At 70.5% G+C, this 341,992-nt stretch carries 311 protein-coding genes, 5 tRNA genes, 1 pseudogene and 2 riboswitches; of the genes and pseudogenes, 111 read left to right on the top strand and 206 right to left on the bottom strand.

Features of this window, described 5'->3' with window-relative positions; genetic code table 11:
• Positions 1 to 316: 316 nt before the first annotated feature.
• The 3 genes from ACIGXX_RS28835 to thyX form a co-directional block, all read right to left on the bottom strand.
• Positions 317 to 2,002, bottom strand: coding sequence for a ribonuclease J (locus tag ACIGXX_RS28835; RefSeq protein ID WP_399979922.1), 1,686 nt, complete (start codon positions 2,000 to 2,002; stop codon positions 317 to 319).
• A 136-nt stretch (positions 2,003 to 2,138) separates the two neighbouring features.
• A complete protein-coding gene (gene dapA / locus ACIGXX_RS28830; RefSeq protein ID WP_351165673.1) occupies positions 2,139 to 3,038 on the bottom strand; it encodes a 4-hydroxy-tetrahydrodipicolinate synthase in 900 nt (299 codons plus the stop codon).
• Positions 3,039 to 3,228: 190 nt separating this feature from the next.
• Positions 3,229 to 3,969 carry an FAD-dependent thymidylate synthase gene (gene thyX, locus ACIGXX_RS28825; protein WP_249587375.1) on the bottom strand — a complete coding sequence of 247 codons (741 nt, stop codon included), beginning with the start codon at positions 3,967 to 3,969 and terminating at the stop codon, positions 3,229 to 3,231.
• A gap of 191 nt (positions 3,970 to 4,160) precedes the next feature.
• Here thyX and ACIGXX_RS28820 point away from each other — a divergent pair, with 191 nt between their 5' ends.
• Positions 4,161 to 4,400, top strand: a complete 240-nt coding sequence (locus ACIGXX_RS28820; RefSeq protein WP_351165671.1) for a hypothetical protein — start codon at positions 4,161 to 4,163, stop codon at positions 4,398 to 4,400.
• Positions 4,401 to 4,509: 109 nt separating this feature from the next.
• Positions 4,510 to 5,070, top strand: a complete 561-nt coding sequence (locus ACIGXX_RS28815) for a PH domain-containing protein (protein WP_351165669.1) — start codon at positions 4,510 to 4,512, stop codon at positions 5,068 to 5,070.
• Positions 5,071 to 5,079: 9 nt separating this feature from the next.
• Here the strand turns inward: ACIGXX_RS28815 and ACIGXX_RS28810 are convergent, their stop codons facing one another.
• From ACIGXX_RS28810 to rpsO, 5 genes are all read right to left on the bottom strand, one after another.
• A complete protein-coding gene (locus ACIGXX_RS28810; protein WP_351165667.1) occupies positions 5,080 to 5,532 on the bottom strand; it encodes a hypothetical protein in 453 nt (150 codons plus the stop codon).
• A 19-nt stretch (positions 5,533 to 5,551) separates the two neighbouring features.
• Positions 5,552 to 6,304, bottom strand: a complete 753-nt coding sequence (gene dapB / locus ACIGXX_RS28805; protein WP_361470263.1) for a 4-hydroxy-tetrahydrodipicolinate reductase — start codon at positions 6,302 to 6,304, stop codon at positions 5,552 to 5,554.
• A 40-nt stretch (positions 6,305 to 6,344) separates the two neighbouring features.
• Entirely contained in the window at positions 6,345 to 7,724 is a 1,380-nt protein-coding gene (locus tag ACIGXX_RS28800) for a pitrilysin family protein (RefSeq protein WP_351165663.1), read from the bottom strand.
• On the bottom strand, positions 7,721 to 9,937 hold the full coding sequence (locus ACIGXX_RS28795) for a polyribonucleotide nucleotidyltransferase (RefSeq protein WP_351165661.1): 2,217 nt from the start codon (positions 9,935 to 9,937) through the stop codon (positions 7,721 to 7,723). The genes ACIGXX_RS28800 and ACIGXX_RS28795 overlap by 4 nt, the downstream gene beginning before the upstream one ends.
• 498 nt (positions 9,938 to 10,435) lie before the next feature.
• The gene (rpsO, locus tag ACIGXX_RS28790; RefSeq protein WP_351165658.1) at positions 10,436 to 10,723 is read right to left on the bottom strand and encodes a 30S ribosomal protein S15; all 288 of its coding nucleotides are present in this window, start codon (positions 10,721 to 10,723) and stop codon (positions 10,436 to 10,438) included.
• A 400-nt stretch (positions 10,724 to 11,123) separates the two neighbouring features.
• On the opposite strand from rpsO, the gene ACIGXX_RS28785 reads away from it, so the two are divergent.
• Positions 11,124 to 11,444: a DUF397 domain-containing protein gene (locus ACIGXX_RS28785; RefSeq protein WP_351165656.1), complete on the top strand. Its 321-nt coding sequence runs from the start codon at positions 11,124 to 11,126 to the stop codon at positions 11,442 to 11,444.
• Positions 11,445 to 11,518: 74 nt separating this feature from the next.
• On the opposite strand, the gene ACIGXX_RS28780 is transcribed toward ACIGXX_RS28785, so the two are convergent.
• On the bottom strand, positions 11,519 to 11,929 hold the full coding sequence (locus ACIGXX_RS28780) for a hypothetical protein (protein ID WP_399979912.1): 411 nt from the start codon (positions 11,927 to 11,929) through the stop codon (positions 11,519 to 11,521).
• The gene (locus ACIGXX_RS28775) at positions 11,926 to 12,102 is read right to left on the bottom strand and encodes a hypothetical protein (RefSeq protein WP_399979908.1); all 177 of its coding nucleotides are present in this window, start codon (positions 12,100 to 12,102) and stop codon (positions 11,926 to 11,928) included. The genes ACIGXX_RS28780 and ACIGXX_RS28775 overlap by 4 nt, the downstream gene beginning before the upstream one ends.
• 715 nt (positions 12,103 to 12,817) lie before the next feature.
• On the opposite strand from ACIGXX_RS28775, the gene ACIGXX_RS28770 reads away from it, so the two are divergent.
• The 7 genes from ACIGXX_RS28770 (at position 12,818) to ACIGXX_RS28740 (ending at position 22,783) form a co-directional block, all read left to right on the top strand.
• Positions 12,818 to 16,042 carry an SCO5717 family growth-regulating ATPase gene (locus ACIGXX_RS28770; RefSeq protein ID WP_399979905.1) on the top strand — a complete coding sequence of 1,075 codons (3,225 nt, stop codon included), beginning with the start codon at positions 12,818 to 12,820 and terminating at the stop codon, positions 16,040 to 16,042.
• 375 nt (positions 16,043 to 16,417) lie between these two features.
• Positions 16,418 to 18,319: an ABC transporter substrate-binding protein gene (locus tag ACIGXX_RS28765; protein ID WP_399979902.1), complete on the top strand. Its 1,902-nt coding sequence runs from the start codon at positions 16,418 to 16,420 to the stop codon at positions 18,317 to 18,319.
• 3 nt (positions 18,320 to 18,322) lie between these two features.
• The gene (locus tag ACIGXX_RS28760) at positions 18,323 to 19,405 is read left to right on the top strand and encodes an ABC transporter permease (protein ID WP_351165645.1); all 1,083 of its coding nucleotides are present in this window, start codon (positions 18,323 to 18,325) and stop codon (positions 19,403 to 19,405) included.
• Positions 19,402 to 20,331 (top strand): ABC transporter permease, encoded by a 930-nt coding sequence (locus tag ACIGXX_RS28755; protein WP_361470252.1) that lies wholly within the window; start codon positions 19,402 to 19,404, stop codon positions 20,329 to 20,331. The genes ACIGXX_RS28760 and ACIGXX_RS28755 overlap by 4 nt, the downstream gene beginning before the upstream one ends.
• Complete coding sequence (locus ACIGXX_RS28750) at positions 20,328 to 21,371, top strand: ABC transporter ATP-binding protein (protein ID WP_383823071.1); 1,044 nt, start codon at positions 20,328 to 20,330, stop codon at positions 21,369 to 21,371. The genes ACIGXX_RS28755 and ACIGXX_RS28750 overlap by 4 nt, the downstream gene beginning before the upstream one ends.
• 35 nt (positions 21,372 to 21,406) lie before the next feature.
• The gene (locus tag ACIGXX_RS28745) at positions 21,407 to 22,405 is read left to right on the top strand and encodes an ABC transporter ATP-binding protein (RefSeq protein WP_366464332.1); all 999 of its coding nucleotides are present in this window, start codon (positions 21,407 to 21,409) and stop codon (positions 22,403 to 22,405) included.
• A gap of 180 nt (positions 22,406 to 22,585) precedes the next feature.
• Complete coding sequence (locus ACIGXX_RS28740) at positions 22,586 to 22,783, top strand: hypothetical protein (RefSeq protein WP_399979896.1); 198 nt, start codon at positions 22,586 to 22,588, stop codon at positions 22,781 to 22,783.
• 113 nt (positions 22,784 to 22,896) lie between these two features.
• On the opposite strand, the gene ACIGXX_RS28735 is transcribed toward ACIGXX_RS28740, so the two are convergent.
• Positions 22,897 to 23,097 carry a hypothetical protein gene (locus ACIGXX_RS28735; RefSeq protein ID WP_351165635.1) on the bottom strand — a complete coding sequence of 67 codons (201 nt, stop codon included), beginning with the start codon at positions 23,095 to 23,097 and terminating at the stop codon, positions 22,897 to 22,899.
• Between the two features lie 228 nt (positions 23,098 to 23,325).
• Between ACIGXX_RS28735 and ACIGXX_RS28730 the strand changes: the two genes are divergently transcribed.
• Positions 23,326 to 23,541, top strand: coding sequence for a hypothetical protein (locus ACIGXX_RS28730; protein ID WP_361470247.1), 216 nt, complete (start codon positions 23,326 to 23,328; stop codon positions 23,539 to 23,541).
• A 57-nt stretch (positions 23,542 to 23,598) separates the two neighbouring features.
• On the opposite strand, the gene ACIGXX_RS28725 is transcribed toward ACIGXX_RS28730, so the two are convergent.
• From ACIGXX_RS28725 to rimP, 9 genes are all read right to left on the bottom strand, one after another.
• Positions 23,599 to 24,564, bottom strand: coding sequence for a bifunctional riboflavin kinase/FAD synthetase (locus ACIGXX_RS28725; protein WP_351165631.1), 966 nt, complete (start codon positions 24,562 to 24,564; stop codon positions 23,599 to 23,601).
• A 115-nt stretch (positions 24,565 to 24,679) separates the two neighbouring features.
• Positions 24,680 to 28,663: a serine protease gene (locus ACIGXX_RS28720; protein WP_399979891.1), complete on the bottom strand. Its 3,984-nt coding sequence runs from the start codon at positions 28,661 to 28,663 to the stop codon at positions 24,680 to 24,682.
• Between the two features lie 275 nt (positions 28,664 to 28,938).
• Positions 28,939 to 29,847: a tRNA pseudouridine(55) synthase TruB gene (gene truB, locus ACIGXX_RS28715; RefSeq protein WP_351165628.1), complete on the bottom strand. Its 909-nt coding sequence runs from the start codon at positions 29,845 to 29,847 to the stop codon at positions 28,939 to 28,941.
• Complete coding sequence (gene rbfA, locus ACIGXX_RS28710; RefSeq protein ID WP_351165625.1) at positions 29,844 to 30,302, bottom strand: 30S ribosome-binding factor RbfA; 459 nt, start codon at positions 30,300 to 30,302, stop codon at positions 29,844 to 29,846. Before rbfA ends, truB begins: the two co-directional genes overlap by 4 nt.
• Positions 30,303 to 30,334: 32 nt before the next feature.
• Entirely contained in the window at positions 30,335 to 30,628 is a 294-nt protein-coding gene (locus tag ACIGXX_RS28705; RefSeq protein WP_351165622.1) for a DUF503 domain-containing protein, read from the bottom strand.
• A gap of 139 nt (positions 30,629 to 30,767) precedes the next feature.
• Positions 30,768 to 33,971: a translation initiation factor IF-2 gene (gene infB, locus ACIGXX_RS28700; RefSeq protein ID WP_351165621.1), complete on the bottom strand. Its 3,204-nt coding sequence runs from the start codon at positions 33,969 to 33,971 to the stop codon at positions 30,768 to 30,770.
• 145 nt (positions 33,972 to 34,116) lie between these two features.
• The gene (locus ACIGXX_RS28695) at positions 34,117 to 34,407 is read right to left on the bottom strand and encodes a YlxR family protein (protein ID WP_399979885.1); all 291 of its coding nucleotides are present in this window, start codon (positions 34,405 to 34,407) and stop codon (positions 34,117 to 34,119) included.
• Positions 34,408 to 34,474: 67 nt separating this feature from the next.
• On the bottom strand, positions 34,475 to 35,473 hold the full coding sequence (nusA, locus tag ACIGXX_RS28690; RefSeq protein ID WP_351165616.1) for a transcription termination factor NusA: 999 nt from the start codon (positions 35,471 to 35,473) through the stop codon (positions 34,475 to 34,477).
• A 2-nt stretch (positions 35,474 to 35,475) separates the two neighbouring features.
• The gene (gene rimP / locus ACIGXX_RS28685) at positions 35,476 to 35,976 is read right to left on the bottom strand and encodes a ribosome maturation factor RimP (RefSeq protein ID WP_399979881.1); all 501 of its coding nucleotides are present in this window, start codon (positions 35,974 to 35,976) and stop codon (positions 35,476 to 35,478) included.
• A gap of 231 nt (positions 35,977 to 36,207) precedes the next feature.
• Here rimP and ACIGXX_RS28680 point away from each other — a divergent pair, with 231 nt between their 5' ends.
• The 3 genes from ACIGXX_RS28680 to ACIGXX_RS28670 all read left to right on the top strand — a co-directional run bounded on the left by ACIGXX_RS28680 (position 36,208) and on the right by ACIGXX_RS28670 (position 38,161).
• Positions 36,208 to 36,735 carry a hypothetical protein gene (locus tag ACIGXX_RS28680; protein ID WP_351165612.1) on the top strand — a complete coding sequence of 176 codons (528 nt, stop codon included), beginning with the start codon at positions 36,208 to 36,210 and terminating at the stop codon, positions 36,733 to 36,735.
• Positions 36,732 to 37,199: a ferritin-like domain-containing protein gene (locus tag ACIGXX_RS28675; RefSeq protein ID WP_399979877.1), complete on the top strand. Its 468-nt coding sequence runs from the start codon at positions 36,732 to 36,734 to the stop codon at positions 37,197 to 37,199. Before ACIGXX_RS28680 ends, ACIGXX_RS28675 begins: the two co-directional genes overlap by 4 nt.
• 62 nt (positions 37,200 to 37,261) lie before the next feature.
• Positions 37,262 to 38,161, top strand: coding sequence for an aminoglycoside phosphotransferase family protein (locus ACIGXX_RS28670; RefSeq protein ID WP_351165607.1), 900 nt, complete (start codon positions 37,262 to 37,264; stop codon positions 38,159 to 38,161).
• A 92-nt stretch (positions 38,162 to 38,253) separates the two neighbouring features.
• On the opposite strand, the gene ACIGXX_RS28665 is transcribed toward ACIGXX_RS28670, so the two are convergent.
• From ACIGXX_RS28665 to ACIGXX_RS28620, 10 genes are all read right to left on the bottom strand, one after another.
• A complete protein-coding gene (locus tag ACIGXX_RS28665; protein WP_351165604.1) occupies positions 38,254 to 39,948 on the bottom strand; it encodes a proline--tRNA ligase in 1,695 nt (564 codons plus the stop codon).
• 107 nt (positions 39,949 to 40,055) lie between these two features.
• Positions 40,056 to 40,613: a GNAT family N-acetyltransferase gene (locus tag ACIGXX_RS28660; RefSeq protein ID WP_351165601.1), complete on the bottom strand. Its 558-nt coding sequence runs from the start codon at positions 40,611 to 40,613 to the stop codon at positions 40,056 to 40,058.
• Between the two features lie 61 nt (positions 40,614 to 40,674).
• Positions 40,675 to 41,523 carry a GNAT family N-acetyltransferase gene (locus ACIGXX_RS28655; protein ID WP_351165598.1) on the bottom strand — a complete coding sequence of 283 codons (849 nt, stop codon included), beginning with the start codon at positions 41,521 to 41,523 and terminating at the stop codon, positions 40,675 to 40,677.
• 276 nt (positions 41,524 to 41,799) lie between these two features.
• Positions 41,800 to 42,957 (bottom strand): flavodoxin-dependent (E)-4-hydroxy-3-methylbut-2-enyl-diphosphate synthase, encoded by a 1,158-nt coding sequence (ispG, locus tag ACIGXX_RS28650; RefSeq protein ID WP_351165596.1) that lies wholly within the window; start codon positions 42,955 to 42,957, stop codon positions 41,800 to 41,802.
• 163 nt (positions 42,958 to 43,120) lie between these two features.
• Positions 43,121 to 44,422 (bottom strand): M50 family metallopeptidase, encoded by a 1,302-nt coding sequence (locus ACIGXX_RS28645; RefSeq protein ID WP_399979870.1) that lies wholly within the window; start codon positions 44,420 to 44,422, stop codon positions 43,121 to 43,123.
• A complete protein-coding gene (gene dxr, locus ACIGXX_RS28640) occupies positions 44,419 to 45,675 on the bottom strand; it encodes a 1-deoxy-D-xylulose-5-phosphate reductoisomerase (RefSeq protein ID WP_351165592.1) in 1,257 nt (418 codons plus the stop codon). Before dxr ends, ACIGXX_RS28645 begins: the two co-directional genes overlap by 4 nt.
• 110 nt (positions 45,676 to 45,785) lie before the next feature.
• On the bottom strand, positions 45,786 to 47,732 hold the full coding sequence (locus ACIGXX_RS28635) for an acyl-CoA dehydrogenase family protein (RefSeq protein ID WP_351165590.1): 1,947 nt from the start codon (positions 47,730 to 47,732) through the stop codon (positions 45,786 to 45,788).
• 234 nt (positions 47,733 to 47,966) lie between these two features.
• On the bottom strand, positions 47,967 to 49,412 hold the full coding sequence (locus ACIGXX_RS28630) for an aldehyde dehydrogenase family protein (RefSeq protein ID WP_361470230.1): 1,446 nt from the start codon (positions 49,410 to 49,412) through the stop codon (positions 47,967 to 47,969).
• Positions 49,413 to 49,593: 181 nt separating this feature from the next.
• Complete coding sequence (locus ACIGXX_RS28625; protein WP_351165587.1) at positions 49,594 to 51,189, bottom strand: PucR family transcriptional regulator; 1,596 nt, start codon at positions 51,187 to 51,189, stop codon at positions 49,594 to 49,596.
• A gap of 246 nt (positions 51,190 to 51,435) precedes the next feature.
• Positions 51,436 to 53,829, bottom strand: a complete 2,394-nt coding sequence (locus tag ACIGXX_RS28620) for an ATP/GTP-binding protein (RefSeq protein ID WP_399979863.1) — start codon at positions 53,827 to 53,829, stop codon at positions 51,436 to 51,438.
• 266 nt (positions 53,830 to 54,095) lie between these two features.
• Here ACIGXX_RS28620 and ACIGXX_RS28615 point away from each other — a divergent pair, with 266 nt between their 5' ends.
• The 5 genes from ACIGXX_RS28615 (at position 54,096) to ACIGXX_RS28595 (ending at position 60,631) form a co-directional block, all read left to right on the top strand.
• A complete protein-coding gene (locus tag ACIGXX_RS28615; protein ID WP_399979860.1) occupies positions 54,096 to 54,236 on the top strand; it encodes a hypothetical protein in 141 nt (46 codons plus the stop codon).
• Between the two features lie 170 nt (positions 54,237 to 54,406).
• Positions 54,407 to 55,741 (top strand): 4-aminobutyrate--2-oxoglutarate transaminase, encoded by a 1,335-nt coding sequence (gabT, locus tag ACIGXX_RS28610; RefSeq protein WP_399979857.1) that lies wholly within the window; start codon positions 54,407 to 54,409, stop codon positions 55,739 to 55,741.
• A gap of 495 nt (positions 55,742 to 56,236) precedes the next feature.
• Positions 56,237 to 56,803 (top strand): phosphatase PAP2 family protein, encoded by a 567-nt coding sequence (locus ACIGXX_RS28605; RefSeq protein ID WP_351165579.1) that lies wholly within the window; start codon positions 56,237 to 56,239, stop codon positions 56,801 to 56,803.
• A gap of 23 nt (positions 56,804 to 56,826) precedes the next feature.
• Positions 56,827 to 59,331: an McrB family protein gene (locus ACIGXX_RS28600; protein WP_383823032.1), complete on the top strand. Its 2,505-nt coding sequence runs from the start codon at positions 56,827 to 56,829 to the stop codon at positions 59,329 to 59,331.
• A 1-nt stretch (position 59,332) separates the two neighbouring features.
• A complete protein-coding gene (locus tag ACIGXX_RS28595; protein ID WP_383823029.1) occupies positions 59,333 to 60,631 on the top strand; it encodes an McrC family protein in 1,299 nt (432 codons plus the stop codon).
• 34 nt (positions 60,632 to 60,665) lie between these two features.
• Here the strand turns inward: ACIGXX_RS28595 and ACIGXX_RS28590 are convergent, their stop codons facing one another.
• The 8 genes from ACIGXX_RS28590 to ACIGXX_RS28555 all read right to left on the bottom strand — a co-directional run bounded on the left by ACIGXX_RS28590 (position 60,666) and on the right by ACIGXX_RS28555 (position 69,879).
• On the bottom strand, positions 60,666 to 61,781 hold the full coding sequence (locus ACIGXX_RS28590; RefSeq protein WP_399979852.1) for a chitinase: 1,116 nt from the start codon (positions 61,779 to 61,781) through the stop codon (positions 60,666 to 60,668).
• A 242-nt stretch (positions 61,782 to 62,023) separates the two neighbouring features.
• A complete protein-coding gene (locus ACIGXX_RS28585) occupies positions 62,024 to 62,518 on the bottom strand; it encodes a hypothetical protein (RefSeq protein WP_351165720.1) in 495 nt (164 codons plus the stop codon).
• A gap of 143 nt (positions 62,519 to 62,661) precedes the next feature.
• Positions 62,662 to 64,080 (bottom strand): NAD(P)/FAD-dependent oxidoreductase, encoded by a 1,419-nt coding sequence (locus ACIGXX_RS28580; RefSeq protein ID WP_399979849.1) that lies wholly within the window; start codon positions 64,078 to 64,080, stop codon positions 62,662 to 62,664.
• Positions 64,081 to 64,130: 50 nt separating this feature from the next.
• Positions 64,131 to 64,934 (bottom strand): ABC transporter permease, encoded by an 804-nt coding sequence (locus tag ACIGXX_RS28575; RefSeq protein WP_351165566.1) that lies wholly within the window; start codon positions 64,932 to 64,934, stop codon positions 64,131 to 64,133.
• The gene (locus ACIGXX_RS28570; RefSeq protein WP_351165564.1) at positions 64,934 to 65,863 is read right to left on the bottom strand and encodes an ABC transporter permease; all 930 of its coding nucleotides are present in this window, start codon (positions 65,861 to 65,863) and stop codon (positions 64,934 to 64,936) included. The genes ACIGXX_RS28575 and ACIGXX_RS28570 overlap by 1 nt, the downstream gene beginning before the upstream one ends.
• A complete protein-coding gene (locus ACIGXX_RS28565) occupies positions 65,860 to 67,020 on the bottom strand; it encodes an ABC transporter ATP-binding protein (RefSeq protein WP_399979844.1) in 1,161 nt (386 codons plus the stop codon). The genes ACIGXX_RS28570 and ACIGXX_RS28565 overlap by 4 nt, the downstream gene beginning before the upstream one ends.
• A 49-nt stretch (positions 67,021 to 67,069) precedes the next feature.
• Positions 67,070 to 68,314 (bottom strand): extracellular solute-binding protein, encoded by a 1,245-nt coding sequence (locus ACIGXX_RS28560; RefSeq protein WP_351165560.1) that lies wholly within the window; start codon positions 68,312 to 68,314, stop codon positions 67,070 to 67,072.
• A gap of 62 nt (positions 68,315 to 68,376) precedes the next feature.
• Positions 68,377 to 69,879: a gamma-aminobutyraldehyde dehydrogenase gene (locus ACIGXX_RS28555; RefSeq protein ID WP_351165558.1), complete on the bottom strand. Its 1,503-nt coding sequence runs from the start codon at positions 69,877 to 69,879 to the stop codon at positions 68,377 to 68,379.
• A 176-nt stretch (positions 69,880 to 70,055) separates the two neighbouring features.
• Here ACIGXX_RS28555 and ACIGXX_RS28550 point away from each other — a divergent pair, with 176 nt between their 5' ends.
• Positions 70,056 to 70,643 carry an NADAR family protein gene (locus ACIGXX_RS28550; RefSeq protein ID WP_351165555.1) on the top strand — a complete coding sequence of 196 codons (588 nt, stop codon included), beginning with the start codon at positions 70,056 to 70,058 and terminating at the stop codon, positions 70,641 to 70,643.
• Between the two features lie 27 nt (positions 70,644 to 70,670).
• Here ACIGXX_RS28550 and ACIGXX_RS28545 read toward each other — a convergent pair whose 3' ends face one another.
• A complete protein-coding gene (locus tag ACIGXX_RS28545; protein WP_361470218.1) occupies positions 70,671 to 71,087 on the bottom strand; it encodes a DUF4190 domain-containing protein in 417 nt (138 codons plus the stop codon).
• A gap of 432 nt (positions 71,088 to 71,519) precedes the next feature.
• On the opposite strand from ACIGXX_RS28545, the gene ACIGXX_RS28540 reads away from it, so the two are divergent.
• The 5 genes from ACIGXX_RS28540 to ACIGXX_RS28520 all read left to right on the top strand — a co-directional run bounded on the left by ACIGXX_RS28540 (position 71,520) and on the right by ACIGXX_RS28520 (position 75,242).
• Positions 71,520 to 72,578, top strand: a complete 1,059-nt coding sequence (locus tag ACIGXX_RS28540) for an adenosine deaminase (RefSeq protein ID WP_351165551.1) — start codon at positions 71,520 to 71,522, stop codon at positions 72,576 to 72,578.
• Positions 72,579 to 72,598: 20 nt separating this feature from the next.
• Positions 72,599 to 73,297, top strand: a complete 699-nt coding sequence (locus ACIGXX_RS28535; protein WP_383823013.1) for a glycerophosphodiester phosphodiesterase — start codon at positions 72,599 to 72,601, stop codon at positions 73,295 to 73,297.
• A 30-nt stretch (positions 73,298 to 73,327) separates the two neighbouring features.
• On the top strand, positions 73,328 to 73,495 hold the full coding sequence (locus ACIGXX_RS28530; RefSeq protein WP_351165547.1) for a hypothetical protein: 168 nt from the start codon (positions 73,328 to 73,330) through the stop codon (positions 73,493 to 73,495).
• A 49-nt stretch (positions 73,496 to 73,544) separates the two neighbouring features.
• Positions 73,545 to 73,928 (top strand): winged helix-turn-helix transcriptional regulator, encoded by a 384-nt coding sequence (locus ACIGXX_RS28525; RefSeq protein WP_383823010.1) that lies wholly within the window; start codon positions 73,545 to 73,547, stop codon positions 73,926 to 73,928.
• 147 nt (positions 73,929 to 74,075) lie between these two features.
• Positions 74,076 to 75,242 carry a serine hydrolase domain-containing protein gene (locus tag ACIGXX_RS28520; RefSeq protein WP_366464187.1) on the top strand — a complete coding sequence of 389 codons (1,167 nt, stop codon included), beginning with the start codon at positions 74,076 to 74,078 and terminating at the stop codon, positions 75,240 to 75,242.
• A 42-nt stretch (positions 75,243 to 75,284) separates the two neighbouring features.
• Here the strand turns inward: ACIGXX_RS28520 and ACIGXX_RS28515 are convergent, their stop codons facing one another.
• Both ACIGXX_RS28515 and ACIGXX_RS28510 read right to left on the bottom strand, forming a co-directional pair.
• The gene (locus ACIGXX_RS28515; protein WP_351165543.1) at positions 75,285 to 75,995 is read right to left on the bottom strand and encodes a class F sortase; all 711 of its coding nucleotides are present in this window, start codon (positions 75,993 to 75,995) and stop codon (positions 75,285 to 75,287) included.
• Positions 75,992 to 76,804, bottom strand: a complete 813-nt coding sequence (locus ACIGXX_RS28510; protein WP_383823004.1) for a hypothetical protein — start codon at positions 76,802 to 76,804, stop codon at positions 75,992 to 75,994. The genes ACIGXX_RS28515 and ACIGXX_RS28510 overlap by 4 nt, the downstream gene beginning before the upstream one ends.
• 156 nt (positions 76,805 to 76,960) lie before the next feature.
• Between ACIGXX_RS28510 and ACIGXX_RS28505 the strand changes: the two genes are divergently transcribed.
• Complete coding sequence (locus tag ACIGXX_RS28505; protein ID WP_399979834.1) at positions 76,961 to 77,428, top strand: hypothetical protein; 468 nt, start codon at positions 76,961 to 76,963, stop codon at positions 77,426 to 77,428.
• 205 nt (positions 77,429 to 77,633) lie between these two features.
• Here the strand turns inward: ACIGXX_RS28505 and ACIGXX_RS28500 are convergent, their stop codons facing one another.
• The gene (locus tag ACIGXX_RS28500) at positions 77,634 to 77,882 is read right to left on the bottom strand and encodes a DUF6059 family protein (RefSeq protein ID WP_351165537.1); all 249 of its coding nucleotides are present in this window, start codon (positions 77,880 to 77,882) and stop codon (positions 77,634 to 77,636) included.
• A gap of 983 nt (positions 77,883 to 78,865) precedes the next feature.
• Between ACIGXX_RS28500 and ACIGXX_RS28495 the strand changes: the two genes are divergently transcribed.
• The gene (locus tag ACIGXX_RS28495; RefSeq protein ID WP_351165535.1) at positions 78,866 to 79,684 is read left to right on the top strand and encodes an AfsR/SARP family transcriptional regulator; all 819 of its coding nucleotides are present in this window, start codon (positions 78,866 to 78,868) and stop codon (positions 79,682 to 79,684) included.
• A gap of 102 nt (positions 79,685 to 79,786) precedes the next feature.
• On the opposite strand, the gene ACIGXX_RS28490 is transcribed toward ACIGXX_RS28495, so the two are convergent.
• Both ACIGXX_RS28490 and ACIGXX_RS28485 read right to left on the bottom strand, forming a co-directional pair.
• Positions 79,787 to 81,376: an acyl-CoA carboxylase subunit beta gene (locus ACIGXX_RS28490; RefSeq protein WP_351165533.1), complete on the bottom strand. Its 1,590-nt coding sequence runs from the start codon at positions 81,374 to 81,376 to the stop codon at positions 79,787 to 79,789.
• A gap of 124 nt (positions 81,377 to 81,500) precedes the next feature.
• Positions 81,501 to 81,701: an acyl-CoA carboxylase subunit epsilon gene (locus tag ACIGXX_RS28485; RefSeq protein ID WP_351165531.1), complete on the bottom strand. Its 201-nt coding sequence runs from the start codon at positions 81,699 to 81,701 to the stop codon at positions 81,501 to 81,503.
• 180 nt (positions 81,702 to 81,881) lie between these two features.
• Between ACIGXX_RS28485 and ACIGXX_RS28480 the strand changes: the two genes are divergently transcribed.
• The 4 genes from ACIGXX_RS28480 to ACIGXX_RS28465 all read left to right on the top strand — a co-directional run bounded on the left by ACIGXX_RS28480 (position 81,882) and on the right by ACIGXX_RS28465 (position 86,603).
• A complete protein-coding gene (locus ACIGXX_RS28480; RefSeq protein ID WP_351165529.1) occupies positions 81,882 to 83,435 on the top strand; it encodes a multicopper oxidase domain-containing protein in 1,554 nt (517 codons plus the stop codon).
• Between the two features lie 276 nt (positions 83,436 to 83,711).
• Positions 83,712 to 84,488: a thioesterase II family protein gene (locus ACIGXX_RS28475; protein WP_383822999.1), complete on the top strand. Its 777-nt coding sequence runs from the start codon at positions 83,712 to 83,714 to the stop codon at positions 84,486 to 84,488.
• Positions 84,489 to 84,576: 88 nt separating this feature from the next.
• Positions 84,577 to 84,846, top strand: coding sequence for an acyl carrier protein (locus tag ACIGXX_RS28470; protein WP_351165524.1), 270 nt, complete (start codon positions 84,577 to 84,579; stop codon positions 84,844 to 84,846).
• A gap of 263 nt (positions 84,847 to 85,109) precedes the next feature.
• Complete coding sequence (locus ACIGXX_RS28465) at positions 85,110 to 86,603, top strand: oligopeptide:H+ symporter (protein WP_351165522.1); 1,494 nt, start codon at positions 85,110 to 85,112, stop codon at positions 86,601 to 86,603.
• 27 nt (positions 86,604 to 86,630) lie between these two features.
• Here the strand turns inward: ACIGXX_RS28465 and ACIGXX_RS28460 are convergent, their stop codons facing one another.
• From ACIGXX_RS28460 to ACIGXX_RS28450, 3 genes are read right to left on the bottom strand one after another with little or no spacing between them, the layout of a single operon-like run.
• Positions 86,631 to 87,866: a cytochrome P450 gene (locus tag ACIGXX_RS28460; RefSeq protein WP_399979825.1), complete on the bottom strand. Its 1,236-nt coding sequence runs from the start codon at positions 87,864 to 87,866 to the stop codon at positions 86,631 to 86,633.
• On the bottom strand, positions 87,863 to 89,515 hold the full coding sequence (locus tag ACIGXX_RS28455) for an FAD-dependent monooxygenase (RefSeq protein ID WP_399979822.1): 1,653 nt from the start codon (positions 89,513 to 89,515) through the stop codon (positions 87,863 to 87,865). The genes ACIGXX_RS28460 and ACIGXX_RS28455 overlap by 4 nt, the downstream gene beginning before the upstream one ends.
• Before the next feature lie 4 nt (positions 89,516 to 89,519).
• Entirely contained in the window at positions 89,520 to 90,737 is a 1,218-nt protein-coding gene (locus tag ACIGXX_RS28450; RefSeq protein WP_399979819.1) for an aminotransferase class I/II-fold pyridoxal phosphate-dependent enzyme, read from the bottom strand.
• 344 nt (positions 90,738 to 91,081) lie between these two features.
• On the opposite strand from ACIGXX_RS28450, the gene ACIGXX_RS28445 reads away from it, so the two are divergent.
• Positions 91,082 to 92,026 carry a methyltransferase gene (locus ACIGXX_RS28445; RefSeq protein ID WP_399979816.1) on the top strand — a complete coding sequence of 315 codons (945 nt, stop codon included), beginning with the start codon at positions 91,082 to 91,084 and terminating at the stop codon, positions 92,024 to 92,026.
• Positions 92,027 to 92,116: 90 nt separating this feature from the next.
• Here ACIGXX_RS28445 and asnB read toward each other — a convergent pair whose 3' ends face one another.
• The gene (asnB, locus tag ACIGXX_RS28440) at positions 92,117 to 93,979 is read right to left on the bottom strand and encodes an asparagine synthase (glutamine-hydrolyzing) (RefSeq protein ID WP_399979813.1); all 1,863 of its coding nucleotides are present in this window, start codon (positions 93,977 to 93,979) and stop codon (positions 92,117 to 92,119) included.
• A 99-nt stretch (positions 93,980 to 94,078) separates the two neighbouring features.
• Positions 94,079 to 95,593 (bottom strand): FAD-dependent oxidoreductase, encoded by a 1,515-nt coding sequence (locus tag ACIGXX_RS28435; protein WP_399979810.1) that lies wholly within the window; start codon positions 95,591 to 95,593, stop codon positions 94,079 to 94,081.
• 263 nt (positions 95,594 to 95,856) lie between these two features.
• Here ACIGXX_RS28435 and ACIGXX_RS28430 point away from each other — a divergent pair, with 263 nt between their 5' ends.
• The 9 genes from ACIGXX_RS28430 to ACIGXX_RS28390 all read left to right on the top strand — a co-directional run bounded on the left by ACIGXX_RS28430 (position 95,857) and on the right by ACIGXX_RS28390 (position 101,712).
• Positions 95,857 to 96,510, top strand: a complete 654-nt coding sequence (locus ACIGXX_RS28430; protein ID WP_361470198.1) for a SchA/CurD-like domain-containing protein — start codon at positions 95,857 to 95,859, stop codon at positions 96,508 to 96,510.
• Entirely contained in the window at positions 96,507 to 96,887 is a 381-nt protein-coding gene (locus ACIGXX_RS28425; RefSeq protein ID WP_399979807.1) for an antibiotic biosynthesis monooxygenase family protein, read from the top strand. Before ACIGXX_RS28430 ends, ACIGXX_RS28425 begins: the two co-directional genes overlap by 4 nt.
• Positions 96,884 to 97,621 carry an SDR family NAD(P)-dependent oxidoreductase gene (locus ACIGXX_RS28420; RefSeq protein ID WP_399979804.1) on the top strand — a complete coding sequence of 246 codons (738 nt, stop codon included), beginning with the start codon at positions 96,884 to 96,886 and terminating at the stop codon, positions 97,619 to 97,621. Before ACIGXX_RS28425 ends, ACIGXX_RS28420 begins: the two co-directional genes overlap by 4 nt.
• Entirely contained in the window at positions 97,621 to 98,016 is a 396-nt protein-coding gene (locus tag ACIGXX_RS28415) for a SchA/CurD-like domain-containing protein (protein ID WP_351165501.1), read from the top strand. Before ACIGXX_RS28420 ends, ACIGXX_RS28415 begins: the two co-directional genes overlap by 1 nt.
• A 23-nt stretch (positions 98,017 to 98,039) precedes the next feature.
• Complete coding sequence (locus ACIGXX_RS28410) at positions 98,040 to 99,149, top strand: methyltransferase (RefSeq protein WP_351165499.1); 1,110 nt, start codon at positions 98,040 to 98,042, stop codon at positions 99,147 to 99,149.
• 114 nt (positions 99,150 to 99,263) lie between these two features.
• Entirely contained in the window at positions 99,264 to 99,689 is a 426-nt protein-coding gene (locus tag ACIGXX_RS28405; protein WP_351165496.1) for a PPOX class F420-dependent oxidoreductase, read from the top strand.
• Positions 99,690 to 99,880: 191 nt separating this feature from the next.
• Positions 99,881 to 100,678 (top strand): hypothetical protein, encoded by a 798-nt coding sequence (locus ACIGXX_RS28400; protein ID WP_351165494.1) that lies wholly within the window; start codon positions 99,881 to 99,883, stop codon positions 100,676 to 100,678.
• Positions 100,679 to 100,745: 67 nt separating this feature from the next.
• Complete coding sequence (locus ACIGXX_RS28395) at positions 100,746 to 101,168, top strand: SgcJ/EcaC family oxidoreductase (protein ID WP_351165492.1); 423 nt, start codon at positions 100,746 to 100,748, stop codon at positions 101,166 to 101,168.
• A 91-nt stretch (positions 101,169 to 101,259) separates the two neighbouring features.
• Positions 101,260 to 101,712: a DUF1772 domain-containing protein gene (locus tag ACIGXX_RS28390; RefSeq protein WP_351165490.1), complete on the top strand. Its 453-nt coding sequence runs from the start codon at positions 101,260 to 101,262 to the stop codon at positions 101,710 to 101,712.
• Between the two features lie 12 nt (positions 101,713 to 101,724).
• Here the strand turns inward: ACIGXX_RS28390 and ACIGXX_RS28385 are convergent, their stop codons facing one another.
• Positions 101,725 to 102,822: a methyltransferase gene (locus tag ACIGXX_RS28385; RefSeq protein ID WP_366461438.1), complete on the bottom strand. Its 1,098-nt coding sequence runs from the start codon at positions 102,820 to 102,822 to the stop codon at positions 101,725 to 101,727.
• A gap of 25 nt (positions 102,823 to 102,847) precedes the next feature.
• Here ACIGXX_RS28385 and ACIGXX_RS28380 point away from each other — a divergent pair, with 25 nt between their 5' ends.
• Complete coding sequence (locus ACIGXX_RS28380) at positions 102,848 to 103,342, top strand: hypothetical protein (protein ID WP_351165485.1); 495 nt, start codon at positions 102,848 to 102,850, stop codon at positions 103,340 to 103,342.
• Between the two features lie 303 nt (positions 103,343 to 103,645).
• Here ACIGXX_RS28380 and ACIGXX_RS28375 read toward each other — a convergent pair whose 3' ends face one another.
• The 9 genes from ACIGXX_RS28375 to ACIGXX_RS28335 all read right to left on the bottom strand — a co-directional run bounded on the left by ACIGXX_RS28375 (position 103,646) and on the right by ACIGXX_RS28335 (position 109,513).
• Positions 103,646 to 103,966: an antibiotic biosynthesis monooxygenase family protein gene (locus ACIGXX_RS28375; RefSeq protein WP_399979796.1), complete on the bottom strand. Its 321-nt coding sequence runs from the start codon at positions 103,964 to 103,966 to the stop codon at positions 103,646 to 103,648.
• A 129-nt stretch (positions 103,967 to 104,095) separates the two neighbouring features.
• Positions 104,096 to 104,440, bottom strand: a complete 345-nt coding sequence (locus tag ACIGXX_RS28370) for an antibiotic biosynthesis monooxygenase family protein (protein WP_351165481.1) — start codon at positions 104,438 to 104,440, stop codon at positions 104,096 to 104,098.
• A 12-nt stretch (positions 104,441 to 104,452) separates the two neighbouring features.
• Complete coding sequence (locus tag ACIGXX_RS28365; RefSeq protein WP_361465216.1) at positions 104,453 to 104,785, bottom strand: antibiotic biosynthesis monooxygenase; 333 nt, start codon at positions 104,783 to 104,785, stop codon at positions 104,453 to 104,455.
• Entirely contained in the window at positions 104,782 to 105,534 is a 753-nt protein-coding gene (locus ACIGXX_RS28360; RefSeq protein WP_351165476.1) for an SDR family NAD(P)-dependent oxidoreductase, read from the bottom strand. Before ACIGXX_RS28360 ends, ACIGXX_RS28365 begins: the two co-directional genes overlap by 4 nt.
• Before the next feature lie 31 nt (positions 105,535 to 105,565).
• Positions 105,566 to 106,030, bottom strand: coding sequence for a DUF1772 domain-containing protein (locus ACIGXX_RS28355; protein WP_351165474.1), 465 nt, complete (start codon positions 106,028 to 106,030; stop codon positions 105,566 to 105,568).
• A gap of 8 nt (positions 106,031 to 106,038) precedes the next feature.
• Positions 106,039 to 106,515, bottom strand: coding sequence for an SRPBCC family protein (locus ACIGXX_RS28350; protein WP_351165472.1), 477 nt, complete (start codon positions 106,513 to 106,515; stop codon positions 106,039 to 106,041).
• Between the two features lie 124 nt (positions 106,516 to 106,639).
• Complete coding sequence (locus tag ACIGXX_RS28345; protein WP_351165470.1) at positions 106,640 to 107,845, bottom strand: ketosynthase chain-length factor; 1,206 nt, start codon at positions 107,843 to 107,845, stop codon at positions 106,640 to 106,642.
• Positions 107,842 to 109,110: a beta-ketoacyl-[acyl-carrier-protein] synthase family protein gene (locus tag ACIGXX_RS28340; protein ID WP_351165468.1), complete on the bottom strand. Its 1,269-nt coding sequence runs from the start codon at positions 109,108 to 109,110 to the stop codon at positions 107,842 to 107,844. Before ACIGXX_RS28340 ends, ACIGXX_RS28345 begins: the two co-directional genes overlap by 4 nt.
• Positions 109,111 to 109,174: 64 nt before the next feature.
• Positions 109,175 to 109,513, bottom strand: coding sequence for a TcmI family type II polyketide cyclase (locus tag ACIGXX_RS28335; RefSeq protein ID WP_351165466.1), 339 nt, complete (start codon positions 109,511 to 109,513; stop codon positions 109,175 to 109,177).
• Between the two features lie 811 nt (positions 109,514 to 110,324).
• Between ACIGXX_RS28335 and ACIGXX_RS28330 the strand changes: the two genes are divergently transcribed.
• The 3 genes from ACIGXX_RS28330 to ACIGXX_RS28320 all read left to right on the top strand — a co-directional run bounded on the left by ACIGXX_RS28330 (position 110,325) and on the right by ACIGXX_RS28320 (position 112,666).
• The gene (locus ACIGXX_RS28330; protein WP_361465223.1) at positions 110,325 to 111,173 is read left to right on the top strand and encodes an AfsR/SARP family transcriptional regulator; all 849 of its coding nucleotides are present in this window, start codon (positions 110,325 to 110,327) and stop codon (positions 111,171 to 111,173) included.
• Between the two features lie 162 nt (positions 111,174 to 111,335).
• The gene (locus ACIGXX_RS28325) at positions 111,336 to 112,112 is read left to right on the top strand and encodes a TetR/AcrR family transcriptional regulator (protein WP_399979787.1); all 777 of its coding nucleotides are present in this window, start codon (positions 111,336 to 111,338) and stop codon (positions 112,110 to 112,112) included.
• A 104-nt stretch (positions 112,113 to 112,216) separates the two neighbouring features.
• Positions 112,217 to 112,666, top strand: coding sequence for a cupin domain-containing protein (locus ACIGXX_RS28320; protein WP_351165459.1), 450 nt, complete (start codon positions 112,217 to 112,219; stop codon positions 112,664 to 112,666).
• Positions 112,667 to 112,747: 81 nt separating this feature from the next.
• Here ACIGXX_RS28320 and ACIGXX_RS28315 read toward each other — a convergent pair whose 3' ends face one another.
• From ACIGXX_RS28315 to ACIGXX_RS28305, 3 genes are all read right to left on the bottom strand, one after another.
• The gene (locus ACIGXX_RS28315; RefSeq protein WP_351165457.1) at positions 112,748 to 113,938 is read right to left on the bottom strand and encodes a spermidine/putrescine ABC transporter substrate-binding protein; all 1,191 of its coding nucleotides are present in this window, start codon (positions 113,936 to 113,938) and stop codon (positions 112,748 to 112,750) included.
• 110 nt (positions 113,939 to 114,048) lie between these two features.
• On the bottom strand, positions 114,049 to 116,688 hold the full coding sequence (locus ACIGXX_RS28310; RefSeq protein WP_399979783.1) for an MXAN_6230/SCO0854 family RING domain-containing protein: 2,640 nt from the start codon (positions 116,686 to 116,688) through the stop codon (positions 114,049 to 114,051).
• A gap of 170 nt (positions 116,689 to 116,858) precedes the next feature.
• On the bottom strand, positions 116,859 to 118,298 hold the full coding sequence (locus tag ACIGXX_RS28305; RefSeq protein WP_399979780.1) for a gamma-aminobutyraldehyde dehydrogenase: 1,440 nt from the start codon (positions 118,296 to 118,298) through the stop codon (positions 116,859 to 116,861).
• A 161-nt stretch (positions 118,299 to 118,459) separates the two neighbouring features.
• On the opposite strand from ACIGXX_RS28305, the gene ACIGXX_RS28300 reads away from it, so the two are divergent.
• The 6 genes from ACIGXX_RS28300 to ACIGXX_RS28275 all read left to right on the top strand — a co-directional run bounded on the left by ACIGXX_RS28300 (position 118,460) and on the right by ACIGXX_RS28275 (position 124,307).
• Complete coding sequence (locus ACIGXX_RS28300; RefSeq protein WP_351165715.1) at positions 118,460 to 118,972, top strand: Lrp/AsnC family transcriptional regulator; 513 nt, start codon at positions 118,460 to 118,462, stop codon at positions 118,970 to 118,972.
• The gene (locus ACIGXX_RS28295) at positions 118,957 to 120,336 is read left to right on the top strand and encodes an aspartate aminotransferase family protein (RefSeq protein WP_351165451.1); all 1,380 of its coding nucleotides are present in this window, start codon (positions 118,957 to 118,959) and stop codon (positions 120,334 to 120,336) included. The genes ACIGXX_RS28300 and ACIGXX_RS28295 overlap by 16 nt, the downstream gene beginning before the upstream one ends.
• 198 nt (positions 120,337 to 120,534) lie before the next feature.
• Positions 120,535 to 121,374, top strand: a complete 840-nt coding sequence (locus ACIGXX_RS28290; protein WP_351165449.1) for an ABC transporter ATP-binding protein — start codon at positions 120,535 to 120,537, stop codon at positions 121,372 to 121,374.
• Positions 121,356 to 122,522 carry a hypothetical protein gene (locus tag ACIGXX_RS28285; protein WP_399979775.1) on the top strand — a complete coding sequence of 389 codons (1,167 nt, stop codon included), beginning with the start codon at positions 121,356 to 121,358 and terminating at the stop codon, positions 122,520 to 122,522. The genes ACIGXX_RS28290 and ACIGXX_RS28285 overlap by 19 nt, the downstream gene beginning before the upstream one ends.
• Before the next feature lie 176 nt (positions 122,523 to 122,698).
• Entirely contained in the window at positions 122,699 to 123,103 is a 405-nt protein-coding gene (locus ACIGXX_RS28280; protein ID WP_351165444.1) for a VOC family protein, read from the top strand.
• A gap of 49 nt (positions 123,104 to 123,152) precedes the next feature.
• Positions 123,153 to 124,307, top strand: a complete 1,155-nt coding sequence (locus tag ACIGXX_RS28275; RefSeq protein ID WP_361465241.1) for an LOG family protein — start codon at positions 123,153 to 123,155, stop codon at positions 124,305 to 124,307.
• A gap of 43 nt (positions 124,308 to 124,350) precedes the next feature.
• Here the strand turns inward: ACIGXX_RS28275 and ACIGXX_RS28270 are convergent, their stop codons facing one another.
• From ACIGXX_RS28270 to rpsB, 9 genes are all read right to left on the bottom strand, one after another.
• A complete protein-coding gene (locus ACIGXX_RS28270) occupies positions 124,351 to 125,379 on the bottom strand; it encodes an ABC transporter ATP-binding protein (protein WP_351165713.1) in 1,029 nt (342 codons plus the stop codon).
• 11 nt (positions 125,380 to 125,390) lie between these two features.
• Positions 125,391 to 127,001 carry an ABC transporter permease gene (locus ACIGXX_RS28265; RefSeq protein WP_399979770.1) on the bottom strand — a complete coding sequence of 537 codons (1,611 nt, stop codon included), beginning with the start codon at positions 126,999 to 127,001 and terminating at the stop codon, positions 125,391 to 125,393.
• Between the two features lie 95 nt (positions 127,002 to 127,096).
• A complete protein-coding gene (locus ACIGXX_RS28260; protein ID WP_399979767.1) occupies positions 127,097 to 128,200 on the bottom strand; it encodes a thiamine ABC transporter substrate binding subunit in 1,104 nt (367 codons plus the stop codon).
• Positions 128,201 to 128,287: 87 nt separating this feature from the next.
• A riboswitch (TPP riboswitch) is annotated at positions 128,288 to 128,404 on the bottom strand.
• A 54-nt stretch (positions 128,405 to 128,458) separates the two neighbouring features.
• Positions 128,459 to 129,565 (bottom strand): 23S rRNA (adenine(2503)-C(2))-methyltransferase RlmN, encoded by a 1,107-nt coding sequence (rlmN, locus tag ACIGXX_RS28255; protein WP_351165436.1) that lies wholly within the window; start codon positions 129,563 to 129,565, stop codon positions 128,459 to 128,461.
• A 354-nt stretch (positions 129,566 to 129,919) separates the two neighbouring features.
• On the bottom strand, positions 129,920 to 130,975 hold the full coding sequence (locus ACIGXX_RS28250; RefSeq protein ID WP_351165432.1) for a phosphatidate cytidylyltransferase: 1,056 nt from the start codon (positions 130,973 to 130,975) through the stop codon (positions 129,920 to 129,922).
• Positions 130,976 to 131,008: 33 nt separating this feature from the next.
• On the bottom strand, positions 131,009 to 131,566 hold the full coding sequence (gene frr, locus ACIGXX_RS28245) for a ribosome recycling factor (RefSeq protein WP_351165429.1): 558 nt from the start codon (positions 131,564 to 131,566) through the stop codon (positions 131,009 to 131,011).
• Between the two features lie 150 nt (positions 131,567 to 131,716).
• Positions 131,717 to 132,478, bottom strand: a complete 762-nt coding sequence (gene pyrH / locus ACIGXX_RS28240) for a UMP kinase (protein WP_351165427.1) — start codon at positions 132,476 to 132,478, stop codon at positions 131,717 to 131,719.
• Between the two features lie 186 nt (positions 132,479 to 132,664).
• Positions 132,665 to 133,501: a translation elongation factor Ts gene (gene tsf / locus ACIGXX_RS28235; protein WP_351165425.1), complete on the bottom strand. Its 837-nt coding sequence runs from the start codon at positions 133,499 to 133,501 to the stop codon at positions 132,665 to 132,667.
• 93 nt (positions 133,502 to 133,594) lie between these two features.
• Complete coding sequence (gene rpsB / locus ACIGXX_RS28230; protein WP_351165423.1) at positions 133,595 to 134,530, bottom strand: 30S ribosomal protein S2; 936 nt, start codon at positions 134,528 to 134,530, stop codon at positions 133,595 to 133,597.
• A 281-nt stretch (positions 134,531 to 134,811) separates the two neighbouring features.
• Here rpsB and ACIGXX_RS28225 point away from each other — a divergent pair, with 281 nt between their 5' ends.
• Entirely contained in the window at positions 134,812 to 135,546 is a 735-nt protein-coding gene (locus ACIGXX_RS28225; protein ID WP_399979760.1) for a peptidoglycan DD-metalloendopeptidase family protein, read from the top strand.
• Here ACIGXX_RS28225 and ACIGXX_RS28220 read toward each other — a convergent pair.
• From ACIGXX_RS28220 to proS, 18 genes are all read right to left on the bottom strand, one after another.
• Positions 135,500 to 136,057 (bottom strand): helix-turn-helix domain-containing protein, encoded by a 558-nt coding sequence (locus ACIGXX_RS28220; protein WP_351165709.1) that lies wholly within the window; start codon positions 136,055 to 136,057, stop codon positions 135,500 to 135,502. The two genes, ACIGXX_RS28225 and ACIGXX_RS28220, sit on opposite strands and share 47 nt — an antisense overlap.
• A 132-nt stretch (positions 136,058 to 136,189) precedes the next feature.
• Positions 136,190 to 137,032: an RNA polymerase sigma factor WhiG gene (whiG, locus tag ACIGXX_RS28215; RefSeq protein ID WP_351165420.1), complete on the bottom strand. Its 843-nt coding sequence runs from the start codon at positions 137,030 to 137,032 to the stop codon at positions 136,190 to 136,192.
• A 328-nt stretch (positions 137,033 to 137,360) separates the two neighbouring features.
• A complete protein-coding gene (gene dprA, locus ACIGXX_RS28210) occupies positions 137,361 to 138,533 on the bottom strand; it encodes a DNA-processing protein DprA (protein ID WP_399979756.1) in 1,173 nt (390 codons plus the stop codon).
• The gene (locus ACIGXX_RS28205; RefSeq protein ID WP_399979753.1) at positions 138,530 to 140,149 is read right to left on the bottom strand and encodes a YifB family Mg chelatase-like AAA ATPase; all 1,620 of its coding nucleotides are present in this window, start codon (positions 140,147 to 140,149) and stop codon (positions 138,530 to 138,532) included. The genes dprA and ACIGXX_RS28205 overlap by 4 nt, the downstream gene beginning before the upstream one ends.
• Positions 140,149 to 140,526: a YraN family protein gene (locus ACIGXX_RS28200; protein ID WP_351165413.1), complete on the bottom strand. Its 378-nt coding sequence runs from the start codon at positions 140,524 to 140,526 to the stop codon at positions 140,149 to 140,151. Before ACIGXX_RS28200 ends, ACIGXX_RS28205 begins: the two co-directional genes overlap by 1 nt.
• 129 nt (positions 140,527 to 140,655) lie before the next feature.
• Entirely contained in the window at positions 140,656 to 140,964 is a 309-nt protein-coding gene (locus ACIGXX_RS28195; protein ID WP_003965949.1) for a DUF2469 domain-containing protein, read from the bottom strand.
• Positions 140,965 to 141,019: 55 nt separating this feature from the next.
• Positions 141,020 to 141,541, bottom strand: coding sequence for an NUDIX hydrolase (locus ACIGXX_RS28190; protein ID WP_351165411.1), 522 nt, complete (start codon positions 141,539 to 141,541; stop codon positions 141,020 to 141,022).
• A complete protein-coding gene (gene lepB, locus ACIGXX_RS28185; protein ID WP_361465327.1) occupies positions 141,531 to 142,298 on the bottom strand; it encodes a signal peptidase I in 768 nt (255 codons plus the stop codon). Before lepB (ACIGXX_RS28185) ends, ACIGXX_RS28190 begins: the two co-directional genes overlap by 11 nt.
• An 80-nt stretch (positions 142,299 to 142,378) precedes the next feature.
• Positions 142,379 to 143,350 carry a signal peptidase I gene (gene lepB / locus ACIGXX_RS28180; protein WP_351165406.1) on the bottom strand — a complete coding sequence of 324 codons (972 nt, stop codon included), beginning with the start codon at positions 143,348 to 143,350 and terminating at the stop codon, positions 142,379 to 142,381.
• Complete coding sequence (lepB, locus tag ACIGXX_RS28175; RefSeq protein WP_351165403.1) at positions 143,235 to 144,320, bottom strand: signal peptidase I; 1,086 nt, start codon at positions 144,318 to 144,320, stop codon at positions 143,235 to 143,237. Before lepB (ACIGXX_RS28175) ends, lepB (ACIGXX_RS28180) begins: the two co-directional genes overlap by 116 nt.
• Positions 144,313 to 145,032, bottom strand: coding sequence for a signal peptidase I (gene lepB / locus ACIGXX_RS28170; protein WP_399979746.1), 720 nt, complete (start codon positions 145,030 to 145,032; stop codon positions 144,313 to 144,315). The genes lepB (ACIGXX_RS28175) and lepB (ACIGXX_RS28170) overlap by 8 nt, the downstream gene beginning before the upstream one ends.
• 45 nt (positions 145,033 to 145,077) lie before the next feature.
• Positions 145,078 to 145,428: a 50S ribosomal protein L19 gene (rplS, locus tag ACIGXX_RS28165; protein ID WP_351165399.1), complete on the bottom strand. Its 351-nt coding sequence runs from the start codon at positions 145,426 to 145,428 to the stop codon at positions 145,078 to 145,080.
• Positions 145,429 to 145,560: 132 nt separating this feature from the next.
• Positions 145,561 to 146,382 (bottom strand): tRNA (guanosine(37)-N1)-methyltransferase TrmD, encoded by an 822-nt coding sequence (gene trmD / locus ACIGXX_RS28160; RefSeq protein ID WP_351165397.1) that lies wholly within the window; start codon positions 146,380 to 146,382, stop codon positions 145,561 to 145,563.
• On the bottom strand, positions 146,382 to 146,945 hold the full coding sequence (rimM, locus tag ACIGXX_RS28155) for a ribosome maturation factor RimM (RefSeq protein ID WP_351165396.1): 564 nt from the start codon (positions 146,943 to 146,945) through the stop codon (positions 146,382 to 146,384). The genes trmD and rimM overlap by 1 nt, the downstream gene beginning before the upstream one ends.
• 114 nt (positions 146,946 to 147,059) lie before the next feature.
• Complete coding sequence (locus ACIGXX_RS28150; protein WP_351165394.1) at positions 147,060 to 147,299, bottom strand: RNA-binding protein; 240 nt, start codon at positions 147,297 to 147,299, stop codon at positions 147,060 to 147,062.
• Positions 147,300 to 147,301: 2 nt separating this feature from the next.
• Positions 147,302 to 147,739 (bottom strand): 30S ribosomal protein S16, encoded by a 438-nt coding sequence (gene rpsP, locus ACIGXX_RS28145; RefSeq protein WP_351165392.1) that lies wholly within the window; start codon positions 147,737 to 147,739, stop codon positions 147,302 to 147,304.
• Between the two features lie 219 nt (positions 147,740 to 147,958).
• Entirely contained in the window at positions 147,959 to 148,555 is a 597-nt protein-coding gene (locus ACIGXX_RS28140; RefSeq protein ID WP_351165389.1) for a hypothetical protein, read from the bottom strand.
• A gap of 261 nt (positions 148,556 to 148,816) precedes the next feature.
• Positions 148,817 to 150,232: a proline--tRNA ligase gene (gene proS, locus ACIGXX_RS28135; protein ID WP_351165387.1), complete on the bottom strand. Its 1,416-nt coding sequence runs from the start codon at positions 150,230 to 150,232 to the stop codon at positions 148,817 to 148,819.
• Between the two features lie 216 nt (positions 150,233 to 150,448).
• Here proS and ACIGXX_RS28130 point away from each other — a divergent pair, with 216 nt between their 5' ends.
• Positions 150,449 to 151,312, top strand: a complete 864-nt coding sequence (locus tag ACIGXX_RS28130; RefSeq protein ID WP_399979738.1) for a class I SAM-dependent methyltransferase — start codon at positions 150,449 to 150,451, stop codon at positions 151,310 to 151,312.
• A gap of 20 nt (positions 151,313 to 151,332) precedes the next feature.
• On the opposite strand, the gene ftsH is transcribed toward ACIGXX_RS28130, so the two are convergent.
• From ftsH to ACIGXX_RS28100, 6 genes are all read right to left on the bottom strand, one after another.
• Positions 151,333 to 153,270, bottom strand: coding sequence for an ATP-dependent zinc metalloprotease FtsH (gene ftsH / locus ACIGXX_RS28125; protein WP_361465338.1), 1,938 nt, complete (start codon positions 153,268 to 153,270; stop codon positions 151,333 to 151,335).
• A 106-nt stretch (positions 153,271 to 153,376) separates the two neighbouring features.
• A complete protein-coding gene (gene ffh, locus ACIGXX_RS28120) occupies positions 153,377 to 154,930 on the bottom strand; it encodes a signal recognition particle protein (RefSeq protein WP_351165380.1) in 1,554 nt (517 codons plus the stop codon).
• Between the two features lie 311 nt (positions 154,931 to 155,241).
• On the bottom strand, positions 155,242 to 157,719 hold the full coding sequence (locus ACIGXX_RS28115; RefSeq protein ID WP_399979734.1) for a [protein-PII] uridylyltransferase: 2,478 nt from the start codon (positions 157,717 to 157,719) through the stop codon (positions 155,242 to 155,244).
• A gap of 68 nt (positions 157,720 to 157,787) precedes the next feature.
• Complete coding sequence (locus ACIGXX_RS28110) at positions 157,788 to 158,126, bottom strand: P-II family nitrogen regulator (RefSeq protein ID WP_249587501.1); 339 nt, start codon at positions 158,124 to 158,126, stop codon at positions 157,788 to 157,790.
• Entirely contained in the window at positions 158,123 to 159,490 is a 1,368-nt protein-coding gene (locus ACIGXX_RS28105) for an ammonium transporter (RefSeq protein WP_351165375.1), read from the bottom strand. Before ACIGXX_RS28105 ends, ACIGXX_RS28110 begins: the two co-directional genes overlap by 4 nt.
• A 339-nt stretch (positions 159,491 to 159,829) precedes the next feature.
• Positions 159,830 to 161,305 carry a hypothetical protein gene (locus ACIGXX_RS28100; RefSeq protein ID WP_351165373.1) on the bottom strand — a complete coding sequence of 492 codons (1,476 nt, stop codon included), beginning with the start codon at positions 161,303 to 161,305 and terminating at the stop codon, positions 159,830 to 159,832.
• Positions 161,306 to 161,726: 421 nt separating this feature from the next.
• Here ACIGXX_RS28100 and ACIGXX_RS28095 point away from each other — a divergent pair, with 421 nt between their 5' ends.
• Positions 161,727 to 162,389, top strand: a complete 663-nt coding sequence (locus ACIGXX_RS28095; protein WP_351165371.1) for a bifunctional DNA primase/polymerase — start codon at positions 161,727 to 161,729, stop codon at positions 162,387 to 162,389.
• A gap of 115 nt (positions 162,390 to 162,504) precedes the next feature.
• Here ACIGXX_RS28095 and ftsY read toward each other — a convergent pair whose 3' ends face one another.
• Positions 162,505 to 163,716 carry a signal recognition particle-docking protein FtsY gene (gene ftsY / locus ACIGXX_RS28090; RefSeq protein ID WP_351165369.1) on the bottom strand — a complete coding sequence of 404 codons (1,212 nt, stop codon included), beginning with the start codon at positions 163,714 to 163,716 and terminating at the stop codon, positions 162,505 to 162,507.
• Between the two features lie 198 nt (positions 163,717 to 163,914).
• Here ftsY and ACIGXX_RS28085 point away from each other — a divergent pair, with 198 nt between their 5' ends.
• Both ACIGXX_RS28085 and ACIGXX_RS28080 read left to right on the top strand, forming a co-directional pair.
• Positions 163,915 to 165,369, top strand: a complete 1,455-nt coding sequence (locus ACIGXX_RS28085; protein WP_361465348.1) for a cytosine permease — start codon at positions 163,915 to 163,917, stop codon at positions 165,367 to 165,369.
• Between the two features lie 91 nt (positions 165,370 to 165,460).
• Positions 165,461 to 166,441 carry an LLM class flavin-dependent oxidoreductase gene (locus ACIGXX_RS28080; protein WP_351165364.1) on the top strand — a complete coding sequence of 327 codons (981 nt, stop codon included), beginning with the start codon at positions 165,461 to 165,463 and terminating at the stop codon, positions 166,439 to 166,441.
• 44 nt (positions 166,442 to 166,485) lie between these two features.
• Here the strand turns inward: ACIGXX_RS28080 and ACIGXX_RS28075 are convergent, their stop codons facing one another.
• The 4 genes from ACIGXX_RS28075 to ACIGXX_RS28060 all read right to left on the bottom strand — a co-directional run bounded on the left by ACIGXX_RS28075 (position 166,486) and on the right by ACIGXX_RS28060 (position 172,835).
• Positions 166,486 to 167,898, bottom strand: a complete 1,413-nt coding sequence (locus tag ACIGXX_RS28075; RefSeq protein ID WP_383823129.1) for a sugar porter family MFS transporter — start codon at positions 167,896 to 167,898, stop codon at positions 166,486 to 166,488.
• Positions 167,899 to 168,140: 242 nt separating this feature from the next.
• Positions 168,141 to 171,710, bottom strand: coding sequence for a chromosome segregation protein SMC (gene smc / locus ACIGXX_RS28070; RefSeq protein ID WP_399979725.1), 3,570 nt, complete (start codon positions 171,708 to 171,710; stop codon positions 168,141 to 168,143).
• A gap of 256 nt (positions 171,711 to 171,966) precedes the next feature.
• Positions 171,967 to 172,170, bottom strand: coding sequence for a hypothetical protein (locus ACIGXX_RS28065; RefSeq protein ID WP_135333243.1), 204 nt, complete (start codon positions 172,168 to 172,170; stop codon positions 171,967 to 171,969).
• A 383-nt stretch (positions 172,171 to 172,553) separates the two neighbouring features.
• On the bottom strand, positions 172,554 to 172,835 hold the full coding sequence (locus tag ACIGXX_RS28060) for an acylphosphatase (protein ID WP_351165357.1): 282 nt from the start codon (positions 172,833 to 172,835) through the stop codon (positions 172,554 to 172,556).
• Between the two features lie 132 nt (positions 172,836 to 172,967).
• Here ACIGXX_RS28060 and ACIGXX_RS28055 point away from each other — a divergent pair, with 132 nt between their 5' ends.
• Positions 172,968 to 173,912, top strand: a complete 945-nt coding sequence (locus tag ACIGXX_RS28055; protein WP_399979721.1) for a CAP domain-containing protein — start codon at positions 172,968 to 172,970, stop codon at positions 173,910 to 173,912.
• A 35-nt stretch (positions 173,913 to 173,947) separates the two neighbouring features.
• Here ACIGXX_RS28055 and ACIGXX_RS28050 read toward each other — a convergent pair whose 3' ends face one another.
• Complete coding sequence (locus ACIGXX_RS28050; RefSeq protein ID WP_351165353.1) at positions 173,948 to 174,538, bottom strand: flavodoxin family protein; 591 nt, start codon at positions 174,536 to 174,538, stop codon at positions 173,948 to 173,950.
• Between the two features lie 146 nt (positions 174,539 to 174,684).
• On the opposite strand from ACIGXX_RS28050, the gene ACIGXX_RS28045 reads away from it, so the two are divergent.
• A complete protein-coding gene (locus ACIGXX_RS28045) occupies positions 174,685 to 175,116 on the top strand; it encodes a helix-turn-helix domain-containing protein (protein WP_351165351.1) in 432 nt (143 codons plus the stop codon).
• Here ACIGXX_RS28045 and mutM read toward each other — a convergent pair.
• From mutM to ACIGXX_RS28000, 9 genes are all read right to left on the bottom strand, one after another.
• A complete protein-coding gene (mutM, locus tag ACIGXX_RS28040) occupies positions 175,086 to 175,949 on the bottom strand; it encodes a bifunctional DNA-formamidopyrimidine glycosylase/DNA-(apurinic or apyrimidinic site) lyase (RefSeq protein ID WP_361465360.1) in 864 nt (287 codons plus the stop codon). The genes ACIGXX_RS28045 and mutM overlap by 31 nt on opposite strands.
• A 112-nt stretch (positions 175,950 to 176,061) precedes the next feature.
• Entirely contained in the window at positions 176,062 to 176,907 is an 846-nt protein-coding gene (rnc, locus tag ACIGXX_RS28035; RefSeq protein ID WP_351165346.1) for a ribonuclease III, read from the bottom strand.
• Positions 176,908 to 176,914: 7 nt separating this feature from the next.
• Positions 176,915 to 177,088 carry a 50S ribosomal protein L32 gene (gene rpmF, locus ACIGXX_RS28030; RefSeq protein WP_003965982.1) on the bottom strand — a complete coding sequence of 58 codons (174 nt, stop codon included), beginning with the start codon at positions 177,086 to 177,088 and terminating at the stop codon, positions 176,915 to 176,917.
• Positions 177,089 to 177,090: 2 nt separating this feature from the next.
• Positions 177,091 to 177,777: a DUF177 domain-containing protein gene (locus ACIGXX_RS28025; RefSeq protein WP_351165344.1), complete on the bottom strand. Its 687-nt coding sequence runs from the start codon at positions 177,775 to 177,777 to the stop codon at positions 177,091 to 177,093.
• A gap of 137 nt (positions 177,778 to 177,914) precedes the next feature.
• Complete coding sequence (locus tag ACIGXX_RS28020) at positions 177,915 to 178,997, bottom strand: cell division initiation protein (protein WP_399979714.1); 1,083 nt, start codon at positions 178,995 to 178,997, stop codon at positions 177,915 to 177,917.
• Between the two features lie 98 nt (positions 178,998 to 179,095).
• On the bottom strand, positions 179,096 to 179,575 hold the full coding sequence (gene coaD, locus ACIGXX_RS28015; RefSeq protein ID WP_351165707.1) for a pantetheine-phosphate adenylyltransferase: 480 nt from the start codon (positions 179,573 to 179,575) through the stop codon (positions 179,096 to 179,098).
• A 26-nt stretch (positions 179,576 to 179,601) separates the two neighbouring features.
• On the bottom strand, positions 179,602 to 180,195 hold the full coding sequence (gene rsmD, locus ACIGXX_RS28010) for a 16S rRNA (guanine(966)-N(2))-methyltransferase RsmD (protein ID WP_351165340.1): 594 nt from the start codon (positions 180,193 to 180,195) through the stop codon (positions 179,602 to 179,604).
• Positions 180,196 to 180,270: 75 nt separating this feature from the next.
• Positions 180,271 to 182,472 carry an ATP-dependent DNA helicase RecG gene (recG, locus tag ACIGXX_RS28005; protein ID WP_351165338.1) on the bottom strand — a complete coding sequence of 734 codons (2,202 nt, stop codon included), beginning with the start codon at positions 182,470 to 182,472 and terminating at the stop codon, positions 180,271 to 180,273.
• Between the two features lie 71 nt (positions 182,473 to 182,543).
• Positions 182,544 to 184,235, bottom strand: a complete 1,692-nt coding sequence (locus ACIGXX_RS28000; RefSeq protein ID WP_361465365.1) for a DAK2 domain-containing protein — start codon at positions 184,233 to 184,235, stop codon at positions 182,544 to 182,546.
• A gap of 218 nt (positions 184,236 to 184,453) precedes the next feature.
• Here ACIGXX_RS28000 and rpmB point away from each other — a divergent pair, with 218 nt between their 5' ends.
• Positions 184,454 to 184,639 (top strand): 50S ribosomal protein L28, encoded by a 186-nt coding sequence (rpmB, locus tag ACIGXX_RS27995; protein ID WP_160507429.1) that lies wholly within the window; start codon positions 184,454 to 184,456, stop codon positions 184,637 to 184,639.
• Between the two features lie 116 nt (positions 184,640 to 184,755).
• Here rpmB and ACIGXX_RS27990 read toward each other — a convergent pair.
• Positions 184,756 to 184,941 (bottom strand): annotated as a pseudogene (locus tag ACIGXX_RS27990) (bifunctional hydroxymethylpyrimidine kinase/phosphomethylpyrimidine kinase); the annotation flags it as partial.
• A 118-nt stretch (positions 184,942 to 185,059) separates the two neighbouring features.
• Entirely contained in the window at positions 185,060 to 186,031 is a 972-nt protein-coding gene (locus tag ACIGXX_RS27985; RefSeq protein ID WP_351165334.1) for a thiamine-phosphate kinase, read from the bottom strand.
• Between the two features lie 209 nt (positions 186,032 to 186,240).
• Between ACIGXX_RS27985 and ACIGXX_RS27980 the strand changes: the two genes are divergently transcribed.
• Together ACIGXX_RS27980 and ACIGXX_RS27975 are read left to right on the top strand one after the other, a co-directional pair.
• Positions 186,241 to 186,474: an Lrp/AsnC ligand binding domain-containing protein gene (locus ACIGXX_RS27980; protein WP_351165332.1), complete on the top strand. Its 234-nt coding sequence runs from the start codon at positions 186,241 to 186,243 to the stop codon at positions 186,472 to 186,474.
• A gap of 26 nt (positions 186,475 to 186,500) precedes the next feature.
• Complete coding sequence (locus ACIGXX_RS27975) at positions 186,501 to 186,983, top strand: DUF3515 domain-containing protein (protein WP_383823126.1); 483 nt, start codon at positions 186,501 to 186,503, stop codon at positions 186,981 to 186,983.
• A 48-nt stretch (positions 186,984 to 187,031) separates the two neighbouring features.
• On the opposite strand, the gene ACIGXX_RS27970 is transcribed toward ACIGXX_RS27975, so the two are convergent.
• The 3 genes from ACIGXX_RS27970 to ACIGXX_RS27960 are packed head-to-tail and all read right to left on the bottom strand — an operon-like array spanning position 187,032 to position 190,049.
• A complete protein-coding gene (locus ACIGXX_RS27970; RefSeq protein ID WP_366461472.1) occupies positions 187,032 to 188,213 on the bottom strand; it encodes a D-alanine--D-alanine ligase family protein in 1,182 nt (393 codons plus the stop codon).
• Positions 188,214 to 188,247: 34 nt separating this feature from the next.
• A complete protein-coding gene (locus ACIGXX_RS27965; RefSeq protein WP_351165327.1) occupies positions 188,248 to 189,258 on the bottom strand; it encodes an NAD(P)H-dependent glycerol-3-phosphate dehydrogenase in 1,011 nt (336 codons plus the stop codon).
• Positions 189,255 to 190,049, bottom strand: a complete 795-nt coding sequence (locus tag ACIGXX_RS27960; RefSeq protein ID WP_351165325.1) for a lysophospholipid acyltransferase family protein — start codon at positions 190,047 to 190,049, stop codon at positions 189,255 to 189,257. Before ACIGXX_RS27960 ends, ACIGXX_RS27965 begins: the two co-directional genes overlap by 4 nt.
• Positions 190,050 to 190,260: 211 nt before the next feature.
• Here ACIGXX_RS27960 and cofC point away from each other — a divergent pair, with 211 nt between their 5' ends.
• The gene (cofC, locus tag ACIGXX_RS27955) at positions 190,261 to 190,896 is read left to right on the top strand and encodes a 2-phospho-L-lactate guanylyltransferase (RefSeq protein WP_351165323.1); all 636 of its coding nucleotides are present in this window, start codon (positions 190,261 to 190,263) and stop codon (positions 190,894 to 190,896) included.
• 13 nt (positions 190,897 to 190,909) lie between these two features.
• Positions 190,910 to 191,113, top strand: a complete 204-nt coding sequence (locus ACIGXX_RS27950) for a hypothetical protein (RefSeq protein ID WP_351165320.1) — start codon at positions 190,910 to 190,912, stop codon at positions 191,111 to 191,113.
• A 109-nt stretch (positions 191,114 to 191,222) separates the two neighbouring features.
• Here the strand turns inward: ACIGXX_RS27950 and ACIGXX_RS27945 are convergent, their stop codons facing one another.
• From ACIGXX_RS27945 to leuC, 4 genes are all read right to left on the bottom strand, one after another.
• On the bottom strand, positions 191,223 to 191,900 hold the full coding sequence (locus ACIGXX_RS27945; RefSeq protein WP_361465374.1) for an HU family DNA-binding protein: 678 nt from the start codon (positions 191,898 to 191,900) through the stop codon (positions 191,223 to 191,225).
• Positions 191,901 to 192,073: 173 nt separating this feature from the next.
• Positions 192,074 to 192,310 carry a hypothetical protein gene (locus ACIGXX_RS27940; RefSeq protein ID WP_249587526.1) on the bottom strand — a complete coding sequence of 79 codons (237 nt, stop codon included), beginning with the start codon at positions 192,308 to 192,310 and terminating at the stop codon, positions 192,074 to 192,076.
• Positions 192,311 to 192,549: 239 nt separating this feature from the next.
• Positions 192,550 to 193,143 carry a 3-isopropylmalate dehydratase small subunit gene (gene leuD / locus ACIGXX_RS27935; protein WP_351165316.1) on the bottom strand — a complete coding sequence of 198 codons (594 nt, stop codon included), beginning with the start codon at positions 193,141 to 193,143 and terminating at the stop codon, positions 192,550 to 192,552.
• A 5-nt stretch (positions 193,144 to 193,148) separates the two neighbouring features.
• Positions 193,149 to 194,582, bottom strand: coding sequence for a 3-isopropylmalate dehydratase large subunit (gene leuC, locus ACIGXX_RS27930; protein WP_351165314.1), 1,434 nt, complete (start codon positions 194,580 to 194,582; stop codon positions 193,149 to 193,151).
• Between the two features lie 180 nt (positions 194,583 to 194,762).
• Between leuC and ndgR the strand changes: the two genes are divergently transcribed.
• Positions 194,763 to 195,479, top strand: a complete 717-nt coding sequence (gene ndgR / locus ACIGXX_RS27925; protein WP_053137572.1) for an IclR family transcriptional regulator NdgR — start codon at positions 194,763 to 194,765, stop codon at positions 195,477 to 195,479.
• Between the two features lie 130 nt (positions 195,480 to 195,609).
• On the opposite strand, the gene ACIGXX_RS27920 is transcribed toward ndgR, so the two are convergent.
• Complete coding sequence (locus tag ACIGXX_RS27920; RefSeq protein ID WP_399979949.1) at positions 195,610 to 196,068, bottom strand: DUF4188 domain-containing protein; 459 nt, start codon at positions 196,066 to 196,068, stop codon at positions 195,610 to 195,612.
• A gap of 129 nt (positions 196,069 to 196,197) precedes the next feature.
• Between ACIGXX_RS27920 and ACIGXX_RS27915 the strand changes: the two genes are divergently transcribed.
• Complete coding sequence (locus ACIGXX_RS27915; RefSeq protein WP_399979701.1) at positions 196,198 to 196,872, top strand: MerR family transcriptional regulator; 675 nt, start codon at positions 196,198 to 196,200, stop codon at positions 196,870 to 196,872.
• Between the two features lie 42 nt (positions 196,873 to 196,914).
• On the opposite strand, the gene ACIGXX_RS27910 is transcribed toward ACIGXX_RS27915, so the two are convergent.
• The 9 genes from ACIGXX_RS27910 to ACIGXX_RS27870 form a co-directional block, all read right to left on the bottom strand.
• Positions 196,915 to 196,987, bottom strand: a tRNA-Glu gene (locus tag ACIGXX_RS27910).
• Positions 196,988 to 197,009: 22 nt separating this feature from the next.
• Positions 197,010 to 197,081: transfer RNA gene (locus ACIGXX_RS27905), tRNA-Gln, on the bottom strand.
• 28 nt (positions 197,082 to 197,109) lie between these two features.
• Positions 197,110 to 197,182 (bottom strand) — tRNA-Glu (locus ACIGXX_RS27900).
• A 62-nt stretch (positions 197,183 to 197,244) separates the two neighbouring features.
• A tRNA-Glu gene (locus ACIGXX_RS27895) sits at positions 197,245 to 197,317 on the bottom strand.
• Positions 197,318 to 197,338: 21 nt separating this feature from the next.
• Positions 197,339 to 197,410: transfer RNA gene (locus tag ACIGXX_RS27890), tRNA-Gln, on the bottom strand.
• Positions 197,411 to 197,497: 87 nt separating this feature from the next.
• Entirely contained in the window at positions 197,498 to 198,223 is a 726-nt protein-coding gene (locus tag ACIGXX_RS27885) for an HAD family hydrolase (RefSeq protein ID WP_361465378.1), read from the bottom strand.
• Between the two features lie 69 nt (positions 198,224 to 198,292).
• Complete coding sequence (gltX, locus tag ACIGXX_RS27880) at positions 198,293 to 199,774, bottom strand: glutamate--tRNA ligase (RefSeq protein ID WP_351165307.1); 1,482 nt, start codon at positions 199,772 to 199,774, stop codon at positions 198,293 to 198,295.
• Positions 199,767 to 200,555 carry a fumarylacetoacetate hydrolase family protein gene (locus ACIGXX_RS27875; RefSeq protein WP_351165304.1) on the bottom strand — a complete coding sequence of 263 codons (789 nt, stop codon included), beginning with the start codon at positions 200,553 to 200,555 and terminating at the stop codon, positions 199,767 to 199,769. Before ACIGXX_RS27875 ends, gltX begins: the two co-directional genes overlap by 8 nt.
• 127 nt (positions 200,556 to 200,682) lie before the next feature.
• Positions 200,683 to 200,883 carry a hypothetical protein gene (locus ACIGXX_RS27870; RefSeq protein WP_351165701.1) on the bottom strand — a complete coding sequence of 67 codons (201 nt, stop codon included), beginning with the start codon at positions 200,881 to 200,883 and terminating at the stop codon, positions 200,683 to 200,685.
• A gap of 574 nt (positions 200,884 to 201,457) precedes the next feature.
• On the opposite strand from ACIGXX_RS27870, the gene ACIGXX_RS27865 reads away from it, so the two are divergent.
• From ACIGXX_RS27865 to ACIGXX_RS27830, 8 genes are all read left to right on the top strand, one after another.
• Positions 201,458 to 205,342: a nitrate- and nitrite sensing domain-containing protein gene (locus tag ACIGXX_RS27865; RefSeq protein ID WP_383822866.1), complete on the top strand. Its 3,885-nt coding sequence runs from the start codon at positions 201,458 to 201,460 to the stop codon at positions 205,340 to 205,342.
• Complete coding sequence (locus ACIGXX_RS27860) at positions 205,343 to 205,762, top strand: roadblock/LC7 domain-containing protein (protein ID WP_098244998.1); 420 nt, start codon at positions 205,343 to 205,345, stop codon at positions 205,760 to 205,762. It abuts the gene before it with no gap.
• Between the two features lie 119 nt (positions 205,763 to 205,881).
• Positions 205,882 to 206,286, top strand: coding sequence for a DUF742 domain-containing protein (locus ACIGXX_RS27855; protein ID WP_190084712.1), 405 nt, complete (start codon positions 205,882 to 205,884; stop codon positions 206,284 to 206,286).
• Positions 206,267 to 206,851, top strand: a complete 585-nt coding sequence (locus tag ACIGXX_RS27850) for an ATP/GTP-binding protein (RefSeq protein ID WP_249587535.1) — start codon at positions 206,267 to 206,269, stop codon at positions 206,849 to 206,851. Before ACIGXX_RS27855 ends, ACIGXX_RS27850 begins: the two co-directional genes overlap by 20 nt.
• Positions 206,852 to 207,191: 340 nt before the next feature.
• Positions 207,192 to 210,386 (top strand): nitrate- and nitrite sensing domain-containing protein, encoded by a 3,195-nt coding sequence (locus ACIGXX_RS27845; RefSeq protein WP_399979692.1) that lies wholly within the window; start codon positions 207,192 to 207,194, stop codon positions 210,384 to 210,386.
• A gap of 10 nt (positions 210,387 to 210,396) precedes the next feature.
• The gene (locus tag ACIGXX_RS27840) at positions 210,397 to 210,810 is read left to right on the top strand and encodes a roadblock/LC7 domain-containing protein (protein ID WP_135330751.1); all 414 of its coding nucleotides are present in this window, start codon (positions 210,397 to 210,399) and stop codon (positions 210,808 to 210,810) included.
• A 93-nt stretch (positions 210,811 to 210,903) separates the two neighbouring features.
• On the top strand, positions 210,904 to 211,503 hold the full coding sequence (locus ACIGXX_RS27835) for a DUF742 domain-containing protein (RefSeq protein WP_351165296.1): 600 nt from the start codon (positions 210,904 to 210,906) through the stop codon (positions 211,501 to 211,503).
• Positions 211,484 to 212,068, top strand: a complete 585-nt coding sequence (locus tag ACIGXX_RS27830; protein WP_190084708.1) for an ATP/GTP-binding protein — start codon at positions 211,484 to 211,486, stop codon at positions 212,066 to 212,068. The genes ACIGXX_RS27835 and ACIGXX_RS27830 overlap by 20 nt, the downstream gene beginning before the upstream one ends.
• 275 nt (positions 212,069 to 212,343) lie before the next feature.
• Here ACIGXX_RS27830 and ACIGXX_RS27825 read toward each other — a convergent pair whose 3' ends face one another.
• Entirely contained in the window at positions 212,344 to 212,769 is a 426-nt protein-coding gene (locus ACIGXX_RS27825) for an ATP-binding protein (protein WP_351165293.1), read from the bottom strand.
• 173 nt (positions 212,770 to 212,942) lie between these two features.
• Between ACIGXX_RS27825 and ACIGXX_RS27820 the strand changes: the two genes are divergently transcribed.
• From ACIGXX_RS27820 to ACIGXX_RS27810, 3 genes are read left to right on the top strand one after another with little or no spacing between them, the layout of a single operon-like run.
• Complete coding sequence (locus ACIGXX_RS27820) at positions 212,943 to 213,800, top strand: helix-turn-helix transcriptional regulator (RefSeq protein ID WP_351165698.1); 858 nt, start codon at positions 212,943 to 212,945, stop codon at positions 213,798 to 213,800.
• On the top strand, positions 213,800 to 214,042 hold the full coding sequence (locus tag ACIGXX_RS27815) for a DUF397 domain-containing protein (protein ID WP_351165695.1): 243 nt from the start codon (positions 213,800 to 213,802) through the stop codon (positions 214,040 to 214,042). The genes ACIGXX_RS27820 and ACIGXX_RS27815 overlap by 1 nt, the downstream gene beginning before the upstream one ends.
• Positions 214,039 to 214,293: a DUF397 domain-containing protein gene (locus ACIGXX_RS27810; RefSeq protein ID WP_351165291.1), complete on the top strand. Its 255-nt coding sequence runs from the start codon at positions 214,039 to 214,041 to the stop codon at positions 214,291 to 214,293. Before ACIGXX_RS27815 ends, ACIGXX_RS27810 begins: the two co-directional genes overlap by 4 nt.
• 121 nt (positions 214,294 to 214,414) lie before the next feature.
• On the opposite strand, the gene ACIGXX_RS27805 is transcribed toward ACIGXX_RS27810, so the two are convergent.
• Complete coding sequence (locus ACIGXX_RS27805; protein WP_351165288.1) at positions 214,415 to 214,612, bottom strand: acyl-CoA carboxylase subunit epsilon; 198 nt, start codon at positions 214,610 to 214,612, stop codon at positions 214,415 to 214,417.
• A 32-nt stretch (positions 214,613 to 214,644) separates the two neighbouring features.
• Positions 214,645 to 216,240 (bottom strand): acyl-CoA carboxylase subunit beta, encoded by a 1,596-nt coding sequence (locus ACIGXX_RS27800; protein WP_351165286.1) that lies wholly within the window; start codon positions 216,238 to 216,240, stop codon positions 214,645 to 214,647.
• A 336-nt stretch (positions 216,241 to 216,576) separates the two neighbouring features.
• On the opposite strand from ACIGXX_RS27800, the gene ACIGXX_RS27795 reads away from it, so the two are divergent.
• The 3 genes from ACIGXX_RS27795 (at position 216,577) to ACIGXX_RS27785 (ending at position 218,848) form a co-directional block, all read left to right on the top strand.
• The gene (locus ACIGXX_RS27795) at positions 216,577 to 217,200 is read left to right on the top strand and encodes a YceI family protein (RefSeq protein WP_351165284.1); all 624 of its coding nucleotides are present in this window, start codon (positions 216,577 to 216,579) and stop codon (positions 217,198 to 217,200) included.
• 83 nt (positions 217,201 to 217,283) lie between these two features.
• On the top strand, positions 217,284 to 217,820 hold the full coding sequence (locus ACIGXX_RS27790) for a hypothetical protein (RefSeq protein WP_399979685.1): 537 nt from the start codon (positions 217,284 to 217,286) through the stop codon (positions 217,818 to 217,820).
• A 47-nt stretch (positions 217,821 to 217,867) separates the two neighbouring features.
• On the top strand, positions 217,868 to 218,848 hold the full coding sequence (locus ACIGXX_RS27785) for an SDR family NAD(P)-dependent oxidoreductase (protein ID WP_399979682.1): 981 nt from the start codon (positions 217,868 to 217,870) through the stop codon (positions 218,846 to 218,848).
• Here ACIGXX_RS27785 and ACIGXX_RS27780 read toward each other — a convergent pair.
• The 10 genes from ACIGXX_RS27780 to ureA all read right to left on the bottom strand — a co-directional run bounded on the left by ACIGXX_RS27780 (position 218,845) and on the right by ureA (position 231,586).
• Positions 218,845 to 219,732, bottom strand: coding sequence for an alpha/beta hydrolase (locus tag ACIGXX_RS27780; RefSeq protein ID WP_399979679.1), 888 nt, complete (start codon positions 219,730 to 219,732; stop codon positions 218,845 to 218,847). The two genes, ACIGXX_RS27785 and ACIGXX_RS27780, sit on opposite strands and share 4 nt — an antisense overlap.
• A 543-nt stretch (positions 219,733 to 220,275) precedes the next feature.
• A complete protein-coding gene (locus tag ACIGXX_RS27775; RefSeq protein WP_399979676.1) occupies positions 220,276 to 221,619 on the bottom strand; it encodes a hypothetical protein in 1,344 nt (447 codons plus the stop codon).
• Between the two features lie 72 nt (positions 221,620 to 221,691).
• Entirely contained in the window at positions 221,692 to 223,296 is a 1,605-nt protein-coding gene (gene cimA / locus ACIGXX_RS27770) for a citramalate synthase (protein ID WP_351165274.1), read from the bottom strand.
• A gap of 343 nt (positions 223,297 to 223,639) precedes the next feature.
• Positions 223,640 to 224,890: a TolB family protein gene (locus ACIGXX_RS27765; RefSeq protein ID WP_399979671.1), complete on the bottom strand. Its 1,251-nt coding sequence runs from the start codon at positions 224,888 to 224,890 to the stop codon at positions 223,640 to 223,642.
• Between the two features lie 156 nt (positions 224,891 to 225,046).
• Positions 225,047 to 226,255, bottom strand: a complete 1,209-nt coding sequence (locus ACIGXX_RS27760; protein WP_399979668.1) for a TolB family protein — start codon at positions 226,253 to 226,255, stop codon at positions 225,047 to 225,049.
• A gap of 21 nt (positions 226,256 to 226,276) precedes the next feature.
• A complete protein-coding gene (locus tag ACIGXX_RS27755; protein WP_399979943.1) occupies positions 226,277 to 227,335 on the bottom strand; it encodes a TolB family protein in 1,059 nt (352 codons plus the stop codon).
• Between the two features lie 121 nt (positions 227,336 to 227,456).
• A complete protein-coding gene (locus tag ACIGXX_RS27750) occupies positions 227,457 to 228,023 on the bottom strand; it encodes a TetR/AcrR family transcriptional regulator (RefSeq protein WP_351165690.1) in 567 nt (188 codons plus the stop codon).
• A gap of 88 nt (positions 228,024 to 228,111) precedes the next feature.
• Positions 228,112 to 229,134, bottom strand: a complete 1,023-nt coding sequence (locus tag ACIGXX_RS27745) for an agmatine deiminase family protein (RefSeq protein ID WP_361465409.1) — start codon at positions 229,132 to 229,134, stop codon at positions 228,112 to 228,114.
• Between the two features lie 44 nt (positions 229,135 to 229,178).
• The gene (locus ACIGXX_RS27740) at positions 229,179 to 230,867 is read right to left on the bottom strand and encodes an urease subunit alpha (protein ID WP_399979664.1); all 1,689 of its coding nucleotides are present in this window, start codon (positions 230,865 to 230,867) and stop codon (positions 229,179 to 229,181) included.
• Positions 230,864 to 231,586, bottom strand: a complete 723-nt coding sequence (ureA, locus tag ACIGXX_RS27735) for an urease subunit gamma (protein WP_399979661.1) — start codon at positions 231,584 to 231,586, stop codon at positions 230,864 to 230,866. Before ureA ends, ACIGXX_RS27740 begins: the two co-directional genes overlap by 4 nt.
• Before the next feature lie 162 nt (positions 231,587 to 231,748).
• Between ureA and ACIGXX_RS27730 the strand changes: the two genes are divergently transcribed.
• A complete protein-coding gene (locus tag ACIGXX_RS27730; RefSeq protein WP_399979658.1) occupies positions 231,749 to 233,176 on the top strand; it encodes a cytosine permease in 1,428 nt (475 codons plus the stop codon).
• A 194-nt stretch (positions 233,177 to 233,370) separates the two neighbouring features.
• Here the strand turns inward: ACIGXX_RS27730 and ACIGXX_RS27725 are convergent, their stop codons facing one another.
• Both ACIGXX_RS27725 and ACIGXX_RS27720 read right to left on the bottom strand, forming a co-directional pair.
• The gene (locus tag ACIGXX_RS27725) at positions 233,371 to 234,468 is read right to left on the bottom strand and encodes a branched-chain amino acid aminotransferase (protein WP_351165259.1); all 1,098 of its coding nucleotides are present in this window, start codon (positions 234,466 to 234,468) and stop codon (positions 233,371 to 233,373) included.
• A 245-nt stretch (positions 234,469 to 234,713) separates the two neighbouring features.
• Positions 234,714 to 235,754 (bottom strand): 3-isopropylmalate dehydrogenase, encoded by a 1,041-nt coding sequence (locus tag ACIGXX_RS27720; protein WP_399979654.1) that lies wholly within the window; start codon positions 235,752 to 235,754, stop codon positions 234,714 to 234,716.
• A gap of 151 nt (positions 235,755 to 235,905) precedes the next feature.
• Here ACIGXX_RS27720 and ACIGXX_RS27715 point away from each other — a divergent pair, with 151 nt between their 5' ends.
• Positions 235,906 to 237,504: a purple acid phosphatase family protein gene (locus ACIGXX_RS27715; protein ID WP_399979650.1), complete on the top strand. Its 1,599-nt coding sequence runs from the start codon at positions 235,906 to 235,908 to the stop codon at positions 237,502 to 237,504.
• A 4-nt stretch (positions 237,505 to 237,508) separates the two neighbouring features.
• Here ACIGXX_RS27715 and ACIGXX_RS27710 read toward each other — a convergent pair whose 3' ends face one another.
• Together ACIGXX_RS27710 and ACIGXX_RS27705 are read right to left on the bottom strand one after the other, a co-directional pair.
• Positions 237,509 to 237,637 carry a hypothetical protein gene (locus ACIGXX_RS27710; protein WP_351165253.1) on the bottom strand — a complete coding sequence of 43 codons (129 nt, stop codon included), beginning with the start codon at positions 237,635 to 237,637 and terminating at the stop codon, positions 237,509 to 237,511.
• 190 nt (positions 237,638 to 237,827) lie between these two features.
• Positions 237,828 to 238,811 (bottom strand): LysR family transcriptional regulator, encoded by a 984-nt coding sequence (locus tag ACIGXX_RS27705; RefSeq protein ID WP_399979646.1) that lies wholly within the window; start codon positions 238,809 to 238,811, stop codon positions 237,828 to 237,830.
• A 101-nt stretch (positions 238,812 to 238,912) separates the two neighbouring features.
• Between ACIGXX_RS27705 and ACIGXX_RS27700 the strand changes: the two genes are divergently transcribed.
• The gene (locus ACIGXX_RS27700) at positions 238,913 to 239,932 is read left to right on the top strand and encodes an NADP-dependent oxidoreductase (RefSeq protein WP_399979643.1); all 1,020 of its coding nucleotides are present in this window, start codon (positions 238,913 to 238,915) and stop codon (positions 239,930 to 239,932) included.
• 16 nt (positions 239,933 to 239,948) lie between these two features.
• Here the strand turns inward: ACIGXX_RS27700 and ACIGXX_RS27695 are convergent, their stop codons facing one another.
• Positions 239,949 to 240,554, bottom strand: coding sequence for a GNAT family N-acetyltransferase (locus tag ACIGXX_RS27695; RefSeq protein ID WP_399979640.1), 606 nt, complete (start codon positions 240,552 to 240,554; stop codon positions 239,949 to 239,951).
• On the opposite strand from ACIGXX_RS27695, the gene ACIGXX_RS27690 reads away from it, so the two are divergent.
• Genes ACIGXX_RS27690 through ACIGXX_RS27675 form a run of 4 tightly spaced genes read left to right on the top strand, consistent with a single transcriptional unit; the run spans position 240,553 to position 243,983 of the window.
• Entirely contained in the window at positions 240,553 to 241,164 is a 612-nt protein-coding gene (locus tag ACIGXX_RS27690) for a CDP-alcohol phosphatidyltransferase family protein (RefSeq protein ID WP_351165245.1), read from the top strand. The genes ACIGXX_RS27695 and ACIGXX_RS27690 overlap by 2 nt on opposite strands.
• Positions 241,161 to 242,024 (top strand): phosphatidate cytidylyltransferase, encoded by an 864-nt coding sequence (locus tag ACIGXX_RS27685; RefSeq protein ID WP_351165243.1) that lies wholly within the window; start codon positions 241,161 to 241,163, stop codon positions 242,022 to 242,024. Before ACIGXX_RS27690 ends, ACIGXX_RS27685 begins: the two co-directional genes overlap by 4 nt.
• On the top strand, positions 242,021 to 243,256 hold the full coding sequence (locus ACIGXX_RS27680; RefSeq protein WP_383822810.1) for a lysophospholipid acyltransferase family protein: 1,236 nt from the start codon (positions 242,021 to 242,023) through the stop codon (positions 243,254 to 243,256). Before ACIGXX_RS27685 ends, ACIGXX_RS27680 begins: the two co-directional genes overlap by 4 nt.
• A 19-nt stretch (positions 243,257 to 243,275) precedes the next feature.
• A complete protein-coding gene (locus tag ACIGXX_RS27675; protein ID WP_399979635.1) occupies positions 243,276 to 243,983 on the top strand; it encodes a nitroreductase family protein in 708 nt (235 codons plus the stop codon).
• On the opposite strand, the gene ACIGXX_RS27670 is transcribed toward ACIGXX_RS27675, so the two are convergent.
• Positions 243,962 to 245,089 carry an alkene reductase gene (locus tag ACIGXX_RS27670; RefSeq protein WP_399979633.1) on the bottom strand — a complete coding sequence of 376 codons (1,128 nt, stop codon included), beginning with the start codon at positions 245,087 to 245,089 and terminating at the stop codon, positions 243,962 to 243,964. The two genes, ACIGXX_RS27675 and ACIGXX_RS27670, sit on opposite strands and share 22 nt — an antisense overlap.
• Positions 245,090 to 245,159: 70 nt before the next feature.
• On the opposite strand from ACIGXX_RS27670, the gene ACIGXX_RS27665 reads away from it, so the two are divergent.
• Positions 245,160 to 245,519 carry a MerR family transcriptional regulator gene (locus ACIGXX_RS27665; protein WP_351165236.1) on the top strand — a complete coding sequence of 120 codons (360 nt, stop codon included), beginning with the start codon at positions 245,160 to 245,162 and terminating at the stop codon, positions 245,517 to 245,519.
• 238 nt (positions 245,520 to 245,757) lie between these two features.
• Here ACIGXX_RS27665 and pruA read toward each other — a convergent pair whose 3' ends face one another.
• Together pruA and ACIGXX_RS27655 are read right to left on the bottom strand one after the other, a co-directional pair.
• The gene (pruA, locus tag ACIGXX_RS27660; RefSeq protein ID WP_351165234.1) at positions 245,758 to 247,389 is read right to left on the bottom strand and encodes an L-glutamate gamma-semialdehyde dehydrogenase; all 1,632 of its coding nucleotides are present in this window, start codon (positions 247,387 to 247,389) and stop codon (positions 245,758 to 245,760) included.
• Between the two features lie 40 nt (positions 247,390 to 247,429).
• On the bottom strand, positions 247,430 to 248,356 hold the full coding sequence (locus tag ACIGXX_RS27655) for a proline dehydrogenase family protein (RefSeq protein ID WP_351165232.1): 927 nt from the start codon (positions 248,354 to 248,356) through the stop codon (positions 247,430 to 247,432).
• 179 nt (positions 248,357 to 248,535) lie between these two features.
• Between ACIGXX_RS27655 and ACIGXX_RS27650 the strand changes: the two genes are divergently transcribed.
• Both ACIGXX_RS27650 and ACIGXX_RS27645 read left to right on the top strand, forming a co-directional pair.
• A complete protein-coding gene (locus ACIGXX_RS27650; RefSeq protein WP_351165230.1) occupies positions 248,536 to 249,705 on the top strand; it encodes a helix-turn-helix domain-containing protein in 1,170 nt (389 codons plus the stop codon).
• Positions 249,706 to 249,798: 93 nt separating this feature from the next.
• Positions 249,799 to 250,179: a hypothetical protein gene (locus ACIGXX_RS27645; protein WP_351165228.1), complete on the top strand. Its 381-nt coding sequence runs from the start codon at positions 249,799 to 249,801 to the stop codon at positions 250,177 to 250,179.
• Positions 250,180 to 250,246: 67 nt separating this feature from the next.
• Here the strand turns inward: ACIGXX_RS27645 and ACIGXX_RS27640 are convergent, their stop codons facing one another.
• Entirely contained in the window at positions 250,247 to 250,855 is a 609-nt protein-coding gene (locus ACIGXX_RS27640) for a TetR/AcrR family transcriptional regulator (RefSeq protein WP_351165226.1), read from the bottom strand.
• Between the two features lie 97 nt (positions 250,856 to 250,952).
• Between ACIGXX_RS27640 and ACIGXX_RS27635 the strand changes: the two genes are divergently transcribed.
• Entirely contained in the window at positions 250,953 to 252,506 is a 1,554-nt protein-coding gene (locus tag ACIGXX_RS27635; RefSeq protein ID WP_399979626.1) for an MFS transporter, read from the top strand.
• Between the two features lie 105 nt (positions 252,507 to 252,611).
• Here the strand turns inward: ACIGXX_RS27635 and serA are convergent, their stop codons facing one another.
• The 6 genes from serA to ACIGXX_RS27605 all read right to left on the bottom strand — a co-directional run bounded on the left by serA (position 252,612) and on the right by ACIGXX_RS27605 (position 262,495).
• Positions 252,612 to 254,216: a phosphoglycerate dehydrogenase gene (gene serA, locus ACIGXX_RS27630; RefSeq protein WP_351165221.1), complete on the bottom strand. Its 1,605-nt coding sequence runs from the start codon at positions 254,214 to 254,216 to the stop codon at positions 252,612 to 252,614.
• A gap of 265 nt (positions 254,217 to 254,481) precedes the next feature.
• Complete coding sequence (gene ilvC / locus ACIGXX_RS27625) at positions 254,482 to 255,480, bottom strand: ketol-acid reductoisomerase (RefSeq protein ID WP_351165219.1); 999 nt, start codon at positions 255,478 to 255,480, stop codon at positions 254,482 to 254,484.
• 109 nt (positions 255,481 to 255,589) lie between these two features.
• Positions 255,590 to 256,117: an acetolactate synthase small subunit gene (ilvN, locus tag ACIGXX_RS27620; protein ID WP_160507374.1), complete on the bottom strand. Its 528-nt coding sequence runs from the start codon at positions 256,115 to 256,117 to the stop codon at positions 255,590 to 255,592.
• 29 nt (positions 256,118 to 256,146) lie between these two features.
• Entirely contained in the window at positions 256,147 to 257,997 is a 1,851-nt protein-coding gene (locus ACIGXX_RS27615; RefSeq protein ID WP_351165217.1) for an acetolactate synthase large subunit, read from the bottom strand.
• A 232-nt stretch (positions 257,998 to 258,229) separates the two neighbouring features.
• Positions 258,230 to 261,166 carry a putative bifunctional diguanylate cyclase/phosphodiesterase gene (locus tag ACIGXX_RS27610; RefSeq protein WP_399979620.1) on the bottom strand — a complete coding sequence of 979 codons (2,937 nt, stop codon included), beginning with the start codon at positions 261,164 to 261,166 and terminating at the stop codon, positions 258,230 to 258,232.
• 378 nt (positions 261,167 to 261,544) lie between these two features.
• On the bottom strand, positions 261,545 to 262,495 hold the full coding sequence (locus tag ACIGXX_RS27605) for a 2-hydroxyacid dehydrogenase (protein WP_351165215.1): 951 nt from the start codon (positions 262,493 to 262,495) through the stop codon (positions 261,545 to 261,547).
• A 97-nt stretch (positions 262,496 to 262,592) separates the two neighbouring features.
• Between ACIGXX_RS27605 and ACIGXX_RS27600 the strand changes: the two genes are divergently transcribed.
• Positions 262,593 to 263,585, top strand: coding sequence for an aldo/keto reductase (locus tag ACIGXX_RS27600; protein WP_361465462.1), 993 nt, complete (start codon positions 262,593 to 262,595; stop codon positions 263,583 to 263,585).
• A gap of 134 nt (positions 263,586 to 263,719) precedes the next feature.
• Entirely contained in the window at positions 263,720 to 264,892 is a 1,173-nt protein-coding gene (locus ACIGXX_RS27595) for a PQQ-dependent sugar dehydrogenase (protein WP_351165685.1), read from the top strand.
• A 36-nt stretch (positions 264,893 to 264,928) separates the two neighbouring features.
• Here the strand turns inward: ACIGXX_RS27595 and ACIGXX_RS27590 are convergent, their stop codons facing one another.
• The 17 genes from ACIGXX_RS27590 to ACIGXX_RS27510 form a co-directional block, all read right to left on the bottom strand.
• Positions 264,929 to 265,276 (bottom strand): DUF6191 domain-containing protein, encoded by a 348-nt coding sequence (locus ACIGXX_RS27590; protein WP_399979616.1) that lies wholly within the window; start codon positions 265,274 to 265,276, stop codon positions 264,929 to 264,931.
• Positions 265,277 to 265,365: 89 nt separating this feature from the next.
• Positions 265,366 to 268,554: an AAA family ATPase gene (locus tag ACIGXX_RS27585; RefSeq protein ID WP_399979938.1), complete on the bottom strand. Its 3,189-nt coding sequence runs from the start codon at positions 268,552 to 268,554 to the stop codon at positions 265,366 to 265,368.
• Entirely contained in the window at positions 268,554 to 268,733 is a 180-nt protein-coding gene (locus ACIGXX_RS27580) for a hypothetical protein (protein ID WP_399979613.1), read from the bottom strand. The genes ACIGXX_RS27585 and ACIGXX_RS27580 overlap by 1 nt, the downstream gene beginning before the upstream one ends.
• A gap of 257 nt (positions 268,734 to 268,990) precedes the next feature.
• The gene (locus ACIGXX_RS27575; protein WP_399979610.1) at positions 268,991 to 269,593 is read right to left on the bottom strand and encodes a hypothetical protein; all 603 of its coding nucleotides are present in this window, start codon (positions 269,591 to 269,593) and stop codon (positions 268,991 to 268,993) included.
• A gap of 35 nt (positions 269,594 to 269,628) precedes the next feature.
• Positions 269,629 to 270,231, bottom strand: a complete 603-nt coding sequence (locus ACIGXX_RS27570) for a GNAT family protein (RefSeq protein ID WP_361465471.1) — start codon at positions 270,229 to 270,231, stop codon at positions 269,629 to 269,631.
• Positions 270,200 to 272,473 (bottom strand): MMPL family transporter, encoded by a 2,274-nt coding sequence (locus ACIGXX_RS27565; RefSeq protein WP_351165202.1) that lies wholly within the window; start codon positions 272,471 to 272,473, stop codon positions 270,200 to 270,202. Before ACIGXX_RS27565 ends, ACIGXX_RS27570 begins: the two co-directional genes overlap by 32 nt.
• Positions 272,474 to 272,686: 213 nt before the next feature.
• A complete protein-coding gene (locus tag ACIGXX_RS27560) occupies positions 272,687 to 274,780 on the bottom strand; it encodes a phosphocholine-specific phospholipase C (protein ID WP_383823107.1) in 2,094 nt (697 codons plus the stop codon).
• A 166-nt stretch (positions 274,781 to 274,946) separates the two neighbouring features.
• Complete coding sequence (locus ACIGXX_RS27555) at positions 274,947 to 276,254, bottom strand: SLC13 family permease (protein WP_399979605.1); 1,308 nt, start codon at positions 276,252 to 276,254, stop codon at positions 274,947 to 274,949.
• Positions 276,255 to 276,465: 211 nt separating this feature from the next.
• Complete coding sequence (gene gatB, locus ACIGXX_RS27550; RefSeq protein WP_351165198.1) at positions 276,466 to 277,977, bottom strand: Asp-tRNA(Asn)/Glu-tRNA(Gln) amidotransferase subunit GatB; 1,512 nt, start codon at positions 277,975 to 277,977, stop codon at positions 276,466 to 276,468.
• Positions 277,978 to 277,993: 16 nt separating this feature from the next.
• Complete coding sequence (locus ACIGXX_RS27545) at positions 277,994 to 278,227, bottom strand: hypothetical protein (protein WP_351165679.1); 234 nt, start codon at positions 278,225 to 278,227, stop codon at positions 277,994 to 277,996.
• Positions 278,228 to 278,232: 5 nt separating this feature from the next.
• On the bottom strand, positions 278,233 to 279,738 hold the full coding sequence (gatA, locus tag ACIGXX_RS27540; RefSeq protein ID WP_351165195.1) for an Asp-tRNA(Asn)/Glu-tRNA(Gln) amidotransferase subunit GatA: 1,506 nt from the start codon (positions 279,736 to 279,738) through the stop codon (positions 278,233 to 278,235).
• Between the two features lie 6 nt (positions 279,739 to 279,744).
• Positions 279,745 to 280,041, bottom strand: coding sequence for an Asp-tRNA(Asn)/Glu-tRNA(Gln) amidotransferase subunit GatC (gatC, locus tag ACIGXX_RS27535; protein ID WP_016642027.1), 297 nt, complete (start codon positions 280,039 to 280,041; stop codon positions 279,745 to 279,747).
• Between the two features lie 140 nt (positions 280,042 to 280,181).
• On the bottom strand, positions 280,182 to 282,299 hold the full coding sequence (locus tag ACIGXX_RS27530) for a putative bifunctional diguanylate cyclase/phosphodiesterase (RefSeq protein WP_399979933.1): 2,118 nt from the start codon (positions 282,297 to 282,299) through the stop codon (positions 280,182 to 280,184).
• Positions 282,300 to 282,838: 539 nt separating this feature from the next.
• Positions 282,839 to 285,022, bottom strand: a complete 2,184-nt coding sequence (gene ligA, locus ACIGXX_RS27525) for an NAD-dependent DNA ligase LigA (RefSeq protein WP_399979601.1) — start codon at positions 285,020 to 285,022, stop codon at positions 282,839 to 282,841.
• A 30-nt stretch (positions 285,023 to 285,052) separates the two neighbouring features.
• Positions 285,053 to 286,051 carry a methionine synthase gene (locus tag ACIGXX_RS27520; protein WP_351165188.1) on the bottom strand — a complete coding sequence of 333 codons (999 nt, stop codon included), beginning with the start codon at positions 286,049 to 286,051 and terminating at the stop codon, positions 285,053 to 285,055.
• Positions 286,048 to 286,737 (bottom strand): SDR family oxidoreductase, encoded by a 690-nt coding sequence (locus ACIGXX_RS27515; protein WP_351165187.1) that lies wholly within the window; start codon positions 286,735 to 286,737, stop codon positions 286,048 to 286,050. The genes ACIGXX_RS27520 and ACIGXX_RS27515 overlap by 4 nt, the downstream gene beginning before the upstream one ends.
• Positions 286,738 to 286,781: 44 nt before the next feature.
• Positions 286,782 to 287,327 carry a TIGR00730 family Rossman fold protein gene (locus ACIGXX_RS27510; RefSeq protein ID WP_399979597.1) on the bottom strand — a complete coding sequence of 182 codons (546 nt, stop codon included), beginning with the start codon at positions 287,325 to 287,327 and terminating at the stop codon, positions 286,782 to 286,784.
• Positions 287,328 to 287,389: 62 nt separating this feature from the next.
• Here ACIGXX_RS27510 and ACIGXX_RS27505 point away from each other — a divergent pair, with 62 nt between their 5' ends.
• A complete protein-coding gene (locus tag ACIGXX_RS27505) occupies positions 287,390 to 287,728 on the top strand; it encodes a DUF427 domain-containing protein (protein WP_351165185.1) in 339 nt (112 codons plus the stop codon).
• On the opposite strand, the gene mnmA is transcribed toward ACIGXX_RS27505, so the two are convergent.
• Positions 287,725 to 288,861, bottom strand: coding sequence for a tRNA 2-thiouridine(34) synthase MnmA (mnmA, locus tag ACIGXX_RS27500; RefSeq protein ID WP_361465485.1), 1,137 nt, complete (start codon positions 288,859 to 288,861; stop codon positions 287,725 to 287,727). The genes ACIGXX_RS27505 and mnmA overlap by 4 nt on opposite strands.
• Before the next feature lie 61 nt (positions 288,862 to 288,922).
• Between mnmA and ACIGXX_RS27495 the strand changes: the two genes are divergently transcribed.
• The gene (locus ACIGXX_RS27495; protein WP_351165181.1) at positions 288,923 to 289,600 is read left to right on the top strand and encodes an N-acetylmuramoyl-L-alanine amidase; all 678 of its coding nucleotides are present in this window, start codon (positions 288,923 to 288,925) and stop codon (positions 289,598 to 289,600) included.
• 18 nt (positions 289,601 to 289,618) lie between these two features.
• Here ACIGXX_RS27495 and ACIGXX_RS27490 read toward each other — a convergent pair whose 3' ends face one another.
• From ACIGXX_RS27490 to ACIGXX_RS27475, 4 genes are all read right to left on the bottom strand, one after another.
• Positions 289,619 to 290,908, bottom strand: coding sequence for a cytochrome P450 (locus ACIGXX_RS27490; RefSeq protein WP_399979592.1), 1,290 nt, complete (start codon positions 290,906 to 290,908; stop codon positions 289,619 to 289,621).
• A 201-nt stretch (positions 290,909 to 291,109) separates the two neighbouring features.
• Entirely contained in the window at positions 291,110 to 292,273 is a 1,164-nt protein-coding gene (locus ACIGXX_RS27485) for a cysteine desulfurase family protein (RefSeq protein ID WP_361465489.1), read from the bottom strand.
• Positions 292,274 to 292,321: 48 nt separating this feature from the next.
• A complete protein-coding gene (locus tag ACIGXX_RS27480; protein WP_361465492.1) occupies positions 292,322 to 292,660 on the bottom strand; it encodes a hypothetical protein in 339 nt (112 codons plus the stop codon).
• A 46-nt stretch (positions 292,661 to 292,706) separates the two neighbouring features.
• Positions 292,707 to 292,862 carry a hypothetical protein gene (locus ACIGXX_RS27475; protein WP_351165176.1) on the bottom strand — a complete coding sequence of 52 codons (156 nt, stop codon included), beginning with the start codon at positions 292,860 to 292,862 and terminating at the stop codon, positions 292,707 to 292,709.
• A gap of 117 nt (positions 292,863 to 292,979) precedes the next feature.
• Here ACIGXX_RS27475 and ACIGXX_RS27470 point away from each other — a divergent pair, with 117 nt between their 5' ends.
• Both ACIGXX_RS27470 and ACIGXX_RS27465 read left to right on the top strand, forming a co-directional pair.
• Entirely contained in the window at positions 292,980 to 293,612 is a 633-nt protein-coding gene (locus tag ACIGXX_RS27470) for a TetR family transcriptional regulator (protein ID WP_351165174.1), read from the top strand.
• A gap of 130 nt (positions 293,613 to 293,742) precedes the next feature.
• The gene (locus ACIGXX_RS27465; protein ID WP_351165173.1) at positions 293,743 to 294,585 is read left to right on the top strand and encodes an alpha/beta hydrolase; all 843 of its coding nucleotides are present in this window, start codon (positions 293,743 to 293,745) and stop codon (positions 294,583 to 294,585) included.
• Here the strand turns inward: ACIGXX_RS27465 and ACIGXX_RS27460 are convergent.
• Positions 294,545 to 295,534: a helix-turn-helix transcriptional regulator gene (locus tag ACIGXX_RS27460; RefSeq protein ID WP_399979585.1), complete on the bottom strand. Its 990-nt coding sequence runs from the start codon at positions 295,532 to 295,534 to the stop codon at positions 294,545 to 294,547. The two genes, ACIGXX_RS27465 and ACIGXX_RS27460, sit on opposite strands and share 41 nt — an antisense overlap.
• A gap of 97 nt (positions 295,535 to 295,631) precedes the next feature.
• Here ACIGXX_RS27460 and ACIGXX_RS27455 point away from each other — a divergent pair, with 97 nt between their 5' ends.
• From ACIGXX_RS27455 to ACIGXX_RS27445, 3 genes are all read left to right on the top strand, one after another.
• Entirely contained in the window at positions 295,632 to 296,537 is a 906-nt protein-coding gene (locus ACIGXX_RS27455) for a LysR family transcriptional regulator (protein WP_351165171.1), read from the top strand.
• A gap of 150 nt (positions 296,538 to 296,687) precedes the next feature.
• Entirely contained in the window at positions 296,688 to 297,257 is a 570-nt protein-coding gene (locus ACIGXX_RS27450; protein ID WP_351165170.1) for a cysteine dioxygenase family protein, read from the top strand.
• On the top strand, positions 297,257 to 298,303 hold the full coding sequence (locus tag ACIGXX_RS27445) for a YeiH family protein (RefSeq protein ID WP_399979581.1): 1,047 nt from the start codon (positions 297,257 to 297,259) through the stop codon (positions 298,301 to 298,303). The genes ACIGXX_RS27450 and ACIGXX_RS27445 overlap by 1 nt, the downstream gene beginning before the upstream one ends.
• A 212-nt stretch (positions 298,304 to 298,515) precedes the next feature.
• Here ACIGXX_RS27445 and ACIGXX_RS27440 read toward each other — a convergent pair whose 3' ends face one another.
• The 11 genes from ACIGXX_RS27440 to ACIGXX_RS27390 form a co-directional block, all read right to left on the bottom strand.
• Complete coding sequence (locus tag ACIGXX_RS27440; protein ID WP_399979578.1) at positions 298,516 to 299,385, bottom strand: thioesterase family protein; 870 nt, start codon at positions 299,383 to 299,385, stop codon at positions 298,516 to 298,518.
• 104 nt (positions 299,386 to 299,489) lie between these two features.
• A complete protein-coding gene (locus ACIGXX_RS27435) occupies positions 299,490 to 300,158 on the bottom strand; it encodes a trimeric intracellular cation channel family protein (protein ID WP_351165167.1) in 669 nt (222 codons plus the stop codon).
• Positions 300,159 to 300,228: 70 nt separating this feature from the next.
• Positions 300,229 to 301,620 (bottom strand): M1 family metallopeptidase, encoded by a 1,392-nt coding sequence (locus ACIGXX_RS27430; RefSeq protein WP_399979575.1) that lies wholly within the window; start codon positions 301,618 to 301,620, stop codon positions 300,229 to 300,231.
• 108 nt (positions 301,621 to 301,728) lie between these two features.
• Positions 301,729 to 302,967, bottom strand: a complete 1,239-nt coding sequence (locus tag ACIGXX_RS27425; RefSeq protein WP_351165677.1) for a dipeptide ABC transporter ATP-binding protein — start codon at positions 302,965 to 302,967, stop codon at positions 301,729 to 301,731.
• A gap of 35 nt (positions 302,968 to 303,002) precedes the next feature.
• The gene (locus tag ACIGXX_RS27420; RefSeq protein ID WP_351165163.1) at positions 303,003 to 304,100 is read right to left on the bottom strand and encodes an ABC transporter ATP-binding protein; all 1,098 of its coding nucleotides are present in this window, start codon (positions 304,098 to 304,100) and stop codon (positions 303,003 to 303,005) included.
• Positions 304,097 to 305,098: an ABC transporter permease gene (locus ACIGXX_RS27415; RefSeq protein ID WP_249592822.1), complete on the bottom strand. Its 1,002-nt coding sequence runs from the start codon at positions 305,096 to 305,098 to the stop codon at positions 304,097 to 304,099. The genes ACIGXX_RS27420 and ACIGXX_RS27415 overlap by 4 nt, the downstream gene beginning before the upstream one ends.
• A 120-nt stretch (positions 305,099 to 305,218) precedes the next feature.
• Entirely contained in the window at positions 305,219 to 306,988 is a 1,770-nt protein-coding gene (locus ACIGXX_RS27410; protein ID WP_351173317.1) for an ABC transporter substrate-binding protein, read from the bottom strand.
• A 102-nt stretch (positions 306,989 to 307,090) separates the two neighbouring features.
• On the bottom strand, positions 307,091 to 308,095 hold the full coding sequence (locus ACIGXX_RS27405; protein ID WP_351173314.1) for an ABC transporter permease: 1,005 nt from the start codon (positions 308,093 to 308,095) through the stop codon (positions 307,091 to 307,093).
• Between the two features lie 354 nt (positions 308,096 to 308,449).
• The gene (locus ACIGXX_RS27400) at positions 308,450 to 309,223 is read right to left on the bottom strand and encodes an enhanced serine sensitivity protein SseB C-terminal domain-containing protein (RefSeq protein ID WP_351173311.1); all 774 of its coding nucleotides are present in this window, start codon (positions 309,221 to 309,223) and stop codon (positions 308,450 to 308,452) included.
• Between the two features lie 123 nt (positions 309,224 to 309,346).
• Positions 309,347 to 310,150 (bottom strand): enhanced serine sensitivity protein SseB, encoded by an 804-nt coding sequence (locus ACIGXX_RS27395; RefSeq protein ID WP_351173308.1) that lies wholly within the window; start codon positions 310,148 to 310,150, stop codon positions 309,347 to 309,349.
• Positions 310,151 to 310,211: 61 nt separating this feature from the next.
• Positions 310,212 to 310,898, bottom strand: coding sequence for an AAA family ATPase (locus ACIGXX_RS27390; RefSeq protein WP_351173305.1), 687 nt, complete (start codon positions 310,896 to 310,898; stop codon positions 310,212 to 310,214).
• Between the two features lie 141 nt (positions 310,899 to 311,039).
• Positions 311,040 to 311,145: riboswitch (glycine riboswitch) on the top strand.
• Positions 311,146 to 311,292: 147 nt separating this feature from the next.
• On the opposite strand from ACIGXX_RS27390, the gene gcvT reads away from it, so the two are divergent.
• The 4 genes from gcvT to ACIGXX_RS27370 all read left to right on the top strand — a co-directional run bounded on the left by gcvT (position 311,293) and on the right by ACIGXX_RS27370 (position 315,745).
• Positions 311,293 to 312,417 (top strand): glycine cleavage system aminomethyltransferase GcvT, encoded by a 1,125-nt coding sequence (gene gcvT / locus ACIGXX_RS27385; protein WP_361465518.1) that lies wholly within the window; start codon positions 311,293 to 311,295, stop codon positions 312,415 to 312,417.
• 89 nt (positions 312,418 to 312,506) lie between these two features.
• Positions 312,507 to 312,884: a glycine cleavage system protein GcvH gene (gcvH, locus tag ACIGXX_RS27380; RefSeq protein ID WP_190085009.1), complete on the top strand. Its 378-nt coding sequence runs from the start codon at positions 312,507 to 312,509 to the stop codon at positions 312,882 to 312,884.
• A 30-nt stretch (positions 312,885 to 312,914) separates the two neighbouring features.
• Entirely contained in the window at positions 312,915 to 314,177 is a 1,263-nt protein-coding gene (gene glyA, locus ACIGXX_RS27375) for a serine hydroxymethyltransferase (protein WP_351173298.1), read from the top strand.
• A gap of 182 nt (positions 314,178 to 314,359) precedes the next feature.
• Positions 314,360 to 315,745 carry an L-serine ammonia-lyase gene (locus ACIGXX_RS27370; RefSeq protein ID WP_351173326.1) on the top strand — a complete coding sequence of 462 codons (1,386 nt, stop codon included), beginning with the start codon at positions 314,360 to 314,362 and terminating at the stop codon, positions 315,743 to 315,745.
• Between the two features lie 628 nt (positions 315,746 to 316,373).
• Here the strand turns inward: ACIGXX_RS27370 and ACIGXX_RS27365 are convergent.
• On the bottom strand, positions 316,374 to 317,033 hold the full coding sequence (locus ACIGXX_RS27365; protein ID WP_361465523.1) for a GNAT family N-acetyltransferase: 660 nt from the start codon (positions 317,031 to 317,033) through the stop codon (positions 316,374 to 316,376).
• Positions 317,034 to 317,114: 81 nt separating this feature from the next.
• Between ACIGXX_RS27365 and ACIGXX_RS27360 the strand changes: the two genes are divergently transcribed.
• Positions 317,115 to 317,327, top strand: coding sequence for an EF-hand domain-containing protein (locus ACIGXX_RS27360; RefSeq protein ID WP_249587621.1), 213 nt, complete (start codon positions 317,115 to 317,117; stop codon positions 317,325 to 317,327).
• A 228-nt stretch (positions 317,328 to 317,555) separates the two neighbouring features.
• On the opposite strand, the gene ACIGXX_RS27355 is transcribed toward ACIGXX_RS27360, so the two are convergent.
• Positions 317,556 to 318,218, bottom strand: coding sequence for a MerR family transcriptional regulator (locus ACIGXX_RS27355; RefSeq protein WP_351173292.1), 663 nt, complete (start codon positions 318,216 to 318,218; stop codon positions 317,556 to 317,558).
• 214 nt (positions 318,219 to 318,432) lie between these two features.
• Between ACIGXX_RS27355 and ACIGXX_RS27350 the strand changes: the two genes are divergently transcribed.
• Complete coding sequence (locus tag ACIGXX_RS27350) at positions 318,433 to 319,380, top strand: hypothetical protein (RefSeq protein ID WP_399979928.1); 948 nt, start codon at positions 318,433 to 318,435, stop codon at positions 319,378 to 319,380.
• Positions 319,377 to 319,832 carry an ABA4-like family protein gene (locus tag ACIGXX_RS27345; protein WP_351173289.1) on the top strand — a complete coding sequence of 152 codons (456 nt, stop codon included), beginning with the start codon at positions 319,377 to 319,379 and terminating at the stop codon, positions 319,830 to 319,832. Before ACIGXX_RS27350 ends, ACIGXX_RS27345 begins: the two co-directional genes overlap by 4 nt.
• Here ACIGXX_RS27345 and ACIGXX_RS27340 read toward each other — a convergent pair.
• Positions 319,796 to 320,971, bottom strand: a complete 1,176-nt coding sequence (locus ACIGXX_RS27340; RefSeq protein WP_399979563.1) for a CU044_5270 family protein — start codon at positions 320,969 to 320,971, stop codon at positions 319,796 to 319,798. The genes ACIGXX_RS27345 and ACIGXX_RS27340 overlap by 37 nt on opposite strands.
• Complete coding sequence (locus tag ACIGXX_RS27335) at positions 320,968 to 321,630, bottom strand: RNA polymerase sigma factor (RefSeq protein ID WP_399979560.1); 663 nt, start codon at positions 321,628 to 321,630, stop codon at positions 320,968 to 320,970. Before ACIGXX_RS27335 ends, ACIGXX_RS27340 begins: the two co-directional genes overlap by 4 nt.
• A gap of 152 nt (positions 321,631 to 321,782) precedes the next feature.
• Here ACIGXX_RS27335 and ACIGXX_RS27330 point away from each other — a divergent pair, with 152 nt between their 5' ends.
• Positions 321,783 to 322,442 carry an NAD(P)-binding domain-containing protein gene (locus ACIGXX_RS27330; RefSeq protein ID WP_351173283.1) on the top strand — a complete coding sequence of 220 codons (660 nt, stop codon included), beginning with the start codon at positions 321,783 to 321,785 and terminating at the stop codon, positions 322,440 to 322,442.
• A 31-nt stretch (positions 322,443 to 322,473) separates the two neighbouring features.
• Here ACIGXX_RS27330 and ACIGXX_RS27325 read toward each other — a convergent pair whose 3' ends face one another.
• The 7 genes from ACIGXX_RS27325 to ACIGXX_RS27295 all read right to left on the bottom strand — a co-directional run bounded on the left by ACIGXX_RS27325 (position 322,474) and on the right by ACIGXX_RS27295 (position 329,640).
• Positions 322,474 to 323,025, bottom strand: a complete 552-nt coding sequence (locus ACIGXX_RS27325) for a glycoside hydrolase family 25 protein (RefSeq protein WP_351173280.1) — start codon at positions 323,023 to 323,025, stop codon at positions 322,474 to 322,476.
• Positions 323,026 to 323,111: 86 nt separating this feature from the next.
• Positions 323,112 to 324,299, bottom strand: a complete 1,188-nt coding sequence (locus tag ACIGXX_RS27320) for a PQQ-binding-like beta-propeller repeat protein (RefSeq protein ID WP_351173277.1) — start codon at positions 324,297 to 324,299, stop codon at positions 323,112 to 323,114.
• A complete protein-coding gene (locus ACIGXX_RS27315) occupies positions 324,299 to 325,081 on the bottom strand; it encodes a polysaccharide deacetylase family protein (protein ID WP_351173274.1) in 783 nt (260 codons plus the stop codon). The genes ACIGXX_RS27320 and ACIGXX_RS27315 overlap by 1 nt, the downstream gene beginning before the upstream one ends.
• A 375-nt stretch (positions 325,082 to 325,456) precedes the next feature.
• Positions 325,457 to 325,960 carry an ATP-binding protein gene (locus tag ACIGXX_RS27310; RefSeq protein ID WP_351173271.1) on the bottom strand — a complete coding sequence of 168 codons (504 nt, stop codon included), beginning with the start codon at positions 325,958 to 325,960 and terminating at the stop codon, positions 325,457 to 325,459.
• Positions 325,961 to 326,258: 298 nt separating this feature from the next.
• Positions 326,259 to 327,029: an enoyl-CoA hydratase-related protein gene (locus ACIGXX_RS27305; protein ID WP_351173268.1), complete on the bottom strand. Its 771-nt coding sequence runs from the start codon at positions 327,027 to 327,029 to the stop codon at positions 326,259 to 326,261.
• A gap of 81 nt (positions 327,030 to 327,110) precedes the next feature.
• Positions 327,111 to 328,352 (bottom strand): Ig-like domain-containing protein, encoded by a 1,242-nt coding sequence (locus tag ACIGXX_RS27300; protein ID WP_351173265.1) that lies wholly within the window; start codon positions 328,350 to 328,352, stop codon positions 327,111 to 327,113.
• A gap of 157 nt (positions 328,353 to 328,509) precedes the next feature.
• Positions 328,510 to 329,640, bottom strand: a complete 1,131-nt coding sequence (locus tag ACIGXX_RS27295; protein WP_351173262.1) for an Ig-like domain-containing protein — start codon at positions 329,638 to 329,640, stop codon at positions 328,510 to 328,512.
• A gap of 289 nt (positions 329,641 to 329,929) precedes the next feature.
• Between ACIGXX_RS27295 and glgX the strand changes: the two genes are divergently transcribed.
• From glgX to ACIGXX_RS27280, 3 genes are all read left to right on the top strand, one after another.
• Positions 329,930 to 332,260, top strand: coding sequence for a glycogen debranching protein GlgX (gene glgX, locus ACIGXX_RS27290; protein WP_383822743.1), 2,331 nt, complete (start codon positions 329,930 to 329,932; stop codon positions 332,258 to 332,260).
• Positions 332,261 to 332,346: 86 nt separating this feature from the next.
• Positions 332,347 to 333,300, top strand: a complete 954-nt coding sequence (locus tag ACIGXX_RS27285) for a LysR family transcriptional regulator (protein ID WP_351173256.1) — start codon at positions 332,347 to 332,349, stop codon at positions 333,298 to 333,300.
• Positions 333,301 to 334,154: 854 nt separating this feature from the next.
• Positions 334,155 to 335,513, top strand: coding sequence for an alpha-lytic protease prodomain-containing protein (locus ACIGXX_RS27280; RefSeq protein WP_399979549.1), 1,359 nt, complete (start codon positions 334,155 to 334,157; stop codon positions 335,511 to 335,513).
• 6 nt (positions 335,514 to 335,519) lie between these two features.
• On the opposite strand, the gene ACIGXX_RS27275 is transcribed toward ACIGXX_RS27280, so the two are convergent.
• The 4 genes from ACIGXX_RS27275 to ACIGXX_RS27260 all read right to left on the bottom strand — a co-directional run bounded on the left by ACIGXX_RS27275 (position 335,520) and on the right by ACIGXX_RS27260 (position 339,126).
• Positions 335,520 to 336,149, bottom strand: coding sequence for a response regulator transcription factor (locus ACIGXX_RS27275; protein ID WP_361465548.1), 630 nt, complete (start codon positions 336,147 to 336,149; stop codon positions 335,520 to 335,522).
• A complete protein-coding gene (locus ACIGXX_RS27270; RefSeq protein ID WP_399979925.1) occupies positions 336,142 to 337,377 on the bottom strand; it encodes a sensor histidine kinase in 1,236 nt (411 codons plus the stop codon). Before ACIGXX_RS27270 ends, ACIGXX_RS27275 begins: the two co-directional genes overlap by 8 nt.
• A 67-nt stretch (positions 337,378 to 337,444) precedes the next feature.
• Entirely contained in the window at positions 337,445 to 338,227 is a 783-nt protein-coding gene (locus ACIGXX_RS27265; RefSeq protein ID WP_366461510.1) for an ABC transporter permease, read from the bottom strand.
• Positions 338,224 to 339,126: an ABC transporter ATP-binding protein gene (locus tag ACIGXX_RS27260; RefSeq protein ID WP_399979544.1), complete on the bottom strand. Its 903-nt coding sequence runs from the start codon at positions 339,124 to 339,126 to the stop codon at positions 338,224 to 338,226. The genes ACIGXX_RS27265 and ACIGXX_RS27260 overlap by 4 nt, the downstream gene beginning before the upstream one ends.
• Positions 339,127 to 339,311: 185 nt before the next feature.
• On the opposite strand from ACIGXX_RS27260, the gene ACIGXX_RS27255 reads away from it, so the two are divergent.
• Positions 339,312 to 341,992, top strand: a 2,681-nt coding sequence (locus ACIGXX_RS27255; protein WP_399979541.1) for an ABC transporter transmembrane domain-containing protein, incomplete at its 3' end; no start/stop codon positions are given.

Raw genomic sequence — 341,992 nt, 5'->3', positions numbered from 1 at the left:
CGGGCTTTCCTCCGGGCGCTTCCCTTCGGTGTTTCTTTGTTTCTGTTCTTGCGTTTCCGACTCTATCAGACTCTTTCGTGTCCGATTTTCCTCGGCGCCTTTCAGGTTTCCGCTCCGGCCTTTCGGCTTTCGCGTTTCCCTTTCCAGCGGTTCCGACTTTATCAGAGATTCTGAGTCGGAATTCCCCGCCCGGTTCGGGTGGCTCCGAGCATGTGAGTGCCGGGTGCTTCCCGTTCAGGCGGAGACGTAAACGTACTGGAGCGGGGCGCCCCGATGCAAATCGAGGCGCCCCGCTCCAAGTTCACGCAGTGTCGGGTCAGACCTCGACGACCACGGGAAGGATCATCGGGCGTCGCCGGTAGTTGTCCGAGACCCACTTGCCCAGCGTGCGGCGGATGAGTTGCTGCAGCTGGTGGGGCTCCACGACGCCGTCCTGGGCCGACTTCTCCAGGACCTCCTGGACCCTCGGCATGACGGCCGAGAAGGCCGAGTCGTCGATGCCGGAGCCGCGGGCCTGGATGTGCGGGCCCCCGGTGATCTTGCCGGTGCTGGAGTCCACCACGACGAAGACCGAGATGATGCCCTCGTCGCCGAGGATCCTGCGGTCCTTGAGGGAGGACTCCGTGACGTCGCCGACCGAGAGGCCGTCGACATAGACGTATCCCGCCTGGACCTTGCCGACGATCTTCGCCTTGCCCTCGACGAGGTCGACGACGACGCCGTCCTCGGCGATCACGATGCGGTCGTGCGGAACGCCGGTGAGGGCGCCCAGCTCTGCGTTGGCGCGCAGGTGGCGCCATTCGCCGTGCACCGGCATCAGGTTCTTGGGCTTGCAGATGTTGTAGAAGTACAGGAGCTCGCCCGCCGACGCGTGGCCGGAGACGTGCACCTTCGCGTTGCCCTTGTGGACGACGTTCGCTCCCCAGCGGGTCAGGCCGTTGATCACGCGGTAGACCGCGTTCTCGTTGCCGGGGATGAGCGACGACGCCAGGATCACCGTGTCGCCCTGGACGATGCGGATCTGGTGGTCGCGGTTGGCCATCCGGGAGAGGGCGGCCATCGGTTCACCCTGCGAGCCCGTGCAGACGAGCACGACCTGGCTGTCGGGGAGGTCGTCGAGCGTCTTGACGTCCACCACCAGGCCCGGCGGGACCTTCAGGTAGCCCAGGTCCCTCGCGATGCCCATGTTGCGGACCATCGAGCGGCCGACGAAGGCGACCCTGCGGCCGTACTCGTGGGCCGCGTCCAGGATCTGCTGGATGCGGTGGACGTGGCTGGCGAAGCTCGCGACGATGATCCGCTTCTGGGCGCCGGCGAAGACGCCCCGGATCACGTTCGAGATGTCGCGCTCCGGCGGGACGAAGCCCGGGACCTCGGCGTTCGTCGAGTCGGAGAGAAGGAGGTCGATGCCCTCCTCGCTCAGCCGCGCGAACGCGTGCAGGTCGGTGAGGCGGCCGTCCATCGGCAGCTGGTCCATCTTGAAGTCGCCGGTGGCGACGACCATGCCCGCGGGAGTGCGGATGGCGACGGCCAGGGCGTCCGGGATGGAGTGGTTGACCGCGATGAACTCACAGTCGAACGGGCCCAGACGCTCGCGGTCGCCCTCGACGACCTCGAGCGTGTACGGACGGATGCGGTGCTCCTGGAGCTTCGCCTCGATGAGCGCGAGCGTCAGCTTGGAGCCGATCAGCGGGATGTCCGGCTTCTCGCGGAGGAGAAAGGGGACACCGCCGATGTGGTCCTCGTGGCCGTGCGTGAGCACGATGCCGTCGATGTCGTCGAGGCGGTCCCTGATGGACGTGAAGTCCGGCAGGATCAGGTCGATTCCGGGCTGCTCCTCCTCGGGGAAGAGCACTCCGCAGTCGACGATCAGCAGGCGACCGTTGTACTCGAAGACGGTCATGTTGCGGCCGATCTCACCGAGGCCGCCGAGCGGGGTGACCCGCAGGCCGCCCTTCGGGAGCTTCGGCGGGGCGCCGAGTTCAGGATGCGGATGACTCAAAAGACTCTCCTCACCACACGCGCCACGTACCTCCAGGGCACGTGGCGCGCATGACGTTCGTGCAGTAGCAGTTGTTTGGTGTGGGTGCAGGACCGTGTCCCGCGGTGTTACGCGTATTCAGTTGTGAAGTCTGTGGTCAGAGCTGTACCCCGCCGGCGGCGAGATCGATCTTGAGCTGGGCCGTCTCGTCGGGCGACAGTTCGACCAGGGGCAGCCGCAGCGGTCCCGCGGGGCGGCCCTGGAGGGTGAGCGCCGCCTTCGTGGTGATCACACCCTGCGTACGGAACATGCCCGTGAAGACCGGGAGCAGCTTCTGGTGGATCTCGGTGGCCTTCTGCACGTCACCCGTGACGTACGAGTCGATCATCGCGCGCAGCTCCGGGGTGACCACGTGGCTGACCACGGAGACGAAGCCGCAGGCGCCGACGGAGAGCAGCGGGAGGTTCAGCATGTCGTCGCCGGAGTACCAGGCGAGGCCGGAGCGGGCGATGGCCCAGCTGGCGCGGCCGAGGTCGCCCTTGGCGTCCTTGTTGGCGACGATCCGTGGGTGCTGCGCCAGGCGGACGATCGTCTCGGTGTTGATCGGTACGCCGCTGCGGCCGGGGATGTCGTAGAGCATGACCGGCAGCTCGGTGCTGTCGGCGATCGCGGTGAAGTGGCGGAGCAGGCCCTCCTGCGGGGGCTTGTTGTAGTACGGCGTGACCGTCAGGAGGCCGGTGGCGCCGACACGCTCGGCGTCGCGGGCGAGCTCGATGCTGTGGCGGGTGTCGTTCGTGCCGACGCCCGCCACGACGTGGGCACGGTCTCCGACTGCTTCCACTACGGCTCGGACGAGATCGGCTTTCTCCGCGTTGCTGGTGGTCGGCGACTCACCGGTGGTGCCGTTGATGACGAGGCCGTCGTTGCCTGCGTCCACCAGGTGGGCGGCGAGTCGCTGAGCGCCGTCGAGGTCGAGTGCGCCGTCCGCCGTGAAGGGCGTGACCATAGCGGTGAGGACCCTGCCGAAGGGGGTCTGCGGAGTGGAGGTCGGAGCCATGGGTAACACGCTACTCGCTGCTCAGCGCGTGGTCCCCCCTCGGGGGATGTGTGCGGACCTGACAAGTGAGGAGCCCGGCACTGCCTGCTCGGGGGTTCAAGCAGTGCCGGGTCCGTTTGATCAGGCTAGATGAACTTCTCGAAATGCCGCAATACGGACACCTCACTCAGCCCACCCGTACATCAGTGCCTTACGGAGCCACGCGTCCGTTGCCGTTGAACGCGGCGTGCGTGAGGGGCATGAGCTTGGCCCAGTGCTCCTCCATCTTTTCGCCGACCATCTCGATCTCCCGCTGCGGGAAGGACGGGACCTTGGCGAGCTCGTGCTGCGTGCGCAGGCCGAGGAAGTGCATCAGCGAACGGGCGTTGCACGTCGCGTACATCGACGAGAAGAGGCCGACCGGCAGGACCGCGCGGGCGACCTCGCGGGCGACACCGGCGGCGAGCATCTCCTGATACGCCTCGTACGCCTGGCGGTACGAGTCCTCCATGACGCGGCCCGTGAGCTCCTGCTGGGCCTGGGTGCCCTCCACGAAGACGTACTTCCCGGGGCGGCCCTCCTGGACCAGCTTGCGGGACTCGTCCGGGACGTAGAACGTCGGCTGGAGCTCCCTGTAGCGGCCCGACTCCTCGTTGTACGACCAGCCCACGCGGTGTCGCATGAACTCGCGGAAGACGAAGATCGGGGCGCTGATGAAGAACGTCATCGAGTTGTGCTCGAAGGGGCTGCCGTGGCGGTCCCGCATCAGATAGTTGATCAGGCCCTTGGAGCGCTCCGGGTCCTTCTGGAGCTCCTCCAGGGACTGCTCCCCGGCAGTGGAGACACGGGCGGCCCACAGGACGTCGGAGTCGGTCGCGGCATGCTTCACCAACTCGACGGTGACCTCGCTGCGGAAGCTGGGCTTGAGGTCTTCGGTGGGGGTCTCGCTCACTGGCGGGGGTCCTTCCATGTGCATCACTCGGGCGGCGCCCACTCTATGGCCCGGCACTGACAATCGGCCGTTCGGTGCCTCGCCACGACAATCTTCGGCGAATTTGGCGAAACCGGGCACCATTTGGGCGTTTCGAGCGTCTGTCTAGACAACAGAGTTTCGTTCGAGTCGCGTGAGGAGAAACGCACATCATGTTCCGTCGGCGCGAGCCCGTACCGTTCGCCTTCATCGCCGAAGCCGACAAGTTCCGCAGCAATGTCACTCCCCCACCCCGAGAGCGCCCTTCGGCCGCTCAGGTCGTGGGCCGCACCCTGGTCGGCCTGGTCGTCGTCGCCGGCCTCGCGGGTTCCCTGCTGGTCGGCATGCCCGCCCTGTCGCCCGAGCAGTCACCCGCGCAGACCCAGCAGTCCGAGGCCTCGACCGGTCGATGACGACCGTCTCGGCCCTGCCCCGTCCGGACCCCCAAGGGTGGTAGGCGTGAGCAGGGCTCGGTAGCCTCACCGGGCACAGACCGTGCGTGGATCGAGTGAGGATTCAGTCGTGCCCCTGCCCTTTCTGACGGCGGACCGCGCCTTTGACGAGACAGCGGACGACGCCCCGCTGCCGTTCGACGATCGCGACCACTGGCGGCGGCCCTACCGGCCGGGGCCGTGGCGGGTGGGGGCGTCCGCACTGCTTCTGCTGCTCGCCTCGTACGTCCTCGTCGCCGCCGTAATCATCGCGTTCGCGGACTCCCTCGCGGGCGCCGCGATCTGCGCGGGGCTCGCGACGGTCATCATCGTGAGCGCGCTGCGGCTGCTGCGGGTGGGCACCTGGGTGAGCGCGCACGGACTGCGTCGTGTGTCCTTCCTGACGACGCAGACCGTGCCGTGGGACCAGGTCGTGACGGTGCGTACGACCCAGCAGCCCGTGCGGTGGCTGGGTCTTCCCCGCACGGTCCAGGGGCAGGCGCTCATCCTCGTACGACGGGATCAGCGGGCCGATGGGCCGTCCTTCCTGCTCACCGACCGCAATGCCGACTTCCTGGCCCGGCACGAGGCCTTCAACCGGGCGGCCGACTCCATCGAGGTGTGGGCCGACGAGTACCGCCGCACCGCCTGATCCCCAGAGCTAGACGTTCACCGGTCGGCCCGCGCGCAGCGCGATCGCGCGCTGCATCGCCTTTCGCGCGCGCGGGGTGTCCCGGGCGTCGTGATAGGCCACGGCCAGGCGGAACCAGCAGCGCCAGTCGTCCGGGGCGTCCTCGGTCTCGGCCTTGCGCCGGGCGAAGACCTCGTCGGCCGAGTCGCGGTCGATCCGGCCGCCGGGCGTGCGCTTCAACTCGTCGACGGGCAGGCCGCCTTCGGCCTCCAGCTCGGCGGCCAGACGGTTGGCGCGCTGGACGAACTGCGTGTTCTTCCAGAGGAACCAGATGCCGATGAACGGCAGGATGAGCACCGCGACGCCGAAGGTGACGGTGAGCGCGGTGCCGTGCTGTATCAGGAGCACGCCGCGGCTGCCGACCAGGACGAAGTAGACGACCAGGACGGCAGCCGTGACGGCGTAAGTGATCTTTGCTCGCATGAGGGTCAGCCGGTCCGTGTCAGTTCAGATCCAGGAAGTGTTCCAGGCCGAACGTCAGGCCCGGAGTGCTCACCACACGGCGTACGCCGAGCAGGATGCCCGGCATGAAGCTGCTGTGGTGCAGCGAGTCGTGCCGGATCGTCAGGGTCTCGCCCTCACCGCCAAGCAGCACCTCCTGGTGGGCCAGGAGGCCGCGCAGCCGCACGGAGTGCACCGGGACGCCGTCGACGTCCGCGCCGCGCGCGCCGTCCAGCGCCGTCGAGGTGGCGTCCGGCTGCGGGGCGCTGCCCGCCTCCCGACGGGCCTCGGCGATGAGCTGGGCGGTGCGCGTGGCGGTGCCGCTGGGGGCGTCGGCCTTGTTCGGGTGGTGCAGCTCGACGACCTCGACGGACTCGAAGTACGGCGCCGCGATCTGCGCGAACTTCATGGTGAGGACCGCGCCGATGGAGAAGTTCGGGGCGATCAGGACGCCCGTCTTCGGCGATGCGGCCAGCGCGGTCTCCAGCTGCGTGATGCGCTCGTCCGTCCAGCCCGTCGTACCGACGACGGCGTGGATGCCGTGTCGCACGCAGAAGTCCAGATTGCCCATCACCGAGTCGGGGTTGGTCAGTTCGACCGCGACCTGGGCGCCGGCCTCGACCAGCGTGTCCAGCTTGTCGCCCCGGCCGAGCGCCGCGACCAGTTCCAGGTCGTCGGCGGCCTCGACGGCTCGGACGGCCTCGGAGCCGATCCGGCCCTTTGCTCCGACGACCGCCACGCGCAGCTTGCTCATGTGCCTGATTCCTTAAGGGAGTTAGGAGACCGCTAAGGGGTTAGGAGACCGCTTCGTGCAGGCGGGCGGCCTGCTTGTCCTTGAGCGGGCCGATGGCCGAAAGCGACGGACGGTGGCCGAGGACCTCGCGGGCGACCTCACGGACGTCGTCCGGGGTGACCGCGGCGATCCTGGCCAGCATGTCGTCGACCGACATCTGCTCGCCCCAGCACAGCTCGCTCTTGCCGATGCGGTTCATCAGCGCACCGGTGTCCTCGAGACCGAGGACGGTGGAGCCCGCGAGCTGGCCGATCGCGCGCCCGATCTCGTCGTCCGACAGACCGTGCTCGGCGACCTGGTCGAGTTCGTCGCGGCAGATCTTCAGCACGTCGTGCACCTGGCTCGGGCGGCAGCCCGCGTACACGCCGAAGAGGCCGGTGTCGGCGAAGCCCGACGTGTACGAGTACACGCTGTAGGCCAGGCCGCGCTTCTCCCGGACCTCCTGGAAGAGCCTCGATGACATGCCGCCGCCGAGGGCGGTGTTCAGGACGCCCATGGCCCAGCGGCGCTCGTCCGTGCGGGCCAGGCCCGGCATGCCGAGGATGACGTGGGCCTGCTCGGTCTTGCGGTTGACGACCTCGACGCGGCCCGCCGTGCGCAGGGCGCGGGAGCCCTGGCGCGGGGCGACCGGCGTCGCGTCGGTGCGGTGCAGGGCGCCCGCCTTCTCGAAGGCGGCACGGACCTGACGTACGACCTTGTTGTGGTCGACGTTGCCCGCGGCCGCGACCACCAGGTGCGTCGGGTCGTAGTGCTTCTTGTAGAAGCGGCGGATCCGGTCCGCGTTCAGGGCGTTGACCGTCTCCTCGGTGCCCAGGACGGGGCGGCCGAGCGGGGTGTCGCCGAGCATCGTGTGCGCGAACAGGTCGTGCACGCAGTCGCCCGGGTCGTCCTCGGTCATCGCGATCTCTTCGAGGATGACGCCGCGCTCCGCGTCGACGTCCTCCTGGAGGATCAGGGAGCCCGTCAGCATGTCGCAGACGACGTCGATGGCGAGCGGCAGGTCGGTGTCGAGCACGCGTGCGTAGTAGCACGTGTACTCCTTGGCCGTGAAGGCGTTCATCTCGCCGCCGACCGCGTCAAGGGCGGACGAGATGTCCAGGGCGCTGCGCTTCTTGGTGCCCTTGAAGAGCAGGTGCTCCAAGTAGTGCGTGGCGCCGTTCAGAGCCGGGGTCTCGTCGCGGGAGCCGACGTTCGCCCAGATCCCGAAGGTCGCGGAGCGTACGGAGGGCAGGGTCTCGGTGACGACGCGGAGGCCGCCCGGCAGCGTCGTACGGCGAACCGTGCCGATGCCGTCCTTGCCCTTGAGGAGGGTTTGGGTACGGGCGACGGCCCGCCCCTCCGAAGAGGGGCGGGCCGTCGTCGTGGTGCTACGCGACGTCACTTGTCGGTGTCGTCCTTCGTGTCGTCGCCCTCTTCACCCTCGACGACGGGGATGAGGGAGAGCTTGCCGCGCGAGTCGATCTCGGCGATCTCGACCTGGACCTTCTGGCCCACACCGAGGACGTCCTCGACGTTCTCCACGCGCTTGCCGCCGGCGAGCTTGCGGATCTGCGAGATGTGCAGCAGACCGTCCTTGCCCGGGAGCAGGGACACGAACGCACCGAAGGTCGTCGTCTTCACGACGGTGCCCAGGTAGCGCTCGCCGACCTCCGGCATGGTCGGGTTGGCGATGCCGTTGATCGTGGCGCGGGCGGCCTCGGCGGCCGGTCCGTCGGCGGCACCGATGTAAATGGTGCCGTCGTCCTCGATCGTGATGTCGGCGCCGGTGTCCTCCTGGATCTGGTTGATCATCTTGCCCTTCGGGCCGATGACCTCACCGATCTTGTCCACCGGGATCTTGACCGTGATGATGCGCGGCGCGTTCGGGGACATCTCGTCCGGAACGTCGATCGCCTCGTTCATGACGTCCAGGATGTGCAGACGCGCGTCACGGGCCTGCTTCAGCGCGGCGGCCAGGACCGAGGCGGGGATGCCGTCGAGCTTGGTGTCGAGCTGGAGCGCGGTCACGAACTGCTTCGTACCGGCGACCTTGAAGTCCATGTCACCGAACGCGTCCTCCGCACCGAGGATGTCGGTGAGGGCGACGTAGTGCGTCTGGCCGTCGATCTCCTGCGAGATCAGACCCATGGCGATACCGGCGACGGCGGCCTTCAGCGGCACACCGGCGTTCAGCAGCGACATCGTCGAGGCGCAGACCGAGCCCATGGACGTCGAGCCGTTCGACCCGAGGGCCTCGGAGACCTGACGGATCGCGTACGGGAAGTCCTCGCGCGAGGGGAGCACGGGCACGATCGCGCGCTCGGCGAGCGCGCCGTGGCCGATCTCGCGGCGCTTGGGCGAACCCACGCGGCCGGTCTCGCCGACCGAGTACGGCGGGAAGTTGTAGTTGTGCATGTAGCGCTTGCGCGTCACCGGCGAAAGGGTGTCGAGCTGCTGCTCCATGCGGAGCATGTTGAGGGTGGTGACGCCCAGGATCTGGGTCTCGCCACGCTCGAACAGCGCCGAACCGTGCACGCGCGGGATGGCCTCGACCTCGGCGGCGAGCGTACGGATGTCCGTGACGCCACGGCCGTCGATGCGGACCTTGTCCTTGATGACGCGCTCGCGGACCAGGTTCTTGGTCAGCGCGCGGTAGGCACCGGAGATCTCCTTCTCGCGGCCCTCGAACTGCGGGAGCAGCTTCTCGGAGGCGATCTCCTTGACGCGGTCCAGCTCGGCCTCGCGCTCCTGCTTGCCGGCGATGGTCAGGGCCTGGGAGAGCTCCGACTTCACGGCGGCGGTCAGGGCCTCGAGCACGTCGTCCTGGTAGTCCAGGAAGACCGGGAACTCGCCGGTGGGCTTGGCGGCCTTGGCGGCGAGGTCCGACTGGGCCTTGCAGAGCGCCTTGATGAAGGGCTTCGCGGCTTCCAGACCGGCGGCGACGATCTCCTCGGTGGGAGCCTCGGCGCCGTCCGCCACGAGCTGGATGGTCTTCTCGGTGGCCTCGGCCTCGACCATCATGATCGCGACGTCGCCGTCCTCCAGGACGCGACCGGCGACGACCATGTCGAAGACGGCGTCCTCGAGCTCGGTGTGCGTCGGGAAGGCGACCCACTGGCCCTTGATCAGCGCGACACGCGTGCCGCCGATCGGGCCGGAGAAGGGCAGTCCTGCCAGCTGCGTGGAGCAGGAGGCGGCGTTGATCGCGACCACGTCGTACAGGTGGTCGGGGTTGAGCGCCATGATCGTCTCGACGATCTGGATCTCGTTGCGCAGGCCCTTCTTGAAGGAAGGACGCAGCGGGCGGTCGATCAGGCGGCAGGTCAGGATCGCGTCCTCGGAGGGACGGCCCTCACGACGGAAGAACGAACCGGGGATCTTGCCGGCGGCGTACTGCCGCTCCTCGACGTCCACCGTGAGGGGGAAGAAGTCGAGCTGGTCCTTGGGCCGCTTGGAAGCGGTGGTGGCCGACAGCACCATGGTGTCGTCGTCCAGGTACGCGACGGCGGAGCCTGCGGCCTGCTTGGCCAGGCGGCCCGTCTCGAAGCGGATGGTGCGGGTGCCGAAAGTGCCGTTGTCGATAACAGCCTCGGCGTAGTGGGTCTCGTTCTCCACTAGCGTTTTCTCCTCGTCTTCGTCCCTTGGCCCGTGTGGCACGGGGACGGTGGCGGAGAAGCGCTCCTTCTGGTGCGGGCCGGTCTTCGATCGAAGCACCCGGGCTGTACCCGGGGGCCACTACCGAGGACCGGCGGCGGCTTTCCTTGAGGTGCGCTTCTCCTCGTTCGGTGTGACGTCGTCTCGTCGCCATGTGCGACGCCGTTACGTCTCCGAACCGTGCAGTCCGATTCTGCCCAGTCCGGTATGGGTGTGCGTATGACGTTGTGCGACCAGACTACAAAGCGCTGGTGACACTTCGCACGTAGAGCGTGCGTACATCGTGTACGGCGCTCTTGTGTACGGCTACGTCGTGCTCAGCTGTACGGCGATGTCGTGCGCGGCGATGACGTACTCAGTGACGTCACCGCCACCGTCGCTTTCGCTGTCGGCACGGATCGCGCATACAGCAAAGGGAGCGGTCCCCTCTTGCGTGGGAACCGCCCCCTTCACGATGTCTTACTTGGCGCCCGCCGCGCCGCGACGGATGCCCAGACGGTCCACCAGCGCACGGAAGCGCGCGATGTCCTTCTTGGCCAGGTACTGCAGCAGACGGCGGCGCTGACCGACCAGGATCAGCAGACCACGACGGGAGTGGTGGTCGTGCTTGTGGGTCTTGAGGTGCTCGGTCAGGTCCGAGATCCGGCGGGAGAGCATGGCGACCTGGACCTCGGGGGAGCCGGTGTCGCCCTCCTTCTGGCCGAACTCGGTCATGATCTGCTTCTTCGTAGCGGCGTCGAGCGACACGCTTACTCCTCGTAGTCTTTACGTGGCCACCGAGTGCCCCTGGTCTAAATCGCAGGGGAGCTTCCATAACTCGGGAGGCTAGGTCCGCTGGGCGCTGTCTCCGGGGCCTCGATCACGTACTCGATCGAGGGGGTCTGGGGACGCGTACACATACGGCCGTTACACAGGGTACCAGTCGGCTTGTGGGAGCTTGACCGGGGCCCCGAAAGGTGCCTGCTCCGCCCGCTCCGCAAGGTGTCCGCTACCTCATTCTCCACCCTGCCGTGAGCGGTTCTCCCTCCCTGGTGTGAGCGTGATCGGATACCCGCTCCACGGCTCCAAGGCCCCAGTACGCTGAGCGAGCAGTTCGTTCGCACCGTTCGCACGTCGGATTCGCACGTCGGGAAGGGGCCGTCCCACCATGGCCGAGACAGAGGGCACGAGCGCCCAGGCGCAGGACGAGGACGTCGCAGCGCGCAAGGAGCGGGAGAAGAACGAGCTCTACGCTCTCGACATCTCCGGCGTCGAGTGGCACAGCGCACCGGGCACCGAGGCGCACGAGGAGCGGGTCGAGATCGCGTACCTGCCGGACGGCGCGGTGGCCATGCGGTCGTCGATCGAGCCCGAGACGGTGCTGCGGTACACCGAGGCGGAGTGGCGGGCCTTTGTGCTCGGGGCGCGGGACGGGGAATTCGATCTGGAGCCGACGCCGCCGCAGAGTGCCGGCCGGGACGTGGGCTGACCGGGACGTGGGCTAACTGGGACGTGGACTGACCGGCCTCCCGAGGCCGCTCCCCCGCCGGGGTGCGCGTGGATCTAGTGCTTCGCGCCCTCGATGCCGATGACCAGCCACGACCATTCCTTCTTCTTCTCGGCACTGGGCCGCCCTGAGGCCTTCCTGGTGCCGAAGAAGAAGTACGGGGTCTCCTTGCCGGGCCGGGGGTTCAGGCTCGTCAGTCCCATGGGCGTGATGCGGTCGCCGCTCTCCCGGTACGCGAGGAGCTGGTCACCGCTCATCCGCAAGGGATGGAGCAGCTGATCGCTCCCCGACTCGAACTTCATGACGGTCTTGCCCGTCCCGAGGTCGAACGACACGACGCGATTCGCGTTGTTGACCATGTCGCCGTGCGGGTCCTCGCGGCTCATGACGAAGACCTGGTCGTCACTGACCACCGTCGAGGGGCAGTCGTCGACCGCGCCGAAGCCTCTCGCGAGCGAACAGTTCACGACATGGCGACCGCCTTCGAGCCCGATGGTCGCGCGCCGCTTCCCGCGATCGTCCCGAACACGGTCTCGGACGTCGGGGACGCCTTGCCCCAGACCCTCTCGCCCGTGTCGATGTCGACGAAGGCCACCTGGTTGCACAGTGCCTCGGGATCGTTCTTGGACCTGTGGAGCACCGCTGTGCGGCCTTCCACCCGTCACATGACGGGTGACCCCGCAGATGACAATTCCTGCGAGCTCCGTCCGCTACCAGCGTGGACTGGGTGAAGGAAGAAGGAGGAGGAGGCGGGCCGAAGCTCACGTCGTGAGTTCTTTGTCTGCATCTGTGGGGGGCAGCGGTATCGGGCCGTCTACATGGGGGCACCGGGGGGAAGCGCATGATCGTACGTGGGCGCTCGGGCCGTTGATCCAGCGTGTCGGCCGCACCGCGGTCAACGCCGGTCCGTGGAGCGTCAGTTCCTCCGCACTCCACCCCGAAGCTCCTCTGCACTTCACCCCAAAACGCATGCGCGGCCCGGGGCGGGGTGGCGCGGGCCCCGGATGCCGAGACCGGATTGTTGAGTAGGGCTCGGAGGGCCGACTCGGCGAGAGGTGATGACAGGAGGACTCATGAATTGGCCAGCACTTGTCGCTTGTTGAGCGATTTGTCCGTCACTGTTTCGGATGAGGGGATCACTCCTGCGGGGAGCGTGATGGAACGGACAGCATTCGTGGGGTGGGCTGCCCTGCCGTGCTGGTGCTTTTGGTGATTAGGCTGGGACAGGGCGCGACGCCAGAACCCGCGAGTGGGTTGTGCGCGTCCACCACGGGGAGAGCCATGGCGGATCGGACGACAGAAACGGTCGCCCTCCCACCACGGCACGAGGGTGCTCGACCACATCAGGAGGCATTGTGAACAGCGATCGGGACGAGATCCGCGGGGGCTGGGACACACCCGTCGATGATCAGTCCGACGCGGAGTCCGCTGCCGAGACGACGGGCGAGTTCACCATCGACTACGCCCCGCCTGCCTGGTACACGCAGAACGCGTCCGGCAGTGCGGGGGAGACTCCTTCGGCGTCGCCTGCCGCTCCGGCGACCTCGTCGCCCGTCTCTCCGCCTGCTTCTCCGCCTGCGGCTTCTGCTGAGCCGGTCGCTCCTCCCGTCGCTCCCGAGCCTCCGGCTCCGCCGGTCGGGCTGCCCACTGCTGTGCCGAAGCTGCCTGTGGGGAGTGGGTTCAAGCCGCAGGCGGATTGGGCTGCGCCGACTGCTCCCGTGCCGCCTGCTCCCGAGCCGATTGATCCCGCTCCGGTTGATCCCGCTCCGGTTGTTCCTGCTCCGGAACCTGTTTCATCCGAGAGCGCGGCGGCTTCGGGGGGTGCTGCCGACTGGAGTGGAGCCGTTGCTGGTGTTGCCTCCTCTGTGCATGTGACGGGTGTTGTTCCTAAGCCTGAGGTGGAGCCTGAGCCCGAGTCCGCCCCTGAGCCGGAACCCGAAGATGCGGATGCGCCTGTCGCCGAGAGCAGTGGCGATCTGGAAAGTGGCGCCACCATGCGGTTCTCCGCCGGCGCTCTGAAACGGGAGATCGAGGAGCGTGCCGCCGCTGAGGCTCCGGCTTCGCGGGATGATGACGCCGCGACGGTTGAGCCTGATGCGGAGGAGGCCGGCGAGGGCGAACTTGGTCTTGGCGAGCTTGGTCTTGAGGATGAGAGTCCTGCGGCTTCTGTTGAGCCTGTCGACGAGTCCGACTCGGATGAGGATTCCTCTGCCGTTGATGACGATGTGAGCGTTGACTCCGATGTCGCGGACGAGATCCGTGATGCCGGTCCGCAGGACGCCGTTCCTGCCTCGCCCGTCGACGAAGTGCAGGACTCCGTACCGCCCTCCTGGACTCCGCCGCCCGCGCCGCACAGCGGGCTCCCGCCGTTGCCGCCCGCCTTCCAGCCCGCCGCGCCTGCGTCAGCACCGCAGTGGCCCGTGCCCGGCCAGGCCTCTACGCCGCCGGCCGCCGAGCCGACGCCTGCTGCCGCCGAGCCCGTGCAGCCGCCGGTGCCTCAGCAGGCTGAGCCCACTCCTGCGCCTGCACCTGCCCCTGCACCTGCACCTGCCCCCGCGCCAGCGCCCGTACAGCCGCAGGCTCCGCAGACCGCGCCTCCCGCTTGGCCCTCGCCGACCGGGCCCGTGGCTCCCTCACCTGTCGCGCCCACGCCTCCTGGTGGGTACGGGTTCCCGCAGGCCGGTGCGCCTGCTCCGACCCCGGCACCGGCACCTGCCCCTGCTCCCGTGACGCCAGCCCCCGAAGCGCCTGCTCCGCCCGCCGGTTATGGGTTCCCGCAGCAGGGCACCGCCCCTGCCCCGCCGAGCGGTTACGGATTCCCGCAGCAGGGTCCTCCCGCTCCGTACAACCCCAACTCCCCTGCCCCGCAGGGTAGTTACGGGTTCCCGCAGCCCCCAGCGCCCCAGGCCCAGCAGCCGCTCCCGCCCGCCGTCGCCCAGCAGCAGCCGGCACCGCAGGCAACTCCCCAGCCCTCGGCCCCCGTACAGCCGCAGCCTCCGCAACAGCAGCCGCAGCCGCAGCCGCAGCAGCCCCTTCCGGCTCAGCAGCAGCCGCAGGCTCAGCCCCAGGCGCAGCCCCCGGCCCAGCCTCAGCCCCCCATCGATCCCCGCACCGGTGCCGCCTGGCCGCAGGCCGTGCAGCACGATCAGCGGGAGCGGACCAACCCCGGGGCTCCGCTCGGTTACACCGCTGCCGTCGAGCTCTCCTCCGACCGGCTGCTTCGCAACAACAAGCAGAAGGCCAAGAGCAGCCGGCCCGCTGCCGGTGGGTCCCGGTTCAAGCTCGGCGGCAAGAAGGAAGAGGCCGAGCGGCAGCGGAAGTTGGAGCTGATCCGGACTCCGGTCCTGTCCTGCTACCGGATCGCTGTCATCAGCCTCAAGGGCGGGGTGGGGAAGACCACCACCACTACCGCGCTCGGGTCGACGCTCGCCACCGAGCGGCAGGACAAGATCCTCGCCATCGACGCCAACCCCGACGCCGGTACGCTCGGGCGCCGCGTGCGCCGCGAGACCGGGGCCACCATCCGTGACCTCGTCCAGGCGATCCCGTACCTCAACTCGTACATGGACATCCGGCGCTTCACCTCGCAGGCCGCGTCCGGGCTCGAGATCATCGCCAATGACGTCGACCCGGCCGTCTCGACGACCTTCAACGACGAGGACTACCGGCGCGCCATCGACGTACTGGGGAAGCAGTACCCGATCATCCTCACCGACTCGGGCACGGGGCTGCTCTACAGCGCCATGCGGGGCGTTCTCGACCTCGCCGATCAGTTGATCATCATTTCGACGCCCTCCGTGGATGGCGCGAGCAGTGCTTCGACGACGTTGGACTGGTTGTCCGCGCATGGGTACGCCGACCTCGTGTCGCGTTCCATCACCGTCATCTCCGGGGTCCGCGAGACCGGGAAGATGATCAAGGTTGACGACATCGTGTCGCACTTCGAGACGCGGTGCCGGGGCGTTGTCGTCATCCCCTTCGACGAGCATCTCGCCGCCGGCGCCGAGGTCGATCTCGACATGATGCGGCCGAAGGTGCGGGAGGCGTACTTCAATCTCTCGGCGATGGTTGCCGAGGACTTCGTGCGGGCCCAGCAGCAGCAGGGGCTCTGGACTTCCGACGGCAATCCGCCTCCGGTCGTGGCTCCGCCCCTGCCGGGGCAGGGGGGTTATCCCGGACAGCAGGGCGCTGCGCCTGCTCCTGCTCCCGGGCAGCAGCCGTACGGCGGGCAGGCGCCGCAGCCCGGGCAGGCACCGCCCCAGCCGTACGTTCCCCAGCAGCAGCCGCAGCAACAGCAGCCCCCGCAGCAGTACCCCCAGCCGGGTGGGCAGCCCTACCCGCAGCAGCCGGGGGCTCCGCAGGGGTGGCAGAACGCGGCGCCGCAGCAGGCTCCTCCGCAGGCGCCTGCCGCGCCGGCGCCTGGACAGCCGTACCAGGCTCCTCAGGGGCAGCCCGCGGCTCAGGGGCAGCCGCAGCCTCAGCCGCAGCAGGCTCCGCCGCCCGTTCAGCCTGGGCAGCCGTACCAGCCCGGGGCTCCCTATCAGCCGCAGCCTCCGGCGCCGGACGCGCCGCAGCAGTAGCCTCCGGCGATCTCAACTGGGCCCGCACCGACTTCCGGTGCGGGCCCAGTCCCGTTCCCCGGCCCCGCGGATTCCGCTGACGAACAAGCATTTCCCGCCCACCCGCCCGATCACCCCGCAGCCCCCACCCCCCAAAGGAAGACGCCCTCCCCCACCTGCCCCTCCCCCCACCATCACCCCCCGACCAGCCACGCTTCACAGGTCTTGACCAATGCGGATGAAATCCGGGTCAACTCGTTATTTCCGCAGGCCACATGGGGTTCACCTGCCGTTGACTGACGCAGACTGGCGCTGGTAGACACACACATCAACCAGCTGGCGTTCCTTGATCAACTAGCCATCTCTGCGCGAGCGATGACGCGAGGTCACCGACCCATGGATACACAAGATCAGCACGGCAGAACACGGTCTCACCCCACCACGAAGGCACCCCCACGGCCCCGCGGCCTCAGCCGCACCCGTATCCGTCTCCTCCTGGCATCGGGAGCCGCCGCCTTCACCCTCACCGCGGGCCTTGCCACCCCCCTCAACCCGGCCCCCGACCAGGCCGAGGCCAAGGCGGACGGCAAGAAGACCCTCACCGTCGCGGTGGCCCAGAGCGTCGACTCGCTCAGTCCCTTCCTCGCCCAGCGGCTGCTCAGCACCAGCATCCACCGCCTGACGTACGAGTACCTGACGAACTACGACGCCAAGGACAACCACGCCATCCCCGGCTTCGCCACCAAGTGGGAGCCCTCCGCGGACAAGCTGACCTGGACGTACACCATCCGGGGCGACTCCAAGTGGTCGGACGGCAAGAAGGCGACCGCCGAGGACGCCGCCTGGACGTTCAACAAGGTGATGTCGAAGGAAGGCACCGCCACCGCCAACTCGGGCTTCGTCGCCAACTTCAAGAAGGTGACCGCCCCGAGCCCCACCAAGCTCGTCATCGAGCTCAAGAAGCCGCAGGCCACCATGGCCGCGCTCGACGTGCCGATCGTCCCGAAGCACGTGTGGGAGAAGGTCGACGACGTCTCGAAGTTCAACAACGACGAGTCCTTCCCCATCGTCGGCAACGGTCCCTTCGAACTCACGGACTACAAGACCGACCAGTACGTGAAGCTGAGGGCCAACAAGGACTTCTGGCGCGGCGCGCCCAAGTTCGACGAGCTGGTCTTCAAGACGTACAAGGACCAGGACGCGGCCGTCGCGGCGCTCAAGAAGGGCGAGGTCTCCTTCGTGGCCGGCCAGCCCGCCCTCACCCCGGCGCAGGCCGCCGAGCTCAAGGGCACGGAGAACGTGAAGGTGAACGAAGGGCCGGGCCGGCGCTTCTTCGCCATCGCCACCAACCCCGGTGCCAAGACCCGCGACGGCAAGAAGTTCGGTGACGGCCACCCGGCCCTCCTGGACAAGAAGGTCCGCCAGGCGCTCTTCCTCTCCGTGGACCGCGAGGCACTCGTCGACAAGGTCTTCCAGGGGCAGGCCGTCGAGGGCGAGGGGTACATCCCGCCGCGCTTCGCGGAGTACGCGTGGAAGCCCTCCGCCGACCAGAAGCTGTCGTACGACCCCAAGAAGGCCGCCCAACTCCTGGACGACGCGGGCTACAAGAAGAACAGCGACGGCAAGCGCGTCGGCAAGGACGGCAAGCCGCTCGACCTGCGCATCCTGTGCCACGCCACCGACCCGAACGACAAGGCGGTCGGCAAGTACCTCAAGGAGTGGTGGGGCGATCTCGGCATCGGGCTGAAGGTCAACTGCCTCGATGACGTGTCCGTGCCCTGGTACGCGGGCGAGTACGACCTCGCGTTCGACGGCTGGTCGGTCAACCCCGACCCGGACTTCGTGCTCGGCATCCATTCCTGCGCCGCGCTGCCGGTGAAGGCCAAGGAGAGCGCCGCGACCGACAACTTCATCTGCGACAAGAAGTACGACGAGCTCTACAACAAGCAGCTGGCCGAGTACGACCCGGACAAGCGCGCTCAGACCGTCAAGGAAATGCAGTCCTGGCTCTACGACTCCGGGTACATGAACATCCTGGCGTACCCGAACGCCGTCGAGGCCTACCGCACCGACCAGATCAAGTCCATCACCACCATGCCGACGGCCGCCGGCAACATCTACGGCCAAGACGGTTACTGGTCCTGGTGGTCGGCGGTGCCCGCGGATGGGAAGAGTTCCTCCAAGGATGGAAGCTCGACCGGTGTCATCATCGGTATCGCCGCCGCCGCGGTGGTGCTCGTCGGCGGTGGAGTCCTGTTCGCCCTGCGCCGCCGTTCGACCGCAGAGGACCGCGAGTAACGCATGACCGCTGACAGCAATCCCGCACTGCTCGACACCGAGGGCGCCGCGGCGACCGACGATCCGGTATTCGCCGGGCCGTCGGCCCGCGGCCCTCGGGCCCGCAATACCCGCGCCTATCTCCTGTACGTGGCGGGCAAGCTGGGCGGCGCCGCCGTCTCGCTGTTCGCCGTCCTTGTGACCAGCTTCTTCCTGTTCCGTCTGATCCCGGGCGACCCGGTGAAGCAGATGACGGGCGGAAAGCGCGTATCGGCCGAACAGCTGGACGCGATGCGCAAGGAGTTCGGCCTCGACCAGCCGGTCATGACGCAGTTCCTCGACTACTGCGGCAATGCGCTGACCGGCGACTTCGGCACCTCGTACCAGTTCCACACCCCGGTGATGGACAAGATCACCGACGCGCTGCCCGCGACGCTCCTGCTCACCGGCACCGCGTTCGTGCTCTACACCCTCATCGGCATCTGGCTCGGCACCCGCACGGCCTGGCGCAACGGCGGGCTCGGGGACCGTGTCCACACCGGCCTGGCGCTCACCCTCTACTCGGTGCCGTCCTTCTGGCTCGGACTGCTCCTCATCATCACCTTCTCGGTGGGCGTCGGCCCGATCCCCGGGCTCTTCCCGACCGGCGGACTCGAATCGGGGGGCGAGACGGGCATCGCGTACGTCCTCGACGTCGCGCACCACATGGTGCTCCCCGTCATCACCCTGGTGGCGGTGGGATACGCCCAGACGCTCCTCGTCATGCGCTCGTCGCTCCTGGACGAGATGGGCAGCGACTATCTGACGACCGCCCGCGCCAAGGGGCTGCGGGACGATCTGGTACGCCGTCGCCATGCCGTCCCGAACGCGATGCTGCCCACCGTCACCCTGATGTTCGTGAACCTCGGCACGGTGGTGGCGGGCGCGATCCTCGTCGAGACCGTCTTCTCCTGGCCGGGGCTCGGCGGGCTCTTCTACGCCGCGCTCAGCGTGCCCGACCTGCCCCTCGTGCAGGGTCTGTTCTTCGTGTTCGCCGCCGCGGTGATCCTGATGAACACCCTGGCCGACGTGCTCTATCCGCTGCTCGACCCGAGGGTGGGCCGATGACGACCGAAGCGACAAAGACCGAGGTCCCGGTCGCGAAGAGCCCCCGGGCGCTCGCCTGGACCCGCAGACGCCACTCCGTCGCCCGCTTCTGGCGCGATTACCGCACGCACCGGGCCGGTCTCTTCGGCCTTGCCGCGCTCGTGGTCATCGCGCTCGTCGCCGTCTTCGCGCCGCTCCTCGTCGGCTCGGACGCGCAGAGCGTGACCGACGCGCCGGGCAAGCCGATGGAGTCGCCGAGCGGTGAATTCCCGCTGGGTACCGACCAGTTCGGGCGCGACCTGCTGGGCCTGCTGGTGTGGGGCGCGCGGATCTCGCTCACCGTCGGGCTGCTCGCCGCCGTGCTCTCGGTGGCCATCGGCACGATCGTGGGGATCACCGCCGGGCACTTCAAGGGCTGGTACTCCACCGTCATCATGCGCGTCACCGACTGGTTCCTGGTGATGCCGACGCTGGTGCTCGCCATCGCGCTCGCCTCGGTGATGTCCAAGTCCATCTGGACGATCATCCTGGCGATCGGCGTGACCACCTGGCCGACGACCGCACGGCTCGTCCGCGCCCAGACCCTGGCCGTGGAGTCCCGCCCGTACATCGAACGCGCGCAGGCGCTGGGCGGCGGCCACGGCCATGTCATGGGCCGGCACGTCCTGCCCAACGTCATGCCGCTGGTGCTCGCGCAGACGACCCTCGTGATCTCCAACGCCATCCTCACCGAGGCCACGCTCGCCTTCCTCGGCCTCGGCGACCCGACCGTCGTCTCCTGGGGCGGACTGCTCCAGGACGCGCGCGAGGCGGGCGCGGTCAGCGCGGGCGACTGGTGGTATCTCGCCCCGCCCGGACTCGCCATCGCCGTCGTGGCCCTCGCCTTCACGCTGTGCGGGCGCGCCGTGGAATCCGTGCTGAACCCCAGGCTGGGGGTCTCCCGTTGAGCAGTTCGACCGAAGTGACGGAGACCAAGGTGACGGAACAGCGCCTGCTCGACGTGAGAAACCTCGAAGTGACGTACGCGTCCGGGGCGGCCGCCGTGCGCGGCGTGAACCTCTCGGTCGACGCGGGCCAGAAGCTCGGCGTCGCGGGCGAGTCCGGCTGCGGCAAGTCGACGCTGGCGCTCGCGCTGCTGCGGCTGCTGCCGGCCGGCACGAAGGTGACCGGCGAGGTCCTGCTCGACGGTGAGGACGTCCTCACCATGAAGTGGGGCCAGGTCCGCGCGGTCCGCTGGGCGGGCGCGTCGATCGTCTTCCAGGGCGCGATGCACTCGCTCAACGCGGTGCACCGCATCGGCGACCAGATCGCCGAGCCGATCCTGCTGCACAAGAAGGCCACCCAGGCCGGGGCCAAGAAGAAGGCCGGTGAGCTGCTCGAACAGGTGGGTCTGCCGGCCGCCCGCGCCGAGGCGTACCCGCACGAGCTGTCGGGCGGGCAGCGTCAGCGCGTGATGATCGCGATGGCGCTCGCCTGCGATCCGCGCCTGATCATCGCCGACGAGCCGACGACGGCCCTCGACGTGATGATCCAGGCTCAGATCCTGCGCCTGATCGAGCAGTTGGTGGCCGAGCAGGACCTGGGCCTGATCATGATCAGCCATGACCTCGCGGTGCTCTCCGACACCTGCGACCGGCTCGCGGTGATGTACGCGGGCCGCGTCGTCGAGGAAGGCCCGGCCTCCGAGGTCTACGAGAACGCCCGGCACCCGTACGGAAAGGCCCTCTCGGCGGCCTTCCCCCGCATCGGCGACGCGGCGTCCCGCTTCGCTCCGCGCGGTCTGCCCGGCGACCCGCCGGACCCCTCCGCGCTCCCCACGGGCTGCACGTTCCACCCGCGCTGCACGGTCGCCCTGGACACCTGCACCACGGAGGACCAGGCGCTGCGGGACGCGGGCCCCCGGCACCGCGCGGCGTGCGTACACGCGGGCGCACAGCTTCCGGCGCAGCCGACATCGGCACCGGCGACGGCGGAGCGCACTCCGTGAGCCCCGACAGAACACGCACCGAGGAGCAGCGACGCATGACCACCGATGACCCCCTGCTGTCGGCGGGCGACCTGCACATCACGTTCCCCGGCCGCCGTGGCGCGCCGCCCGCGCGGGCGGTGGACGGCGTGGACCTGGACATCGAGCCGGGCGAGATCGTGGCCCTGGTCGGCGAGTCGGGCTGCGGCAAGACGACCCTGGCCCGTTCCCTGCTCGGCCTGGTGTCGCCCACGTCCGGCAAGGTGACCTTCGGCGGCAAGCCGCTCGACTACTCGGGCCGCGCCCTGAAGGCGTACCGCAAGCGCGTGCAGCTGGTCCTTCAGGACCCCAGCGGCTCCCTCAACCCGCGTCACACGGTGTACGAGGCCGTGGCGGAGGGCCTGCGCATCCACGGGCACGGGGGCGACGAGCAGGCCACGGTCGCCGACGCCCTGTCACGGGCGGGGCTCCGGCCGCCCGAGCGGTTCTTCCTGCGCTATCCGCACGAGCTGTCGGGCGGCCAGCGTCAGCGTGTGGTCATCGCGGGGGCGCTGGTCCTGGAGCCCGAACTGATCGTCGCGGACGAGCCGGTGGCCTCTCTGGACGCCTCCGTACGCGGCGAGATCCTCGCCCTGCTGCTCAAGCTCCGTGACGAACTGGGCCTGTCCGCGCTGGTGGTGACGCACGACCTGGGTCTGGCGTGGAACATCGCGGACCGCGTCGCGGTGATGTACCTGGGCCGGATCGTCGAGACGGGCACGGTGGAGGAGGTCCTGACCTCGCCTCAGCATCCGTACACACAGGCACTGTTGTCGGTGCTTCCGGAGGCCCCCGGTGACCCGGTGGTCCTCACCGGCGAGCCGCCGGACCCGTCGCGCATCCCGGGCGGCTGCCGCTTCCACGCGCGCTGCCAGGTGCTCGCGTCGGGCGAGGCAGAACGGGCTGGAGTGGCGGACCGGTGCCGTACGGAGGATCTGCCGGTGCTCTCCGGCGGCGGCGAGACGCAGGTGGCGTGCCACTGGGCGGCGGTCAACGTCAGCGCGTCCGGAGTCTGATCGAGGGCGTCAGGGCCTGCGCCGGAACGGCGGCCGGGCGGGGGCCCTGGGGCGGCGGATCGTTACCTCTTCCCCATACGGGTGATCCGGGGCCTACCGGGCGTGAGCGCTGGGGAGTCACTGAGCGGTTCGGCTTCATCACGGACCGTAGCCAACTCCACCGAAGTGAAGGAGATTTCCATGCGCCGTTCCGCCGCCGTCATCCTCGGGGCCGTCGCTCTGCTGGGGGTCCTCGCCGTGCCCGCCGGTGCCGTCCCCGACCCCGTAGCAACCGTCGACTGCGTGGCGCAGGCCGCCGGTGACGTCACCACGCTCGTCGATCCGGCGAGCCTGGGCGTCCCCTCAGAGGTGCCGGGCGCCGCGTGCCTCGCCCCGTGACCTGAACTCCCCTGAGTCGTCCCGTACTTGCGCGGTCACCCGGGACCCGCGCGAGTACGGTCGGCCGCGAACGGCGTGCCGCGTCGTTCCCGGCGGTATCGGTCCCACCGGCATCAGTCCCAGCGGTATCCGTCCCCGAAGTTGAGGACGTGCTCTAGCACGTCCTCCAGGGGGTCGTCGATCTGCCCGGTGCTGATCAGCGAGACCCTGGGCGCGTTGTGCGAGTTGTTGTGGGTCTCGTCCGCGTGCGCCGTGCCGGAGCACAGGACGGTCGGCACCGCGGCCACCGCCGCGACCAGCGCCCAACGGGACATTGCCTGCACCCAACTGCCGTTCACTGCTGCCTCCTTGGACCGTGCACGTGCGGGGCCGCCGATCGCGGCCCGCTCGCCGTGCGTAACACCGGCACGACCAGGAAGTCACTGACGATCATACGAACGGGTCGTCGGACGTCGGGGCCCGTGCGTCGCCCGTGTGGGCTAACCCGATCTCCGCGGCCTCTCCCCACCTGCCGGAGGAATCCGGAAGAAAGCAGAGATCGCATGCGTCATCGCCGCGTCCTGACCCTCACCCTGCTCGCGGTCCTGGGCCTGTCCGTCACCGCGATCACCACAGCGGCCACGGCTTCGGCTTCGGCGGCACAGCACGGGACGGCGAACCCGGCCCCGCCACTGCCCCACATCGAGTCGCTGATCACCGAAGGAGTCAACGTCGAGGGCCCGCTGGTCAACAGCGTCGCCCTGCCGCACGTCCTGTAGGGAGGAGGACGGAGGGCCGGGGGCTGGGGGGGCTTGGCCCTCGGCCCCCTCCTCCGATTACTCCGAAGCGCCCTTGGCGGAGTCCGCCTCGATGAGCTCGCGGGCCTTCTTCACGTCGTCCGCGATGGCCACGAGCAGCGAGTCGATCGAGTCGAACTTCGCCTGTCCGCGCACGAAGGCGAGAAAGTCCACGGCCACGTGCAGCCCGTACAGATCGAGCCCGATGCGGTCGATCGCGTACGCCTCGACCGTCCGCTCCGTCCCGTCGAACTGCGGGTTCGTGCCGACGGAGATCGCCGCGGGCATCGCCTCGCCCTGCGCGTGCAGCCAGCCCGCGTAGACGCCGTCGGCGGGGATGGCGGTGTGCGGCAGCGTCTCCACGTTGGCGGTGGGGAAGCCCAGTTCACGCCCGCGCTGCGCGCCGCGTACGACGACGCCCTCGACGCGGTGCGGGCGGCCGAGGATCTCCGCCGCGCCCTCCACGTCGCCCTCGGCGACCAGGCGCCGGGTGAGGGTGGAGGAGAAGGGCTCGCCGCCCCCGGCTTCACCGCTCACGTACAGGTCGATGACGTCGACTTCGTAGTCGTACGTGCCGCCGAGCTCGGTCAGGAAGGCGACGTTGCCCGCGGCCTTGTGGCCGAAGCGGAAGTTGGGGCCCTCGACGACCAGGCGCGCGTGCAACTTGTCGACCAGGACCTTGACGACGAAGTCGGCGGGCGACAGCTTCGAGAACTCCGTGGTGAACGGCAGGATGAGCAGCGCGTCCACGCCGAGCTCCGCCATGAGTTCGGCGCGCCGGTGGTGCGGGGCCAGCAGCGGCGGGTGGCTGCCGGGGCGCACGACCTCGGAGGGGTGCGGGTCGAAGGTGACGACCACGGCGGGCACGCCGAGCTCACGGGCGCGCTCCACCGCACGGCCGATGATGAGCTGGTGTCCGCGGTGTACGCCGTCGTAGGAACCGATGGTGACGACGCTGCGCCCCCAGTCCTGGGGGATGTCCTCCAAGCCACGCCAGCGCTGCACTGTCTTTGCTCCTCGCCGAACCTGTGTACGTGTGTGTACGTCCCATTGCCGATTGCGCAGGTCTAAGACTGCCATGCCCGTGCCGTCCGGATCGCATCGGAGGGGGTGGCGGGGGTCACGCGGGGACACGGGCTCCGGCGAGGTTCTCGATCATGCGGCGGGCGCTGGGACCGACGAGGGCGGACCAGTCCTGCGGGGCCGCGCGGATCCACCGGGAGACCAGGGTGGAGAAGCCCGCTACGGAACGGGCCAGCTCGACCAGGCGCCGGTCGAAGCAGGTCGCGCCCTCCGGGGTGCGGACGAGCAGCACGCCGGTGCGGTGCACCAGGTCGCGGACCCGTTCCTTGTCGTCGCCGCCCGCCACGGCGCAGAGCACCGCGTCCAGGACCTCGGGCTCGCGCTCCTGGTCGAGCAGCACGTCCAGGAGCTCGGTGCGCAGGGCGCGCGACGCGTCGGTGCCGGGGGCGGCGAGGGCCGCTGCCAGCGCGGCGCGCACCGGGGGCGTGTGGTGCCGCAGGAAGGCCGTGACCAGCGGGTGGAGGACGGCACGGACACCGGGCCCCTGCTCGAACCGCAGGTCGAGGAAGGCCGCCACGTGCCCCGCGAGGTCGGGACGCAGCTCCAGCACATCGCGTACGAGATCGGCCACCCGCCGGGCGAGCCCGGGCGCCGTCACGTCGGCCAGGGCGCGCAGGACGTCGCCCGGCGCGGGGCCGGGTCCGTACAGGCGGGTCCGGAAGGCGGCGAGGATCTGCTCCGGGTGGGTGTCGAGGGCGGTGACGAGCGCGCTCGCGGGCAGCTGCGGGTCGCCTGCGGTGAAGCGCTTCAGGGCGGGCGGCAGATGGCGTGCGCGGGTCTGCGGGTCACGCACGAGGAGGGCGAGGGCGGCGCCGTGCAGGGTGTCGTCGGCGGTGCGGGCGAGGAGGGCGAAGGCCGTGTACCGCAGGAGCCTGTGGTCGGCGTCCGTGGTGGCGTGCGGGGCGGCGCGCAGGCCGTAGGCGACGGCGGCGACACGGCGTGCGGGCCGCTCGTCGTGGACCCAGCGGTCGACGGCCCGGCAGACGGCCGATGGCTCCTCCTCCGCGAGCGCGGCGAGCAGTTCGTCGGCGCGGGGGTGGGCGCAGTCGACCAGGATCTCGGTGAGGTCGTCGATGGCGCGGTGGCGGTGGGTGTGGAGGAGGGCCTGCGCGGCCGATGCGACGGTGGCGTGGGGGGTGGCCGCGAGGGGGCGTTCGTCGGTGAACCAGCGGGTGAGTTGTGGCTGCACCTTTTCGGGCTCGGTGGCCAGGAGTTCGGCTACGGCGTCGAGGCAGCGGCCCTGCCGGGTGCCGGGCGGGGGGTCGTGGATCACTGCCTCCCGCAGGAGGTCGAAGCGGTGGTCTTCGGCCAGGGGCAGGCCCAGCCAGAACTCGGCGGGGTGGCTGCCCTGCTGGGCGAGGTCTTGGAGCAGCCCGAGGTGGAGGCTCGCGTCGGCCACCCGCTGCAGGGTCTCCACCAGCAGATGGCCGGCCCACCACTGCGCGTCCCCACACCCTTGCGCTGCGGCCCCCGGCGGCACGGGACCGCTGCCCCCACCCTCCGTCCAATCAGCCCCCGACGGCCGGGGCCGGTGACCCACCTCCCCCGCCACATCAACACCCGGCGGTACAGGACCGCAGCCCCCACCCTGTGCCACATCGGCCCCCGACGGCGCGAAACCGCTTCCCCCACCCTCCGTCCAATCAGCCGCCGACGGCCGGGGCCGGTGACCCACCTCCCCCGCCACATCAACACCCGGCGGTACAGGACCGCAGCCCTCACCCCCTGCCACTTCGGCACCCGGCGGCGCGGAACCGCTTCCCCCACCCTCCGTCCAATCAGCCCCCGGCGGCACAGGACCGCAGCCCTCACCCCCTGCCACTTCGGCCCCCGGCGGCTGGGGTTGTGCCCACCCTTCCCCAAGCTCTCGGCTTCGCTCGAGCAAGGGAGACCCCAACCGGCCTGCGGAACGCCTGCCCACAACGCGGGCGGCCTCCCCGTCCCCCCCAGCAGGGGTGGCCCCGCTCTCCGCCGCCGTCCCCGCCGCTGTGGGCAATCGTCCCGCTGGGCGATGGAGGTCCCCCCGCTCGAGCGCAGCCGAGAGTGGGGGAGGGTGGGCACAGCCCTGGATGCCGGGGTCCGACTCGTCAGGCGCCGCGCAAGGCTCCCCGAAGCGGGCCAAGTCCCTCAGCCGGGCCTCCAGTTCAGCGGGGCCCCGCTGTCGGCCCAGGAGCAGCAAGGCCTGGATCACGGGGCCGATGCGGTGCCGGGGTACCGGCAAGGACGACTCGGCGTCCGGCGCAGCCGGCCCGTACCGGTACACCAGCGACCACAGAGCACCGTCCACGTCCAAGTGCATCCCCTGGATCCAGTCCGCGAGCTCCTCGTGCGCGAACCTGTACCCGTCCCCCGCGGGGACGAGGAGCCCCTCCGTGAGCACCGCGGAGGCCCACCCCGCCCCCCACGGGAACACCTCCTCGAACGACGCCCGGTCCAGCTCCCCCTGCCCCGGCCCCAGGCACCGCCGGGCGGCCTCGTGCACCTGCCCGGACACCTTCGCCGCCAGGCGCCGTACCGCCGCGCCCCGGACCCCGTTCGCCGCCGCGAGCCGCACCGCCACCCGCAGGCACAGCACGTCCAGATAGGCCTCGAAGATCTCCTCCCGGTCCGGGCACCCCGGTGGCGGCTCCTCCGGCAGGGCCGCCCGCACTTCCGCGAGGAGCCGCAGGGCCAGCGGATGCCGCGCGTCGGCCGCGGCGAGCGCGCCGTCCGGGATGCCGTACCGCGCCCGTGCGATCCGTGCCTGCCGCTCGGGCAGATCCCGCAGCTCCACGCACCCGGCCGAAAGCGAGGCGGGAAAGTGCGCCCCTGCCTGCTCCCAGTACTCCGAACGGCAGCCCACCACGAGCCGCGCCCCCGTCTCCCGCAGCCACTCGGCCGTCCCCCCGCTCCACTGCGCGAGGCGGTGCGCGAGGACCGGCGGCATCTCCTCCGGCCCGTCGAGCAACAGCAGCAGCGCCCGCCCCTCGTCCCGCACGAGCCGCGCGACCCGCCCAGCGGAGATGTCCCCGAGCCCGTCGTCCGCCTCGGGCAGGGCCTCCTCCGAAGCCTCCAGGATGCGCCCCGCCCGCTGGAGCGCCCGCTCCACCGCGTCGCCCACGCCCGTGTCCGTGCCCTGGAGGTCGGCGCCGCGCAGCCACAGCGTGGGAGCCGGTTCGGCGCCCCGGGAGCGGAGCGCGGCGAGCGCCGCGAGCTCCGTGGTGCGGCCGGTGCCGGGATCTCCGACCAGGCCGAGCACCTGCGCGGGCCCAGCGGTGAAGTCCGCCAACTCCCTTGTGGTGTCCGGGCGTTCGACCGGTTCGAGGAGTGCGGGGCGCGGTCCGTCGGAGCCCACCGACGTCGCCGCCAGGTGCAGCGCGCCCGCCAGGTTCAGATCGCGGCCGTACGCGGGAACGGTCGCCGCGTTGCGTGCGAGGAGCTCGGCGAGCGGCCCGCCCGGATCGGCTGCGGCCGCCTCCCGCAGCGGCACGGCGAACCCCGCCGCACGGTGCTCACTGTGCAGCGCGGTCCCCAGGACGGCGAGCACGGCTCCGGACGAGACGTCGACGACCGGGCCGCCCGCGGCGCCGCCGCCGAGCCGCAGCGCGTCCGCGCCGTCCGTACCGATCGCCAACTCCATGGCGGCGTCGACCAGATGGAAGCGGTCCGTCGCCGTGTACGTCACCGGCGCCGGGCCCAGGACCCGCGCCTCGCGCCTGCCGCGCGCGACGATGCGGACGTAGGCACCCACGGGGGTGGTCTCGCGGACCGTGACGGGCAGGGGCCGCAGGCACAGCCCCTCCGTGCGGACGAGCGCCAGATCGGCCTCGGGGAGTGCCACCACGGAATCGGCGGTCACCACGCAGACACGCTCCCCCGCCGCGTGCAGCACGAGCCGCGCGAGGCCGTCGACCGCTTCGTGGCTGGTGATCACCGTGCCGTGGTCGTCGGCGGCGAAGCCCATCCCGCGCGGGCGCCCGGCCAGATCGCAGATCCGCACCAGGGCCCCGTCGAGCGCCGCCGGGTCACCCTGTCCCGCCATGCCCGAACCTCCCCGCCACGCCCCGTACCTCCGACGGTAGGTCGGCAGTGATCAGCAGGACAGAACGCGTCGCGAACGCGCCCCCTTCCGCTCCCTCGATTCACTCCGAGCGCCTGCCCGATGGGGTGAATCCGCAGGGCGCGGTGGATACATCTTGAGATGGGGGAAGAGGGGGGTTCGCCGTGGAGCGGCGCGCGACGACGCGCACAGTTGTCCGCCGCTCCACGACGGAGACCCGGGAAGGGCCATACGAAGGCGAAGGCGAAGGCGAAGGCTCAGGCGAAGACGGCCAGGCTCTTGGCCTTGCCCTTCAGCTCCTCGGCCAGGACCAGGAAGCGGCCCTCCGGATCGAAGACGGCGACGGCGCCGACACCGGCGTACTCCCCCGGCATCTCGATCCGTACGCCGTTGAGCAGCAGCTTCGCCCGCCGCTCGTCCACGTCCCAGCGCGGGAACGCGGCGGTGGCCGCCTCGGCGACCGGCATCACCGTCAGCTCCTCCTGGAGCTGGTCGATGGTCCTGGCGGCGTCCAGCTTGTACGGCCCGACGCGGGTGCGCCGCAGCGCCGTCAGATGGCCGCCGACCCCGAGGTCCGCGCCGAGGTCGCGGGCGAGGGCGCGGATGTACGTCCCCGACGAGCAGACCACGGACACGACCAGGTCCAGGACGGGGGTGCCGTCGTCGGCGACGGCGTCCCTGACGTCGTACACGGTGAAGGCGGAGATCTTGACCGGCCGGGCGGGGATCTCGAAGTCCTCGCCCTCGCGGGCGCGCGCGTACGACCGCTTGCCGTCGATCTTGATCGCGCTGACCTTCGACGGCACCTGCATGATGTCGCCGGAGAGCTTGGCGATGCCCGCGTCGATGGCGTCCCGCTTGATCCCCGAGGCGTCGGCCGACGAGGTGATCTCGCCCTCGGCGTCGTCCGTGACCGTGTTCTGGCCGAGCCGGATCGTGCCGAGGTACTCCTTCTCCGTCAGCGCGAGGTGGCCGAGGAGTTTGGTCGCCCGCTCGACCCCGAGGACGAGAACGCCCGTCGCCATGGGGTCGAGGGTGCCCGCGTGGCCGACGCGGCGGGTCTTGGCGATCCCGCGCATCTTGGCGACCACGTCATGCGAAGTGAAGCCGGACGGCTTGTCGACGATGACAAGGCCGTCCGGCGTCTTGTTGCCGGTGTTGCTCATGCCGAGGCGTCGCCATCCGTCTCGTCGTCTTCGTCTTCCGGCTTGCGGTACGGGTCGGCACCGCCGGCGAACTCGGCGCCCGCGGACACCTCGCGCACCTTCTCGTCCGAGAGCCGGGCCCTGTCGAGGAGGTCCTCGATGGCCTTGGCGTTGTCCGGCAGCGCGTCCGCCATGAAGGTGAGGCTCGGGGTGAACTTCACGCCCGCGGCCGCGCCGACCGCGGAACGGAGGACGCCCTTGGCGCTCTCCAGACCGGCGGCGGCCGCCGCGCGGTCCTCGTCGTCCCCGTAGACCGTGTAGAAGACGGTCGCCTCCCGCAGGTCACCCGTGACGCGGGTGTCCGTGATGGTCACGTGCGTACCGAGCCGCGGGTCCTTGATCCCTCGCTGCAGCTTCTGGGCAACCACCTCTCGGATGAGGTCCGCCAGCCTTTTCGCCCGCGCGTTGTCGGCCACTGCTCCGTCTCCTTCTTCGCCTTGCTGTGCAATCAGTCTTCGTCGCCGTGGAGCCTGCGTCGAACGGAGAGCAGCTCCACCTCGGGACGGGCGGCGACCATGCGCTCGCACCGGTCCAGTACGTCGGTGAGGTGCCCCGTCTCCCCGGAGACCAGCGCCAGGCCGATCTCGGCCCTGCGATGGAGGTCCTGGTTCCCGGTCTCCGCCGCGCTCACCCCGTACTTGCGGATGAGTTCGGCGACGATCGGGCGGACGACGGAGCGTTTCTCCTTCAGCGAGTGAATGTCGCCGAGGAGCAGATCGAAGGACAGTGTCCCCACATACATGTATGTCCGGATGTCCCGCCGGTGCGGGTTCGTGCCCCGCCAACCACTTGGCAGGGACACAAGAACCGTACACGGAACGGCCGGGGCCGATCGACGGGATTTACCTCCCCTCGACCGGCCCCGACCCGAGCTGCGTTGATCAGCCGCGAGGCTTCTCGCGCATCTCGTACGTCGCGATGACGTCGTCGATCTTGATGTCGTTGAAGTTGCCGAGGTTGATACCGCCCTCGAACCCTTCGCGGATCTCGGTGACGTCGTCCTTGAAGCGGCGCAGACCGGAGATGTTGAGGCTCTCCGCGATGACCTTGCCGTCGCGGATGAGGCGCGCCTTGGTGTTGCGCTTGACCTCGCCCGACCGGACCAGGACACCGGCGATGTTGCCCAGCTTGGACGAGCGGAAGACCTCGCGGATCTCCGCCGTGCCGAGCTCGACCTCTTCGTACTCCGGCTTGAGCATGCCCTTGAGGGCCGCTTCGATCTCTTCGATCGCCTGGTAGATGACCGAGTAGTACCGGACGTCCACGCCTTCGCGCTCGGCCATCTGCGCGGCACGACCGGCCGCACGGACGTTGAAGCCGATCACGATCGCGTCGGAGCCGGTCGCCAGGTCGATGTCCGACTCGGTGACCGCACCCACGCCACGGTGCAGGACGCGGATGTCGACCTCTTCGCCGACGTCGAGCTGGAGCAGCGAGGACTCGAGAGCCTCCACCGAACCGGACGCGTCGCCCTTGATGATGAGGTTGAGTTCCTGCACCAGACCGGCCTTGAGGGCCTCGTCCAGGTTCTCCAGGGAGAACCGAACACCCTTGCGGGCGAAGCGGACGTTGCGCTCACGGGCGGCACGCTTCTCGGCGATCTGACGGGCCGTACGGTCCTCGTCGACGACCAGGAAGTTGTCGCCGGCACCCGGGACGTTGGTGAGACCGAGGACGAGGACCGGAGTCGAGGGACCCGCCTCTTCCACGTTCTCGCCCTTGTCGTCGAGCATCGCGCGGACTCGGCCGTACGCGTCACCGACCACCATCGTGTCACCGACGCGGAGGGTACCGCGCTGGACCAGGACGGTCGCGACGGCGCCGCGGCCCTTGTCCAGGTGGGACTCGATCGCAATACCCTGCGCGTCCTGCGCCGGGTTGGCGCGAAGGTCGAGCGAGGCGTCCGCGGTCAGGACCACGGCCTCCAGGAGGGCCTCGATGTTCTCGCCCTGCTTGGCGGAGATGTCGACGAACATCGTGTCGCCGCCGTACTCCTCTGCCACCAGACCGAACTCGGTGAGCTGACCGCGCACCTTGGTCGGGTCGGCACCCTCGACGTCGATCTTGTTGACCGCGACCACGATCGGCACGTCGGCCGCCTTGGCGTGGTTCAGCGCCTCGATCGTCTGCGGCATCACACCGTCGTTCGCCGCGACCACGAGGATCGCGATGTCGGTGGACTTCGCACCACGGGCACGCATGGCGGTGAACGCCTCGTGACCGGGGGTGTCGATGAAGGTGATCCGGCGGTCCTCGCCGTTGACCTCGGCGCCGACCTGGTACGCACCGATGTGCTGCGTGATGCCGCCGGCCTCGCCCGCGATGACGTTCGTCTTGCGGATGGCGTCGAGCAGTCGGGTCTTACCGTGGTCGACGTGACCCATGACGGTCACGACCGGCGGACGCGCGACGAGTGCTTCCTCGCCGCCCTCGTCCTCGCCGAACTCGATGTCGAAGGACTCGAGCAGCTCGCGGTCCTCCTCCTCCGGGCTGACGATCTCCAGGACGAAGTTCATCTCGTCCGCGAGGAGCTTCAGCGTCTCGTCCGGGACGGACTGCGTGGCAGTGACCATCTCGCCGAGGTTCATCATCACGCCGACGAGCGACGCCGGGTTGGCGTTGATCTTCTCGGCGAAGTCGGTCAGCGAGGCACCACGGGACAGGCGGACCGCCTGGCCGTTGCCCCTCGGCAGCATGACGCCGCCGACCGACGGAGCCTGCATCGACTCGTACTCCTGGCGCCTCTGCCGCTTCGACTTGCGACCACGACGGGCGGGCCCGCCGGGACGGCCGAACGCACCCTGCGTGCCACCACGGGCACCGGGACCGCCGGGACGGCCACCGAAGCCGGGACGACCGCCGCCGCCACCGGGACGACCGGCGAAACCGCCGCCACCGCCACCGGGACCGCCGGGACGACCGGCGAAGCCACCGCCGCCGCCACCACCGGGACGACCGGCGAAGCCGCCGCCGCCACCGGGACGACCGCCGCCGCCACCGGCACCGCCGGGACGACCGCCACCACCGGGACCACGGCCACCGCCGGGGCCACCACCGGGACGCGGGCCGGCAGCGGGACGCTGCGGCATCATGCCGGGGTTCGGCCGGTTACCACCGGCGCCAGGCGCACCGCCGCCGGGGCGCGGAGCGCCCCCCTGCGGGCGGGGCATACCGCCGGGGCTGGGGCGAGCGCCGCCCTGACCCTGCGGACGAGGAGCACCCTGGCCGCCGCCCTGGCCCTGCGGGCGCGGGGCGCCGCCGGGACCGCCGGGGCCACCCTGGCCGCCGGGACGCGGGGCGCCGCCCGGACGGGGCGCCTGCGGGCGCGCCATGCCGGTGGAGCCACCAGAGGTGAAGGGGTTGTTGCCGGGGCGCGGTCCTGCCGGACGGCCACCGGGGCGCGCTGCGCCACCCTGGCCGCCGGGACGCGGAGCGCCACCCTGACGGTCGCCGCGGTCGCCACGACCACCCTGGGCCTGACCCTGACCACCCTGACCGGGGGCCGGACGGCCCGCGGGCTTGGGGGCACCCGGGCGAGCGCCCGGACGGGGGCCTGCCGGCGCCGAAGAGGCGGCCGGAGCAGCCGGAGCGGCCGGCGGAGCGGTGAACTCCGGGGCGGCCGGAGCCGGGGTGACCGGTGCGGCGGGCGCAGCCGGGGCAGCCGGAGCCGCGGGCGCGGCCGGAGCTGCGGGCGCCGGCTTGGGCGTCGGCGGCTTCGGACCCGGACGCGGGCCGGGAGCGGCCGGAGAGGCCGCGGGCTTGTCGGCCGCGGCGGCGGGCTTGGCCGCCGGCGGCTTGGGCGCGGCCGGACCCGGACGGGCGGCCTGCGCGGGAGATGCGGACGCCGGACCCGAGGGGGCCGGCGGCTTGGGGGCGGCCTGCTTGCGCGGCGCGCCGGGCTTGGCGGCGGCCTTGCCGTTGCCACCACCCTGGTTCAATGCGTCAGTCAATTTGCGTACTACGGGCGCCTCGATCGTCGAGGACGCCGAACGTACGAATTCACCGAGTTCTTGGAGCTTGGCCATGACGACCTTGCTCTCTACGCCGAACTCCTTGGCGAGCTCGTATACCCGGACCTTAGCCACTTCGCTCCTTTTAGGTCCGGGTTACGCCGGACCGTCGCTACTTCATGGGCGTACTCATCGCGTGCTCATCGAGTGCTCATCGCAATCTCGACCTACTTCCAACTCGCGGAATACCAGGGCCGCGCGGGGTTCCGCGCGACCTTCCTTACGGTGTTGCCTGCTGGGCAACTGTCTCGACGACTCGGCGCAAGTCCGCCGTGTCGAGCGGGCCCGGGGCCCGGAAGGCCCTCGGGAACGCTCTGCGTCGGACCGCCAGGTCGAGACAGACCGGGACGGGGTGGATATACGCACCCCGGCCGGGCAGCGTACCGCTTGGATCGGGGGCGCAAGCGCCCTCTTTCGCCACGATGCGCAGCAGCTCGCTCTTGGCCGCTCGCTCCCGGCACCCCACACAGGTGCGTTCAGGGCATGCGCGGGCTTGCGTCCGGCCAGACACGATTAAGTCTACCTCCCCGCACCGACCTCACCCCTTTGGGGCAATAATCGAACGGTTGTTGTCTTGATCAGGACTCCGGAGAGTCCTGGACCTGCTCGGTGTCCGGGCGGATGTCGATGCGCCAGCCGGTGAGCCGCGCGGCGAGGCGGGCGTTCTGGCCCTCCTTGCCGATCGCAAGGGACAGCTGGTAATCGGGCACCGTCACCCGCGCGGAACGGGCCGCGAGGTCGACGATCTCCACCTTGCTGACCCGCGCCGGGGAGAGCGCGTGGGCGACCATCTCGCCCGGGTCGTCCGACCAGTCGACGATGTCGATCTTCTCGCCGTTGAGCTCGGCCATGACGTTGCGCACACGCTGGCCCATCGGGCCGATGCAGGCGCCCTTGGCGTTGAGGCCGGAACGGGTCGAGCGCACCGCGATCTTGGTCCTGTGACCGGCCTCACGCGCGATGGCCGAGATCTCGACCGAACCGTCGGCGATCTCCGGCACCTCGAGCGCGAAGAGCTTCTTGACGAGGCTGGGGTGCGTACGGGAAAGCGTGACCGAGGGACCGCGGACACCCTTCGCCACCCGGACGACGTACGAACGAAGGCGCAGGCCGTGGGTGTACTCCTCGCCCGGCACCTGCTCCTGCACCGGCAGGATCGCCTCGAGCTTGCCGATGTCGACGAGCACGTTCTTCGGGTCGCGGCCCTGCTGGACTACGCCCGTGACGATGTCGCCCTCGCGGCCCGCGTACTCCCCCAGGGTCGCGTCGTCCTGGGCGTCGCGCAGCCGCTGCAGGATGACCTGCTTGGCGGTCGTCGCCGCGATACGGCCGAAGTCGGACGGGGTGTCGTCGAACTCCTTGGCCTCCTGGCCCTCTTCGAGGTCCGCCGGGTCCTCCGTCGCCCACACCGTCACATGGCCGCTCTCGCGGTCAAGCTTCACGCGGGCGCGACGGAAACTGCCGTCGGTGCGGTGGTAGGCGATGAGGAGAGCGGACTCGATCGCCTCGACCAGCAGGTCGAAGGAGATCTCCTTCTCCCGGACCAGACCCCGCAGGGCACTCATGTCGATGTCCACGGCTACGCCTCCTCTTCCTTCTTGTCCTTGCGGCTGAACTCGACCTCGACGCGCGCCTTGGCGATCGCGTCGAAGGTGAGCCTGCGGGCGGTGGGCTTGCGCCCCTTCACGCCCGGTACTTCAAGATCCACGCCTTCGCCGTCCACCTCGAGGATGCGGGCGATCACGTCGTCGCCGCCCTCCGTCAGCTGGAACTTCACCAGGCGCCCGACGGCGCGCAGATAGTGGCGGTGCTCCGTCAGCGGGCGCTCGGCGCCCGGGGAGCCGACTTCGAGGGTGTACTCCCCCTCGCCCATCGCGTCGCTCTCGTCGAGCTTCTCGGAGATCTCGCGGCTGATCTCGGCGATCTGATCCAGGTCCACGCCGTCGTCGGAATCGACGACGACCCGCAGCACCCGCTTGCGTCCGACCGAGGCCACTTCGATCTCTTCGAGATCCAGATCCTTCGAGCTGACGAGCGGTTCCAGCAGTTCTCGCAGCCTCTCGCTCTGGGTGGTGCTCATCCGGGTGACTCCTCGGCCGCGTGTGCTGTTGTGGGATCGTCGCGTGTCAGCTCAAAGGGTATCCGGTCCGGAGGGGTGTTGCCGCCCGCCGTCCGCCCGCTCCGCGCCCGGCACCGAGCCGCTCACGCGTACGACCGCAGGCCGAAGGTACGGTGATCACCGGGCTCGCGCCCGGCTTCGCCCACCTTCTGACTGCCTGCCTTTCTGGCCTTCCTGCCGAGGACGTCTGCTGTGCCGTCGTATCCCACCCCCTCGCACGCCCGTTCGGGGCCGCGCCGGAGGAGTCTGCTGACCGGGGCCGCCGGAGCGGCCGGGGCCGTGCTGCTCTCGGGCTGCTCGGACTCCGACTCCACGGACGAGAGCCCTTCCGCCGCCGCGCGGCTGCGCGCGCATGCCGCCCGGGACAGCGGTGAGCTGCTCGGGCGGTACGACGCCGTCCTCGCCGCCCATCCCTCGCTGGCCGGACGGCTGGACCCGCTGCGGGCGGAGGTGAAGCGGCACGCGGCGGTCTTCGCGGAGGGGGCCGCTTCCCCGTCCCCTTCCGGCTCCCCCGCCAAGTCCGCCTCGCCCGCGCCGAAGCCCGCCGTCCCCCAGGACGAGAAGGCCGCCGTGCGCGAGCTCGCCAAGGCCGAGCGGGAGCTGGCGAAGCGGCGCGGGAGCGCGCTCGTCGACGCGCCCGCGGAGCTGGCCAGGCTGCTCGCGTCGGTGGCGGCGGCGGGCGCCGCGCACGCGTATCTGCTGACGGAGGGCGACAAGTGAGCGATTCCAAGGACGAGTTGAGAGCGGTGCAGGCCGCGCTGGGCGCCGAGCACGCGGCCGTGTACGGCTACGGGGTCGTCGGCGCCCGGATCGGCGAAGGCCGCAGGGCCGAGGCGCGCACGGCGTACGACGCGCACCGCGCCCGGCGCGACGAGCTGCAGCGCGCCGTGCGCGACCTGGGCGGCGAGCCCGAGCCGTCGGCGCCCGCCTACGCGCTGCCGTTCCCGGTGCCGGACTCCGCGGCGGCCGTGCGGCTCGCGACGGAGCTGGAGGAGCGGGTCGCGGGGGTCTACGCGGATCTCGTACGCGCGTCCACCGGCGCCCGGCGCGGCAGCGCCGCCGAGGCGCTGCGGGAGGCGGCGGTCCGGGCAGCGCGGTGGCGCGGCGGGAGCGTAGCCTTCCCTGGTCTCGCCGAGCGGGCCGCCGGGTCGGGCACCTCCGCACCGGCGACACCCAAGGCGTAGCCGGCCGTCACGACAGTGGCGCGGCCGGCAGTCGCGACCGTAGGGAAGGGAACACCTCGCGTATGGCTCTCGAACCGCCCCGGCGTCTCGTCACCGCACTCGGTGAGACGGCGCAGGACGGCGACGACTGGCTGGAGGGGCTGCCCGGCGCAGCCGAACAGGCCGTCGCTCTACGCGAGTTGACCGTCGAGCGGGTCCACGTGCCCGGCGGGCGCAGCGGCCTCGTCGTCCTGGTGCGCCTCGCCGACGGCACACCCGCCGTGCTGAAGCTGGTGCCGCCGCGCTCGCGGCCGCAGAGCGAACGGGCCGCGCTCGCGCACTGGGGCGGGCTCGGTGCCGTACGCCTTCTGGACCCCTCCGCCACGGACGGCGCCCTCCTCCTGGAGCGGCTGCACCGCGACGTGTCGGTGCGTTCGCTGCCCGAGGCCAAGGCCCTCCTGGAGGCGGCGGGCACGCTGCGCCGGCTGTGGGTGGAACCGCCCACGGAGCACCGCTTCGAGACGGTCGCCGAGCGGACGGGGCGGCAGGCCGAGGCGATGCGGGCCTCCGCATCCGCCGACGGGGAGGTCGCGCCGCTGGTGGACGCCGCGCTCGCCGCGCGGGACGAGCTGCTCGCGGGGGACGCGGAGGTGCGGCTGCTGCACGGCACGTTCCGGCAGAGCAAGGTGCTTCAGGGGGATCGGCTGCCGTGGCTGGCCGTGGGGCCCGACCCGGTGGTCGGGGAGCCCGCGTTCGACCTGGCACGGCTCGTACGCGACCGCGTCGAGGACCTGATCGCCTCCCCCTCGGGGTCTTCGATCACCCGCCGCCGCGTGAAGAAGCTGGCCGAGGCGCTGGACGTCGACCAGGAGCGGCTGCGGGGCTGGACGCTGTTCCGCGCGGTGGAGTCCGGGGTCCGGGCCCGCCGGGTGGGGCGGGAGCAGGACGCGGAGCTGTTGCTGGAGTTCGCCGGGTGGCTGTAGGGGCGGGTTCTCTTCCCCGGCCCCGCCGAGTTCGTCCTCAGGCGCCGGACGGGCTGAGGATCAGCCCGTCCGGCGCTTGAGCAGCACCTCACTCAGGCAGTCAGGCGCGCGATCGCCTCAGCCACGGTCAGCTCCTCGCGCTCGCCGGTACGGCGGTCCTTCAGCTCCACGACGCCCTCGGCCGAGCGACGGCCCGCGACCAGGATCTGCGGGACACCGATCAGCTCCGCGTCCGTGAACTTCACGCCCGGCGAGACGCCCGCACGGTCGTCGACCAGGACCCGCACGCCCGCCGCGTTCAGCTGCTCGGAGACGTCCAGGGCCAGCTCCGTCTGGAGGGCCTTGCCCGCGGCCACCACGTGGACGTCGGCGGGGGCGATCTCCTTGGGCCAGCACAGGCCCTTGTCGTCCGCGGTCTGCTCGGCGAGCGCCGCCACCGCGCGCGAGACGCCGATGCCGTACGAACCCATCGTCACGCGGACCGGCTTGCCCTGCTGGCCCAGGACGTCGAGCTGGAAGGCGTCGGCGAACTTGCGGCCCAGCTGGAAGATGTGGCCGATCTCGATGGCGCGGTCGAGCTGCAGGCCGGTGCCGCACTTGGGGCAGGGGTCGCCCGCCTCGACGACCACGACGTCGAGGTAGTCGTCGACCTCGAAGTCACGGCCCGCGACGACGTTCTTGGCGTGCGTGTTGATCTTGTTCGCGCCGGTGATCCAGGCGGTGCCCGGAGCCACCCGCGGGTCGGCGATGTAGCGGACCTTCTCCAGGCCCTGCGGGCCGACGTATCCGCGTACGAGATCGTCGCGGCCCTCGAAGTCCTCGGCCGTCACGAGCTCCACGACGGCGGGCGCCAGGTGCTCGCCGAGCTTGCCGAGGTCGACCTCGCGGTCGCCGGGCACGCCCACGGCGACGATCTCGCCGTCGACCTTGACCAGGAGGTTCTTCAGGGTCGCCGAGGCCGGGACGCCGAGGTGGGCCGCGAGCGTCTCGATCGTCGGGGTGTCGGGGGTGTCCAGGTCCTCGACGGGGCCGTGCGCCGAGCCGTCCGCCTCGGTGGCGACGAAGGAGACGGCCTCCGTGTTGGCCGCGTAGTCGCACGCGGGGCAGTCCACGAAGGTGTCCTCGCCGGCCGGGGCGGGCGCAAGGAACTCCTCGGAGGCCGAGCCGCCCATCGCGCCGGAGACGGCGGAGACGATGCGGTGGTCGAGGCCGAGGCGCTCGAAGATCTTGATGTACGCGGCGCGGTGCAGGGCGTACGACTCGGCGAGGCCCTCGTCCGTGGTGTCGAAGGAGTACGAGTCCTTCATCTGGAACTCACGGCCGCGCAGCACACCGGCGCGGGGGCGGGCCTCGTCGCGGTACTTCGTCTGGATCTGGTAGAGGATCACCGGCAGGTCCTTGTAGGACGAGCACTGGTCCTTGACGATCTGGGTGAAGATCTCCTCGTGCGTGGGGCCGAGGAGGTAGTCCGCGCCCTTGCGGTCCTTGAGGCGGAAGAGCAGGTCGCCGTACTCGTCGTAGCGGCCCGTCGCGTCGTACGACTCCTTGGGCAGGAGCGCGGGCAGGAGGACTTCCTGGGCGCCGATGGCGTCCATCTCCTCGCGCACGACGTGGGTGATGTTCTCCAGGACCTTCTTGCCGAGGGGCAGCCAGGACCAGATGCCGGCGGCGGTGCGGCGGACGTATCCGGCCCGGACGAGCAGCTTGTGGTTGAGCGTCTCGGCGTCCGCCGGGTCGTCGCGCAGTGTCTTGATCATCAATCGGGACATGCGCTGGACCTGGGCCATGGTGAACTCCTGCGGGATGGGGGTCCCCCCTGCTCGAGCGGAGCCGAGAGCTTGGGGGAGAGTGATGTCAGGAGGTTAGCCGGGGGCCGGGCGCGTGCGGAAATCGGTCAGGCGTCGGGGCGCCTCAGCGGCAGGGGCGCGCCCATCACCGCGTACGGCTTCGGGGCGCTGGGGAACTGGACGTTGCGGGCCAGGTCGGCGTACCCGAGGGAGCGGTAGAGGCCGCGCGCGGGGCTCTCGATGTCGATGGCGGAGAGGATCGAGCGGGGCTGGCTGACGGCGTCCGTGATGGTGGTGATGAGGGTGCGGCCCACTCCGCGGTTCTGGTGGCCGGGCTGCACATGGAGTTCGGTGATCACGAAGGAGTCGTCGAGCCAGTCGTCCAGGCCGCCGGCGCGCAGATACGGCTCGACGACCGTGGACCACCAGTGGCCGCGGTCGTTGGGCATGCCGTAGACGAAGCCGACGAGCCGCCCCTCGGGGGTGGTGGCGCCGAGCGCGCGGGCGCCGGGGTAGGTGATGTGCCGCAGCACGATCTGCCGCCGCACGGACACCTCGTCGTCGCTGAGCCCGAAGGCGTGGGCCTGCACCCGCAGCGCTTCGTCCACGTGCGCGGCGAGGTCGAGCGGCCCGATCACGACGTCGTCAGTCATGCGGTCAGTCATGCGCCGAACTTTAACTCGCTGACGGCGATACGTGAGGAGTGCGGTGTGAGACGCGGGGGAGCTAGAACAGGACGCTCATGAACGCCCCGACCTCCTGGAACCCCACCCGCCGGTACGCCGACCTGGCCGCGGTGTTGAAGTCGTTGACGTAGAGGCTGACGACCGGGGCCACGTCCGCGAGGGCGTAGCGCAGGACGGCCGCCATGCCCGGCGCCGCGTAGCCCTGGCCGCGGTACTCGGGGGCGACCCAGACGCCCTGCACCTGGCAGGCCATCGCCGTGGCGGCGCCGATCTCGGCCTTGAAGACGACCTTGCCGTCGCGGTCGAGGCGCGCGAACGACCGTCCCGCGCCGACCAGTTCGGCGACCCGTGCCTGGTAGAGCAGGCCGCCGTCACCGGCGAGCGGCGAGATGCCGACCTCCTCGGTGAACATCGCCACGCACGCGGGCATGATCGTCTCCATCTCGTCCTTGCGGACGCGACGGACGTACGGATCAGGGGTGATGTCCGACGGCAGCCGGTCGGTGACCATCAGGGGCTGCTGCGAGCGGACCTCGCGGGCGGGGCCCCAGGACGGTTCGAGCAGCCGCCACAGCTGGGCGGTGGGCTCGGCCGGGCCGACGATGGAGGAGCAGCGGCGGCCCGCCCTGCGGGCGCGGTCCGCGAAGGCGCGTACGGCTCGGGGGGTCGCGCAGATGGGGACGAGATTGGCGCCCGCGTAGCAGAGGGACTCCAGCATGCCGTCCTGGTACCAGCCCCACATCTCGCCGCCCAGGCGCCACGGGTCGAGGCCCGCGACCCGGACCCGTGAGGTCACGAAGGCGTTGGCCACCGGCTCGCGGTCGAGCACTGCGAGCGCGGCGTCCAGGTCACTCGGTTCGAGGACCCTGGTGGTGGTCTGAGTCAACACGTGCGGGGGCCTCACCATACGGTCTGCTGATCTCCGCACTGTACCTGGCGGGGGCGCCTTGTGCCCTGGGGTGGCTTGGAGGGGGCTTTGTCTGCTCTCCCCCGCGGGTGGTGGGTGGGTTTTCTTCGCCGCTTCGCGGCGGGATTCCCGCCCGCCCGATTACCCCGGGTGCCCGGGTGGATGGCAAGTAAAGGTCCGCCGCGAAGCGGCGGTTCGGGCCGAACACACGAGGGCTCCGCCACCCGACCCGGTGGCGGAGCCCTCGTTGCGAGAAAGTCAGCCGGCCACGGCCACCGACGGCTCCCCTGAGGGGACGCCGTCCTTCTCCATCTGCTCGGCGATCTTCATCGCCTCTTCGATGAGGGTCTCCACGATCTTCGACTCGGGGACGGTCTTGATGACCTCGCCCTTGACGAAGATCTGGCCCTTGCCGTTGCCAGACGCGACGCCGAGGTCGGCCTCGCGGGCCTCGCCGGGGCCGTTCACGACGCAGCCCATGACGGCGACGCGGAGGGGGACCTCCATGCCGTCGAGGCCCGCGGTGACCTCTTCGGCCAGCTTGTAGACGTCGACCTGGGCGCGGCCGCAGGACGGGCAGGAGACGATCTCCAGGCGGCGCGGCTTGAGGTTGAGGGACTCCAGGATCTGGAGGCCTACCTTGATCTCCTCCACCGGCGGGGCCGAGAGGGAGACGCGGATGGTGTCGCCGATGCCCTCGGAGAGCAGCGCGCCGAAGGCGACCGCCGACTTGATCGTGCCCTGGAAGGCGGGACCGGCCTCGGTCACGCCGAGGTGCAGGGGGTAGTCGCAGGCGGCGGCCAGCTGGCGGTAGGCGTTGACCATGACCACCGGGTCGTTGTGCTTGACCGAGATCTTGATGTCGCTGAAGCCGTGCTCCTCGAAGAGCGACGCCTCCCAGAGAGCCGACTCGACGAGTGCCTCGGGGGTGGCCTTGCCGTACTTCTGGAGGAGGCGCGCGTCCAGGGAGCCCGCGTTGACGCCGATCCGGATCGGCGTACCGGCGTCGTTCGCGGCCCGCGCGATCTCCTTGACCTTGTCGTCGAACTGCTTGATGTTGCCGGGGTTCACACGGACCGCCGCGCATCCGGCGTCGATCGCCGCGAAGACGTACTTCGGCTGGAAGTGGATGTCGGCGATCACCGGGATCTGCGACTTGCGCGCGATGGTGGACAGCGCGTCCGCGTCGTCCTGCGTCGGACACGCGACCCGCACGATCTGGCAGCCGGACGCGGTCAGCTCGGCGATCTGCTGAAGCGTCGCCCCGATGTCGGACGTACGCGTGGTGGTCATCGACTGCACCGACACCGGTGCGTCGCCGCCGACGGCGACCGTACCGACCTGGATCTTGCGGCTGACACGGCGGTCGGCGAGCTTGGTCGGTACGGACGGGATTCCGAGAGAAACGGCAGTCATCTGGCGTGCATCCCCAAGGTGTGGATCAAGGTCCCGAGATCGGCGGGCTCCAGGCTTCGAGATTACGGCACCCCACAGGGCCCGAGCACATCCCGCCCCCAAGTCCACCCAATGGTGGGCGACCGGACACATAGAGTGCCCGGCCGCCGCAAACTTCACATTGCTAGGAGATTCTTACCGGGTTAACGACGTCCGCGATCAGGACCAGGATCGTGAAGCAGATGAAGATTCCGGCCACCACATAGGCGACGGGCATCAGCTTCGCGACGTCGAAGGGGCCCGGGTCGGGCCGCTTCAGGACCTTGGCCGCGTTGCGCCGCAGCGACTCCCACAGGGCGCCGGCGATGTGCCCGCCGTCCAGCGGCAGCAGCGGCAGCATGTTGAACAGGAACAGCGAGAGGTTGAAGCCCGCCACCAGGAACAGCATCATCGCGACCTGGTTCTCCGGCGGGATGTCGAGGGTGAAGACCTCGCCGCCCACGCGGGCCGCGCCCACGACGCCCATCGGGGAGTCCTGCTTGCGGTCGCCGTCGCCGAAGGCCGCGTCCCACAGGTCGGGGATCTTGGACGGCAGGGCGATGAGCGACTCGACGCCGTTCTCCATCATGTCGCCCATGCGGTTCACGGAGTCGCCGAAGCCCTGCTTGACGATGCCGGTGGCGGGGGTGAAGCCGAGGAAGCCCGCGTAGACGTACTTGCCCTCCACATAGCCGCCCTCACCGTCGGTCTTGCTGACCTGGTTCTTGATGAGGTCGGCCCGCAGCTCCTTCCGCTTGCCGTCGCGCTCGACCGTGATGGTGGCCGGGCCGATGGTCTCGCGGATCTTGCCCTGGAGCGCGGACCAGTCGTCGACGGGCTGCCCCTGGAAGGCCACGATCTTGTCGCCGAGCTTCAGGCCCGCCGCCTTGGCGGGCGCGGGCGTGTCGCCCTTCTCGCACTTGGAGCGGTTCTCGCTCTGCTGGATGACGCAGTCGGACACCTTGCCGACCGTCGTCGTCTGGGTGCTGATGCCGAACGTCATCAACACGCCGAGGAAGATCGCCACGGCGAGGATCAGGTTCATGAACGGGCCCGCGAACATCACGATCACGCGCTTCCACGGCTTGCGCGTGTAGAAGAGGCGGGTCTCGTCGCCGGGCTTGAGCTCCTCGAAGGCGGCCGAGCGCGCGTCCTCGATCATGCCGCGCCACGGGGAGGTCGAGCGTGCCTCTATCCGGCCGTCCGGACCCGGCGGGAACATGCCGATCATGCGGATGTACCCGCCGAGGGGGATGGCCTTGATGCCGTACTCGGTGTCGCCCTTCTTGCGCGAGAAGATCGTCGGGCCGAAACCGACCATGTACTGCGGCACGCGGATGCCGAACAGCTTGGCGGTCGACAGGTGGCCCAGCTCGTGCCAGGCGATCGAGAACAGCAGCCCGACCGCGAAGACGACTATGCCGAGGATCATCATCAAGGTCGTCATGCGCGGGCCTCCGCGGTCGCCTTCGCCGTCAGTTCACGGGCCCGGGCGCGTGCCCAGGTCTCCGCTTCGAGGACGTCCGCGACGGTCAGGGAAGTTCCCGCCGACGGCGTGCCGTGTTCGGCGACGACCTTCGTCACGGTCTCCATGATCCCGTTGAAGGGCAGGGCGCCGTTCAAGAACGCGTCCACGCACTCCTCGTTGGCCGCATTGAACACCGCCGGGGCCGTGCCCGCGAGCTTGCCCACATGCCGGGCGAGCCCGACCGATGGAAAAGCGTCGGTGTCGAGGGGGAAGAACTCCCAGCTCGACGCCTTCGTCCAGTCGAAGGCGGGCGCCGCGTCCGGCACGCGCTCGGGCCAGCCGATGCCGATGGCGATCGGTCCGCGCATGTCGGGCGGCGTGGCCTGGGCCAGCGTCGATCCGTCGGTGAACTCGACCATGGAGTGCACGTAGGACTGCGGGTGGACCACGACCTCGATGCGCTCGAAGGGGATGTCGTAGAGGAGGTGCGCCTCGATGACCTCCAGACCCTTGTTGACGAGCGTCGCGGAGTTGACGGTGATGACCGGGCCCATGGCCCAGGTCGGGTGCGCCAGCGCGTCCTCGGGCGTGACGCCGGCCAGATCGGCCTTCGTACGTCCCCGGAACGGGCCCCCGGAGGCCGTGACGACCAGCTTGCGCACATCGGCGCGGGTGCCCGAGGCGAGCGCCTGGAAGAGCGCGGCGTGCTCGGAGTCGACCGGGATGATCTGCCCCGGCTTGGCGAGCGCCTTCACCAGCGGGCCGCCGACGATCAGCGACTCCTTGTTGGCGAGCGCGAGGGTGCGGCCCGCTTCGAGCGCGGCGAGGGTGGGCGCGAGCCCGATGGAGCCGGTGATGCCGTTCAAAACGGTGTGGCACTCGGAGGCGGCGAGCTGCGTGGCCGCCTCGGGCCCGGCGAGGATCTCGGGCAGCGGCTCGTCGCCGTACTGCCCCTTGAGCGCCTCGCGCAGCGCCGGTACGACGTCCTCGCGGGCCACGGCCACGGTCCGCACCCGCAGCTGCCTCGCCTGCTCGGCGAGCAACGCGACGCGGCCGCCCGCGGCGGAGAGCGCGGTGACGCGGAAGCGACGGGGGTTGCGCAGGACGAGGTCGATGGCCTGGGTGCCGATCGACCCGGTCGAGCCGAGGATGACGATGTCCCGCGGGCCGTCCGTGACGACGGGGTCGAAGACGAGATGCGGGTCGGCGAGGGGGGCTGGACTGTCGCTCATCCCCCCATTCTTGCCTGGGCGGCGGTGCGAGGGGACACTGCGCCCCGATCCGGCGGGCCGCAATCGTGTTCCGGGGCGCTCCTGTGACGGCGAACGCCCCGGAAAGCGCGTCAGCGGATCGGCCGGTGGACGTTCTCCCGGGTGCTCGCGCCCGGTGTCGCGTCCGCGATCCACGGGCCCTCGCCGCTGGGGTCGACGATGCCCGACTCCAGCCAGGTGTACATGCCGTTCAGGACGCCCTTGACCACCTTGCGGTCGATGTCGTCCGTGTTCGTCCACAGACGGTCGAACAGCTCGTCGACGCGGATGCGGGACTGGCGGCAGAACGTGTCGGCCAGCTGGTAGGCCTCGCGGCCGTGGTCCTCCGTCGTCCGCAGGAGCTCGGCGCGCACGCACGCCGCGCTCATCGCGAAGAGTTCGGCGCCGATGTCGACCACGCGGCCCAAAAAGCCCTGCTTGGTCTCCATCTTTCCCTGCCAGCGCGACATCGCGTAGAACGTCGAGCGGGCCAGCTTGCGGGCGTTGCGCTCCACGTAGCGCAGGTGCGGGGAGAGGTCGGCGTGGCCGCTGGGGTGGAACTCGGCGTACGAGCGCGGGAGCTGGCCCGGGCCCGTGACCAGCTTCGGCAGCCAGCGGGCGTAGAAGCCGCCCGCCTTCGCGCCCGCCTTCGCCTTGTCGGTCAGCGACTTGTCCGGGTCGATCAGGTCGCCCGCCACCTTCAGGTGCGCGTCCACCGCCTCGCGGGCGATCAGCAGGTGCATGATCTCCGTCGAGCCCTCGAAGATGCGGTTGATGCGCAGGTCGCGCAGGACCTGCTCCGCCGGGACCGCGCGTTCGCCGCGGGCCGCGAGGGACTCGGCCGTCTCGAAGCCGCGGCCGCCGCGGATCTGCACCAGTTCGTCGGCCATCAGACAGCCCATCTCGGAGCCGTACAGCTTGGCGAGCGCGGCCTCGATGCGGATGTCGTTGCGGTCCTCGTCGGCCATCTGGGACGAGAGGTCCAGGACGGCCTCCAGGGCGAAGGTCGTCGCCGCGATGAAGGAGATCTTCGCGCCGACCGCCTCGTGCAGCGCGACCGGCTTGCCCCACTGCTCCCGCGCGCCCGACCACTCACGGGCGATCTTCAGGCACCACTTGCCCGCGCCGACGCACATCGCGGGCAGCGACAGGCGCCCGGTGTTGAGGGTCGTCAGGGCGATCTTCAGGCCCGCGCCCTCCGGGCCGATGCGGTGCGCGGCGGGAACCCGGACCTGGTGGAAGCGGGTCACGCCGTTCTCCAGGCCGCGCAGGCCCATGAAGGCGTTGCGGTTCTCGACGGTGATGCCCTCCGCCGCCGCCTCCACCACGAAGGCCGTGATGCCGCCCTTGTGTCCTTCGGACTTCGGCACGCGCGCCATGACGACCAGGAGGTCCGCGACGACGCCGTTCGTGGTCCACAGCTTCACGCCGTCCAGGACGTACGAGTCGCCGTCCGGCACCGCCATGGTCGCAAGGCGCGCCGGGTCGGAGCCGACGTCCGGCTCGGTCAGCAGGAACGCGCTGATGTCCGTGCGGGCGCAGCGCGGCAGGAACTCGTCCTTCTGCTCCTGGGTGCCGAACTGCTTGAGCGGCTGCGGTACGCCGATCGACTGGTGGGCGGAGAGCAGCGCGCCGATTGCCGGGCTCGCGGAGCCGACGAGGGCGAGCGCCTTGTTGTAGTAGACCTGCGTGAGGCCGAGCCCGCCGTACTTCGTGTCGATCTTCATGCCGAGCGCGCCGAGCTCCTTGAGGCCGTTCATCACCTCGTCGGGGATCTGCGCGTCGCGCTCGATGCGGGCCGAGTCGATCTTCGTCTCGCAGAAGTCGCGGAGCTTGGCGAGGAACTCCTCGCCGCGCCGGGCGTCCTCGTCGGCGGGCAGGGGATGCGGGTGGATCAGGTCGAGCCGGAAGCGGCCGAGGAAGAGTTCCTTGGCGAAGCTCGGCTTGCGCCAGTCCTGTTCGCGGGCGGCCTCGGCGACCTGCCTGGCCTCGCGTTCGGTGACGGACGGCCCGGAAGGGGGTGTGGTTGGTGCGGACATTGAGGAGCTCACCTCGCCGCGGAGGGGGCCGATCGGCTCCGGTTGACCCGATCTCGACCCGGTCGGTTACTGACTGGTGCTACTCGATCGTATGGATCGTATGTACCCGATTCGCCCGGAGCCCACCAGTCCTCGCGCAGCGTTCGGCGCATCGCGTCCCACGCGGTGTCCTCGCGCACGAGAACGGCCGGAGCCCCCGCACAGTGGGCTCCGGCCGTTCGGTCCGTGAACGGGTTACAGGGCGAGGCCCGTCATGACCATGACCCGCTCGTAGGTGTAGTCGTCCATCGCGAAGCGGACGCCCTCGCGGCCCACGCCGGACTGCTTGACGCCGCCGTACGGCATCTGGTCGGCGCGGTAGGAGGGGGCGTCGCCGATGACCACGCCGCCGACCTCGAGGGCGCGGTGGGCGCGGAAGGCGGTCTGCAGGTCGTGCGTGAAGACGCCCGCCTGGAGGCCGTACTTGGAGTCGTTGACGGCGGCGAAGGCCTCCGCCTCGCCGTCCACCTTCTTGATCGTGAGGACCGGTCCGAAGACCTCCTCGACGGCGATGGTCGCGTCGGCCGGTACGTCGGCGAGCACGGTCGGCGCGTACGAGGCACCGTCCCGCTTGCCGCCGGCCAGGAGCTGCGCGCCCGCCTGGACGGCCTCGTCGACCCAGGACTCCACGCGCTTGGCGGCGTCCTCGTTGACGAGCGGACCGACGTCGGTCTTCGGGTCGGACGGGTCACCGGTGACCTGGCCCTCGATCGCCTTGAGGACGCGCGGCACGAGCCGGTCGTACACGGAGGCGTCGGCGATGACGCGCTGCACCGAGATGCAGGACTGGCCGCCCTGGTAGTTGGAGAACGTCGCGATGCGCGAGGCCGCCCAGTCCAGGTCCTCGTCGGAGGAGAAGTCGGAGAGGACCACGGCAGCGCCGTTCCCGCCGAGCTCCAGGGTGCAGTGCTTGCGCGGCACCGAGTCCAGGATCGCGTACCCGACCTTCTCGGAGCCCGTGAAGGAGATGACGGGAAGGCGCTCGTCCTGCACGAGGGCGGGCATCTTCTCGTTCGCGACCGGGAGGACCGACCAGGACCCCGCGGGCAGCTCGGTCTCGGCGAGCAGCTCGCCGATGAGGAGGCCGGAGAGCGGGGTCGCGGGCGCCGGCTTGAGGATGATCGGCGTGCCGGACGCGATGGCCGGGGCGATCTTGTGGGCGCAGAGGTTCAGCGGGAAGTTGAACGGCGCGATGCCCAGGACGACGCCCTTGGAGAAGCGGCGGGTGAAGGCGAGACGCCCCTGGCCACCGGCGTCGGTGTCCAGGCGCTGGGCCTCGCCGCCGTTGAACCGGCGGGCTTCCTCCGAGGCGAACCGGAAGACGGAGACGGCACGGCCGACCTCGCCGCGGGCCCACTTGATCGGCTTGCCGTTCTCGGCGGAGATGAGCTGGGCGATCTCTTCCGTGCGCTCGACGAGCCTGCGGCTCACGTGGTCGAGGGCGGCGGCCCGCACGTGCGCCGGGGTCGCGGCGAACTCGTCGCGCACCGCGTACGCGGCGGCGACGGCCTCCTCGACCTGGGCGTCGGTCGGGACGGCAGCCTTGCCGACGACCCGCCCGTCCCAGGGCGATGTGACGTCGAGAGTGGTCTCACCGGTGGTCTGGCGACCGGCGAGCCAGAAGGCGTGGATGGAAGTCATGTCGATTCCCGGCCCTTCCGCGAAGGTGTGTCTTGGGGGGTACGTTCCCCACCGTAGGGGCGGCAGGGGTGCGGGACGTTTGTCCGACTCGGAGTACTGCCCTCCGGGGCCGCGCCTCTTTGGCAGGTGAGCGATTCCCCCGCATTTGCTCCGCACCGCTCGATTGCTCCGTACCGCTCGATCAGTCCGTACCGCTCGATGTCGCCTTCAGTGACAGCCACAGCTCCATGCGGACGTCCGGGTCGTCCAGGGAGCGGCCCAGGATCTCCTCGACCCTGCGCATGCGATAGCGCAGCGTGTGGCGGTGGACGCCCAGGTCGGCCGCTGCCGCGTCCCACTGGCCGTGCCGCGAGAGCCAGGCGCGCAGCGAGGCGATCAGGTCGCCGCGGCCCTTGGCGTCGTGCTCGTACAGGGCGCGCAGCAGACCGTCGGCGAACGCCCGCACCGCGTCGTCGGCGAGCAGGGGCAGGACCGAGCCCGCCGCGAGGTCCTCGTGTTCGACCATCGCGCGGCCCCGGCGCCGGGCGATGGAAAGGGCCTGGTCGGCCTGTTTGTACGCGGTGGCCGCGGCGATGGGTCCCGCGGGTGCGGAGAGGCCGAGCAGGAGGGCCGCCCCGTCGACCGCGCCCTGTTCCGGCGCCTCGGGGCGCGCGGCCTCCAGCGCCTCCGCGTACGCGACGCAGGCCGCGGCGCCCGCGCCGCCGTCCACGACGAGCAGCACGAGCCGCTCGCCGTAGGGAACGACCAGGAGTGCCTCGCCCGCGCGGGCGGCGGCCGACTCGACGGCGTCCGTGAGGGCGGCGAACGGGTCGCCGTCCTCCGGGGCGGAGGCCGATGCGGCCGGTACCTCCGCCACCACCAGGCGGAACGGCGCGTCCAGCAGGCTTCCGTACAACTCCCCCGCCACCGTGCGGGCGTGCTCCGGCTCCCCGGCGAGCAGCATCCGGAGCACGGCGGAACCGACCCGGGCCTCGGCGGCCTGGAGCGAGCGGTTGCGCTCGGTGGTGAGGGTGAGCAGCGCTATGGCCGAGTGCAGTGCGTACCGCTCGGCGGTGCCGAGGGTGGAGGCCGTGCCGACGGCGAGCGCGGCGCGGGGCCGCCGTCCGGTGCCGATCGAGTGCAGCTCCACCCGGTCCTCGGCGCCCGCGACGACCGCGCTCGCGGGCGCCGCCCGGTCCCGCAGCCGCTCGACGTCGGAGGTGAGCCGGGCGGCCCTGCGGGAGGCCCACTCGGGGGCGGTGGCGACGACGGCGCCGGACGCGTCGTACAGCGCGGCCCAGCCGTCCACCTGGCCGGCCAGCGCGCCGAGCAGCCCCTCGGGGCCGTCGCTCAGGGCCTGCTTGGTCAGCTCGCGCTGGGCGGCGAAGCCCGCCGTCACCGCGCGGTACTGGTCGGCGGCGATGGCCGCGGAGACGGCCTTGCTGATGGCGAGGAAGGGGGTACGACGCGGGACTTCGAGGAGCGGGAGCCCCTCGTCCGCCGCCGCGGCGACCAGCGCGTCCGGGATGTCCTTGTAATGCACCCCGACCGCGAACCCGAGCCCGACGACGCCCGCCGCCGCGAGCCGCTTCACATAGCGGCGCATCGCCTCCGGATCCTCCGCGTCCAGCTTGAGCGCGGTGATCATGAGGAGCTCGCCGCCCTCCATGTAGGGCACGGGGTCGGTGAGCTCACTGGCGTGCGCCCAGCGCACGGGCGCGTCCAGATGATCCTCACCCGCGCGCACGGTGAGCTTCAGTGCGGAGTGGTGGACGAGGGAGGCGAGCGTGGGCGGCATGGGACCTTCAGGTCTGTCAGCAGGTCAGGGCATGTCAGGGCGGGCGTCTGGCAGCGGCTGATGAGGCACGCGTCCCGGTCGGCCATGGAATCCCGGACCAGATGTGGATCTTTTGGCCGGTACGTATGAACGACCTGTGTCGATTCTGCCTCACCGTACGGTACGTACGGGACCGAATACCCCGTACGTACATCCCTACCTACGCCCCGGCGGCTGTACGTACATCCCTGAACTACGCCCCGGCGGCTACCCCCGAAGATCCACCAGCAGCGGCGGCGCGTGCTCTCCTCGTACGTCCGTCAGCGAGAGCACGGCGTGGCCCGGGGGCAGCGAGTGGGCGAGGTCGGACGCGGACCAGCGTTCGCGCTCGACCTTGCGCACGGTGACGGCGTCCGTCGTGACCGCCTTGCCGGTGACGAGCTTGCGCAGCGAGTGCAGCGCCCGCGTCATCGGCTGGTCGGCGAAGACGGTGTGCTGCGCGACTTCCTTGGTCTCGATCCACTCGGTGCCCCAGGCCTCGGTGAACCGGCGTCCGTCCCAGGTCGTCACTCCGGAGAAGGCCATCCGGCAGCCGACCGCGGCGTAGAGCGGCCCCTGGAGCGGCTCCGGCACCTCGCCGATGGTGCGCAGACCGAGCACGACGCCCGCGTTCAGCGACCGCAGCCGCTGGATGGCGCGCACGCTCTCGGTGGTGACGGTGCGCGCGGCGTCGTCGAGGACCAGGCAGACGAAGTGCGGCCGCCGGGCACGGCCGCGCACGACGTACGCGAACTGGGCGAGCAGCAGCCGGGCGAGGAGCCTGGACGCCTCCTCGTGGCCGTGCTCGGGCAGATCCACTCTGACCCGCAGCGGGTGGTGGACGGCGGCGCGCATCGAGAAGGGGCGCCCATCGCCGCCGGGGTTGAAGAAGTCGGCGAAGGCGGGCCGGTCGAGCAGGGCGAGCCGGTCGGCCAGGGCGGGGCCCGGGTCGTTGGGAGAGTCGGACTGGCGGACGCGGGCGTCGAGTTCGCGGCGCATGGCGGTGTGCCCGCCCGCGGCGAGGCCCGTCCGGAGGTCGTCGAGCCCGGCGGGGTCGCCTTCCAGGAGTTCGCGCAGCACGGGGACCGAGGGGAAGCGTCCGTGCAGGTGGCGGTAGGGGCCCAGGAGTTGGGCGAGGGTGGTGGCGGCGCGCCGGGTGTCGACGGCCTCGAGATCGCCGACCAGGCCTTCGGCGAGGAAGGCGGCGGCCTCGTCCGCGTCGGCGCAGTCCGCGTACAGGTCGATGTCGTGTACGGACGCCGGGTCGCCCGGCTTGACCACGACGTCGTACGCCTGGTCGGGACCGAGCGCCGTGCCCGCCGCGCACACGACGACGACCGCGCACTGTCCGGTGAGGGCGCCCAGGGAGAGCGATTCGGCGACCGGGCGCATGAGCCGTCCGGTCTTGCCCGCGCCGGAGGGACCCACCGCGAGCAGCGAGGTGCCGAGCACGGCGGGGTCGAGCGCGGCTCCGGCGTCGCGCACGGCGTAGGGGTTGCGCTCGTCCTTCGCGTAGCGGCCGATCTTGACCTGTCCGACGAGCAGGTCGTGGACGGCGCTGCGAGCGGGCAGGTCGCGCTGGCCCGAGGGGTGGGCCCAGGCGGCACAGCCGTGCCGCGCGACGGTGTCCACGAAGGTGGCGAGGGCGGCCGGGTCAGGGGCGCCCGGGTCGGGGGCGGCCGTGCGCCAGGCGTGCGTCACGCGGGTGCAGTCGACGTCGTTCATGCGTCCGCTGACCAGCTCGGCGGAGAGCAGGTCGGCGGCCTTGTGCTGTCCTGCCGCGCGCAGTTCGGGCCAGTGCGCGCGCGGCGGCGCGGCGGCGGGGCGCGGCGGGGTCACGCGCGGCCGTGCCGCCACGGCCCTGCGGTCGCGGACCGCCTCCCACCATCCGCCGATGCGGGCGAAGGGCCACAGCACGGCGAGGGTGATCACGACGTACAGCGTGTCGGTGAGCACGCGCGACTCGAAGACTTCGTAGCCACCCGCGAGGAGCGCGACCAGCGAGAAGACCGGGTCGGCCACGGGCAGCGGCCGCGCGTCGAGCCCGAGGGCGCTCGGCCAGACGAAGACCAGGACGCCGACCGCCCCGACCGAGGCGATCACGGCACGGGCCGGTTGCGGACGCCGCGTCACGAAGTGCCGGATCGCGTCGGGCCAGGCACCGAGCCGCCCGACGGTGTACACCACCGCGCCGAAGACGAGACCGTCGTAGACGATGCGGGCGTCCTCGGCCTGCCTCATCTTGGGCTGGATGCTGCCGGCCCACCACCATTCACCCGGCGTGAACAGCTTCAGCGGGGCCCACTGGTAGGGGATGCTGCCCTGCCGCCACAGCGACCAGAACAGCACGCCGAGCACGGTGGAGATCACCATGCCCACGATCAGCCGCCGGTCGGCGCCCTCGGTATCGGCCTCGGGCGCGGGGGGCCGGTAGGCGTAGCGCCAGATGCCCGGTGCCGCCTCGGGGCGCGGCGCGGCGAGCCAGTCGGCGACGGACGACGCGTTGTCGGCGCCGGGCGGCTGTCGAGGCATCGGCGGCGCCGCGGGGCTCGGGGGCCCCGCCGGGCGCGGCACCGGTGTGGCGTGTGTGCCGCGAGCGTCGTGCGTGCCTTCGGAGTCCATGGCCCTTGCCCCCTGACCTGCCGGTCTGTCGGTTCAGCCGTCAATCTAGTGCCCCCGCATGGGTAGTTCACCGAATACGCGCCCGGACCTGCGGGAATGGGGCGGGCGCGAGGGCCTCGGCGGCCTGTGCGGCACACATCGAGACGACTACGGTCGTCCGATGCCCGATCCCGAAGACACCCACACCGGCACCGGCACCCGCACCGGCACCGGGCACCGCCGTCGGCGGCCCGGGGGAACGTGATCCCTTCACCAAGCCGCTGGCGGTGCTGGCGGTGCTGGCGGTGCTGGCGGTGCACGAGCCCGCACACGCCACGCGCCCGTGGATCGCGGGCGAGCCCGGCGCCCGCCGCATGGTCTCCGTACCCGGCGGCGCCCGCCCCCTGAGCTTCGCGCCCGACGCCTGAGCCCGGCGCTCAGCCGCCGACGCCGCCGTCCGGGCCGCTATGTCCACCGCGGACAACCGCCACGCCGAACAACTCCCCCGTGGAGCATGCCCGCCCCCTCCCTCCGCCCCTAACCTGCGAAGAAAGCAAGCATTCGAGCGTCCGCCTCGCCCCACCCCCAGGAGCACCCCATGACCGCACTTCCGCAGGAGCGCCGCGTCGTCACCGCCATCCCCGGGCCGAAGTCCCAGGAGCTTCAGGCCCGCCGCACCGCCACGGTCGCCGGCGGCGTGGGTTCCGTGCTGCCCGTCTTCGCGGCGCGCGCGGGGGGCGGCATCATCGAGGACGTCGACGGCAACCGCTTCATCGACTTCGGCTCCGGCATCGCCGTGACGTCGGTCGGTGCCAGCGCCGAGGCCGTCGTACGCCGTGCGACCGCGCAGCTCGCCGACTTCACCCACACCTGTTTCATGGTCACGCCGTACGAGGGGTACGTCGCCGTCGCGGAGCAGCTCGCGGAGCTGACGCCCGGTGACCACGAGAAGAAGTCCGCGCTCTTCAACTCCGGCGCCGAGGCCGTCGAGAACGCCGTCAAGATCGCCCGTGCGCACACCAAGCGCCAGGCCGTCGTCGTCTTCGACCACGGCTACCACGGCCGTACGAACCTCACGATGGCGCTGACCGCGAAGAACATGCCGTACAAGGACGGCTTCGGGCCGTTCGCGCCCGAGGTCTACCGCGTGCCGGTGGCCTACGGCTACCGCTGGCCGACGGGCGAGGAGAACGCCGGTCCCGAGGCCGCCAAGCAGGCCATCGACCAGATCAGCAAGCAGGTCGGCGCGGAGAACGTCGCCGCGATCATCATCGAGCCGGTGCTCGGCGAGGGCGGCTTCATCGAGCCCGCCAAGGGCTTCCTGCCCGCGATCGTGAAGTTCGCCAACGACAACGGCATCGTCTTCGTCGCCGACGAGATCCAGTCCGGCTTCTGCCGCACCGGCCAGTGGTTCGCCTGCGAGGACGAGGGCATCGTCCCCGACCTGATCACGACCGCCAAGGGCATCGCGGGCGGTCTGCCGCTCGCCGCCGTCACGGGCCGCGCCGAGATCATGGACGCCCCGCACTCCGGCGGCCTCGGCGGCACCTACGGCGGCAACCCGGTGGCCTGCGCCGGTGCGCTCGGCGCCATCGAGACGATGAAGGAGCTCGACCTCAACGGCAAGGCGAAGGCCATCGAGGCCACGATGAAGGCCCGCCTGAACGCCATCGCGGAGAAGTACGACATCGTCGGCGACGTCCGCGGGCGTGGCGCGATGATCGCCATCGAGCTGGTCAAGGACCGCGCCACCAAGGAGCCGAACCCCGAGGCGACGGCCGCGCTGGCCAAGGCCTGCCACACCGAGGGCCTGCTGGTCCTCACCTGCGGCACGTACGGCAACGTCCTGCGCTTCCTGCCGCCGCTGGTCATCGGCGACGACCTCCTGAACGAGGGCCTGGACATCATCGAGGCGGCGTTCGCGCGCGTCTGAATCGTGTACGAGGGTTGGCACCCGACGGAGCCGGGATCACCCCAAAGGGGGAAGATCCCGGCTCCGCATGTGTCCGCACATGCCCCTGACGTGTGCCTGCCTCGCGCGGTGCCAGACCCATGACCTGGGGTGACCGTCAGGGCGTGTGAAGAACGTGTGCGGGCCCCATGACGGCTTGCCGTTCCGCCTGTCGGCCTGTCACCACCTGACGTACGGTTTCTGCAGATGAGAGAAACACCCCGCCCACAGGGGACTGTGGGCGACACCGGGACGGAGCCTCCCCAGCCCCGTCTTGGTCGTGCCCTCGCGCACACACCCGGAGCTTCTGGCTCCGGAACTCCTCACCGATCGGATGGCCGCCCGCCCCAAACCCCCCGGGGCGCGCGGAACACCGGTCAGGACGGCCGCCCCGGAACCACCCCCCCTGTTCCGGGGCGGCCGACCACTTTCCTCTTCTGCCTCTGTGCGCTGTTCTTCGCGCTCATCACCTGGCAAGTGATCGCCGACGGCCCCCTCCGCGACGCGGACGAGCGGCTCGGCCCCTGGATCACCGGCAGCCGCCTCCCGGACGGCGCCGCGGAACTCCTCGCCGACCTGGGTTCGGTCGCCGTCGCGGCCCCGCTCCTCGCCGCGGCCATCGCCTACGCGGCCTGGCGCGGCCACCGAGCCGGTACGTACCGCTGGTGGCTCGCCCCGGTCACCGCCGCCGTGGCCATGGCCGTGGTCCCGGTGCTCGTGATCCCCCTGAAGGAACTCATCGGCCGCACCGGCCCACCCGGCATGGACGGCACCGGCTACTACCCGTCGGGCCACACGGCCACCGCCATGGTCGCCTACGGCGGCGCGACCCTGCTCCTGCTCCCCTACCTGCGCGGCAGCTACGCACGCCGCGAACTGGTCATCGCCTGCGCCCTGCTGAACTTCGGGGTCGGCCTCGGCCTCGTCCGCCGCGGGTACCACTGGCCCCTGGACGTGGTGGCCAGCTGGTGTCTGTTCGGGATGGTGCTCCAGGCCATGGCGCTAGCGATCACACGATACGGTCGGGTGCCGGCCGAGGAGTGATCCAGCAGTGCTGAGGGAGCGTCATGACCGACGAGCAGGAGCAGGTTGCCGTCACTTATGAAGGCCACGACTTCGCTCTCACGCCGTCGCCGGGTGAAGTGATCCTGCCGCTCAACGGCCGCAAGATCCATCACGATCCGCGGTGCTCGCATCTGACGGACTCCGAGGACCTGCCCCGCTTCCCCGACCGGGACAAGCTCCTGTGGCGCCGGATCCTCGACTCGGCGCCGTCCGGTGACACCGAGGGCCGCACCGCGTACGCCCGGAGCATCGGGCTGCTCGGCGGCTCCGGGCAGACGATCATCGGCCTGTGCGGCTGCGTCCTGAAGTCCATCTCGCCCACTCAGGCCGAGACGATGCGCCCCTGGCCCCTCGACGAGGCGATGGCCGCCTTCGACCGCGTCGGCCGCGAGGAGACCCTGCGCGCGCGGGACGACGCGGCGCGACAGATCCGCGAGGCCTTTCCCTGGGAGGAGTGGCCCGCTCTGCCCCTCGAACGCTTCGCGCTCGGCCAGGGCGACAGCAGCAAGACCAAGCCCTACTGCTACCTGCTCGAGTTCGGCAGCGACGCCCTCGGCAGCATCGCCGGCGGCTCGGCCCGCAAGCACCTCATCTACCGCAAGGGCCAGGACGGCGACTGGTGGCACGACTCCCGCTACGCCAGTGCCGAGGAGGCCTGGGAGAACGTGCGTGCCGGCATCGTCACAGCCGTGACCGCCGCCCGCGAGGGACGCCTCTCGGACATCGACACCATCGACGCGGTGCGCTCGGGCCCCGCCCTGATCGGCAAGACACTGCGCGTCTACGCTCCCGATTGCAACCTCCCGATCTACGGGACGGGTTGGATCCAGCACTTCATCGAGCGGCTGACCGGGGAACCCGTCCCCAAGCTGGAGGGGTTCGCGCTACGGGCCAGGCTCAAGGACATCATCGACGCCGACGAGCGCTTCGCCGGATGGTCGTACGACCTGGTGGTGCTGTTCCTTGAATGGTGGGCCAACCCGCGGCGGGTCCAGCAGATCGTGAAGATCGCCGCCGGGCACGACGGGACCCTCTGGGACGACTGCCGGGCGGGCGGTTACATCGCCGTCGGCTGGGACGACGTGCCGGACCTGCGCTCCTTTGCCGACAAGGACGAATTCCTCGCCGCGTTCACAGCGGCGTACAACGACGAGTACAACGGCTTCAAGTCGAAGATCTCCGCCAAGGCGAACGAGGTCTGGAAGCTGCAGGGCCTGCGGCCCGGCGACCTCGTGGTCGCCAACACGGGGGCGAGTCAGATCCTCGGTGTGGGGCGGGTGACGGGCGAGGGCTACCAGTGGCGGGCAGAGCGCCCCGCCTACCGTCACACCGTCGGCGTCGACTGGGACGAGAGCTACGCCACCCGGCTCGATGAGCCCGAACGGTCCTGGGCGACCGTCACCGTCAAGGATGTCCCGGCCGCCCTGTGGAACAAGATCCGGCGTGCGAAATCCGCCCGGCTCGACCCGGCCTCCGCCGACGCCGAGGCCGCCACCGGCTCCGTCGTGTCAGAGGCGGCAGCGGTGGCCGCGCAGCCGCTCGACGCCGACCTGCGTCCCCTCGCCGACGCCCTCGAACGCCGCGGCCAAGCCGTCCTGTTCGGCCCGCCGGGCACCGGAAAGACCTACCTGGCCCTGCGCTTCGCGGTGCGCTGGCTGGGCGAGTTGTCCGGTGACCTGCCGGGCTCGGACGCGTACGCGGAGCCGGGCACGGAGGCGTTCGGCGCGACGCTGGACGCACTTTCCCTTGCGGGGCGCCTGACGATGGTGACCTTCCATCCGAGCTACGGCTACGAGGACTTCGTCGAGGGTTTCCGGCCGGTGAAGAACGAGGCGCCAGGCGGCGGACTCAGCCTCGATCTGACCCCCGGCGTCTTCAAGCGTGTCTGCGAGACCGCGGCCGCCGATCCCGCGCGCCCCTATCTCGTCGTCGTGGACGAACTGAACCGCGGCCACCTGCCCAAGATCTTCGGGGAGTTGGTGACCCTGATCGAGAAGGACAAGCGCGGACGCTCCGTCACACTGCCGCTCAGCCAGGAGTCATTCCGTATCCCTGCGAACGTGTATCTGATCGGCACGATGAACACCGCGGACCGCTCCATCCGCACCCTCGACGCGGCGATCCGCCGCCGCTTCGCGTTCCTGGAGCTGCTGCCCGACTCGGGTCCGTTGCAGGGGTGCCACGTCGGGGAACTGCACCTCGCCGACCTCCTTGACGTGCTCAACCAGCGCATCCGCACCCTGCTCGACCGCGAGAAGCAGATCGGGCACGCGTTCTTCCTGCCGGGTGGCGCTCCCGTGGACTCGGCCGCCGAACTCGCGGGCATCGTCCGCGGCGAGATCCTGCCGCTGCTGCAGGAGTACGCGTACGACGACTACACCCTCCTCGCGGCCTTCCTCGGCGATGACCTGGTGGACGCCGACACGCACACCCTGAAGGACCTCACGGACGAGGGTCTGGTGACAGCGCTGTACACCGAGCTCCAGGTCAAGGGCGGGGGCGAGTAGCGTGCCACCGAAGCCGATGGTGGCCCTGCGGGAGTACGGCAGCACCATCGTCGACGGCATCCGGCTCAGCGACGCCGACCGCCGTCTGTGTGCCGCCGGGCAGCTCACCGAGCGCATCGATATCCGCGAACTCGCTCGGGACCGGCTGGAGTTGAACGCCCGGGAGTACGTCGGCGTCGTCGAACTCGACGCCTGCGAGATCCGCGTCCGGCCCAAATACCTGGGCGAGGAGCTCGACGTCCTGCGCATGGCGGCCTACGCGACCGCGGGCGATTGCCCGTCGCTGGACGCCCCGCGCACGGTCGCCCACGGTTCTCCGAATCTGCGGGATCTGGTGGCCCTCATCGTCACCGAGCACTGCGAACGGCTGCTCTCCCATGGTGTGCGCCGCGACTACGTGACCTTCGAGGAGGACCTCCCAGCAGTGCGGGGCCGACTTCTGGCCGACCGTCAGCTTCTGCGGCACCCGGGCAGGCTTGATCGCCTCGCGTGCCGCTTCGACGAGCACGAATCCGATGTGCCGGACAACCGGCTGTGTGCGGCGGCCGCCGACCTCGCGGCCCGCACCACCCGCTCCCCCACCGTGCGCGCCAGGGCACGACGCGTGGCATCGCAGTTCGCGCAGTTCGCCCCGACACCGCTGGGCGACCCCCGTACCGCGCTCGCCCAGCTCGACTACCACCGGCACAACGAGCACTACCGCTCAGCCCACCGCTGGGCGGCGCTGCTCCTGACAGGCGGCGGCGTCAAAGACCTCTTCGCGCGCGGGCCGCTCACCTCGCGGGCGTTTCTGGTCGACATGAACAGGCTCTTCGAGTCGTTCGCGACCCGGCTGCTCATCGAGGCCTCGACGGACACCGGCTGCACGGTCCGGGACCAGTCGCGGGAGCGTGGCGTGCTCCGGAACGAACTGACCGGCCTGCCGTACAGCGAGGTCAGGCCGGACCTCATGATGTCCGGCCGACGGGGCGGGGCCGCTTTCCGCCGGCCCGTCGACGTGAAGTACAAGCTGTACGGCAGCGGGAAGAAGATCAGCACCGCCGATCTTTATCAGGCCTTCCTGTACGCCCACTCGCTGGCCGAGGAGCCGGACGCCGAGCCGCCGACCTGCGTGCTGCTGCACCCCGGCGGCCCGGGGGCACCGCGCCAGAGCGTCGCCGTGCGGCACTGGGGCGGCGGGACGTCGGCGCGCGTCCGGTCACTGCCGCTGAATCTGCCGTCCCTGCTCGACGCGTTGACGGTGGGAGGGGCCACGAAGCAGGAAGCCCTCACACGTGTGTGGGGCCAAGCCCTGGCCTGACCCCACCTCCGTCCCGCCGGTCCGGGAACACGCCTCAGCCGAAGTAGCCGTCGAAGTTCTTCGAGAACTCCCAGTTGTTGAAGCGGTCCCAGTTGATCGACCAGGTCATCAGGCCGCGCAGGGTCGGCCAGGTGCCGTGCGGGGTGTACGAGCCGCAGTTCGTGCCCTTCGTCAGGCAGTCCAGGGACTTGTCGACCTCCGTCGTGGGGACGTGGCCGTTGCCCGCGTTCGTCGAGGCGGGCATGCCGATGGCCACCTTCTCGGGAGGCAGCGCGGGGAAGACGTTGTCCGCGTTCCCCGCGACCGGGAAGCCGGTGAGCAGCATGTCGGTCATCGCGATGTGGAAGTCCGCGCCGCCCATGGAGTGGTACTGGTTGTCCAGGCCCATGATCGGGCCCGAGTTGTAGTCCTGGACGTGCAGCAGGGTGAGGTCGTCGCGCAGGGCGTGGATGACCGGCAGGTACGCGCCCGCGCGGGGGTCCTGGCCGCCCCATTTGCCGGTTCCGTAGAACTGGTGGCCGAGCTGCACGAAGAAGGTCTCGGGGGCCATCGTGAGCGTGAAACCGCTGCCGTACTTGGCCTTGAGGGTCTTGACGGCCGCGATGAGGTTCACGATCGAGGGGGTCTTCGGGTTCTTGAAGTCCGTGTCGTCGGCGTTCAGCGACAGGGAGTGGCCCTCGAAGTCGATGTCCAGGCCGTCGAGTCCGTACTCGTCGATGATCGCGGAGACCGAGGAGACGAACGTGTCGCGGGCCTGGGCGGTGGTGAGCTGGACCTGGCCGTTCTGGCCGCCGATGGAGATCAGGACCTTCTTGCCCGCCGCCTGCTTGGCCTTGACCGCGGCCTTGAACTCCTCCTTGGACTCCACGTTCGGGCACTCGGTCTTCGGACACAGGCCGAAGCGGATGTCGCCGGACGTGGCGGAGGTCGGCTCGCCGAAGGCGAGGTCGATGATGTCCCAGCTGTCGGGGACGTCCGCGAGCCGCGTGTAGCCGGACCCGTTGGCGAAGCTCGTGTGCAGATAGCCGACCAGGGCGTGGTCGACGGCGGCAGCCTCTCGCGGGGCGTGCGGCGCCGGTTCGGGGCCCGCTGCCGCTTCTGTGGCGAGGAGGCCGGACGCGGCGAGCGCGCAGGCCGTGGCCGCTGCCACGGTGAGACGTCTGATGCGGCGGGCGAGGGGACGCGTGAGGGGACGCGGCGATGAACGGTCCACAACTGCCTCCGGGCATGGGGGGAATGGAGGGTGGGCCGCTCAATTTGGTCCAGACCAATGCGGTTGTCAAGGCCTCGTCAAACTTTGGGCGACAGCCCTGCGACGACGAGCTTTCGGCGGCCGGTCCGTGTCAGGGGCGCCCCCGCCGCTCCCCCGTCACTCCTCAGCCTGCTCCCCCGTCACTCCTCAGCCTGCTCCCCCGTCTGCTCCCCCGCCTGCTCCCCGTCCCGCGGCACCAGCTGCGCCGCCGCCTCGTGCATGGCCAGTTCGAGGAGCGCCGGATCGGTCAGCGTGCCCGATCCGTCGGGCGGGACCAGCCAGCGGACGCCACCCGTGGAGCGCCCCGGGTAAGGGACCACGATCCAGGTGCCGCGGCCCGCGCCGCGCACGCCCGTGCCGATCCAGCGGGAGACCGTGCCCGCCGGCACGAAGAACCCCATGCGGGAGTCCCCGAAGTCGGCGAGCACCGGGCCCGGACGGTCGATGCAGCAGGTCAGTACGTCGAGCGTGGGATAGCCGAGTTCACCGGGAAGGATGAGTACGTCCCAGAGCCTGCCCGCCGGGAGCAGCGCGACCCCGAGGGGGTTGCGCTCCCACTCCCAGCGGCAGGCGTCCGGATCCGGCGCCACCGACACCAGCCATTCGACCCCCGACTTCGCCCCCGGACCAGTCATGTCCGTCATGGCGGGACCTCCTTCTCTCCGTGCGACAGCTGTGCATGTCACAGGAGAGAGGGGGCCGGGGCGGCAGCGTTACGCGGGTTCGGGAAACTTATTGACGAACCGTCGACAGGCGGCCGTCCGCGCCCCGGAGCCGGTCAGCTGTCGAAGCCCAGGCCCAGCTTGTCCATCGTCTTCAGCCAGAGATTGCGCCGCCCGCCGTTCTCGTCCGCACGGGCCAGCGACCACTTGGTCAGCGCCACGCCCGTCCACGCGAACGGCTCGGGCGGGAACGGCAGCGGCTTCGTGCGCACCATCTCCAGGGACGTACGCTCCGTGCGCTCGCCGGAGAGCAGGTCCAGCATGACGTCGGCACCGAAGCGGGTGGCCCCGACACCGAGCCCGGTGTAGCCCGCCGCGTACGCGACGCGCCCCGCGTGGGCCGTGCCGAAGAACGCCGAGAAGCGCGAGCATGTGTCGATCGCGCCGCCCCACGCGTGCGTGAACCGGACCCCCTCCAGCTGCGGGAAGCAGGTGAAGAAGTGGCCCGCGAGCTTCGCGTACGTCTCGGGGCGGTTGTCGTGCTCGGCGCGCAGCTTGCCGCCGAAGGGATAGATCGCGTCGTAACCGCCCCACAGGATGCGGTTGTCGGCCGAGAGCCGGAAGTAGTGGAACTGGTTGGCGCTGTCGCCCAGACCCTGGCGGTTCTTCCAGCCGATGGCCGCCAGCTGCTCCTCGCTCAGCGGCTCCGTCATCAGCGCGTAGTCGTAGACCGGGACCGTGTAGGCGCGCACGCGCTTGACCAGCGACGGGAAGATGTTCGTGGCGAGCGCGACCTGCCGGGCACGGATGCGCCCGTACGGGGTGCGCACGGCCATCCCGGCGCCGGACGAGACGAGTTCGAGCGCGGGCGTGTGCTCGTAGACGCGTACGCCCTTCTCCAGGCAGGCGCGCTTGAGACCCCAGGCCAGCTTCGCCGGGTGGAGCATGGCGACGCCCTCGCGGTCCCAGAGGCCGCCGAGGAAGGTCGGCGAGTCGACGTGCTCGCGCAGGGCGTCCGCGTCGAGCAGCTCGGAGCCGCCCGCGAGGCCGTGCTCCGCCATCTCCTCGTACATCTCACGCAGTTCGGCCAGCTGGTGCGGCTGGGTCGCCACGTCGATCTCGCCGGTGCGCTCGAAGTCGCAGTCGATGGAGTAGCGCTTGACGGCCGCCTCGATCTCGTCGAGGTTGCGGGCGCCGAGCTCCTCCAGCTTCGCGATCTCGCCGGGCCAGCGGGACAGGCCGTTCGCGATGCCGTGCGTGAGGGACGCGGCGCAGAAGCCGCCGTTGCGGCCGGAGGCGGCCCAGCCCACCTCGCGGCCCTCGACCAGGACCACGTCGCGGTCCGGGTCGCGCTCCTTGGCGATGAGCGCGGTCCACAGCCCGCTGTAGCCGCCGCCGACGACGAGCAGGTCGCCCTGCTCGTCACCGGTGAGGGCCGGCTCGGCGCGGGGCTTGCCGGGGTCGTCCAGCCAGTACGACACCGGCTGGGCGTCGGAGAGGGACTTGGTCCAACGGGTCATGGCGCTAGGGGCCATGATTTCCACTCCTTCAGAGTTCTTGACGCGATGTTCTTGACGCGATGTTCTCAACGCGCTTGCTTGTTGCGGCGTTTTCCGACGATCATCCCGCCGAGCACCAGGAGAACGGCGACGAGGAACATCGCCGTACCGATCACATTGATCTGAACGGGCGTGCCGCGCTGTGCCGATCCCCAGACGAACATGGGGAACGTGACGGTCGAGCCCGCGTTGAAATTCGTGATGATGAAGTCGTCGAAGGAGAGCGCGAAGGCGAGCAGTGCGCCCGCCGCGATCCCCGGTGCGGCGATCGGCAGCGTGACCCGGAGGAAGGTCTGCACGGGGCCCGCGTAGAGGTCCTGCGCGGCCTGTTCCAGGCGCGGGTCCATGGACATCACGCGCGCCTTGACGGCGGTCACCACGAAGCTGAGGCAGAACATGATGTGGGCGATGAGGATCGTCCAGAAGCCGAGCTGCGCACCCATGTTGAGGAAGAGCGTGAGCAGCGACGCGGCCATGACGACCTCGGGCATCGCCATCGGCAGGAAGATCAGCGAGCTGACCGCGCCGCGCGCCCGGAAGCGGTAGCGCACGAGCGCGAAGGCGATCATCGTGCCGAGCACGGTCGCACCGATCGTCGCCCAGGCCGCGATCTGCAGGCTCAGGCTGAGCGAACCGCACATGTCGGCGACGCCGCAGGGGTCCTTCCAGGCGTCGAGCGAGAAGTCCTGCCAGGCGTAATTGAACCGCCCCTTCGGCTTGTTGAAGGAGAACACCGTCACGACGACGTTCGGGAGCAGCAGATACGCGAGCGTGAGCAGACCCGCGATGACGACGAATTTGCCGCGGAGCCAGCGGAAGAAGGCAGCCATCAGACGAGATCCTCCGTCCCGGACTTGCGGATGTAGAACGTGACCATCACGAGGATCGCCGCCATGAGGATGAAGGAGAGAGCCGCTGCCGTCGGGTAATCCAGAATGCGCAGGAACTGCGTCTGGATGACGTTGCCGACCATGCGGGTGTCGGTGGAGCCGAGCAGATCCGCGTTCACGTAGTCGCCCGCCGCCGGGATGAAGGTGAGCAGCGTCCCGGAGACGACGCCCGGCATGGAGAGCGGGAAGGTCACCTTGCGGAAGGTCGTGGACGGCTTGGCGTAGAGGTCGCCCGCCGCCTCGTGCAGCCGGCCGTCGATGCGCTCCAGTGAGGTGTAGAGCGGCAGGATCATGAACGGCAGGAAGTTGTACGTGAGTCCGCAGATCACCGCGAGCGGTGTGGCGAGGACCCGGTCGCCCTCCGTCACGCCGAGCCAGCTGGTCACGTCCAGGACGTGCAGCGAGTTCAGGGCGCCCACGAGGGGGCCGCCGTCCGCGAGGATCGTCTTCCACGCCAGCGTACGGATGAGAAAGCTGGTGAAGAACGGCGCGATGACCAGGACGAGGATGAGATTGCGCCAGCGGCCCGCGCGGAACGCGATCAGATACGCGAGCGGGTAGCCGAGCAGCAGACACAGGATCGTGGCGGCCCCGGCGTACAGGACCGAGCGCAGGAACTGCGGCCAGTAGTCGCTCAGCGCGTCCCAGTAGGTGGCGAAGTGCCAGGTGACCTTGAAGCCGTCTTCGAGGGAGCCGGTCTGGACGGACGTGGATGCCTGGTAGACCAGCGGCAGCGCGAAGAAGACGACGAGCCAGAGAATGCCGGGGAGCAGCAGCCAGTAGGGGACGAGGCGGCCGCGCCTGCGGACCTTGCGGGGCGCCTCGTCCGGCTCCTGCGCCGGGGGCGCCTTGGTGAGGGTGGTCGTCATGCGGAGGCGTCCTCCTCGACCTTCTCGACGCCCGCCTCGATGTCCTGGGCGGCGTCCAGGCCGAAGGTGTGCGCGGGGTTCCAGTGCAGGACAACCTCGACGCCGGGGACCAGACGGGTGTCGCGCTCGATGTTCTGGGCGTAGACCTCGAACTCGTCGCAGATCGGGCTCTTGATGACGTACTGCGTCGAGACGCCGATGAAGCTGCTGTCGGCGATGCGGCCCGTGATGCGGTTGCGCCCCTCGGGGATCTGCCCCGCGTCGTCGGCGTGCGTGAGGGAGATCTTCTCGGGGCGTACGCCGAGGATGACCTTGCCGCCCGTGGCGGTGGGCGCCGTACATCGCGCGGCGGGCAGGAGGAGCTTGCCGTCGCCCGCCTTGAGGGTGAGGTCGTCGCCGCTGCGTCCTGCGATCTCGGCCTCTATGAAGTTCGAGGTGCCGAGGAAGTTGGCGACGAAGGTGGTGCGGGGGTTCTCGTAGAGGTCGGCGGGGGCGCCGAGCTGTTCGACCTGGCCCGCGTTCATCACCGCGACCTGGTCGGCCATCGTCATGGCCTCCTCCTGGTCGTGCGTGACGTGGATGAAGGTGATGCCCACCTCGGTCTGGATGCGCTTGAGTTCGAGCTGCATCTGGCGGCGCAGCTTGAGGTCGAGCGCGCCGAGCGGCTCGTCCAGGAGCAGCACCTTGGGGTGATTGATCAGGGCGCGGGCCACGGCGACGCGCTGCTGCTGGCCGCCGGAGAGCTGGTGCGGCTTCTTGCGGGCCTGCTCGCCGAGCTGGACGAGGTCGAGCATCTCGCCGACCTTGCCCTTCACGGACTTGATGCCGCGGCGGCGCAGGCCGAAGGCGACGTTCTCGAAGATGTCCAGGTGCGGGAAGAGCGCGTAGGACTGGAAGACCGTGTTGACGGGCCGCTTGTACGGCGGCAGCGCCGTGACGTCCTGCTCGCCCAGGTACACGGTGCCCGAGCTGGGCTCCTCAAGGCCCGCGATCATGCGGAGCGTGGTGGTCTTGCCACAGCCGGACGCGCCGAGCAGCGCGAAGAAGGAGCCCTGCGGCACGGTGAGGTCGAGGGGGCGGACGGCCGTGAAGGAGCCGTACGTCTTGCTGATCCCGGTGAGGCGGACGTCGCCGCCGTGTTCTGTAGCAGTCGTCATGGTGCGTCCAGGGGGTCGAGGGAGTCGGGTCGGGACGAGGGAAATCGGGTCAGGCACCGGTCAGCTTGGCGAACTTCTCCTCGTACGCCGTCTCTTCCTTCGGCGTCAGCGAGCGGAACCCGTGGGACTTCGCGGCCATCTCCTTGTCCGGCAGGATCAGCGGGTTGGCCGCCGCGTCCTTGTCGAGCTTGGCGAGCTCGGGGCGCACACCGTCCACGGGACAGACGTAGTTGATGTACGCGGCGAGGCGCGCGGCCGGCTCGGGCTCGTAGTAGTAGTCGATGAGCCGTTCGGCGTTGCGCTTGTGGCGCGCCTTGTTGGGGACGAGCAGGTTGTCCGTGGACGTGATGTACCCCTGGTCGGGGATGTGGAAGGCGATGTCGGGGTTGTCGGCCTGGAGCTGCACGATGTCGCCCGCCCAGCCGAGGCACGCGGCGAGGTCGCCCTTGTCGAGGTCCGACGTGTAGTCGTTGCCCGTGAAGCGGCGGATCTGCTTCTTGTCGACGGCCTTCTGGAGGCGGGCGATGGCCGCGTCGAAGTCGTCGTCGGTGAACTTCGAGGGGTCCTTGCCCATGTCGATGAGCGTCATGCCGACGCTGTCGCGCATCTCGGAGAGGAAACCGACGCGCCCCTTGAGCTTGGGGTTGTCCAGGAGCTGCGACACCGAGGTGATCTCTTCGCCGTCGGTCGCCTTCTTGTTGTACGCGATGACGGTGGAGATGCCGGTCCAGGGATACGAGTAGGCCCGCCCGGGGTCCCAGTCCGGGTTGCGGAACTGGGAGGCCAGATTGGCGTACGCGTGCGGCAGGTTGGCCGGGTCCAGTTTCTGGACCCAGCCGAAGCGGATGAGCCGGGCCGCCAGCCAGTCCGTGACGCAGATGAGGTCGCGTCCGGTCTCCTGGCCCGCCGCGAGCTGCGGTTTGATCTTCCCGAAGAACTCGACGTTGTCGTTGATGTCCTCGGTGTACTTGACCTTGATCCCGGTGCGCTTGGTGAACGCGTCCAGGGTGGGGCGGCGTTCGTCGTCGTCGACGTCCATGTACTCGGTCCAGTTGGAGAAGTTGATCTGCTTCTCCTTGGCCGAGTGGTCGTCGGACGAGACCTCGCCCTGGCTCTTGCTCGCCGCCGGGATGCCGCAGGCGCTGAGCGCCCCCAGACCGCCGACGGCGAACGCGCCGCTCGCGGAGGCGCGCAGCAGGGAGCGGCGGGTGAGGGCGGCCCTGCCGTTCCTGAGGCTGCGGTGCATGGCGGCCAGTTGGGCCGGGGAGAGGGGGTCGGGCTCGTACTGCTCCATGCGCTTGGTTGCCCTTTCGGGAGGATGGGCGGCCGCTGGTCGGGCGGCCTTCCAGCAATCGGCTATCGGTCCCCGAAGACGGTGCGGTGCCAGTCCTTGCGAACCACCGCGGTGTTGTCGAACATGACGTGCTTGATCTGCGTGTACTCCTCGAAGGAGTAGGCGGACATGTCCTTTCCGTAGCCGGATGCCTTGTATCCGCCGTGCGGCATCTCGCTGAGGATGGGGATGTGGTCGTTGACCCACACGCAGCCCGCCTTGATCTCGCGGGTGGCGCGGTTGGCGCGGAACACGTCGCGGCTCCAGGCGGAGGCGGCCAGGCCGTACGGGGTGTCGTTGGCGAGCCTGATGCCTTCCTCGTCGGAGTCGAAGGGCAGCACGACCAGGACCGGGCCGAAGATCTCGGACTGCACGATCTCGCTGTCCTGCGCGGCGTCCGCGATGAGGGTGGGCTTGTAGAACGCGCCGGGGTGGTCGAGCGCCTCTCCGCCGGTGACCACGCGCGCGTAGGAGCGGGCCCGGTCGACGAAACCGGCGACGCGGTCGCGGTGGACGTGCGAGATGAGCGGCCCGAGGTCGGTGTCCTCGGCGAAGGGGTCGCCGAGCCGCACGGTCTCCATGAGCGCCGCGACGCCGTCCACGAAGGCGTCGTACAGCGGCCGTTGGACGTACGCGCGCGTGGCGGCCGTGCAGTCCTGGCCGGTGTTGATGAGCGCTCCGGCGACCGCGCCGTGCACGGCGGCCTCCAGGTCGGCGTCGTCGAAGACGACGAACGGCGCCTTGCCGCCGAGCTCCAGGTGCAGCCGCTTCACGGTCGAGGTGGCGATCTCGGCGACGCGCTTGCCGACGCCGGTGGAGCCGGTGAAGGAGGTCATGGCGACGTCGGGGTGGCCCACGAGCCGCTCGCCCGCGTCGCGCCCGGCGCCGCTGATGATGTTGACGACGCCGTCCGGGATGCCCGCCTCGGTGGCCGCTTGCGCGAAGAGCAGCGAGGTGAAGGGGGTCAGCTCGGCCGGCTTGAGGACGATCGTGTTGCCCGCGGCGATGGCGGGAAGCACCTTCCAGGCGGCCATCTGGAGGGGGTAGTTCCAGGGCGCGATGGAGCCGACGACCCCGATGGGCTCACGCCGTACGTACGAGGTGTGGTCGCCGGAGTACTCGCCGGCCGACTGGCCCTGCAGGTGCCGGGCCGCCCCCGCGAAGAAGGCGGCGTTGTCGACGGTGCCCGGTACGTCGAACTCCCGGCTGAGCTTGATGGGCTTGCCGCACTGGAGCGACTCGGCCTGCGCGAACTCCTCCGCGCGCTCGGCCAGTACGCCCGCGAAGCGGTGCATGGCGTCGGAGCGCTCGCCGGGGGTGGCGCCCGCCCACGCGGGGAAGGCGTGCGCGGCGGCGGCGACGGCGGCGTCCACGTCCTTCTCGCCCGCGAGTTCGTAACGGTGGACCTCGTCGCCGGTGGCCGGATCGACCACGGCGTGGGAGCGCCCGGATGTGCCCTCGGTCAGCCGTCCGGCGATGTACTGCGCGCCGTCCGCGAAGTGGTCCCGCGCCTGGAAGTTGTGCATGACGCTCTCCTCCGCCGTCGTCCCCGTCCCTGGGGGTCGGCGTAGCTCCAGATCGATTTGAGTGCCGATCCTGACAGAGCAGTGGTACTCCAACAAGTGATTCCGTTGTTGCCTTTTGGTTACGCGACGGAATCTGTCGACCAGGTGTCGAGTCGTCCTGGAAAACCCAGGACGGAATGTCAGTGGTGCGTGCCAGACTCGCGTGCATGACGAAGATCGACTCGGTGGACACGCTGGTCCGGGCGGTGCGCGCGGGGGAACGGGTCAGGTTTCTGCACTTCTGGGGGCACACCCCGCGCCGGGACGGGACGCTCGGCGCGAGCTGCTTCAGCCAGTGGTGGCAGTCGCCGTTCACGGTCGACGGGGTGGAGTACGGGACGGCGGAGCACTGGATGATGGCCGCCAAGGCCAGGCTCTTCTCCGACCCGGAGGCCGAGACCGCGGTCCTCACCGCGCGTACGCCCGCCGAGGCGAAGAAGGCGGGACGCCTGGTGCGGGGCTTCGACGGGGCGGTGTGGGAGCGGGAGCGCTTCGGGATCGTGGTCGAGGGCAGCGTCCACAAGTTCGCCTCGACCGACGCCCTGCGCTCGTTCCTGGTCGGCACGGGCGAGCGGGTGCTGGTCGAGGCGAGCCCGGTGGACCGCATCTGGGGCATAGGCCTGGCGGCCGACGACGAGGCCGCCCAGGACCCGGAGCGGTGGCGGGGCTTGAACCTGCTGGGCTTCGCGCTGATGGAGGCACGGGACCGCTTGCGCTCGGCTTAGGCCCTGCCCCCCCCCGGCAAGAGCGGCTCAGGTACTGACCGTCACGCTGGTCGACCGGCCGCCCGAGGCTCCGTCCTCCTCGAAGAAATCGTCCGGGACCACGATCAGGACCACCAGCAGAGCCACGCCCAGGACGACGCCCGCGACGCCGCAGATGATCCCGGCCAGCGCCTGCCCGGGGTTCGTCGCCTCCCCGCGCCGCGCCTTGCCGCGGCCGATCGCCCCGAAGATGATCGCGAGGACGCCCAGCACGATCGCCAGGGGCCACAGGCAGAAGCCGGCGGCCGCGATGATCCCGAGGACGAGGGCGGCCACGCCCATCCCGTTGGAGGGCGCCATCGGCATCGCGGGCCACCCGTACCCGGGCGGGCCCTGCCCCTGGTAGCCGGGGTAACCCGGGTAGCCCGGATAGCCGGGATGCGCCCCGGGGTACCCGTAGGGCACCTGCCCCGGCCCCTCGGGCCCGACCGGAGGCGGCGGCACCGGCTCACCGGCGCCCGGCGGCCCAGGCCGGCCAGGAGGCCCCGGCTGCCCCAGAGGCCCCATTTGCCCCGAGCCGAGCGTCGACCGCTCGTGCACGGACGGTGCCGCCCACGGATCGCGCTTCTCCAGCGGCACCGGCCCGGACGCCATCCCGGGGGCCGCCCCGGAAGCCGGCCCCGCAGCCCCCTGCCGCGGTGCCCCGTCGTCCTCCGGCGGAGCCCAAGGGTCCCGACCCTCGGACGCATCCGGCCCCCTCGAACCCTCGGACATGCCGCGCCACCTCTTTCGTACGTTCCGTCATGCTACGGCCACAGCCCCCGGCCGACGGCACGCCACTTACGATGATCCCGACCCATCGATCAGCCGATCAATTCCGTTCCTGGGGAGGAAACCGTGACCGATCCGCACCGCACCCGTGAGCCACGCGACCCGCACGCCTTCATCGCCGGACTGCCCAAGGCAGAACTGCACGTGCACCACGTCGGCTCGGCTTCCCCCCGCATCGTCTCGGCCCTCTCGGCCCGCCACCCCGACTCCAAGGTGCCCACGGACGTCGAGGCCCTCGCCGACTTCTTCACGTTCACGGACTTCGCCCACTTCGTCCAGGTGTACCTCTCGGTCGTGGACCTGGTCCGCACCGCGGACGACGTACGCCTGCTCACGTACGAAGTCGCCCGCGACATGGCCCGGCAGAACATCCGCTACGCCGAGCTGACCGTCACCCCCTACAGCTCCGTGCGCCGCGGCATCGACGACCGCGCCTTCATGGACGCCATCGAGGACGCCCGCAAGGCGGCCGAGGACGAGCTCGGCGTCGTTTTGCGCTGGTGCTTCGACATCCCCGGCGAGGCGGGGATCGAGTCCGCCGAGGAGACGGTGCGGCTCGCGACCACCGACAAGCTGCGCCCCGAGGGCCTGGTCTCCTTCGGGCTCGGCGGGCCCGAGATCGGCGTACCGCGCCCGCAGTTCAAGCCGTACTTCGACCGCGCCATCGCGGCGGGCCTGCACTCCGTCCCGCACGCGGGCGAGACCACCGGGCCCGGCACCATCTGGGACGCCCTCACCGACCTGCGCGCCGAGCGCATCGGCCACGGCACCAGCGCCGCCCAGGACCCGAAGCTCCTGGCCCACCTCGCCGAGCACCGCATCCCGCTCGAGGTCTGCCCGACGTCGAACATCGCGACCCGCGCCGTCGCCACCCTCGACGAGCACCCGATCAAGCAGTTCGTCGCCGCCGGTGTCCCGGTCACCGTCAACTCCGACGACCCGCCCATGTTCGGCACGGACCTCAACACCGAGTACGCGGTCGCCGCCCGCCTCCTGGACCTCGACGAGCGGGGCATCGCGGCCCTGGCGAAGAACGCCGTCGAGGTGTCGTTCCTCGACCCGGCCGGCAAGGCGAAGCTCGTCGCGGAGATCGACACGTACACGCAGACCTGGCTCGCTCCCTAGCGCGGCACCACAATGGGCCCATGCGCACCGTGACAGCCGTGGCCCACCGAGGCGATCCCTACCGCGTCCGCGAGAACACCCTCCCGTCCCTGCGCTCCGCGCTCGACCGGGGCGCGGACGCGGTGGAGATCGACGTCCGCCTCACCCGTGACGGCGTCCCCGTCCTGCTGCACGACGCGACCCTCAAGCGCCTGTGGGAGCACGACCGCCCCTTGTCCACGCTCTCCGCGGACGAGGTGCGCGGCCTCACCGACGGCGGCGTGCCCACGCTGGAGGAGGCCGTCGCGGCGACCGACGGCCACCGGCTCATGGTGGATCTGCCGGACGCGACGCCGCGGTCCGTGCGGGCGGTCGTCGGCGCCGTCGCCGACTGCGGGGCGGCGGAGCGGACGTACTACTGCGCGGGCACGCGGACGATGCTCGCGGTGCGCGAGGCGGATCCCGCCGCCGAGATCGCCCTCACCTGGACGACCCTCGCGCCGCCGCGCCGTGCCGTCCTCGACGCGATCAAGCCCCGCTGGCTGAATTACCGCTTCTCTCTGCTCCACCGTGAACTGGCCGTCCAGGTGCAGCGACAGGGGCTGCTCGTCTCGGCCTGGACCCCGGACACGAGGCGTTCTATGCGCCGTCTCCTCGACATCGGCGTCGACTCGATCACGACCAACCGCGTCGACACGCTGCACGCCCTGCGGGCGCGGCCCGACGGCGCGCTCTCGTAGCCGGACGGTCCCTCAACTAGCTTGTGGTCCATGGGGAACAGCGACGAGCACAACCGGGAAGAGCCGCTCTTCGTGTACGAGCGTGACGAACGGGGTTACCGCGGCCACCGCTTCAATCCGCGCAATCCCGTCGGGCGCATGCTGACCATCGCTCTTGTGGTCGGCATCGTCCTCGTCCTCCTGCTCATGGCGAAGTGACGGCCGCCTCCCGACGACGGCAGAAAAGCGCTCGGGCACCATTCGACACGTGACGAACCACGACCTGCTCGCCGACTGCCGGGCCCGCCTCGCCTTCGATCTGCTCGCCAACACCTGGAACGCCGTGACGCTCTGGGCCCTGCGGCACGGCCCGCGCCGCCCGGGTGAACTGCGCGGCCTGATCGGCGGCATCAGCCCCAAGATCCTCACCGAGACACTGCGCCGCCTCGAGTACAACGGCCTGGTCTCCCGGCAGTCGTACGCCGAGTCACCGCCCCGCGTCGAGTACGAACTCACCGCCCTGGGACATACGTTGATCGCCCCGATCGAGGCCTTCGGCGTGTGGGCCTTCGAGTACGGCGACGAGGTGATGGCGGCCCAGGAGCACGCCGACCGCGCATCCGACGCCTCCTCCCCCGGCGGCGCCCCCTAGGGGGAGCCCCGTCAACACCCCTGACGCGCCTCAGTGTTGTCCCCTCAGGGGTCACCGGTACCCCGCCCTCCCCAGTGAGGATCCGCCTCGTCCCGCCGATCACCAGGATGGGAACCACACCACCACGGCCCACCCTGGAGTCACACCGTGCCCTTCCCCGCCCGTACCGCTCTCGCCGCCGCCCTCGTCCTCGGCCTCACCGGCGCCGCGACCGCCCCCGCCCTCGCGCACGCCCCGGCCACGACGGTCCGCGCCCAGGAGACCGCCCCTGCCTCCGCGCCCAACGGCAAGGCCCTGCGCGAAGCGATCGAAGGGCTTCCGAACGCCGACGCGACCGCCGCCCTCGTCCGCGTCGGCGGCGCCGGTGGGGCCTGGCACGGCAGTTCCGGCGTGCACGACCTGGTGACGGAGCGGAAGGCCGACCCGCACGGCCGGTTCCGTGCCGGGTCGACCACCAAGATCGTGACCGCGGCCGTGGTACTCCAGCTGGCCGCCGAGGGCGAGCTGGACCTCGACAGACCCGTGCAGCACTACATGCCGGGCCTGTTCCCGAAGAAGACCTTCGAGCCCATCCCCGTCCGCAGCCTGCTCAACTACACCAGCGGCCTGAAGCCGGGCGACGGCTTCGACGACCCGTTCGCCCACCGCTACGACACGCTGAAGCCGCGGACGGTCCTCGCGTCGGCCATCGCCAAGGGACCCGAGCACGACCCCGGCGACGAACAGCACTACCGCAACATCGGCTACACCGTGCTCGGCCTGTTGATCGAGCGCGTCACCGGGGATTCGTACGCCGATCAGGCCGCCCAGCGGATCTTCAAGCCGCTCCGGATGCGCGACACCTACTTCCCCGGCGCCGATCCCCGCATCCGCGGCCCGCACAACCGCGGCTACCAGAGCGTGGAGCGGCCCGACGGCACCACGCGCCTCGTCGACGTGACCGAGTGGAACCAGTCGGACCGCTTCGCGGCGGGCGACATGATCTCCTCCACCGCCGACCTGGAGGTCTTCACCCAGGCGCTGTTCGACGAAGAGATCGTGCCCCAGCCGCAGCTGACGGAGATGTTCACGCTGCCCGAGCTGGCGCCGGGCGCCCCGGAGCCCCTCTACGGCGCGGGGCTCCAGCGGATGAAGATCGACGGCAAGGTGTACTGGCTCAAGTCCGGCGCACGCTACGGCTACGCGAATCTCCTGGCCGCCTCCGAGGACGGCACCCGCACCCTCGTCTACTCGGTCAACGCGACCGACGCGAAGGGCGAGGGCATGAACCCGGTGGCCGAGCGGATCGCGCGGGCCGCCCTCAGCGGCAGCTGAACCGGAGCCTCCGTCACACCACCGGCCCGCGCCGCCCTCCTCCTACGCGACACCCGTCATGCGCGCGAACACCGTGACGTTGTTGGGGTAGTAGTTGCGGTCCGCGTCGAACTGTCCGCCGCAGGTGATCAGGCGGAGCCCCGCGTGGTCGATGTTCTTGTAGACCTCCAGGGTGGGGAACTCCTTCTTCGGGAACTCCTCGACGCGGTCCACCGTGAAGGTCGCCGTCCTGCCGTCCGCGCGGGTCACCTCGATGGCCTCCCCTGCCTTGATGGTCTTCAGCTTCTTGAAGACCGCGTCCGCGCCGTTCCAGGTCACATGGCCGGCGATCACCGCGGGGCCCCGAGAGCCGGGGGTGGGGCCCGGCTCGTACCAGCCCGCCAGATCGGGGTCCTTCGGCGTCGTCATCGTCCCGTCCCCGCCCTGCCCCAGCGTCTCCAACGCGCTCGACACGCCCAGGGAGGGGATGGCGACCCGCTGCGGAGCCGACCGGCCCAGGGGCGCGGCGGCCTCGCCCGGCCCCGCCCCCTCCCCCGGCGCCTGCGGTGTCCGGCTGTCCGCCGGGCCGCCCGGCTCCGCGCCCTGGCGGGGGGCCGTCGGCGGGGCAGCCGTGTCCGCCGCGTCCTGGCCCGCACAGGCGGAGAGCACCAGAGCCGCCGCGATGGCGGCGACCGCGGCGGCGGACGCGTGCCGGACCCCGGCCCACACCCTCCGCACCGGCCGGCGCACGCCTCCGCGCACCGAGCGGCTCACGCGGCGCTCCCGCTCTTCGCGGCGACCGTGGCCCCGGGCGCCGTCCGCCGACGCGCGAGCACCAGCACACCGGCGGCGGCCACCGACGCGGCCCCGGCGCCACCGATCACGGCACCGCGGGACGTGCCGCCCTCGGCGCCGCCGCCGGTCTCGACCCCGCCGACGGGGACGGACCCGACCGCCGCGCCCTTGACCACACCGCAGTTGGTCGGAGCGGTGGCCTCCTGCGGGAGCTTCGGGTCGAGCTCGCTCTTGCCCGCGCCCTCGAAGTCGTACGTGCCGTTGTCGTTCGGGTCGATGCCGTGCTGCACGATGTGCAGGTCCTTGATGTGCTCGACCACGTCCTGTCCCACGGTGATGGTGCGCTTGTAGGAGACCTTGCCCTGGGCGTCGGCCACCGGCATCCGGTCCACGGCGAGGCCGCTGCCCGCGTCGGTGTCACCGGATTCGGTCAGCGAGATGTTGATGTCGCCGTAGTGGACGGTGGCCTCGGTGTTGTCGAGGATGCCGTCGCCGTTCGTGTCGTCGCCGTCGTCCGGGCACTGGAAGTCGTGCCCGTCGGTGGAGCCGTGCAGGTGCTGCGCCGACGGCTGTCCCGGCACCATGCCCTCGGACTTGATCCACACGGTCAGCGCGTTGCCGCGCAGGCTCAGGAGGGCCGTTCCGGTGGAGCCCGAGTCGTTCAGCTGCGCCAGGTCGATCTGATAGGCCGGGGGGTCCGCCGCGTAGACCGGGGACGAGGCGACCACCGTGAGGAAGGCGGCGGGCAGAGCGGCGAGCCCCACGAGAAGGCCGGTTCGCTTGATCATCAAGTTCGTCCTTTTCCGCGGCACCCGGACAGGCGGGCCGCACGAGCCATGCAGTTACCTATGAAACGGAACGAGACTCGGGGGCGTTCAAATCGAACGCGCGGTTCCGCGCGGGCCGTGCCCGCATCCGGGTACGGGCAGGAAGGATTCGTGGTCATGACGGCCGAGTGGAACTGGGAGAGCGGCCAGGGCCTGCTGGGCCTCGACGATCCCGCCGAGTGGGACGCGGCATACGAACGCGGCGAGGGGAACCTCGGCACGGCGGCCATCGGCCTCGCCTTCAACTGCCCGCTGGCCGAGGCCTCCCCCCGCATCGTCCGGGCGATGCGGTTGCCGGACCGCGGTCAGCGCGGGTTCGCGTACACCGCGGCGGGGACAGCGGCCCGGCTCAACGGCGAGCTGACGCCGGAGCTGTACGCCGCGCTGCGCGCCCAGGGCCATCGCGGCCTGGCCGAGACCGCCGTCGACGACACCCTCGACCACGTGCCGTTCCGGGAGCTGCCGCTGTGGTTCAAGTGGCGAACGGTCGCATCGAAGGTGCGGGACAAGCTGGATACGTGGCGGCTGAACATCACGTACGCGTCCGAGGACGTCAGGAAGGCCCTGGGACGGCGCAGGTCGTGAACTGTGCGTGGTCACCGCGCAGCCACCGCAGCCCGGAGAATCCTGCCCTCGTCGCGTGATATGCGTCACGCAGGAGACCGGCCACCCGCCGCGGGCGGCGGGGTAACGATCTGGCCAGAATTTCACTCCACCGGCCATGCCGTCTTGACTGCGTCGAACTGCTTGACGTGCTGGTGCCGACCAGCGGCAGAGCCCGGGTGCGAGGCTACTCCAGCGGGATGCCGCGGCGCTCCAAGTGGCGGGCCAGTTTGCGTTCCTGGCGGGTCAACGGCAGGTCGGGTCGCAGGCGTTCGGGATGGTTTCCGGCCGGGCCGGTGAGCGGTCGCGCGGAGCGTTCGTCCTCGGCCCGGAGGACTTCACCGGCCAGGTACAGCATCCCCAACGCCATCAAGCCCTCCCAGACTGGACGCAGGACGTGGTCGATCGCTACGCGTCGGATCCCTCGGATGGACATGAGTGCGGATGGTTCCAGTGGCGTCTCGCGCCCCGGTCGAAAGCACCTCGGGGCCCAAGGGGCCGGGTGAGGGGTGAGAGGCGTGGAGGGCGGCCGGCGCGCGTGGCGCGTGGCCGGCGTGCGCCGCGCATGGTCGGCCGTGCGCCCCGGGTGAACGACCGTGCGCCGTGAGTGAGCGGAGAAATCGGTGATCGGACCGCGTCGCCCGCGATCGGGACGCCCGTCGGGGAGCACGGAACCCGCCACATGTTCCGGCCCGCCTCTCGGGCGGCCCGGACCGCGTCCACCGCTTCCGTGCGCCTTCCGCGCGTCGAGCTTCTCGACGACCGACAGGGGGCAGTCGCGTACGGAGCCGGGGCCGGACGGGGACGTGTCGCGCTGCCGATCACCTCGACCCCGCCCGCGGCCGGTCGGGGTCGATCACCGGCCGCCCCGATACGATCTTGCGGCCGATGACGGCACGTTCCCGGGACGGGCGCCCTTGTGGCGGAAGCCGAAGATCGGGCGATCTCGTCCCCTCGTTTCACATCTGCAACGATCTCGCGATCACGCTCCGGCGCCGGCAAAGCAGCCCCTGCACCACGCATTGGCGCAGTCCTTCGGTCGGCGGGACTCGGATCTCAACAATGCCCCATGCATGAATTCGGTGTACCCCGAGTTGAACCACCTCGGGAATGATATCCGGTGACGGCTGCTCTACCCGATCCGAGCACACCAACTGGTGTTCTCCCAGGCCACGTTAACCATGCGAAAGCCGGGGTGCACGGATGAGCGAATGTCAGGCGCACGGCGCATCGGAGAGCGTTCGGCGTATCGGCCGCCCTGGATCATGAGGGGTCAAATTCGGCCATCCACGATCGTCCACCCTGGATTAACAGTAGATTCATTGGCCAGTAATAGCCGACCGAAAAACCTGGCCCCGGCACTGGCGCGGGGCTGTGACCCGTGCAAGGTTCATCCACGACAGCAAACTGGGGGATTGGATGCACATACGTGTCCTGGGGGCCATCGAGGCCCAGTTGAACGACCGCTCGATTCTTCCGACCGCAGGCAAACCACGTCAGCTTCTCGCTCTGCTCGCCTTCCACAGCAATCAGGTACTGCCGGTCTCCACCTTGATGGAGGAGATCTGGACCGCCTCACCCCCGCGCAGCGCGCCGACCACTCTTCAGACCTACATCCTGCAGATCCGGCGCTGCATGGACACGGCGCTCGGAAAGGCCGGCGCCGGCCAGGGCGCCAAGGACCTGTTGATGACGCGGCACGGGGGATACCTGCTGCGGCTCGAACCGAACGGGCTCGATCTGTACGAGTACAACCGGGTGACGGCCGAGGGCCGTCAGGCCGAGGAGGTGGGCGACGACGAGGAGGCCGCCCGCCTCTATCGCGCGGCGCTCGCCCTCTGGCAGGGCCCCGCCCTGGCCGATGTGCACACCGGGCCGCTTCTCTCGGTGGAGCGGATGCGTCTCGAGGAGAGCAGGCTCGGCCTCCTCGAGCGCCGCATCCAGGTCGAGTTGCGGCTCGGGCTGCACGCCGAGCTGCTGACGGAGCTCGCCGTACTCGTCGCCCAGAACCCGCTGCACGAGAGCCTGCACGCCCAGCTGATGGTGGCCTACTACCGCGCCGGGCGACCGTCGGCCGCGCTACGGGTCTTCCAGACGCTGCGCGCCGCTCTCGTCGAAGAACTCGGCATCGAGCCGTCCGCGCGACTCCAGCGGCTCCAGCGAGCCGTGCTCATGGACGATCCGGGACTGCTCGCCGAAGGGAAAGCGGGCCGGATGCTCGACCTGTATCCGGGGTGAGGAGAAAGCCGCGTCCGGCAGCCGGGGAAGAGACAGCCTCCGAGTCGCGCACCGCTGCCTCACGGCACCGTGCGCGACGGGAGGTCCTTCCCTCAACTGCCGCTACACCGGAGGATTCCCGTGCTTCCGCTCGGGCAGGGGCGCGTGCTTGTGCCGCAGCATCGCCAGGGAGCGGACAAGTACCGTACGGGTCTCCCCGGGGTCGATGACGTCGTCGACGAGGCCGCGCTCGGCCGCGTAGTACGGGTGCATCAGCTGCGACTTGTACTCCTTGACCAGCCGGGCACGGGTGGCTTCCGGGTCGTCGGAGGCGGCGATCTCCCGGCGGAAGACCACGTTCGCGGCACCCTCGGCGCCCATCACGGCGATCTCGTTGGTCGGCCAGGCGAAGGACAGGTCGGCGCCGATCGAGCGTGAGTCCATCACGATGTACGCACCGCCGTAGGCCTTGCGCACCACCACCGAGATCCGCGGCACGGTCGCGTTGCAGTAGGCGTAGAGCAGTTTGGCGCCGTGCCGGATGATTCCGCCGTGCTCCTGATCCACGCCGGGCAGAAAGCCCGGCACGTCGACCAGCGTCACCAGCGGGATGTTGAAGGCGTCGCAGGTGGAGACGTGGTGGGCGGCCTTCTCCGAGCCGTGGATGTCCAGGACCCCGGCGAGTGCCGCGGGCTGGTTGGCGACGATGCCGACGACCTGCCCGTCGATCCGCGCCAGCGCGCACACCACGTTGGGCGCCCAGGCCGCGTGCAGCTCGAAGTACTCGCCGTCGTCGACGACCTCCGCGATCACGTCGCGCATGTCGTAGGCCTGGCCCGGTTCGGCGGGCACCAGGGAGGAGAGCGCGTCGGTACGGCGGTCCGGCAGGTCGACCGGCTTGGCGGACGGCGGCAGTTCACGGTTGTTCTGTGGCAGCAGCGACAGCAGATAGCGCACGTCTTCGAGGCATTCGGCCTCGTCGTCGTAGGCGAAGCCCGCGACGCCCGAGGTGCCCGCGTGCACATCCGCGCCGCCCAGGCCGTTCTGGGAGATCTTCTCGCCGGTCACCGCCTGCACCACGTCCGGCCCCGTGAGGAACATCTGCGAGGTCTCCCGGACCATGAAGACGAAGTCGGTCAGCGCGGGCGAGTAGGCCGCGCCGCCCGCGCACGGTCCCATGATCACGCTGATCTGCGGGATCACCCCGGACGAGCGGGTGTTGCGGCGGAAGATCCCGCCGTAGCCGGCGAGCGCGGTGACGCCCTCCTGGATGCGGGCGCCCGCCCCGTCGTTGAGCGAGACGAGCGGGGCCCCGGCCGACTCGGCGAGGTCCATCACCTTGTGCACCTTGGCGGCGTGCGCCTCGCCGAGAGCGCCGGCGAAGACGCGGAAGTCATGGGCGTACGCGAAGACCGTACGGCCGTGCACCAGACCCCAGCCGGACACCACCCCGTCGCCGTACGGCTTGCGCTCGTCCAGGCCGAAGCCGGAGGCCCGATGTCGGCGCAGCGGCTCCACTTCCGTGAAGGTTCCTGGGTCGAAGAGCAGATCCATCCGTTCGTACGCGGTGAGCTTGCCCTTCTCGTGCTGGCGCCGAGTGGCCGCGGGATCCAGCGCGCGGCCCGTCTCGGCCTTGAGACGGTTCAACTGGTCGGTTGCTCGGCGCAGTCCGGGAGCCGGGGCGTCCGAGAAGCTCTCGTCGAGGGTCGTCATCCCGTCACCGTATGATCGCCCCCTCGAGGGGCGCTCCAGACGTGGTCGGCCCCGAGGTGGGGCTCGGCGGTCCGTGCGTCGGGCCCGCCGACCGGGTGTTCCGCCGCTCCGGAGCTGGTGGGGATCAGCGGGACTTCCAGGCCACCTGGGACCGGTGACGGTACCGCCCCGGGCCCCTCGCCCAAGAGGCCCGTAGCGGGCCTGCGGGCTCCTCCTCTTCCTGGCCTCCGCTGCGCGCCACGGCCAGCAGCACGCTCACGAGCGTGGCGAGCTCGGTGGGGTCGGGGCGGCCGCGGAGCACGATGAGACGGAGGGGTTCGTCCATGACAGCAGCGTGCGGCGGCCGCCTCGAAAAGGGCTCGGGGGTTGCTCGTCCCGGCGCGGCGATCCTGGCACGCCCGCCCCGCTGCGGCCGGCCAGTCGGGCACGACCGAGAATCCAGCGGGACTCGAGCGGCTCAACGGATCATGGTCTCGTTCCTCGACTTGCCGATGGAGAGCGCACTATGGCCACAGTCCGACGCCGGGTCCTTCTCTCCGTCGGAGGTGTCGCCCTGGTCGGCGGCGCGGGTTGGGGGGTGAACTGGCTGACCGCGTACAGCAGATACGAGCAGAGCAATGTCGGCAAGCTCAGCTTCCGCAACCGGCTGAAGTTCCCCGAACTGATCGACCCGAAGCCCGACGGCGCGGGCCGTCGCCACTACTCCCTGCGGCTCGCCCCGGGCACCAGGACGTTCCGGCGGGGCCAGAAGACCGACACCTGGGGCGCGAACGGCAGCTACCTCGCACCCACCCTGCGGATGCGCGACGGCGACGAGGTCTCGGTCGCCGTGGCCAACAAGCTCCCGGAGCGGACCACCCTGCACTGGCACGGCATGCATCTGCCGGCCGCGATGGACGGCGGCCCGCACCAGATGATCGAGCGCGACAGCACCTGGCGCCCGCGCTGGTCCGTGCACCAGCCCGCGGCCACCCTCTGGTACCACCCGCATCCGCATGGCTCCACGGGCAAGCACGTCTACCGGGGCGTCGCCGGGATGATCATCGTGGACGACGAACACTCCAAGTCCGCCGGATTACCCACCACTTACGGTGTCGATGATCTGCCTCTGATCATCCAGGACAAGAACTTCCACGACGACGGGCAGTTCGACTTCACCGAGACCTCCTTCAGCGACGACGTGGCCGGTGTGGACAACCGCGGTGTGCTCGGCGACACCATCCTGGTCAACGGCGTCCACGACCCCTACGTCCCGGTCGCCACGGAACGCGTGCGGCTACGCCTGCTCAACGCCTCCAACGCGCGTATCTACCGCATCGGCTTCACCGACGACCGGCCCTTCCACCTGGTCGCCGCCGAGAACGGACTGCTGCGACGGCCGCTCGAACTGACCCGGCTGCGGCTCGCCCCCGGGGAGCGGGCCGAGGTGGTCGTGGCGTTCACGCCCGGTACGAAGACGGTGCTGCGCAGCTTTCCGCCGGACATCAATGTCTCCTGGCCCACGGACCGGTTCCTCGGCGGCGACGACACGTTCGACCTGGTCGAGTTCCGGGCCTCGGCACGGCTGCGGAAGTCGCCCGAGCTGCCCACGCGGTTCGCCGGTGCGCCCCGGCCCATCGAGCTGCCCAAGGACCCGACGGTGCGAAAGCTCTCGTTCGTCGGCGTCCAGATCAACGGCAAGGCGATGGACCTGGCGCGGATCGACGAAGTGGTGCCCGCCGGGGCGACCGAGGTCTGGGAGATCGAGCGCGGCGACGACATGGTGCATGCCGTCCATGTGCACGGCTGCACCTTCAACGTGATCGAGGTGAACGGCGACAAGCCGCCGGCGCACATGACCGGCCCCAAGGACACCGTCTATCTGCCGGTCATCGGCACGGTCCGGCTGGCGGTCAAGTTCGACTCCCTCACCGACACGAAGACGCCGTACATGTTCCACTGCCATGTGCTGCGCCACGAGGACGACGGCATGATGGGCCAGTTCCTGGTCGTCGAACCGGGCACGGAGAAGCAGGTGTCGCGTCGGCTGACGCTCGACGACTCCCACGACTCGCACTGAGAGCGGCGACCGTCGCCGCGCGGTGTTGACCACGGCGACCGCAGTACATTGCCGCGCGCACTGCTGCCCACTGGTGCCCACTGCTGCCCACTGACTGCCCACTGCTGCCGTCCGTAACGCCGCTCGACGTCCCCAGGCTGCCACGAACGACGCGGACAGCTCTGCTCCGCTCCTGCCCAAGCGGCATTCGAGCGGCCTTATAGGGCCCATGGCGACTCTGGTGGCGCGCATCGAGGGCCGCCTGCTTGTGGGGCCACAGCTGCAAGGGGGACAGAGGTGCACCGTTTTCTGGCAGTGCGGCCACCGGCCGACGGGGGCAGGCTGCGGCTGCTCTGCTTCCACCATGCCGGGGCGGGGGCGCAGGCGTTCGCCGGGTGGCAACCACGGGTGGGCCGGGACATCGACGTGCTGCCGATACGGCTGCCCGGCCGGGAGACCCTGCTCAAGGAGCCCCGCATCACCGACGCGGAGCAGCTGGTGCACGAACTCCAGCAGGAACTGGGCCCGTTGCTCGACTCCTCGACCCCGTACGCCTTCTACGGGCACAGCCTCGGGGCGCTCGTCGCCTACCGCCTCACCCAGCATCGGCTGAACGCCGGCCTTCGGCCCGCCCGGCTGTTGCTCGTCGGGGCCTGCGTGGCTCCGCAGCTGCCCGTCGACCTGCTCGACGCACGTGACCCGGCCGAACTCACCGACGAGGAACTGATGGTGGCGTTCAGCGGCGAGCAGTCGCTGCCCGAACCGTTGCGCAGCCGACCGGGACGGCTCGCACTCGTCCTGGCCACCCTCCGCTCCGACCTGCTGCTCGCCCGCAGTCTGCGGTCGGCGCCGGCCGCCGCGCTGCCGTGCTCGCTGCGGGCCTTCGCGGGCCGTGACGACGCCATGGTCTCCACCGCGCAGGTACAGGCCTGGCAGCACTGCACGCGTGCGGACTTCCGCCTGGACTCCGTGCCCGGGACGCACTTCTTCGTCCGCGGCCGTGAACTGCCCCGGCGCATCGGGGAAGTGCTGCGCAGCCCGGCACCCTCCGCACCACCGGTTCCGGCGGGATAGAGAACGCCGCGCCGACCTCGGCGAGAGCGGACCGAACACAAGCAGACGGCACCCCACCCATCGAGATACACCCATCGAAAGGACCGTCATGAGTGACATCACCCTGAGCGACCTCAGTGAGCTGCTCATCGAGAGCATCGGTGCCCCCGACGAGGGGACGACCATCGAGGGCGAGCAGGCCCTGGACACCTCCTTCATGGAGTTCGGCTACGACTCCCTGGCGATGCTCCAGCTCACCGCTCTGGTCAGCCGCAAGTACGGCATCGTGCTCGACGACGACGCCGTCGCCGAGGCCGAGACCCCGCGCCAGCTCCTCGCCGTCATCAACGCGGCCCCACAGGCGGGTTCCGTCCGATGACGGGGCCCGTCACCAGCCTGGCCGGCAAGCGCGTCGCGGCCCGAGCACGGAACGGGTCGCGTCCGGGCGGAGGTTGACCTCGCACCCGGTGACGTCCACCGCGAAGGACCGCACCCGGCCGCCGCTCCCCCGCTCCGCCCGGGGCGGCGAGCGCGGCCGGGGCGCGGGTGTCGAGCCCGCCGGAGAGCTCGGTGGCCGACAGGTTGTGGCCGGCCTCGTGCCGCCAGGGTCTTCCGTACTGCCGAACAGAGGAGTGCACGCCGATGACAGCCGAGCCCGTCACCCGGGGCCCACGCGACGAACAGCCCGAAGAGACCGGACTCCTGGGCCGGCCCCGGTGGTTCACCACCTTGTTCGGCACGGACGTCTGGGAGCGCTTCAGCTTCTACGGGATGTCCGCGATCCTCGTGCTCTACGCGAGCGAGCCGGTGGCCGACGGCGGGCTCGGGCTCTCCGACGACGACGCCGCACTGCTCTTCGGCAGCTACATGGCCGCCGTCTTCCTCTCGTCCGTACCCGGTGGCTGGATCGGCGACCGGCTGCTCGGCTCGTACCGTGCCGTCCTGTACGGCGGCGTGGTCATCGGGCTCGGGCATCTCACCCTGGCCGTGCCCTCCGAGTTCTTCTTCTATCCGGGGCTGCTGCTCGTCGCCCTCGGCACCGGGCTGCTCAAGCCCAACATGGCCAACCTGCTGAGCACCTTCTACGCCCCCGAGGACCGCTCGGGCCGGGACGCCGGATTCGCCGTCTTCTACATGAGCGTCCAGGTCAGCGCGCTGATCGCGCCGCTCATCGTGGGCACGGTGGGTGAGGGCGTCAACTGGCACCTCGGCTTCGGACTCGCCGCGCTCGGCATGGCGCTCGGTCTGATCCAGTACGTCCGCGGCGCCCGCCACTTCGGCGCCAACGGCAAGGTGCCCGAGCGCGCGGCCGCGCCCGCCCAGCGGGCCGCGGTGCTGCGCTGGAGCGGGGCCGCCGCAGGCCTGGTCGCCGTCGGCTACGGCGTGGACGCCGCCTTCGGGACCTTCCAGATCGGCCATGTGATGGCCCTGGTCGGGCTGCTCTGTGTCGTTGCCCCCGCGGCAGCGTTCTGGCGGCTCATCCGCAATCCGCTCCTGACGGCGGCCGAGCGCAGCCGGGTCAAGACCTACATCTGGCTGTTCCTGGTCTCCGCCGTCTTCTGGGGCCTGTTCCTCCAGGGCGGCTCCGTCTTCGCGCTCTTCGCGAAGGACTCCACGGACCGCGACGTGCTCGGCTTCACCATCCCCGCGAGCTGGTTCCAGTCCACCATTCCCCTGTTCGTGCTGCTCACCGCCCCGTTCTTCGCCCGGGCGTGGCAGCGGGCCGGCGAACGCCTCGACACCGCCGTCAAGTTCGCCGTCGGCATGGGCTGTACCGGCGCCGCCTACCTGGTGCTCGCGGCGGCCGCGCTGCTGGTCGCGAACACGGGCGAGCCGGTGTCACCGCTGTGGCTCGTGGTCTCCTTCCTGCTCCTCGCCTGCGGCGAGGTGTCGTTCGGGCCGGTCGGCATGAGCGCCACCACCGCGATCGCCCCGGCCACCTTCGTCAGCCAGATGGTCGCCCTGTTCTGGCTCGCGGGCGCCCTCGGCGGCGGTCTCGGCGGCAACGCCCTCAAGGTCTCCGGCGAGGAGGCCCCCGGCGCCGGATACTTCCTCTCGGTCGGCGCCGTGGCCCTGCTCGTCGGCGCGATCCTGCTGCTGGTCCGCCGTCCGCTCACCCGCAAGCTCGGGGTGTGAGCGGTACGGCGGGCCGCACGCCCCTCGTTACCAGGTGACGGGCAGGGACTTGGGGCAGCGGATCGGCTTGGCGGTGTTCCATTCCAGTTCGTCCAGGGGCACCGCCGGGCGCAGCGTCGGATGGCGGCGCAGCAGGGTGCCGAGCGCCACGCCGATCTGGAGGCGGGCCAGATGGGCGCCCATGCAACGGTGCGGGCCGTGCCCGAAGGCGAGGTGCGAGGCGCCGCGGTCCACCTCGAAGCGGTACGGATCGAAGAGGTCCGGGTGCTCGTACACCGCCGTGTCGCGGTTGGCCGACGTGGTGGACGGCAGCACCGCCTCGCCCGCCCGGATCACCGTCCCCGACAGCTCCACGTCCTCCGTGGCGACCCGCAGGGTTCCGCCGGTCATGGCGATGGGGACATAGCGCAGCAGTTCCTCGACGACGGGCTCGCGCAGCCGGTCGCCCTCGTACAACTCGCCCCACTCTTCGGGGTGTTCGCTCCCGTAGGCGAGCAGCACGTTCAGCGAACCGGCGATCTGCGCGGCGACGGTCTCATACCCGGCGACCAGCAACGTGGTGGCGAAGGTGCACAGCTCCGCATGGCTGAGCCGCCCGTCCTCGTGTGCCGCGACCAGCGCGCCGAACACGTCGTCGGTCGGCCGGCGCCTGCGACGCTCCACCAGTGCCGCGAAGTAGGTGTCGAGCTGCTGGGCCGCCTCGGTGGACCGGGCGGCGTGCTCCGGACTCAGGGTCAGATACGCCTCGGTCCAGTCCCGGAACTGGTCGCGCTCCTCCTCGGGCAGCCCCAGCAACTCGCAGATCACGATCAGCGGCAGCGGTTGCGCCAGGCCTGCGACCAGGTCGGCGGGCCGGTGCGCCATGGCCTCGTCCAGCAGACCGCGGGTGATGACACCGATACGTTCCCCCAGCACGTCGAGCCGCCGCGGCGAGAAGGCGCCGCCGAGCGCCCGGCGCAGCCGGGAGTGCTCGGGCGGGTCCATGGTGGTGATGGAGTTGGGGTCGAGCGGGATGTTGCGGGCCCGCGGAGCGCCCTTTCCGGCGGCCGCGGAACGGCTGAACCGGCTGTCGGAGAAGACCTTCAGGTTGTCGGCGTACGTGGTGACGAGCCAGCCGCGGTCACCGGACGGCAGCCGCACCGGGGCCACCGGGCACCCGGCGCGCAGCCGGGCGAGGTCCGGCGGCGGGGCGGCGGGGTCGGGGCTGGACAGGGGGAAGCTCAGCGGTGCTTCGGTGACGTGGGCGGGCTCGGTGGAGGTCATGCGGGTACTCCCTGCGCGGAGGTGTCCCGGTGGGTGAGGCGCGCCAGGGCCGCGGACAGCTCCTGGGCGGGCAGGCCCGACGGGGTGCCCGGCCAGCGCCATCCCACGAACCCGTCCGGCCGGACCAGGACGGCCCCGTCGTCTCCCACGCCGTACTGCGCCTGGAACTTCTTGGCCGCCTCGTCACCGGACGGCAGCTGGCACGCCCGCAGCCGGGCTCCCCCGCCGCACGCCTCCGTGACGGCGCGCACCCAGCGGGAATCGCTCGTCACCAGGACGAACTCGGTGCCGTAGCGGTCCAGCAGCGACCGGCCGCCGGGCAGGGGCACGTGCGGGGCGCGCGTACCGGGTGCGCCGGACCAGCGGTCGGCGGGCAGGAAGGTCTCACCGGCGGCGGTGTCCCCGGACGTGGCACCGTCCCCGGAGGCATCGCCGGTGTCCCGCGCGGTGGACGCGTACTGGTACCCGAGCATCACCGCCGCGTCGTCGGCCAGCCCGGGGGGCGGACCGCCGTCGCCGCCCTTGCGGCCCCGGTCCTTGGAGCGCAGTACGGCCTGTTCCACGGTGGCCGTGCTCACCGGGCGCCGCTCGGCCTCGTAGGTGTCCAGCAGTCCTGGCCCGGCTTCGCCGCGCAGTACGGCGGCCAGCTTCCAGGCGAGGTTGTGCGCGTCCTGGATGCCGGTGTTGGAGCCGAACGCACCGGTGGGCGGCATCACATGAGCCGCGTCGCCGGCCAGGAACAGCGTGCCCTCGCGCCAGCGCGTGGCCACCCGCCCCGCGGACTCCCAGGGCAGCACGCCCTGGAGCTCGACATCGAGCGCGGGCACACCGGTGGCCTTGCGGATCAGCTCGACGCATGCGTCCGGCTCGAAGCGGTGCTTCTCCGTCTCCCAGTCGGGCCCGATGGGGACGTGCAGCAGCCAGCGGCGGTGGTTGTCGATGGGCAACAGGGCGCCCTGGAAGTCCTGTTGCCTGAGGTAGCACATCACGAAGCGGCGGTCGCGCAGCGGCTCGGTGAGATCGGCGTGGAAGTAGATGTTGGCGAAGTGCGCCAAGGTGCCGGGCCCTTCGAAGGCGATGTCGCGGGCCTTGCGCAGCGGGCTGTGTGCGCCGTCGGCCGCGACCACGTACGCGAAGGAGATCTGGAATTCCGTACCGGCACGAACATCACGCACGGTCGCCACGTCGCCCTCAAGGGCGGTGAGTTCATGGCCGAAGAGCAGCCGTGAGCCCAGATCGCGGGCGCGGTCGGCGAGCAGCGGCTCCAGTTCGTCCTGATCGCACAGCGCCCACGAGGTGGGGCTGATGTCGCTCCAGGCTTCGGGCCGGGGGTCGGCGGTATGCGCGCCGTCCATCCGGCCGAACTCCTCGCCGGCCAGATCGTGTGCGGCCACGATGCCGTGATTGGCGGCGAGCGCCACCGCGGACTCGGTGGCGCGGATCGCTTCCTCCAGGCCCGCGGCGCGCAGGATTTCCATGGAGCGGACGTTCACACCGCGGGCCCGGGGGTGGGTGCTGGTGGTCGCGTGCCGCTCCACCAGGACATTTGCGATGCCCCGCTGGGACAGGAACAGCGACATGGACAGACCGACGATCCCGCCGCCGATGACCAGCACCGGGGTGTACGCGGACGTGCCTGTTGCGGTCATGGAATTACCTCACCTGGCCGATTTCCGACGGAATGGAAGCTGTGGTGTACGGCGCCGGCATCGGACGCGTCCGGTCCGGCCCGCCCGAGAGCCGCTCGGGCAGATGGCGCGGAAGCCGGGACAGCGCGTCCGCCACCCGGCTCATCTCGAGATCGGTGGGCGCGACGATCCGCAGGCCGGGCACCCGCCCGGGGCTGGTTCCCGAGAAGATCCGGACCACGACGCCCTGTTCGGCCAGCTGGTCGTAGACCTCGTGCGCCTGCTGCGCGTCGTCCGTGTGGACGAAGCGGAAGTGGACGGGCGCGCCGGTGACCACCGCGTCGCCGAAGCGCTCGCACAGGAGGTCCTCCATCTGCTGCCCGGCATCCAGCAACCGGGTGCGGGTGGCCGCGGCCCAGGACCGTTCGCCGAGCGCGGCAGTGGCCACGGCCGCGTCGAGATAGGACAGCGGCCAGTTCGGCAGCCGCCGCCGCACGGCCTCGCGCAGCACGTCGTTGCGCGTCCACAGAGCGCCGGTGCGCACCCCCGCGATGCCGAACAGCTTGTTCGGCGACTGGAGCACCACGACGTTGTCCAGCCCGCACCGCGTCATGGACAGCGAGGAGTCCGCCATGAAATCGGCGTACGCCTCGTCCACGATCAGGGTCGCCTCGGGATTGGCCCGGCAGATCCGTACCAGTTCGTCCCGGGGAATGTAGAGCCCCAGCGGATTATTGGGGTTGGACAGCACCACGAACCGGCGCTCGCGCATGGCCGTCGCCACCCGCTCCGTGCGCCCGCGCACGGAGTCGCGCACGACGTCGATCCGGCCTGTTCCGGACCCGGCGCCCGAACCGCCTCCGGGGCCGAGGTGCCGGGGGAACAGCCGAATGGTGTCGGTGTAGTCCGGAGTGATCACCACGCTGTCCTGCGCGTACAACTGCGCGAGGACCGTGAGGAATTCGGTGATCCCCCGCCCCACCAGAAGGTCGTCGGGCGCGACGTCCAGATACTCGGCATAGGCGGCGGTGAACTGCTCCGAGGCGTCGTACGGATGCGTCCGCAGGGCCCGGGCGTCCACGTTCGCCAACGCCTTTTCCACGGCGGGGGGCGGCCCGTAGCGATTGACGCAGGTGCCCAGATCGAGAAGGTCCCGGTCGGAGGGCAGATGTCGCAGATCGCCCCCTTGGCGCTCGGCCGCCCCGGCGGAGGCGTCGGGATGGGAAACGGGCGTGCGCGTCATGATGCTCTCCTAGGTCGTCTTCCTCGGAAACCGTCGTGAACGGCCGCCGAGCGGCGGACACCGCCGCACCGGCCCGATGGTTTCCCGCCTCTCTCGACGCCTCTTCGAGTAATCCCAAACCCGCCCGCACGCGGCCCCCGTCCGCCGGGGCACTCCATGCCCGGTCAAGCAGCGCCCGTCCGCTCCTTGAGCCCACCTGCGCATGCTGCGCGGGACCCCATCCACGAAGGGACCCGCCGATGGCAAAGCCGACGCAAACGACGAGGACCACGCGAACGTTCTCGCCCCCGTCAGACCGACTGGCCGACAACGTAGGAGCAGGCCTGGTCCCCGTACTGGACGCGGTGGCCGCAGGAACCGCGGTCCAGGTGTTCGCCGCCGCGGTCGAGCTGGATGTCTTCGGCGCGCTCGCCGAGGCCCCGGTCACCACCGAGGAGATCCAGCGCCGCCTGGGGCTGCACCCCCGCCCGCTCCCCGATTTCCTCGACGCGCTCACCGCCATGGGCCTGCTCGTACGCGGCCCCGACGGCTACCGTGCCACCGCCGCGGCCCGGCTCCACCTCAGCGCCACCGCACCGGAGTTCATCGGCGCCTTCGTGACCGCCGGTCCCGCCCCGGAGCTGGTGGGCCTGCTGCGCACCGGCCACCTGGCGGAGCGGCCCGGCGAGGAGGACGGCGCGGGCGGAGACCCGTACGCCGACCCGGGCGCGGCCCACGCCTTCATCGCGTTCATGGACTCCATGAACGCGATGATCTCGGACGAGCTCGACGAGGCCATCGACTGGAAGAGCTACACCTCCTTCGTCGATGTGGACGGCTCACGAGGCGAGTTGGCCCGCCACCTGCTGGCGACATTCCCGCAGCTCACCGGCACCGTCGTGGACCGCCCCGAGGTCGCCGCCGCCTTCGAGGAACACTTCGCCAACGATCCGGCCCGCTCCCGGGTCGCCTTCCACGGCGCGGACGGCGGGCCTCTTCCGCGGGCCGACGTGGTGCTCCTGGGCGGAGTCCTGCACGACATCTCCATGAAGGAACGCGAGGACCTGCTCCGCCGCGCCTACGAAGCGGTCGCCCCCGGCGGTCTGGCCCTGGTCTACGACGTCATGATCGACGACGACCGCACCACCCTCAACCCGCTGCTGGGCAGCCTCCAGATGATGATGACGGTCCCCGAGGGCGGCAAGTACACCCCGTCCCAATGCCGCGAGTGGGTGGCGGCCGCCGGCTTCACCGACCTCGCCACCCAGCCCATGGGCGTGGACACCCTCATCATCGGCCACAAGAACTAGACGAGCGGTCCGGCATGCACGGCGCCCCCTGGAGTCCTCTCCAGGGGGCGCCTCTTTTCGACCCGCACCCGGCTCACCGGCGCAGGATCCTCAGAACGTCACCCGCACTCCGCTCCGCAGCCACACATCGAGGTTGAGCAGCATTTCCACGTCGGACCGGGCCGCCCACGCGCCCGCGCCCGAAGCGAGGCGCTCGGGTGTGCGGGCGACTTCGCGGGCGGCGTCGACGTCGGCGAAGTCGGTGACCGGGGAGGAGGAGTCGGAGAGGACGTCCAGCAGCTGGGCGCAGATGAGTTCGGCGTAGCGGATGTCCTGGGTGACGGGATAAGGGCTCTTGCGACGGTCCAGGATCTCGTCGGGGACGACGCCGCGGAAGGCGGCTCGCAGCAGGCTCTTCTCGCGGCCGTCGAAGCTCTTGATCTCCCAGGGGATGTTGTACGCGTAGTCCACCAGCGCCGGCTCGCAGTAGGGGACGCGGACTTCGAGGCCGCAGGACATGGCCAGCCGGTCGCCGCGGTCGAGCAGGGACGGCAGCCAGCGGGTCATGTGCATGTAGTCGATCTCGCGGATGCGGCGCTGCAGGGCGCTGTCGCCGGGCAGCAGCGGGGTCTCGGCCAGGGTGGCCTCGTACTGGGCCTGCGTGTACGCGGTCAGGTCCAGCTTGTCCAGGAGCGTGCGGTCCAGCAGGCCGCAGCCCAGGCCGCGGCTGGCGCGGCCGTGCAGCTGGCCGACGGCGACCCACGGGAAGGTGGGGGCGTTCATCAGCTCGGGTTTGTGCGACCAGACGAAGCCGGCGAAGACCTCGTCCGCCGTGTCGCCCGACATCGCCACGCCGATGTGCTGCTTGACCTGCTGGAAGAGCAGGTACATCGAGGCGTCCATGTCGCCCAGGGCCGTGGGCTGGTCCTGGCGGTCCACCACGGCGGCGCGCAGGGCGGGGTCGGCCAGCGCCTCGGGGCTCAGTTCGATCTCCGTCAGGTCCAGGTCGAGGCGCTGGCTGAGCAGACGGGCGTAGGCGATGTCGGGGGTGGCGCGTACCTCGTCGGGGCGGAAGTTCTCCGCGTACCCGGTGAAGGTCATGCCGAAGGCGCGCGGCGCCTCGCCCTCCTCGCGCAGCCGGGGCGCGGCCAGGGCGGCGATGGTGCTGGAGTCGATGCCGCCGGAGACGAGGATGCCCCTGGATATGTCGGCGACGAGCTGTTCCGTGATGGTGCCGCCGACCATCTCGCGCACGGTGGCAATGGTGGCGTCGAGGTCGTGGGGGTGCTCGCGGGCGCTCAGCTTCCAGTAGTTGCGCTCGGTGAGCCGTCCGTCCTTGACGTGCAGGATGCTGCCGGGCCGTACCTCGAGGATGTTCTTGAAGATCGAGGTGCCGGGCGTCTTGGCCTGACTGAACAGCTCCCGCAGGCCGTTGTCGTCCACCGCCGGTTCCAGCTCGGGGTGGCAGAACATCACCTTGGGCTCGGAGCCGAAGAGCAGGCCGGTGGAGGTGCGGGCGTAGAAGAGCGGCTTGACGCCCATGTGGTCGCGGATCAGGAGGAGTTCCTGCGACCGGGCGTCCCAGACGGCGAAGGCGAAGATGCCGTGCAGGCGGTGGACGCATTCGGTGCCCCATTCCAGATAGGAGTGGAGCAGCACCTCCGTATCGCTGTTGGTGCGGAAGTGATGGCCCAGGCCACGCAGCTCCTCGCGGAGTTCGCGGTAGTTGTAGATCTCGCCGTTGTAGCAGATCGTCGCGAGGTCACGGCCGTCGTGGGTCACGGTCATCGGCTGCTGGCCGTTCGCCGGGTCGATGACCGAGGTACGGGTGTGCCCGAACGCAACCCGGCCGTTGTGCCAGATGTCCTGCTCGTCTTGTCCGCGGCACAGCATGACCTGGGTCATCCTCGCGATGGACTCCTTGCTGTCCCGGGCGTCAGGGACCCAGTCGATCACTCCGGCTATCCCGCACATGAGGCTCACTCCTCTTCGGAAAAAACGTCCGGCTCATGACCTGACGGAGTATCGGGACGTCAGGTCAACGCGTACTCAAGGCGCGCTCGTCGGGCCGCGTCACCCCCCGCCCGCGACCCGGTCGAAGTATTCGAGCACCGAGCGTTGCGCGGACCTGCCCGCGCCGAACGGAATCTCGGCGCCCACATAACCGTCCGGGCGCACGATCGTGATCATCAGGCGGTTGCAGCCCGCGAGTTGGGCCCGGTTGACCACCCGCGGGTTCAGCGGATGGGTGACGCTGAGCGGCATGCGGGAGGGTGAGAGCACCAGCCACTGGCCCTGGCTCTGCAGCGTGGAGACGGTCCACACTCCGGCGGGCGTGTGGACGGGCCACGACGCGATCCACTGGCCCGCGCAGCCCTCCGCGAACCGCTCGGCCCCCGCGGTGAGCGGGCTCGCCTCGTACGCGGGAGCCGGCTCGGTACGGATGCGGGGGCTGCCCTCGATCAGGATCGGCCCGAGGGTGGCCTCCGGGTCGGCGGCGACCCCGGCGCGCAGCACTCGCTCCCCGCGCTCCATCAGCACCTCGGCGACCTGTCGCCGTTCGACCTCGTAGGTGTCCAACAGCCGTACGGACGCGTGGCGTTGGACGACGGCGGAAAGCTTCCACGCGAGGTTGGCGGCGTCCTGAATCCCCGTGTTCAGTCCGTGGACGGGCATGGGGAAGACCCGGGCGGCCTCGCCCAGGAGGATGACCCGGCCGGTCAGCCACTGCTCGGCGCGGCCCTCGACCGGTGTGTGCCACCACAGGTGCTGGGGGTCGTGCAGCCGCGCCTCGGGGCCGACCACTTCTCTGAACAGCCGCTCCACGTCCCCGAACGAGGGCCGCACGGTGGCGTCCTCGGTGCCGGAGGCGAGGAAGACGCGATGGCGGCCGTCGGCCAGCGGCACCATGCCGACGTGGCTGTACGGGGCGTGGAACAAGTCCTCCCGCTCGGGCGGCAGCTCCACCCCGGAGATGCCGGCGTCCACCTGCCACCACGCGACGCCGTCGTGGCCGCGGACCTTCCAGTCCACTCCGGCGGCGGCCCTGGACAGGCTCTGCGCTCCGTCCGCCGCCACCACCCAGGCCGCCCGCAGCACCTCGGAGCGGCCCTCCGGGGTGCTCAACTCGACGCGGACGCAGTCCTGTTCCTGGTCCAGGACGGTCGCGGTGACACCCTGGCGCACCGGGCAACCGTGCTGCCGGGCGAGCGCCGTGAGGTACTCCTCCTGCTGGTCCTGGCGGACCAGCAGCGGGTAGGGCCACTGCTGGTCATCGGCGTCCTCCAGCAGCGAGACGGCGGCGGTGCGGTCTCCCACGTGGAACACCTTGGAGCGCATCGGTACGCCGTGCGCGCGCAGTTCGTGCGGGGGCTGCCCGAGGCGGGCGTACGCGTACATGGTGCGGCGCCACACGTTGGGGCAGCGGGCGCCGGGTCGGGGGGCGGGGCGGCGCTCGGCCACCTGGCAGCGCACGCCGTATCTGGCGAGGTCCGCGGCGAGCGCGAGACCGGCCGGCCCGGCGCCGATGACCAGGACGTCAAGGTCCGTGTCCGGTAGGGGGTGTGGGTACGGGTCTCGATCGGGCAACGGGATGCTCCTTTCACGGCGTGAGCCGTACGGGGTGGGGCCGATCCTCCCGGGACCGCTCGGAAGCGGCCTCGAACGGAAGTCGCGTCCCAGGGGACCGGTGCGGCTCCCGGACCGTGCCCGCCCTGTGGACCCGTTCCAAGGTCACCCGAACGTCGCTTGAGAACGGCCGTCGAGACTCGGGGTGCCTCAGGAGATCTCAGGAGATCGAACCCGCCACGACCACGAGCAATACGACTCACGAGTGAAAGGTAGGGCGGCACATGGCTCTGTCCGCCATCGCATACAAGGTGAGGCCCGGACTCGACGACGAGATCGCGCGCGTCCTCGCCGACGAGCCCGAGCGACTCGCCCCCTTGTCAGCCACGGGGCTGTTCGCGCAGGGAGACACCGTCATGCGGGTGTTCCACCACCACGACGACGCCGACGACGTGATCCGCGCGATCACCGATCGGGACGCGGCCCGGCTGGCCCCCTACCTCCAGGACGGCGGCGGCCCGGCCCCGATGCTGTGCGTACAGTCCCGCTTCATCGAGGACCGGCCCGCCGGGATGGCCGCGCTGCGCTACCGGGTCAAGTCCGGGCACGCGGAGGACATCCGCAAGGTGTTCGCCGAGGTCCAGGCGGAAGCACGGCCCACCCTGCGCGGGGAGCAGGGCCAGGAGACCGGGGTGATCCTCGGCGTCGGCCTGTTCGTCCACGACGACAACATGATCCGCGTGGTGCTGTTCGACGGTGAACTGGACGACGTGGCCGCCTACATGTCCAAGCGCGGCGGACGCCCGGGCATGGAACAGAAGCTCGCCCCGTACATGGCCGAGGAGCGCCATGTCGAGACGCCCGAGCAGTTCCTGAAGCAGTTCCGCGCCAACACCATGCGCTGTGTCAGCCAGCAGCGGATGCCCGCGCTGTCATGACGGCCCGGCTGGTCGTCTACCACCGGGCGCCCACCGACGACCCGCTCGCGGTGGAGCGCGCCTACCGCCTCTTCCTGCCGGACTTCCGGCCCACACCGGGAGTGCTCGGCGTCGCCCTGCTCCGGCTGGCCAAGGACCCGTACGGCTATGCGGTGATCACCGACTGGGAGGACGCGGACGCGTACGAACGGTGGCGGCAGGGGCCGGCCCACCAGCAGCGGAAGACCCCGCTGCGCCCCTATCAGGACCAGCAGCGCACGCCCTGTTACGAGCTGTACGAGGTGCTGGACCCCGCGCCCGCCGCAGCGCGGGACCTCGCGGCCAAGGACAGTGCGCCCGGCACGGCCCGGGACGCCGACAAGGAGTACCCCTCGTGACCGTAGACACACAGCCCCTGGACGGTGGGCTCAAGGACAAGCGGGTGCTCGTCACCGGCGGCACCCGTGGCATCGGCCGGGCCATCGCTCTCGCCTTCGCCCGGGGCGAGGCCCAGGTGATCACCTGCCACCTCGGCTCCCACGAACCCGACGCCGAACTTCGCCATGCCGTACGGGACATCCACCGCGCCGACGTGTCCAGCGGGCCCGATGTGGCGCGGCTGGCCGGGGCCGTGGCCGAGACCCTGGGCGGCCTCGACGTCCTGGTCAACAACGTGGGCGCGGACGGCGCGGCGCCGCTGGCCAGGCTGGAAGAAGACGAGTGGGCCCGGGTCATGGACCGCAACGCGACCGCCTGCTACCGGGTCACGCGGGCCGCCCTGCCCCTGCTGGGCGAGGGCTCGTCCGTGATCAACATCGGTTCGGCCGCCGCTCTGCGCGGCAGGCCCGCGGCCGCCCACTACGGAGCCGCCAAAGCGGCGCTGATCGGCTTCACCCGTGCGCTGTGCAAGGAACTCGGCCCGCAGGGCGTCCGGGTCAACACCATCGCACCGGGCATGGTCGCCGACGGCACCGAGGACCCGCACGACCCCGTCACCCAGCGGATCGTCGCCCTGACACCGCTGGGGCGGCTCTGCCGCCCCGAGGACGTCGCCGCCGCCGCCCTGTTCCTGGGCAGCGACAGCGCGGCGTTCCTCTCCGGAATCACGCTCAACCTCGATGGAGGAATCTGATGCCGTACGCCGCGATCAGCTACCGGATCAAGCCGGAGAGCCAGGAAGAAGTCGCCGAACTCTTCTCCGGTTTCCAGCGGGTGAGCACCCCGGTGTTCACCGACGACGACGGCCAGGAGGTGGGCCGACTGCTGGGCACCGCCGTCTTCCTCCAGGACGACGTCCTGGTCCGCGTCATCCACTACGAGGGCGACTTCGCGCAGATCGGGCGGCACATGGGCGCCCAGAAGGGCGTCCACATCCTGGAGGAGAAGCTGGCCCCCCACCTGGCCGAGGCCCGGGAGACCGACACCCAGACCGTGGACGGCTTCACCTCGCACTTCCGCTCCTCCGTGATGCGCTGCATCTCCCAGCTCTCCATCGACACCCACCCGCAGGCGCAGAGCCAGAACTGATCGACGAATCTAAGGAGTTGGGCATGACCGCCACCGGCACGTCCGGCACGACCCCGCACGGTACGCCCGGCACGCACCCCGCCGGTCCGACGGCCTCCGCCCCACCCGGGCCGCCCGGCGGGGCCGCGATCCCGCCCCACGCCCGGCTGCTGCTGCTCACCAACGGCAAGCGCGTCTCCCAGGTCGTCTACGCGCTCGCCGAGGCGGGAGTGGCCGATGTGCTGGCGGGCGGCGAGCTGACGGTGTCGCAGCTCGCGGAGAAGACGGGGACCGACCCCGGGGCGTTGCGCCGGATGCTGCGCTGTGCGGCGGCGGTCGGGGTCTTCACGCTGCGGGAGGGGGGGAAGGTCGGGCTGACCGACATGGCCCAGGCGCTGCGCAGCGATGTGCCCAACAGTCAGCGCGACATGATCCTGTTCAACGGCAGCGAGGCGGTCAGCCGCCCGTACGCCGAGATCAGCACGGCGTTGCGCACCGGACGGCCGGTCTTCGACGACATCTTCGGCATGGACTTCTTCGGGTATCTGCGGCAGCACCCGGAGACCAGCGCGCTGTTCGACCGGGCGATGTCCCGGATGAGCGCCACGACCACCCAACAGCTGCTCGAATCCTTCGACTTCGGCAGGTTCCGGCGCATCGCGGACATCGGCGGCGGGCAGGGGTACTTCCTCAGCGAGCTGCTGCTGCGCAACCCGGGGACGCGCGGCACGCTCGTGGACCAGCCGCAGGTGGTGGAGAACGCGCCGGCGTTCTTCGAGGAGAAGGGGGTCGCCGAGCGGGCCGAGGTGGTGAGCGGCGACTTCTTCGGCGAGCTGCCGGGCGGCCACGACGCGTACGTGCTCAAAGCCGTGCTGCACGACTGGGACGACGCCGCGGCAACCTCGATCCTGCGGGGCATCCGGCGGGCGATCGGGGACGACACGGCGGCCCGGCTTGTGGTCCTGGAGCACGTGCTGGCGCCGGGCGACACCTGGGACCAGGGCAAGTTCCTGGACATCGACATGCTGCTGCGATTCGGCGGCGCCGAGCGGGATCTCGGCGAGTGGCGGGAACTGCTGGCCGCAGGCGGCTTCGCGCTGGAGGACGAGCCCGCCGCCGGGCGCTGGGCCGTGCTCACCTGCCGCCCTGTGTGACGGCGGCCGGGGCCGCCGGCGGGGGACGGGTCACTGAACAGTGAACTTGACGGTGAGCACTGTTCAGCTAAGGTGAGCACTGTACAGCTCGCCCGTCCTCTCGGAAAGACGATCATGACTTCCGAAACAACTGCCGCAAAGGCACTGGAACCGCTCAAGAAGTCCCGAGTGGCCCTGCTGACGACGTACAAGCGCAGTGGCGTCGGGGTCGCGACACCCGTCGGCCGAATCCTCAAAGAGGACCGGATGTTCTTCAACACCCGGTCGAAGACGTGGAAGGTCAAGCGGCTGGCCAACAACCCGCGGGTCACCCTCGCCCCGTGCACCCGCAGGGGCAAGCCCCTCGGGCCGACCGTCGAAGGCGTGGCACGCCTCGTCCCGCCGAAGGCACAGGGCGAGATGTCGACCTTCGAGAAGATCCAGAGCTCCGCGTGGATCCTCATCTACCGGCTGATGTACCAGGACCGCCCGCTGACGTACGAAGTACGCCCCGCGGCCCCTGGCGAGGACCCCTTCGCGCAGGACGACGGCGGCCGCTGACCGCCCGCGGCCACCGGCCGCGGGCGTACCGGCCGCGCGTACGGGCGCGCACCCGCTCCCGGCTTGAGCCCGGCTCAAGCGAAAGAAGTGCGGGGCCCTCAAGAATCGACCGCAGCAGTGCAGCAGCAATTCCTCAGCGCCGACCACACTGTTGAAATGCGTGCATATATCGGGTGGAAGGATTCGTTTCCATGGAGATTTACGAAATAGTCGCGGGTTCCGGTGGGATCAAGGCACCGGAGACCGTGCCCGCCGGTGTGGTGACCTTTCGCATCCAGGCCACCGACCCCGACGACGCCTGGCTCGGAGTCGTGAAGCTGGCCGATGGAATTCCGCTGGAAAAGCATGTGGACAATCTCCGGACGGCCTATGGGTACGGCCCGGACGCCATGGCCGCCAGCAAGGTCGTGGACCGGGAATTCACGATGCTCGGTGGCGGCGCGGTCACCGGTCGGACGTCGGTCTCCTTCACCGCGGAGCTCACCGAGGGCACCTACCACCTCTTCGACTACAAGCGCGTCAAGGACGACGGCTTCACCGCGGCCTCCATCCCCGTCGTGCGCGCCGAGGCGGGGTCCGGGCAGGCAGCCGCCGCGCTCCCCGAGGCGAGCGTGGAGATCGTGCAGTGCCGCACCGACGACGGGCCGCGCTTCAGGGCCCCGGACCGGATTCCCAGCGGCGCGTCGATCCGGATCACCAACGACGTCGGCCAGTACAACGAAGCGATCCTGATGGCGGTGAAGGAAGGCGCCACCAGCGAAGACGTGGCGGCGTTCTTCACCGCCAAGTCCCAGGGGCTGAAGCCCCCGATGACGGATCTGATCCGCGCCAACCCGGTCGGCTGTGTCCCGCTCTCCCACGGACGTTCGGCGGTGATCGCCGCCGATCTGACGCCCGGTCCGTATGTCCTCACCACCTGGCTCACCAACCTCACCACGGCGCGGATGTTCGCCGTCGAGGGCATGCACCAGATGATCACCGTCGACTGACGGGGCCGCGGCCACCAGATCATCACCCGCACACTCACTCACCAGCACCCGGAAAGGCAGAGACAACATGTCGCAGCGCAGCAAGGACGAAGAGGCGATCAAGGAGATCCTGCTCAGCATGGCCAGGGCATGGAACGCGGGCGACGGCGCCGGCTACGCCGCCCCGTTCCTGGACGACGCCAACTACATCTCCTACGACGGGCAGCTGGCGGAGGGCCGCCAGGTCATCCAGGACATCCACCAGATGCTCTTCGACGGGCCCCTGAAGGGCTCGAAGATGGACGACCAGCACCACGGCGACCCCAAGATCCACTTCCTCACCGACGACTCCGCCGTGATCATCTCCGTCGGTGGTGTCTCGTTCGGCGAAAGCGCGGAGACCGACCCCGACCGCGGTTCGATCGTCAGCCTCACCGCGGTGCGCCAGGGCGACACCTGGAAGCTCGCCTCCTTCCAGAACACCCGCCGTCAGGCCGCCTACCAGCACTGACCGCCGTACCGGCCCCGGGCCCGCGCCGGAGTACCGGCCGGGCCCGGCGCCGGTACGGGACCGGGCGGACCACCGCAGAAGGGAGGACAGCGTGGTGTCACACATCTTGGCGGTCCTGGCGCTGACCGCCTCCGGAGTCGGCGCGGGAGTGCTCACCGCCGTCGCCATCAGCGTCTTTCCGGCGCTGTGCAACATGCCGCCGGAGCGCTATGTGGAATCGCACCGGATGTTCGGCAAGGGCTTCCACCCGACCATGCCGATCGTCTTCAACGTCGGGATGTTCTCGGCGTTCGCGCTGGCCGTCATCGAGGGGGGCGCGTCCAGCATTCCGTTCACCGCCGGCGGCCTGGCCCTGCTGGCCAGCCAGTGCGTGTCCCACCTCGGCAACGTCCCCATCAACCGGCGGCTGGCGGCGCTCGATGCGCGGAACATCCCCGACGACTGGGACGACCCCCGGCCCAGGTGGGGTCACCTGAACCGGATTCGCGCTTCGCTGGCCGTTATCGCGCTCGCCCTGATCGCGACCGCCACGGCGGTCTCGTAACACCCGATGGTCTCACTCGGGTTTCACCGCCAGGGCCAGCATCTCCGGGCCCCCGTCCATCAGCTGTACGGACGGGGCCCGGAATCCGCATGCGGCCAGCCAGCCGCTCAGCTCGCCGAAGGTGTACTCCGAGCCGGACTCGGAGAACAGCAACTGGTCGAGGCTGGCCAGCGACGATTCCCGGCTGTGCTGCCGGCTCTCGTCCGTGAGCTGGTCGAAGACCAGCAGCGTGCCGCCGGGCCGCAGCGCGTCGAAGGCCCGGCGCAGCAGCCGGAGCCGCTCGTCCTCGGACCAGTTGTGCAGGATGCGGCCCATGATGACGACGTCGGTCTCGGGCAGCGGCTCCTCGAAGAAGTCCCCGCCCTGGAAGGCGACCTTGTCCCCGGCGCCCGCGCGCACCGCCATCGTGTCGAACTGCTCCTTCAGGGCGGGCAGGTCCACGCAGGTGCCGCGCAGATGCGGCTGCAGCCGAAGGAGTTCGAAGGCGAGGGTGCCGTTGGAGCCGCCCACGTCCACGAACGACTCGTAACGGGACCAGTCCAGGGAGCGGGAGATGACGGGGGCCGCGGCCCGCGCGAAGACGGCCATGGCGTCGACGTAGACAGCGCTCCACTCCAGGGGCCCCTCCTGACCGTCGGCGCCCCCGTCCTGCTGCGCGGCGTCCGGCTGCCCGCCGCCCTGTTCCGAGCCACCCTCTTCCGCGCCCCACTCTCCGTCGCCTCCGGCGGTGAAGCCGGTGCACGGACGGCCGGTCCGCAGGCTCGTCTCCAGCTGCGGCCACAACCAGTACAGCCCTCCGTTCAGCCCGAGATAGCCACCCAGGTACGTCTCGGTGTGCTGGGCGTCCAAGTGGCGTGCGGCGACCGGCGTGTTGGCGTACATGTCACCGGTGCGCTCCAGCAGCCCATGGCTCACCAAGGCGTCCAGGAAGGCCTGTGCGCCCCGCGGGTGCAGCTCCAGGCGCCGCCGGAGCTCCGCGCCGCTGAGCGGGCCGGAACCCAGCTCCGTGAACACCTCCAGCCGCACCGCGGTCAGGATCAACTGCGAACTCGCGAACCCCTTGGCCATGCCCAGGAGTTCGTTCAGGTTCATTTCCACAGCAACACTCACTTCCCACAAGGAACGGACAACTGACATGACCAGTGCACAAGGACGGAAGAAGACCTCGCTGCGCGCCATCCGGCGCTCATTCGGCAGCTCCAGCAAGCCGATGTACGAGACCTCCGGCATCGTCGAGGCGTCGGTGGACGCGGTACGCGCCCTGCTCACCAACGTCTCCGAGGGCGAGGCGAGCAAGCGCAACGCCGTACTCCTCAACGACCCGGCCCAGAAGGTCACCCTCAAGGGCGGCCCCGACCGCTTCTCCCTGCCGTACGGTGCCGCCGAGGTGAACCGCAGCCGCGGCAGCTTCGCCGAGATGGGCAACTGGTGGTACAAGGGCGTCTTCACCGCCGAGCCGCACGCCAAGGGCACCCGGCTGCTGCTGCAGGTCTACAACCACGCCCCGAAGTTCCGGGTCTTCGTCTGGATGACGCAGTTCGGCCTGGCGGACGTGGCCGTGGACGCCATGGACAAGGCCCTGAAGCGGATCACCGCGGCGACCGGCTACAAGACCCACCGGGAACGGTGACGGCGGCGAGAGCGGCGACAGCGGTACGTCCGCCCGCCTGACGGGAGTGCTCAGCAGTGATACGTCCGTGGCCGGTGGGCACATGGTCGAACTCCCGTCTCCGCCGTCCGGTACCCGTCCACCGTGCCGTGCGGAGATCGATCCCCGCCGGAGCGTGGCTCGACGCACGCCCGAGCGCGGCCGCCCGGACCGGGCAGCACACCACAGCGCGGCAGGCCGGTGGTCACCGACACTGCCGCGCTGTGGTGTGCTGCCCGACGCCGCGGGCTGTGCTGTACGGCCCGCCGGCCGCCGTCTAGGGGCTCAGGCGGCCTCGAGACCGGCCCGGCCGATCAGGCGCATGGTCGCCATCGACCCGGCGCGCCGATAGCGCCCCAGCCGCTTCCGGTTCTCCACATGCGGTGCGCTGAGCTCGAACTCCCGGAAGCTCGCCTCGTCGGCCCAGTCGGTCATCACGTAGTAGGAGCCCTCCGAGCCGCTCTCCCGGAGCAGCCACTGCCCCAGATTCGCGGGCTGCTCGGAGATGGTCCTGGCGATGTCCCGCCAGGTCGCCTCGAACTCCTGGCCGGTCCCCGGCGTGATCTCCATGTGCAGGACGGCCCGGAACGTCTCCGGCTCGGCCACGTCCGACTCCTTTCCCAGATTTCGCGGACTTCCGGATGTCCCGGACAGCTCTGCTTGATGTTCCTGTTGAACCCGGCGGCGCGGAGGGGCGGTTGAGTGCCCCTCCGCCGGAGGACCGGGAGCCGGCCGTCAGCGGCTCCGCCGGCCGGCCGGCATATCGGCCCCGGCGGCCGGGTACGCCGCGCTCACCTCGTACACCCCGAACGGCCGCGCCATCCCGGGGTGCCGGTAGGGCCGCAGCGGCGCCGTCTGCCCCTTGTGCTCCGCCCCCTGCTCCCAGCGGTCGAAGTCCGCGCGGCTGGCCCACCGGCTGACGACGATGAACTCCGCGGGATCGTACGGCGAGACCAGCAGCTCGTTGCCGAGCAGCCCCGGCACGCCCTCCATGGCCCGGCTGGCCTGGTGGTACGCGGCGGTGATGCCCTCGGTGTCCTCGGTGGAGTGATAGAGCAGGACTCTGATCTCCCCCTTCATCGCTGCTCCCTCCTACGCCCGGGACCGAGCCGCCCCGGCCGCCGGGGCCTCGGCCACCAGCTCCAGGAACGCGATCGAGCCGCTGGAGCGGAACGGATGCAGCCGCGCCCGGTGCTCCAGGTGGGCCGGGCTGTCCTCGAACTCGCGGAACTCGCGCTCGCTCGTCCAGTCGCTGACGATGTAGAAGACGTCGTCCTCCTCGGTGCTGGACGCCAGCGAGTGGCCGCGGTTGGCGGGGTGCTCCCCGACCACCGAGGAGTGCTCCGCCCACGCCTGGATGAAGCCGTCCGCCATGCCCGGGTTGACCGTCATCTTCAGCAGCACCCGGAACGACGCGGCGCTCACGAGATGCCTCCGTCGACGTACACCACGGACCCGGTCACGTAGCGGGACAGGTCGCTGGCCAGCCACAGCACCGCGCCGGCGACCTCCTCGGGCTTGCCCAGCCGCCCGAGCGCGGTCTTCGGCTCGTAGCGTGCGAGCATCTTGGTGCGCTGCTCCTCCGGCATCTCCCACAGCGCCTCGGTCTCGATCACCCCGAGCGCCAGGACGTTGAAGCGCCAGCCCTTGTGGCCGAACTCCTTGGCCAGCGAACGGCTCAGCCCGCGCAGGGCCGCCTTGGTCGCGGTGTAGTGAGACCGCAGCGGGATGCCGACCTCGGAGGACTTCGAACCGACGCTGATCACCGAGGCGGTGGGCGACAGCAGCGGCAGCGCACCCTGGATGACCAGGTGGGCGGCGGTGAGGTTGGTGGCGACGATCCGGTTCCAGTCCGCCAAGGTCAGTTCCCCGTAGGGAACATGCGTGATCGCCCCGGCGTTGTTGACCACCAGGTCGAGCTGTCCGAAGGCCCGCTCGGCCTCGGCGAGCAGCGCGCTCACGCCCTCCGGCTCGGCCAGGTCGGCGCGCACCACATGGTGGTTGCCGCCGATCTCCTTCAACTCCCGCCGCAGCGACTCCACATGGTCGCTCTCCTGGCGGTAGCAGGTGATCACGTCCAGTCCGGCCCGGGCGAGCTCCAGCACGACCCCCCGGCCGATCCCACGGGATCCTCCGGTGACCAGAGCCTTCTTGCCTTCCACGTTCAGTTGCACAACGGACCTCCTAGGTCGCATCGGAAAAGATTCACAGCAGCGTCGCCAGCGCGGCACAGTTGGCCGCGAGCGCCGCCGTCAGCAGCCAGGTGCGTACCTGGTTCCACCGTCCCCATGAGCGGCGCGGGTCCCGCTCCGCGAAGTCGGCGGGCAGTCGCTGCGGATCGAGCGACTGCACCCACCGGTTGACCGGCACGTTCTTCACCACCGACACCGTGATGGTGCCCAGGGCGAGCAGGGCCGCCAGGGCGTGCAGCACGCGTGCCTCCGAGTGGCTGCCCGCGATGGCCAGCACCGCCGCGCCCAGCGCCGTGCCCACGATGCACAGCGGCATGAACGGGTCGTAGCGGGTCGAGTAGAAGGCGTGCGCGTGCACATAGCGGGCCGGAGGGAGCAGGTTGAGATACGCGAAGCCGCCCAGCTGGGTGTTCATCATGACGCCGGCACCCAGACCGTTCACCAGCAGCACCAGGGGGACCATGACGACTTCCAGCACGAGGTCCCCTAACCGGCGTTGGACAGCTGGTCTGCCCTCGCCTCGACCCGCTCTTTGATGTGCTTCAGCTGGATGCGCGTGTTGGTGTTCAGGCGCTCGCTCATGGCGGCCAGCGTCACCGGGGCCTGCGGCTTCATCTCGAAGTCCTGCACCCAGCGCAGCTGCACGCCGGCGTCGGTCTGGGTGTACTCCCAGAACAGCGACATGTACTTGAACGGCCCGGTCTGCACCCGCTTGGAGTGTGTGGTCCGCTCCGCCTCGTTGACCGTACGGTCCGACGTCCAGCTCCACTGCTGCCCGTTCTCGTCCGGATGCAGCGTCAGCCGGAAGCGGATGGTGTCGTCGCCGAAGCGCTCCAGGATCTCCGCCCCGGCGTATTCGGTGAACAGCCGCGGCCAGGACTCCACGTCGTTGGTCATCTCCCAGACCAGGTCCATCGGTGCCACGATGACAATGGCGTTGTCGGTGTGTCCGGCGACAGTCATGCCCGCGCCTCTTCCTTCGTCTGACGGTTGATGCTGCTGTCCAGGGCGCCGCGCGGGTCGCGCAGAGTGAGCTCGCTCATGAATGCTGCTCCTGTCCGGTCATGTTGCTGAATGTGACTGTTGCTCAGCGGTCGATCCGGCCCAGCGCCACCGCGGCGTTGAACCCGCCGTACCCCCGGGCGATCACCAGCGCCACGCGCGGCGCGCACTCGCGCGGCGCCTCACGCACCAGGTCGATGCCGGGGATCGGCCGGGTGACGCCGGCCGTGTGCGGCACCACGCCGTCGCGCAGGCCGAGCAGAGCGGTGGCGACGTCGAGCGGGGCGCCGCCGCCGTACAGCCGTCCGCTGAGCACCTTGGGCGCGGTGACCGGCACCCCGGAGGGCCCGAACACCTCGGCGATCGCGTCGACCTCCTCCTGGTCGTGCAGCGGGTCGCCCATCGCGTCGGCGTAGACCACGTCCACGTCGGACGGGTCCAACCGGGCGTCGGCCAGGGCCCGTCGGAGGGTGCGGGGCAGCGAAGTGGGCTGTCCCGGCAGGTCGAACCCGGCCGCGTACCCGAGGACCACGCCGTAACCCCGGCCCTCGGCCAGCGCCGGTTCGCCCCGCTCCGCGATCAGGATCGCCCCGCCCTCTCCCGGCACATAGCCGCAGGCGTCCACGTCGAACGGCAGGTACGCGCGGTCCACCTGCTCGCTGCGCGACAGCTTCCCCGACGACAGCTGCGCCACCAGCCCGTACGGGCACAGCGAGGCGTCGGTGCCGCCGGTGACCACGAGCCGGGAATCGCCCCGCAGCAGACGGCGGGCCTGCCCCAACGCGTCGAGTCCGCCCGCCTGTTCGGCGCTGATGACCCCGCAGGGGCCGCGCATGCCGTGCCGGATGGATATCTGGCCGGTGGTGGCGGCGTAGAACCAGGCGATGGACTGGTAGACGCCGACCCACCCGGGCCCCTTGGTGTAGAGCTGCTCCATCTCGCGCTGGCCGAACTCGGTGCCGCCCGAGGAACTGGAGGTGACCACGGCCATCTCGAACTCGTCGAGCGTCGCCAGGTCCGTCCCGGCGTCCGCGAGCGCCGCGTCCGCGCCGTAGAGCGCCAGATGGGTCCAGCGGTCGGTCTGCGGGACCAGCCGCCGGGGCACGCTCTCCCGCGCGCTGAAGTCCCCGACCTCACCGGCCAGTACGACCGGGTACGAGGACGGGTCGAAGTGACTGATCCGTCCGATGCCGCTCTTCCCGGCGAGCACCGCCTCCCAGTGCTCTTCGGCGTCCATGCCGGTGGCCGCGACGACGCCGAGGCCGGTGATGACCATGTCATTGCCGTTCATTGCCGGTCTCCCGAAGGTTTGCGGATCACCATGGCGCTCTGGAACCCGCCGAATCCGCTGCCGACGCTGAGTACGCTGTCGAGCTGCCTCTCCCGTGCGGTCAGCGGCACGTAGTCGAGATCGCACTCCGGGTCCGCGTGGTGCAGATTGGCGGTCGGTGGGACGACTTGGCGGTCCAGCGCCAGCGCACAGGCCGCGATCTCGATGGAGCCGATCGCGCCCAGCGAGTGGCCCACCACCGACTTGATTGAGCTGACCGGTACCTCGTAGGCCCGCCGGCCCAGGCTGCTCTTGAACGCGGCCGTCTCGTGGCGGTCGTTCTGCTTGGTGCCCGAGCCGTGCGCGTTGATGTAGTCGATGTCGTCCGGGTTCAGCCGGGCCTCGGCCAGAGAGGCCCGGATGGCCGCGGCCATCTCCCGGCCGTCCGGCTTGAGCCCCGTCATGTGGAACGCGTTGCTGCGCCGGGCGTAGCCCGCGATCTCCCCGTAGATCGTGGCGCCCCGGGCCTTGGCGGCCTGGTACTCCTCGATCACCATCACCGCGGCCCCCTCACCGAGGACGAAGCCCCGGCGCTCGGCGTCGAACGGCCGCGATGCGTGCTCGGGGTCGTCGTTGTCGGGCGAGGTCGCCTTGATCGCGTCGAAGCAGGCGGAGGTGATCGGCGACAGCGGTGCGTCCGTGGCGCCCGCGAAGACGACCTCGGCCGACCCCTCGGTGATCAGCTGCACCCCGTGGCCCACTGCGTCGAGCCCCGAGGTGCAGCCGGTCGAGGTGAGCGACACCGGCCCCTGCGCCCCGACGTCCCTGGCCACTTCCACGGCCAGCGTGCTGGGCACCATCTGCTCGTACAGATGCGGCACCCCGTAGGTGTGGTCGACCAGCCAGCGGCGGCCGCTGTCGGACAGGACCTGGTACTCCTCCTCCAGGCTCATCGTGCAGCCGACCGCACTGCCGATGCTGACCCCGAGCGTGCCGGGGTCGAGCGCCGCGAGGTCCAGTCCGCTGCCCGCGAGCGCCTCCCGGGCGCAGACCACGGCGAACTGCGCGGCCCGGTCCATCCGCCGGATCTCCTGGTGCGTCAGCCCGGATGCCATCGGGTCGAAGTCCACCTCGGCGGCGATACGGGAGCGGAACCCGCTCGGGTCGAAGAGCGTGATGTTCCGGGTCTTGCTGCGCCCGGCGACGAGCACCTCCCAGAACGCGTCCTTGCCCACCCCGCCCGGGGCCACGACCCCGATACCAGTGATGACGGCGCGTCGGCTCATCGGCTGCTCCACGCAAGCGTGGTGTGAGCCCGACGCGTCGAGTGCGCCGCGTCCGTCTCCTCGCTCACAGCTGCCGTCCCTCGCCCGCGGTCCAGACGTAGAACGGGTTGGCCATCGCGTCCTTCGGCTCCTTCCAGTCGGGGTCGTACGGCGCCACGAACTGGGTGAGCTTCTCGCTGACGTCGTTGTAGAGCGGGTGGCGGCGCGCCTTGTACAGGTCGGGCGTGATGTCGTCATCGGCCTCGACGAGGTGGAAGTACAGGTCGTGGAAGGCGAAGAGCGTTCGCCGCGACACCCCCACCATGCGCGGCAGGTCGGTGGCGTCGGACTGGGCGAATGTGTCGGCGATGCCGGCGGTGTCCCGTGCCTCCTGCAGGCGGGCAACAATGAGAGTCCTGTGCACGGCTGTCCCCTTCAGCTGGATGAATGCGCGCCAGGACAGTCGCAGTCGGCGTCGGAGCGCCACTCGATCTGCATTAAAATATCGGCCGAATCGCAGCGGACTGGTCGGTTCCGGCCATCTGTCCGACGCCGGAACCGTTAGCGCGATAAAGCCGCGCCGCGACGGTCACTGCGCGTGCCGGAGAAACGATCAAGGAAAATGGCCGGACATAGTCGACGGGACGTCACACGGTTCCCGTACGTCACCCTTGACCTTTCGGCAGACACACATACGCTCCGTCCTGCGGCTCAATCGATCCGCGACAATGACTCAAGCGACACGCGAGATTGAGGCGTGTACATTCCAAACGACCCTGTAGCAGGATTGGGGTCAGCACCGAGCGAGACGGGGGACCAAGACGGGGATGCAAGACGGGGATATACAAACGGGGCCTGAAACAGGCGTGTCGTTGCGGATACGCCTGCCGATGCGAGCACGGCGTCACCCTCTGATATCGGCCTTCCGGCCACTGACCGGCCCGGACGGGCTGGTGGAGACGGTGCACACGCCTGTCGCGCGGTATCAAACCGGCCACCGGCGCGTTACGTCAGCGCCACAGATGGCTGTTCTCATCGGCTTCATGAAAAAGACGCACCGGGGCGCGGTGCGACTTTTCAAGGTGCCGCTTCGCCATCTCCATGTGACCCTCTTGTGGCCTCCTGAAAGCGGAAGAAGCTATTCCACTCAGGTGATCGTCGCGATTTAAACAAACCTTGCAAAGCCCGAACAGGTTTCACCGGAGGACAGGTTCGTTCACAAGGGAGGATTCACGATGCGATTCACGGTTCTTGGCTCGGTCGAGGTCATCAATGGAGACCGGCACTGCACACCCTCCGCACCAAAAGTCCGTCAAGTGCTCGCCCTTCTCCTCCTCCGGGCCAATCACCTGGTCCGGGTTGACTCCATCATAGAGGAACTATGGTGCGATTCCCCGCCCAAAAGCGCCATGACCACCGCCCAGACATACATCTACCAACTCCGCAAGATGATTGAGCGGGAGCGGTTCGCACAGCGCGGCGAAGACATTCTGCAGACCCAGTCCTTCGGCTACCTCCTCAACTTCCGCACGGACGCCATTGACGCCTGGAACTTCGAGAAGCTGGCGGCGGAAGGCCAGGCCGAACTGAGGGCGGGGCGCGCCGAGCAGGCAGCCGCCACCCTCGCGAAGGCCCTCAAACTGTGGGCCGGCCCCGCGCTCGGCAACATCGCCTGCGGGCCTGTACTCAGTGCGTACGCGGTGCAGTTGGAGGAGCAGCGGCTACAGGTGCTCCAGCAGCGCATCGAAGCGGAGCTCCAACTCGGCAGGGAGCGCGAGCTGGTTGGCGAACTGCGGCGGCTCGTCGCGGAGAACCCGCTCAACGAGTGGTTCCACGGGCGGCTCATCCGCGTGCTTCAGGCCATCGGCCGCCGTCACGAGGCCTTGCAGACCTACCAGAAGTTGAGGACGATACTGAGCGAGGAGATCGGGCTGAGCCCGTCGATCGAGGTACAGCGCATACACCAGGGCCTTCTCGCCGACGACCAAGTGCTCCTCCCCAGGCAGAACGCTCACATGGGCCCGTCGACAAGCACTCCCGAACGAACAGGCACCGTTGGCCCTCGCAGGTCGCGATCCGCCTGAACCGCCAGCCGTCGACCGACCCACAAGGCGTCCACCCCCGGAACACGGGGGTGGACGTGGTCACGCCGTCCGGAGTCGGCGCCACCATGTCGAGGTATACGGCGTTCACCTTACAAGAACAACGTTCTGCCCTCAAGAGGCCTCTCCATGTATCCTCAGCCCATGGCCAGGATCGATCCCCAAGACAACCTCGCTGACGACACCGGCGCTCTCGCTCCGTTGCCTTGGGATCAGCACCGCCTGTCCAAACGCACCGCTCCCAAGCGCAAGCCGCTGACCCTGAAGACGATCATCGACGGAGCCCTTGACGTCCTTGACCGCGAGGGCATCGAAGTCCTGAGCATGCGCAAGGTCGCGGCGGAGGTCGGCGTCACCGTCTCGGCTCTCTACGCGCACGTGCGCGACAAGGACGAGCTGCTCCAGGTCATGTACGAGCACGTCTACTCCCAGTTCCGCGTGCCCGAGCCGGACCCGGACAACTGGCGCAAACAGATCAAGGACATGGCCCACGATCTGCGCGACCTCCTCCAGTCGCACCGCGACATGGCCCGTATCTCCATGGGCCGTTACCCCGCCGGCCCGGAGATGATCGTCCAACTGGAGCGGATGCTCGCCCTCTTCCTCACCGCGGGGCTCCCGGTCCCCATCGCCGCCAAGGCGGGCGACATGCTCTCGCTCCTGGTCGAAGGCGTCGTCCTGGAATCCGACATGTGGAACGAGCGGGGCATCGACGGCGATTCCGGCGACGAGGTCCGCAACTACTTCGCGGACCTCCCCAAGGACCGCTTCCCCAGGCTGACCGAACACGGCCCGGTGATGTTCACCGACTCCCCCGACGCCCGCTTCGCGCTCTTCCTGGACGTCTTCATCAACGGCCTCGCCCTCTACCGCACAGCGCCCGCCGAAGCCTCCGACGCGGCGGCCACCGAACCGGCATAGCCCCGCCCACCCGGCGTTCGAGTTCGCCTCGAAACCCCCCGGGCACGGTGAAGAACCCAGGTGCCATCTACGCGCCACAGGCCTTCACCGAACAGGGGTGCACCATGAACGCGGAACAGCTGAACGCGGAGAAGCAGCGCGTCTCCGTCGCCACCATCGAGCCCAACCGCCGTCGCGGCGGCGATCTGCGGCTCACTCTCGGCCCGAAAACCGTAGGCGCGACCTCCGGCTTCGGCGGCTTCCTCAAGCTCCAGCCGGGCGAACTGATCACCGAGCACCTCCACCCCTACTCGGAGGAATTCCTCTACGTCATCGAGGGCGACCTGGAGATGAGCCTCAACGGCGAGAAGGTCTCCCTCGCCGCGGGCGACTCCTTGCTGGTGCCCATCTCCGTCCGGCACCGCCTGGTGAACACGGGCACCACACAGGCCACCGTCATCTTCCACCTGTCGCCCCTGGCTCCCAGCCCTGAACTGGGCCACGTGGACACCGAACAGCCCACCGACGCCTCCCAGCCCCACATCCCCGTGGGAAGCCCCACCCCCTCCTCCTGACCCGCACGTGGTCCCGGGCCGGCCCCCTTCCGCCCCGGGACCACGTCCCTCACGGGCCCGACCGGCCGGACGCCGGGCCCGCTACAACCCCGCGATCGCGTTCCACCGCTTCGCGAACTCCGTGCGCTCCTCGGAGGTGATGTCCCGCGCGATCGCGAGCCGCTCGCGCATCGTGTCGTCCGGGAAGATCAGCGGGTCCTCGGCGAGCGAAGCCAGCTCCTTGTCCTTGGACGAGGCGAGGATGTCGCGCGCGGCCGGCACCGGACAGACGTAGTTGACCCAGGCGGCGAGCTCGGCGGCCACCTCGGGCTCGTAGTAGTAGTCGATCAGCCGTTCCGCGTTCTGCTTGTGGCGGGCCAGGTTCGGGATCATCAGCGACTCCGCCCACAGCTCGGCGCCTTCCTCGGGCACGAGGAACTCGATGTCCGGGTCGTCCGCCTGGAGCTGGATCACGTCACCGCTGTAGGCCTGACAGGCCAGGACGTCGCCGCTGGAGAGGTCCTTGATGTAGTCGTTGCCGGTGAAGCGGCGGACGTGCTTCGAGGCCACCAGCTTCTCCACCCGGTCGCACATGCGGTGGAAGTCGTCGGCCTTCCACTTCGTGATGTCGACCCCGTCGCCCTGCATGAGCAGCGCGAACGCCTCGTCGAGGCCGGAGAGCAACGTGACCTTGCCCTTGAGGTCGCCGGCCCACAGGTCGGACACGTGCTTGATCTCCCGGCCGAGCCTGCGCTTGTTGTACGCGATGCCGGTGATGCCCGACTGCCAGGGGACGGTGTGCCCCCGCCCGGGGTCGAAGTGCGGTGAACGCAGCAGCGGGTCCAGGTACTTGGTGACGTTCGGCTGCCGGGCGCGGTCCATCTCCTGGACCCAGCCCAGCCGCACAAAGCGGGCGCACATCCAGTCGCTGATGACGATGAGGTCGCGGCCGGTCTCCTGGTGGTTCATCAGGGACGGGCTGATCTTGCCGAAGAACTCGTCGTTGTCGTTGATCTCCTCCGTGTAGCGGACGTCGATCCCGGTCCGCTTCTCGAAGGCGTCGAGCGAGGGCCGCTTGGTCGAGTCGTCGTCGTCCGTGTCGATGTACAGCGGCCAGTTGGCGAAGGTCAGCGACTTGTCCTGCCGGGAGCGGTCCGCGGCGGCGCGCTCGCCGGGTCCGATGTACGCGGCGGGCACACCGCAGCCCGCGAGCGTGCCGAGGGCCGCCCCGCCGCCGATGACACGCAGCAGGGACCGGCGGGAGACTGAGGAGGCACTGGGGTTCGCTCGCACATCGGCAGCATGCGCCTGGGTGTCACGTACAGGCAATGGACGCTGCGTCGAGCCGAGCGGTCCGGAAGCGACACCCTGTCGATCTGTCCGATCACCCCACCCGCGGGCGCTCACGCGGGCGCCAGCCACCCCGCCAGATCCCCCGCCGTGATCCGCACCGGCGCGGCCGCGTCGACCGGACCCGGGTAGAGCCGGTACACCGTGCCGGACGCGGCATCCTCCGCCCCCTCCAACTCCCCGTGCAGGAGCGCCAGCAGAGCACGGCGCCCCGCCAGCTCCGGCCCCGGCTCCGCGCGCAGCTCGTCCGGCTCCCAGCCGTCGCGGACGCGCAGCGCGAAGTCGGCGCGCGGCTCGTCATCGGCACGGCGGTAGCCCCACAGGACGTGGCCACGCCCGCGCACGTACACGGGCCCGTCGGTGCGGGCGGCGGCCGTCCAGCAGGCGAGGTCCCACAAGGTGGCACGACCGCGCGGCTGGAAGGTGTCCAGCAGGTCGTTGCCCATCCGGCCGAGCCGCTCGCGGTAGCGCCACACGTCGTGGTGGCCGTCGCCCGTGCCCAGGGTGACGTCGGCCCACCAGGCGCGGCGCGTCCGCAGGTCGACGATCATCGGCACGCGCAGCGCCGCGTCACCCGCGAGGTCGAAGCGCTGCCGGACCGTGCGCGGGTCGTACACGGCCCGCTTCTCGCCGCTCACCGCCATGAACCCCGCGAAGGCGTCCGGGAGTTGGTCGAAGGGGACGTTGTTGTACGAGAGGACCGCGGGCACCACGAAGCGCACCCCCGCGTCGGCCAGCCGCGGCAGGTCCAGGTCCAGGTACTCGGTGGCGCCGTGCGGGGCGGGCGCCGACGTCAGGTCCCCGGAGTGCCGGGCGGCGCCGCCCGCGTACGTCAGATGCGTGTAGTCGCACAGGCCGACGAAGCGCCACAGGTCGTCGTAGAGCGCGACGGACAGGTCGAGGTCGACGCGCACGCCCTTGGGCTGGCGCCAGTGCAGGAAGAGCCGCACGTTCTCGCTGTCCGCGGGCATGGGCAGCGAGCTGCCGCGCGGCACAGCGACCAGCGAGGCCGCCGAAGCGCGCTCGGCGAACGGCACCGGCAGATCGGCGAGCGAGGCGTCCAGGACAGCCACCTCGTACCGCTCCCCCTCGCGAACAGCGAGCCGCCGTACGGCCTCCGCCTCGATCAGCTCACCGGCGCGCCCCGCCACGCGGGACGGCAGCGGGGGCCGGTCGTCGTCGATCGCGTACGCCTGGGTGACGCGCCCGCGCGGGAAGAAGACGCGGCGGTGCCCCGGCACGGAACGGACCTTCATGCGGCCGTACGCACCGAGCAGCGGCCCGGGAGCGGTGTGCGGCAGAGCGTTCGCGAGCGCATCGGCCAGCACATCGGGCAGGGTCTCGGCGCCGGAACGGGCCAGCAACAGGTCCAGGCGGCGCAGGAGTTCGCCGGGCCGCTCGCGCAGCAGCCCGGCCGCGGCCGTGGTGTCCCAGCGGCCGAGCGCCTCCTCGACGCGCCCCTGCCAGGTGGAGATCCGCAGCCGGTCGCCCTCGATGCGGACGTCCTCGTGGCGGGCGGCCTCGGCGAGCAGCACCTCGGACAGCGCACCGTCACCGATGCGGGTGCCGCGCAGGACGGCGAAGGCGAGCGCCACGCGCGCGTGGCGGTGGGGCTGCTCGAAGGGGTGCAGGATTTCGCCGACCCGCTTCCAGGCGCGCGGGTCGCGGGCCATGTCCTCGGCGAGGCGTCGCAGGTCCAACCCGTCGAGCAGGGCGAGGAGTTCACGGCGCACGGGACGCGTGAGCCCGCGAAGACGCGGCGGTTCGAGCAGGTCGGGGTCGCCGCCGATTGGGGTCTCCCCTGCTCGAACGGAGTTGAGAGCTTGGGGAAGTACGACGAGAATCCGCAGCACGTCGGTGGCGGTGTCCACGTACCGCGCGATCAGCGCACGCGTTTCGGGGAGGTCGAGCAGCGGCGCGAGGGCGAGCGCCTTGCTCTCGCGCAGCGGTATCTCGGCCGGGAGCCAGTCGGCGGCGTCGGCCGGGTCCAGGTGACCGAGGAGCAGGACGAGGTCGTCGTGGTCCTGGGGGTTGAGGGGCGTACGGCGGGCGAGCAGGGCGGCGAGTTCGGCCGCGGTGTCGCCGGGCGCGGCGATGCCCAGGGCGCGCAGGACCTCGCCGCCGTCACCGCCGAGCCCTGCCCCGGTGTCGAGCCAGGGGTCGGTGGGCCCGTCCGTCTCGTAGCGGTTCTCGCAGATCAGGCAGGCGTACCAGACGCAGCAGTCCTCGCAGCAGCCCCAGTCGTCCTCGATGCGGTGGCACTCGTCGCACAGCAGGTGTCCACAGGGCGCGAGCGCGCGGACGCGGGCCTTGGTGCTGGCGCAGTTCATGCAGGGCTGGTGCGGCTGGGCGGCGAGATGCCGGGCGACGAGAGAAGTGAACCGGTCGTACGCGTGCTGGTACGGGACCTCTGCGGGGAAGCTCCGGAACAGCGGGGCGTGGTGACGGTCCGAGCCCATCAGCGCGTCGACGTCGGCGAGCAGCTTCATGCCGGTCGCGGCGAGGTCGGCGGCGGACAGCGCGGTGAGCGCGCGGCGCAGCGGGGCGGTCAACAGGTGCCCGCGGTCGGCGAGTTCGGCCTCGAGGACGACCACACCGGCGTCGGCCACGGCGGTCCGCCCGGCCCCGGAGGGCACGAACACGCTCTGCCGCCGGCGCAGCAGCAGCCCCGCGAGGTCGTCGGTCGTCTTCATCAGGTCACACCCCCGTAGTACAGAAAATGCGGGGGCGGGGAGTGGGTGCGCTACGGATCTTTTGCAGAGATGAGAAAGAAGGAAGCACACCACGGAGCCGCCCCCGCGTCCCTGACGGTACGCGGGGGCGGCGGGGCCGGGCATCCCAATTAGCCCAGGGCCAGGGAGGACTAACCCTCGATCGACGTCATCACGTGCTTGATGCGCGTGTAGTCGTCGAAGCCGTACGCGGAAAGGTCCTTGCCGTAGCCGGACTTCTTGAAGCCGCCGTGCGGCATCTCCGCGACCAGCGGGATGTGCGTGTTGATCCAGACGCAGCCGAAGTCGAGGACCTTGGCCATGCGCATCGCCCGCGCGTGGTTCTGCGTCCAGACCGAGGAGGCCAGGGCGTACTCCACGCCGTTGGCGTACGACACGGCCTGCGCCTCGTCCGTGAAGGACTGGACGGTGATGACCGGGCCGAAGACCTCGTTCTGGATGATCTCGTCGTCCTGCTTGAGGCCCGAGACGACGGTCGGGGCGTAGAAGAAGCCCTTCTCGCCGACCCGCTGGCCGCCCGCCTCGACCTTGGCGTGCGCCGGAAGGCGGTCGATGAAGCCGGCGACCTGCTTCAGCTGGTTGGCGTTGTTGAGCGGGCCGAAGAGCACGTCCTCGTCGTCCGGCTGGCCGGTCTTCGTGTCGGCCGCCGCCTTGGCCAGCGCGGTCACGAACTCGTCGTGGATGGACTCGTGGACGAGCACGCGCGTGGCGGCCGTACAGTCCTGGCCCGCGTTGAAGAAGCCCGCCATCGAGATGTCCTCGACGGCCTTGGCGATGTCGGCGTCCTCGAAGACGACGACCGGCGCCTTGCCGCCCAGCTCCAGGTGGACCCGCTTGAGGTCCTTGGAGGCGGACTCGGCGACCTGCATGCCGGCGCGCACCGAGCCGGTGATGGAGGCCATCGCCGGGGTGTTGTGCTCGACCATCGCGCGGCCGGTGTCACGGTCGCCGCAGACGACGTTGAAGACGCCCTTGGGGACGATGGAGCCGATGATCTCGGCCATCAGGACGGTCGACGCGGGGGTCGTGTCCGAGGGCTTGAGGACGACGGTGTTGCCCGCGGCGAGCGCCGGGGCGAACTTCCATACGCCCATCATCATCGGGTAGTTCCACGGCGCGACCTGCGCGCAGACGCCGATCGGCTCGCGGCGGATGATGGAGGTCAGACCCTCCATGTACTCGCCGGCCGCGCGGCCTTCGAGCATCCGGGCCGCTCCCGCGAAGAAGCGGATCTGGTCGACCATGGGCGGGATTTCCTCGGACCGCGTCAGGCCGGTCGGCTTGCCCGTGTTCTCGACCTCGGCCGCGATGAGCTCCTCGGCGCGCTCCTCGAAGGCGTCGGCGATCTTCAGCAGGGCCTTCTGGCGCTCGGCCGGCGTCAGGTCACGCCAGGCGGGGAACGCGGCGGCGGCGGCCTCCATGGCGGCGTCGACGTCGGCCTGCCCCGACAGGGGCGCGGTGGCGTAGGGCTCGCCGTTGGCGGGGTTGACCACCTCGGTGGTCCGGCCGTCGGCGGCGTCCCGGAATTCTCCGTCGATGTAGTTACGCAGACGGCGCAGCTCGGTGGTCACTTCCGGCCCTCCAGTCAGATGTCCAATGGATGAGACTCCCACCCTAGTCGGTACACCGACGCTTTCAACATACCCGGGGCCCCCAAGCTGCGAAATCCGTGACGATCGAAGCTCCAGACAACGAATTTCATCGATCTGACCTTGCGGAACTGTCGAGTCCTGTGCACCATGGGGTCGTGGCCAGTCGCAGCGCAGATTCCAGCGGTTCCCGACCAGGGAACGGTTCTTCGTCCATCGACGCCGTCTCCCTGGCGATCATCGAACAGCTTCAGGAGGACGGACGCCGTCCGTACGCCGCCATCGGCAAGGCCGTGGGCCTGTCCGAAGCGGCCGTGCGGCAACGCGTCCAGAAGCTGCTCGACCAGGGCGTGATGCAGATCGTCGCCGTCACGGACCCGCTCACCGTGGGTTTCCGGCGTCAGGCGATGGTCGGCATCAATGTCGAGGGCGATCTGGATCCGGTCGCGGAGGCGCTGACGGCCATGGCCGAGTGTGAGTACGTGGTCATGACCGCGGGCTCCTTCGACCTGATGGTGGAGGTCGTCTGCGAGGACGACGACCACCTTCTCGAAGTGATCAACAAGCGCATCCGCGCCCTCCCCGGCGTGCGCTCCACCGAGAGCTTCGTCTATCTGAAGCTCAAGAAGCAGACCTATATGTGGGGAACCCGATAGCCGTGAGCAAGGACCTCAGCCGAACCGCGTACGACCACCTGTGGATGCACTTCACCCGCATGTCGGACTACGAGAACGCACCCGTGCCCACCATCGTGCGTGGCGAAGGCACCTACATCTACGACGACAAGGGCAAGAAGTACCTCGACGGCCTCTCCGGCCTGTTCGTGGTCAACGCCGGTCACGGTCGTCACGAGCTCGCCGAGACGGCGTACAAGCAGGCGCAGGACCTGGCCTTCTTCCCCATCTGGAGCTACGCGCACCCGCAGGCCGTCAAGCTCGCCGAGCGCCTCGCGAACCACGCGCCGGGCGACCTGAACAAGGTCTTCTTCACCACCGGTGGCGGCGAGGCCGTCGAGACCGCGTGGAAGCTGGCGAAGCAGTACCACAAGCTCACCGGCAACCACCAGAAGTACAAGGTCATCTCCCGCGCGGTCGCCTACCACGGCACCCCGCAGGGCGCCCTGTCCATCACCGGCCTGCCCGCGCTCAAGGCCCCCTTCGAGCCGCTCGTCCCGGGCGCGCACAAGGTGCCGAACACGAACATCTACCGCGCCCCGATCCACGGCGACGACCCGGTGGCCTTCGGCCGCTGGGCCGCCGACCAGATCGAGCAGGAGATCCTCTTCGAGGGTCCCGAGACGGTCGCCGCCGTGTTCCTGGAGCCGGTGCAGAACGCCGGTGGCTGCTTCCCGCCCCCGCCCGGGTACTTCCAGCGGGTGCGCGAGATCTGCGACAAGTACGACGTGCTGCTCGTCTCGGACGAGGTCATCTGCGCCTTCGGCCGCCTCGGCACGATGTTCGCCTGTGACAAGTTCGACTACGTCCCGGACATGATCACCTGCGCCAAGGGCATGACGTCGGGCTACTCCCCGATCGGCGCCTGCATCATCTCGGACAGGCTCGCCGAGCCGTTCTACAAGGGTGACAACACCTTCCTGCACGGCTACACCTTCGGCGGTCACCCGGTCTCGGCCGCGGTCGGCAACGCCAACCTCGACATCTTCGAGAAGGAGGGTCTCAACCAGCACGTCCTCGACAACGAGGACGCGTTCTACCAGACCCTGCGCAAGCTGCACGACCTGCCGATCGTCGGCGACGTCCGCGGCAACGGCTTCTTCTACGGCATCGAGCTCGTGAAGGACAAGGCCACCAAGGAGACGTTCAACGACGAGGAGACCGAGCGCGTCCTGTACGGCTTCCTCTCCAAGGCGCTCTTCGAGAACGGCCTGTACTGCCGCGCCGACGACCGTGGCGACCCGGTCGTCCAGCTCGCCCCGCCGCTGATCTCCACCCAGGAGACCTTCGACGAGATCGAGGGCATCCTGCGCCAGGTCCTCACGGAGGCGTGGACGAAGCTCTGAGCCATGGGGAGACCCATGGTGTGATCGAGTGATCAACACCGGCCCCGGGGGCGCCCGTTCGAGTGAGAACGGGTGCCCCCGGGCCGCGTCGTTTCCAGGCAGCGCGGCCTGGATCCCTAGCGTGCCCAGTGACCGATCGGCCCCGCCTTCGTTCCCCCGTACGGGGGAGGCAAACTGATCTGAACCGAGGTGTACGTGATGGTGGCCCCGCCGGACAACGACGTGCTGTGGGCACGCGCCCTGCACGTCACACACAACGGCTCGCCAGCGCTCACCGGCGTATCACTGGGTGTGCGCGAGGGCGAGATCCTCGCCGTCACCGGCCCGCGCGGCAGCGGCAAGACGACCCTCCTGCGCTGTCTCTCCGGCCAGCTCCTTCCCGAGCAGGGCGAGGTCTGGTTCAACAGCACGCCGGTGCACACCATGGGGCCGGTCGTCCGTGAGCGCCTGCGCCGCGACCGCTTCGGCTGGATCGACCCGGAGCCGCACCTCGTGCCCGAGCTCACGGCCTGGGAGAACGTCGCGCTGCCCCTGATGCTGCGCGACGCCACGCACCGCGTCTCCAAGACCACCGCCCAGGAGTGGCTCGACCGCCTCGACATCGGCGACTGTGCCCGCAAGCGGCCGCACGCGCTGCTTCAGGCCCAGCGCCAGCGCATCGCCATCGCCCGCGCCCTGGTCACGATGCCGTCCGTGATCTTCGCCGACGAGCCGACGGCGCCGCTGCACCGCGCCGACCGCGCCCACGTCCTTCGTACGCTGACGACCGCGGCCCGCTCGCACGGCATCACGGTCGTCCTGGCCACGCACGACGCGGAGGTCGCCGCCCTCGCCGACCGCACCGTCACGCTGCTGGACGGGCGGCGCGTGAACACGGTGCACCTGCCAGGGGCGGGCGACCTCGGGGAGGCGGGCGGTGACGCGGACGGTGCCGTTGCGGGGGCCGGCTCTGATGCCTCCGACCCGGGCTCCGACTCCGCCGCCGACGGCGACTCCGACGATGCGGAAGGCCGGGCCGCGTGCTCGCTCTCCGTCTAGCCCGCGGGGCTCACCCCCTGGTCCAGCTGCGCCGGCTGCTCGTCGCCGCAGCGTCGGCCGGCACCGGCTTCCTGCTGCTGTGCACGCTGGGGTACGCGATGGGCCACCCGGACGCCTCCGGCGGCGCCCTGCTGCGGCTCGCCTGGTGCGTCGCGCCGATCGCCGCCACCGTGTACTTCGCCGTCACCGTCGCGCGCACCGACCCGGCGACCCGGCCGCGCTCCGGGCTCTCCGCGGTGGGCCTCGGCCCGGCCAAGCTCACGGTGCTCGCCGCGATCTCCACGGCCGTGGCGTGCACGCTCGGCTCGATGGTGGCCCTCCTGTTCTTCCTGCACCTGCGGGGCGATCTGACGGGCCTGCCGTTCGACGGCGCCGCGGCCGACCTGCTCGCCGCCGATCAGCCGCTGCCCGTCGGCGCGGCGCTCACCCTGCTCTCCCTGGTCCCGCTGACCGCTTCCGCCGCCGGTGCGGCCGTGCTGCGGCCACGGACCGCGAAGCCGGGCAAGGAGCAGGACGAGCCGCCGCGTCCGGACGCACCGGCCGCGCCGCCGAGCGGGCTGCCCTGGGGGATCGCGCTGCTCGCGGCGGGCCTCGCCGTCGAGGCGTACGCGAGCCGCTCCCCCGGCGCCTCTGACCTCACGATGCCGGGCGGTCTGACCGGCAGCCCCGCGGGCGTGCTCGCCGGGTGGACGCTCACCGCGGTCGGCCTCGCGCTCGCGGGTCCCGGCCTCACCTATCTGTGCGGGCGCCTCCTCCAGGCGGTCAGGCCCGGCGCGATGCGGCTCCTGGCCGGGCGCGGGCTGCAGGAGGAGGCCCGGCGGATCGGGCGGCCGCTCGGGGTGCTCTGTGCGGTGGGCTCCGGGGCGTACGCGGCGCTGACGCTCTACTCCGGTGCCCGGCCCGACGTCGGCCCGCTGACCACGCTCGGCTCGCTACTGGTCGCGGGCTGCGCGGTCCTCACCCTGGCCACGGCCGCGATCGAGGCCAAGCACGCGCGCTCGGACACGACGTCCGCGCTGCTCCAGCTCGGGGCGCCCCTGTCGATGCTGCGCGGCACCGCGGCGCTGCGGGCAGCCACGCTCGTGGCCGTGCTCGGGCCGCTGACCTGGGTGGTCGCGGAGCTGGCCGCGACGCCGCTCGCGGGGTGAGGGGTCCTCGCCGAACTCGCGGAAAGAAATCTCGCGACGGGCGATGAGTTCTGCGTCGAACGTGCGTCTACCCCTCCGTAAGACACGGAACGCACGGACCGCACGGCACGCACGCGACGCACACGACGCACACGACGCACGCGCCTCGCGGAACTCACCGAAACGGGAGACTCCTCATGTACCAGCAGATGATCTTCGTGAACCTCGCCGTGAACGACGTCGACAGTTCGAAGAAGTTCTTCACGGAGCTCGGCTACACGATCAACCCGCAGTTCTCGACGGACGACTGCGCCTGCGTCGTGATCAGCGAGACGATCGTCGCGATGCTGCTGAGCAAGCCGCGCTACCGCGACTTCACGAAGAAGGAGATCGCGGACTCGACGACGACCAGCGAGACGCTGCTCTGTCTGAGCGCCGAGAGCCGCGCGAAGGTCGACGAGCTGGTCGACAAGGCCGTGGCCGCCGGTGCCACGGAGGGCAAGACGCAGGACTTCGGCATGATGTACGGCCGCGCGTTCGACGACCTGGACGGCCACACCTGGGAAATCATGTGGATGGACGAGTCCGCGGTCCAGGGCTGACGGCCCGCCCGGCGCCCACCGCCCCACCCGGCCTGCTTAGCATGGGCGGATGCAGCCGACTCCCGAACCCGCATCCGCCCCCAGGCCCTCACCCCGACTCCCGGGCGGCGACCGCGAGATCGAGTCGCTGGAGGAGTTCGACGAGATCGCCGCGGGCGGCTCCCTCGCCGGGTGCCGCGTCCAGGCGATAGACCTGACGGCGCGTACGACCGCGTTGGCGGCCTGCGACGCCACGGGCGCTGTCTTCCTCGGCTGCGCCATGGAGCAGAGCGCGGTGGACGCGATGCGGACCGCCGGGGCACTGGTGTTCCCGCCCGTCCCCGGCCTGCCGTTCGACCCGTACCGCGGTCTTCTCTACACGCCCGACGAACTGTTCGCGGGACTCTCCGAGGGCGGGTACGAGGCGACTCCGGACGCCCGCGCGTACGCCTGGTTCCAGGAGACCAAGGCCGACGGCGACGTCTTCTCCTCGATGCTCCGCGCGATCCACGACGACTCGGTCTCGGACGCCCTCGACGAACTGCTCGTCAGCGCGCGGGTGGTGGGCGTCATGGGCGGCCACGCGATGGCCCGCGGCACGGACGCGTACGAGGGCGCAGCCCGGCTCGGCCGCTCGCTGGCCCGCGCCGGGTTCACGGTCGCCACGGGCGGCGGCCCCGGCGCGATGGAGGCGGCGAACCTGGGCGCGTACGCGTCGGTCTTCCGCGACGAGATGCTGGACGAGGCGCTCGAACTCCTCGCCAAGGCACCCTCCTTCACGCCGTCGATCACCGAGTGGGCGCGGGCCGCCTTCGACGTCCGCGAGCGCTGGCCGTCCGGCGGCGCCTCGGTGGGCATCCCCACCTGGTTCTACGGCCACGAGCCGCCGAACGCCTTCGCCACCCACCTGGCCAAGTACTTCGCCAACGCCACCCGCGAGGACGGACTGCTCGCCCGCTCGAACGCGGGCGTGATCTTCCTCCCCGGCGCGGCGGGCACGCTCCAGGAGATCTTCGACGCGGCTACGCCGAACTACTACGAGTCCCGCGGCGAACCGGCCCCGATGATCCTGGTGAACCGGGAGCACTGGACGGACCGCCTCCCGGCGTGGCCACTGCTTCAGGCGCTGGCGCGCGGGCGTTCCATGGAGTCGAAGATCGCCTTGGTGGACAGGGTGGAGGAGGCCCCCGACGTCCTGCGGGGCTTCAGCCCGTACGGCTTCTGAGCACCCCGTACGGATTCCGGGGCGGGCCCCCGGAGGGCGGGGATCAGCCCAGCACCACGACATCCCCGGCGTCGAACGCAACCCCCACGGTGTCCCCCACCCCAGGCGCGTCCCGCAGCGCACAGGCCGCCTCCAGCCGCGGCCCCACCCGTGGCTCCAGATGAACGGCGACGTGCGTGCCCCGGAAGGTGCGCGCCGTCACCGCGCACGGCAGCCCCTCGTCGGCGGGGACCAGCCGCACCCCTGCGGGCCGCACCAGCAGCCGGCACCGGCCGTCCACCGCGTCCTCAGGCACCGGCACCTTGCCCCACACGGTGTCCGCCACGTCACCGACGACCGTGGCGTCGACGACGTTGTCGAAGCCGAGGAACCGCGCCACGAACTCGTCCGCCGGGTTCCGCCAGACCTCAAGTGGCGTACCGGACTGGGCGATCCGCCCCTCCCGCATCACCACGACCCGGTCCGCGAGCGCGAAGGCCTCGCCCTGGTCGTGCGTGACCGCGAGCACCGTCGTACCCAACTCGTCGAAGAGTTCACGGAGTTCGACGACAAGCCGCTCCCGCAGCGACCGGTCGAGCTGACCGAGCGGCTCGTCGAGCATGAGCAGGCGCGGCCTCGGCGCGAGCGCCCGCGCCAGGGCCACCCGCTGCTGCTCGCCGCCCGAGAGCGAGGCGACGGCGCGGCGCTGCGCACCCGGCAGCCCCACCAGTTCGAGCAACTCGGCCACGCGGTTGGCCTGTTCGCCCCGCGACGCCCCGTGCATCCGCAGCCCGAAGGCGACATTGCCCGCCACGTCGCGCTGCGGGAACAGCTGGTGGTCCTGGAACATCAGGCCCACCCCCCGCTTGTGCGCGGGCACGCCCCGCTGATCGCGGCCATCGAGCAGGACCTGCCCGGCGTCGAGCTCCTGGAGCCCGGCGACCGCGCGCAGCAGCGTCGACTTGCCGCTGCCGCTGGGCCCGAGCACGCACACGATCTCGTGCTCCCCGACCGCGAGCCCGACCCGGTCGAGCACGGCCCGCGACCCGAACCGCACGGTCGCGTCCGCCAACGTCAGCAGGCCCGGACCCACGCCCACACTCATCAGAACTCCCCAGTCGTGCGGTCGGTACGGAGCCGTTCGAGCAGCAGCAGCGACACCGCGCACACCACCATCAAGATCGTCGAAAGTGCCATCGCCTGCCCGTAGTTGAGCTCCCCGGCCCGCCCCAGCAGCCGCGCCACGGCGACCGGCAGCGTCGGATTGTCCGGCCGCGCGATGAACACGGTTGCGCCGAACTCCCCCAGAGACACGGCGAAGGCGAATCCGGCGGCGATGAGCAGCGCCCGCCGCACCATCGGCAGGTCGACCTCCCGCCAGGCCCGCAGCGGCGAGGCCCCGAGCACGGCCGCCGCCTCACGCAGGCGTCCGTCCACCGCGCGCAGGACGGGAAGCATGGTGCGTACGACGAAGGGCACGCCCACCAGAGCCTGCGCTAGCGGCACCAGAATCCAGGTGGAGCGCAGGTCGAGCGGCGGCTTGTCCAGCGTGATCAGGAACCCGAAGCCGACCGTCACCGCGGACACCCCGAGCGGCAGCATCAACAGCGCGTCGAAACCGCGCACCAGGCGACCGGCCTTCCGCGTGAGCGCCGCCGCCGCGAGCCCGCCGATCACCAGGGCGATGGCGGTGGCGGCGAGCGCGTACTGGAGCGAATTCCAGACGGCCTCGATCGGCGGCACGAGGAAGGCCCCGCCGTCCGCCGATGTCAGCTCCCTGTAGTAGGTGAAGCCGTAGCCGTCGGGGCCACTGAATGACCGCTCGATCAGCACCCCGAGCGGCAGCAGGATCAGCACGGCGATGGTGACCATGACCCCGCCGAGCAGCGTCCACTGCCCCGCCCCGCGCGGCGCCCGCGCGACCACGGAGGCGTCGACCAGCTTCAGGGCGGTCTCCCGCCGCCGCACGGTCCACGCGTGCACGGCGAGGATCAGGCCGACCGCAGCGAACTGCACGATGGTCAGGACGGCGGCCGTCGGCAGGTCCAGGAGCTGGGCGGTCTGCCGGTAGATCTCGACTTCCAGCGTGGAGTACGCGGGCCCGCCGAGGATCTGCACGACGCCGAACGAGGTGAACGTGAACAGGAAGACCATGAGCGAGGCCGCGGCGACCGCGGGCCCGAGCGCGGGCAGCGTCACCGTCCGCCAGGCCGTCCAGCGCGAGGCGCCGAGCATGCGCGCGGCCTCCTCCTGGCGCGGATCGAGCTGCGACCAGAGCCCGCCGACCGTGCGGACGACGACGGCGTAGTTGAAGAAGACGTGCGCGAGCAGGATCGCCCACACGGTGGTGTCGAGCCGCACGCCCCACATCTCGTCCAGCAGCCCGCCCCGGCCGAGCAACGCCAGGAACGCGGTCCCGACGACGACCGTCGGCAGCACGAACGGCACCGTGACGACGGCCCGCAGGATCTGCTTGCCCCTGAACTCGAAGCGCGCGAAGACGTACGCGCCGGGGAGCGCGATGAGCAGCGTGAGTGCGGTCGACGCGAGCGCCTGCCAGGTGGTGAACCACAGCACGTGCCGCACGTCCGACTGCCCGACGACGTCCGCGATCCGCCCGAACTGCCACTGCCCGCCCACCTTCAGGCCGCGCGCGACGATCGCGGCGACCGGATAGGCGAAGAAGACCGCGAAGAACGCGACGGGCACGGCCATCAGACCGAGCCGCGCCGCGCCCCCGCGCGCAAGCCCCTGAGGGGACTTGCCCCGAGGGGACTTCCCCTTACGGAGCTTGCCCTCGCGGGGCTTGCCTACTTCAGTACGAGCGAGGTCCACGACTTGACCCACTGCTCGCGGTTGTCGGCGATCTTCTTCGGCGCCAGGGTCTCCGGCTCGGCGATCGTCACGCCGTGCTCGGCGAACAGCTCGGGCACCTCGGAGTTCTTCCGCACCGGGTTCACGAACATGTTCAGCGGCATGTCGTTCTGGAACTCGCTGCTGAGCAGGAAGTCGAGCAGCGCCTTGCCGCCCTTCTCGTTCTTGGCGTTGCCGAGCAGCCCCGCGTACTCGACCTGCCGGAAGCAGGTGCCCGTCGCGACGCCGGTCGGCGCCTCCTTGGGCTGCGGCTTCGCGTAGAGCACCTCGACGGGCGGGGACGAGGCGTACGAGACGACGAGAGGACGGTCGCCCTTGGCCTTCTTGCCGCCCGCGGAGCCGGAGAACTCCTCGTTGTAGGCCTGCTCCCAGCCGTCGACGACCTTGACGCCGTTGTCCTTGAGCTTCTTCCAGTAGCCCTGCCAGCCGTCGTCGCCGTACTCGGCGGCCGTGCCCAGCAGGAAGCCGAGACCGGGCGAGGAGGTCGCGGCGTTCTCGGTGACCAGCAGGTTCTTGTAGGCGGGCTTGGTCAGGTCCGCGAAGGACTTCGGCGGCGCGAGCTTCTTGTCTGCGAAGTACTTCTTGTCGTAGTTGACGCAGATGTCGCCGCTGTCGACCGGCGTGACCCGGTGCTTGTCCTGGTCGACGCGGAACTGCGGGAGAACCTGGTCCGAGCCCTTGGCCTCGTACGACTGGAAGAGATCGTTGTCGAGCGCGCGCGAGAGCAGGGTGTTGTCGACGCCGAAGAAGACGTCGCCCTGCGGGTTGTCCTTGGAGAGGATCGCCTTGTTGACGGCGGCGCCGGCGTCCCCGTCCTTGAGGACGTCGACCTTGTACCCGGAGCTCTTCTCGAACGCCTTCAGTACGTCCTTGGAGACGTTGAAGGAGTCATGGCTGACAAGCGTGACGCTCTTGGAGTCTTCGGCCTTGTCGCCGCTGCCCGACGAGCTGCCGCACGCGGAGAGCGCGACGAGCGAGAGGCCGACCGCGACGGCGGTGACCGTGGCCTTCTTGGTGGTGCTCACTTGGGTGGTGCTCACTGAATTGATTCCTCCTGGAGTGACCAGGAAGAGACGCGGCCCTGCCCGCGGACCGGATGGAACCGGTCCGCGGGCAGGGCGCAACAGCATGAGTGATGTCCGAACTTCCTACCCGGAATGACCCGGGCAAGGTTCAGAGGGTCTGCGGCCAACCTGTCCTTGGTGCCGCACTCTCAGCGCTGTGGCGCTCCCCTGTCGGAATATGAAGATGTGTTCCGGCTATGAAGTTGTGTTCCGGCCAGAGTAACCCTCGGCGGACTAACGCTCGGACGCGGCGAGCTGACCGCACGCCCCGTCGATCTCCTGGCCACGGGTGTCACGCACCGTGACGGGCACCCCATGGGCAGCAATGGCATCCACGAAGGCCTTCTCGTCCTCGGGCCGCGATGCCGTCCACTTCGATCCCGGCGTCGGGTTCAGCGGGATGAGGTTCACGTGCACGGGCTTGCCCTTGAGCAGCCGCCCGAGGCGGTCACCGCGCCACGCGTGGTCGTTGATGTCCCGGATCAGCGCGTACTCGATGGAGAGGCGGCGCCCCGACTTGGCGGCGTACTCCCAGCCGGCTTCGAGGACCTCGCGCACGTTCCACCGCGTGTTGACGGGTACGAGGGTGTCGCGGAGCTCGTCGTCGGGCGCGTGCAGCGAGATGGCGAGGCGGCACTTGAAGCCCTCGTCGGCGAACCGGTGGATGGCGGGCACGAGCCCGACGGTCGACACGGTGATCCCACGCTGCGAGAGCCCCACGCCGTCGGGCTCAGGATCGGTGAGCCTGCGGATCGCCCCGGTCACCCGGTTGTAGTTGGCGAGGGGCTCGCCCATCCCCATGAAGACGATGTTGCTCAGCCGCGCCGGGCCCCCGGGAATCTCCCCGTCCCGCAGCGCCCGCATCCCGTCGACGATCTGGTGCACGATCTCGGCGGTCGACAGGTTCCGGTCGAGACCGGCCTGCCCCGTCGCGCAGAACGGGCAGTTCATCCCGCACCCGGCCTGCGACGAGATGCACATCGTCACGCGGTCGGGATAGCGCATGAGCACGGACTCGACGAGCGTCCCGTCGAAGAGCCGCCACAGCGTCTTGCGCGTGGTGTCGTCGTCACAGCTGATGTGCCGCACCACGGACATCAGCTCGGGAAGCAACGCCTCCTGCAGCTTCTGGCGCGAACCGGCGGGGATGTCGGTCCACTGCTCCGGGTCGTGCGCGTACCGCGCGAAGTAGTGCTGCGAGAGCTGCTTGGCGCGAAACGGCTTCTCGCCGACGGCGGCGACGGCTTCCTTGCGCTCGGCGGGCGTGAGGTCGGCGAGATGCCGCGGCGGCTTCTTGGCTCCGCGGGGCGCGACAAAGGTGAGTTCTCCGGGTACAGGCATGGTCCATCCAGTGTCGCAGACACCGGAGGTCCAGCCGGGCCACGGTCCCCCGCAACGCGCCCCGTGCGCGCAAGGCCGTCGACCGGGTGTTCCTTCCGAGGGACGCCGGGCACACGTGAGCAATGACCTCTTACTGTCTGGCATCGGTGCAACTGGCGGAGAAGTGGGTCGGTCCCCCGTGGTTCAAGTGGGCCTTCCTGGGCGTGTGGGTGCTCTGCGGAGTTTTCATCCTCTTCAAGCTGAGCCGGAACGGATGGAAGTTCCCCCGGCGGCGCTGACGACCGCCGGGCCGGGCATACGAAAAGGGGCCCGCCGTCCCCTGGACGACGAGCCCCTCACGTACGTGTACGCAGGTCAGCCGGACCCTACGAAGACGACGAGCAGCAGCCACACCACCGGAGCGGTCGGCAGCAGCGAGTCGAGGCGGTCCATGATGCCCCCGTGGCCGGGAAGCAGCGTGCCCATGTCCTTGATGCCCAGGTCACGCTTGATCATCGACTCGCCCAGGTCACCGAGCGTGGCGCTCGCGGCGACCGCGAGGCCGATGAGCAGCCCCTGCCACCACGTGCCGCCGTCGATGAGGAACTCCATGCACAGCGCGCCCCCGGCCATCGCGAACGTCACCGCGCCGACCAGGCCCTCGCGGGTCTTGCCGGGGCTGATGCGCGGGGCCAGCTTGTGCTTGCCGAAGCGCCAGCCGATCGCATACGCCCCGGTGTCGCTGACCACGGTCAGGAGCAGGAACGTGAGCACCCGCATCGCGCCGTCGTCCGCGGTGAGCATCAGCGCCACGAACGTGGCGAGGAACGGGACGTAGAACGCCGCGAAGACGCCCGCCGTGACGTCCTTCAGATAGCCCTCGGGCGGCTCGGTCATCCGCCAGACGAGCACCGCGAGCGCGGTGAGCGCCATGGCGACCCAGGCACCCTCGGCCCCGCGGACGTAGCCGGCGACGACCATCGCGGCGCCGCCCACCGCCAGCGGGACCAGCGGCGCCTTGATGCCCTTGCGCTCCTCGAGCCGCGAGGTGAGCTCCCAGAGACCGACCACGACGGCGACCGCTATGACGCCGATGAAGAGGGCCTTCACGATGAAGAGCGACGCGATGATCACCGCGCCGAGCCCCACGCCGACTCCTATGGCCGCCCCGAGATCACGGCCCGCGCTCTTCTTCTGCGGCGCTTGAGGCGCACGCGGCGCCTCGGGGGCGGGCTGTGATGCGCTGGACATGGGCTCCTGGGGTACTTCAGGCACGTCAGGCACGATGGGCATGGGCTGCGTCTCTGCTGGATACAGGGCGTCATGCGCATCGTACGCGGGACCTGCCGGGGCAGCCCCTTGAGCAGGGCCCTGGTCGGGCGGCCCCCAGTACCCGGCTCTGGGAGGCGCCCCCCAGGAAGAGTCGTTCACGGATCGGATTCCTCAGTCCTCAGACCCGAGCACTCAGACCTCGAGCAGCTCGGCTTCCTTGTGCTTGAGCAGCTCGTCCACCTGGGCGACGTACTTCGCGGTGGTGTCGTCGAGCTCCTTCTCCGCGCGACGGCCCTCGTCCTCGCCGATGTCGCCGTCCTTGATCGCCTTGTCGATCGATTCCTTGGCCTTGCGGCGGATGGAACGGATCGAGATCTTGGAGTCCTCGGCCTTGGTCTTGGCGACCTTGATGTACTCCTTGCGACGGTCCTGCGTCAGCTCGGGGAACGTCACCCGGATGATGTTGCCATCATTGCTGGGGTTGACGCCGAGGTCGGAGTCGCGGATCGCCTGCTCGATGTTGCGCAGCGCGCTCTTGTCGAACGGGGTCACCACGGCCATCCGCGGCTCGGGCACCGAGAACGAGGCCAGCTGATTGATCGGCGTAAGGGCGCCGTAGTAGTCAGCCACGATCTTGTTGAACATCGCCGGGTGCGCACGGCCTGTGCGAATCGCGGCGAAGTCCTCCTTGGCGACCACGACGGCCTTCTCCATCTTCTCCTCGGCCTCGAGGAGGGTCTCTTCGATCACCACTTGCTCCTGCGTGTTGTGAGTGGGCTGCGGGCGCCCCCACACGGTGAAGTAGGGGGAGTCCATGGGGCGTCGGCTGCGTCGCGTCTCTTTCCCTGCACCGTGTCCGACCGGCAGGGCTTTGTCCATCCCTCAGGGGCGTCCCCGAGATCAGGCGCGGGTGCCCTCGTCGCCCACGAGTGTGCCGATCTTCTCACCCTTGACGGCACGGGCGATATTGCCGGTGGACAGCAACTCGAAGACGAGGATGGGCAGCTTGTTGTCGCGGCACAGGGTGATCGCGGTCATGTCGGCGACCTTCAGGTCGCGCGTGATGACCTCGCCGTAGCCGAGCGCGTCGTACTTCACCGCGTCCGGGTTGGTCTTGGGGTCGGAGTCGTAGACCCCGTCGACGCCGTTCTTGCCCATGAGCAGGGCCTCGGCGTCGATCTCCAGGGCGCGCTGCGCCGCGGTGGTGTCAGTGGAGAAGTACGGCATGCCCATACCGGCTCCGAAGATGACCACACGGCCCTTCTCCAGGTGCCGTACGGCGCGCAGCGGGATGTACGGCTCCGCGACCTGGCCCATGGTGATGGCGGTCTGCACGCGGCACTCGATGCCTTCCTTCTCCAGGAAGTCCTGCAGCGCCAGGCAGTTCATGACGGTGCCGAGCATGCCCATGTAGTCCGAGCGCGCCCGGTCCATGCCGCGCTGCTGGAGCTCGGCGCCGCGGAAGAAGTTGCCGCCGCCGATGACGGCCGCGATCTGGGCACCGTCGCGGACGACCGCGGCGATCTCCTTGGCGATCGCGTGCACCACGTCGGGGTCGACGCCAAGGCCGCCCCCGCCGGCGAATGCCTCACCGGAGAGCTTCAGCAGGAAACGACCGGGGACTTTATCGTCGCCACTGTTTGTGTCGGCCTTGGTGGTCATGGAGTTCTCGCTTCTTTTTGCTCGGCGCACATACGAAGAAGGCCACTGCCGGTGGGGTGTTGTTCGCATCCCATGCTCGGCAATGGCCTCCTCGTCAGATCTGCGGTCGTACGTCGCGTACTGCGTGGGGTACGCGGGCGACCGCTGTCGACCCTAGCGGGGTCTACCGTCGATCGCGGTACGGACTCAGATGCCGACCTTGATGCGCGAGAAGCGCTTCAGGGTGACACCGGCCTCGTCCAGGACCTTCTGGACGGACTTCTTGTTGTCGAGCGCGTACGGCTGACCGAGGAGGGTGGCCTCCTTGAAGAAGCCGTTGACGCGACCCTCGACGATCTTGGGCAGCGCGGCCTCGGGCTTGCCCTCGGCGCGGGTGGTCTCCTCGGCGACGCGGCGCTCGGACTCGACGACCTCGGCCGGAACGTCCTCACGGGAGAGGTACTTCGGCGCGAAGGCGGCGATGTGCTGCGCGATGCCCTTGGCGAGGTCGGCGTCGGCCTTGTCCAGCTCGACCAGGACACCGATCTGCGGGGGCAGGTCGGGCATGGTGCGGTGCATGTACGCGGTGACGTACGTGCCCGCGAACTGGGCGAAGCGGTCCAGGACGATCTTCTCGCCGAGGGTCGCGTTGGCCTCGTCGACGTACGCCTGGACGGTCTTGCCGGCCTCGATCTCGGACGCCAGCAGCGCCTGGAGGTCGGCCGGGGACGTCTTGGCGATGTGCGCGGCCAGCGAGTTCGCGACGGCCTGGAACTTGTCGCCCTTGGCGACGAAGTCCGTCTCGCACTTCAGCTCGACGATGACACCGGAGGTGTTGTCGTCGGCGATGAGGGAGACCACGGCGCCGTTCTCGGCGGAACGGCCCTCGCGCTTGGCGACGCCCTTCTGGCCCTTGATGCGCAGGGCCTCGACGGCCTTGTCGACGCTGCCGTCAGCCTCGTCGAGCGCCTTCTTGCAGTCCATCATGCCGGCGCCCGTGAGCTCGCGGAGCTTCTTGACGTCAGCGGCGGTGTAGTTCGCCATGATCCTGAAATTCTCTTTCGGAGGTCTGAAAGATCTACGGGTGAACGGCGGGGGCCTGAAGGCCCCCGCCGTCAACTACCGAACCTGTGAAGGTCAGGCCTGCTCGGTCTCCGCGGCGGGGGCCTCAGCGGCGGCAACCTCGGCGGGGGCCTCGGCCTGCTCGGCGTCGGCGGCCTTCTCCGTCTCGGCGGACTTCTGAACCTCGGCCTCTTCGGCCTTCGGCTCGTCGGCCTTGGGCTCGTCGGCCTTCTTCTCGCCCTCGAGCAGGTCGCGCTCCCACTCGGCGAGCGGCTCGCCGGCGGCCTTCTCGCCCGGCTTCTGGTCGCCCGTGGCCACGCCGGAACGGGAGATGAGGCCCTCGGCGACGGCGTCGGCGATCACGCGGGTGAGCAGGGTGACGGAGCGGATCGCGTCGTCGTTGCCCGGGATCTTGTAGTCGACCTCGTCGGGGTCGCAGTTGGTGTCGAGGATGGCGACGACCGGAATGTTGAGCTTCCGGGCCTCACCGACCGCGATGTGCTCCTTCTTGGTGTCCACGATCCAGACGGCGCTGGGCACCTTGGACATCTCGCGGATACCACCGAGGGTCTTCTCCAGCTTGGCCTTCTCGCGCGAGAGCACGAGAAGCTCCTTCTTGGTGAGACCCGACGCGGCGACGTCGTCGAAGTCGATCTGCTCGAGCTCCTTGAGGCGCTGCAGACGCTTGTAGACGGTCGAGAAGTTGGTGAGCATGCCGCCCAGCCAGCGCTGGTTCACGTAGGGCATGCCGACGCGGGTCGCCTGCTCGGCGATGGCCTCCTGCGCCTGCTTCTTCGTGCCGACGAACATGACCGTGCCGCCGTGGGCGACGGTCTCCTTGACGAACTCGTAGGCGCGGTCGATGTACGACAGCGACTGGAGCAGGTCGATGATGTAGATGCCGTTGCGCTCCGTGAAGATGAAGCGCTTCATCTTCGGGTTCCAACGACGGGTCTGGTGACCGAAGTGGACGCCGCTTTCCAGCAGCTCCCGCATCGTGACGACGGCCATGGCCGTACTCCTTGGTGTTCTCGGTTGTGCCGCGTCCGCCGGATGGCGGTCGCGCCTGACGCCCGCGATGCGCCGTGCCACAAAGGACCGAGAGGCGCTGGCACCTGGCTTTTCATGGCCTGGTGTCGGGGCGTGCGAAGTCGACCCGGTGACCCGGATCGCCACAAGAAGTGTACGGGACCCGCGGGGCAGCGGGTGACGCCGCTGTCCACAACCGGCTGGTCATCCACAGATCCGCGCCATGATCCCCGCCGAGGGGCCGGGCGGGGGACGGTTCTGGCATGTCTCACATGCGACGAGAGCTGAGTTGTCTGGTGCTGTTGACCGTGGCGCTGATCACTGCGCTGGCGCTGCCCGCGGGGGCGGGTGTGCGTGCCTCCGGGGAGCCGGTGCCGAAGGTGGGCGGTGCGTGGCCCGTGGGGGTGCGGCCGCCCGTCGTACGGGGGTGGGAGCCGCCGGCGACGGAGTACGGCCGGGGCCACCGGGGCGTGGATCTCGCGGCGCCGCCGGGCGCCGTGGTCCGGGCGGCGGCCGCGGGGAGGGTCTCCTTCGCGGGCCGGGTGGCGGGCCGCGGGGTGATCGCCGTGGAGCTTGCGGGCACGGGGGATCCGCCCCTGCGCACGACGTACGAGCCGGTGCGGGCCACGGTCGAGAAGGGTGCCGAGGTGACGGCGGGCGAGGCGCTGGGGGTCCTGGAACTCCCTACGGCGCACTGCCCGAGCAACTGCCTCCACTGGGGCCTGCTGAGGGCCGACACATACCTGGACCCCCTGTCGCTGCTGCCGCCGTGGCTGCTGCGGCGCGGGGCGTCCCGCTTGCTGCCGGTGAGCGATGTACCGCTGCCGCGAGCGCCCCGGCTGTGGGCAGGGGCTGCGCAGGGCGGTTGGGGCCTGCCCCGCTCGAGCGGAGCCGAGAGCGGGGAGAAAGGTGGGCACAGCGCACTGCTGCCGGGTGCCGATGCCCGGGGCCTCAGCCCCGCACGCCCCTCAACGCCATGGCGACTGCCGCCTCGGTGATGGCGGTCGGCTCCTCGGCGACACCGAGCTCGATCCGCCGCACCGCGGCGTCCACGATCCCCTGAAGCAGCATCGCGGCCATCCGAGGCTGCTCATGCCCCAGGGTCTCGAGCGCCTCGACGATGATGGCGATCAGACCCCCGTGCGCGGCACGGATCTTCTCCCTCGCCCCGGCGTCCAGCTCGCTGGCCGAGATGGCGACCACGGCCCGGTGCCGCCGGTCCCCGACCAGCGCCAGCTGCCGCCGGACATACGCCTCGACCTTGCCCTCGGCGGAGTCCGCCCCCTCCATCGCCGCCGAGACCTCGGCGGCCCAGACGGGGAAGTCGACCTCGCACAGCTCCTCCACGACCGCGGCACGCGACCGGAAGTACTCGTACACGGAGGACCGCGCGAGCCCCGTGCGTTCGGCGAGGGCGGGGAAGGTCAACGCCTCCGTACCGCCCTCGGACAGCAGGGAACGCGCGGCGTCCAACAGGGCGCCCCGCTGCATCGACCGGTGCTCGGCCACAGAGGCCGCTCGAATCCTTGGCACGCCCTCCACTCTACGGACGTGACCGCCAGGACGGGAGTCGATCCACCCCGCGAAACCCCACACCGGTGCCGCACGGAGCAGCCCGGGGGCAGGGACGATTCAGCGCGCTCAGCGGCCGAAACTCGCCAGCTTCGCCCGCAGCTGGAGCACCGATTTCGTGTGGATCTGGCTCACCCGGCTCTCCGTCACGCCGAGCACGTTGCCGATCTCGGCGAGGGTCAGACCCTCGTAGTAGTAGAGCGTGACGACGGTCTTCTCCCGCTCCGGCAACGTATTGATCGCGCGCGCGAGCAGCCGCCGCAGCTCGCGGTCCTCGGCGACCTCCACGGGGTTGTCGGCCGCGGTGTCCTCGAGCGTGTCCATCAGGCTGAGCCGGTTGCCGCCCTCGCCGCCGACGTGGAGGAGCTCCTCCAGGGCCACCACGTTCGCCAGCGACAACTGGCTGAAAACGGCGTGCAGTTCCTCCAGCGCGACGCCCATCTCATGGGCGACCTCGCTCTCCGACGGCGTGCGCCGCAGCTGCGCCTCGAGCGTGGCGTAGGCCCGCTCGACGTTGCGCGCCTTCTGCCGCACGGACCGGGGGATCCAGTCGAGCGCACGGAGTTCGTCGATCATCGCCCCACGGATGCGGGTGATCGCGTACGTCTCGAACTTGATGGACCGCTCGATGTCGAACTTCTCGATCGCGTCGATCAGCCCGAAGACCCCGGACGAGACGAAGTCCGCCTGCTCGACATTGGGCGGCAGCCCCACGCTGACCCGGCCCGCGACGTACTTCACCAGCGGCGAGTAGTGCAGGATCAACTGCTCGCGCAGCCGCCCGTCCCCCGTCTCTTTGTACGACCGCCACAGCTCGTCCAGCGACGAGGGGGCGGGGGGCCGCTCCCGCTCGCCGCTACGGGCGGCGGGGGGAGCTGCCGCCCGATCGGACCCTGAGGTGTGCTGGGGCATTCGTCGCCTTGAGCCGTTCTGCCGTGAACTGGTGGGGTCGTGCGAGCCGATGGATTCGCCCGCACCCGCGAGGTGGTGATCTTGCGTGAAGTGAATGAGGTTGTCCGTCTGCTTGCCTGTGGTTGCCTGTCCGCGTCGGAATCCTTGTGAGCGTAGCGTGACTGGAGTGTCGCAGTGTGCGAACAATAGGGGATCCCGCGTACGCAGATACGTTCCGCTGGACGCCCCACCGAGTTCCCCTCATCGCCGTCCGTGACGACCACGGAGCGCCAACTCCGCTTTTTTCCAAGGCCGTCGGGGGTTGGGCCAGACGGCCGAACACGCTCGGTCACGAACCCCCTTCCTCCGGGAAGACCGACACAATCGCCTGGCGTGTCAACTGCCAGCCGTCGCCGTGTCGTTCGACGAACCCGAGAGAGCGCAACTCGTACAGCCGACCGACCGCTCCGTCCACCGTCGTGCACGCGCCCAGCGCGATCTCCCGGACCGGCGCGCTCCCCCGGCCGGGCAGCGCCGCCAGCACACGGGCGGCGTCCGGGGCCAGCAGATCGCGCGGCACGACAGGGCCGCGCCGCTCCGGGGCGACCTCGCCCATGTCTCCCACCAGCTCGACGACTTCCGCCGCGTCGGTCACCAGAACGCCCTCACCCCGCAGCAGTTCATGCACCCCCGCCGAGAGACCGCTGGTCGCCGGGCCCGGCACCCCCATCGTGAACCGGCCGAGCTCCTGCGCGCCGCGCGCCGTGACGAGCGCACCGCTGCGGTACGCGGCCTCGACGACGACGCTGCCCCTGGTCAGGGCGGCGATCACGCGGTTGCGGAGGATGAATCTGCTCGGCGTCGGATGATCTCCGGGCGGCAACTCCCCGACCAGCAGACCCTGTTCCGCGATCCTCCTGATCAACTCGGCGTGTCCTCGCGGATAGGCCCGGTCGACCCCGCACGCAAGGACCGCGACGGTAGCCCCACCGGCCCCCAGCGCTCCCCGGTGCGCGGCCCCGTCGATCCCATAGGCACCGCCCGACACGACCACCCAGCCCCGCTCGGCGAGCCCCGCCCCGAGGCCGGCCGCCATGTGTGCCCCGTACTCCGTGCAGGCCCGGGAGCCGACCACGGCCACCGACCGCAGCGCCCACATCCGCAGGCTGGGCTGCCCCCGCACCCACAGCCCCACCGGCCGCCCGTCCCCCAGGTCGTCCAGCTGGACGGGCCACTCCGCCTCCCCCGGGCACACGAACCGCACCCCCGCGTCCCGTGCCACCGCCAGGTCCAGCTCGGGCCGCGCCCTTTCCGCCCGCGCCCGCAGCCCTTCCCACCGCCCCGGCGTCACCCCGGCCAGCCGCTCGTCCCCCTCGGTCAACCGCCGCACCACTTCGACGGCCCCGGTCTCCCGCAACCACCGCCCGCCCGTCACGTCCCCCGGTTCGAGGATCCGGGTCAGCGCGACCCTCGCCAGACGCTCCTCCTCCGAGGCGGAGCCCGGACCCGGCACCGAGGTCATGTCAACGCCCCGATCGCCATCGGCACGCCCCGCGACACCCCCGTACGCAACTGCAGCGCCAAAGCGACGTCCTGCGCGGCGGGGCGGTCGCGGCCCGCGAGGTCCGCGACGGTCCAGGCGACCCGCAGCACGCGGTCGAGCCCCCGGGCGGTCAGGAACCCGCGCTCCAGGTCCAGTTCGGCAGCGTCCAGGGCGCCCGGCTCGGCGGGCCACCGTGCGCGCAGCGCGTGCCCCGGCACTTCGCTGTTCGTCCGCCAGCCGGTGCCGGTGAGTCTGACCGCCGCTCTCTCCCGGGCGACGCGCACCCGGTCGGCGACCGTCTGCGTGGAGTCCCCCCGCGTGCCGTACCCGGCCAGCTCGGACCGGGTGACGGGCTCCACCTCGACCTTCAGGTCGATCCTGTCGAGCAGCGGGCCCGAGAGCCGTGCCTGGTAGCGGCGGACGACGGACGCGGGGCATTCGCAGCCGTCGCCCAGCAGCGTGTGCCGACCGCAGGGGCAGGGGTTGGCGGCCAGCACCATCAGGAATTTCGCGGGCAGCCGCACCACTCCCGCACTGCGAGCGATCACCACATGGCCCGACTCCAGGGGCTGGCGCAGGGAGTCCAGGGTCTGGCTGCTGAACTCGGGCGCCTCATCGAGGAAGAGCACCCCGCGGTGAGCCAACGAGACCGCCCCCGGCCGCGCGATTCCCTTGCCGCCGCCCACGAGCGACTGCATCGTCGCGGAGTGGTGCGGCGCGCAGTACGGCGCGGTGTCCACCAGGGGTCTGCCCGGCGGCAGCATGCCCGCCACCGAGTGGACGGCCGTCACCTCCAGGGACTCCTCCCTGGTCAGCCGGGGCAGGATGGCCGGCAGCCGCTCCGCGAGCATCGTCTTTCCCGCGCCCGGCGGGCCCTGCAGGAAGAGATGGTGGCCGCCCGTCGCCGCCACCTCCACGGCGGTCCTGGCCGACGCCTGCCCGACGACATCGGCGAGGTCCAGGGCAAGGGCGTCCTCCAGACCGCCGCCGAGTCCCGTGCCCACGCCGGTTCCCGGCACGCAGAGCCCCGCGAGCATCGGGTCGGGCCGTCCCGGCTCGTCCGGCTCCTCCTCCGGGACCGGCTCGTCGGTCAGCACCGCGATCAGCTGGCGCAGGCTGCGCACCCCGAGCACCGAGACCCCGGGCACCAGCGCGGCCTCGGCCGCCGTGCTCTCCGGGACCACGACCTGCTCATAGCCCGCGTCCGCCGCCGCGAGGACCGCGGGCAGCACGCCCCTCACCGGCCGCACCCGCCCGTCGAGCCCCAGCTCACCGACCATGACGATGTCGGCGAGGACCCGCGGATCGATCCGCTCCGCCGCACCGAGCACCGCACAGGCCACCGCGAGATCGAAGCCGCTGCCGCCCTTGGGCACCGACGCCGGGCTGAGGCCGACCGTGAGCTTCTTCTGCGGCCATTCCCCGCCCGAGTTGACCACCGCGGCCCTGACCCGGTCCTTGCTCTCCGTCAGGCTCTTGTCCGGGAGCCCGACCAGCGTGAACGCCGCGACACCGGGCTCCAGGTCGGCCTGCACCTCGACGACCACGCCCTCGACGCCCACCAGCGCCACGGAACACGTACGCGCGAACCCCATCAGGCCACCCCCCGCGCGTGCTCCACGACAGGGGCACCGCGGCGTGGGATCAGCACACCGACGAGGTCGATCCGCACCCCGCCCGGCGGCGGGCCGCCGCGCTCCTCGATCCAGCGCTCGGCCAGGCGCCGCAGCCGCTCCGCCTTGGCCCGGCCCACGGCCGCCATCGGATGCTGATAGATCCCCGAGCCGACCAGGCCGGCCCGGCGCGTCTTGACCTCGCAGACGACCAGCGCTTCGCCGTCCATGGCCACGATGTCGATCTCGCCGGTCCTGCCACCGCGCCAGTTGCGCTCCAGAACCGTCATCCCGGCTTCGCCCAGCCGCCTCGCGGCCAGATCTTCGCCGTACTGCCCGAGTGCCCCACGTGCGTTCATGTCGGAACCACCTCCGACACCCACACTGGGGCTCGACCCCGGCCCTTGTGGATCTTGGTGGACGACTCACGCGTTGTGGAAAACTCGCTCACCCGTCTCGGTGAGCCCCGCCGAGACGAGGAGGCGGACTCAGCCTCCCGGCAGCTCGAGATCGCTCTTGTTGAGCTCCTCGATATTCACGTCCTTGAACGTCAGGACGCGCACCTGCTTCACGAACCGTGCGGGCCTGTACATGTCCCACACCCAGGCGTCCGCCATGGACACCTCGAAAAAAACCTCACCCTGGACCGAGTGCACCTGCATCTCGTAGTCATTCGTGAGGTAAAAGCGCCGTTCGGTCTCGATCACATATTTGAACAGACCGACGACATCGCGGTACTCCCGGTAGAGCTTCAGCTCCATCTCGGTCTCGTACTTCTCGAGGTCCTCGGCGCTCATGGCATGTTCCCCTTCAGCCGTGCGTCCCCCCATTGTGCGTCAGCCCCTGGAGCCTCTACACGATTTCCGTGTCGAGGGTCACGGGCCGGCTCGGAGGACCCTCGTCGAGCAGCCTGCGAAGCAGCTCGGCGAGCCTGGTCGGATACACCGTCTCATGTGCCTCGGTCAGTTCTTGGCACGTCCACCAACGCGCTCCAGCGACACTCCGCCGTTCCAGCTCCGTCAGCCCTGTGGCCTGCGTGGACGTCTGTGACGTACGCGCCAGGAAGTACCGCTCGTCCTGGTCCCAGCGCCGTCCGGCGAAGGGGAAGGAGCAGATCCGCTGCCACAGGGCGGGGCCGAGCTCGACCTCGGTGATGCCCGTCTCTTCCATCAGTTCACGCAGCGCGGCCTGTTCATGCGTCTCGTCGCCCTCCAGACCGCCGCCCGGCGTGAACCACCAGTCGTCCGCCGTGTCCCCCGGCTCGTGCCCGTGCAGCAGGAGGATCCGGTCCTGCGGGTCGAGCAGCACCACGCGCGCGACCTTCCGCAGCGCTTCCGGCTCCGGCCGCGCCACCGGCCGCGGCTCAGCCGACATGCGCGGTCGCCCCCGAGCGGTCCCGGCTCTGCGGACGCTCGCGCCCGCGCCGCATCCGCTTGGCCACCGGACCGTAGGCAGCGCCGCCCAGGACGAGGACGGCACCGGCCACCACCGCCCACACCACGAGCCGTACGGGCCCCGGGTCGGAGATGCCGCCCGCCATGTCCGCGAAGCCCTCGGGGCGCTCCAGCGTCCCGAGCCTGTCCGTCGGCCAAGCCACCGCGTCGACCCGCCCCTCCACCGCGTCGCGCGGCACGGAGCCGTGGTTGGAGTCGCCCAGGTGCACGCTGGAGTCCAGGGAGCCGCTGCGCTCGTCGCCGAGCAGGAAGAGGTTGCCCTTGGGGACCGTGGTGGCCGGGATTCCGGTGGCCGCGGCGCCCTTGTCCCCGGGAAGATACGGTTCTGCGACCTGCTTGCCGTTGACCATCAGCTTGCCGTCCGTGCAGCAGGAGATCCGGTCGCCGCCGACGCCGACCACACGCTTGACCATCGGCAGATCGCCCCAGCTCGCCTGCCGGAAGACGACGACGTCACCCCGGCGCACCTCGCTGCCGTCTATCCGCTCGGCCAGGACCCGGTCGCCCGCGCCGATCGTCGGCGTCATCGACCCGGTGGGCACGGTGTACGGCTGGTACAGGACGGCGCCCCAGACGAAGCCGCCCAGGAAGAGCACACAGCCGAGGGCCACGGCCAGTCCCGACAGCACGCTGCCGAGCCGTCCGCGGCCCTCGTCCGTACGTTGTGTCCTGCTCATCCCAGTGCTCCCCCATATCGGAGACGACCCCGCGCCCCTACGAACAGAGGCTCGGAAGATCAGCGATCTGGGACGGCACCCTACCCGGCGGTACCTCCGCCAGAAACCCTCCCGGCCTGGGCGGCGGCCACCGTGAGCCGACGCCTGCGCCAGAGCACGACCGGAACCGCACCCGCAAGCCCGAGGGCCGCCGGCGCCGCGCTCATCGCGGTGTTGATGCCCTGCTGGTCGAAGGTGTCCGGCTTGGGCAGCGTCGCCCAGCGGGTGGGCGGCCAGGCGATCACGATCGCGCGGCCCACGACGTTGTCCACGGGGACGGCGCCGCCGCCGGGCTGGTTCTGGTGGTAGCGGGAGTCCAGCGAGTTCTGCCGGTGGTCACCCATGACCCAGATTTTGCCCGCGGGGACGGTGATCTTGAACTGGCCGCCCTGGTCGTCGACGCTGCACGGGGTGTTGCCCTCGAAGACGTACGGCTCGTTCAGTGCCTTGCCGTTGACCTTCACCGGTCCTGTGCCCTTGCACTCCACCGTGTCGCCGCCGACCGCGATGACCCGCTTGATCAGGTCCTTCTCGTCGGCGGACGGCATCAGGCCGACCCAGCCGAGGACCCGCTGGATCGCGTTCGGGTCGGGCGTCGGCTCACCGTCCAGCCAGTGGCCGGGGTCCCGGAAGACGACGACCTCGCCGCGCTCGGGCTCCGAGCCGAACCACGGTGTCAGCTTGTCGACCAGGACGCGGTCGCCCTTCTGGAGCGTGTTCTGCATCGAGTCCGAGGGAATCGAGAACGCCTGCACCAGGAAGGTCTTGATCACCAGCGCCAGGATCAGGGCGATGCCGATCAGGAGCGGCAGCTCCTTCCAGAAGGAGCGGGGCTTCTTCGCCCCCTTGGCCTGCTTCCCGTCGAGATCGCCGGGTGCGGGACTGGAGCCCGCGGTGTCACTCCCGGGGTTCACGCCGTCCGTCGCGGCCCCGGCCTCCGGCTCGTCCGACCGCCCTGGCTGCTCCTCGGGCCCACCGTGTCCGGACCGTGCGCCGACCGCCACATCCCCCACATCCACTCCTCAGTCCGTGCTGTTGCCCGCTCCTGATGCGATGCAGGCCCACCACTCCCATAACGAGCGGGAGTTCCGCAGGGGTCGGGAGTCCGGTCAATCCGTATCGATCGCCGAGGGCCACCCTATGCGACGGGCCGAGGGCCGTGTCCGACTCCGCACGCGCGTCGGGCACGGAGGCGTACGTCTCGGGCTCCTCCAGCTTGCGCCAGTGGTCGAAGGGCCAGGCGATGACGAGCGCGCGCCCTACCACGCTCTCCTCGGACACGGTGCCGCTGAACTTCTCGGTGCGGTGGAAGCGGGAGTCGGCCGAGTCGGAGCGGTGGTCACCCATGACGAAGAGGCGCCCGTCGGGAACCTTCACCTGGAACTCGAAGGACGAGGGCTCATCACCGGGATTGATGTACGGCTCGGTGAGCGGGACTCCGTTGACCGTGAGCTTCTTGTTCTTGTCGCAGCACTTCACGGTGTCGCCGCCGACGCCGACCACGCGCTTGATCAGGTCCCGTTCGTTGTCGGAGGGCAGCAGCCCGATGAAGGACAGGCCCTCCTTGACCTGCTTGACGACCACGGGGTCGTCCTTCTTCTTGGTCTGTTCGTCCTCGAGCCAGTTGCCGGGGTCCTCGAAGACGACGACGTCGCCGCGCTCGGGCTTGGCACCGAACCACGGGGTGAGCTTGTCGACGAGGACCCGGTCGCCGATCTTGATCGTCTGCTCCATGGAGCCCGAGGGGATCACGAAGGCCTGCACCAGGAAGGTCTTCAGGACCAGGGCTATCAGGAGCGCGACGCCTATGAGGAGGGGTATCTCCTTGATCGCCGAGCGCCGCCTGCGCCGCTTGACCTTCCGCGCGAGCTTGCGCCGCTCGGCCCTTCCGGGCAGTACGGGACCGCTGGTGGGCCGGGATCCGGTGGGCAGCCTGGTGTCGGACCGGTGACTGGCGGCTCGCGTTCGCCCGCGGTTACCCATGCGCGCCGCCTGGTGCCGGCACGCGCGCGTAGCTGTCGGGGCGCTCCAGAGAGGTCCAGTGGCCGATGGGCCAGGCGATCCAGTCGGCTCTGCCGATCACGGAGTCGACGGGGATCATGCCGCCGCCGGGCTGGCCCAAGTGGTCGCGGGAGTCACGGGAGTCGCTGCGGTGGTCACCGAGGAGGAACAGGCTGCCTTCGGGCACGACGGCGACGAAGCGCGCCTTCGAGGGGGCGTCCCCCGGGTACAGGTAGGGCTCGTCGACCGGCTCGCCGTTCACCTTGATCCTCCCCCGCTCGTCGCAGCAGACCACCCGGTCTCCCCCCACCCCTGCGACCCGCTTGATGTAGTCGGCGTCCCCGAAGTAGCCGCTGCCGTCGAAGACGACCGCGTCACCTCGCTGCGGCTCGGAACCGAAACGGTACGCCAACTTGTTGACGAGTACCCGGTCTCCGACCCGGAACGCGGGCTCCATGGAGCCACTGGGGATCTGGAACGGCTGCATCACGAAGGTGCTGACGAGCAGCAGGAACACCATGCAGATCAGCAGTGTCAGGGTGGCTCTGCCGCCCGGCACCCAGGAGACGAAGGACATAAAAGCGGAGCGCGACCGGTCCTCCGCCCCCGCGGACTCCCCGTCGCACTCGGCGCTCGGGGAATCGGTGGGTGGGGAGGAGCGGTCGCGCTCCGTGTGCTGTGCTTCGGTGTCCATCGGGGCCAGATGCTATCCGGCTCCGCTGTGGACCCGTGCGCGAGCTCAGTTGTCGCGCTTCTCCTTGATCTTCGCGGCCTTGCCGCGCAGCTCACGGAGGTAGTACAGCTTCGCGCGACGCACGGCGCCGCGGCTGACGAGCTCGATCTTCTCGACGATCGGCGTGTGCACCGGGAAGGTGCGCTCGACGCCGACGGAGAAGGAGACCTTGCGGACCGAGAAGGTCTCGCGCACGCCGGCACCCTGGCGACGGATGACTACGCCCTTGAACTGCTGCACACGCGAGCGGTTGCCCTCGATGACGCGCACGTGGACGTTGACGGTGTCACCCGGGCGGAAGGCCGGGATGTCGGTGCGCAGCGAAGCGCTGTCGACGGAGTCGAGCAGGTTAGCCATGATCGTCTGCTTTCTTCACTGATGCCACAGGTCATCAGCGGTAAGTTCGTGATGAGGATTCGATTGCTGTCCACGCCGGGCGGGCGTCTTTCCCCCTGTGGCAGGGGCGCACGCTGGACGTACAGCAGCGGCCTATTCTTCCACGGCGTCGGGGTCTCGCCCAAATCGGCCGTCGGGACCCGGCCGCCACCCCAGGATCGAGAGCATCTCGCGGTCCTTCTTGTCGAAGGCGGCGGGGTCGCAGCGCTCGATCAGATCGGGCCTGTTGCGGACCGTGCGCCGCAGCGCCTCGTCCCTGCGCCAGCGCGCGATCTTGCCGTGGTGGCCGCTGACCAGCACGTCGGGAATGCCGTGGCCGCGCCACTGGGGGGGCTTGGTGTAGATGGGGCCTTCGAGGAGGTTCGCCATGGCGCCGGGGGCGAAGGAGTCATCGCGGTGGGACTCGGCGTTGCCCAGGACGCCGGGCAGCAGCCGGGCCACGGCCTCGGTGACGACCAGGACGGCCGCCTCGCCGCCCGCGAGGACGTAGTCGCCGATCGACACCTCGTAGACGGGCATCCGGGTCGCGTACTCGTCCATGACGCGGCGGTCGATGCCTTCGTAGCGCGCGGGCGTGAAGACCAGCCAGGGCCGTTCGGAGAGCTCCACGGCGAGCTCCTGGCTGAAGGGGCGCCCGCTGGGCGTGGGGACGACCAGGACGGGCCCGTGGGCGCCGGCCTCGTACCCCTCGGCGAGCACGTCGTCGAGCGCCGCGCCCCAGGGCTCGGTCTTCATGACCATGCCGGGGCCGCCGCCGTAGGGGGTGTCGTCAACCGTGTTGTGCCGGTCGTACGTCCACTCCCTGAGGTCGTGCACGTTCACGTCTAGCTGGCCACGCGCGCGTGCCTTGCCGACGAGGGAGACGTTCAGGGGTTCCAGGTACTCGGGGAAGATCGTGACGACGTCGAGCCGCATCAGGCGTCGTCCCCCGCAGGAGCCTCGTCGTCCCTGGCGGAAGCGATCTCCGCGCGGTCGTCGATCAGCCCCGGCGGCGGGTCGATGATCGCCCGCTGCTCCTCCAGGTCGATCTCGGTGACGATCGCCTCCACGAAGGGGATCATCACCTCGCTGCCGTCGGGCCGCTCCACGATGAACAGGTCCTGCGAGGGCAGGTGCGAGATCTCGGTGATCCTGCCGACCTCGACCCCGTCCTTGGTGACGATGTCGAGGTCCATCAGCTGATGGTCGTAGTACTCGTCCTCGTCCTCCGGAAGCTCTTCCGGATCGACCTCCGCGATCAGCAACGTGTTGCGCAGCGCCTCGGCGCCCGAGCGGTCGCGTACGCCCTCGAAGCGCAGCAGCAGCCTGCCGCTGTGCACCCGGCCGGTCTCGATGGTCAGCGGCCCCGTGGAGGCGGGGTCGGTGGCGAGGACGGCGCCGGGCCCGAGCCGCAGCTCCGGCTCGTCGGTGCGCACCTCGACGGTGACCTCACCCTTGATGCCATGGGCGCGGCCGATCCGCGCGACTACCAGCTGCACTGCTGTCTCTCCTGTCATGTGCCTACGGAAGGAGGCCCGTAGGCGCCTACAGACGACTACGGGCCGGGGAAGGCCCAGAAGCCCTCCCCGGCCCGTGCCGGTGCTACCTGTGGTTCAGTGAACCTGGTCCACGTCGACGAGGTCGACGCGGACACCACGGCCGCCGATCGCGCCCACGACGGTCCGCAGAGCGCGCGCGGTACGGCCGTTGCGGCCGATCACCTTGCCGAGGTCATCCGGGTGAACCCGGACCTCGAGCACACGCCCCCGGCGCAGGGTGCGCGAGGCGACCTGCACGTCGTCGGGGTTGTCGACAATGCCCTTCACGAGGTGCTCGAGAGCCTCCTCGAGCATGCTCAGGCCTCGGTCGACTCGGTGGGCGCGGCCTCGGCCGCGTCCGCCTTCTTGTCAGCCTTCTTGGCCTTCTGGGTGATGGCCTCACCCTTCGCCTCGTCGCCCTCGAGGCCCTTGGTGAAGGCCTCGAACGCGGCGCGCTTGTCCTTGGGCTCCGCGACGAGCAGCGGCGCGGGGGCCGGAAGGCCCTTGTGCGCCTGCCAGTCACCGGTGAGCTTCAGGATCGCCATGACCGGCTCGGTCGGCTGAGCGCCGACGGAGAGCCAGTACTGCGCGCGCTCCGAGTTGACCTCGATGCGCGAGGGGTTCTGCACCGGGTGGTACAGACCGATCTCCTCGATGGCCCGACCATCACGGCGGGTACGGGAGTCGGCGACGACGATGCGGTAGTGAGGCGCGCGGATCTTTCCCAGACGCTTCAGCTTGATCTTGACTGCCACTGGAGTGGTGTCTCCTGGTCTTGACGTGGTTGGGCACAACGAGATGCCACGTGGGGTTGCGGTACTCGGGGTGCCCGATGGACGCGTCAGCCGGAGGCGAGAGGGTTCCTATGCGGCTGTCGAGTACAGCTAGCCATTGTGCCATACGTCGCCGGGGCGTCCGAAACCAGTCCGGACGCCCTGACGAGCACGGTGCGGCACCGCTCCGGCCCGGCCCCGTCAGCCGGCGGCGGCGCCCACCACTTCCGGAATGCGGAAGGGCTTGCCGCAGCCGCCGCAGACGATGGGCGCCTGGGCGAGCACCGACGGGACGACGCGGACGTTGCGCCCGCAGTCGCAGACCGCCTTGACGCGGACGCCGCCCCCGGAGGAGCCGTGCCGGGCGGCCGGGCCCCGGAAGCTGCGTGCCGTGTCGGCGGCGGTCGCCGCGGTGTGTGCCTTGAGGGCGCGCTGGAGCCGCTCGATCGTCGGGCGGTAGCGCTTCCTTGCCTCGGGGTTGAGCGTGACCAGCGAGAAGCCGCTGCTGGGGTGCGGTTCCTCGGGGTGGTCAAGACCCAGCTCCTCGGCGATCGCGAGGAATCTGCGGTTGTGATAGCGGCCCGCGCGTGAGGTGTCGCGTACGCCGCGTGACGCGGCGATGCCATGGACTGCCTCGTGGAGCAGTCGCTCGAAGGAGAGCTCGGCGCCGCAGGCGGACGACGACTCTCCGATCAGGGATTCGGGCGCGGCAAGATCGGGCAGCTCGGGGTGGTGCCGCTGAATATCGGCCCACGCCTGTGCCAGCTCTGCGGCGAGAACAGGTGGTGTCGTGCTCACGTCGTGAACAACGAGCCGGGATGCCCAGGGGTTCCATTCCGGGGCATCCCAAATAATTTGCACGTACCCGTCAGTTGCCATTGATGCGTCCGGACGAGGGCGGGTGCGCTGATCTGCCCAGAAGCCTCGCAGCTCATAGCAAGCCGGTACGTAGTAGCGCGTACGCCCCGGCGCGTAGAAGAACTCCGCACACCGGGGCTTGTGTTGCCTGGGCAGGCGTACGAGCCGGGAACGAGCGCGCTGATACCGGAAGGCGCGCCGTCAGTAGGCGCGGGCCACTACGGCGACGTTACCGGGGGTCTCATCGGCGTCCGGCACCGCCCCGTCCTCCGCGACCAGACACCGTACGGACACGGAGTGCTCCGCGAGCTTCGCCTCGCCCTCCGGGCCGAGCGTGGCCCACGGGATGCGTGCCCAGCCGCCGGCCGCCGTGGCCTGGACGGCCTGGTCGACGGTGGTGACGTCCGAGGTGCGGGACTCCCTGCGCTCGCGGGCCTGGTCCAGGAGCAGCTTCTGGTCCTCTTCGAGGACGGTGGGCAGCAGCGCCGCGAGGGAGTCGATCGCGACCGGCTCCTTGCCTCCCTTGATGCGGCGGGCCAGCATCGCGGTGCCGCTCTCCAGGTCGCGCGGGCCGACCTCGACGCGGACCGGCACTCCCTTGAGCTCCCAGTCGACGGCACGGCGCCCGAAGGGGGTGTCCGTGCGGTCGTCGACCTGGACGCGCACGCCCGCGGCCTTCAGGCGCTCGCCGATCTCGTGGACCTTGGCGAGCACCGCTTCGTCGCCCTTGATGGCGAGGACGACGGCCTGGACGGGTGCCAGGCGCGGCGGGACCCGCAGGCCGTTGTCGTCGCCGTGCATCATCACCAGGGCGCCGATCATCCTTGTCGTACTGCCCCAGGAGGTCTGCCAGACGAGCTCCTGCTTGCCCTCCTTGGAGAGGTACTGGGTGTGGAAGGCCCGGGCGAAGTTCTGGCCGAGCTCGTGGCTGGTGCCGAGTTGGAGGGCCTTGCCGTCGCCCATCATGCCTTCGAGGGTGAGGGTGTTGATGGCGCCCGCGAAGCGCTCCTGGGCGGTCTTGCGGCCCAGGACGAAGTCCATCGCCAGGACGTCGCGCATGAAGGCGCCGTAGACGTCCGTGTGGATGCGGGCCGCGAAGTCGCGTGCTTCTTCGTACGTCGCGTGGGCCGTGTGGCCTTCCTGCCAGAGGAACTCCGAGGTCCGCAGGAAGAGCCGGGGCCGCAGCTCCCAACGGACCACGTTCGCCCACTGGTTGATCAGGAGCGGCAGGTCGCGGTAGCTCTGCACCCACTTGGAGAAGTACTCGTTGACGATCGTCTCGGAGGTGGGGCGGATGACGACCGGCTCCTCCAGCTCCTTGCCGCCGCCGTGCGTGACGACGGCCAGCTCGGGGGCGAAGCCTTCGACGTGCTCGGCCTCCCTGGTCAGGTACGACTGGGGGATGAGAAGGGGGAAGTACGCGTTCTGGGTGCCCGTCTCCTTGATGCGGGCGTCCATGTCCTGCTGCATGCGTTCCCAGAGGCCGTAGCCGTACGGTCGGATCACCATGGTGCCGCGCACCGGGCCGTTGTCGGCCAGCTCCGCCTTGTTGATCAGGTCTTGGTACCAGCGCGGGAAGTCTTCCGCCCGGGGCGTGAGAACGGGTGCCTTAGCCATGGCGCGCATGGTACGGCGGTCCTCCAAAGAGCGTGCATTGAATTCCTCCGGGGGGCGCACGACGGTGGCACGCAAGCATTGCCCCACAACCTCTGGACGCCACGACGGATGCGGAGTTCTCTGGCATACAGGGGGAGTGCGAGCGCACTGCACGGGGGCGGACGAAACGTTTGAATACGACACTCCAGCAACTCTCGGCGGATTGGGGCGCTTTCGATGACACCTACACTCGCGCAGCCGCACCTCCCCCGCGCGGGCACGACCCCCCGTGGCGTGGACCGGTGCGCACGCGCGCGTGACTGGGCGGAGATCCAGGAACGGATGCTGGTTCCGCTCTATGAAGCGGTGTACGAACGACTCGAAGTAGGCAGCGGTACACGGCTTCTCGGCCTCGGCTGCGGTTCCGGACTCGCTCTCCTGATGGCGGCATCACGGGGCGCGTCGGTCACCGGTGTCGACCCCTCGGCGCCCGAACGGCTCGCCCTGGCGCGTGAGCGCCTGTTGCCCGAGGCAGGCCTGGACGCACGGCCGCACGGCGCCGCCCGGCTCGTGGAGGGCGGCCCCGACGACGTGTCGGGGCCGGACGCGCCCGGGTTCAACATGGTGACCGCTTTCCAGCCGATCGGCTGCACGGCGGGCGACTCCGAGGGCCTCTCCGGCCTCCTGGAGTCCACCGTCCCGCTGACCGGGCGCGGCACCCCGGTGGTCCTCGTCGGATGGGGTCCTCCGGAGCGCTGCACGACCTCTTCTGTACTGAGGGTGGCGACCAAGCTCGCCGACCCTCTCCGTAGTACGGGAAGTTGGCGCCCCGCGCTCCGCGACGACCTGGAGGAGGTCGCCCAGCGGGCGGGCCTCAAGCCGGACGGCTCGGGACGCGTGGCGTGCCCCTTCGGGTACGCGGACACGGCCAGCGCGGTCCGCGGTCTGCTCTCGACGGGGCTGTTCGACGCCGCGGTGGGTGCGACGGATCAGGTGCAGGTCGACAAGGAGCTGACGGAGGCCCTGCATCCCCACATGCGGCGGGACGGCACCATCTGGATGCCCAACGTCTTCCGGTACTTGATCGCGCGCACGCGGTAGCTCCTTGTCGGTGAAGGGGGCTAGTCGGCGTCCTTGGTGAGGCGGGTGATGCCGGCGACCCGGTACGCCGCCTCCTCCTCCAGCGTCTCGTTCTCCAGGAGCGCGGCGGCCAGGGCGTCCAGCCGGCTCCTGTGCTCCCGCAGTTGCCGGCACGCGCTCTCGTAGCACTCGTCGACGATCCGCCGCATCTCGTGGTCGATCGTGTCGAGGGTGACCGGGGCCGCCGAGAGGCCGTAGGCCTGCTGGGCGTCGCTCGGCAGCGCGGAGAGGCGGCCCACGCGCTCGCTCATGCCCCAGCGGCCGACCATGCCGCGGGCGATGTTGGTGACCTGTTCGAGGTCGCTCTCGGCGCCCGTGGTGATGGCGTCGAAGACGACGTGTTCGGCCGCCATGCCGCCCAGGGCTCCGACGATGCGGCCACGCAGATACTCCTCCGTGTACGCGTACTTGTCGGAGTCCGGTGTCGACAGCGTGACGCCCAGGGCGCGCCCCCGGGGCACGATGGTGATCTTCCGGACCGGGTCGGCGCCGGGCTGCAACATGCCGAGCAGGGCGTGCCCGCTCTCGTGGTACGCCGTGCGCCGCCGCTCCTCGTCGGGCATGACCAGTGGCCGCTCCGCGCCGAGCTGGACCTTCTCCAGGGCCTCGGAGAGGTCGGCCTGCGTCACCTTCCTCTGCCCCCGCTTGACGGCGAGCAGGGCGGCTTCGTTGGCGAGGTTGGCGAGTTCCGCGCCGGTCATCCCCGGTGTCGTACGGGCGACCTGGGCGAGGTCGGTGTCGTCCGCCATCGGGATCTCACGCGTGTGGATCTTGAGGATGGCCTCGCGTCCGCCGCGGTCGGGCGGGCTGACGGTGACGACCCGGTCGAAACGGCCCGGGCGGGTCAGGGCGGGGTCGAGGATGTCGGCGCGGTTGGTGGCCGCGAGGACGATGACGCCCTCGGAGCCGGAGAAGCCGTCCATCTCGGTGAGGATCTGGTTCAGCGTCTGCTCGCGCTCGTCGTGCCCGCCCATCCCGCTGCCGCCGCCGCGCGCCCGCCCGATGGTGTCGATCTCGTCGATGAAGATGATGGACGGCGCGACCTTCCTGGCCTCCGCGAAGAGTTCACGTACGCGCGAGGCGCCGACGCCCACGATCATCTCGATGAACTCCGAGGCGGACGCCGAGAAGAACGGCACCCCGGCCTCACCGGCGACGGCCCGCGCGAGCAGCGTCTTGCCTGTGCCGGGCAGGCCCGCGAGCAGCACGCCCCGCGGCATCTTGGCGCCCATCTCGCGATAGGCCGCGGGGTTCTTCAGGAAGTCGACGACATCGCTCAACTCGCCCTCGACCTCGTCGATGCCCGCCACGTCGGCGAAAGTGGTGCGCTGGTCACCGGGTTCGAGCTCCACCGGCTTCGGCGGCGCCTTGCGCCCCAGCATGCCGCCCGCGCCGCCCATGCCCGAGCTCATCCGCCGGGCGATGAAGATCCACAGGAAGACCAGGAGCAGCATCGGCGCGAGGGAGATGAGCAGGTTGGAGAGGAAGCTGCGCTCCTGCACGACGGGCTCGGCGGTCACCGTGACGTCGTGCTTGGTGAGGTCGTCCCAGAGCTTGTCGTCGGCGAAGGCGGGGCGCTGGGTGATGAACTTGGTGTACTTCCCCTTCTCGTCGCCCGGCTTCTCCTGCTCCTTCTTGAGCTGACCCTGGATCGCGTCGCCCTTGGAGTAGATCTTCGTGACGTTCCCGGAGTCGACCTGCTTGCTGAACTCCGTGTACGAGATCGTCGGCTCGTCGCCGTCGTTGAAGAAGGAGAGGACGAGGTTGGCGATGAGATAGACGATGAGCGCGGTGAGGATGAGCCCGCCCCAGCCGCCCGGCATCTTCTTCTTCGGAGGTGGCGTGGGCGCGGGCGGGGGTGCGCCCTCGGAGCGCCATGGCTGGTCGGGCGCCTGGCGCGGCGGCACAGGGTTGCTCATATGCGGACGTTACGACAGAAAAAGGGGCCGGGCATCCGCTCCGGAAACGCCTGGGGCGCCCCTCTCGGCAGAGGGGCGCCCCAGGAAACGCACGTAACGCAGGACCTCAGCCCATGAACTTCTTGAACTCGTCCGGCAGCTCGAAGTCCTGCGCCTGCTGGCCCGCGGGGAGGCCGAAGGCGCCGCCTTCCTGACCTGCCTGCTCACGGCGGGCTGCGGCCTCCTGCTCCTCCTGCTTGCGCTTCATCGGGTTGCCCGACTTGCGCTTGCCCTTGGCCTGCTTCTGCTTCTTCTTCTGCTTGCCGGCGCCGCCACCCATGCCCGGCATCCCGGGCATGCCCGGCATTCCGCCGCCCTGGGCCATCCGCGACATCATCTTGCGGGCCTCGAAGAAGCGCTCGACCAGGTTCTTGACGGCGCTGACCTCGACGCCGGAGCCCTTGGCGATACGGGCGCGGCGCGAGCCGTTGATGATGGTCGGCTCGTGGCGCTCGCCCGGCGTCATCGACTTGATGATGGCGGCGGTGCGGTCGACGTCCCGCTCGTCCAGGTTGTTGATCTGGTCCTTGATCTGCCCCATGCCGGGCATCATCCCGAGCAGCTTGCTGATGCTGCCCATCTTCCGGACCTGCTCCATCTGGGCCAGGAAGTCGTCGAGCGTGAAGTCCTTGCCCTTGCTGCTCGCCAGCTTGGAGGCCATCTTCTCGGCCTCTTGCTGGGAGAAGGTCTGCTCGGCCTTCTCGATCAGCGTGAGCATGTCGCCCATGCCGAGGATGCGGGACGCCATGCGGTCCGGGTGGAACGCGTCGAAGTCGTCCAGCTTCTCGCCGTTCGAGGCGAACATGATCTGGCGCCCGGTGACCTGCGCGATGGAGAGCGCGGCACCACCACGGGCGTCACCGTCGAGCTTCGACAGGACCACGCCGTCGAAGCCGACGCCGTCGCGGAAGGACTCCGCCGTGTTCACGGCGTCCTGACCGATCATGGCGTCGACGACGAAGAGGACCTCGTCCGGGCTGACGGCGTCGCGGATGTCCGCGGCCTGCCGCATCAGCTCCTGGTCGATGCCGAGGCGTCCCGCGGTGTCGACGATGACGACGTCGTACTGCTTGGTCTTGGCGAACTCGATGGAGTCCTTGGCGACCTGGACCGGGTCGCCCACGCCGTTGCCCGGCTGCGGGGCGTAGACGCCGACACCCGCGCGCTCCGCGACGACGGACAACTGGTTCACGGCGTTGGGCCGCTGCAGGTCGCACGCCACCAAGAGCGGGGAGTGGCCCTGCCCCTTCAGCCAGAGGCCGAGCTTTCCGGCGAGGGTGGTCTTACCGGCACCCTGCAGACCGGCGAGCATGATGACGGTCGGCGGGTTCTTGGCGAACCGCAGGCGTCGCGTCTCACCACCGAGGATGCCTACGAGCTCCTCGTTGACGATCTTGATGACCTGCTGGGCGGGGTTCAGGGCCTGGGAGACCTCGACCCCCGCGGCGCGCTCCTTGACCTGCTTGATGAAGGCCCGGACGACGGGGAGGGCGACGTCCGCCTCGAGCAGGGCGATGCGGATCTCGCGCGCCGTGGCGTCGATGTCCGCCTCGGAAAGGCGGCCCTTGCCCCGGAGGTTCTTGAATGTCGCTGCGAGGCGGTCGGAGAGAGTGTCGAACACGGCGGTCGCGAATCCTCGGGTCGAAGGGGGCGCCCCCCGCTCGCGCGGAGCTGAGCGTGGGGGAGGGCGGATAGGTCGCCCTCCAGGGTATCTGTCCCGCCGGGCGGGCGGGCCCGCAGGAGCGGGGCGGGCTTCCGTCACTCCGTGACGGGGTGATCGCCTTGCCTGCCGACCCTGGCGGAGGCCCTGCTGGACGGGCCTCTCCCACCCGCCCGACTACCCCGCAGCGCCAAGGGATGGGTGGGCGGTGGGGGGCGATCCGCGTAACGGGTGGGGTGGGGGACGTGGCCAGCCCCGCACCCCCTACCCCCTCAACCCCTCAACCCCTCCTCCACCGCCCGAGCCACCCCCGCCGCCCGCTCCCCCGACAGCGGGGTCGGGGATCCCGCCCCCACCCCCGCCTCCGTCACGTAGAACGCGTCCACCGCGTTCGCCCCCAGCGTCGACACATGCGCACTGCGCACCACCACCCCCGCCGACTCCAGCGCCCGCCCGATGCGGTGCAGCAGGCCCGGTGCGTCCTGGGCCCGTACCTCGATCACCGTCGCGAGGCGGGAGCCGGCCGAAGCCACCGTCACGCGCGGCGGCGGGGCCACCGTCCCCCGGCGGCGCGGGTACGCCGCGTCCCGTTCCGCCAGCCGTGCCGCGATGTCCAGCGAACCGTCGAGCGCCCGCACCAGGTCCGACCGCAGCCGCGCCGCCTGCGGCAGGGAGCCGTACTCCGCCGCGACCCGCCAGTTGAGCAGCAGCACCGAGTCCTCGAGGCCGGACGGCAGCCCGACCCCCCGCAGCTCCGCCGTACGCACCGCGAGCCGGTGCACGGCCAGCACCCCCGCGACGGCGGACAGCACACCGGGTTGGTCCGGCACCGCGATGATCAGCTCCACGCCCAGCGGCTCCGGGCCCCCCGAAGCCTCCTCACCACCTGCCGCGGCTCCCTCCGTCTGTGCCCGCAGCGCCAGCACAGGGCCACCCGTACGGAACGCCTCCACAGCCAGCCGCTCCTGCTCGGCCGTGGGAGCCGCGTCCTCCACCGCCTCCGGCTCCTCCCCCGAAAGCACCGCCCCGACCCGCTTCACCAGATCGGCGACGAGCGAACCCCGCCAGGTGGACCAGGCCGCCGGACCGGTGGCCAGCGCGTCCGCCTCCGTCAGCGCGTGCAGCAGCTCCAGCGTCCCGACCGATCCCACCGCGTCCGCCACGGACCGCACCGTCGCCGGATCGTCGAGGTCGCGCCGCGTGGCCGTCTCGATCAGGAGCAGGTGATGCCGCACCAGAGTCGCGAGGACCGTCACGTCCCCCCGGTCGAATCCGATCCGCGCGGCGACGTCCCGGGCGATGATCTCCCCGGCCACGGAGTGGTCGCCGGGCCAGCCCTTCCCGATGTCGTGCAGCAGCCCGGCCACCAGCAGCAGGTCGGGCCGTCCCACGCGCCGGGTCAGCTCCGAGGCCTGCACCGCCGTCTCCACCAGGTGCCGGTCGACCGTCCACGTGTGCACGGCGTTGCGCTGCGGCCTGCACCGCACCCGCTCCCAGTCGGGGAGCAGGCGAGTGATCAGCCCCTCGGCCTCCAGCGCCTCCCACACCTCGACCGTCGGCCGCCCCGCTCCCAGGAGCGTCACCAACTGCTCCCGGGCCTCCGCGGGCCACGGCGTCGGCAGCGGCCGCACCGTCGCCGCCATCCGGCGCACCGCGTGCAGCGACAGGGGCAGCCCCGCCTGAGCCGCCGCCGCGGCCGCACGCAGCGGCAGCACGGGATCACGCTCGGGCCGGGCCGCCCGGGCGAGGACGACCTCCCCGTCCTGCTCCACGACCCCCTCGGCCAGCGGCGACCGCTCGGCCGCGGCCCCCTTGCCGCCGCCCAGCATCGCCCGCAGCCGGGGCCGCACGGACCGCGACCGCAGCACCCTGCTCACCTCGCGCCACGTCACGTCACTCGCGTACGACACCGTGCGCGCCGCCTCGTACACCTGCCGCAGCAAGGTGTCGGCGTCCAGCAGGCCCAGTTCCGCCGCGACCTGATCCTGTTCCTGGAGCGCGAGCCGGTCCGTGGCCCGCCCCGTGGTCAAGTGCAGCGCGTCCCGCACGTCCAGCAAACGCCGCCGGGCCTCGGAGAGCCCTTCCCTCGGCGCGTCCGCGAGCCAGGAGGCGGCGACGGCCCGCAGCGCGGTCGCGTCCCGAAGGCCGCCCCGCGCCTCCTTCAGGTCCGGCTCCAGGAGGTAGCTCAACTCCCCCTGCCGTTCGGCCCGTTCCTCGCACAGCTCCCGCAGCTCGGGCAGCCGCTTGGGCGCGAGGTTGCGCCAGTCGGCGAGGACCGCCGTCCGCAAGCCGGCCGTCAGCCCCAGGTCACCCACCACGTGCCGCGCGTCAAGCAGCCCCAGCTGCACCTTGAGGTCCTCCCCCGCGGTCTTGCGCGCCTCCACCGGCGTCCGCACGGAGTGGTCGAGCGCGAGCCCGAGATCCCAGATGGGGTACCAGATGCGGTCCGCGAGGGCCGCCACCTCACCGGCGTCCGCGCTGCCGTCGTGCAGCAACAGCAGGTCGAGGTCGCTGCGCGGCGAGAGCTCTCCCCTGCCGTAGCCGCCCACGGCGACCAGCGAGGCCCCGCGCGGCGCACCCGCGGCCGTGAAGAGTCCGGTCAGCCAGTCGTCCGTGAGGTCGGCGAGGGCCGAACGGCGCGGCGGCCCGGACTGCGCCTCCCCTTGAAGGAGGCGCAGCCGGGCCGCCGCGTAGCCGCTGGGTCCGGAGTCTTCCGAGTCCGATTCAGTACGTACTTCCACACTCGTCACCCAGCAGCTCCTGTCAGTCCCGCTCAGTTCCGCTCAGCCTCTGGTAGCTCAGCCCTTGCCGACCGAGCTCACAACGCATCAGGCCCACGCTCGCCGGTCCGCACCCGGACGGCCGTCTCGACCGGGACGCTCCAGACCTTGCCGTCCCCGATCTTGCCGGTCCGGGCGGCCTTCACCACGACATCCACGAGCTGTTCGGCGTCGTCGTCCTCGACCAGGACCTCGATCCGGATCTTGGGCACGAGGTCGACGGTGTACTCCGCGCCACGGTAGACCTCGGTGTGGCCGCGCTGGCGGCCGTAGCCGCTGGCCTCGGTGACGGTCAGGCCCTGCACGCCGAAGGCCTGGAGGGCTTCCTTGATCTCGTCGAGCCGGTGCGGCTTGACGACCGCGGTGATGAGCTTCATGCGTCCACCCTCTTGTTCTTGCCGGTCGCAGCCTTACCGGCGTCCTGGGCCGGCGGGCCGGGCACGGGGGCGGTACGGGGAGCCGTGCCACCGCCCGCTCCACTGAAGTCGTACGCGGTCTCGGCGTGCTGCACCTGGTCGATGCCCCCGACCTCCTCGTCCTCGCTGACCCGCATCCCGATGGTCTTGTCGACCAGGAGGGCGAGGATCGCGGAGGCGATCATGGAGTACGCGAGGACGGCGCCGACACCGGCGGCCTGCTTGCCCAGCTGTTCGAGTCCGCCGCCGTAGAAGAGGCCCTTGGCGTCGGACTGGACGCCGCCGGTGGCGAAGAAGCCGACGAGCAGCGAGCCGACGACACCGCCGACGAGGTGGACACCGACGACGTCGAGGGAGTCGTCGTAGCCGAACTTGAACTTGAGGCCGACGGCCATGGCGCAGAGCAGACCGGCGATGGCGCCGATCGCGATCGCGCCGAGCGGCGAGCAGGAGCCGCCGGACGGGGTGATCGCGACGAGGCCCGCGACGGCACCCGAAGCGGCGCCGAGCGTGGTGAACGCGCCGTGCCGGATCTTCTCGTAGGCGAGCCAGGCCAGCATGGCCGCGGCGGTGGCGACCTGCGTGTTCAGGAACATCATCGCGCCGACGCCGTCGTCGTTGCCCAGCCACGATCCGGCGTTGAAGCCGAACCAGCCGAACCACAGGAGCGCGGCGCCGAGCATGACCAGCGGCAAGCTGTGCGGCCGCATCGGGTCCTTCTTGAAGCCGACGCGCTTACCGATGACCAGGATCACGCCGAGCGCCGCGGCACCGGCGTTGATGTGCACGGCCGTACCACCGGCGAAGTCGATGACGCCGAGCTCGAAGGCCCAGCCGCCCGTCCCCCACACCCAGTGCGCGACCGGGAAGTAGACGATCGTGGCCCAGAGCGCGACGAACAGCGCCCAGGCGGTGAACTTCACGCGGTCGGCGAGCGCACCGCTGATCAGCGCGGGCGTGATGATCGCGAACATCAGCTGGAAGACCGCGAAGACGTACACCGGGATGGTGTAGCCGTCCCACAGCTCGGTGAGCCCTATGCCGCTCAGCCCGACGTAGTCGGACGACCAGCCGATGAGGCTGCCGTGGTCGGTGCCGAACGCGATGGAGAAGCCGTACAGCACCCAGAGGATGGTGACGATCCCCAGACTGATGAAGCTCATCATCAGCATGTTCAGCGTGCTCTTGACGCGGACCATGCCTCCGTAGAAGAAGGCGAGTCCCGGCGTCATGAGCATCACCAGGGCGGAACAGATGAGCATGAACCCTGTGTTGGCGGCAGACAGCTGCGGGGCGTCTGCGGCGATCGTGATGCCTGGGGGCATCGGCGTCTCCTCGTCGTCGTATGCGGCCCGTGCGGGCGGGGCGAGTGGGGTCTCCCCTGGTCGAGCGGAGCCGAGAGCTTGGGGAAGGGTGGGCCGTTATGCGCCATGAGATTGGCCCAGCGCCGTTTCAGGGGGCGCCCCTCGATGTTTCGCCGCAGTGACGAAGAGGTCGTACGTGTTACGCGTCCATGAACTGCCGGGTCAGGCGGGGCGCGGTTTCATACCCTGCGCACACCACACAAACCGACCGCGGCGGCCATCCGGTTGACCTGGCGTGGGGGAGCCGAGTCGGGCAGTTCGGGATGGGCCGGCCGCGGCCGGGGTTCTGGTGGGGCGCCGTCAGACCGCTTCCGCGGTCTCCGGCATGTCGATGGCGAGCTGGTCGGTCAGCTGCACGACCTCGGCGATGTCGCCGAAGTCCCGCACGGCGGTGTCCACGGTCTTGCGAAGGCGGGTGTTGACCCGCTCGGAGCGGACCTTCTTGGCGATGGTCAGGGCCTGGCCCGCGAGCACCGTGCTCTGCTCGGGCTCGCGCTGGAGCAGGTGGACCGTGGCCATGCCGATGAGGTTCAGTGCGTACGAACGCTGGTGCTCGGAGTCCTTGCCGAAGAGGTCGACGGCGCGCTCCATGACGGGCTCGGCGAGCGATGCGTACGTGGGGCTGCGGCCCGCCACATAGGCCAGGTCGCGGAACGAGTGGGCGTTCTCGCCGTTCAGCTCGGCCTCGGAGAAGAAGCGGATCCAGTCGGGCTCGGGCTCGTCGAACTCGGCGGCGTCGGCGAAGGTGTCCTCGGCCATGCGCACGGCCCGCTTGCACTTGCCGGGCTGGCCCATGCTGGCGTACGCGCGGGCCTCCATCGCATACAGCATGGCCTGGGTGCGCGGGCTCGCGCAGTCCCGGCTTCCGTACTGCGCGAGGTGGATCAGTTCGAGCGCGTCGTCCGGCCGTCCGAGGTGGATCATCTGGCGGCTCATGCTGGAGAGGATGTACGACCCGAGGGGCTTCTCGCCGGCTTCCTTCGCGGCGTGCAGGGCGAGCACGAAGTACTTCTGGGCGGTGGGCTGCAGTCCGACGTCATAGCTCATCCAGCCGGCCAGTTCGGCCAGCTCGCCGGCGACCTTGAAGAGGCGCTTGGACGTGGCCTCCGGCTGGGGCTCCTGCAACAGGTCCGTCACCTCGTGCAGTTGGCCGACGACCGCCTTGCGCCGCAGCCCGCCGCCGCACTGCGCGTCCCACTGCCGGAACATCACGGTCGTGGACTCCAGGAGGTCGAGCTCCGGTTTGGAGAGCCGGCCGGGCCTGCGGGACGGGGCGGGCGGCTCGGGGTCGCCGACCGGGGTGGTCGGCCCCGGGACCAGCCAGCGCTGCATGGGCTCGATGAGGGCGGGGCCCGCGGAGAGCGCGAGCGAGGTGCCGAGGAAGCCGCGCCGGGCCAGCATCAGGTCGCTGCGCGAGAACTCGCTGATGAGCGCGACGGTCTGGGGCCCGGTCCAGGGCAGGTCTACGCCCGACACCGAGGGCGACTGGTGCGGGGCGCGCAGGCCGAGGTCCTCGACGGCGACGACACAGCCGAAGCGCTCGGAGAACAGCTCGGAGAGGATGCGCGGGATGGGCTCGCGGGGATTCTCGCCGTCCAGCCAGCGCCGCACCCGGGAGGTGTCGGTGGAGATGTGATGGGCGCCCAACTGCCGCGCCCTGCGGTTCACTTGGCGCGCCAGCTCGCCCTTCGACCAGCCGCTGCGCACGAACCAGGAATTGAGCAGTTCGTTCGGGCGCTTCTCAGCGTTCGCACCACTTCCGCCATTGCCGCCCACTGGAACGCCCCCATCCCTCATGACACTTACGCGCGGTCCCACGCCAAGCCCTACCAGAATGCCGCGCACCGCGGCTCTCCGTCCGGAGAACGTCACCCATCGAACAGGAAACCGACTTGCCTCCGGCATACCCACGAGTGCACACCACTCAGGGCCCGTGCACTGAAAGTAATCCTACGATCACCCCTCCGGCGAGGGCGATCGCGGAAACGCCACCATTCGCCACCCCTTCGAATGAACTCCCCGCCCTCCACAAGCGATTGACTTGACAGTGGACGTTCGAAGGTGGGCGGAAGGGAGCACTTGGGGGCGCGAATGACCGAGCGCACCCCCCTGAGAGCACCGGCGCCTGAACAAAAGCACAGGGTCACGATCCGATTCCGTCACGTAACCACACCGCGCTCGACCCGTTGGAGGGGGCATGGGCTTCACGATCGGCGGCATCCGGGGGACCGACAAGCCCCGCACCGGTTCACGGCGGCGCGGCCGCGCGTCGGACTGCACCGCGGTGGCCGAGTACACCGGGCTGTGGGGATGGGCCGCGGTCCCCGGCGCACGGGCCCAGGACGGCCGCTGCTCCTGCGGCGCGGCCGACTGCGCGGCCCCCGGCGCCCACCCCCTGGAGTTCGCTCCCGAGGTCCCCGCGGGGGCGACGCTCGGCGAAGTGACCGAGACCTGGGCCCAGTTCCCCGGCGCCGCCGTACTGCTGCCCGTGGGCCGCGCCTTCGACGTGATCGAGGTGGCCGAGGCGGCCGGCCGCAGGGCGCTGGTCCGCCTGGAGCGCATGGGCCTGCCGCTCGGCCCGGTGGCCGCCACCCCGGAGGGCCGCACGCACTTCTTCGTCGCCCCCGGCGCCGCCACCGAACTCCCCCAGCTGCTCTACCGCATGGGCTGGGACGACGCCGGCATCGACCTGCACGGCCTGGGCCCCGGCACGCACATCACGGCCCCGCCGTCCGACCGCGCGGGCCTCGGCCCGGTCCGCTGGCTCCGCGCGCCGGACCTCGACTCCGCGACGCATCCCCCGCAGGCACGGCTGGTCCTGGGGACGCTGGCGTACGTGGCGCACCGCTCGCCGGCGTGACCGGCGCTCCGCAGACGGAAATGCCCCACCCCGGCTGCACCCCGGGGTGGGGCATTTCTCTGGTCGTACGCCGTCTCCCGCGGGGCTAAGGAGCCACGGAGCCGCCTCGCGTCACCTACTGGTCACCGATGAGCGCGTCGACGAACGCCTCCGGCTCGAACGGCGCGAGGTCGTCCGCGCCCTCGCCGAGCCCGACCAGCTTCACCGGCACGCCCAGCTCGCGCTGGACCGCGACGACGATGCCGCCCTTGGCCGTGCCGTCCAGCTTCGTCAGGACGATGCCGGTGATGTCCACGACCTCGGCGAAGACCCGCGCCTGCACCAGGCCGTTCTGCCCGGTCGTCGCGTCCAGGACGAGCAGCACCTCGTCCAGCGGCGCGTGCTTCTCCACGACGCGCTTGACCTTGCCGAGCTCGTCCATCAGGCCCGTCTTGGTGTGCAGCCGGCCCGCGGTGTCGATGAGGACGACGTCGGCGCCCTCCGCGATGCCTTCCTTGACCGCGTCGAAGGCGATCGACGCGGGGTCGCCGCCCTCGGGACCGCGGACCGTACGCGCGCCGACGCGGTCGCCCCAGGTCTGCAGCTGATCGGCGGCGGCGGCGCGGAACGTGTCCGCGGCGCCGAGGACGACCGAGCGGCCGTCGGCGACGAGGACGCGGGCGAGCTTGCCGGTGGTGGTGGTCTTGCCGGTGCCGTTCACGCCGACGACCATCACGATGCCGGGCGTCTCCAGGCCCGACTCGGTCTTCACGGTGCGGTCGAAGTCCGTGCCGAGGAGCGCGAGGAGCTCCTCGCGCAGCAGGGCGCGCAGGTCGTCCGTGGTGCGGGTGCCGAGCACGCGGACGCGCTCGCGAAGGCGCTCGACCAGTTCCTGGGTGGGGGCGACGCCGACGTCGGCGGTGAGGAGCGTGTCCTCGATCTCCTCCCACGTGTCCTCGTCGAGGTGCTCGCGGGAGAGGAGCGTGAGCAGCCCCTTGCCGAGTGCGTTCTGCGAGCGCGAGAGGCGCGAGCGCAGACGGACCAGGCGACCTGCCGTGGGCTCCGGGGTCTCGATCTCCGGGGCGGCCTCGGGGGCCTCTTCGGTGACGACCGGCGCCTGTGCTCCGGCGCCCGGGAGTTCCACCTCCTCGATCGTGCGGCGCGGTTCGTCGCGCGGCGTCTCGGCCTCGTCGCCGATATGCGGCTCGGCCGGAGGGGCGGTGATGGTGGGCGTGGACGACGGGGCCTGCGGCGGCAGCTGCTTCTTCTTGCGGCTGCCGATCACGAGCCCGCCGAGCGCGCCGATCACGACCACGGCGATGACTACAGCAAGGATGACGATTTCCATAACCCACCCAGTATCAGCCATGGGGGCAGCAGAGGCCCAGGCTGTAGCTTCCTCCAAAGAACATAAGCTTATAGAGGGCACTACTCGGACTAAAGTACGATGGAGCTCTCCGCATCAACGCGCGTAGAGTCCAACGCGATCACCCCCACGGACGGGTCGCGACGTTGCGATCCGAGCGAGAGGCACGGACCCCACCCCATGAGCACCACCGCCGAAACCGAAGGCGCCCTGGAGACACGCGGCCTCGAGCCCGTCCCCGACTCCGAGCGCACGGGCCGGACCCGCGAGCTGTTCCCCACCTGGGTGGCGGCCAACATCAGCGTCCTGCTGCTCACCATGGGCGCCGGTCTCATCGTGACCAACGGCCTCAACTTCTGGCAGGCCCTGGTCGTCGCCCTGGTCTCGCCGCTGCTCAGCTACGGCCTGGTCGGGCTGATCTCGATCGCGGGCAAGCGCGGCGGCTCCCCCGGCATGACGCTCTCGCGCGCCGTCTTCGGCCAGCGCGGCAACCTCTTCCCCGGCTCGCTGATCTGGATCGCACGCTGGGGCTGGGAGACGATCAACGCGGTGACGGGCGCGTACGCGATCATCACCGTCCTGGACATCTGCTTCGGCGTGAAGTCCAGCACGTGGCTGACGGTCGTGACACTGGTCGCCTTCGTCGCCTGCACGTTCCTGATCAGCGGCCTGGGCCGCAAGGTCCTGCACATCTGCAACACCTGGGCGACGTACCTCTTCGGCGCGTTCAGTGTCCTCGTCCTGGTCTACCTGGTGGCCAACACCCCCTGGTCGGACGTCTTCTCGCGGCCCGCGGGCTCCACCGCGGCAATGGTCGCGGGCGTCGGCGTGATCGCCGCGGGCGGCATCAGCTGGGTCCCCACGGGCCCGGACTTCACGCGCTACCTCCCGCGCAAGGCCTCGAACAAGGCCCTGGTGGGCAACGCCATCGGCGGCGCCGGCATCGTCGTCGTACCGATGGTCCTGATGGGCGCGGTCATGGCGGTCAGCACGCCGAGCCTGTCGGACGCATCGGACCCGGTCTCCTTCCTCGGCCAGCTGCTTCCGACGTGGATCGCCGTGCCGTACCTGGTGATGGCCCTGATCGGCATGCTCCTGATCAACTCGATGTCGATGTACTCCGCGGGCTTCACCGCGATGACGCTCGGCATCAAGGTCCCGCGCACGTGGGCGGTCTCCATCAACGCCATCATCAGCCTGATCTTCGGCTACCTCCTGATGAACGTGGCCACCAGCTTCATCGGCTCGTTCATCTCCTTCCTGACCCTGCTCGCCGTCGCGTTCTCCGCCTGGATCGGCGTCTTCGGCATCGACATGCTGCGCAGGAAGACGTACGACGGCGAGGCGCTGATGGACACCAAGCGCACCAGCGCCTACTGGTACAAGGCGGGCTTCGCCTGGCAGGCCATGACCGCGTGGGCGATCGCCCTGGTGGCGGGGCTGCTCTTCACGAAGGTCGACTGGTTCAGCGGTCCGCTCGCCACGTCCTGGGTCGGGCGCAACGGCCTGGGCTGGCTGGCCACGATCCTCATCGCGGCCGCGCTGTACGCGGTGCTGCCGAGGAACCCGGCGGTCGAGGCGCCCGAGGGCCCCAAGCGAAACGGTGAGGGCGAGACGGAGCTGGTCTCGGCCTGATCCGGAGCAACTGCCCCCGGACCCTGGTCATCTGACACCACGTCATCTAACGTCCCTCTTCGCCCGCCCATCGTGAAGGGGGACGTTTTCCATGCCCGTCACAGTCGTACGCTTCAACCTCGTCGATCCGGACGCCACGCCCACCTCACTGAGCGAGCGCTACAAGGCCGCCCTGGAGATGGCCGCGTACGCCGACGACCGGGGCATCTCCACCGTGCAGACCGAGGAGCACCACGGCGTCGGCAACAACTGGCTGCCCTCGCCCTTCACCTTCGCGGGCGCGGTGTTCGGCGCGACCCGGCGCATCGCGGTCACGGTCTCCGCGATCATCGGGCCGCTGCACGATCCGCTGCGGCTGGCCGAGGACATCGCCGTACTCGACCTGCTCAGCGGCGGACGTCTGGTGACCGTGGCGGGGATCGGATACCGGCCCGCCGAGTACGAGGCGTTCGGCGTCGAGTGGAAGCGGCGCGGCAAGCTCCAGGACGAGCTCCTGGAGACCCTGTTGCAGGCGTGGACCGGCGAGCCCTTCGCGTTCCGCGGCCGCACCGTGCGCGTCACCCCGCGCCCCTTCACCCAGCCCCACCCGATGCTCCTGGTCGGCGGCTCGTCGCAGGCGGCGGCCCGCCGCGCGGCCCGGCTCGGCCTGCCGTTCTTCCCCAGCGCCCATCTGCCCGAGCTGGAGGCGTACTACAACGAACGCCTCACCGAGTACGGCACCAAGGGCTGGACCATGATGCCCGCGGCCGAGACCCCGCTCCTGCACATCGCCGACGACCCGGACCGCACCTGGGCCGAGCACGGCGAGCACTTCCTGCACGAGGCCCGCACCTACGCCTCCTGGCAGTCCAAGGACATCCGCTCGGCGGTGAAGTCGAGCGCGACCACGGTCGCCGAGCTGCGGGCCGAGGGCGTCTACCGCGTCCTGACCCCGGACCAGTGCGTGGCGTACGTGCGGGGCGGCGGCGCCAATCTCGTCCTGCATCCGCTCTCCGGCGGGATGCCGATCGACGAGGGCTGGCGCAGCCTGCACCACTTCTGCGAAAACGTGCTGCCCCGGCTCAAGGAGTAGGTCCTTGAACCGGGGCAGCATCCTCAGAGGAGGGGCAGCGGGGATTAGCCCATTTCCTCCAGGGTCTTTCCCTTCGTCTCCTTGACGAACTTCATGACGAAGGGGATCGAGATCACGGCGAAGGCGCCGTAGATGATGTACGAGCCGGTCAGGCTCCACTCGGACATGCTCGGGAACGTCTTGGTGATCGCGAAGTTGGCGAGCCACTGGGCCGACGCGGCCACACCGAGCGCCGCCGCGCGGATCCGGTTCGGGAAGATCTCGCCCAGCAGGACCCAGACCACCACGCCCCAGGAGAGCGCGAAGAAGAGCACGAAGAAGTTGGCGGCGATGATCGCCGTCAGGCCCTGCGCGTTCGGCAGCGTGACGTTGTCGCCGGAGCCGGTGCGGTACGAGAACGCCCAGGCGCAGGTGAAGAGCGCGAGCGCCATGCCGGCCGAGCCGATGATGGCCAGCGGCTTGCGGCCGATGCGGTCGACGAAGAGCATCGCGATGACCGTGCCGATGATGTTCACGATCGACGTCTCGAACGAGTACAGGAACGAGCTGCTCGGGTCCTTGCCGACCGACTGCCACAGCTGGTTCGAGTAGTAGAAGATCACGTTGATGCCGACGAGCTGCTGGAACACCGAGAGGCCGATGCCGATCCAGACGATCGGCAGGAAGCCGACCTTGCCGAGCAGATCCTTGAAGGAGGACTTGTGCTCGCGGCGCATGCCCTCCTCGATCTCGATGACGCGCGCGTCCAGGTCGATCTTGGTGCCCTCGACCTCGCCGAGCACCTTCCTGGCCTCGACGTCACGGCCGACCGAGATCAGGAAGCGGGGGGACTCGGGGATGACGAAGGAGAGCACGCCGTACAGGACGGCGGGGATGACCATGACGCCGAGCATCAGCTGCCAGGCCTCCAGGCCCATCAGCTTGCCGCGCTGGTCGTCGTCCGCCAGCTTCAGGATGCCGTAGTTGACCAGCTGGGAGACGGCGATGCCGATGACGATCGCGGCCTGCTGGAAGGAGGCGAGGCGGCCTCGGTACGCGGGCGGGGCGACCTCGGCGATGTAGGCCGGGCCGATGACGGAGGCCATGCCGATGCCGATGCCGCCGATGAAGCGCCACATCGTCAGGTCCCAGGCCGCGAACGGCAGGGCGGAACCGATGGCGCTCGCCGCGAAGAGGACGGCGGCGATCTGCATGCAGCGGATGCGGCCGATGCGGTCGGCGATGCGCCCGGCGACCGCCGCGCCGACGGCGCAGCCGAGCAGCGCGGTGGCGATGATCCAGCCGAGCATGTTCGCGTCGACGTCGAACCGATGCTGGATGGCGACGGTCGCGCCGTTGATCACGGAGCTGTCATAGCCGAAGAGGAAGCCGCCCATGGCTGCGGCCGCCGTGATGAAGATGACATGGCCGAGATGGTCCGGCCTGGCCTCTCTGCCTTCGGGCTGGGGCGCCTTCATTGTGCTGGTCACATGGACTCCTCGGGCCACCGGCAGCATCGCCGGGGGTGGGGGTGAGCACTTCAAGTGGCGCACAACTTCACGCCGCCCACCACCTGAAGGTAAAAGCAACGTTGCAGAGACTATGCCTTCAAGTTTCGAAGTCAAGACCTGGGTTCCTGTGAACTTCAGGCACATGTGTGGCGCGCTTCGTTCAAGTCTTGAAGTTAATGAGGTGGGCCCGTGAAGGGCCGTGAAGGGGGCTAGCGCAGCCGCTGGCTGATCACCTTCGAGACGCCGTCGCCCTGCATGGACACGCCATACAGCGCGTCCGCGACCTCCATCGTCCGCTTCTGGTGCGTGATCACGATGAGCTGCGAGGCCTCCTGCAGCTCCTCCATGATGCGGATGAGCCGCTGCAGGTTGGTGTCGTCGAGCGCGGCCTCGACCTCGTCCATCACATAGAAGGGACTCGGCCGTGCCTTGAAGATCGAAACGAGCAGCGCGACGGCCGTCAGCGACCGCTCACCGCCGGAGAGCAGCGAGAGCCGCTTGACCTTCTTGCCCGGCGGGCGCGCCTCGACGTCGACTCCCGTGGCGAGCATGTTGTCGGGGTCGGTCAGGATGAGCCGCCCCTCGCCGCCGGGGAAGAGCCGCGAGAAGACGCCCTCGAACTCACGGGCGGTGTCGCGGTAGGCCTCGGTGAAGACCTGCTCGACGCGTTCGTCGACCTCCTTGATCACTTGCAGGAGATCGGTCCGCGTCTTCTTCAGGTCCTCCAGCTGCTCGCTCAGGAACTTGTGACGCTCCTCCAGCGCGGCGAACTCCTCAAGGGCCAGCGGGTTCACCTTCCCGAGCTGCTGGTACGCCCGTTCGGCTGACCTCAGCCGCTTCTCCTGCTCACCGCGGACGTACGCCACGGGCCTGTTGCGCGGATGCTCCGGGTCGTCGGGGAGCTCCTCGCCCTCGGCCGCGGGCGAGGGCGGCACGAGCTGGTCGGGGCCGTAGTCGGACACGAGTCCTGCCGGTTCCACACCGAGTTCCTCCAGTGCCTTGGACTCCAGCTGCTCGATCCGCAGCCGCTTCTCGGCACCGAGTACCTCGCCGCGGTGGACTGAATCCGTCAGTTTGTCGAGCTCCGCCTTGAGATCGCGCCCCTGGCCCCGCTCGGCGGCCAGCTCCCGCTCGCGCACCTCCTTGGCCCGCTCGGCGGCGGCACGTTCCTCCTGGGCCCGCACCAGCGAGACCTCGACGTGCGCGAGCAGCTGCCGCGCACCACGGGCGACGGCCTCGGCGACCGCCGCCTCGTGCCGCATCCGCGCCTTGCGCTGCTCGGCACGCGCGCGTGCCTCGCGTTCGGCGCGCGCGGCCCGGTCGAGCGAGTCGGCACGCCCCGCGAGCCCCTTGACCCGCTCCTCGTGCGTACGCACCTGGAGCCTGGCCTCCATCTCGGTCTGCCGGGCGTTGGCCCCGTCGGCGGCGAGCCGGTCGCGCACCGAGGTGTCGGGCTCCTCCTCCACCGGAGCCTCTTCCGCCACGGCGAGCCGCTCGGCCAACTCCTCGGCGTCCTCGACCGCCTTGTCCAGCGCCTCCTGCGCCTTGGCCGCGGCGGCCGCACTGCGCTCGGCCTCGCCCGCCGCGCCACGCGCCTGCCCGGCGAGGGCGCCGAGCTGCTGCGCCACGGCGGACTTCTCCCGGTCGGCGGCGCGCCTGCGCTCCCCCAACTCCTCGACCAGCAAGGCGACTTCCTTGCGCCGCTCCCCCGCGTCCCGCTGAGCAGCCGCCAACTCGTCGCACTGCTCGGCGAGTTGTTCCAGCTCGGCCGCCGCCTCGTCGACGGAGGCCTGCACTTCGAGCAGGCTCGGCGCCCCGGCGGACCCGCCCTGCGCGAAGTGTGCCCCGAGCAGATCGCCCTCGGCGGTGACGGCGGTCAGCTCCGGGTGGGCGTAGACGAAGTCCTCGGCGTCCTCCAGCGTGCCCACGACGACCATCCCCCGCAGCAGCCGCCGCACCGCGGGCATCAACTCCTCGGGCCCACGCACCAGTTCGGCCACCGGCGGCGGCCCTTCGGCACCTTCCTGCCGTACGTCACGGGGGTCGACGCCCGACTCCGGTGCCCCCGCGAGGAGCAGCGCGGCCCGCCCCGCGTCCTGCTTGCGCAGCAGCCGGATGGCCTCCGCCGCCGATGCCGGTGTGGTCACCGCGATCGCGTCCGCCGCCGCGCCGAACGCCGCAGCGACCGCGACCTCGTGACCCGGGGCGATCGAGAGCAGCTCGGCCGCCGGACCGAGCAGCCCCGTGAGGCGGTCCTTGGCGGCGAGCAGCGCCCCCGTACCGTCCTTGCGGCGCAGGCCCAGCGCGAGCGCCTCGTGCCGGGCGGCGACCGCGGCCCGCTTGCGCTCGGCGGCGGTGGCCGCCTCCCGTGCCGCGGTGAGCGCGCCCTCGGCCTCCGTGAGGGAACGCTTCGCCTCGTCGTGCCGCTCGCCGAGTTCCGCGTCACCGGCGTCGAGCCCGTCGACCTCCGCCTTCAGCTGCTCGTACTCCTCCTGGGCGGCGACCGCGCGCTCCCCCGCCTCGTCGCGCGCCACGGCGAGCCGGTCGATCTCGGCCTGGGCGGAGCCCGCCCGCGAGCGCGCCGCGTTGACCTGTCCGTTCAGCCGCGCGAGCCCTTCGCGCCGGTCGGCGATGGACCGCGCCACGTCCTTGAGGCGGCGCTCCTCGACCGCAAGCTCCCGCTCCAGATCGGCACGGTGGCCGACGGTGTCCTCAAGGGCGTGCTCCGCGGCTTCCAGGGCGGCTTCCAGCTCCGCCTCCTGCTCGCGGATCCGCGCGGCCTCGCGCTCCATGTCCTCGGGGTCACGGCCGCGCCGCTCCTCCAGGGGCGCGGCCGTCGCGCTCTTGACCCGGGCGTCGGCGAGCGACACCGTGCCGCGCACCCGCTCGGCCAGCTGGGAGAGCTCGTACCACGTCTGCTGCGCCCGCTGGAGCCGCGGCGCGAGGCGGCGCACCTCGTCCTCCAGGTCCGCCTCCCGCTGGAGCGCCTTCTTCAGCTCGGCCTCTGCGCTGTCCTTGCGCCGCTTGAGCTCCGCCTCGTCGGCGACCTCGTTCCGCAGCGCGTCCCGCAGGCGTACGAGATCGTCGGCGAGCAGCCGCAGCCGGGCGTCGCGCAGATCGGCCTGGATGACGGCGGCCCTGCGCGCCACGGCGGCCTGCCGGCCGAGCGGCTTGAGCTGGCGCCTGAGCTCGTCGGTCAGATCCTGTACGCGGGCGAGGTTGGCCTGCATCGCGTCGAGCTTGCGCAGCGCCTTCTCTTTGCGCTTGCGGTGCTTGAGGACGCCCGCGGCCTCCTCGATGAAGGCGCGGCGTCCCATGGGGTCGGCGTGCAGGACGCCGTCGAGCTGGCCCTGCCCGACGATGACGTGCATCTCGCGCCCGATGCCGGAGTCGGAGAGCAGTTCCTGGATGTCGAGCAGCCGACAGGTGTCCCCGTTGATCTGGTACTCGCTGCCGCCGTTGCGGAACATGATCCGCGTGATGGTGACTTCGGCGTACTCGATGGGCAGGGCGCCGTCGGAGTTGTCGATGGTGAGCGACACCTCGGCACGGCCGAGCGGCGGGCGCCCGGTGGTGCCGGCGAAGATGACGTCCTCCATCTTGCCGCCGCGCAGCGACTTGGCGCCCTGCTCGCCCATGACCCAGGACAGCGCGTCCACGACATTGGACTTGCCGGAGCCGTTCGGTCCGACGACGCAGGTGATGCCCGGCTCGAACTTCAGCGTCGTGGCCGACGCGAAGGATTTGAAACCGCGCAGTGTCAGGGCCTTGAGGTGCACGCCGCCGGACTCTACCTTTCACTGACCGTTTCACCCAGGAACATGCAGGGCACATCAGGTGTAACGGAAACGGCTGCACGGCGGCAAGAAAGAAGGGACGCCGAAGCGTCCCTTGCAGATCTGGACAAGCGGCTGACATGGGCAGCCCGACCACGTGCGTTAACAGGCATCCCGCAGAGCGAAGAGTGCGTCACGCGATCACATGTCACGTCACGCGCGATCTCGCGGGATCAGCGCCTTACTGAAGGTGTGGTGGTCAGGTGAGCGCAGGCTCCGCCTGGGGTACGTCGATGCTCTCCAGGAGCGATTCGTGAGAAGCGGCAGCCGCGAGCGCGTCGTTCTCGGCCTGGATCTTCACAAGCTCAGATTCCAGGTCCTGGACGCGCTGCTGGAGCCGTCGCATCTCGGCGAGAAGTCGCGGGTCGGAACCGCCGACGTAACCGAGAAGCGCCTTTGCCATGATGGATGGTCCTCCACAATGAGTGACCGACCGAAGCGGTGTGGGTCGTGAGGGATTCGCACCCGCGGTGCTTGGCACTCGTTGTACTTGCTGGGTCTTGCTGGCCGTTCTCACATGCCAAACAGCTAAGGTGCGCGGGGCTTCCAGAGTCTCACCAAAAAGTTTGACGGTCAACACGATCACGCCCCGTATTGGCGGGCAACCCGGGGGCCTGCGGCCGATGGAACGGCGGCGCTGCCTCTACTGCGGGGCCCTGGGGGCGTGTCGATCATCCTTCACCTGGGAGCCTGCCACGACGGGCCGTTCTTGGCAACCACCAGGCGTTTCCTGCCCCGGGCAGTTGCCCTGACCACACCGGGGCGGGTACGCACGACGGCTCTCCGTCAGCGAATCGCGAACGTCTCGTAGATGCCGCGCGGAGTGTCCCAGATCTCAGTGACACCGTCGACGCGGCCGGGTGTGTCGCCCTCGCGCAGCCAGTCGAGCAGCCCCTGGGCGCCCGCGCGCGGACCCTCGGCGACGACTTGCACACGGCCGTCCTCCAAATTGAGAGCAAAACCACTCAGGCCGCCGATCTCCAGGGCCTTGGCCCGCGTGAACCAGCGGAAACCCACGCCTTGCACCCGCCCACGCACCCAGGCCGTGAGTCTGACTTCTTCGTTCATGGGTGCACGCTAACCGGCCAATTGCACTCGGAGCACTTCGTCCCCATGCGCCATCGCGTACAGTCCCGAATCGATGAGCCTCACCCGTATGGGTGAGTCACGTTGACCGCTCAGGACGAGGAAGGCCAGGAGATGGGACGCCACCGACGCTCCGGCGCAGGGGCAGCCGCCACCGGCCGCGCCACTGGGGTCTCCGACACGTACGCGGGCGAGCACGCCGGCGCCCCGGAGCCCCGCCCCGCCACCGTGTCACACCGCCGCAGGGGCCGCGCCGCACCGGTGCGCACCGGCCTGCTCGGTGTCTCGGCGGCCGTCGCCATGGGCGCCGTGGCCGTCGCGACCGGCCTGGTCCCGGGCGCCGAGAACTACTCCCTGGGCGGTGGCGGCGACTCGAACAAGGTGCGTGCCGCGACCACCCCCAGCGAGGTCGCGCCGCAGGGCGGCGAGAACGGCACCGCCGAGCGCGAGTCGGCACCGCCGAGCCGCGGCTCGGAACGCCCCGACGCCCCGACGCCGACGCCGACCCCTTCGAAGGCCACCGAGAAGCCCTCGGCCGAGCCGTCGAAGAAGCCGCCGACCAAGGCGCCCGAGCCCGAGGCCGGCGAGAAGAAGAAGACGACGCCCCCGAGCGCCCCCGCGCGCACGCCGTCCGAGAAGCCGAAGGCCCCGCCGGCCACCGGCTCGAAGTCGCCGTCCGCCGAGAGCGCGGCCGAGGCAGCGGTGCTCACCCTGGTCAACGCGGAGCGGGCCAAGGTGGGCTGCTCCCCCGTGCGCGCCGACGCCGCGCTGGCCTCGCTCGCCGGAGACTTCAGCGCGGACATGGCCGAGCGCGACTTCTTCGACCACACCGACCCGGACGGCGCGACCCCCTGGGACCGCGCCGAGAAGGCCGGGATATCGGACCTGGGCGGCGAGAACATCGCCCGCGGCCAGGCCAACGCCCAGTCCGTGATGGACGCCTGGATGAACAGCTCCGGCCACCGGGCCAACATCCTCAACTGCGACTACAAGACCCTGGGCGTCGGCGCGCACTTCGCGCCGGGCGGCCCGTGGTGGACGCAGGACTTCGGCTTCTAGGAAGTTCTAAGAACTTCCAGGAAGCCCGCGGGTCCTCAGGCCGCGACAGCCGAGCGGCCGGTCACGAACACCCGGGCGGTCTCCGTGATGCGGCGGCCCAGGTGCTCGGCCGTGGCGATGTCCGCCTTGTGCACGCCTTCGGGACCCTCGTCGGCGTTGGTCTGCGCGGCGGCTCCCGAGAAGAAGCCGAGGCGGTTGAGGTCGTGCTCGGAACCCTGCGTGGAGTTCCAGCCCGGGGTCAGGCCGAGGTTGACCCAGTGCATCGCGTGCTGTGCCGCGAGCGTCTGGAAGTACTGCAGGGTGTGCAGCTTGTCGCCGCTCTTGGAGCCGGAATTGGTGAATCCGGCGGCCAGCTTGTCGTGCCACGTCTTGGCGAACCAGCGCTTGGACGAAGCCTCCGCGAAGACGTGGAAGGCGCCGGACGCGGTGCCCATGTAGGTGGGCGAACCGAAGACGATCGCGTCGGCGGCGTCGAGCAGCTCCCACTCCGCTTCGGTGATCTCGTCGACCTTGATCAGGTGTGCGGTGGCGCCCGCTTCGACGGCACCGGCACGGACCGCCTCGGCGACGACGGCGGTGTGGCCGAAGCCCGAGTGGTAGGCGATCGCGACAACAGGGCTGGTCATGGTGGTGCTCCTCATGCGGCAGGACGGCAGCGGGACAGGCCGGACGGACTCCGGGCGATGACTGCCCGAGCAGTGACTGAAGGAAAGCACTAACTTCTAGTTAGTGCAACCCAGCAGTTAGCGCTGTCCAGGAGTATGCTGTCCGCATGGATTCCACCGCTCAGGCCGAGGACACCCCTGACGTGGCGTGTCCCGAAGGCGCCCAGGATTTGGCGTACGACGTGTTCTCCAAGCAGTGCCCCTCGCGCGGCACCCTGGAGCACGTCACCGGACGCTGGGGCGCGCTCACCCTGGGCGCGCTGCACGACGGCACGTTCCGTTTCAACGAACTGCGCCGCCGGGTCGACGGCGTGAGCGAGAAGATGCTGTCCCAGACCCTGCACGCCCTTGAGCGCGACGGCCTGGTCCACCGCGAGGCGCAGCCCACCAACCCGCCGCGCGTGGAGTATCGGCTCACCCCGCTGGGGCGGGAGGTCTCCGACCGCCTGATGAACCTCATCCACTTCGTGGAGGGCAGGATGGACGGCGTGCTCGAAGCACGCGAACGCTACGACAGCGTGGCGGCCGGCGGTCGCTGACAGCGCGGGCAGAAGTAGCTGGAGCGGTTCATCCAGGGGCGCCGGCGCATCGGCGTACCGCAGCGGCGGCACGGCTCGTCCTCACGTCCATAGGCGTCGAGCGAGCGCTCGAAGTACCCGGACTCGCCGTTCACGTTCACGTACAGACTGTCGAAGCTGGTGCCGCCGACGGCGAGGGCCGCGTTCATCACGTCCCGTACGTGGCCCAGGAGTTGGGCCGTGCGCGGGCGCGTGAACGTGGCGGTGGGCCGTTCGTAGTGCAGCTTCGCCCGCCAAAGGGCCTCGTCCGCGTAGATGTTGCCGACCCCGCTGATCAACGACTGGTCGAGCAGGGCGCGTTTGATCGTCGTACGGCGTCGGCGCAGCGCGGCGTGGAAGGCCGCGTCGTCGAACTCCTCGTCCAGCGGGTCGCGCGCGATGTGCGCGATGACGTCCGGCAGCCCGTCCGGGGTATTCGCGTGCAGCGAGAGTCCGCCGAAGGTGCGCTGGTCGACGAAGCGCAGCTCGGTGCCGAGGGCGTCGGCGAAGCGGACCCGGATCCGCAGGTGCTTCTCGTCGGGTGCCTCCTGGGGCTGGACGAGCAGCTGCCCGCTCATGCCGAGGTGGGCGAGGATCGAGGTGCCGCTGTCCTCGACGGGCAGCCAGAGATATTTCCCGCGCCGCATCGCCGTACCGACGCGGTGGCCCTTGAGGCGGAGCCCGAAGTCGTCGCCGCCCGCGATGTGCCGCCGCACGGCGCGCGGATGCAGGACCTCGACATCGGCGACGGTGCGATGGGCCACCCACCGCTCGAGCCCACGCCGGACGACTTCAACTTCGGGCAGCTCGGGCATGGGGATTCACTCCGGGGCAAACGGGTGGGTGGGCGGGAAAAAACGCCGCGAAGCGGCAAAAAAGCTGGTGCCGGCCACCCAAAGGGCGACCGGCACCAACAGTAAAGCGCTGTCAGGCAGACGGAGCCTCGGAGACTCCGTCAACCCCCGCGGCAGCGGGAGCCGCGGCGGCGACTTCCGCCGCCTTGATCCGCTCGTCCGCGGCAGCGCGAATCTCGCGCCACGCGGACTCAGCGGCCTGCTGCTCCGCTTCCTTCTTGCTGCGGCCGGTGCCGGTGCCGTACGAGACGCCTCCGACGCGGGCGGCAGCAGTAAAGGTCTTCTCGTGGTCCGGGCCGCTCTCCGTGACGAGATACTCGGGAACGCCGAGGCTCTCGGTGGCGGTGAGCTCCTGGAGGCTGGTTTTCCAGTCCAGGCCCGCACCCAGGTTCGAGGACTTTTCGATCAACGGGTCGAAGAGCCGGTGCACCAGCTCGCCCGCCGCGTCCAGACCCTGGTCCAGATAGACCGCACCGATCACCGCTTCAAGGGTGTCGGCGAGGATGGATGCCTTGTCCCGGCCACCCGTACCCTCTTCGCCCCGGCCGAGCCGGATGAAGGAGCCGAGTTCGAGGCCTCGACTGACCTCCGCCAGCGCACGCGAATTGACCACCGCGGCCCGCAATTTGGCCAGCTGGCCTTCGGGCAGGTCGGGGTGGGTGCGATAAAGCGTGTCCGTGACGACGAGTCCCAGCACCGAGTCCCCGAGGAACTCGAGCCGTTCATTCGTCGGCAGACCGCCGTTCTCGTACGCGTACGAACGGTGGGTCAGCGCACGCACCAGAAGGGCGGACTCGAGTTTGTACCCGAGCCGCCCTTCCAAAAGCGTGTGGGACGAGGCCGTGTTTTCCGCCTGCTTCTTGGCGTTTTCCGCCTTGGCGTCATCCGCCATTTTGTGGCTAGACACGGTGCCTCTCACCAGCCGCTCAGACCTCGAGGACCTGGCGCTTGTTGTACGTGCCGCAGCTCGGGCACGCGATGTGCTGCAGCTTCGGCTCCTGGCAACGCTCACACGAAACCAGAGTGGGGACCGCAGCCTTCCACTGCGACCGGCGGTGGCGCGTGTTGCTGCGCGACATCTTCCGCTTCGGAACAGCCACGGCTACTTCTCCTGCTTCTCGTCGACGCCGGCTTCGGCGCCGCTCACGTCGTCCTTCTCGCCGTCCTGGATGGTCCCGGCGAGTCCCTGCAGTGCCGCCCAACGGATGTCGGCGACGTCGTGGTGATGCTCCGGGTCGTCCGCGAGCCGTGCTCCGCACTGGGAACACAGGCCCGGACAGTCGTCCCGGCACACCGGCTGCATCGGCAGTGCGAGCACTACCGCGTCACGCAGCACAGGCTCGAGGTCGAACAAGCCGTCCTCGAGATAGAGCCTGTCCTCATCCTCTGCGGATTCCTCGGCGCCGCCGGCCGGTTCCGCGGTGCGGCCCCGGTCGTCGGCGTCAGGGTACGAGAACATCTCCTGGAAGTCCGCTTCCACCTCAAGCTTCAGCGGCTCCAGACACCTTACGCACTCCCCCTCGGCCGACGCACGGGCGGTGCCTGTGACAAGCACCCCTTCCATGACCGACTCAAGACGGATCTCCAGCTCGACCGGCGCGCCTTCCGGCACTCCGATAACCCCTTCGATGCCGAGGACACCCGGAGAACCGGGGGCCTCGACGGAACGGGTCAGCCGCTGCAGCGCACCGGGACGCCGACCCAGCTCATGCGTGTCGAACACGAGAGGGTTTCGGTGGTCAAGGCGAGCACTCAGGGCTTTTCCTGCTTTCGAATCCTGGAAGTTCAAGGAGGGCCGCCCCCGTCGTGAGCTTGGCTCACTAGCCGGGCAGCCTGGATCGCGGACGTACGCGCGACCGAAGAGCCAGGATACTGGACCATTCGCTCTCGGCCCAATCCGGTCCCTGACCGCCCCGGGAGCAGGGGTCAGCGGCCCTGTTCGTACTGGCGCAGCTGCTCCGCGGTGATCATGCCGGTGTCGAAGAGACTGGTCTCGTCGAGCACCCCGGGGGCGGGCTGCTGCTGCTGCGGATCCCCGTACCCCTGCTGTTGCTGGGTCTGGTCGTACCCCTGCTGCGGGTAGCCGTAGGGATCCTGCTGCTGATAGCCGTACGGGTCCTGCTGGGCGTACTGCTGCTGGTAGGCGTACTGGTCCTGCTGCTGGTACGCGTACGGATCCGGCTCCTGCTGGGGCGGGGCGTAGGGCTGCTGCACGGGGATCTGCGGGGGCGCCTGGGGCGGCTGCGGGGCCGCCGGCGCGGGGACTGCGGGTGCCGCGGGTGCCGTGGAAGCCGTCGGGTCGGTGAGGCCCGCGAGGTACTCGGCGTCCGTGGTGTGCGCCTGGGATCCGAGGCCCTCGGCGAGGCCCGCGAGGTCGTCGGCGGGCGCGCGGCCGTGCAGGGTCTGGCGACCGCGGCCGACCGCCTCCAGGGTCTTGGCCAGGACCGCCTCGAAGGCGCCGAGCTTGGCGTCGACGTATGCGTCCGCGTCCCGGCGCAGCGTCTCGGGGTCCAGGCTGCGCTGCGGGGCGTCCTCGTCCTCGTAACCCTGCTCGTCGAGACCGGGGCCGGTGCCGAGGAGCTTCTCGCGGCCGCGGCCGACCGAGCCGAGGGTCTTGGTGAGGACGACCTCGAAGTTGGCGAGCTTGCTGTCCACGTAGTCGTCGGCCTCGACACGGACCTCGTCTGCGGCCTGCCGCGCCTCGGCGAGGATGCGTGCGGCCTCGCCCTGGGAGTTGCGGGCGACCTCCGTGTCGGAGATCAGCGAACCGCGCTCGGCGTGTGCGCTCTCGATGATCCGGTCCGCCTCCTGGCGGGCCTGCTCGACCAGCTGCTCTCGGCCGCCGATGAGCTCCTGCGCCTGGGCGAGGGAACCGGGCAGCGCCTGGCGCACCTCTTCGAGCATCGACAGCAGATCGGCGCGGTTGACCACGCACGAGGCCGACATGGGCATGGACCGGGCGCTGCCGACCGCCTCGACGATCTCGTCGATCTTCTTCTGCACGTCCACCGTGTGCTCGCCACTCTCTACAGCTGATTGGAGACGGACGGCACGACTGTAAGGCCAGTCGGCTTCCGTCCGACACCGGGTGACGGACTGTCAGGCCGTCACTTCTTGCCGATGCGCTCCACCAACGCCTCGTGGACCACCGGCGGCAGCAGGTGGGCGACGTCACCGCCCCAGGCGGCGACCTCCTTGACCAACGAGGAGGAGAGGAAGCTGTAGGTGGGGTTGGTCGGCACGAACAGGGTCTCGACGCCCGAGAGGCCGTTGTTCATCTGGGCCATCTGCAGTTCGTAGTCGAAATCGCTGACCGCGCGCAGACCCTTGACGATGGCCGGGATGTCGCGCTGCTTGCAGAAATCGACGAGAAGGCCGTGGAAGGACTCGACCTCGACGTTCCCGAAGTCGGCCGTCACCTCGCGGATCAGCTCGATCCGCTCGTCGACGGTGAACAGGCCCTTCTTCGACTGGTTGATCATCACCGCGACGTGCACCACGTCGTACAGCCTGGAGGCGCGGGCGATGATGTCGAGGTGTCCATTGGTGATGGGGTCGAATGACCCCGGACAGACGGCGCGGCGCAACTGAAGTCCCTCGCTCTCCGGTCCGGTCATGGCGCGATCACTGAGTCGTCGCACGTAGAGGCGGCGCGACCGTACCAAAACGTGCCTTCGCCGTAGCGACGGGACCTCAGTGCTTCGAAGCCGTCGGGCCAGCTGAATTCTCCGCCTCTGGTACTGCGTTCAACGGTGACGAGCGCATCGTCGGTGAGCCAGCCCCCCGCGCGGAGTGTGAGCAGAATCTCGCGAAGATCGTCATCGGTGACGACGTACGGAGGGTCGAGGAAGACCAGGTCGTACGGGTCCGTGGGGGCGCCGCCCTGGACGATCTGGGCCGCTTTGCCCGCCCTGACCTCGGCGCCGGGCAGGCCGATGGACTTCACGTTCTCCCTGACGGTGCGCACCGCGCGGGCGTCGGCCTCGACGAGCAGGGCGTGGCCCGCGCCGCGCGAGAGCGCTTCGAGGCCGATGGCTCCGGACCCGGCGTACAGGTCCAGGACGCGCGCGCCGTCCAGCGTTCCCTGGAGGGCCTGCCAGGTGGAGAACAGGCCCTCGCGTGCGCGGTCGGTCGTGGGCCGGGTGCCGGTCCCGGGCGGGACGGCGAGGCGACGTCCGCCGGCCACACCGGCGATCACGCGGGTCATCTGAGTCCTTGTCGGTGAACGATCGTGCGGGAAGATCCGCCCTCAGTCTCTCAGCCCCGGCGCCGCTCCTGCCTGTCAGCCCTTGTCGAGGTACTGCTCGCGCTCGTCGTCCAGGAGGGCGTCCAGGGCCGTGCGCAGCTCGGGCAGGCGCTCCAGGTCCGGGTCGGCGGAGACCACCGCGACGGCCTCCTCGCGGGCCTCGGCGATGATCTCCTCGTCCTCGATGACGGCGAGCATGCGCAGGCTGGAGCGGACACCGGACTGCGCCTGGCCGAGGACGTCGCCCTCGCGGCGCTGCTCCAGGTCGATCCGGGAGAGCTCGAAGCCGTCGAGCGTGGCGGCCACGGCTCCGAGGCGGGCGCGGGCGGGGCTCGCCTCGGGCATGTCGGTGACCAGGAGGCAGAGGCCCGGGGCCGAGCCACGGCCGACGCGGCCGCGCAGCTGGTGCAGCTGCGATACGCCGAAGCGGTCCGCGTCCATGATCACCATGGCGGTGGCGTTCGGGACGTTCACGCCGACCTCGATGACCGTCGTCGCGACCAGGACCTGGGTCTCGCCCGCGGCGAAGCGGCGCATCACCGCGTCCTTGTCGTCGGGCTGCATGCGGCCGTGCAGGATCTCGACCTTGAGGCCGCTCAGCGGGCCGCGGGCGAGCTGCTCGGCGACCTCGACGACGGCGAGCGGGGGCCGCTTCTCGGCGGTGGCCTCCTCCTCGGCCTTCTTCTTGGCCTTCTTCGGATCGGCGGCCTCGTCGATGTCGTCGCCGATCCGGGGGCACACCACGTACGCCTGATGGCCGTTCTCGACCTCCTCGCGCACGCGCTCCCACGCGCGCGCCAGGAAGTGGGGCTTGTCCTCGGCCGGCACGACATGGGTGGCGATCGGCGAACGGCCCGCGGGGAGCTGGTCCAGGACCGAGGTCTCCAGGTCGCCGAAGACCGTCATCGCGACCGTGCGCGGAATGGGCGTGGCCGTCATGACGAGGAGGTGCGGGGGCTGCTTGCCCTTGCCGCGCAGGGCATCGCGCTGCTCGACCCCGAAGCGGTGCTGTTCGTCGACGACGACCAGGCCCAGGTCGTGGAACTGGACCTTGTCCTCGATCAGCGCGTGCGTGCCGATGACGATCCCGGCCTCGCCGGTGACCAGGTCGAGCAGCGCCTGCCGCCGTCCCGCCACCCCCATGGAGCCGGTCAGCAGCGTGACCTTGGTGCCCTGGTCCGAGCCGCCGAGCATGCCGCCCTCGGCGAGCTCGCCCATCATCTCGGTGATCGAGCGGTGATGCTGCTGGGCGAGGACTTCGGTCGGCGCGAGCATGGCGGCCTGCCCGCCCGCGTCCACGACGGCGAGCATGGCGCGCAGGGCCACCATCGTCTTCCCACTGCCCACCTCCCCCTGGAGGAGCCGGTGCATCGGGTGTTCGGTCGCCAGGTCGTCGAAGATCTCCTTGGAGACCTTTTCCTGGCCCTCGGTGAGGGTGAAGGGCAGTTTGGCGTCGAAGGCGTCGAGCAGGCCGCCGTCGCGGGGGCGGCGGGCGATCGCGGGCAGTTGCGCGTCCGCGTACCTCCGGCGGGCCAGGGCCACCTGGAGGACGAAGGCCTCGTCCCACTTCAGGCGGTCGCGGGCGGATGCGATGTCCGCCTTGGTGTGCGGGCGGTGGATCTTCAGGAGCGCCTCGGGGAGCGGGATCAGCCCCCGGCCGTCGCGCAGGCTCGGCGGCAGCGGGTCGACGGCCTCCTGGGCGCTGGGCAGGACCGCGTCCACGGACTTGGCGATCTTCCAGGACTCCAGCTTGGCGGTGGCCGGATAGATCGGGATGAGGGCGCCCGCCCAGGAGTCGACCGCTTCGTCGGCCTCGCCCTTCAGGAGTTCGTACGCGGGGTGGGCGAGCTGCATCTTGCGGTTGAAGACGGACGCCTTGCCCGCGAACATCGCGCGCGTGCCGGGCAGCAGGTCCTTGTGCGGCTTGTGGATGCCGCGGCCGAAGAAGACCAGCTGGAGCTGGCCGCTGCCGTCGGTGATCGTCACTTCGAGGCGCTGGCCCCTGCCGCCGTTGAACGTCAGGATGCGCGCCGTCGCGACCTGGGCGACCACCGTGACGTGCTCGTCGAGGGGCAGGTCGGCGAGGCGGGTGAGCTCGCCACGCTCCGCGTACCTGCGCGGATAGTGGTGCAGCAGGTCACCGACGGTGTGCAGGTCCAGGTGCTCGGCCATCACCTTCGCGGTGGCGGGACCGACCACTTTCTTCAGGGGTTCTTCGAGCGCGGGCACGAGATCCATTGCACACCACGCCACTGACAATTCGGCGTACGTCCGTGAAATCCGCTGGTCAGGATGGTCGCGAGCGTCGGCTACTCCACGCCGATCAGCAGCAGGGCCGACTGGCGGCCGCCTCGGTAGACCACGGTGTCGACCGCCAGATGCATCTCGCGCACGTGCTTCTCCAGCTCCTCGCCGAGGCTGTCCGGCACGTCGTCGCCGAGCACCAGCGTGACCATCTCGCCGCCCGCGGCCAGCATCCGGTCGAGGACGGACCGTGCGGTGCGCGTGGTGTCGTCGCCGATCACCGCCACGTCGCCGTCGATCAGGCCGAGGACGTCACCGGCCTGGCAGATGCCCGCCATGGTCCACGACTGCCGCTCGGCGACGGCCAGTTCGGCGTACCGGGTCGCGCCGGCCGCGGAGGTCATCGCGACGACGTCCTCGTCGAAGCGGCGGTCCGGCTCGTGCACGGCGAGCGCCGCGATGCCCTGGACCGCGGACCGGGTGGGGATCAGCGCGACCCGCACGCCTTCGGTGCGGGCCTGCTCCGCGGCCGCGGCAGCGGTGTGACGCAGTTCGGCGTCGTTCGGCAGGAGCACCACCTCGCGCGCGTGGGCCCGCCGGATCGCCTCGACGAGCTCCCCGCTGGCGGGCGGCTCCCCGGGGCGCGTGGGCACGGTCGTCGCCCCGGCCTCGGTGTAGAGACCGGCGAGGCCCTCCCCCGGCACGACGGCGACGATCGCGCGCTGCGCCCGTTCCCGGGGCGGCGGCGTGACGCCCGCGGTGTGCGCGTCCCCCACCCCGAAGTGGGTGATGCGGATGCGGTGCGGCCGTCCGGCCTCGACGCCCGCCTCGACGGCGGCACCGGCGTCGTCCACATGGACGTGGACGTTCCACAGGCCGTCGCCGCCGACGACGACGAGCGAATCACCGAGTCCGTCGAGCCGTGTCCGCAGCCGCGCGACGGCCGTGTCGTCGGCCTCCAGGAGGTAGATGACCTCGAAGGCGGGGGCCGTGGCGTTTGTGGGGTCGGCCGGGGGCTCCTGGCACTCGGTGGGCTCCACGCGCGCGTGGCCGCCCGAAGGGGTCGTCCTCAGGTGCGGGGAGGCCGTCTTCGGGAGCACCGTCCCGCCCGAAAGGGCTCCCACCAGCGCCCCGAGCACCGCCACGAGCCCACGTCCGCCGGCGTCCACCACTCCCGCGCGCCCGAGCACCGCGAGCTGCTCCGGCGTCGCGTCCAGCGCCCGGCACGCACCGTCGTACGCGGCCCGCGCCACCGCCCCGCAGTCGCCGTCGGCACCGGAGGCGGCGTCGGCCGCGGCGGCGGCCACCGTCAGGACCGTGCCCTCGACGGGATGCGCGACCGCTTGGTAGGCGGACTCCGCGGCCTGCCGCAGTGCGAGCGCGAGCTCTCGGCCGTCGGCGTGATCCGAGTCACGGTCGGCGCCGAGCACCTGCGCCATCCCCCGCAGCAGCTGCGAGAGGATCGTGCCCGAGTTGCCGCGGGCCCCGATCAGCGCGCCGTGCGCCATCGCCCGCACGGCCTCGGCCAGGGCGGGCCGGGTCGGCTCGAGTCCGGTGAAGACCGCGTCGACCGCCTGGGCCGCCGATTCCACGGTCAGATAGAGGTTGGTTCCGGTGTCCCCGTCCGCGACCGGATAGACGTTGATCGCGTCGATCTCCTCGCGGGCCCTTCCCAGGGCGTCCAGGGCGAGGCCGCACCAGGCGCGCACCGCGACGGCGTCGAGGTTCTGCGGCACCTGCTCGCCTCCTAAAGGCATCCGGACTGGACGCAGCGTAGACCGGGACGGGCGAAGGGCCCGGGGCGGGGCCGGGGCGAGACATGGTAGTTTCGTTCTATCGAAGCAGTCGTTGTATGCTGCTCCGGTTGCCCGATACCCATCGGGACATTCCTCCTGGCAACGCCACCCACGATCATTGCACTGATCCCGGCATGCCGGGATTAACCGTAAGTGCATCTGAAGTCTTGGAGTGACCCGTGGCTGCCAACTGCGACGTCTGCGGCAAGGGGCCGAGCTTCGGCAACAACATCTCGCACTCTCACCGCCGTACGTCCCGTCGCTGGAACCCGAACATCCAGCGCGTTCGTGCCGTGGTCAGCGGGACGCCGAAGCGGCTCAACGCCTGCACCTCGTGCATCAAGGCCGGCAAGGTCTCGCGCTGACGCAATTCCCCAAGCTCTTAATGAGCAGGGGATGCCCCACTGCGCGGCCACCTAGCTGGTTGCTAAAAGAGACGGTCCCCCTCGGGGGACCGTCTCTTTTGTATGCCCTGCCTATGGGGACTGTCCGTGCCCGCGATCAACTCGGCGATCGTCTCGACCAGTTCGGCCGACGCCTGCATGCCGGCCGTGACGACGCAGTTGCCGTGCGTGCCGAGCGCGAGCATCGTCTTCACGTCGGCCCGGAGGCCCGCGCCACCGCCGGAGTCGGAGCCGGCGACGGCGACGGCGACGGCGGCGACGACGACGGCGACGACGGCGGCGGCGACGACGACGGCGGCGACGACGACGGCGACGACGGCGGCGGCGACGACGACGACGGCGGCGGCGACGACGGCGACGGTCAGGACGCGGGCGCCGGTGTCATCCGTCGAGCTCTCCGTTGTCGCCGAAGTGGTCCCAGCCCTTGCTGGTCCAGGGCGCCCCGTCGACCGTCACCTGCGGCAGGGCCGAGGGGTTGAGGACCTCGCCGATGACCTTCCAGCGGGCGGGCAGCTTCACGTCCGCGGGAAACGTCGCGACGATCGCGTGGTCCTCGCCGCCGTTGAGCACCCACTGGAGCGGGTCGACGCCGACGGCCTGGCCGATGTCGTTCATCTGGGAGGGCACGTCGACGTCTCCGGAGCGGATGTCGATGCGCACCTTGCTCGACTCGGCGATGTGGCCGAGGTCGGCGATGAGCCCGTCGCTCACGTCCGTCATCGAGGTCGCGCCGAGGCCGGCGGCCGCGGGGCCCGCGTGGTACGGCGGTTCGGGCCTGCGGTGGGCCTCCACGAAGGCGCGGGGCGAGCGGAAGCCGCGCGAGAGCACCGCGTGCCCGGCTGCGGACCAGCCCAACCAGCCCGTGACGGCGACGACATCGCCGGTCTGGGCGCCCGCGCGGGTGACCGGTTCGTGGTTGCGCAGATCGCCGAGCGCGGTGATCGCGACGGTGATCGTGTCGCCGCGTACGACATCGCCGCCCACGACGGCCGCTCCCGCGACCTGGCATTCGTCCCGCAGGCCGTCCATGAGCTCGGTGGGCCAGCTGGCGGGGAGTTCGGCGGGCACGACCAGGCCGAGGAGCAGAGCGGTCGGTACGGCGCCCATGGCGGCGATGTCCGCGAGGTTCTGCGCAGCGGCCTTGCGGCCCACGTCGTACGCGGTGGACCAGTCGCGGCGGAAGTGCCGCCCCTCCAGAAGGATGTCGGTGCTGGCCACGACCCTGCGGTCGGGGGCCGACACGACGGCGGCGTCATCGCCGGGGCCGAGCCGGACGGCCGGGGTGGTGGTGAGCCGAGAGGTGAGTTCCCTGATGAGCCCGAACTCCCCCAACTCGCCGACGGTTCCCTTCACCGGGACTCACCATGCCCTTTCACGCTGCTCGGCTTGCGGTCGCGAGCCTTCACTGTCATAGGTACGGTCGGTATGACCGTCAACTTCTGTTGCCCGTCCACCGCGATGTGCGCGCCACAGCTCCCCCGGGTCTCCCCGCTGGAAGCGGCGACGCGGTACCGTGGCGTCCCTTCTCCCCACATGATCCTCGTGGCCGCCCTGGAGGTTCCGTGGTACAGGCGTACATCCTGATCCAGACCGAGGTCGGCAAAGCGTCGACCGTCGCCGAGCTGATCGCCAAGATCCCGGGAGTGATCCAGGCCGAGGACGTGACCGGTCCCTACGATGTCATCGTGCGCGCGCAGGCGGACACGGTGGACGAACTCGGCCGCATGGTGGTCGCCAAGGTCCAGCAAGTGGACGGCATCACCCGGACCCTGACCTGCCCCGTCGTGCACCTCTAGCCCCCGTCTACCCTTGGCCGGTGAAGATTTCCCGTCGCCGGCGTCGCTGCCTCGTCTCGGCCCCCGCATTCGCACTCCTGATCGCGTCAGCGGGCTGCTCCTCAGCAGACGAAGCGGCCGAGGCTGCGGTTCCCACCCCGGACAGCAAGGTCACCGAACTGTGCCGGAACCTGGACAAGCAACTGCCGAAGAAGGTGGACGGTCTGGGGCGCGCTGATCCCGAGCCGAAGTCCGAGCTGACCGCCGGGTGGGGAGACCCGGCGATCATACTGCGCTGCGGTGTCGCGAGACCGACCGAGATGAACAACCCCGAGGCGGACGGCGTCACCGCGGACGGCGTCAACTGGCTGCTCGATGAGCAGGACGACGGCTCGTTCCGCTTCACCTCCACGCTGCGCAAGGCGTACGTGGAGGTCACGCTGCCCAAGGAGCGCGCGGGGAGCGGCGTGAGCCCGCTGACGGACTTCGCCGCCCCCGTCAAGAAGGCCATCCCGAAGGGGATCGCATAGCGCCTGTACGGGGTGCTCCCTGTGTACGGGTGCTCCGGTTACAGGGTGCTAGCGCAGCCCCGTCGACCGGTTGAGGGCCGCCTGGACGAGGCGGTCCACCAGCTCGGGGTAGCTGACGCCGCTCGCCTCCCACATCTTCGGGTACATCGAGATGGGCGTGAAGCCGGGCATCGTGTTGATCTCGTTGATGACGAACTGCCCGTCCTCGGTGAGGAAGAAGTCCGCGCGCACCAGGCCCTCGCAGGACGTGGCCTCGAATGCGTCGACGGCCAGCCGCTGGATCTCGGCGGTCTGCTCGGGCGTCAGCGGGGCGGGCACGATCCCGGGCGTTGAGTCGATGTACTTCGCCTCGAAGTCGTAGTAGTCGTGCGACTGCACCGGCGGGATCTCGGCGGGCAGGCTCGCGCGCGGCCCGTCCTCGAACTCCAGGACCCCGCACTCGATCTCGCGGCCGCGCAGGAGCGACTCGACCAGGATCTTGGGGTCGTGGCGGCGGGCCTCCTCGATCGCCTCGTCGAGGCCTTCGAAGGAGTCGACCTTCGTGATGCCCATCGAGGAGCCACCACGCGCGGGCTTGATGAACAGCGGCCAGCCGTGCTCGCCGGCGAACCCCGCGATCTTCTTGCGGGCGGCCTGCTGGTCGCGGTCCCACTCGCGCGGGCGGATCACCAGGTACGGGCCGACGGGCAGCCCGAAGGAGGTGAACACGCGCTTCATGTACTCCTTGTCCTGGCCGACGGCCGACGCGAGCACTCCTGCGCCCACATAGGGCACTCCGGAGAGCTCGAGGAGTCCCTGGAGCGTGCCGTCCTCGCCGTACGGACCGTGCAGCACCGGGAAGACGACGTCGACCTCGCCGAGCGCCTTGGGCACGGCGCCGGGCTCGCTGTAGACGACCTCACGATTGCCCGGGTCCAGGGGCATCACGACGCCGCCGTCGGTCGACTCGGCGAGCGCGTCGACGTTGGGCACCTGGCGGTCGGTGATGGACATGCGCTCGGGATCGTCGGCGGTCAGGGCCCAGCGGCCCTCCGTCGTGATGCCGATGGGCAGGACGTCGTACTTGGTGCGGTCGATGGCACGCAGTACGGCGCCCGCCGTGACGACCGAGATGCCGTGCTCCGAGCTGCGGCCGCCGAACACGACGGCCACACGCGGCTTGCGGAGCGGCAGCTCAGAGCTCTGCTCGGGGTGCGCCTTGGGGCTCTGGGGGAGGTTCTCGCTGCTCATATCGGCTTGAGAGTACCCGCTGAGGAAAAAACAGTCAGCGGCGCTCGGGCTTGGCGCTGCGCGACATCAGTTCCTTGAGGGCGACCACCGGCGGCGTGCCCTCGTGCACGATGCCCACGACCGTCTCGGTGATGGGCATGTCGACGCCGTGCCTGCGGGCCAGATCGAGCACCGACTCGCAGGACTTGACGCCCTCGGCGGTCTGCTTGGTGACCGCGATGGTCTCCTCCAGCGTCATGCCCTTGCCGAGGTTGGTGCCGAAGGTGTGGTTGCGCGACAGCGGCGACGAGCAGGTGGCCACCAGGTCGCCCAGGCCCGCGAGGCCGGAGAAGGTCAGCGGGTCCGCGCCCATCGCCAGGCCCAGCCGGGTGGTCTCGGCGAGGCCGCGCGTGATGAGCGAGCCCTTGGCGTTGTCGCCCAGGCCCATGCCGTCCGCGATGCCGACGGCGAGGCCGATGACGTTCTTGACGGCGCCGCCGAGTTCGCAGCCGACGACGTCCGTGTTCGTGTACGGGCGGAAGTACGGCGTGTGGCAGGCGGTCTGGAGGCGCTGCGCGATCGATTCGTCGCGGCAGGCGACCACGGCGGCCGCGGGCTGCCTGGCGGCGATCTCGCGGGCGAGGTTGGGCCCGGTGACGACGGCGATGCGGTCCGCGGCGACCTTCGTGACGTCTTCGATGACCTCGCTCATCCGCATCGCGGAGCCGAGCTCGACGCCCTTCATGAGGGAGACGAGGACGGTGTCGGGAGCGAGCAGCGGCGCCCACTCGGCGAGGTTGCCGCGCAGGGTCTGCGAGGGCACGGCGAGCACGGTGAAGTCGGCGCCGGCCGCGGCCTGGGCCGGGTCGGTGGTCGCCCTGAGGTTCTCCGGGAGTTCGACACCGGGGAGGTAGTCGGGGTTCCTGCGCGAGGAGTTGACCGCGTCGGCAAGTTCGGTGCGCCGGCCCCACAAGGTGACGTCGCACCCCGCGTCGGCGAGCACCATGCCGAAGGCAGTACCCCAGGAGCCCGTTCCGAAGACGGCGGCCTTCACCGGGTTCGTCACTTGCTGTCCTCCGTGGTGTTCTTGGGGGTGTTCTGCGTGACGCTGCGAGCGGTGCGGTTCTCCGCCGCCCTGCGTCGCTGGGCGGCGCGCGCCCTGCGCGGGTCGTACGGGATCGCGGGGGCCTGCTCCCCCCGGATCTCCTCCAGGAGTTCGGTGACCGCGGCCATGATGGTCTCGGTCACCTCCCGCAGGACCTCGGGGCTCGGTTCCTTGTCGTAGAAGCGCGAGAGGTCGACCGGACTGCCCGCGAGCACCTGGAGCTTCTTGCGCGGAAAGAGGCTGAGCTTCTTGCTGTACGGGGGAAGTGCGAGGTTGGCGCCCCACTGGGCGACGGGGATCACCGGGCACTTGGTCCGCAGGGCGACCCGCGCGGCACCGGACTTGGCCGTCATCGGCCACATCTCGGGGTCCCTGGTGAGGGTGCCCTCGGGGTAGAACGCCACGCACTCGCCGCGCTCGATCGCGTCGACCGCGGCACGGAAGGCGTCGAGCGCGTTCGTGGTCTCGCGGTAGACCGGGATCTGGCCCGTGCCCTTCATGACCTTGCCGACGAACCCGTCCTTGAAAAGGCCGTCCTTTGCCAGGAAACGGGGCACTCGTCCGGTGTTGTACTGAAAATGCGCGTACGACAGTGGGTCGATATACGAGTTGTGATTCACCGCGGTGATGAATCCACCGTCGGCCGGAATGTGTTCCATTCCACGCCAGTCCCGCTTGAACAGAACCACCAGCGGCGGTTTTGCGATGACCGCCGCCAGGCGGTACCAGAAGCCGATTCTGCGGCGGGACACTCGGACACCTTCCTCCATGAACCTGGTCGGCCGCACAAGTGTCGCCCCAGGCTGCCTGTCTGTCGAGAACACCGTACGCCCACCCGTCTCCCGCCACCGCCCTGGCAAAGAGGCGCAATGCGCCGCCCCTTCCGATCCCGGAACCCGGCCCCGCCGGCGCCCCGGTCAGCAGGTCACAATGGGCCCGACGCGAAGGACGGAGCCGCCCCCCGTGCAGTGGACCCTGGTCATACCCCTGAAACCGCTGGAGCGCGCCAAGAGCAGGCTCACCGCCACCACCGGCGACACCCTGCGGCCGGGCCTCGCCCTGGCCTTCGCCCAGGACACCGTGGCCGCCGTGACGGCCTGCCCCGCGGTACGCGATGTGGTGGTCGTCACGGACGACGGCCTCGCCGGGCGCGAGCTCGCCCTGCTGGGCGCCCGGATCGTGCGGGACGAGCCCGCGGGAGGCCTCAACGCCGCTCTGGCGCACGGCGCGGCGGCCGTGCGCACCGGGCGGCCCGAAACGGCCGTCGCGGCCCTGAATGCCGATCTCCCGGCACTGCGCCCCCTGGAATTGGCCCGGGTACTCGACGGCGCCGCCCAATTTCCCCGCTCATTCCTCTCGGATGCCGCAGGAATCGGCACGACACTGCTGTCCGCTGCGCCCGGCACGGAATTGCGCCCCGCATTCGGCGCGGCGTCCCGTTCCCGGCACGCCGCTTCCGGCGCGGTGGAACTTCCGCTCGACGGCGTGGATTCCGTACGCCAGGACGTGGACACCGGCGACGATCTGCGGGCCGCTCTCGCGCTGGGCGTCGGGCCGCGCACGGCTGCGGCCGCCGCGCGGCTGCTGATCGCCGACTGAGTACGCTTCCCCCATGCAGGCGACCGCGTACACGTACGACCCCGAGACCCGCAGCGGCAGCGTGCTGCTCGACGACGGCACCCCGGTGCCCTTCGATCCCCCGGCGTTCGACGCGGGTGGCCTGCGGCTGCTGAGGCCCGGCCAGCGGGTGCGGATCGAGGTCGAGGGAGAGGGCGAGCGGCGCCGCATCACGTTGGTGACGCTCCAGACGTTCTGAGCCCAGGGCGCCCCGGCGCCCCTCGCATGCCCCGCACAGGGCCCCGGACACGCCGCGGGCCGGGCTCCCAGTTGGGAGCCCGGCCCGGCGCGTGAGTGCCCTCGTGCCCTTACTTCTTGCGGGCGGTCGCCTTCTTGGCGGTGGTCTTGCGCGCCGTCGACTTCTTGGCGGGCGCCTTCTTGGCGGTGGCCTTCTTGGCCGGCGCGGTCTTCTTGGCGGTGGCCTTCTTGGCGGGAGCGGCCTTCTTGGCCGTCGCCTTCTTGGCCGTCGCCGCCTTCTTAGCGGTCGCCGTGGTCTTCTTGGCCGTCGCCTTCTTGGCGGTGGCCGCCTTCTTGGCGGTCGCCGTCGTCTTCTTGGCGGTGGCCTTCTTGGCGGTGGCGGCCTTCTTCGCCGTCGCCTTCTTGGCGGTGGCCTTCTTGGCCGCGGCCTTCTTCACGGTCGCCGAAGCGCTGCCGCCCGAAAGGCTGCCCTTGGGCGCCTTCTTGACCGCGACGTCGTTCTTCGGGAGCTTCTTCGAGCCGCTCACCAGGTCCTTGAAGCCCTGTCCGGCGCGGAAACGCGGAACCGAGGTCTTCTTGACCCGAACGCGCTCCCCGGTCTGCGGGTTGCGGGCGTAACGGGCCGGACGGTCAACCTTCTCGAACGAGCCGAAACCGGTGACCGAAACACGGTCTCCGCTGACCACGGCACGGACGACTGCGTCCAGAACCGCGTCCACGGCGTCGGCGGCCTGCTGACGGCCACCCACCTTGTCGGCAATCGCTTCTACGAGCTGCGCCTTGTTCACGTCTTCCCCTTCGGAGACCTCGCCCGAGCGTATTCGCCAGGCTTTTTCGCACGTTAGGCAGATATATACCGCAAATCAAACACGAAACGGGCTAATCACCCTTGTGCCGCAACGAACTCGGCTGTCCATGAGTTCCTCGAAGGTTCCTCGAAGGGCCGTTTGAGCCTTGTGGCTCAAGCGTCTTCGGGGAATCGGCCCTCGTCGGCTTCGTCGATGGACTCCATCAATCGCTCCAGACGCCTTGCCGCATCGGCGAGATCGTGTTTGGCCGCGGCCGTAATGACCAGCAGCTTCCGGGTCAGCGCCATCCGTACGCCCTCCGGGACTTGCAGTGCACGCACCCTTGAGTGCGCTTCCTTCAGTTGGTCCGCAACAAGCCCGTAGAGCTCGAGTTGGCTGTCACGTTCCATGCACCGATTGTGCCATCTGGGGCGAGTTGTCGCCTCCGCAGGGGGTAACTACCCACATCCGGCGCCCTCCTGAGGGTACCCGGTCGATGCGAGTACAAGGGGATTTCAAGCCTCTTCTGCCTGCCGAATCAAGGGAGTTGAGACCACCCGTTCAGGTCAGCGGACACCCCTCCGGGGGCAGACACAGATGTACCCCCAACCGTCCACGATTGGGGGTACACCAGGGTGTTGCGGGGGTGTCAGACCTGCACCGTCCGCGGCTTGTACGAGGGGCGCTTCGACTCGTACGCGGCGATGTCCGGCTCGTTCTGGAGCGTGATGCTGATGTCGTCCAGACCGTTCAGGAGACGCCAGCGGGCGTTCTCGTCGAGCTCGAAGTCGGCGGTGACGCCCTCGGCGCGAACCTGGCGATCCTGCAGGTCAACGGTGATTTCGGCCTGCGGGTCGGCCTCCGTCAGGGCCCACAGCGCGTCCACGACCTGCTGGTCGAGCACCACGGTGAGCAGGCCGTTCTTCAGCGAGTTGCCGCGGAAGATGTCGGCGAAGCGCGAGGAGATGACCGTCTTGAAGCCGAAGTTCTGCAGCGCCCAGACGGCGTGCTCGCGCGAGGAGCCCGTTCCGAAGTCGGGACCGGCGACCAGGACGGTCGCGCCCTGGCGTTCGGGGCGGTTCAGGACGAACTCGCCGTCCTTGCGCCAGGCCTCGAAGAGCCCGTCCTCAAATCCGTCCCGGGTGACCTTCTTCAGCCAGTGGGCGGGGATGATCTGGTCGGTGTCCACGTTGCTGCGGCGCAGCGGAACGGCCCGGCCGGTGTGCGTGGTGAATGCTTCCATGGCTCTCAGACTCCGGCGGTGACGGGGGCATCAGGGGCATCGGTCAGGTCGGCGGGCGACGAGAGGTGGCCCGTGACCGCGGTGGCGGCGGCCACCTGGGGCGACACCAGATGGGTGCGGCCGCCCTTGCCCTGCCTGCCCTCGAAGTTGCGGTTGGACGTCGACGCGGAGCGCTCGCCGGGGGCTAGTTGGTCGGGGTTCATGCCCAGGCACATCGAGCAGCCCGCGTGCCGCCATTCGGCTCCCGCGGCGGTGAAGACCTTGTCCAGGCCCTCCTCGATGGCCTGCAGGGCGACCCGGACCGAGCCCGGGACGACCAGCATCCGTACGCCGTCGGCGACTTTGCGGCCCTCGACGATGGAGGCGGCCGCACGCAGGTCCTCGATACGGCCGTTGGTGCACGAACCTACGAAGACGGTGTCGACCTTGATGTCGCGCAGCGCCTGCCCTGCGGTCAACCCCATGTACTCCAGGGCCTTTTCGGCGGCGTACCGCTCCGAGGCGTCTTCGTACGAAGCAGGATCGGGGACGTTCGCCGAGAGCGGCGCGCCCTGGCCCGGGTTGGTGCCCCAGGTGACGAACGGCGCGAGCTGGGTGGCGTCGACGTAGACCTCGGCGTCGAAGACCGCGTCCTCGTCCGTCTTCAGGGTCTTCCAGTACGCGACCGCCGCGTCCCACTCCTCGCCCTGCGGGGCGTGGTCGCGGCCCTTGATGTAGTCGAAGGTGGTCGCGTCGGGGGCGATCATGCCCGCGCGGGCGCCGGCCTCGATCGACATGTTGCAGATGGTCATGCGGGCTTCCATCGAGAGTTTCTCGATGGCGGAGCCGCGGTACTCCAGGACGTAGCCCTGGCCGCCGCCGGTGCCGATCTTGGTGATGACGGCGAGGATCAGGTCCTTGGCCGTGACGGTGTCGGGCAGTTCGCCGTCGACCGTGATGGCCATGGTCTTGGGGCGGGCCATCGGCAGCGTCTGGGTGGCCAGGACGTGCTCGACCTGGGAGGTGCCGATGCCGAACGCCAGCGCGCCGAACGCGCCGTGCGTGGAGGTGTGGGAGTCGCCGCAGACCACGGTGGTGCCGGGCTGGGTCAGGCCCAGCTGGGGGCCCACGACGTGCACGACGCCCTGCTCGACGTCGCCCAGCGAGTGCAGGCGCACACCGAAGTCGGCGCAGTTCTTGCGCAGCGTCTCCAACTGGGCGCGCGAGACCGGGTCCGCGATCGGCTTGTCGATGTCGAGGGTCGGGGTGTTGTGATCCTCGGTGGCGATGGTGAGGTCGAGACGCCGCACCGGGCGGCCGGCCTGCCGAAGGCCGTCGAAGGCCTGCGGGCTCGTCACCTCGTGCAGCAGGTGCAGATCGATGAAGAGGAGGTCGGGCTCGCCTTCGGCGCGCCGGACGACGTGGTCGTCCCAGACCTTCTCCGCGAGTGTCCTACCCATCGCTTTCCCTCCGACCGGCTGTGTTGTGCCGGCCCAACTAGAGAATTGTTCGTCCACGCCCGCACCCCTCGTGCCGCGCGTGGGCCGCTTTCCGTTGGTCCGCGGATCGCACTCACAGGGTGACGTGTTCCATGGAAAATTGAACTTGCGTTTCACAGAGTGAGACGCGAGTATCGACGCATGGACAACTCTAGCGGCGTCGGCGTTCTCGACAAGGCGGCTCTCGTCTTGAGCGCCCTGGAGTCCGGTCCGGCCACCCTCGCGGGGCTGGTCGCGGCCACCGGACTCGCACGACCCACGGCACACCGTCTCGCCGTGGCACTGGAACACCACCGGATGGTGGCGCGCGACATGCAGGGCCGTTTCATTCTCGGCCCGCGGCTCGCGGAACTCGCGGCGGCGGCCGGCGAGGACCGCCTGCTCGCCACGGCGGGCCCGGTCCTCACGCACCTGCGTGACGTGACGGGCGAGAGCGCGCAGCTCTATCGGCGCCAGGGCGACATGCGCATCTGCGTCGCCGCGGCCGAGCGCCTCTCGGGCCTGCGGGACACGGTCCCGGTCGGCTCGACGCTCACCATGAAGGCCGGTTCGTCCGCGCAGATCCTGATGGCCTGGGAGGAGCCGGAGCGCCTGCACCGCGGCCTCCAGGGCGCCCGCTTCACGGCCACGGCTCTTTCGGGCGTACGCCGCCGGGGCTGGGCCCAGTCGATCGGCGAGCGGGAGCCGGGCGTCGCGTCCGTCTCCGCCCCGGTGCGCGGCCCCTCGAACCGCGTGGTCGCCGCCGTCTCGGTCTCCGGACCGATCGAGCGCCTGACCCGCCACCCGGGCCGGATGCACGCGCAGGCCATCATCGACGCCGCCGGGCGCCTGTCCGAGGCCCTGCGCCGCACGGGCTGACCGGCCCGGCATCACGCACAGACAGCACGCAGAACGCCCGAGGGGCCGCCTCAACGCCGCGGCGACCCCTCGGGCGTTCTTTTTTCTGCGCCCCCACGGTTCTCACAACCGTGTTCTCACATCCGTTTTCTCACGCCGCCTTGAGACGGTCGGCGGCCCTGTCGCCCCTGCGGCCGACCGGCACCACGCCGATGGCCTGGCCCAGGCCGAACTCCGGCATGTTCACGTACACCGCCTCATGGGCACCGGCGGGCACGACATACGTCTCGTGCCAGAAGCCGACCTTCCCCTTGCCCTCCCGCACCCGCCGGTTGAAGGCGGCCCACGCGGGCCGGTGCTCCTTGCCCTGCGCGGACGCGTAGGCGAGCAGCTTCTCCGGCGACTCCCAGTACTGGACGACGTACAGCAGCCGCGTCCCGCCGAACAGCAGCTGATAGCCCAGCATGTCGATCTCCCGGTCCATGGACAGCTCCTTGAGCATCCGCGGCATCGCCCGGAAGACGGGCCACCAGCTGCGCACGGCACGGAAGTTGTTGATGCGCATCCCGATGGTGAAGACGGTGACGCCGCCCTGCGCGTCGGCGGTCATGCGCCCTTCGATCGGCTTGGTGCTCACGATGGTTCCCCCTTCAGAGAGCGTTGGATAGTTTCGCTATCCATGATTGGATAGTGCCACTCACCAAGTGGATGCGCAAGAGGAAAGAGGAGCGGCGAGCCGATGAGACTGGCGGAGCTCAGCACGCGCAGCAGGGTCTCGACGGCCACGATCAAGTACTACCTGCGCGAGGGCCTGCTCCCGCCGGGCCGCCGCGTGAGCGCGACCCAGGCCGAGTACGACGAGAAGCACCTGCAGCGGCTGCGGCTGGTCCGGGCCCTCATCCAGGTGGGGCGGGTGCCGATCTCGTCCGCGCGGGACGTGCTCACCGCCCTGGAGGACGCGTCCCTGGACCACAACTCCCGTCTGGGCACGGCGGTCTGGGCACTCCCCCACGGCCCCGAGCCCGTGGCCGGCGATCCGGCCACGGACGCGGCGCGCCACACGGTGGCCGCTCTGCTCGACCGGCTCGACTGGCAGTTCAGCCAGGGCTACGGGTCCGAGTCGCCGGCGTACGGAATGCTCGTGACCGCGGTGGCGACGCTCACCCGGCTCGGATACCCGTGCGCCGTCGAGGACTTGACGCCCTACGCGCACTCCGCCGGTCAACTGGCCGTCACCGACCTGGACTTGGTGGAGCGTCACGAGTCGCCCGACGAGCAGCTCGAGGCGGCGGTCGCCCTCACCGTGCTGTACGAGCCGGTCCTGCTGAGCCTGCGCAGGCTCGCCCAGGCCGAGGAGTCCAACCGCCGCTACGGGCAAGAGGGTTCGGACGCACCGGGAACGTCGGAGGAATGACGAAGGGGCCCTCCCTTGCGGGAAGGCCCCTTGCCGTTCGCGTACCCCCGACCGGATTCGAACCGGCGCTACCGCCTTGAGAGGGCGGCGTGCTAGGCCGCTACACAACGGGGGCTAGCTTGTCCTGCTGTACTGCGCTGGGCTACCAGGACTCGAACCTAGAACAACGGAACCAGAAACCGTCGTGTTGCCAATTACACCATAGCCCACTGTGGTCTAGACCAGCTAGACCCTGCGTACCCCCGACCGGATTCGAACCGGCGCTACCGCCTTGAGAGGGCGGCGTGCTAGGCCGCTACACAACGGGGGCCCTAGCGATCCTGCATCGGCTGCAGCGGGTGCGACCCGGACTGCTTCCATGGGAAGGATCTGTACCCCCGACCGGATTCGAACCGGCGCTACCGCCTTGAGAGGGCGGCGTGCTAGGCCGCTACACAACGGGGGCGTTGCAGATAAGCTCTGCGAGCTGGCCTACCAGGACTCGAACCTAGACTAACGGAACCAGAAACCGTCGTGCTGCCAATTACACCATAGGCCATCGATACGCAACCCCTTGCGGGAGTTTTGCTCGACTTGCGCTTCCTGGTCGGACCTTTCGGCCTTCTCGGGCGGCGCAGGAAGAACATTACCCGAAGGTGGACGGCGCTCCAAAACGGGTATCGCCGCGGAGCAGCGGCGGCAGCTCGGTGAGACGCGTGATGCGGTGCACGCCCGACGGGCCTTCCTGCGCCGCGCTGTTGCGGTCGAGCCAGATCCCGAGAAGACCTGCGTCCCGGGCGCCTCTCGCGTCGATCTCCGGCTGGTCCCCCACGTAGGCGACTTCCTCGGGCGCGAGCCCCATCGTCGTGCACACCGCGAGGAAGGCCTCGGCCGCGGGCTTGGAGACGCCCAGCTCGGCGGCGCACAGGACGGACTCGAAGCGGTCGCGCACGCCGAGGACGCGCAGCTTGCGGTCCTGGACCATCAGGGCGGAGTTCGAGAGGACGGCATGGCGGTAGTCGTCGGCGAGGGCGTCCAGGACCGGGACGGTGTCGGGGAAGAGGGTCCAGGCGGATTCGTAGTGACCGAGGTAACGCTCGAACCAGGCGTCCGCCTCCTGGTCTGTGAGGACGGCGTCCAGGAAGTCGCGTACGCGGTCACGGCGCTGGGCCTCGAACTCGATGCCGCCGGCGCTGAAGCGTGCCCAGTGGCGCTCGGTGACCTCTTTCCACAGCGCGAGGGCACGCTCGGCGGTCTCGTACCGCTCGATGAGACCTTCGGCGGTGAGGTGGGCGTGCATACCGGTGGTGTCGGCGTGCGCGTAGTCGAAGATCGTGTCGTCCACGTCCCAGACCACGGCTTTGATCGGCATGCCTACGACGGTAGGCGAAGGACCCGGGAGCCGTGGTGGCTTCCGGGTCCTTCGTCGGCGTACTCGCGGCTACGCGGCGAGCTTCGCCAGGGTCGCGTCGATGCGGGACAGGGACTTCTCCTTGCCCAGGATCTCCAGGGACTCGAAGAGCGGCAGGCCGACCGTGCGGCCCGTGACGGCCACGCGGACCGGGGCCTGGGCCTTGCCGAGCTTCAGGCCGTGCTCCTCGCCGGCGGCCAGGACGGCCTCCTTGAGGGACTCGGGGGACGTCCAGTCGGCGGCGTCGAGCTTGGCGCGGGCCGTCGTCAGGAGCGCGGCCGGGTCGCCCTTGCCCATGGCCTTCGTCCAGGACGCCTCGTCCTCGACGGGCTCGTCCAGGAAGAGGAAGTCGACGTTCTCCGTGATCTCGGAGAGCACCTTGATGCGGGTCTGGGCGTGGGGGGCGATGGCCTCCCAGGCGGCCTGGTCGAAGGCCTCGGGGGCCCAGTTCGCGTGCGGGGCCTTGAGCCACGGCTCGCAGGCCGCCGCGAACGCCTGCACGTCCAGCATGCGGATGTGGTCGGCGTTGATCGCCTCGGCCTTCTTCAGGTCGAAGCGGGCCGGGTTGGCGTTCACGTCCGCGAGGTCGAACTTGGCGACCATGTCGGGGATCGAGAAGACGTCCTGGTCCGCGGAGAACGACCAGCCCAGGAGGGACAGGTAGTTCAGCAGGCCCTCGGGGAGGAAGCCGCGCTCGCGGTAGAGGTTCAGGGACGCCTGCGGGTCACGCTTGGAGAGCTTCTTGTTGCCCTCGCCCATGACGTACGGCAGGTGGCCGAAGGCCGGGGCCTCCTTGGCGATGCCCAGGTCGGTCAGCGCCTTGTAGAGGGCGATCTGCCGCGGGGTCGAGGAGAGCAGGTCCTCGCCGCGCAGGACGTGGGTGATCTCCATCAGGGCGTCGTCGACCGGGTTCACCAGGGTGTAGAGCGGTGCTCCGTTGGCGCGGACGATGCCGTAGTCCGGGAGGTTCTCCGGCTGGACGGTGATCTCGCCGCGGACCAGGTCCGTGAACGTGATCGCCTCGTCGGGCATGCGGAACCGCACGATGGGCTTGCGGCCCTCCGTGTCGTACGCGGCACGCTGCTCGGCGGTCAGGTCGCGGCAGTGGCCGTCGTAGCCGGACGGCTTGCCGGCGGCGCGGGCGGCCTCGCGGCGGGCGTCCAGCTCCTCCGTGGAGCAGTAGCAGTAGTACGCGCGGCCGCCGTCCAGGAGCTTCTGCGCGACATCCTGGTAGATGTCCATGCGCTGCGACTGGCGGTACGGCGCGTGCGGGCCGCCGACCTCGGGGCCCTCGTCCCAGTCGAAGCCCAGCCAGCGCATCGAGTCGAGCAGCTGCTCGTACGACTCCTCGGAGTCGCGAGCCGCGTCGGTGTCCTCGATGCGGAAGACCAGGACGCCCTCGTTGTGCCGGGCGTAGGCCCAGTTGAAGAGAGCGGTGCGGACCAGACCCACGTGGGGGTTGCCGGTCGGCGAGGGACAGAAACGTACGCGGACGTTTGTCGCGTTAGCCACGCTTGATCACCTTGTTGGTGAGAGTGCCGATGCCTTCGATGGTGACGGCGACCTCGTCGCCGACGTTGAGGGGGCCGACCCCTGCCGGGGTGCCCGTGAGGATGACGTCGCCCGGGAGCAGCGTCATGGCCTCGGAGATGTGCACGATCAGGTCCTCGATGGAGCGGACCATCTCGGCCGTACGCCCCAGCTGGCGCTGTTCGCCGTTGACCGTGCACTGGATGGTGAGGTCGGAGGGGTCGAGCTCGGTCTCCACCCAGGGGCCGAGCGGGCAGGAGCTGTCGAAGCCCTTGGCCCTGGCCCACTGGTTCTCGCGCCGCTGCACGTCACGCGCGGTGACGTCGTTGGCGCAGGTGTAGCCGAGGATGACGTCACGGGCGCGCTCGCGCGGGACCTCGCGGCACATGCGGCCGATGACCACGGCCAGCTCGGCCTCGTAGTGCAGCTCCTGCGAGAAGGAGGGGTACGCGATGGCGTCGCCGGGGCCGATCACCGAGGTGGAGGGCTTGAAGAAGGCGACGGGGACGTCCGGGACCTCGTTGCCGAGTTCCGCGGCGTGGTCCGCGTAGTTGCGGCCGATGCCCACGACCTTGTTGGGGAGCACCGGAGGCAGCAGCCTGACCTTGCTCAGCGGGACCTTCGTGCCGGAGAGCTCGAAGTCCGCGAACGGAATGCCCTTGATGATGTCGAGGACGAGCCCATCGGTCGTTCCGGGAGGGCTCTCGCCCTCGACCGCGCCGAAGGCGACGTTGCCGTCGATGGAGAACCTGGCGATGCGCACGGAGCGGTGGCCCTTTGCTGGAGGAGAGTGATCTGACACCCCAGGCTAACGCGGTGGCGTCCCGCCAAGCCTCCTGCGACCCCGCGGCCTCGCCGCCCCCTCGATCGCCCGCGGCCGCGGGCGGTGCTCAGACCGCCGACGGGCTGAATTCCTCCGGCGCGACCATCAGGATCGTGCGCTTGGGGTTGGCCGTCTGCGTCGGCAGCTCGACGGCGTGCTCCGGGCGGTCGGCGGCCGGCTGGACCTCCTCGGCGTCCGTGAGGTGCGCGAGGGTGGTGCGGCGGGGGTTGGCTATGTTGTGGAACATCGCCGACTTCACAGTCTTCATCTGCTGTTCGGGCCCTGTCAGTTGAGGCGTCGTGTCGTGGACGCGGGTTGTCGGATTCGCCATCCCTGTAAAGCGTCAGGCTAAACATCCAATTCCCGGCCAAAGCCCGGATGAGGCCTTGATCTTCATGTGAGTTTGCTCACGAGGGAGCGGGCAAATGGGTCAATTCAGGCTCGTGGAGACCTTGTTGGAATCGGACATTGCGCCACTGAAGGCATCATTCCGCTCCCGATCATGAAGACTGGGACACCCCTTACCCCTTGGTTTCCTGGGGCCAATGGCCCGTTTTGCCCTGAATCACTTTCTACGTCTCGTGACGCGCCACTCACGCCGTGTCACGGAGGTCGCGACGCGGCACACGGGCCTTGTTGGAGATCCTGCACTGTGCTGGAATTCCCGGGACCGCCGCGGGATCGAACCGGCGCGCAGGGGCGCAACGCAGCGCCGAGTGGCGGCGGGAAAGGGGAGCAGCGCCGGTCACTCACGACCACCATGGGGCGTTCTGCGCCCCACGACGCCGACACCGTCCCGCCGTTTGTGCGGAGGGACGCCTGGTCCAGAGGTTGCGACGCTAGTGCAGGGACGTTTCAAGAGGGATGGCAGCAGCGCTGCGGCAGAGCCGGAGCGCGGCGGGACCGACCGCGGCTCCTCGGCCCAGCACGCCCAGAACCCCGGGCAGGTACCGACCGGTGACAACGGCCTCGGAGCCATGCGCGGATCGAGCGGCGGAAGTCTGTCCACGGCCGCCGCGAACCAGGGCGGCTCGACGGGCACGACCGGCACGGTGAAGTCGCCCACCGGTCCCGGCTCGCGAATAGCCCTGCGCAACTGGCGCATCTCCACCCGTCTGGTCTCGCTGCTCGCACTCCCCGTGATCACCGCGACCTCCCTCGGCGCGCTGCGTATCAACGAGTCCATGGACGAGATTCAGCAGCTCAACAACATGAAGATGCTGACGGACATGACCAAGCGGGCCACTGAGCTGGCCACCGCGCTCCAGGAGGAGCGCGACCGCTCGGCAGGCCCCCTCGCGCACGGCGCGGACTCCTCGGACTACGTGGTCAAGGGCGCCCGGCAGAAGACCGACCGCGCCTACAACCGCTTCCTCCAGGAGACGCAGGACCTCGACAACACCGACGACGACAAGGGCCTCCTCGGCGTCCGGGCGAACACCGTCGAGATCACCCAGCAGCTCCAGCAGATCAACAAGGTCCGCAAGGACGCCTACGAGGACGCGAACTCCACCTCTCAGACGGTGGACGCCTACAGCCAGCTCATCGAGCAGCTGCTCACCCTGTCCTCGGACATGGCGCAGGCGACCAGCAACCCGGACATGATCCAGCGCACCCGCGCCCTGACGGCCTTCTCCTCCGCCAAGGAGTACGCCTCGGTGCAGCGCGCCGTGATCGCCGCCTCGCTCCCCGCGGGCGACAGCACGTTCGGCAAGATCTCCGAGACCGACCGGCGCTACGGCTGGGCCGCGCTCGACAAGGAGAACTCCAAGCTCGATGCCTTCAAGGGCATCTACGCGGGCAACCCCGATGAGCTGACCAAGCCCATCGACGGCGGCAACTCTTCCATCAAGGGCGCCGACTCCTATGCCAAGCGCGTGCTTGAGCAGGAGGGCGGCATCAAGCTCCAGGACAAGCGCTCGTACAAGGACTGGGTCGACGCCGACACCACCAAGATCGACGCGATGACCAAGATCGAGCTCACGCTGCTCAACGAGATGGAGCAGAAGGCCCGCGAGCTGCGCAACGAGTCCGAGCAGGCCGCCATCCTCAACGGTGCGCTGATCCTGCTCGTCCTCGGTGTCTCGCTCGTCGGCGCCTTCGTCGTGGCCCGGTCCATGATCCGCTCGCTGCGGCGCCTCCAGGACACCGCGACCAAGGTCGCCCAGGACCGGCTGCCCGAGCTCGTCAAGCAGCTCTCCGAGGCCGACCCGCAGGACGTCGACACCTCCGTCGAGTCCGTCGGTGTGCACTCCCGGGACGAGATCGGCCAGGTGGCCGCGGCCTTCGACGACGTGCACCGCGAGGCCGTCCGCCTCGCCGCCGAGCAGGCGCTGCTCCGAGGCAACGTCAACGCGATGTTCACCAACCTCTCGCGCCGTTCGCAGGGCCTCATCCAGCGCCAGCTCTCGCTCATCTCCGAGCTGGAGTCGCGCGAGGCCGACCCGGACCAGCTGTCCTCGCTGTTCAAGCTCGACCACCTCGCGACCCGCATGCGCCGTAACGGCGAGAACCTCCTGGTCCTCGCCGGTGAAGAGCCCGGCCGCCGCTGGACCCGGCCCGTTCCGCTCGTCGACGTGCTGCGTGCCGCCGCGTCCGAGGTGGAGCAGTACGAGCGCATCGAGCTCTCCGCGGTCCCGACGACCGAGGTCGCGGGACGCGTGGTCAACGACCTCGTGCACCTGCTCGCCGAGCTGCTGGAGAACGCGACCTCCTTCTCCTCGCCGCAGACCAAGGTCAAGGTCACCGGTCACGCGCTGCCCGACGGGCGTGTGCTCATCGAGATCCACGACACGGGCATCGGCCTCTCCCCCGAGGACCTCGCCGCGATCAACGAGCGGCTCGCGTCGCCGCCCACCGTGGACGTCTCGGTCTCGCGCCGCATGGGTCTGTTCGTGGTCGGCCGTCTGTCGCAGCGTCACGGCATCCGCATCCAGCTCCGTCCCTCGGACTCCGGCGGCACGACCGCGCTCGTCATGCTGCCCATCGATGTCGCCCAGGGCGGCAAGAAGGCGCCGAACAAGCCCGGTGCGCCCGCCCCCGGCCAGGGTGGCGGCCCCGTCGCCGCGCAGGCCTCGGCGGGTGCCGCGGCCGCGCGCCGTGGAGTCGGCGCCGGCAACGGCCCCGGAAGCGGTGCGCCCGGCGCGGGTCCCGCGGGTTCCGCGGGCCGGCTCGGTGCCGGTCCGCCTCGCGGTCAGGTCACGGGCACGGGGCCGCGGGCCGCGCTGCCCGCGCGTGACGGGTCGCGCGCCGGTTCGCCGGCCGGGCCCTCCGGTCAGCAGCCTCCCCGCCAGGGACCGCCCGGACAGGGTGCCCCTTCCGGTGGCAGCCTCTTCGAGGGTGGCCAGGGCGGACCGGGCGGTGGCCGCGGTCCGGGCTCCGCGCCGCAGCCTCCCGTTCCCCAGCAGCGTACGAATCCGGTGAACCCCGCCGGGCCCATGAACCCCGCCGCGAACGACGCCGGGGACCAGGGCCGCAGGCCGCAGCTGCCGCCGCGCGGCGGTCCGCGTGCCGAGCTGCCCGGGGGCAACCCGCAGCCGCGCGTGCCCAGTTGGAGCGACGAGAACGCGCAGCCGCAGGTCTCCCGCGAGCCCTTCGACACCCCGCGCGGGCACGAGGAGCCGGAGTCCACCGGGCAGTTCCCCTACCCCGCGGCCGGCGCGGGCGCGCAGGGCCCCGGTTCGACCGCCGAGTTCGCGCGCCCCGACTTCAACGGGCCTCCGCCCGGTACCGGCTCACCGCGGAACGCGGGCCAGCAGGGCGGCCAAAGCCAAGGACAGGGTGGCCAGGGCGGCCAGGGTCAGGGCCAGCAGGGCACCGGTCAGTTCGTCCGCCCCGACGTCTTCGGCGGCCAGGACACCTCTTCCGGCACCGGTCAGTTCCAGCGTCCCGGCACCAGCGCCCCCGGCTACGACAGCCCGGCGCCCGGCGCCGGTGCGCCGCAGCAGCGCGGTGGCCGTGACGCGGGCGAGGCGCCTCGGCGTGGTCAGGGTCCCGGCCAGGGCCAAGGCCCCGGTCAGGGTCAGGGTCAGGGCGGCCAGCTCGGCATCCCGCCGGTGCCTCCGGTGCCGCAGCAGCCTCAGCAGCCCGTGCAGCCGGAGGGCCTGCCGCCCGCCGGCCCCGGCGACGGCCGCACCCCGCTGTTCGACACGCTGGAGACCAACTGGTTCCAGCAGCAGCAACAGCAGGGCCAGCAACAGGGTCAGCAGCAGCAAGGGCACCAGGGCCCGCAGGGTGGCGACCCCTCCCCCGCGCCCGGCGCCCCCGAGCAGCAGCGGCCCCAGCGTCCGCAGCGCCCGCAGCCCTCGTCGCCGCTCCCCACGCGGCCCCAGGGGCAGCAGCAGAACCCGGCCGCGCCCCAGCGGCCGGCCACGGCGCCCGCCCCCGCGTCCAACGGAACCGGCGGCGGGAACGGCAACCACGTCACGAACGGCAGTGCCGCCTCCTGGCGCACTTCGCCCAACGACGAGCTGGGCCGCCAGGCCGAGCGCGTCCGCCAGCCGTCCGCCGGAGGTGTCACCACATCCGGCCTGCCGCGCCGCGTCCCGCGAGCCAACCTCGTAGCGGGCACCGCACAGCAGCAGCAGGACAGCACAGGTCCGCAGGTCTCGCGTGCGCCCGATGACGTACGCGGCCGGCTGACGAATCTCCGTCGGGGCATCCAGCAGGGTCGCCAGGCCGGTACCGGCCAGACCGGCAGCTTCCCCACTCACCAGCAGGAGCGTTAGTTGAGTCCGAGCCAGGCGGCACAGAATCTGAACTGGTTGATCACGAACTTCGTGGACAACACCCCCGGGGTGTCCCACACCGTCGTGGTCTCCGCCGACGGCCTCCTTCTGGCGATGTCCGAGGGCTTCCCGCGTGACCGCGCCGACCAGCTGGCCGCGGTCGCGTCGGGTCTGACCTCTCTCACCGCCGGGGCCTCCCGGATCTTCGAGGGCGGCGCCGTCACCCAGACCGTGGTGGAGATGGAGCGGGGGTTCCTCTTCCTCATGTCGGTCTCCGACGGTTCGTCCCTGGCCGTGCTCGCACACCCCGAGTGCGACATCGGCCTCGTCGGGTACGAGATGGCGCTCCTCGTCGACCGCGCGGGCGCCGTCCTCACCCCGGACCTCCGCGCCGAACTGCAGGGCAGCCTGCTGCACTAGCTCTCTTCATCGGCCGCCCCACCGACCGAACGTACTGACCACCGTCCGGCCACCCTGGTGCCCCCCACCGGCTCTATCAGACGGCACGCAGACCACCTGCTGTCCCGCCCGGAGGATCCATGACCCCGCCCAACGCCTCTCACGATCCGTACGGCTCTCACGCGTCGTACGGTATTGAAGGCGACCAGCCGCTGGTGCGTCCTTACGCGATGACCGGCGGCCGGACCAGGCCCCGCTACCAGCTCGCGATAGAGGCGCTGGTAAGCACGACGGCCGACCCGGCGCAGCTGATGGGGCTGCTCCCGGAGCACCAGCGCATCTGCCACCTGTGCCGTGAGGTCAAGTCGGTGGCCGAGGTGTCGGCGCTGCTCTCCATGCCGCTCGGCGTGGCCCGGATCCTCGTGGCCGACCTGGCCGAGGCCGGGCTCGTCGCCATTCACCAGCCCGGCGGCGACGAGAACGCCGGCGGTCAGCCTGACGTGACACTGCTCGAAAGGGTGCTCAGTGGACTTCGCAAGCTCTAGCAGCGGAGCGACGGCTCGCTCCACCACCAGCGCGAAGATCGTGGTGGCGGGCGGCTTCGGCGTCGGCAAGACCACGTTCGTGGGCGCGGTCTCCGAGATCAACCCGCTGCGCACCGAGGCCGTCATGACGTCCGCCTCCGCGGGCATCGACGACCTCACCCACACCGGGGACAAGACCACCACCACGGTGGCCATGGACTTCGGCCGCATCACGCTGGACCAGGACCTGATCCTGTACCTCTTCGGTACGCCGGGCCAGGACCGCTTCTGGTTCATGTGGGACGACCTCGTACGCGGCGCCATCGGCGCCGTCGTCCTTGTGGACACCCGCCGTCTCGCCGACTGCTTTCCGGCCGTCGACTACTTCGAGAACTCGGGTCTGCCCTTCGTCATCGCCCTCAACGGCTTCGACGGCCACCAGCCGTACACCCCCGATGAGGTGCGCGAAGCTCTCCAGATCGGACCCAACACACCGATCATCACGACGGATGCGCGACACCGTGCGGACGCAAAGAGCGGCCTGATCACGCTGGTCGAGCACGCACTTATGGCACGACTCAAGTAGACGAGGCCGTACGGCAGTTGCCGTAGATTCCACAGAGCGGTCTGTGTCGTTTGACACGGATGACCGCTCTGTTCATAACGTTTCGACAGAGAATTGACCGGGCGCCGCCACGCGTCGCGGTCATCCGGTGTCGCTGTGCGCACGAGAGCCCCGCCTTTTGGCGGGGCTCGCTCTATTTGACCGTTTTATCTGAGGCTTACACCACTCGGAACCAGCCCTTCACACTGTTTGGTAGAGGACCCCCTGACGTGCTGGAATGCGCTGAACTGCCCAGTAGCACGGGCCTTGGAGACGACAGCGGGACCGGTGTAGGTCCCGCCGCCGAGAGGTTGTTGGTCGAGTGAGGCGAAGCAAGCCGAGCCCCGCACCGCCGCATACGCGGGACACGCGGGGCAACTTCACCCCGCCGCCGCGCACAGCGGCGTCCCCCACCGATGTGCAGGGCATGGAGCCGCCGGCGCCCAGTGGCGGCAGAATGTCCCCGCGCAACTGGCGCGTGCCGACCCGCCTGAACGCGATCCTCCTCATACCCGTGCTGGTCGGCCTCGTCATGGGCGGCTTCCAGGTCAAGGGCTCGATCGACACCTGGAGCGAGGCCCAGGACGCCGAAAGCACGGCCCGCCTCGTGCAGGCTTCCCTCAACTACGGCAACCGCCTCATCGAAGAGCGTGACCTCTCCGCCGCTCCGCTGCTGCGCGGCAAGAAGAACGACCCGGTCGTCGTGAAGGCCCGCAAGGCCACCGACAAGGCCGCGGACGAGTTCGACGCCGCCGCCGAGGACATGCCGCAGAAGGAAGGCCTCAAGCGCCGCCTCGACGGCTTCCACAAGGTCGAGCCGGGCCTGCAGTCCCTCCGCCAGGCCGCCTACACCTCCAAGCTCTCCGGCGCGCAGACCGAAGAGGGCTACGTCGCCATCCAGCACCCCCTGATGGAGTTCGCCAACGAACTCGGTCTGGGCACCGGAAACATCACCAGCTACGGCCGTACCGTCTACGCGATCTCGCTGACCAAGGCCGCGCTCTCCCTGCAGCGCTCCATCGGTACGCACCTGCTGGTCAAGCCCGGCCCCACCGCTCCCAGCCTCGCCAAGCAGCGCGTGGCGCTCTCCTCGTACGCCTACCTCGAGGGCATCGCCATCGAGGAGTACACCGGCGGTGGCACCCCCGAGGACGTGGCCAAGCTCGAGGCCGCCAAGAAGCAGCTGAAGGCCGACGGCGAGAAGCAGGCCAAGCAGGCCGCCGCCGCCGCGAAGGCCAAGGGCGAGACGTTCGTCCCGCCGCCCTCGTCCGAGGCGATGGTCGCCGCCATGGCGCAGCTGGAGACCACCCAGCCCAGCGCCCGCGTCGCCCTCGCCGGCAAGGGCGTGACGCCCGAGGCATGGTGGGCCACCACCTCCGCCAAGTTCGACGCGTACCGCAGCATCGAGTCCGACCTCGCCGACAAGGCGGTGACCGAGGCGTCGGACATCGCATCCGACGCCCAGCGCAACGCCTACATCACCGGCGCCATCGTCGTGGTCGCGCTCCTCGCCGCCTTCATCCTGGCCGGGCTCATGGCCCGCCAGATGTCCCGCGCGATGCGCCAGCTGCGCACGGCCGCCTTCGGCATCGCCGAGCAGCGCCTGCCGATGCTGGTCGACCAGCTCTCGCGCACCGACCCCGGCCGCGTCGACACCCGCGTACAGCCCATCCCGATCTCCTCCACGGACGAGATCGGCGAGGTCGCCCGCGCCTTCGACCAGGTGCACCGCGAGGCCGTGCGGCTCGCCGCCGAGCAGGCCCTGCTCCGCGGCAACATCAACGCGATCTTCACCAACCTCTCGCGCCGCAACCAGTCCCTGATCGAGGGCCAGCTGACCCTCATCACCGACCTGGAGAACAACGAGGCCGACCCGGACCAGCTGGAGAGCCTCTTCCGCCTGGACCACCTGGCGACCCGTATGCGACGCAACGGCGAGAACCTCCTGGTCCTCTCCGGCGAGGAGCCCGGACGCCGCTGGGACCAGCCCGTCCCGCTGGTCGACGTCCTGCGCGCCGCGTCATCCGAGGTGGAGCAGTACGAGCGCGTCGAGCTGTCGGGCGTCCCGGAGGCCGAGATCCACGGCCTCGCCGTGACCGACCTCGTGCACCTGCTCGCCGAGCTCCTGGAGAACGCCACCACGTTCTCCTCGCCGCAGACCAAGGTCCGCGTCACCGCGACCCGTCTGCCCGACGGCCGCATCATGGTCGAGATCCACGACAAGGGCATCGGCCTCACCGCCGAGGACTTCGCGGACATCAACCACAAGCTGGCCAACCCGCCGACGGTGGACGCCGCGATCTCGCAGCGCATGGGCCTGTTCGTGGTCGGCCGCCTCTCCGACCGGCACGGCATCCGCGTCCAGCTGCGCCCCTCGGGCGAGCAGGCGGGCACGACCTCGCTCGTCATGCTCCCCGACGGCATCACACACGGTGGCGGCGGCGAGCACCAGCTGCCCGAGTCCGAGTTCACGGTCTCCTCGATCATGCCGGAGCAGCACGCCCCGGAGCAGCCCGCCTTCCACCACGAGCCGATGCGTACCGCGGCCGAACTGGGCTTCGACGACAGCCGCTACAACGGCGACGGGGCCGACTCCCAGGAGCTCGACCCGGTGGGCCGCTCGCTGATGCGCGAGGAGCGGCGTGCCGCTCTGGAGGCGCAGGCGCAGTCCGCCGACGGCCGTCCCCTCTTCCGCGACGAGGTCGACGGGCAGCAGGGCGGCTTCGACCAGCAGGGCGGCTACGACGCCGGGTACGACCAGCAGGCCCCGGCGTACGACGAGTACAACCAGGGCCAGGCGGCGCAGCCGGCGTACGACGACGCGTACTACCCGGCGCAGGACGGCTACCAGGACGCCCCCTATACGGAGGCCGGTCACGATGATCACGCCGCTCGTACGGGTGCCGTCTCCGAGCCGTTCGCGGCCTACCCGGACCGCTCCCACCAGGACGACTGGCCGACGCGCGACGGATACGAGAACAACTCGGGCGCGTATCAGGCCGAGTACTCTCCGGAACCGGAATCTGGTCCGGCGGCTCCCGAGAACGGCGCCGAACGCGTAGGCTTCGAGCGTCCCGGACCGGCACCGTCCGCAGTCCACGACACGACGTCTGCGGGTCTTCCGCGCCGCGGCTCCACCGGTGCGGCCGGCAACAGCAACGGCAGCGCCCCGGCCCCGGCCGGCGACGCGTTCGGCAACACCGACAGCAGCTGGCGTTCGTCCAACGACGACCGCTGGCATCGCGCCGAGTCGCTGAAGGAGCCCAAGGCGGGTGGGGTCACCCCGTCCGGTCTCCCGAAGCGGGTGCCCAAGGCCAATCTGGTCGAGGGCACGGCGGAACAGACCCCACAGGGCGGCCCTCAGGTCTCCCGCGACCCCGAGGACGTGCGGGGCAGGCTGAGCAACCTGCGCCGCGGCGTCCAGCGGGGACGCAGCGCAGGCAGTGACACCACGAATGGCCAGGACACCGGTAATCACCGCGGTGGACCTGACAGCACCTACAACCAGGAGCGTTAGTGTGAGCCCGATGAGCCAGGCGGCGCAGAACCTGAACTGGTTGATCACCAACTTCGTGGACAACACCCCTGGGGTGTCCCACACGGTGGTGGTCTCCGCCGACGGACTCCTTCTGGCGATGTCCGAAGGCTTCCCCCGCGACCGGGCCGACCAGCTCGCGGCCGTCGCGTCCGGTCTGACCTCCCTCACCGCCGGGGCCTCCCGGATCTTCGAGGGCGGTTCCGTGACCCAGACCGTTGTGGAGATGGAGCGAGGATTTCTCTTCCTTATGTCCATCTCCGACGGCTCCTCGCTGGCCGTGCTCGCCCACCCGGATGCGGACATCGGTCTCATTGGGTACGAGATGGCGCTTCTTGTCGACCGCGCCGGCACCGTACTCACGCCCGACCTGCGTGCGGAGCTGCAGGGGAGCCTTCTCAACTAGTAGACGTACGGTGCGTTTTCGCGTCCCGTGGCCGTAAGGTTTCGGGACGCGGCTCCAGAATGATGGTGCCCGGCACAGTCGGAGGAGGAGTACGTGGCAGGTTCAGGAACACCCCCGGACGGTTCGTCATCGGCCAGTTGGTCGCCTGGTCACGGCCAGGGGCAGGGGCCGCACGACGGTGCGCCGAACCGTTACAACTTCCCCTCCGCGCCGAGCCAGCACCGCAGGCCCTATCAGCAGCCGCAGCAGCCGGGCCCCCGCCAGAGCCCGTACGAGCAGCCTCACAACCCCAGGATCCAGCCAGTGCAACCACAGCGACGCGCCCCGGAAGCGGCGCCCGCAGGTTCTGCGAGCAACCCCCTGGTGCGCCCGTACGCCATGACGGGCGGCCGCACCAGGCCCCGCTACCAGCTCGCCATCGAGGCGCTGGTGCACACCACCGCCCAACCGCACCAGCTCCAGGGCCAGTTGCCCGAGCATCAGCGGATCTGCAACCTGTGCCGCGAGATCAAGTCAGTCGCTGAGATCTCGGCACTCCTCTCCATTCCTCTCGGCGTCGCCCGGATCCTCGTAGCCGACCTGGCGGAGGCCGGACTTGTCGCCATCCATCAGCCGGGCGGCGACGAGTCCGCCGGCGGCCAGCCAGACGTGACACTGCTCGAAAGGGTGCTCAGTGGACTTCGCAAGCTCTAGCGGCGGAGCAACAGCCCGCTCCACCACTTCCGCGAAAATCGTGGTGGCGGGCGGCTTCGGCGTGGGCAAGACCACGTTCGTCGGGGCGGTCTCTGAGATCAACCCGCTGCGCACCGAGGCCGTCATGACGTCCGCCTCCGCGGGCATCGACGACCTCACCCACACCGGGGACAAGACCACCACCACGGTGGCCATGGACTTCGGCCGCATCACGCTGGACCAGGACCTGATCCTGTACCTCTTCGGTACGCCTGGTCAGGACCGCTTCTGGTTCATGTGGGACGACCTCGTACGCGGCGCCATCGGCGCCGTGGTGCTTGTCGACACGAGGAGGCTCGCCGACTGCTTCCCCGCCGTCGACTACTTCGAGAACTCGGGTCTGCCCTTCGTCATCGCCCTCAACGGCTTCGACGGCCACCAGCCGTACACGCCCGACGAGGTCCGTGAGGCGCTCCAGATCGGCCCGGACACCCCGATCATCACGACGGACGCGCGCCACCGTGCGGACGCGAAGAGCGGTCTGATCACGCTCGTGGAGCACGCGCTCATGGCGCGGCTTCGGTAACAGCCCCGTACCCCGTCCAACAGTTCGCCCCCGCCGGCAGGAGCCGGCGGGGGCGAACTGCGTGATGGAGCCTTCAGGCCACTGTCGCCTTGCGTAACATCTTTGGCCAAAACACATGCCTGCCGCAGTGATGTATTCGGTGGCACTCTCACTGGAGGGACAGGCAGGTTCGCCATCATTCCTGCCCTTCTTCCCTCCGACGGATCGAGAGCAGGAAGCGGAGCCCTCACATGAGCCTGCCCCAGCGACCCGGCGCGCGGGCGCCACCGGCTCCGTCAGCCGAACCCGGGCACCTTGAGCTCCGCCCAGACCACCTTGCCGCCGACCGTCGGCTCCACCCCGACGTCGGCCGACAGAGCCGCGACGAGGAACAGCCCACGCCCACTCACCTGGAACGGGTCCGGGGGCTCGGTGGGCACCACCGGAAGCTCGGTGGAGGTGTCCGTCACCTCCAGGCGCACACCCTCAGCACCCGTGCGACGTACGGCGAACTCGAACGACGAGCACGTGCAGTGCCGCACATTGCTGCACAGCTCGGTGGCCACGAAGGCGCAGTCGTCGACCAGCGCCTCCAGGCCCCAACTGCGCAGGCAGGCGCCGACGATCCGGCGTATCTGCTCCAGGCAGTGCGGGTCGTACTCCATGCGGACCTCGCAGGATCTGCTGATCACCACGAGCTCCTCCGCGGACGTGTTCGGCATTGCCCCTCCGGCACCGCTGTAGGTGTCAACTCAACCGAGAACAAAGGACGTTGGGCTCGCATCATGTCGAGGCATTTATCACTTAGGCAAGTATTACTCACGGTTCGCATCCCGCAAGGGAGGGGCCGCAGATGACAGTTGTCTGGCCGGAAGGCGCGGGACATCATGTGCGCATGCCGCAAAGTGACATGCCCACCATGCGCAGCCGCCGTCTCGGCGCCGAGCTGCGACGACTCCGGTCGGAAGCCGGCCTCAAGGTCCAGGACGCGGCCGATGCGCTGGAGTGTGGGCAGCCAAAGATCAGTCAGATCGAGACAGGAAAACGGGGCATCCGGCAACTCGACCTCACCACCCTGCTCAATCTGTACGGGGTGAAGGACGATCAGCAGCGGTCGAATCTGAAGCGGCTCGCCAGGGACATCCACAAGGTCGACTGGTGGTCCGGTCAAGGCCCTTTGCTCAGCGGCGACTTGCGCGACTACCTCACGCTGGAAGCCGACTCCTCACTCATCCGCTCCTACGAGCCGATGGTGCTGCCGGGCCTGCTCCAGACAGAGGCATATATGCGGGAGATATTCACCGCGGGAGCTGAAGCGGATCGCGTCGAAACTCTTGTGAAGACGCGGATGAGACGCAAAGATCTGCTGCACGGCAACAGTGAATTCCGGCTGCGCGTCGTCATCGACGCCCCGGCACTGCACCGCATTTCTGGTCCCACTGAATTGATTCGTCAACAGTTTCAGCACTTGATCGAAGTGGGCAATCAAGCCAATGTCACCGTTCAGATCCTCCCTCTGAACATCACATTGCCGCTCGCACAGTACGCTCCGTACACGGTCTTCACCTTGCACGGAGAACCCCCCATAGAGGTGACCTGGTTGGAGCACATGACCGGGGGAACATTGCTGGAGCAGCGGCCTGACGTCCAGGTTTACACCAAAGCCTGGGACGACCTGACGGCCGCCGCACTCTCCCCCGCCGAGTCTCGCCAGTACATCCTCGACCACATGAAGAAAGAAAGCGGGTCGTGATGTCTCGCACATCTGCGGCCGGTCTCGCGTTCACAGAGGCAGAAGACGAATCAGTGAAAGCGAACTGGCACAAGAGCACCTACAGCGGCGCCTCGAACGGCTGCATCGAGCATACGAAGCTTTCGGCCGATCAGCGGGCGATTCGTGACACGAAGAACCGGGAGTTCGGAACGCTCGTCTTCGACTCCACCGCCTGGCGCGCATTCATCACTGGAATCAACTCCGGGATCCTGCAGATATGAGCACGAACACGGCGAGCGGCACACGCGTCACACAGCGGGACAAGACGCTTCTCTACGCGCTCGACATCTCCCGCGCCCAGTGGACAAGCACCCCGGGAAGCCCCGTCGAGGGCCCTGTGGAGATCGCCCCGCTGGAGAACGGCGCGGTGGCCCTGCGCAACCCCGCGGACCCGCGCGGTCTCGTCCTGCGCTTCACCGCGGAGGAGTGGTACGCGTTCAAACTCGGCGTGCTGGCCGGAGAATTCGACTGACCTCCTGGTTGGACTGGCCTCCTGGTTCGACTGACCTCCCGGGCGGACGCCGAAGGACCCCGCGCCATGGCGGGGTCCTTCGGGGTGCCTGTCGGTCTTGCCGACTGCTTCAGGGCGCCGGTCAGCCCTGCCAGCTGTGCGGGGCGCGGAAGCCGGGCGAGCGCTCCAGGCGGCGCCAGCCGGCCTTGTCGCGGCCTCGGCGGGGCGCGGGGGCCTGTGCGGAGGCGGCGGCGCTACGGGCCAGCAGGATCGCGGTGATGGCGGCGACCTCTTCGGGCTCGGCGTGGCCCTTCTCGACGCGGATGTCGGGGGTACTCATGTGCAGCGTTCTCCTTGTGGGCTACTGCAGGATTACTGCGGGGGGTTGCCGTGCTTGCGCGACGGCAGGTCTGCGTGCTTGTTGCGGAGCATCGCGAGGGAGCTGATGAGCACCTCGCGGGTGGCGGTGGGGTCGATGACGTCGTCGACCAGGCCGCGCTCGGCGGCGTAGTAGGGGTGCATCAGCTCGGCCTTGTACTCCTTGACCATCTTCTGCCGCATGGCCTCGGGGTCCTCGGCGGCCGCGATCTGACGGCGGAAGATGACGTTGGCGGCGCCCTCTGCGCCCATCACCGCGATCTCGTTGGTGGGCCAGGCGTAGGTCAGGTCGGCGCCGATGGACTGGCTGTCCATGACGATGTACGCGCCGCCGTACGCCTTGCGCAGGATCAGCGAGATCCGCGGCACGGTGGCGTTGCAGTACGCGTACAGGAGCTTCGCGCCGTGGCGGATGATCCCGCCGTGCTCCTGGTCGACGCCCGGCAGGAAGCCCGGTACGTCGAGCAGCGTCACGATCGGGATGTTGAAGGCGTCGCACATCTGGACGAAGCGGGCCGCCTTCTCGGAGGCCTCGATGTCCAGGACACCGGCCAGGGACTGCGGCTGGTTGGCGACGATGCCCACCACCTTGCCGTCCAGGCGGGCCAGGGCGCAGATGATGTTGCGGGCCCAGCGCTCGTGGACCTCCAGGAAGTCGCCGTCGTCGACGAGCTCCTCGATGACCTTGGCCATGTCGTACGGACGGTTGCCGTCCGCCGGGACCAGGTCGAGCAGCACGTCCGAGCGGCGGTCCGCCGGGTCGTCCGACTCGTGGGTGGGCGGGTTCTCGCGGTTGTTCGAGGGCAGCATCGCGATGAGGTAGCGGACCTCGGCGAGGCAGGTCTCCTCGTCGTCGTACGCGAAGTGGCACACGCCCGAGGTCTCGGCGTGCACGTCCGCGCCGCCCAGGCCGTTCTGCGAGATCTCCTCGCCGGTCACCGCACGCACCACGTCCGGTCCGGTGATGAACATCTGCGAGGTCTCACGGACCATGAACACGAAGTCCGTCAGGGCCGGGCTGTAGGCCGCGCCACCCGCGCACGGGCCCAGCATCACCGAGATCTGCGGGATGACACCCGAAGCCTTGGTGTTGCGCTGGAAGATGCCGCCGTACCCGGCGAGCGCCGATACGCCCTCCTGGATACGGGCACCGGCGCCGTCGTTCAGCGACACCAGCGGGGCACCGGCCGCGATGGCCATGTCCATGATCTTGTGGATCTTCGTGGCGTGCGCCTCGCCGAGCGCGCCGCCGAAGATGCGGAAGTCGTGGGCGTACACGAAGACCGTGCGCCCCTCCACCGTGCCCCAGCCGGTGATGACACCGTCCGTGTACGGTTTCTTCGCCTCCAGGCCGAACCCGGTCGCCCGGTGCCGGCGCAACTGCTCGACCTCCTGGAACGACCCCGCGTCAAGCAGCAGCTCGATCCGCTCGCGTGCGGTCAGCTTGCCCTTCGCGTGCTGGGCCTCGGTCGCCTTCTCGCTCGGGCCGCGCAGCGCCTCGGCACGGATCGCGTGCAGCTCGGCCACGCGCCCACGCGCGTCGGTGGGCTCGCCCTCGGGAGAAGAAGCGGTGTCGTCCAAAACGGTCATGTAGTGACCTTACGAAGTGGGCCTACTGAAACGGACCGTCGACTATGAACAGTCTCCGGCCCGTTTTCCTGGCACCCCCGAACAGAAGCTCTCTGCTGTACGCGCGAAGTGACTGCTCAGAGCCGTGTCCAGCTGTAGGGATTCCACAAAGCGTCACGTGAGAGACACCTCACAGGCGAGGAGAGTTCCGCGTGATCGAACCGACACGCTCCGTTTGATGTTGAATGTTGAACTGAATCGCGCTAGAGTCAATCTCGTTGAACATTCAACAGACACATCCCGCATAGCTCGCAGCTCGGCCTCCCCCGGCCGCAGCTCGTCCCCCAAGGAGCAGTCATGGGTCTCTTCGGCCGCAAGAACGAAACCGCCACCTCCTCCGCCGGCACCGCCACGGCGCCCGCTCCGGTCAACCCGGACCTGGCCGCCCTGACCGGCGAGTACGCGATCGACCCCTCGCACACGTCCATCGGCTTCGTCGCCCGCCACGCCATGGTCACGAACGTCAAGGGCTCCTTCACCGACATCGCCGGCACCCTGCACCTGGACGGCACCGACCCGTCCGCGTCGACGGCTTCCATCGACGTACAGATGGAGAGCATCGACACCGGCAGCGCGGACCGTGACGGTCACCTCAAGAGCGCGGACTTCTTCAAGACGGACGAGTTCCCGGAGATGACGTTCCGCTCCACGAAGGCGGAGGCGCTGGGCGGCGACGACTACCGCATCACCGGTGACCTGACGATCCTCGGCACCACGAAGCCGCTCGCCATCGACCTCGAGTTCAACGGCTCGGCCACGGACCCCTTCGGGAACGAGCGGGTCGGCTTCGAGGGCAAGGCGGAGATCCTCCGCTCGGACTGGGGCCTCACGTGGAACGCCGCGCTGGAGACGGGCGGGGTGCTCGTCTCCGACAAGATCAAGCTGAACTTCGACATCTCGGCGATCAAGTCGGGCTCCTGAGCCCAGCCGGTCTTCCGGGCCGCCGCCTCGCGGCGGATGCTTTCCCGCCCGATCGCCCCGCATCCTTGGGTACGGTGCGGGGCGTGGCCGCGTTCATACAGCAACTGCCCGCCCTGATAGGCGTGATCGTCGGTGCGCTCGGGTCGTATCTGGCGATCACCCGGGGCGACCGGGCCCGCTTCCAGCGGGAGCAGGCCGCCCGGTGGGAAGAGCGGCGGCTCGCCGTCTACGGCGACTACGCCCGCGTACTGAAGCAGGCGGTCACGCTCACGTACCGCGTCGCGGCCCATCTCGGCAACGACCCGCATCCGCACCCCCTGTCCCCCGAAGAAGCAGCGCCCCACCTGGCGGAAGCCGCCATCGCGCGGGATCCGGTCGGGGAGGCGCTGCTGATGCTCGGCACGCCGGACGTCGTGGACAAGGCGCGGGCCTGGGTCCTCACGGTCGTCGAGATGGAACGGTTCCTGCGCGAGGACACCCGGGACCCGGTCGCCTGGGCCGCACTGCTCGACCGCCAGCGGACCACACGCGAGGGCTACTACCAGGCGGTCCGGCGCGACTTGGCGCTGCCGCCCGGACATTCGGGACGCTGGCGCATGCCGCCGCCTGAAGGGACTTGAGGGCACGCCTTGCCTTCGAGCGCGGTCCAGCTTCTAGCGTCACCCGCATGAGCACACGGCAAGGACAACAGCACAGGATCGGCAGCGGGTTCGGCGCGCTGAGCACGGCGGACGACGTACTCGCCGGAATCGACCTCTCGGGCAGGACGGCGCTGGTCACCGGCGGCTACTCGGGGCTCGGCCTGGAGATCACCCGGGCGCTCGGCAGGGCGGGCGCGCACGTCATCGTCCCGGCGCGCAGGCCGCTCGTCGCGCGGGAGGCGCTGCGGGGCACGGACCGCGCGGAGGTGCGGTCGCTCGACCTGGCGGACCAGGAGAGCATCCGGCACTTCGCGGAGCGCTTCCTCGCCACGCACCGCACCCTCGACATCCTCATCAACAACGCGGGCGTGATGGCCTGCCCCGAGACCCGCGTCGGCCCGGACGGCACCTGGGAGTCCCACTTCGCGATCAACCACCTCGGCCACTTCGCCCTCGTCAACCGCCTCTACCCGGCGCTGAGTCCGGGCACCGCGCGCGTCGTGTCCGTGGCCTCGTCCGGGCATTTCCTCTCCGACATCCGCTGGAGCGACCCGCACTTCCACGAGGGCTACGACCGCTGGTCGGCCTACGCCCAGTCCAAGACGGCGAACGCGCTCTTCGCCGTGCACCTCGACTCCTTGAGCGCGGCCGGCGCCGGACCACGGGCCTTCGCCGTGCACCCCGGCAGCATCCTCACCCCGCTCCAGCGCCACATCCCCCGCGAGGAACAGATCGCTCAGGGCTGGATGTCCGCCGACGGCACACCCGCGCAGGGCTTCAAGACCCCGGCGCAGGGCGCGGCCACGGCGGTCTGGGCGGCGACGTCACCGCTGCTGGATGCCCATGGCGGCGCGTACTGCCAGGACTGCGATGTCGCGGAGCCCGCCGCGACGGAGGACATGCTGATCGGGGGCGTCAAGCCCTGGGCGACGGACCCCGAAGCGGCGGCCCGCCTGTGGCACCTGTCGGCGGAAATGACGGGGTTGGGCGACCCGGCCTCCCCCTAGGCCCTGACGGATGCGATGTGCGCCAGGATCGCTTCCGCGAGCGGGACCTGCACCGCCGGGGGCAGCGCGTGCCCCATGCCCGCGATCTCCACCACCCGTGTGCCGCCGCCTCCGATGACCTGGGCCAGGTGGTGCGGATGCGGGGGCGGGAACACCGGCTCGGCCGGGCCGGAGATGACGAGGGTGGGGACCTTCGTGCCGGCCAGTTCGTCGGTGCGGATCATGTGGGAGTCGTCGGCTCGGGCGTGCGCCGTGGAGGCGACGTGGGTCCCTGCGTGCGCGATGATGCGGCGCTCCAGATCACGGAAGTACGCGTCTTCGGCGGCCAGTTGACCACCATTCAGGACGCGCCAGTGCTCCACCCGGCGGTCGAGCTCGGCCTCCGGCCCCTTGTCCTCGACCGGGCGGGACCACATCTCCAGGACTTCCGGTGCGATGCCGGGGAGTTCGCCGACCGGGATCCGGGTTCCGTCCGGGGCGGTGTACGGGGTCTCGCTGAGCGCGCAGGTGCCGATCAGGGTGGCGCTCAGGACGCGTTCGGGGTGGTCGGCGAGGACCAGCTGGGTCAGCATGCCGCCGAGCGACATCCCCACCAGGTGCGCCCGCTCGATGCCCAGGCCGTCCAGGACCGCCACCGCGTCCTGCGCCAAGTCAGTGATCGGGTACGGGTGCTGGTCGAAGGTGGAGGTGGAGCGGCCGGTGTCCCGGTGGTCGTAACGGATGACGTGATGCCTTTCGGCGAGCGCGTCCACGAACTCCTCGGGCCACCCGAGGCCGGAGGCCTGGGCGCCCATGATCAGGAGCAGCGCCGGGGCCTCGGGGGCACCCCGCCGCTCCGTCCACAGGCGGATGCCGGGGGCGGCTTCGACGTACTGCTGGTTCATGGGGGCACCTTCCGAGTCGGCTCAAACAACGGAACGAGACGTATCGTCTCGCAAACCCCTCATCCCGTCAACCCGATCCCCCGCATCCGCAACAACCAGCGATCGGCCGCAGTCGGCAGCGAGACGCGAGGGGACGCGCCGGTATGTCCGCCCGGAGCACGGCTCCCGACACTCCGGTGCCGCAGCACCCTCGCGGCCACCGGACGATAGCGAGGACGGACATACCGGCACGGCCCCGCCCTCAAGGCGGACCCTCACCGCAGCACGGACGCACCCGCACGCGGCACGAGACGCAAGGGGGCGTGGCGGTATGTCCGCCCGGAGCACGGCTCCCAACACTCCAGAACCGAAGCAACCCCACGGCCACCCGACGATAGCGAGGACGGACATACCGGCACGGCCCCGACCCCACCCCCAGACCGGACCCGCAGGATGCCCCACAGCCCGCAGTCGGCAGTCGGCAGTCGGCAGTCGGCAGTCGGCAACACGAACCGCCCGCCCCACCGATGGACCGGCCCCGCCCCCATGACGGATCAGCCCCGCCTAGAACCCCCCGCCCCCAAAGTCCCCGCCACCCCCGAAGTCCCCGCCCCCGCCGAAGTCCCCAGGGTCGAAGTCCGATCCCGAGTAGTCCCCGCCGTCGTACCCGGCCCCCGCCCCGGCCCCGTAATCCGCCCCGTACGCCGGGCTCGCCATCATTCCGCCCAGCATCGTTCCCACCAGCAGGCCCGGCAGCATGCCGCCGCCGAAGTAGCCGCCGGCCCAGGGGCCGTACGCCGGACCCGCCTCCCAGTACGGGCGGCGCTCGCCCGACTCCGTGGCCACCGTCCGGGCCATCGGCTCCTCACCGTCCGCGAGGCGCGTCGCGTCCGCCAGGCAGACCGGGACCGAGCGCCCGGCGCCACCCGGCGGCGCCCACTGCGCGTCCTTCACCGACGGGCCGTGCCGCGGGTCGAAGAAGCACGGAGCGCGACGCTCGGGAAGCGGCCGGCCCTCGCGCCGGGCGGCAAGGAGCGCCAGCGAGAAGCGGCCGTCCTCCAGCGACTGGGTGACCGCCCGCACCTGCTCGGGCCGCTCCGCCGCCGCCATGAACGACTTCGCCTTCTCGTAGGAGTCGAGGGCCCGTTCGTAGTCCGTGCGCATCGCGTCGTCCGCGCCCGCCTCCGCGGGGTGGAAGTCGAGGCGGTCCAGCTCCTCGCCGTACGCCGTGATGTCCTCGTCCACCACGACCCGCAGCTTCTCCAGCGCGGCCCGCTCCTCCTCGGCCCGCCGCCGCCGGTTCCGCCGGACCACGGCGTACGTGGCCCCGCCACCCGCGACCAGCACCGCGCCGACACCGATCAGCGCGCCCACGGGAGCACCACCGTCAGAACCGGAACCCGCACCGTCCCACGAAGCGGGCGCCGAGCCGCGCGCGTCCTTCACCGCCTGGTCGACGAAGTCGTTCAGCTGGGTCCTGGTGTCGGCCACGTCCCCGTACGTCGTGACGAGATTCGAGACGGCCGCGTTGCTCAGCACCGCCCGGTCGGCCTTCGCGTCGAACGCGTCGCCGAGCCGGATTCCGTACACACCCGTCACACCGGTCTCGGTGCGCAGCTTCTGGAAGAGGTCCTGCTTGGGGAAGTCGGCGGGCAGCACCGCCACGAACACCGGCTTGTCGGCGTCCTCGATCTTCTTTGCCAGAGCGTCCGCCTCGGCCCCGGACAGCTGGTCCGAGGCGGCCGGATCCACATACACCGGGCTCTTCTCCCAGGCGTCGGCCACGGCCGGAACGCTCGTGGCGGACACGGCAGCCGCGGCCCCGGGCGCCGCCGTGAACGACACGGCACCCAGGGACACGAGAAGCCCGGACAACGCGACAAATATTCGCTTCGTCCTATTGCTCATACTTCGAAGCTAACTCAGTCGGGCCCACAACGACGGCCCCGAGCGGCCCGACCCCGGACCCGGACCAGCCTGCTACTCCACCGGCTCCACGCCCGCCCGCAGCAGACCGAAGGTGTACGCGTCCTCCAGCGCCTGCCACGACGCCGCGATCACGTTCTCCGCCACGCCCACCGTCGACCACTCACCGTCACCGTCACTGGTGGAGATCAGCACCCGGGTCGTGGACGACGTGCCGTGCTTGCCCTCCAGGATGCGGACCTTGTAGTCGACCAGCTCCATCTTGGCGAGCTGGGGGTAGATCCGCTCCAAGCCCACCCGAAGCGACCGGTCGAGCGCGTTGACCGGGCCGTTGCCCTCCGCCGTGGCGACGATGCGCTCGCCCTTGGCCCACAGCTTCACGGTCGCCTCGTTCGCGTGCGTGCCGTCGGGCCGGTCCTCGACGATGGCCCGCCAGGACTCGACGCGGAAGTAGCGGCGCGCCCGGCCCTCGGCCTCCTCGCGGAGCAGCAGCTCGAAGGACGCGTCGGCGGCCTCGTACGTGTAGCCCTGGAGCTCGCGCTCCTTGACCCGCTCGACGACCCTGCCCACGAGCGCGCGGTCGTCGCCCAGGTCGATCCCGAGCTCCTTGCCCTTGAGCTCGATGGAGGCGCGCCCGGCCATGTCCGAGACCAGCATCCGGATGCGGTTGCCCACCAGGTCCGGGTCGATGTGCTGGTAGAGATCCGGGTCGACCTTGATCGCGGAGGCGTGCAGGCCCGCCTTGTGGGCGAAGGCCGAGACGCCCACGTACGGCTGGTGCGTGGAGGGGGTGAGGTTGACGACCTCGGCGATGGCGTGCGAGACGCGGGTCATCTCGCGCAGCGAGCCCTCGGGCAGGACCTGCTTGCCGTACTTGAGCTCAAGGGCGCCGACCACGGGGAAGAGGTTGGCGTTGCCGACCCGCTCGCCGTAGCCGTTGGCGGTGCACTGCACGTGCGTGGCGCCGGCGTCGACGGCGGCGAGGGTGTTGGCGACCGCGCACCCCGTGTCGTCCTGCGCGTGGATGCCGAGCCGGGCGCCGGTGTCGGCGCGGACGGTCCCCACGATCGCCTGGACCTGCGCGGGGAGCATGCCGCCGTTGGTGTCGCACAGGACGACGACGTCGGCGCCCGCCTCACTGGCCGTGCGGACGACGGATTTCGCATACTCGGGATTGGCGCGGTAGCCGTCGAAGAAGTGCTCGCAGTCGACGAAGACGCGCCGCCCCTGGTCCACCAGGTAGGAGACGGTGTCGCGCACCATCTCCAGGTTCTCCTCCAAGGTCGTGCGCAGGGCGAGTTCGACGTGCCGGTCATGGGACTTGGCGACGAGCGTGATGACCGGGGCGCCGGACGCCAGCAGGGCGTTGACCTGCACGTCCGTGGCCGCCGAGCCACCCGCGCGGCGCGTGGCGCCGAAGGCGACGAGCTGGGCGTGCCGGAAGGTGATCTCTTGCTGGGCGCGGGAGAAGAACTCGGTGTCGCGGGGGTTGGCGCCCGGCCAACCGCCCTCGATGAAGCCCACGCCGAAGTCGTCCAGGTGCCGGGCGATGGTCAGCTTGTCCGCGACGGTCAGGTTGATTCCCTCGCGCTGCGCGCCGTCGCGCAGCGTGGTGTCAAAGACGTGGAACGAATCGTCGGGTGTGCTGGTTTCCGTCATGCTGATCTGGCTCCTGTGTCGGATCTCGGTCTACCGGAATGACCGGCTCCACCGCCTCAATGATCCCTCGCGCTCCGCGTCCGGCTGATGTTGGGCCAGGAAACGAAAAAACCCCTCGTGGGTACGAGAGGTTTGCGCGCGGGTCTGAGAGACGACGGTGTCCGCCCGTACATGGTGGTACGAGACGGTCACTGCGGACCGGCGCGCCTGCTGCCAATAATCATGGCGAACGAGAGCACGGTGGCAGCCTGCCACAGCCCGCACACACCGCGCTGCCCCGTCTCACGATGCGGGCGACGCGTGGGACGCGCCGCCCGCCGTGGGTCCCGCCTGACGTCAGTGGTCAGCGCAGGTGGCGTACGAAGGTGTCGTAGCCGTCATTGGTGTCGCCGCCCAGGAGCGACGCGTCGCCGGAGAGGAAGGCGATCCGGCGCCCGTCTGCCGAGATGCCGCCCGGGGCGACCTGCGCCGAGGCCGCGCCGCCCGTGGTGTCGGGCGTGACGAGGGTGGTGCTGCCCTTCTTGAGGTCGCGCAGGTAGACGGGCCACTCCTTGCCGTACTCGGAGCCCGCCTCGGCGAGCTCCGACGTGAACGTCAGCCTTCGGCCGTCGGCGCTGATAGCGGGCGCGCGGGTATAGGCCTCGCCGGGGCCGCCCTGGGTGCCGTGGACGCGCTGGTTCCCGCCGGAGGCGATGTCGTGCACGAAAACGTTCCAGGCGGCGTCGTCGTCGTTCGGGACCAGGTGCGTGTCGCGGGACTCGAAGACCACCGTGCGGCCGTTGCCGCTGATGGACGGGGCGAGGGACTCCTTCTCCGTCTCCGATCCGTCGTGGGAACGGTCGATCTCCGTCAGCTCACCCGTCGTGCGATCGCGCAGCAGCACGTCGCTCCAGTCGTCGCCGCGCGGGCCGTTGAAGTAGTTGTACGCGTAGACGACGCGGCTGCCGTCGTCGCTGACGGTCGCCCCGTGCGCGGTGCGCCCGTCCCTGGCCGGGTCTGCCTCGCTGATCCGCTCGGTCGTGCCGGTCTTGCGGTCGCGCAGGAAGACGACGCCGCCGGGGCTGCCCGCGCGCCGACCGACGTCGAAGACGGCGTACCGCGCGTTCGGGGTCAGCGAGACGGAGCCCGCGCCGCCGGCGCCGTCCGGCAGCTCGACGTCGAGCCGCTCGGCCTTCTTGGTCCTGCGGTCGTAGAGCCGGACGTCGGATTGCGAGTAGGAGCCCGCGGGGCTGGTGATCATCGCGACGTACCGTCCGTCGGCGCTCAGCGAGGGCCCCCTGACGTCACGCCCTTCGAGGGCGATCCGCTCGGTCTTTCCGGTGCGCAGATCGCGTACGAAGACGTCGTTCAGGCCGTTGGTGTCGCCCGCGACCAGATCGGTGGCCTCGGAGTCGAAGGCCACGAACCGGCCGTCGCGGCTGATGGTCGCCGCCGCCGACCGCGCGTCGGCGGCCTTCCCGTCGGCCGTGACGCTGACGCCCTCGGTGCGGGGCGCGGCGTCGGGTGCCGCGGACGCGGCCGGCAGGGTGCCGGCCGTGACCGCGGCGACGAGTGCGGCGGCGGCCAGGGCCGCGCGGCGCTTGATGCTGTGCATGGTGAAGTCCCCCGTGTTTCCTTGGTGTTCGGTGTTTCCTTGGTGTTCGGTGTTTCCTTGGTGTTCGGTGTTTCCTTGGTGTTCGGTGTTTCCTTGGTGTTCGGTGCGGATGCTGCACGCGATGCGTACGCAATGTCTGTGATGCGCGAGATGCGCTTACGGTTGCGCTTCTCCCGGAACTGTCCGCAGGAAGACGTCGGACACGCCGTTGGTGTCCCCCGGCACCAGGTCGGCCGACGCCGACGCGAAGGCCACGACCGTGCCGTCCTCGTTGACCGACGGGTTCTGTGCCGCGAGGTCGTTGCGCCCGCCGTCGAGGTCGACGCTGATCAACTGCGTCTTCCCGGTGGCCAGTTCGAGCAGGTGGACGGAGGGCACGGAGCCCTTGCCGCGCTTCTTCGCCGAGGTGTAGGCGACATGGGTGCCGGTCTTGGAGAGCGACGCCTGCGCGGTGTACCCGTTCTTCTTCGGGGCCTTCACCAGGGTCGTGGTGCCCGCGTCGAGGTCGCGCACGAAGACGTTCGTGTCGCGGTTCCCGTCGCCGGACGCGAGGTCGGACGCGCGCGAGTCGAAGGCGACGCGGCGCCCGTCCGAGCTGATGGAGGGGGCCGTGGACGCGCCGTCGGCCTCGCCGCCGTCCCGCGCCACGGACACCTTCTCGCGGGCGCCGGTGGTCATGTTCCGGACGTGGATCTCGCCGCCCTGTTCGTACGAGACGTACTCCCCGTTGTAGCTCACCGACGGCTTCCCCGCCGGCTCGTCCGATGCCTCGCTGACCAGGTCGGTGGTGCCGCCGCTGAACTTGAAGCGGTAGACGCGCGGTTGGGGCGCCGGGTCCTCCTCGGTGGCGGGGAGGGTGGCCGTGTAGGTGATCCACTGGCAGCTGGGGTCGACGTGGGGCTGCTCCATCGAGGTGAAGCGGACCCCTTGGTAACCGGTGAGGCCGGTGATCTTCCAGACCGGGCGGTTGCGGATGTAGACGGTCGGCCGGTGGTCGGGCTTCGGCGGGCTCGCGAGGTCCGTGGACTCGGAGACGAAGCCGACCATCCGCCCGCTGGGGCAGGGCGAGCCGTCGTACGAGGGGCCGTTGGCGCCGGAGCTGACGTACGAGTATCCGCCGCGGTCCTTGACGGACACCCCCGGCAGGCCGTCGGCGCCCCCCTCGGACGTGAAGGCGACCACGCGGTCTTCGCCCATCGCCGGGTCGTACGACGGGGCGGCGAGCTGTCCGCCGGTGGTGTTCACGCTGATCCGCTCGGTGGGCGGCGGCACCGGGTCCGGCTCCGCGTGGGCAGGGAGCGCTCCCACTGTGCCGAGCAGGGCGGCCAGGCACAGGCCGGTGGCCGCTCTCTTGCTGCTGTCCATGATGTGATTCCCCCGGTTCGGTCAGTGGGTGTGGCGTACGAAGACGTCGGAGTCGCCGTTCGTGTCGCCCGGCACGATGTCCGGGTCCTCCGAGGAGTAGACGATGCCGCGCCCCTTGCCGGCGATCGCCCCCGGCGATGCCCCGCCGTGGCCGATCGTCGTCTCGTGGCCGCTGGGCAGGTGGCGAAGGCGGATGTCCGACCTCCCGTCGCCGTGGACCCCGTACACGAACCGACGGCCGTCCGGGCTGAGCGCCTGCGCCCTGCCCTGCGCGAAGTGCTGGACCTTCCCGGTGCGCAGGTCCCGTACGTAGGCGCCGTTCGCGCCGTTCATCGCCACCGTGCGGCCGTTGCCGCTGACCTGCGCCAGCGTGGACGGGGTGCCGTCGTCGATCCGGGTGAGGCCGCCGGTGGTGCGGTCGCGGAGCCAGATCTGGGTGGTGCCCTTGTCCTCGTAGGCGACGTAGCGGCCGTCGGCACTGATGGAGGGGTCCACCATGTCGCGGGCCGAGTCCGGCGGTCCGTCGCTGACGACCTCTCGGGTGCCGGTCTCGCGGTCGTAGACCTCGACCCGCTGGGGGTCCCCGGGATGCTGCGGCTGGAGGTCGTAGGCGATGTAGCGGCCGTCCGCGCTGATGTCGGGGGCCGACGCGCTGTACTTGAATCCCCTGCCGTCGATCTGCTTGATCTGCCCCGTGCTCAGGTCGGTGAGGAAGACGTTGATGCCGTGGCTGCCCCAGCCGGTGTGCGCCGCGTACCGCCCGTCGTCGCTGATGGAGGGGGCGCCCATGGAGTTCTTGATCCGGGTGACGTCGCCGGTCTTCAGGTCGCGTACGTGCCCGTAGTCGTACGGCCCCTGATAGGGGTCCGGTGTCAGGCTCTCCGCGTCGCTCCAGAACGCGACGTACCGGCCGTCGCCCGTGATGGACGCGGTCCTCGACGGGCCGTCCCCCTCGGTCCCGTCCGCCGCGACGCTCACGCGCTCCACCTTCGGCGCCCGCGGCTCGTGCGGCGCGGCCTGCGCCGCGGCCGGTAACACGGTGGTGCCGAGCGCCGCGGCCAGCAAGGCGCTCAAGGACACACGTCTAGCAGTGGACATGGCTTCCCCCAAAACCTGTCGTCACCCCCGGCCCGACACCGAAGGCCCACCCGGATACAAGCGCACCGCCAAGAGACGCACAATCCGCAGGAACGCGTACAACCTAGACGCGGCCGTCGGGGTCCTGCCCGCCGGAGGCGAGTGCTCCGTCCAGGAACTCCCGTACGTGAGCGAGGATTTGGTCACGTCCCGTGCCGCGCAGGCCGATCGCCACGTGGATGGAGAACCCGTCGAGCAGCGCCCGCAGCCGCGCCGCGAACCGGTCGGGGTCCAGGGCGCCGAACTCGCCGCGCGAGACGCCTTCGGCGAGCAGCGCCACCAGGTCGCGGTGCCAGGCGCTCTCGATGGCGACCTGCCGGTCGCGCTCGTCCTCGTCGGCGTTCAGGGAGCGGTTCCAGACCTCGAGCCAGAGCGTCCAGTGGGGGTCGCCGGGGCCGTCGGGAACGTACAGGTCGACGTACGCGTCGAGCCGCTCGCGGGCCGTGCCCCGCCGCGCCAGCAGCCGGCCGCGCTCGGCGCCGAGCGCTGACTCGCTCCACTCCAGGGTGCGCAGGAGCAGCTCGTCCTTGGTGCGGAAGTAGTAGAGGAGGTGGCCGCTGCTCATGCCGACCTCGCGGCCGAGCGCGGCCATGGTCAGCTTCTCCAGGCCGCGCTCGGCGATCATCTCCATGGCAGCGGCAAGCACGTCCTCGCGCGGTGGTGCGTTCTTCCGGCGGGCGGCCTGGGCCACGGGGACTCCTGCGGTGACTCGTCTGACGCTAGATCTTGGGGATCTTCGGCTGCTGCTGGGTGATGCAGTGGATGCCACCACCCCCGGCAAAGATCGTACGGGCGTCCACGAGCGTCACGGTCCGCTCCGGGAAGAGACGGCGGAAGATGCCCGCCGCGATCTCGTCGCGCGGGTCGTCGAAGGCGCACAGGACGACGCCGCCGTTGCAGAGGTAGTGGTTGATGTAGGAGTAGTCGACCCAGCCCTCGTCGTCGGTGAGGACGGTCGGCGCGGGCACCTCGACGATCTGCAGGGTGCGGCCACGGGCGTCGGTCTGCCCCTGGAGGACCCCGATGATCTCCTTGCTGATCTCGAAGTCCGGGTGGGCGGGGTCCTGCTGCGAGTGGACGAGGACGACACCGGGGGCGGCGAACGCGGCGACGATGTCGACGTGCCCCCGGGTGCCGAACTGTCCGTAGTCACCGGCCAGGCCGCGCGGCAGCCAGATCGCCTTGCGCGTGCCGATGCGGGCGTGGATCGCCTCCTCGGCCTGCTCGCGGGTCAGGCCCGGATTGCGCCCCGGGTCGAGCTGGACCGTGTCGGTCAGCAGGACCGTGCCCTCGCCGTCGACGTGGATGCCGCCGCCTTCGTTCACGAGGGGCGAGGAGTGGACGGGCACCTCGGCCAGGTCGGCGACGTGCCGGGCGATCTTCGCGTCGTGCTCCCAGCGGGCCCAGTCCTGGCCGCCCCAGCCGTTGAACGTCCAGTCCACGGCGGCGAGTTGCTGGCCATCGCGTACGAAGGTGGGGCCGATGTCACGCATCCACGCGTCGTCCAGATCGCGCTCGACCAGCTCGATGTCGGGGCCCAGGAGCGCGCGGGCCGACTCGCTCTGGCCGGTCCCGACGACCATCGTGACGGGTTCGAAGCGGCGTACGGCACGGGCGACACCGGCCCAGGCGGCCCGCGCCTCGGCGAGCTCGCGCTCGTTCGTGAACGTCGGGTTGGGGCCCGGCCAGGCCATCCAGGTGCGCTCGTGCGGGGCCCACTCGGCGGGCATGTGGAAGGTCATGGTGATCCCTACGGCAAGGACTATGGGAAGGACTGCGGGACGGGCTACAGGAAGTAGAGGCGGTTGAGCGAGACGGAGTCGGCCGGCTCGGAGCGAACGGGGTCGCCGTCGAGCGTGACCAGGCCGGAGCGCTGGTCGACGTCGATGGAGCCGGTGCGGGAGTTGAGCCGCAGGTCGGCGGGGCCGATGCCACGGGTGCCCCGCACGGCGACCCGGCGCCGCCGGGTCGGCATCCGGTCGTTGCCCTGGTCGACGGCGGCCTGCGCGACGAAGGCCACCGAGATGTCGGCGGGCGTCGCGCCGTACGCCCCGAACTGCGGGCCCAGGACGAGCGGCTCGCAGGTGTCGGTCGCGGCGTTCGGGTCGCCCACCACTCCGTAGGCGGGGAAGCCGGACTTGAGCACCAACTGCGGTTTGGCGCCGAAGTATTCGGGCTTCCAGAGCACGATGTCGGCCATCTTGCCGACCTCGATGGAGCCGACCTCGTGGGCCAGGCCGTGGGCGATGGCGGGGTTGATGGTCAGCTTGGCCATGTAGCGCAGGACGCGCGCGTTGTCGTCGTCCGCGCCGTCCCCGTCCATCGGGCCCAGCTCGGCCTTCATCTTCCCGGCCATCGCGAAGGTCCTGCGTACGGTCTCGCCCGCGCGCCCCATGCCCTGCGCGTCGGACGAGGTGATGCCGATGGCACCCAGGTCGTGCAGCACGTCCTCGGCGCCCATGGTCCCGGCGCGGATGCGGTCGCGGGCCATGGCGGCGTCACCGGGCAGATCGGTCTTCAGGTCGTGGACCGAGACGATCATCCCGTAGTGCTCGGCGACGGCGTCCCGGCCGAACGGCAGCGTCGGATTGGTGGAGGAGCCGATCACGTTCGGCACGCCCGCCATCTTCAGGACGTTCGGCACGTGCCCGCCACCGCATCCCTCGATGTGGAAGGCGTGGATGGTCCGCCCTTCCAGCACCTTCAGCGTGTCCTCGACGGACAGACACTCGTTCAACCCGTCGCTGTGCAGGGCGACTTGGACGTCGTGTTCCTCGGCCACCCGCAACGCGGTGTCGAGTGCGCGCGTATGCGCGCCCATGTCCTCGTGCACCTTGAAGCCCGACGCCCCGCCCTCGGCGAGCGCCTCGATGAGCGGTGCGTCGTGCGAGGACGAACCGCGCCCCAGGAAGCCGATGTTGACGGGCCAGGCGTCGAAGGCGTTGAACGCGTGCTTCAGCGCCCAGGGCGAGTTGACCCCGACGCCCCACACGGGCCCGAACTCCTGGCCGATGACCGTGGTGACGCCGGAGGCCAGCGAGGCCTCCATGATGCGCGGCGAGAGCAGATGGACGTGGGTGTCCACGGATCCGGCGGTGGCGATGAGCCCCTCGCCCGACACGATGGACGTGCCGGTGCCGACCACGACGTCGACCCCGTCCAGGGTGTCGGGGTTACCGGCCCGCCCTATGGCGTGGATGCGGCCTTCCCTGATCCCGATGGACACCTTGCGGATGCCCTGCACGGCGTCGATGACCAGCACATTGCTGATCACGACGTCACAGGTCTCCCGCACGGCGGCGGCCTTCAGGTGCAGCCCGTCGCGGGCCGTCTTGCCGAACCCGGCGAGGAACTCCTCGCCGTACCGCTGCGAATCCGACTCCACCCGGACGGTCAGCCCGGAGTCGCCGAGCCTGACGCGGTCGCCCGCGCGGGGCCCATGGGTGGCGGCGTACGCGTACGGATCGATGCTCATCGGTCGGCTCCTCCGTCTACTGCTCGGTCGGCTCCCAGATGTCGGTCGGCTCCCAGATAGCCGCACGCCACGGCCCTGCGCAGGGCCTCTTCCTTGGCGCCGGGCGCATCCAGCGCGCCGTCCACCAGGCCGGCGAAGCCGATCGCGACGCGCTCGCCGCCGATCGGCACGAGCCCGACCTCGACGCTCTCGCCGGGGCCGAAGCGGACGGAGGACCCGGCGGGGACCGCGAGCCGCATGCCGTAGGCGGCACGGCGGTCGAAGTCGAGCCGGGGGTTGGCCTCGAAGAGGTGGAAGTGCGAGGTGACGGAGACGGGCACCGTGGCGGTGTTGTGCACGGTGAGCGTCACGACGGGCGCGAGCTCCGCGTGCTCCGGGCCGGGCAGCAGCGCCCCCGGCGCCTCGCTGCCCATCCCCGCCCCGATCGGCCGGGAGACGACGGCGAGCCGGGACCCGTCGTCGAAGACGGCCTCCACATGCACCTCGGTCACCACGTCCGCGACGCCCGGCAGGACGTCGTCGGGCCCGAGGACCGAGCGCGCCCGCTCGATCGCCTCGGCGAGCCGGACGCCGTCGCGGGCCGCCTCGCACACCGTGTCCGCGATCAGCGCGGTCGCCTCGGGGACGTTGAGTCTGAGGCCGCGCGCCTTGCGGGCCCTGGCCAGCTCGGCCGCCCCGAAGAGCAGCAGCCGGTCGCGTTCCGTGGGGGTAAGCCGCACGCCACCACACCTCCATCATTTGAACACCACTCTAACCACGACATCGACATGACGAAAACATTGACGTGCGAGCAGGACTCAGGTCACATTGAGCGGCACTCAAACAGTCGAACGGCGGCCTGTGTGCGCAGGCCGCCACGATCGAGCGTCAGGGGCACCCTCATGCCGATAGAACAGCGCGGAGTCGACACCATCCCGGACGGGGAACGCACCAGCGGCCCCCGCGACCTCATCTCGATCCTGCTCGGCTCCAACCTCTGCCTCGGGGTGATCGTCTTCGGCTGGCTGCCGGTGTCGTTCGGCCTCGGGTGGTGGGCGTCCGTCACGTCCGTGGTGGCGGGCACGGTCCTGGGCACGGCCCTCACGGCACCCCTCGCCCTGGTCTCCCTCCGCACGGGCACGAACCTCTCCACCTCCTCCGGGGCGCAGTTCGGCGTGCGGGGCCGCCTGATCGGCTCGATCGTCGGCCTCCTGCTGTCGCTCGGCTACACCGCGCTGACCATCTGGATCGGCGGCGACGTGATGGTGGGCGTCCTGCACCGCCTGACGGGACTCCCGTCGAGCGGCCTCTCGTACGGGATCGTTTACGCGCTGCTCGCCGCCGCCACGGTGACGGGCGCGGTGTACGGCTACCGGGTCCTGCTGCGCCTGTCGCGCGTGCTCGCGGTGGGCATGACGGCGCTGCTGATCCTCGGGACGGTGGCGTACGCCCCCGACTTCACCACGTCGGCCCTGCCCGACGCGGGCGGCTACCTCCTCGGCTCCTTCTGGCCGACGTGGCTGCTCGCCCTGGTGGCGGCGGGCCTGAGCGGCCCGATCGCGTTCATCACGCTCCTGGGCGACTACACGCGCTACGTCTCCCCCACGCGCCACAGCTCGCGCACGGTACTGCACGCGTCATGGGTCGGCCTCCTGGCCGGACTTCTGCTGCCCCAACTCTTCGGTACGTTCACGGCGTACGCGGCGGGGGCGGCGCTCGACTACGCGGGCCCGCTGGTCTCCGCCTCCCCCACCTGGTACTTGGTCCCGCTGCTCCTGGCCGCCTCGGCGGGCTCGGTGGGCAACGCGGGCCTGATGCTGTACTCGATGGGCCTGGACCTGGACGCGATCCTGCCGCGCGCGTCGCGGGCGCGGGCGACGTACACGGTGGCGGTGGTGGCCACGGGGTGCGTGTTCGTGGGCCACTTCGCGTGGGAGGCGCAGGACGCGATGACGTCCTTCGTGCTCCTGCTCACGGCGATCGGCACACCGTGGGCGGTGATCACCCTGATCGGCTTCGCGCGCTGCGGGGGCGTCTACGACGCGGAGGCGCTCCAGGTCTTCAACCGCCGTTCCAGGGGCGGGATCTACTGGTACCGCGGGGGCTGGAACATCCCGGCGGCGGTGAGCTGGGCGCTCGGCGCGGCGGTGGGCCTGGCCGCGGTCTCGCTCCCCTCCTACGAAGGGCCGCTGCTCTCCCTGACAGGAGGGGTGGACTGCAGCTTCCTGCTGTCGGGCCTGGTGGGCGGCCTGACGTACGTGATCATGGACCGCGGACAGGCGCCCGCCCCCGCGGAGAGCGCGTCACCGGTCAGCGCGCAGGTGCCGTGATCAGCTCGTGCAGGTACCGCTTGACGATGACACCACCGCAGGAACGGTCGATCAACTCCCGTACGCACCGCAACAGCCCGTCGCGCGTGTGCTGTCGCACCCCAGACGCAGCGACCCGCCCCGGACACCGCAAAGGCCGGTCCCGGAAGGTCTACTTCCGGGACCGGCCTCCGTCCGCGTACTCGGATAAGCCCTCAGCCGAGGTCATGCATCCAGCCGTGCCGGTCCTTCGCCGTGCCCCGCTGGACATCGAGCAGCGCCTCGCGCAGCTTCATCGTCACCGGGCCCGGCTCGCCGCCGCTCTGCGTCCACTCGCCCGAGCGGCACTTCACCGTGCCCACGGGAGTGATCACCGCCGCCGTGCCGCAGGCGAAGACCTCCGTCAGCGTGCCCTCGGACGTGTCCGCCTGCCACTGGTCGATCGAGACCCGCGACTCCTCCGACTCGTAGCCGAGGTCGCGGGCGACCGTCAGGAGCGAGTCCCGGGTGATGCCGGCCAGCAACGAGCCCGTCAGCGTCGGCGTGACGATCTTGTCCCCGTACACGAAGTACAGGTTCATGCCGCCGAGCTCCTCGACCCACTTGTGCTCCACCGCGTCCAGGTACGCGACCTGGTCGCAGCCCATCGCCGCCGCCTCGGCCTGGGCCAGCAGGGACGCCGCGTAGTTGCCGCCGGTCTTGGCGTCGCCCACACCGCCCGGCACCGCCCGCACGCGGTCCTCCGACAGCCAGATCGAGACGGGCTTGACGCCACCGGGGAAGTACGCGCCCGCGGGCGACGCGATGACGATGAAGAGGTACTCGTTGGCCGGCTTCACGCCGAGGCCGACCTCGGTCGCGATCATGAACGGGCGCAGGTACAGCGACTCCTCGCCACCGTGCGCCGGCACCCACGCCTTGTCCTGCTTCACCAGCGCGTCGCACGCCTCGATGAACGTCTCGACCGGCAGCTCCGGCATCGCGAGCCGCCGCGCGGACCGCTGGAAGCGCTCCGCGTTGGCCTCGGGGCGGAAGGAGGCCACCGTGCCGTCGGGCTGGCGGTAGGCCTTCAGGCCCTCGAAGATCTCCTGCGCGTAGTGCAGGACGTTGGTCGCCGGGTCGAGGGAGAGGGGGCCGTACGGCACGAGCTGACCGTCGTGCCAGCCGCGCCCCTCCGTCCACTTGATCGTCACCATGTGATCGGTGAAGTGGCGACCGAACCCGGGGTTGGCCAGGATCGCCTCGCGCTCCGCCCGGGACAGCGGGCTCGAGGTGGGCTTGAGCTCGATCGTGGGTGTCGGCGTCGTCGTCATGAGTACTAGTCCTTCACGGTGTGATGGTGACGGACCGCGCTCACGCCTGTACGTCTCGTACTAGGACGTCCGAGTAACCCTGCATTCCGCGGCCCCACGTTCGATTATCGCTCGCGTGGCGCCGAGGAAGAAACAGCGTGAATGCGGCCCAGGGGTCGATGGTGGCACCCGGAGCCGCATACGAGAAGCCGCCGGGTGGTCAATCCGACCCGGCGGCTTCTGTGTGAAAACGGTGAGCTACCGGGTCAGCCCGCTACTCGTACGGCGAGCGCGTCGCCGATCTGCTCGGTGGTGCGGACCGTGTCGCCGCGCTCCGCGAGGTCGGCGGAGACGGCGGTCTCGATGCGCGCCGCCTCGTCCTCGTGGCCGAGGTGGCGCAGGAGCAGCGCGACGGACAGGACGGTGGCCGACGGGTCGGCCTTGCCCTGGCCCGCGATGTCCGGCGCCGAGCCGTGCACGGGCTCGAACATCGAGGGGAACTCGCGGCTCGGGTTGATGTTGCCCGAGGCCGCGACGCCGATGCCGCCGGAGACGGCCGCGGCAAGGTCGGTGATGATGTCGCCGAAGAGGTTGTCGGTGACGATCACGTCGAAGCGGCCGGGGTCGGTGACGAGGTAGATCGTCGCGGCGTCGACGTGGATGTAGTCGGTGGTGACGTCGGGGAACTCCTTCGCCACCTCGTTGAAGACGTTCGTCCAGAGGTGACCGGCGTACGCCAGGACGTTGTTCTTGTGGACCAGCGTCAGCTTCTTGCGCGGGCGGGCCTGGGCGCGGGCGAACGCGTCACGGACCACGCGCTCCACACCGAAGGCGGTGTTGACGGAGACCTCGGTGGCGACCTCGTGCGGGGTACCGGTGCGGATCGAGCCGCCGTTGCCCGTGTAGGGGCCCTCGGTTCCTTCGCGTACGACGATGAAGTCGATCTCGGGCTCGCCCTTGAGCGGGGTCGAGACACCCGGGAGCAGCTTCGAGGGCCGCAGGTTGACGTGGTGGTCGAAGAGGAAGCGGAGCTTCAGCAGGAAACCGCGCTCCAGGACGCCGGACGGGACCGAGGGGTCGCCGATCGCGCCGAGGAGGATCGCGTCGTACTGCTTGAGGGCGTCGACGTCGGCGTCGGTGAGGGTCTCACCGGTCGCGTGGTAGCGCTTGGCTCCGAAGTCGAACTCCTTGGTCTCCAGCTTCACATCCTGCGGGAGGACGGCATTGAGGACCTTGAGCCCCTGGGCCACGACTTCCTGGCCGATTCCATCACCGGGGATCACTGCGAGATTGATGCTGCGAGACATGACGGCAGCCTACGCTCCGTCCCACGGGATGACACACGGAGTCCGGCATGCGGACACCCCTGGTCACGCAACCGGTGCGCCATCACATGGCCACCCCCTCTTCACCCTCAGGCCTGGCGCGAGTTGGGGACCACTGGGAAGTTCTCCTCCCATGGACACTCCCGACGTCGGCATACCGGAGCAGCTCGCGGCCAGGATGAGCATGCCGGAGCAGCACGAGTACCTGCGCGGTAAGTTCTCCCGCCGCAGGGTCCTGGCCAGTTCGTTCGCCGCCGCGGGGACGGTCGGCGGCATCGGCCTGCTCGCCGGCAGCTCGGGCAGCGCCCACGGCGAGGACGCGTCGCCGTCGAGCCCGCTCGCCTCGCCGTCCGCGCCCGTCGGGCCGGTCAAGGTCGACGGCAAGCTGGTGGCGCCCTTCGCCCGGCATCTCGCCTTCGGGGCCGACCCGAAGACGCAGATGCGGGTGTCATGGCAGGTTCCGTTCGCGGTCAAGTCCCCCTATCTGCGGGTGGGGCCGAAGCCCTGGGAGCTGAGCCGGAAGATCGAGGCGGAGGTACGCGACCTGCACACCCCGTCCCTGTCGAAGAAGCTGCCCGCGGTCGAGCAGTACTACCTGCACGCGGCCTTGGACGGTCTGCGGCCCGGCACGACGTACTACTACGGCGTCGGCCACGAGGGCTTCGACCCGGCGTCGCCCGAGCGGATGGCGACGATCGGCTCCTTCCGCACGGCGCCCGCGACACCGGAGAGGTTCGTCTTCACGGCCTTCGGCGACCAGGGCGTGAGCTACGACGCGCTCGCCAACGACCAGTTGATCCTGGGCCAGAACCCGTCCTTCCACCTGCACGCGGGCGACATCTGCTACGCGGACACCACCGGGCACGGCAAGGAGTCCGACACGTACGACGCACGCGTGTGGGACACGTTCCTCGCACAGACCGAGTCCGTGGCGAAGTCCGTCCCGTGGATGGTGACGACCGGCAACCACGACATGGAGGCGTGGTACTCACCGAACGGCTACGGCGGCCAGTCCGCGCGCTGGTCGCTGCCGGAGAACGGCTTCGACCCGAAGAACGCCCCGGGGGTCTACTCCTTCACGTACGGCAACGTCGGCGTCGTCGCGCTCGACGCGAACGACGTCTCGTACGAGATCCCCGCCAACAAGGGCTACACGGACGGCAAGCAGACCGCCTGGCTGGACAAGCGCCTGCGCGAGCTGCGGGCGGACGGGACCGTCGACTTCGTGGTGGTCTTCTTCCACCACTGCATGTACTCGACGTCGACGCACGCCTCGGACGGCGGGGTGCGCGACGCGTGGCTGGCGCTCTTCGCCAAGCACCAGGTGGACCTGGTCGTCAACGGCCACAACCACGTCTACGAACGCACCGACGCGATCAAGGGCGGCGAGGTCGGCAAGCCCGTGCCGGTCGGCGCGTCGACCGATCCGACGCGCGACGGCATCGTGTACGTCACCGCGGGCGGCGCGGGCAAGGACCTCTACGGCTTTCCGGCCGGGGTGAAGGACAGCTTCGAGGGGAACGTCGAGGACCGGGAGTCGGTCCGGACGTTCCACTGGACGAAGTCGCGCCATCCCGCGCCGGACACCGTGGAGTGGTCACGGGTGCGGTACACCGGCTTCTCGTTCCTCGCGGTGGAGGTGACGGCCGGTGCGCACCCGAAGCTGACGGTCTCCGCGCTCGCCGAGAGCGGAGAGCGCGTGGACCACTTCGAGGTGGTGCGCGGCAAGTAGGGACTCAGTGCCCCGTCTCGCCGCCGTTGTCCCTGCGGTCGAGGGCGCGCTGCAGGGCCGCTGCGGCGTTCTTGCGCTCGGAATCGGACTTGCGGGAGGTGTGGCGGACTCGGCGTGCGGTCGTCTCGGCCATGAGAGATCCATTCCTTGAGGGAAGGGGTGATTTCGAGACGCCGGAGGGGCGGGGAGCACAGGAGCGGCAGGGGTTGCCTGCGTGGGGCTCCGGCTCACGACCGCCATTCGCTTGGTCGAGCGAGACGTTCGGCTCCTACAAAGCTAAGCGAGGACGGAGCGTCTGTCTCCACAATTACTCGGACTTCCTACTATCTGAGACGGGCCTCACTCCCGGCCCCTCCTCTGGCGGCCCTGAGCTCGCGGATCAGGGCGCGGACGGCGACAGTGGCGGCCAGCTCAGGCGTGGTGACGTAGCCCACCGAACGTGACGGGCGCTCCGGACCGAGATCGGTGATCTCGATTCCGTCCGGTGCTCCGTTCAGCGAGAGCGCGGGCATGATCGCCATGCCGAGACCCCTGCTCACCATCGAGAGCACCGCTCCGTCGTCCTCGGTCAGCACGGTCGCCCTCGGGATCCAGTCCTGCCCGGCCCACCAGGCCCGGGTGTAGGACCCGCAGTTCTCGTGCCAGTCCACCAGCGGCAGGGAGCGCGGGTCGGGGTGGCCCGCCGGGTGCACCAGCGAGTAGGGCTCCTCGATCAGTACGTCGCCGATGAGCCCCGCGGGCACCGGCGAGGTCGACCCGATCGTCGCGATGCCCACGTCCGCACGCCCCTCGGCGACCTCGCCCGCCGTGCCCGCCCCCAGCTCACGGACCACGCGCACCTCCGGCTCGATGCCGGGATGGCGGGCGGTGAGGCGCTCCAGGACGGGCGGCAGCAGAAACAGGGCCACGCTGCGGAAGGCGGCGATGCGCAGCGGCCCCGCGACCGTGCCCCGCTCGGCGCCGCGGGCCTCGGCGGCCAGGGTGTCCAGGAGCCGCAGGACGCGCCGGGCGTGGGCAGCGGCGGCGGCTCCGGCCGCGGTCGGCGTCGCGCCCTTGCGGCCCCGCTCGAAGAGCACCGCCCCGACCTTGCGTTCCGTCCCGCGGATGGAGTGCGAGACCGCGGACTGCGTGAGCCCGAGGACCTTGGCCGCCGCCGAGAACCCGCGCTCGGCGTCGACGGCGACGAGGATGCGGAGCTCGTGGGGCGCGAGGTCGGTGGCGGCGGACGCGGAGGCGGCGAATGCGGTGGCGGCGGACGGAGAGGTGGCGGACGCGGTGGTGGCTGCGGCCTTCGCGGCTGTGTCCATCGTGGGTCCCACCTGCTTCTATGAGGGCTCTTCATGGGTCGGGGCGTTCCATGAGCGCAACCCTCTCCCCGGCCCCCGCATTCCTCCGTACGGTCGCCGCCATGACCGAGACCGCACTGACCGTGCACCAGACCGCCCGCCCCCACGGCTTCCCCACCCCCGAGCACTTCGCCTTCGTGGAGTCCGCACGGCCCGAACCCGCCCCGGGCACGGCCCTGGTGGAGAACCTGTACTGGTCGGTGGACCCCTACCACCGCGAAATGATGGACGGGGAGTTCGCGCTGAACGCCCCGCTGGAGGGCCGCTCCATCGGCCGCGTCGTGGAGTCCCGCGACCCCGCGCTCCCCGAGGGCGAGATCGTCTTCCACCGGCAGGGCTGGCGCACCCACTCCGTCGTCACCCCCGACGAGGCACGGGCCGTCCCCCGCTTCGACGGCGTACCGCTCTCCGCGCACCTGAGCATCCTCGGCGGCACCGGCCTGACCGCCTACGCCGGTCTCACCCGCATCGCCGAACTCCGCGAGGGGCAGGACCTGTTCGTCTCCGCCGCGGCCGGCGGCGTGGGCACGGCCACCGGGCGGCTCGCCCGGCTCATGGGCGCGGGGCGGCTGGTCGGCAGCGCGGGCACGGCGGCGAAGGCGGCGTACCTGACGGAACACGTCGGCTACGACGAGGTCTTCGACTACCACACGGGCCCGACGGCCGAGCTGCTCGCGAAGGCGGCGCCCGACGGGATCGACCTCTACATGGACAACGTCGGCGGCGAGCCCCTCGAAGCCGCGATCTCCTCGCTGCGCGAGTTCGGGCGGATCGTACGCATCGGCACGATCGCCGAGTACAACAGCACGGGCGCGCCGTACACCCTGCGCAACCTCCCCGACATCGTCGAGAAGAGCCTGCGCATGGAGGGCTTCCACGTACGCAACCACCGTGATCTGCAAGAGGAGTTGAACGCGTTCGTGGTGCCGCATCTGCAGAGCGGGCGCATCGGGCTCGACGAGACCGTGGTCGACGGCTTCGGCTCCATCGTGGACGCGTTCCTGGGGATGCTGCGGGGCGAGAACCTGGGCAAGATCATCGTTCGGTCGTCCACGGAGGCCACGGCCGCCCTCGGCGGCTAGAAGCAGCCGGAAGCCGTCAGAAGATGTCCCCGTCGCGCCAGTCGATGAGCAGTTCGTGCTCCGGGTCGAGGTCGCCGCCCCACAGGAGCGGGGGTTCCTCGTCCGGCATGTGGACCACGCCCTCGGGGCCGAGGGTGCCGACCGCGCCCTTCCACTCCTGCCAGCCGCGCCCGATGTAGAGCCGCTCCCCCTCGTCCGACGCCGAGAGCGCCCCCAGTGCGTACGCCCGGTCGATCACCCGCTCCAGGGCGCCCATCACCTGGCCGCCGAGGCCCTGCCGCTGCCGGTCGGGGCGGACGGCGACCGCTTCGACGTATCCGATGCGCAGCGAACGGCCGTCGTGCAGGATCCGGCGCTGGACCACGGAGCCGTGCGCGAGGAGGAGACCGGAGTCGTCGTGCACGAGGGCGTGCACGCCGCCGAGACCGTGGTCCCAGTCCTGGTCGCTGAAGTCCCCGTCGAACGCCTCGTCCATCAGGGCGCGGGCGGCGCGCAGTTCGCTGGGGTCGAGATCGCAGGTATGGGCCGTACGCAGCGTGGTCACCTCTCCACCGTACTCAGGCCGTATATGAGTACGCACGCCGATTTGCCGGTGCCCGGACGGCGGCAGAGTCGGTGCCATGAACGGCCTCTACGCTCTCAAGCCCTGGTACGCGGACCGGTTGTCCGGCGTACGCGGCGCTCTCGCACGCCGCGAGGTGTCGCCCGACACCCTCACCGTGGCGGGTGTGCTCTGCGCGGCGGGCGCGGCGGCGGCACTCGCCTGGCTGCCGGTGCCGTTCGCCGCGCTCCCCGTGGCCGCGCTGCTCGCCGCCCGGCTCGCCTTCGCGAACCTCGACGGGGCGCTGGCCCGCGACACGGGCCGCACGACGCGTCGCGGCGCGCTCGTGAACGAACTGGGTGACCGGGCCGCCGATCTGGCCGTGCTTGCGGGCTTCCTGACGCTGGCCCCGCTGTGGCTGGTGGCGACGGCGGGCCTCGCGGCGACGCTGCCGTCGTGGGTGTCGCTCGCGGGCGCCGCGGCGGGCGCGCCCCGCCTGAACGGCGGCCCGGTCGGCAAGACCGAGCGCTGCGCCCTCGTGGTCCTCGCGGCGGCCTCCGGGTGGGCCGCCGCGGTGCTGGTGGTGATCGCCGCGGGTTCGGTGCTGACGGCTGGGGTGCGATGGGCGCGCCTGTGGCGGGAGTTGGGGCCTTCGGCTCCGGCCGCCGGTGATGTGCGGGACCAGCGATGAGCACCGCGTTCGTCGCCGGGGAGGTCGCGGGGCGGGCCCTGCCCGTGGTCGCCGGAGTGCTCGGTGCCGGTGGGGTGGCCGTGGCCGCGCTGCCCTCGCGGGTGCGGATGCGGGCCGAGCTGCGCAAGCGGTGGCGGACCTGGGCGCTGGCGGCGCCGCTCTTCCTCGGGGCGTTCTTCCTGGGCCGGGCGGGGGCGTTCGCGCTCGCGGCCGGGCTCGGGGTCGTCGCCGTGGGCGAGTACGCGCGGATGGCGGGGCTGCCGCGGGGCGAGCGCGCGGTGCTGGGGGTGGCCGCCGTGGCGGTGCCGGGCATCGCGTGGGCCGCGCCCGGCGCCCTTGATCTGCGGACGGCGGGCGCGCTCCTGATCGCAGCCGCCGGTGTGGCCCTCTTCTCCGGGGACGCCGCGCAGGGCTTCACGCGGGCGAGCCGGACGGTCTTCGGGCTCCTGTGGATTCCCGTGTCGCTGAGCGGGCTCGTGCTCCTTGGCGACACGGCCGTGGCGGTGGGCGTCGCGGTGGCGTTCGGGGACGTGGGGGCGTGGTGCGGGGGTACGGCGCTGGGCCGCGGGGGACTCCTGTCCCGGCCGCTCTCGCCCCTCTCCCCCAGCAAGACCTGGGCGGGCGTCGCGGGCGCCGCCGTCGCGACCGCCGCCGCGCTGGCCGCGGTCGGCGCGTTCTCCCCCGTGCTGTGGGCCGCGGTGCTCCTCGGCTGCGTGCTCGGGGATCTTCTGGAGTCGATGGTCAAGCGCGAGGCCGGCGTGAAGGACGCGGGGAGCTGGCTGCCGGGATTCGGCGGTCTCCTCGACCGGATCGATTCGCTGCTGGTCGCGCTGTTGCTGACGATGGTGGTGACGCTGTGAGGGTCCGTACGCCGTATCCAGCCCGTCCGGCGCTTGAGGACGAACCCGGCGGAGCCGGTGACCGACGGCGCCCGAGGCGCGGCGCCGCCCGTCTCCGCCGAGCCCTCTGGTGGACCCTGCTGACCCTCACCGGCGGTGTCGAACGGCGCGGCCAACTCCCGCGCGGCGGCTGTGTGGTCGTGGCGAACCACTCCTCCCACGCGGACACCGCCGCCCTCCTCGCGGCGCTCGACGCCGGCCACGCGCCCGCGATCGGCGCCGCCGCCGACTACTGGTTCGCCTCCCGCCGGCGCAGCCGCATCTGCAGCCGGCTGGCCGCGGGCTTCCCCGTGCGCCGCACCGGAGGCGGCATGGACGACCTGCTGTCCAGGGCGGACGCCCTGCGCGCGGGCGGAGCCGTCGTCCTCTTCCCCGAGGGCACCCGCGCACGGGAGGGCGAGCTCGGCGCCTTCCACAAGGGCGCGCTGGTTCTCGCCCGGCAGGCGGACGTACCCGTCGTCCCGGTCTCCATCGACGGCACCGCACGCCTCCTGCCCAAGCACGGCAAGCTGCGCCCCACCCTGGTGAGGGTGCGCATCGGAGCCCCGCTGCCCCCGGACACCACACCGGAGGAGGCGCGTGAGGCGGTGGCCGAGCTTCATCGGCGTACGGCGCGGGAACCCCTCAAGGACTCCGCCGCCCGCAAACGGATCGCGGCCGTCGTCAGCTCCCGCTGGGGTCTCGCGGCAGCTTTCCTCTGGGCCTTCGCCGAGGCGCTGAGCTGGCCCCTGATGCCGGAACTGTTCCTGGCGATCGCCTGCGTGGCGGTACCGCGCCGCGCCCTGAAGCTCTCCCTCACCGCCCTCGCGGGAAGCCTGGCGGGCGGCCTGCTCGCGCTCCAACTGGCCGCGTCCGGCGTGCAGTTGCCGCATCCCCTGACCACGGACCGAATGTGCGCCGAAGTGCATGAGGAACTCGCCGCCGAGGGCGCGGCGGCCGTCCGCCACCAGCCCTGGAACGGCATCCCCTTCAAGGTCTACGCACGCGAGGCGGGCCTCGCCGACATCGCACCGCAGGACTGGCTGGCCCAGTCGGCTCTCTCCCGCGGCTCCCGCACCCTCACGGTGGGCCTCGCCTTCGGGGCCTTCGGGTTCCTCGCGCATCGGCTGCGGCGGTTCTACGGACCGTATCTGGCCTTGCTGGGTGGCGGATTCACGATCGGGCTCTCATTGATCGTGACGGGATGGAGCTGACCGGGGCACACTCGTGAGCATGGCTGACGAGACCGCAGAACGGCCCTGGACCCCCATCCACGGCGAGCCGTACCGTTCCGTTCCCTACCGCCCCGATCGCATGCCCGCGTCCGAATCCCTCGCGCACGCCGCCGAGTTGCGGACGCGGATGCAGCAGCGGCGCACGGTGCGGCAGTTCGCGCCCGACCCCGTGCCCCCGCAGGTCGTGCGGGACGCCATCGCGTGCGCGGCGACGGCGCCGTCCGGCGCGCACCAGCAGCCGTGGACGTTCGTCCTCGTCCAGGACCCGGACGTACGCCGCCGCATCCGCGAGGCCGCCGAGCACGAGGAGCGCGTCTCGTATGACGGGCGGCTCGGCGAGGAGTGGCTCGCGGCCCTGCGTCCGCTCGGCACGGACGAGGTGAAGCCGCATCTGACGGACGCGCCCTCGCTCGTCGTCGTCTTCCAGCAGCGCTACTGGCTGGGCGACGACGGCACCAAGCACAAGCACTACTACGTGGACGAGTCGGTCGGCATCGCGGTGGGGATGCTGCTGTCCGCGCTGCATCTGTCGGGCCTCGCCGCACTGATCCACACGCCGAGCCCGATGCGGTTCCTGTCGCAGGTGCTCGGCCGTCCCGAGAACGAGAAGGCGTTCGCGGTGATCCCCGTGGGCTATCCGGCGCCCGACTGCCAGGTCCCCGATCTCGTACGCAAATCGCTGGATCAGGTGCTCGTGGAGGTCTGAGCGGACACGAGGACCCGGTCGAGGGCCGGGTAGTCGGTGTAGCCCTGCGCTCCGTGCGTGTAGAGGTGCGCCGGGTCGATCTCCTGGAGCGGGGCGTCCAGCGCGAACCGCTCCGGCAGGTCGGGGTTGGAGATGAACGCCCGCCCGTACGAGACGAGGTCCGCGAGGCCCTCGGCCAGGACCGCCTCGCCCGCCTCGCGGGTGGTCGGGTCGCCGTTCTCGCCTACGTTGCCGATGAGGGTGCCGTGCCAGTGGGGACGCAGGTCGGTGAGGGCCGGGTAGCTGTCGTTGTCGGTGAGGTGGAGGTAGGCGAGGCCCAGGCCGTCGATCTCGTCGAGCAGGGCGCGGTAGACCGGGCCCGGGTCGGCCTCCGCCATCCCGAACTGCGGGTTGCCCGGCGAGAGGCGCAGGCCCAGGCGCTCGGCACCGATGGCGTCGGCGACGGCGCGTACGACCTCGACGGCGAAGCGGATGTTGTCGGCGATCGAGCCGCGGCCGTACGCGTCGGTGCGGAGGTTGGAGTTGTCGGCGAGGAACTGGTGGATCAAGTAGCTGTTGGCGCCGTGCAGTTCGACGCCGTCGAAGCCCGCGGCGATGGCGTTGCGGGCGGCGTCCGCGAAGTCCTGGACCGCCGTGCGGATGTCGTCCAGGCTCATCTCGCGCGGGGTGACCGGGTCGGCCTTGGCGCCGTCGCGCACGTGGACGCGCTTCGGGTCGACGAGCACGGCGGACGGCGCCGCGGGCACGTCCTCGTCGATCCGGGACAGCGGGTGCCCGTGCCGGCCTCCGTGCATCAACTGTGCGTAGATCCGGCCGCCGGCGGCGTGCACGGCCTCGGTGACCCGCCGCCAGCCCTCGATGTGCGCGGGCGTCTCCAGGCCGGGGAAGCGCCAGCCGCTCTGGCCCCGGCTGCTGGGCCAGATCCCCTCGGTGACGATGAGACCGGCGCTCGCGCGCTGGGCGTAGTGGTCGGCGACCACGGGGAGCGGGGTGCCGTCCTCGGTGGCGCGGTGACGGCTCATGGGGGCCATGACGATGCGATTGGGCAGACGCAGGCCGTGGGCGGTGGGTGCGGAATACGGTGTGAGGAGCTTGATGTTCGTCATGCCGGAACGGTAGAAGCTGACACCGGTGTCAGATTCAAGTGCCACATTCGAGTGCGGAGGTACGCGGAGTATGAGGATCGGCGAGCTGGCGAAGCGTACCGCTGTGAGTGAGCGGTCCCTTCGCTACTACGAGAAGCAGGGCCTGCTGTACGCGGACCGCACGGCGGGCGGCCACCGCGACTACCCGGAGTCGGCGGTGGACCGGGTCGTCCACATCCAGGAGCTGTTCGCGGCGGGCCTGTGCAGCTCGAAGATCGTGCAGCTGCTGCCGTGCATGCGGGACCAGGACGGCGGCCCTTCGGAGAAGGCGACGCCGTGGCTGGTGGAGGAGCTGTCGGTGGAACGGGCCAGGATCGACGGCATGGTGGAGGAACTGCTGCGGGCGCGGGAGGTCCTGGACGAGGTGATCTCGGCGGCTGCGGGGAGCTGAGCGGGTGGACCGCGCTCTCCCGCCCCCGGCCCACCCATCCCTTGTCGCTGCGGGGCAATCGGGCGGGTGGACGGGAAGGGCTTGTTCGTCGAGGAGCGGACGCGGGGTTTCGGGCGGGTGGGCGGGAGAGGCTGTTCGGCCAGAGGAACCCGCCGGGGAGAAATAACACCGCCCCCGACCGGGGTGGGGCCCAGGTCGGAGGCGGAGTTCAAAGGGGGGCGCGAAGGCCCCGTAGGCCTTAGCCCATGTGCGGGTAGCCGTACTCCGTCGGCGGAACCAGCGTCTCCTTGATGGCTCGCGTCAGCGTCCACCGCTGAAGGTTCTGCGGAGCACCCGCCTTGTCGTTCGTGCCGGAGGCACGCCCACCACCGAAGGGCTGCTGCCCCACGACGGCGCCGGTCGACTTGTCGTTGATGTAGAAGTTGCCCGCCGCGTAGCGGAGCTTCTCCATCGTGTGGGCGGCCGCCGCACGGTCACCCGCGATGACCGAACCGGTCAGCGCGTAGTCCGACGCCGACTCCATCTGGGTCAGCATCTCCTCGTACTTGTCGTCCTCGTAGACGTGGATCGCGAGGAACGGGCCGAAGTACTCGGTCGTGAAGACCTCGTTGGCCGGGTCCGAGCACTCGACGACGGTCGGACGGACGAAGTAGCCCACCGAGTCGTCGTACGTGCCGCCCGCGACGATCGTGCAGGTCGGGTCGGCCGCCGCGCGGTCGATGGCCGCCTTGTTCTTGGCGAACGCGCGCTCGTCGATGACGGCGCCGATGAAGTTCGACAGATCGGTGACGTCACCCATCTTGATGCCGTCGACCTCGGCCGCGAACTCCTCCTTGAAGCCGTCGTTCCAGATCGAGGCAGGGACGTACGCACGCGACGACGCGCTGCACTTCTGGCCCTGGAACTCGAAGGAACCGCGGGTCAGCGCGGTCTTCAGGACGGCGCGGTCCGCGGACGGGTGCGCGACGACGAAGTCCTTGCCGCCGGTCTCGCCGACCAGGCGGGGGTACGTGCGGTAGTTGGCGATGTTCTCGCCGACCGTCTTCCACAGGTGCTGGAAGGTCGGGGTCGAGCCGGTGAAGTGGATGCCCGCCAGGTCGCGGTGGGTCAGGGCCACCTCGGAGACGGCGATGCCGTCGCCGGTCACCAGGTTGATGACGCCCTTGGGCAGACCGGCCTCCTCCAGGAGCTGCATGAGCAGCACGGCGGCGTGCGTCTGCGTCGGGGACGGCTTCCACACGACCACGTTGCCCATGAGGGCCGGGGCGGTCGGCAGGTTGCCGGCGATCGCGGTGAAGTTGAACGGCGTGATCGCGTAGACGAAGCCCTCGAGCGGGCGGTGGTCCAGGCGGTTCCAGACGCCGGTCGAGTTCGCCGGGGGCTGCTCGGCGAGCAGGTCGCGGGCGTACTTGACGTTGAAGCGCCAGAAGTCGATGAGCTCACAGGGAGTGTCGATCTCGGCCTGCTGCGCGGTCTTCGACTGGCCGAGCATCGTGGACGCGGCGAGCGTCTCGCGCCACGTCGTGGAGAGCAGCTCGGCGGCGCGCAGGATGATCGCCGCGCGGTCGTCGAAGGACATCGCGCGCCACGCCGGGGCGGCGGCGAGGGCGGCGTCGATCGCGTCCTGGGCGTCCTGCTGGGTGGCGCCGCGGCCGTTGCCGATGACGGCCTGGTGGTTGTGCGGCTGCACGACCTTGAAGGGCTCACCGCCACCGAGGCGCTTGACGCCGCCGATGGTCATCGGCAGCTCGATGGGGTTCTCGGAGAGTTCCTTGAGCTTGGTCTCGAGGCGGGCACGCTCCGGCGAACCGGGTGCGTAGCCGTGCACCGGCTCGTTGACCGGCGCGGGGACCTGGGTCACAGCGTCCATGAGTTCCGTATCTCCTTAAGAGGGGTCGGGGAAAGGGAGCTCAGCCCTTGGTGAGGATGGAGCGGGCGAAGAAGAGCAGGTTGGCCGGCTTCTCCGCGAGGCGGCGCATGAAATATCCGTACCAGTCGGTGCCGTAGGCGGTGTACACGCGCATCCGGTGGCCCTCGGCCGCGAGCCGCAGGTGCTCGTCGCTGCGGATGCCGTACAGCATCTGGAACTCGTACTCGTCCAGTTTGCGCCCGGCACGGCGTCCGAGCTCCTGGGCGATGGAGATCAGTCGCGGGTCGTGGGACCCGATCATCGGGTACCCGTCGCCCTCCATCAGGATGCGCATGATGCGGACGTACGCCTTGTCGATCTCCGCCTTGTCCTGGTACGCGACCTCGGCGGGCTCCTTGTAGGCGCCCTTCACGATGCGTACGCGGCTGCCGGCGGCGGCCAGGCGGCGGGCGTCGTCCTCGGTGCGGAAGAGGTAGGACTGGATGACGCAGCCGGTCTGCGGGAAGTCCTTCCGCAGCTCCTCGTGGATGGCGAACATCGAGTCGAGGGTGGTGTGGTCCTCGGCGTCCAGGGTGACCGTGGTGCCGATCGCGGCGGCGGCAATGACGACCGGGCGGACGTTGGCGAGGGCGAGCTCGTGGCCGCCCTCCAGCGCCTGGCCGAACATCGAGAGCTTGATGGACATCTCGGCCTTGGTGCCCAGGCCCAGGTCCTTGAGGCGCTCGACGAGCTCCAGGTAGGCGTCGCGCGCGGCGGCGGCCTGCTCGGGCGTGGTGATGTCCTCGCCGACGACGTCGAGGGTGACCTCGAGGCCCTTGTCGGCGGCATCCGTGATGATCGGCACGACCTGGTCCACCGTCTCACCGGCGATGAAGCGGGCCACGACCTGCTTGGTGCCCGGGGCCGCCGAGACGAAACGGCGCATCTGGTCGCTGCGCGACGCGGCGAGGATCACGGGACCCAGCACGGGCACCTCCACGGAGAGTAGAACGGGGCCGTACCTGGATATGCGTAACGACCAGATACGGCACGGAGAACCACCGTGAAACTTAAGGATCCCTCCGATCCTGGGCCATCGACAGCTGTCACGCATCCGTGCCCTGGATCTCAGACATCTGTCTGAAGCCCGGGGCGAACTACGTCAGAATGGACAGCGTGAAAGGCGATTACCAGGAACTGGTCGACGAGATCTCAACCCTGCTGGGCGCCCCCGCGACGCTGGAGAACCGCGATTTCGAGCTGATCGCCTTCGGCGCGCACGACAGCGGCGGCGACACCGACTTCGACGCGACGGCCCTCGACCCGGTGCGTACCCGCTCGATCCTCACGCGCCGCTCCACGGCCGGGGTCCGCACCTGGTTCGAGAGCTTCGGCATCACTCGCGCGACGGCCCCGATCCGCATCCCGCCCACCCCGGAGGCGGGCGTCCACCGCGGGCGGATCTGCCTTCCCGTACGGCATCGGGGGTTCGCCCTGGGGTACGTATGGCTGCTCGACGACGATCCGGGTCCCACGGACGCCCAGCTGACCGCCGCCATGGAGGTCGCCACCCGCATCGGCGCGCTGCTCGCCGACGAGGCGCAGGCCGGCGCCGATCTGACCCGGGAGTTCCGGGCCGTCCTGACCGCCGAGCGGGGCTGGCAGCGGGACATGGCCGTGGCCGACCTGCGCACGGCGCTCGGCCCGCGCGGCGAGGGCCTGCACGCGGTGGTCTGCGTCGCCCCCTGGCCCTCCGCGGACCCGGACTCCGCCCCCTCGGTCCGTACGGTGCAGGGGGCGACGGCGCTGTGCACGGTGCCGTGGGGCACGGCGGGCCAGAGCCTCGCGGTCCTGGTCCGGCTGCGCTCGGCGGACGTGCTCACCCCCGCGGTGTCGGCGGCCACGCGGCTCCTGGAGGCGGCGAAGGGCGGTGCGGCGGGGATCGCGAACGCCCGGCACGGCCTGGACGAGCTCGGCGCCGCCTGGTGGGAGGCGTCGACGGCGGCCCGCGCGGCCCGCGCCGAGCCGCGCTTCGCCCCGGTGGCCCAGTGGTCGGACGTGGGCCCCTACCGCCTGCTCACGTCGCTGCCCGCCGAGGCCGCCCAGGACCCGGTGGCCCGCGCGCTCCTCTCCCCCGCCCACCGCGAACTCGCCCGCACGGCGGAGGTGTTCCTCGACTGCGCGGGCCAAGCGGGGCGCACGGCGGCGGAGTTGGGCATCCACCGCCAGACGCTCTACTACCGCCTCTCGCGCGTGGAGCAGCTGACGGGCCTGGACCTGGACGACGGCGAGGACCGGCTGCTGCTGCACATGGTCCTGAAAGCGTCACGACTGTAAGGGCACGGCCACAGAAGGCGGTCGGCATGATCATGGCGAGGTAGCGTCTCCCCCGACCACTCACGCAACTCCACAGGGGAGAAAGAACACCCAATGAAATTCAAGCTGTTGGGCCCTGCTGTCGCCACCGCCGCCCTCGTCGGGACCACCCTCACCACCGGTGTCGCCGTGGCGCAGACGCCCTCCGCGCCGGTGTCCGCCGCCGCGGCGCCCAGCTGCCTCAACGGCCTCACGAATGTGCCCGCCAAGCAGACCGTGAAGGTGCGCACGCACGCGAAGCTGAACGCCACCGCCAAGGGCCAGTGGAACAAGGGCAAGAAGGGCTTCCTCTGCAACGACGGCAAGTCGATCACGGGGCAGAAGTACACCCTCTGCGGCAAGACGAGCACCAAGTGGCAGTACGGCATCACGAACGGCACGAACGTGAAGGGCTACGTCCCCGAGGCGTGCCTCAAGTGGGGCATCGGCGCCTGATCCGGCGCCCGCGGTAGCGGCATGACGGTGGTGCGGTCGGCGAGAGCCGGTCCGCACCACTCGCGTCTCACGCCCCGGACATCCGCTCCGTCGCCCGCCGCATGCCCTCGGTCAGCTGCTCGGCGCTGGTCGCCGACTCCGGGTCGAAGAGCCACTGGACCATCAGGCCGTTGAGCAGCGTCGCGTAGAAGCGGCCCTCGGTCTCCACCACGTCGTCCGGGATGACGCTCTCCTCGATCCCGGTGAACACCGCCGCCAGCCCGCTGCGCCCTTCCCGCTGCGCCTTGACCAGCAGATCGCGCACCCCGGCGAGGCGCTCTCCCTGCGTGATGACCTCGAAGGTCAGCATCCAGATGGCGCGGGACTCGGGGAACGCGCGCAGGATGTTCGCCCAGGCCTCCTCGAACCGCTCCAGCGAGCCGCCCTTCGTGGCGCTCTTCGCGGCGCTCTTCTCGCCGCTCGCGGCACCCGGTTCCTCCTCGAAGGCGTCACCGGCCTTCTCGACGAGGGCGACGAACGCCGCCACCAGGAGCGCGTCCTTCGAGCCGTAGTGGTACCCGATCGACGCCAGGTTCGTCCCCGACTCCTTCACGATGTCGCGGGCCGTCGTGCTCACGAAGCCCTTCTCCAGCAGGCAGCGCTTGGCGCCTTCGAGCAGATCCTCACGGTGTCCCATGCGGTCCAGCCTACCTCCGATCCATACGGACGTCCCATACCAGCGTTTTACACACTCGTACTAGACAAGTGTTTATGACGCTCGTACAGTCCTCGGCATGACGAACTCGACGCACGAACAAGCCAATGCGGCGGTCCCGGAGCGCGCGGGCCGCAAGGAGTGGACCGCCCTCGCCGTCCTGATGCTGCCGCTGCTCCTGGTCTCGATGGACGTCTCGGTCCTCTACTTCGCGGTCCCCGCGATCAGCGCCGACCTGGAGCCCAGCGGCACCCAGCAGCTGTGGATCTTCGACATCTACGCATTCGTGCTCGCGGGACTGCTGATGACGATGGGCTCGCTCGGCGACCGCGTCGGGCGCCGCAAGCTGCTCATGTTCGGCGCCGCCGCCTTCGGCGCGGCCTCCCTGACCGCCGCCTACGCGGGCAGCGCCGAGCTGCTCATCGCCGCCCGCGCGGTCCTCGGCATCGGCGGCGCGACCCTGATGCCGTCCACGATGGCCCTCGTCCGCACGATGTTCCGCGACGCCGGACAGCGCGCGAAGGCGATCGGCATCTGGTCCGGCGTGATGGTCGCCGGCATCGCGCTGGGCTCGGTGATGAGCGGCATCCTCGTCGAGCACTTCTGGTGGGGCTCGGTCTTCCTCGTCAACCTGCCCGCCATGGTGCTGCTCCTGGTCCTCGCGCCGGTCCTCATCCCCGAGTTCAAGGACCCGCGGCCGGGCCGCTTCGACCTGCTGAGCGTGCCGCTGTCCATGGCCGCCGTGCTGCCCGTCGTCTACGGCCTCAAGGAGAGTGCCGCCGAGGGATTGGAGCCCGAGTACGTCGCTTCGCTCGCCGTCGGACTCGTCTTCGCCGCCCTCTTCGTCCACCGCCAGCGCACCACGGCCTCCCCACTGATCTCCCCCGCGCTGTTCCGTGGCCGCGGCTTCGCCCCGGCCGTCCTCCTGAACCTCGTCTCCGCCCTGGCGATGATGGGTTCGGCGTACTTCACCACGCAGTACCTCCAGTCCGTCCTCGGCAAGAGCGCCATCGAGGCCGCGCTGTGGGCGCTGCTCCCCTCGGTCCTCATCGGCTTCGCCGCACCGGTCGCCACGGCTCTGGTGCAGCGGGGGATGAACCGCGCCCACGTCGTCTCGTCCGGCTTCGCCGTCTCGGCGTGCGGGTTCGGCCTGCTGACCCTGACCGGCACGGACTCGATGTGGACGGTCCTCGCCGCCGCCGGGCTCCTCGCCTGCGGCGCCGTGGTCATCGGCTCGCAACTCACCGACCTGGCCCTCGGCTCGGCCCCGGCCGAGAAGGCGGGCTCGGCCTCCTCGCTCCTGGAGACGGGCCAGGAGTTCGGCGGCGCGCTCGGCATGGCGCTGCTCGGCTCCATCGGCAACGCGGTCTACCGGAGCGAGATCCCGGACGCGGCCCCCGCCGAGGCCCACGAGACGCTCGGCGGCGCGCTCGCGGTGGCGCAGCACCTGCCGGACAGGGCGGCCTCCACCCTGACGGACGCGGCTCGGGAGGCGTTCACCAGCGGAATGCATGTCACCGCGCTCACGGGGGCGGCCGTACTGCTGGTCGCGGCGGCCGTGGCGGCGGTCACGCTGCGGCAGATCAAGCCGGTGGAGGCGACGGAGTCCGAGCCGGAGAAGGTCCTGGTCTGAGCCTGAACGCCAAACGCCGGACGGGCTGGAGCGATCCAGCCCGTCCGGCGTCTGAGGACGAACTCGGCGCAGCCGGTGATGGCGGCGCCCGAAGCCACGGAGCGACTAGTCCGTGAGGTTCACCGCGCGAGCGGACTCCGCACCGATCTCCTCGGCCAGTTCGTTGAGCACCGACTGCGGCACCGTGTCGTCCACGGTGAGGACGGCGAGCGCCTCGCCGCCCACGTCCGCGCGGGCGACCTGCATGCCGCCGATGTTGATGCCCGACTCACCGAGGACGCGGCCGACGGTGCCGACGACACCGGGACGGTCCGCGTACCGCAGGACGACCATGTGCTCGGCGAGCGCCAGGTCCACGTCGTACTCGCCGATGGCGACGATCTTCTGGAGGTGCTTGGGGCCTGCCAGCGTGCCGGAGACCGAGATCTCCTCGCCGCCGGTCAGCGTGCCCCGCACCGTGACCACGTTGCGGTGGTCCGGGGACTCCGAGCTCGTGGTGAGGCGGACCTCGACGCCGCGCTCCTGGGCGAAGAGAGGCGCGTTCACGTAACTCACGGTCTCGTCGACGACGTCCTCGAACACGCCCTTGAGCGCGGAGAGTTCGAGCACCTTCACGTCGTGCTGGGTGATCTCGCCGTACACCTCGACGTCGAGCCGGGCCGCGACCTCGCCCGCGAGCGCGGTGAAGATCCGGCCGAGCTTCTCGGCGAGCGGCAGACCGGGGCGCACGTCCTCGGCGATGACGCCGCCCTGGACGTTCACGGCGTCCGGCACGAGCTCGCCGGCCAGGGCCAGGCGCACCGACTTGGCGACGGAGACACCCGCCTTCTCCTGCGCCTCGTCCGTCGAGGCGCCGAGGTGCGGCGTGCAGACGACCTGGTCGAACTGGAAGAGCGGGGAGTCCGTGCAGGGCTCCTTCGCGTACACGTCCAGACCGGCGCCCGCGACGCGGCCTTCCTTCAGCGCCGAGTACAGCGCCTCCTCGTCGACGATCCCGCCGCGCGCGGCGTTCACGATGCGGACGGCGGGCTTGACCTTGTGCAGCGCGTCGTCGCCGATCAGACCGACCGTCTCGGGGGTCTTGGGCAGGTGCACCGTGATGAAGTCGGAGACCTCGAGCAGCTCGTCGAGCGTGAGGACCTTGACGCCCATCTGCGCGGCGCGCGCGGGCTGCACGTACGGGTCGTAGGCGACGACCTTCATGCCGAAGGCGCTCATGCGCTGCGCGACCAGGGCGCCGATGCGGCCGAGGCCGACGACACCAAGGGTCTTCTCGGCGAGCTCGACGCCCGTGTACTTGGAGCGCTTCCACTCGCCGGCCTTCAGCGCCTGGCTGCCCTGGGGGATGTTGCGGGCGGTGGCGATGAGCAGGCCACAGGCGAGCTCGGCGGCGGTGACGATGTTCGAGGTGGGGGCGTTCACCACCATGACGCCGGCCTTGGTGGCGGCCGACACGTCCACGTTGTCCAGGCCCACGCCCGCGCGGGCGACGACCTTCAGCTTCTTGGCGGCCGCGATGGCCTCGGCGTCGACCTTGGTCGCGGAGCGGACCAGGATGGCGTCCACGTCGGCGATGGCGGGCAGCAGTTCGGCGCGGTCCGCGCCGTTGCACTGACGGATCTCGAAGTCCGGGCCCAAGGCGTCGACAGTGGCGGGCGACAGCTCTTCAGCGATGAGTACGACCGGTTTGCCGTTGGCAGCAGTGCTCACGTGAGTCCTCACAAGTCCAATGCGGACGGCCGTCCCGACGGCCGCATGCGGTGGAGGGTGCTAGCCGCGTGGAAGACGCACGACGCTGTGGGCCTGACGCGAATGTTGAAAGCAGTCTAGTGGCGTCCTGACGGGTGTCTTACGCCTCGGTGGAAGGATCACCCGTCCGTGGCTGGACGGGGTGGACAACGAGGTCGTCCGCGGCCCCTCCGGTGATCGACGCGAGGGGCCGGGACTGCGGTCCCGGCCCCTCGCGTCGTACGGCTCACGCCTCTTCGTTCACCCACGACATGAGCTTGCGGAGCTCCTTGCCGGTGGTCTCCAGGAGGTGGTTCTCGTCCTGGGTCTTGTACTCGTTGTACTTCTTCAGACCGCCGTGGTACTCGTCCATCCAGGCCTGGGCGAAGGTGCCGTCCTGGATCTCGGTGAGGACCTTCTTCATCTCGGCCTTGGTGGCGTCCGTGATGATCCGCGGGCCGGTGACGTAGTCGCCCCACTCGGCGGTCTCGGAGATCGACCAGCGCATCTTCTCCAGGCCGCCCTCGTACATGAGGTCCACGATGAGCTTCAGCTCGTGCAGGCACTCGAAGTACGCGATCTCCGGCTGGTAGCCGGCCTCGGTCAGCGTCTCGAAGCCCGCCTTGACCAGCGCCGCGGTGCCACCGCAGAGCACGGCCTGCTCGCCGAACAGGTCGGTCTCGGTCTCCTCGGTGAAGGTCGTCTTGATGACGCCCGCACGCGTGCCGCCGATGCCCTTGGCGTACGAGAGGGCCAGCGCGAAGCCGTTGCCGGTCGCGTCCTGCTCGACGGCCGCGATGCACGGAACGCCGCGGCCCTCCTCGTACTGACGGCGGACGAGGTGGCCCGGGCCCTTGGGGGCGACCATGCAGACGTCGACGCCCGCGGGGGCCTTGATGAAGCCGAAGCGGATGTTCAGGCCGTGACCGAAGAACAGCGCGTCGCCGTCCTTGAGGTTGTCCTTGATGGACTCCTCGTAGACCTGGGCCTGGATGGGGTCCGGGACCAGGATCATGATGACGTCGGCCTCGGCGGCGGCCTCCGAGGGAGTCACCACGCGCAGGCCCTGCTCCTCGGCCTTGGCCTTGGACTTGGAGCCCTCGTGCAGACCGACACGGACGTCGACACCCGAGTCACGGAGGGACAGCGCGTGGGCGTGGCCCTGGCTGCCGTATCCGATGACCGCGACCTTGCGGCCCTGGATGATGGACAGGTCGGCGTCGTCGTCGTAGAACAGCTCGGCCACTGGAAATCTCCTATGTGTGCTGGTGTTGCGACCCACCGTACGGCGGGCGGGGGAGGGAAGTTTTACGGTCTCGGTATGCGGGCGGGCCCGGAGGGCCGTTCTGGCTGGTTCAGGCCGAACGGTCGAGCGCCCGCAGGCTGCGGTCGGTGATGGAGCGCGAGCCCCGGCCGATCGCGATGGTGCCGGACTGGACGAGCTCCTTGATGCCGAAGGGTTCCAGCATCTTGAGCATCGCCTCCAGCTTGTCGCTGGAGCCGGTGGCCTCGATGGTGACCGCCTCGGGCGAGACGTCCACGGTCTTGGCGCGGAACAGCTGGACGATCTCAACGATCTGCGAGCGCGTCTCGTTGTCGGCGCGGACCTTCGCGAGGACCAGTTCGCGCGCCACGGCGCCGGCCGGCTCGAGTTCGACGATCTTCAGGACGTTGACGAGCTTGTTGAGCTGCTTGGTGACCTGTTCGAGCGGCAGGTCCTCGACGTTCACGACGATGGTGATGCGTGAGATGTCGGGGTGCTCGGTGACGCCCACGGCCAGGGAGTCGATGTTGAAGCCGCGGCGGGAGAACAGGGCGGTGATCCGGGCGAGGACACCGGGCTTGTTCTCGACCAGGACGGAGAGCGTGTGCTTGGTGGACATGACTCGTGGTCTCTCTTTCGCTCTCGGTCTCAGTCGTCTTCGTTGTCGCCGAAGTCGGGGCGGACCCCGCGGGCGGCCATGACCTCGTCGTTCGAGGTGCCTGCGGCGACCATCGGCCAGACCTGGGCGTCCTCGTGGACGATGAAGTCGACCACGACGGGGCGGTCGTTGATGGCGTTGGCCTCGGCGATGACCTTGTCGAGGTCCTCGGGGCGCTCGCAGCGCAGCGCCACGCAGCCCATGGCCTCCGACAGCTTCACGAAGTCCGGGACGCGGGTGCCCTTGTTGGGCGGAGTGTCACCCTCGGGGCCCGCGTGCAGGACGGTGTTGGAGTAGCGCTGGTTGTAGAACAGCGTCTGCCACTGGCGGACCATGCCGAGGGCGCCGTTGTTGATGATGGCGACCTTGATCGGGATGTTGTTCAGGGCGCAGGTGGTGAGTTCCTGATTGGTCATCTGGAAGCAGCCGTCGCCGTCGATCGCCCAGACCGTGCGGTCGGGCTGTCCGGCCTTGGCGCCCATCGCGGCCGGGACCGCGTACCCCATCGTTCCGGCGCCGCCGGAGTTCAGCCAGGTGGCGGGCTTCTCGTATTCGATGAAGTGGGCGGCCCACATCTGGTGCTGGCCCACGCCCGCCGCGAAGATCGTGTCCTCCGGGGCGAGCTTGCCGACGCGCTCGATGACCTGCTGGGGGGAGAGCGAGCCGTCCTCGGGCTGGTCGTAGCCCAGGGGGTAGGTGTCGCGCCAGCGGTTGAGGTCGTTCCACCAGGCGGTGTAGTCGCCCTGCTGGCCGGCGGTGTGCTCGGCCTGGACGGCCTGGATCAGGTCCGCGATGACCTCGCGGGCGTCTCCGACGATCGGCACGTCCGCGGCGCGGTTCTTGCCGATCTCGGCCGGGTCGATGTCGGCGTGGACGATCTTCGCGAAGGGCGCGAAGCTGTCCAGCTTGCCGGTGACGCGGTCGTCGAAGCGGGCTCCGAGGGCGACGATCAGGTCGGCCTTCTGCAGCGCGGTGACGGCGGTGACCGCTCCGTGCATGCCCGGCATCCCCACGTGCAGCTTGTGGCTGTCGGGGAATGCGCCGAGCGCCATCAGTGTGGTGGTGACGGGCGCTCCGGTGAGTTCTGCCAGGACCTTCAGCTCGGCGGTGGCGTGGGCCTTGATGACGCCGCCGCCGACGTACAGGACGGGCCGCTTGGCCGTGGTGATCAGCTTGGCGGCCTCGCGGATCTGCTTGGCGTGCGGCTTGGTCACCGGGCGGTAGCCGGGCAGGTCCTGGGTGGGCGGCCACTGGAAGGTGGTCTGTGCTTGGAGGGCGTCCTTGGCGATGTCGACCAGGACCGGTCCCGGGCGGCCCGTGGAGGCGATGTGGAAGGCCTCCGCGATCGTCGCCGGGATGTCCTCCGCCTTGGTGACCAGGAAGTTGTGCTTGGTGATCGGCATCGTGATGCCGACGATGTCCGCCTCCTGGAAGGCGTCCGTACCGATCGCCTTGGAGGCCACCTGGCCGGTGATCGCGACCATGGGCACGGAGTCCATGTGGGCGTCGGCGATCGGCGTGACGAGGTTCGTGGCACCGGGGCCGCTCGTCGCCATGCAGACGCCGACCTTGCCGGTGGCCTGCGCGTAACCGGTGGCCGCGTGGCCTGCGCCCTGCTCGTGCCGGACCAGGACGTGACGGACACGGGTGGAGTCCATCATCGGGTCGTAGGCGGGAAGGATGGCGCCGCCGGGAATGCCGAATACCGTGTCGGCCCCGACTTCCTCGAGAGAACGAATGAGGGACTGCGCACCCGTGACGTGCTCGACGGGGGCGGACTGCTGTCCTGAGGATCGGGGCCGCGGCTGCGGATGGTGGGCCCCGGTGGCCTGCTCGGTCATCGGCATTCTCTTCTCGAAGCTGAGGGTTTTTGCGGGGTGTTTGCGGGGATTTGGCGGGCGCCGGTGCAACAAAAAACCCCTCGTGCCGTGAGGCAAGCGAGGGGAGCGCGTCGGAGCGGGTGCGGGGATTCCGGTGTCTGACCGGTGACTCCCAGCTTCAGCCGACGCGCTTTCCAAGTACGAGAATTCGGGTGCGCATGGCATTGACCCTCTCCCCGGCGCACAGTGCCTGTCAAGTAGGTGGGACGGGGGTCTCATTATGTGAGCGGACGAAGGACTCGACACCTCCTCCGTACGACAGTGGATGGGCGCCCGCAAAGACCGGCTCCACCGGGCCGTGCGGCACCGGATAGCGCCCGAGCGACAGGGCTCGGCGCAGGCGGTACTCGTCGAGCGGCCCGGAGAACGCCATGCCCTGGCCGTGCGTACAGCCCATCGCGCGCAGGGCGATGACCTGCTCCGGCAGATCGACGCCGTCGGCCACGGAGCGCAGCCCCAGATCGGTGGCGATGCGCAGCAGCCCGGCGGTGATCTTGTGAAGCCGCGCGGACTCGACGACGCCCTCGATGAGACTGCGGTCCAGTTTCAGTACGTCGACGGGGAGCCGCCGCAGGGCGGTGATGGCGGCATAGCCGCTCCCGAAGCCGTCCAGGGCGATCCGTACGCCGAGCCTGCGCAGGGAGGTCAGGCGGCGCTCGAGGTCGTCCAGCGGGACCCGGGGGTCGCTGTCGGCCAGCTCGATGATGAGCGCCCCGGAGGGCAGCCCGTACCGGGTGAGGAGCGCCTCGATGGAGCCGAGCGGCATGGAGCGGTCCAGGAGGCGCCGCGCGCTGATGCGGACGGCGACGGGCGTCGCATGACCCGTGCGGCCGCGCTCGGCGGCCTGCTGGACGGCTTCCTCCAGCATCCAGCGGCCCAGCTCCCCGGTGCGGGCACCCTCCTGGGAGTCCGAGGTGTCGGTCACGCGCAGGAACTCGGCGGGCGTGAAGAGGATGCCCTGCTTCGAGCGCCAGCGCGCCTGGGCGGCGACCGAGCTGATGCGTCCGTCGTCCAGGGAGACCACCGGCTGGTGGAGCAGCGCGAACTCGCCCTCGTGCAGGGCGGTGCGCAGCCGTGTGGCCAGCTCCGCCTTGCGTACGACGTCCGCCTGCATCTGGGGGGCGTACAGCTCGACGCGCCCCTTGCCCGCGGCCTTGGCGCGGTACATCGCGAGGTCGGCGTTGCGCAGCAACTCGCCCGCGCCGATGCCCGGTTCGGCGAAGGCCACGCCGATGGAGGCCGCCACGCGCACGTCGTTGCCGTCGATCACGTAGGGCTGGGAGAGGGTGATTCTGAGACGGTCGGCGAGTTCGTAGATGTGCTGCTCGCGTGCGGCCTGGTCGCGGGTTCCGTCGCCCACGATGAGCGCGGCGAATTCGTCGCCGCCAAGCCGGGCCGCGCAGTCCCCGGACCTGACGGCCTCCTGAAGGCGGCGGGCCGCCTGGATCAGGAGCTCGTCTCCCGCCTGATGGCCGATGGTGTCGTTGACCGCCTTGAAGCCGTCCAGGTCGATGAAGAGCACGGCCGTGCCCCGGTCGGTGACTCTGCGGCCGGTGAGCGCCTGGCCGACCCGGCGGGTGAACAGGGCACGGTTGGGCAGGTCGGTGAGCGGGTCGTGCTCGGCGTTGTGCTGCAACTGCGCCTGCAGGCGCACCCGTTCGGTGACGTCGCGACTGTTGAAGATGAGGCCGCCCTGGTGGCGGTTGACCGTGGACTCCACGTTCAGCCAGTCGCCGTCGCCGGACTTGAAGCGGCACTCGATACGGGTCGTGGGCTCGTCGACGGGGTTCGCGGTGAGGAATCTGCGCACTTCGTGGACCACACGGCCCAGGTCCTCGGGGTGCATCAGCGAGGCCAGTTCGGAACCCATGAGCTCCTCGGCGTCCCGGCCGTAGACCCCGGAGGCGGCCGGACTGACGTAGTGGAGTATGCCGTTCGGAGCGGCGATCATGATGACGTCGCTCGAACCCTGGACCAGGGAGCGGAAGTGGTTCTCCTTCTGGGCCAGTTCCTGGGTGAGGGTGATGTTGTCCAGGAGCATGATGCCCTGGCGCACGACCAGGGCGAGCACCACCGTGCCCGCGGTCAGGAGCACGACTTCGTCGATCCTGCGGCCGCTGAGCACGTTGTAGAGAATCCCCAACGTGCAGACGGCGGCGGCGAGATACGGCGTGAGCGCGGCCAGCGATCCGGCGATCGGACGGGTGGCGGCGGCCCGCGCGCCCTTGGGGACGCCGTCGTGCTCCACGCGCGCGTGCTGCGGTTCGTCCGCGTGCTTGTGCCGGGGCACCGCCCACGGCGCGTACGCGAGGAGCAGTGATCCCGCGAACCAGCCCGCGTCCAGCATCTGCCCGGAGCGGTAACTGGCGTGCAGCAGGGGCGAGGTGAACATCGCGTCGCACATGACGGTCAGCGCGAGGGCACCGACCGCCGTGTTCACCGCCGTGCGGTTGGCGGAGGATCGTCTGAAGTGCAGCGCGAGGACCATGCTGACCAACGCGATGTCGAGAAGTGGATAGGCGAGCGAGAGCGCGGCGTGCGCGACGCTCTGGCCCTCGAACTGCGCCGTGTGCGCGAGCGCGAGGCTCCAGGAGAGCGTGAGCAGTGAGCCGCCGATGAGCCAGGCGTCGAGCGCGAGGCAGACCCAGCCGGCCCTGGTCACCGGGCGTTTGGCGAGCACCAGCAGGCCGATGATGGCGGGCGGCGCGAAGCAGAGGAAGAACAGGTCCGCCAGGCCCGGGCTCGGCACGGGCCGCTCCAGCACGACCTCGTACCAGCCCCATACGCCGTTGCCCAGGGCCGCCATCGCGGAGGAGAGCGCGAACAGCAGCCACGCGGGTCGAAAGCGACTGCGGCGGGTGCGCGAGTAACGGAAGCAGGAGACCGCGGCGGTCGCCGCCGCGATGCTCAGCCCGAAGTCGCCCATGATCAGCGCGGCCCGGGTCGAACCCCAGCCGAGCGCGGCCCCGGTGGCATAGCCGCCACAGACCACGAGGAGCGCGATCTGCGAGACCAGGCCCGCGCCGCCGCCGGAGACGGGGCGCCTGGCCAGGGGTGCTCGGGGCGGCATCTGCGCCGTCAGGCCTCCGCCGCCCTCCAGGGCGGTGGCGGGTGACGGACGGGTGCTCACCGGGCCGCCCTGGTCCGTGCCGCCCCTGTGTCCGTCCGCCTCCCGTGACTGGTCGGCTCCGGGACTTCGTGTGCGTAACCGTCGCGCGTCCGCATGCGGGCCGGTGCGCGTGAGAGTCGCCGCCGGCGGCCTCGTCGCGTCGGATCGTTCGCCCATTGGCCGTACATCGCCCGTCGCCCCCCTCGCGTCTGATGTCTCGTCCCCGGCGCCGAAAACGGTCCACGGCGCAGCCCCTGTCGGGACGATACACCAGTCTCGTCACTCAGGGACATAGCTTCTCTACGCTCCGTGACTGCCGACGAGATCGTAAACACGGCGCGCACGCACACGGATGCGGAGCGTGCCCGAACGAGCCCTGGGCGACTGCGGCTTGGTGCGCTACTCGGTCGTCAGGACGACGTTGCCGAGGGGTTCCCCGGCGACGTACCGGCTCAACTGCGTGGCCAAAAGGCGTTTGGCGCGGGGCAGGAAGGCGGAGGTCGATCCGCCCACGTGCGGGCTGATGAGCACTCCAGGAGCGTGCCACAGGGGGTGACCTGCGGGCAGCGGTTCCGGGTCGGTCACATCGAGGGCGGCGGTGATCCGTCCGCTCTCCAGTTCGGCCAGCAGCGCCTTGGTGTCGACGACGGGGCCGCGCGCGACGTTCACCAACAGGGCGCCGTCCTTCATGCGGGCCAGGAAATCGGCGCTCACCAGGCCACGGGTGGTGTCGGTGAGGGGCGTGGAGAGGATGACCACGTCTGCGTCGGGGAGCAGCGTGGGCAGTTCGGCGAGCGGGAGCACGGGGCCGCGCTCCGTGGCACGTGCAGAGCGCGCGACGCGCGCCACCCGCGCGCACTCGAAGGCGGCGAGCCGGTCCTCGATGGCGGAACCGATCGATCCGTAGCCCACGATCAGGACGGACTTGTCGGCGAGCGCCGGATAGAACCCGGACCGCCAGTCCTCCTGCCGCTGTCCTTCCACGAAGCGGGGGATGCCGCGCAGGGACGCCAGGGTCAGGGCGAGCGTCAGCTCGGCGGTGCTGGCCTCGTGCACCCCCTTGGCGTTGCACAACCGCACGCCGGGCGCGAGGAACTTGAGCCCGGACTGCATCTGGTCGATGCCCGCGGAGAGTGTCTGTACGGCGCGTACGGATGTCATCTCGGGCAGCGGTCGTACGGCGATCTCCGCACCCTTCAGATAGGGCACCACGTAGAACGCGCAGTCGGCGGGGTCCGCCGGAAAGTCGGGGCCGCCGTCCCAGAAGCGGTAGTTGAGCCCGGCGTCGGCCGCGCCGGGCAGGCCTTCGATCTCGTCCGGGTCGAAGGGGAGCCATACGTCAGTCGTCATGGTCAGGAGGCTAATGCGCACAGGCCGCACGCCGCGTAGGGGGAGGCAGAGGTTACGTTGGGGGCCGCTCGGACATGAGGTGGGAGGGCACGGCCAGGTGGACCGCAGGACGATCGGCGCGACAGCGCTCGAGGTGGGTGCGGTCGGGCTCGGCTGCATGCCGATGAGCTGGGCGTACACCGGCTCCCGGCAGCGGGGCGAGGAGTCGCTGCGCACGGTGCACGCCGCGCTCGACCAGGGCTCGACCCTGCTGGACACGGCGGACATGTACGGGCCGTTCACCAACGAGCTCCTCGTGGGCCGGGCGCTGAAGGAGCGGCGGGCCGAGGCCTTCGTGTCCACCAAGTGCGGGCTCCTGGTGGGCGAGCAGCACATCGTCGCCAACGGCCGCCCCGGCTATGTGAAGCGGGCCTGCGATGCCTCGCTGCGGCGGCTCCAGACCGAGACGATCGACCTTTACCAGCTGCACCGCGCCGATCCCGAGGTGCCCGTCGAGGAGACCTGGGGCGCGATGGCCGAGCTCGTCGCCGCGGGAAAGGTGCGGGCGCTGGGGCTGTGCGCGGTGGGCGCCCGTGCCTCGCGGCGCGAGGGCAGAGGGCTGCACGAGGGGACGATCCGGCAGCTGGAGCGGGTCCAGCAGGTCTTCCCGGTCAGCGCGGTGGAGGCCGAGCTCTCGGTGTGGTCGCGGGAGGCGCTGGAGACGCTGCTGCCGTGGTGCGCATCGCGCGGGGTGGGCTTTCTGGCGGCGATGCCGCTGGGGAACGGTTTCCTCACGGGCACGCTGACGCCGGGGCAGGGCTTCGAGCCGGACGACGTGCGGGCCCGGCACCCCCGTTTCACCGCCGAGATGATGGCGGCCAACCAGCCGCTGGTGGTGGGGCTGCGCCGGGTGGCCGAGCGGCACGGGGCGACACCGGCGCAGGTGGCGCTGGCGTGGGTGCTCGCGCAGGGCCGTGACGTGGTGCCGATTCCCGGGGCGAAGCGGGACCGCTGGGCGGTGCAGAACGCGGGGGCGGCGTCGCTGCGGCTCACCGGGGCGGATCTGGCGGAGCTCGCGGCGCTGCCTTCGGCGATGGGGTCGTGGGACTGAGGTCGGCGGCGGGCGTGTGGCACTGGCGTCCAGGACCCTTGTTGCGCTGACGTCCACGCGTCGGGAAAGCCGGGTTGGGAACCTGTCGGGACCGAGCGGTGTATGAACAGTAGAAGCGCTGCGTCGAAGGGAACCTGATCGTGCAACGACCTGCTGTCACGGCCGCATTGGCTGCCGCTGCCCTTGTGCTCACGGCCGGTTGCTCGTCCGGGGGCTCGGACACGCCGGACAACTCAAAGAGCGCCGAGTCGAGCCCCGCGACGTCGGACGGGACGTCCACGGGAAAGCCCCGCGCCGGCGAAGCCCCGCCGGAGAAGGGGTCGGCGAAGGTCACCAAGACCCTCACCGAGGACCTGAAGTCGCCGTGGGGCCTGGCACCGCTCCCCGGCGGGGACCTGCTGGTGTCCTCGCGCGACGAGGGGACCATCACCCGCGTCGACGGCAAGACGGGAAAGAAGACCGAACTGGGCTCGGTCCCCGGCGTCTCCCCCGCGGGCGAGGGCGGCCTGATGGGCCTGGCACTCTCTCCGTCGTACGCATCGGACCACATGGTCTACGCGTACTTCACCACCGCGTCGGACAACCGCGTCGCCCGCATGCTGTACGACGAGAAGAAGCCCTCCGGCCAGCAGTTGGGGGCGCCCGACACGGTCTTCAAGGGCATCCCCAAGGGGGTGGTCCACAACGGCGGCCGGATCGCCTTCGGCCCCGACAAGATGCTGTACGCGGGCACGGGCGAGACGGGTGACACGGGCCTGGCCCAGGACAAGAAGTCGCTGGGCGGCAAGATCCTGCGCCTGACCCCGGACGGCGAAGCGGCCCCCGGCAACCCCTTCGGCGACTCCCCCGTCTACTCGTACGGCCACCGCAATGTGCAGGGCCTGGCCTGGGACGAGGAGAAGCGGCTCTGGGCCGCGGAGTTCGGCCAGGACACCTGGGACGAGCTGAACGAGATCAAGGCCGGCGACAACTACGGCTGGCCGGAGGCGGAGGGCAAGGGCGACGAGGAGGGCTTCCACGACCCGGTGGCCCAGTGGAAGACCTCGGAGGCCTCCCCCAGCGGCATCGCCTATGCCGAGGGCTCGGTCTGGATGGCGGGCCTGCGCGGCGAGCGCCTGTGGCGCATCCCGGTCCGCGGTGTGGACGGCACCGTGGAGCCCCAGTCGTTCCTGGAGGGCAAGCACGGCCGTCTGCGCACGGTGGTCGCGGCGGGCGGCGACAAGCTGTGGCTGGTGACGAACGAGACGGATTCCCGGGGCACCCCGGAGGAGGGGGACGACAAGATTCTCGAGGTGACGGTGAAGTAGCAGGGTGAAGTAGCAGGAGGAGACCAGGGCGGGCGACTACTTCTCGGGCGAAGAGCCGGGGTCGGGGGCGGGCGCGGGGTCCGGCTGGGGTGCGGCGTCGGCCGCGGGGCCCGGCTCGGGGTCGGGGGCGGGCGCGGGGTCCGGCTGGGGTGCGGCGTCGGCCGCGGGGCCCGGATTGACGTCCGTCGGTTCCCGCTCGGTTTCCGGATACGGCTCCGCTTCTGCCTGCTGTGGCACCCTCACCACCACCTTGCCGGAGGTCAGGTCTATCGGGCCGCGGCTGGGATCGCCGTCGGCCACGTCGACCCGGCTCAGCTCCAGCCGCTTCTGCTCGTCGTCCGTGTGTTTGCGGCCGGGCTGGAAAAGCTCGATCGGGTTGAACACTGCGCCTCCTGGCGGCCGGGTTCCTCCTACCAGCGTAAGCGAGCGCCCCCGGAACCCTCCGGAACCGTCCGGCACCGGAAAAGCGCAGGTCAGCCGGCGGTTTTGGCTCGTTCCGCGGGGAACAGGCGCAGGCGGTGGGCCAGCGCCGCCGCCTCGCCCCGGCCGGCCACGCCCAGCTTGGCGAGGATGTTGGAGACGTGGACGCTCGCCGTCTTCGGGGAGATGAAGAGCTCCTCGGCGATCTGGCGGTTGCTGCGGCCCGCGGCGACGCGGCGGAGCACGTCCCGCTCCCGGCTGGTGAGACCGAGCGCCTCCGCGGGGTCGACCGGGGTGAGGTGGGGGCTCGCGGTGCCGTGGTCGTGGGCATGCTCGTTCAGGGTGAGGCGGGCGCGCTGGGCGAGCCCCGAGACGGACTCGGCGAGGGGCCGGGCCTTCAGGCGCTCGGCCACCTCGCGGGCCTGCCGCAGCAGACAGGCGGCACGCTCACGGTCCGCTTCGGCGCCCGGGCCCGCAGGGGCCGAGGCAGCGGCCGCGAGGAGGGACTCGGCGAGGCGGAGGCGGGTGCGGGCGAGGTCGTAGGGGCGGTCGAGGGGTTCGAACGCGGAGACGGCGGCGGACCAGTCGGCGGGGGCGTCGCGGTCCTCGGCGCGCAGGAGTTCGGCGCGTACCCACTTCTCGTGGGCCGCCCAGACCGGCATGGGTGAGGGGAGCTTCTTGGCGGCTCGGCGGATGCTCTCGATGGCCTCGGTCCGTCCGGGCTCGGCGGCGGGCAGGCCGCGGCTGTCGGCCTCCGAGGTGGCGGCGGCCAGCAGCAGGGGCCAGGTGTAGCGCTGGGTGCCGGGCGGGAAGCCCGTGGCCAGGGCCTGTCCGAGCTCGGCGCGCGCCGACGCGACACCGGCCGCGCGGTCGGGGTCGGCCGCCGCGATGCCGAGGGCGGCGGTGACCAGAGGGAGGGAGTACTGCGGCATGAGGTCGTGCGAGCCGTAGTGGCCCCGGGCCGCGGCCAGTTGGGCGGCGGCTTCGGACACGTCACCGCGGCCGAGGCAGAGGAAGGCGAGCTGCAGGGCCGCACCGGCCCGGGGCTTGACGCTGAGCGCGCCGCGGCGGGCCGCCTCGGAGGCGTCGACCGCCTCGTCCCAACGGCCGAGCGAGACAAGGGTCTCCGCCTTGTTGACCTGGACCCAGCTCTCGGTGTCCGTGAGGCCGTACTTGCGGCAGAGCGCCAGGCCCTGGTCGCTCACCTTCAGGGACTCCAGGGAGCGGCCCGCGCCTTCGAGCACGGAGGGCAGGTTGATGTGGATGTGCGGGATGCGGGAGACCAGGCCCGGCGGCGCCACGCACCGGTCCCTGACCGCGTACATCTCCGCGAACCCGTGCTCGACGTCGCCCGCGTCGACCAGGAGGCCGCCGAGGATGAGCCGGGCGTTGAGTTCGATCTCCTCGGCCTTGACCATCCGGGCGTACTCGACGGCTCGTTGGGCCGCCGCCAGGGTCTCGGCGCCGGGGTTGTGGAGCATGCCCCAGGAGGCGACGTTGGTGAGGACCTCCGCGTGCACCTCGGACGGCGGAAGGCCCCGGACCAGCTCCTGCGCGGTGGCTATCTCCGCCCAGCCGTCGCCCCGGGCGAGCGTCGAGATGAGCCGGGAGCGCTGGATCCAGAACCAGGCGGCGCGCAGCGGGTCGTGTCCGTCCGCCAGTTCCCGCAGCGCACGCTTGGTGATCTTCAGGGCGCGCTCCCGCTCACCGCAGAGACGGCCGGCGACGGCGGCCTCCGCCATGAGGTCGAGGTAGTGCAGCGGGGTGGTGGCGGGGTCGCAGCCGCAGGGCGGGTAGACCTCGGCGTAATCCAGGGGGCGCAGGTCGAGGCGTACGTCTTCGGGGGCGCCGTCCCACAGCTCCATCGCCCGTTCGAGGAGGCTCAGTTGCTCGGCGTACGCATAGCGGCGGCGGGCCTCGACGGAGGCCCGCAGGACCGCCGGGAGCGCCTTGGCCGCGTCGTGCGCGTGGTACCAGTAGCTGGCCAGGCGCGTGGCGCGCTGGTCGGCGGCGACGAGTGAGGGGTCGGCTTCGAGGACCGTGGCGAAGCGGCGGCTGATCCGGGAGCGTTCACCGGGCAGCAGATCGTCGCCGACGGCCTCGCGCACCAGGGAGTGCCGGAAGCGGTAGCCGTCGCCGTCGGGCGAGGGCAGCAGGATGTTGGCGCCGACGGCGGCCCGCAGCGCCTCGATCAGGTCGTCCTCCGCGAGCCCGGCGACCGCGGCGAGCAGCGGGTACTCGACGTTCGAGCCGCCCTCGGCGACGATCCTGGCCACCCGCTGGCTGTTCTCGGGCAGCTCCTCGACGCGTACGAGAAGGAGATCGCGCAGGGAGTCCGAGAGGCTCGCGCAGCTGCCGCCGTGCGCGGCGACCGCGAGCTCCTCGACGAAGAAGGCGTTGCCGTCCGAGCGGTCGAAGATGTCGTCCACCAGGGACGGCGCGGGCTCGGCGCTGAGGATGCCCGCCATCTGCCGGGCGACTTCGTCCTTGCTGAATCGGGGCAGTTCGATGCGCCGCACCGTGCGCAGGCGGTCGAGCTCGGCGAGGAGCGGGCGCAGCGGGTGGCGGCGGTGGATGTCGTCGGCGCGGTACGTCGCGACGACGACGAGGCGGCCGCTGCGCAGCGTGCGGAAGAGGTAGGCGAGGAGGTGGCGGGTCGAGGCGTCGGCCCAGTGCAGGTCCTCCAGGGCGACGACGACCGGGCGGTCGGCGGCGAGCCGCTCCAGGAGGCGGACGGTCAGCTCGAAGAGGCGGGCCATGCCCTCCTCGTCGTGCTGGGCGTCGGTGCCCCTGCGGCGCTGCGGGGCCTCGCCCAGTTCGGGAAGGAGCCGGGCGAGCTCGCCCTCCTGGTCGGCGACCGCGGCGTCCACCTCGTCGGGCAGCTGGCGGCGCAGGGAGCGCAGGGCGCTGGAGAAGGGGGCGAAGGGCAGACCGTCCGCGCCGATCTCGACGCAGCCGCCGAGCGCGACGACGGCGCCCTCGGCGCGGGCCGCCGCGGTGAACTCCTCGATGAGGCGGGTCTTGCCGACGCCCGCCTCGCCGCCGAGCAGCAACGCCTGCGGCTCGCCCGTGCCGGGGGTCTTCCCCTTGGCACGGGCGAGTGCGTCGTTCAGTACGCCCAGTTCGTCGGAGCGGCCGACGAACACGGGGCTTACGGACCTGGTCTCCACAGCGGTGAGCATCGCACAGGGCGCATGCGTGGTGGCAGCGGATATTCCGAGGGCAGAAGCCCCCGCGCCCATCACGCGGCCCGGGTGAAGCGGGTCCTCCACTGGCCGGTACTCACCCGCCCCTCGGATTCATGACGGGCCGAGCAGCGGCGGGCCGCCTTGGCCTCGCGGGCCTCGCGCAGCAGGCGGCGGCGGTCGGCCTCGCGGGTGAGGTCGGCGGCGCGCAGCTGGTGCATCTCGTACTCGAACATTTCGACTCCCTGAGCTGGTGTGACGGCCGTGTCCGGCTTCGCTTTCCGCGATGCCTTTACTTTCGTCTCCCAGGCAGGGGTGGCACATCGGGAGAGTGCCGCATCTTGAGGGGGCCGGGGGCCTTAGGCGGGTGGGAGGGGGCCTTAGGGCCTCAGGAACCCGGAGGCCTGCCTAAGGCCCTGCCCCGGGTCCGCCTACGCAGAACGCCGGTGAGCTGCGGTTTCAGCTCACCGGCGTCACGAACACTGCGTTGCCATCAACTCGTCGACGGCAGCCCGAAGATGAGGTCCGAGTACTTGGCGATGGCGAGCAGCAGGCCGATGACGCCGAGGGCGACACCCGCCCAGGCCACCGACTTGATCCACGGCGCCTGCACCTGGTCGGGTGCGCCGAACGCGGGCCTGACCAGGACGACGAACCCGACGACCAGCGCGGCGAGCGCGAAGGCTCCGGCGATCAGCGCCGTGATCTGCCAGGAGTCGCCGTACAGGGCCTGGATCTGGTCGGCGACGCTGGCCGACTGCTTGGTCTCCAGCTGACCGACGATGTTCGAGCGGGCCGCGGCGACCGTGCCGAGCCAGCCGCCGGAGAGGCCGATCACACCGAGAGCGGCGGAGACGACGGCCGCGGCGCCCTGGAACACGCCGGTGGACTTCGCCGGAGCGACCTCCTCGACCACGACGAGCTCGTCGTCGTCATCGACGTCGTCGCCCTCGACGGCGTCCGCCTTGGTGGCGTCCACCTTGGTGGCACCCTCGGCGTCCTTGGTGACCTCGGCGTCCTTGGTGTCCGCGGCCTCCGGCTCTGCGGGCTTTGCGGCCGCCTCGGCCGCGGTCTCGTCCTCTGTCTTAATTCCCATGCTCCGCACCGTACGGACGGAGTCTGAGAAGTTTCTTAACGAGCCGCGTCGCCGCCGACGGCACGCCCGGCGGCCTCCGCTTCCCGGGCCTCGCGCGCCTTGCGCCACTCCGGAGCGAGCACCGACCACACCTCCATGTCGTGCCGCACGCCCTGCCAGGGGAAGCTCTCCCGCAGCACCCCGTCCTTGGTCATCCCGAGCCGCTTGGCCACCGCGATGCTGCGGTCGTTCGCCGATGAGGCCAGCCACTCCACGCGGTGCATGCCGCGCGCGTCCACCGCCCAGTCGATGACGACCCGGCTCGCCTTCGTGATCAGCCCGCGCCCGGCGGCCGAGGGCTCGAGCCAGACGCCGACCTCACAGCTCTCGTTCGCCGTGTCGAAGATCCGGAAGAGCACTCCGCCGACGAGCGTGTCGTCCAGCCAGATGCCGTAGAGGCGGCCCGTGTCGGCGGCCTGCTTGTCGGCGTACACCTGGAGCCGCTCCCGGGCCGACGCGAGGTCGGTCGTCAGCGCGGTCAGGGGCACCCACGGCGCCGCGTACTCGCGCGCCCGCTCGATGTGCGTGAGGAACTCCTGCGCCTGCCACGGCTCGATGGGCCTCAGCTCAGCGCCCTCGCCCAGCGATATCGCGAACATCCCGCTCCTTCAGTCCGTCCGGCTCCACGACCGATGCGTCGTGCGTGTCCCGTTGCATCGAGATCCTCGCACTCACGACGGCCGTGTTCGAACGACATTCCGGGGGCTCGATGCTGATGCGCGGCAGCCAGCGGTCGAGGCCGCGCGGCAGCCACCAGTTGGCGCCGCCGAGCATGTGCATCAGGGCGGGCACCAGCAACGTACGCAGGACGAACGCGTCGAGTGCGACCGCCGCCGCGAGGCCGATGCCGAACATCGCGATGACCCGGTCGCCGCTCAGGACGAAGGCGAGGAAGACCGAAATCATGATCACGGCCGCGGAGTTGATCACGCGGCTCGTCTCGGCGAGGCCGACGCGGACGGCCCGCCGGTTGTCGCCGGTCTCCAGCCACTCCTCGTACATCCGGCTGACCAGGAAGACCTGGTAGTCCATGGAGAGCCCGAAGAGGACGGACACCATGATCACGGGCAGGAAGGGTTCGATCGGCCCGGCGGACCCCAGGCCGAGCAGCTCGCTCCCCCAGCCCCACTGGAAGATCGCGACGACGACCCCGAAGGCCGATGCCACCGCCGCCACGTTCATCGCGGCGGCCTTCAGCGGGATGCCGATGGACCGGAAGGCGAGCAGGAGCAGGACGCAGCCGAGGCCGATGACCACGCCAACGAAGAGCGGCAGCTTGCCGACGATGATCTCGGCGAAGTCGTCGTAGCTGGCCGTGACGCCGCCGACCTGGAGGTCGAGCGAGGTGTCGGCCTCGGCCCTGGGCAGCACGTCGCCGCGCAGCCGGTCGACCAGCTCGCTGGTCCGCTCGGACTGGGGGGACGAGTCCGGTACGACGGTGATGTGGGCGGCGGTGCCGTCCGCGTCGTACGTGACGGGGCTGACGGAGGCGACGCCCCGGGTCGATTCGAGCGTGGAGCCGAGGTTGGCGAGGGCGAGCCGGTCGCCCGCTCCCTGGACGTCCGTGACGAGCGTGAGCGGGCCGTTCACGCCGGGCCCGAAGCCGTCCGCGAGCAGGTCGTAGGCCTGGCGTGTGGTGGCCGACGCGGGGTTGTTGCCCTGGTCGGACGTGCCCAGGTGCAAGGAGAGCGTGGGCAGGGCGAGGAGTGCCATCACGGCGACGGCGACACCGCCGAGCAGCTTGGGGTGCCGCTCCACGAAGGCGGACCAGCGGGCGGCGAGCCCGGTGGGCAGCTCGGGGGCGGGGCCGTGTTCGGCGAGGGCGCGCCGTTCGCGGCGGCTGAGCGCGCGCGGGCCGATCCAGGACAGGAGCGCGGGAAGCAGCGTCACGGATGCGGCGACGGTGAGCAGCACGGTCAGCGAACCGGCGATCGCGACGCCGTTGAGGAAGCTGAGCCGCAGGATGAGCATGCCCAGCAGCGCTATGCACACGGTGGCGCCCGCGAAGACGACCGCGCGTCCGGTGGTGGCGACCGCGCGCTCCGCGGCGACGGCCACCGGAAGGCCCTGCTTGAGGCCCTTGCGGTGTCTGGTCACGATGAACAGCGCGTAGTCGATGCCGACGCCGAGCCCGATCAGGGTGCCCAGCATCGGCGCGAAGTCCGCGACGGTCATGAAGTGCCCGAGGAGCACGATCCCGGCGTACGCCGTGCCGACCGACACCAGCGCCGTGGCGATGGGCAGGACCGAGGCGGCGAGCGAGCCGAAGGCGAGGAAGAGCACGACGGCGGCGACGGCGACCCCGACGATCTCGGCGGTCTGCGCGCTCTTGGTCTCGGTCAGGCCGACGGCGCTGCCGCCGAGCGCGACGTCCAGGCTGTCCGAACCGGCGGCCTTCGCGGTGTCGACGAGGGCCTGTGCGTCCGCCTTGTCGACGGCGTCGGCCTGCTCGTGGAAGGTGACGTTCGCGTACGCGATGCGGGCGTCGTCACTGATCTGTGCGGCGCCGCGCTCCGTGTAGGGACTGCTGACGGAGGCCACCGCGGGCATGCGCTCGATCGTGTCGAGGGCGGTGGTCATCGTCTGCTCGACGTCGGCCGCGCGCACCGTCGTGCCCGCCTCGGTCCGCCAGACGACGGTGTTGCTGTCGCCGCCGAGCCCCTCGAAGCCCTCGTTCAGGAGCTGGGTCGCGCGGCCCGACTCGGTGCCGGGCACGTCGTAGTCGTTCGAGTACGCGGATCCGGCGACGGCCGCGGCGCTCGCGGCGCCGCCGAGGGCGACAAGCCAGAGCAGAACTGCCAGGAGACGGTGCTTCACACACCACCGTGCGAGTGCTGCCACTGACGAGCTCCCTGGGATGTTTCGTGGATCTTTATCGGGAACCGTCTTGAATGAACTGAACAGCCCGCAAAGAACGCATGAGCGACGACATAAGCGCCAGAGACACTTTGACAGCCTCTGGAGATCGTTGGTCTCGTTCGTGGGTTTCCTCACAAGGTCACAAAGGGTGTGCGAGGCCCCATCGGGACCTCGCACACCCTGAGAACTGGGGCTTCAGCCCGACACGCTCGCGCGTCCGTTCTCTATGTGCCCCATCAGACGGCGCCGGAAAGCAGGCTCGCCCGCCGCTGTCGCCTGAATGTCGTACCAGCCGTGCTCGTCGTCCGTGTGCCAGGCGATCGTGCGGCTGCTGCCCGCCTTGACGCGGACGATCCGCGTCCGCGACCTGATGTCCGCCTTGTCCACGTATCCCAGGGGCTTGACCGTGAAGATCAGCTCCTTGCGGCCCCGGTTGGCGAGGGTGACGTGGAGCTCGCGGCGGGTGATCGCGGAGGCGAGCTGCGCGCCGCCGTCCTTGCGGCCCGCGAACTCGCGCCGGAAGCCGTTCGGCCCGGTGATCGTGAAGGCGTACGCGTCCCCCTTCACGGGCACGGTCCAGGAGCCCGTGCGCACGACGTCCTGGTGCTGCGGGGTCGCGAACTCGCCGGCGTACGGATAGAGCGCGAAGTGCGCGCTGGAGCTGCCGCCGTTGCGCAGCCGCACCGAGAGAGCACCGCTCTCGCCCGGCTTCGCGTACGCGTCGGGCTGGTAGGGCAGCGGGCGGGCGCGGCGGGTGCCGGGCTCCTGGACCGGCATGGACTGCTTCAGGGGCGGCTGCGGGGACCAGCGGCCGCTGAACGCGGGGATGGCGCCGGGCTGATCGACCTCGGGCTGCCGGTGGCCGCGCTTGAAGTCGAAGGCGCCGGTGAGGTCACCGGTGACCTTGCGGCGCCAGGCGCTGATGTTGGGTTCCTTGACGCCGGTCCACTTCTCCAGGAAGCGCACGACCGAGGTGTGGTCGAAGACTTCGGAGGTGACGTAGCCGCCGACGGTCCAGGGCGAGACGACGAGCATGGGGACGCGCGCCCCGAGGCCGGTGGGCTTGCCGTCCCAGCGCTCCTCCTTCGCCTCGGCGCTGTCGCCGCCGGGCACGGGCGGCGGGACGTGGTCGAAGAAGCCGTCGTTCTCGTCGTAGTTGATGAAGACGGCGGTGCGGCGCCATACCTCGGGGTGCGAGGCGAGGGCGTCCAGGACCTTGTAGACGATGGTGGCGCTGTGGATGGGCGAGGAGACGCTGGGGTGCTCGGAGTCCAGGGCGGAGGGCACCAGATAGCTGACCTTCGCCAGCTTGCCGCCCGCGACGTCCTTGGCGAACTCCTCGGCGAGCTTGCCGGTGGGCACGCGCCGGAGCCCGCGCTCGAAGAGCGACTTCTCCCTCTTGGTGAGGGTGGCGACGCCCTCCTCCAGGGTGGCGAGCAGCTTCGCGCGCTCGGCCTCGTCCTTGGCGTCGCGCACCTTGGCGTAGAAGGCCTCCATGAAGGTCAGGCCGGTCTTGGCCAGGACCTTGCGTGCGATGGCCTTGAAGGTGGTGAAGAACTCGATCTGGTTGTCGGTGAAGTTCTCCCACTCCGTGTACGTCTGCCAGCTCACGCCCGCCTTCTCCAGGCGCTCGGCGTACGTCCCCCAGTCGTATCCGGGGTGCCTGCCCTCGTCGTACGCGTCGTTCTCGACGGCCCGCTTGCCGCTCGCCTCGAAGCCGGTCTTGCCGCTCCACAGGTGGTTGCGGTTGGGGCTCGTGGAGGTGTGGATGGACGAGTGGTAGGCGTCGCAGACGGTGAAGGTGTCGGCGAGTTCGTAGTGCAGCGGGATGTCGTCGCGCGTGTAGTACGCCATGGTCGCGGCCGTCTTGGCGGTGATCCAGCCGTCCATCCAGCCGTCGTGCCAGGCCTTGGCGCCGCCGCTCCAGGAGTGGTCGAGGGCGCCGATGTACTGAAGGTCCTTCTTCTGCGCCGCCGCGGCCTCGCGGACCGGGAAGGGCAGGACGGTGGTCAGCACGCCCGGCTGCTCGAACACGGACTTGCCGCTCGGGAGCCGGATGGCGTTGCGGTCGCCGAAGCCGCGTACGCCGCGCAGGGCGCCGAAGTAGTGGTCGAAGGACCTGTTCTCCTGCATCAGGATGACGACGTGCTCGATCGAGTCGAGCCCGCCGCTGCCGGGTTTGCGCCGGTCGTCCGCCAGTGCCTGCTGCAGTGACGGCGGCAGGAAGGATCCGACGGCGGCGGCGCCGAGTGCGCCACCGCCGACTGCCATGAGCCGCCTGCGCGATATCTCCGGGGACACGTACGACCTCCAGTCGACGGCCAATGGTTCTCCGCTGATCCATTGGTCTGCTCCGCCGGGACGCTAGTGAAGTCGGGTATCCCTGTGAAGACTTGAGGACGAAGTCGGCGTGAACGGATGGGCCTGGAGTGAAAAGCGGGGCCTGTGTGCCGATTCAGGAGCCGATCAGGAGCCCCGCCCAGAGCGCCACCGTGGACGCCGCGAGCGTCGCCGGCACGGTCAGCACGCCGAGCACGGTGAACGTCCGCAGGTCGGCGTCCGTGCCGTGGTCGTGCAGGATGCGGCGCCACAGCAGGGTCGCGAGGGAGCCGACGTACGTCAGGTTCGGGCCGATGTTGACGCCGATCAGCGCGGCGAGGACGGGGCCGGGGCCCGCGGGGGCGACGGCGGGAAGGAGGGCGAGGATCGCGGGCAGGTTGTTGATCAGGTTGGCGAGCACGGCGGCCACGGCCGCCACGGCGAGCAGCGCGGGCAGTGAGGCGCCGTCCGGCAGGAGCCACTCGATCCCGGAGCCCAGGCCGTTGTCGACGACCGCCTTGACGACGACGCCGAGCGCGAGCACGAACAGGCAGAACAACGGGCCCGCGGCGTGGACGATCCGCCTGGCGGTCGTACGTTTGCGCAGCAGCGCACGGCCGGCGAGCACCACAGCCCCCGCGAGGGCGGCCCACAGGGGTTCGAGGCCCACGAGCGAGGTCGCCACGAACCCGACGAGCGTCAGCCCGAGGACGACCAGGGTGAACACCGGCACCGGCGTCGGCTCGGTCTCCTTGGGCTCCAGGGCGCCCGCGTCCAGATCGGCGGCGAAGTACCGCCGGAAGGCGACGTACTCGATGCCGATGGCGACCAGCCACGGCAACGCCATGAGCAGCGCGAACCGCGTGAAGGTCAGCCCGCTGGCGGTGAGGGCAAGCAGGTTGGTGAGGTTGGAGACGGGCAGCAGGAGCGACGCCGAGTTGGCCAGGTGGGCGGTGGCGTAGACGTGCGGCCGGGGCCTGGCCCCGACGCGGGCGGCGGTGGCGAAGACGACCGGTGTGAGCAGCACGACCGTGGCGTCGAGACTCAGCACGGCGGTGATCAGGGCGGCGACGCCGAAGACCCCGCCGAGCAGCGCCTTGGTCCGCCCGCCGCAGAGCCGGGCGACGAGATCCCCGGCGGCGGCGAAGAGCCCGTCGTCCGCGCAGAGTTGAGCCAGCACGAGCACGGCGGCGAGGAACCCCACGACCGGCAGCAGGCTCTGCACCTCGTCGAGCGCGTGCTGCGGCGACACGGCCCCGAGCCCCACGACGATCCCGGCGGCGGGCAGCGCGGCGGCGGCCTCGGGCCACTGCCGGGGCCGTACGACGGCGAACGCGAGCACGGCGAGCAGCAGGCCCACGGAGAGGATCTCGGCGGTGACGGTGTTCAGGGGGATGCTCCGTGGCCCGGGTGGGGCGGTGGTTCGGCGGGACGGACGTCCCACAGCGTAAGCCGCGCGGCCACGCGACATCGCGGCGGGAACGGCGCGGCTCGGCCCGGCCGGACAGCGCCCCGCCCACCCACTCGGCCGCTCCGGGGCAATCGGGTGGGCGGGCGGGAAAAATCCGCCGCGCAGGGGCGGTTCAGGCGGCGCACGCGCAGGGCGGCGCCCCGCGAAAGGTGCGCCGCCCTGGATGCCGTACGAGCCGGAGAGGCTAGCCCTCCACGCCCAGCTTCTCCAGGATCAGTTCCTTGACGCGGGCCGCGTCGGCCTGACCCCGGGTCGCCTTCATGACCGCGCCGACCAGCGCACCGGCCGCCGCGACCTTGCCGCTGCGGATCTTGTCGGCGATGGCGGGGTTGCCCGCGATCGCCTCGTCCACGGCGGTCGTCAGCGCGCCCTCGTCCGAGACGACCTTCAGGCCGCGCTTCTCGACGACCTCGTCCGGCGTGCCCTCGCCCGCGAGGACACCCTCGAAGACCTGGCGCGCCAGCTTGTCGTTCAGGTCGCCCTTGGCGACGAGCTCGGCGACCCGGGCGACCTGCACCGGGGTGACCGGGAGCTCGTCGAGGGCCTTGCCCGTCTCGTTGGCGTTGCGGGCCAGTTCGCCCATCCACCACTTGCGCGCGGCGGCCGCGTCGGCGCCCGCCTCGATGGTGGCGACGATCGGGTCGACCGCGCCCGCGTTCAGCATCGACTGCATGTCGTGCTCCGAGACGCCCCACTCCTCGCGGAGGCGGTTGCGGCGCACGCGCGGCATCTCGGGGAGACCGGCACGCAGTTCCTCGACCCAGGTGCGGGCCGGGGCGACGGGGACGAGGTCGGGCTCCGGGAAGTACCGGTAGTCCTCGGCGTTGTCCTTGATGCGGCCCGACGTCGTGGAGCCGTCCTCCTCGTGGAAGTGACGGGTCTCCTGGATGATCGTGCCGCCGCCGTTCAGGACGGCCGCGTGGCGCTGGATCTCGAAGCGCGCCGCACGCTCCACGGAACGGAGCGAGTTGACGTTCTTCGTCTCCGAGCGCGTACCGAACTCCTCGCGCCCGTGCGGGCGCAGGGAGAGGTTCACGTCGCAGCGCATCTGGCCCTTGTCCATCCGGGCCTCGGACACGTCCAGCGCCTTGATGACCTCGCGCAGCTCGGCGACGTACGCCTTGGCGACCTCGGGGGCCCGCTCGCCCGCGCCCTCGATCGGCTTGGTGACGATCTCGATGAGCGGGATGCCCGCGCGGTTGTAGTCAAGGAGCGAGTGCGAAGCGCCGTGGATACGGCCCGTCGCGCCACCGACGTGCGTGGACTTGCCGGTGTCCTCCTCCATGTGGGCGCGCTCGATCTCCACGCGGAAGACCTCGCCGTCCTCCAGCTGGACGTCCAGATAGCCGTTGAAGGCGATCGGCTCGTCGTACTGAGAGGTCTGGAAGTTCTTCGGCATGTCCGGATAGAAGTAGTTCTTCCGGGCGAAGCGGCACCACTCGGCGATCTCGCAGTTCAGCGCGAGACCGATCTTGATGGCGGACTCGACGCCGATCTCGTTGACCACCGGCAGGGCGCCGGGCAGTCCGAGACAGGTCGGGCAGGTCTGGCTGTTGGCGTCCTGCTTGAGCTCGGTGGAGCAGCCGCAGAACATCTTCGTCTTGGTGCCCAGCTCGACATGGACCTCCAGGCCCATGACGGGGTCGTACGTCGCGAGGGCTTCCTCGTACGACACCAGGTCAGTCGTGACAGTCACGGTGAAACTTTCCCTCTCAACCCAGCAGGACGTCGTCGTCGCCGAGCTTCTTCAGCTCACGAAGGAGCAGAGCGAGGCCGGTGGCGATGGCGGCGGCGGAGACAGCGGCGTCCACGAGCCGGAGCGTGTCGTTGTCCTTGCGGGCCATTCGGGCCTGCTTGACGACGGCGACGGCGCTGAACGCGGTGGTGGCGATCGACAGGTACGCGCCGGGCTTGGACTTCTTGAAGCCCTTGGCCTTGGCAGTCATGGGACTCACAGTGACGGTGCCTCCTCAAGCAGCGGGTGCCCCCACCTTTCCACGAAGGCGGCCTCGACGGCAGCGCCCACCTTGTAAAGGCGGTCGTCCTTCATGGCGGGGGCGATGATCTGCAGTCCGACGGGCAGGCCGTCCTCCGGCGCGAGGCCGCAGGGCAGCGACATGGCGGCGTTGCCCGCCATGTTCGACGGGATGGTGCACACGTCCGCGAGGTACATCGCCATCGGGTCGTCGGCGCGCTCGCCGATCGGGAAGGCGGTGGTGGGCGTCGCGGGCGAGACGATCACGTCGACCTGCTCGAAGGCCTTCTCGAAGTCCTTCGTGATCAGGGTGCGGACCTTCTGGGCGCTTCCGTAGTACGCGTCGTAGTAGCCGGAGCTCAGGGCGTACGTGCCCAGGATGACGCGGCGCTTGACCTCGTCGCCGAAGCCCGCCTCGCGGGTCAGGGCGGTGACGTCCTCGGCGGACTTCGTGCCGTCGTCGCCGACGCGCAGGCCGTAACGCATGGCGTCGAAGCGCGCGAGGTTCGACGAGCACTCGGAGGGCGCGATCAGGTAGTACGCGGAGAGCGCCAGGTCGAAGGACGGGCAGTCCAGCTCGACGATCTCGGCGCCGAGCTCCTTGAGCAGGGCGACCGACTCCTGGAAGCGCTGGACGACACCGGCCTGGTAGCCCTCGCCCGCGAACTGCTTGACGACACCGACGCGCATGCCCTGTACGGAGCCGTTGCGCGCGGCCTCGACGACCGGCGGGACCGGGGCGTCGATGGACGTCGAGTCGAGCTCGTCGTGCCCGGCGATGACCTCGTGCAGGAGCGCCGCGTCCAGGACCGTGCGGGCACAGGGGCCGCCCTGGTCGAGGGAGGACGAGAACGCGACCATGCCGTAGCGCGAGACGCCGCCGTAGGTGGGCTTGACGCCGACCGTGCCGGTGACGGCCGCGGGCTGGCGGATGGAGCCGCCGGTGTCCGTGCCGATGGCGAGCGGTGCCTCGTACGAGGCGAGGGCGGCGCTGGAGCCGCCGCCGGAGCCGCCGGGGATGCGGGTGAGGTCCCACGGGTTGCCGGTGGGGCCGTACGCGCTGTTCTCGGTGGAGGACCCCATGGCGAACTCGTCCATGTTGGTCTTGCCGAGGATGACGACGTCGGCTTCCTTCAGCTTGCGCGTGACGGTCGCGTCGTACGGCGGGATCCAGCCCTCGAGGATCTTGGAGCCGACCGTGGTCGGGATGCCCTCGGTGGTGAAGATGTCCTTGAGCGCGAGCGGCACGCCGGCCAGCGGGCCGAGCTTCTCGCCCTTCTCCCGCTTGGCGTCGACGGCGCGGGCCTGCGCGATGGCGCCCTCGCGGTCGACGTGCAGGAAGGCGTGCACCTTCTCGTCGACGGCCTCGATGCGGGCGAGGTGGGCCTCGGTGACCTCGACGGCCGTGAGCTCGCCGGAGGCGACCTTCGCGGCGATGTCGGCGGCGGTGAGCCTGATGATGTCGATCTTGCTGTCCGTCATGGTGGGTTAGTCCTCCCCCAGGATCTGCGGCACCTTGAAACGCTGCTGCTCTTGGGCCGGGGCTCCGGAGAGCGCCTGCTCGGGGGTGAGCGACGGACGGACCTCGTCCGCGCGCATGACGTTCGTCAGCGGCAGCGGGTGGGAGGTCGGCGGTACGTCTTGGTCGGCGACCTCGGAGACGCGGGCGACCGCGCCGATGATGTCGTCGAGCTGTCCGGCGAAGTGGTCGAGCTCTTCGTCCTTCAGCTCAAGACGTGCTAGGCGGGCGAGGTGGGCGACCTCCTCGCGCGTAATGCCAGGCATGCGGCGATCCTCTGGGGGTGAGTGTGTGGTTTGTGGCCCAATCCTATGGGGCCGCGCCCCGTGCACGTGAAACGGATTCCCTCGGCGGGGGTCCTGGCGCTCCCCCGCGGCGCCGGACACCGCCTCTTCCCACCCGGCGGTTACTTCACGATGTCGGCGCCGGCCTCGGCCTCCGCGGCGGCCGCCGCCTCCTCGGCGGCGACGTCCACGGGCCTGCGCCACCCGCGTGAGCCCCGGGCCCGCAGCCAGGCGGTCGTCTCGTCCGGCGGCATCGCCGCGGCCACGAGCCACCCCTGCACCGCGTCGCACCCCAGATCGCGCAACCGCTCCCACGTCTCGTCGTCCTCGACGCCCTCGGCGACGACAAGCAGCCCCAGGGAGTGCGCGAGGTCGACCGTGCAGCGGACGATCTCCGCGTCCTCGTTGTCGATGGCGAGCCGCGCCACGAACGACCGGTCGATCTTCAGTTCGCTCACCGGCAGCCGCCGCAGATGCACCAGGGAGGAGTACCCCGTGCCGAAGTCGTCGAGCGACATCTTGACGCCGTGGCCGGTCAGACCCGCCAGGGTGTCCGCCGCCCGCTGCGGATCCTCCAGCAGGACGTGCTCCGTTATTTCCAACTGCAGCGCCCCCGCCGGTACGCCGTGCCGGGCCAGGCGGGCCGCGACCGCTCCGGCGAAGCCGGGCGTGTGGACGTCGCGCGGCGACACGTTCACCGCGACGGGGACCTTGAGTCCCATCGCCTGCCACTTCGCCACCTGGCACAGGGCCGTCTCCAGGACGTACTCCGTCAGGTGCGGCATGAGACCGGACGACTCGGCGATGGCGATGAACTCGTCCGGCGGCACCTTGCCGCGCTCGGGATGCACCCACCGCACCAGCGCCTCCAGGCCCGCGACACGGCCGTCGAACTGGACCTTCGGCTGGTAGTGGAGCTCGACGTCACCCGCGTCGAGCGCCCGGCGCAGATCTCCCAGCAGGCCGAGCCGGTCGGGGGTGTTGGAGTCGCGCTTGGACTCGTACACCTCGACGCCCGTGCGGTCCCGCTTGGCCTGGTACATCGCGACGTCCGCGCGCCGCAGCAGGCCCTCGGCGTCCATCGCGTGGTCGGGGAAGACGGCGAGCCCGGCGCTGGCCTCCAGGACCAGCGTCAGGCCGTCGAGGTCGAGGGGTGAGCCGAGGGCGGCGACCAGCGACCGTGCCACGCGGGTGGCCGACGTGGTGGAGTCGGCGATCGGCAGCAGGACGGCGAACTCGTCACCGCCCAGCCGTGCGGCCTCCGCACCGCGCGGCAGGGCAAGACGCAGCCGGTCGGCGATCTGCAGGAGCAGCCGGTCGCCCGCGAGATGGCCGAGGGTGTCGTTGACCGAACGGAAACGGTCCATGTCGATCAGCATCAGGGCGGACCGCGCCCCGATCCGCTCGGCGTCGTCCAGGGCCGTCCAGGTCCGCTCCAGGAGCCACTGCCGGTTGGGCAGGCCGGTGAGCGGGTCGCGCAGCTGCTCCTCGGCCCTGGCCCGCGCGATCCACAGCGTCGAGTCGAGCGCGACCAGGGGAATCGCGAAGAGCGGAAGCAGTATGGGCGTCGAGGCCGCGACCACGCAGATCAGCGGCGCGATGCCGAGCAGCGCGACGCCGACGAGGCCCTGTCTGACCAGGGCCGTGCGGGTGACCGTGGGCAGGGCGCCGGTGCGCGGCGCGTGGACGTACCAGAGCAGGACGCGGGTGACGACGAGGTAGGCGATGGCGGCGAGGGCCACCTCGGGGGCCGAGTACAGGTCCCAGGTCTCGGGCAGCCAGGGCGACTCCACCGAGGGCGCCGTGCCGAACGCGGCCATGGCCAGGGCGCCCGTGCCGATGCCGAGGATGTCGACCGCGCCGTGCAGGATGCCCTGGCGCCAGCGGTGGCGGCGCGCGACGCCGACCAGGACGACGACGGTGAGGCTGACCATGCCGGCGGGCACCCAGCCGTACAGCAGGAGGACGGCGACGGTGAGCGCGCCGCCCGAGCCGGTGCCGCCCCACCAGCGGTCGCGGCCGAGCGCGACGAGGTGGCCGACGATGAGGCCGGTGAGGACGGCGAGGGACCAGCCGACCGTGCCGGAGGGGAACAGCGTGCCGCGTCCGGTGAAGGCGTGGAAGAAGCCCGTGCCGAGCACCACGGCGGCGATCGCCACGACGGCAACCGGAAGCACCGGCCAGGGGTCGCGCTCGCCGGACGCGTCGTCCGGGCCGTGCGCCTCGGCGCCGCGCCACAGCGGCCTGCGCCGCCCCTCGGCTCCGGTCTGGGTGGCGAGGGGCCCGGTGTTGCTGGCGGCCGCGGCCTCGCCCACGCCGAGCTCCTGCGTGCCGTAACCGCCGACGGTGCTCCATGCGCGCTCGCGTCGCTCAACTGCGGTGCTCGGGACGGCGGGGAGCCTGCTCTGGGCTTCGCGCACGTCCCGGGCCGCCCGTGCCGCTCTGCGTCCGCTGAGCCACGCGCCCGGTCCGCGCCGCAGGCGCGCGCGCAGCCGGGAGTCCGGTGCGGCGCTCTCGGTCGGTTCCATTCCCGTCCCTCTCACAGCCGGCGGTGCCCACGCCACGCGGACTCGCTCCAGAAGTCAGCCGCGTCTGAAACCCCTTCCCCGTGCTCCCGATGAGCAGGGGATACCCCCCAATCGCAGCGGGGCACGGCAGGCGCACACCTCAACAGTAGGCCGCAGAAGGCTTCTACGGGCAGCGGTCCACAACGGTTGCCCGAATGCGACCCGGCCACCCGTATGCATCTGGTATGCGCTGAACGGGTGGCCTTCAACCGCTACTCCTCGGTCGGAAGCGCGAATTCCATCGCCGCGTCCGGTCCCCGTTCCAGCAGGACGGCGAAGCCTTCCTCATTGAGAACCGGAACCTTCAGCTGCATCGCCTTGTCGTACTTCGAGCCGGGATTGTCGCCCACGACCACGAAGGCTGTCTTCTTGGAAACGGAACCGGTCACCTTTGCTCCCCGGCTCTGCAGCGCATCTTTTGCGCCATCCCGGGTGTGCTTCTCCAGTGTTCCGGTCACGACGACCGTGAGGCCTTCGAGCGGCCGCGGCCCCTCGTCCTCTCCCCCGCCCTCTTCCTCCATGCGGACCCCGGCCGCGCGCCACTTGCGCAGGATCTCCCGGTGCCACTCCTCCTCGAACCACTGCTTGAGGGAGGCGGCGATGATCGGGCCCACGCCCTCGACGGCGGCCAGCTCCGCCTCCGTGGCCTGCTCGATCCGCTCGACGGAGCGGAATTCGCGGGCGAGCGCCTCGGCGGCGACCGGGCCGACATGGCGGATGGACAGGCCCGTGATGACCCGTGCGAGCGGGCGCTCCTTGGCCGCCGCGATGTTCTCCAGCATCGAGACGGCGTTCTTCCTGGCCTCGCCCTGCTGGTTGGCGAAGACCGTGGCGATCTTCTCCTCGCCCGTCTTGGGGTCCCGCTTGGGCAGACCGCTGTCCTGATCCAGTACGTAGGCCTTGATGGGCAGGAGCCGCTCGATGGTGAGGTCGAAGATGTCGCCCTCGTCCAGGATCGGCGGCTCGGACGGCTCCAGGGGCTTGGTGAGAGCGGCCGCCGCGACATACCCGAAGTTCTCGATGTCCAGGCTCTTGCGGCCCGCGAGATAGAAGAGACGCTCGCGCAACTGGGCAGGGCAGGACCGGGCGTTGGGGCACCGGAGGTCGATGTCGGCCTCCTTCATCGGCCGCAGCGCCGTCCCGCACTCGGGGCACTCGGCGGGCATCACGAACTCCCGCTCGGTGCCGTCGCGCAGGTCGACGACGGGGCCGAGGATCTCCGGGATGACATCGCCCGCCTTGCGCAGGACGACCGTGTCCCCGATGAAGACGCCCTTCTTCTTCACCACGTCCTGGTTGTGCAGGGTGGCGAACTCGACCTCGGAGCCCGCGACGGTGACGGGCTCCACCTGGGCGTACGGCGTGACGCGGCCGGTGCGGCCGACGCCCACGCGGATGTTGACCAGCTTGGTGTTGACCTCCTCGGGGGCGTACTTCCAGGCGATCGCCCAGCGGGGGGCGCGCGAGGTCGAGCCGAGGCGGCCCTGGAGCGGGATCTCGTCCAGCTTCACCACGACGCCGTCGATCTCGTGCTCCACGGAGTGGCGGTTCTCCCCGAAGTACGTGATGAACTCCCGGACGCCGTCCAGCCCTTGGACCACCTTGTTGTGCTGGGCGGTGGGCAGGCCCCAGGCGTGCAGGAGGTCATAGGCGTGGCTGAGGCAGTCGATGTCGAAGCCCTCGCGGGCGCCGATGCCGTGCACCACCATGTGCAGCGGGCGCGTCGCGGTGACGCGCGGGTCCTTCTGGCGCAGTGAACCCGCCGCCGCGTTGCGCGGGTTGGCGAAGGGCTTGTCTCCGGCCTCCACCAGGCGGGCGTTCAGCTCCTCGAACTTCTCCATGGGGAAGAAGACCTCGCCGCGGATCTCGACCAGGGCGGGGATCTTGTCGCCCTTGAGGCGGTCCGGGATGTCCGAGATCGTGCGGACGTTCGGCGTGATGTCCTCGCCGGTGCGGCCGTCGCCCCGAGTGGCCGCGCGTGTGAGCTTGCCGTCCTCGTACGTGAGGTTCACGGCGAGGCCGTCGATCTTCAGCTCGCACAGGAAGTGGTGGTCGCCGGTGCCGACCTCCTTGGCGACGCGGTCGGCCCAGGCGGCGAGCTCCTCGTCGTCGAAGGCGTTGTCCAGGGAGAGCATGCGCTCGCGGTGCTGGACCGAGGTGAACTCGGTCTCGTACGCCCCGGAGACCTTCTGGGTGGGCGAGTCGGGCGTGCGCAGCTCCGAGTACTGCTCCTCCAGGGCCTCGAGCGAGCGAAGGAGCTTGTCGAACTCGGCGTCGCTGACGACCGGCTGGTCGTTCACGTAGTACCGGAAGCGGTGCTCCTCGATCTGTTCGGCCAGCTGGGCGTGCTGATCCCGTGCCTCGGCGGGCACAGAGCCTTGCTGTTCGACAGCCACCGTTTCGTCCTCCCGTTACGTCATACCCAATTACTCAGGGTTGTCCGCGAGTGATCTCGCCGCCCGGGCGCAGTGGGCGAGCGCCGCGCGCGCGTACGCGGGGGAAGCCCCCGCGAGCCCGCACGACGGAGTGACCACGACCGACTCCGCGAGAGAACCCGGATTCAGCCCCAGCCTGCGCCACAGCGTCCTGACACCCATGACGCTACCGGCAGGGTCTGACAATGGGCCGTCCACGCCCGGCACGACACCGAGGAAGAGCTTCGTGCCGCCCTCGACGGCCTCCCCGATCTCGTCGTCGTCACGCTCGGTGAGCAGCGAGAAGTCGAACGAGATCGCGTCGGCGCCCGCGCGGCGCAGCAGCGCGAACGGCACGTCGGGCGCGCAGGAGTGCACCACGGCCGGGCCGTCGCCGTGGACGCCGATGACCTCGCGCAGGGTGCTCTCCACCAGCTGCCGGTCCACGGCGCGGTGGGTGCGGTACTCGCTCGCCGTCTTGACGTGTCCGCGCAGCACGGCCATGAGAGAGGGCTCGTCGAGCTGGAGCACGATCTGCGCCCCGGGGATGCGGCGGCGTACGTCCGCGAGGTGGGCGCGCAGGCCCTCGGCGAGCGATCCGGCCAGGTCCCGGCAGGCGCCGGGGTCGGACAGGGCGGCCTGCCCGTTCTTGAGCTCCAGGGCGGCCGCGAGGGTCCACGGGCCGACGGCCTGCACCTTGACCGGCCCTTCGTACCCCTGGGTGAACTCCTCCAGGGCGTCGAGGTCTTCGCCGAGCCACGCCTTCGCGCGGCGGGTGTCCCGCCCGGGCCGGTCGCCGATCCGCCAGCCGCTGGGCTCCACGCGCGCGTAGAGCTCGACCAGCATCCCGGCGGTCCGGCCGATCATGTCGGCGCCGGGCCCCCGCGCGGGCATCTCGGCCAGGTACGGGAACTCCTCCAGGCTGCCGGATACGGTCTTCGCGGTCTCGCGGGCGTCGCCGCCCGGCATCGACCCGATGCCGGTGGCCGGGCCCCAACTGAATGCGTTCACTGTCCGGGCCGCACCGTCAGGTCGTTGACCTCCGCGTCACGCGGCAGGTCGATGGCCATCAGGATCGTCGTGGCGACGGACTCCGGGTCGATGAAGCGGGAGGGGACGTAGTCCTTGCCCTCCTGCTGGTGGACCTTGGCCTGCATGGCGCTCGCCGTGCGGCCCGGGTAGACGGAAGTGACGCGGACGCCGTTCGCGTGCTCCTCGCCGCGCAGGGAGTCCGCGAGGGCCTTGAGGCCGTGCTTGGAGGCGGCGTAGGCGGACCAGGCGGGGCTCGCGCTCAGACCGGCGCCGGAGTTCACGAAGACCACGTGGCCCCGGGTGGCGCGCAGTTGGGGCAGGAAGTGGCGGGTCAGCTCGGCGGGGGCGATGAGGTTGACGTTGAGCTGGTGGCGCCAGGACTTGGGGGTGAGGTCGCCGACCTTGCCCAGGTCGACGACGCCCGCGATGTGGAGCAGGGAGTCCACCCGGTCGGGCAGCGACTGGTGGCCGAACGCCCAGGAGAGCTTGTCCGGGTCGGAGAGGTCGCCCACGAGCGTTTCCGAGCCGGGGAATTGCTTCGCGAGTTCCTTGGCCCGGCCCGCGTCCCGCGCGTGCAGGACGAGGGCGTCGCCGCGTGCGTGGAGACGGCGGGCCACGGCCGCGCCGATGCCGGAGCCGGCGCCGGTGATCACATGTGTTGCCATGCGTCCATCGTCGCACCCCGGCAGGCGCAGGTCAGCGCGGCAGGTCAGTGCATGCCCACGGACTCTTCGAGGTAGGCGAGCGCGCCGACCGCCTCCTCGGCGAAGAAGACGAGCCCGGTCAGCGGCACCGGCAGGAAACCCTCGTCCTCCATGCGCTGGAACTGCTCCTTCAGGCCGTCGTAGAAGCCCGCCGAGTTGAGCAGGACCACGGGCTTGGTGTGCTTGCCGTGCTTCTTCAGTTCGAGGATCTCGGTGGCCTCGTCCAGCGTGCCCGTACCGCCGACCATGATCACGACGGCGTCGGCCTTCTCCAGGAGCAGCGCCTTGCGCTCGGCGAGGTCGCGCGCGATCACCATCTCGTCGGGCGCGGAGACAGTCCGGGCCTTGGCCGCGAGGAAGTCGACGGAAACCCCCACGAGACGCCCGCCCGCCTCCTGCACACCGTCGGCGACGACCTTCATCAGACCGCTCTCCGAACCACCCCACACCAGGGTGTGACCGCCCTTGCCGAGCAGTTCGGCGAACTCGCGCGCGGGGCGGGTGTAGCGCTCGGGAAGGTCGGCGGCGGAAAGGAAGACACAAATGTTCATGGCTTCACCGTACGATCCGGCACAGACTGGGTGGGACACGGCCGTTCACCGAAGGAGACGCTGTGACCGCAGGACACGAGATCACCGTCGAGCAGGGCACCGACCACGTACGCGTGGTGCGCGAGGGCCAGGTCGTCGCCGAGAGCCACCGCCCGCTGCTGCTGCACGAGACGGGCTTGCCGGTGCGCTACTACCTCCCTCCGGAGGATGTGCGCACCGACCTCCTGACCCCCTCGGACACCACCACGTACTGCCCGTTCAAGGGAACGGCGTCGTACTGGTCGCTGCCCGGCGCCGAGAACGGCAAGGACGCGGTCTGGGGCTATCCCGAGCCGAAGGAGGCGGTGGCGCAGATCAAGGACCACTTCTGCTTCTACGAAGTGGAGACCCCAGGGGCCTAGGCCGCCGCCGTGGCCCTCTGCGTCGTCGCGATCGTCGCCGAGCCGACCACGCGCGTGCCGTCGTAGAGCACGATCGCCTGGCCGGGGGCCACGCCGCGTACGGGCTCGTCGAAGGAGACCCGCAGCTCAGAGCCGTCGACCAGCTCCGCGCGCACCTGCGTCTCGCCGCCGTGCGCCCGCAGCTGCGCGGTGTACGTGCCGGGGCCGGAGGGGGCCGCGCCGCACCAGCGGGGCTTGATGGCCGTCAGGGCGGTGACGTCCAGGGCGGCCACCGGGCCGACCGTCACGGTGTTGTTCACCGGGGAGATGTCCAGGACGTAGCGCGGCTTGCCGTCGGGGGCCGGGGTGCCGATCCGCAGGCCCTTGCGCTGGCCGATGGTGTAGCCGAACGCGCCCTCGTGGGTGCCCAGCTTGTTCCCGTCGGCGTCGACGATGTCGCCCTCCGCCTTGCCGAGGCGGTCCGCGAGGAAGCCCTGGGTGTCGCCGTCGGCGATGAAGCAGATGTCGTGGCTGTCGGGCTTCTTGGCGACGGCCAGGCCGCGCTCCTCGGCCTCCGCGCGGATCTCCTCCTTGGTGGTGAGCGTGTCACCGAGGGGGAACATCGCGTGGGCGAGCTGGCGGTCGTCCAGGACCCCCAGGACGTAGCTCTGGTCCTTGGCCATGTCCGATGCGCGGTGCAGCTCGCGCGTGCCGTCCTCGTTCACGACGACCGTGGCGTAGTGGCCGGTGACGACCGCGTCGAAGCCCAGCGCGAGCGCCTTGTCCAGGAGCGCGGCGAACTTGATCTTCTCGTTGCAGCGCAGGCACGGGTTGGGGGTGCGCCCCGCCTCGTACTCCGCGATGAAGTCCTCGACCACGTCCTCGCGGAAACGCTCGGCCAGGTCCCAGACGTAGAACGGGATGCCGATCACGTCCGCCGCCCGCCGTGCGTCGCGGGAGTCCTCGATGGTGCAGCAGCCTCGCGCGCCGGTGCGGAACGACTGCGGGTTCGCCGAGAGCGCGAGGTGCACTCCGGTCACGTCGTGCCCGGCTTCGGCGGCGCGCGCGGCGGCGACGGCGGAGTCCACGCCGCCCGACATGGCGGCGAGTACGCGAAGGGGGCGGGGGCGCTGCGGGGTCCGGTTCTCAGTCATAGCTCTAACAGGGTACGGGCCCGCGGGAACCAGTCGCCCGTGAGTAAGCGTTGACGATCACATGGGGGAAGAACAGGACACGACGGCGGAGCAGCAGCGGGGGCGCCGCGGCGTCAACCGCAGGACGCTGCTGATCGGCGGTGCGGCGGCGGCCGTCGGCACGGCCGTGCTGGCCTCGGACGAGCTGGGCCGCCTGTGGTGGCGCCTTCCCGGCGTCGTCAAGAAGCGCAAGGAGGGCGAGGTCGACGCCCGGGGCGCGCAGTGGATAGCGGCTTCCGACTACAACTGGCGCCGGGCCGACCGCCCGGACGACTACGGAATCGACATGGTCGTCATCCACGTGGTGCAGGGCGGGTACGCGACGGCGCTGAGGGTGTTCAAGGACCCGGCGCACGGCGCCGCGGCCCATTACGTGGTGCGCAAGGACGGGCACGTCGCCCAGATGATCCGCGAGCTGGACGTGGCGTTCCACGCGGGGAACAAGAGCTACAACGAGCGGAGCATCGGCATCGAGCACGAGGGCTTCGTCGACAAGAAGTCCTCGTTCACCGACGCCATGTACGCGTCGTCGGCGCGCCTCACCGCCGGCATCTGCAAGCGGTACGACATCCCGGTGGACCGCGAGCACATCATCGGGCACGTGGAGGTGCCGGGCACGGACCACACGGACCCCGGTCCGCACTGGGACTGGGACCGGTACATAGGGCTGGTGAAGAAGGCCCGGACCGCCCTCGGGTGACCCCGCCGCAGCCGGCGACTAGCGCAGGTGCACCGGCAGCGACTCCACCCCGTACACGATCGACAGCTTGCGGAACGCGAGCTCCTCGGGGGCGACCGCGAGCCGCATCTGGGGGAAGCGCTTCACCAGGGCCGGGTAGGCGGCGCGCAGCTCCATGCGGGCCAGTTCGGCGCCTATGCAGCGGTGGATGCCGTAGCCGAAGGCGAGGTGGCCCGAGGCCTTGCGGTGCGGGTCGAAGCCGCCGCCGTCGGGGGTGTACTTGGCGTCGCGGTTGCCGCCGCTGAGGGAGCAGAGGACCAGGTCGCCCTTGGGGATGAGCACCCCGGCTATCTCGATGTCCTCGCGGGCGAACCGCGGGAAGGCCACCTGGACGACGGTGAGGTAGCGCAGCGCCTCCTCGACGAAGGGCGCGGTGGCCGCCTCCTCCTCGCGCAGCCGCGCAGCCGTCCGCGGGTCCTGGAGGAGGAGCAGGGAGCCGAGGGCCACCATGCTCGCGGTCGTCTCGAAGCCGCCGGTGAGGATGCCGTCGGCGAGACCGGCGAGCTCCTCGTCGCCGACCGTGTCGCCGTGCTCCTTCACGATCATGCCGAGCAGTCCGTCGCCCGGGTTCTCGCGCTGCTTCTTGACGACGTCCCGGAAGTAGGAGAGCGAGGCGGACATGGCGCCGAAGGGAGCGGTCGCTCCGCCGAAGAGGTCGAAGCGCTCCATGGCCAGCTGCTGGAAGTCGTTGCGGTCCTCGTAGGGCACGCCGAGCAGTTCGCAGATCGTCAGCGAGGGGATCGGCAGGGCGAAGGCCTGGACGAGGTCGACGGGCCCTTCGGCGGCCTCCATCGCGTCGAGCCGCTCCTCGACGATGGCCTCGATCCGGGGCGTGAGGCGGCGCAGCCTGCGCATCGTGAACTCGGGCGTGAGGATGCGGCGCAGATGCGTGTGGACCGGGGGGTCGCTGAAGCCGAGGCCGCCGGGGTTCTGCTCCTCGACCACGCCGGCGTTGCCCGCGAGGTTGGTGAAGTCGTTGCTGAAGCCTCCGGTCGCGCCGAGCACGGCCTTCACCTCGTCGTAGCCGGTGACCACCCAGGCGTCCATGCCGAACGGCAGCGGCACCCTGGAGATCGGCTGCTCCGCCTGGTGCTCGGTGAGCCGGGCCACCGGGTCGAGCCCGTCGCGGCGCATCGGCGCGAGCAGGGGCTCGGGCAGCCGCGAGATCGCGGAGACGCTGATCCCGTTCTTCTGGATCTTGGAGAGGTATATGCGCCCGAGCCGCGCGGCGATGCGAGAGCGGAGGTTCGCCTTCAATGTGAACTCCATGAGGGGGTTGTCGTGCGGCCCCGAACGCGCGGAGCGGACTCGCGAGCGGCAAGCATAGATCGGCGGGCTGTGGGCCTCGAATCCCGCTCCGGCGCCTGTCCGCCCGATAGCGGCCGAAACCGGCATCAACTCCGGGCGTCAGCAACTGAGTCGAGCGTCACCCTGGTCACTTGTCGGCACAAACCGGGACCAAGCGGAGAGTCAGCTCAGCCCCGCCGTCCGCGCTCGTTCCACCGCCGGGCCGATCGCCTGGGCCACCGCCGCCACGTCCGCCGCCGTCGAGGTGTGCCCGAGCGAGAAGCGCAGGGTGCCGCGGGCCAGGTCGGGGTCGGTCCCGGTGGCGAGCAGCACGTGGCTCGGCTGGGCCACGCCCGCCGTGCAGGCCGAGCCGGTGGAGCACTCGATGCCCTGGGCGTCGAGCAGCAGCAGAAGGGAGTCCCCCTCGCAGCCGGGGAAGGTGAAGTGCGCGTTCGCGGGCAGCCGGCCGGCCGGGTCTCCCCCCAGGATCGCGCCGGGGACCGCCTCGCGCACGGCGGAGACCAGATCGTCCCGCAGCGCGCCGATCTCGCGGGCGAACCACTCGCGCTGCCCGGCGGCGTGCCGCCCCGCCACGGCGAAGGCGGCGATCGCGGGCACGTCGAGCGTCCCGGAGCGCACATGACGCTCCTGCCCGCCGCCGTGCAGGACGGGCACGGGGCTGTACTCGCGGCCCAGGAGCAGCGCCCCGATGCCGTACGGACCGCCGATCTTGTGCCCGGAGACGGTCATCGCGGCGAGCCCGGAGGCGCCGAAGTCGACGGGCAGCTGGCCGAAGGCCTGCACCGCGTCGGCGTGCAGCGGGATGTCGAACTCCGCGGCCACGTCGGCGAGTTCGCGGATCGGCATGATGGTGCCGATCTCGTTGTTGGCCCACATGACGGTGGCGAGGGCGACGTCGTCGGGGTCGCGCTCGATCGCCTCGCGCAGCACCTCGGGGTGCACGCGGCCGTACGCGTCGACGGGGAGGTACTCGACGGTGGCGCCTTCGTGCTCGCCGAGCCAGTGCACGGCGTCGAGGACGGCGTGGTGTTCGACGGGGCTGGCGAGGACCCGGGTTCTCGCGGGGTCGGCGTCGCGCCGCGCCCAGTACAGGCCCTTCACGGCGAGGTTGTCGGCCTCCGTGCCGCCCGCGGTGAAGACGGTCTCGCTGGGGCGCGCGCCGAGCGACTCGGCGAGCGTCTCGCGGGCCTCCTCGACGGTGCGTCGCGCCCGGCGCCCCGCGGCGTGCAGTGAGGAGGCGTTGCCGGTGACGGCGAGCTGGGCGGTCATCGCCGCGATCGCCTCCGGGAGCATCGGAGTGGTCGCTGCGTGGTCGAGGTAGGCCATGGTGGGCTCGATTCTACGAGCCCCGGCGGCCCCCGCGTCCAAGCGGTGTCAGCCCGCGAGACCCCAGGACACGGTGTTGTCCATGGACATCAGTGCGGCGAGGACGACGAGGTCGGCCACACCGAGCCCGAGCCCGAGGAACGCGCGGCCCTTTCGGCTGGTCCCGCGCAGCAGCGCGATGCTCGCGAGGACGATCGCGATCGGGCCGAGGAAGAGGTTCAGGACGAGCAGCCCGACCAGGCCGAGGACGAACGAGGCGACGGCCATGCCGTCGGTGTCGCGCCGGCCGGTGGGGACGAGGGCGGGGCCGGAAGAGGCGGTCGAGGAGGTGGAGTCCTTCGACTCGGACCGGGCCTCGGGCTTGTGGGCGATGGTCGTGAGGTCCATGGTGCGACTCCTTTCGGGTGCCGTACGGATCAGCGCTGGTCGGAGCTCAGGAGTGACGGCGGCCGTGCCGCTCGCGGACCGTGAACACCACGAGCCAGACGCCGATGACGGCGGCGGCGACGAGGGAGACGGAGACCGGCGCGTGGGCCACGGTGCCCATCGCGACGCCGAGCAGCAGGAGGGCGGCGACGAGGAACAGCATGAGACACCTCTCGTGTGAGGGTTTCGGTGAACGCTTGTGGTAACAACTGTTCACTGACATAGAGAGTACCGCCTCTCCGGCTTTTCAATCTCGGAGAACAGTTGTTAACTGCATGGCATGAGTCACACTCTCGGCGTCCGGCAGGCCCAGAAGCAGAAGACCCGGCAGGCGCTCCTCGACGCGGCGCTCCAGCTGCTCGAGGAGCAGAGCCTGAGCAGCCTGGGCCTGCGCGAGGTCACCCGCGCCGTGGGCGTGGCCCCCACCGCCTTCTACCGGCACTTTCGCGACATGGCCGACCTGGGCGTGGCCCTGGTCGAGGAGGCGCTGAGCAGCCTGCACACCACACTCGTCTCGCTCCTCGCGGCGACCGACGACGGAGACGACGGCGAGGAACGCATCGCGGCCGCGGTCGAGCTGATCGTCGCGTACGTGCGCACGCACCCCGCCCACGTCCGCTTCATCGCCCGCGAGCAGCACGGCGGCGTGCAGGCCGTGCGGTCCGCGATAGGCGATCAACTCACCCTGTTCGCGCAGGAGGTGAAGGGCCAGTTCGCCCGCGAGCCCGAGTCCGCGGGCTGGGACGAGGACGATCTCCTGATGCTGGCCAGGATGTACGTCGACCACATGGTGATGACCGCGTCCGCACTCCTGGAGGCGGCACCCGGCACCGAGGAACAGGTGGCGGCCAGCGCGCGACGGCAGCTGCGCCTGGTGTCGCTCGGGCGGCGCCACTGGCTGGACGAGCGGTGAGCCGGAACCGGACGAGCGGTGAGCGGAAACCGGTCGGCGGCCAGGAAGCAGGGCTCGCGGACCCCGCCGCGACGACTCTCCCGTAACGCGATCCTCGACTCTCCCGTAAGGAGCTACTAGCCTTACGGTCATGACGACCGATCGCGGCTGGACCCTCGACCAGACCTTCGCAGGACCGACCGGAACAGTCCGCTGGGCCGCCCTGGGCCCCGAGGACGCGCCGCCCGTCGTCCTGGTCCACGGCACCCCCTTCTCCTCGTACGTCTGGCGGGGCGTGGCCCGCGCGCTCTCCCACGAACACCGCGTGTACGCATGGGACCTGCCCGGCTACGGAACGTCGGAGATGCGCTCCGGCCAGGACGTGACCCTGGCCGCGCAAGCCCGTGTCCTCACCGAGCTCATCGCGCACTGGGGCCTGGACGAACCCGCCGTCGTGGCACACGACTTCGGCGGCTGCGTCGCCCTGCGCGCCCACCTCCTGCACGGCGCCCGCTACGAACGCCTCGCCGTCGTCGACCCCGTGGCCCTCGCCCCCTGGGGCTCCCCCGCCTACCGGCTGCTCGGCGCGCACGCCGACGTCTTCACCCAGCTGCCGCCCGCCCTGCACGAGGCGCTGGTGCGCGAGTACGTCGCCTCGGCGAGCCACCGCGGTCTGCACCCGGCGGTGCTCGACCGCCTGGTCGAACCCTGGTGCACCGAGGAGGGCAAGGGCGCGTTCTACCGGCAGATCGAGCAGAACGACCAGCGGTTCACCGACGAGATCCAGGGCCGGTACGGCGAGTTGGCGCTGCCCGTCCTCATCTGCTGGGGCACGGACGACACCTGGATCCCGGTGGAGCGCGGCCACGAGCTCGCCGGGCTGATCCCGGGCGCCGAGCTGCGGCTGATCGAGGGCGCGGGACATCTCGTACAGGAGGACGCGCCCGCTCAGCTCACCGGTGAGCTGAGCCGCTTCCTGCGTACAGGCCGGTGACCGCGGCGGCGGCGTACGCCAGTTCGGCGCGCACCTCGGGCGGCGAGAGCACCTCCACACTGGCGGCGAACGGAAGCAGCGTGCGGGCGTCGCCGACGTCCCCGAACCCCAGCCGGACCGTGATCCACTCGCTCTCCCCGTCGTCCTCGGGACGCTCGGCGAGGAAGTGGCCCTTGAGGCGCAGGAACTGGGCGAACCGGTCGCGCGCGACCCGCGCCGTCACCTCGACGCCGACCGGACGGTCCTCGACCTGACGCTTCAGCACGCCCCAGATGTCGGCGAGTTCGACCCCGGCCCTCCGCCGCACGGGCTGGTCCGTGAGGGTCGCCCCCTGCACCCGGTCGGCGCGGAAGAGCCGCGGGGCGCCACGCCGGTCGGCGACCAGGTACCAGACGCCCGCCTTGGAGACGAGGCCGTAAGGGTCGACGGTGTAGGCGCTCGGCTCCGCGTCGCCGCTGTGCCGGTAGCGCAGCCGCAGCCGCCGGTCGGAGAAGACGGCGTCCTGCAGCACGTCGAGGTCGACGGTGACCGCATCCGATCCGCGGGGCCCCGGCATCCAGCGCGCCGAGTCGACGAGGATGCGCCGGCTCGTCAACTCGGCCACGGGCCGGTGCGGTTCGGGCAGGGCCGCCATGACCTTGCGCAGCGCGGAGCCCAGCGCCGCGTCGAGCCCGAGCGCGGCGTGCGCGCCCTGCGCGGCCAGGATGAACAGGGCCCGCGACTCGTCCGCGGTGAGCCCCGTGACGTCCGTACGGAACCCGGGAAGCAGCGCGATGCCCCCGTGCCGCCCCCGCTCCGCGTACACCGGGACGCCGGAGGTGGAGAGCGCCTCGATGTCGCGGTAGATGGTGCGTACGGAGACTTCGAGGCGCTCGGCGAGTTCATGGGCGGGGACCTGCCCGCGGGTCTGGAGCAGCAGCAGGATCGAGAGCAGCCGGTCGGATTTCACGCGGCCAAGGATGACGGAAAAGGCTGACATCGACTGTCAGGACAGGGCGGGAAGGGGGACCTGTCGGCCCTCCCCAAGTCCCGCTTATGATTCAGGCGTGTTCGATTCCCGGCACATCAGGTCATTCCACGAAGTGGTCCGCACCGGCTCCTACTCCGCCGCCGCCCGCTCGCTCGGCTATACGCAGCCGGCGATCACCCAGCAGATGAAGGCGCTCGAACGGTCCGTCGGCACGGTCCTGTTCACCCGCGTCGGACGCAGGATGCGGCTGACCGAGGCGGGCGAGGCGCTGTCCCGGCACGCGGGGATCATCCTGGGGAACATCGACGCCGCCCAGCAGCAGATGAACGCCATCACGGGCCTGCGCACCGGGCGCGTCCGCATCTGCGCCTTCCCCAGCGCCAACGCCACCCTCATCCCCGAGGCGCTGGCCCGGCTCGCGAAGAGCCACCCCGGCGTGCGCGTCGAGCTCCAGGAGAACGAACCGCCCGAGTCGCTCCAGCGCCTGGTGGACGGCGACTGCGACATCACGCTGGCCTTCCACTACCCCGGGCTGCACGAGGACGTACCGGACGAGGTGGTGGAGATCCCGCTGATGGAGGACCAGTTGACGGTCCTCATGCCGGCCCGCCACCCACTGGCGCGGCGCCGCTCCGTCCGGCTCGCCGACCTCGCGGGCGAGCGCTGGATCGCGGGCTGTCTGCGCTGCCGCGCCAACTTCCTGCACGAGTGCGCCGAGCAGGGCTTCGCACCGGACATCGCCTTCACCACGGACGACAACCTCGTCATCCAGAGCCTGGTCGCCGAGGGGCTCGGCATCGCGATGATGCCGGGGCTCGTCCTCAACTTCCTGCGCCACCGGGAGGTGGCGGGCCGGGCCCTCGATCCGGCGTCGCGGCGGCAGGTGTCGGCGTACGCACTCCGGGAGCACCTGCGGATACCGGCGACGGCGCTGGTCCTGGAGGAGCTGAAGGCGGTCGCGGCGAACCGGGTGGGCTGCTGAGGCACTCACCCCGCGCCCGCACAGCCCCGCCCTGCCCTGCCCTGCCTCGCCCTGCCCCGGGACCAGAAACCCCCATCCATAAGCAGAAATTGGGATACGGCTTAGAAACTGTCGTTGGACGTGATGGAAGGGCGGCAGGACGCTGCTCGTATGAGTGCCTCCATCACCGCGTCCCGCGCAGCCCGCACCACCGGGCGCCTGCACACCCTCGTCGCCGACATCCGCGAGGCCGTCGGCCGGGGCCTCCCGCCGGATCTGACGGCGTACCTGGTCGCCGAGCGGCTCGCGCCCCATCTGGGCGCGCCCGATCTGCTCGCCGACGAGCAGTGCGAGGGCGATCCCGAGCGCTACCGGCAGCATTTACTGCACGCCGAGCACGACGGCAGCTTCTCGGTGGTCGGCCTGGTCTGGCTGCCGGGCCAGCACACGCCGGTCCACGACCACGTCTCCTGGTGCGTCACCGGCGTCCACGAAGGCGACGAACACGAGCGCCGCTACCGCCTGCTCCCGGCGACGTCCGGCGCCCCGGCACGGCTCGTCGCCACCGAGGACCTGGTCAACCGGCAGGGCACGGTGTGCGGTTTCGCACCGCCCGGGGACATCCACCGGGTGTGGAACGCCGGTACGGGGCGGGCGATTTCCCTGCACGTGTACGGCGCGGACATCTCCCGCCTGGGCACCAGCGTGCGCCGGGTGTACGAGCTGCCGGCCGACCGCTGATGGCCCTGCTCGGGCAACGTCAGCGGGTCGCTCCGGCCGCGGTGGCACCTCCCAGCCACCCCCGGCCTCTGCCGGGGCTCGCCCTCGCGGCCGCCGGTGTGGCGGTGGCGTGGGCGACGCATGCGCTGCTCCCTGCCGTGCCGATGCTGACGGCTGCGGTGGTCCTTGGCCTCGCGGCGGCGCATCTGCCGGGTCTGCGCGCTGTCGTACGGGGCCGGTGCAAGGCGGGGCTCTCCCTCGCCGGGAAGCGGCTGATGCGGCTCGGGATCGTGCTGCTGGGCCTGAAGCTGAGCCTGGACGACGTCCTGGGGCTCGGCTGGGCGACGGTGGTGATGGTGCTCGGGGTGGTCGCGGCGACGTTCTTCGGGACGTGGTGGCTCGGCAGGCGGCTGGGGCTGCCCGGCGATCAGCCGCTCCTGATCGCGACCGGCTACTCGATCTGCGGCGCGTCCGCGATCGGCGCGGTCAGCGAGGCGACCGAGAGCGACGAGCGGGACGCGGCGGTGTCGGTGGCACTGGTGACACTCTGCGGGACGCTCGCGATAGCCGTACTGCCGCTCCTTCAGGGGCCGTTGGGGCTGAGTGACGCGGAGTTCGGCCGATGGGCGGGGGCGAGCGTCCACGACGTGGGGCAGGTGGTGGCCACGGCGCAGACCGCCGGGGCGGGGGCGCTGGGGGACGCGGTCCTGGTGAAGCTGATGCGGGTGGCGGTGCTCGCGCCGCTGGTGGCGGCGGTGGGGCTGTCCTTGCGGGCACGATCCGCCGGTCGCGGGGCGGGGAAGCGGCGGCCGCCGTTGCTGCCGCTGTTCGTGGCGGGGTTCATCGGGATGGTCGCGGTACGGAGTACCGGGTGGGTTCCTGGGGCTGCGCTTGACGTGGCGGGGCACGCGCAGGAACTACTGCTGGCGGCGGCCTTGTTCGGCCTGGGCAGCGCGGTGGATCTGCCCTCGCTCACCCGAACAGGGGGGAGGGTGGCGGCACTTGGCCTGTGTGCGTGGGTGGTGGTGGCGGGGGTTTCGTATGTGGGGGTGATGGTGGTCGGGTAGGGATTTCCTCTTCCCCAACCCCGCCGCTTCCCGAAAACCGGCTGCGCCGGAGCGTCCGCAAACGCCGGACGGCTGAAAGATACCCCCGGGCCGGGGATATCTCAGCCCGTCCGGCGTTTGAGGACGAACTCGGCGGAGCCGGTGATGACGGCGACCAAGGCCCCCGCGCCAGCGGGTTTTCGGGAAGGGGCGGGGTTGGGGAAAACGCCTTGTCAGGCCAGCCGCACCCGGGCCAGCTGGCGCGACTGGGCCACCAGGCGGCCCTCGCTGTCCCAGACCTCCGCGTCCTCCTCCAGGAAGCCGCCCGCGAGGTTCCGCGTGGTGATCGCGATGCGCAGAGGGCCCGGCGCGGGCTTCGCCCGTACGTGCACCGTCAGTTCCACCGTCGGCACCCAGCCGGAGATGCCCAGCTCGAACGCCGTCGGCGGCAGCGCGTCCACCGCGAGCAGCAGCGACAGCGGATCCGCGTCGCGGCCGTCCGCGAGGCCGAACCAGGCCCGCATCTCCCCCTTGCCGGAGGGCTGGCCGAGCGCCCACCCCAGGGTGGAGGGGTCCAGCTTCAGGAAGAGGCGGTCACTGATCGCCGAGCTGCCGGGCACCGGCCGGTGGTCCGGCGCGTCCTGCGGCCCGAAGCACTGGTCCAGCGGCGGCAGCGCCGGCGGCTCGGCCGTCGTACGGACGTCGTCGGGAAGCTCCGCCAGATCTCCGTACGAGGCGAGCACGCGAATCCGCTCGACCTCGCGCCCCTCCGCGTCGTACTGGAAGAGCGAGGCCTGCCCGGTCGACAGGGTCCGCCCGGCCCGCGCCGTGTCGGTGCGGATCACGGCGGGCCCGGGGTGGGACGCCGTCAGGTAGTGCGCGGAGACCGTGAAGGGGTCCGCGTGCGGCAGGGCGTCGGCGAGCGCGCGGCCGAGGACCGCGAGGAGATATCCGCCGTTGACGGCGTTGATGATCGTCCATCCCGCGGAGAGCTCGACGTCGTAGACGCCTGGCTCCCGCCGGGTGACCGCGGTGTCGCGGTCGAACTCGCTGTCGCCGATGCTCACGGGCACCGCTGCCGATATGGATGCTGCCTCTGCCATACCGGCAACGTACAACATCTAATTACTGAGCGGTAGCTTTTTCTGCGGAGACGCTTCCGCCAAGACGCTTCTGCGGCACACCCACGCTCCGCGAGCCCGCCCGCCTACGACGCCTCCTCCACCTCCACCGCCGTCGAGCGGCGGTGCCAGGCCCGCGGGGCGCGCCAGTGGTAGCGCAGCGCGAGCAACCGCAGGACGAAGGTCGTGACCACGGCGAGGGCGCTGGTTCCGGCGTTGACCATGTCGTAGTTGATGCAGAGCGCGACCATCGCGGAGCCGACGATCGCGGGCACGGCGTACAGGTCGCGGTCCCATCGCACCAGCGAGGGCACCTCGTTGGCGATGATGTCGCGCAGCACGCCGCCACCCACCGCGGTGGCGAGCCCCAGGGCCGCCGACGCGGTGAGCCCGAGGCCGTAGTCGTACGCCTTGGTCGTGCCGGTGACGCAGAAGAGACCCAGGCCCGCCGCGTCGAAGACGTTCACCGCGAGCTGCGTGCGCTCCACCTCGGGGTGCAGGAAGAAGACCAGGGCGGCGGCGAACAGCGGCGTGACGAAGTAGCCGAGGTCGACGAACGCGGCGGGCGGCACCGCCCCGATGACCACGTCACGGAAGATCCCCCCGCCCAGCGCGGTCACCTCGGCGAGCACGACGATCCCGAAGACGTCGAAGTTCTTGCGTACGGCGAGCAGGGCGCCGGAGATCGCGAAGACGAAGATCCCGACGATGTCGAGCGCGTGCTGGACGGAGGGACTGAACAGATCCTGGATCACGCGACATTCTTACCTGCCCGCCGCCGCGGGCCTCACCAGGGCGCCGCCGCCAGGCAGCGCCGCGCCGCGGCTACAGGGCGGGCTTGCCCTTCGTGAACAGCCACGTCTCGAACAGGGCGTCGAGCTGCTTGCCGGAGATCTTCTCGGCGAGCCGGACGAAGTCGGCGGTGTCCGCGTTCCCGTACCGGTTCTGCGCGGCCCAGGCCGGGAGCAGCTTGAAGAAGGCCTTGTCGCCGATGCGCTCGCGCAGGACCTGGAGCGTCATCGCGCCGCGCTGGTAGACGGCGGATGCGAACATCGTGTCGCGCTGCGGGTCACCGACGACGATCTGCCAGAAGGGCGCGTCGGCGGGGCGCGAGTTGTAGCCGGCGAGGAAGGCCTCGCGGGCGGTCTGGGTGCCCTTGTGCTCGCTCCACAGCCACTGGGAGTAGGTCGCGAAGCCCTCGTTGAGCCAGATGTCGCTCCACTTCTCGGGCGTCACGGAATCCCCGAACCACTGGTGGGCGAGCTCGTGGGCGATGGTCGACTCGCTGCGGATCGCGGAGTAGACAGGCTTGGTCTGGGTCTCCAGGGAGAAGCCGGCCTGCGGCATGTCGTCGACGATCGCGCCGGTCTCCTCGAAGGGGTAGGGCCCGAAGACCTTCGACCAGTAGTCGGTGACCTCGGCCGTGACGCCGTACACGTCGACGTTGTTGCTGTTCTCCAGGACCGGGTCGATGGCGACGTAGATGGGGGTGCCCCCCGGGGTCCTGCCGGTCTTCACGTCGAACTTCCCGATGGTGGCGGTCGCGAGGTAGGTCGCCATGGGCTTGGACTCGCGCCAGTGGGCGACGGTCTGTCCGCCCTTGGAGTACGTGTCGACGAGCCGGCCGTTGGAGACCCCGGTCAGGCCCTTGGGGGCCTTGATGCGGATGTCGAAGGCGGCCTTGTCCATCGGGTGGTCGCTGGAGGGGAACCAGGTCGACGCGGCGTTGGGCTCGCAGGCGACGAAGACGCCGTCGGTGGTCTTCATCCAGCCGTAGTCGGAGCCGAAGACGATGGGGCCGCCCAGCGGCTCGGGCACGCCGCCGTAGGTGACGGTCACGGTGAACGTCTTGTGCTTGCGCAGGTGGTCGCGCGGGCTGATGCGGATCTCGTCGCCGTCGCGGGTGAACTTCGCCCGTCTGCCGTTCACCTCGATTCTCGTCACCTGAAGCTTCTGGAGGTCGAGGTGGAAGGAGGAGAGGTTCTGGGTGGCGCGCGCGGTGATCGTGGTGCGGCCGTCGAGGCGGTCGGTGTCGGGGTTGTACGCGACGTCGAGGCCGTAGTGGCGTACGTCGAATCCGCCGTTGCCGAGCTTCGGGAAGTACGGGTCGCCTACGCCCTCGGAGCCGGGGTGGGGCGCGGGTGCGGCGGCGATCAAGCAGAAGGAGGCGGCGGCTGTGGCCAGCGCCCCCAGACGTGCCGAACGGGAGAGTGCCATGAGTCATCCCTTCGCGCGTGTTCCGATGAAACGGACACGCAGACTCTGCACTCTCCCGTATGGGCGTGTACATGACTTGGTGCCTGATTTTTACCAAGTCATCAGGTGCTACTGGTCGGTTGACGCCTGACCCTTGGCTTCCGCTTCCGGGGCGACCTTCGCGACGGTCTCCTTCGGGGGCGCGGCCTCCTCCGAGGTGACGGTCTCCTTCGGGGCCACGGTCTTCTTAGGGGCAGCGGACTCCTCGGCCGTCTCCTCCGCCTTGCTCACCACCGACACCACCTCGATCGCCTCCTTGGCGACCTGAAGCAGCTTGGTGTCGCCCGGCTGCTGGTCCTCGGCGTTCTCCGGGTGGTGGCACGCCACCTGGTGGCCGGAGGCCAGGGCGATCAGCGGCGGCTCGGTCTTCGCGCAGATCTCCGTCGCCTTCCAGCAGCGCGTGTGGAAACGGCAGCCGGTGGGCGGGTCGATCGGCGAGGGGACGTCACCGCGCAGCAGGATGCGCTCGCTCTTGACGCCGCGCCGCTTGGGGTCGGGCACCGGCACCGCGGAGAGCAGCGCCTTGGTGTACGGGTGCATCGGCGTGGAGTAGAGGTCCTTGCGGTCCGCCAGCTCCACGATCTTGCCGAGGTACATCACCGCGATGCGGTCCGAGACGTGCCGGATGACCGAGAGGTCGTGCGCGATGATCACGTACGTGAGACCGAGCTCGTCCTGGAGGTCGTCCAGGAGGTTGACCACCTGCGCCTGGATGGAGACGTCCAGGGCGGAGACGGGCTCGTCGGCCACGACCAGCTTGGGCCGCAGCGCGAGCGCGCGGGCGATGCCGATGCGCTGGCGCTGGCCGCCGGAGAACTCGTGCGGGTAGCGGTTGTAGTGCTCGGGGCTGAGCCCCACCCGCTCCAGCATCTCCTGCACGTGCTTCTTCAGGCCGCCCTCGGGCTTGACGCCCTGCAGCTTGAACGGCGCACCGACGATCGTACCGATGGTGTGCCGCGGGTTCAGCGACGAGTAGGGGTCCTGGAAGATCATCTGCACGTCGCGGCGCAGCGGCCGCATCTTGGCGGTGTTCAGGTGCGTGATGTCCACGCCCTCGAACTCCACGCGGCCCGCGGTCGGTTCGAGCAGGCGCGTGATCAGACGGCCCATCGTCGACTTGCCGCAGCCCGACTCGCCCACGACGCCGAGCGTCTCACCGGGGCGTACGTCGAAGGAGAGCCCGTCCACGGCCTGCACGGCCGCCACCTGGCGCTGCAGCAGCCCCTTCTTGATGGGGAAGTGCTTCACCAGGCCGTCGACCTTGAGCAGCGGCTCCACCGAGCCCTTCGTCTGCGCCGGGATCGTCATCTCCTGGCCCTTCGCCTGGTCTTTCGTGTCGTCTTTCACAGCTTCGGCGCAATCTCTTCGGTCCAGATCCGGGTGCGCTCGTCCTGCGACATGTGGCAGGCGGAGAAGTGACCCGATCCGACCTCGCGCAGGTCGGGGCGCTCGCGGCGGGTGATCTGGTCCTTGGGGATGTCGGCGTACGGGCAGCGCGGGTTGAAGGCGCAGCCCTCGGGCAGGTTGATCAGGCTGGGCGGGGAGCCCTTGACCGGCACGAGACGGTCGGTCTCCTCGCGGTCGATGCGCGGCATCGAACCCAGCAGGCCCCAGGTGTAGGGATGCTGGGGCTCGTAGAAGACCTTCTCCGCGGTGCCCCGCTCGACGCAGCGCCCGCCGTACATCACGAGCAGTTCGTCCGCCATCTCGGCGACCACGCCCAGGTCGTGCGTGATCATGATGACCGCGGAGCCGAACTCCTTCTGCAGGTCCCGGATGAGGTCGAGGATCTGCGCCTGGACGGTGACGTCCAGGGCGGTCGTCGGCTCGTCCGCGATGAGCAGTTCGGGGTTGTTGACCAGGGCCATCGCGATCATCGCGCGCTGACGCATGCCGCCGGAGAACTCGTGCGGGTAACTGTCGACCCGCTTGTCCGGCTGGGGGATGCCCACCCGGTCGAGCATCTCGATGGCCCGCTTGCGGGCGACCTTCTTGTCCACGTCGTTGTGGACCCGGTACGCCTCCATGATCTGCTTGCCGATGGAGTAGTACGGGTGCAGCGCGGACAGCGGGTCCTGGAAGATCATCGCCATGTCGCGGCCGCGGAGCTTGCGCACCTGGTTGGGGTCCGCGCTCAGCAGCTCCGTGCCGTTGAGCCAGATCTCACCGGACAGCTGCGGCTTGCGGCTGCCGTACTGGCCGGCGGTGTGCAGGCCCAGGATGCCCAGCGAGGTGACCGACTTGCCGGAGCCCGACTCGCCGACGATGCCGAGGGTCTTGCCCTTCTCCAGCTGGAAGCTGAGCCCGTCGACGGACCTGACCAGGCCGTCGTCGGTCGGGAAGTGCACCTTGAGGTCGCGCACCTCGAGGAAAGCGGTGGGAGCGACCGAATCAGCGACGGGTTCTCCGACCGCCGCTCCGGTCTTGTGCAGTTCGGTCATCCCAGCCTCACTCGCGGGTCGATGACGGCGTACAGAAGGTCGACGACGAGGTTGGCGAGGGCGATCGCGAGCGATGCGCACAAGGTGACGCCGAGGATCACCGGCAGGTCCTTGTTGCTGATGGCCTTGACCGCCTCGAGGCCGAGCCCCGGCAGGTTGAAGGTGGACTCGGTGAGGACGGCGCCGCCGAGGAGCACACCGAGGTCGAGGCCGAAGACCGTGAGGATCGGCGTCATGGCGGAGCGCAGCGCGTGCCGTCTGATGACGACGGCCTCGCCGAGCCCCTTGGCGCGCGCGGTGCGGATGTAGTCCTCACCGAGCACTTCCAGCATGGTCGCGCGAGTGAGTCGTGCGTACATGGCGGCATTGAGGAACGCGAGCACGATCCAGGGAAGGATCAGCGTCTCGAACCAGATGTTGATCGGGTCGTCCGTGGTGAGGGTGTCCTCGATCTTCACCCAGCCGAGCGTGTGGACGAAGAGCCCCATCGCGATCATGCCGGTGAAGAAGATCGGCAGCGAGACGCCGCCGAGGGCGGTGATCATCGCGGAACGGTCCCAGATGGTGCCGCGCTTGAGCGCGGAGAGCACGCCGGTGGCGACACCGGCGACGAGCCACAGCACACAGGCACCGGCGGCGAGCGCCGCGGTGACGGGCAGGGCGTCCTTGAGGGTCTCCCAGACGGGCGCCTCGGTACGGAAGGAGTATCCGAAGCAGGGGGCCGGGCAGTGGGTCACGTCGGCCCCGTTGGCGTAGTCACGCCCCATCGGGATGCCCTTGACGAAGTCCCAGAACTGGACGAGCAGAGGATCGTCCAGACCCAGTTTGATGCGGATGCCCGCGAGCTGCTCGGCACCCGACGACTTGCCGGCGAAGAGGACGGCGATGTCCTGGCCAGCCCACTTGGGCAGCATGAAGAAGACGGTGAAGGTCGCGAGCAGTACGACCAGCACCATGACGACAACGGCGATCAGGCGCCGGATGAGATAAGCAAGCACTGTGCGCGGCCCGGCGGTGACCGGGACCCCCTTGTGAGGGGTCCCGGTCACCGCCCCGGGCCATCACCTGCCCTTCGGACTGGCGGGATGGGGCGGGGTGGGACTGCCTTGCGGCGTGGACTACTTCTTGTCGCTCACACCGAGCGAGACGTAGTCGTAACGACCGCTGTACGCGGCGGACGAGTAGACGTTGGTCGCCCGCGAGGAACGCCACGAGATGTTCTTCTCGTAGATGAAGGGCATCCAGTACGCCTTGTCGACGATCTCGTGGGCCAGATCGGTGTAGATCTCACCGGCCTTGTTGGGGTCGACCGTGGCGATCGCGTCGTCGAAGTACTTGTCGATCTTCGGCTCGTCGATCTGCGACTCGTTGTAGTTGCCGTTCTCGTTGATGAAACGGCTGTCGAACAGCGGCTGGGCGTAGCCCTGGCCGGTCGGGAAGTCAGGACCCCAGCCCGCCATCGTCATGCCGATGCCGCGCTTCTTCACGACCGAGGGGGAGCCGGTGATGCTGGAGGAGTCGGCGCCGTCGATCTGGTCGACCTGGGCGTCGATGTTGACCTTCTTCAGCTGCTCCTGGAGCGCCGTGGCGGCGTCCACCTCACCCGGCTGGTTGGTGCGCGCCGAGATCTTGGTCGAGAAGCCCTTGGGAGCGCCGCACTGCTTGAGCTCATCCTTGGCCTTGGTCAGGTCCGGCTTGCCCTTGCGCTCCTTGATGCCGTACGGGTCGTAGTCGTCGTGACCCTTGATCGACTTCGGGAAGACGCTGGTGGCGATCTCACCGGCGGCGACCGGGCCGCCACGGGTCTTCTGCAGGCTCGCGAAGTCCGTGGCGTAGAAGACGGCCTTGCGGCAGTGCTCGTCGTCGAACGGCTTCGTCTTGGTCACCAGGGCGACGTAACGGACGAAGTCCGTCTGCATGTTGTCGACGTTGTCCTTGTGGTCCTGAATGGCGGTGGTACGACCCGACTGGGTCATGCCGGTGCCATTCATGTCGATGTCGTAGTCACCTTCCATCAGGCGCTTGTCGTTCTCTTCGAGGTTCGCCGAGATGGTGACCTGGATCTTGTCCGGCAGGGCCGGGCGGACCGGGTCGGACGACTTCTTCCAGTTCTTGTTGCGGACGAGCGTGATGCTCTTGCCCGCGCTGTAGTTCTGGAACTTGTACGGGCCGGAGGAGAAGGGGCGCTGGGTGTACTTGGCGCCGGTGTCCTCGGACTGCTTCACCGGGGTGCCCGACGGCATCGCGAGCATCTGCTCGAAGTCGCCGTTCTTCTTGGGCAGCTTGAAGATGATGGTGTTGTCGTCCGGCGTCTCGATCGCCTTCAGACCCAGCTTGTCCTTCGACTTGTCCTCGTAGGGGCCCTTGTACTCGCCCTTGGGGTCAAGCGTGGACTTGAGGTAGCCGGGACCACCGGTGATGACCTTGGTCGCCCAGATGCGCTCGATGCCGTACTTGATGTCCTTGGAGGTCAGCTTGGAGCCGTCCTCCCAGGTGAGGCCGTCACGCAGCTTGTACGTGTAGGTCTTGCCGTCGTCGCTGATCTTCGCCGTGTCCTCGGCGAGGTCGGGGACGAGCTTGTTGGACGCGGCACCCGGCTTGGTGTCGTACGTGATCAGCGTGCGGGTGTAGTACCGCATGAAGTCCCACGTCATGCCGTAGTACGCGCGCTGCGGGTCGGCCGAGTCCAGGTCCTGCTTGGCGATGAACTTGAGCGTCCCGCCCTTCTTCTTCGACTCGTTGGCGACCTTGCCGATCGCCGCGTTGTAGCCGGCGCCCTTGCTGTCGTCGTCGTCGCTGCCGCCGCCGCACGCCGTGGTGGTCACCAGCGCCGCCACGACGAGGGCCGCGCCTGCGGTCAACCGTCGTTTAGAGGAACCTGTGGGCATTTCTCGCATCCTCCGAGATTCGCGGTCCTTGGCTTTGACTGCCTGAAGAACCATGGGAAGAGCCACCTGACGCTGCGGCAGGGGCAAGCCAGTTGGAGCTGTTTACCGAGTTCCCTTGGGGTCCAGGGCGTCGCGCAACCCGTCACCGAAGAGGTTGAAGGCCAGCACTGTCACGAAGATCGCCAGGCCAGGGAAGACCATGAACATCGGGTCGTGCTCGTACGTCGCCAGCGCGTCCCGGAGCATGCCGCCCCAGGAAGCCGTCGGCGGGCGTACACCTGCGCCGAGGAAGCTGAGCGCCGCTTCGGTGAGGATGTTGGTGGGGATCATGAGCGTCGCGTACACGGTGATCGGAGCGACCAGGTTCGGCAGCAACTCACGGAAGAGGATGTGCCGTTGACCGCCGCCGAGGCTGCGGGCCGCCTCCACGTACTCGCGTTCGCGCAGCGAGAGGGTCTGGCCGCGGACGATGCGCCCGACGTAGGGCCAGCCGAAGAAGCCGATCACCAGGATCAGTACCGCGATGCGGACGCCGCTGCCGGTGAGCCCGAGCAGGTCGTCGGGGAGGACGGAGACCAGGGAGATCACGAAGAGCAGCTGCGGGAAGGCGAGCAGCACGTCCATGACCCGGCTGATCAGGGCGTCGATCCAGCCGCCGAAGTAACCGGCGATGATCCCGAAGAAGGTGCCGAGGACCACGGCCACCACGGCGGCGAGGAACGCCACCAGGAGCGAGATCCGGGCGCCGTAGACGATGCGGCTGAAGACGTCGCGGCCCTTGTTCGGCTCCACTCCGAAGAGGAAGTCCCAACTCATGCCGCCGAACGCGCCCTTGGGCAGGTTCGTCAGGTCTTCCAGCTCGTCCTGATGGAACTCGTTGGGCGGGTGGCCCAGCAGGGAGACGATCAGGGGCGCGAAGACGGCGACAAGGACCAGGACGAGCACGGTGATGCCGCCGGCCAGCGCGACCTTGTCCCGCTTCAGGCGGTTCCAGGCGATCTGCTTGAGGGACCGCCCCTCGACCTTCCTCACCCCTGCATCAGCTGCGGGAGCGACGTCCGCTGTCGGGTCCGCGTCCGCAGGTGTGTCATGCAATGGTGCCGTCATCGTGGCAGGGACCCCTCTCAACCGGTGGTGACCGGCCCGCACTTGTCGCTGTAGCGATGTGATCAGTCCGTCGTACACAGGGGCGAAGCGCCCCTGGTGCGGGAGTCTTCATCGCGGTTGCGATCTGTTACCAGCCTTGACGGGGAAAGGATGCGCAACCGTGATGCTGATCGAGGTGTTCCGTTATCCGGACGCAGGTGAACGAGGGGCGAACACGGGGCAGTTGCATCGCAATAGGCCACGGGGGCCCATTGGGCCCCTCCGCCATCAGAACGGACATTGTGGCGGTCAGGGCAGGTATACGAGCCGCGGTGGCCGGTTCACGGCCCTTTCGGTAAGGGCCGCAGCACTGTTTCAGTACTGCGCGGGGTAGCCGTACCCGCCCGCGGGCGCCGGGGCCGGCTGGGCCTCGCGGTCGTAGAACGGCCGGGCATTGGCGCGCAGCCACATGGCCACCGGGTCGTACGCGTCGGACATCGCGACGGTCGACACGGGCAGGCCGTCGGGGACGGCGGCGATCGACTGCTGCATCATCGTGCGCACCCCGTCGACCGACGAGGGCGCCGTGTCGTACACATCGAGGCCGATGGCCAGATACGGCGCACCGAGCGCGGGCTGCACCCAGGCGCGGCGCAGCGAGCGGACCGCGGGGGTGCGGTGCGCGTTCTGCGTGAGCAGGGCGTAGAACTGGGGGATCTCGATGGCCGGCTCGGTGAGCCGCAGCGGGCCCGCGGGCAGCAGGTCGAGGCCCGACGCGATGCGCCGCAGGTCGAGCCAGGGGATGCCGACGCCGCCGCCGGGGGCGTGCGGGTTGAGCCAGAGGCCGTAGTGGTCGGGGTAGAGCGTGCGGGAGATGTCGAGCCCGCTGACCACTTCGTACGAGCGGTTCCAGCCACTGGCGGAGAGCTCCTGGGCGGAGGTCACGCACGGCGCGTACCCGAGGCCCTCGACCTCCATGTTCCCGTACTGGGCGTCGGGGGACCCCGCCTGGCCGTGCCAGAGCAGCATCCACACCTGGTCGGCGGCGAGCGCCCGCAGGAGCGCCTCGTAGGCGTCGTAGCGCCCCGGCGTCACCTGGCGCAGCATGTGCTCGACCTGCCCGGCCGCAGCCGTGCCCGACGCACTCACCCTTAACCGCCCCTTCGCGATGACCCGCTGACCCGGTGTCCCCGGCTCATGAAACCAGCTTAAGCGGCGATCCTGACACCGACTTGACGTACGGCACCCTCACACACGTACCCGCACATGTCCTTACGCGTGTCCGTGCTCGTGCCCGGGGCTCTGCCCGAAGAAGGGCCGGACCCGCTCGCGCATCCAGTCGCCGACCGGGTCCTGGGCCACGTCGAGCAGCACCAGGTTCACCGGCCAGGCCACCGGTGCCAGACCAAGGGCCCTGCCCACGGCCTCCATCGGCAGCTCGCGCGCGTTGCCCTCCCAGGAGCTCAGTTCGACGCCGACGAACAGCGCGGGCGCCTCGCCCTCGACGCTCGCCAGGCAGCGGCGGGCGCTCAGGACGACCCCGGTGGCCTCGAACTCACGGGCGGCGGCGGACAGGAAGTCCACCGGGTCCTCCTGCCAGTCCGGTTCGAAGAGGCGTACGCGGCCGCCGGTCGCGGGCCCGTCCAGCGGCGTGCGTCCCGACCGGCAGAGCTCGGCGACGGCCGGCGGCGGAAGCGGGACCCCGATCGTGCCGTCCGGGTTGACCGCGATGCCCATCTGCGGGGGAAGCCCGCGCGCGAACTCCACGGCGGGCGCCACGGTGCAGCCCATCCGGCCCCCGGTGACGTGCTGGAACTGCTGCTCGGAGCTGAAGACGGGGACGTAGGCCTGGCCGTCGATCTCCAGCGTGGGCAGGTCCAGGGTGCCGCTGTCCGGCGCCCCGCCGTTCGGCAGCGGGACCCAGACGTGGCTGCGGCCGAGCACCTCCACGATGCGGGCGCCCGCGGACGCCCGGGGCGCCCCCGGCGTGCCGAGAGAGGCCGCGAGCACCTCTTCGAGTTCGTTGCCCGGCCATCCTCCGTAGGGATGGGCGTGCGCCTGCGCCGGAATGTCCATCTGTCTTAACCCCTGCTCGGTCCCGCTCTGCCTGCGGCACGACCCTAACGTGAGCGGCGGCTCAGTCCCCGAAGCCGATCCCCCGCAGCACCCCGGCCGCCGTCCGGTCGAGCAGCACCGCCGAGCCGCAGCCGCGCGGCAGATCGCCCCGCTCGGCGGCGCCGACGAGCCGGCCGACCGTCCTGCGGTGGCGCGCGAAGGCGTACCGCGACACGCCGCGCCCGCGCGCGAGCTGGCCCTCTATGGCGGTGTCCGGCTCCACGTCGAGCAGCAGCAGATGCAGGGTCGTGCCGCGCCGCGCGGCCTCGCGGGCCAGCCAGCGGCGCACCCAGGCCTGGGTGCCGCAGTCGTGCACCACGACGCCCTCGCCGGAGCGCAGGGCCCTGCGCAGGCCCGCGTAGTGCGCGATGCGGACCAGGGGGCGGTACACCGCGTACGGCAGCAGGCTCGGCATGCGCCGGGCCCAGCGGTCGCGGGTGTCCTGCGAGTCGATGCGCGGGCCCGCGACGGCTCTGCGCATCAGCGTGGACTTGCCGCTGCCCGGCAGCCCGGAGACGACGATCAGATCGCCCTCGCCGAACGTGAGCCGGTGCGGGCTGTGGCCGGTCCGCTGCCGCAGGTCGCGGACGACGGCCGCCGGCAGGGGGCCGCAGCTCTCCCTGGTGGGGGCGGCTGCCTGTTTGGGCAGGGCCACCCCCGTGTTGGTCGCGTAGACGCTCGTCCTGCGCACCGTGATCGGCCTCCCCATAGCGGTCACGTACCTGCTTACCGCAGCTTCCCCGGCAAGTGTAAAGAGAAGGTAATGCGGCACAAGGGCATTACCCGACTGGCACTGCCCTGTGACGCGGGCGCGTGCAATGATGTGCGCGCAAACTCCATACAGGCCGTTTGAATCCGCGCGGGAGAGTTCCCGGACACCGTCGAAAGACGCTCCGGGGCGCCGAAGGAGCAAGTCCCTCCCTTGAATCTCTCAGGCCCCGTACCGCGCGGGCGAGGCACATCTGAAAAGCGGGCCGCGGTCGCGGCTCCACCCAAGGTGCAAGTCATGACCCCCTGTACGGACGGGTCGTGGTGAACCTCTCAGGTTCCGATGACAGATGGGGAGGATCGACCTCGCCCGTCATGCCCTGGGAGTTCCACTGATGAGTACCGTCCCCCGTCTGACCGCCCTCGATGCCGTGCATCGTGCGCTCGGCGCGACGATGACCGACTTCGCGGGCTGGGACATGCCGCTGCGCTACGGCAGCGAGCGCGACGAGCACATCGCCGTCCGCACCAAGGCCGGTCTCTTCGACCTCTCCCACATGGGCGAGATCACGGTCACAGGACCGCAGGCCGCGGACTTCCTGAACTTCTCGCTGGTCGGCAACATCGGCTCCGTCGGTGTCGGCCGCGCCCGCTACACGATGATCTGTGCCGAGGACGGCGGCATCCTGGACGACCTGATCGTCTACCGGCTCGGCGAGACCGAGTACATGGTGGTCGCCAACGCGTCGAACGCGCAGGTCGTCCTGGACGCGCTCACCGCCCGCGCCGACGGCTTCGACGCGCGGGTCCGTGACGACCGCGACGCGTACGCGCTGCTCGCCGTCCAGGGTCCCGAGTCCCCCGGCATCCTGAAGTCACTCACGGACGCGGACCTGGACGGCCTGAAGTACTACGCGGGCCTGCCGGGCACGGTCGCGGGCGTGCCCGCGCTCATCGCCCGCACGGGCTACACGGGCGAGGACGGCTTCGAGCTGTTCGTGGCGCCCGGCGACGCCGAGAAGCTGTGGGGCGCGCTGATGGAGGCGGGCGAGCCCGTCGGCCTGGTCCCGGCCGGCCTCTCCTGCCGCGACACGCTCCGCCTGGAGGCGGGCATGCCGCTGTACGGGCACGAGCTGACCGCCGAGCTGACGCCCTTCGACGCGGGTCTGGGCCGGGTCGTGAAGTTCGAGAAGACCTCGCAGGCCGACACCTTCGTGGGGCGCGCGGCGCTCGCGGCCGCCGCCGAGCGCGCCGAGACCGCTCCCCCGCGCAAGCTGGTGGGCCTGATCGCCGAGGGCCGCCGCATCCCGCGCGCGGGCTTCTCCGTGGTCGCCGACGGAAAGGTCATCGGCGAGGTCACCTCCGGGGCGCCGTCCCCGACACTGGGCAAGCCGATCGCCATCGCGTACGTGGACGCCGCGCACGCGGCTCCCGGCACCGAGGGCGTCGGCGTGGACATCCGCGGCACGCACGAGCCCTACGAGGTCGTGGCTCTGCCGTTCTACAAGCGCCAGAAGTGACACTTCCGTCTCTTTGGTAACCCGGAAGTGACCCCCCGCACATCATTCCCGTTCCGCAGCACCCACCCGCGTACAGGAGAATTCAGGTCATGAGCAACCCCCAGCAGCTGCGTTACAGCAAGGAGCACGAGTGGCTCTCGGCCACCGAGGACGGTGTGGCGACGGTCGGTATCACGGAGCACGCCGCCAACGCGCTCGGTGACGTCGTCTACGCCGACCTTCCCGAGGCCGGCGCCGCGGTGACCGCGGGCGAGACGTGCGGCGAGCTCGAGTCGACCAAGTCGGTCAGCGATCTGTACTCGCCGGTGACCGGTGAGGTCGTCGAGTCGAACCAGGACGTCGTGGACGACCCCTCGCTCGTCAACTCCGCCCCGTTCGAGGGTGGTTGGCTCTTCAAGGTACGCGTCACGGAGGAGCCGAAGGACCTGCTCTCCGCGGACGAGTACACCGAGTTCTCCGGCAGCTGAAGCCCCCCGAAGACCCCTAGGGACCACCTGATGTCGCTTCTCAACACCCCTCTCCACGAGCTGGACCCGGAAGTCGCCGCCGCCGTCGACGCCGAGCTCCACCGCCAGCAGTCCACCCTCGAAATGATCGCGTCGGAGAACTTCGCTCCGGTCGCCGTCATGGAGGCCCAGGGCACGGTCCTCACCAACAAGTACGCCGAGGGCTACCCCGGCCGCCGCTACTACGGCGGCTGCGAGCACGTCGACGTCACCGAGCAGATCGCGATCGACCGGATCAAGGACCTGTTCGGCGCCGAGTACGCCAACGTCCAGCCGCACTCCGGCGCCTCCGCCAACCAGGCCGCCCTCTTCGCGATCGCCCAGCCCGGCGACACGATCCTCGGCCTGGACCTGGCGCACGGCGGCCACCTCACGCACGGCATGCGCCTGAACTTCTCCGGCAAGCAGTTCAACGTGGTCGCGTACCACGTCGACGAGGCCGGTCTGGTGGACATGGCCGAGGTCGAGCGCCTGGCCAAGGAGAACAGCCCGAAGGTGATCATCGCGGGCTGGTCCGCCTACCCGCGCCAGCTGGACTTCGCGGAGTTCCGCCGGATCGCCGACGAGGTCGGCGCGTACCTGTGGGTCGACATGGCGCACTTCGCCGGGCTCGTCGCCGCGGGCCTGCACCCCAACCCGGTGCCGTTCGCGGACGTGGTCACCTCCACCACGCACAAGACGCTCGGCGGCCCGCGCGGCGGCGTCATCCTGGCCCGCAGCAAGGAGTTCGCGAAAAAGCTGAACTCCGCGGTCTTCCCCGGCTTCCAGGGCGGCCCCCTGGAGCACGTGATCGCGGCCAAGGCCGTCTCCTTCAAGGTCGCTGCCTCCGAGGAGTTCAAGGAGCGCCAGCAGCGCACCCTGGACGGCGCCCGCATCCTGGCCGAGCGCCTGGTGCAAGGCGACGCGAAGGCCGTCGGCGTCGACGTCCTGTCCGGCGGCACGGACGTGCACCTGGTCCTGGTGGACCTGCGCAACTCCGAGCTGGACGGCCAGCAGGCCGAGGACCGCCTCCACGAGGTCGGCATCACGGTCAACCGCAACGCGGTCCCGAACGACCCGCGCCCCCCGATGGTCACCTCGGGCCTGCGGATCGGTACGCCCGCGCTCGCGACCCGCGGCTTCCAGGAGGAGGACTTCCGTGAGGTCGCGGACGTCATCGCCGAGGCGCTGAAGCCGGGCGAGGTCGACACGGAGTCGCTCAAGGCGCGCGTCTCGGCCTTGGCAGCCAAGCACCCGCTGTACCCCAACCTGTAGCAGTTTCGTACGCTTTCCTTCGTACGATTCTTCGGGGCACCGCGCACACTGGACAGTGAAGACAGTGAGTGCGGTGCCCCGGCTCATGCCCCGCGTTCGCAGTTCTCCGCACAGTTCGTTCCGTAGTTCTCCGCACCACCCCGGCAGACAACGGCGTCTACCAACCATCATTGGAGTTTCTCGTGGCCCTCTCGGTCTTCGACCTGTTCTCGATCGGCATCGGCCCGTCCAGCTCCCACACGGTCGGTCCCATGCGCGCCGCCCGCATCTTCGCGAGCCGCCTCAAGAACGAGGGCCTGATGGCCCACACCACCGCCATACGGGCCGAGCTCTACGGCTCCCTCGGCGCCACCGGCCACGGCCACGGCACCCCGAAGGCGGTCCTGCTCGGCCTGGAGGGCGAGTCCCCGCGCGAGGTCGACGTCGAGTCCGCCGACGACCGCGTCGAGCGGATCAAGAGCACCGGGCGCCTCAACCTCCTCGGCATGCACGAGATCGACTTCGACTTCGACGAGGACCTGGTCCTGCACCGCCGCAAGGCCCTGCCGTACCACGCCAACGGCATGACGATCTTCGCGTACGACCACGAGGGCGCCCTCGTCCTGGAGAAGACGTACTACTCCGTGGGCGGCGGCTTCGTGGTCGACGACGACGCGGTGGCCGGCGAGAACCCGATCGTGCCCGACGACACGGTCCTCAAGCACCCCTTCCGCACCGGCGACGAGCTCCTGCGCCTGGCCTCCGAGACCGGCCTGTCCATCTCCGCGCTGATGCTGGAGAACGAGAAGGCCTGGCGCACCGAGGCGGAGATCCGCTCGGGGCTGCTCGACATCTGGGGCGTCATGCAGTCCTGCGTCTCGCGCGGCATGTCCCGCGAGGGCATCCTGCCCGGCGGCCTCAAGGTCCGCCGCCGCGCGGCCAACTCCGCGCGCCAGCTGCGCGCCGAGGGCGACCCGCAGGCCCGCGCCATGGAGTGGATCACGCTCTACGCGATGGCGGTGAACGAGGAGAACGCCGCGGGCGGCCGCGTCGTGACCGCCCCGACCAACGGCGCCGCGGGCATCATCCCGGCGGTCCTGCACTACTACATGAACTTCGTGGCCGGCGGTTCCTCCCAGGAGGAGCGGGAGGACGGCGTGGTCCGCTTCCTGCTCGCGGCGGGCGCGATCGGCATGCTCTTCAAGGAGAACGCCTCGATCTCCGGCGCCGAGGTCGGCTGCCAGGGTGAGGTCGGCTCCGCCTGCTCGATGGCGGCGGGCGCCTTCGCCGAGGTGCTCGGCGGCAGCCCCGAGCAGGTCGAGAACGCCGCGGAGATCGGCATGGAGCACAACCTCGGCCTGACCTGCGACCCGGTCGGCGGCCTCGTCCAGATCCCGTGCATCGAGCGCAACGGCATGGCGGCGGTGAAGGCCGTCACCGCGGCGAAGATGGCGATGCGCGGCGACGGCAGCCACAAGGTGTCCCTCGACAAGGTCATCAAGACCATGAAGGAGACCGGCGCCGACATGAGCGTGAAGTACAAGGAGACGGCGCGGGGCGGCCTCGCGGTGAACATCATCGAGTGCTGAGCCTCCGACAGGGCTCTCCCAGCAGGTGGCGTCGGAGCGGACCTGTTTCAGGTCGCTGAGGCAGGCGTCCGCTGCCTGAGTCGTCGTGGCGTGCCGTGCGGCGGGACCCGGTGGCCGGTCCGTCGGCGCCGCCGCGAGGGCGGCGAGCTTGGCGCCGTCACCGCGGTCCGCGTCGCTCAGCGCCTCGGACAGGCCCTCCCCCGCGTCCTCCGGCGTGTACATCGCGGTGGTGACGACGTCGAGCACCGTAGGCGGCGTAGTCGCCGACGGCCCGGCGGAACCCCACGGCCTGCCGAGATAGGTGAGCTTCGCGCAGGCCGCCGCCGCACCGCCCCGGCGGACCTGCCGGCGCGCGGTGTCGATCTCGACGTCGGCGACACGGTGCACGGGCGTACGACTCCGGCCCGGCGGCACAGGCTGCGCACCCTGGCGACCAGCTTTGGCACGGCGAACGGCTTGACCAGGTAGTCGTCGCCCCCGCCCGCTCGCGAAGCCTTCGACCCGGTCGGCGACGGTGTCGCGCGCGGTCAGGAAGAGCACCGGGCAGGTGAGGCAGGTTCTCACCGCGCGACAACCCAGGTTCTCACCACGCGAAAACCCAGGTTCTCACCGCGCGAGAACCAGGTTCTCACCGCGCGAAGAACAACGCCTCCGCGCCCACCGGCCGATACCCCGCCGCCTGGAAGGCTCGCACACTGCGCGCGTTCCCGGCCGACTGCTGCGACCACACCGGGGCCCCGCCGGGCACCAGATGCCGGGCGGCGAGCGCCAGCGCCCGGCCGAGCCCCCGGTGCCGTACGTCCTCGGAGACCTCGATCGCCGCCTCCCAGCGCCCGGCGAGACCGCGCCCGAGCACCAGTACTCCGCCGCCGTCGGCGGCCCACACGCGCACGTCGTCGCGGCGCTTGCGGGCCCGCACCACCCGGGGGTGGTCCGGGTCGTCGATCTCGCGGAGCCCGACGGCCGGTCCGGGTCCGCCCGGCAGCGCGGCGGCCACGGTGAGGAGGTCGGTGGTGTCCGTCGTGCGTCCGGTCCGCTCCATGAAGGCGGCGAGGAACAGGGGGTTCATCGTGGCGGCCAGCGGGTCGCAGTCGAGCGCGGCGAGGGTGGCGTGCACCCACCGCGGGTCCTCGTCCGTGAAGACCACCGAATGCGCGGTGAAGGCGATCACGCCCGCGTCGCGGTGGCAGGGCTGCGGCACGACGGTCGTGGTGCCGTCGGGCGGCGGGAACTGCCCGAGGGCCGCCGCGTCGAGGATCGCCCCGAGCGCGGCAGGGGTGCTGGCCATGGGCGTACTCCTTGTGATCGCGTCCTCGGACGGCCGATACCCTAACCCCCGTCAGTAGTGCACGAAGAAGGGGTGGATCCGGTGGCGGACATCGAGGAAGCGCGCAAGACGTTCGACCAGTTCGACGCGGACGGCGACGGCTTCATCACGGCGGCCGAGTGGAAGTCGGCCATGGCGAAGATGGGGGACTTCTACGTCACCGAGACGGTGGCCGAGGCCGTGATCGGCACGAAGGACACCGACAAGGACAAGCGCCTGTCGTTCGACGAGTTCTGGGCGAGCCTGAACAAGTAGCGGGAGCGCGGCACAAGGGGCCCGGCACGGGAGTGCGCCGGGCCCCTTCCGCGTATCTCGACCGGGGTGATCGCTGGTCAGTACGTCGTCCACGGCGCGTTTCGTACGGCCCGTCGAGGCGATGGACGCGGAGGGGGCGGCGGGGGTCTGCGGGGGCGGTACGCGTGGCGCAGGGCGAACTGCAGGACACCCCTCGGCCGGTTGACAGCCGGCCATAGAGCCCCGCACCTACCGCCCAGTCTCCGTCTCCCGCTCCGCAGCGCTGTCGATCCCGTAGAACCGCGCCGACGCGTTTACATGCGCCATCCGCCGTATCGCGTTGAACACCGCCTCCCCCAGCACGGTACCGATCACCACGCTCTCCACCAGGTCCTCGACCGCCACCCGCCGGTCCACGTAGCCGAGGTCGGCGCGGGCGACCATCTCGGCGGCGTCGGCGTACGTGTCGAGCAGTTCCGCGAACGCCCCGTGGCCGACGCGCCCCATGGCGGCAAGGGCCCGTGACAGGTCGGCCGCGGCGGGATTCGACTCATGGGTGCGCCAGCCGCGGCGTGCGATCAGCTCCTCGACCGCCGTGTGCGCGGCCGCCGCCTCGGCGTCGTCCTCGGCCTCCCCCGCCGAACCGAGCCGGTCCGCGGCGGCTCCGAGCACCTTGTGCAGCGGGCGCCCGGGGTCGTCGACCGCGCCGAGCACCTCCGCGATCGCCGCCACCTTCAGGCCGCCCACGTCGAGCAGCGCGCGGATGAGGCGCAGCCTGCGCTCGTGCGCCTCGCCGTACTGCGCCTGGTTCGGGCTGCTCAACTCGCCCGCCGGCAGCAGCCCTTCGCGGACGTAGTACTTGATCGTCGGCACCGGCACACCGGTCCTGCGGCTCAACTCGCCAATACGCACGGCCTGCCCACTCTCCTCTTCGCGCTTGCGCCCGCCACTCTGCCACCGGCCGCGCCCTTGCCATCCCCGAGCCCCATCATAGATAGTGGCGCTATCGGATAGCGGACAGCGCCACTATCTATATTTGCCGCAGAGGCGAACACAGACAATCAGGGGGATTTCCATGCCTTTATGGCGTTCATGGCACCGACCGCTCGTGGTCTTCTCCGTGTCCATGGCGGTCCTGGCCGTCGTGTCCGGCGTCGGCCTGGTCGTCGACGACCGCGTGCTCGTCGGCTCGCGGATCTGGTTCAAGCCGTTCAAGTTCTCGGTCTCGTTCGTCGCGTACGGACTCTCGCTCGCCTGGATGCTGTCGTTGCTCGACCGCGGCCGCAGGGCGGGCTGGTGGGCGGGCACGGTCGTCGCCGTGTCGAGCCTCACCGAGATGGTGCTCATCACCGGGCAGGTGGTGCGGGGCAGGCGCAGCCACTTCAACCACCAGACCCCGTTCGACGAGGCCCTGTTCAACGCGATGGCCGTCACCGTCGTCATCCTGTGGCTCGGCACCCTGCTCGTCGCGATCCTGCTGCTGCGCGCCCGGATCGCCGACCGCGCGTCCGCCTGGGCGATGCGCTGCGGAATCGCCATCGCTCTCGCCGGGGCGGCCGTCGGGTTCCTGATGACCCAGCCGGCGCCCGGTCAGCAGCGGGGCTCCTCGCCGATCGTCGGCGCCCACAGCGTCGGCGTACCGGACGGCGGCCCCTCCATGCCGCTGACCGGCTGGTCGACCACCGGCGGCGATCTGCGCATCCCGCACTTCGTCGGCATGCACGCGCTGCAGTTGCTCCCGCTGCTCCTGATGGGCCTGACGGTCCTCGCGGCGCGCCCCCGCTTCGGGCGGCTGACCGGCGAGCGGGTGCGGCTGCGGCTCGTGCTCATCGCCTCGGCCGCGTACGCCGCCGCCTTCGCCCTGGTCACCTGGCAGGCCCTGCGCGGCCAGCCGCTCATCCACCCGGACGGCGCGACGCTGACGGCCGCCGGCCTGATCACCGGCGCGACGGCCGCGGGTGCGTACGCAGCCCTGCGCACCCCAACCAGCCGTAATACCAGCCCAGTTCAGAGCCCAGTACAGGCAGCCGGAAGCCCTCTGGAAGAAGACGACAACAAGGAGCTTGTGTCATGACCGGATTCCTCTTCGAGCTCACCTTCTGGCTGGCCGCCCCGGTCTGGCTGCTCATGATCTTCGCACCGGGGTGGCGGACGACCGCACGGATCGCCGCCTCACCCCTCACCGTCCTACCGGTCCTCGCCGTCTACGTGGCGATGGCACTGCCCGTCCTGCCCGAACTCTGGGCCGCCGTCAGCAGCCCCGACATCGACGGATTCCGCGAGCTGCTCGTCCTCGCCGGCGGAGCGGGCGCGATCTGGGCGCAGGTCATCGCCTGGGACCTGCTGATCGGACAGTGGATGTACCGCGAGGCGCGGCGCATCGGCATCCACCCGCTGGTCATGGGACCGCTCCTGGTCCTGACGATCCTCCTCTCGCCGTTCGGCCTGCTGCTCTTCCTGCTCCTGCGGGCCGTGAAGGAGAACCGCGATCAGCCGCGGCCCTTGGTCGGCTCCATGCCGCGCTGATCGACCACCGCACGCTCCAGGACCGCGACTCTGCCGGAGAGGACCTCGGGGTTCCCCGCCTTGCCGGGCTTGCCGCCCGGCTTGTGGTCCTTGGTCATGTAGCTGCGCGCGCCGAGGTAGGCGAAGGACTCTTTGTCGAAGATCCATTCACTGCGCATCGCGAACGATGACTCCTCGAGGGTGATGCCGATCCCGTGGCGGCCCGCCGCGTCCACCGCGTCCGGGATCACGGTCACCCCGGGGAGCTTCGCGACGGCCTTGTAGAACGCGGCGGCGTTCTCCGCCGGCATGATCGCCTCGGCGATCAGGTCCCCGATCCTGTCGAAGACCGCCTGCGCCTTCGTCTCCTCCCCTTCGATCACCCGCGTCTCGGCGTACAGCTTCTTCAGCAGGGCGTCGGGGTCGGTGGGGAGCGAGGCCAGCCAGTCGTACGTCGGCCGCTCGGGCCCCTCCGGAACGGCACCGCTGTCATCGGAACCGTCCACGGCGGACGCCTCGATGGGCAGGTCCTGACCGGGCATCGACGCCCCCTTGCCGCTCTCCCGGATCAGGCCGATGTCCGTGACGGGGGCGGGGTTCTGCGCCATCCAGACCTGCCGCTTGAACGGCGCGCCGAGCTTCACCTTGCCGTAGAGCTCGCCCTTGTTCTCCTGGACCAGGCTGCGCACGTACACGAACTGGCTGTCCTTCACCCCCTGCGTGTCGGCCTTCAGGGACGCGGTGGCGATCCGGTCGAGCGTGACGGCCGCACGGGCACTGGCTCCTCGGCCCGCTCCCATGTCACGGACACCGCCGGAGCCGCCGGACCCGCCGGAACCGGAAGGAAGCGTGGCGGCAAGGACCCCGGCCACCGCGAGCGCGGCGGCGGCCGGCATCAGCACGGCGGGGCGCAGGAAGCGGCGGCGGGCCGACGCGGGGACGGCCTCCTCGCGATCCACGGTGGCGTTGTCGCGAGCTGCGTTGTCGAAGGCGGCGTTGTCGAAGGCGGCGTTGTCGCGGTCGATCTGCTGCATCAGGATGTCCTTGTGGTGAAGGTGACGCCCCGGCGGAAGTTCCCATTCGTCTTCGTCCGACTCCGCGAGCAGGCGGGCCAGTTCAGCGGCCTCGTCCTCTCCCCGGGACGGGGTGGCGGCGTTCATCGGAATTCCTCCCGCAGGGGCAGGGCCGCGAACGCGGCCTCACTCTCTACCTCTCCGCGACCACGGAGAGGTTCCGTCACGTTCTTCACTTCCGTCGCACCGGCCCCGTCGTCCTCGCTGAGCCGCCGCAGCCGCGCACGGGCCCGCGAGAGCCGCGAACGCACCGTGCCGACCGGAACGCCGAGCGCCTCGGCGGCCTGTGCGTAGTCAAGGCCGGACCACACGCACAGCACGAGCACCTCACGCTCCTGACGGCGCAGCCGACGCAGCGCGCCGTGCACCGCCGCGAGCCGCCGCGCGTCGTCCATCCGCCCCGCCGACTCCTCGGCGAAGTCCGCCACTTCGGGCGGGGACGGCTGACGGGACAGGAAGGCCAGCCGCCGGCGCAGGCCGCGGTTGGCGTTCTGCGCCTTGTGCGTCGCGATGCCGAGCAGCCACGGCTTGAGCGAACCGCCGTCCGGTTCGAGACGCTCGCGGGTGCGCCAGGCAGTCAGGAAGGTCTCGGACATGACCTCCTCGGCGGTCGACCAGTCGCCGGTCAGCCGAAGCGCATGGTTGTAGACCGTCCGCGCGTACGCCTCGTACAACTCACCGAACGCCTCCCGCTCGCCTGCCCGGATCCGTGCATGGATGCCATCTCCCAGTTCAGTAGGCCTCACACCACGTATCTCTCCGCACCCCGGGACAAGTTCCTGTGCCCCTCGTCACAAGAATGCCCCCCGCCGACCCCCGGCCCGGAATACTCCACCCGATCCGGAGGTTGGCTCCGCTACGAGACCAGCGAACCAGCCAACCCCCGGAAGGGCCAGTCATGAAGATCGGCATCATCGGCGCGGGCAACATCGGCGGCAACCTCACCCGCCGCCTCACGGCCGTCGGCCACGACGTGTCCGTCGCGAACTCCCGTGGCCCGCAGACCCTCACGGACCTCGCCGCGGAGACCGGCGCCACGCCCGTGACGGTGGAGGAGGCCGCGCGCGGCGCCCAGGTCGTCGTCGTGACGATCCCCCTGAAGGCCGTGCCGAACCTGCCGTCCGGCTTCCTCGACGGAGCGGCCGACGACGTCGCCGTCATCGACACCGGCAACTACTACCCGCAGCAGCGCGACGGGAAGATCGCCGAGATCGAGGAGGGCCTGACCGAGAGCCGCTGGACCGAGCGCCAGATCGGCCACCCGGTGATCAAGGCATTCAACGGCACCTACGCCCAGGACATCCTCGACAAGCCCCAGCCCAAGGGCACGCCCGGCCGCGTCGCCCTGCCGGTGTCCGGCGACGACGAGGCCGCCAAGAAGGTCGTACGCGACCTCATCGACGAGATCGGCTTCGACACCGTGGACACCGGCGGCCAGGACGACTCCTGGCGCCAACAGCCGGGCACCCCGGTCTACGGCCTCGCGGCGGACACGGAGGCAGTCCGCAAGGCACTGGACTCCGCGTCCCCGGAGCGGACAGCGGACTGGCGCGCCTGACCACCGACGCGACGGGTCGCGCGCGGGACGGCTACGGCTTGGCCCAGTCCCGCAGCGCGGCCTCGCTCGCGAAGTCCGCGACGTTCTTGTCCAGCGGCGTCGACGTGTACTGGTGGATACGCCACTTCGCCTGGATGCGCGGCTTGCCCGCCGAGACGTAGTCCGCTATCCACAGACCGTCACCCGCGAAGGATGTGCTGTCCCGGGTGGTCCAAAAATCGCGGTTGCAGTAGAGCAAACACCTGTGCGAGGGCCGCAACCGCTTCACCTCCCGGATGAAGCGGTCCTTCTCCGCGTTCGACGCGGCCGTCCGGTCCCCCGTCCACTCCCAGTCCACCGCCAGCAAGTCCCCCGCCTTCTCGGGGGCCTTGCTCACGAAGTACTCCGCCTGGGCCGTGATGTTGCCCGGCCACAGGAAGTGGTAGAAGCCGACCACGCAGCCGCCGTCCCGTGCGCGCTTCGTCTGCGCGGTCAGTCTTGGGTTGACGTACGAACGGCCCTCTGTCGCCTTGATGATGACGAAGGATATGCCGTCCGTGTCGAACGTGGACTGGTACGAGCTGACGTCGATGCCTTTGAGCACGGGCAGCCTCCTGAGCGGCAGAGGGGAGATCGGCTGGATCTACCCTTGTGGTGCCCGGTGGCCGTGATGGTCAACCGTTGAACGGCTCAGCGGAAGATCCCCGTGTGGCCCAGCGAGTAGCGGCCGGGCTGCGGGTAGACCGCGAGGCCGTGCGGGCCGCCGCCCACCGGGATGCGGGCGGTCTGGACTCCGGTGCGGGTGTCGATGGCGTACACCTCGGAGTCGTAACGGCCCGACAGCCAGAGGGTGTTGCCGTCCGCCGACACTCCGCCCATGTCGGGGCTGCCGCCCTGGGGGAGCTTCCACTTCTTGGTGAGTTTGTTCTTGGGGAAGTCGAAGACGGAGACGGTGCCCTCGCCGCGGTTGGACACGTACATCTCGCGTGAGTCCCGGCTGACGTACAGGCCGTGGGTGCCCTTGCCGGTGGGCAGGAGCTTGGGCCGGCCGAACTTCTCGCCGTTCAGGACCCACATGCCGTCGGCCATCATGTCGGCGACGTAGAAGGTCTTGCCGTCGGGCGAGATCTTCACGTCCTGCGGCATGGCGCCCTTGAAGGGCAGTTTCTGCTGGCCGATGACCTTCATCTTCTCCGTGTCGACCTTGAGGAGTTCGCCGGAGAACTCGCAGGAGACGATGAAGTAGCGCCCGTCGGCGGAGAAGTCGGCGTGGTTGACGCCGTAGCAGCTGACCGGTTCGGTCTTGACCTCCTTCATGGTGTGCGGGTCGCGGAAGACGAGCTCGCGGTCCATCGAGGCCATGACGATGGCGTACTTGCCGTTGGGCGTGAAGTAGAGGTTGTACGGGTCGTGCACGTCGACGGGCTTGCCCGCCTTGCCGGTCTTGGGATTGATCGGGGTGAGCGTGTGGCCTCGGTTGTTGTTGACCCAGAGCGTCTTCATGTCCCAGGAGGGGACGACGTGCTGGGGCTGGACCCCGACGTCGATCGTGTCGATCACTTCGTACGTCTTGGGGTCGATGACGGAGACGGTGTTGGAGTTGGTGTTGGGGACGTAGATCCGGGAGGGGAAGTCCTTGACCACCGGGGAGAGTTTGTTCGGGCGGTCGGCCGCGTAGACGTCCTTGGGGTCGAGGACGGGCGGCATCCCGGGGAGGCCGGGGGCGACCTTGGGTCTGGTGGGTTTCTGGATGCCCTTGGTGCCGAGGGCTTCGTTCTCGCGGGTGTCGCTGCCGCAGCCGGCGAGCGCGGCGGCGACGACGGCGCCGGCCGCGACGACCGCTCCGGTGCGCCGGGTGAGGTTCAGGTGCAGGGTCATCAGGTCAGCAGCTCCGTGGTCGTCACCGCGCGCAGGCCGCGGCGGTCGAGGTCTTCCAGGACGGCGGGGAGCGCGGCGACCGTGTCCGCGTACCCGAAGTGCAGGCTCACGATCGAGCCCGCGCGCACTTCTGAGGCGATCTTGCGGGTGACGGCCGGGGCGCCCGGCGAGGTGAAGTCGAGGGAGTCGACGTCGTACGAGAGGACGTGCGGGTAGCCCGCGCGGTGGGCGAGGCGGGTGACGAGGGGGGTCGCGGTCCGGGCGCGCGAGGGGCGGAACCAGGTGCCGATGGAGCCGGTGAGGCGGCGCAGTCGGTCGGCGCAGCCGGTGATCTCCGCGCGGGCTTGGGCCTCGTCCATGTCGTTGACGGTGCGGTGGTGGTGGGTGTGGTTGCCGAGGTCGTGGCCGCCGTCGAGGATGCGGCGGGCGAGTTCGGGGTGTTCGTCGAGCCAGCCGCCGACGGCGAGGACGGTGATCCTGGCGTCCGCCTTCTCGGCGATGGAGAGCAGGGAGCGCGCGGTGGCCGGGTCGCCCTGGCCGTGGAAGGTGAGGGCGACCTGGGGACGGCCGCGAGGGCTGTGCGCGATCTGGTCGGGCAGGCCGGGGTAGCGGCGGGGTGCGGGGGCGGCGCGGGGCGCTTGCGCGGCGGGGTGCCGGGCGACGGGTGCGGCCCGGTGCGCCGCGGGGGCGGTTCCGGAGGCGGAGCAGCCTGCGGTGAGCGCGCCCGCGACGGCCAGTGCGGCGCCCGCGCGCAGGGCTCCGCGGCGGTCAGTCTCGATCACGCGACCATTTAATGGTAAAAGCGCGTGAAAGCCTCTTATTGCCCGCCCACGAACCCTGCGGGTCGGGGCCGCGGGGCAGCCGGCCCCTCTCTCGTCTCTTGCGGAACACCTGTCACAGCCAGAACTTAACCAGCGTTTACCAGGCAGGTGTCCCAGCTCACCAAGGATTCACTTTCACCCTGCCCCGTTTTGCACACCTATGACCGGATAGGGGCTTTTGGATCAGTGGCCCCCGTCTGCCATAGTCGAATCCACGACCCCCATTGACCCGGGCTCAGGTCGTCATCGGCGCCCGTGGACCACACCCCTTTGTCCACGCGGCGCTCCGCGCAGGCCCCCGCAGCGCCCCATCCGGCGACCGGGGGCTTTCGCGTATCAGCGGTCGGCGACCCGCATCTCGAACCAGGTCGTCTTGCCGCGCGGCAGCAGGTCCACGCCCCACCGGTCGGAGAGCTTGTCGACCAGGAAGAGCCCGCGGCCGCTGAGGTCGAGTTCATGGACAGGCATCAGGCAGGGCAGTCCGCGCGAGGGATCGCGCACCTCGACCCTGATCCAGCCGCGCCGCCGCATCATCCGCAGCCCGAAGACGCGGGCGCCGGTGTGCCGCACGGCGTTGCCGACGAGCTCGGAGGTGAGGAGGACGGCGTCCTCGGTGAGCTTCGGGGAGAGCCCCCAGTGCCGGAGCACGACGACCTGGGTGAGCCGGCGCGCGATGGCGGCGGACTCCGGGCGCGACGGCAGCGGAACCTCCGCGTCCGTCGGATTGCCGAACAACTCGAGCGCTTTGAGCGCGTGTTCGTCCTCAACCGCCGGCGACCAGCGCGCCGCGGTCGCACTCCCGTGTCGCCGCGGCTGTTCGATACCCTCCAGCCCCGCCATGCCCCCCATCATGGCCGCACAGGACGCGTTCCGGGGCCGTTCCGACGGAATAAGCCCCCCGGAACCATCCGTTCCGGGGGGCCGGGTAGGCATATGCCAGTGGCAGTCAGGCACCTGTTACACCCCTGCTGACCTGCGATGACTACCCGCTTACGAGTGATCACTTACAGCCGCGAACCGGGCAGACTTAAGGTTCTCTTAAGGCGTGCATAATCCGCTCCTTCGGGGGACACTTTGGCTGACGCGCCCTCAACTGATGCCGATCCAGCGGAACTTCGGGCGCCGCCGCAGAGAAATCTCAGAGGAACTTGGCCTTGCCCGGGCCCTCCTCGACGAAGCTGCGCATGCCCCGCTCGCGGTCCTCGGTGGCGAACAGACCGGCGAACCAGGTGCGTTCAATGGCGAGCCCGGTGTCGATGTCCGTCTCCAGGCCCGCGTCCACGGCCTCCTTGGCGGCGCGCAGCGCGAGCGCGGGCCCCTGCGCGAGCCGCGCGGCCCACTGGTGCGCCTGCTCGTACACCTCGGCGGCGGGCACGACGCGGTCCACCAGGCCGATGGTGAGCGCCTCGTCGGCCTTGACCATGCGGCCGGTGAAGATGAGGTCCTTGGCCTTGGACGGGCCGACCAGACGGGACAGGCGCTGGGTGCCGCCCGCGCCGGGGATCAGGCCGAGCAGGATCTCCGGCTGGCCGAGCTTGGCGTTGTCGGCGGCGATGCGGAAGTCGGCGCAGAGCGCCAGCTCGCAGCCGCCGCCGAGGGCGTAGCCGGTGACGGCGGCGACGACGGGCTTGGGGATGCGGGCGACGGCGGTGAAGGAGTCCTGCAGGGCGCGGGACCGCACGACCATCGCCGCGTGGTCCATGTCCTGCATCTCCTTGATGTCCGCGCCCGCCGCGAACACCTTCTCGCCGCCGTAGATGATCACGGCGCGTACGTCGTCGCGCCGGGTCGCCTCTTCGGCCAGCTCCTTGAGCCGGTCCTGCAGGGCGATGTCGAGCGCGTTCATCGGGGGGCGGTCGAGGCGGATCGTGCCGACGCCTTCGGCGACTTCGAGATGCACAGATGTCATGCGAGGCACGTTAGCCGTGCCTCGCATGACGGGGACATGCGGCCGGGTGTTCCCGGCGGGCCGGTCAGGCCTTCCGACCGGTCAGGCCTTCCACTTCTCCCAGGACATGTTCCAGCCGTTGTAGCCGTTCTCGGGCTGGATCGTCTTGTCCGCGGAGTTCTTCACGACCACGAGGTCCCCGATGAGGGAGTTGTCGAAGAACCATCCGGCGGGCGTCTTCTTGCTGTAGCCGCCGCGCACGTCGCTCAGGCCTATGCAGCCGTGGCTGGCGTTCGTGTTGCCGAAGGCGCCGCCCGACCAGTAGTTGCCGTGGATGAACGTGCCCGACGTGGACAGGCGCATCGCGTGCGGGACGTCCTTGATGTCGTACTCGCCGCCGAAGCCGACGGTCTCGCCGTTCATGCGCGTGACCTGGAGCTTCTCGCTGATGACCATCTGGCCGTTGTACGTCGTCGTGCCGGGGGCGCCAGCGGTGATCGGGATCTTCTTGATCTGCTTGCCGTCCCGGACGACCTTCATCTGGTGCGACTTGGCGTCGACGGTGGAGACCTGGCTGCGGCCGATCGTGAACTTCAGGGTCTTGGACTGCTCGCCGTAGACCCCGGGCCGGCCCTCGACACCGTCGAGGTTGAGCTTGACGGTGACCTTCGTCCCCGCCTTCCAGTACTTCTCGGGACGGAAGTCGATGCGGTCGTTGCCGAACCAGTGCGGCTCGACCTGCACGGCCGGTTCGGTCTTGACCTCGATGGCCTTCTCGACGGCCTCCGGGTCGGTGATGCCGCGCGTGAAGTGGACCGAGAACGGCATTCCGACGCCGACCTTCGAGCCGTCCTCCGGCGTGAACTGCCCGATGAAGGTGTTCTTCGGGGTCAGCGTCGTGAACGACGTGTCCTTGGCGGACTCACGGCCCTCGGAGTCCTCGGCTATCGCGTGGACCTTGTACTTCGTGGAGGCCGCGAGATGGTGCGCCGGCGTCCAGCCGGCACCGCCCGAGGTGATCTTGCCAGGGACCGGGTTGCCCTTGCTGTCCTTGACCTCGACCTTCGACAGCTTGCCCTTGGCGGCGGCTATCTTCAGTGCGCCGCTGGTGGCCACCGAGTCGGCGCCGTCCTTGGGCGCTATGGTCACCACCGCCGTCGACGGCGCGTTCTTGTCGGCCTTGTTCTTGCCGTCGCCGCCCGCGTCCGAGTCGCCGCCCCCGCCGCATGCCGTGACCAACAGCAGCGTCACACCCGATGCCACCGCAAAGAGGCCCTTGGTCCCCCGTCGCCGAGCGCGCCCCCGCGCACCAACCGACGTCCCCGATATCGGTCGCCCGTTCAAGATGTGTCTCCCCTCGCACGGCCTGGTCAGGCCCGCACCCCAGTGCATCAGCGCGCACAGACACGCGCCTGCGCTAGATAACCACACGGCCTCGACCGATGACTCCCCGCCAATGTCACTGTTCAGTCCCAACTGCGCACGGGGTGCGGGCCCTGCCTCAGTTCCGCTCCGTGGGCTCGGCTTCCGGCTTGGAGCCGGGCGGTGCCGTCCAGTCCTTCCACTCCATGTTCCAGCCACCGAGCCCGTTGTCAGGAGCGACTTTCTTGTCATCGCTATTGACAACTTCCACCACATCGCCAATCAGAGTGCGGTCGAAGAACCACCCCGCCGGGGTCCGTGAGCTGCCGCCCTTCACGTCGCGCAGGCCCACACAGCCGTGGCTGACATTTGTGTTGCCAGGCGCGTTCGGCGACCAGTAGTTGCCGTGCAGGAAGGTGCCGGACGTGGTCAGACGGATCGCGTGCGGGACGTCGGGGATGTTGTACTCCCCGCCGAAGCCGACGGTGCGGCTGTTCATCCGGGTCACCTCCAGCATCTCGGTGACCACCATCTTCCCGTTGTACGTCGTGGTCTTGGGGGCCCCGGCGGTGATCGGCACCGTGGAGAGGAGCTCGCCGTCGCGGCGTACTTCCATGGTGTGCTCGGCGGCGTCGACCAGGGAGGTCTGGCTGCGGCCGACGGTGAACGAGAAGCTCTTGTCCTGCAGTCCGTAGACGCCGGGGGCGGCCTCCACGTCGCGCAGGCGCAGGGCGACGGTGACCTTCGTGCCGGGCTTCCAGTACTTCTCGGGGCGGAAGTCGAGGCGGGTCTTGCCGAACCAGTGCGGGCGTACGTCGACTTCCGGGTCCGCGGTGACGTGGATCGCGCGCTGGACGGCCTCGCGGTTCTCGATCTCCTGGTTGAACTCCAGGGAGACGATCATGCCGGTGCCGACCGTGGAGCGGTGCTCCGGCGACACGTAGCCGATGAAGCGCTCGTCGGGGACCTGCGTCGTGAACGTCGTGTGCCGGGCCGAGCGGCGGCCGTGGCCGTCCAGGGCGACGGCGTCCACCGAGTACTTTGCCGCCAGCGCCAGGCCACCGTCGTCCAGCGGCTTCCACGTCATGCCGTCCTCGTCGATGCGGCCGGGCACCGGAGCCTCCTGGGCGTCCTGCACGCGGACGACCTTCACCGATTCGAGGCGTCCGTCGGGAACCTCGACCTGGAGGCGTTCGTCGCCCTTGACTCCCTTGCTGCCGTCGTCGGGCGTCACCCGGATGACGTCGGCGGGCGTCCGTGGCTTGCCCATTAGGCGGTCGATGCCACCACCGTCACCGCTGCACCCCGTGGCTCCGGCAAGCAGTCCTGCCCATGTCACTACGGCGGCCAGCGCGGCCCCTGCGCGCCGAGCGCGCCTCGCTACCTGTCTCACGTCCGTCCCAACGACCGTCCCCCTCCTGGGGAAACGTGAGTGCGACGCACACGCTGGGCAGAACAGTGGGGAGGACGGCACGGGCTCGCGGGTCCACGTGGGCCGTCCGGTCCGGTACGCCCCGCCGCCGGGACGCGGCAGGGGTCGAGCCGCAGGAGGCGGATGGGTGTCCAGCGCAGCCGAACAGGAAGCACTCCGGGGTGGGCGGCGCGGGACGGGCGCGGCCGACGGGAGCGGTAGGGCCGGCGCCGTGAACGGGACGTCGGCACGGGCGCGCGCCGCGCCGCGGGCTGCCGCGGGCGCGCCCGCCCTGCCCGTGTGGCCGGGGGCGCCGACGCCGCTCGGCGCCCGGTTCAGAGTGGGGCCCGACGGGGAGGCGGGCACGAACTTCGCGCTGTGGGCGGGGGGTGCGCAGGCCGTCGAGCTCTGCCTGTTCGACGAGCAGGGCGTCGAGACGCGCTCGCCGCTGACCGAGCTGACGCACGAGATCTGGCACGGCTTCGTGCCGGGCGTCCGTCCGGGGCAGCGCTACGGCTACCGCGTGCACGGCCGCTGGGACCCGTGGACGGGCGCCCGCTGGAACCCGGCGAAGCTGCTCCTCGATCCGTACGCGCGTGCGGTGGACGGCGACTTCGCCACGCACGGCCTGCCGCCCGAGGTGTACGGACACGTGCGGGACTGGCCGCAGCAGCACGTGGCCGACACGGTGCGCGACGACCGGGACTCGGCGCCGTACGTCCCCAAGGGCGTGGTCGTGCACGACGACGCGCCGGACGACGAGTGGGCCGACGATCGGCGCCCGAAGACGCCGTGGGCGGACTCGGTCATCTACGAGGTCCACGTACGCGGCTTCACCAAGTTGCACCCGGGGATTCCCGAGGAGCTGCGGGGTACGTACGCGGGGCTGGCGCATCCGGCGGCGATCGAGCATCTCGTACGGCTGGGCGTGACGGCGGTGGAGCTGCTTCCGGTGCACCAGTTCGCCCACGAGGACCATCTGCTGCGCAGGGGCCTGCGGAACTACTGGGGCTACAACTCGATCGGCTACTTCGCGCCGCACGCGGCTTATGCGGCGTCGGGGACGACGGGCGGGCAGGTCGGCGAGTTCAGGCGGATGGTGCGGGCGCTGCACGAGGCGGGGATCGAGGTGATCCTGGACGTGGTCTACAACCACACGGCGGAGGCGGGCGAGCTGGGCCCGATGTTCTCGCTCAAGGGCATCGACAACCGCGGCTACTACCGCCTCCAGCCGTCCGACGCCCGGCGGTACGCGGACTACACGGGCTGCGGGAACACGCTCCAGGTGGTGCAGCCGCACGTCCTCCGGCTGATCACGGACTCCTTGCGCTACTGGGTGACCGAGATGGGCGTGGACGGCTTCCGCTTCGATCTGGCGGCGGCGCTGGCGCGCTCGTTCCACGACGTCGACATGCTCTCCCCCTTCCTCGCGGTGATCGCGCAGGACCCGGTCCTTCGGCGCGTGAAGCTGATCGCCGAGCCGTGGGACGTGGGCTCCGGCGGCTACCAGGTGGGGGCCTTCCCTCCCCTGTGGACGGAGTGGAACGACCGCTACCGGGGCGCGGTGCGGGACTTCTGGCGGGGCGCGCTGCCCGATGTGCGGGATCTGGGCTACCGGCTCTCCGGGTCGAGCGACCTGTACGCGTGGGGCGGGCGGCGGCCGTACGCCTCGGTGAACTTCGTGACGGCGCACGACGGGTTCACGCTGCGGGACCTGGTGACGTACGAGCGCAAGCACAACGAGGCCAACGGCGAGGGCAACAGGGACGGTTCGGACGACAACCGGTCCTGGAACTGCGGCGTGGAGGGCGAGACGGCGGACGAGCGGGTGGCGGAGCTGCGGCGCCGACAGCTGCGCAACCTGCTGACGACGCTGCTGCTCTCGACGGGGGTGCCGATGCTGGTCGCCGGGGACGAGATGGGGCGCACGCAAGGGGGCAGCAACAACGCGTACTGCCAGGACAACGAGGTCAGCTGGGTGGACTGGGGGTTGCTCGAACAGCCGGGGTGGGCGGCACTGCGGGACCTGACGTCCCGTCTGATCGCGTTGCGGCACCGGCATCCCGTCCTGCGCCGGCGGGCGTTCTTCTCCGGCCGTGCGCATTCGGCGGACGGGCTGCGGGACCTGGCGTGGTTCACGGCGCGCGGGACGGAGATGACGGAGGGCGACTGGTACGCGCCGACCGCGACGCTCGGCATGTATCTGTCCGGCCGCGACATACCGGGCCGTGACGCCCGGGGTGCGCCGATCGTCGACGACAGCTTCCTCGCGGTCCTGCACGCGGCCGACCGCGCGGGGAGCTTCGTGCTGCCGGGGGCGCCGTGGGCGCGGGCGTACGAGGTGGTGGTGGACACGTCCTTGGAGGAGCAGGGGGCGGCGCCCGGCACCGTGCTGCCGGGGGACGGGACGGTCACGATGGCGGCGCGGTCGGTGCTGTTGCTGCGGGTGCGGGACGATGTGCGGGACGGGGGAGGCTGACGCCGTCGGGGAGGCGGGCGACGGTCGCCCGCATTGGTCCGAACCTGCCCATTGCAGGGCTCCCGGCCACGGGTCAAGCTCGGCCCATGGACCTGGAGTTGCGGCACCTCAAGACGATCCGGGCGATCGCCGACGCGGGCAGCCTGACGAAGGCCGCCACCGTGCTGGGGCTCGCGCAGCCCGCCCTGAGCGCACAGCTGAAGCGGATCGAGCGGGCCTTGGGAGGGGAGCTGTTCGAGCGGGGGCGGCACGGGGTGCGGGCCACCGCGCTCGGCGAGTTCGTGCTCGCCCGCGCCCGGGTCGTGCTGCCCGCGGTCAGCGGACTGCGGGAGGAGGCGTTGCGGTTCGGCCGGGACTGGCAGGGCGGTGCGGGGTTCCGGCTCGGCGCGACGCACGGGCCGCTGCTGGGCGCTCTGGTGGACCGGCTCGCCGCCGCGTACCCCGGGGCGCCGGTGACGACCCACACCTCCTGGTCGGAGCGGGAGATCGCGACCCGCACGGCCGAGGGGCGCCTGGACTTCGCGCTGGTGGGGACGTGCGGGGCGAGTCCGCCGCCGGAGAGCGAGCTGCTGGTGTGGCGGGAGGTGGCCCGTGACCCGGTCTTCGTCATGCTGCCGACGGGGCATCCGCTGGCCGACCACCAGGAGATCGACCTGGCGCGGCTCGCGGGCGAGGCGTGGACGGACGTGCCGGGCGACGGCTGCTTCGCGGACTGTTTCACCGCGGCGTGCGCCCGTGCGGGGTTCACGCCGTCCTCCGTCTACGAGACGGACGTGGCGTCCTGCGTCCACCTGGTCCAGGTGGGCCGGGCGGTGGGCCTCTGCCGGGCGACGTTCCCCCCGACGCCGGGCCTGGTGACCCGCCCCCTCTCCGGGGCGCCGCTGTACTGGCGCCACCTGCTCGGCTGGCATCCGGCGGCCCCGGCCCACGACACGGCACCGGCGGTCTTCGCCCAGGCCCGCGCGGCACACGCGGAGGCGGCGGCCCGCAGCGAGAGCTACACGGCCTGGCTGGCAACGCCTACCCCGGGCCTCCCCTAGCACGGTCCCCCCTGAACGGCACGACGACTGGCCTTCCCTGGCGCGGTCGCCCCCTGAACGGCACGGCGACTGGCCTTCCCTGGCACGGCCACGCGCTAACGGCACAGCGACTGTCTTTCCCCGGCCCGGTCACGTCTCCTCACCGCACGGCGACTGGCCTGCCCCGGCGCGGTCGCACCCTCACCGCACGGCAGCGGGCCTGCCCCAGCCCGACCACATCTCCTCGCAGCACGGCGACTGGCCTGCCCCGGCGCGGTCGCACCCTCACCGCACGGCAGCGGGCCTGCCCCAGCCCGGCCACGCCTCCTCACCGCACAGCGACTGGCCTGCCCCGACCCGGTCACGCCTCCTCACCGCACAGCGACTGGCCTCCCCCAGCCCGACCACATCTCCTCACCGCACAGCGACTGGCCTGCCCCGGCCCGGTCACGTCTCCTCACCACACGGCGGCGGGCCTGCCCCAGCCCGACCACATCTCCTCACCGCACGGCGGCGGGCCTCCCCCAGCCCGACCACACCTCCTCACCGCACAACGACTGGCCTGCCCCGACCCGGTCACGCCTCCTCACCGCACAACGACTGGCCTGCCCCAGCCCAACCACGCCTCCTCACCACACAGCGACTGGGCCTCCCCCAACCTCTTTCGCCCTCGCCCCCCTGCCCCGCCACACCACCGGCTGACCCCGCCGCGCCCCAACCGCACCGCCGTCCCTCTCGACCCAGCTTCCATAACACCAGGGCAGGGGGTGAACTGGCAGCTACTGGGGATCAGTTGAGGCTTCTACGTTGTGGGCGATCCGCTGGCCGTTCCCCTCGGCGGTCCGCTCGCCCCTCGCAACCGAGGAGATTCCCCCATGCCCCCCATCCACCACAGACGCGCCGCGGCGGCGTGTGCCGCGTTCGTTGCCGCCGGGGCGCTCGTCCTCGCCGGGCTTCCCGGTACCGCGAACGCCCAGGCCGATCCCGCCTCGCCCTCCCCCGCCGAGACCGCCGCCGTCGACAGGACATCGCCCGAGGTCCTGAAGGCCATGCAGCGGGACCTCGGCCTCACGCCGGCGCAGGCCGAGGCCCGTCTGGTCAACGAGGCCGAGGCCGGCGCCGTCGCGGGAGCCCTGCGGGGCGCTCTCGGCCGTGACTTCGCGGGCGCCTGGGTGCACGGCGCCACCTCGGCGAAGCTCACCGTGGCCACCACCGACGCCTCCGACGTGAACGCGATCGAGGCGCGGGGCGCCCGGGCCCAAGTCGTGCGGCACTCTCTCGGTCAACTCGAAGCCGCGAAAGCCGACTTGGACCGTGCGGCCAAGAAGACCGCAACGCGCGACGCCCCCGTCTGGTACGTCGACGTGCGGTCCAACGCCGTGGTGGTGCAGGCCGTGCGGTCGGGCGCCGCCACGTCCCTCGTCGCCGCCGCGGGGGTCGGATCCTCCCTCGTACAGGTGGAGAGGGTCAGGGAGAGGCCGCGGGCGTTCTACGACCTCGTGGGCGGCGACGCCTACTACATGGGCGGCCGCTGCTCCATCGGCTTCCCGATCACCAAGGGCACCCAGCAGGGCTTCGCCACCGCGGGCCACTGCGGGCGCGCGGGCACCGCGACCAGCGGCTACAACCAGGTGGCCCAGGGCACGTTCCAGGCCTCGATCTTCCCCGGCAGGGACATGGCCTGGGTCGCCACCAACTCCCAGTGGACCGCCACCCCGTACGTGAAGGGCCAGGGCGGGCAACGGGTCGGCGTCGGGGGCTCCACGCAGTCCCCGGTGGGTGCGTCGATCTGCCGTTCCGGCTCCACTACGGGGTGGCACTGCGGCACCATCCAGCAGCACAACACCAGTGTCACCTACCCCGAGGGCACCATCAGCGGCGTGACGCGGACGACGGTCTGCGCGGAGCCCGGCGACTCGGGCGGCTCCTACATATCCGGGAGCCAGGCGCAGGGCGTCACCTCCGGCGGCTCGGGCAACTGCTCCAGCGGCGGGACCACCTTCCACCAGCCGATCAATCCGCTGCTCCAGCAGTTCGGCTTGACGCTGAAGACCACGGGTGGGGGCCCCGGCCCCGGTGACCCGGAGCCTGGCGGCACGTGGGCCGCGGGCAAGGTGTACGCCCCGGGGGACACGGTGACGTACGGCGGGTCGACCTACCGGTGCCTGCAAGGGCATCAGGCGCAGCCCGGGTGGGAGCCGCCCAACACCCCCGCGTTGTGGGCAGCCGCCTGATCGGCCTCAGCCCAGGATGCCTCTGCTGTACGCCGTGGCCACCGCCGCCGCCCGGTCCTTGACGTTCAACTTGCCGTAGATGTGGGTGAGATGCGTCTTGACCGTGGCCTCGCTGATGAAGAGTTCGGCGGCGATCGCACGGTTCGACGTGCCCTTGGCGACGAGCGCGAGCACCTCCCGTTCGCGGGTGCTCAGCGGCTCGTTGCCGGGGGCACGTACGCGTGAGACGAGCCGGGACGCGACGGCGGGCGACAGGACCGTGCGGCCCTGGGCCGCCGCGCGGACCGCGGTGAACAGGTCCTCGCGGGGCGCGTCCTTGAGGAGATAGCCGGTCGCGCCCGCCTCGATCGCGGGCAGCGTGTCCGAGTCCGTGTCGTACGTGGTGAGGACGAGGACCCGGGAGCGGGCGCCGCGCCGTTGCAGCTCGGCGATCGCGTCGACGCCGCCCCCGCCCGGCATGCGCAGGTCCATCAGGACGACGTCCGGGTCGAGGCGCTCCACCAGGGCGACGGCCTCGACGCCGTCGGCGGCCTCGCCGAGCACCTCGAAGCAGGGGTCCGAGCGGAACATGCCGCGCAGACCGTCCCGTACGACGGGATGGTCGTCGACGATGAGCAGAGTGATCAGGTCAGCCATGGCGGACCAAAGGTACGCGAGCCGAGAGCGCGGTGCCGTTGCCCGGCTCCGATTCGACGGCGAGCGAGCCCGCGACGCGTTCGGCGCGGGCCCGCATGCCGTCGAGGCCGAAGCCGCCGGAGCCGCCGCGCGGCGCCAGGGCCAACGGGTCGAAGCCGCGGCCGTCGTCGCGGACGTCCAGGGCGACCTCGCCGTCCATGTAGGAGAGGGTGACGCCCAGGCGGGCGGCGTCCGCGTGCCGGGCGGCGTTGGACAGGGCCTCCTGGACGATGCGCAGCAGGGTCGCCTCGATCTCTTCGTGGAGCGGCTCGGCGGGTCCGGTGACCGTGAAGTCGGCGCGGACGCCGGTGCGTTCGGCCCACTCCGCGACCGTCTTCTTCAGCGCCTCGGGCAGCGCGTCGTGCTCCAGGGCCGTCGGGGAGAGGTTGTGCACGGATCGGCGGGCCTCGCCCAGGCTGTGCCGGGCCAGGTCCGCGGCGCGGCCCAGGTGTTCGCGGGCCAGGGTCTCGTCGGAGGCGGACGCGACGACCTGGAGCTGGGCGATGATGCCGGTCAGGCCCTGCGCGATGGTGTCGTGGATCTCGGCGGCGAGCCTGCGCCGCTCGTCGGCGACGCCCGCCTCCCGCGCCTGGACGAGGAGTTGGGCGTGCAGGGCGGCGTTCTCGTCCATGGCCTGCTGGAGTGCGGTGTTGGTGCGTTCCAGTTCGACGATGGTGGCGGAGGCGTCGCGGGCGCGCTGTTCCTCCTGCTCCGCGAGGTGGGCGAAGACGGCGAGCAGTGCGATGTTCACCGCGAGCAGCCCGCCGAAGACGGTCCAGCCGAGTTCGCCGTCCGGGGGAAGTCCGCCCGACTGGGAGCCCGCCATGATGATCGCGGTGGCGAAGAGGCCGGGCTTGACCAGGCGCGGCGGCAGCAGCCGCTCGGCGCCGAAGTAGCCGACGACGGCGTAGAACGCGAAGAACGGGTTGATCCAGGTGAGGACGAAGGCGATCGCCCAGCGCACGGCGTAGTAGCCGACGCCCGCGGGCGACGGGCCGGGGCGGGCCCCCGCGAGCCGGCCCCACCACAGCTGGAGCGCCACCGCCGCGCCGACCAGGGCCGCCGCCAGGGTCCACGCGTCGCGCCCCATGCCGACGACGCCGCTCGTGGCGGCCGACATGAGGACGCCGAACCCGACCAGGACGTAGGGGCCCCAGCGGTGGAACAGGCCCCAGCGCCGCTCCAGCATCTTCGTGGCATCCGCCGCACTCGTACTCACGGTCCCAGTGTCGGTCACCCGCGAGACCGTCCGCCGATCACTCCCACCGGAACCAGCGCGCGGCCGCCGCCGAGAGGACCACGGTCCACAGCGCGAGCACGCCGAGGTGCCAGAGGCCGGGCCAGTCGCCGGCCGCGGCGTCGCCCAGGGCCTGGGCGGCGGCGCCGAGCGGGGCGATCTCCACGACGCGGGCGAGCGCGTCGGGCATCGCCTGCACCGGCAGCCAGACGCCCGCGCTGAACATCATCGGGAAGAAGACGGCGGAGCCGATCGCGGTCGCGGCCTTCGTCGTACGGGAGATCGCGGAGACCATGGCGCCGAGCGCGAGCCCGCACAGGACGGCGAGGAGCAGCGCGACCGCGTAGCCGAGGGCCTGGCGCGGCAGCGGCACGTCGAAGGCCAGGCGGCCCACGGCCAGGGAGAGCAGGGACGAGGCGAGCGCGGCCGCGCCGTGGATGCCCATCTGCGCGCCGAGCACGGCGGAGGGGCGGACCGGCGTGGCCGACATGCGGCGCAGGATGCCGCGTTCGCGGTAGCCGGTGATCAGCGGCGGCATGGCCTGCAGGCCCGCCATGATCAGGGAGAGGAGCACCGTCACGGGGACGTACGCGTCGACGAGGCGGATGCCGCCCAGCGAGGCGTCGGTCTCCCGGAAGGAGGGGATGGAGCCGAGGATCACCAGGAGGATCGTGGGGAACAGCATGATCCAGAAGAGGGCGCCCGGTTCGCGGCGGAAGAGCCGGAACTCGGCCTTGAGGACGGCGGCCGAGACCTTGTTCTTCGCGGCGGCATGAGGTGCGGCGGTGAGGGCGGTACTCATGCCGTGGCTCCCGTGAGGTCGAGGAAGGCGTCGTCCAGCGTGGCGTCGGAGACCCGGAGTTGGTGGGCGGTGATGTGGTGCCGGGCGAGCAGCGTGATGGCGGCGTTGACGGTCTCGTCGGTGCCGCCCAGGGTGTAGCGGCCGTCGCGCTGGTCGACGGAGATCACCCGCGGCAGCGCGGCCAGCTCCCGCTCGTCGAGCGGCGCGGACGGCGTGAAGGACATGACGGTGGAGCCCGCGGCGCGGCTGATGAGGCCCGCCGGGCTGTCGAGCGCGGCGATCCGCCCCTGGTCGATGACCGCGATGCGGTCGCAGAGGCGCTGGGCCTCCTCCATGAAGTGCGTGACGAGCAGCACCGTGACGCCGCTGTCGCGTACGTCCTCGATGAGCTCCCAGGTGTCGCGGCGTGCGCGCGGGTCGAGCCCGGTGGTCAGCTCGTCGAGCACGACGACCCGCGGGTTGCCGATCAGCGCGAGCGCGATGAACAGGCGCTGCTTCTGGCCTCCGGAGAGCTTGCCGAAGCGGCTGTCCAGCTTGTCGGTCACGCGCAGGCGTTCGGCGAGGGGGCGCCAGTCGGCGGGGTTGGGGTAGAACGCGGCGTACAGCTCCAGCGCCTCGCGCACGGTGAGCTTCGCCTGCAGTTCGCTCTCTTGGAGCTGGGCGCCAAGGATCTGGGTGACCCGGTCGTGGTCGGCGACGGGGTCGAGCCCGGCGACGCGGACGGTCCCGGTGTCGGGGACGCGCAGGCCCTCGATGCACTCCACGGTGGTGCTCTTGCCCGCGCCGTTGGGTCCGAGGACGCCGAAGATCTCGCCCTCCTCGACGGCGAAGGAGACTCCGTCGACGGCGGCGCGGTCGCCGTAGGCCTTGCGCAGGTCGTGCACTTCGATGATGGGCATGGGTCGAGGCTCTCCGGTGGGCGGGGGCCCGGGCATCGCCCATCGCGCTCGAAGCGGTATCAGCCGATCGGCTGATGGCGGGGTACGACTCCGCTCGCGCGGCCCGGTCGTAGGACCAGCGGACGAGCAGGGTGGGGCCAAAACTCAGTGGGCTCTGTCAGTCGCCGTCCGTAGGCTCGCTCGTGATGCCGAAAACAGATGCACCGACCAAGGAACCGGCCCGGGAAGGGTCCGCGGCGCGGACGCTGCTGCGGCTGTGGCCGTATGTCCGTCCCGTGCGAACTCGCCTGTTCAGCGCGGCTCTTGTCGCCATCGTCGCCTCCTGTACGGGGCTCGTCTTCCCCCTCGTACTGAAGTGGCTCGTGGACGGCCCGGTGGCCGACCGGGACCTGGGCGGGGTGTGGCTCGGGGCCCTGCTCCTGCTGCTACTCGGGGTCGCGGAGGCACTCCTGTTCGGTCTGCGGCGGTGGCTGGTGGCGCGGCCGCTGGCGTCGGTCGAGGCGGCGATGCGGGCGGATCTCTACCGCCACTTGCAGCGGCTTCCGGTGGCCTTCCACGACCGCTGGGCCTCGGGCCAGTTGCTGTCGCGCGGCACGACGGATCTGATGCTGCTGCGGATGTTCCTCGCCTTCCCGCTGACGTTCCTGATCGTGAACGGGACGACGATCGTGGTCGGCATGGCGATCCTGCTGGCGCAGGACTGGGCGCTGGGGCTCGTCCTGCTGACTCCGCTGCTGCCGCTGGTGATCGTCTGCGCGTACTACGAGGGCCGGTACATGGCCGTGGCGCGGCGGGCGCAGGACCAGGTCGGCGACCTGACGACGGTCGTCGAGGAGAGCGTGCTCGGCATCCGCATCATCAAGGGCTTCGGCCGCCACCGCAGCCAGGCGCACGCGTTCCGCGAGCTGTCGCACACGCTGCGGGGCACGGAGCTGGCCAAGGCGCGGCTCCTTGCGGCGATCTACGCGGTGATCATGGCGCTGCCGGAGATCGCGATCGGTGCGGCGCTGGTGCTGGGGACGGTGCAGGTGGCGGACGGCGACCTGTCGACGGGCACGCTGGTCGCGTTCCTCTCCACGGCGCTGGCGCTGCGCTGGCCGGTGGAGTCGATCGGCTTCCTGCTCGCCATGAGCCAGGAGTCGGCGACGGCCACGGAGCGGTACTTCGAGGTGATGGACGCGGAGCCGGAGGCCGGCTTGCCGGTGGGGGGTGGGGACGGCGCGGGTTCCGGGGCGGGGGCCGGGGCCGGCACAGACACCGGCGCCGGAATCGACTCAGGGGCCGAGGCCGGGCTCCCGGCCGGGAGGGGGACCGAGGCGGGGAACGGGGGCGGGCCCCTGGTCGAGAACGGGCCCCTGGTCGAGAACGGGGCCCGGGCCGAGAACGGGGCCGGGCACGGGAGCGGAGCCCGGGCCGAGAGCGAGGCCGGGCACGGGAACGGGGCCAGGGCCGAGAGCGAGGCCGGGCACGGGAGCGGAGCCCGGCCCGAGAGCGAGGCCGGGCACGGGAACGGAGCCCGGCCCGAGAGCGAGGCCGGGCACGGGAACGGAGCCCGGCCCGAGAGCGAGGCCGGGCACGGGAACGGAGCCCGGGCCAAGAGCGAGGCCGGGCACGAGAACGGAGCCAGGGCCAAGAGCGAGGCCGGGCACGAGAACGGAGCCAGGGCCAAGAGCGAGGCCGGGCACGAGAACGGGGCCAGGGCCAAGAGCGAGGCCGGGCACGAGAACGGGGCCAGGGCCAAGAGCGAGGCCGGGCACGGGAACGGGGCCCGGGCCGAGAGCGAGGCCGGGCACGGGAGCGGGGCCCGGGGCGAAGCCGGGGCCAAGGCCGGGGACGGGCATAGGGTCGCCGCCGGGAGCGGCGCTGGGTCCGTCACCGCCGGGTCCGCCACAGGCCCAGGGGCCAGGTCCGGTGCGGCCGGACTCCGCTTCCACGGCGTGGAGTTCCGCTACCCGGACGCGCCGGCCGACGCGCCGCCCGCGCTCGACCGGATCGACCTGCACATACACCCCGGCGAGACCCTCGCCCTCGTCGGCGCGACGGGCAGCGGCAAGACGACGCTGACGGCGCTGGTGCCCCGGCTGCACGAGGTGAGCGGGGGGCGCATCACGCTGGACGGCGAGGACATCGCGGAGATGGACCGCGAGCGGCTGCGCACGCTGGTGGCCGTCGCCTTCGAGGAGCCGACGCTCTTCTCCGCGACGGTGGGCGAGAACGTCCTGATGGGGGCGGAAGAGGCCGCGGGGGAAGCGGAGTTGGAGCGTGCCCTCGAGGTCGCCCAGGCCGGCTTCGTCCACGCCCTGCCGCAGGGCACGGCCACCCAGGTCGGCGAGCAGGGCCTGAGCCTCTCCGGCGGCCAGCGCCAGCGTCTTGCCCTGGCCCGCGCGGTGGTGGGCCGCCCGCGCTTCCTGGTCCTCGACGACCCGCTCTCGGCGCTCGACGTCCACACGGAGGCCCTGGTGGAGGCGGCCCTGCGCCGCGTCCTGAAGGACACGACGGCCCTGGTGGTGGCCCACCGCCCCTCCACGGTCCTTCTCGCCGACCGCGTCGCCCTGCTCTCCGCGGGCAGGATCACCGCGGTGGGCACCCACCAGGAACTGCTGCGGGGGAACGCGGAGTACGCGTGGCTGATGTCAGGAGCGGGAGTCGCTCCCGCGCCAGGGGAAGCGGACCCGGCGCCCACGGACGGGCAGACGCAGGCGCCAGCCCCTGCCACGCCAGAAGCAGCCGACCCGACCCCCACAAAGGGGCGGGGCACTCCCCCCGCCAGGGAAGCGGACCCGCCGCCCACGGCAGGCAAGGCGGACGGCATACCCACAGGCGAACAGACGCAGGCGCCAGCCGGTCCCACACCAGAAGCAGCCGA

The organism is Streptomyces sp. NPDC055243 (assembly GCF_044544025.1).
Lineage (GTDB): Bacteria > Actinomycetota > Actinomycetes > Streptomycetales > Streptomycetaceae > Streptomyces.
The sequence above is the reverse complement of the archived record's forward strand: the minus strand, read 5'-3'. Positions and strand labels throughout refer to the sequence as shown.

Bases quoted from the DNA above. Each gene is read 5' to 3' on its own strand.
- dapA (WP_351165673.1), bottom strand. From the start codon at position 3,038: ATGGCTCCGACCTCCACTCCGCAGACCCCCTTCGGCAGGGTCCTCACC.
- ACIGXX_RS28820 (WP_351165671.1), top strand. From the start codon at position 4,161: ATGTTCCGTCGGCGCGAGCCCGTACCGTTCGCCTTCATCGCCGAAGCC.
- ACIGXX_RS28810 (WP_351165667.1), bottom strand. From the start codon at position 5,532: ATGCGAGCAAAGATCACTTACGCCGTCACGGCTGCCGTCCTGGTCGTC.
- dapB (WP_361470263.1), bottom strand. From the start codon at position 6,304: ATGAGCAAGCTGCGCGTGGCGGTCGTCGGAGCAAAGGGCCGGATCGGC.
- ACIGXX_RS28785 (WP_351165656.1), top strand. From the start codon at position 11,124: ATGGCCGAGACAGAGGGCACGAGCGCCCAGGCGCAGGACGAGGACGTC.
- ACIGXX_RS28765 (WP_399979902.1), top strand. From the start codon at position 16,418: ATGGATACACAAGATCAGCACGGCAGAACACGGTCTCACCCCACCACG.
- ACIGXX_RS28760 (WP_351165645.1), top strand. From the start codon at position 18,323: ATGACCGCTGACAGCAATCCCGCACTGCTCGACACCGAGGGCGCCGCG.
- ACIGXX_RS28755 (WP_361470252.1), top strand. From the start codon at position 19,402: ATGACGACCGAAGCGACAAAGACCGAGGTCCCGGTCGCGAAGAGCCCC.
- ACIGXX_RS28745 (WP_366464332.1), top strand. From the start codon at position 21,407: ATGACCACCGATGACCCCCTGCTGTCGGCGGGCGACCTGCACATCACG.
- ACIGXX_RS28740 (WP_399979896.1), top strand. From the start codon at position 22,586: ATGCGCCGTTCCGCCGCCGTCATCCTCGGGGCCGTCGCTCTGCTGGGG.
- ACIGXX_RS28735 (WP_351165635.1), bottom strand. From the start codon at position 23,097: ATGTCCCGTTGGGCGCTGGTCGCGGCGGTGGCCGCGGTGCCGACCGTC.
- ACIGXX_RS28730 (WP_361470247.1), top strand. From the start codon at position 23,326: ATGCGTCATCGCCGCGTCCTGACCCTCACCCTGCTCGCGGTCCTGGGC.
- ACIGXX_RS28720 (WP_399979891.1), bottom strand. From the start codon at position 28,663: ATGGCGGGACAGGGTGACCCGGCGGCGCTCGACGGGGCCCTGGTGCGG.
- truB (WP_351165628.1), bottom strand. From the start codon at position 29,847: ATGAGCAACACCGGCAACAAGACGCCGGACGGCCTTGTCATCGTCGAC.
- ACIGXX_RS28705 (WP_351165622.1), bottom strand. From the start codon at position 30,628: ATGTATGTGGGGACACTGTCCTTCGATCTGCTCCTCGGCGACATTCAC.
- rimP (WP_399979881.1), bottom strand. From the start codon at position 35,976: ATGAGCACCACCCAGAGCGAGAGGCTGCGAGAACTGCTGGAACCGCTC.
- ACIGXX_RS28670 (WP_351165607.1), top strand. From the start codon at position 37,262: ATGGCTCTCGAACCGCCCCGGCGTCTCGTCACCGCACTCGGTGAGACG.
- ACIGXX_RS28665 (WP_351165604.1), bottom strand. From the start codon at position 39,948: ATGGCCCAGGTCCAGCGCATGTCCCGATTGATGATCAAGACACTGCGC.
- ACIGXX_RS28660 (WP_351165601.1), bottom strand. From the start codon at position 40,613: ATGACTGACCGCATGACTGACGACGTCGTGATCGGGCCGCTCGACCTC.
- ispG (WP_351165596.1), bottom strand. From the start codon at position 42,957: ATGACTGCCGTTTCTCTCGGAATCCCGTCCGTACCGACCAAGCTCGCC.
- ACIGXX_RS28645 (WP_399979870.1), bottom strand. From the start codon at position 44,422: ATGACGACCTTGATGATGATCCTCGGCATAGTCGTCTTCGCGGTCGGG.
- dxr (WP_351165592.1), bottom strand. From the start codon at position 45,675: ATGAGCGACAGTCCAGCCCCCCTCGCCGACCCGCATCTCGTCTTCGAC.
- ACIGXX_RS28635 (WP_351165590.1), bottom strand. From the start codon at position 47,732: ATGTCCGCACCAACCACACCCCCTTCCGGGCCGTCCGTCACCGAACGC.
- ACIGXX_RS28630 (WP_361470230.1), bottom strand. From the start codon at position 49,412: ATGACTTCCATCCACGCCTTCTGGCTCGCCGGTCGCCAGACCACCGGT.
- ACIGXX_RS28625 (WP_351165587.1), bottom strand. From the start codon at position 51,189: ATGCCGCCCACGCTCGCCTCCCTCGTCCACCACTCCGCACTGAAGCTC.
- ACIGXX_RS28620 (WP_399979863.1), bottom strand. From the start codon at position 53,829: ATGGACTCCGAAGGCACGCACGACGCTCGCGGCACACACGCCACACCG.
- gabT (WP_399979857.1), top strand. From the start codon at position 54,407: ATGACCGCACTTCCGCAGGAGCGCCGCGTCGTCACCGCCATCCCCGGG.
- ACIGXX_RS28600 (WP_383823032.1), top strand. From the start codon at position 56,827: ATGACCGACGAGCAGGAGCAGGTTGCCGTCACTTATGAAGGCCACGAC.
- ACIGXX_RS28585 (WP_351165720.1), bottom strand. From the start codon at position 62,518: ATGACTGGTCCGGGGGCGAAGTCGGGGGTCGAATGGCTGGTGTCGGTG.
- ACIGXX_RS28580 (WP_399979849.1), bottom strand. From the start codon at position 64,080: ATGGCCCCTAGCGCCATGACCCGTTGGACCAAGTCCCTCTCCGACGCC.
- ACIGXX_RS28575 (WP_351165566.1), bottom strand. From the start codon at position 64,934: ATGGCTGCCTTCTTCCGCTGGCTCCGCGGCAAATTCGTCGTCATCGCG.
- ACIGXX_RS28570 (WP_351165564.1), bottom strand. From the start codon at position 65,863: ATGACGACCACCCTCACCAAGGCGCCCCCGGCGCAGGAGCCGGACGAG.
- ACIGXX_RS28565 (WP_399979844.1), bottom strand. From the start codon at position 67,020: ATGACGACTGCTACAGAACACGGCGGCGACGTCCGCCTCACCGGGATC.
- ACIGXX_RS28560 (WP_351165560.1), bottom strand. From the start codon at position 68,314: ATGGAGCAGTACGAGCCCGACCCCCTCTCCCCGGCCCAACTGGCCGCC.
- ACIGXX_RS28555 (WP_351165558.1), bottom strand. From the start codon at position 69,879: ATGCACAACTTCCAGGCGCGGGACCACTTCGCGGACGGCGCGCAGTAC.
- ACIGXX_RS28550 (WP_351165555.1), top strand. From the start codon at position 70,056: ATGTCAGTGGTGCGTGCCAGACTCGCGTGCATGACGAAGATCGACTCG.
- ACIGXX_RS28535 (WP_383823013.1), top strand. From the start codon at position 72,599: ATGCGCACCGTGACAGCCGTGGCCCACCGAGGCGATCCCTACCGCGTC.
- ACIGXX_RS28530 (WP_351165547.1), top strand. From the start codon at position 73,328: ATGGGGAACAGCGACGAGCACAACCGGGAAGAGCCGCTCTTCGTGTAC.
- ACIGXX_RS28510 (WP_383823004.1), bottom strand. From the start codon at position 76,804: ATGATCAAGCGAACCGGCCTTCTCGTGGGGCTCGCCGCTCTGCCCGCC.
- ACIGXX_RS28505 (WP_399979834.1), top strand. From the start codon at position 76,961: ATGACGGCCGAGTGGAACTGGGAGAGCGGCCAGGGCCTGCTGGGCCTC.
- ACIGXX_RS28500 (WP_351165537.1), bottom strand. From the start codon at position 77,882: ATGTCCATCCGAGGGATCCGACGCGTAGCGATCGACCACGTCCTGCGT.
- ACIGXX_RS28495 (WP_351165535.1), top strand. From the start codon at position 78,866: ATGCACATACGTGTCCTGGGGGCCATCGAGGCCCAGTTGAACGACCGC.
- ACIGXX_RS28490 (WP_351165533.1), bottom strand. From the start codon at position 81,376: ATGACGACCCTCGACGAGAGCTTCTCGGACGCCCCGGCTCCCGGACTG.
- ACIGXX_RS28485 (WP_351165531.1), bottom strand. From the start codon at position 81,701: ATGGACGAACCCCTCCGTCTCATCGTGCTCCGCGGCCGCCCCGACCCC.
- ACIGXX_RS28480 (WP_351165529.1), top strand. From the start codon at position 81,882: ATGGCCACAGTCCGACGCCGGGTCCTTCTCTCCGTCGGAGGTGTCGCC.
- ACIGXX_RS28470 (WP_351165524.1), top strand. From the start codon at position 84,577: ATGAGTGACATCACCCTGAGCGACCTCAGTGAGCTGCTCATCGAGAGC.
- ACIGXX_RS28465 (WP_351165522.1), top strand. From the start codon at position 85,110: ATGACAGCCGAGCCCGTCACCCGGGGCCCACGCGACGAACAGCCCGAA.
- ACIGXX_RS28460 (WP_399979825.1), bottom strand. From the start codon at position 87,866: ATGACCTCCACCGAGCCCGCCCACGTCACCGAAGCACCGCTGAGCTTC.
- ACIGXX_RS28455 (WP_399979822.1), bottom strand. From the start codon at position 89,515: ATGACCGCAACAGGCACGTCCGCGTACACCCCGGTGCTGGTCATCGGC.
- ACIGXX_RS28450 (WP_399979819.1), bottom strand. From the start codon at position 90,737: ATGACGCGCACGCCCGTTTCCCATCCCGACGCCTCCGCCGGGGCGGCC.
- asnB (WP_399979813.1), bottom strand. From the start codon at position 93,979: ATGTGCGGGATAGCCGGAGTGATCGACTGGGTCCCTGACGCCCGGGAC.
- ACIGXX_RS28430 (WP_361470198.1), top strand. From the start codon at position 95,857: ATGGCTCTGTCCGCCATCGCATACAAGGTGAGGCCCGGACTCGACGAC.
- ACIGXX_RS28425 (WP_399979807.1), top strand. From the start codon at position 96,507: ATGACGGCCCGGCTGGTCGTCTACCACCGGGCGCCCACCGACGACCCG.
- ACIGXX_RS28415 (WP_351165501.1), top strand. From the start codon at position 97,621: ATGCCGTACGCCGCGATCAGCTACCGGATCAAGCCGGAGAGCCAGGAA.
- ACIGXX_RS28410 (WP_351165499.1), top strand. From the start codon at position 98,040: ATGACCGCCACCGGCACGTCCGGCACGACCCCGCACGGTACGCCCGGC.
- ACIGXX_RS28405 (WP_351165496.1), top strand. From the start codon at position 99,264: ATGACTTCCGAAACAACTGCCGCAAAGGCACTGGAACCGCTCAAGAAG.
- ACIGXX_RS28400 (WP_351165494.1), top strand. From the start codon at position 99,881: ATGGAGATTTACGAAATAGTCGCGGGTTCCGGTGGGATCAAGGCACCG.
- ACIGXX_RS28395 (WP_351165492.1), top strand. From the start codon at position 100,746: ATGTCGCAGCGCAGCAAGGACGAAGAGGCGATCAAGGAGATCCTGCTC.
- ACIGXX_RS28380 (WP_351165485.1), top strand. From the start codon at position 102,848: ATGACCAGTGCACAAGGACGGAAGAAGACCTCGCTGCGCGCCATCCGG.
- ACIGXX_RS28370 (WP_351165481.1), bottom strand. From the start codon at position 104,440: ATGAAGGGGGAGATCAGAGTCCTGCTCTATCACTCCACCGAGGACACC.
- ACIGXX_RS28350 (WP_351165472.1), bottom strand. From the start codon at position 106,515: ATGACTGTCGCCGGACACACCGACAACGCCATTGTCATCGTGGCACCG.
- ACIGXX_RS28345 (WP_351165470.1), bottom strand. From the start codon at position 107,845: ATGAACGGCAATGACATGGTCATCACCGGCCTCGGCGTCGTCGCGGCC.
- ACIGXX_RS28340 (WP_351165468.1), bottom strand. From the start codon at position 109,110: ATGAGCCGACGCGCCGTCATCACTGGTATCGGGGTCGTGGCCCCGGGC.
- ACIGXX_RS28330 (WP_361465223.1), top strand. From the start codon at position 110,325: ATGCGATTCACGGTTCTTGGCTCGGTCGAGGTCATCAATGGAGACCGG.
- ACIGXX_RS28325 (WP_399979787.1), top strand. From the start codon at position 111,336: ATGGCCAGGATCGATCCCCAAGACAACCTCGCTGACGACACCGGCGCT.
- ACIGXX_RS28320 (WP_351165459.1), top strand. From the start codon at position 112,217: ATGAACGCGGAACAGCTGAACGCGGAGAAGCAGCGCGTCTCCGTCGCC.
- ACIGXX_RS28310 (WP_399979783.1), bottom strand. From the start codon at position 116,688: ATGAAGACGACCGACGACCTCGCGGGGCTGCTGCTGCGCCGGCGGCAG.
- ACIGXX_RS28290 (WP_351165449.1), top strand. From the start codon at position 120,535: ATGGTGGCCCCGCCGGACAACGACGTGCTGTGGGCACGCGCCCTGCAC.
- ACIGXX_RS28280 (WP_351165444.1), top strand. From the start codon at position 122,699: ATGTACCAGCAGATGATCTTCGTGAACCTCGCCGTGAACGACGTCGAC.
- ACIGXX_RS28275 (WP_361465241.1), top strand. From the start codon at position 123,153: ATGCAGCCGACTCCCGAACCCGCATCCGCCCCCAGGCCCTCACCCCGA.
- ACIGXX_RS28265 (WP_399979770.1), bottom strand. From the start codon at position 127,001: ATGGCCGTGCCCGTCGCGTTCTTCGCGGTCTTCTTCGCCTATCCGGTC.
- rlmN (WP_351165436.1), bottom strand. From the start codon at position 129,565: ATGCCTGTACCCGGAGAACTCACCTTTGTCGCGCCCCGCGGAGCCAAG.
- pyrH (WP_351165427.1), bottom strand. From the start codon at position 132,478: ATGACCACCAAGGCCGACACAAACAGTGGCGACGATAAAGTCCCCGGT.
- tsf (WP_351165425.1), bottom strand. From the start codon at position 133,501: ATGGCGAACTACACCGCCGCTGACGTCAAGAAGCTCCGCGAGCTCACG.
- rpsB (WP_351165423.1), bottom strand. From the start codon at position 134,530: ATGGCCGTCGTCACGATGCGGGAGCTGCTGGAAAGCGGCGTCCACTTC.
- ACIGXX_RS28225 (WP_399979760.1), top strand. From the start codon at position 134,812: ATGTCTCACATGCGACGAGAGCTGAGTTGTCTGGTGCTGTTGACCGTG.
- whiG (WP_351165420.1), bottom strand. From the start codon at position 137,032: ATGCCCCAGCACACCTCAGGGTCCGATCGGGCGGCAGCTCCCCCCGCC.
- dprA (WP_399979756.1), bottom strand. From the start codon at position 138,533: ATGACCTCGGTGCCGGGTCCGGGCTCCGCCTCGGAGGAGGAGCGTCTG.
- ACIGXX_RS28205 (WP_399979753.1), bottom strand. From the start codon at position 140,149: ATGGGGTTCGCGCGTACGTGTTCCGTGGCGCTGGTGGGCGTCGAGGGC.
- ACIGXX_RS28200 (WP_351165413.1), bottom strand. From the start codon at position 140,526: ATGAACGCACGTGGGGCACTCGGGCAGTACGGCGAAGATCTGGCCGCG.
- ACIGXX_RS28195 (WP_003965949.1), bottom strand. From the start codon at position 140,964: ATGAGCGCCGAGGACCTCGAGAAGTACGAGACCGAGATGGAGCTGAAG.
- ACIGXX_RS28190 (WP_351165411.1), bottom strand. From the start codon at position 141,541: ATGTCGGCTGAGCCGCGGCCGGTGGCGCGGCCGGAGCCGGAAGCGCTG.
- lepB (WP_361465327.1), bottom strand. From the start codon at position 142,298: ATGAGCAGGACACAACGTACGGACGAGGGCCGCGGACGGCTCGGCAGC.
- lepB (WP_351165403.1), bottom strand. From the start codon at position 144,320: ATGGGTAACCGCGGGCGAACGCGAGCCGCCAGTCACCGGTCCGACACC.
- lepB (WP_399979746.1), bottom strand. From the start codon at position 145,032: ATGGACACCGAAGCACAGCACACGGAGCGCGACCGCTCCTCCCCACCC.
- rplS (WP_351165399.1), bottom strand. From the start codon at position 145,428: ATGGCTAACCTGCTCGACTCCGTCGACAGCGCTTCGCTGCGCACCGAC.
- trmD (WP_351165397.1), bottom strand. From the start codon at position 146,382: ATGCGGCTCGACGTCGTCACGATCTTCCCCGAGTACCTGGAACCCCTG.
- ACIGXX_RS28150 (WP_351165394.1), bottom strand. From the start codon at position 147,299: ATGCTCGAGGAGGCTCTCGAGCACCTCGTGAAGGGCATTGTCGACAAC.
- proS (WP_351165387.1), bottom strand. From the start codon at position 150,232: ATGGCTAAGGCACCCGTTCTCACGCCCCGGGCGGAAGACTTCCCGCGC.
- ACIGXX_RS28130 (WP_399979738.1), top strand. From the start codon at position 150,449: ATGACACCTACACTCGCGCAGCCGCACCTCCCCCGCGCGGGCACGACC.
- ftsH (WP_361465338.1), bottom strand. From the start codon at position 153,270: ATGAGCAACCCTGTGCCGCCGCGCCAGGCGCCCGACCAGCCATGGCGC.
- ACIGXX_RS28110 (WP_249587501.1), bottom strand. From the start codon at position 158,126: ATGAAGCTCATCACCGCGGTCGTCAAGCCGCACCGGCTCGACGAGATC.
- ACIGXX_RS28105 (WP_351165375.1), bottom strand. From the start codon at position 159,490: ATGCCCCCAGGCATCACGATCGCCGCAGACGCCCCGCAGCTGTCTGCC.
- ACIGXX_RS28095 (WP_351165371.1), top strand. From the start codon at position 161,727: ATGGGCTTCACGATCGGCGGCATCCGGGGGACCGACAAGCCCCGCACC.
- ftsY (WP_351165369.1), bottom strand. From the start codon at position 163,716: ATGGAAATCGTCATCCTTGCTGTAGTCATCGCCGTGGTCGTGATCGGC.
- ACIGXX_RS28085 (WP_361465348.1), top strand. From the start codon at position 163,915: ATGAGCACCACCGCCGAAACCGAAGGCGCCCTGGAGACACGCGGCCTC.
- ACIGXX_RS28080 (WP_351165364.1), top strand. From the start codon at position 165,461: ATGCCCGTCACAGTCGTACGCTTCAACCTCGTCGATCCGGACGCCACG.
- ACIGXX_RS28075 (WP_383823129.1), bottom strand. From the start codon at position 167,898: ATGAAGGCGCCCCAGCCCGAAGGCAGAGAGGCCAGGCCGGACCATCTC.
- ACIGXX_RS28065 (WP_135333243.1), bottom strand. From the start codon at position 172,170: ATGGCAAAGGCGCTTCTCGGTTACGTCGGCGGTTCCGACCCGCGACTT.
- ACIGXX_RS28060 (WP_351165357.1), bottom strand. From the start codon at position 172,835: ATGAACGAAGAAGTCAGACTCACGGCCTGGGTGCGTGGGCGGGTGCAA.
- ACIGXX_RS28055 (WP_399979721.1), top strand. From the start codon at position 172,968: ATGGGACGCCACCGACGCTCCGGCGCAGGGGCAGCCGCCACCGGCCGC.
- ACIGXX_RS28050 (WP_351165353.1), bottom strand. From the start codon at position 174,538: ATGACCAGCCCTGTTGTCGCGATCGCCTACCACTCGGGCTTCGGCCAC.
- ACIGXX_RS28045 (WP_351165351.1), top strand. From the start codon at position 174,685: ATGGATTCCACCGCTCAGGCCGAGGACACCCCTGACGTGGCGTGTCCC.
- mutM (WP_361465360.1), bottom strand. From the start codon at position 175,949: ATGCCCGAGCTGCCCGAAGTTGAAGTCGTCCGGCGTGGGCTCGAGCGG.
- rsmD (WP_351165340.1), bottom strand. From the start codon at position 180,195: ATGACCCGCGTGATCGCCGGTGTGGCCGGCGGACGTCGCCTCGCCGTC.
- recG (WP_351165338.1), bottom strand. From the start codon at position 182,472: ATGGATCTCGTGCCCGCGCTCGAAGAACCCCTGAAGAAAGTGGTCGGT.
- ACIGXX_RS28000 (WP_361465365.1), bottom strand. From the start codon at position 184,235: ATGCCTTTAGGAGGCGAGCAGGTGCCGCAGAACCTCGACGCCGTCGCG.
- ACIGXX_RS27970 (WP_366461472.1), bottom strand. From the start codon at position 188,213: ATGAGCAGCGAGAACCTCCCCCAGAGCCCCAAGGCGCACCCCGAGCAG.
- ACIGXX_RS27950 (WP_351165320.1), top strand. From the start codon at position 190,910: ATGCAGGCGACCGCGTACACGTACGACCCCGAGACCCGCAGCGGCAGC.
- ACIGXX_RS27940 (WP_249587526.1), bottom strand. From the start codon at position 192,310: ATGGAACGTGACAGCCAACTCGAGCTCTACGGGCTTGTTGCGGACCAA.
- leuD (WP_351165316.1), bottom strand. From the start codon at position 193,143: ATGGAAGCATTCACCACGCACACCGGCCGGGCCGTTCCGCTGCGCCGC.
- leuC (WP_351165314.1), bottom strand. From the start codon at position 194,582: ATGGGTAGGACACTCGCGGAGAAGGTCTGGGACGACCACGTCGTCCGG.
- ndgR (WP_053137572.1), top strand. From the start codon at position 194,763: ATGGACAACTCTAGCGGCGTCGGCGTTCTCGACAAGGCGGCTCTCGTC.
- ACIGXX_RS27920 (WP_399979949.1), bottom strand. From the start codon at position 196,068: ATGACCGCCGACGCGCAGGGCGGCGTCACCGTCTTCACCATCGGGATG.
- ACIGXX_RS27915 (WP_399979701.1), top strand. From the start codon at position 196,198: ATGAGACTGGCGGAGCTCAGCACGCGCAGCAGGGTCTCGACGGCCACG.
- ACIGXX_RS27885 (WP_361465378.1), bottom strand. From the start codon at position 198,223: ATGCCGATCAAAGCCGTGGTCTGGGACGTGGACGACACGATCTTCGAC.
- ACIGXX_RS27870 (WP_351165701.1), bottom strand. From the start codon at position 200,883: ATGAAGACTGTGAAGTCGGCGATGTTCCACAACATAGCCAACCCCCGC.
- ACIGXX_RS27855 (WP_190084712.1), top strand. From the start codon at position 205,882: ATGACCCCGCCCAACGCCTCTCACGATCCGTACGGCTCTCACGCGTCG.
- ACIGXX_RS27840 (WP_135330751.1), top strand. From the start codon at position 210,397: ATGAGCCAGGCGGCGCAGAACCTGAACTGGTTGATCACCAACTTCGTG.
- ACIGXX_RS27825 (WP_351165293.1), bottom strand. From the start codon at position 212,769: ATGCCGAACACGTCCGCGGAGGAGCTCGTGGTGATCAGCAGATCCTGC.
- ACIGXX_RS27820 (WP_351165698.1), top strand. From the start codon at position 212,943: ATGCCGCAAAGTGACATGCCCACCATGCGCAGCCGCCGTCTCGGCGCC.
- ACIGXX_RS27815 (WP_351165695.1), top strand. From the start codon at position 213,800: ATGTCTCGCACATCTGCGGCCGGTCTCGCGTTCACAGAGGCAGAAGAC.
- ACIGXX_RS27810 (WP_351165291.1), top strand. From the start codon at position 214,039: ATGAGCACGAACACGGCGAGCGGCACACGCGTCACACAGCGGGACAAG.
- ACIGXX_RS27805 (WP_351165288.1), bottom strand. From the start codon at position 214,612: ATGAGTACCCCCGACATCCGCGTCGAGAAGGGCCACGCCGAGCCCGAA.
- ACIGXX_RS27800 (WP_351165286.1), bottom strand. From the start codon at position 216,240: ATGACCGTTTTGGACGACACCGCTTCTTCTCCCGAGGGCGAGCCCACC.
- ACIGXX_RS27795 (WP_351165284.1), top strand. From the start codon at position 216,577: ATGGGTCTCTTCGGCCGCAAGAACGAAACCGCCACCTCCTCCGCCGGC.
- ACIGXX_RS27785 (WP_399979682.1), top strand. From the start codon at position 217,868: ATGAGCACACGGCAAGGACAACAGCACAGGATCGGCAGCGGGTTCGGC.
- ACIGXX_RS27780 (WP_399979679.1), bottom strand. From the start codon at position 219,732: ATGAACCAGCAGTACGTCGAAGCCGCCCCCGGCATCCGCCTGTGGACG.
- ACIGXX_RS27775 (WP_399979676.1), bottom strand. From the start codon at position 221,619: ATGAGCAATAGGACGAAGCGAATATTTGTCGCGTTGTCCGGGCTTCTC.
- cimA (WP_351165274.1), bottom strand. From the start codon at position 223,296: ATGACGGAAACCAGCACACCCGACGATTCGTTCCACGTCTTTGACACC.
- ACIGXX_RS27765 (WP_399979671.1), bottom strand. From the start codon at position 224,890: ATGCACAGCATCAAGCGCCGCGCGGCCCTGGCCGCCGCCGCACTCGTC.
- ACIGXX_RS27760 (WP_399979668.1), bottom strand. From the start codon at position 226,255: ATGGACAGCAGCAAGAGAGCGGCCACCGGCCTGTGCCTGGCCGCCCTG.
- ACIGXX_RS27750 (WP_351165690.1), bottom strand. From the start codon at position 228,023: ATGGAGATGATCGCCGAGCGCGGCCTGGAGAAGCTGACCATGGCCGCG.
- ACIGXX_RS27745 (WP_361465409.1), bottom strand. From the start codon at position 229,134: ATGACCTTCCACATGCCCGCCGAGTGGGCCCCGCACGAGCGCACCTGG.
- ACIGXX_RS27740 (WP_399979664.1), bottom strand. From the start codon at position 230,867: ATGAGCATCGATCCGTACGCGTACGCCGCCACCCATGGGCCCCGCGCG.
- ACIGXX_RS27730 (WP_399979658.1), top strand. From the start codon at position 231,749: ATGCCGATAGAACAGCGCGGAGTCGACACCATCCCGGACGGGGAACGC.
- ACIGXX_RS27725 (WP_351165259.1), bottom strand. From the start codon at position 234,468: ATGACGACGACGCCGACACCCACGATCGAGCTCAAGCCCACCTCGAGC.
- ACIGXX_RS27720 (WP_399979654.1), bottom strand. From the start codon at position 235,754: ATGTCTCGCAGCATCAATCTCGCAGTGATCCCCGGTGATGGAATCGGC.
- ACIGXX_RS27715 (WP_399979650.1), top strand. From the start codon at position 235,906: ATGGACACTCCCGACGTCGGCATACCGGAGCAGCTCGCGGCCAGGATG.
- ACIGXX_RS27710 (WP_351165253.1), bottom strand. From the start codon at position 237,637: ATGGCCGAGACGACCGCACGCCGAGTCCGCCACACCTCCCGCAAGTCC.
- ACIGXX_RS27705 (WP_399979646.1), bottom strand. From the start codon at position 238,811: ATGGACACAGCCGCGAAGGCCGCAGCCACCACCGCGTCCGCCACCTCT.
- ACIGXX_RS27700 (WP_399979643.1), top strand. From the start codon at position 238,913: ATGACCGAGACCGCACTGACCGTGCACCAGACCGCCCGCCCCCACGGC.
- ACIGXX_RS27690 (WP_351165245.1), top strand. From the start codon at position 240,553: ATGAACGGCCTCTACGCTCTCAAGCCCTGGTACGCGGACCGGTTGTCC.
- ACIGXX_RS27695 (WP_399979640.1), bottom strand. From the start codon at position 240,554: ATGGCACCGACTCTGCCGCCGTCCGGGCACCGGCAAATCGGCGTGCGT.
- ACIGXX_RS27685 (WP_351165243.1), top strand. From the start codon at position 241,161: ATGAGCACCGCGTTCGTCGCCGGGGAGGTCGCGGGGCGGGCCCTGCCC.
- ACIGXX_RS27675 (WP_399979635.1), top strand. From the start codon at position 243,276: ATGGCTGACGAGACCGCAGAACGGCCCTGGACCCCCATCCACGGCGAG.
- ACIGXX_RS27670 (WP_399979633.1), bottom strand. From the start codon at position 245,089: ATGACGAACATCAAGCTCCTCACACCGTATTCCGCACCCACCGCCCAC.
- ACIGXX_RS27665 (WP_351165236.1), top strand. From the start codon at position 245,160: ATGAGGATCGGCGAGCTGGCGAAGCGTACCGCTGTGAGTGAGCGGTCC.
- pruA (WP_351165234.1), bottom strand. From the start codon at position 247,389: ATGGACGCTGTGACCCAGGTCCCCGCGCCGGTCAACGAGCCGGTGCAC.
- ACIGXX_RS27650 (WP_351165230.1), top strand. From the start codon at position 248,536: ATGGACAGCGTGAAAGGCGATTACCAGGAACTGGTCGACGAGATCTCA.
- ACIGXX_RS27645 (WP_351165228.1), top strand. From the start codon at position 249,799: ATGAAATTCAAGCTGTTGGGCCCTGCTGTCGCCACCGCCGCCCTCGTC.
- ACIGXX_RS27640 (WP_351165226.1), bottom strand. From the start codon at position 250,855: ATGGGACACCGTGAGGATCTGCTCGAAGGCGCCAAGCGCTGCCTGCTG.
- ACIGXX_RS27635 (WP_399979626.1), top strand. From the start codon at position 250,953: ATGACGAACTCGACGCACGAACAAGCCAATGCGGCGGTCCCGGAGCGC.
- ilvN (WP_160507374.1), bottom strand. From the start codon at position 256,117: ATGTCCACCAAGCACACGCTCTCCGTCCTGGTCGAGAACAAGCCCGGT.
- ACIGXX_RS27615 (WP_351165217.1), bottom strand. From the start codon at position 257,997: ATGACCGAGCAGGCCACCGGGGCCCACCATCCGCAGCCGCGGCCCCGA.
- ACIGXX_RS27605 (WP_351165215.1), bottom strand. From the start codon at position 262,495: ATGACGACTGACGTATGGCTCCCCTTCGACCCGGACGAGATCGAAGGC.
- ACIGXX_RS27585 (WP_399979938.1), bottom strand. From the start codon at position 268,554: ATGGGCGCGGGGGCTTCTGCCCTCGGAATATCCGCTGCCACCACGCAT.
- ACIGXX_RS27580 (WP_399979613.1), bottom strand. From the start codon at position 268,733: ATGTTCGAGTACGAGATGCACCAGCTGCGCGCCGCCGACCTCACCCGC.
- ACIGXX_RS27575 (WP_399979610.1), bottom strand. From the start codon at position 269,593: ATGGGAATTAAGACAGAGGACGAGACCGCGGCCGAGGCGGCCGCAAAG.
- ACIGXX_RS27570 (WP_361465471.1), bottom strand. From the start codon at position 270,231: ATGTTCGCGATATCGCTGGGCGAGGGCGCTGAGCTGAGGCCCATCGAG.
- ACIGXX_RS27545 (WP_351165679.1), bottom strand. From the start codon at position 278,227: ATGACTGCCAAGGCCAAGGGCTTCAAGAAGTCCAAGCCCGGCGCGTAC.
- gatA (WP_351165195.1), bottom strand. From the start codon at position 279,738: ATGACGGACAGCAAGATCGACATCATCAGGCTCACCGCCGCCGACATC.
- gatC (WP_016642027.1), bottom strand. From the start codon at position 280,041: ATGCCTGGCATTACGCGCGAGGAGGTCGCCCACCTCGCCCGCCTAGCA.
- ACIGXX_RS27515 (WP_351165187.1), bottom strand. From the start codon at position 286,737: ATGGCAACACATGTGATCACCGGCGCCGGCTCCGGCATCGGCGCGGCC.
- ACIGXX_RS27510 (WP_399979597.1), bottom strand. From the start codon at position 287,327: ATGAACATTTGTGTCTTCCTTTCCGCCGCCGACCTTCCCGAGCGCTAC.
- mnmA (WP_361465485.1), bottom strand. From the start codon at position 288,861: ATGACTGAGAACCGGACCCCGCAGCGCCCCCGCCCCCTTCGCGTACTC.
- ACIGXX_RS27495 (WP_351165181.1), top strand. From the start codon at position 288,923: ATGGGGGAAGAACAGGACACGACGGCGGAGCAGCAGCGGGGGCGCCGC.
- ACIGXX_RS27490 (WP_399979592.1), bottom strand. From the start codon at position 290,908: ATGGAGTTCACATTGAAGGCGAACCTCCGCTCTCGCATCGCCGCGCGG.
- ACIGXX_RS27485 (WP_361465489.1), bottom strand. From the start codon at position 292,273: ATGGCCTACCTCGACCACGCAGCGACCACTCCGATGCTCCCGGAGGCG.
- ACIGXX_RS27480 (WP_361465492.1), bottom strand. From the start codon at position 292,660: ATGGACCTCACGACCATCGCCCACAAGCCCGAGGCCCGGTCCGAGTCG.
- ACIGXX_RS27475 (WP_351165176.1), bottom strand. From the start codon at position 292,862: ATGCTGTTCCTCGTCGCCGCCCTCCTGCTGCTCGGCGTCGCGATGGGC.
- ACIGXX_RS27470 (WP_351165174.1), top strand. From the start codon at position 292,980: ATGAGTCACACTCTCGGCGTCCGGCAGGCCCAGAAGCAGAAGACCCGG.
- ACIGXX_RS27465 (WP_351165173.1), top strand. From the start codon at position 293,743: ATGACGACCGATCGCGGCTGGACCCTCGACCAGACCTTCGCAGGACCG.
- ACIGXX_RS27450 (WP_351165170.1), top strand. From the start codon at position 296,688: ATGAGTGCCTCCATCACCGCGTCCCGCGCAGCCCGCACCACCGGGCGC.
- ACIGXX_RS27445 (WP_399979581.1), top strand. From the start codon at position 297,257: ATGGCCCTGCTCGGGCAACGTCAGCGGGTCGCTCCGGCCGCGGTGGCA.
- ACIGXX_RS27440 (WP_399979578.1), bottom strand. From the start codon at position 299,385: ATGGCAGAGGCAGCATCCATATCGGCAGCGGTGCCCGTGAGCATCGGC.
- ACIGXX_RS27430 (WP_399979575.1), bottom strand. From the start codon at position 301,620: ATGGCACTCTCCCGTTCGGCACGTCTGGGGGCGCTGGCCACAGCCGCC.
- ACIGXX_RS27425 (WP_351165677.1), bottom strand. From the start codon at position 302,967: ATGACGATCCCGGCGCAGACGAAGGGCTCGGTGGAGCCGCTGCTCAAG.
- ACIGXX_RS27420 (WP_351165163.1), bottom strand. From the start codon at position 304,100: ATGACCGAACTGCACAAGACCGGAGCGGCGGTCGGAGAACCCGTCGCT.
- ACIGXX_RS27410 (WP_351173317.1), bottom strand. From the start codon at position 306,988: ATGCCCACAGGTTCCTCTAAACGACGGTTGACCGCAGGCGCGGCCCTC.
- ACIGXX_RS27405 (WP_351173314.1), bottom strand. From the start codon at position 308,095: ATGACGGCACCATTGCATGACACACCTGCGGACGCGGACCCGACAGCG.
- ACIGXX_RS27395 (WP_351173308.1), bottom strand. From the start codon at position 310,150: ATGGACATTCCGGCGCAGGCGCACGCCCATCCCTACGGAGGATGGCCG.
- ACIGXX_RS27390 (WP_351173305.1), bottom strand. From the start codon at position 310,898: ATGGGGAGGCCGATCACGGTGCGCAGGACGAGCGTCTACGCGACCAAC.
- gcvT (WP_361465518.1), top strand. From the start codon at position 311,293: ATGAGTACCGTCCCCCGTCTGACCGCCCTCGATGCCGTGCATCGTGCG.
- gcvH (WP_190085009.1), top strand. From the start codon at position 312,507: ATGAGCAACCCCCAGCAGCTGCGTTACAGCAAGGAGCACGAGTGGCTC.
- glyA (WP_351173298.1), top strand. From the start codon at position 312,915: ATGTCGCTTCTCAACACCCCTCTCCACGAGCTGGACCCGGAAGTCGCC.
- ACIGXX_RS27365 (WP_361465523.1), bottom strand. From the start codon at position 317,033: ATGGCCAGCACCCCTGCCGCGCTCGGGGCGATCCTCGACGCGGCGGCC.
- ACIGXX_RS27350 (WP_399979928.1), top strand. From the start codon at position 318,433: ATGGCGGTCCTGGCCGTCGTGTCCGGCGTCGGCCTGGTCGTCGACGAC.
- ACIGXX_RS27345 (WP_351173289.1), top strand. From the start codon at position 319,377: ATGACCGGATTCCTCTTCGAGCTCACCTTCTGGCTGGCCGCCCCGGTC.
- ACIGXX_RS27340 (WP_399979563.1), bottom strand. From the start codon at position 320,971: ATGAACGCCGCCACCCCGTCCCGGGGAGAGGACGAGGCCGCTGAACTG.
- ACIGXX_RS27330 (WP_351173283.1), top strand. From the start codon at position 321,783: ATGAAGATCGGCATCATCGGCGCGGGCAACATCGGCGGCAACCTCACC.
- ACIGXX_RS27320 (WP_351173277.1), bottom strand. From the start codon at position 324,299: ATGACCCTGCACCTGAACCTCACCCGGCGCACCGGAGCGGTCGTCGCG.
- ACIGXX_RS27310 (WP_351173271.1), bottom strand. From the start codon at position 325,960: ATGGCGGGGCTGGAGGGTATCGAACAGCCGCGGCGACACGGGAGTGCG.
- ACIGXX_RS27305 (WP_351173268.1), bottom strand. From the start codon at position 327,029: ATGACATCTGTGCATCTCGAAGTCGCCGAAGGCGTCGGCACGATCCGC.
- ACIGXX_RS27295 (WP_351173262.1), bottom strand. From the start codon at position 329,640: ATGGGCAAGCCACGGACGCCCGCCGACGTCATCCGGGTGACGCCCGAC.
- ACIGXX_RS27285 (WP_351173256.1), top strand. From the start codon at position 332,347: ATGGACCTGGAGTTGCGGCACCTCAAGACGATCCGGGCGATCGCCGAC.
- ACIGXX_RS27280 (WP_399979549.1), top strand. From the start codon at position 334,155: ATGCCCCCCATCCACCACAGACGCGCCGCGGCGGCGTGTGCCGCGTTC.
- ACIGXX_RS27275 (WP_361465548.1), bottom strand. From the start codon at position 336,149: ATGGCTGACCTGATCACTCTGCTCATCGTCGACGACCATCCCGTCGTA.
- ACIGXX_RS27270 (WP_399979925.1), bottom strand. From the start codon at position 337,377: ATGCTGGAGCGGCGCTGGGGCCTGTTCCACCGCTGGGGCCCCTACGTC.
- ACIGXX_RS27265 (WP_366461510.1), bottom strand. From the start codon at position 338,227: ATGAGTACCGCCCTCACCGCCGCACCTCATGCCGCCGCGAAGAACAAG.
- ACIGXX_RS27260 (WP_399979544.1), bottom strand. From the start codon at position 339,126: ATGCCCATCATCGAAGTGCACGACCTGCGCAAGGCCTACGGCGACCGC.